At 45.7% G+C, this 461,373-nt stretch carries 374 protein-coding genes, 28 tRNA genes, 3 rRNA genes, 1 other RNA gene, 13 pseudogenes and 1 other annotated feature (2 of these 420 running past the window's edge); of the genes and pseudogenes, 242 read left to right on the forward strand and 177 right to left on the reverse strand.

Annotation, left to right across the window (positions count from 1 at the left end; translation table 11 throughout):
* The 4 genes and pseudogenes from thrA to KHO06_RS02415 all read left to right on the forward strand — a co-directional run.
* Positions 1-2,341: the 3' portion of a bifunctional aspartate kinase/homoserine dehydrogenase I gene (gene thrA / locus KHO06_RS02400; RefSeq protein ID WP_038888975.1), read on the forward strand. Its footprint begins 119 nt before the window's first position; only the last 2,341 of its 2,460 coding nucleotides appear in the window; its start codon lies off the left edge, out of view; the stop codon is at positions 2,339-2,341.
* Positions 2,342-2,361: 20 nt separating this feature from the next.
* The gene (gene thrB, locus KHO06_RS02405; protein ID WP_212582439.1) at positions 2,362-3,318 is read left to right on the forward strand and encodes a homoserine kinase; all 957 of its coding nucleotides are present in this window, start codon (positions 2,362-2,364) and stop codon (positions 3,316-3,318) included.
* Positions 3,315-4,594, forward strand: a pseudogene (gene thrC, locus KHO06_RS02410) (threonine synthase). Before thrB ends, thrC begins: the two are co-directional and overlap by 4 nt.
* Positions 4,595-4,734: 140 nt before the next feature.
* Positions 4,735-5,394, forward strand: a complete 660-nt coding sequence (locus KHO06_RS02415; protein WP_212582049.1) for an NAD(P)H-dependent oxidoreductase — start codon at positions 4,735-4,737, stop codon at positions 5,392-5,394.
* Between the two features lie 110 nt (positions 5,395-5,504).
* On the opposite strand, the gene grcA is transcribed toward KHO06_RS02415, so the two are convergent.
* Positions 5,505-5,882 carry an autonomous glycyl radical cofactor GrcA gene (grcA, locus tag KHO06_RS02420; RefSeq protein ID WP_005426458.1) on the reverse strand — a complete coding sequence of 126 codons (378 nt, stop codon included), beginning with the start codon at positions 5,880-5,882 and terminating at the stop codon, positions 5,505-5,507.
* A 326-nt stretch (positions 5,883-6,208) separates the two neighbouring features.
* On the opposite strand from grcA, the gene nfo reads away from it, so the two are divergent.
* From nfo to KHO06_RS02435, 3 genes are all read left to right on the forward strand, one after another.
* Entirely contained in the window at positions 6,209-7,096 is an 888-nt protein-coding gene (gene nfo, locus KHO06_RS02425) for a deoxyribonuclease IV (RefSeq protein ID WP_005426457.1), read from the forward strand.
* Between the two features lie 398 nt (positions 7,097-7,494).
* Positions 7,495-8,175, forward strand: a complete 681-nt coding sequence (ung, locus tag KHO06_RS02430; RefSeq protein ID WP_050910140.1) for a uracil-DNA glycosylase — start codon at positions 7,495-7,497, stop codon at positions 8,173-8,175.
* Between the two features lie 144 nt (positions 8,176-8,319).
* A complete protein-coding gene (locus tag KHO06_RS02435; protein ID WP_043882983.1) occupies positions 8,320-8,871 on the forward strand; it encodes a hemerythrin domain-containing protein in 552 nt (183 codons plus the stop codon).
* A 230-nt stretch (positions 8,872-9,101) separates the two neighbouring features.
* On the opposite strand, the gene KHO06_RS02440 is transcribed toward KHO06_RS02435, so the two are convergent.
* The gene (locus KHO06_RS02440; protein ID WP_005426455.1) at positions 9,102-9,287 is read right to left on the reverse strand and encodes a DUF3545 family protein; all 186 of its coding nucleotides are present in this window, start codon (positions 9,285-9,287) and stop codon (positions 9,102-9,104) included.
* Positions 9,288-10,009: 722 nt separating this feature from the next.
* On the opposite strand from KHO06_RS02440, the gene KHO06_RS02445 reads away from it, so the two are divergent.
* From KHO06_RS02445 to KHO06_RS02455, 3 genes are all read left to right on the forward strand, one after another.
* On the forward strand, positions 10,010-11,446 hold the full coding sequence (locus KHO06_RS02445; protein WP_038889001.1) for a sodium:alanine symporter family protein: 1,437 nt from the start codon (positions 10,010-10,012) through the stop codon (positions 11,444-11,446).
* A gap of 110 nt (positions 11,447-11,556) precedes the next feature.
* A complete protein-coding gene (gene yaaA, locus KHO06_RS02450) occupies positions 11,557-12,333 on the forward strand; it encodes a peroxide stress protein YaaA (RefSeq protein ID WP_010646571.1) in 777 nt (258 codons plus the stop codon).
* 195 nt (positions 12,334-12,528) lie between these two features.
* Complete coding sequence (locus KHO06_RS02455) at positions 12,529-13,164, forward strand: alternative oxidase (RefSeq protein WP_212582050.1); 636 nt, start codon at positions 12,529-12,531, stop codon at positions 13,162-13,164.
* 62 nt (positions 13,165-13,226) lie between these two features.
* Here the strand turns inward: KHO06_RS02455 and srmB are convergent, their stop codons facing one another.
* On the reverse strand, positions 13,227-14,450 hold the full coding sequence (gene srmB / locus KHO06_RS02460; protein WP_005447883.1) for an ATP-dependent RNA helicase SrmB: 1,224 nt from the start codon (positions 14,448-14,450) through the stop codon (positions 13,227-13,229).
* Between the two features lie 107 nt (positions 14,451-14,557).
* On the reverse strand, positions 14,558-15,277 hold the full coding sequence (locus KHO06_RS02465; RefSeq protein ID WP_212582051.1) for a tRNA1(Val) (adenine(37)-N6)-methyltransferase: 720 nt from the start codon (positions 15,275-15,277) through the stop codon (positions 14,558-14,560).
* A 329-nt stretch (positions 15,278-15,606) separates the two neighbouring features.
* On the opposite strand from KHO06_RS02465, the gene brnQ reads away from it, so the two are divergent.
* On the forward strand, positions 15,607-16,920 hold the full coding sequence (brnQ, locus tag KHO06_RS02470; protein ID WP_038889002.1) for a branched-chain amino acid transport system II carrier protein: 1,314 nt from the start codon (positions 15,607-15,609) through the stop codon (positions 16,918-16,920).
* Positions 16,921-17,007: 87 nt separating this feature from the next.
* Here brnQ and fldB read toward each other — a convergent pair whose 3' ends face one another.
* Positions 17,008-17,526 (reverse strand): flavodoxin FldB, encoded by a 519-nt coding sequence (gene fldB, locus KHO06_RS02475; RefSeq protein ID WP_005447890.1) that lies wholly within the window; start codon positions 17,524-17,526, stop codon positions 17,008-17,010.
* A 158-nt stretch (positions 17,527-17,684) separates the two neighbouring features.
* Here fldB and xerD point away from each other — a divergent pair, with 158 nt between their 5' ends.
* The 7 genes from xerD to KHO06_RS02510 all read left to right on the forward strand — a co-directional run bounded on the left by xerD (position 17,685) and on the right by KHO06_RS02510 (position 26,417).
* Positions 17,685-18,602 (forward strand): site-specific tyrosine recombinase XerD, encoded by a 918-nt coding sequence (xerD, locus tag KHO06_RS02480; protein ID WP_045369949.1) that lies wholly within the window; start codon positions 17,685-17,687, stop codon positions 18,600-18,602.
* Between the two features lie 61 nt (positions 18,603-18,663).
* The gene (dsbC, locus tag KHO06_RS02485) at positions 18,664-19,452 is read left to right on the forward strand and encodes a bifunctional protein-disulfide isomerase/oxidoreductase DsbC (protein WP_038888982.1); all 789 of its coding nucleotides are present in this window, start codon (positions 18,664-18,666) and stop codon (positions 19,450-19,452) included.
* Positions 19,453-19,498: 46 nt separating this feature from the next.
* Complete coding sequence (gene recJ / locus KHO06_RS02490) at positions 19,499-21,238, forward strand: single-stranded-DNA-specific exonuclease RecJ (protein WP_212582052.1); 1,740 nt, start codon at positions 19,499-19,501, stop codon at positions 21,236-21,238.
* A gap of 173 nt (positions 21,239-21,411) precedes the next feature.
* Positions 21,412-22,510, forward strand: a protein-coding gene (gene prfB, locus KHO06_RS02495) for a peptide chain release factor 2 (RefSeq protein ID WP_100208484.1) whose coding sequence is annotated in 2 segments (ribosomal slippage) — positions 21,412-21,486 and positions 21,488-22,510 — 1,098 coding nt in all. Because the reading frame shifts where the segments join, the coding sequence is not laid out codon by codon here.
* Positions 22,511-22,545: 35 nt separating this feature from the next.
* The gene (gene lysS / locus KHO06_RS02500; RefSeq protein WP_005534150.1) at positions 22,546-24,078 is read left to right on the forward strand and encodes a lysine--tRNA ligase; all 1,533 of its coding nucleotides are present in this window, start codon (positions 22,546-22,548) and stop codon (positions 24,076-24,078) included.
* Between the two features lie 244 nt (positions 24,079-24,322).
* Positions 24,323-25,657 (forward strand): cyclic-di-GMP-binding transcriptional regulator VpsR, encoded by a 1,335-nt coding sequence (vpsR, locus tag KHO06_RS02505; RefSeq protein WP_012127033.1) that lies wholly within the window; start codon positions 24,323-24,325, stop codon positions 25,655-25,657.
* A 508-nt stretch (positions 25,658-26,165) separates the two neighbouring features.
* Positions 26,166-26,417 (forward strand): hypothetical protein, encoded by a 252-nt coding sequence (locus tag KHO06_RS02510; RefSeq protein WP_005534145.1) that lies wholly within the window; start codon positions 26,166-26,168, stop codon positions 26,415-26,417.
* A gap of 124 nt (positions 26,418-26,541) precedes the next feature.
* Here the strand turns inward: KHO06_RS02510 and KHO06_RS02515 are convergent, their stop codons facing one another.
* Positions 26,542-27,576: an NADP(H)-dependent aldo-keto reductase gene (locus tag KHO06_RS02515; RefSeq protein WP_045369942.1), complete on the reverse strand. Its 1,035-nt coding sequence runs from the start codon at positions 27,574-27,576 to the stop codon at positions 26,542-26,544.
* A 154-nt stretch (positions 27,577-27,730) separates the two neighbouring features.
* Between KHO06_RS02515 and KHO06_RS02520 the strand changes: the two genes are divergently transcribed.
* A complete protein-coding gene (locus KHO06_RS02520; RefSeq protein ID WP_005447906.1) occupies positions 27,731-28,042 on the forward strand; it encodes a DUF6482 family protein in 312 nt (103 codons plus the stop codon).
* Here KHO06_RS02520 and mutH read toward each other — a convergent pair whose 3' ends face one another.
* Complete coding sequence (gene mutH, locus KHO06_RS02525) at positions 28,043-28,723, reverse strand: DNA mismatch repair endonuclease MutH (RefSeq protein ID WP_012127036.1); 681 nt, start codon at positions 28,721-28,723, stop codon at positions 28,043-28,045.
* A 618-nt stretch (positions 28,724-29,341) separates the two neighbouring features.
* On the opposite strand from mutH, the gene rppH reads away from it, so the two are divergent.
* The 5 genes from rppH to KHO06_RS02550 are packed head-to-tail and all read left to right on the forward strand — an operon-like array spanning position 29,342 to position 34,636.
* On the forward strand, positions 29,342-29,860 hold the full coding sequence (gene rppH, locus KHO06_RS02530; RefSeq protein WP_005434895.1) for an RNA pyrophosphohydrolase: 519 nt from the start codon (positions 29,342-29,344) through the stop codon (positions 29,858-29,860).
* 9 nt (positions 29,861-29,869) lie between these two features.
* On the forward strand, positions 29,870-32,116 hold the full coding sequence (ptsP, locus tag KHO06_RS02535; RefSeq protein ID WP_038888988.1) for a phosphoenolpyruvate--protein phosphotransferase: 2,247 nt from the start codon (positions 29,870-29,872) through the stop codon (positions 32,114-32,116).
* A gap of 6 nt (positions 32,117-32,122) precedes the next feature.
* Positions 32,123-32,914, forward strand: a complete 792-nt coding sequence (locus KHO06_RS02540; RefSeq protein WP_212582053.1) for a sulfite exporter TauE/SafE family protein — start codon at positions 32,123-32,125, stop codon at positions 32,912-32,914.
* A 39-nt stretch (positions 32,915-32,953) separates the two neighbouring features.
* Positions 32,954-33,775, forward strand: coding sequence for a prolipoprotein diacylglyceryl transferase (gene lgt / locus KHO06_RS02545; RefSeq protein WP_005428620.1), 822 nt, complete (start codon positions 32,954-32,956; stop codon positions 33,773-33,775).
* A 9-nt stretch (positions 33,776-33,784) separates the two neighbouring features.
* The gene (locus KHO06_RS02550; RefSeq protein ID WP_212582054.1) at positions 33,785-34,636 is read left to right on the forward strand and encodes a thymidylate synthase; all 852 of its coding nucleotides are present in this window, start codon (positions 33,785-33,787) and stop codon (positions 34,634-34,636) included.
* Between the two features lie 559 nt (positions 34,637-35,195).
* Here KHO06_RS02550 and KHO06_RS02555 read toward each other — a convergent pair.
* A complete protein-coding gene (locus tag KHO06_RS02555; protein ID WP_005533254.1) occupies positions 35,196-36,344 on the reverse strand; it encodes a Na/Pi symporter in 1,149 nt (382 codons plus the stop codon).
* Between the two features lie 383 nt (positions 36,345-36,727).
* Between KHO06_RS02555 and nhaR the strand changes: the two genes are divergently transcribed.
* Together nhaR and KHO06_RS02565 are read left to right on the forward strand one after the other, a co-directional pair.
* Positions 36,728-37,618: a transcriptional activator NhaR gene (gene nhaR, locus KHO06_RS02560; RefSeq protein WP_010646590.1), complete on the forward strand. Its 891-nt coding sequence runs from the start codon at positions 36,728-36,730 to the stop codon at positions 37,616-37,618.
* Positions 37,619-37,744: 126 nt separating this feature from the next.
* The gene (locus KHO06_RS02565) at positions 37,745-38,050 is read left to right on the forward strand and encodes a metalloregulator ArsR/SmtB family transcription factor (RefSeq protein WP_038888991.1); all 306 of its coding nucleotides are present in this window, start codon (positions 37,745-37,747) and stop codon (positions 38,048-38,050) included.
* A 130-nt stretch (positions 38,051-38,180) separates the two neighbouring features.
* On the opposite strand, the gene rpsT is transcribed toward KHO06_RS02565, so the two are convergent.
* Complete coding sequence (gene rpsT / locus KHO06_RS02570) at positions 38,181-38,441, reverse strand: 30S ribosomal protein S20 (RefSeq protein WP_005447926.1); 261 nt, start codon at positions 38,439-38,441, stop codon at positions 38,181-38,183.
* 294 nt (positions 38,442-38,735) lie between these two features.
* On the opposite strand from rpsT, the gene murJ reads away from it, so the two are divergent.
* The 6 genes from murJ to ispH all read left to right on the forward strand — a co-directional run bounded on the left by murJ (position 38,736) and on the right by ispH (position 46,361).
* A complete protein-coding gene (gene murJ / locus KHO06_RS02575; protein ID WP_050906166.1) occupies positions 38,736-40,298 on the forward strand; it encodes a murein biosynthesis integral membrane protein MurJ in 1,563 nt (520 codons plus the stop codon).
* Positions 40,299-40,368: 70 nt separating this feature from the next.
* On the forward strand, positions 40,369-41,304 hold the full coding sequence (ribF, locus tag KHO06_RS02580) for a bifunctional riboflavin kinase/FAD synthetase (RefSeq protein ID WP_005533261.1): 936 nt from the start codon (positions 40,369-40,371) through the stop codon (positions 41,302-41,304).
* 64 nt (positions 41,305-41,368) lie between these two features.
* On the forward strand, positions 41,369-44,197 hold the full coding sequence (gene ileS, locus KHO06_RS02585; RefSeq protein ID WP_212582055.1) for an isoleucine--tRNA ligase: 2,829 nt from the start codon (positions 41,369-41,371) through the stop codon (positions 44,195-44,197).
* Positions 44,198-44,271: 74 nt separating this feature from the next.
* A complete protein-coding gene (gene lspA, locus KHO06_RS02590; RefSeq protein ID WP_005425321.1) occupies positions 44,272-44,778 on the forward strand; it encodes a signal peptidase II in 507 nt (168 codons plus the stop codon).
* Between the two features lie 161 nt (positions 44,779-44,939).
* Positions 44,940-45,371: an FKBP-type peptidyl-prolyl cis-trans isomerase gene (fkpB, locus tag KHO06_RS02595; RefSeq protein ID WP_005533267.1), complete on the forward strand. Its 432-nt coding sequence runs from the start codon at positions 44,940-44,942 to the stop codon at positions 45,369-45,371.
* 24 nt (positions 45,372-45,395) lie between these two features.
* Entirely contained in the window at positions 45,396-46,361 is a 966-nt protein-coding gene (ispH, locus tag KHO06_RS02600; protein WP_029388716.1) for a 4-hydroxy-3-methylbut-2-enyl diphosphate reductase, read from the forward strand.
* An 81-nt stretch (positions 46,362-46,442) separates the two neighbouring features.
* Here the strand turns inward: ispH and btsR are convergent, their stop codons facing one another.
* From btsR to KHO06_RS02615, 3 genes are all read right to left on the reverse strand, one after another.
* A complete protein-coding gene (btsR, locus tag KHO06_RS02605; protein ID WP_212582056.1) occupies positions 46,443-47,171 on the reverse strand; it encodes a two-component system response regulator BtsR in 729 nt (242 codons plus the stop codon).
* A gap of 31 nt (positions 47,172-47,202) precedes the next feature.
* Entirely contained in the window at positions 47,203-48,873 is a 1,671-nt protein-coding gene (locus KHO06_RS02610; protein WP_005425302.1) for a sensor histidine kinase, read from the reverse strand.
* Between the two features lie 138 nt (positions 48,874-49,011).
* Complete coding sequence (locus KHO06_RS02615) at positions 49,012-50,496, reverse strand: carbon starvation protein A (protein ID WP_005425329.1); 1,485 nt, start codon at positions 50,494-50,496, stop codon at positions 49,012-49,014.
* Positions 50,497-50,812: 316 nt separating this feature from the next.
* Between KHO06_RS02615 and KHO06_RS02620 the strand changes: the two genes are divergently transcribed.
* Positions 50,813-51,154 (forward strand): DUF2799 domain-containing protein, encoded by a 342-nt coding sequence (locus KHO06_RS02620; RefSeq protein WP_005425322.1) that lies wholly within the window; start codon positions 50,813-50,815, stop codon positions 51,152-51,154.
* A 110-nt stretch (positions 51,155-51,264) separates the two neighbouring features.
* A complete protein-coding gene (locus tag KHO06_RS02625; RefSeq protein WP_012127049.1) occupies positions 51,265-51,594 on the forward strand; it encodes a hypothetical protein in 330 nt (109 codons plus the stop codon).
* Positions 51,595-51,663: 69 nt separating this feature from the next.
* Here KHO06_RS02625 and murQ read toward each other — a convergent pair whose 3' ends face one another.
* Together murQ and KHO06_RS02635 are read right to left on the reverse strand one after the other, a co-directional pair.
* A complete protein-coding gene (gene murQ, locus KHO06_RS02630; protein ID WP_005533278.1) occupies positions 51,664-52,590 on the reverse strand; it encodes an N-acetylmuramic acid 6-phosphate etherase in 927 nt (308 codons plus the stop codon).
* Positions 52,591-52,651: 61 nt separating this feature from the next.
* Positions 52,652-53,764, reverse strand: coding sequence for an anhydro-N-acetylmuramic acid kinase (locus KHO06_RS02635; RefSeq protein WP_212582057.1), 1,113 nt, complete (start codon positions 53,762-53,764; stop codon positions 52,652-52,654).
* Positions 53,765-53,864: 100 nt separating this feature from the next.
* On the opposite strand from KHO06_RS02635, the gene nagZ reads away from it, so the two are divergent.
* The 3 genes from nagZ (at position 53,865) to tyrA (ending at position 57,315) form a co-directional block, all read left to right on the forward strand.
* A complete protein-coding gene (gene nagZ, locus KHO06_RS02640; protein WP_045369924.1) occupies positions 53,865-54,848 on the forward strand; it encodes a beta-N-acetylhexosaminidase in 984 nt (327 codons plus the stop codon).
* A 240-nt stretch (positions 54,849-55,088) separates the two neighbouring features.
* A complete protein-coding gene (locus KHO06_RS02645; RefSeq protein WP_005425327.1) occupies positions 55,089-56,162 on the forward strand; it encodes a 3-deoxy-7-phosphoheptulonate synthase in 1,074 nt (357 codons plus the stop codon).
* A gap of 25 nt (positions 56,163-56,187) precedes the next feature.
* The gene (tyrA, locus tag KHO06_RS02650; RefSeq protein ID WP_077261881.1) at positions 56,188-57,315 is read left to right on the forward strand and encodes a bifunctional chorismate mutase/prephenate dehydrogenase; all 1,128 of its coding nucleotides are present in this window, start codon (positions 56,188-56,190) and stop codon (positions 57,313-57,315) included.
* 68 nt (positions 57,316-57,383) lie between these two features.
* Here tyrA and KHO06_RS02655 read toward each other — a convergent pair whose 3' ends face one another.
* The 3 genes from KHO06_RS02655 to ettA form a co-directional block, all read right to left on the reverse strand.
* A complete protein-coding gene (locus tag KHO06_RS02655; protein ID WP_212582058.1) occupies positions 57,384-58,385 on the reverse strand; it encodes a M23 family metallopeptidase in 1,002 nt (333 codons plus the stop codon).
* A 29-nt stretch (positions 58,386-58,414) separates the two neighbouring features.
* On the reverse strand, positions 58,415-58,783 hold the full coding sequence (locus KHO06_RS02660) for a PilZ domain-containing protein (RefSeq protein WP_122018845.1): 369 nt from the start codon (positions 58,781-58,783) through the stop codon (positions 58,415-58,417).
* 259 nt (positions 58,784-59,042) lie between these two features.
* The gene (gene ettA / locus KHO06_RS02665; RefSeq protein WP_038888999.1) at positions 59,043-60,710 is read right to left on the reverse strand and encodes an energy-dependent translational throttle protein EttA; all 1,668 of its coding nucleotides are present in this window, start codon (positions 60,708-60,710) and stop codon (positions 59,043-59,045) included.
* Between the two features lie 374 nt (positions 60,711-61,084).
* On the opposite strand from ettA, the gene KHO06_RS02670 reads away from it, so the two are divergent.
* Positions 61,085-63,031: a transglycosylase SLT domain-containing protein gene (locus KHO06_RS02670; RefSeq protein WP_050914561.1), complete on the forward strand. Its 1,947-nt coding sequence runs from the start codon at positions 61,085-61,087 to the stop codon at positions 63,029-63,031.
* A 13-nt stretch (positions 63,032-63,044) separates the two neighbouring features.
* Positions 63,045-63,344 carry a trp operon repressor gene (trpR, locus tag KHO06_RS02675; RefSeq protein ID WP_212582059.1) on the forward strand — a complete coding sequence of 100 codons (300 nt, stop codon included), beginning with the start codon at positions 63,045-63,047 and terminating at the stop codon, positions 63,342-63,344.
* A 117-nt stretch (positions 63,345-63,461) separates the two neighbouring features.
* Here the strand turns inward: trpR and yjjX are convergent, their stop codons facing one another.
* From yjjX to KHO06_RS02700, 5 genes are all read right to left on the reverse strand, one after another.
* Positions 63,462-63,995, reverse strand: coding sequence for an inosine/xanthosine triphosphatase (yjjX, locus tag KHO06_RS02680; RefSeq protein WP_033000294.1), 534 nt, complete (start codon positions 63,993-63,995; stop codon positions 63,462-63,464).
* 42 nt (positions 63,996-64,037) lie between these two features.
* Complete coding sequence (gene pheA, locus KHO06_RS02685; protein ID WP_005533293.1) at positions 64,038-65,216, reverse strand: prephenate dehydratase; 1,179 nt, start codon at positions 65,214-65,216, stop codon at positions 64,038-64,040.
* Positions 65,217-65,229: 13 nt separating this feature from the next.
* Positions 65,230-65,351, reverse strand: a sequence feature (Phe leader region).
* A gap of 108 nt (positions 65,352-65,459) precedes the next feature.
* Positions 65,460-65,786, reverse strand: a complete 327-nt coding sequence (gene raiA / locus KHO06_RS02690; protein ID WP_005425319.1) for a ribosome-associated translation inhibitor RaiA — start codon at positions 65,784-65,786, stop codon at positions 65,460-65,462.
* A gap of 375 nt (positions 65,787-66,161) precedes the next feature.
* Positions 66,162-67,631, reverse strand: a complete 1,470-nt coding sequence (locus KHO06_RS02695) for a lytic transglycosylase F (RefSeq protein WP_212582060.1) — start codon at positions 67,629-67,631, stop codon at positions 66,162-66,164.
* Positions 67,632-67,773: 142 nt separating this feature from the next.
* A complete protein-coding gene (locus KHO06_RS02700) occupies positions 67,774-68,502 on the reverse strand; it encodes an outer membrane protein assembly factor BamD (RefSeq protein WP_005425318.1) in 729 nt (242 codons plus the stop codon).
* Between the two features lie 136 nt (positions 68,503-68,638).
* Here KHO06_RS02700 and rluD point away from each other — a divergent pair, with 136 nt between their 5' ends.
* From rluD to KHO06_RS02765, 13 genes are all read left to right on the forward strand, one after another.
* Positions 68,639-69,616, forward strand: coding sequence for a 23S rRNA pseudouridine(1911/1915/1917) synthase RluD (gene rluD / locus KHO06_RS02705; RefSeq protein ID WP_005425317.1), 978 nt, complete (start codon positions 68,639-68,641; stop codon positions 69,614-69,616).
* A gap of 1 nt (position 69,617) precedes the next feature.
* On the forward strand, positions 69,618-70,346 hold the full coding sequence (pgeF, locus tag KHO06_RS02710) for a peptidoglycan editing factor PgeF (RefSeq protein WP_212582061.1): 729 nt from the start codon (positions 69,618-69,620) through the stop codon (positions 70,344-70,346).
* A gap of 146 nt (positions 70,347-70,492) precedes the next feature.
* Positions 70,493-73,066, forward strand: a complete 2,574-nt coding sequence (gene clpB, locus KHO06_RS02715) for an ATP-dependent chaperone ClpB (RefSeq protein ID WP_038893011.1) — start codon at positions 70,493-70,495, stop codon at positions 73,064-73,066.
* Positions 73,067-73,589: 523 nt separating this feature from the next.
* Positions 73,590-75,142 (forward strand): 16S ribosomal RNA (locus KHO06_RS02720).
* Positions 75,143-75,276: 134 nt separating this feature from the next.
* A tRNA-Ala gene (locus KHO06_RS02725) sits at positions 75,277-75,352 on the forward strand.
* A gap of 41 nt (positions 75,353-75,393) precedes the next feature.
* Positions 75,394-75,469, forward strand: a tRNA-Glu gene (locus KHO06_RS02730).
* Between the two features lie 264 nt (positions 75,470-75,733).
* Positions 75,734-78,623: ribosomal RNA gene (locus KHO06_RS02735) — 23S ribosomal RNA — on the forward strand.
* A gap of 110 nt (positions 78,624-78,733) precedes the next feature.
* Positions 78,734-78,850 (forward strand): 5S ribosomal RNA (gene rrf / locus KHO06_RS02740).
* The 16S, 23S and 5S rRNA genes sit together here with 4 tRNA genes alongside, the layout of an rRNA operon.
* Positions 78,851-78,882: 32 nt before the next feature.
* Positions 78,883-78,959 (forward strand) — tRNA-Asp (locus tag KHO06_RS02745).
* A gap of 35 nt (positions 78,960-78,994) precedes the next feature.
* Positions 78,995-79,071: transfer RNA gene (locus KHO06_RS02750), tRNA-Trp, on the forward strand.
* Between the two features lie 387 nt (positions 79,072-79,458).
* Positions 79,459-79,791: a DUF1904 domain-containing protein gene (locus KHO06_RS02755; RefSeq protein WP_005424824.1), complete on the forward strand. Its 333-nt coding sequence runs from the start codon at positions 79,459-79,461 to the stop codon at positions 79,789-79,791.
* A 12-nt stretch (positions 79,792-79,803) separates the two neighbouring features.
* Entirely contained in the window at positions 79,804-80,643 is an 840-nt protein-coding gene (mepA, locus tag KHO06_RS02760; RefSeq protein ID WP_005424778.1) for a penicillin-insensitive murein endopeptidase, read from the forward strand.
* 339 nt (positions 80,644-80,982) lie between these two features.
* Positions 80,983-81,291 (forward strand): hypothetical protein, encoded by a 309-nt coding sequence (locus KHO06_RS02765; protein WP_005424765.1) that lies wholly within the window; start codon positions 80,983-80,985, stop codon positions 81,289-81,291.
* A 41-nt stretch (positions 81,292-81,332) separates the two neighbouring features.
* Here the strand turns inward: KHO06_RS02765 and KHO06_RS02770 are convergent, their stop codons facing one another.
* The 3 genes from KHO06_RS02770 to rdgC all read right to left on the reverse strand — a co-directional run bounded on the left by KHO06_RS02770 (position 81,333) and on the right by rdgC (position 84,094).
* A complete protein-coding gene (locus KHO06_RS02770; RefSeq protein WP_005424835.1) occupies positions 81,333-81,587 on the reverse strand; it encodes a YfhL family 4Fe-4S dicluster ferredoxin in 255 nt (84 codons plus the stop codon).
* 2 nt (positions 81,588-81,589) lie between these two features.
* The gene (yegQ, locus tag KHO06_RS02775) at positions 81,590-82,990 is read right to left on the reverse strand and encodes a tRNA 5-hydroxyuridine modification protein YegQ (protein ID WP_005424818.1); all 1,401 of its coding nucleotides are present in this window, start codon (positions 82,988-82,990) and stop codon (positions 81,590-81,592) included.
* A 189-nt stretch (positions 82,991-83,179) separates the two neighbouring features.
* Complete coding sequence (gene rdgC / locus KHO06_RS02780; protein WP_005424813.1) at positions 83,180-84,094, reverse strand: recombination-associated protein RdgC; 915 nt, start codon at positions 84,092-84,094, stop codon at positions 83,180-83,182.
* A 224-nt stretch (positions 84,095-84,318) separates the two neighbouring features.
* On the opposite strand from rdgC, the gene phoB reads away from it, so the two are divergent.
* The 3 genes and pseudogenes from phoB to KHO06_RS02795 all read left to right on the forward strand — a co-directional run bounded on the left by phoB (position 84,319) and on the right by KHO06_RS02795 (position 87,311).
* Positions 84,319-85,008, forward strand: a complete 690-nt coding sequence (gene phoB, locus KHO06_RS02785) for a phosphate regulon transcriptional regulator PhoB (RefSeq protein ID WP_005424836.1) — start codon at positions 84,319-84,321, stop codon at positions 85,006-85,008.
* A 40-nt stretch (positions 85,009-85,048) separates the two neighbouring features.
* Positions 85,049-86,347, forward strand: a complete 1,299-nt coding sequence (phoR, locus tag KHO06_RS02790; RefSeq protein WP_212582062.1) for a phosphate regulon sensor histidine kinase PhoR — start codon at positions 85,049-85,051, stop codon at positions 86,345-86,347.
* Positions 86,347-87,311 (forward strand): annotated as a pseudogene (locus KHO06_RS02795) (phosphate ABC transporter substrate-binding protein PstS family protein). Before phoR ends, KHO06_RS02795 begins: the two are co-directional and overlap by 1 nt.
* A 34-nt stretch (positions 87,312-87,345) precedes the next feature.
* Here the strand turns inward: KHO06_RS02795 and ppx are convergent.
* Both ppx and ppk1 read right to left on the reverse strand, forming a co-directional pair.
* A complete protein-coding gene (gene ppx / locus KHO06_RS02800) occupies positions 87,346-88,851 on the reverse strand; it encodes an exopolyphosphatase (protein WP_212582063.1) in 1,506 nt (501 codons plus the stop codon).
* Positions 88,835-90,925, reverse strand: coding sequence for a polyphosphate kinase 1 (ppk1, locus tag KHO06_RS02805; RefSeq protein ID WP_005424775.1), 2,091 nt, complete (start codon positions 90,923-90,925; stop codon positions 88,835-88,837). The genes ppx and ppk1 overlap by 17 nt, the downstream gene beginning before the upstream one ends.
* A gap of 211 nt (positions 90,926-91,136) precedes the next feature.
* Between ppk1 and KHO06_RS02810 the strand changes: the two genes are divergently transcribed.
* Genes KHO06_RS02810 through phoU form a run of 4 tightly spaced genes read left to right on the forward strand, consistent with a single transcriptional unit; the run spans position 91,137 to position 96,594 of the window.
* Positions 91,137-93,341, forward strand: a complete 2,205-nt coding sequence (locus tag KHO06_RS02810) for an ABC transporter permease subunit (protein ID WP_212582064.1) — start codon at positions 91,137-91,139, stop codon at positions 93,339-93,341.
* Between the two features lie 27 nt (positions 93,342-93,368).
* The gene (gene pstA / locus KHO06_RS02815; RefSeq protein ID WP_017188512.1) at positions 93,369-95,042 is read left to right on the forward strand and encodes a phosphate ABC transporter permease PstA; all 1,674 of its coding nucleotides are present in this window, start codon (positions 93,369-93,371) and stop codon (positions 95,040-95,042) included.
* A 2-nt stretch (positions 95,043-95,044) separates the two neighbouring features.
* On the forward strand, positions 95,045-95,863 hold the full coding sequence (gene pstB, locus KHO06_RS02820; protein WP_009705559.1) for a phosphate ABC transporter ATP-binding protein PstB: 819 nt from the start codon (positions 95,045-95,047) through the stop codon (positions 95,861-95,863).
* A gap of 32 nt (positions 95,864-95,895) precedes the next feature.
* Complete coding sequence (gene phoU, locus KHO06_RS02825) at positions 95,896-96,594, forward strand: phosphate signaling complex protein PhoU (RefSeq protein ID WP_005440349.1); 699 nt, start codon at positions 95,896-95,898, stop codon at positions 96,592-96,594.
* 3 nt (positions 96,595-96,597) lie between these two features.
* On the opposite strand, the gene KHO06_RS02830 is transcribed toward phoU, so the two are convergent.
* The 6 genes from KHO06_RS02830 to KHO06_RS02855 form a co-directional block, all read right to left on the reverse strand.
* Positions 96,598-97,077 (reverse strand): hypothetical protein, encoded by a 480-nt coding sequence (locus KHO06_RS02830; RefSeq protein WP_212582065.1) that lies wholly within the window; start codon positions 97,075-97,077, stop codon positions 96,598-96,600.
* Positions 97,078-97,130: 53 nt separating this feature from the next.
* Entirely contained in the window at positions 97,131-97,769 is a 639-nt protein-coding gene (locus tag KHO06_RS02835) for a YadA C-terminal domain-containing protein (protein ID WP_005445292.1), read from the reverse strand.
* A 138-nt stretch (positions 97,770-97,907) separates the two neighbouring features.
* Positions 97,908-98,840, reverse strand: a complete 933-nt coding sequence (locus KHO06_RS02840) for a LysR family transcriptional regulator (RefSeq protein ID WP_212582066.1) — start codon at positions 98,838-98,840, stop codon at positions 97,908-97,910.
* 9 nt (positions 98,841-98,849) lie between these two features.
* Complete coding sequence (gene ppk2 / locus KHO06_RS02845) at positions 98,850-99,626, reverse strand: polyphosphate kinase 2 (RefSeq protein ID WP_005424773.1); 777 nt, start codon at positions 99,624-99,626, stop codon at positions 98,850-98,852.
* 66 nt (positions 99,627-99,692) lie between these two features.
* Complete coding sequence (locus KHO06_RS02850) at positions 99,693-100,436, reverse strand: copper homeostasis protein CutC (protein WP_212582067.1); 744 nt, start codon at positions 100,434-100,436, stop codon at positions 99,693-99,695.
* A gap of 275 nt (positions 100,437-100,711) precedes the next feature.
* Positions 100,712-101,320, reverse strand: a complete 609-nt coding sequence (locus KHO06_RS02855; RefSeq protein WP_005424820.1) for a peroxiredoxin C — start codon at positions 101,318-101,320, stop codon at positions 100,712-100,714.
* A gap of 200 nt (positions 101,321-101,520) precedes the next feature.
* Between KHO06_RS02855 and KHO06_RS02860 the strand changes: the two genes are divergently transcribed.
* From KHO06_RS02860 to aceA, 3 genes are all read left to right on the forward strand, one after another.
* On the forward strand, positions 101,521-102,426 hold the full coding sequence (locus KHO06_RS02860) for a hydrogen peroxide-inducible genes activator (RefSeq protein ID WP_005424789.1): 906 nt from the start codon (positions 101,521-101,523) through the stop codon (positions 102,424-102,426).
* 606 nt (positions 102,427-103,032) lie between these two features.
* Entirely contained in the window at positions 103,033-104,661 is a 1,629-nt protein-coding gene (gene aceB, locus KHO06_RS02865; protein ID WP_212582068.1) for a malate synthase A, read from the forward strand.
* 148 nt (positions 104,662-104,809) lie between these two features.
* Positions 104,810-106,123 (forward strand): isocitrate lyase, encoded by a 1,314-nt coding sequence (gene aceA, locus KHO06_RS02870; RefSeq protein WP_005424793.1) that lies wholly within the window; start codon positions 104,810-104,812, stop codon positions 106,121-106,123.
* Positions 106,124-106,227: 104 nt separating this feature from the next.
* Here aceA and KHO06_RS02875 read toward each other — a convergent pair whose 3' ends face one another.
* Together KHO06_RS02875 and KHO06_RS02880 are read right to left on the reverse strand one after the other, a co-directional pair.
* Complete coding sequence (locus tag KHO06_RS02875) at positions 106,228-106,674, reverse strand: CBS domain-containing protein (protein ID WP_005424784.1); 447 nt, start codon at positions 106,672-106,674, stop codon at positions 106,228-106,230.
* Between the two features lie 234 nt (positions 106,675-106,908).
* Positions 106,909-107,130, reverse strand: a complete 222-nt coding sequence (locus tag KHO06_RS02880; protein ID WP_212582069.1) for a hypothetical protein — start codon at positions 107,128-107,130, stop codon at positions 106,909-106,911.
* Between the two features lie 260 nt (positions 107,131-107,390).
* On the opposite strand from KHO06_RS02880, the gene KHO06_RS02885 reads away from it, so the two are divergent.
* From KHO06_RS02885 to secF, 6 genes and pseudogenes are all read left to right on the forward strand, one after another.
* A complete protein-coding gene (locus KHO06_RS02885) occupies positions 107,391-108,560 on the forward strand; it encodes a trypsin-like serine protease (protein ID WP_038890719.1) in 1,170 nt (389 codons plus the stop codon).
* 245 nt (positions 108,561-108,805) lie between these two features.
* Positions 108,806-109,857: pseudogene (gene queA, locus KHO06_RS02890) on the forward strand (tRNA preQ1(34) S-adenosylmethionine ribosyltransferase-isomerase QueA).
* A 205-nt stretch (positions 109,858-110,062) separates the two neighbouring features.
* Positions 110,063-111,199 carry a tRNA guanosine(34) transglycosylase Tgt gene (gene tgt / locus KHO06_RS02895; RefSeq protein WP_005424899.1) on the forward strand — a complete coding sequence of 379 codons (1,137 nt, stop codon included), beginning with the start codon at positions 110,063-110,065 and terminating at the stop codon, positions 111,197-111,199.
* 177 nt (positions 111,200-111,376) lie between these two features.
* Positions 111,377-111,706 (forward strand): preprotein translocase subunit YajC, encoded by a 330-nt coding sequence (gene yajC, locus KHO06_RS02900; RefSeq protein WP_005424903.1) that lies wholly within the window; start codon positions 111,377-111,379, stop codon positions 111,704-111,706.
* Positions 111,707-111,727: 21 nt separating this feature from the next.
* On the forward strand, positions 111,728-113,584 hold the full coding sequence (secD, locus tag KHO06_RS02905; protein WP_005447728.1) for a protein translocase subunit SecD: 1,857 nt from the start codon (positions 111,728-111,730) through the stop codon (positions 113,582-113,584).
* 14 nt (positions 113,585-113,598) lie between these two features.
* A complete protein-coding gene (gene secF, locus KHO06_RS02910) occupies positions 113,599-114,546 on the forward strand; it encodes a protein translocase subunit SecF (protein WP_038890720.1) in 948 nt (315 codons plus the stop codon).
* Between the two features lie 180 nt (positions 114,547-114,726).
* Here the strand turns inward: secF and suhB are convergent, their stop codons facing one another.
* A complete protein-coding gene (suhB, locus tag KHO06_RS02915) occupies positions 114,727-115,530 on the reverse strand; it encodes an inositol-1-monophosphatase (RefSeq protein ID WP_005424885.1) in 804 nt (267 codons plus the stop codon).
* 231 nt (positions 115,531-115,761) lie between these two features.
* Here suhB and trmJ point away from each other — a divergent pair, with 231 nt between their 5' ends.
* From trmJ to KHO06_RS03020, 21 genes are all read left to right on the forward strand, one after another.
* Positions 115,762-116,481: a tRNA (cytosine(32)/uridine(32)-2'-O)-methyltransferase TrmJ gene (gene trmJ, locus KHO06_RS02920; RefSeq protein ID WP_005424881.1), complete on the forward strand. Its 720-nt coding sequence runs from the start codon at positions 115,762-115,764 to the stop codon at positions 116,479-116,481.
* Between the two features lie 125 nt (positions 116,482-116,606).
* Positions 116,607-117,113 (forward strand): Fe-S cluster assembly transcriptional regulator IscR, encoded by a 507-nt coding sequence (gene iscR, locus KHO06_RS02925; protein ID WP_005381720.1) that lies wholly within the window; start codon positions 116,607-116,609, stop codon positions 117,111-117,113.
* Positions 117,114-117,141: 28 nt separating this feature from the next.
* Positions 117,142-118,356 (forward strand): IscS subfamily cysteine desulfurase, encoded by a 1,215-nt coding sequence (locus KHO06_RS02930; RefSeq protein WP_038890722.1) that lies wholly within the window; start codon positions 117,142-117,144, stop codon positions 118,354-118,356.
* Positions 118,357-118,393: 37 nt separating this feature from the next.
* Positions 118,394-118,777, forward strand: coding sequence for a Fe-S cluster assembly scaffold IscU (gene iscU, locus KHO06_RS02935; RefSeq protein ID WP_005424883.1), 384 nt, complete (start codon positions 118,394-118,396; stop codon positions 118,775-118,777).
* A gap of 70 nt (positions 118,778-118,847) precedes the next feature.
* Positions 118,848-119,171 (forward strand): iron-sulfur cluster assembly protein IscA, encoded by a 324-nt coding sequence (gene iscA / locus KHO06_RS02940; protein ID WP_005424893.1) that lies wholly within the window; start codon positions 118,848-118,850, stop codon positions 119,169-119,171.
* A gap of 55 nt (positions 119,172-119,226) precedes the next feature.
* Positions 119,227-119,742 carry a co-chaperone HscB gene (hscB, locus tag KHO06_RS02945; RefSeq protein WP_005424897.1) on the forward strand — a complete coding sequence of 172 codons (516 nt, stop codon included), beginning with the start codon at positions 119,227-119,229 and terminating at the stop codon, positions 119,740-119,742.
* Positions 119,743-119,763: 21 nt separating this feature from the next.
* Complete coding sequence (gene hscA / locus KHO06_RS02950; protein WP_045455382.1) at positions 119,764-121,617, forward strand: Fe-S protein assembly chaperone HscA; 1,854 nt, start codon at positions 119,764-119,766, stop codon at positions 121,615-121,617.
* A 13-nt stretch (positions 121,618-121,630) separates the two neighbouring features.
* A complete protein-coding gene (gene fdx / locus KHO06_RS02955; protein ID WP_005424889.1) occupies positions 121,631-121,969 on the forward strand; it encodes an ISC system 2Fe-2S type ferredoxin in 339 nt (112 codons plus the stop codon).
* 44 nt (positions 121,970-122,013) lie between these two features.
* Positions 122,014-122,208: a Fe-S cluster assembly protein IscX gene (iscX, locus tag KHO06_RS02960; protein WP_212582070.1), complete on the forward strand. Its 195-nt coding sequence runs from the start codon at positions 122,014-122,016 to the stop codon at positions 122,206-122,208.
* Positions 122,209-122,380: 172 nt separating this feature from the next.
* Positions 122,381-123,679 (forward strand): aminopeptidase PepB, encoded by a 1,299-nt coding sequence (gene pepB, locus KHO06_RS02965; RefSeq protein ID WP_212582071.1) that lies wholly within the window; start codon positions 122,381-122,383, stop codon positions 123,677-123,679.
* Between the two features lie 100 nt (positions 123,680-123,779).
* The gene (gene ndk / locus KHO06_RS02970; RefSeq protein ID WP_005532589.1) at positions 123,780-124,205 is read left to right on the forward strand and encodes a nucleoside-diphosphate kinase; all 426 of its coding nucleotides are present in this window, start codon (positions 123,780-123,782) and stop codon (positions 124,203-124,205) included.
* A gap of 210 nt (positions 124,206-124,415) precedes the next feature.
* Positions 124,416-125,543: a bifunctional tRNA (adenosine(37)-C2)-methyltransferase TrmG/ribosomal RNA large subunit methyltransferase RlmN gene (locus KHO06_RS02975; protein ID WP_212582072.1), complete on the forward strand. Its 1,128-nt coding sequence runs from the start codon at positions 124,416-124,418 to the stop codon at positions 125,541-125,543.
* A gap of 417 nt (positions 125,544-125,960) precedes the next feature.
* The gene (rodZ, locus tag KHO06_RS02980) at positions 125,961-126,926 is read left to right on the forward strand and encodes a cytoskeleton protein RodZ (RefSeq protein ID WP_212582073.1); all 966 of its coding nucleotides are present in this window, start codon (positions 125,961-125,963) and stop codon (positions 126,924-126,926) included.
* A gap of 5 nt (positions 126,927-126,931) precedes the next feature.
* Positions 126,932-128,050 (forward strand): flavodoxin-dependent (E)-4-hydroxy-3-methylbut-2-enyl-diphosphate synthase, encoded by a 1,119-nt coding sequence (gene ispG, locus KHO06_RS02985; protein WP_212582074.1) that lies wholly within the window; start codon positions 126,932-126,934, stop codon positions 128,048-128,050.
* Positions 128,051-128,105: 55 nt separating this feature from the next.
* On the forward strand, positions 128,106-129,374 hold the full coding sequence (hisS, locus tag KHO06_RS02990) for a histidine--tRNA ligase (protein WP_212582075.1): 1,269 nt from the start codon (positions 128,106-128,108) through the stop codon (positions 129,372-129,374).
* Between the two features lie 125 nt (positions 129,375-129,499).
* Positions 129,500-130,114 (forward strand): YfgM family protein, encoded by a 615-nt coding sequence (locus KHO06_RS02995; RefSeq protein WP_005424701.1) that lies wholly within the window; start codon positions 129,500-129,502, stop codon positions 130,112-130,114.
* 12 nt (positions 130,115-130,126) lie between these two features.
* Positions 130,127-131,287: an outer membrane protein assembly factor BamB gene (gene bamB, locus KHO06_RS03000; protein WP_212582076.1), complete on the forward strand. Its 1,161-nt coding sequence runs from the start codon at positions 130,127-130,129 to the stop codon at positions 131,285-131,287.
* Between the two features lie 181 nt (positions 131,288-131,468).
* A complete protein-coding gene (der, locus tag KHO06_RS03005; RefSeq protein WP_038890727.1) occupies positions 131,469-132,965 on the forward strand; it encodes a ribosome biogenesis GTPase Der in 1,497 nt (498 codons plus the stop codon).
* A 94-nt stretch (positions 132,966-133,059) separates the two neighbouring features.
* Positions 133,060-133,929: an alanyl-tRNA editing protein gene (locus tag KHO06_RS03010; RefSeq protein WP_212582077.1), complete on the forward strand. Its 870-nt coding sequence runs from the start codon at positions 133,060-133,062 to the stop codon at positions 133,927-133,929.
* A gap of 294 nt (positions 133,930-134,223) precedes the next feature.
* Entirely contained in the window at positions 134,224-135,228 is a 1,005-nt protein-coding gene (locus tag KHO06_RS03015; RefSeq protein WP_010648365.1) for a sensor domain-containing diguanylate cyclase, read from the forward strand.
* Between the two features lie 72 nt (positions 135,229-135,300).
* Complete coding sequence (locus KHO06_RS03020) at positions 135,301-135,525, forward strand: zinc ribbon domain-containing protein (RefSeq protein WP_010446190.1); 225 nt, start codon at positions 135,301-135,303, stop codon at positions 135,523-135,525.
* Here KHO06_RS03020 and xseA read toward each other — a convergent pair.
* On the reverse strand, positions 135,518-136,849 hold the full coding sequence (xseA, locus tag KHO06_RS03025; protein WP_212582078.1) for an exodeoxyribonuclease VII large subunit: 1,332 nt from the start codon (positions 136,847-136,849) through the stop codon (positions 135,518-135,520). The two genes, KHO06_RS03020 and xseA, sit on opposite strands and share 8 nt — an antisense overlap.
* 232 nt (positions 136,850-137,081) lie before the next feature.
* On the opposite strand from xseA, the gene guaB reads away from it, so the two are divergent.
* From guaB to KHO06_RS03050, 5 genes are all read left to right on the forward strand, one after another.
* Positions 137,082-138,545 carry an IMP dehydrogenase gene (gene guaB / locus KHO06_RS03030; protein WP_045383352.1) on the forward strand — a complete coding sequence of 488 codons (1,464 nt, stop codon included), beginning with the start codon at positions 137,082-137,084 and terminating at the stop codon, positions 138,543-138,545.
* A 126-nt stretch (positions 138,546-138,671) separates the two neighbouring features.
* Positions 138,672-140,225: a glutamine-hydrolyzing GMP synthase gene (guaA, locus tag KHO06_RS03035; RefSeq protein WP_045393184.1), complete on the forward strand. Its 1,554-nt coding sequence runs from the start codon at positions 138,672-138,674 to the stop codon at positions 140,223-140,225.
* A 164-nt stretch (positions 140,226-140,389) separates the two neighbouring features.
* Positions 140,390-141,913 carry a Na+/H+ antiporter NhaC family protein gene (locus KHO06_RS03040; protein ID WP_212582079.1) on the forward strand — a complete coding sequence of 508 codons (1,524 nt, stop codon included), beginning with the start codon at positions 140,390-140,392 and terminating at the stop codon, positions 141,911-141,913.
* Between the two features lie 200 nt (positions 141,914-142,113).
* Complete coding sequence (locus tag KHO06_RS03045; protein WP_212582080.1) at positions 142,114-143,814, forward strand: chitinase; 1,701 nt, start codon at positions 142,114-142,116, stop codon at positions 143,812-143,814.
* A 182-nt stretch (positions 143,815-143,996) separates the two neighbouring features.
* Entirely contained in the window at positions 143,997-144,590 is a 594-nt protein-coding gene (locus KHO06_RS03050; RefSeq protein WP_005424684.1) for a GPR1/FUN34/YaaH family transporter, read from the forward strand.
* Between the two features lie 128 nt (positions 144,591-144,718).
* On the opposite strand, the gene KHO06_RS03055 is transcribed toward KHO06_RS03050, so the two are convergent.
* Together KHO06_RS03055 and KHO06_RS03060 are read right to left on the reverse strand one after the other, a co-directional pair.
* Positions 144,719-146,266 carry an alanine/glycine:cation symporter family protein gene (locus KHO06_RS03055; protein ID WP_212582081.1) on the reverse strand — a complete coding sequence of 516 codons (1,548 nt, stop codon included), beginning with the start codon at positions 146,264-146,266 and terminating at the stop codon, positions 144,719-144,721.
* 307 nt (positions 146,267-146,573) lie between these two features.
* Positions 146,574-147,830 carry a D-amino acid dehydrogenase gene (locus tag KHO06_RS03060; RefSeq protein WP_212582082.1) on the reverse strand — a complete coding sequence of 419 codons (1,257 nt, stop codon included), beginning with the start codon at positions 147,828-147,830 and terminating at the stop codon, positions 146,574-146,576.
* A gap of 106 nt (positions 147,831-147,936) precedes the next feature.
* Here KHO06_RS03060 and KHO06_RS03065 point away from each other — a divergent pair, with 106 nt between their 5' ends.
* From KHO06_RS03065 to KHO06_RS03080, 4 genes are all read left to right on the forward strand, one after another.
* A complete protein-coding gene (locus KHO06_RS03065; protein ID WP_212582083.1) occupies positions 147,937-148,833 on the forward strand; it encodes a LysR substrate-binding domain-containing protein in 897 nt (298 codons plus the stop codon).
* Positions 148,834-149,048: 215 nt separating this feature from the next.
* A complete protein-coding gene (locus KHO06_RS03070) occupies positions 149,049-150,998 on the forward strand; it encodes a methyl-accepting chemotaxis protein (RefSeq protein ID WP_212582084.1) in 1,950 nt (649 codons plus the stop codon).
* Between the two features lie 189 nt (positions 150,999-151,187).
* Positions 151,188-151,769 carry a DUF6795 domain-containing protein gene (locus KHO06_RS03075; RefSeq protein ID WP_212582085.1) on the forward strand — a complete coding sequence of 194 codons (582 nt, stop codon included), beginning with the start codon at positions 151,188-151,190 and terminating at the stop codon, positions 151,767-151,769.
* A 3-nt stretch (positions 151,770-151,772) separates the two neighbouring features.
* Complete coding sequence (locus tag KHO06_RS03080) at positions 151,773-152,909, forward strand: lipase family protein (protein WP_047482182.1); 1,137 nt, start codon at positions 151,773-151,775, stop codon at positions 152,907-152,909.
* Positions 152,910-152,945: 36 nt separating this feature from the next.
* Here KHO06_RS03080 and KHO06_RS03085 read toward each other — a convergent pair whose 3' ends face one another.
* A complete protein-coding gene (locus tag KHO06_RS03085; protein WP_212582086.1) occupies positions 152,946-154,604 on the reverse strand; it encodes a mechanosensitive ion channel family protein in 1,659 nt (552 codons plus the stop codon).
* Positions 154,605-154,774: 170 nt separating this feature from the next.
* On the reverse strand, positions 154,775-156,517 hold the full coding sequence (locus KHO06_RS03090; RefSeq protein ID WP_212582087.1) for an amidohydrolase: 1,743 nt from the start codon (positions 156,515-156,517) through the stop codon (positions 154,775-154,777).
* Between the two features lie 382 nt (positions 156,518-156,899).
* On the opposite strand from KHO06_RS03090, the gene KHO06_RS03095 reads away from it, so the two are divergent.
* On the forward strand, positions 156,900-158,228 hold the full coding sequence (locus tag KHO06_RS03095; RefSeq protein WP_212582088.1) for an aspartate aminotransferase family protein: 1,329 nt from the start codon (positions 156,900-156,902) through the stop codon (positions 158,226-158,228).
* A complete protein-coding gene (locus KHO06_RS03100; protein ID WP_212582089.1) occupies positions 158,222-159,058 on the forward strand; it encodes a 3-keto-5-aminohexanoate cleavage protein in 837 nt (278 codons plus the stop codon). Before KHO06_RS03095 ends, KHO06_RS03100 begins: the two co-directional genes overlap by 7 nt.
* A 48-nt stretch (positions 159,059-159,106) precedes the next feature.
* Here the strand turns inward: KHO06_RS03100 and KHO06_RS03105 are convergent, their stop codons facing one another.
* The 6 genes from KHO06_RS03105 to smpB form a co-directional block, all read right to left on the reverse strand.
* Entirely contained in the window at positions 159,107-160,474 is a 1,368-nt protein-coding gene (locus KHO06_RS03105) for a Na+/H+ antiporter NhaC family protein (RefSeq protein ID WP_212582090.1), read from the reverse strand.
* A gap of 179 nt (positions 160,475-160,653) precedes the next feature.
* A complete protein-coding gene (locus tag KHO06_RS03110) occupies positions 160,654-161,229 on the reverse strand; it encodes a DedA family protein (RefSeq protein WP_212582440.1) in 576 nt (191 codons plus the stop codon).
* A gap of 145 nt (positions 161,230-161,374) precedes the next feature.
* The gene (locus KHO06_RS03115) at positions 161,375-163,417 is read right to left on the reverse strand and encodes an FUSC family protein (protein WP_212582091.1); all 2,043 of its coding nucleotides are present in this window, start codon (positions 163,415-163,417) and stop codon (positions 161,375-161,377) included.
* A 99-nt stretch (positions 163,418-163,516) separates the two neighbouring features.
* The gene (locus tag KHO06_RS03120) at positions 163,517-164,410 is read right to left on the reverse strand and encodes a LysR family transcriptional regulator (RefSeq protein WP_212582092.1); all 894 of its coding nucleotides are present in this window, start codon (positions 164,408-164,410) and stop codon (positions 163,517-163,519) included.
* A gap of 137 nt (positions 164,411-164,547) precedes the next feature.
* Positions 164,548-164,915: a transfer-messenger RNA gene (gene ssrA, locus KHO06_RS03125) on the reverse strand.
* Between the two features lie 68 nt (positions 164,916-164,983).
* Positions 164,984-165,469 (reverse strand): SsrA-binding protein SmpB, encoded by a 486-nt coding sequence (smpB, locus tag KHO06_RS03130; protein ID WP_005424760.1) that lies wholly within the window; start codon positions 165,467-165,469, stop codon positions 164,984-164,986.
* Positions 165,470-165,587: 118 nt separating this feature from the next.
* Here smpB and KHO06_RS03135 point away from each other — a divergent pair, with 118 nt between their 5' ends.
* Together KHO06_RS03135 and KHO06_RS03140 are read left to right on the forward strand one after the other, a co-directional pair.
* A complete protein-coding gene (locus KHO06_RS03135) occupies positions 165,588-166,031 on the forward strand; it encodes an SRPBCC family protein (RefSeq protein WP_038890695.1) in 444 nt (147 codons plus the stop codon).
* Positions 166,021-166,377, forward strand: coding sequence for an RnfH family protein (locus KHO06_RS03140; RefSeq protein ID WP_005533748.1), 357 nt, complete (start codon positions 166,021-166,023; stop codon positions 166,375-166,377). The genes KHO06_RS03135 and KHO06_RS03140 overlap by 11 nt, the downstream gene beginning before the upstream one ends.
* A gap of 141 nt (positions 166,378-166,518) precedes the next feature.
* Here KHO06_RS03140 and bamE read toward each other — a convergent pair whose 3' ends face one another.
* The 3 genes from bamE to nadK all read right to left on the reverse strand — a co-directional run bounded on the left by bamE (position 166,519) and on the right by nadK (position 170,221).
* Positions 166,519-166,878: an outer membrane protein assembly factor BamE gene (gene bamE / locus KHO06_RS03145; protein WP_005424693.1), complete on the reverse strand. Its 360-nt coding sequence runs from the start codon at positions 166,876-166,878 to the stop codon at positions 166,519-166,521.
* Between the two features lie 363 nt (positions 166,879-167,241).
* Entirely contained in the window at positions 167,242-168,906 is a 1,665-nt protein-coding gene (gene recN, locus KHO06_RS03150) for a DNA repair protein RecN (RefSeq protein WP_005424702.1), read from the reverse strand.
* 430 nt (positions 168,907-169,336) lie between these two features.
* Complete coding sequence (nadK, locus tag KHO06_RS03155) at positions 169,337-170,221, reverse strand: NAD(+) kinase (protein ID WP_212582093.1); 885 nt, start codon at positions 170,219-170,221, stop codon at positions 169,337-169,339.
* Between the two features lie 145 nt (positions 170,222-170,366).
* On the opposite strand from nadK, the gene grpE reads away from it, so the two are divergent.
* Both grpE and KHO06_RS03165 read left to right on the forward strand, forming a co-directional pair.
* Positions 170,367-170,963, forward strand: coding sequence for a nucleotide exchange factor GrpE (grpE, locus tag KHO06_RS03160; protein ID WP_005533732.1), 597 nt, complete (start codon positions 170,367-170,369; stop codon positions 170,961-170,963).
* Positions 170,964-171,382: 419 nt separating this feature from the next.
* Positions 171,383-172,657, forward strand: coding sequence for a dicarboxylate/amino acid:cation symporter (locus tag KHO06_RS03165; protein ID WP_010648318.1), 1,275 nt, complete (start codon positions 171,383-171,385; stop codon positions 172,655-172,657).
* Positions 172,658-172,979: 322 nt separating this feature from the next.
* Here the strand turns inward: KHO06_RS03165 and KHO06_RS03170 are convergent, their stop codons facing one another.
* Positions 172,980-173,339, reverse strand: a complete 360-nt coding sequence (locus KHO06_RS03170) for a four helix bundle protein (protein WP_051117850.1) — start codon at positions 173,337-173,339, stop codon at positions 172,980-172,982.
* Between the two features lie 398 nt (positions 173,340-173,737).
* Here KHO06_RS03170 and dnaK point away from each other — a divergent pair, with 398 nt between their 5' ends.
* Together dnaK and dnaJ are read left to right on the forward strand one after the other, a co-directional pair.
* The gene (dnaK, locus tag KHO06_RS03175) at positions 173,738-175,654 is read left to right on the forward strand and encodes a molecular chaperone DnaK (RefSeq protein WP_005440231.1); all 1,917 of its coding nucleotides are present in this window, start codon (positions 173,738-173,740) and stop codon (positions 175,652-175,654) included.
* Positions 175,655-175,855: 201 nt separating this feature from the next.
* Positions 175,856-177,004 (forward strand): molecular chaperone DnaJ, encoded by a 1,149-nt coding sequence (gene dnaJ / locus KHO06_RS03180; RefSeq protein WP_005440230.1) that lies wholly within the window; start codon positions 175,856-175,858, stop codon positions 177,002-177,004.
* 96 nt (positions 177,005-177,100) lie between these two features.
* Here the strand turns inward: dnaJ and KHO06_RS03185 are convergent, their stop codons facing one another.
* Complete coding sequence (locus KHO06_RS03185; RefSeq protein WP_212582094.1) at positions 177,101-177,535, reverse strand: prepilin-type N-terminal cleavage/methylation domain-containing protein; 435 nt, start codon at positions 177,533-177,535, stop codon at positions 177,101-177,103.
* A 103-nt stretch (positions 177,536-177,638) separates the two neighbouring features.
* Between KHO06_RS03185 and KHO06_RS03190 the strand changes: the two genes are divergently transcribed.
* From KHO06_RS03190 to tadA, 6 genes and pseudogenes are all read left to right on the forward strand, one after another.
* Positions 177,639-178,154, forward strand: coding sequence for a GspH/FimT family pseudopilin (locus KHO06_RS03190; RefSeq protein ID WP_212582095.1), 516 nt, complete (start codon positions 177,639-177,641; stop codon positions 178,152-178,154).
* A 9-nt stretch (positions 178,155-178,163) separates the two neighbouring features.
* Positions 178,164-178,789: pseudogene (locus tag KHO06_RS03195) on the forward strand (pilus assembly protein PilW).
* Positions 178,789-180,117 (forward strand): hypothetical protein, encoded by a 1,329-nt coding sequence (locus KHO06_RS03200; protein WP_212582096.1) that lies wholly within the window; start codon positions 178,789-178,791, stop codon positions 180,115-180,117. Before KHO06_RS03195 ends, KHO06_RS03200 begins: the two are co-directional and overlap by 1 nt.
* Entirely contained in the window at positions 180,107-180,517 is a 411-nt protein-coding gene (locus KHO06_RS03205; protein ID WP_212582097.1) for a prepilin-type N-terminal cleavage/methylation domain-containing protein, read from the forward strand. The genes KHO06_RS03200 and KHO06_RS03205 overlap by 11 nt, the downstream gene beginning before the upstream one ends.
* A gap of 288 nt (positions 180,518-180,805) precedes the next feature.
* On the forward strand, positions 180,806-182,365 hold the full coding sequence (locus KHO06_RS03210; RefSeq protein WP_050905587.1) for an AbgT family transporter: 1,560 nt from the start codon (positions 180,806-180,808) through the stop codon (positions 182,363-182,365).
* A gap of 357 nt (positions 182,366-182,722) precedes the next feature.
* A complete protein-coding gene (gene tadA / locus KHO06_RS03215; RefSeq protein WP_080771468.1) occupies positions 182,723-183,256 on the forward strand; it encodes a tRNA adenosine(34) deaminase TadA in 534 nt (177 codons plus the stop codon).
* 80 nt (positions 183,257-183,336) lie between these two features.
* On the opposite strand, the gene KHO06_RS26720 is transcribed toward tadA, so the two are convergent.
* Together KHO06_RS26720 and mltF are read right to left on the reverse strand one after the other, a co-directional pair.
* Positions 183,337-183,471 (reverse strand): hypothetical protein, encoded by a 135-nt coding sequence (locus KHO06_RS26720; RefSeq protein ID WP_005424864.1) that lies wholly within the window; start codon positions 183,469-183,471, stop codon positions 183,337-183,339.
* 288 nt (positions 183,472-183,759) lie between these two features.
* Complete coding sequence (mltF, locus tag KHO06_RS03220; protein WP_191118126.1) at positions 183,760-185,364, reverse strand: membrane-bound lytic murein transglycosylase MltF; 1,605 nt, start codon at positions 185,362-185,364, stop codon at positions 183,760-183,762.
* Between the two features lie 323 nt (positions 185,365-185,687).
* Here mltF and purL point away from each other — a divergent pair, with 323 nt between their 5' ends.
* Positions 185,688-189,584, forward strand: coding sequence for a phosphoribosylformylglycinamidine synthase (purL, locus tag KHO06_RS03225; RefSeq protein WP_212582098.1), 3,897 nt, complete (start codon positions 185,688-185,690; stop codon positions 189,582-189,584).
* 461 nt (positions 189,585-190,045) lie between these two features.
* A complete protein-coding gene (locus tag KHO06_RS03230) occupies positions 190,046-190,354 on the forward strand; it encodes a DUF3622 domain-containing protein (RefSeq protein ID WP_045370557.1) in 309 nt (102 codons plus the stop codon).
* Positions 190,355-190,442: 88 nt separating this feature from the next.
* Here the strand turns inward: KHO06_RS03230 and KHO06_RS03235 are convergent, their stop codons facing one another.
* Positions 190,443-190,850: a hypothetical protein gene (locus tag KHO06_RS03235; RefSeq protein ID WP_038891645.1), complete on the reverse strand. Its 408-nt coding sequence runs from the start codon at positions 190,848-190,850 to the stop codon at positions 190,443-190,445.
* 169 nt (positions 190,851-191,019) lie between these two features.
* On the reverse strand, positions 191,020-192,090 hold the full coding sequence (locus KHO06_RS03240; protein ID WP_005424857.1) for a succinylglutamate desuccinylase/aspartoacylase family protein: 1,071 nt from the start codon (positions 192,088-192,090) through the stop codon (positions 191,020-191,022).
* A gap of 330 nt (positions 192,091-192,420) precedes the next feature.
* Between KHO06_RS03240 and KHO06_RS03245 the strand changes: the two genes are divergently transcribed.
* Positions 192,421-192,960, forward strand: coding sequence for a DUF3332 domain-containing protein (locus KHO06_RS03245; protein WP_038891647.1), 540 nt, complete (start codon positions 192,421-192,423; stop codon positions 192,958-192,960).
* 84 nt (positions 192,961-193,044) lie between these two features.
* Here the strand turns inward: KHO06_RS03245 and KHO06_RS03250 are convergent, their stop codons facing one another.
* Positions 193,045-194,517 carry an aminoacyl-histidine dipeptidase gene (locus tag KHO06_RS03250; protein ID WP_212582099.1) on the reverse strand — a complete coding sequence of 491 codons (1,473 nt, stop codon included), beginning with the start codon at positions 194,515-194,517 and terminating at the stop codon, positions 193,045-193,047.
* A 1,033-nt stretch (positions 194,518-195,550) separates the two neighbouring features.
* On the opposite strand from KHO06_RS03250, the gene KHO06_RS03255 reads away from it, so the two are divergent.
* The 9 genes and pseudogenes from KHO06_RS03255 (at position 195,551) to greB (KHO06_RS03290) (ending at position 205,942) form a co-directional block, all read left to right on the forward strand.
* Positions 195,551-196,840, forward strand: coding sequence for an NCS2 family permease (locus KHO06_RS03255; RefSeq protein WP_005424863.1), 1,290 nt, complete (start codon positions 195,551-195,553; stop codon positions 196,838-196,840).
* A 391-nt stretch (positions 196,841-197,231) separates the two neighbouring features.
* The gene (tet(34), locus tag KHO06_RS03260) at positions 197,232-197,696 is read left to right on the forward strand and encodes an oxytetracycline resistance phosphoribosyltransferase domain-containing protein Tet(34) (RefSeq protein WP_005424848.1); all 465 of its coding nucleotides are present in this window, start codon (positions 197,232-197,234) and stop codon (positions 197,694-197,696) included.
* 89 nt (positions 197,697-197,785) lie between these two features.
* Positions 197,786-199,033, forward strand: a complete 1,248-nt coding sequence (gene frsA / locus KHO06_RS03265; RefSeq protein WP_045370427.1) for an esterase FrsA — start codon at positions 197,786-197,788, stop codon at positions 199,031-199,033.
* A gap of 118 nt (positions 199,034-199,151) precedes the next feature.
* Positions 199,152-199,376: pseudogene (gene crl, locus KHO06_RS03270) on the forward strand (sigma factor-binding protein Crl); the annotation flags it as partial.
* 367 nt (positions 199,377-199,743) lie between these two features.
* The gene (gmtY, locus tag KHO06_RS03275; protein WP_244858372.1) at positions 199,744-200,814 is read left to right on the forward strand and encodes a gamma-mobile-trio recombinase GmtY; all 1,071 of its coding nucleotides are present in this window, start codon (positions 199,744-199,746) and stop codon (positions 200,812-200,814) included.
* Positions 200,747-201,016, forward strand: a complete 270-nt coding sequence (locus KHO06_RS26430) for a site-specific integrase (RefSeq protein ID WP_244858373.1) — start codon at positions 200,747-200,749, stop codon at positions 201,014-201,016. The genes gmtY (KHO06_RS03275) and KHO06_RS26430 overlap by 68 nt, the downstream gene beginning before the upstream one ends.
* Positions 201,016-204,819: a VPA1269 family protein gene (locus KHO06_RS03280; protein ID WP_212581948.1), complete on the forward strand. Its 3,804-nt coding sequence runs from the start codon at positions 201,016-201,018 to the stop codon at positions 204,817-204,819. The genes KHO06_RS26430 and KHO06_RS03280 overlap by 1 nt, the downstream gene beginning before the upstream one ends.
* Before the next feature lies 1 nt (position 204,820).
* Positions 204,821-205,444, forward strand: coding sequence for a gamma-mobile-trio protein GmtX (gmtX, locus tag KHO06_RS03285; protein ID WP_212581949.1), 624 nt, complete (start codon positions 204,821-204,823; stop codon positions 205,442-205,444).
* An 18-nt stretch (positions 205,445-205,462) separates the two neighbouring features.
* Complete coding sequence (gene greB, locus KHO06_RS03290) at positions 205,463-205,942, forward strand: transcription elongation factor GreB (RefSeq protein ID WP_042604367.1); 480 nt, start codon at positions 205,463-205,465, stop codon at positions 205,940-205,942.
* Here the strand turns inward: greB (KHO06_RS03290) and KHO06_RS03295 are convergent.
* Positions 205,939-206,253, reverse strand: a complete 315-nt coding sequence (locus KHO06_RS03295; RefSeq protein WP_212581950.1) for a helix-turn-helix transcriptional regulator — start codon at positions 206,251-206,253, stop codon at positions 205,939-205,941. The two genes, greB (KHO06_RS03290) and KHO06_RS03295, sit on opposite strands and share 4 nt — an antisense overlap.
* A 98-nt stretch (positions 206,254-206,351) precedes the next feature.
* Between KHO06_RS03295 and KHO06_RS03300 the strand changes: the two genes are divergently transcribed.
* From KHO06_RS03300 to KHO06_RS03330, 7 genes are all read left to right on the forward strand, one after another.
* Positions 206,352-206,882 carry a hypothetical protein gene (locus KHO06_RS03300; RefSeq protein ID WP_212581951.1) on the forward strand — a complete coding sequence of 177 codons (531 nt, stop codon included), beginning with the start codon at positions 206,352-206,354 and terminating at the stop codon, positions 206,880-206,882.
* A complete protein-coding gene (locus KHO06_RS03305) occupies positions 206,876-208,258 on the forward strand; it encodes a DEAD/DEAH box helicase family protein (protein ID WP_212581952.1) in 1,383 nt (460 codons plus the stop codon). Before KHO06_RS03300 ends, KHO06_RS03305 begins: the two co-directional genes overlap by 7 nt.
* Positions 208,259-208,338: 80 nt before the next feature.
* A complete protein-coding gene (locus tag KHO06_RS03310) occupies positions 208,339-210,435 on the forward strand; it encodes a type I restriction-modification system subunit M (RefSeq protein WP_212581953.1) in 2,097 nt (698 codons plus the stop codon).
* Between the two features lie 14 nt (positions 210,436-210,449).
* On the forward strand, positions 210,450-212,021 hold the full coding sequence (locus KHO06_RS03315; protein ID WP_212581954.1) for a type I restriction-modification system subunit M: 1,572 nt from the start codon (positions 210,450-210,452) through the stop codon (positions 212,019-212,021).
* Positions 212,018-213,259, forward strand: coding sequence for a restriction endonuclease subunit S (locus KHO06_RS03320; protein ID WP_212581955.1), 1,242 nt, complete (start codon positions 212,018-212,020; stop codon positions 213,257-213,259). The genes KHO06_RS03315 and KHO06_RS03320 overlap by 4 nt, the downstream gene beginning before the upstream one ends.
* A gap of 67 nt (positions 213,260-213,326) precedes the next feature.
* Complete coding sequence (locus KHO06_RS03325; protein ID WP_212581956.1) at positions 213,327-216,215, forward strand: type I restriction endonuclease subunit R; 2,889 nt, start codon at positions 213,327-213,329, stop codon at positions 216,213-216,215.
* 1 nt (position 216,216) lies between these two features.
* A complete protein-coding gene (locus tag KHO06_RS03330) occupies positions 216,217-217,614 on the forward strand; it encodes a hypothetical protein (RefSeq protein ID WP_212581957.1) in 1,398 nt (465 codons plus the stop codon).
* A gap of 38 nt (positions 217,615-217,652) precedes the next feature.
* Here the strand turns inward: KHO06_RS03330 and KHO06_RS03335 are convergent, their stop codons facing one another.
* Together KHO06_RS03335 and KHO06_RS03340 are read right to left on the reverse strand one after the other, a co-directional pair.
* A complete protein-coding gene (locus tag KHO06_RS03335) occupies positions 217,653-217,910 on the reverse strand; it encodes a bacteriocin immunity protein (RefSeq protein WP_212581958.1) in 258 nt (85 codons plus the stop codon).
* Positions 217,907-220,486 (reverse strand): S-type pyocin domain-containing protein, encoded by a 2,580-nt coding sequence (locus tag KHO06_RS03340; protein ID WP_212581959.1) that lies wholly within the window; start codon positions 220,484-220,486, stop codon positions 217,907-217,909. Before KHO06_RS03340 ends, KHO06_RS03335 begins: the two co-directional genes overlap by 4 nt.
* A 313-nt stretch (positions 220,487-220,799) precedes the next feature.
* Between KHO06_RS03340 and KHO06_RS03345 the strand changes: the two are divergent.
* The 11 genes and pseudogenes from KHO06_RS03345 to pgpA all read left to right on the forward strand — a co-directional run.
* Positions 220,800-220,964: pseudogene (locus KHO06_RS03345) on the forward strand (Crl family RNA polymerase assembly factor); the annotation flags it as partial.
* A 141-nt stretch (positions 220,965-221,105) separates the two neighbouring features.
* Positions 221,106-222,227, forward strand: a complete 1,122-nt coding sequence (proB, locus tag KHO06_RS03350; RefSeq protein ID WP_212582100.1) for a glutamate 5-kinase — start codon at positions 221,106-221,108, stop codon at positions 222,225-222,227.
* Positions 222,228-222,244: 17 nt separating this feature from the next.
* Positions 222,245-223,495: a glutamate-5-semialdehyde dehydrogenase gene (locus KHO06_RS03355; protein ID WP_050914337.1), complete on the forward strand. Its 1,251-nt coding sequence runs from the start codon at positions 222,245-222,247 to the stop codon at positions 223,493-223,495.
* A 127-nt stretch (positions 223,496-223,622) separates the two neighbouring features.
* The gene (gene nrdR / locus KHO06_RS03360; RefSeq protein ID WP_005424846.1) at positions 223,623-224,072 is read left to right on the forward strand and encodes a transcriptional regulator NrdR; all 450 of its coding nucleotides are present in this window, start codon (positions 223,623-223,625) and stop codon (positions 224,070-224,072) included.
* A gap of 7 nt (positions 224,073-224,079) precedes the next feature.
* Positions 224,080-225,204, forward strand: coding sequence for a bifunctional diaminohydroxyphosphoribosylaminopyrimidine deaminase/5-amino-6-(5-phosphoribosylamino)uracil reductase RibD (gene ribD, locus KHO06_RS03365; RefSeq protein WP_212582101.1), 1,125 nt, complete (start codon positions 224,080-224,082; stop codon positions 225,202-225,204).
* Positions 225,205-225,215: 11 nt separating this feature from the next.
* The gene (locus KHO06_RS03370) at positions 225,216-225,869 is read left to right on the forward strand and encodes a riboflavin synthase (protein WP_005424876.1); all 654 of its coding nucleotides are present in this window, start codon (positions 225,216-225,218) and stop codon (positions 225,867-225,869) included.
* A 159-nt stretch (positions 225,870-226,028) separates the two neighbouring features.
* Positions 226,029-227,138 (forward strand): bifunctional 3,4-dihydroxy-2-butanone-4-phosphate synthase/GTP cyclohydrolase II, encoded by a 1,110-nt coding sequence (gene ribBA, locus KHO06_RS03375; protein WP_038891655.1) that lies wholly within the window; start codon positions 226,029-226,031, stop codon positions 227,136-227,138.
* A 169-nt stretch (positions 227,139-227,307) separates the two neighbouring features.
* Positions 227,308-227,778 carry a 6,7-dimethyl-8-ribityllumazine synthase gene (ribE, locus tag KHO06_RS03380; protein ID WP_005440184.1) on the forward strand — a complete coding sequence of 157 codons (471 nt, stop codon included), beginning with the start codon at positions 227,308-227,310 and terminating at the stop codon, positions 227,776-227,778.
* On the forward strand, positions 227,778-228,245 hold the full coding sequence (gene nusB / locus KHO06_RS03385; protein WP_005440182.1) for a transcription antitermination factor NusB: 468 nt from the start codon (positions 227,778-227,780) through the stop codon (positions 228,243-228,245). Before ribE ends, nusB begins: the two co-directional genes overlap by 1 nt.
* Positions 228,246-228,323: 78 nt before the next feature.
* Positions 228,324-229,289, forward strand: a complete 966-nt coding sequence (gene thiL / locus KHO06_RS03390) for a thiamine-phosphate kinase (RefSeq protein ID WP_005530642.1) — start codon at positions 228,324-228,326, stop codon at positions 229,287-229,289.
* A gap of 57 nt (positions 229,290-229,346) precedes the next feature.
* Positions 229,347-229,850, forward strand: a complete 504-nt coding sequence (pgpA, locus tag KHO06_RS03395; RefSeq protein ID WP_010648210.1) for a phosphatidylglycerophosphatase A — start codon at positions 229,347-229,349, stop codon at positions 229,848-229,850.
* 105 nt (positions 229,851-229,955) lie between these two features.
* On the opposite strand, the gene dxs is transcribed toward pgpA, so the two are convergent.
* Genes dxs through xseB form a run of 3 tightly spaced genes read right to left on the reverse strand, consistent with a single transcriptional unit; the run spans position 229,956 to position 232,989 of the window.
* A complete protein-coding gene (dxs, locus tag KHO06_RS03400) occupies positions 229,956-231,821 on the reverse strand; it encodes a 1-deoxy-D-xylulose-5-phosphate synthase (RefSeq protein WP_045417930.1) in 1,866 nt (621 codons plus the stop codon).
* Positions 231,822-231,840: 19 nt separating this feature from the next.
* Positions 231,841-232,725, reverse strand: a complete 885-nt coding sequence (gene ispA, locus KHO06_RS03405) for a (2E,6E)-farnesyl diphosphate synthase (protein ID WP_045370432.1) — start codon at positions 232,723-232,725, stop codon at positions 231,841-231,843.
* Positions 232,726-232,746: 21 nt separating this feature from the next.
* Positions 232,747-232,989: an exodeoxyribonuclease VII small subunit gene (gene xseB, locus KHO06_RS03410; RefSeq protein WP_005427560.1), complete on the reverse strand. Its 243-nt coding sequence runs from the start codon at positions 232,987-232,989 to the stop codon at positions 232,747-232,749.
* Between the two features lie 265 nt (positions 232,990-233,254).
* On the opposite strand from xseB, the gene pomA reads away from it, so the two are divergent.
* The 7 genes from pomA (at position 233,255) to rlmM (ending at position 240,145) form a co-directional block, all read left to right on the forward strand.
* Complete coding sequence (pomA, locus tag KHO06_RS03415; RefSeq protein ID WP_005427558.1) at positions 233,255-234,016, forward strand: flagellar motor protein PomA; 762 nt, start codon at positions 233,255-233,257, stop codon at positions 234,014-234,016.
* Between the two features lie 15 nt (positions 234,017-234,031).
* Positions 234,032-234,976, forward strand: coding sequence for a flagellar motor protein MotB (locus KHO06_RS03420; RefSeq protein ID WP_005530654.1), 945 nt, complete (start codon positions 234,032-234,034; stop codon positions 234,974-234,976).
* A 198-nt stretch (positions 234,977-235,174) separates the two neighbouring features.
* Positions 235,175-236,623 (forward strand): tRNA uracil 4-sulfurtransferase ThiI, encoded by a 1,449-nt coding sequence (gene thiI / locus KHO06_RS03425; protein ID WP_212582102.1) that lies wholly within the window; start codon positions 235,175-235,177, stop codon positions 236,621-236,623.
* A 521-nt stretch (positions 236,624-237,144) separates the two neighbouring features.
* A complete protein-coding gene (locus KHO06_RS03430) occupies positions 237,145-238,065 on the forward strand; it encodes a transcriptional regulator GcvA (protein WP_005447583.1) in 921 nt (306 codons plus the stop codon).
* On the forward strand, positions 238,046-238,669 hold the full coding sequence (locus KHO06_RS03435; protein ID WP_005447578.1) for an alpha/beta fold hydrolase: 624 nt from the start codon (positions 238,046-238,048) through the stop codon (positions 238,667-238,669). Before KHO06_RS03430 ends, KHO06_RS03435 begins: the two co-directional genes overlap by 20 nt.
* Positions 238,659-239,057 (forward strand): DUF423 domain-containing protein, encoded by a 399-nt coding sequence (locus KHO06_RS03440; protein ID WP_005447577.1) that lies wholly within the window; start codon positions 238,659-238,661, stop codon positions 239,055-239,057. Before KHO06_RS03435 ends, KHO06_RS03440 begins: the two co-directional genes overlap by 11 nt.
* A complete protein-coding gene (gene rlmM, locus KHO06_RS03445) occupies positions 239,054-240,145 on the forward strand; it encodes a 23S rRNA (cytidine(2498)-2'-O)-methyltransferase RlmM (protein ID WP_033008537.1) in 1,092 nt (363 codons plus the stop codon). Before KHO06_RS03440 ends, rlmM begins: the two co-directional genes overlap by 4 nt.
* An 87-nt stretch (positions 240,146-240,232) precedes the next feature.
* Here rlmM and KHO06_RS03450 read toward each other — a convergent pair whose 3' ends face one another.
* From KHO06_RS03450 to queF, 6 genes are all read right to left on the reverse strand, one after another.
* Positions 240,233-240,985 (reverse strand): DNA/RNA non-specific endonuclease, encoded by a 753-nt coding sequence (locus KHO06_RS03450; protein WP_212582103.1) that lies wholly within the window; start codon positions 240,983-240,985, stop codon positions 240,233-240,235.
* 193 nt (positions 240,986-241,178) lie between these two features.
* The gene (xni, locus tag KHO06_RS03455; RefSeq protein WP_005447572.1) at positions 241,179-241,961 is read right to left on the reverse strand and encodes a flap endonuclease Xni; all 783 of its coding nucleotides are present in this window, start codon (positions 241,959-241,961) and stop codon (positions 241,179-241,181) included.
* A gap of 58 nt (positions 241,962-242,019) precedes the next feature.
* Entirely contained in the window at positions 242,020-243,396 is a 1,377-nt protein-coding gene (gene ppnN / locus KHO06_RS03460) for a nucleotide 5'-monophosphate nucleosidase PpnN (protein WP_005447570.1), read from the reverse strand.
* Between the two features lie 217 nt (positions 243,397-243,613).
* The gene (locus KHO06_RS03465; protein ID WP_212582104.1) at positions 243,614-245,179 is read right to left on the reverse strand and encodes a GGDEF domain-containing protein; all 1,566 of its coding nucleotides are present in this window, start codon (positions 245,177-245,179) and stop codon (positions 243,614-243,616) included.
* A 98-nt stretch (positions 245,180-245,277) separates the two neighbouring features.
* The gene (locus tag KHO06_RS03470) at positions 245,278-247,560 is read right to left on the reverse strand and encodes a tetratricopeptide repeat protein (RefSeq protein ID WP_212582105.1); all 2,283 of its coding nucleotides are present in this window, start codon (positions 247,558-247,560) and stop codon (positions 245,278-245,280) included.
* 159 nt (positions 247,561-247,719) lie between these two features.
* Positions 247,720-248,565, reverse strand: a complete 846-nt coding sequence (gene queF, locus KHO06_RS03475) for an NADPH-dependent 7-cyano-7-deazaguanine reductase QueF (RefSeq protein WP_038891670.1) — start codon at positions 248,563-248,565, stop codon at positions 247,720-247,722.
* A 107-nt stretch (positions 248,566-248,672) separates the two neighbouring features.
* Between queF and syd the strand changes: the two genes are divergently transcribed.
* The 4 genes from syd (at position 248,673) to KHO06_RS03495 (ending at position 253,782) form a co-directional block, all read left to right on the forward strand.
* On the forward strand, positions 248,673-249,218 hold the full coding sequence (gene syd / locus KHO06_RS03480; protein WP_005432679.1) for a SecY-interacting protein: 546 nt from the start codon (positions 248,673-248,675) through the stop codon (positions 249,216-249,218).
* 2 nt (positions 249,219-249,220) lie between these two features.
* Entirely contained in the window at positions 249,221-249,997 is a 777-nt protein-coding gene (locus tag KHO06_RS03485; protein ID WP_005432677.1) for a Zn-ribbon-containing protein, read from the forward strand.
* Positions 249,998-250,313: 316 nt separating this feature from the next.
* Positions 250,314-252,509 carry a 5'-nucleotidase C-terminal domain-containing protein gene (locus tag KHO06_RS03490; protein WP_212582106.1) on the forward strand — a complete coding sequence of 732 codons (2,196 nt, stop codon included), beginning with the start codon at positions 250,314-250,316 and terminating at the stop codon, positions 252,507-252,509.
* Positions 252,510-252,600: 91 nt separating this feature from the next.
* Positions 252,601-253,782, forward strand: coding sequence for a YibE/F family protein (locus tag KHO06_RS03495; RefSeq protein ID WP_212582107.1), 1,182 nt, complete (start codon positions 252,601-252,603; stop codon positions 253,780-253,782).
* An 84-nt stretch (positions 253,783-253,866) separates the two neighbouring features.
* Here KHO06_RS03495 and KHO06_RS03500 read toward each other — a convergent pair whose 3' ends face one another.
* Genes KHO06_RS03500 through metN form a run of 3 tightly spaced genes read right to left on the reverse strand, consistent with a single transcriptional unit; the run spans position 253,867 to position 256,410 of the window.
* Positions 253,867-254,676: a MetQ/NlpA family lipoprotein gene (locus tag KHO06_RS03500; protein WP_212582108.1), complete on the reverse strand. Its 810-nt coding sequence runs from the start codon at positions 254,674-254,676 to the stop codon at positions 253,867-253,869.
* A 32-nt stretch (positions 254,677-254,708) separates the two neighbouring features.
* Positions 254,709-255,386, reverse strand: a complete 678-nt coding sequence (locus tag KHO06_RS03505) for a methionine ABC transporter permease (RefSeq protein WP_005432672.1) — start codon at positions 255,384-255,386, stop codon at positions 254,709-254,711.
* Positions 255,376-256,410 carry a methionine ABC transporter ATP-binding protein MetN gene (gene metN / locus KHO06_RS03510; protein WP_005530689.1) on the reverse strand — a complete coding sequence of 345 codons (1,035 nt, stop codon included), beginning with the start codon at positions 256,408-256,410 and terminating at the stop codon, positions 255,376-255,378. The genes KHO06_RS03505 and metN overlap by 11 nt, the downstream gene beginning before the upstream one ends.
* Positions 256,411-256,753: 343 nt before the next feature.
* On the opposite strand from metN, the pseudogene gmhB reads away from it, so the two are divergent.
* The 4 genes and pseudogenes from gmhB (at position 256,754) to treC (ending at position 261,705) form a co-directional block, all read left to right on the forward strand.
* Positions 256,754-257,304, forward strand: a pseudogene (gene gmhB / locus KHO06_RS03515) (D-glycero-beta-D-manno-heptose 1,7-bisphosphate 7-phosphatase).
* 74 nt (positions 257,305-257,378) lie between these two features.
* The gene (gene treR / locus KHO06_RS03520; protein ID WP_086369647.1) at positions 257,379-258,326 is read left to right on the forward strand and encodes a trehalose operon repressor TreR; all 948 of its coding nucleotides are present in this window, start codon (positions 257,379-257,381) and stop codon (positions 258,324-258,326) included.
* Positions 258,327-258,501: 175 nt separating this feature from the next.
* Entirely contained in the window at positions 258,502-259,926 is a 1,425-nt protein-coding gene (gene treB, locus KHO06_RS03525; RefSeq protein ID WP_212582109.1) for a PTS trehalose transporter subunit IIBC, read from the forward strand.
* A gap of 93 nt (positions 259,927-260,019) precedes the next feature.
* Positions 260,020-261,705 (forward strand): alpha,alpha-phosphotrehalase, encoded by a 1,686-nt coding sequence (gene treC / locus KHO06_RS03530; RefSeq protein ID WP_212582110.1) that lies wholly within the window; start codon positions 260,020-260,022, stop codon positions 261,703-261,705.
* An 83-nt stretch (positions 261,706-261,788) separates the two neighbouring features.
* Here the strand turns inward: treC and KHO06_RS03535 are convergent, their stop codons facing one another.
* Entirely contained in the window at positions 261,789-262,391 is a 603-nt protein-coding gene (locus KHO06_RS03535; protein ID WP_005530699.1) for a YitT family protein, read from the reverse strand.
* A gap of 347 nt (positions 262,392-262,738) precedes the next feature.
* Here KHO06_RS03535 and glyA point away from each other — a divergent pair, with 347 nt between their 5' ends.
* Positions 262,739-263,989, forward strand: a complete 1,251-nt coding sequence (gene glyA / locus KHO06_RS03540; protein ID WP_212582111.1) for a serine hydroxymethyltransferase — start codon at positions 262,739-262,741, stop codon at positions 263,987-263,989.
* Between the two features lie 788 nt (positions 263,990-264,777).
* Here glyA and lipA read toward each other — a convergent pair.
* From lipA to leuS, 12 genes and pseudogenes are all read right to left on the reverse strand, one after another.
* Positions 264,778-265,743: a lipoyl synthase gene (gene lipA / locus KHO06_RS03545; RefSeq protein WP_081234533.1), complete on the reverse strand. Its 966-nt coding sequence runs from the start codon at positions 265,741-265,743 to the stop codon at positions 264,778-264,780.
* Positions 265,740-266,403 (reverse strand): annotated as a pseudogene (gene lipB / locus KHO06_RS03550) (lipoyl(octanoyl) transferase LipB). Before lipB ends, lipA begins: the two are co-directional and overlap by 4 nt.
* Positions 266,404-266,579: 176 nt before the next feature.
* Positions 266,580-266,858 (reverse strand): DUF493 family protein YbeD, encoded by a 279-nt coding sequence (gene ybeD / locus KHO06_RS03555; RefSeq protein WP_005384135.1) that lies wholly within the window; start codon positions 266,856-266,858, stop codon positions 266,580-266,582.
* Between the two features lie 126 nt (positions 266,859-266,984).
* Positions 266,985-268,163: a serine hydrolase gene (locus KHO06_RS03560; RefSeq protein ID WP_005530703.1), complete on the reverse strand. Its 1,179-nt coding sequence runs from the start codon at positions 268,161-268,163 to the stop codon at positions 266,985-266,987.
* A 92-nt stretch (positions 268,164-268,255) separates the two neighbouring features.
* Positions 268,256-269,059 (reverse strand): septal ring lytic transglycosylase RlpA family protein, encoded by an 804-nt coding sequence (locus KHO06_RS03565; protein ID WP_045370446.1) that lies wholly within the window; start codon positions 269,057-269,059, stop codon positions 268,256-268,258.
* 3 nt (positions 269,060-269,062) lie between these two features.
* The gene (rodA, locus tag KHO06_RS03570; RefSeq protein WP_005530707.1) at positions 269,063-270,184 is read right to left on the reverse strand and encodes a rod shape-determining protein RodA; all 1,122 of its coding nucleotides are present in this window, start codon (positions 270,182-270,184) and stop codon (positions 269,063-269,065) included.
* Complete coding sequence (gene mrdA, locus KHO06_RS03575; protein WP_212582112.1) at positions 270,184-272,109, reverse strand: penicillin-binding protein 2; 1,926 nt, start codon at positions 272,107-272,109, stop codon at positions 270,184-270,186. Before mrdA ends, rodA begins: the two co-directional genes overlap by 1 nt.
* Positions 272,110-272,138: 29 nt before the next feature.
* Complete coding sequence (gene rlmH, locus KHO06_RS03580; RefSeq protein WP_005447517.1) at positions 272,139-272,609, reverse strand: 23S rRNA (pseudouridine(1915)-N(3))-methyltransferase RlmH; 471 nt, start codon at positions 272,607-272,609, stop codon at positions 272,139-272,141.
* Positions 272,610-272,613: 4 nt separating this feature from the next.
* Positions 272,614-272,931, reverse strand: coding sequence for a ribosome silencing factor (gene rsfS / locus KHO06_RS03585; protein WP_005425840.1), 318 nt, complete (start codon positions 272,929-272,931; stop codon positions 272,614-272,616).
* A gap of 90 nt (positions 272,932-273,021) precedes the next feature.
* Complete coding sequence (holA, locus tag KHO06_RS03590) at positions 273,022-274,041, reverse strand: DNA polymerase III subunit delta (protein WP_212582113.1); 1,020 nt, start codon at positions 274,039-274,041, stop codon at positions 273,022-273,024.
* A gap of 5 nt (positions 274,042-274,046) precedes the next feature.
* On the reverse strand, positions 274,047-274,604 hold the full coding sequence (gene lptE / locus KHO06_RS03595; RefSeq protein WP_005425837.1) for an LPS assembly lipoprotein LptE: 558 nt from the start codon (positions 274,602-274,604) through the stop codon (positions 274,047-274,049).
* A gap of 171 nt (positions 274,605-274,775) precedes the next feature.
* Positions 274,776-277,349, reverse strand: a complete 2,574-nt coding sequence (gene leuS / locus KHO06_RS03600) for a leucine--tRNA ligase (RefSeq protein ID WP_212582114.1) — start codon at positions 277,347-277,349, stop codon at positions 274,776-274,778.
* Positions 277,350-277,503: 154 nt separating this feature from the next.
* Between leuS and KHO06_RS03605 the strand changes: the two genes are divergently transcribed.
* A complete protein-coding gene (locus tag KHO06_RS03605; RefSeq protein WP_005438586.1) occupies positions 277,504-277,974 on the forward strand; it encodes a zinc ribbon-containing protein in 471 nt (156 codons plus the stop codon).
* A 55-nt stretch (positions 277,975-278,029) separates the two neighbouring features.
* On the opposite strand, the gene lnt is transcribed toward KHO06_RS03605, so the two are convergent.
* The 5 genes from lnt to miaB form a co-directional block, all read right to left on the reverse strand.
* On the reverse strand, positions 278,030-279,550 hold the full coding sequence (gene lnt / locus KHO06_RS03610) for an apolipoprotein N-acyltransferase (protein WP_012127193.1): 1,521 nt from the start codon (positions 279,548-279,550) through the stop codon (positions 278,030-278,032).
* A 37-nt stretch (positions 279,551-279,587) separates the two neighbouring features.
* On the reverse strand, positions 279,588-280,487 hold the full coding sequence (gene corC, locus KHO06_RS03615; protein WP_005425551.1) for a CNNM family magnesium/cobalt transport protein CorC: 900 nt from the start codon (positions 280,485-280,487) through the stop codon (positions 279,588-279,590).
* 106 nt (positions 280,488-280,593) lie between these two features.
* A complete protein-coding gene (gene ybeY, locus KHO06_RS03620) occupies positions 280,594-281,058 on the reverse strand; it encodes an rRNA maturation RNase YbeY (RefSeq protein ID WP_005425552.1) in 465 nt (154 codons plus the stop codon).
* Between the two features lie 2 nt (positions 281,059-281,060).
* On the reverse strand, positions 281,061-282,158 hold the full coding sequence (locus KHO06_RS03625) for a PhoH family protein (RefSeq protein WP_182053604.1): 1,098 nt from the start codon (positions 282,156-282,158) through the stop codon (positions 281,061-281,063).
* Positions 282,159-282,231: 73 nt separating this feature from the next.
* Complete coding sequence (gene miaB, locus KHO06_RS03630; protein ID WP_010446468.1) at positions 282,232-283,656, reverse strand: tRNA (N6-isopentenyl adenosine(37)-C2)-methylthiotransferase MiaB; 1,425 nt, start codon at positions 283,654-283,656, stop codon at positions 282,232-282,234.
* Positions 283,657-283,915: 259 nt separating this feature from the next.
* Here miaB and KHO06_RS03635 point away from each other — a divergent pair, with 259 nt between their 5' ends.
* The gene (locus KHO06_RS03635; protein ID WP_212582115.1) at positions 283,916-285,091 is read left to right on the forward strand and encodes a 2-octaprenyl-3-methyl-6-methoxy-1,4-benzoquinol hydroxylase; all 1,176 of its coding nucleotides are present in this window, start codon (positions 283,916-283,918) and stop codon (positions 285,089-285,091) included.
* Positions 285,092-285,250: 159 nt separating this feature from the next.
* On the opposite strand, the gene KHO06_RS03640 is transcribed toward KHO06_RS03635, so the two are convergent.
* The 26 genes from KHO06_RS03640 to lolB form a co-directional block, all read right to left on the reverse strand.
* A tRNA-Leu gene (locus KHO06_RS03640) sits at positions 285,251-285,335 on the reverse strand.
* Between the two features lie 54 nt (positions 285,336-285,389).
* Positions 285,390-285,464: transfer RNA gene (locus KHO06_RS03645), tRNA-Gln, on the reverse strand.
* A gap of 46 nt (positions 285,465-285,510) precedes the next feature.
* Positions 285,511-285,595: transfer RNA gene (locus tag KHO06_RS03650), tRNA-Leu, on the reverse strand.
* Between the two features lie 21 nt (positions 285,596-285,616).
* A tRNA-Leu gene (locus tag KHO06_RS03655) sits at positions 285,617-285,701 on the reverse strand.
* 18 nt (positions 285,702-285,719) lie between these two features.
* Positions 285,720-285,796 (reverse strand) — tRNA-Met (locus KHO06_RS03660).
* Between the two features lie 23 nt (positions 285,797-285,819).
* A tRNA-Leu gene (locus KHO06_RS03665) sits at positions 285,820-285,904 on the reverse strand.
* A gap of 53 nt (positions 285,905-285,957) precedes the next feature.
* A tRNA-Gln gene (locus tag KHO06_RS03670) sits at positions 285,958-286,032 on the reverse strand.
* Positions 286,033-286,063: 31 nt separating this feature from the next.
* Positions 286,064-286,148: transfer RNA gene (locus tag KHO06_RS03675), tRNA-Leu, on the reverse strand.
* Between the two features lie 33 nt (positions 286,149-286,181).
* A tRNA-Gln gene (locus KHO06_RS03680) sits at positions 286,182-286,256 on the reverse strand.
* A 40-nt stretch (positions 286,257-286,296) separates the two neighbouring features.
* Positions 286,297-286,381 (reverse strand) — tRNA-Leu (locus KHO06_RS03685).
* Positions 286,382-286,434: 53 nt separating this feature from the next.
* Positions 286,435-286,511, reverse strand: a tRNA-Met gene (locus KHO06_RS03690).
* Between the two features lie 24 nt (positions 286,512-286,535).
* A tRNA-Leu gene (locus tag KHO06_RS03695) sits at positions 286,536-286,620 on the reverse strand.
* 70 nt (positions 286,621-286,690) lie between these two features.
* Positions 286,691-286,765 (reverse strand) — tRNA-Gln (locus KHO06_RS03700).
* A gap of 30 nt (positions 286,766-286,795) precedes the next feature.
* Positions 286,796-286,880, reverse strand: a tRNA-Leu gene (locus KHO06_RS03705).
* Positions 286,881-286,913: 33 nt separating this feature from the next.
* Positions 286,914-286,988, reverse strand: a tRNA-Gln gene (locus KHO06_RS03710).
* A 31-nt stretch (positions 286,989-287,019) separates the two neighbouring features.
* A tRNA-Leu gene (locus tag KHO06_RS03715) sits at positions 287,020-287,104 on the reverse strand.
* 25 nt (positions 287,105-287,129) lie between these two features.
* Positions 287,130-287,214: transfer RNA gene (locus tag KHO06_RS03720), tRNA-Leu, on the reverse strand.
* Positions 287,215-287,293: 79 nt separating this feature from the next.
* A tRNA-Met gene (locus KHO06_RS03725) sits at positions 287,294-287,370 on the reverse strand.
* Positions 287,371-287,449: 79 nt separating this feature from the next.
* Positions 287,450-287,524 (reverse strand) — tRNA-Gln (locus KHO06_RS03730).
* A gap of 31 nt (positions 287,525-287,555) precedes the next feature.
* Positions 287,556-287,640 (reverse strand) — tRNA-Leu (locus KHO06_RS03735).
* A 39-nt stretch (positions 287,641-287,679) separates the two neighbouring features.
* Positions 287,680-287,756 (reverse strand) — tRNA-Met (locus tag KHO06_RS03740).
* 285 nt (positions 287,757-288,041) lie between these two features.
* Positions 288,042-289,133, reverse strand: coding sequence for a redox-regulated ATPase YchF (gene ychF / locus KHO06_RS03745; RefSeq protein ID WP_005449255.1), 1,092 nt, complete (start codon positions 289,131-289,133; stop codon positions 288,042-288,044).
* A 10-nt stretch (positions 289,134-289,143) separates the two neighbouring features.
* A complete protein-coding gene (gene pth / locus KHO06_RS03750; RefSeq protein WP_020198204.1) occupies positions 289,144-289,734 on the reverse strand; it encodes an aminoacyl-tRNA hydrolase in 591 nt (196 codons plus the stop codon).
* A 151-nt stretch (positions 289,735-289,885) separates the two neighbouring features.
* On the reverse strand, positions 289,886-290,830 hold the full coding sequence (locus KHO06_RS03755; protein WP_005449254.1) for a ribose-phosphate pyrophosphokinase: 945 nt from the start codon (positions 290,828-290,830) through the stop codon (positions 289,886-289,888).
* 27 nt (positions 290,831-290,857) lie between these two features.
* Positions 290,858-291,730, reverse strand: coding sequence for a 4-(cytidine 5'-diphospho)-2-C-methyl-D-erythritol kinase (gene ispE, locus KHO06_RS03760; RefSeq protein ID WP_212582116.1), 873 nt, complete (start codon positions 291,728-291,730; stop codon positions 290,858-290,860).
* Positions 291,727-292,365 carry a lipoprotein insertase outer membrane protein LolB gene (lolB, locus tag KHO06_RS03765; RefSeq protein ID WP_079402601.1) on the reverse strand — a complete coding sequence of 213 codons (639 nt, stop codon included), beginning with the start codon at positions 292,363-292,365 and terminating at the stop codon, positions 291,727-291,729. Before lolB ends, ispE begins: the two co-directional genes overlap by 4 nt.
* Before the next feature lie 134 nt (positions 292,366-292,499).
* Here lolB and hemA point away from each other — a divergent pair, with 134 nt between their 5' ends.
* The 8 genes from hemA (at position 292,500) to ybaK (ending at position 300,440) form a co-directional block, all read left to right on the forward strand.
* A complete protein-coding gene (hemA, locus tag KHO06_RS03770; protein WP_010650925.1) occupies positions 292,500-293,756 on the forward strand; it encodes a glutamyl-tRNA reductase in 1,257 nt (418 codons plus the stop codon).
* 29 nt (positions 293,757-293,785) lie between these two features.
* Positions 293,786-294,874, forward strand: coding sequence for a peptide chain release factor 1 (gene prfA, locus KHO06_RS03775; protein ID WP_012127201.1), 1,089 nt, complete (start codon positions 293,786-293,788; stop codon positions 294,872-294,874).
* A gap of 4 nt (positions 294,875-294,878) precedes the next feature.
* The gene (prmC, locus tag KHO06_RS03780; RefSeq protein ID WP_038891614.1) at positions 294,879-295,736 is read left to right on the forward strand and encodes a peptide chain release factor N(5)-glutamine methyltransferase; all 858 of its coding nucleotides are present in this window, start codon (positions 294,879-294,881) and stop codon (positions 295,734-295,736) included.
* 40 nt (positions 295,737-295,776) lie between these two features.
* A complete protein-coding gene (locus tag KHO06_RS03785; protein ID WP_010650919.1) occupies positions 295,777-296,160 on the forward strand; it encodes a SirB2 family protein in 384 nt (127 codons plus the stop codon).
* A gap of 5 nt (positions 296,161-296,165) precedes the next feature.
* Positions 296,166-296,975: a SirB1 family protein gene (locus KHO06_RS03790; RefSeq protein ID WP_005535723.1), complete on the forward strand. Its 810-nt coding sequence runs from the start codon at positions 296,166-296,168 to the stop codon at positions 296,973-296,975.
* A 53-nt stretch (positions 296,976-297,028) separates the two neighbouring features.
* Positions 297,029-297,880 (forward strand): 3-deoxy-8-phosphooctulonate synthase, encoded by an 852-nt coding sequence (gene kdsA / locus KHO06_RS03795; protein WP_005438608.1) that lies wholly within the window; start codon positions 297,029-297,031, stop codon positions 297,878-297,880.
* Between the two features lie 332 nt (positions 297,881-298,212).
* Positions 298,213-299,874, forward strand: coding sequence for a bifunctional UDP-sugar hydrolase/5'-nucleotidase UshA (ushA, locus tag KHO06_RS03800; RefSeq protein ID WP_212582117.1), 1,662 nt, complete (start codon positions 298,213-298,215; stop codon positions 299,872-299,874).
* A 92-nt stretch (positions 299,875-299,966) separates the two neighbouring features.
* A complete protein-coding gene (gene ybaK, locus KHO06_RS03805; RefSeq protein WP_005438610.1) occupies positions 299,967-300,440 on the forward strand; it encodes a Cys-tRNA(Pro) deacylase in 474 nt (157 codons plus the stop codon).
* 64 nt (positions 300,441-300,504) lie between these two features.
* Here ybaK and rluF read toward each other — a convergent pair whose 3' ends face one another.
* The 3 genes from rluF to KHO06_RS03820 all read right to left on the reverse strand — a co-directional run bounded on the left by rluF (position 300,505) and on the right by KHO06_RS03820 (position 302,618).
* Positions 300,505-301,659 (reverse strand): 23S rRNA pseudouridine(2604) synthase RluF, encoded by a 1,155-nt coding sequence (gene rluF / locus KHO06_RS03810; RefSeq protein WP_212582118.1) that lies wholly within the window; start codon positions 301,657-301,659, stop codon positions 300,505-300,507.
* Positions 301,660-301,762: 103 nt separating this feature from the next.
* Positions 301,763-302,344 (reverse strand): DNA endonuclease SmrA, encoded by a 582-nt coding sequence (smrA, locus tag KHO06_RS03815; RefSeq protein WP_038891618.1) that lies wholly within the window; start codon positions 302,342-302,344, stop codon positions 301,763-301,765.
* A 133-nt stretch (positions 302,345-302,477) separates the two neighbouring features.
* Positions 302,478-302,618, reverse strand: a complete 141-nt coding sequence (locus tag KHO06_RS03820; protein WP_010650907.1) for a DUF3149 domain-containing protein — start codon at positions 302,616-302,618, stop codon at positions 302,478-302,480.
* Positions 302,619-302,879: 261 nt separating this feature from the next.
* Between KHO06_RS03820 and KHO06_RS03825 the strand changes: the two genes are divergently transcribed.
* Positions 302,880-302,956: transfer RNA gene (locus KHO06_RS03825), tRNA-Pro, on the forward strand.
* 399 nt (positions 302,957-303,355) lie between these two features.
* Here KHO06_RS03825 and yacG read toward each other — a convergent pair.
* From yacG to nadC, 8 genes are all read right to left on the reverse strand, one after another.
* A complete protein-coding gene (yacG, locus tag KHO06_RS03830; protein ID WP_012128882.1) occupies positions 303,356-303,556 on the reverse strand; it encodes a DNA gyrase inhibitor YacG in 201 nt (66 codons plus the stop codon).
* A 56-nt stretch (positions 303,557-303,612) separates the two neighbouring features.
* On the reverse strand, positions 303,613-304,353 hold the full coding sequence (gene zapD, locus KHO06_RS03835) for a cell division protein ZapD (RefSeq protein WP_012128881.1): 741 nt from the start codon (positions 304,351-304,353) through the stop codon (positions 303,613-303,615).
* 27 nt (positions 304,354-304,380) lie between these two features.
* A complete protein-coding gene (gene coaE, locus KHO06_RS03840) occupies positions 304,381-304,995 on the reverse strand; it encodes a dephospho-CoA kinase (RefSeq protein ID WP_045451194.1) in 615 nt (204 codons plus the stop codon).
* Entirely contained in the window at positions 304,996-305,865 is an 870-nt protein-coding gene (locus KHO06_RS03845; RefSeq protein WP_012128879.1) for an A24 family peptidase, read from the reverse strand.
* Positions 305,866-305,937: 72 nt separating this feature from the next.
* A complete protein-coding gene (locus KHO06_RS03850; protein ID WP_012128878.1) occupies positions 305,938-307,161 on the reverse strand; it encodes a type II secretion system F family protein in 1,224 nt (407 codons plus the stop codon).
* 34 nt (positions 307,162-307,195) lie between these two features.
* Positions 307,196-308,881: a type IV-A pilus assembly ATPase PilB gene (gene pilB, locus KHO06_RS03855; protein WP_038891992.1), complete on the reverse strand. Its 1,686-nt coding sequence runs from the start codon at positions 308,879-308,881 to the stop codon at positions 307,196-307,198.
* Positions 308,882-308,888: 7 nt separating this feature from the next.
* Positions 308,889-309,314 carry a pilin gene (locus tag KHO06_RS03860; protein ID WP_212582119.1) on the reverse strand — a complete coding sequence of 142 codons (426 nt, stop codon included), beginning with the start codon at positions 309,312-309,314 and terminating at the stop codon, positions 308,889-308,891.
* 265 nt (positions 309,315-309,579) lie between these two features.
* Positions 309,580-310,467: a carboxylating nicotinate-nucleotide diphosphorylase gene (nadC, locus tag KHO06_RS03865; RefSeq protein ID WP_212582120.1), complete on the reverse strand. Its 888-nt coding sequence runs from the start codon at positions 310,465-310,467 to the stop codon at positions 309,580-309,582.
* A gap of 92 nt (positions 310,468-310,559) precedes the next feature.
* Here nadC and ampD point away from each other — a divergent pair, with 92 nt between their 5' ends.
* The 5 genes from ampD (at position 310,560) to lpdA (ending at position 318,605) form a co-directional block, all read left to right on the forward strand.
* Entirely contained in the window at positions 310,560-311,111 is a 552-nt protein-coding gene (gene ampD, locus KHO06_RS03870) for a 1,6-anhydro-N-acetylmuramyl-L-alanine amidase AmpD (protein WP_038891990.1), read from the forward strand.
* A gap of 404 nt (positions 311,112-311,515) precedes the next feature.
* On the forward strand, positions 311,516-312,283 hold the full coding sequence (gene pdhR, locus KHO06_RS03875) for a pyruvate dehydrogenase complex transcriptional repressor PdhR (RefSeq protein WP_005428674.1): 768 nt from the start codon (positions 311,516-311,518) through the stop codon (positions 312,281-312,283).
* Positions 312,284-312,338: 55 nt separating this feature from the next.
* On the forward strand, positions 312,339-315,002 hold the full coding sequence (gene aceE, locus KHO06_RS03880) for a pyruvate dehydrogenase (acetyl-transferring), homodimeric type (protein WP_038891989.1): 2,664 nt from the start codon (positions 312,339-312,341) through the stop codon (positions 315,000-315,002).
* A gap of 30 nt (positions 315,003-315,032) precedes the next feature.
* Entirely contained in the window at positions 315,033-316,931 is a 1,899-nt protein-coding gene (gene aceF, locus KHO06_RS03885) for a pyruvate dehydrogenase complex dihydrolipoyllysine-residue acetyltransferase (protein WP_079400991.1), read from the forward strand.
* A gap of 243 nt (positions 316,932-317,174) precedes the next feature.
* On the forward strand, positions 317,175-318,605 hold the full coding sequence (gene lpdA / locus KHO06_RS03890) for a dihydrolipoyl dehydrogenase (protein ID WP_005446266.1): 1,431 nt from the start codon (positions 317,175-317,177) through the stop codon (positions 318,603-318,605).
* A gap of 471 nt (positions 318,606-319,076) precedes the next feature.
* On the opposite strand, the gene opaR is transcribed toward lpdA, so the two are convergent.
* Positions 319,077-319,694 carry a transcriptional regulator OpaR gene (gene opaR / locus KHO06_RS03895; RefSeq protein WP_005428669.1) on the reverse strand — a complete coding sequence of 206 codons (618 nt, stop codon included), beginning with the start codon at positions 319,692-319,694 and terminating at the stop codon, positions 319,077-319,079.
* Positions 319,695-320,015: 321 nt separating this feature from the next.
* Here opaR and hpt point away from each other — a divergent pair.
* Positions 320,016-320,545: pseudogene (gene hpt, locus KHO06_RS03900) on the forward strand (hypoxanthine phosphoribosyltransferase).
* A gap of 87 nt (positions 320,546-320,632) precedes the next feature.
* On the opposite strand, the pseudogene can reads toward hpt, so the two are convergent.
* A pseudogene (can, locus tag KHO06_RS03905) lies at positions 320,633-321,300 on the reverse strand (carbonate dehydratase).
* 283 nt (positions 321,301-321,583) lie between these two features.
* Here can and KHO06_RS03910 point away from each other — a divergent pair.
* From KHO06_RS03910 to KHO06_RS03925, 4 genes are all read left to right on the forward strand, one after another.
* Entirely contained in the window at positions 321,584-323,254 is a 1,671-nt protein-coding gene (locus tag KHO06_RS03910) for a SulP family inorganic anion transporter (RefSeq protein WP_038891985.1), read from the forward strand.
* A 238-nt stretch (positions 323,255-323,492) separates the two neighbouring features.
* Positions 323,493-324,410 (forward strand): ABC transporter ATP-binding protein, encoded by a 918-nt coding sequence (locus tag KHO06_RS03915; RefSeq protein WP_005531730.1) that lies wholly within the window; start codon positions 323,493-323,495, stop codon positions 324,408-324,410.
* Positions 324,410-325,180 (forward strand): ABC transporter permease, encoded by a 771-nt coding sequence (locus KHO06_RS03920; RefSeq protein WP_212582121.1) that lies wholly within the window; start codon positions 324,410-324,412, stop codon positions 325,178-325,180. Before KHO06_RS03915 ends, KHO06_RS03920 begins: the two co-directional genes overlap by 1 nt.
* Positions 325,181-325,322: 142 nt before the next feature.
* Positions 325,323-326,252 (forward strand): Kdo(2)-lipid IV(A) acyltransferase, encoded by a 930-nt coding sequence (locus KHO06_RS03925; RefSeq protein WP_212582122.1) that lies wholly within the window; start codon positions 325,323-325,325, stop codon positions 326,250-326,252.
* Between the two features lie 62 nt (positions 326,253-326,314).
* Here KHO06_RS03925 and panC read toward each other — a convergent pair whose 3' ends face one another.
* The 7 genes from panC to sfsA all read right to left on the reverse strand — a co-directional run bounded on the left by panC (position 326,315) and on the right by sfsA (position 332,271).
* Positions 326,315-327,217, reverse strand: a complete 903-nt coding sequence (gene panC, locus KHO06_RS03930; RefSeq protein WP_167424620.1) for a pantoate--beta-alanine ligase — start codon at positions 327,215-327,217, stop codon at positions 326,315-326,317.
* Between the two features lie 11 nt (positions 327,218-327,228).
* Positions 327,229-328,023 (reverse strand): 3-methyl-2-oxobutanoate hydroxymethyltransferase, encoded by a 795-nt coding sequence (panB, locus tag KHO06_RS03935; RefSeq protein ID WP_005531735.1) that lies wholly within the window; start codon positions 328,021-328,023, stop codon positions 327,229-327,231.
* A 24-nt stretch (positions 328,024-328,047) separates the two neighbouring features.
* Complete coding sequence (gene folK / locus KHO06_RS03940) at positions 328,048-328,533, reverse strand: 2-amino-4-hydroxy-6-hydroxymethyldihydropteridine diphosphokinase (protein ID WP_005428652.1); 486 nt, start codon at positions 328,531-328,533, stop codon at positions 328,048-328,050.
* Complete coding sequence (gene pcnB, locus KHO06_RS03945) at positions 328,530-329,897, reverse strand: polynucleotide adenylyltransferase PcnB (protein ID WP_212582123.1); 1,368 nt, start codon at positions 329,895-329,897, stop codon at positions 328,530-328,532. Before pcnB ends, folK begins: the two co-directional genes overlap by 4 nt.
* Before the next feature lie 102 nt (positions 329,898-329,999).
* Positions 330,000-330,863 carry a tRNA glutamyl-Q(34) synthetase GluQRS gene (gene gluQRS / locus KHO06_RS03950; RefSeq protein ID WP_212582124.1) on the reverse strand — a complete coding sequence of 288 codons (864 nt, stop codon included), beginning with the start codon at positions 330,861-330,863 and terminating at the stop codon, positions 330,000-330,002.
* A 108-nt stretch (positions 330,864-330,971) separates the two neighbouring features.
* A complete protein-coding gene (dksA, locus tag KHO06_RS03955; RefSeq protein ID WP_005439389.1) occupies positions 330,972-331,418 on the reverse strand; it encodes an RNA polymerase-binding protein DksA in 447 nt (148 codons plus the stop codon).
* A 136-nt stretch (positions 331,419-331,554) separates the two neighbouring features.
* On the reverse strand, positions 331,555-332,271 hold the full coding sequence (sfsA, locus tag KHO06_RS03960) for a DNA/RNA nuclease SfsA (protein WP_038891978.1): 717 nt from the start codon (positions 332,269-332,271) through the stop codon (positions 331,555-331,557).
* Between the two features lie 66 nt (positions 332,272-332,337).
* On the opposite strand from sfsA, the gene hrpB reads away from it, so the two are divergent.
* The 10 genes from hrpB (at position 332,338) to KHO06_RS04010 (ending at position 348,817) form a co-directional block, all read left to right on the forward strand.
* Positions 332,338-334,806: an ATP-dependent helicase HrpB gene (gene hrpB, locus KHO06_RS03965; RefSeq protein WP_212582125.1), complete on the forward strand. Its 2,469-nt coding sequence runs from the start codon at positions 332,338-332,340 to the stop codon at positions 334,804-334,806.
* Positions 334,799-337,189, forward strand: coding sequence for a penicillin-binding protein 1B (gene mrcB, locus KHO06_RS03970; RefSeq protein ID WP_050917874.1), 2,391 nt, complete (start codon positions 334,799-334,801; stop codon positions 337,187-337,189). Before hrpB ends, mrcB begins: the two co-directional genes overlap by 8 nt.
* Before the next feature lie 87 nt (positions 337,190-337,276).
* Positions 337,277-339,592, forward strand: a complete 2,316-nt coding sequence (locus KHO06_RS03975; protein ID WP_047481701.1) for a patatin-like phospholipase family protein — start codon at positions 337,277-337,279, stop codon at positions 339,590-339,592.
* Between the two features lie 270 nt (positions 339,593-339,862).
* Positions 339,863-342,451, forward strand: coding sequence for a bifunctional aconitate hydratase 2/2-methylisocitrate dehydratase (acnB, locus tag KHO06_RS03980; RefSeq protein WP_038885755.1), 2,589 nt, complete (start codon positions 339,863-339,865; stop codon positions 342,449-342,451).
* 292 nt (positions 342,452-342,743) lie between these two features.
* The gene (locus KHO06_RS03985) at positions 342,744-343,112 is read left to right on the forward strand and encodes a YacL family protein (RefSeq protein ID WP_212582126.1); all 369 of its coding nucleotides are present in this window, start codon (positions 342,744-342,746) and stop codon (positions 343,110-343,112) included.
* A 188-nt stretch (positions 343,113-343,300) separates the two neighbouring features.
* The gene (locus KHO06_RS03990; RefSeq protein WP_005439398.1) at positions 343,301-343,639 is read left to right on the forward strand and encodes a P-II family nitrogen regulator; all 339 of its coding nucleotides are present in this window, start codon (positions 343,301-343,303) and stop codon (positions 343,637-343,639) included.
* Positions 343,640-343,664: 25 nt separating this feature from the next.
* Complete coding sequence (locus KHO06_RS03995; RefSeq protein WP_045395328.1) at positions 343,665-344,894, forward strand: ammonium transporter; 1,230 nt, start codon at positions 343,665-343,667, stop codon at positions 344,892-344,894.
* A 153-nt stretch (positions 344,895-345,047) separates the two neighbouring features.
* A complete protein-coding gene (locus KHO06_RS04000) occupies positions 345,048-346,061 on the forward strand; it encodes a Fe(3+) ABC transporter substrate-binding protein (protein ID WP_005446300.1) in 1,014 nt (337 codons plus the stop codon).
* 99 nt (positions 346,062-346,160) lie between these two features.
* Positions 346,161-347,786, forward strand: a complete 1,626-nt coding sequence (locus KHO06_RS04005; RefSeq protein ID WP_212582127.1) for an iron ABC transporter permease — start codon at positions 346,161-346,163, stop codon at positions 347,784-347,786.
* Positions 347,786-348,817, forward strand: a complete 1,032-nt coding sequence (locus KHO06_RS04010) for an ABC transporter ATP-binding protein (protein WP_005425293.1) — start codon at positions 347,786-347,788, stop codon at positions 348,815-348,817. The genes KHO06_RS04005 and KHO06_RS04010 overlap by 1 nt, the downstream gene beginning before the upstream one ends.
* 93 nt (positions 348,818-348,910) lie before the next feature.
* Here KHO06_RS04010 and KHO06_RS04015 read toward each other — a convergent pair whose 3' ends face one another.
* The 14 genes and pseudogenes from KHO06_RS04015 to hemL form a co-directional block, all read right to left on the reverse strand.
* Positions 348,911-350,323: a phosphoglucomutase/phosphomannomutase family protein gene (locus KHO06_RS04015; protein WP_212582128.1), complete on the reverse strand. Its 1,413-nt coding sequence runs from the start codon at positions 350,321-350,323 to the stop codon at positions 348,911-348,913.
* A 124-nt stretch (positions 350,324-350,447) separates the two neighbouring features.
* Positions 350,448-352,855, reverse strand: a pseudogene (locus tag KHO06_RS04020) (N,N'-diacetylchitobiose phosphorylase).
* 86 nt (positions 352,856-352,941) lie between these two features.
* Positions 352,942-354,861 (reverse strand): family 20 glycosylhydrolase, encoded by a 1,920-nt coding sequence (locus tag KHO06_RS04025; protein WP_212582129.1) that lies wholly within the window; start codon positions 354,859-354,861, stop codon positions 352,942-352,944.
* Positions 354,862-354,869: 8 nt separating this feature from the next.
* Positions 354,870-355,760: an N-acetylglucosamine kinase gene (locus KHO06_RS04030; protein ID WP_005531763.1), complete on the reverse strand. Its 891-nt coding sequence runs from the start codon at positions 355,758-355,760 to the stop codon at positions 354,870-354,872.
* A 2-nt stretch (positions 355,761-355,762) separates the two neighbouring features.
* Positions 355,763-357,502: a glycoside hydrolase family 9 protein gene (locus KHO06_RS04035; RefSeq protein WP_212582130.1), complete on the reverse strand. Its 1,740-nt coding sequence runs from the start codon at positions 357,500-357,502 to the stop codon at positions 355,763-355,765.
* A gap of 71 nt (positions 357,503-357,573) precedes the next feature.
* Entirely contained in the window at positions 357,574-358,569 is a 996-nt protein-coding gene (locus tag KHO06_RS04040) for an ABC transporter ATP-binding protein (RefSeq protein WP_012128843.1), read from the reverse strand.
* 48 nt (positions 358,570-358,617) lie between these two features.
* A complete protein-coding gene (locus KHO06_RS04045) occupies positions 358,618-359,601 on the reverse strand; it encodes an ABC transporter ATP-binding protein (protein WP_005425284.1) in 984 nt (327 codons plus the stop codon).
* A 2-nt stretch (positions 359,602-359,603) separates the two neighbouring features.
* Positions 359,604-360,629 (reverse strand): ABC transporter permease, encoded by a 1,026-nt coding sequence (locus tag KHO06_RS04050; protein WP_212582131.1) that lies wholly within the window; start codon positions 360,627-360,629, stop codon positions 359,604-359,606.
* A gap of 2 nt (positions 360,630-360,631) precedes the next feature.
* Positions 360,632-361,618 (reverse strand): ABC transporter permease, encoded by a 987-nt coding sequence (locus KHO06_RS04055; RefSeq protein WP_005425282.1) that lies wholly within the window; start codon positions 361,616-361,618, stop codon positions 360,632-360,634.
* A 170-nt stretch (positions 361,619-361,788) separates the two neighbouring features.
* Complete coding sequence (locus KHO06_RS04060) at positions 361,789-363,471, reverse strand: ABC transporter substrate-binding protein (protein WP_212582132.1); 1,683 nt, start codon at positions 363,469-363,471, stop codon at positions 361,789-361,791.
* A gap of 820 nt (positions 363,472-364,291) precedes the next feature.
* Positions 364,292-367,678 (reverse strand): response regulator, encoded by a 3,387-nt coding sequence (locus KHO06_RS04065; RefSeq protein ID WP_047481676.1) that lies wholly within the window; start codon positions 367,676-367,678, stop codon positions 364,292-364,294.
* 227 nt (positions 367,679-367,905) lie between these two features.
* A complete protein-coding gene (rsmC, locus tag KHO06_RS04070; protein WP_045369770.1) occupies positions 367,906-368,931 on the reverse strand; it encodes a 16S rRNA (guanine(1207)-N(2))-methyltransferase RsmC in 1,026 nt (341 codons plus the stop codon).
* Between the two features lie 76 nt (positions 368,932-369,007).
* Positions 369,008-370,093, reverse strand: a complete 1,086-nt coding sequence (locus KHO06_RS04075) for an AI-2E family transporter (protein ID WP_005425277.1) — start codon at positions 370,091-370,093, stop codon at positions 369,008-369,010.
* A gap of 359 nt (positions 370,094-370,452) precedes the next feature.
* On the reverse strand, positions 370,453-371,748 hold the full coding sequence (hemL, locus tag KHO06_RS04080) for a glutamate-1-semialdehyde 2,1-aminomutase (RefSeq protein WP_005425271.1): 1,296 nt from the start codon (positions 371,746-371,748) through the stop codon (positions 370,453-370,455).
* A 246-nt stretch (positions 371,749-371,994) separates the two neighbouring features.
* On the opposite strand from hemL, the gene erpA reads away from it, so the two are divergent.
* From erpA to KHO06_RS04095, 3 genes are all read left to right on the forward strand, one after another.
* Positions 371,995-372,336 (forward strand): iron-sulfur cluster insertion protein ErpA, encoded by a 342-nt coding sequence (gene erpA / locus KHO06_RS04085; RefSeq protein ID WP_005425270.1) that lies wholly within the window; start codon positions 371,995-371,997, stop codon positions 372,334-372,336.
* A 113-nt stretch (positions 372,337-372,449) separates the two neighbouring features.
* Entirely contained in the window at positions 372,450-373,565 is a 1,116-nt protein-coding gene (locus KHO06_RS04090; protein ID WP_212582133.1) for an efflux RND transporter periplasmic adaptor subunit, read from the forward strand.
* Positions 373,566-373,574: 9 nt separating this feature from the next.
* The gene (locus tag KHO06_RS04095) at positions 373,575-376,709 is read left to right on the forward strand and encodes an efflux RND transporter permease subunit (RefSeq protein WP_212582134.1); all 3,135 of its coding nucleotides are present in this window, start codon (positions 373,575-373,577) and stop codon (positions 376,707-376,709) included.
* 38 nt (positions 376,710-376,747) lie between these two features.
* Here the strand turns inward: KHO06_RS04095 and KHO06_RS04100 are convergent, their stop codons facing one another.
* Positions 376,748-378,037, reverse strand: a complete 1,290-nt coding sequence (locus tag KHO06_RS04100) for a peptidoglycan DD-metalloendopeptidase family protein (protein ID WP_077200223.1) — start codon at positions 378,035-378,037, stop codon at positions 376,748-376,750.
* A gap of 130 nt (positions 378,038-378,167) precedes the next feature.
* On the opposite strand from KHO06_RS04100, the gene tyrS reads away from it, so the two are divergent.
* Positions 378,168-379,355 (forward strand): tyrosine--tRNA ligase, encoded by a 1,188-nt coding sequence (gene tyrS / locus KHO06_RS04105; protein ID WP_212582135.1) that lies wholly within the window; start codon positions 378,168-378,170, stop codon positions 379,353-379,355.
* Positions 379,356-379,496: 141 nt separating this feature from the next.
* Here the strand turns inward: tyrS and KHO06_RS04110 are convergent, their stop codons facing one another.
* The gene (locus tag KHO06_RS04110) at positions 379,497-379,763 is read right to left on the reverse strand and encodes a hypothetical protein (RefSeq protein ID WP_033002327.1); all 267 of its coding nucleotides are present in this window, start codon (positions 379,761-379,763) and stop codon (positions 379,497-379,499) included.
* Between the two features lie 14 nt (positions 379,764-379,777).
* On the opposite strand from KHO06_RS04110, the gene KHO06_RS04115 reads away from it, so the two are divergent.
* Positions 379,778-380,623 (forward strand): magnesium transporter, encoded by an 846-nt coding sequence (locus tag KHO06_RS04115; protein ID WP_045369761.1) that lies wholly within the window; start codon positions 379,778-379,780, stop codon positions 380,621-380,623.
* Here the strand turns inward: KHO06_RS04115 and dacB are convergent.
* Positions 380,602-382,026, reverse strand: coding sequence for a serine-type D-Ala-D-Ala carboxypeptidase (gene dacB, locus KHO06_RS04120; RefSeq protein ID WP_212582136.1), 1,425 nt, complete (start codon positions 382,024-382,026; stop codon positions 380,602-380,604). The two genes, KHO06_RS04115 and dacB, sit on opposite strands and share 22 nt — an antisense overlap.
* 117 nt (positions 382,027-382,143) lie before the next feature.
* Positions 382,144-382,638: pseudogene (locus KHO06_RS04125) on the reverse strand (porin); the annotation flags it as partial.
* Positions 382,639-382,952: 314 nt separating this feature from the next.
* Here KHO06_RS04125 and KHO06_RS04130 point away from each other — a divergent pair.
* Entirely contained in the window at positions 382,953-385,532 is a 2,580-nt protein-coding gene (locus KHO06_RS04130) for an S-type pyocin domain-containing protein (protein ID WP_212581959.1), read from the forward strand.
* Positions 385,529-385,786, forward strand: coding sequence for a bacteriocin immunity protein (locus tag KHO06_RS04135; RefSeq protein ID WP_212581958.1), 258 nt, complete (start codon positions 385,529-385,531; stop codon positions 385,784-385,786). Before KHO06_RS04130 ends, KHO06_RS04135 begins: the two co-directional genes overlap by 4 nt.
* Positions 385,787-385,824: 38 nt before the next feature.
* On the opposite strand, the gene KHO06_RS04140 is transcribed toward KHO06_RS04135, so the two are convergent.
* The 7 genes from KHO06_RS04140 to KHO06_RS04170 all read right to left on the reverse strand — a co-directional run bounded on the left by KHO06_RS04140 (position 385,825) and on the right by KHO06_RS04170 (position 397,087).
* A complete protein-coding gene (locus tag KHO06_RS04140; RefSeq protein ID WP_212581957.1) occupies positions 385,825-387,222 on the reverse strand; it encodes a hypothetical protein in 1,398 nt (465 codons plus the stop codon).
* 1 nt (position 387,223) lies between these two features.
* Entirely contained in the window at positions 387,224-390,112 is a 2,889-nt protein-coding gene (locus KHO06_RS04145) for a type I restriction endonuclease subunit R (RefSeq protein ID WP_212581956.1), read from the reverse strand.
* A gap of 67 nt (positions 390,113-390,179) precedes the next feature.
* Positions 390,180-391,421: a restriction endonuclease subunit S gene (locus tag KHO06_RS04150; RefSeq protein ID WP_212581955.1), complete on the reverse strand. Its 1,242-nt coding sequence runs from the start codon at positions 391,419-391,421 to the stop codon at positions 390,180-390,182.
* Positions 391,418-392,989, reverse strand: a complete 1,572-nt coding sequence (locus KHO06_RS04155) for a type I restriction-modification system subunit M (protein ID WP_212581954.1) — start codon at positions 392,987-392,989, stop codon at positions 391,418-391,420. Before KHO06_RS04155 ends, KHO06_RS04150 begins: the two co-directional genes overlap by 4 nt.
* A gap of 14 nt (positions 392,990-393,003) precedes the next feature.
* Positions 393,004-395,100, reverse strand: coding sequence for a type I restriction-modification system subunit M (locus tag KHO06_RS04160; RefSeq protein WP_212581953.1), 2,097 nt, complete (start codon positions 395,098-395,100; stop codon positions 393,004-393,006).
* An 80-nt stretch (positions 395,101-395,180) separates the two neighbouring features.
* Positions 395,181-396,563, reverse strand: a complete 1,383-nt coding sequence (locus KHO06_RS04165) for a DEAD/DEAH box helicase family protein (protein WP_212581952.1) — start codon at positions 396,561-396,563, stop codon at positions 395,181-395,183.
* Positions 396,557-397,087, reverse strand: coding sequence for a hypothetical protein (locus KHO06_RS04170; protein WP_212581951.1), 531 nt, complete (start codon positions 397,085-397,087; stop codon positions 396,557-396,559). The genes KHO06_RS04165 and KHO06_RS04170 overlap by 7 nt, the downstream gene beginning before the upstream one ends.
* A 98-nt stretch (positions 397,088-397,185) precedes the next feature.
* Here KHO06_RS04170 and KHO06_RS04175 point away from each other — a divergent pair, with 98 nt between their 5' ends.
* Positions 397,186-397,500: a helix-turn-helix transcriptional regulator gene (locus tag KHO06_RS04175; protein ID WP_212581950.1), complete on the forward strand. Its 315-nt coding sequence runs from the start codon at positions 397,186-397,188 to the stop codon at positions 397,498-397,500.
* Here KHO06_RS04175 and greB (KHO06_RS04180) read toward each other — a convergent pair.
* The 6 genes and pseudogenes from greB (KHO06_RS04180) to KHO06_RS04200 all read right to left on the reverse strand — a co-directional run.
* A complete protein-coding gene (gene greB / locus KHO06_RS04180) occupies positions 397,497-397,976 on the reverse strand; it encodes a transcription elongation factor GreB (RefSeq protein ID WP_042604367.1) in 480 nt (159 codons plus the stop codon). The two genes, KHO06_RS04175 and greB (KHO06_RS04180), sit on opposite strands and share 4 nt — an antisense overlap.
* 18 nt (positions 397,977-397,994) lie before the next feature.
* Positions 397,995-398,618 carry a gamma-mobile-trio protein GmtX gene (gene gmtX / locus KHO06_RS04185; protein ID WP_212581949.1) on the reverse strand — a complete coding sequence of 208 codons (624 nt, stop codon included), beginning with the start codon at positions 398,616-398,618 and terminating at the stop codon, positions 397,995-397,997.
* Between the two features lies 1 nt (position 398,619).
* Entirely contained in the window at positions 398,620-402,423 is a 3,804-nt protein-coding gene (locus KHO06_RS04190) for a VPA1269 family protein (RefSeq protein WP_212581948.1), read from the reverse strand.
* Positions 402,423-402,692, reverse strand: coding sequence for a site-specific integrase (locus KHO06_RS26435; RefSeq protein WP_244858373.1), 270 nt, complete (start codon positions 402,690-402,692; stop codon positions 402,423-402,425). The genes KHO06_RS04190 and KHO06_RS26435 overlap by 1 nt, the downstream gene beginning before the upstream one ends.
* Positions 402,625-403,695, reverse strand: coding sequence for a gamma-mobile-trio recombinase GmtY (gene gmtY, locus KHO06_RS04195; protein WP_244858372.1), 1,071 nt, complete (start codon positions 403,693-403,695; stop codon positions 402,625-402,627). The genes KHO06_RS26435 and gmtY (KHO06_RS04195) overlap by 68 nt, the downstream gene beginning before the upstream one ends.
* A 369-nt stretch (positions 403,696-404,064) precedes the next feature.
* Positions 404,065-404,571: pseudogene (locus tag KHO06_RS04200) on the reverse strand (porin); the annotation flags it as partial.
* Positions 404,572-405,108: 537 nt separating this feature from the next.
* On the opposite strand from KHO06_RS04200, the gene greA reads away from it, so the two are divergent.
* Positions 405,109-405,582 carry a transcription elongation factor GreA gene (greA, locus tag KHO06_RS04205; protein ID WP_005530343.1) on the forward strand — a complete coding sequence of 158 codons (474 nt, stop codon included), beginning with the start codon at positions 405,109-405,111 and terminating at the stop codon, positions 405,580-405,582.
* A 92-nt stretch (positions 405,583-405,674) separates the two neighbouring features.
* Here greA and yhbY read toward each other — a convergent pair whose 3' ends face one another.
* Complete coding sequence (yhbY, locus tag KHO06_RS04210; protein WP_005425257.1) at positions 405,675-405,971, reverse strand: ribosome assembly RNA-binding protein YhbY; 297 nt, start codon at positions 405,969-405,971, stop codon at positions 405,675-405,677.
* A 138-nt stretch (positions 405,972-406,109) separates the two neighbouring features.
* On the opposite strand from yhbY, the gene rlmE reads away from it, so the two are divergent.
* The 17 genes from rlmE (at position 406,110) to vmrA (ending at position 424,153) form a co-directional block, all read left to right on the forward strand.
* Entirely contained in the window at positions 406,110-406,739 is a 630-nt protein-coding gene (gene rlmE, locus KHO06_RS04215) for a 23S rRNA (uridine(2552)-2'-O)-methyltransferase RlmE (RefSeq protein ID WP_005439450.1), read from the forward strand.
* 108 nt (positions 406,740-406,847) lie between these two features.
* Positions 406,848-408,824, forward strand: coding sequence for an ATP-dependent zinc metalloprotease FtsH (gene ftsH, locus KHO06_RS04220; protein ID WP_212582137.1), 1,977 nt, complete (start codon positions 406,848-406,850; stop codon positions 408,822-408,824).
* A gap of 69 nt (positions 408,825-408,893) precedes the next feature.
* Positions 408,894-409,724: a dihydropteroate synthase gene (folP, locus tag KHO06_RS04225; protein WP_212582138.1), complete on the forward strand. Its 831-nt coding sequence runs from the start codon at positions 408,894-408,896 to the stop codon at positions 409,722-409,724.
* 19 nt (positions 409,725-409,743) lie between these two features.
* Positions 409,744-411,084: a phosphoglucosamine mutase gene (glmM, locus tag KHO06_RS04230; protein WP_045451285.1), complete on the forward strand. Its 1,341-nt coding sequence runs from the start codon at positions 409,744-409,746 to the stop codon at positions 411,082-411,084.
* Positions 411,085-411,309: 225 nt separating this feature from the next.
* On the forward strand, positions 411,310-411,648 hold the full coding sequence (secG, locus tag KHO06_RS04235) for a preprotein translocase subunit SecG (RefSeq protein WP_005530332.1): 339 nt from the start codon (positions 411,310-411,312) through the stop codon (positions 411,646-411,648).
* Positions 411,649-411,666: 18 nt separating this feature from the next.
* Positions 411,667-411,750 (forward strand) — tRNA-Leu (locus tag KHO06_RS04240).
* A 56-nt stretch (positions 411,751-411,806) separates the two neighbouring features.
* Positions 411,807-411,883, forward strand: a tRNA-Met gene (locus KHO06_RS04245).
* A gap of 234 nt (positions 411,884-412,117) precedes the next feature.
* Entirely contained in the window at positions 412,118-412,573 is a 456-nt protein-coding gene (gene rimP / locus KHO06_RS04250) for a ribosome maturation factor RimP (RefSeq protein ID WP_005530330.1), read from the forward strand.
* A 36-nt stretch (positions 412,574-412,609) separates the two neighbouring features.
* Complete coding sequence (gene nusA, locus KHO06_RS04255; protein ID WP_005530328.1) at positions 412,610-414,097, forward strand: transcription termination factor NusA; 1,488 nt, start codon at positions 412,610-412,612, stop codon at positions 414,095-414,097.
* Between the two features lie 21 nt (positions 414,098-414,118).
* Positions 414,119-416,803: a translation initiation factor IF-2 gene (gene infB / locus KHO06_RS04260; RefSeq protein WP_005431938.1), complete on the forward strand. Its 2,685-nt coding sequence runs from the start codon at positions 414,119-414,121 to the stop codon at positions 416,801-416,803.
* A 109-nt stretch (positions 416,804-416,912) separates the two neighbouring features.
* A complete protein-coding gene (gene rbfA / locus KHO06_RS04265; protein ID WP_005431935.1) occupies positions 416,913-417,320 on the forward strand; it encodes a 30S ribosome-binding factor RbfA in 408 nt (135 codons plus the stop codon).
* Entirely contained in the window at positions 417,320-418,264 is a 945-nt protein-coding gene (truB, locus tag KHO06_RS04270) for a tRNA pseudouridine(55) synthase TruB (RefSeq protein WP_005431933.1), read from the forward strand. Before rbfA ends, truB begins: the two co-directional genes overlap by 1 nt.
* 150 nt (positions 418,265-418,414) lie before the next feature.
* The gene (gene rpsO, locus KHO06_RS04275; RefSeq protein WP_005380094.1) at positions 418,415-418,684 is read left to right on the forward strand and encodes a 30S ribosomal protein S15; all 270 of its coding nucleotides are present in this window, start codon (positions 418,415-418,417) and stop codon (positions 418,682-418,684) included.
* Positions 418,685-418,997: 313 nt separating this feature from the next.
* On the forward strand, positions 418,998-421,130 hold the full coding sequence (pnp, locus tag KHO06_RS04280) for a polyribonucleotide nucleotidyltransferase (protein WP_005530322.1): 2,133 nt from the start codon (positions 418,998-419,000) through the stop codon (positions 421,128-421,130).
* 183 nt (positions 421,131-421,313) lie between these two features.
* The gene (gene nlpI, locus KHO06_RS04285) at positions 421,314-422,237 is read left to right on the forward strand and encodes a lipoprotein NlpI (protein ID WP_005431928.1); all 924 of its coding nucleotides are present in this window, start codon (positions 421,314-421,316) and stop codon (positions 422,235-422,237) included.
* Between the two features lie 97 nt (positions 422,238-422,334).
* A complete protein-coding gene (locus KHO06_RS04290) occupies positions 422,335-422,748 on the forward strand; it encodes a MarR family transcriptional regulator (protein WP_212582139.1) in 414 nt (137 codons plus the stop codon).
* Positions 422,749-422,806: 58 nt separating this feature from the next.
* Positions 422,807-424,153 (forward strand): sodium-coupled multidrug efflux MATE transporter VmrA, encoded by a 1,347-nt coding sequence (vmrA, locus tag KHO06_RS04295; RefSeq protein WP_081233486.1) that lies wholly within the window; start codon positions 422,807-422,809, stop codon positions 424,151-424,153.
* Positions 424,154-424,222: 69 nt separating this feature from the next.
* Here vmrA and KHO06_RS04300 read toward each other — a convergent pair whose 3' ends face one another.
* From KHO06_RS04300 to KHO06_RS04310, 3 genes are all read right to left on the reverse strand, one after another.
* Positions 424,223-425,101 (reverse strand): U32 family peptidase, encoded by an 879-nt coding sequence (locus KHO06_RS04300; protein ID WP_081233506.1) that lies wholly within the window; start codon positions 425,099-425,101, stop codon positions 424,223-424,225.
* Positions 425,102-425,121: 20 nt separating this feature from the next.
* Positions 425,122-426,135 (reverse strand): peptidase U32 family protein, encoded by a 1,014-nt coding sequence (locus tag KHO06_RS04305; RefSeq protein ID WP_045381378.1) that lies wholly within the window; start codon positions 426,133-426,135, stop codon positions 425,122-425,124.
* Positions 426,136-426,283: 148 nt separating this feature from the next.
* On the reverse strand, positions 426,284-428,323 hold the full coding sequence (locus KHO06_RS04310) for a bifunctional diguanylate cyclase/phosphodiesterase (protein ID WP_045369742.1): 2,040 nt from the start codon (positions 428,321-428,323) through the stop codon (positions 426,284-426,286).
* Positions 428,324-428,589: 266 nt separating this feature from the next.
* Between KHO06_RS04310 and KHO06_RS04315 the strand changes: the two genes are divergently transcribed.
* Together KHO06_RS04315 and KHO06_RS04320 are read left to right on the forward strand one after the other, a co-directional pair.
* A complete protein-coding gene (locus KHO06_RS04315; protein ID WP_005431915.1) occupies positions 428,590-429,117 on the forward strand; it encodes an SCP2 domain-containing protein in 528 nt (175 codons plus the stop codon).
* Positions 429,101-429,604, forward strand: coding sequence for an N-acetyltransferase (locus KHO06_RS04320; RefSeq protein WP_005431913.1), 504 nt, complete (start codon positions 429,101-429,103; stop codon positions 429,602-429,604). The genes KHO06_RS04315 and KHO06_RS04320 overlap by 17 nt, the downstream gene beginning before the upstream one ends.
* 72 nt (positions 429,605-429,676) lie before the next feature.
* Here KHO06_RS04320 and KHO06_RS04325 read toward each other — a convergent pair whose 3' ends face one another.
* Positions 429,677-430,129, reverse strand: a complete 453-nt coding sequence (locus KHO06_RS04325; protein ID WP_005431911.1) for a hypothetical protein — start codon at positions 430,127-430,129, stop codon at positions 429,677-429,679.
* Between the two features lie 63 nt (positions 430,130-430,192).
* Between KHO06_RS04325 and KHO06_RS04330 the strand changes: the two genes are divergently transcribed.
* From KHO06_RS04330 to deoD, 11 genes are all read left to right on the forward strand, one after another.
* Complete coding sequence (locus KHO06_RS04330; RefSeq protein ID WP_212582140.1) at positions 430,193-430,600, forward strand: DNA polymerase III subunit psi; 408 nt, start codon at positions 430,193-430,195, stop codon at positions 430,598-430,600.
* 3 nt (positions 430,601-430,603) lie between these two features.
* Positions 430,604-431,059 carry a ribosomal protein S18-alanine N-acetyltransferase gene (gene rimI, locus KHO06_RS04335; RefSeq protein ID WP_038891090.1) on the forward strand — a complete coding sequence of 152 codons (456 nt, stop codon included), beginning with the start codon at positions 430,604-430,606 and terminating at the stop codon, positions 431,057-431,059.
* A 269-nt stretch (positions 431,060-431,328) separates the two neighbouring features.
* Positions 431,329-432,315, forward strand: a complete 987-nt coding sequence (locus KHO06_RS04340; protein WP_244858377.1) for a GGDEF domain-containing protein — start codon at positions 431,329-431,331, stop codon at positions 432,313-432,315.
* Between the two features lie 118 nt (positions 432,316-432,433).
* Positions 432,434-434,023, forward strand: coding sequence for a peptide chain release factor 3 (prfC, locus tag KHO06_RS04345; RefSeq protein WP_005431897.1), 1,590 nt, complete (start codon positions 432,434-432,436; stop codon positions 434,021-434,023).
* 120 nt (positions 434,024-434,143) lie between these two features.
* Positions 434,144-434,311 (forward strand): DUF5363 family protein, encoded by a 168-nt coding sequence (locus tag KHO06_RS04350; RefSeq protein ID WP_212582142.1) that lies wholly within the window; start codon positions 434,144-434,146, stop codon positions 434,309-434,311.
* Entirely contained in the window at positions 434,298-435,071 is a 774-nt protein-coding gene (locus KHO06_RS04355; protein ID WP_045421832.1) for a TatD family hydrolase, read from the forward strand. Before KHO06_RS04350 ends, KHO06_RS04355 begins: the two co-directional genes overlap by 14 nt.
* A gap of 204 nt (positions 435,072-435,275) precedes the next feature.
* Positions 435,276-436,559, forward strand: a complete 1,284-nt coding sequence (locus KHO06_RS04360; RefSeq protein WP_005431894.1) for a NupC/NupG family nucleoside CNT transporter — start codon at positions 435,276-435,278, stop codon at positions 436,557-436,559.
* A 579-nt stretch (positions 436,560-437,138) separates the two neighbouring features.
* Entirely contained in the window at positions 437,139-437,915 is a 777-nt protein-coding gene (gene deoC, locus KHO06_RS04365; RefSeq protein WP_005530303.1) for a deoxyribose-phosphate aldolase, read from the forward strand.
* 99 nt (positions 437,916-438,014) lie between these two features.
* The gene (gene deoA, locus KHO06_RS04370; protein WP_045369730.1) at positions 438,015-439,343 is read left to right on the forward strand and encodes a thymidine phosphorylase; all 1,329 of its coding nucleotides are present in this window, start codon (positions 438,015-438,017) and stop codon (positions 439,341-439,343) included.
* A gap of 68 nt (positions 439,344-439,411) precedes the next feature.
* A complete protein-coding gene (locus KHO06_RS04375) occupies positions 439,412-440,632 on the forward strand; it encodes a phosphopentomutase (protein WP_038891095.1) in 1,221 nt (406 codons plus the stop codon).
* A gap of 145 nt (positions 440,633-440,777) precedes the next feature.
* Entirely contained in the window at positions 440,778-441,497 is a 720-nt protein-coding gene (gene deoD / locus KHO06_RS04380) for a purine-nucleoside phosphorylase (RefSeq protein ID WP_005449118.1), read from the forward strand.
* A 91-nt stretch (positions 441,498-441,588) separates the two neighbouring features.
* Here deoD and KHO06_RS04385 read toward each other — a convergent pair whose 3' ends face one another.
* Entirely contained in the window at positions 441,589-442,194 is a 606-nt protein-coding gene (locus tag KHO06_RS04385) for a YtjB family periplasmic protein (protein ID WP_012128802.1), read from the reverse strand.
* A gap of 91 nt (positions 442,195-442,285) precedes the next feature.
* Between KHO06_RS04385 and serB the strand changes: the two genes are divergently transcribed.
* Positions 442,286-443,266 carry a phosphoserine phosphatase gene (gene serB / locus KHO06_RS04390; protein WP_212582143.1) on the forward strand — a complete coding sequence of 327 codons (981 nt, stop codon included), beginning with the start codon at positions 442,286-442,288 and terminating at the stop codon, positions 443,264-443,266.
* A gap of 55 nt (positions 443,267-443,321) precedes the next feature.
* On the opposite strand, the gene KHO06_RS04395 is transcribed toward serB, so the two are convergent.
* Entirely contained in the window at positions 443,322-445,670 is a 2,349-nt protein-coding gene (locus tag KHO06_RS04395; protein ID WP_047481615.1) for a PilZ domain-containing protein, read from the reverse strand.
* Between the two features lie 151 nt (positions 445,671-445,821).
* Between KHO06_RS04395 and radA the strand changes: the two genes are divergently transcribed.
* Both radA and fusA read left to right on the forward strand, forming a co-directional pair.
* Positions 445,822-447,201, forward strand: coding sequence for a DNA repair protein RadA (gene radA / locus KHO06_RS04400; RefSeq protein WP_045369724.1), 1,380 nt, complete (start codon positions 445,822-445,824; stop codon positions 447,199-447,201).
* Positions 447,202-447,418: 217 nt separating this feature from the next.
* Positions 447,419-449,506 (forward strand): elongation factor G, encoded by a 2,088-nt coding sequence (fusA, locus tag KHO06_RS04405; protein ID WP_005530296.1) that lies wholly within the window; start codon positions 447,419-447,421, stop codon positions 449,504-449,506.
* 96 nt (positions 449,507-449,602) lie between these two features.
* On the opposite strand, the gene KHO06_RS04410 is transcribed toward fusA, so the two are convergent.
* Positions 449,603-450,532, reverse strand: a complete 930-nt coding sequence (locus tag KHO06_RS04410) for a LysR substrate-binding domain-containing protein (protein ID WP_212582144.1) — start codon at positions 450,530-450,532, stop codon at positions 449,603-449,605.
* A gap of 97 nt (positions 450,533-450,629) precedes the next feature.
* Here KHO06_RS04410 and KHO06_RS04415 point away from each other — a divergent pair, with 97 nt between their 5' ends.
* Positions 450,630-450,839: a DUF1127 domain-containing protein gene (locus tag KHO06_RS04415; RefSeq protein WP_212582145.1), complete on the forward strand. Its 210-nt coding sequence runs from the start codon at positions 450,630-450,632 to the stop codon at positions 450,837-450,839.
* A gap of 70 nt (positions 450,840-450,909) precedes the next feature.
* On the opposite strand, the gene KHO06_RS04420 is transcribed toward KHO06_RS04415, so the two are convergent.
* Positions 450,910-452,601 carry an AMP-binding protein gene (locus tag KHO06_RS04420; RefSeq protein ID WP_045451321.1) on the reverse strand — a complete coding sequence of 564 codons (1,692 nt, stop codon included), beginning with the start codon at positions 452,599-452,601 and terminating at the stop codon, positions 450,910-450,912.
* Between the two features lie 152 nt (positions 452,602-452,753).
* Positions 452,754-453,479 (reverse strand): AraC family transcriptional regulator, encoded by a 726-nt coding sequence (locus tag KHO06_RS04425; RefSeq protein WP_212582146.1) that lies wholly within the window; start codon positions 453,477-453,479, stop codon positions 452,754-452,756.
* Positions 453,480-453,809: 330 nt separating this feature from the next.
* Between KHO06_RS04425 and KHO06_RS04430 the strand changes: the two genes are divergently transcribed.
* From KHO06_RS04430 to KHO06_RS04475, 10 genes are all read left to right on the forward strand, one after another.
* Positions 453,810-453,983 carry a hypothetical protein gene (locus KHO06_RS04430; RefSeq protein WP_045421820.1) on the forward strand — a complete coding sequence of 58 codons (174 nt, stop codon included), beginning with the start codon at positions 453,810-453,812 and terminating at the stop codon, positions 453,981-453,983.
* Positions 453,983-454,471, forward strand: coding sequence for an A24 family peptidase (locus tag KHO06_RS04435; protein ID WP_047481605.1), 489 nt, complete (start codon positions 453,983-453,985; stop codon positions 454,469-454,471). Before KHO06_RS04430 ends, KHO06_RS04435 begins: the two co-directional genes overlap by 1 nt.
* A 63-nt stretch (positions 454,472-454,534) precedes the next feature.
* Complete coding sequence (locus KHO06_RS04440) at positions 454,535-455,848, forward strand: AAA family ATPase (protein ID WP_077200237.1); 1,314 nt, start codon at positions 454,535-454,537, stop codon at positions 455,846-455,848.
* Between the two features lie 13 nt (positions 455,849-455,861).
* Positions 455,862-456,617, forward strand: a complete 756-nt coding sequence (gene cpaB, locus KHO06_RS04445; RefSeq protein ID WP_005427418.1) for a Flp pilus assembly protein CpaB — start codon at positions 455,862-455,864, stop codon at positions 456,615-456,617.
* A gap of 7 nt (positions 456,618-456,624) precedes the next feature.
* The gene (locus tag KHO06_RS04450) at positions 456,625-458,085 is read left to right on the forward strand and encodes a type II and III secretion system protein family protein (protein WP_005427437.1); all 1,461 of its coding nucleotides are present in this window, start codon (positions 456,625-456,627) and stop codon (positions 458,083-458,085) included.
* A 12-nt stretch (positions 458,086-458,097) separates the two neighbouring features.
* Entirely contained in the window at positions 458,098-458,322 is a 225-nt protein-coding gene (locus KHO06_RS04455; RefSeq protein ID WP_038892234.1) for a hypothetical protein, read from the forward strand.
* Between the two features lie 25 nt (positions 458,323-458,347).
* Positions 458,348-459,619, forward strand: a complete 1,272-nt coding sequence (locus KHO06_RS04460) for a pilus assembly protein TadG-related protein (protein WP_077262231.1) — start codon at positions 458,348-458,350, stop codon at positions 459,617-459,619.
* Position 459,620: 1 nt separating this feature from the next.
* Entirely contained in the window at positions 459,621-460,070 is a 450-nt protein-coding gene (locus KHO06_RS04465; protein WP_038892232.1) for a TadE family protein, read from the forward strand.
* Complete coding sequence (locus KHO06_RS04470) at positions 460,067-460,585, forward strand: TadE family protein (RefSeq protein WP_005427421.1); 519 nt, start codon at positions 460,067-460,069, stop codon at positions 460,583-460,585. Before KHO06_RS04465 ends, KHO06_RS04470 begins: the two co-directional genes overlap by 4 nt.
* Before the next feature lie 12 nt (positions 460,586-460,597).
* On the forward strand, positions 460,598-461,373 hold the 5' portion of the coding sequence (locus KHO06_RS04475) for an AAA family ATPase (RefSeq protein ID WP_212582147.1). It continues 433 nt past the right edge of the window; 776 of the gene's 1,209 nt are visible here — the first part of the coding sequence; its start codon is at positions 460,598-460,600; its stop codon lies off the right edge, out of view.

A 461,373-nucleotide genomic window follows, 5' to 3' on the forward strand; every position in this document is an offset into this window, starting at 1 on the left:
TGGCAAAACAACCAACAAGCTGGTAGCGGTGATTGAAGGTGCGCTTCGCAATGGTGAAGCTGAACTGCAAATCAATGAGCTGGAAGCTTCTTTCAAAGCTCTGTTTGCAGATATCCAAGTTGTATTACCAAACATCGATGGTGCAGCTTTCGATAACCAAGTTAAAACCTCACTTTCTCAACTTCGCCAGTTCGTTCATGGCATCAATCTTCTTGGCATGTGCCCAAACAACGTCAATGCACGCATCATTAGTAAAGGTGAACGCGTTTCGATTCAGCTGATGAAAGCGGTATTGGAAGCGAAAGGGCAACCAGCGCATCTTATCGACCCAGTTGAATACCTCTACGCAAAAGGCGATCACCTAGAAGCCATGGTCGATGTTGAAGTTTCAACTCAGAACTTCCGTCAGAACCCTCTTCCTCAGGGCCATGTGAATATTATGCCGGGCTTTACCGCCGGTAACGAGAAAGGTGAACTAGTTACACTAGGTCGTAATGGTTCAGACTACTCAGCAGCGGTTCTTGCGGCGTGTCTGCGCGCAGATTGCTGTGAAATCTGGACAGACGTTGATGGCGTGTACAACTGTGACCCTCGCTTAGTAGAAGATGCTCGTCTGCTTAAATCGCTTAGCTACCAAGAAGCGATGGAGCTTTCTTACTTCGGTGCTTCTGTTCTGCACCCGAAAACCATCGCACCAATCGCACAATTCCATATTCCTTGTCTGATCAAAAACAGCTTTAACCCACAAGGTGCGGGTACGCTGATTGGTCAAGACACTGGCGAAGATAACCTCGCTATCAAAGGCATCACGACGCTGAACGACCTAACGATGGTTAACGTGTCTGGCCCTGGCATGAAGGGTATGGTTGGCATGGCAAGCCGAGTATTTGGCGCAATGTCATCAGCAGGTGTGTCTATCGTTCTGATCACTCAATCTTCTTCTGAGTACAGCATCAGCTTCTGTATCGAAGCGCAAGACAAAGCAAAAGCACAGCAAGTATTGGCAGATGCGTTTGAACTTGAACTAAAAGACGGCCTACTTGAACCCGTTGAGTTTATTGATGATGTGTCTATCGTCACTTTGGTTGGTGATGGTATGCGTACTTCACGCGGTGTTGCATCTCGCTTCTTCTCATCTCTTGCTGAAGTGAACGTAAACATTGTAGCCATCGCACAGGGCTCATCTGAGCGTGCTATCTCTGCCGTGATTCCTGAAGACAAAATCTCTGAAGCGATCAAAGCATGTCACGAGAACCTATTCAACTCTAAGCACTTCCTAGACGTCTTCGTGGTTGGTATTGGCGGCGTTGGTGGTGAGCTGGTGGACCAAATCGAGCGTCAACAAGCGAAGCTTGCGGAAAAAGGTATTGTGATTCGCGTATGTGGCTTGGCAAACAGCAAAGGTCTTCTACTTGATAGCGAAGGTCTGCCACTAGAGCATTGGCGTGACCGTATGTCGGCAGCGACAGAAGAGTTCAGCCTAGCGCGTTTGATTTCTTTGGTTCAACGTAACCACATCATCAACCCAGTATTGGTGGACTGTACTTCAAGTGAAGATATCGCGAACCAATACGCTGACTTCTTAGCGGCTGGTTTCCACGTAGTTACACCAAACAAGAAAGCAAACACAGCCAGCATGTCTTACTACCATCAGCTTCGCGATGTTGCGCGCAGCTCTCGCCGTAAGCTGATGTACGAAACAACCGTAGGCGCAGGTCTACCGGTGATCGAAAACCTACAAAACCTAATCTCAGCGGGTGATGAACTAGAGCGCTTCAGCGGTATCCTTTCTGGCTCTCTGTCATACATCTTCGGTAAGTTGGATGAAGGTATGAGCCTAAGTGAAGCAACCAACATCGCCAAGCAAAATGGCTTTACTGAACCGGATCCGCGTGACGATCTATCGGGTATGGATGTGGCGCGTAAGCTACTTATCCTTGCTCGTGAAGCTGGCATGTCTCTAGAACTAGAAGACGTTGTGGTTGATCAAGCTCTGCCACCAGGTTTTGACGACTCAGGCAGTGTTGAAGAGTTTATGGAGCGCTTACCAGAAGCGGACGCCTACTTTAAAGAGCTATCAGCTAAAGCGGCAGAAGAAGGCAAAGTACTGCGCTACGTGGGTGAAATTGTTGATGGTAAATGTACAGTAAGCATTGCAGCAGTCGATGAAAACGACCCGATGTTTAAGATCAAAGATGGTGAAAACGCACTGGCATTCTACAGCCGCTACTACCAACCAATTCCACTGGTATTGCGCGGTTACGGTGCGGGTACTGAGGTTACGGCTGCGGGCGTATTCTCGGATGTGATGCGTACTTTAGGTTGGAAGCTAGGGGTATAACGACAATGAGTTCAAGTGATATGGATGTAGTGGTTTATGCCCCAGCATCAATTGGTAATGTAAGCGTAGGTTTCGACGTTCTGGGGGCGGCGGTGTCTCCAGTCGATGGCACACTATTGGGCGACCGAGTATTGGTTAAGTCTGGGGCTGAGCCGTTCAGCCTAAAGACGGCGGGTGATTTTGTTGAGAAGCTGCCAACCGAGCCGAAAGAGAACATCGTTTACGACTGTTGGGGGGTGTTTGCTCGTGAGCTAGACAAAAAAGGTGTTGAGCTAAAGCCACTTGAAATGACACTAGAAAAGAACATGCCAATCGGCTCTGGATTAGGCTCAAGTGCATGTTCTATTGTTGCTGCATTAGATGCATTGAACCGATTCCATGGTCAGCCGCTTAACGAGACAGAGTTACTGGCGCTGATGGGAGAAATGGAAGGCAAGATCTCTGGTGGTATTCACTACGATAACGTCGCGCCGTGTTACCTTGGCGGTGTGCAATTGATGCTTGAAGAGCTAGGTATCATTAGCCAAGAAGTGCCTTGCTTTGACGATTGGTTCTGGGTGATGGCGTATCCGGGTATCAAAGTATCAACTGCAGAAGCGCGTGAGATCCTACCATCTCAATACCGCCGACAAGATATCATTGCTCATGGTCGTCACCTTGCGGGCTTTATTCATGCGTGTCATTCTGGTCAGCCAGAACTTGCTGCAAAAATGATCAAAGACGTGATCGCAGAACCGTATCGTGAGAAACTGCTTCCAGGCTTTGCGAATGCACGTCAATACGCAGCGTCTGCGGGGGCATTGGCAACCGGTATTTCTGGCAGTGGTCCGACACTGTTCAGTATTTGCAAAGAGAAAGATGTCGCTGAGCGAGTTGCTCGCTGGTTAGAACAGAACTACGTACAAAACGAAGAAGGATTCGTCCACGTTTGTCGCCTAGATAAACAGGGTTCGAAAGTAACAGGAAGTGAGCTATGAAGCTTTACAATATAAAAGAAAATGATGAACAAGTTTCCTTTGGCCAAGCCGTTCGCCAAGGGCTAGGCCGTAACCAAGGTCTATTTTTCCCATCGGAATTACCAAAATTTGAAGATGTTGATGCTCTGCTGGCAGAAGACTTTGTCTCTCGTAGCACGAAAATCCTATCAGCACTGATTGGCGATGAGTTGGCGGAAGAGCAAGTTAACGCATTGGTTGACGCTGCATTCCAATTCCCAGCACCAATCAACCAAGTAAAAGACGGTGTTTACGCTCTGGAGCTTTTCCATGGTCCAACGCTTGCGTTTAAAGACTTTGGTGGTCGCTTTATGGCGCAATCTCTTGCTGCCGTTTCGGACGGTGGTAAGATCACTATCCTAACGGCAACTTCTGGCGATACTGGCGCAGCCGTTGCGCACGCTTTCTACGGTATGGAAGACATCAACGTTGTGATTCTTTACCCGAAAGGCAAGATAAGTCCACTGCAAGAGAAGCTATTCTGTACGCTTGGTAAAAACATTCACACTGTTGCGATCGATGGCGACTTCGATGCCTGTCAGGCTCTAGTTAAACAAGCTTTTGATGATTCTGCACTGCGTGAAGAGATCGGCCTGAACTCAGCAAACTCAATCAATATCAGCCGTTTGATGGCGCAAATCTGTTACTACTTGAAGCAGCTGCGCAAATGAGCAAACAAGAGCGTGAAAACCTAGTGGTATCAGTACCAAGCGGTAACTTCGGTAACCTAACTGCTGGCCTACTGGCAAAAGCACTGGGTCTGCCTATTAAGCGCTTCATCGCTGCAACGAATGCCAATGACACTGTACCGCGCTACCTGCAAACAGGTAAGTGGGAGCCAAAACCAACAGTTGCAACAACATCGAACGCAATGGACGTGAGCCAACCAAACAACTGGCCTCGTATTGAAGAGCTGTGCCGCGTGAAAGAGTGGGGCTTGGAGACGCTAGGTAAAGGTGCAGTGTCTGATGAGCAAAGCGCTCAGTCGGTGAAAGACCTATACGCACTTGGCTACCTATGTGAGCCACACGGTGCGATTGCTTACCGCGTTCTTGAAGAGCAGCTGCAAGAGGGGGAAACCGGTCTGTTCCTATGTACTGCTCACCCAGCGAAGTTCAAAGAAGTGGTGGATGATATTCTAGAATCCGACATCGACCTTCCTGCACCACTAGCGAAGCACGCTGCGATGGAGCTCCTATCGGAAGATCTCGACGCTGACTTTGACGCATTGAAACAAGTACTGCGCCGCGTGCAGTAAGCTTCAAAAGTACAGTCAGTAGCAAAAACAGAAATAACGAGAGGTGAATGAGCAATCATTCACCTTTTTTATTGCTAGTAAGTTTTAACTCTCTTTAAGATTGAAAAACGAACTTAACTACATGAGATGGAAAGAGCAGCATGCATTTTTTGATTTTTCTTGGCTCAGTGAGAGACAGCACGCCACCACGACCAGCGCGCTTAGGAATGCGAGTCAGTAGAGCGTGTGAAAAACTTATCGCGAGTCAGCACTCACAACATACGGTCGAAATCATTGACCCATTGAACTACGACTTTGGTGATGTGTTTAAGCCCGAGTTTGCTTATCACCGCTCAAAAGTGCCGGAGCACCTCAGCGAGTTGGCAGATAAAATCAAACATGCGGATGGGTATGTGATGGTTAGCCCGGAGTACAATCATTCGATGAGTCCTGCTTTGGCAAACATGCTTAATCACTTTGGCAGCTCGCTGTTTTCCTATAAGCCAAGTGCTATCGTGACCTATTCTGCAGGGCAATGGGGCGGCGCTCGTGCTGCAGTGTCGATGCGCACTTTCTTATCCGAGTTGGGATGCTTACCCGTGTCGGCAATGATCCATATTCCGAAAGCACAAGAGGTGTTTGATGAGCACGGTGTTGTTGCGGATGAGTTGGAGCAGGCGCAGTGGGATAGCTATATGAATCGCACTTTGCATCAACTGATTTGGTGGGCAGAAGGGGCGTCATTGCAAAGAGAGAGGCTTGATCCAACCTCGTTGGCACAAGTGTTCAAGAAAGATCCTTCGCAAAGAAACGCACCTTAGAAAGATGCGTTCGCCACTATCGGAGGGGACTCGAAGGATCCAGAAACAAAAAAAGCTTGGTCATTGCTGACCAAGCTTTTTAAATTCTAGCAAGCTAGTCTACTGAGAGATTATAGAGACTCAGTAAAAGTACGAGCGATTACGTCACGTTGTTGTTCTGGAGTTAGCGAGTTGAAACGTACTGCGTAACCAGAAACACGGATAGTTAGCTGTGGGTAGTTCTCTGGGTGTGCAACTGCATCTTCTAGAGTTTCACGCTTAAGAACGTTCACGTTTAGGTGTTGACCGCCTTCAATGCGAGGAGCTGTTTCGATTGCTACTTCGCGGCTTTCGTAGTCACCTAGGTCGCTGATTGCGATAACTTGGTCTGCTTCGTAAGTTGATGCTGCAGCAACACAACGCGCTTCGTTCTTCTCGCTATCTAGTAGCCAGATTGAGTTTAGTAGTTCGTCGTTAGCTGCTTTAGTAATTTGGATACCTTGGATCATCACTATCTCCTAGACCACTTACGTGGTGATTATTGGTGTTAATTTTCGAATTTTTGTCGAGCTAAGTATTATATAGCGAATATCCATTATTTTAATATTGATTTAAGTCAAAAAACAACCAAAAACCTTAATTTTTTGAAGGTAATTTTCTTGCGCTAAATCAATAAAACGTTTGAAAACATACTATTTACAATTTATTTGATAATATAAAAAATATTTAATAGTTATTTTTGTTGTAAATTTACTACAAAATGAGTTCAAAACTTAACCTTGCTAACGCAACTGCCTGTATTTAGGTAGCCATACTGAAAGTCTAAAGTGATTAAATGACAAACATAAAAAACACGTTTGGAAACAAATTTATTGGTGCTCATGTCTCGGCGGCGGGCGGTGTTGACCAAGCGCCTCTTCGCGCTCGCGAAATTGGTGCGAATGCATTTGCTTTGTTTACCAAGAACCAACGTCAGTGGGTTGCGAAGCCGCTTGAAGAGAAAACCATTAGCGCATTCAAAGCGAACTGCAAAATGCTTGGCTTTGGCGCAGAGCATATTCTTCCCCATGATTCTTATCTGATTAACTTAGGTGCGCCGGAAGAAGAAAAGCTGAATAAATCCCGCGCGGCGTTTATTGATGAGATGGAGCGTTGTAATCAACTTGGGTTAACGCTGCTGAATTTCCACCCTGGCAGTCATCTAAAGAAAGTGTCGGAACAAGAGTGCTTAGCGACGATCGCCGAGTCGATCAATCTTGCGCACAAAGCGGTGCCCAATGTGATCGCTGTGATTGAGAACACCGCTGGTCAGGGGACAAATCTAGGTTGGAAGTTTGAGCACCTTGCTGAAATCATTGATCAAGTGGAAGACAAAGAGCGTGTTGGCGTATGTCTCGATACTTGCCACACGTTTACCGCCGGCTACGATCTGCGCACTAAAGAGGATTGTGAGCATACCTTTGCTGAATTCGACCGCATTGTTGGGATGCACTATTTAAGAGCAATGCATCTAAATGATTCAAAAGTTGAATTCGCTAGCAAGGTTGACCGCCATCATTCATTAGGCAAAGGCGAGATCGGTTGGAGTTGTTTTGAGTACATCGCTAAAGATCCGCGCTTTGATGGTATACCTCTGATTTTAGAGACAATTGATCCCGATATTTGGCAGCAAGAAATCAATACTTTGCGCAAATTCCATATCGAAGAGATCGCTAATTCGTAACGAAACAGCGAAGTTGGCATCCTTCTTTCTTAGCTAGATACATGAGCCATTCGCGCTTGTTTTAACTGCCTGAATCCAGAGTGGTATTTAGGCGAAGCTAGTTAGGAGGATGACAGCATGTCTCGACCAGTTTCTTTGAGCCCAGTGACACACACTCGACGAGTATTACGTTTACCAACCCCAAATCGCCATATATCAGGGCAGGGGCACTATCGAACGCCGCAGCGCAATTAGCGGTACTAGTTCTAGTTATCTCAGGCTGTATTAGGTGTCGCACCGATCAACGCAGACAGTTCGCGTATCCGTTTTTGAGAAGCCGTCTCAAGCTGGTGGTAAGTTTTTGTTTGTTTTGGTTTCGCTCGTTAGAATAGAGGGAAATTTTAGGATAGGAACCTTCCATGAATCAGTTACCCACTTGGCACGATGTAATCGGCGAAGAAAAACAGCAGAGCTACTTTGTCGACACTTTGAATTTTGTTGAAGCAGAGCGAGCGGCGGGCAAAGCTATCTATCCGCCAGCCAAAGACGTGTTTAACGCGTTTCGTTTTACCGAGTTCAATGACGTAAAGGTTGTGATTCTAGGACAAGACCCTTACCACGGCCCTAACCAAGCACATGGTTTGTGCTTCTCTGTATTACCAGGCGTCAAAACCCCGCCGTCTTTGGTGAACATGTACAAAGAGCTGGCACAGGACATTGAAGGTTTCCAAATTCCTCAGCATGGCTTTTTGCAAAGTTGGGCAGAGCAAGGGGTGTTGCTACTGAATACTGTATTGACGGTAGAGCAGGGTAAAGCGCACTCGCATTCGAAAACTGGATGGGAAACGTTTACTGACCGCGTTATTGAAGCAATTAACCAGCATCAAGAAGGTGTGGTGTTCTTGTTATGGGGGTCACACGCGCAGAAAAAAGGGCGTTTTATCGACCGTAATAAACATCACGTGTTAACGGCTCCGCACCCGTCACCATTATCTGCTCACCGAGGATTCTTTGGCAGTAAGCCATTCTCACAAGCAAACCAGATTCTTGTTCAGCAAGGGAAAGAAGTGATCAATTGGCATTTGCCAATGACGGTATAAAGCCCACTTTTCCTCTTAATATAAAGAAAGAAAAAATAGTACAGCGATCGTGACACTACGATCGCTGTTTTTTTGAACACCGTCGAGTCAGGTATTGGCTTTCTCATATACACTTATTAAAAGTAGGTGTTAAGGAGAGACGCTATGATGATCGAAAGAATTCGACGCGAACACGGCTATATGGTCCGTCTGTTGGCGATACTGCGCCACAAATTGAATGAGATTAAACAAGAGCACGCTATCAACTATGCGTTGGTGAGTGAAATTGTGGATTACCTCTCTAACCATTCGGAAAAGATTCACCACCCTAAAGAAGACATTCTCTACCACTATTTTCTGGAACATTACGGTCAGCAAAAGACCATGGAAAACTTAGAGCTTGAGCATCAAGAGTTAGCGGAGAAAACCAAAGCGTTTTCGATGTTAATAGAGATGATCCTTCAGGATGCAGTTGTCCCACAAGACATGTTTATTGCACAGTTAGAAGATTTCATTGTGACCCAAAAACGCCACCTTGAGCTGGAAGAGCGCCAAATCTTACCTCTAATTGAAGAGCTCTTTACTTCTGAAGATTGGCAGTACGTTGAAAGTTTATGGCATGAGAATGAAGACGACCCAGTGTTTGGTAATACGATTGCCGATCGCTACAAGCAGCTCGCCGATCGAGTACGTCAGAGTGACGCTGAGTTTGTCTAAATCATAAAAATGGCGAAGTAAACGATTGCGTAAGCAGGGTTTGTTTCGTCACTTTCTTATTCAGTGGGAATCTCTAGGAAATTGTTTGGCTATTGCTATGAGTAAAAACTGAGGGAAATTCTCAACAGGTAAGAATTGGTGTTATGCCAATAGAGTCAGCCTCAAAATCCTCCCATTTTTTCGCTATCCATAAAAGACAAAAGGCACCATCGAGGTGCCTTTTGTACAAATTATAGTTTGATGTCATCCAGAGTGATGTCGTTGCAGACATCGAGTTCACGCAGTTCCTTGAGTAAAGTGCGTCTGTCGTTCATTTCTTCAATTTCTCGCCACTTACGCTTCACTGGTTTCGAACGAGATTTGGTTGTTGAGGTAGTATCCAGACCAAATAGGTCATCGAGTTGAAAGCCTTCCATAAGCCACCTTTACCTTTTTCTATCTAAACTGTTATATCCAGTCCTTGTGGAGTTTTTTTAGTACCACAATAGCCGTGAGGATAACCATGATATATTTCGCATTTGTGTCGGTAACATGACATTTTCGTGCAAAAATACTCACAGAATCACATTTTGCATGCATTTAAAATGAACAAAAAATAAGCGAACGATCTCACGAAAACGATTAAATGAAGAGATTTGGTATGTTAATTCGAAGGGCTGATTTCACTCAATTTTTGAATACTAAGGTTGCATAGCATCGCTTTGATTAAAATGTATCCAAAGGTAACAAACCGACACAGGAAATATTTGTCGGATACCTTGTGATTGCTAGCCTCATTAAAAATAAACGATACGTCGTTTTGTTAAGTTTGAGGGGGCTAGTTATGTTGAATTTTGATAAACAAGATGTTGCTGTTTGTGAGCGTTAAGTTTTCCTTTTATGTTAACTTTTGGTGACTTTATAGTGAAAAATAACAAGCTTATTTTACTTGTTGCATATTGATTTTTGCCTTTCGAGGCTGCATTATCCGCCCGTCAAAAAATACGCTGGTACGTAAAATGGATGCATGAAGCGACATTTACGATTCTAGATTGCACAATAAACATTACTCAAAAAGCTAAGCACACTTTGACACTTAGCAGGCAATCTGGTGGATGGCTCGGAAGCAAAGACCGGCGCAACTCACTTTGAGGTACACATGACAGACTTAATCAATTTGATGAACGATCTCCTTTGGGGTTCGATTCTGGTTTATCTTCTTGTTGGTGTAGGAATCTACTTCACCGTTCGATTGGGTTTCATCCAATTCCGTCACTTCGGTCACATGTTCTCTGTTCTTAAGAACAGCCGTAAAGCAGACAAAGCTGGTATTTCTTCTTTCCAAGCGCTTTGTACTAGTCTTGCTGCACGTGTAGGTACCGGTAACATGGCGGGTGTTGCAGTTGCATTGACTGCGGGTGGTCCTGGTGCAATCTTCTGGATGTGGTTGATTGCAATGCTTGGTATGGCGACGTCGTTTGCAGAAAGCACGCTAGCGCAGCTATACAAAACCAAAGATGATGATGGCAACTACCGTGGTGGTCCTGCTTACTACATGGAAAAAGGTTTGGGCATGCGCTGGATGGGCGTGTTGTTCTCAGTTTTCCTAATCATCGCTTTTGGTTTGGTATTCAACGCCGTTCAAGCAAACTCAATTGCAAACGCAATGAGCACTGCATTTGGTTGGGATGATCTTTACGTTGGTATCGCAGTTGTTGCGCTATCAGCAGTGGTTATCTTTGGTGGTATCAAGCGTATTGCGAAAGTAGCAGAGCTGATTGTTCCTGTGATGGCACTTGCTTACCTAGTGCTAGCACTGTTCGTTATGTTCTCTAACCTAGACAAACTTCCTGATGTACTGATGCTTATCTTCAAGAGCGCATTTGGTCTGCAAGAAGCAGCGGCTGGTGGTCTTGGTTACGCAATCGCACAGGCGATGATTAACGGTATCAAACGCGGCCTATTCTCGAACGAAGCTGGTATGGGTTCTGCGCCAAACGCGGCAGCATCAGCAACGCCTTACCCACCACACCCTGCATCTCAAGGTTATGTTCAGATGCTAGGCGTGTTCATGGATACTATTGTTATCTGTTCGGCGACTGTGGCTATCATCCTGATGTCAGGTGAATATGTAGGCCAAGCAACGGAAGTGACAGGTATCGAGCTAACTCAGCGCGCATTGAGCTCGCAAGTCGGCGATTGGGGCGGCATCTTTGTTGCTGTAGCAATCTTCTTCTTCGCGTTTACTTCTATCATTGCAAACTACTCGTATGCAGAAACGAACTTAATCTTCCTAGAGCACAACCACAAAGCGGGTCTAGGTATCTTCCGTATCGTTGTACTAGGTATGGTTATGTTTGGTGCGCTGGCTTCTCTACCAGTGGTTTGGTCATTGGCCGATGTTTCTATGGGTCTGATGGCGATTGTGAACTTGGTGGCGATTATCTTGCTATCAGGCATCGTGATTAAGTTGGCGAAAGACTACAACCGTCAGCTAAGCGAAGGCAAAGTGCCTACGTTTGATCCGAATGACTTCCCTGAGCTGAAATCTCAGTTAGAAGAAGGTATTTGGGACAACAACAAGAAAGATAGCTAATTGATGTCCAATCATCGTTGAAAGCTATCAACACGATTCAAAAAGCCATGCAGACAATGCATGGCTTTTTTTGTACTCTAATGAAAAACAAAATTAGGGAAGTTAAAGTCATGCTTATCGTAGTTTCTCCAGCTAAAACGCTCGATTACGAATCACCACTCGCGACCGAGAAGTTTACTCAGCCAGACTTGGTTAGCTATTCAAAAGAGCTGATCGAGGTATGCCGTAAGTTAACACCTGCCGATGTTTCATCACTGATGAAAGTGAGCGACAAGATCGCTGATTTAAACGTCGGCCGTTTCCAAGAGTGGAGTGAAACCTTTACTACCGACAACGCGCGCCAAGCGATTCTTGCGTTTAAAGGTGATGTGTACACTGGTCTTGAAGCGGAAACTCTTTCAGATGCCGATTTCGATTACGCGCAAGATCATCTACGAATGCTGTCTGGCCTTTACGGTCTGCTTAAGCCGCTTGATTTGATGCAGCCATACCGTCTTGAGATGGGCACTAAGCTAGCAAACGAAAAGGGCACTAACCTTTACCAGTTCTGGGGGAATGTCATTACCGATAAGCTGAATGAAGCGATTGCAGCTCAGGGCGACAACGTACTGATCAACCTAGCATCGAACGAATACTTCAAAGCGGTGAAGCCAAAGAACTTGGATGCACAAGTGATCACACCAATCTTCAAAGATTGTAAGAATGGTCAATACAAGGTGATCAGCTTCTACGCGAAGAAAGCGCGCGGCATGATGGCTCGCTACATTATTGAAAATCGCATTGAAAGCGTTGCGGACTTAACTAAGTTTGATGTCGCGGGTTACTACTTTGTTGAAGAAGAGTCGACACCAACAGACTTGGTGTTTAAACGAGAAGAGCAAAACTGATTGAGCGAAGTTAAGTTTCAGCTCTGCTAAACAATTCAAACGAAAAGCCGGATAGTTATCCGGCTTTTTTTATTTCATCGAACACTGATCTTAATTTCATTTATTACATAAAAATTTTAGTTATTAAAAAATAGTTGAGTAAGAAGAATTAAAGTTGTATTTTAAATGCAACTTTAAAAATAAAGGAGTTCTCCTATGTCAGACTTCAAGCTCACACACAAAAAAGCCTCTAAGTTATCAGAGTACATTGCACTGCGTATTACCAAGTTGCTGAAATTCACTCTGAACATCTTCTACGGCAAGAAATACGCAAAGCGAGCGGTGATTCTCGAAACGATCGCAGCTGTGCCCGGTATGGTTGCGGGCATGTTCAACCACCTCAAAGCGCTACGTCGAATGAAAGATGATGAAGGCTGGATCCGAGAACTCCTCGACGAGGCCGAGAACGAGCGCATGCACCTGATGATTTTCCTCGATATTGCCAAGCCGAGTTTGATTGAGCGTTTGCTCGTGCTGCTTGGGCAAGGCGTGTTTATTCTTGTGTATAGCTTCATCTATCTACTGTCTTCTAAAATCGCTCACCGTGTTGTGGGCTACTTCGAAGAAGAAGCATGTAATAGCTACACAGAGTACCTAGAGAAAATTGATAGTGGGGAAGTGGAGAACGTACCAGCTCCGACTCTGGCGGTTGATTACTATAAGCTGCCTGCTGATGCGATGCTAAGAGATGTGATTTTGCGGATTCGAGAAGATGAAGCGGGGCACCGTGACCGTAACCATGGCTTCGCGGATGCCTATGAAGACAAAACGCTTCCAGCCCATCAGCTGTAAACATGAAAAACAAAAAGAGCCGCGATTGCGGCTCTTTTAGATTTGGAATTAATCAGACGTGATTACTTTTTCTTAGCGGTTTTCTTCTTAGCTACTTTCTTCTTGTCGTCTTTTTTCTTTTTCTTCTTAAACACAGGTTTTTTGTGTTTAGGGCGCATCTCTTTCACGAAACGCTCTTTGATGTCTTCTTTTACGTAGCGAGCAACGCGATCCATCATTGGTTGGTCGTGTGCTTCTACGATTGAGATAGCGTTACCTTTCTTACCTGCACGAGCCGTACGGCCGATACGGTGAAGGTATACGTCAGCCGTGCGCGGCATATCGTAGTTGATTACGTGTGATACGTCTGGAAGGTCGATACCACGCGCCGCTACGTCTGTCGCTAGTAGCACGTTAACTGTGCCTTCACGGAAGCGAGAGATTGCGTTGTTACGACGATCTTGAGGCATTTCACCTTGAATCCAAGAACATGGAATCTGTGCGCTCTCTAGTTGTGCACGGAGCTCTGCTAAACGCTCACGAGTCTTCAAGAACACGATAGTGCGTTCTGCTTGCTCTGTAATGATGTGTTTTAGTAGGGCAAGTTTATGCTCTGCGTCATCAGCACGGTGGTACCACTGTGCAATCTTCTTACGCTCACGCAGTGGGGACTTCGCGTCGATCTCTGCTGGTTCGTTCAGTAGGTCTGCTGTGAAACCCTCTACGCCTTTGCCTTCTAGTGTTGCTGAGAACAGAAGGGTTTGTTTACGCCAGCGACATTCGTTAGACAGACGGTCAACCGTTGGCGCAAAGCCCATGTCTAGCATGCGGTCTGCTTCATCAAGGATTAGCCATTCAATTGCACGACAGTCAAAACGTTCTGCGTCGATGTATTCACGTAGACGACCTGGTGTTGCTACTACGATGTCTTGTGTGGTTGCTAGGATGTCTGCGTGTTCTTGGTATTGAACGCCACCTGTGATGGTGAAGATGTTTAGCTTGGTGTTTTTCGCCAGTGCACGCGCTTGATCCGCTACCTGCATCGCAAGTTCACGAGTTGGCGTTAGGATCAGAATACGTGCAGGCCCAGGTTTACGACGTGGGAAATCTTGCAGGTATTGCAGTGCTGGCAGGACGAACGCTGCCGTTTTACCAGTACCAGTTGGTGCTGACGCTAGAATGTCACGACCATCTAACGCTTGTGGAATCGCTTCGGCCTGAATTTTAGTTGGGCGTTCATAGCCCATCTCATCAATGGCTTCAAGTAGGTTTTGGTCTAGATCAAGTTCAGCAAAGGTTCTGATCACAATGAGTTCTCCACAAGCAAAGCTTGGTTAATGGTTCGCCACAGCAGCATAGAATATAAAAAGGTCGCACATTATAAAGTGATTGGTGACAAGGATCACATGTTATTTCACATCTTAAGGTAAAACTCGCGAGTTAGCTGGATAAAGTCGTCGCTGTAGCCCTCGTGCGAGTGGATGATCAAATGCGTTTCTTGAGTATCACAAGCTTGTTTGGCTAATTCAAACAGTAAACGATGCACGGGCTTTTTCTGTGATGGTTGCACGCGGCACAGACGTGACAAGTGCCACCCCTGTTGCAGCGCCATAGTAATAAATTGCTCGCCTTCGGTAATCGGCAGGACGAAATTGGCTGTCCCTTCCTCAGTCAGCAGTTCATGACATCGGTTGAGTAATGCGCTGTGCTGCAAGGTATCTGTGTGTCTGGCGGTTGCGCGTTGGCTTTGTTTCGATTGCTCACCACTGTTGAAGTAGGGTGGGTTACAGATGATGCGTTCAAAACGATGCTCAGGTTCAAACTGCAATACATCGCAGTGGTGAAGGCTGAGTCTGTCTGACCATGGTGATTGAGCGAAGTTTTGTTTTGCCGCTTCGATCGCTGTGATTTCAATATCAAGGGCGGTGATTTGCGCTGAAGGAAATCGCTGCGCGCACATTAAGGCCAGCAAACCTGTGCCCGTGCCGACGTCCAAAATTTTATTCTGTGGTGTGCAATTTGCCCAAGCACCAAGCATCACACCATCGGTACTGACAGGCATGCCACTTTCGCCACCGTGAATGGAAAATTGCTTGAACTTGAAGCCTTTAGTCTGAATTCTTTCGCTCTTCATGATTGTTTTATATTTACTCAATAATAGAGAGAAATGCTCTATTGTTTCTTAATTGTATAGATTGTTATCTTGTTGGTTATTAAATTGTATTCTCAATTGATCGAGACAAAGAACTGGTCATAAAACCTAGAGTAGTGATATTCACTGCTTTTAAGTTGACGAACTAAATTAATATGGTGTTTTTTTCTTAAAGGTTGCCAAATGATGGGTCTTTCGTCATTATGCGGCGGAAAATTTATAGATTGAACCACAGGTACTCATTTTATTTGGGTATACAAAAAGTGGTCGATGCATACACAACATTCATTAATTCAGAAAAAGGGTTATCTGTGAAGCAGACGTTAAAACTAACAGATATTATCGCAGTAGGCTTTATGCTATTTGCGTTCTTTTTGGGTGCCGGCAACATCATCTTTCCACCACTAGCGGGTCAGCTAGCGGGTGATCATTTGATGCCAGCAATGTTCGGTTTCTTGCTAACAGCGGTAGGTCTACCTCTTATTACTATCGTTGCTATTGCTGTAGCAGGCGGCTCTTGGGATCACTTGACTCAAGATCTTCCTAAGAAAGCAGCAGTGCTGATGGCGGCGTTGATCTTCATCATCATCGGTCCTGCATTTGCTGCACCTCGTACTGGCCTTGTGGCTTACGAGATGGCTATCAAACCATTCTTCTTAGATGCATCACAAGCGCATCTAACGTCATTCTCAATCTTGTTCTTCGCGGTAGCAATGGCTTTCGCTTGGTTCCAAGGTCGTTTGATTGACTTGATTGGTAAAGTGCTAACGCCAGTACTGTTCCTTGGTCTTATCGTTCTTGCGATTGCTGTATTTGTTGACCCGCAAGGCGAAATGATGGGCGCGCATGGCGAGTACCTAACTCAGCCGCTAACCAAGGGCTTCCTTGAAGGTTACAACACCATGGATACGTTCGCATCGTTGATGTTCGGTATGCTAATGGTGGATGCACTTCGTAGCAAAGGCATCACTGAGCGCGCGGCAACAACGAAATACCTAATCTGCGCTGGTTGTATTGCCGCTGCGGGTCTTGCGTTCGTTTACATCTCATTGTTCTACCTAGGCGCGACGAGTGCAACTATTGCAGCGGGTGCAGACAACGGTGGTGCAGTACTGAGCCAGTACGTTCAAGCGTTATTTGGTCCTTACGGTCAGATTGTTCTTTCAATCATTGTACTGTTGGCATGTTTGACGACAGCGATCGGCCTTATCTCGGCATGTTCAGATTTCTTTAGCTCTAAGACAAAACTGACTTACAAGCAGTGGGTTATTATTAACGGTGCGGCTTGTGCTCTAATTGCTAACGTTGGTCTAGCTCAACTGATCTCTCTATCAGTGCCAGTGCTATTTGCACTTTACCCTGTAGCGGTTGCATTGGTTGCGCTAACGTTTGTTCGCAGCAAGCTGCCAAACCCACGTGTGGCATACCGCTCTGTACTACTAGTATCTCTACTGTTTGCATTGATTGATGCTGCGAAAGTAGCGGGCCTAGACGTATCTGCATTCGACATGCTGCCACTATTCGAAGTGGGCATGGGTTGGGTTCTACCAACGTTTGCAGCGATTGTTTGCATGTTCTTTGTTGCTAAATCTTCACAACCAGAGTTGACTGAAGAAGCGGCATAATTGCTGACTCGCAAGATTAAAAAAGCCCGGTGAAGTGATTCACCGGGCTTTTTGTTTGTTTGTTGTATCGTCACTGCTATTGCTGACTTATAGCGTGTCGTGAAACTCCACCAACACTTGCTCACACCATTTCTCGATGCGTTCGTCACTCAGTTCATACTGGGAATCTTCATCCAGCGCTAAGCCGACAAACTGGCTGCCATCCTCAGTCAGTGCTTTTGACGCTTCAAACTCATAACCTTCGTTTGGCCAGTAGCCAATGAATTGCGCACCAGTAGCTTTGAGTTCGTCATGCAGGAGACCCATCGCGTCAAGGTACCATTCGCCATAGCCTTCTTGGTCACCCAAGCCAAACAGAGCAACAACTTTGCCTTTTAGCGGTGTCGTTGCAATGTCTTCCCAGATTGCACTCCAATCTTCTTGGATTTCACCGAAGTCCCAAGTCGAGATACCAATCAGCAGTAAATCGTAGTCTGCCATCAGTGACAGCGGTGTCTCTTTCACGTTGTGAATGTCGACAAGGTCTTCACCAATGATATTGCGAATTTTCTCTGCTGCCATTTCTGTGTAGCAGGTGGTTGAGCCGTAAAAGAGTCCGATTTTCATTATATTCGTCGTTTTTTGTGTTGCTGTTGTGGCAGATTCTAACCATAAAACGGAGAAGATTGCAGCGAATATCCCGCGGGAGATGATTTTTTTATGGTATTGGTTGGGCTCTTGCCTTACTCTCAATACTGTAAATATAAACAGATAAGGAAGCATTCATGACGGCACAACAGCCTGTCAATCAACAAGATTTTGGCCTTGTTGAGCAATTCTTAGATGCGATGTGGATGGAGCGTGGCTTATCAGAGAACACGTTGGCTTCCTACCGAAATGATTTAATGAAACTGCTCGCGTGGATGGAGCAAAACAGCTACCGTCTGGATTTCATCAGTCTGTCTGGCTTGCAAGAATACCAAAGCTATCTTGTAGATTTAGATTACAAGCAGACCTCCCGCGCGCGTATGCTGTCGGCGATTCGCCGTTTGTTCCAATACATTCACCGTGAAAAAGTACGCGCGGATGATCCGAGTGCTTTGTTGGTCAGCCCAAAGTTGCCGCAGCGCCTACCTAAAGACATCAGTGAAGAGCAAGTCGATGCTCTGCTAGATGCACCAGATCCGAATGACCCAGTTGAGCTGCGTGATAAAGCCATGCTTGAATTACTTTACGCGACAGGTCTGCGTGTGACAGAGCTAGTCAGCTTGACAATGGAAAACGTCAGTTTGCGCCAAGGGGTAGTGCGCGTGACGGGTAAAGGTGGTAAAGAACGCCTTGTCCCAATGGGAGAGAACGCGGTCGATTGGATTGAAACTTTTATCCAACAAGGTCGGTCTGCTTTATTGGGGGAGACTACGTCTGATGTGGTTTTCCCGAGTAAACGTGCTAGGCAGATGACTCGCCAAACGTTTTGGCACCGTATCAAGTACTATGCTGTGATAGCGGGTATCGATACTGACCAGTTGTCGCCGCACGTACTTCGCCATGCTTTTGCAACACACTTATTGAACTATGGCGCAGATCTCAGGGTCGTACAGATGCTGTTGGGGCATAGTGACTTATCGACCACGCAAATTTATACTCACGTGGCGACTGAGCGATTGAAACAAATCCACAGTCAACACCACCCAAGAGCATAATGATGGTTTGGTTCATCCATTGTCTCATTGGATGAAAGGATTTAATTTTAAGGTGAATTTAATGAGCGTATTACGCCGACTAACTCTGCTGACTTTACCGTTTTTCGTTACCGCTTGTGGTGCTGAAGAAAGTCAGGCAAAAACGGAAACTCCTGCACAACAAGTCGCACCAGCGGCAAAACAGAATTTTGATGAGGCTGCACTAAAAGCCAAGTTCTCTAAGTTGGGGGTATCTATTCTTGATATCCAACCATCAGACGTTGCTGGTTTATTAGAAATTCAAACCAATGGTGGTGTGCTGTTCGCATCAAACGATGGTAATCACTTTATTGCCGGTACGCTTTACGCCATCGATGATAACGGCGGCTACAAAGACGTCGTTGCTGAACGTCAAGCACCATTGAATGCAGCAAAAATCGCGAAGTTCTCTGACAGCGTGATCGAATATAAAGCGGACAACGAGAAGTATGTGGTGACGGTATTTACTGATATCACATGTGGTTACTGTGTGCGTCTGCATAGCCAAATGCAAGGTTACAACGACTTAGGCATTACTGTTCGTTACATGGCGTACCCTCGTCAAGGCGCAACAGGCCCAGTCGCTGAGCAGATGGCAACTATTTGGTGTGCAGAAGATCCTCAATCCGCTATGCACAACGCAAAAGTGGAACGTACATTTGATAACCCAGCGAAAGATCTTAAGCAGTGTAAAGAGACTATCCAAGCGCATTACAACCTAGGTCGTGAGCTTGGTATTTCTGGTACACCTGCGATCTTCCTACCAAACGGTGAGCTAGTAGGTGGTTACCTTCCGCCAGCAGATCTGCTAAAACGTTTAGAGCAACAATAATCCTTTAAGGAGCAGAGCCAGCAGTATTCGCTGGCTCTTTTCAAACATGATAGAAATTCAACGACGTCCCGAACCGGATCTTTCTCTTCTTCCTGATTCCATTCCTGCCATTCTAAAGCGCATTTACATTAACCGTGGCATCACGGATGTGGCTCAACTAGAAACCTCTGCACGCGGTTTGCATTCGTACCAACAGTTGGGTGGCATTGACCAAGCGGTTGAACTGCTGTTCCAAGCTATTAGTGAGCAAAAGCGCATTATTGTGGTCGGTGATTTTGATGCCGATGGTGCAACCAGCTCTGCTTTGTCGGTGCTTGCCTTACGTATGCTGGGCAGCAATAACGTGGATTACTTGGTGCCGAACCGTTTCGAAGATGGCTATGGACTGAGCCCGGAAGTGGTTGATCAAGCTTTAGAGCTTGGCGCAGAGATGATCATGACGGTGGATAACGGGGTCTCGTCGATTGAGGGTGTACGTTATGCTAAAGAAAACGGCATTACGGTGCTGGTGACTGACCACCACTTACCGGGGCAAGTGCTTCCGGATGTGGATGCGATGGTGAACCCAAACCTAGACAGCTGTGCTTTCCCATCGAAGGCGTTGGCTGGGGTAGGCGTGGCTTTCTATCTGATGATGGCGCTGTGCGTGTACATGCGCAAACAGAACTGGTTCGCGCAGCAAGGCATGCAAGAGCCTAAGTTAATGGAATTGATTGACTTAGTGGCACTTGGCACTGTCGCCGATGTTGTGCCGCTGGATGAAAATAACCGTATCCTTGTACACCAAGGTTTGCAGCGTATTCGTGCAGGTAAAGCACGTCCCGGCATTCAAGCCTTGATTGAAGTCGCGAAGCGCGATGCACGTCGTTTGGTCGCGTCTGATTTTGGTTTCGCTCTGGGACCACGCATTAACGCCGCAGGTCGCTTGGATGACATGTCATTCGGTGTCGAGCTGCTGATGTGTAACAACATCCATGCCGCGCGTCGCATGGCGAGTGAGTTGGACGGTTTGAACCAAACTCGTAAAGAGATTGAAGAAGGGATGAAGCAAGAGGCGATGGCTTTTTGTGAGCGTCTTCAGTTTGGCGAAAACAGTGAACTGCCATATGGCCTAGCACTGTTCCAACGTGATTGGCACCAAGGCGTGATTGGTATTCTTGCTTCGCGTATCAAAGAGAAGTTCCATCGTCCGGTTATCGCCTTTGCTGATGGTGGTGAAGGGACAATTAAAGGTTCTTGTCGTTCTATTCCGGGGCTTCACATGCGTGATGCGCTGGATTTCATCGATACACAAAACCCTGGTTTGATCATCAAATTTGGTGGCCACGCGATGGCGGCGGGCTTAACCATCAAAGAGCAAGACTTTGAACGCTTTAGCCGTTTGTTTGATGAAGTCGTGAAGAAAGAGTTGGATGAAGCCGCGCTGAAAGGCGTGATCATGTCTGACGGTGAGCTTAAGCCTGAAGAATTTTCAATGCATGTTGCGGAGCAATTACGCTCTGGTGGTCCTTTTGGTCAAGCGTTCCCAGAACCTATCTTTGATGGCGAATTTAAAGTATTGCATCAAAAGCTGGTGGGTGAGAAGCACCTTAAGCTGATGTTAGAACCGCTTTACAAAGGCCATCCAACCAATGTGATGATTGATGGGATTGCGTTTAACGTTGATTTGCGTCGTTGGCCAGATGCATCGGTCAAAACAGTACGCCTAGCGTATAAGTTGGATGTAAATGAATTTCGCGGCAACCAATCATTGCAACTAATGATTGACCTCATCGAAGCCAAGTAATACCTAGAAAGTCACTTCTTATAGAGTACGGTCGCCTTTTTGTGAGGCAAAAATTTTATGACCGTGCTCTCTCTAATTGCAATCTGATTTCCCACCCGAAATTTTCCTGTATCTCCGTCACATTTTTGAGTAGAATTTCTCGGTTAAATTCTATTCTAAAATGTTGAGCCAACATGTTTGAAATCAATCCAATTAAAAACCGTCTGCAGGACGTGTCTGAGCGCACGAATGTCCTGAGGGGGTATCTTTGACTATGACGCTAAGAAAGAGCGTCTAGAAGAGGTCAACGCAGAACTTGAACAACCGGATGTATGGAACGAGCCAGAACGTGCACAAGCACTAGGCAAAGAGCGTGCATCTCTTGAAGCGGTTGTAGAGACGATCGATCAACTAGAACAAGGTGTAGAGGACGTTGAAGGTCTTCTAGAGCTTGCGGTTGAAGAAGAAGATCAAGAAACGTTTGACGAAATCGAACCAGAACTTGCTGAGTTGGAAGAGAAGCTAGAACAGCTTGAATTCCGTCGTATGTTCTCTGGCGACCACGACAGCTCTGATTGCTACATCGATTTGCAAGCAGGCTCAGGTGGTACAGAAGCACAAGACTGGACCAACATGATGCTACGTATGTACCTACGTTGGGCTGAAGCGAAAGGCTTTAAGTCTGAGGTGATCGAAGTATCGGAAGGCGAAGTTGCGGGTCTTAAGGGCGCAACTGTGAAGATTTCTGGTGAGTACGCTTACGGCTGGCTACGTACAGAAACAGGCGTTCACCGTCTTGTTCGTAAATCGCCATTCGATTCAGGCGGCCGTCGTCATACCTCATTTGCTTCTGCGTTTATCTACCCAGAGATTGATGAAAACATTGATATCGACATTAACCCGTCTGACCTACGTATCGACGTTTACCGTGCGTCAGGTGCAGGTGGTCAGCACGTTAACACCACTGAATCTGCGGTACGTATCACGCACGTTCCAACGAACACAGTAGTGCAATGTCAGAACGACCGTTCTCAGCATAAGAACAAAGATCAGGCAATGAAACAGCTTCGAGCGAAGCTATTTGAGCTTGAATTGCAAAAGCAAAACGCGGAAAAACAAGCTAATGAAGACGCTAAGTCTGACATTGGCTGGGGTAGCCAGATCCGTTCTTACGTATTGGATGACTCGCGCATTAAAGACCTCCGTACGGGCGTTGAAAACCGTAATACTCAAGCGGTTCTTGATGGCGATCTGGACAAATTTATTGAAGCTAGCCTGAAATCAGGTCTATAAAGCTTTTCACCGACAAAAAACAGGATACATCGAAAATGACTGATGCTGTTCAAAACGAAACTGTACAAGAAGCCTCTGCACAAGAAGAGAACAAGCTAATTGCTGAACGCCGCGCTAAACTGGATGCAATCCGAAAGAGCTGCAAAGCGAACGGCCATCCAAACGACTTCCGTCGTGACGCACTAGCGGGCGACCTTCAGAAAGAGTTCGGTGAAAAGACGAAGGAAGAGCTAGAAGAGCTTAACCACGTAGTAGCAATCGCTGGCCGTATCATGGCTAAACGTGGTCCATTCTTGGTAATTCAAGAAACTTCTGGCCGTATCCAAGCTTACGCTGATAAAGCGGTACAAAAAGTACTGAAAGAAAAATACCAAGGCCTAGATATCGGTGACATCATCGGTGTTAAAGGTGCGCTGCACAAGTCTGGTAAAGGCGACCTATACGTGAACATGGAAGAGTTCGAATTGCTAACCAAAGCACTTCGTCCACTACCAGAGAAATTCCACGGCCTAACTGACCAAGAGATGCGTTACCGTCAACGTTACGTTGACCTAATCGTTAACGAAGATTCTCGTCAAGCGTTCGTAGTACGTTCTAAAGTAATGTCTGCAATCCGTAACTTCATGATCACTAAACAGTTCATGGAAGTTGAAACGCCAATGATGCACGTTATCCCTGGCGGTGCGAGTGCGCGTCCATTCATCACGCACCACAACGCACTAGACATGCCAATGTACCTACGTATCGCACCAGAGCTATACCTGAAGCGTCTAGTTGTTGGTGGTTTCGATCGCGTATTCGAAATCAACCGTAACTTCCGTAACGAAGGTCTTTCTCCGCGTCACAACCCAGAATTCACAATGATGGAATTCTACATGGCGTACGCGGATTACAAAGATCTGATGGACCTAACTGAAGAGCTACTAAGCTCAGTTGCTCTAGAAGTTCTAGGTTCAACGTCAATGCCTTACGGTGATGATACGGTTGAGTTTGGCGGCACTTACACTCGTATGAGCATGTTCGAAGCGATCAAGCACTACAACCCAGACCACGCGCAAATCCAAGCGCTAACAGAAGAAGACATTCAAAACCGTGACCTAATGGTTTCTATCGCGAAATCTGTTCACGTTGAAGTAGAACCTTTCTGGACATGTGGTCAGCTTCTTGAAGAGATCTTTGGTGAAACAGCAGAACCTAAGCTAATGCAGCCAACGTTCATCACTGGTTACCCAGCAGATATCTCTCCATTGGCTCGTCGTAGCGATGACAACCCGTTCTTCACTGACCGCTTTGAATTCTTCATCGGTGGCCGTGAAGTAGCGAACGGCTTCTCTGAGCTTAACGACGCTGAAGACCAAGACGCGCGCTTTAAAGCACAGGTTGAAGCGAAAGAGTCTGGTGATGACGAAGCAATGTTCTACGATGCAGACTACATCACTGCTCTAGAACACGGCCTACCGCCAACAGCAGGTCAAGGTATCGGTATCGACCGCCTAGTTATGCTGCTGACTAACACGCACACTATCCGTGACGTGATCCTATTCCCAGCGATGCGCCCACAAGCGTAATCTCCTCGCTGAGTCATAAAAAACCACCTTCGGGTGGTTTTTTGTAACTTTAATTTGAGCTAATTCAACTATTTGCATTTAAGTCCGGATGGTATAGTCAAATAACCATTCGCCAAATCTCAATCTGTTGCATAGTCTTAATATTGAGACAGACTTCGTCAGGCACAGTCTCGATAATGTTACCCGTTCGCAAAGATGGGTTTGTGGAGCGAAATTTCTATCAACAATCAATAAGGGTTAAAGAATGGCTGGGCAGTTTAAGATGGATTCCATTCCGGGATCGCTAGTCGTAGTTGGCGGTACTTACGAACCTTGGTTATCAGTACTAGAACAAGTGGGATGGAAGTGTCACCAAGTGGGTGACTTACGTAAAGCCAACACATTGTTAGAAGATATTGGACCATGCATTGGTATAGTTGACCTCAGCCATGATGAGTTCAGTCTTAACGGTTTAGCTAACTTAGTGAGTTCTCATAAGCACGTGCGTTGGTTGGCATTTATCCGCGAATCTCAACTTGGAACTGATACCATCTGTCAGTTCATCGTGAACTTCTGTATCGACTTCTTTACTGCGCCAATCCCAGATGCGCAGCTGCTAAGTACCATTGGCCACCAATTGGGCATGCTAAAACTAGAGAAGAAAGTCTGGCCGAGCTTTGGTAATAGCCTAGACATGGGGTTGATTGGTGAATCTATCCCAATGAAGCGTCTGCGTGATCAAGTGAAACGTATTGGCCCAACGGATGTGAGTATTCTTATCTACGGCGAAAGCGGTACAGGTAAAGAGGCCGTTGCGCGTGCGATTCATAAAGTCTCTTCACGCTCTCACAAGCCATTTTTGTCAATCAACTGTCGTGCACTCAACGAGCAACGTTTCCAAGCGGAAGTGTTTGGTATTGATGCCGATGAAGAGATGGGGCCAAGCCTACTTGAGCAAGCCGATGGCGGTACCGTTCTTTTCAATGACATCTTAACGATTTCGAAAGAGCAGCAGATGAATCTCTTGCGCTTCTTGCAAGAAGGCACGATTGAGACTCGCGATGGCGCGAAAAACGTTAATGTGCGTGTTCTGGCTGCGAATTCATCCGACGTTGAGAAAGCGCTAATCGATGGTGACTTCAATGAAGAGCTTTACCATTACATCAACGTACTACGTATCAACGTTCCAAGCTTGAAAGAGCGTGCGAGTGACATCGCTTTGTTGGCGCGTTTCTACCTGCAGGAATTCTCAAAAGAGTACAACTCACAGGCAAAGAGCTTCTCGGAAGACACTTTGAAAGCGCTGACGCGTTACTTCTGGCCAGGTAACGTCCGTGAGTTGATGAACCAAGTGAAACGCGCAGTTCTGATGTCTGATAGTGTCATGATTGAAGAGCATCACCTAGACTTGCCTCAACGTAACGACTCAAAACGCAGTCTGAAGTCGATTCGTGAGAAGAGCGAACGAGATGCATTGCTGGTGGTGTTGGAGTCGCACTCTGGTCAGGTATCGAATGCCGCAAAAGAGCTTGGTGTATCGCGTGCTACCATGTATCGATTACTGAACAAACACAACTTGATTTCAGAGCAGACGGTATAAACCGTCTATCTGGCAGCAAGATTAAAGGAGCGGAATGTCGCTCATTTTTTGTGCGTAAATGCTGAGTATTTATAAAACTCGAGTTTTTATATATTCCTTAGTTGAATATGTTATTCAAAAAACCATATGCAACCTGATTTTAGGCTAATGGTTTGTTTTTAAGCAAAAATACAAAAATGGTTTGATAAATATCCTCTGTTGCTTACAATTCAACCGTAACTCAATGAGTTATACCACATCAATCACGGATTAATTTTTAGCTAGGAGGCGCAAGATGAAACATTACGTTGTTAACACCACTGCTTGCGCCGATCGTATGTCTGATGTTCGCTCAACCTTCGAAGCGATCAAACAAGACGCCACTGGCTCATTAGATTAAATTAATCCGTAACCTACCTCTTATTTCTAGGCTGCGGAAAAGTAGCGGCTTAGTCTCAACAGAATCTCTCTGTGTAATTAGCCCACTATTTTTCCCAGTCGATTATCTATCGCTATTTGGAGAAAAATTATGCGTCACTCTATCTATTTGAAATTGGCCACCGTGCTTTTGAAAGCTGATTTGAAACGTGAAGAAAAGCAATGGCAACGTATGGTTCGCCGTAATGCTCATCAAATCCCTTGGACAAATGAGCACTTGTTAAAAGATATTGGCTTAGATAAAGAAGGTCGTACAAATCATGTCAGTGTGCCTGATGCTGTCAAAGTTGAACGCCGAGTTCGTCATCTTCGCCGTGTTTTAACTGCGCGAATACCAACGTAATCAGTAACCCAAGTGGAACTGTCACTCACATATATTCGGTTCAACTTGGGTTTAACTCACTGATGCAAAGAGGCTGACCATTGTGGTCAGCCTCTTTGTTTTTGGTCCATTGGGAAATAAAACGCTACGGACACGGGTTTGAGTAAGTGGTGCCAATCGCTTGGATGTCATTGAGCAATTCTTCACTTAAATGAACATCGATACTGTCGATGTTTGATTTGAGCTGCTCTAGGTTAGTTGCGCCAATGATGTTGGAACCCACAAATGGGCGTTGATTGACAAATGCCAGCGCCATTTGCGCAGGATCTAAACCGTGGTCACGAGCTAGGTTTACATACGCTTCGGTGGCTTTTACGCCTTGCGGGGTGAAGTAGCGAGCAAAGCGCTCCCAAATGGTGCAACGTGCGCCTTCAGGTTTCGCTCCGTTTAGGTATTTACCACTCAAACAACCAAATGCTAGCGGTGAATAAGCCAGTAGCTGAACGCCTTCGTAGTGGCTGATTTCAGACAAGCCAACTTCGAAGCTGCGGTTTAATAAGTTATATGGGTTTTGGATGGAAACGATTCTCGGCAGGTCATGCTTCTCTGCCAAACGTAGCAGTGACATGACACCCCATGGGGTTTCGTTCGATACACCGATGTAACGTATTTTGCCCGCTTTGACTAATTCAGTCAGTGCTTCAAGTGTTTCGATCAGCGTGACTTCTTCTTGCTTGTCTGGGTAAGGGTAGTTGAGCTGTCCAAAGCAGTTGGTTTGACGTTGCGGCCAGTGCAGTTGGTATAGATCGACATAATCCGTTTGTAGGCGTTTAAGGCTGTCATCAATCGCGGTATGGATGTGTCGGCGGTTTAAGCTCATGTTCTCACGAATGTAGGGAACGTTGCGTGGACCTGCGACCTTTGTTGCCAATACGACTTTCTCACGCTTACCGCTTTTTGCTAGCCAATTGCCTATGTATTGCTCAGTGAGTCCTTGTGTCTCAGCTTTCGGCGGAACGGGATACATCTCGGCAGTATCGATGAAATTCACCCCATGATCGAGGGCAAAGTCGAGCTGTTGAAACGCTTCTTGTTCGGTATTTTGCTCACCAAACGTCATAGTGCCAAGGCAGATCTTACTGATCTCGAGTGATGAGTGCGGTAGTTTTGTATATTGCATTTCACATCCTTGAAGAGTTACCGACTGAATAAGTCATTCCAATATAGGGGATTTTTAGTCGTGGTCGCAAATGATTTAGGTTTCTCTTTGTCGTTAACTCGAAACTTATCAATACGCTAACTAGACTTAAAGGATCTTGTGAAGGAGGTGCATTATGCAGAAGCATCAACTCGACATGTGGTTGCATGGCCACCACAAGGACTCTTACAAAACACCGAAGGTCTTTGTGATAGGTTGTTCTGATGTCTCTGACTATCTATTAGCAGTGGAGTACAAACACCAACTAGAGCCAATCAAAGATGGCGAAGATCCGATTCATTTTGGATCGTTAGATTTGGTAAAAGAGGAACTGCTTAGGTTAGGGATTGATAAAGCTTACTTGAGACTGCACAACGCTTACGATGAATTTGGTAGCGATGGCGCAGCCTCTTACTGTGATATTGAACTGTCACTGGTAACGCATTAATCACTCTGATTGGGCGTTAATATAATGCTTCAGTAGGATCTGCTCAGTAAATTGTGTCCTGAGATAGAAACCGCGAGGCAGGGTTTTGATCGGTTTTCCGTTCGAACTGTACGCTTCCGTTAAAGCTTTCGCATTTGCAGCTTTCGGACGTAAGTGCAGCGCTTCTCCGTGTCTGGCGGAAATTTGATCAAACTTACCTAGTACGATCAATTCCATCAATTCTTCCCAATCGTTTTTCAGAATCTGCTCTTCTTCTTGATCTGGCGACCAAATCAACGGGCTGCCGACACGGCGCTCAGCCAACGGAATCTCGCGTTCACCTTCTACTGGTACCCAAAGCACACGGGACAGTTTATTACGTACATGACTGGTTTCCCATGTTAAACCTTGCACGCCAGTCAGTGGGGCAACAGAGACAAAGGTGGTCTCTAAAGGTTTGCCAGAATACCCGATTGGAATGCTCTTTAGCTCGATCCCAAGTTTGGCGAAATCTTGCTGAGGCTTGCTGCCGGCTGGGGCTCCCAAATGCCATTCGAGTAATTGACCGACCCAACCTTTATCGCGTTTCAAGTTTTCAGGAACGGTCATGCCGGCTTCTTCTGCGAGCTCAGCAAAGCTTAAGCCAGCAATGTCTTGTGCGCGTTCCATTAGTTCAGCTTCGGATTGTGGTTCTGGTTTCATAATGACAAGGTGGTATTGGAAAACATCTAGTCTAACAAATTTGAATAAAATCCTCTGTCGAAGATTTCATCGAGCTGAATTAAGAATGATCAATTCATAACTTATCCACAGATTAGGAAGTGACCAATAGGATCTCTATGTAGGCTGGATGAATAAACAGGGGTTTAAGACATGATTGAGGCTTGATTTTATTGAGATGTCATGAAGTCCTACCTGTCCAATGTGGATAAATAACCGATTGTGCGATCTTTGACCGATCTGTATTTGGTGAAAAGATCATCAAGAAAAGTAAGATCATTAAATCATCAGAATCTAAATATATGTATTTATAATCAATGGTTTACTGTTTTTTGTTGTCATTATTGAAATTGGCGCTTGTGATGGTTTTGAACAAAATTCTTTGTTGATAGCGTTTTCTTCACAAAGTTATTCACAGAAAAGGTGAATAAATGTGGGCTATGTCTCAATCTTGTGTTGATAAAATAATGTCTGTTCAAAAGATATCCAAAATTGGCCAAAAGCTAATAAATCTTGCTCATATCACATCAGTAAGTTTGCTAGTAATGGGGATATGTGGAAAAATCACGGTAATAAAAAATTATTCATAGAGGTTAGCCAGTGATAGATGGCGATGGTTACCGACTTAATGTTGGTATTGTGATATGTAATAACCATGGTCAGGTCTTCTGGGCTAAACGATACGGGCAACACTCATGGCAATTTCCACAAGGTGGGATTGACGAAGGTGAAACACCTGAACAAGCCATGTTCAGGGAGTTATATGAAGAAGTCGGTCTGACGAAAAAAGACGTTAAGATCATCGCAACAAGTCGTCATTGGTTAAGATATAAGCTACCAAAGCGATTGGTGCGTTGGGACTCCAAGCCTGTTTGTATCGGCCAAAAACAGAAATGGTTTCTGCTGCGATTAGAATGCGATGAATCCCGCATCAATATGCAGCGTGGGAAATCCCCTGAATTTGATGGTTGGCGCTGGGTAAGCTACTGGTATCCAGTTAGGCAAGTTGTTTCTTTCAAGCGTGACGTATACCGTCGAGCAATGAAAGAGTTTGCATCTTTAGCCATGCCTTTTCGAGAGCGCAAGACGAAAGGGAAAAGAAAAAAGCAACGTAGATAGAGGATTAACATGCTCAGTCAGCTAAGGGAAATAGTTGAAAAAGTCTCCAGAGTCGATGACGTGCATCTGGCACTCGACATATTGGTAAAAGAGACTTGCGCCGCCCTATGCACTGAGTGTTGTACTATTTACCTTGCTAATGAAGAAATGCAGCGCCTTGAGTTAATGGCAACTCAAGGCCTTACTTTTGAAGGCGATAGCATCCATATCAACTTCAATGAAGGCTTGGTCGGTTTGGTGAAGCGCAGTGCAGAACCGTTAAACTTGGCTGAGGCTTCCACTCACCCTGATTTCAAATTCTTTCCTCAATTGGGTGAGCAGGTTTACCACTCTTTTCTTGGCACCCCGATCATCCATCGTAAGCAAGTATTAGGTGTGTTGGTTATCCAGCAGAAAACGCCGCGTTTGTTCAGTGAGATGGAAGAGTCTTTCCTTGTTACCTTGTCCGCTCAGATTGCAATACTGATTGCCCATGCGCAAAATCTCGGTCATTGGCAACTTGCCTCTAAACCAACGGTGATTAAAGGGCTACCAGCTTCAACGGGTGTCGCGATAGGTGAGTTCTGGTTTGACAATACCCAGCCTAATTTGAGCGATGTTTTCCCTGCCTCTGCCCTAGATAAAGAACGAGAGCATGAACTGCTTGCGGTCGCGGTGGAAAGGGCGCTGAGCGATTTTCGTCGTATGCGTAAGAAGTTCGACAGTGAAATCAATAAAGACGCCTTGGCGATCTTCGACCTTTTTACTCACTTACTCAATGATCCAATGCTGCGTGGCGATCTCAAGAAGCAGATTGAAAAGGGCGATCGTGCTGACTGGGCATTGCGCCAAGTTGTTGAAACCTACTCGAACCGCTTTGCGCGTATGTCTGATGTTTACCTGCGTGAGCGCGCGCAAGATATTCGAGAGTTGGGACAACGTCTGCTGTATTTCTTGCACAACAGTGAGCAAGAGCATGCCTCGATTGATCGTCCGGTGATCTTGGTTGCCAATGAACTTACGGCGACTTTACTCGCATCAATTCCAAAGCAACACCTGTTGGCTGTGGTGTCACTAGAAGGTGCTGCAAACTCCCACGCTGCGATTCTCTCACGTGCATTGGGTGTTCCTGCCATCATGGGCGCGAACATCAACACCAGCGTCGTAAATGGTAAGAACGGCATTGTTGATGGGTACACTGGTGAGATTTATTTAGAACCGAACAGGCAGCTTCTGCGCGAGTATCGTAGCCTTGTTAGTGAAGAGTCTGAATTGTTCGCCATGGTGAACAAAGACTTAGCACTGCCTGCGATCACGCAAGATGATTGCCATGTTGAAGTAATGCTCAACGCGGGTTTGAGTGCCGATAGCAATATCGCGATCAACTCCGGTGTTGATGGCGTTGGTTTGTATCGAACGGAAATCGCTTTTTTACTTCAGCATCACTTTCCGTCTGAAGATGAGCAGTATCATCAGTACCAAGCGATTCTGAACAGTTACCCGAATCAACGCGTTGTAATGCGCACCCTAGATATCGGTGGTGATAAACCATTGCCGTATTTGCCTATTGATGAAGACAACCCATTTTTAGGCTGGCGTGGTATTCGTTTTACCTTGGATCACCCAGACATCTTTTTGATCCAATTGAGAGCGATGCTAAGGGCGAGTGCGGAAAGTGGCAACTTGAGCATTTTATTGCCAATGGTGTCAGGCATTAAAGAGTTCGATGACGCCGTCGCACTGATTAATCAAGCCTACAGCGAGGTGGTGTTGCTGGATGAGCGAATTCAAGCTCCGAAGGTTGGGGTTATGATCGAAGTGCCTTCAATGGTGTACTTGCTGCCGGCTATCGCTCACCGTGTTGACTTCGTTTCTGTCGGTACCAACGACTTAACGCAATATTTGTTGGCTGTCGATCGGAACAATTCCCGTGTTGCGGATGTCTATGAATCCATGCATCCCGCGGTGTTGTTAGCGTTAAAACAAATTCACGATGTTTGCCACCAATATCAAGTGCCTGTGTGTATTTGTGGTGAGCTAGCTGGTGATCCATTTGGTGCGTTGCTCCTGTTGGGCTTAGGCTACAACAGTTTGAGTATGAACACCTCGAACGTGGCTAAGGTGAAATATTTGATTCGCCATAGCCAACAAAAAGAACTCGAAAAACTCGTCGAAAAAGCCATGTCATGCTCATACGGGCAAGAAATTCATCAAATGATGCATGATTTCTTTATCCAGCAAGGCTTTGCCGGCTTTATTCGTGCAGGTAAGAAGTAGGTAACAGTGACCATCTCTTTATTTATATTATTGCTCGCGCTAGGCGCTTTCGTAGGCGTGATGGCGGGGCTTCTTGGTATCGGAGGCGGACTGATTGTCGTACCTGCGCTACTTTACCTTCTTCCTCTTGCTGGTATCTCTCCTGAAATGAGCATGCACATGGCGTTAGCAACGTCATTGGCGAGTATCATCGTGACCTCTGGTTCTTCTGCACTTAACCACCTTAAGCTTGGCAACATCGATATGTTCGTCGTCAAATGGCTGATGCCTGGCGTGGTGATTGGCGGTTTTGTTGGTGCCAATATCGCCGAGTGGATCCCGACTCATTACCTGCCGAAAGTCTTCGGTGTGATTGTGCTGTGTCTAGCTGTACAAATGTTTCGCTCAATTAAGACGAAAAGCGAGAAGCCAATGCCAAGTAGTCCGGTCACTATGATGTACGGAACGGGAATTGGTGTGGTATCGAGTCTTGCTGGTATTGGTGGTGGTTCACTGTCGGTGCCTTTTTTAAACAAGCATGGTATTGAAATGCGCAAAGCGGTTGGCTCCTCATCGGTGTGTGGCTGCGTAATTGCGATTTCAGGCATGATTGGATTTATCTTACATGGCTACAAAGTAGAAGGGCTACCTGACTACAGTGTAGGTTATGTTTATTTGCCTGCTTTGGCCGCGATTGCAATGACGTCGATGCTTACGACGAAAGTCGGCGCGAAGATGGCAACCAACCTTCCTACGGCGGTCTTGAAGAAGATCTTTGCCGTGTTCTTGATGTTTGTTGCAGCGACCATGCTGCTGTAAAGTCCACCTGTTTTATTAGTAATAAGAAGAGAATGATTTATGTCTCAGGGATATTTAGAATTTCCCAATATTGATCCGGTTTTAGTCTCTATTGGTCCTGTTTCTGTTCGTTGGTACGGTTTGATGTACCTAGTCGGCTTTATGTTCGCACTATGGTTGGCAAATCGTCGCGCAGATAAGCCGGGTAGTGGTTGGACGCGTGAGCAAGTTTCTGACTTGTTGTTCGCGGGTTTCCTTGGGGTAGTGATTGGTGGTCGTGTTGGTTACGTTATTTTCTACAACTTTGATTTGTTCTTAGCCGATCCTCTATACCTATTCAAAGTCTGGACTGGCGGCATGTCATTCCATGGTGGCCTGCTAGGTGTTATCACCGCCATGTTCTGGTACGCACATAAGAATGGTCGCACTTTCTTTGGTGTGGCGGACTTTGTCGCGCCGTTAGTACCATTTGGCCTTGGTATGGGGCGTATGGGTAACTTCATGAACAGCGAACTTTGGGGACGTGTAACGGATGTGCCATGGGCGATCATCTTCCCGAACGGTGGCCCACTGCCTCGTCACCCATCTCAGCTTTATGAGATGTTCCTAGAAGGTATTGTGCTGTTCTTTATCCTTAACTGGTTTATCAAAAAGCCTCGTCCTTTAGGTGCGGTATCAGGGCTATTTTTAGCTGGATATGGTACATTCCGTTTCCTAGTTGAGTTTGTTCGCGAACCGGATGCACAGCTTGGTTTATTTGGTGGTTACATTTCGATGGGACAAATCCTATCCTCACCGATGATCATTCTGGGTATCCTTATGATGGTTTGGGCGTACAAACGTGGTCTGTACCAAGACAAAGTCCAAGCAGAAACGAAGTAAGGAATTGGTGTGAAACAGTATTTAGATTTGTGTCAGCGTATCGTTGACCAAGGCACTTGGGTTGAAAACGAACGCACAGGCAAACGCTGCCTAACGGTGATCAACGCAGACTTGACCTACGATGTTGCTAACAACCAATTCCCATTAGTAACGACACGTAAGAGCTTTTGGAAAGCGGCAGTTGCTGAGCTACTTGGTTATATCCGTGGCTACGACAACGCTGAAGATTTCCGTAAGCTAGGTACGAAAACATGGGATGCGAACGCAAACCTAAATGAAGCATGGTTGAACAACCCATTCCGTAAGGGCGAAGACGACATGGGACGCGTATACGGCGTTCAAGGTCGTTCATGGGCGAAGCCAGATGGCGGTCATATCGACCAGTTGCGTAAGATTGTGGATGATTTGACGCGCGGTGTTGATGACCGTGGTGAAATCCTAAACTTCTACAACCCTGGTGAGTTCCATATGGGCTGTTTGCGTCCATGTATGTACAGCCACCACTTCTCACTGTTAGGTGACACGCTATACCTAAACAGCACGCAGCGCTCTTGTGACGTTCCGCTAGGTCTGAACTTCAACATGGTTCAAGTGTATGTGTTCTTGGCAACCATGGCGCAAATTACAGGTAAGAAACCTGGTCAGGCTTACCATAAGATTGTTAACGCACACATCTACGAAGATCAGCTTGCGCCAATGCGTGATATCCAGTTGAAGCGTGAGCCACTAAAAGCCGCAACTTTCCACATCAACCCAGAAATCAAATCTTTAGAAGATTTAGAAACATGGGTAACCCTAGATGATTTCTGGGTAGAAGGTTACGAGCATCACGATCCAATTCAGTACCCGTTCTCAGTTTAACGAGTATATTGAGTTTCTAAGCCGCCTTTATGGGCGGCTTTTTTACGCCCGAAGGGCGGGGGTAGGAGGGAACGGGCTTCGCCCTACAGAACGCTGCGCTTCGAGAGTCGGGAGTGGGCTTTGCCCTGAGGAACGCTTCGCTCCGAGATGTGAGAGGGAATAAAAGATCCCCAACTCGCTCGTACCTCGCTCTTGAGGATGACGTTCAGTCACTCTCAAATCAAACGGCGTCATTCCCGAAAGCGACGAAGGAGCGTCGTCGGGAATCTCTTTTCCCACAGTTTACTGCGTGATTAAGAAATGAAAGCACTTTGCTGTAGGTAGCGAGAGTGTGGCGCTGGAAGCTCAGTGAAGGTTAGAGAGTATTGACAGAACTTACCGTCCTAGGTGGATATAATCGAGTCTTATCCCTTATCCCTTATCCCTTATCCCTTATCCCTTATCCCTTATCCCTTATCCCGAAGCGTAGCGTTCCATAGGGCGAGCCCGTTTTCGCTTCCCCAAAACGAAAAAAAGCCCCACCGAAGTGGAGCCTAAATAAGCGATGGTAATCTTATTATTATGCTGTCAGAGCAAGGATAGAGCCTGGTAGCACGATGAACACTGCCAGTAGGTAACCTGCTACAACCGCTTTATTCTTAATAGCTAGTTCTGAAATCACTTCTGCACATTTCACTGGAATCTCACGTAGGAACGGGATACCGAAGATGAACAATGTCGCCAGAATGTTGAACGTTAGGTGTACTAGTGCAATTTGCAGTGCGAAGACTGCGAACTCGCCAGATACCGCTGTTGCTGCTAGTAGAGCCGTGATACATGTACCGATGTTTGCACCTAGAGTGAATGGGTAGATGTCACGTACTTTTAGAACACCTGAGCCTACTAGTGGAACCATTAGACTTGTTGTCGTAGAAGAAGACTGAACAAGAACAGTAACTACAGAGCCCGATACGATACCGTGGATAGGACCACGACCGATTGCGTTCTTAAGGATGTCACGTGCACGACCAACCATTAGGCTCTTCATTAGCTTACCCATAACCGTGATAGCTACGAAGATAGTACCGATACCTAGAGCGATTAGCGCTACGCCACCCATAGTGTCGCCAAATGTTGCTAGTGGCTCCTTGATTGCACTTACTACTGGTTTAGTGATTGGCTTGATGAAATCAAAGCCTTTCATGCTCATATCACCTGTATTTAGCAATGGCGATACCAACCAGTGAGAGATTTTCTCTAGGATGCCGAACATCATTTCCAATGGTAGGAAGATCAGTACTGCAAGTAGGTTAAAGAAGTCGTGGATTGTTGCGCTTGCGAATGCACGTTTGAATTCGTCTTTACAACGAACGTGACCAAGCGAAACAAGTGTATTTGTTACGGTTGTACCGATGTTAGCACCCATTACCATAGGGATAGCGGTTTCTACAGGTAGACCACCTGCAACCAAGCCCACAATAATAGAAGTTACGGTACTTGAAGATTGGATCAGTGCCGTAGCTACCAAACCGATCATTAGACCTGCGACTGGGTGAGACGCAAATTCAAAGAGTACTTTAGCTTGATCGCCAGTTGCCCATTTGAAGCCGCTACCAACCATAGATACTGCTAGAAGAAGCAGATACAACATGAATGCCAAGTTAGCCCAGCGTAACCAGCGAGTCGTGCTCGAGATTGGTGCTGCTGTAGAAGTAGCTTGGTTCATCATAATTTTCTCCGTGGACCTTTCAGTTCGTTTATTTGGTCTGTTGTTGAAACTGAGGGCGATGTTAGAGATGAAATATTTCAGTAATATGACAGTTCAGTTTCTATGGAGAATTTTTATTATTCTTTTTGATAGTTATCTGTGAAGAAAAATTCACATGAAAATAAGTTATTGATTTTATATGATTTAATTTCACTTTTGTTTTGTTGATAAGTTTTAAGAGCAGATTAAAAAAGTGCGTTTTGCTTCAAGTTTTATGACAGTATGAATATGATATTTTCGGTAAAACTGTTGCTTTCTTATGTTTGTGTAGGTTTTGTCGAAGTTATTGTTTGTCGTTGTCACATTTGATATAAAAAGTGTCATCTTCTTTCTAGGGAATGGCTATGTCGCACTTAAACTATAACCACCTTTATTACTTCTGGATGGTGTGTAAACAAGGCTCGGTAACAAAAGCTGCCGATGCATTATTCCTGACGCCACAAACTGTGACAGGGCAGATTAAAGCACTTGAAGACCGTATGAAGGGGAAGTTGACCAAACGTAATGGTCGTACGGTAGAGCCAACAGAGCTTGGACAGCTGGTATTTAAGTACGCAGATCGCATGTTTGGGTTGAGCTACGAAATGCTCGATATCGTCAACTATAGCCAACACTCCAATATCCTATTCGAAGTCGGTGTTGCCGATGCCCTCTCTAAACGTCTCGTCAGTAAAGTGCTGATGACCACGGTTCCAGAGGACAATAGTATTCACTTACGTTGTTATGAATCGACTCACGAACTGTTGCTAGAGCGTTTATCGCAACACAAGCTGGATATGATCCTTTCTGACTGTCCAGTAGATTCGACGCAAAGCCCTGGTCTATATAGTAAAAAGCTTGGTGAAAGCAGCATGAGCTTTTTTGCTTCGTCAGAGACTCCAGACGTCAAGTTCCCCGAAATCCTAGAGAAGAAGAAGCTACTTATCCCAGCAAGCCGAACAGCAATGGGGCGAAAAGTACTGCAGTGGTTTGATCGTCAAGGATTGCAACCCGATGTATTGGGTGAATTTGATGATGTGGCGTTAATGAAGGCCTTTGCTCGATATCGCGATGATGTCATTTTCTTAGCACCGACGGTGTACATGTCCGAGATTGAGGACGATCGCAATTTGCAATTAATTGGGCATGTTGACGATTTGAAGGAAGAGTATTACGTCATCTTTGCCGAGCGAATGATACAACATCCAGCAGTAAAGAACGTTTGTGATGCAGATTTTAGCCAAATGTTTGAATGAACAAGTTTCGTTGCGCAAATAAATAGATTACTATCGACAAAATTATAACTCGAAATTATAAAATCTTTGTAACACAACAAACTGGCCAGGGTTGGGGAAAGTAAGTTGTAGCTAGAGGTACAGCACATGAATCTACAAGAAATGGAGAAAAACTCCGCCAAAGCTGTCGTGTTGCTTAAAGCGATGGCAAATGAAAGACGCCTACAAATCCTTTGCATGCTGCATAATCAAGAGCTTTCGGTCGGGGAGCTTTGCGCAAAACTAGAGTTGAGTCAATCGGCACTGTCTCAGCACTTAGCGTGGCTTCGACGCGATGAGTTGGTTGCAACGCGAAAAGAAGCGCAAACGGTCTACTACACATTAAAGAGTGATGAAGTGAAAGAGCTTATTCAAACACTTCATGGTCTCTATTGTGCAGAAGCTACCGTGTGATGACAGGTCACAAATGAGAAAAAGCTGGCATTGCCAGCTTTTTTTATGCTTTCAATTTAGTAACACTAAATTTTAGATATAAAAAACCGGCGTGAGCCGGTTTTTTCTTCACTGTGGAATCAATTCTCTATTAAAGAGCTTTGATTTGTGCAGTGAAACGAGACTTATGACGAGCTGCTTTATTCTTGTGAATAAGGCCTTTAGTCGCCATACGGTCTAGGATAGGTGTAACTGCAGCGAATGCAGCAGTTGCAGCTTCTTTGTCGCCTGCTTCGATAGCAGCAACAGTTTTCTTCATGTAAGTACGCATCATTGAGCGACGGCTAGCATTGTGCTGACGACGTTTCTCAGCTTGGATAGCGCGCTTCTTAGCAGATTTACTATTTGCCAAGGGTCTAACTCCCAAAAACTTATTTCTATGACAATTTAAGGGCGAGGACTATCCCTCATTTGCGCCTAAATGTCAAATGATTTGTGCAAAAACCAATCGAAACCAAAACAAATTTTGGTAACAAAGGTCATCGCGGTTAAGATGGCGGGGATTCTAACAGCATTTTTAGACCATTGCTAATAATTATCCGCCTAGATCTGACAATAAACGGATATATTTTTAACGCCCATTTGTAGCTTTCAAAGGCTTAGAGGAATAGGGTTGGCTATCTTTTGGTGATATTCCGAGGTTACAGTGAGTAAACGACTGCTCAAGTCTGGCATGATCGTCAGTGCCATGACATTAATTTCGCGCGTCCTAGGTTTAGTTCGTGATGTAGTAGTAGCAAACTTGATGGGGGCCGGCGCGAGTGCCGACGTCTTCTTCTTTGCCAATAAAATCCCTAATTTCTTACGTCGTCTGTTTGCTGAAGGCGCGTTTTCTCAGGCTTTTGTACCAGTACTAACCGAAAGCCACGCCCAAGGGGATATGGACAAAACCCGAGAGTTGATTGCTCGTGCTGCTGGTACGTTAGGTGTGATTGTCTCTATTGTTACCATTCTCGGGGTTTTAGGCTCTGGTGTCGTAACGGCACTTTTTGGCTTTGGTTGGTTCTTGGACTGGATGCATGGTGGTCCGGCGGCTGAGAAGTTCGAACTTGCCAGCGTGATGCTCAAGATTACCTTTCCTTATTTATGGTTCATCACTTTTGTAGCGCTTTCGGGGGCTATCCTCAATACGTTAGGTAAGTTTGCGGTTTCTTCTTTTACCCCAGTCTTCCTCAATGTGATGATCATTTTGGCTGCATGGTTTATCTCGCCGCAGATATCGCAGCCAGAAATCGGTCTTGCCATCGGTGTTCTTCTGGGTGGCTTGGTGCAGTTCTTATTCCAAATTCCTTTCCTTATTAAAGCGGGTGTGATGGTTAAGCCAAAATGGGGCTGGCGCGATCCGGGGGTGGTGAAGATCCGCACCCTTATGATTCCTGCTCTATTTGGTGTGTCGGTAAGCCAAATCAACCTGTTGTTTGACACCTTTATTGCTAGCTTCTTGCAAACAGGCTCTATCAGTTGGCTTTACTACTCTGATCGCTTATTGGAGTTCCCACTTGGTCTATTTGGTATTGCGATAGCGACGGTGATTCTCCCAGCATTATCACGTAAGCACGTAGATGCTCACAGTGAAGGTTTTGCACACACCATGGATTGGGGCGTACGTATGGTGACCTTACTCGGTATTCCTGCAATGCTTGGTTTGATGGTACTAGCAAAGCCAATGTTGATGGTGCTATTCATGCGTGGTGAGTTTTCTCCGCAAGACGTACATCAAGCCTCTCTCTCTTTATTAGCGTATGCATCAGGTCTGCTTAACTTCATGCTGATTAAAGTGCTTGCGCCAGGTTACTACTCGCGTCAAGACACCAAAACCCCAGTGAAGTACGGCATCATTGCAATGGTGACGAATATGGTCTTTAACGCGATCTTTGCATACTTCTACGGTTACGTTGGTCTTGCTATCGCAACGGCACTTTCTGCTTTTGTAAACATGGCGCTGCTATACCGCGGCTTGCACATTGCCGGTGTGTACCAAATCACTAAGCGAACTGTCCTCTTTATTATACGTTTGGTGATAGCTGGCGCAGCGATGGTTGCGGCTATCTTGTGGCAACTTGAAGACATGTCTGTGTGGCTGAATTGGAGCTTTGCTCACCGCAGTGGCGTATTGGGAATGCTGATTGCACTTGGTGCTGGCGTTTACCTTGCTGTGGTGTTTTTACTCGGCGTACGTTTAAAAGACCTAAAAGCTGGGACAGAATAAGGTTGATTGGTATATAATCCGTCAGTTTCACACAGTGCAAAGTAAAAACAGAGGCATAAAGCAGTATCCAATGGAACTGATTAGAGGCATTCACAATATCAAGTCGCGCCATCATGGCTGCGTGCTGACTATTGGCAATTTCGATGGCGTACACAGAGGCCATCAACAAGTATTGCAGCAAGTGTCTGAACAAGCGGAGAAACTTTCGTTGCCTTCGGTTGTGATGACCTTTGAACCTCAGCCGATGGAGCTGTTTGCTCGAGATAAGGCACCTGCGAGGTTAACGCGACTGCGTGATAAGTTTGTTCAGCTGAGTAAGCTCGACATCGATCGTTTGCTGTGTGTTAACTTCAATCGTCATTTTGCTGACCTAACGGCGGAAGAGTTTATCCGTGACTTGTTGGTTGGTCGATTGGGTGTTAAGTTTCTTGTCATCGGCGATGATTTCTGTTTCGGCAAAGGCCGAACTGGTAACTTTGCGATGTTACAAGAAGCAGGGGAAAAGTACGGCTTTGAAGTTGTCAGTACCCAAAGCTTTTGTTTACAGCAATTACGAGTGAGCAGCACGGCTATCCGTAAAGCGCTGGCTCGTGATGATTTGCATTCCGCGCAAGAGATGCTGGGAAGAGATTACAGCATTGCCGGTCGTGTTTCACACGGAAGAAAGCTAGGTCGAACCATCGGGTTCCCTACTGCAAATATTCCGTTGAAACGCTGTGTATCTCCGGTTTCCGGAGTTTATGTTGTTCAAGCGCTTGGCTTAGGAGATAAGCCAGTGGGTGGCGTCGCTAACATTGGTCAACGACCAACAGTAAATGGTGTTCGCCAGCAGTTAGAAGTACACTTATTCGACTTTCACGCTAATTTATATGGCAAGCAGCTAGAAGTGGAACTTTTGCATAAACTTAGAGATGAGCAAAAGTTTGAGTCGTTTGAAGCACTTAAACAACAAATCGAATTGGATGCTGAAGCAGCGAGGGTGTGGCTGCGTCAGCTTAAGCGTTGAGCGGTTTATTCCACCGTGCAACATAATGTCTAATTTTCGCCCAATATAACGGAATTAAGAATCGATGAGTGAGTATAAAGATACCCTGAACTTACCTGAAACAGGGTTTCCAATGCGCGGCAACCTGGCCAATCGTGAGCCAGAAATGCTTAAGCGTTGGTACAAAGAAGATCTTTACGGTGAAATCCGTAAAGCTAAGAAAGGCAAAAAGTCATTCGTACTGCACGATGGCCCTCCTTACGCGAACGGTGACATTCACATTGGTCACGCACTAAACAAGATTCTTAAAGACATTATTATTAAATCCAAAACACTTTCAGGTTTTGACGCACCTTACATCCCAGGCTGGGACTGCCACGGTCTACCTATCGAATTGATGGTAGAGAAGAAAGTAGGCAAGCCAGGCCAAAAAGTGACGGCAGCTGAGTTCCGCGAGAAATGTCGCGAGTACGCTGCAGGTCAAGTTGAAGGTCAAAAAGAGAGCTTCAAGCGTCTTGGCATCATGGGTGAGTGGGACAAGCCATACCGCACTATGGACTTCGCAACTGAAGCGAACATCATCCGTGCACTTGGTAAGATCGCAAGCAAAGGTCACCTACTGAAAGGTTTTAAACCAGTTCACTGGTGTACAGACTGTGGTTCAGCTCTTGCTGAAGCTGAAGTTGAGTACAAAGATAAAGTATCGCCATCTATCGACGTTCGCTTCAAAGCGGCTGACGAAGCGGCACTGCTATCTAAGTTTGAGCTAACTGAAGGTCACGAAGGCCAAGGTGACGTATCTATCGTTATCTGGACAACAACACCTTGGACACTGCCTGCAAACCGCGCAGTATGTCTACGTGATGATCTAGAGTACGTGCTTATCCAAACAGAAGGCGACAACGCTGAGCGTATCATCGTTGCTGCTGAGCTAGCGAAAGACGTAATGGACCGTGCAGGTATCGAGCACTTCCACAACCTTGGCTTTGCTAAAGGTGCGGACCTAGAGCTTTCTCAATTCCAACACCCATTCTACGATTTCACTGTACCGGCGATCCTTGGTGATCACGTTACAACTGATTCAGGTACTGGTGTTGTTCACACTGCACCTGGTCACGGTCAAGAAGACTTCGCGGTTGGTAATAAGTACAACCTAGAAGTAGCAAACCCAGTTGGTTCAAACGGTGTTTACCTACCAGACACTGAGCTATTTGCTGGTCAGCACGTATTTAAAGCGAACGATGCAGTAGTAGAAGTACTGAAAGAAAAAGGTGCATTACTACACCACCACGCATACGAGCACAGCTACCCACACTGTTGGCGTCATAAGACTCCGATCATCTTCCGCGCAACACCACAATGGTTCGTATCTATGGACCAAGCTGGCCTACGTGCTAAAGCACTAGAGTCAATCAAGAATGTTGAGTGGATGCCTGAGTGGGGTCAAAGCCGTATCGAAGGTATGATCGAAGGTCGCCCTGAGTGGTGTATCTCTCGTCAACGTACTTGGGGTGTGCCAATTGCTCTGTTCGTTCATAAAGAAACAGCAGAACTTCATCCAAACACGCTAGAGCTGATCGAGAAAGTCGCTAAGCTGGTTGAAGAGAAAGGCATCCAAGCATGGTGGGATGTCGATGCAGCTGAACTACTAGGTGCTGACGCTGACCAATACGAAAAAGTACTTGATACGCTAGACGTATGGTTCGATTCAGGTGTTACACACTTCTCTGTTGTTGATGCTCGTGAAGAGTACAACGGCAACAGCGCAGACCTATACCTAGAGGGTTCTGACCAACACCGCGGTTGGTTCCAGTCTTCTCTAATTTCATCTATCGCGATGAAAGACGAAGCGCCTTACAAACAAGTACTGACACACGGTTTCGTGGTTGATGGTCACGGCCGTAAGATGTCTAAATCTATCGGTAACGTGGTTGCGCCAAAAGACGTAACTAACAAGCTAGGTGCTGATATTCTTCGTCTATGGGTTGCTTCAACAGACTACACTGGTGAAGTTGCGGTTTCTGATGAAATCCTAAAACGCAGTGCAGATGCGTACCGTCGTATCCGTAACACAGCGCGTTTCTTCCTTGCTAACCTAAGCGGCTTCAACCCTGAAACAGACATCGTTCCTGTTGAAGAGATGGTTGCGCTAGATCGCTGGGCGGTTGGTCGTGCACTAGCAGCACAAGAAGAGATTGTTAAAGCATACGAAGAGTACAACACTCACGGTGTGACTCAGCGTCTAATGCAATTCTGTTCAATCGAAATGGGCTCTTTCTACCTAGATGTAATTAAAGACCGTCAGTACACAGCAAAACGTGGCGGCAACGCTCAACGTAGCTGTCAGACAGCACTTTACTACATCGTAGAAGCGCTAGTTCGTTGGATGGCGCCAATCATGTCGTTCACTGCAGATGAAATCTGGAACGAAATGCCAGGTGAGCGCGACAAGTTCGTATTCACTGGTGAGTGGTTCGACGGTCTATTCGGTCTTGCTGAAGGCGAAGAGCTGAACAACGAATTCTGGACTGAGATCCAAGCGGTTCGTGGCGCAGTGAACAAACTTCTAGAAGACGCGCGTAAAGAGAAAACCATCGGTGGTGCACTACAAGCTGAAGTGACGCTATTTGCTGATGACGTTCTAGCGGCGAAAATCAACAAACTAGAAGATGAACTGCGCTTTGTTCTACTAACATCTGCAGCGAAAGTTAAGCCTCTAGGTGAGAAGACGGATGCTGCACAAGCGACGGATATCGAAGGCTTGTTTGTTGAAGTAGCAGCAGCTGAAGGCGAGAAGTGTGACCGTTGTTGGCACCACACGCCAGACGTAGGCACAATCGAAGGTCACGAGAAGATCTGTGGTCGTTGTGTGTCGAACGTTGACGGCGAAGGTGAAGTACGTAAATTCGCGTAATTGCCTAGAACGACTGAACTTTTTTTTAAAATTAACAGCCCCAGTATTTACTGGGGCTGTTTGTAGGTAAAGTAATGAGTGAAAAAGCACTGACGTTAAAGCAATCTGGAGTTCGCTGGCTATGGTTAGCAATTCTGGTATTTATTGCCGATATTGGCATCAAATTGGTGGTAATGGACAACATGGGCTACGGATGGGCAAACCGAATTGAGGTGCTGCCATTCTTCAACCTACTTTATGTTCATAACTACGGTGCAGCATTCAGCTTCTTGAGCGATCAAGCGGGCTGGCAACGCTGGTTGTTCACCGGTATCGCGTTTGTTGTGACAGGTCTTTTGACTTACTGGATGAGCAAGCTTCCAGCGAAAGAAAAATGGAACAACATCGCTTACGCACTGATTATTGGTGGTGCAGTGGGCAACGTGTTTGACCGTGTGGTTCACGGCTTTGTTGTTGATTACCTGGACTTCTTCTGGGGCAGTTATCACTGGCCAGCATTCAATCTAGCGGATACGACTATCTGTATTGGTGCAGCAATGATCATTCTTGACGGCTTCCGCAAAAAGGACGCTGACAAGTAATCTTTTGCGATATACCGAATAACCCTAAGCGTCGTCCGTTGATTCGAACGACGCTTTTTATTATGTTGGAGCGCAATCCGCGTATCTTCGTACAATAAAAAGCAATCACAGTACGTGATCAGACAGAACGCTGGACAACCCAAGAACAAGGAAGCAGTAACGTGACAACAATAAATCAAGATTCAGCAGTAACGCTGCACTTCACCATCAAAATGCAAGATGGCTCTGTAGCAGACAGCACACACAATATGGGTAAGCCTGCTAAATTCGTGATGGGCGATGGCAGCTTGAGTGAGAACTTTGAGCAATGCCTACTAGGCTTACAAGTAGGTGAAGAAAAGGCGATCGAACTAAAAGCCGCTGATGCTTTTGGTATGCCGAACCCAGACCATATCCACCATATGGACCGCACTAAATTTGTTGGCGAAGCGGAAGTTGAAGTCGGCACGATCATGGCATTCAGCGGTCCAGACGGTATGGAAATCCCGGGCATTATTACTGAGATTGCTGGCGACTCAGTGACAGTGGATTTCAACCATCCACTCGCGGGACAAGACGTGACTTTCGAAGTCGAAATTTTGTCAGTAGAATAGCGAACCAAATTAAAGATAACTTCCATGAGCAATGAAATGAAAATCCTGTTAGCTAACCCACGTGGTTTCTGTGCTGGTGTTGACCGCGCGATTAGCATCGTAGAGCGTGCGCTAGAGATGTATCAGCCACCAATCTATGTTCGACATGAAGTGGTACACAACCGCTTTGTAGTTGAAGGTCTAAAGCAGCGTGGTGCTATCTTCGTTGAAGAATTGCACGAAGTGCCAGACAACAACATTGTGATTTTCTCCGCTCATGGTGTGTCACAAGCCGTACGCCAAGAAGCGAAATCTCGTGATTTGACAGTATTCGATGCAACGTGTCCGCTGGTAACCAAAGTACATATGGAAGTAGCGCGCGCGAGCCGTCGAAATATGGAAGTGGTACTGATCGGTCATGCTGGTCACCCAGAAGTGGAAGGTACAATGGGTCAGTACTCTAGCGAGACGGGCGGTATGTACCTTGTGGAAACGCCAGCCGATGTTGAGAAGCTAAAATCGATCGTAAAAGATCCATCGGATCTGCACTACGTAAGCCAAACAACATTGTCTGTCGATGAAACCGCAGACGTAATTGAAGAGTTACGCCGCGTATTCCCAGAGATTCAAGGTCCTCGTAAAGATGACATCTGCTACGCGACGCAAAACCGTCAAGATGCTGTGCGTGAGCTCTCTGCTGATGTTGATGTGATGGTCGTTGTGGGTTCTAAGAACTCTTCAAACTCTACTCGCTTAAAAGAGTTGGCTGAAAAGCTAGGCACTCCGGGCTACTTAACGGACTGCCCAGAAGACATCAAGCCAGAGTGGTTTGAGGGTAAGGTAAAAGTTGGTGTAACTGCCGGCGCATCTGCACCAGAAGAGTTGGTAAATCAAATCCTAGATCGCATCAAAGAACTGGTTGGTGCTGAGGCAGTAGATGAAGTGCTTGGTCGTGAAGAGAACATGTTCTTCGAAGTACCAAAAGAACTGCAAATTAAGCAAGTCGATTAAGACCAATCAAACACCAAAAAGGCGACCACAAGGTCGCCTTTTTCATTGGGAGTTTCTACTCGAGTTCATTAGAGTTTAAGCTTAGCTGTTGATACCTAACAGCTCTTTGAGCACTTTTAGGTAGCGACGGCTAACCGGGATCTCAAAGCCGGTTTTGGTGATGATTTCTGCCAGCCCGTTTTCTAATAGCTTAATCTCGCTGATGGCTTTAATGCTGACTAGATACTGTCGATGGCAACGCACCAATGGGGTTTTCTCTTCCAAGGTTTTTAGCGTGAGCTGTGTGCTGGCGGTTTGGCTGGTGGAGCGTACATGCACTCCGCTGATGTCACTGTAAGCGCACTCAACCGTTTCGGTTGCCATGATCACAATGCGGTTGTGTCCAATGCAAGGTATCTGGTCTAGGCTCTCGGGCGCGATGGCTGATAGTTGCTGAGTGAGCGCGGATTGACTCATTACTTTGTTCAGGCGCTTGACGGTTTTTGTCAAACGGCATGGGTCAACGGGCTTGAGTAAGTAGTCGAACGCGTTGTCTTCAAAGGCTTGGATAGCGTATTGATCGTAGGCGGTCACAAACACCACGTAAGGCATGGTCTCTGGGTCTAACATGCCCAACAGCTCTATGCCCGTCACCTGTGGCATTTGGATGTCGAGAAACACCACATCAGGTTTGAGCTCATTGATTTTCTTTAGCCCCATGATGGCGTTTGACGCGTCGCCAATCACCTCAATTTGACCTGTTTCATCCAATAGCTCTGCTAACTCTTCACGAGCAAACTGTTCATCATCAATGACGAGGGCGGTTAACATCCAAGACTACCTTTGTGCGTTTTCACTGTACTTATCGCGAGTGGGGAATGATAAAACTCATTTTAGTAAATTGGTGCTGCTGAGAGGTAATTTTTAGCGCTGAATCACGCCCAAATTGATTCGATAAGCGCTTATCGACAATTTCCATCCCCAAACCAGAATGATTCTCTTTTGGTGGCTCATAGCTTCCCGCGTTGTCTTCTACCGTAATCAGTGCACCTTGTGGGTGAGCTTGGCTGTAAATCTTCACTTTGCCGCCTTCTAACATATTGGAAATACCATGCTTGATGGCGTTCTCAACGAGCGGTTGAAGAGTAAAGCTCGGCAGCTTGATATCCAAAAGCTCTGGTTCAATATCAATCTCAACTTCTAAGCGATCAGTAAAGCGTGCCTTTTCTATAGATAAGTAGGAATTCACGTGTGCCAACTCTTCCTTTAGCGTTACGGTATTGATGTTCTGTTTTAAGTTACTGCGGAAGAAGTGCGACAAGTTTTGGATCAGCTCTCGCGCCTTATCTGGATCTCGACGAGTAATAGCACTGATAGTATTCAGCGCATTAAACAAAAAGTGTGGGTTGACTTGAGCGTGCAGCAGTTTGATTTCTGCCTGAGCCAGTAGGGTTTGCTGCTGCTGATAATCGCCATACAAGATTTGGCTCGATAGAAGCTGAGCGATGCCTTCTGCCATTGACATGTTCGCAGTAGAGAACAATTTACGCTTTGGTTCGTAAAGCTTAATGGTGCCCACCACTTCTTTACCTGCACGCAGAGGAATGATCAGCGCAGATCCCAATTTGCAGTCTTGCGCCAATGAACACTGATATGGTCGCTCGCTACCATCAAGGTAGATGATGTCGTTCTTCTCCATTGAATCAAGTGTGCTTTGCGATGAAATAGGAGTATTTGGCCTATGATGATCATCACCGATACCAACGAAAGCCAGAATCTTCTCTTGGTCAGTAATGGCGACCGCGCCGACCTTTGTTTCTTCATAAATAATACGGGCAATCTTATCGGCGTTTTCGCTGTTAAAGCCAGTACTCAGAATACCGACCGAGCGATCGGCAATGCTCAATGCACGGCGGGAAAAGGTCGCTGAGTACTTTTCAAAAATGGTTTTACGATCTTGCAAAATACTCATAAACAGAGCGGCACCAACGGAGTTAGCAATGATCATCGGAGCTGCAATCGCTGAAACCAGCTCATAGGCTTGGTCGAAAGGTTTGGCTACGGCGAGCAACAGAATCATCTGTACGATTTCCGCTACAAAAGTCACACTGAATACCACGCTTGGATTAAACAGCATTGCACCTTTGTTGCGCTTGATGAGGTAAACATGCAGCAAGCCACCAATCAAGCCTTCTGCTGTAGTCGAAATAGCGCAGGCTAAATCCGTAAAACCACCAAGGGTGTAACGGTGAATACCGCCCGTTAGTCCCACCGCGAAACCAACGACAGGGCCACCAAACAGGCCACCCATTACTGCTCCGATGGCGCGTGTATTAGCGATGGCGTCGTTAATCTGTAAGCCGAAGTAGGTGCCAAGAATACAAAAGCCAGAGAAGAGCACATAACAAATGAGCCGATGGCTGAAGCGCGAAGAGATGCTCAGCAGAGGCAAAATGATCGGCGTTTTACTCAGCATGTAAGCCAGCACTAAGTAAACACACATTTGTTGTAAAAGGGAGATGACCAGTTCCATAACGAACCTAACCTAAAAATGATGTTTTTATTGTAAGTGAATTAAATCTTCGAAGAGAAACAAAAAGAGCCTGCGTTGGGCAGGCTCTTGGTTTATCCAGACATTGATAATGAATCGGTTAGCAAGCGAAGGTATTCATTATGCAGTTTCTGATGCTGTTTGCGGTTTCTCTTCGTCAGCCAGTTCTGTCTCGCCTTTGCCTTTAGAAATCTTGATAACGTAACCTGCTGCCGCTAGTGCGAATAGAACGCCCGCGATAGTCGAGATTTGCATTGGCAGACCGAAACCTAGTGTGCTGTTGTTTAGAATGAAAGTCACACATACGGTTGTCATGAATACGGCTGGTACTGTCGTAATCCAGTGCAGCTTGTTATGGCGTAGTAGGTAAGCCGACGCAGTCCAAAGCATCATTACTGCTGTTGTTTGGTTTGCGAAGCCGAAGTAGCGCCAGATGATACCGAAGTCTACTTGAGTCAGGATGCCGCCGATAACGAATAGTGGTACAGCCATTAGAAGACGGTTACGCAGTGTTTTCTGTTCCATACCGAAGTATTCAGCAAGAATCAGGCGGCTTGAGCGGAATGCAGTGTCACCTGATGTGATTGGCAGAATAACAACACCAAGGAAAGCAATCACACCACCGAATACACCCAGTAGGCCAAATGACGCGCTGTATACCACGTTACCAGGACCACCGTTTTTCACAGCTTCTGCAAGACCGTCAAGTGTACCGAAGAAAGACAGAGCAATAGCACACCAGATAAGCGCGATAACGCCTTCACCAATCATTGCACCGTAGAATACGAAGCGACCGTTCTTCTCATTTTCCATACAACGCGCCATCAGTGGTGACTGAGTTGCGTGGAAGCCAGAGATAGCACCACATGCGATAGTGATAAATAGCGCAGGCCATAGAGGCATATCGTTCGGGTTCAAGTTAGTGAACATATCACTTACTTGGAAGTCGCCCATTACCGTGTGCTCGCTAGAGAACGCAACTGCAGTCATTAGACCCACAGACATGAAGATCAGTAGTGCGCCGAACAATGGGTAGAAACGACCGATGATTTTATCTACAGGAACAATTGTCGCGATGATGTAGTAAGCGAAAATCAACACAACCATGGTTGTCATGCTTACGCTAAAGCTGGTTTGGTCGTTGATTAGGTTTGTGATCATACCTGCTGGTGCTGATACGAATACCACACCAACGAGAAGCAATAGGACAATGGCAAAGATGTTCATAAAGTGTTTTGCGCCATTACCTAGGTAGCGACCGGTAATTGTTGGTACTGATGCACCACCGTTACGAACAGAAAGCATGCCTGAGAAGTAATCGTGTACCGCACCTGCGAAGATACAACCTACAACAATCCACAGCATTGCCGCAGGGCCATATAGCGCACCCATGATTGGACCGAAGATAGGACCAACACCAGCGATGTTAAGTAGCTGAACAAGGTAAACACGTTTGGTTGACATTGGAACGTAGTCAACACCGTCCGTTTTAGTATGGGCAGGCGTTTGGCGATTCTCATTGATACCGAAAACTTTCTCAACGAAAGCGCCGTAGATGAAGTATCCGCCGATGAGGGCTGCGACACAGGTTAGAAACCACATCATAGCAATTGTCCTTGGTTTAATAGGTAGGGTAATTTTTTAAGCTCAGGATGTATCTTATTCGCCCCTTTTGTTAAGCGCATTCGCTCTGTGGATGAGTGGTCGAATAGAGAAGCGAGTGGTCGATATAAGGATTAAGTGGTTTTATCGTTTGCTCAGTGGTCGGGATATCCGTTGAGTGGTGAAATTCGATACTCAGTGGTCGTTATGTACCGTGAGTGGTTGTAGGAGAAACTCGCAGGCAAAATTGACACAGCAGCGGCAAAGCACAGGCTTTAGTGATAAGCTTGTTGGGAAAACAACTAGTTAAGGAAGAATCATGAAAAAGGCAACGTTAGGCTTGGCGCTGGCTTTACTCGCTGGATGTGCGGCAACCACGGAAGAATTGGCGCAATCTGGTGATTGGTATCAGATCGGTTATCAAGATGGTATTGCAGGGCATACCTCTCGTACGGTGAAAGAGCTCAATCAGCTCGGTAATGCTAAGCAAGGTGACTACGACCAAGGCTACCTAGAAGGTGTAACAGAATACTGTAATCCAGATTTCGCTTACCAAATGGGTCTGTCTGGCCAGTATTATGAAGGTGTGTGCGAAGGTACGCCTCAAGCGCAGAAATTCCGTATGGAATGGCAACGTGGTTGGAACGAATACAGCAACTAATTCTGTTTCATAATCAAGACGGCAATTTTCCCTGTTAATCTTCTGACATTTGAATTTTATTGCTTTGGTGTACTGGTGATATTAGATTCAATCAGAAGTGAAATAGAAACATGAAAAAGATCTTTTTGGTCGCATTGGCGCTCTTTCCCCTAACGGTTGGTGCGACTAATGTATTGAAAGAGTCGATAAAGATGAAGCGTAAGTACGATCATGACAAGCATCGTATTACCAACACCATCAATCACACTAAGCGCAATATCAAAGAGATCACCGATGGCACTTATGTGGAGAATCAGGTCAAGCGTGAAGTAAACCAAACCACGCGTAAGTACACCAATAAAGTGGATAACGTTAAGAACATAACGAACCCCGATCACATCAAACGCAAAGCAAATGACAAGCTTAACCAAGAGTTTGATGAATGGTTGTATGAAGACTAAATCTTGATATCAGAATAAGAAAGGAGACCTTGAGGTCTCCTTTTTGTTTGCTTGGACTCTATCATTCCACTATTTAGGCTGATGGCTTTCCACCGCTTTACGTAAGAAACCGTCTTGGTGATGGAGATGCGCGCGAGCAGATTCAATATCAAGATCGGTGAGGATCATTAAGATCGCCAACTTCACTTCATAATCCGTTTGTTTTAGCACTTCGGTTGCTTGTTCTTTGCTGCAATCGGTCGCTTGCATCACGATACGTGCGGCGCGTGCAACGAGTTTATTGTTGGTTGCTTTCACATCAACCATCAGGTTTTGGTAACTCTTACCCAAACGGATCATACTGGCAGTAGTCAGCATGTTCAGAACCAGTTTCTGCGCGGTACCTGATTTCAAACGTGTTGAGCCTGTCAATGCTTCAGGGCCAACAACAGGGCTAATTGCGACGTCGGCAATGTCGGCGATTGGAGAATCTGGATTACAAGATAGCGCTATTGTGGTTGCGCCGATCTCGTTTGCGTATTCCAAACCACCAATGACATAAGGCGTTCGGCCACTTGCAGCGATGCCTACGACAACATCCAGATTTGTGAATTCGATATCTTTTAGGTCTTGCTCACCTAAAACCGGCGAATCTTCCGCACCTTCTTTCGCTTTTAAAATCGCCTCTGGGCCACCCGCAATCAGACCAACCACCATCTTGTCAGATACGCCAAATGTTGGTGGACATTCCGATGCATCAAGCACACCTAAACGACCGCTGGTGCCTGCGCCCATATAAACCAGACGACCGCCGACTTTAAACGCGTCGGTGATCTTATCTACCGCGAGTGCGATTTCTGGTAGTACTTTCTCCACCGCAAGCGGTACGAGTTTATCTTGCTGATTCAGTCTCTGAACAATGTCTAGAGAGGGTAATAAATCGATATCCATCGTATCTGGGTTGCGCCCCTCTGATACAAGATGGGCAAGAGCAGCAATAAGCGCGTCATTTGTCATAGTGGTTTAAGCCTTTGAATACTGATTTCGATTTTTTGTCGCTGTATCTGGCACAACGAATTTAGTTTTTAGGATAGAGCACACCCAGTGAAGCAAGACGGCTCGCACCAGTCACTTCAGGTAAGTTACTCGGCAGTCCATCGATATGTCGTTGAGCAAGCCAAGCAAACGCCATGGCTTCCATATAGTCACCATCAACACCTTTATCATCCGTTGTTGCGACTTGCCACTGCGGCAGAAGTTCCGCTAAACGCTGCATCAGTAGGGGATTTCTCGCACCACCTCCACACACCAACAGCTGTGGCTGCTGGCCATAAGTGAATTTCTCTACTTCACTTGCAATGGTTTTCGCCGAGTATTCACACAGCGTGCGTTGTACATCTTGTGCTGAGATCTTGTGGTTGGCTAACTGATGATGCAGCCAATCGATATTGAACAGCTCTCGGCCAGTGCTCTTGGGCGCCGACATGGTGAGGTAAGGCTCTGCTAAGAGCTGAGTGAGCAGTGCGGCATCGGTGTTACCTTGCAGAGCAAATCGCGCGTCTTTGTCGAAGCCTTGTCCGGTGTGTTGTTCACACCATGCATCCATCAACATGTTGCCCGGGCCAGTATCGTAGCCGATCACTGCTTGTTCAGGATGCAGTACCGAGATATTGGCAATTCCACCGATGTTAAGCACCACGGTGGTGGAATCTTGCATGGCAAAAATACTTTTATGGAAAGCAGGAACGAGCGGTGCACCTTGGCCACCTAACGCCATGTCTTTGCGACGAAAATCTGCCACGGTATCAATGCCCGTTTTGACTGCGATGATGTTGGCATCACCCAGTTGGGTAGTGAAGGGCAGGTCGCCTGTTGGCTGGTGGAACACGGTTTGCCCATGATTGCCAATGGCTCGGATTTGCTCAGCGGAATAGCCGGATTTATCCAGTAGCTGTAAAACCGCATCGGCAAACAGATGGCCAAGTTGATGATCGAGCTCACCAATGGCTTTAAGGTTCGTGTCTTGCCCAGTGCAAACCGACAGTAGCGTCTGCTTAATATGAGCGGGCATTGGGTAATCATCGTGTGCGATCAAGCGAACATGGTTATCTTCAATTTCAACCAGTGCGGTATCTACACCGTCCATACTGGTTCCAGACATCACACCGATATACAGTTTGTTAAGATTCACAGCCAATTCCGTCAATTCTTCGATTCACTTATTGTAAAGCAATTCTGAAGCGAATAACCTCATCGAATACGAGATATTCAGCCGATTTTGAGGAGAAAAAATGGGACCGTTATGGGTTGATGTTGCAGGCTATGAACTGACTGCAGAAGACAGAGAAATTTTGGAGCATCCAACGGTTGGTGGTTTGATTTTATTTACGCGTAACTACCACGACAGTGAGCAGCTTCAAGCTCTTACCCAATCTATCCGCAAAGCGGCGAAACGTCCGATTTTGATTGGTGTTGACCAAGAAGGCGGGCGTGTTCAGCGTTTCCGTGAAGGTTTTTCTCTGATTCCTGCGGCAGATGAATACGCCAAACACCAAAACAGTGAAGAGCTGGCACGCATGGGTGGTTGGTTGATGGCAGCAGAGCTTATTGCTCATGATATCGATCTAAGCTTCGCGCCAGTACTAGATAAAGGTCACCAGTGTAAAGCGATTGGCAGCCGTGCCTTTGGTGAGGATCTGGACACCATTTTACGTCACAGCACCGCTTATATGCAGGGTATGAAGAGTGTCGGTATGGCGACGACGGGCAAACATTTCCCGGGCCATGGTGGTGTGATTGCTGATTCACACCTAGAGACACCATACGATGAGCGTAGCGATATCTTTGAGCAAGACATGGCGATCTTCAAAGCGCAAATCGATGCTGGCATCTTAGACGCGATGATGCCTGCTCATGTGATTTTCCCAAATTATGATGACCAACCAGCAAGTGGATCTGAGTATTGGCTAAAACAAATCCTGCGCCAGCAGCTTGGCTTTAAAGGTTTGATCTTCTCTGATGATTTGACCATGGAGGGCGCTGCGATCATGGGTGGCCCTGCTCAGCGTGGCGCACAAGCATTAAACGCTGGCTGCGATATGCTGCTGGTTTGCAACAAGCGCGATGCGCAAGTTGAGGTGCTGGATAATCTACCAATCACTTCTGTTCCTCGAGCAGATGCCTTGTTGAAGAAGCAAAGCTTTTCTCTAAGCGAGCTAAAACTTTCGCAAGAGTGGAAAGATGCGTCTGAAGCGATGAGGCGATTGGTTGGCTAGCTATCTCACCCCTGAATAATGGTTTGTTCAGGGATGAGACGTAAACTTTCAAAAACATCCATTTAAGGCCGAAGTGCTCTGTACTTCGGCCTTTTCTTTTAGTGTAAATTAAAGTTTACACTAAATGTTTTTTATTGTGTACGGTTGTAATTCTTTTTTAGCCTGTTATCTTGTCGATAAAGCTTAGTTGTCTCACCAAGGAATTGGTTGGGTGTAAACAAAAATATACAGGTCAAAGTTATGCAAAGAAGTGAATTGAGCAACATCAACATCAGCGAAGAACAAGTTCTGATCACGCCAGAGGAGCTAAAAGTGAAGCTTCCTCTAAGTGAAAAAGCCCGTCGTTTTATTCAAGAGTCTCGTCAAACCATCGCTGACATCATTCACAAAAAAGATCATCGTCTACTCGTTGTATGTGGACCGTGTTCTATCCATGACGTAGAAGCTGCGAAGGATTACGCTAAGCGTCTAAAAGCTCTTTCAGAACAACTAAGCGACCAACTGTATATTGTAATGCGTGTTTACTTTGAGAAGCCACGAACCACGGTTGGTTGGAAAGGCCTAATCAATGACCCACACCTAGATGGCAGCTTCGACATTGAACATGGTCTGCATGTTGGGCGTGAATTGCTGGTTGAATTGGCAGAGATGGAAATCCCGCTGGCAACAGAAGCTCTTGACCCAATCAGCCCGCAATACCTTGCGGATACCTTTAGCTGGGCAGCGATCGGTGCTCGTACGACTGAGTCACAAACACACCGTGAGATGGCAAGTGGTCTTTCTATGCCAATCGGCTTTAAGAATGGTACAGATGGTAGCTTGGCTACTGCTGTTAACGCGATGCAAGCTGCTTCTTCTAGCCACCGTTTCATGGGTATTAACCGTGAAGGTCAAGTCGCCCTTCTGACTACGCAAGGTAACCCGAATGGTCATGTGATTCTGCGTGGCGGCAAGCAAACTAACTACGATTCAGTATCGGTTAACGAGTGTGAGCAAGAGATGGCGAAGTCTGGCCTGGATGCTTCATTGATGGTGGATTGTAGCCATGCAAACTCTCGTAAAGATTACCGTCGTCAGCCATTGGTTGCCGAAGACGTGATTCACCAAATCCGTGAAGGTAACAAGTCAATCATCGGCTTGATGATTGAAAGTCATATCAATGAAGGTAACCAATCTTCAGACCTAGCACTTGAAGAGATGAAATACGGCGTATCGATCACTGACGCATGTATCAATTGGGATTCAACTGAGGCACTATTACGTCATGCACACGAAGAGCTGGTGCCTTTCTTAGAGAATCGCCTTAAAGGCTAAAACGGAACTTATTTAAGGAACATCAATGGCAGTTGAACTTAACGCATTACGCGATCAAATTGATGCAGTCGACAAGCAAATGTTGGAGCTACTGGCACAACGTTTAGCACTAGTAGAGAAAGTGGGTGAAGTAAAAAGCGAACACGGTTTGCCAATTTACGCCCCAGATCGTGAGGCTGCCATGCTGGCGTCACGACGAGCTGAAGCTGAAAAAATGGGGATTCCTCCACAGCTGATTGAAGACATTCTTCGTCGAACCATGCGTGAGTCTTATGCCAGCGAGAAAGATTCCGGTTTTAAGTGTTTGAACCCAGAATTGCGATCAGTGGTTATTATTGGTGGTAATGGCCAGTTAGGTGGTCTGTTTGGCCGAATGTTCAAACTCTCTGGTTACCAAGTAAAGGTGCTGGGCAGCAAAGATTGGGATCACGCGGATGACATCCTTAAAGATGCGGGCCTGGTTGTGGTTACTGTGCCGATTCACCTAACAGAAGGTGTGATTGAAAAACTTGGTAACCTGCCAAAAGACTGCATTCTGTGTGACCTGACTTCTATCAAGTCTAAGCCGCTGCAAGCAATGTTAAATGTGCACCAAGGTCCAGTTGTTGGTTTGCACCCAATGTTTGGCCCAGATGTACCGAGCCTAGCGAAGCAGGTGATTGTCTACTGTGACGGTCGTGGTAGCGATCAATACCAATGGCTATTGCAACAATTTGGAATTTGGGGCGCAAGCTTGTGCCAGATCGATGCGCAAGAGCACGATCATGGTATGACTTTGATTCAGGCGTTGCGCCACTTCACTTCCTTTGCTTACGGTATGCATCTGAGCAAAGAGAATCCAAACATCGATCAATTGCTAAAACTGAGCTCACCAATTTACCGCTTGGAATTGGCGATGGTAGGTCGTCTGTTTGGTCAGGATCCAAATCTTTACGGTGATATCATTCTTTCATCACAAGAAAACATCGACATGATTAAGCGATTCCATCAACGCTTCGGTGAGGCGTTAAGCATCCTGGATAGCAAAGATAAAGCCGAGTTTGTTGAAAGCTTTGAACAAGTGAGCGATTGGTTTGGTGAGTACTCACAGCAATTTATGAATGAGAGTCAGAACCTACTCAAACAAGCGAACGACAATATCCACCGTGGATAAGTACCAGTTCTAAATACAAAAAGAGCAGCTCACGAGCTGCTCTTTTCTATTTTGAAGGCTTTTAAAAATCAGTTGGTCGATGTGCCACTGTTGTCTTCACTCGATACTGTGCTGATGCTGGTATCACGGTATGGAGAGTTGGTTAGATTGATTTGCAGGCGAACGACATTGTCGATCAACTGAACCAGTGGGCCCCATTTCACCATCTTCTCTTTTTCAAACACGAAGTTGAAGTTCTCCGGTGTCCAGTCCATTAGATAACGTGGGTTTAATGTGCGACCTAGGAAGCGTACTTCGTAATGCAGGTGCGGACCGGTTGAGTTACCCGAGTTACCACATTTCGCAATCACATCGCCTTTACTGACAAACTCACCGCTTTTTACACTGAACTTATTGAGGTGGGCAAATGAGCTTGAGAAACCAAACGAGTGGCGTAACGTTAGGTAGTTGCCGTAACCGCGATTACTTGGACGTACGGTCTCTACAACACCATCCGCTGGCGCAAGAATCTCTTCGCCACGCTTACAGGTTAAGTCGATGCCAGTGTGCACATGACGTTTACCCGAAATTGGATTAATTCGGCTGCCATATGGCGATGAGATGCGCTGATAAGTCATCGGGCTATCGTTGGGAATCAAACGGAACATGGTGGCTCGAACGGCCGAGTCAATAGCGGCAGCATCGATACGTTCCTCTAACGCGAGGTTATTCTCTTCACCCACTAACTCTTCATCAGCAAGACCCAATACAGATTCCACGTCGAATACACGCTTGCCTAGCAGTTGAATCTGGTTGTTTTTGTCCGTCAGAGATTGAGACAGTGAGTGGTTGGTATCCAATTGTTCTTCGTAAAGCGCAGTGATCTCTGCTTTTTCACTTTCAAGCTTAGCGATGGTCTGACTAAGGGTTTGCGTATCATGAACTTGCTTTTGGTTCAGATACCATGCGCCGCCGACGACAGCGGGCAATGCAACAACGGATGCACAGATGGTTAGGATCGAAAGGCGACCCAAATGAAACTGCTGATTCCCGTCTTTTGTCGGGATCTGCATGATGATTTTTTTAGACATGGTTATTGTTACTAAAGTAGGCGCTCAATTTATTTTTCTCCTAAATCGGAAAGATGCTCTAACTCTCGATTCAGAAGCTCGTTATTGCCTACATTCAATTCTATAAATCGTTTTAGTTGGCTAATACTTTCGATGTCGATGTTGCTTATCTTTAGCCGAATCTCATTGCCTGCAATCGAAACGATACCAGCACTAAACTGCATCATCTGTTCTGATTGGATAAATGAGAACCCCACTTCTACCGGAAGTAATGAATCCAACGGTTTTGCATCTTCAACTTTTAATAACAAGCCATGCAATGAAAGGTCTTGAATCGTAGCTTGCATTGCCAAGTTTCCTTGCTCAATTAGAGCAGGTACTTGGTAGATGATGCGTGAAAAGCGTCGTCTCTCCGTCATAGAGCTTTCTCGTAAAGTATTCAAACAAGTGAAAGACTATATCAAATAGTACAAAATTTGTTCGATTTTTGTTCTTAAAATGTCGAGATAGCTACAGAGTTGGGTTGGCTAATGGTCATGCTCTTGACCTACTTGAGAGGTACTTCGAGCTATTTATGCAACACATACAACAAAGGCCGCTATGATAGCGACCTTTGTACGAATTACAAGCAAAGGTGAGCGTAGGGTGATATACCGCACACTCATCTTATAACCGAAATTACTTCGATACGCGCTTGTATTTGATGCGGTGTGGTTCAGCTGCTTCAGGACCAAGGGTCTTCTTCAGCCATTCCATGTACTCGTTGTAGTTACCTTCGTAGAAGTTAACTTGGCCTTCATCGCGGTAGTCGATGATGTGCGTAGCAATACGGTCTAGGAACCAACGGTCGTGCGAGATAACCATTGCACAGCCAGGGAACTCTAGTAGTGCTTCTTCTAGTGCACGTAGTGTTTCAACGTCAAGGTCGTTGGTTGGCTCATCGAGTAGCAGTACGTTACCGCCAGCTTTAAGCAGCTTAGCAAGGTGTACACGGTTACGCTCACCACCAGAAAGCTCGCCGATAACTTTCTGTTGATCAGAGCCTTTAAAGTTAAAGCGAGAACAGTAAGCACGAGCTGGGATTTCGAAGTTGTTGATCTTGATGATGTCAGCGCCTTCAGAAATCTCTTGGAATACCGTGTTTTTGTCGTTCATTGAGTCACGGAACTGCTCAACGGACGCCAATTTCACTGTTTCACCTAGCTCAATTGTACCTGAGTCTGGCTGCTCAGTGCCGCTCAGCATCTTGAATAGAGTCGATTTACCTGCACCGTTGGCACCGATGATGCCCACGATTGCACCCTTAGGCATGCTGAACGATAGGTCATCGATAAGAACACGACCGTCGAATGACTTAGTCAGGTTGTTCACTTCGATTACCTTATCACCTAGACGCTCACCTGGCGGGATGAACAGTTCGTTGGTTTCGTTACGTTTTTGGTGGTCAGTGTTTTGTAGCTCTTCAAAGCGCGCCATACGTGCTTTAGATTTCGCCTGACGACCTTTAGGGTTTTGACGAACCCATTCAAGTTCTTTCTCGATGGTCTTTTGACGAGCTTTTTCTTGCGACGCTTCTTGTTGTAGACGCGCATCTTTTTGCTCTAGCCATGAGGTGTAGTTACCTTCCCATGGAATACCTTCACCACGGTCAAGTTCTAGGATCCAACCCGCTGCGTTATCTAGGAAGTAACGGTCGTGGGTAATCGCAACTACAGTACCACTGTAATCAACTAGGAAACGTTCTAGCCATGCAACAGATTCCGCATCCAAGTGGTTGGTTGGTTCGTCTAGTAGTAGCATGTCTGGCTTTTCAAGAAGAAGACGACAGATAGCCACACGGCGACGCTCACCACCTGACAGGTGTTGGATCTTTTGATCCCATTCAGGAAGGCGAAGTGCATCAGCAGCACGCTCTAGCGCGTTATCTAGGTTGTGACCGTCTTTCGCTTGGATTAGCGCTTCTAGTTCACCCTGTTCTTTTGCTAGTGCGTCGAAGTCTGCATCTGGTTCTGCATACGCAGCGTATACCGCATCCAAGCGCTTAAGTGCGCCAGCAACATCTGCAACGGCTTCTTCAACGATTTCACGAACCGTTTTTGACTCGTCTAGTACTGGCTCCTGAGGTAGGTAACCTACGTTTAGGCCAGGTTGTGGACGCGCTTCACCATCGATATCAGTATCGATACCCGCCATGATACGTAGCAGAGTTGATTTACCCGCACCGTTCAGACCTAGAACACCGATTTTTGCACCTGGGAAGAAGCTTAGAGAGATGTCTTTAAGAATTTGACGCTTAGGTGGCACGATTTTGCTCACCCGCGACATGGTATATACGTATTCAGCCATTGCCGATCGTTCCTAAATTAACTGTCATTCAAAGCGTCTATTTTATACCAACTCCTTGAGTTTTGTTACCGGATTGCAAGAAATTAGCATCTCGTGTGATTTCTTCTTCATTGCTGACCGGAAACTCACAACTTTAGGGTATACACTTTTCTTGTTCACCTTAAATGCAAACACTGACAATTCATCAGGATGGATGAATTGTCTGGAATCTATTTGCCTTAAAGGGTTCTAAAGTTTTACGAGTACAACATTTATTACATCAAGTCGCTTTACAATAAGAACTTAATACGGTGTAAATAGATGCATATGCTTTATGACTTACCACGCCTGTATTCAGCAGTGGTGAGAAATGAAGTGAGAAACGTCTGGGGAAAATGACGCACATGAGATTCAACGTATCGGAATTGGCTAAAAGAGTATGCTACGCAGCCGCTTTATGTGCGGTAAGTGTGTCAGCAAACGCTGCGCTGAGCCTAGAAAAACAGCGCCAAGTTTATGAACAAGCTCAAGATTTACTAGACAAGAATGACATCGATGGCTATTTGTCTATCCGTTCTAAAATTGCCAGTTATCCACTCACCCCTTATGTGGATTATCGGGTGTTTCTGAGGCAATTATCGAGTAAGTCTCCACAACAGGTAGACGAATTTATTAGTGACCACGAGGCTTTTCCATTCTCACGTCGAATTCGCGCCCCTTACTTAGATAACCTTTATCGTCAGAAAGATTGGAAAACCATTACCGAGTTCCAGAAAGTGGAGCCAAGTGGCGAGCGTTACCAATGTATTTTCTACGTTGCTCAATTAAAACAAGGTAAGCAAGTCGCCGCATTTAAAGGCGCTGAGCATATGTGGTTGCGTGGAAAGAGCATCGCTGACGAGTGTGATCCGTTGTTCTCCGCTTGGGACAAAGCGGGGGAGCGTACCGATGAATTGATTCTGCAACGCATGTTGTTGGCGTTTGATGCGCGCAATGGTGGCTTGATTAGCTACCTGCAAAAACTGCCTGAATCGGCTAAAGCGAAGCAACAAGCTAAAGCAATGAAAGCGTTGTTTGATAAGCCAGAAACGGTCGCTGCATTTGCCAAGAAGCAACCTGCGAATGATTTCAACCGCGCTCAGAGTGAATATGCACTCGAAAAACTCGCACGCAAGAACACCAAGCAAGCACAAGAGGCTTATGCGACGGTAGTGAAAGGACAAAAGTTCTCATCAGAAAAAGCGCAAGCATTAGCCGATTACATTGCGATTCGTTTGATTCGTACTGAGTCAGATTCACTTGCTCAGTGGCGTGATGACAAAACCAAAACCAGCCAAGATCTGCCTCTGATTGAAAGCCGCATTCGTTTGTCGATTCAAAATGGCGATTGGAAAGGGGTACAGAAGTGGATTGCGGTACTGAATGAGCAAGAGCAAGCGACTCTTCGGTGGCAATACTGGCTAGGACGTAGTGAGATTGCGCTTGGTAATGAAGTCGCAGGTAAGCAACGTTTAGCAAAACTGGTTGGCCAGCGTAACTTTTACAGCGTCGCTGCTGCCAATGCGATAGGTCAGTCAATCAAGTACCCATCAAGCTCGGTTAAGCTAGACAAGAAAGTCATACAGCCGTACCAAAAGTCGTTGGCCCGAATCCATGAGTTGATTGAAACTGATAAGATTGCGGCAGCAAAGAGCGAATGGGCGCACTTACTCCGCAGTGTCGGTAAAGATGAGAAAGCTCAGCTAGCAGCATATGCAGCATCTAAGCGTTGGCACAATCTTACTGTTATCGCGAGTATCGAAGCACAAATGTGGGATAACATCCCGCTGCGTTTCCCGGTGGCGCATCGCTGGTGGTTCAACTTCTATGCTGAGAAGCACAACATCGATCCAATTACGATGATGTCGTTAGCACGACAAGAAAGTGCTTTGGACTCGGAAGCGCGTTCTCCAGTAGGGGCTCGTGGTCTAATGCAAATTATGCCTGCGACTGCGAAGTACACGGCGAACAAGTACAAGCTCAAGTATCAAGGGACACAAGACCTTTATAACGTGGGTAAGAACATTGAGATTGGCAGTCACTACTTACAAGGTTTGATGGAGGATTACGATAATAATCGTATTTTCGCGCTCGCTGCTTATAATGCAGGACCTAACCGAGTAAAAATGTGGCGAGAGCGAACTCAAGGAAAAGTCGATGCTTATTCCTTTATTGAAGCGATTTCATTTAAAGAAACGCGTGGTTATGTGCAGAACATTTTGATGTTTGAGACATACTACCGCGACCTTTTAGGTGTAGACGGTTCGTTCTTGACCCCAAATGAGATCAATACCAAGTATTGAGTGAGGTAACTTGATGTCACACGAACCTGAGTACAAAGACTGGCAACAGATTGTCGAACTGATCCGTTCTAGCGTGGATAACCAGCAACATGAGATGTTGTTAACCATGTTGATGACGCCAGATGAGAGAGAGTCGCTTACTGCACGCGTCAACATTCTGAATGAACTGCTCAAGGGCGAGCTTTCTCAGCGCCAAATCAGTCAAATGCTTGGAGTGGGTATTGCCACCATCACTCGTGGTTCGAATGAGTTAAAGTCGAAGTCGGATACGGACAAAGACAAACTCAAGACATTATTAGAGCAGGGTGCCTAATAATCTTTGGGTCGAACTCTCTGAGTTACAGACAGCAAAAAGGGCGGAATTACCGCCCTTTTTAATATGTATTTTTCACGCTTATGAGCTGCAATACTCTTAACAAGCGCCTTACTGCTATAGGTTAGCCGGAAAATGCTCTGGATTGGTAAACGGAATCAACGCCAGAATTAAAGCTTGATGGTAGACCGAACTGCGCGTTAGTTGGTTTTGAGTCAGCAAACCAATTGCACCACCTTTCTGTTTGATGTTGTCGGTACCAAATACTGCATCCATCACGTCCCCAAGCTCATTGGCATGTTCCAGCTTTTGTAATACCTCAGGTGGCAACATAAGGCTTGCAGAGCGTGATTCCCCACGATGTGTGTCGGACTCAATCACCATCCAAGCAAAAGTGACTTTTCCTTCAATCCCTGCTTCTAAACCTACGTAGAAATCCGCCTTCGGCATTTCTGTTTTTGCGTTACGGACTCGGTTCAATGCGCCGAGATGAGTTTCTTCATTCGACATCGGTTGATCTGCGACTTCACTTGGAACGCTGACACCAACAAACTCAAAACTTTGCTCTGAGAAAGCACTTTGAAAAGCGCTCTCTACCGCTTTGATTTTTGCTGGGTTTAAGGAAGCGATTACGACCTTTTGGGTTGCCATGATCTTTTTACCTACCATGTACTTTTTACTTACAATAGTCCGTTAGCTTAGTTTTACTTGAGTCGGCTTTACGTTCTCACTTGGATAGCAACCCAGTACTTTCAAGTGCTTAGTGATCTTTGTTAGCTCATCAATCGCTTGTTGCATCTCGTTAGAACCAAGGTGGGATTCGAGATCAACGTAGAACATTTCTTCCCATGGATTCCCCATGATTGGACGCGACTCTAGCTTGGTCATATTGATGCCGTAACGCTGAATGACCAATAGTGTTTGAACCAGTGAGCCTGCTTCTTGTGACGTCGACATGATCAGGGTTGTCTTAGCTGGAATCTGCGTGGATACCTCAACCGGTTTACGAGCAACGACGATAAAACGAGTATGGTTTTCAGTTTGGTTTGCGATGTTGCCTTGAATCGCTTGCAAGCCGTAAAGCTTACCGCTTGAAGCATTGCCGATTGCTGCTACGTCATCACGATTAAGCTCTTGTACCTTTTGCATTGCATCTGCAGTACTTGCACAGGACTCTAGCTTCACACCTTTCATACGGCTTAAAAACTCGCTGCATTGCTGGTGTGGCTGCGGATGTGAGTAAAGTGTTTTGATGTTCTCGAGACGAATGTCTTTAGTCGCCACTAGGCAATGCTCAATCGGTTGAGTCAATTCACCAACGATGTACAGCGTCGTGTGTTGCAGTAGGTCGTAGACCTCATTGATAGAGCCTGAACTGGTGTTTTCAATTGGCAGAACACCATAATCAGCATGACCAGATTCGACGGTCTGAGTTACTTCTTTGAAGTGTTCACAGTTAAGCTCAATTAGCTCTGTGTTCTTGCGGCTGAAGTATTCGCGGCTAGCAAGGTGTGAATAAGAGCCCTTGGCACCAAGGAAAGCAACACGAGCAAGAGGTTTACGGCTTTGCAGTGGATTAACGAGGTTTTGCAGGTAGCTTTGTTGAAGAAGGACAGAATCTTCAATAATGGTGTGGAAAAGTTTGGTGATGTACTGAGCATCGAGTTCGTATTTATCACGGCCGTTGGTGATCAGTTTTACCAGAAGTTGTTGCTCACGGACTGCATCACGAACAGGTTTCGAAGTTTGAACTTTGCTTTTTGCTACTTCAATACTGAGTTTGCGGCGCTCAGATAATAGGCTCAAAAGCTCGTCATCGAGCTCATTCAAACGTAAACGAATTTCTTCCAGGGAAATAGGTTGGTCAGTCATCAATTCTTTCCTTATAAAAAAAGCCCCCCGATGTGGGAGGCTTTCTGTTTGTTTTTGACTTTTCTTTCACAAACGAGTTAGCCCCTCCAACTATGGAAGGAAAAAGAAGTCAAAAAGAAACAGGTTTGTTGAATGCATAAATAGTGCTTAATTTGTGAGTGTTTAAACACAATAAGCAAGCAGGCGGGGAGCGTCAAGCAAAAAAATAGCGCCTTTCGGCGCTACTTCCTCAATCTGGGGCGTTTACTCTTCTTCTTCCACTAGCTCAGGCTTACTTGCACGTCGAGCTTCTGGTTTGTGGGTCAGCTTATTCAGTTGTCGTTCTAGTTTTTGCTCCACTTCATTGATAGCTGCGTAAAGATCTTCGTGAGTTGCTGAGGCGATTAGCTGGCCTTTAGGAACTTTAATAATGGCTTCGAATTTCTTCTGTTTATTTGGTTCCTCACTGAAAGTTGCTTGGCATCCGATGATGTCTACCTGCCATTTCTCCAGCTTTTTAAATTTGCTCTCAATATGAGCACGGATTGCAGAGGTGATTTCGATGTTTTTACCAGTGATGTTCATTGTCATAAATGTTTTTCCTCTGTGTCATCCCTCATGGGTTGAATTCAGATTACCGCTTTGAGGAGAAAATAGTGTGACACATATCACGTTTTTGGTTGGAGTTTTCGAGATGAAAAATGAATGTGATCTCACTCAAGATCTCCTCAGATTTATGTGAAAATTGCTTGTTATCGGATTCGAAATCATTAGATTGGATAGAGTACTGAGCTGAAAACTAACCCGTTTTTAGGGGAGTTATACGGCCTGTAATTCTAGTTAGTCAAAAATTAACCAGAACAAAGATGTGAATCAGATCACTCTTAAAGTGCACAGTAAGTTAGATTCAAAAACGCGCTCATGCTTTGAGCGGCGTTTTTGGTTTTTGGGCCTGAGGTTTGTTACTTAGGGCGTTTGACTGACTCTTCGTAAGGGAGTCATAAAGATGGGGTCATCTGGCACGAGTAGAACGCTGTCGAGTGTTTTCGCCAGATCAAGGCTTTCTAACTGTTTGTAGATCACATAGTAGCGGTTCACATTGGTTACGTACCTGACGGTTTCTCCTAAACTTTGTCGCGTAACCACTTCCACATTATTGAACCAGACATTCGGATCGTAGCCTTGTTGAGCCGCGCGCTTACGCATTCTCTCTATATTCCCTGGTCCCGCATTGTATGCCGCTAAAGTTAAATAGAGCTTATTCTCTTTACTGATGGCACCATCACTGAAGTAATAGCGACGTAGAAACGCCATGTATTTTACGCCCGCATGGACATTATTTTCTAAGTTACGAATGTCCTTAATGTTTACATTAGGGTCACTCGCTGTACTTGGTAAGATCTGCATGATGCCGACAGCTCCACGACTGGAAGCTAAGTTGTTGTCGAACCCAGACTCTTGATACGCTACCGCTGCAATGAGCAGATAATCGAAATCATATTTCTCGCCATACTTAGAAAATAAAGAAGAGAGTTTTTCAAGTTGAGCGATCTTTTTTGGGTTGAGCGCTTTGTTGAGCCAATTGGTATTGTCGATGTATTTACCGTAAATGACGTTGCCAAGTAAGGTTCCGGATTTGGCGGTGCGAATGAACTTATTTACGACCTTCATTAACTCAGGACTGTCGTGGCGCATGGCCCAAGCGATCTCGCCGCCTTTACGAATAGGAATCTTGGTGTGCGCACGGATGCCACCCATAAAGTTCATCCACAGCTTGGCTTTGTGACTATCTAGTACGATGGCTTTGACGTAGCCATTGTTTAGCATCCCCACCAATTCGTAATCTTGTAGTGTTTCTTCGATAAAATGCACCACAACTGGGGGCAAGCCTTTCTTGTTGAGCTTTTTATTTAAGGCTTGAATGCTCTCAAAATAGCTTGAGCTAGCACGAACCCAAATCTCCTTACCACTCAGTTGTTCAATCTTGGTCATTGCTGGCGTGTCTTTATCGGTGACCACCCACTCTTGAATTCCAGTTATGACAGGATCGCTGAAGCTAACTGATCTCTTACGCGCATCGGTGATAGTGAGGTTCGCGACGACTAAATCCCCTAAGCCTTGTTTTAGTGAGGGAAGTAGCTGATCTCTAGAAACGGGAATGATTTGAATATTGATTTTAGGTTTGAGTTTACGAAGATCTTTTTCGAAATGAGCCAGTAACTCTGCACCAATGCCTTTTGGCTCCCCACCTTCGATGTAATAGAAACCAAGATCGGCAGACACCAAAACTCGCAGAACATTTTTCTCTTTGATAATGTCGAGATCGCCGGTGTAAGGTGGTTGTCTGAGAGGGGACAGTTCGAGCGCAAAACTCGAAGTGGAGAGTAGGATCAACAGTCCCGCCCATAGCTTTGATAGGGTCACATTCACATCCATGTTAATGGTGGAGGAGAACTTTAAGCATATGTGTTGCTTAAAAAATCATCAAGTAAGTGAATGTGGTAACGAGAAAGGATAAGACAAAATTGATGGTGGTTGAAAACAAAACCGCCACAGTTTGGGCTGTGGCGGCTTAGGATTAGTTTGCTGGGTTAAGCTTGATAAGCTCTTCCGTTCTTGCAACGGCGTCATCCAGTTTCAATTGCTTGTAGGCTTCTAACTGAATCTCAAGTGATTTGCGCGCCGCTTCTGTGTCAGGAAACGCTTTTTGCAGCTCTTGAGAACGGTTGATCGCTGCAATCCAAGCTTCACGACGCAAGTAGAAGTCTGCCGTCGCTAGATCGTAGTTTGCAAGACGGTTCTTTAGCGCCACCATACGTTTCTGTGAATCTTCCGCATATGGGCTGTTCGGGTAACGTTCTAGCAGCTTTTTGAAGTCGTCGAATGCTTTCTTCACTGGCTCTGGATCACGGTCACTACGATCAACGTTGAACAAGTCATGCATGAAGTTACGGTCTTGCGCCATGTGGCTCAAACCACGCATGTACAAAACCCAGTCCATTTTTTCGTGAGTTGGGTTCAAACGCATAAAGCGAGAGATCGTTGCCAGACCTAATGCTAGGTCATCGTTTTTGTAGTACGCGTAGATAAGGTCAAGTTGTACCTGCTCAGAGTAGGCACCAAACGGGTAACGCGAATCCAAAGCTTCTAGTTTTTCGATGGCAGAAAGCCAGTTACCGCTTTGCAGAGAAGTTTGCGCGTCTGCATACAGTTCAGAAGGTGGCACATCAGGAACGATTTCTTCTTTGCTTGCACAGCCAAACAGAAGGGATACCGCTAAAAGGCCTGTTAAAGTCTGATGTTTCATATCAGGAGTCTGTTCCTTGAATCTAAATATTTCTTAAGCTGCCGTTACTTTCTTTCCAGTAACAGATACAATGACGTAATAGTCTATTTTTCCACAGTCGTGAGCATTAGTCTCACAGTTTTTAAAAAAGTTCGATATGGCTCAGCAGATTGTTTTAACCAACACCGTAAAAGATAGCCAATTAGGTCAACGTTTAGACCAAGCTATCGCCGAATTATTCGCGGACTTCTCTCGCTCTCGCTTGAAAGAGTGGTTGCTTGCAGGGAAAGTACAAGTGAATGGTGAAGTTGTCACTAAACCTCGCACCAGAGTAATGGGTGGCGAGGAAATTACCTTGCAAGCCGAGCTGGAAGATGAAGAACGCTGGGAAGCACAAGATATCCCGCTAGATATCGTCTACGAAGATGAAGACATCATCGTAATCAACAAGCCTCGTGATTTTGTAGTACACCCTGGCGCGGGTACGCCAGACGGCACAGTACTAAACGCATTGCTGCATCACTACCCAGATATCGCAGAAGTACCTCGTGCAGGTATCGTGCACCGTCTGGATAAGGACACTACAGGTCTAATGGTGGTCGCGAAAACTGTTCCGGCACAAACTCGTCTAGTACGCGCGCTGCAAAAACGTAACATCACTCGTGAGTACGAAGCGATTGCAATCGGTCGTATGACGGCGGGCGGTAAAGTGGATAAACCAATTGGTCGTCACTCTACTAAACGTACGCTAATGGCAGTTGCTCCAATGGGTAAACCTGCGGTAACGCACTACCGTGTTGCGGAGCACTTCCGTGAACACACGCGTATCCGTCTTCGCCTAGAAACCGGTCGTACGCACCAAATCCGTGTTCATATGTCTTACCTACAGCATCCGCTACTAGGTGATACTGCATACGGTGGCCGTGCTCGTATCCCAACTGGCGCTTCAGAAGAACTAACGGAAATGATCCGTGGTTTTGACCGCCAAGCACTGCACGCGGTAATGCTGCGTTTCGATCATCCTGTTACTGGTGAAGAGCTAGAGTTTCACGCTCCAGTACCGGATGACATGGTAGAAATGACAGAAGCGCTACGTAAAGATACAGAAGAGTTCGGTCTGCCTGACGAGTTCTAATATGAAGACGATACTCTCTAACTGGCCAGCACCAAAAAACGTTAAAGCTTTCGCCTCTACCAGAGTCGGAGGCTTTTCGACTGCGCCTTATCAAGGGCTTAACCTTGGTGCTCATGTTGGGGATGACTTGTCCATCGTAGAAAAGAACCGTGACTGGTTGGCGCAACAAGCAAAGATGCCTAGTGCGCCAATCTGGTTGAATCAAACCCATTCTACAGTGGTTGCTCAAGTTAGTGATCCAACAACGCAATTACTCGATGCGGATGGCGTGTTTACTTCTTCAAGTCAGGTTGTTTGTTCAGCGATGACAGCGGACTGCTTGCCCGTTTTATTAACCAATACGCAAGGCACCCAAGTTGCGGCCGTTCATGCTGGTTGGCGCGGCTTAGCAAATGGTATCGTTGAAAACGCCCTCGAGTTGTTTTCTGGTGAAGTTATGGCGTGGCTTGGTCCTGCTATTGGTCCTCAAGCATTTGAAGTCGGCGAAGATGTCCTGCAAGCCTTTGTGGATTTCGACTCACAAGCCCATCAAGCATTTATCCCCCGTGATGTTGAAGGGAAGTGGCTGGCGGATATGTCCAAGCTTGCAACTCAGCGTCTCAATAAATTTGGCATTACTCAGGTATTCGATTCAGGGTTGTGTACTTTCCAAGACAAAGAAGACTTCTATTCCTATCGTCGTGATGGTGTGACGGGTCGACAAGCCACTTTTATTTGGATTGAAGACTGAACAGTACAACTCAAAAGTGTTGAGATGCATAGCTTCATTTTTGCAAAGCTATCTTTATTAATTCACTCCCTTGAAATTCCCGCTCTGCGTATCCATCTTTCTAACTGTCAAAAGAATTTTCTTAAGTTGAGGTTAGGAAGAAAGATATGCGTCTTGATAGATTCACAAGTAAGTTTCAAATCGCTATCTCTGATGCTCAGTCATTAGCGTTAGGGCGCGATCATCAATATATCGAACCTGTGCACCTAATGGTGGCATTGCTTGATCAGAACGGTAGCCCAATTCGTCCACTGCTAACCATGTTAGATGTTGACGTGACTCATCTACGCTCTAAATTGAGCGAAATGTTAGACCGACTACCTAAAGTAAGTGGCATCGGCGGTGATGTTCAGCTGTCTAGCTCTATGGGGACAGTTTTCAATTTATGTGACAAAGTGGCTCAAAAGCGTCAGGACTCCTATATCTCTTCCGAAGTCTTTTTGCTTGCAGCATTAGAAGACCGTGGCCCACTTGGTCAGCTATTAAAAGAGATGGGCTTGACCGAGCAGAAAGTCAGCCAAGCGATCGAAAAGATCAGAGGTGGTCAAAAGGTCAATGACCCGAACGCGGAAGAACTACGCCAAGCATTGGAAAAGTTCACCATAGACCTAACAGAACGCGCAGAGCAGGGTAAGTTAGATCCTGTTATCGGCCGTGATGATGAAATCCGCCGTACCATCCAAGTATTGCAGCGTCGTACCAAGAACAACCCAGTGATCATTGGTGAACCAGGTGTGGGTAAAACCGCTATCGTAGAGGGCTTGGCTCAGCGCATCATTAATAATGAAGTACCAGAGGGGCTACGTGGTCGCCGCGTACTTTCGTTAGATATGGGCGCACTTGTTGCAGGTGCAAAATACCGTGGTGAATTTGAAGAGCGTTTGAAATCGGTATTGAATGAACTAGCCAAAGAAGAAGGCAACGTCATTCTATTTATTGATGAGCTTCATACCATGGTTGGCGCGGGCAAGGGCGAAGGCTCTATGGATGCCGGTAACATGCTAAAACCAGCATTGGCTCGTGGTGAACTCCACTGTGTAGGCGCGACTACATTGGATGAATACCGCCAATATATAGAGAAAGATGCCGCACTTGAGCGTCGTTTCCAAAAAGTGCTGGTGGATGAGCCAACAGTAGAAGATACGATTGCCATTCTGCGTGGTTTGAAAGAGCGCTATGAGCTTCACCATCACGTAGAAATTACCGACCCAGCGATCGTAGCAGCTGCGAGCTTGTCGCATCGTTATGTTTCGGATCGTCAATTGCCTGATAAAGCAATCGACCTTATTGATGAAGCAGCCTCTAGCATTCGTCTACAGATCGACTCCAAGCCGGAGTCTTTAGACAAGCTCGAACGTAAAATCATCCAACTTAAGATCGAGCAGCAAGCGCTGAGCAACGAGCATGATGAAGCAAGTGAAAAGCGCTTGGATGTGCTTAATGAAGAATTGAATGAAAAAGAGCGCGAGTATGCAGAGCTAGAAGAAGTGTGGAATGCTGAAAAAGCCGCACTCTCTGGTACGCAACATATTAAAGGTGAACTAGAGCAAGCTCGTATGGATATGGACTTTGCACGCCGTGCTGGTGACCTAAACCGCATGTCCGAATTGCAATACGGCCGTATTCCTGAACTTGAAAAGCAACTTGATCTTGCTACTCAAGCTGAAATGCAAGAAATGACTCTATTGCGGAATAAGGTGACGGACAACGAGATTGCAGAAGTACTCTCTAAGCAAACGGGTATCCCCGTTTCTAAAATGCTCGAAGCAGAAAAAGAAAAACTGCTCCGCATGGAAGAGGTACTGCACAAACGTGTGATTGGTCAGGCAGAAGCGGTTGAAGTGGTGTCTAACGCAATTCGTCGTAGTCGAGCTGGCTTATCCGATCCAAACAAACCGATTGGTTCCTTCTTATTCTTAGGTCCAACAGGTGTGGGTAAAACAGAGCTATGTAAGACACTCGCGAGCTTCATGTTTGATAGTGAAGATGCCATGGTACGTATCGATATGTCCGAGTTCATGGAGAAACACTCTGTGGCGAGATTGGTTGGTGCGCCTCCGGGTTATGTTGGCTATGAAGAAGGTGGCTATTTAACAGAAGCAGTTCGCCGTAAACCTTATTCTGTCATCCTATTAGATGAAGTAGAGAAGGCACACCCAGATGTGTTCAATATTCTGCTGCAAGTATTGGATGATGGTCGGCTAACTGATGGTCAGGGTAGAACGGTGGATTTCCGTAACACTGTAGTGATCATGACTTCGAACTTGGGTTCTGCTCGTATCCAGGAGAACTTTGCGACGTTGGATTACCAAGGTATTAAGAATGAAGTAATGGATGTGGTTAGCAAGCACTTCCGCCCAGAGTTCTTAAACCGTGTTGATGAAAGTGTGGTATTCCACCCGCTTGGTCAAGAGCACATTAAGTCGATTGCATCTATTCAGCTTGAGCGTCTAGCGAAACGCTTAGAAGAAAAAGGTTATCAATTAGAGGTATCCGAGAAAGCCCTCGATTTGATTGCTCAAGTTGGTTTCGATCCTGTCTATGGTGCGCGACCTTTAAAACGTGCAATTCAACAGAATGTTGAGAACCCATTAGCGAAATCAATCTTGGCTGGCCAAATCTTGCCAGACAAGAAAGTACAGTTGATTGTGAACAACGACCAAATCATTGCTCACCAGTAATTGCATCAATGCACTGAAAAGTGAGATCAAGTTCAAGTTTTAGGGGGCGTTAGCCCCCTTTTTAATGCACTTTTATTGGGTTTTGATTGTTTTCTGTACGAACGAACCAAAAAGATAAGTTTTTTTGAAAAATAGGCTTGTGTTCCTAAACGAACTCCCTATAATGCGCCTCCGTTGTCACGGGAAAGCAAACAAAGCGAAGTCGAGATAACAAGGTCAGTGAGTTCGAAAGTAACTCACAGAGAAATAACTTAAAAAAGTGTTTGACACGATAAGTTATCTCGCTAAAATGGCCCTCCACTTTGAAGAGAACTTCAGAGTGTGCTCTTTAAAAATAAGAACCTATCAATCTGTGTGGGCACTCGTTGATGATAATCCAATTAGAAACTTCGGTTTCAAATTAGGTTTCAATGAAACGAAGTGACCATTGAGTCTAAAGACTCAGCACAGTCAATTCAAGCATTACTTCTGCTATTTATTAGCGAAAGGAATGTTCAGTATTCATTGAGCCGAACAAAATCTTAAATTGAAGAGTTTGATCATGGCTCAGATTGAACGCTGGCGGCAGGCCTAACACATGCAAGTCGAGCGGAAACGAGTTATCTGAACCTTCGGGGAACGATAACGGCGTCGAGCGGCGGACGGGTGAGTAATGCCTAGGAAATTGCCCTGATGTGGGGGATAACCATTGGAAACGATGGCTAATACCGCATAATGCCTACGGGCCAAAGAGGGGGACCTTCGGGCCTCTCGCGTCAGGATATGCCTAGGTGGGATTAGCTAGTTGGTGAGGTAAGGGCTCACCAAGGCGACGATCCCTAGCTGGTCTGAGAGGATGATCAGCCACACTGGAACTGAGACACGGTCCAGACTCCTACGGGAGGCAGCAGTGGGGAATATTGCACAATGGGCGCAAGCCTGATGCAGCCATGCCGCGTGTGTGAAGAAGGCCTTCGGGTTGTAAAGCACTTTCAGTCGTGAGGAAGGTAGTGTAGTTAATAGCTGCATTATTTGACGTTAGCGACAGAAGAAGCACCGGCTAACTCCGTGCCAGCAGCCGCGGTAATACGGAGGGTGCGAGCGTTAATCGGAATTACTGGGCGTAAAGCGCATGCAGGTGGTTTGTTAAGTCAGATGTGAAAGCCCGGGGCTCAACCTCGGAATTGCATTTGAAACTGGCAGACTAGAGTACTGTAGAGGGGGGTAGAATTTCAGGTGTAGCGGTGAAATGCGTAGAGATCTGAAGGAATACCGGTGGCGAAGGCGGCCCCCTGGACAGATACTGACACTCAGATGCGAAAGCGTGGGGAGCAAACAGGATTAGATACCCTGGTAGTCCACGCCGTAAACGATGTCTACTTGGAGGTTGTGGCCTTGAGCCGTGGCTTTCGGAGCTAACGCGTTAAGTAGACCGCCTGGGGAGTACGGTCGCAAGATTAAAACTCAAATGAATTGACGGGGGCCCGCACAAGCGGTGGAGCATGTGGTTTAATTCGATGCAACGCGAAGAACCTTACCTACTCTTGACATCCAGAGAACTTTCCAGAGATGGATTGGTGCCTTCGGGAACTCTGAGACAGGTGCTGCATGGCTGTCGTCAGCTCGTGTTGTGAAATGTTGGGTTAAGTCCCGCAACGAGCGCAACCCTTATCCTTGTTTGCCAGCGAGTAATGTCGGGAACTCCAGGGAGACTGCCGGTGATAAACCGGAGGAAGGTGGGGACGACGTCAAGTCATCATGGCCCTTACGAGTAGGGCTACACACGTGCTACAATGGCGCATACAGAGGGCGGCCAACTTGCGAGAGTGAGCGAATCCCAAAAAGTGCGTCGTAGTCCGGATCGGAGTCTGCAACTCGACTCCGTGAAGTCGGAATCGCTAGTAATCGTGGATCAGAATGCCACGGTGAATACGTTCCCGGGCCTTGTACACACCGCCCGTCACACCATGGGAGTGGGCTGCAAAAGAAGTAGGTAGTTTAACCTTCGGGAGGACGCTTACCACTTTGTGGTTCATGACTGGGGTGAAGTCGTAACAAGGTAGCGCTAGGGGAACCTGGCGCTGGATCACCTCCTTATACGATACGGATAGTTTGCTTTCACTTTTAAAAAGTGAAGACAAATGAGTCACGATGAGTGTCCACACAGATTGATATGGTTTAAATTTCAGAGCAAAGATTGGTTCTGCATAAAATGCTGAAGCGATTTATGTGGGGCTATAGCTCAGCTGGGAGAGCGCTTCGCTGGCAGCGAAGAGGTCATCGGTTCGATCCCGATTAGCTCCACCACTAGCTAGATTGTTTCTGCTTTTAGCAAAACAACCTACAGTGTCCCGTTCGTCTAGAGGCCTAGGACACCGCCCTTTCACGGCGGTAACAGGGGTTCGACTCCCCTACGGGATACCATCTTTAAACATTCTCTCTTGAGAGTTTTTAAAAATGGTTACTTCATAAGAAGTGATTAGCTCTTTAACAATTTGGAAAGCTGACAAAACAAACTTTTAAGTTTGTTTGTAAAGTTCTCAATGTTTGTCTTTATGACAAACACCAATACAACACATTCAAGTGTTCTTGGAATTTGAGTCCGGCAAAATCGAGTCTGCATCATGTATAAAAATTGCAGACAACTTTGGTGATTTGATTTCAACTCGAAACTCCTTCGGGTTGTATGGTTAAGTGACTAAGCGTACACGGTGGATGCCTTGGCAGTCAGAGGCGATGAAGGACGTATTAACTTGCGATAAGCCCAGATTAGGTAGTAAAAACCATTTGAGTCTGGGATTTCCGAATGGGGAAACCCACTAGCATAAGCTAGTATCGCTGCGTGAATACATAGCGTAGCGAGGCGAACCGGGGGAACTGAAACATCTAAGTACCCCGAGGAAAAGAAATCAACCGAGATTCCGAAAGTAGCGGCGAGCGAAATTGGATTAGCCCTTAAGCTTTTTATGCGTCAGGTGAAACTTCTGGAAAGTTGTGCGATACAGGGTGATAGCCCCGTAACCGGCAACGCATTTAAAGTGAAATCGAGTAGGGCGGGACACGTGATATCCTGTCTGAATATGGGGGGACCATCCTCCAAGGCTAAATACTACTGACTGACCGATAGTGAACCAGTACCGTGAGGGAAAGGCGAAAAGAACCCCTGTGAGGGGAGTGAAATAGAACCTGAAACCGTGTACGTACAAGCAGTAGGAGCACCTTCGTGGTGTGACTGCGTACCTTTTGTATAATGGGTCAGCGACTTATATTCAGTGGCAAGGTTAACCATCTAGGGGAGCCGTAGGGAAACCGAGTCTTAACTGGGCGTTCAGTCTCTGGATATAGACCCGAAACCAGGTGATCTAGCCATGGGCAGGTTGAAGGTTGAGTAACATCAACTGGAGGACCGAACCGACTAATGTTGAAAAATTAGCGGATGACTTGTGGCTAGGGGTGAAAGGCCAATCAAACCTGGAGATAGCTGGTTCTCCCCGAAAGCTATTTAGGTAGCGCCTCGGACGAATACTACTGGGGGTAGAGCACTGTTAAGGCTAGGGGGTCATCCCGACTTACCAACCCTTTGCAAACTCCGAATACCAGTAAGTACTATCCGGGAGACACACGGCGGGTGCTAACGTCCGTCGTGGAGAGGGAAACAACCCAGACCGCCAGCTAAGGTCCCAAATTACTACTAAGTGGGAAACGATGTGGGAAGGCTCAGACAGCCAGGATGTTGGCTTAGAAGCAGCCATCATTTAAAGAAAGCGTAATAGCTCACTGGTCGAGTCGGCCTGCGCGGAAGATGTAACGGGGCTAAGTAGTAAACCGAAGCTGCGGCAATGCACTTTAGTGCATTGGGTAGGGGAGCGTTCTGTAAGCGGTTGAAGGTGTGTGGTAACGCATGCTGGACGTATCAGAAGTGCGAATGCTGACATGAGTAACGATAAAGGGGGTGAAAAACCTCCTCGCCGGAAGACCAAGGGTTCCTGTCCAACGTTAATCGGGGCAGGGTAAGTCGACCCCTAAGGCGAGGCCGAAAGGCGTAGTCGATGGGAAACGGGTTAATATTCCCGTACTTCTTACAATTGCGATGGGGGGACGGAGAAGGCTAGGTGGGCCTGGCGACGGTTGTCCAGGTTCAAGTGCGTAGGCTGAAGAGTTAGGTAAATCCGGCTCTTCTTAAGGCTGAGACACGACGTCGAGCTACTACGGTAGTGAAGTCATTGATGCCATGCTTCCAGGAAAAGCCTCTAAGCTTCAGATTGTAAGGAATCGTACCCCAAACCGACACAGGTGGTCGGGTAGAGAATACCAAGGCGCTTGAGAGAACTCGGGTGAAGGAACTAGGCAAAATGGTACCGTAACTTCGGGAGAAGGTACGCTCTCGACGGTGAAGTCCCTTGCGGATGGAGCTATTGAGAGTCGCAGATACCAGGTGGCTGCAACTGTTTATTAAAAACACAGCACTGTGCAAAATCGTAAGATGACGTATACGGTGTGACGCCTGCCCGGTGCCGGAAGGTTAATTGATGGGGTTAGACTTCGGTCGAAGCTCTTGATCGAAGCCCCGGTAAACGGCGGCCGTAACTATAACGGTCCTAAGGTAGCGAAATTCCTTGTCGGGTAAGTTCCGACCTGCACGAATGGCGTAATGATGGCCACGCTGTCTCCACCCGAGACTCAGTGAAATTGAAATCGCTGTGAAGATGCAGTGTACCCGCGGCTAGACGGAAAGACCCCGTGAACCTTTACTACAGCTTGGCACTGAACATTGACCCTACATGTGTAGGATAGGTGGGAGGCTTTGAAACTAGTACGCCAGTATTAGTGGAGCCGTCCTTGAAATACCACCCTTGTAGTGTTGATGTTCTAACGTTGACCCCTCATCGGGGTTGCGGACAGTGCCTGGTGGGTAGTTTGACTGGGGCGGTCTCCTCCCAAAGCGTAACGGAGGAGCACGAAGGTGGGCTAATCACGGTTGGACATCGTGAGGTTAGTGCAATGGCATAAGCCCGCTTGACTGCGAGAATGACAATTCGAGCAGGTGCGAAAGCAGGTCATAGTGATCCGGTGGTTCTGAATGGAAGGGCCATCGCTCAACGGATAAAAGGTACTCCGGGGATAACAGGCTGATACCGCCCAAGAGTTCATATCGACGGCGGTGTTTGGCACCTCGATGTCGGCTCATCACATCCTGGGGCTGAAGTCGGTCCCAAGGGTATGGCTGTTCGCCATTTAAAGTGGTACGCGAGCTGGGTTTAGAACGTCGTGAGACAGTTCGGTCCCTATCTGCCGTGGGCGTTGGAAGATTGAAGGGGGCTGCTCCTAGTACGAGAGGACCGGAGTGGACGAACCTCTGGTGTTCGGGTTGTGTCGCCAGACGCATTGCCCGGTAGCTAAGTTCGGAATCGATAACCGCTGAAAGCATCTAAGCGGGAAGCGAGCCCTGAGATGAGTCTTCCCTGATACTTTAAGTATCCTAAAGGGTTGTTCGAGACTAGAACGTTGATAGGCAGGGTGTGTAAGCGTTGTGAGGCGTTGAGCTAACCTGTACTAATTGCCCGTGAGGCTTAACCATACAACACCCAAGGGGTTTTGATGGACTCAAAGCAAGAACGAATTGAATGTGTAAGAACTGAAACAGCTTTCCGAATTATTCGATTTGCAAGCAAATTGATAAAGAATTTGCTTGGCGACCATAGCGATTTGGACCCACCTGATTTCCATTCCGAACTCAGAAGTGAAACGAATTAGCGCCGATGGTAGTGTGGGGCTTCCCCATGTGAGAGTAGGACATCGCCAGGCTTTAAATTTAGACTTAAATGTCTAACCAGTGCGGAGCGGTAGTTCAGTTGGTTAGAATACCGGCCTGTCACGCCGGGGGTCGCGGGTTCGAGTCCCGTCCGCTCCGCCACTTATTCGAGAGTCGTCTCATCAAACACGAACTACAGGGGTGTAGCTCCAATTGGCAGAGCAGCGGATTCCAAATCCGCGTGTTGGGAGTTCGAATCTCTCCACCCCTGCCATATTTAAGGCTCTAGCAGAAATGCTAGAGCCTTTTTCGTATATGAAGGAAAGAGTACTAATCTAGTTGGACGGCTGGAGCGTCAACCCGCTTGGTTGCAAGTCTTATCAAATTTCCAGAGTGCTGGTCCAATCCACCCCTGCCATTTTCTAAAGCCCCAGCAGAAATGCTGGGGCTTTTACGTCTGAAGAAAAGAGCATTAACCTAGTTAAAAGAGTAGCGTGTTCTCCCAATACCAAAATAGCTGTGTTGGGACGAAGATTTCGAATCTCTGCTATGGCTTTACGGTATGCTCCAGTTTTGTGGCGGATAGCTAGCGCTCAAGGTGATTAGAAGGTGACTTCCTGTTATTATCGGCGCTGAATTCTAATAATTAGGAAGCAAGTCTATGCCACATCTTCGATTTAGAGCAGTAGAACCTCAAACGGTTCAAGCGCTGTCAAAACCTCTTACTGATGAACTACAGCCATTAATGGACTGCCCTCGTGAAGATTTCACGTTTGAGTACATTTACACCACTTTTTTCAGTGAAGGTGAAGTAAGCAGCGCTTATCCTTTTGTTGAGGTGTTGTGGTTCGACCGTGGACAAGATACTCAGGACGAAGTTGCCAAAGCGATTACTAAGCAAGTACGTGGCATCGTAGGTGAAGATATCGACGTTGCGGTAATTTTCTCTGCACTCTCTCCTAAAGGCTACTATGATAATGGTGAGCACTACTAAGGAATGAGCGTGATGAAGCTGAGTCTTTCTTTTTGTTTAAGTTTTTTATTCTCAGCTTCACTCTATGCATCCCCGTGGGAGCAGGTCTCTGGTCCCACAAAAAACATTTCTTCTTCTATTGGCAGTTATGCAAACGGCTGCTTAGATGGCGCTTCTCCTCTCCCTCTTGATGGTATTGGTTATCAGGTGCTACGAAGTAAAACGAAACGTTACTATGGGCACCCCCATACAATAAATTTCGTTGAAGAGTTAGCACTGAAAGCAAACCAAGATCTGAATACAACGTTACTTATTGGTGATTTGTCACTGGCAAGAGGCGGACGCTTCTCTTCTGGCCATTCTAGCCATCAAACGGGATTAGACATTGATATTTGGCTGCGTTTGGCTGATCAACCACTTTCCTATAATGAGCTTCAACTTCCTACGCCAATGAGTGTCGTGGATCTCAAGAAATACAAGATCCTAGAGCATCGCTGGGAGGCTCGGCATTTTGAGCTTATTCGTAGTGCGGCACAAAGTGAGGACGTGGCTCGTATCTTTGTTCATCCAGTGATTAAGGAGCAGCTATGTAAGCAGGAAGGAGAGAATGACCGAGCTTGGTTGCGTAAGGTGCGTCCGTGGTGGGGACACCACTACCATTTTCATGTCAGGTTAACTTGCCCTGAGTCGAGCTCTAATTGTGTAAACCAAGCACCTCCTCCTGTGGGAGATGGCTGTGGTGCTGAATTGGCTAGTTGGAAACCTAAAGCGACGCCGCCTCCAGTGGCGAAGAACAAGCCTAAGGTGACACCAAAGCCGAAAAAACAAAAGGTGATACCAGCACAGTGTCAATCGTTGATCACTAAGAACTAAAGACCTTTGCCCCCCTCATTAATCTATCCATATGCCTTTTCCAGTTCTTTTTATGAAACTGGAGAAAGATCATTCTTTTGTCTACAGTGAATAATACCAGTACAAAAACTAACCTGATTAGTTTTGGTGGCATATTATAGAAATCTAACATAAACAAAAGGTTGCGTTCGCTTTCGTTACTCGCAACTTTAATTTCAAGAAAGATCTTTTCGTCGCGATTCTCTGATTTCTTAGCAATATGTCTGTTGGTTGGTGAAGGACAAACGACAACGCAGACTACTGTATTAAGGTGGGAAAGGAGGCGGTCTCCCCACCAAAGAGTTAATCAAGGACAAAACCATGACTATGATTTGTGCAAAAGAATTTGCAGAGTGGTTAAGACACAGATTTAGCAGTGATACTAAAGGGGTCTATTTGACTCGAGAGGATGTTAATCACCTGACAGGGCGTCAGCGCCTTGATCCAGGTTTTGTTAATGATGTGCATTACGAACTGATGCAATACGGAATAGCTTTCGTTACTGATACGAGCCGTGAAAATTTTTATTTGATACCGGTATCTCAAGCTGAAAACTGGCGCGAAAAGTTAGAGTATCATTTCGAAAAAGAACTGTTTTGCAACATCATTCCTATCGAAAAGTCGGGTTAAAAAAAGGTTCAACTTTGGCTGCAAAGTTGAACCCCTTTTGATTACGCTAACCCTTGAATAATCACAAACTTCTCTAGCAATTGCTCTTCAGTTTCAACATGATTAGGGTCGGTAATAATGCATTTTGTAATAGGACACACTGACTGGCATGTTGGCTTCTCGTAGTGGCCTTTGCACTCAGTACAGAGCATTGGGTCAATCTCGAAAATGCTGTCACCCATAGTAATAGCACCGTTAGGGCACTCTGGGTCACACATGTCACAGTTGATGCACTTATCGGTAATAAGTAGTGCCATGATTACTTACCAGTTGGGTTACGGGTATCCTGACCTGCATTTAAGTTACGCATCAACAGGCCGTATTCTAGATCCATATCTTCTGGAACTGGGATAAATACGAAGTGGCCGTTACCTTTTGCGTCTTCAATTGATTCTGACTTACGGTTTTCCATCGCTTCTAGCGTGAAGATTACGTTGCCTTTTGGTGTCATTAGCTCAAGGCTGTCACCAACGATGAATTTGTTCTTCACCTCAACTTCCGCCATGTCACCACGACGTTTGCCAGTGAATTCACCAACGAATTGCTGAGCATCAGATACAGAGTAACCGTAATCATAGTTTTGGTAGCTGTCGTGAGTATGGCGACGTAGGAAACCTTCTGTGTAGCCACGGTGAGCTAGGCTTTCTAGCGTACCCATTAGGCTTTCATCAAATGGACGACCAGCAACTGCATCGTCAATCGCTTTGCGGTAAACCTGAGCAGTACGAGCACAGTAGTAGAATGACTTAGTACGACCTTCGATCTTCAATGAGTGAACACCCATCTTAGTTAGACGTTCCACGTGTTGGATTGCACGCAGGTCTTTCGAGTTCATGATGTAAGTGCCGTGCTCATCTTCGTAAGCTGCCATCTTCTCTTCTGGACGGTGCGCTTCAGAAAGCAGAACGACTTCATCGGTTGGTTTGCCGCGACCGATGGTTGTCTCAGGGCGCTCGTCAGCAACTTCGATTGCTTGCGCTTCCGTTGGGTCAAATTTTTCTACGATATCGCCAGTGTCGTTTTCTTTGCCTTCTTCAACTTTGTACTCCCAACGACATGCGTTAGTACATGTACCTTGGTTAGGGTCACGTTTGTTGATGTAACCAGAAAGTAGGCAACGGCCAGAGTAAGCCATGCATAGAGCACCGTGAACGAAAACTTCTAGTTCAGTTTCAGGACAGTGCTCGCGAATTTCTTCGATTTCTTCTAGAGAAAGCTCACGAGAAACGATCACACGCTCAACACCGTTAGCAGCCCAGAACTTCACTGTTGCCCAGTTTACTGCGTTCGCCTGTACAGACAGGTGGATTGGCATTTCTGGGAACGCTTCGCGAACCATCATGATTAGACCAGGATCAGACATGATAAGTGCGTCTGGGCCCATTTCTACCACTGGCTTAAGGTCACGGATGAAAGTTTTAAGCTTAGAGTTGTGCGGTTGGATGTTACATACCACGTAAAGCTTTTTGCCTAGGGCATGTGCTTCGTTGATACCGATTTGTAGGTTTTCGTGGTTGAACTCGTTGTTACGTACGCGAAGGCTGTAGCGAGGTTGGCCAGCGTATACTGCATCTGCGCCGTAGGCGAATGCGTAACGCATGTTTTTAAGGCTACCTGCTGGAGACAGTAGCTCTGGTACGAATGCTTTCTCTGTTGTCATTGCTCAATTCTCTTAATATCTGATCACAAGTCAGGCCAATTCCACCTCATGGAAATGGGGCGCAAATTTTACGTCAAAATGTGACCTGTGACTAGGAGAATTATGGTTTAGATAAACAAACGCCCTCAAAAAAAAGTGAGGGCGTTATGATTAATCTTTGTACGAAACTAAGTGTTAGTGTGTACGAAACTAAGCGTTAGGGTTTGGCAGGCCGCCCAATGCTTCGTATAGATTTGGTAGGAAAGCGCTGAACTCGCCACACATTAGAGAGAAGTCTGCGTCGAAGCGAGCTGCTTGATCTTCGCGTGGGATGTCATCGTTTTGATCTTTTAGTTCATCAGAGAACTTCAGACGTTTGATGCCAGAATCTTCTGCCATGATGAATTCGATACGATCTTGCCAGTTCAGTGCTAGCTTAGTCACTACTTTGTCTGCAGCGATGTGGTTGCGGATTTCATCAGTTGTCAGCTCTTGCTTCTTACAACGAATCACGCCGCCTTCTTCTAGCACAGACTTAAGCTCAGCTTCGTCCATCATAGAAATGCCTTGTGGCGTATCACCGGTTTTCACCCATTCCGTTAGCGTCGTTTCGATAGCAACTTCTGGGATTGCTGGTACAACAGGCAGGCTACCCATTGTTTTACGCAATAGTGCTAACACGTCTTCTGCTTTTTTGTAGCTGCTTGCATCAACAAGGATGAAGCCTTCTTTTGGCATGATCAGTACGTAAGTGTGGCTGCTACGGCTAAATGCACGAGGCAGCAGATCCATTACGATGTCATCTTTCAGATTGTCTTTCTCTTTCTTTTTAAGAGGACGACCTTCTTGTGCTTCCATTGCTTCTACTTTCGCGTTTAGTGAATCTTTGATCACTGAAGCTGGCAGCATTTTCTCTTCTTTCTTAGCGCAAATCAGAATGCGGTTTTCAGAAACGTGCGTCATCATGTCGCCATTTCTACCCATCGCGCTAACCCAACCAAACTTTTGCTTATCTTGGCTGCCACAAGGGGTGAATCGGAACTCGGCTAGTTGAGTTTCCAGTTGATCGGCGTTGAAGTTAACCTCGCGGTTAACGCGGTATACCAGACAGTTTTTAAACCACATAAATCTTCTCTAGGCTTGATGACAAGGGACTAATCATAGGGAATTTTCCCGGCGTTGTCCTAATTGAATTGAAAAAGATCATGATGAATCTCAAAAGAAACTTATATGAAAATTTGTTTTCAAAGGTCACAAAAGTGTCATAATTGGTAGTAATAATGCTTATGCATAGAGGGGCGCTTTGTCCTTTAAATTCATTAGCTCAACTCACATAAGGTTATTCAATTATGTCTAGAAGGATTCTGGTTGTTGAAGACGAAGCTCCGATTCGCGAAATGCTATGCTTCGTGCTTGAACAGAAAGGTTATCAAGCAGTAGAAGCAGAAGATTACGACTCTGCGGTAACCAAACTGGCTGAACCCTTCCCGGATTTAGTGCTACTAGACTGGATGCTACCAGGTGGTAGTGGTATTAACTTCATCAAACACATGAAGCGCGAAGAGTTAACTCGCAATATCCCCGTTGTGATGCTGACAGCTCGTGGTGAAGAAGAAGACAAAGTGCGCGGCTTAGAAGTTGGCGCGGATGACTACATCACCAAACCTTTTTCACCAAAAGAGTTGGTTGCTCGTCTTAAAGCCGTTATTCGCCGCGTAACACCGACTGCGCTTGAAGATGTGATTGATGTACAAGGTCTGAAGTTGGACCCTGTTTCTCACCGCGTGACTGCAAATGATGAAGCAGTAGATATGGGACCAACTGAGTTCAAAATGCTGCACTTCTTTATGACGCACCAAGAGCGTGTTTACAGTCGTGAACAACTGCTAAACAACGTTTGGGGTACCAACGTGTATGTAGAAGACCGTACCGTTGACGTACACATTCGTCGCTTGCGTAAAGCGCTTGAGGCGGCAGGTCACGACAAACTAATCCAAACCGTTCGTGGCGCAGGATACCGTTTCTCGACGAAGGCATAACATCGCTAGCAGCTTATCAATACCATTTCTGGAGTAATGAGTGGTTGAAAGATTGACTTGGAAAAAGCTGGCCTGGGAGCTGGCTTTTTTTTACACCCCTTGGGTGATCATAGGTTGGATATTCGGTTATATGCCGTGGTTGCTATTGGCGGCCACGGCTTTGCAGCTTGTATGGCATTTGCATAATCAGGTGCGCTTGTCGGCTTGGTTGTGGGATGAAAAGCGTCTCACGCCACCGTCAGGTAGTGGCAACTGGGAATCGTTATTCAACGGCTTATACCGATTGCAACAACGTCAACGTCGTAAGCGTAAAGAGCTTACCAATTTGATTCGCCGTTTCCGTAATGGTGCTGAATCGCTGCCGGATGCAGTGGTGGTGTTTCGTGCTGAAGGTAACATCGTATGGTGTAACAAGCTCGCACAACACCTTTTGGGTTTCCACTGGCCGGAAGATTCTGGGCAACCTATTTCTAACCTCATCCGTACTCCAGACTTTATTAAGTACATCAATAAACAAGACTTCTCAGAGCCGCTAGAAATGCGCTCACCATTGAATGTCGAGCGAATGTTGGAACTGCGTATCGTACCTTACACCGAAGGGGAACATCTGATGGTGGTGCGTGATGTTAGCCAACTTAAACAGCTTGAAGGTATGCGTCGTAACTTCTTCGCTAACGTATCTCATGAGCTTCGTACACCGATGACGGTACTGCAAGGCTATCTTGAGATGACGGAAGATCCAGACATGATTGTTGGTCCAATGTGGACGAAAGCACATGGGGTGATGACAGAGCAGCTCAACCGCATGAACAGTTTAGTTAATCAGCTTCTGACGCTGTCTAAGATTGAGGCGGCACCAATGCATGAGTTGGAAGATGTGGTCAATGTCCCTAGCATGTTGGAAGTGCTAGAGAAGGAAGCGGTAAGCTTAAGTGGTGATGATAAGCATCAGTTGAAGTTCGACGTCGATTCTAGTCTGCGTGTGCTCGGTGATGATGACCAACTGCGTAGTGCGATTTCTAACTTGGTGTATAACGCGGTGAAATACACACCTCCGGGGGCACATATTAACGTTCGTTGGTATCAAACTACGCAAGGTGCTTGCCTAGAAGTAGAAGACAGCGGTGATGGCATTGAGCCACAACACTTGCATCGATTGACTGAACGTTTCTATCGCGTGGATAAAGCTCGTTCACGAGATACTGGGGGCAGCGGTCTAGGTTTGGCCATCGTGAAGCACGCGTTGAGCCACCATGATTCTCATCTCGAAATTTACAGTGAAGTTGGTGTTGGCAGTAAGTTCTCTTTCGTTCTACCAAGTCGTTTGGTGGTGAAGTAATGAGCGTCGTATCCAAAGTAATCAAGAAAGTTACTCTAGCCACACTGGTACTCTCCAGCGTGGCTTTTGCACAAGATGAACCGTTGCCGAATTATCAAAAGACAACTGGCATAGCCGGTAACTTATTGTCTGTCGGCTCAGATACGTTAGCGGGTATGACCACGCTTTGGGTGGAAGAATTTAAATCTATCTACCCGAACATTAATGCTCAGGTACAAGCTTCTGGCTCATCGACTGCGCCACCGGCGTTAACAGAGCAAACTGCGCAATTCGGGCCAATGAGTCGCTCAATGCGTATGCGAGAGATCGAAGCATTTGAGCGGGTGCATGGTTACAAGCCAACGGCTCTTCGTGTTGCGATTGATGCTATTGGTATTTTTGTGCACCAAGATAATCCAATCAAAGGGCTTAACTTCCATCAGCTGGATGCGATGTTTTCCGCGACATTGCGCTGCGGTGAAAGTGAGTTCATCACTAACTGGCGTGAGTTAGGCATCAAAGCTGAATGGGCAAAGCGTAACTTGCAGTTGTTTGGGCGTAACTCGGTATCGGGTACCTACGGTTACTTTAAAAGTAACGCCTTGTGTGGCGGTGATTTCAAAACTCGTGTGAATGAACAGCCAGGATCAGCATCAGTGGTGCAGTCTGTGGCATCAACGATTAGCGGTGTTGGTTACTCCGGTGTGGGTTATCGAGTTGCTGGGTTCGTTTAGTTCCTATTGCGAAAACAGGCACAGATTACGTTAGCCCAGTGCGTGAAAATATCATCTCAGGTAAGTACCCACTATCGCGTTACCTATATGTATACGTGAATAAACATCCGGATTATCCGCTAAGCCCAATTGAAGCTGAGTTCATTCGCTTTATGTTCTCTGCACAAGGGCAAGCGCTGGTTGCGAAAGACGGTTATGTTCCGATTACTGCTGATTTCGCTGCCGAGGAATTAAAAAAGGTCGGTTTGTAAGCCGACCTTTTTCTTTGTCTCACTGAGTTCATAGTTAGAAGCTCAATGTCCATCCTGCGCTTTCCCAGCGTTGCTGCTCTTCCTGCAAATCGGCATCGAGCAGTTTGTTATTCTCCAACCAATCTTCTTCTACGCAGGTAAGTACCCACTTATCTTCTTGTATCGATAGTGTCAGCTCTGGCAACGGGTCATCATTGCGTTGACCGTTGACCACAATGGCTAGACGCAGAATCTTAATTAAGTTGATGATGTCATTCTCTTTGTAGAGGTTAAACTCTGGGAACTCATTCAGCTTAAGGGATTTTCGTTGGAAGCGAGCTAAGGTCGCCAATACCAATTGCTGTTCGCGGTTAAAGCCCGGTAAGTTGGAGTGCAGCAGAATGTAGAATGAGTGACGATGGAAACCGCGCAGACTGATACTCAAGCCGACTTCATGCAGCAAAGCCGCCCATTCGAGTAAATCAAACAGCTCACTCTTCTTTTTGATACCAAGTTCAGAACGAACATGGCACAGCATCTCTCTTGCATGACCCTTTACGCGTGCCGCGTGTTCGATATCAACGCGATGTTTTTTCGCTAGGTTTTCTGTGGTGCGCATACGAATATCAGAGCGAGCGAAACGTTCTTCCATCTCGTAGAGCAGACCTTCTCGCAACGCGCCATCCGAGAAGAACATCTGGTTGATTTTTAGTGATTGGAAGATGGCAGCCAGAATGGCTACACCTGCGGCAAAGACTGGCTTGCGTTCATCGGTCAGACCAATAAGCTCGATATCATCAATAGACTCAAACTCACACAATGTGTCGATGAGCTTACCCAAACGCTTGTTGGTGATCAGTCCATCTTCATGACCTAAACCAATCAAGACTTCGCGAATAGCTTTAATCGTACCAGAAGAGCCTAGGGCAATATCCCAACCTTTCTTGCGGTATTTTGTAGCAATGGATTCAATACGCTGCTCTGCGGCGAGAATTGCTTTGCTGAAGTTCTTCCGTGACAGTTTGCCATTATTGAAGAACTGTTCGGTAAAACTCACACAACCCATTTGCTTACTGTTGAGAAGCTCTGGCTCAAACTCTTGACCAATGATCATCTCGGTACTGCCGCCACCGATATCGACAACTAACTTGGAGTTAGACTCCGCTTGGGTGTGCGCGACGCCGAGATAGATGAGGCGAGCTTCTTCTTCGCCCGGAATGATTTCAATTGGGAAAGGCAGCACCTTTTTTGCTCGTTTGATAAACAGATGAGCGTTGTTGGCACGCCTTAAGGTATGGGTCGCTGCAATTCTTACGTTTGACGTTTCAAAGCCTTGCAGGCGCTCGGCGAACATCGCGAGGCACTCAAGGCCTCGCTCCATCGCGGCGTGACTTAGGTTTAATTCTGAATCGAGCCCGGCAGCTAAGCGCACTCGCTGTTTATGGCGGCTGACTAATTGCAGGTCACTTCCAACAACTTTCGCCACCACCATATGGAAGCTGTTCGACCCAAGGTCAATGGCTGCAATGTGGCGTACATCTTGTTCAAGTATCTGAGGCATCTGCTTTTTGTTTTCTTGTTTGTTTCTCTATATTTTTAAGATAGTCGTAGATGGCAACTTGTGATCGAACTTTTTTACGATTACCTCGCGGTACGTAGCTGTTGCTCATCTCTTTATCTATCAAACGAGCCTTTACTGTATCGGTAAAGTGAATGTTAGTTATATCAATAATGCGTTGTTTCAAACGTGGGTCACGAACTGGAGCTGCAACTTCAATACGATGATCGATATTTCGTGTCATCCAGTCCGCCGATGAGATGTAAACTTGTGGGTCACCATCATTGTGAGTGATGACGACGCGAGGATGCTCAAGGAATCGGTCAACAATACTGATGATGCGAATGTTCTCGCTCACGCCTTCAATACCCGGTACGAGTGAACACATACCGCGGATAATCATATTGATTTTCACCCCGGCATTGCTCGCACCATAAAGTTTATTGACGATGCCTTTGTCGACCAAGTTATTCACTTTGATCGTCAGCGCTGCTTTCTTGCCCGCTTTTGCGTTGGCAATCTCCCCATCAATCAAACGGTAGAGTTGTTTACGCGAATTGCGTGGTGAAACGATGAGGTGGTTAAACCTGACTGGGCGATATGGGTTCTCGATATAGCCAAAGACGTTACGAACTTCATTGGTAATTTCTTGATCTGCGGTTAGCAGTGCAAAGTCGGTGTAGATACGTGCGGTTTTCTCGTGGAAGTTACCTGTACCGATATGCGCGTAACGTACGATTTCACCTTCTTCGCGGCGGCTAATCAGGAGCAGTTTTGAGTGAATTTTCAAACCTGGCGCACCAAAGATAACGTGTACGCCTGCATCGGTGAGAACCTTTGACCACTCGATATTGGCTTCTTCATCGAATCGGGCTTGCAGTTCCACGACCACAGTTACGCTTTTGCCATTGTGCACTGCATCGATCAGTGAGTTCATCAAGCGCGAATCTTTGGCAACGCGATAGATATTAATCTTGATCGCCAACACTTTAGGATCGAAGGAAGCTTGGCGAACCAGTTCAGAGATGTGATCGAAGGTGTGATAAGGGTAGTAAAGCAAAATGTCTTTGGCTTTGATCGCATCGAAACTGTTGGCGTAGCCTTCGAAGTCGGCACACTTCATCGGTGGCATGGGCTTGTTTTCTAAGTACTCACGACCAACATTTGGGAATCCAATGAAGTCTTTAAAGTTGTGGTAACGACCACCGGGAATCAAGCTGTCGTAGTTGGATATTTGCAGTTTGCTGCACAAGAAATCGAGCATCTCTTGCGGCATTTCACGCTCGTAAACAAAGCGCACAGGCATAGCAGTTAAGCGTTGGTTTACCCCTTCAGACATCTGTTCGAGTAAGCTGTATTCGATCTCTAGGCGCAAATCGTATTCGGCATCGCGGGTCATCTTCATCGCGTAGCCATTTAGTTCGTCATAATCGAAGAAGCCTTTAAACAGCTCATCCAGACAATAGCGGATGATGTTGTCGAGTAGAATAATGGTCTTGCGACGTTTGCCTTTTTGCTCCGGTACCATGACGAAGCGAGGAAGGTGGTCAGTTGGTATTTCGAGTAAAGCGTATTGGGAATGATCGTCTTTGCGCAGATCGACGGTAATGTAGGCGTATTCGTCTTTAAGAAACTGCAACACATCAATGTCATCTTTAATCAAAAGCGGAGTGATGTGTGGCATGACTTCTTTGCGAAAGTACTTGGTGATCCAGCGTTTCTGCGTGTCATCCAGCTGGTTTTCGTTAACCAAGAAAATGCGGCGTCGTGCCATCTCGCGGATCAAATCACCGTACAGTTCGTCAAATTGTTCGTTAAGCTTCAATGCTTTGGTTTGCATCTTAGTTAACAAGTGCTTAGAGTTATCGCTTCCACCTCGTTCTTGGCTGATCAAGATCCGACGTTTTACGTCTGCAAAGCGTACCTTGTAGAACTCATCTAAGTTATTGGAAAAGATCCCCAGAAAGCGAATACGTTCGATTAAAGGGACTGTTTTATCGGCGGCTTCTTGCAGTACTCTTTCATTGAAAGACAACCAACTAAGTTCTTTTTCTATATAGAGTTTTTCTGCGCTCATAACCTTACCTAGCCTAAAATGAAGTAAATCCGCACTCATCTGTGGGATAAAAAAGATGAGCCTGAACACTATGAGGTTTACGTTACAGTTTTATTTCATAACACGGCCTGCATAAGAGTTGTATTCTTTTCAGTTGTTTAATGTGATCTGTAATATAATTGTCATCTTAACGACATATTCTAGTACTAAGTCAAAAAGGGTAGAGAGATCAATGGCACAAGCCGAGTTTTCATTGCAGGAAAAAGATAAAAAACGATTGATCAAAGATCGTTTGGTTCGTTTTGCAGTGACATCAGGTGGTGTAGGCGTTCTTGCTGCTCTTGTGTTGATCTTCGTTTACCTTGCGATGGTGATCATTCCTCTGTTTTCTGATGCAGAGATCGAAACCAATTATGCCGCTCGTGCGACCCAAAGCGGGAAGCCACTCGCAATTTCCGTTGATGATTACTCCCAAATCGGTTTGGTTTTAACTCAATCCGGTGAAGTGCGTTTTCTACCTCTTGATGATTCTAGCAAGCCCGCGCTTTACACTCAGCAGATAGCTAATAACCCAGTGGCATTTTCTCAGTCTGCTCCAGGATTGGGTTGGTATGGTTTAGTCGATGGCCAAGGTAAAGCGCACATCTTCAAGCCGGAGTTTAACGCGACGCTGCGCGAAAACACTCGTCCACCAGAAGTGGTGCCGTTTAGAACCTCAATAGACATGCAACTGACAGATGCATCTGATCCAGTTAAGACATTTGTTTTTAGTACTTCCACACAAGCTCCAACCCTTGTTTGGCAAACACAAAGCGGCGTGCTAAAAGCACGTTGGCAAGTCCCTCAACTATTAGATGCATCACCTGTTACCCATGACTTCACCTTCTCTTCGGGCTTTGATGCGCCAGACCAAATGCTGCTGACGCCAGATGGTAATAACCTTTATTTGCGACATGGATCAGAGCTGATTGTTTTGGTGAAAGGTGACAATAAATTCTCAGTGCGCGAGGTTATCGATCTGACTCAGGGTGATAAAAAGCACTCAGTGAGAACGATGGATTTGCTGGCGGGGGCGTATTCTTTGCTCGTTACGCATAACGATGGTCGTGTATCACAATGGTTTGATACGTTGCAGGGCGACAAGCGTACTTTGACTCACATTCGCGACTTTAAGTTGGCGTCTGAGCTGAAGTATTTACTTCCCGATTCACACCGCAAAGGTTTCTACAGCTTTTACACCAACGGTACTTTGCAAAGCCACTACACCACCAGTGAGAAATTGGTACTGTTTAAGCGTGCCTATAAACAAGCGCCAGCGATGGCTGCAATGTCGAATAATGAGCGCTATCTGATTACGTGGCAAAACGACAAACTGACGGTCGCATTTGTTGATAACCCATATCCAGAAGTCTCTCTTTCCTCCTTGTGGCAGAAGGTTTGGTATGAAGGTTACCCAGAGCCTGAATTTGTTTGGCAATCCACCTCAGCCAGTGATGACTTCGAGGCGAAATTCAGCTTAGTGCCAATTGCGTTTGGTACCATCAAAGCGGCGATGTTCGCGATGCTGTTTTCGGTACCACTGGCAGTTTTAGGCGCAATTTATACCGCCTACTTTATGTCGCCACGTATGCGTCGTGTGGTGAAGCCATCAATCGAGTTAATGGAAGCTTTGCCTACGGTTATCATTGGTTTCCTTGCCGGCCTCTGGTTCGCTCCGATTGTGGAAGACCATCTAATTACCGTTGTGGTGATGCTGTTTGTTTTGCCTCTGAGCACCATGGTGATGGGCGGTCTATGGGCGCTGATCCCACAACCGATACGTAACCGCCTGCCAAACGGGTGGCATGCTTTGGTGTTAATGCCTTTGCTTCTGCTGTTGATCGGTTTGGGTGTGTGGGTATCACCAATGCTTGAACAAGCCTTCTTTGGCGGGGACATGCGTTTGTTCCTAACTGACCATGGCATTGGCTTTGATCAACGTAACGCGCTGGTGGTTGGCTTGGCGATGGGCTTTGCGGTTATTCCAACGATTTTCACCATTGCCGAAGATGCGATTTTCTCTGTGCCGAAACACTTATCGGATGGTTCATTAGCACTTGGCGCGACGCCATGGCAAACCCTGATTTATGTGGTTCTGTTAACAGCCAGTCCGGGGATCTTCTCGGCAATCATGATGGGACTTGGGCGTGCTGTGGGCGAAACCATGATTGTATTAATGGCGACAGGTAATACGCCATTAATGGATTGGAACGTGCTAGAAGGCTTGCGTAGCTTGTCGGCGACCATTGCGGTTGAATTGCCAGAATCGGAAGTGGGCAGTTCGCATTATCGATTGTTGTTCCTATCGGCATTAATTTTGTTTGTCTTCACCTTTGCGGTGAACGCCTTGGCGGAATGGGTTCGTCAAAGACTAAGAGATAAATATCGTGCGTTGTAATCAGTTAACGAAAGAGCGAGTAATAGCGTGTTAAATTGGATTCGTTCTGGCGCACCTTGGATTTGGTTAACCGGGGGAGCGGTAAGCATCAGTCTGCTTTCTGTCCTCGGTTTATTGCTATTGATTGGCTGGAAGGGGCTTACTTACTTCTGGCCTGCGCCACTTTATCAATGGAATGTTGCTGCGCTGACTCCGGTGCAGGGCGAAGTGCTGCATGAAAATTCGATTCTGGTTGGTCAGGTTTACGAGCGCAGCTTTGTGCCAAGAAGTTACCTACCAGAAGAAGCGGCGAATAAACTCGCGGATGACGAAGAGTTTGCGACGCGCCTAAACATCAAAATTGCCAACCGTGAATTGTACCCAGCGGACTTTATTTCTGTGTTGAGAATGCAGTTGGATGATCCAACTACGCCGGGCGAATGGGCAGTGATTGAACGCAGCAGCGGTGGCTACTTCTTCGGTAAGTTTGTGGCCTTCCAAGATGGTAACACGCGTTACGAAAATGACATTCAAAAGCTTTTGGATCAAAAGCTCGATGATGCCGAAACCTTGCATCACGAAATCGACATGCTGGTGGATGACCAAGTAAAAGACTTGGGATGGCAGTTAGAGCAGCTTCGCTTAGATAAACGTAAGCACGAGCTTAACGACACCATCACTGAAGAGTTTTTAGCAAACAACAGCAAGCGTAAGGCAGAAATTGAAGCAGAGTTAGCCAAGCTAGACATGCAACTTGACGGGCTGCGCTTGGGCTTCTCTGATTATGCGCTGATTGTCGAAGACATGACTGGGACTCAAGTTTCGATTCCATTAGAAGACATTTTGGACTACTGGTATCCAAACCAAATGTCACTGCCTGAAAAGGTTACCCATTGGGGAAAACAGGTTTGGAAGTTCTTATCCGAAGACCCTCGCGAATCGAACTCTGAAGGTGGGGTTTTCCCAGCGATTTTCGGTACGGTTTTCTTGGTTATCATCATGTCGATCATCGTGATGCCATTAGGTGTGGTTGCGGCGATTTATTTGCATGAATATGCCAAGAATAATGCCCTAACTCGGGTGATCCGTATTGCGGTGATTAACCTTGCCGGTGTTCCTTCTATCGTTTACGGCGTATTTGGTTTGGGCTTTTTTGTTTATACCATTGGTGCCTCAATCGATAACCTGTTTTATGCCGAGCGATTACCCGCTCCAACCTTTGGTACGCCGGGCTTGTTGTGGTCTGCACTGACGCTAGCGGTCTTGACGCTACCGGTGGTGATTGTTACCACAGAAGAAGGTTTAACCCGTATTCCTAGTTCAGTTCGCCATGGCTCGTTAGCCTTGGGTGCAACGCAGTTCGAAACGCTTTGGCGTGTGGTTTTGCCTATGGCAACCCCTGCGATAATCACTGGTTTGATTCTCGCAATTGCTCGGGCTGCGGGGGAAGTGGCGCCATTGATGTTGGTGGGGGTCGTGAAGTTAGCTTCTAGCTTGCCAGTGGATGGGCAATTCCCTTACGTGCATTTGGATAGAAAGTTCATGCACTTAGGTTTCCACATTTACGATGTTGGATTCCAGACTTCGAATATCGAAGCTGCGCGTCCGTTGGTTTACGCGACTTCCTTCTTACTCGTGACGGTTATTGTCGGACTAAACTTAACAGCAATCAGTATTCGTAATAATCTGCGAGAGAAATACCGAACTTTAGGACAAGATTAAGCATGTTTAACTTTGATAATACATTAGGTTATGAGCCGCCATTGGATGTGCACAACCTGACGGATGAACAAACGGCTATCTCGATTGAGAACCTTAATCTTTTCTATGGTCAGACTCAGGCGTTGCATGATATCTCCATGCGCATCCCAAAAGGACGCGTAACCGCATTCATCGGACCGTCCGGTTGTGGTAAATCTACATTGCTGCGCTGTATCAACCGCATGAACGATTTAGTCGAAGGTTGTAAGGTGACGGGGAAAGTACGCTTGCACGGTAAGAATGTGTACAACCCAAGTGTGGATGTTGCCACGCTGCGCCGCCGAGTAGGCATGGTATTCCAGCGCCCAAACCCATTCCCTAAGTCAATTTACGAAAATGTGGTTTACGGTCTTCGTCTACAAGGGGTGAAGAACAGTCGCATGCTAGACGATGCGGTCGAGCGTTCACTACGTTCTGCGGCATTGTGGGATGAAGTAAAAGACCGTTTACATGAAAACGCATTTGGACTTTCTGGTGGCCAGCAGCAGCGTTTGGTGATTGCACGCGCCGTTGCGATTGAGCCAGAAGTACTATTATTGGATGAACCGACATCGGCGTTGGATCCAATCTCAACTTTAACTATTGAAGAGCTTATCAACGAGCTCAAGACTCAATATACTGTGGTTATCGTTACCCATAACATGCAGCAAGCGGCGCGCGTCAGTGATCACACTGCGTTCATTCATATGGGTAAGTTGATTGAATACTCGGATGCGGATTCGATCTTCACCTCTCCAATGAAGAAACAAACCGAAGATTACATTACCGGTCGTTACGGTTAAGCCGCGACCTTTCAAGGATTAAAAGGAAAGCCATGCACTTTGGACGTCACATCTCAGGACAATTTAACGTAGAGCTAGAATCGATTCGTACCCATGTACTTACCATGGGAGGCTTGGTAGAACAGCAGTTGTCGTATGCTATTCAAGCCTTGCACAAGGAAGACATCGAACTGGCGCGTAAAGTTGTGCGTGATGATCACAAAGTTAATGCGATGGAAGTGTCGATTGATGACGCTTGTACTCGCATCATTGCTAAGCGTCAGCCTACAGCAAAAGACTTACGCTTGATCATGGCTATCATTAAGACCATCACAGATCTTGAGCGCATTGGTGATGTTGCAACACGTATTGCCTATGTGGCGATTGAAAGCCCATCATCGAAAGAGCGCCAATTCCAAGTCTCGTTAGAGCCTTTATGTCGTCAAGCAATCCAAATGTTACACCAAGTGCTTGATGCGTTTGCTCGTATGGATGTAGAAGCCGCAGCAGAAGTACACAAGCTTGATGATAAGTTGGATGCGGAATACGAAGCGGTGATTCGTCAGTTGATGACTTACATGATGGAAGACCCGAAAAACATTCCACATATTCTGCAAGTGATGTGGTCGGCGCGAGCCATTGAACGCGTGGGTGACCGTTGCCAAAATATCTGTGAATACATTATCTACTTCGTGAAAGGAAAAGATGTACGCCATCTAGGTGATCAAAGCATCGATGACGTACTGAAGTAAGTCTTAAAAGCGCAAACCAAAGCCTAGAGAAAAGTTAATGGCAGTGTCTGTGTAGGTGTGTGTTTTATCGTTCATGAAAACGTCTAAATCCGCACCTGCTCGAACTGATAATATTGGGTTAACTTGATATACGTAAGCGCCACCAATACTCAATCCGTTCGCATCTCTTCGTTCATTGCGATACGTTCCATCGTACTGCGCTAATCCTAAGCTCGCTTGAAATCCCATCTGTGGTTGATGACCAAATAAGTGTTGAAAGCCAATACGGTAGGCGTCAATGGTTTCATCATAATTACCGCTCTTATAAGTAATCTGAGAGTAATCAAAATACAGCGCATCAAAGCCCGCAATATCGGTCGCCCCCAATTGGATACCTGCCCCTCGAAATGAGCCAATCTTAACTTCTGGAGAGACATAAATACCTGAAGCTTGGACACTAATAGGAGCGAGAATAAGGGCAGCGAGAAAGAATTTGCGTTTCATAGAGTTACCTAAATAAAAGCCTTCCTTGGCTATGAACTTATTGAGTGCAGTTTTTACTTAAAGCTAATTTGAACACCAACGCCGCCAGCAACGTCAGATGAAGAATATTTGCCTGATGATTCATAGTGGAATGTGCCCGACAGGCTTACTTGATCACTTAGACCGTACGCACCACCAATCGCTACTGCTTCTTTACTACCAGAAAAACCCACACCGGCACCGATTGCCAGTTCACCATTGGTTGCATAAGGGCGAGCGTTGGTGACTGCGTGTAGACTTGCGCGAATACCGTCCATTTGTTCTGCTTGTTGGTTTAAGCGGTAGTCGTATTCTGCGGCTAAGCCTTCTAAGTGGTTCAGACGGTCATCCGTCGGGTTATTTTCAATAGGATTTGATGGCAGTTGCGGTGTTGGACGCTCAGGGACTTCAGGAATACCGTTGTCTGGTTCAGGAAGCGTTGGGTGCTCTGGTGCTGCTTCGATTGGTGGTGTTGGTGATTGATCTGGATGTGGACGATCTGGCACTCCAGGAACACCGTTATCAACTTCTGGTAGAACAGGTTGCTCTGGCACACCTTGAATTGGGTTGGTTGGAATGCCTGGGTGTGGACGATCCGGGATAACAGCTGCAATTGAGCTGAAAGAAGCAAGAAGGGTGCAAGCAGCGGTAAGCTTTACAATTTTTTTAGTCATGTCTGAACTCTCAATAAGTAAACGAGGGACAGCATCCTTACTGTAAGCAATCGCTTTTTGTCATTTCCCTTAAAAGCAGGGCTATCTTATTGAGAAGTATGATTTATGACTAAATGGCTATTGTTATCTCAGTGATAATCAAATCTTATCACTCTGTGATTTTAGACCTTGTTGAATAAGCTCTGTTAACCATTTTACTAGTGGGTTATTCCGGTTTTTCACATGCATATGAGCGTGAATAGACTTCATTTGTGGTTGACCATCAATCGTGACATCAACGGCTCTTAATCCCGGAAATTGCTCGACCGGAAGTAAATTGGAGTGAGGTAAATACATGTCGGTGTGTTTGACGACATCAAGTATTGCAGAGACCATTTCTGAGCGAAAGCCAATGCTGTGTTCAATGCCCATTTCGGTAAGAAGCTCAGATGCGTAACTGAACTTGTCGTTCCAACCTGGGGAAATCAAAGAAGCAATTGGGTATCCGCCAAGATCATGTGGCTCAACATGAGTCTTGGTGATTGGGTGATCTTCACGGACAAAAATACGCCCTTTCAAATCCAGTAGCTTCGGCGTGTAGATCTCTTTATTGGTCAGAAGTAACTCGTAATTTACTCCCATCAGTGTTTCACCTTTCAAGATCTCATCAACCGTGCTGTTCGACCAACCAACTAATTCAAGTTGAGCATTAGGTGCTAACGCTCTCATTTGTTCGAAGAGGAAACCGGGCAAGCAAGTCATTGTGATTGGTGCTAGTGCAATCCGAATTTTGTTGTCCACTTCGGCAGGATAAAACTGATGAGAGCGGTTAACCGCTGCCGCTAAACCATCGAGGTGGGGCGTAATATCGTTGGCGAGAGATTCTGCGAAAGGTGTCGGTTCAAGACCTGTTTTAACCTTTACAAACAGCTCTTCATCGAAGTGATTACGTAGCTTTTGTAACGCTTGACTGATGGCGGGTTGAGAGACAAACAAGCGCTGAGAAGCTTTACGCATGTTTTTCTCTTGCATCAAAACCATAAAGGTTTTGAGCAGATTTAGGTCAAGGGTATGAAACAGGTCTTTCGCCATGGTACATCTCTAGTATTTATCAGGAACGAAGGTTTGATCGTCTATGGGTGCTCGGACGTAGCCTTCCTTATTCAGCTCTGGCAATTCGATAACTGGATGCTCAAGTTCTTCGTATTCGACTTGACTGAGCAGATGGCTGATACAATTCAAACGTGCTTTCTTTTTATCATCAGAAGGCACTACCCACCAAGGGCAGTTTTTTGTATCTGTGTAAGCAAACATTTTGTCTTTTGCTTGTGAATATTCCGCCCAGCGATTACGTGACTCTAAATCCATCGGGCTGAACTTCCAGCGTTTGATAGGGGTATTGATGCGCTCCAGAAAGCGCTTTTCTTGCTCTTCATCGGAGACTGAAAACCAATACTTAATTAAGATGATGCCAGAGCGTTGCAGCATGCGCTCGAACTCTGGGCAAGAGCGGAGAAACTCCTCATATTGTTCCGGGGTACAAAAGCCCATGACTTTCTCTACGCCAGCGCGGTTGTACCAACTGCGGTCAAACAGCACTATTTCCCCAGCAGCAGGCAGATGTGCCACGTAGCGCTGGAAGTACCATTGTGTTTTTTCTTTTTCTGTTGGGGCAGGAAGAGCCGCGATACGGCAGACACGAGGGTTGAGTTTTTCAGTGATGCGTTTGATGGTGCCACCTTTGCCAGCGGCGTCGCGTCCTTCAAACAGTACCACGACTTTAAGCCCTTTGTGTTTGACCCACTCTTGGAGCTTAACCAACTCAATTTGCAGCTGTTCTAGTGCTTCTTCGTATTCCTTTTTCTTTAGTTTCGCCATGTTTCCTCCCGTCCTTAGTTATCAATATGTTAGCACTCAATAACTAAAGACGGGATTTGAAAGCGCTTAATTGAGAGCTGTTACCATGTTCGCGATAGCATCGGTGTTGGTGACAGGAATCGAAAAATCATCCACATCGGCAGCGCCCATTTTGCTTTGCTCGGCAATAAAGGTCATGTGACTAGGGCGAGTTGTCTTGCCAGATAAATGCACTTCGGTGACTTTGGCTTGTTCAACAAGCTGGCCAACATTGTCTGCATTCACACCGGCGCCCGCCATGATCGCAATGCGTCCTTGTGCTTGCTCGACCAAAGCTCTAAGCACATCGATACCTTGTGGTGCCGAAGGTGCAAGGCCAGAAGTCAAAATACGCTCACAGCCTAGGCTGATCACTTCTTCTAACGCTTTTTCAGCGTCACGACATTGGTCAAAGGCACGATGGAAGGTTACGCCTAGACCAAGCGCTTGAGCAAATTCACACAATGCAGTTGCGTAAGGCATATGAATGTTGCCGTCTTGAGTGAGCACGCCGAGCACGACACCGTTCATGCCCGCTTGCTTGGCAGCTTCAATATCCCAGCGCATCAATTCGATTTCTTCCTCACTGTAGAAGAAGTCGCCTTGGCGCGGGCGAATCATCGCGTAAACCGGAATAGTAGAGCGTTTAGCGGCTTGCTGCATAAAGCCATAGCTTGGCGTTAAGCCACCTAAAGCAAGTGAAGAGCAGAGTTCGATGCGGGTTGCACCACCAGCAATCGCGTTATGGAGAGATTCAATGTTATCAATACAGACTTCAAGTTGAGTGTTCACGAGGTTGTCCTGAATTATTGTAATTACAGCAAATACTAGCAGGACGAAAGGGGAGAATCTGTACTGAGGGCGAAGGAAATAGAGGTAAACTTTTTGCGCGATGCTTGCCTCTTTTGCTTTTCAAAACCGCAGATAAAAAGAAAGCCCAGAGCGAACTCTGGGCTTTTTTATGACTTTACTTAGACTGATTGGCGTTTGCGGTTTTTCCGCTATAGCTTTTTGCTTTATATATACATCCAACCAACACGCCCGTTGAGCTTGGGCGGCAGTGTCTATTACTTGCTTAGGTCGTCTGCGTGCTCAGATAGGAACGCTGCAACACCTTTTGGAGATGCGTCCATACCTGCTTTACCTTCTTCCCATTGTGCAGGACATACTTCGCCGTGCTTCTGGTGGAAGTTTAGTGCATCAACCATGCGTAGCATTTCGTCGATGTTACGACCTAGTGGTAGATCGTTAACTACTTGGTGACGTACAAGACCGTCTTCGTCGATTAGGAAAGAACCACGGAAAGCAACGCCTGCTTCTGGGTGCTCTACATCGTACGCTTTACAGATTTCGTGCTTAACGTCAGCAACTAGAGGGTATTTAACTTGACCGATACCGCCATCTTCGATAGCAGTGTTACGCCATGCGTTGTGAGAGAACTGAGAATCGATAGAAACACCGATTACTTCAACACCTTTAGCTTGGAAATCAGCTAGACGGTTGTCGAATGCGATTAGCTCAGATGGGCAAACGAAAGTGAAATCTAGTGGGTAGAAGAATACTACTGCTTTCTTACCTTTAGTGAATTCTGCAAAGTTGAAGTTTTCAACGATTTCACCGTTACCTAGAACAGCTGCTGCAGTAAAGTCAGGGGCTTGACGACCTACTAGTACCATTTTTTTGCTCCTAAAAAATTTGGTTTGATCCAAACCTACATTCAGTTATTTAGGTTTGGTCCTTGTTTGTGCGAGACAAACTATAGTACAGATTGTAGTATTGAAAAAAGCGAAATAAATAGATTGAGTTCATCGAAAAAAGCGATAATAACGAAACTATTATCTCGATCACTGGAACAGCAATAGATACAAATAGAATTATGAATAAATGGCCTAGCTTGAAGCAGTTACACTATTTGGTCACTCTGCATGAAACTCGACATTTTAGTGATGCTGCTGAGCGTTGTTTTGTCAGTCAATCTACCTTGAGTAAAGGCATCCAAAACCTTGAAGAGTTGATTGGCTGTCCACTTTACGAAAAGAAAGATAAGAAAAGCCCACTGGTTTTCACTCAAGCGGGTGAAATGGTGGTGCAGCAAGGTCGCGAACTGCTCGCTAAAGGGCAAGATCTTGTTGAACTTGGTCGTCTATGCCAAGGCGATGATATGGAAGGGCAGCTAAAAGTAGGCTGTATTCCGACCATTGCTCCTTTCTTATTGTGCGACCTTGTCCAAGAGGTAAACTACCGCTTCCCTCAATTAAATCTTCTATTAAGAGAAGACACGACGACCAACTTGCTGCAAGCACTTCGCCACGGTGAATTGGACGTATTGATTCTTGCTCTGCCTGTAGAGATAGAAGGAATGGAAAGCCGAGTAGTGGGACAAGACCCATTCCGCATGGTGATCAGTGCCAATCAAGCGGATTCCGTACCAGTGCCGATCCGTTATGCAGATTTGCCAGATGAATCCGTCTTCTTATTAGAGAAAGAACACTGCCTTACTGAGCACGCGGTTTCAGCGTGTAAGTTGACGGACAAAGAGAAGATCAACCCATTCACCGCAACCAGTCTTCATACCTTAGTACAGATGGTGGCGAATGGTCTGGGTACTACATTTATCCCGCAAATGGCGATTGATCATGGTTTGCTACACAACCAGAACTTAGTGGTGATCGACCCTCCTGGTCAGCAAGCGTATCGCGATATTGGTTTGGTTTGGCGTCCAAGCTCGTCACGATCAAACACTTTCAATCAATTGGCAGAAGTCGTCTCTGAACTGCTTTAGCTATTAGTATTAGCCTGCGACTCCCGATCAAACATCAAAAAGCGCACTAGAAATAGTGCGCTTTTTAGCATTTTATTCTGCGCGTGAACTTTGACTTGTAAAATTTTACAGATGAACTTTCATGAAGCTTTCATAAAATAGTGAAATTTCACAATGTTAATTTTACACAACTGCCTGTGTAACGCGTTTAAGTCGTGTTTAATTTCCTCTTCCTAGCCCTTGTGAATACAAGGATTTTTCTCCTGCCTTACTATTCATACGCTTGTTTGAATTTAAAAATAACCTGTAAAATTGATGTAATTTAATTACGTAATAACTTACAAATTGAACTCAAAAATCAAACACTTGTTTGATACCGAATAAAACTTTGAATTTAACGTTTTGTTTACTTGAGGGGTTTCGCTTAAACCTTTGTTGGGTTAGCTTAATTAAAGGCTTGTAAGACTTATGTCTAGATTGAAAAAGCAATTTAGGTTGCGCAAGGTATAGACACAACGAAGCGAAGTGAACACCAAATCGAAGGATGTAATTTGTTGTTCATAACTTACAAATGTAGCTTTAGGCTGACTGCCCAAGATGGATAAAGCACGTTAAGGATGAATGATTATGCTTGCTCAGACAGAACAAAAAACACAACAACTAAAGCAAACCCAAGGCATGCTTGAGGTGAATGGAGTCGTTGCTCCTGAACATCAAGCAATTTTCCCTGTTGAAGCCCAAACCTTTTTATCTCTACTGTGTGAAAAATTTGCCGGACGTGTTGAGCAGTTGCTAGAAGCACGAGAAGAGAAGCAAGCACGCATCGACGCTGGTGAACTGCCAGACTTTCTACCAGAGACACAAGACATTCGTGAAGGAAGCTGGAAGATCCTTGGAATCCCGCAAGATCTGCAAGATCGCCGAGTGGAAATCACTGGACCAACCGATCGCAAGATGGTGATTAACGCACTGAATGCGAATGTAAAAGTGTTCATGGCTGATTTCGAAGACTCGATGTCCCCTGCGTGGAGTAAAGTTCTGGATGGTCAAATTAACCTGCGTGACGCTGTTAATGGCACCATCAGCTACACCAACCCTGGCAATGGTAAACACTATCAGCTGGCAGAAGACCCAGCGGTGTTGATCTGCCGTGTTCGCGGACTGCATCTAAAAGAAAAACACGTAACGTGGCACGGTCAGATCATTCCAGGAGCGCTATTCGATTTCGCTCTGTACTTCTACAACAACTATAAAGCGCTACTGAAAAAGGGAAGCGGTCCATACTTCTACATTCCGAAACTGCAATCGCATCATGAAGCGAAGTGGTGGAGCGAAGTGTTCCATTTCACTGAAGAATATTTCGGTTTGGATACAGGCACCATCAAAGCGACTGTGCTGATTGAAACCTTACCAGCCGTATTCGAAATGGATGAGATTCTGTTCTCCCTGAAAGAACACATCGTTGGTTTGAACTGTGGTCGCTGGGATTACATCTTTAGCTACATCAAAACACTGAAAAACCACCCAGATCGCGTACTTCCGGATCGCCAAGTGGTGACCATGGACAAGCCATTCCTCAACGCTTACTCAAGATTGTTGGTGAGCACTTGTCATAAACGTGGCGCATTTGCGATGGGCGGCATGGCAGCCTTTATTCCGGCTAAAGATCCACAAGAAAACCAAAAAGTGCTGGATAAGATCCACAACGATAAATCACTAGAAGCCAACAACGGTCATGACGGCACTTGGGTTGCTCACCCGGGGTTGGCAGACACTGCTATGGAAGTGTTCAGTGCCACACTGGGGCAGCGCACTAACCAATTGGATGTGAGCCGCTCAGAAGACGCGCCAATCACCGCCGCAGAGTTACTTGAACCGTGCGAGGGTGAACGCTCAGAAGAAGGTATGCGTCATAACATCCGCGTTGCGTTGCAATACATCGAAGCTTGGATCTCTGGCAACGGTTGTGTGCCGATTTACGGACTGATGGAAGACGCAGCAACGGCAGAAATCTCACGCGCTTCAATCTGGCAATGGATTCAACACGGCAAGTCGCTCGACAACGGATTGAAGGTCACTAAAGAGCTGTTCGAACTCTATCTGAAAGAAGAGATTGAAGTCGTGCAGCAAGAAATTGGCGAGCAGCGTTACCAAGCCGGTCGATTTGAAGAAGCGGCAGACTTGATGGCGAGACTTACCACCAGTGATGAACTGACCAACTTTTTAACCATTCCAGGTTACGACTACTTGGATTAACCCAAAGATTTAGAACACTCCATTTATTTAACTAATACATGTTTATTTAACCAATACGTGAAGGATTCGAGGCAGATAAGGATGTACTGCCTGAGAACGGAAAACTCAACGCACATGCACAAGTGCACATTATAAGAGGGATAGACCAATGACTAACTTAACTCGCCGCCAACAAATTGAAGCTCTGGAAAAAGATTGGGCAACCAACCCACGCTGGAAAAATGTAAAGCGTACTTACACAGCAGAAGAAGTAGTAGAACTGCGTGGCTCTATGGTGCCAGCGAACACAATCGCACAACGTGGTGCTGACAAACTTTGGTCACTGGTCAACGGTAGTTCAAAGAAAGGCTACGTAAACTGTCTTGGTGCACTAACGGGTGGTCAAGCCGTACAGCAAGCGAAAGCGGGTATTGAAGCGATTTACCTATCAGGTTGGCAGGTAGCAGCGGATAACAACACCGCTTCTACAATGTACCCAGACCAATCTCTGTACCCAGTAGATTCGGTACCGTCTGTAGTAAAACGCATCAACAACTCATTCCGTCGTGCAGACCAAATTCAGTGGTCAGCAGGTAAGTCGCCAGAGGACGAAGGCGGTATTGATTACTTCCTACCAATCGTAGCGGATGCGGAAGCAGGTTTTGGTGGTGTATTGAACGCTTACGAGCTAATGAAATCGATGATCGACGCTGGTGCGGCAGGTGTTCACTTTGAAGACCAACTAGCATCTGTGAAGAAGTGTGGCCATATGGGTGGTAAAGTACTGGTTCCAACTCAAGAAGCAGTGCAAAAACTGGTAGCAGCTCGCCTAGCAGCGGACGTTGCTGGCACGACAACACTAGTAATCGCACGTACCGATGCAAACGCAGCAGACCTACTAACGTCTGATTGTGACCCATACGATAAAGACTTTATTCAAGGAGAGCGTACGCCAGAGGGGTTCTACCGTGTACGTGCAGGTATCGACCAAGCTATCTCTCGTGGCCTAGCTTACGCGCCATATGCGGATCTAATCTGGTGTGAGACAGCAACGCCATGTCTAGAAGAAGCACGCAAGTTTGCAGAAGCAATTCATGCAGAGTACCCAGACCAACTGTTGGCATACAACTGCTCGCCTTCATTCAACTGGGAGAAGAACCTAGACGCAGAAACCATTGCTAAGTTCCAGCAAGAGCTAGCTAACATGGGCTACAAGTACCAGTTCATCACGCTAGCAGGTATTCACAACATGTGGTTCAACATGTTCGAACTGGCACACGCTTACGCACAAGGCGAAGGCATGCGTCATTACGTTGAGAAGGTTCAACGTCCTGAGTTTGAAGCGGCAGAAAAAGGTTATACGTTCGTAGCGCACCAACAAGAGGTTGGTACGGGTTACTTCGATAGAATGACCAACACAATTCAAGGCGGTAACTCGTCAGTGACAGCACTGACAGGTTCTACTGAAGAAGACCAATTCTAATCAGCATTGAGTCCACAATTACTACGTTAGTAATGACATCTTTGAGCGGCGATTGAGCCGCTCTTTTTTGCTTGCGATTTGAGAGAATGAAACCTAGTAGCGAATTAATCCGCTTCGATCTCTTCCGGCTCGGTCTCTTCTTGTAATTCCAGCAAGTTAATTGCAATGGTTACAAAATCGGTATCGGTGATGATGCCGACCAAGTGACCTTTATTGACCACTGGCAAACAGCCGACTTTGTGCTTTTGCATATAGATTGCGCTTTCCTTTAAACCTGCTCTTGGTTCGGCAGTCATGATGTTGGTGTGCATCATTTGGTAAAGCGGAGTATCGAGGGTAAAAGATTGTTCAGCCTCATCTGGGTGCAAGCAGGATTCTTGTGCAGCAAGAATATCGCGTTGAGTCACCAAGCCTTTTAAGTGTTTATTGGCATCAACAACCGGAATATGTCGAATATCAAGCGCTTCCATCATGCTTTTTGCGTCACGTAATGTGTGCTCACGCAGCAAGGTATGAGGGTTGCGAGTCATCATGTCTTCAACCTTGATCATAGAGACCTCCAGCGGCATTGTCCTTCTCTTAAATATAGAGAATATTTTGCTGCATATCTGGGAGCTAACTCGTTTTTCACTAATAAAATAAAACGATTAGATGGAGATCAATCAGAGGTGAAAATGGACTGGTGTTTTCTATAATTCCAGCTACTCATTCGGGGTGAGTCTAGGATGTAAGCGCTATCATAAATAACCAAAGCTAAGGCGTTTAAACCTTAGCTTTGGTTACTCTTAACGTTGCTTAAAATGCACACAGATAAGACCATGAGCTTTCGCATCGACACAGCGACCGATGTAGCTTTTATCTGGCAGGTTTACGGCACATAAGCGAGGGACCTGTTTTAGGTAACAGGCATCTTGCAACACTTTGAGTCGATCATTGCTGGAACTTGCGATTGCTCCAGATGAAAACGCGAGTACGGCAGCACTCAGCGCTAGAGTTAACATCTTCATACTTACCTCAATAAATGTCTAAAGAGCAAATGCTCACCTTCACTATAGTTCATAGAAATTACTACTGATTGGTTTGTTAATTATTGCTATTTGCCGTTGAAAAACTCAATGCGAGTCAGTTTGCATTTTTCACTGATAAGGTATGTGGTCAGAATGTAATCTAATGAGTTGAATCGCACATTTTTACTTGCTTGATTTTCCAAGATAAGCCTCTGGAAGAAGATACGCTCAGGCTTACCAGATTGAAGATTACAACCTAAATGAAACGAACGACATGCAACAAGCTCATTGCTTTGGCAGTGGCGGCATTCAGTGTGCAATCCGCTCAAGCGATTGTGTTAGGAGATGAGCAAACCGACCCGGTTGATCGTGTGACTTTACGCGCAAGTAACATGGCAGAGTTTCCGCTGTGTGGCGGTACCATGCTGACGGAACAGTGGGTATTAACTGCGGCACACTGTGTGGTGATGGGGCAGGGAACCAACGAAGCGAGCTATTATGTTACTCCGCCGGGAGAACTGTCGGTGAACGCCAATGTGTATGAACTCAATTCTGCAGGGCTTGATAACTTTTATCCTGTCTCTCACGTTGTGGTTCACCCTGACTATACGCGAATTTCAAAAGCTGAGATTGATAGCAACGGCAACGTGAAACCTATCCAAACTGGTTTAGATTCAGACATCGCGTTGTTGTACCTCACGCGCCCAGTGGCGAACGCGCGCGTTGCTGACTTAGCAAATAAAGCTGATATGGAAAATATCGAAGCACGTTTGGCTGCGGATTGGAACGATAATTATCTGACGAATCAACGTGTCGAAAACGTGCAAGTATTTGGGTGGGGGACCACTCAGCCCGATGCCTCTGAACCTTCCAGTACGCTCAAAACCACCATCAGCACATTTTTGCCGATCGACAAATGTTATGAGCGTTTAGAAATTGGCAGCAGTTTTCCGGGAGTCATTGATTCAAGAGAAAACCAAACCAAAATTTGCACGCTTCCAACGAAGAACCGCGTATTGGAGCCGGATAGTCATACTCAATATGGTAACTCCGCGTGTAAAGGTGACAGTGGTGGTCCGCTCATTGATGTCGCAACGGGTAAGCAGATCGGTATCGTAAGTGGTGCGCCTCTTATTCTACCAACGTGTGGCTCTTTAACGATCCCAAGCTTCTACACTAAAGTGGGGCAATATTACGATTGGGTACAGTCCTACATCACCGCCGATGGTCCACCGAGCAGTTACATCATTGAGCCGAACTTCATCAAAGAAGCGAATAGTGGAAATGGTGGTGGGGAAGAAGAGTGCCATGATGGGATTGCGACCAATAACTGTGATTTCAGAGGCTCTGAAGACGACGGTGGTAGCTTAGGCGCTTGGCTATTTAGTTTGCTGGCTCCATTAGCGTGGATGCGCCGACGCAAAAGTTAAACTTTCAGTAACTGATAAACGTAATTAGACATTTTAAAAAGCAGCGCACTTCGCTGCTTTTTTTATGTGTGCTTATCCTGCACCTTTCACGTTTTATTACACTCTTAGTGAAAGCTTTTACAGTCAATCTAAGGGGATTTGCTTGCTATTGCAGCATGTAAACATATACTAGTCTGCTGCGAAAAACTCGTCGCAATTTTATCGTCGTCTTTGACGTGATTTGACCAATAGATAAGACAAGTAACATGCAAGTATCAGATTTCCATTTCGACCTTCCAGATGAACTCATCGCTCGCTACCCTCAACCAGAGCGTACCGCTAGCCGACTGCTGCAAATGGACGGCAATACTGGTGAGCTTATTGATGGCACGTTTACCGATGTGCTGGAGCAAGTTCAAGCCGGTGACCTAGTGGTTTTCAACAATACTCGCGTTATTCCTGCGCGTTTGTTTGGTCGCAAAGAGTCAGGCGGCAAGCTAGAAGTGCTGGTGGAGCGTATGCTCGATGAGAAAAGCATCCTGGCACACGTTCGTTGCTCTAAATCGCCAAAACCAGGCACAACGATCTTGGTTGGTGAAAACGATGAATACTCAGCGCAAATGGTCGCTCGTCATGATGCACTGTTTGAACTGAAATTTAACTCTGATAAGACGGTACTCGAGATTCTGGAAGAAATTGGTCACATGCCACTTCCTCCATACATCGACCGCCCGGATGAAGACGCGGATAAAGAGCGTTACCAAACGGTTTATAACCAAAAGCCAGGTGCGGTTGCAGCACCGACGGCGGGTCTTCACTTTGATGATGTTCTGCTTGAGAAAATCAAAGCGAAAGGCGCTGAGTTTGCGTACGTTACTCTGCACGTAGGTGCAGGTACGTTCCAGCCAGTTAAAGTGGATGACATCAACGATCACCATATGCACGCAGAATACGTAGAAGTTCCGCAAGACGTAGTGGATGCGATTAACGCAACCAAAGCGCGTGGCGGTCGTATCGTCGCTGTGGGTACTACGTCAGTGCGTTCACTAGAAAGTGCAGCGCAAGACGCGTTGAAGAAAGGAACAGAATTGGTTCCATTCTTTGGCGATACGGAAATCTTTATCTACCCTGGTTACGAGTACCACTGGTGGATTGCTTGATCACCAACTTCCACTTACCAGAATCAACGTTAATTATGTTGGTGAGCGCGTTTGCTGGTTACGAGAACACCATGAATGCTTACAAGCACGCGGTGGAAAACAAATACCGTTTCTTCTCGTACGGTGACTCAATGTTTATTAAAAAGAAGACAGCATAATGTTTTAAGCCCTCTCTAGCCCTCTTCCTTGTGACGGGGTCGGTTAGGAGGGGTTAGAAAGCTAACGATTTACGAGTGCTAGCAGTAGGCTAGGAAACAGAGCAGAATCTCTGCTTTGTCTCTCGCACGGAAGGCGACCGCTCCTTAAAGTGGGGGAAACCCCAAGATACATAGTCAGACTGTTTCTCTGACACTCGGAGGCATCGTGAAATTATCATTCGATCTTAAAAAGAAAAACGGCAATGCGCGTCGTGGTCAATTGACCTTCGAACGTGGCACTGTTCAAACTCCAGCATTCATGCCAGTAGGTACTTACGGTACGGTTAAAGGCATGACTCCGGAAGAAGTAAAAGGCACGGGTGCAGAAATCCTGCTAGGCAACACTTTCCACCTATGGTTACGTCCTGGTCAAGAAGTGATGAAAATGCACGGTGACCTGCACGATTTCATGAACTGGCACGGTCCTATTCTTACTGATTCAGGCGGTTTCCAAGTATTCAGCCTAGGTAAAATGCGTAAGATCACTGAGAAAGGTGTTCACTTCCGTAGCCCTGTAAACGGCGACAAGATTTTCATGGACGCTGAAAAGTCGATGGAAATCCAAAAAGACCTAGGTTCTGACATCGTAATGATCTTCGACGAGTGTACGCCATACCCAGCGACACACAACGAAGCGAAAAAATCGATGGAAATGTCACTACGTTGGGCACAACGCTCACGTGACCACTTCGATAAGCTAGAAAACCCGAACAACCTATTTGGTATCGTTCAAGGTGGTGTTTACGAAGATCTGCGTGATGTGTCTATCAAAGGCCTGACGGAAATCGGTTTTGATGGTTACGCGGTTGGTGGTCTTGCTGTAGGCGAACCGAAAGAAGACATGCACCGTATCCTTGAGCACACGTGTCCACAGCTTCCAGAAGACAAGCCTCGTTACCTAATGGGCGTAGGCAAACCGGAAGATTTGGTTGAAGGTGTTCGTCGTGGTATCGACATGTTTGACTGTGTAATGCCAACGCGTAACGCGCGTAATGGTCACCTATTTGTGACTGGTGGTGTGATCAAGATCCGTAATGCGAAACATAAAACGGATACAACTCCGCTAGATCCGCACTGTGACTGTTACACTTGTCAGCACTACAGCAAATCGTACCTTCACCACCTAGAGCGTTGTAACGAAATCCTAGGTGCTCGTCTGAACACTATCCATAACCTACGCTACTACCAGCGTCTGATGGAAAGCATTCGTAAGGCGATTGATGAAGATCGTTTCGATGAGTTCGTTACTGAGTTCTATGAGCGTCGTGGTCGTGAAGTTCCACCACTAGCAAAAGAGCAGTAATTAACAGATTAAAAGAATTAAAGCCTTTGGCATGTTGCCAGAGGCTTTTGCTAATAAAGTAGGCTAACGTACGTTATTTTTGAGAAGGTGATCTCTATTACTTAATCTCAAACTTGAATCTAAATTACGAAAGCCCAACTTGTTGGATTATCAATAAAATATAATGAGGATGTTTTAATGTTTATTTCTCAAGCTCACGCAGCAGCAGAAGGCGCACCAGCAGGCGGCGGTTTTGAAATGCTAATCATGCTAGGCATGTTCGCGGTGATCTTCTACTTCATGATCTACCGTCCACAATCTAAGCGTGTTAAAGAACACAAGAACCTAATGTCTTCTATGGGCAAAGGCGATGAAGTTCTAACAAGCGGCGGCCTAGTGGGTAAAATCACTAAGATTGCTGAAGACAACGATTTCATTTCAATTGAGCTAAACGCAAACAATGAAGTTGTAATCAAGAAAGACTTCGTAACTGCAGTGCTACCAAAAGGTACGCTGAAGTCTCTATAAAACAGCTAAAGGATCCTCGCTGTGCTAAACCGTTATCCATTATGGAAGTACTTGATGGTATTTTTTGCCATCATCACCGCTGCGTTATACGCACTTCCAAATATCTACGGTGAAGATCCGGCTATTCAAGTTACAGGGGCGCGTGGCGCCTCTGTAGATATGTCAACGCTGGATGCTGTCACCAAAGCTCTTGATAAAGAGCATCTCTCTCATAAATCCATTGCTCTCGAGAATGGATCAATCCTTGTTCGTTTCAATGACACTGACACTCAAATCAGTGCCCGCGATATCATCAGCGAAGCGCTTGGCAAAGATAAAATTGTTGCACTAAACCTTGCTCCATCTACGCCAGATTGGCTAGAAGCAATCGGTGCGTCGCCACTTAAGTTGGGTCTTGACCTACGTGGTGGTGTTCACTTCCTAATGGAAGTTGATATGGACGCGGCGATGGAGAAGCTAGTTGGTCAGCAAGAAGAAGCTTTCCGTAGCGAACTTCGTGAAGCTAAGATTCGTTACCGTGCAATCCGTCCTTCTGGTACAGAAGGTGTGGAAGTATTGCTACGTAATGAGGAGCAGCTAGCGGAAGCGAAAGCAACGCTAGAAAAGAATCACCCAGACATGAACTTTGTCGACTCTGATTCTAATGGTCGTTACGCGTTGATTGCCACCTTTACCGAGCAACGTTTACAAGAGATACGTAACTACGCAGTTGAACAAAACATCACGATTCTTCGTAACCGTGTTAACGAACTGGGTGTTGCTGAGCCACTGGTTCAACGTCAAGGTGCTAGCCGCATCGTAGTTGAGCTGCCTGGTGTTCAAGACACCGCTCGTGCGAAGGAAATTCTAGGTGCTACGGCAACACTAGAGTTCCGCGAAGTTGATGATAAAGCTGACCTATCAGCAGCGGCAAATGGCCGTGCGCCAGCAGGTAGCGAAATCAAGATGGACCGTGATGGTCGCCCAGTTGTGCTTAAGAAGCGCGTTATTCTTGGTGGTCAAAGCATCACGGATGCAAGTTCAAGTGTTGATGAATACGGTCGCCCACAAGTTAACATCTCGCTAGACAGCGAAGGTGGTAACAAAATGTCTGCGTTCTCTAAGAAGAACATCGGCAAGCTAATGGCTACCGTGTTTGCAGAATACAAAGACAGTGGCCGTCGTACGCCAGAAGGCAAAGTTATCCTTGATAAGCACGAAGAAGTCATCAACCAAGCAACGATTCAATCGGCTCTTGGTCGTAACTTCCGTATCACTGGTATCGACTCTGCAGCAGAAGCGCACAACTTAGCACTTCTACTACGTGCTGGTGCTCTAATCGCACCGATCTCTATCGTTGAAGAACGTACCATTGGTCCATCAATGGGTCAGCAAAACATCGATATGGGTATCCAAGCATGTATCTGGGGTATGGTTGCGGTAATGCTGTTTACGCTGCTTTACTACCGTGGCTTCGGTCTGATTGCTAACATTGCGTTGATGGCAAACTTGGTTCTTATCATTGGTGTTATGTCGATGATTCCAGGCGCTACCATGACGCTGCCTGGTATTGCCGGTATCGTATTAACCGTCGGTATGGCGGTCGATGCGAACGTTCTGATATTCGAGCGTATCCGTGAAGAGCTTCGAGATGGACGTAGTCCTCAGCAAGCGATTCACCAAGGTTACGCAAACGCATTCAGCACTATTGCCGATGCGAACATCACAACGCTTATCACTGCGATCATTCTATTTGCAGTGGGTACAGGTGCGGTGAAAGGCTTCGCAGTAACACTATCTATCGGTATCTTAACTTCAATGTTCACTGCTATTGTGGGTACACGTTGTATCGTGAACCTGATTTACGGTGGCAAACGTGTTGATAAATTGTCGATCTAAGGCTGGGAATTAATATGTTTCAAATTCTAAAAGCAGAAAACACGATCGGCTTTATGCGTTGGTCGAAAGTCGCGTTCGTATTCTCTATCTTTATGATCGCTGCTTCTATCTTCACGCTATCAACCAAATGGTTGAACTGGGGTCTAGACTTTACTGGTGGTACGCTCATCGAGGTAGGTTTTCAACAACCTGCAAACCTTGAAGAGATTCGTGCAGCGCTAGATTCAAAAGGCTTCGGTGATGCGACAGTACAAAACTTTGGTAGTGCTCGCGATGTAATGGTTCGTCTTCGTCCTCGTGACGATATGTCTGGTGAAACACTAGGTAACCAAATCATTGGTGCTATCAAAGAAGGTACGGGTGAAAGCGTAGAAATGCGTCGTATCGAGTTTGTAGGTCCAAACGTTGGTGATGAGCTAACAGAAGCGGGCGGTCTAGCGATCCTTGTGTCGCTGATCTGTATCCTGATCTACGTATCGATGCGATTTGAATGGCGTCTAGCGGCTGGTGCGGTAATGGCACTAGCACACGATATCATCATCACGCTGGGTGTGTTCTCGTTCCTACAAATCGAAGTTGATCTTACCATCGTAGCGGCGCTACTAACGGTAGTCGGTTACTCGCTCAACGATACCATCGTTGTATTCGACCGGATTCGTGAAAACTTCCGTAAGATGCGTAAGGGCGAACCTTCAGACATCATGGATGCATCAATCACTCAAACATTGAGCCGTACATTGATTACGTCGGGTACAACCTTGTTCGTAGTAATTGCCCTATTCATGCAAGGTGGTGCGATGATTCACGGCTTCGCAACCGCACTTCTACTTGGTATCACGGTAGGTACTTACTCTTCTATCTACGTAGCATCAGCACTAGCGCTGAAACTGGGTATCCAGAAAGAGCACTTGATGCCACCTCAAGTAGAAAAAGAAGGTGCAGAGTTCGACGAGATGCCATAAGGCAGATTGAGAACCGAAAACAAAAACCGCTGAGCAGTCAGCGGTTTTTTTATGCCTGAAGAAATCTGCTTAAGTGACGTTTGAACTGGTTAGTGAATTTCAGATATAAAAAAGCCCCGCTCAATGAGCGGGGCTATTCAAAAGTCATCAGCGTGACGGGCTTAGTATGACTTGAGAATCTTACTTAAGGATCGCGCTGTTGCCGTTTTCGCGAACGTGCTTAAGGATAGATTTCACGCCACGAGCGCTAGAAGCAACAATGTTACCAGACTTCATGTACTCAGTACCGCCAGCGAAGTCAGTTAGGATTGCGCCAGCTTCACGAGCGATAAGCTCACCAGCAGCCATTTGCCAAGGTTTTAGGCCTAGCTCAAAGTAACCATCTACACGGCCAGCAGCCACGTAACATAGGTCAAGAGCAGAACAACCGCTACGACGGAAGTCAGCACACTCAGTGAATAGAGAACCTACGATCTTGATGTAAGACTCAGAGTGTTGCTTCTGTTTGAATGGGAAACCAGTCGCTAGAACAGTACCGTGTAGGTCTTTAAGTTGAGTAACACGGATACGAGCGTTGTTTAGCTGAGCGCCAGCACCACGTTGTGCAGTGAATAGCTCGTTTTGCATTGGATCGTATACACAAGCCACTTCAGTTTTACCTTTGAAGCGAACCGCGATAGAAACTGCGAAAGTTGGGTAACCTTTTACAAAGTTATTAGTGCCATCCATTGGGTCGATGATCCATTGTACATCTTTATCTTTACCTTCGATAAGACCAGCTTCTTCAGCAACGATGCAGTGCTCTGGGTAAGAGTGCTTGATAGTATCGATGATGATAGCTTCTGCTTCTTTGTCTACATTAGTAACAAAGTCATTAGTGCCTTTTAGCGTAGATTCAATTTTATCTGTGTTTTCTAATGATTTAGCAATGTGATTGCCTGCCTTTCGCGCAGCGCGAATAGCAATGTTTAGCATTGGATGCATACGAATTTCCCAACGGATGTTAAAGAACAATTTAAAGCGGCGGCGAGTATACCAGAGTCAAAGCAAAAGGGAAGTGGTTATTTTTTGCTCGTTAGAGAAAGGCGTTGTGATAGCTCTCTCGATAGAGAGGAAAACAATTGATGAGAATGCGAATAGAAACCTGCTTCGCTCTAGGGTGTATTAGAAAATTATGATAATATCCCTCGGTTTTAATTCAGGTAGCAAACACAGATGTTGGATCAAGTAAAAATCGTACTCGTCGGGACTTCTCATTCAGGCAACATTGGCTCGGCTGCACGAGCAATGAAAGTCATGGGTTTAAGCCAACTTGTATTGGTGGATCCGCAATGTGAAGTGGATGACCAAACTCTTGCTCTTGCCGCTGGTGCTGGTGATATTGCTCAAAACGCAACAGTCGTAAGTACGCTAGAGGAAGCCATTGAAGACTGTGGTCTTGTCGTCGGTTCTAGTGCTCGTTCACGCACACTTGAATGGCCAATGCTTGAGCCACGCGAATGTGGTGAGAAATTTGCTGTTGAAGGCCAAAAACACCCTGTTGCACTAGTCTTCGGCCGTGAGAGAACTGGCCTAACTAATGACGAATTGCAGAAGTGTCATTACCACGTTTGCATTCCAGCTAATCCTGAATACAGTTCACTCAACTTAGCGATGGCGGTACAAACGCTGAGCTATGAAGTTCGTGTTGCACACCTCAACCTAGAGCAAAGCCAATACGCGCCAAGTGAACCTGAAGAGTACCCACGCCATAAAGAGCTAGAAATGTTCTTTGAGCACCTTGAAAAGGTGATGATTGATACCCAATTTATCAACAAAGAGCAGCCAGGTCAGGTGATGAACAAACTACGTCGTTTGTACTCACGTGCACGACCAGAGGCGCAAGAATTGAATATTCTGCGTGGTGTTTTGACAGCGATCGAAAAGAAACTCTGAACAAATAATAACCATTTTAGGTGTAAGGATGAATACCTGACTAAAATAGTCAAATAAATACTTGACCGTTTTAGTCGGGTATGGAAAAATCCTAATCATTACAAACCATGTGGATACGGTGTGGTATGAAACTTACATCTAAAGGAAGATATGCGGTGACAGCCATGCTGGATGTGGCACTGCATTCGCAACAAAACCCAGTACCTCTTGCAGATATCTCAGAGCGTCAGGGTATCTCGCTCTCATACTTAGAGCAGCTTTTTTCAAAATTGCGTAAAGCAGGCCTTGTAGCCAGCGTTCGTGGTCCTGGTGGTGGTTACCGACTTGGTGCAGACGCGCACAGCATTGCCATTGGCACTGTGATTGCTGCGGTTGATGAGTCAGTAGACGCAACCAAATGCCAAGGTAAAGGCGATTGCCAAGGTGGCACTCGTTGCTTAACTCACACACTATGGCGTGACCTGAGCTCTCGTATTAGCGACTTCTTGAACAACATTACGCTCGGTGAGCTAATGACAGACAACGAAGTTTTAGAAATTTCTGACCGTCAGGACATTGATCTGGCGGTAACTCATGGGCTTTCAAACAAAAATACAACCGCCGCGCCCATCGGTGTAAACGTCCGCTCTTAGCGGTCAGCATTTTACATTGGAGTAGAGAATGAAACTGCCGATTTATCTTGATTATTCCGCTACATGTCCAGTAGATCCACGTGTTGCTGAAAAAATGGTTCAGTACATGACAATGGATGGCACATTTGGCAACCCAGCTTCGCGTTCGCACCGTTACGGCTGGCAGGCAGAAGAAGCTGTAGATACTGCTCGTGAGCAAATTGCTGACCTTCTAAATGCAGATCCTCGCGAAATCGTATTCACATCTGGTGCGACAGAGTCTGACAACCTTGCTATTAAAGGTGCAGCACATTTTTACTCTAAAAAGGGTAAACACGTAATCACTTGTAAAACAGAGCACAAAGCGGTACTTGACCCATGTCGTCAACTAGAACGCGAAGGCTTTGAAGTGACTTACCTAGAGCCAGAATCAAACGGTCTGGTTGATCTAAACAAACTTCAAGCAGCAATGCGTGAAGACACTGTTCTAGTTTCAATCATGCACGTAAATAACGAGATTGGTGTCATTCAAGACATCGCAGCAATTGGCGAGCTATGTCGTGAACGTAAGATTGTGTTCCATGTGGATGCTGCACAGTCTGCGGGCAAACTGCCAATCGACGTTCAAGAAATGAAAGTTGACCTAATTTCACTGTCTGCGCACAAAGTATACGGTCCTAAAGGTATTGGCGCACTTTACGTACGTCGTAAGCCTCGTATCCGTCTTGAAGCGCAAATGCACGGTGGCGGTCATGAGCGTGGCTTCCGCTCGGGCACACTTCCAACTCACCAAATCGTGGGTATGGGTGAAGCGTTCCGCGTAGCAAAAGAAGACATGCAAAAAGATTACGATCACGCGCTAGCACTTCGTAACCGTCTTCTAGATGGCGTTAAAGATCTAGAAGCTGTAACGGTGAACGGTGACCTAGAGCAGCGTGTTCCGCACAACTTAAACGTGAGCTTTGCATTCGTAGAAGGCGAATCTCTACTGATGTCACTGAAAGACCTAGCAGTATCTTCTGGTAGTGCTTGTACATCAGCGAGCCTAGAGCCATCTTACGTTCTTCGTGCACTTGGTCTAGACGACGAATTAGCACACAGCTCAGTACGTTTCTCATTTGGTCGTTTCACGACTGAAGCAGAAATTGATTACGCAATTGAACAAATCCGCGTTGCAGTGACTAAGCTACGCGACATGTCTCCTCTATGGGATATGTACAAGGAAGGGGTTGATCTGAGCACTGTTGAATGGGCTCACCATTAATCTCACGGACTGAATAGAGGATTCGAGGTAATTTATCATGGCATACAGCGAAAAAGTAATTGATCACTACGAGAACCCACGTAACGTTGGTTCGTTCGATAAAGAAGACCCATCAGTAGGTAGCGGCATGGTTGGCGCACCAGCTTGTGGTGACGTAATGAAGCTTCAAATCAAAGTGACGCCAGAAGGCATCATTGAAGACGCGAAATTCAAAACATACGGTTGTGGTAGTGCAATCGCTTCAAGCTCACTAGTAACTGAGTGGGTAAAAGGCAAGTCTATCGACGAAGCGGCATCTATCAAAAACTCTGAGATTGCAGAAGAGCTAGAGCTTCCACCAGTGAAAGTTCACTGCTCAATCCTAGCGGAAGATGCAATCAAAGCAGCAGTTGCTGACTACAAGAAAAAACACCAGGAATAATTATTCCGTATATAATGGGAGCCCTTAAAATGCTCCATCCAAACGTAATTTAGACAGACTAAGGTGCAGTATGGCCATCACAATGACAGAATCAGCGGCAAGTCGCGTAAAAGCATTCCTAGATAACCGAGGCAAAGGTATCGGTTTGCGTCTTGGAGTGAAGACGACAGGCTGTTCCGGCATGGCTTACGTCCTTGAGTTTGTTGATGATCTAAACGAAGAAGACGAAGTGTTTGAACTGTCAGATGTGAAGATCATCATTGATAAGAAAAGCCTAGTATACCTAGACGGTACTGAGCTGGATTACGTGAAGGAAGGGTTGAATGAAGGTTTTGAATTCAACAACCCTAACGCAAAAAGTGAATGTGGTTGTGGTGAAAGCTTCAACGTCTAATTGACTGTCCTTCTGGACAAACGAGTCCAGAAGGCTTTACTAGGACCCGATCTTAATGAATCACTTTGAATTATTTGGGCTACCAAGTCAGTTTCAGCTGGATGGTAGCCTTCTTTCTTCTCAGTTCCGAGAACTACAAAAACGCTTCCACCCAGACAATTTTGCGACCGCCTCTGAGCGCGACCGCTTGATGGCTGTCCAAAAAGCAGCGCAAATCAACGATGCGTATCAAGTACTTAAGCATCCTATCTCTCGCGCTGAATACATTCTGGCAGAAAACGGCACAGAAATTCGTGGTGAGCAACAAACCATGCAAGACCCGATGTTCCTAATGGAGCAAATGGAATTGCGTGAAGAACTGGAAGACATTGCTGACAGCTCTGATCCGGAATCAGCGCTTTTTGACTTCGATTCTAAGGTCAGCAAAATGTACAAACAGCATTTGGCGAGTGTAGAACAAGAACTTGACCAAGGTCTTTGGGCGGAAGCTGCAGACCGAGTTCGTAAACTCAAATTCATTGCCAAGCTAAAGAACGAAATTGAACTGGTTGAAGATAAACTCCTCGGCTAGTTAGCGCGACAAGGACCCATCATGGCACTACTTCAAATCGCAGAACCGGGCCAAAGCTCGGCACCTCATGAGCACAAGTTAGCAGCGGGTATCGACTTAGGTACCACCAACTCTTTGGTTGCATCTGTTCGCAGCGGCGACGCAAAAACACTGACAGATGACCAAGGTCGTAGCATTTTGCCGTCTGTGGTGAACTACGCACAAGATACGGCGTTAGTTGGTTACGAGGCCAAAGCAAAAGCAGAGCAAGAACCAGAAAACACCATTATTTCGGTAAAACGTCTAATTGGTCGTTCATTAAAAGACATTCAAGCTCGCTACCCATCTTTGCCTTACCAATTTAAAGAAAGCGACAACGGTCTGCCTATTCTGCAAACTGCGCAAGGTGACAAGAACCCGATTGAAGTGTCTGCCGACATTCTTAAATCACTAGGCAAACGTGCAGAAGAGACACTAGGTGGCGAGTTAGCTGGTGTGGTTATTACTGTTCCTGCTTACTTTGATGATGCTCAACGTGCTGGTACAAAAGATGCGGCGAAATTGGCGGGTCTTCATGTACTGCGTCTGCTTAACGAGCCGACAGCTGCAGCGATCGCTTACGGTCTAGACTCTGGTCAAGAGGGCGTGATTGCGGTTTACGATCTAGGTGGTGGTACATTCGATATCTCTATCCTACGTTTGTCGAAAGGTGTATTTGAAGTATTAGCAACAGGCGGTGACTCTGCGCTAGGCGGCGATGATTTTGACCACCTATTAGCGGATTACCTAATGGAGCAGGCTGGTCTAGAAGCGCCGCTTTCTGCTGAGAAAAACCGTGCACTACTGAACATTGCAACAGCAACTAAGATTGCTTTTTCTGAGCAAGACAGCGTTGATGTTGATGTATTTGGCTGGAAAGGCTCAGTGACTCGCGAGCAGTTCGAAGATCTGATTCGTCCGCTAGTGAAGAAAACTTTGATGTCTTGTCGCCGTGCACTGAAAGATGCGGATGTGGATGCGGAAGATGTACTTGAAGCGGTTATGGTTGGCGGTTCAACTCGCACATTGCTTGTACGTGAAATGGTTGGCGAATTCTTCGGCCGCACACCACTGACAAGCATTAACCCAGATGAAGTAGTTGCAATCGGCGCAGGTATTCAAGCAGACATCCTAGCGGGCAATAAGCCTGATTCGGAAATGTTGCTTCTGGACGTTATTCCTTTGTCCCTTGGTATTGAAACCATGGGTGGTTTGGTTGAGAAAATCATTCCACGTAACACCACCATCCCTGTGGCCCGCGCACAAGAATTTACGACGTTCAAAGATGGTCAAACAGCAATGAGCGTTCACACCGTACAAGGTGAGCGCGAAATGGTGGATGACTGCCGCTCATTGGCTCGTTTCTCATTGAAAGGCATTCCACCAATGGCGGCAGGTGCTGCGCACATTCGCGTGACGTACCAAGTGGACGCTGATGGTCTATTGTCTGTCACCGCGATGGAAAAGAGCACGGGTGTTCAGGCTGAAATCCAAGTGAAACCTTCTTACGGCCTAAGCGATGATGAAGTTGCAAACATGCTTCGTGACTCGATGACTTACGCGAAAGAAGATATGCAGGCTCGTGCGTTGGCTGAGCAGCGCGTAGAAGCGGATCGTGTGATTGAAGGCTTGATTGCGGCGATGCAAGCTGATGGTGATGAACTACTATCAGACCAAGAGAAACAAGACCTAGTTAAAGTGATTGAAGCGCTGATTGAACTGCGCAACGGCGAAGATGCAGACGCCATCGAGCAAGGCATCAAAGACACCGACAAAGCAAGCCAAGATTTTGCGTCGCGCCGTATGGATAAATCGATTCGAGCTGCACTGTCAGGTCAGTCAGTTAATGATATATAAGAGATAAGTAGTTATGCCTAAGATTATTGTATTACCACACGAAGATTTGTGCCCAGAGGGTGCAGTGTTGGAAGCAAACACTGGTGACACCGTTCTAGACGTTGCGCTAAAAAATGGCATTGGTATTGAACACGCATGTGAGAAGTCATGTGCATGTACGACTTGCCACGTGATCATTCGTGAAGGTTTTGATTCGCTAGAAGAGAGTGAAGAGCTAGAAGATGACATGCTGGATAAAGCATGGGGTCTTGAGCCTGAATCTCGTCTTGGTTGCCAAGCAAAAGTAGCGGATGAAGATTTGGTTGTTGAGATTCCAAAATACACGCTAAACCACGCGTCGGAAGATCACTAATACTATCTCCCCAATATAGGGGCGAAGCAAAAGGAAGACGAGCAATGAAATGGACAGATTCTCGCGATATTGCGATTGAGCTTTGTGACAAGTTTCCCGACTTAGATCCTAAAACCGTACGTTTTACCGATCTTCACCAATGGATCATGGAATTGGATGAGTTTGACGATGAGCCAAACCATTGTAATGAAAAGATTCTAGAATCGGTCATCTTGTGTTGGATGGACGAAGCGGATTAATGCTCGATTCGGCGGTAAAACGCAGCAGAGTTAACAATTCTCACTAAAAAAAGCGGACCTTAAGGTCCGTTTTTTTATCAAGTTGACATTTTTACCCTACATAATGCTAACATCCGGTAGTTATTAAAAAAGAAGAGGCGTAGGCAACGCCGTTATAAGACAAGGAGAAACCATGTCTACACAGATGTCTGTATTTCTAAGCCAAGAACCAGCGGCACCACATTGGGGCGACAAAGCGCTGCTTTCTTTCGCTGAGAATGGCACAACCATTCACCTAGGTGAAGGTCACGATCTTGGTGCGATTCAACGTGCAGCGCGTCAACTCGATGGCCAAGGAATTCGTTCAATTTTACTTGCTGGTGATAACTGGGATTTGGAGAGCATTTGGGCATTCCACCAAGGTTACCGCAACCCGAAAAAACACGGCACGCTAGAGTGGGTTGCGCTTTCTGAGCAAGACCAAGCAGAGCTACACGCTCGTATCACCTCTACGGACTTTACTCGCGATATCATCAACAAAACAGCTGAAGAAGTGGCGCCACGTCAATTGGCAACCATGGCGGCTGAATTCATCAAATCAATCGCACCACAAGGTACAGTAACGGCTCGTATCGTTAAAGATAAAGACCTGTTGTCAGAAGGTTGGGAAGGCATTTATGCAGTGGGTCGCGGCTCTGAGCGCACATCAGCAATGCTGCAACTTGATTACAACCCAACAGGCGATGAAAACGCACCAGTGTTTGCGTGTCTAGTGGGTAAAGGCATCACCTTTGATTCAGGCGGTTACAGCCTTAAGCCATCAAACTTCATGACAGCAATGAAAGCGGATATGGGCGGTTCAGGTACGATTACCGGCGGTCTTGGTCTTGCTATTCTTCGCGGTCTTAATAAGCGCGTGAAGCTGATCCTTTGCTGTGCAGAAAACATGGTTTCGGGTCGTGCACTTAAACTTGGCGACATCATCACTTACAAAAACGGTAAGACAGTAGAAATTATGAACACTGACGCAGAAGGTCGTTTGGTTCTTGCTGATGGTCTTATCTACGCAAGTGAGCAGAACCCTGAGCTGATCATTGACTGTGCAACCCTTACGGGCGCAGCGAAGAATGCACTAGGTAATGACTACCATGCACTGATGAGCTTTGATGATGAGCTTTCACATCAAGCGCTAACGGCGGCAAATCAAGAGAAAGAAGGTCTATGGCCACTGCCTCTTGCTGATTTCCACCGTGGCATGCTGCCATCAAACTTTGCTGACCTATCTAACATCAGTTCTGGTGATTACTCGCCAGGCGCAAGTACAGCGGCGGCATTCTTGTCTTACTTTGTTGAAGATTACAAGAAAGGTTGGTTGCACTTTGACTGCTCAGGCACGTACCGTAAGTCAGCGTCTGATAAATGGGCTGCTGGCGCGACAGGCATGGGTGTACGCACACTTGCTCGTTTCCTGAACGAACAAGCCGCAAAATAACACTTTTACCAGTGCAGACCCCCTGTCTGTACTGGTATAACTTAGAGAGACGCAAGTCACTCATATAAAACTATTATTACAAGTACAAAAAGGAAACCTTATGGCTCTAGAAAGAACGTTTTCAATTGTTAAGCCTGACGCTGTAGAACGCAATCTGATTGGTGAAATCTACCACCGTATCGAAAAGGCGGGTCTGCGTATTGTTGCTGCAAAAATGGTTCATCTGACAGAAGAACAGGCGAGCGGTTTTTACGCAGAACATGAAGGCAAACCTTTTTTCCCTGCACTGAAAGAGTTCATGACATCTGGCCCTATCATGGTTCAGGTTCTTGAAGGTGAAGATGCAATCGCTCGTTATCGTGAGCTAATGGGCAAAACAAACCCAGAAGAAGCGGCATGCGGTACAATCCGTGCTGATTACGCACTGAGCATGCGTCATAACTCTGTTCATGGTTCAGACAGTCCTGAATCAGCGGCTCGTGAAATAGAGTTTTTCTTCCCAGAGTCAGAGATTTGCCCTCGTTAATCTTGTACTAGTTTGATTACCAAGCCTCGGTTTTTTCCGGGGCTTTTTATTATCCGTTACTCAGAAAGAGTGAAGAAGAATAATTGGCTAAAATTTAATCACTAAGATTTTAATGCCTTAGCGAAGTCAGGGTCTTACAGCCCTTGTTGTAGCTGCATAAAGGCTGTACAATTCGCGCCCTTATTCTTGTTTCAGTCATTGAGAGGCAACATGACCACTGAAAAAATCAATCTACTCGACTTTGATCGCAAGGGCATGCGTCAATTTTTCGCGGATGAGCTAGGCGAAAAAGCGTTCCGTGCTGATCAGGTTATGAAGTGGATCTACCATTTCGGTGTTGATGACTTCGACAACATGACGAACATCAACAAGAAGCTACGTGAAAAACTGCAGCACAAGTGTGAAATCAAAGCACCTACAGTAGCAGAAGCTCAGCACTCTTCAGACGGCACAATCAAGTGGGCGATGAAGGTAGGTGACCAAGACGTAGAAACGGTTTACATCCCAGAAGATGACCGTGCAACCTTATGTGTGTCTTCTCAGGTAGGTTGCGCGTTGGAATGTAAGTTCTGTTCAACAGCACAACAGGGCTTCAACCGTAACCTAAAAGTATCTGAAATCATTGGTCAGGTATGGCGTGCAGCACGTGAAATCGGTTTGCAGAAAGAAACAGGCCGTCGTCCAATCACTAACGTAGTGATGATGGGCATGGGTGAGCCACTTCTTAACATGAAGAACCTAATCCCAGCACTAGAAATCATGCTTGATGATCTGGGTTTCGGTCTTTCTAAACGTCGTGTAACCGTATCAACTTCAGGTGTGGTTTCTGGTCTTGATCAGATGACGGGCAAAATCGACGTCGCATTGGCGATTTCTCTACACGCGCCAAACGACGAACTACGTAGCCAAATCATGCCAATCAACGACCGTTGGGATATCCAAGACTTCCTAGCGTCTGTTCGTCGTTACATTGAGTCTTCAAATGCGAACCGCGGTAAAGTAACCGTTGAGTACGTACTGCTTGATCATGTGAACGATGACATGGACCACGCACGTGAATTGGCTGAATTGATGAAAGATACCCCATGTAAGATCAACCTGATTCCGTTTAACCCGTACCCAGGTTCTCCTTACAAGAAGCCAAGTAACTCGCGCATTGACCGTTTCCAGAAAACGCTAATGCAATACGAGCACACAGTAACGGTTCGTAAAACGCGCGGTGATGATATCGATGCAGCATGTGGTCAGTTGGTTGGTGATGTTATTGACCGCACAAAACGTACCGCAGCTTTAAAAGCAGCACGTGGTGCAGAAACCATCGACGTAAAAGCGGTGTAATTCGCAAAGAATAGAAAAATAGCCAGAGCCTTTTGCTCTGGCTATTTTGTTTTTCGAAGGTGGAATGTAATCTGACACTGACAATCGTATCGGCGATTATTTCGCGTTACTGTGTCAATTTTTGGACAAAAGCTTGAGCTATCTGTTAATTTGAGAGCAAAGAGTTTTTGTCTTCGTTAAACATTCGCTTATCATGGTAAGTGAAATAAAACTACGACACTGACTATTCTCAGTATTTTTCCAATACGCTTTGCTGAACCATTGCAAAACGAGCATTCTTACTCTGACTACTGAGAATTTCTAAAAGATTATTTTGGTTAACGCGTTTAGGCTAGCTATCTTTAAGTAAGGCTTAATTAGAACAAAAACGAAAATAAATAACTGCGTTAGCCACCAAACAGATTAAATACCGCCATTATGACAGAACACGAAAATACGAATGAAGTGCCACTTTCGATGGAAGCGGGCACGTTACTTAAAAACAAACGCGAATCTCTAGGCATGACTCAGAAGCACGTTGCTGATCGCCTTAGACTTCGCGTTTCTGTTATTGAAGACATTGAAAACAATCGATTTGAAGAGCAACAGGTAACAACGTTTACACGTGGTTACTTGCGTTCGTATGCCAAGCTTGTTGGCCTTGATGAAAAGATTGTTTTGGCAGCTTTAGAGCAGACATCTGAAGTGCATGTTAAGCCACAAGAGACAGAGATGCAGAGTTTCTCTCGTAAAACCAAACACGAGAAACACAACAGCCGCATCATGTTACTCACTTGGGCGATTGCTATCGTGATCACCGGTATTTCGGGGGCATGGTGGTGGCAGAACCAACAAGAAAACAGCCTTGCGCAGTTAAGTGCAGAAACTGCGGAAACAGAGCAAGTTGCTGATGATGCAGACATCGACCAAATGAGTGCCGATGAGCTTATTGCCAGCACTCCTGCTGAGATTGCGCCAGCATCGGCTGCGCTAACCGTGGTTTCTGAAGCTGATACGGCGATGAGTGCGGCGGGTGATGTGACTGAGCCAGTCGTTGCTGCAGTAGCGGCAGAAGTGACAGAAGAAGCCACTCAAGAACCTGTCGCGGTGATTGAAGATGCGCAAGAGGCAGAAGAACCAGCAGCCCCAGTTGTGCCAGAAGGCATGACACTGCTAACTATGAAATTCAAAGCGGATTGCTGGATTCAAGTCAAAGACGCGAATGGCAAAACGTTAGTAAGCGGTACTCGTAAGCCGGGCCAAGACGTAGAACTTGCCGGAAAAGCACCGTTTAAAGTGATATTAGGCGCACCTGAAGGCGTCACAATGACATTTGCAAGTGAACCTGTCGACCTTTCTGGGTATACTTCAGGCAAAGTAGCTAGATTCACTTTACCGTTATAAATATTATGCAACACGAATCTCCAATTATTCGTCGTAAATCGACGCGTATTTATGTGGGTGATGTGCCAATTGGTGATGATGCACCAATTGCAGTACAGTCAATGACAAACACTCGCACGACTGATGTGGAAGCCACAGTCGCACAAATCCGAGCATTAGAAAAAGTGGGTGCAGACATTGTACGTGTTTCTGTTCCTACTATGGATGCTGCGGAAGCCTTTAAGCTCATCAAACAGCAAGTGTCTGTGCCGTTAGTTGCGGACATTCACTTTGACTACCGTATTGCCCTGAAAGTGGCCGAGTACGGTGTTGATTGTTTGCGTATCAACCCAGGCAACATCGGTAACGAAGAGCGTATTCGCTCTGTTGTTGATTGTGCCCGTGACAAAAACATCCCTATCCGTATCGGTGTAAACGGCGGTTCTTTGGAAAAAGATCTGCAGATGAAATACGGTGAGCCAACGCCAGAGGCATTGGTAGAGTCGGCGATGCGTCACGTGGATCATCTAGACCGTCTTAACTTTGACCAGTTCAAAGTCAGTGTGAAAGCGTCAGATGTGTTCCTAGCGGTGGATTCATACCGTCTATTGGCCAAACAGATTGACCAACCTTTGCACCTTGGTATCACCGAGGCGGGTGGTGCTCGCGCTGGTGCAGTGAAATCATCGGTTGGTCTTGGTATGCTTTTGGCTGAAGGCATCGGTGATACGCTGCGTATCTCGTTGGCGGCAGATCCGGTAGAAGAGATCAAAGTTGGCTTTGATATTCTTAAGTCTCTGCGTATTCGCTCACGTGGTATCAACTTTATTGCTTGTCCAAGTTGTTCACGTCAGGAATTCGACGTGATTAATACAGTGAACGCACTGGAAGAGCGCCTCGAAGACATCATCACACCTATGGATGTGTCTATCATCGGCTGTGTCGTAAACGGCCCTGGTGAAGCTGAGGTTTCACACCTAGGTCTAGCTGGAAGCAACAAGAAGAGCGCATTCTACGAAGACGGCAAACGTCAGAAAGAGCGTTTCGACAACGATGATCTAGTGAACCAGCTAGAAGCGAAAATCCGTGCGAAAGCGTCTGTATTAGACCAAGCTAACCGCATCGATATCAAACAAGAAGATTAATCTCATAGCTTGAGCACGCTAAGTGTGCTCGGGTTACTAAGCGACGGTAATAATTGTGGCAAAGAAAATCCAAGCAATCCGAGGCATGAACGACTGCCTTCCAACTCAGTCTCCGCTGTGGCAGAAACTTGAAAAAGCAGTAAAAAGTACTGTGAGCGCATACGGCTACAACGAAGTGCGCATGCCAATCGTTGAAGAAACAAACCTATTCAGCCGCGCGGTTGGTGAAGAGACAGATGTAGTTTCAAAAGAAATGTACACCTTTGATGATCGTAACGGAGACAGCCTAACACTTCGCCCTGAAGGTACGGCGGGCTGTGTACGTGCATGTATTCAAAACAGCCTGATTAACCGTGATGAACAACGTCTATGGTACATGGGCCCTATGTTCCGCCACGAGCGTCCGCAGAAAGGTCGTTACCGTCAATTCCACCAGTGTGGTGTTGAGGTGTTCGGTCTAAATGGTCCGGATGTTGATGCTGAGCTTATCATGATGACAGCACGTCTATGGCGTGAGTTGGGTATCAATGAGCATGTTCGTCTTGAGCTTAACTCTATCGGTTCTCAAGAAGACCGTGCAGACTACCGCACGGCACTGGTTGCATTCCTTGAGCAACATATCGATGTGCTGGACGAAGATTGTAAGCGTCGCATGCACACGAACCCACTGCGAGTTCTGGATACGAAGAACCCTGACGTTCAGGCTATTTTAGGTGATGCACCTCGTCTTTCTGAGTACTTAGGTGAAGAATCTAAAGCGCACTTCGCAGGTCTATGTGAACTTTTAGACGCTGCAGGTATCGAATACACAGTTAACGAGCGTCTAGTTCGTGGTCTGGATTACTACAACCGCACGGTATTTGAGTGGATCACTGAGAGCCTAGGTGCTCAAGGCACAGTATGTGGCGGTGGTCGTTACGATGGTCTTGTAGAACAATTAGGCGGCAGTGCAACACCAGCTGTTGGCTTTGCTATGGGTCTAGAGCGTCTTGTACTGATGCTAGAAACACTAGAGCTAACAGACGTTCGTCGCAGTGTCGATGTTTACGTTGTGACAGCAGGCGAAGGCACAATGATGGTGGGTATGAAGCTAGCAGAACAGCTTCGTGAAGCAATTCCAGGCGTTCGCGTGATGAGCCACTTCGGTGGTGGTAACTTCAAGAAACAGTTTAAGCGCGCAGATAAAGTGGGTGCTGTAGTAGCATTGGTTCTGGGCGAAAATGAAGTTGCAGAAAACACCGTAGTACTAAAAGACTTGGTGGGTGGTGAGCAAGAGACTTACAACCAAGCAGAAGTTGCTGAGAAGATCGCAGCACTGATTTAAGTCTTTTAATAAGCTAAAGATTAAATCCTAATTCGTAATAGTAAGGCTCCCAAGATAGGAGCCTTTCGACGAAATAGGAACAATGGCAGCCTCGCTGTCATTTACATGTTTTAAGAGGACAGGAAGTGGAACTTTACGATACTGAAGAACAACAAGTTGAAGCCATTAAAGACTGGTGGAAGGAAAACGGCAAAGCCGTCATCATCGGTGCGGTTGTTGGTTTAGGTGGTCTATTTGGCTGGCGTTACTACCAGGATTCTGTGATTCAGGCGAGTGAAGCAGCTTCTCAAAGCTACACAACAGTAATGAACGCTCTGCAAACCAAAGGTGCAGACGCACAAGCGGACATTCAAGCGTTCATCGACTCAAACGAAGTTAAAGAGTACTCAGTACTTGCAGCACTTCAACTAGCGAAAGTACAAGTGGATGCGAAAGATCTTTCTGCTGCACTTGAGCAACTGAAATGGGCTCAAAGCAACACCAAAGATGCCGCGCTATCTCCACTTATCAGCTACCGTATTGCGCGCATTGAAGCTGAAATGGGTAACTTTGACGCAGCAAACGCTGAGTTAGGAAAAGTGACTGATGCAGCATGGACTGGTCGTATTGCTGAGCTGCGTGGTGATATCGCTCTTCGTCAAGGTGACAAAGAAGCAGCATACGCAGCGTACACTGAAGCTCAACAAGCTGCAGACGCTAGCCCAACGCTACAAATGAAATTGGACGACTTGGCGAAATAAGGACCGCATTGGATGAAAAGAGTCTTTAAGAAAGCCTTGTTAGGGGCATTAACAGTGGGAATCCTAGCTGGTTGTGCTGGCGAGGAAGATACCATTGTCATGGCTCCACTACCTCAGGTAGACAACGAGTTTACGCCAAGCGCGAAATGGTCGACGTCGATTGGTGATGGCGTAGGGCACTATTTCTCAAAACTGTCGCCTGTTGTGGCAAATGACACTTTGTTTGTTGCAAGCCGTGATGGTCTAGTTAAAGCGCTGGATCCAGAAAACGGTAAGCAAAAATGGCAAATTGACCTAGAAGAAGATGTGATTGCGCGTCTTTCTGGTGGCATCACTGCCGCTTACGGTAACCTGTACATCGGTTCTGAAAATGGTGAAGTCATTGCACTTAGCCAAGAAACTGGTGAAATCATTTGGCGTATCGAAGTTGGTGGCGAAGTTCTAGCACGACCGGTTGCGGATTCGGGCATGATCATCGTAAACACGAGCCGTGGCACGTTGATTGCGTTAGATGAAAGCACGGGTGAACAACGCTGGGCACTGAGTACCGAAGTACCAAACCTAACGCTACGTGGCGATAGCACGCCAACGGCGATCGGTGGTGGTGTATTCTGGGGTACGGCAAACGGCCGACTGGCGGCAGCGATTGTTGAACGTGGTCAGCTTATTTGGCAACAACCAGTAGGTACACCAAAAGGTGCAACGGAAATCGATCGTCTGGTAGACGTAGATTCTTCACCGGTTGTTCTAGGTGGCACTCTTTTCACCATCGGTTATAACGGTCAGCTTATTGCTATCGACTTGCGCAGCGCAAACCCAATTTGGAAGCGCAACTACTCATCGGCGAACGATATCGCGACAGATGGTAGCCGTATTTTCGTGATCACTGAGAAAGATCATGTAGTGGCAGTTGATGCTCGCAGCGGTACTGAGCTTTGGGAAAACAGCAAGCTGGAATACCGTCAGCTTACTGCTCCAGTTATCGTTGATAACTACCTAGTGGTGGGTGATACATTGGGTTACCTACACTGGATCGATCGCTCTACAGGCGAATTCGTTGCACAACAATATGTCGATGACAGTGGTTTTGCTGTTGGTCCGACGTTATTGTCTGATGGTTACGTGATTACAACTCGCAATGGCGATGTAAAGAAACTAACCATTAACGAATAATATCGTGATATAATTCACATTCGGCTCCTGGCTGGTAACAGTTAGGAGCCGTTTTGTTGTTTGAAATTATTATTTATTAACCGTTATTCCTGACGTGGTTATAGGTAAAAAGCTGGTTTGATTTGGCATCGAGCAAGTCGTTACCTATAACTACAGAAGAAAGATTATTGTAGAGGTTGTTATGGTACCTGTTGTTGCTCTAGTAGGGCGTCCGAACGTAGGTAAATCTACACTATTTAACCGATTGACACGCACACGTGACGCGTTGGTTGCGGACTTCCCTGGCCTAACGCGAGACCGTAAATATGGCCAAGCTCGCCTTGGTGAAGAACACGAATTTATCGTTATCGATACCGGCGGTATTGATGGCACAGAAGAAGGCGTAGAAACGAAGATGGCAGAACAATCGCTCGCTGCGATTGATGAAGCTGACGTAGTACTATTCCTTGTTGATGGTCGCGCTGGCTTAACGCCATCGGATGAAGCAATTGCTGCGCACCTGCGTAAAATCGAAAAGCCAGCAATGCTGGTAGTAAACAAGATCGATGGTATTGATGCCGATGCAGCTTGTGCCGATTTCTGGCAACTTGGTGTTGACGATATGTACCAAATTGCTGCAGCACACGGTCGTGGTGTGACGGCATTGCTAGAACGCGCATTAGCGCCATTCTTTGATGATCTACTGGCAAGTGAATCTGAAGAAGGTGAGATTGAAGATCTGACTGAATTTGAAGATGAAGAGCTAGCGGTTGAGGATTACACCGAAGAAGACGCAGAAGCTGAGTTCAAGCGTTTGCAAGACCAGCCAATCAAACTGGCTATTATCGGTCGTCCAAACGTTGGTAAATCAACACTGACTAACCGTATCCTTGGTGAAGAACGCGTTGTGGTATATGACATGCCAGGCACTACGCGTGACTCAATCTACATTCCAATGGAACGTGATGGTCGCGAGTACGTATTGATCGATACTGCAGGTGTACGTCGCCGTGGTCGTATCAACGAAACAGTAGAGAAATTCTCTGTTGTTAAAACACTGAAAGCCGTAGAAGATGCAAACGTGGTTCTATTGGTTATCGACGCACGTGAAAACATTTCTGATCAAGACCTGAGTCTACTTGGCTTCGCATTGAATGCTGGTCGTTCAATCGTACTAGCAGTGAACAAGTGGGATGGTCTAGATAACGAAGTGAAAGAGAACGTGAAGAAAGAACTCGACCGCCGTTTAGGTTTCGTTGACTTCGCTCGCATTCACTTTATCTCTGCGCTTCACGGTACAGGTGTTGGTCACTTGTTCGAATCGATTCAAGAAGCGTACAAGTCGGCAACGACACGTGTTGGTACTTCTGTTCTGACTCGTATCATGAAGATGGCAACAGACGATCACCAACCACCAATGGTTCGTGGCCGCCGTATTAAGCTGAAGTATGCGCACGCGGGTGGTTACAACCCACCAATCGTGGTTGTTCACGGTAACATGGTTCGCGATCTACCAGATTCGTACAAGCGCTACTTGATGAACTACTTCCGTAAGTCTCTGGAAATCATGGGTACACCAATCCGTATTAACTTCCAGAACAGCGACAACCCGTACGAGAACCGCACAAACAAGCTAACGCTATCTCAAGAGCGTAAGCGCAAGCGTATGATGTCTGCAGTGAAGAACCGCAACAAGTAATCGCCTAAGGTTTTATGAATACCCAAGTTTCGACTTGGGTATTTTTTTATAAGCAGAATTTTGCTCTAAGCAATGTATTAGAAGTATGAAGACCATGACCATCACAGCTACCAAGACGCGCTTCTGTCATCAAACTTGGCAGTTAGAAGCGCACGTACAATTTGTTCAATCTACATCAGAAGCTACCCACGTTGTTACTGATGTCACGCCTTTTCATCCCGTTAGCCATATTTGGCCTGATCACCCAGCAGATAAAGGCACACTGACGGTGCATGGTAAGAGCTTTGATGTGATTGATTGCCAAGTGGGGGCTGTAGAACTAGCAAGCGGCGAGTTATATGTTGGCCAAGCTATTCCGGTAAAACGTGATACGGAAGGGTGGGCGTTTGTGGTGGTGCACGTATTGTCACGAACTGATGCTATTAAGGCGGATGATACTGCATTATTGGAAGTCGACAAAGAGTACCAGTTGTCGTTAAGCCGTGGACATAGCGCTGGGCACATAGCATACCTTGCGCTTAATAAGGTGCTGGCGCAAAACTATTGGCGTAAAGACGCTGACCGCAAAGACCCACACGGTAATTACGATTTCAATAGCTACGCCCAAGAGACCAGCTTTGTTACCCCGGATAAATGTCTGGATACCTATCGTTTAGGCAAAACTCTTCGTAAAAGGGGTCTAAACAGTGCAGATATGCTGTCTGACTTGAAAAGCATCGAACAACAGGTGAATGTTCTGTTGGAAGATTGGCTAGAAAGAGACATGGCGATCACCATCGATTGTCATGGTGAACACCTTACCGATTCACGTTACTGGCAGTGTGATTTAGGTGAAGGTGAAATCGCGGTCATCCCTTGTGGGGGAACGCATGCGAGCCATTTAAGTGACTTTGGTTCTATCCAAGTAACATTGGTGGAAATAGACCCACAGACAATTGAAATGCACACCGATGTAATACGCTAAATTTAGATTTTGATCCTTTTATCAAATCCTGTTTCACTTGGTTTTTAATTAATCTTGTGGTTTTTAGTTCTGTTTTAAATCGAAGGACAGAATATGTAACTTATGCTTTCGGTATGTGGTTATATAAATATTCTTTTAAGGGGTGATCGCTGATCAAAAGGGAAATATCCGAAGATCAGCATACGATCTTTTATAGTGTCGCGTTCGTATATTGTGATTTAGTTACCTGTGCCATATTTATAGATTTATTATATTGCAGGCTAACAAACATAATAACGATGTGAATACACCACAATGGACAAAGATAGACTGTTAGATGCTCACCGAGCAGTCAATCGTCTTTTAGGTAAGCTTGCTCTGGGAATGGAACGCGATAGTCTCAACCATGAAGTTATCAAGTTAAGTGAACGCCTATTTGGGAAGAGGCAAGCTTCCATTTTACGATTGCACCCCGATACCAACACATTGCATTTGGAATTTGCCCCGCATTTACCTGACTTCTACAATCAAGCGATTGAAGGGGTTGCGATTGGGCCGCAAATAGGATCATGCGGCGCTGCCGCGTTTTTGAAGCAAACCGTCGTTGTCAGTGATATCGATCACCATGTTAACTGGGCACCTTTCCTTGAACTGACTCAGCAGGCTCAACTCCGGGCTTGTTGGTCTGTTCCGATCATTGCTTCGGATGGCTATGTATTGGGGACATTCGCTGTATACAGCAATACGCCCTCTGAACCGCATGCCTATGAGCTCGAAGTGCTCGAAATGTTGGCTGCTTTGTATGCGGTAGCATTAGAGAAGTATCGTTTAGAAGAGCAACTGCATTTTCATGCCAGTCGAGATCCACTCACGCACTGTTTCAATCGACGAGCGTTATTGACGGAAGTTGACCGAAAAATTAACGGTAAATGTGGTCGCAATGCTGTGGTTGGATGTTTCTTTGTTGATATTGATGAGTTTAAGTACATCAATGATCGTTTTGGTCATGAGACTGGTGACCAAGTCTTGGTGCTAGTGGCTGAGTACTTGAAGCAGGCGTTTCGCTCATGTTCCGTAATAGGGCGGTATGGTGGCGATGAGTTTGTTGGTTTCTGCTGTTTCCCAAACCAGCATACTTATCAATCTTTTGTCGAGCGCTTAGAAGATGAGCTTAACCAAGTGTGTCAACTTGAAGAGTATAAAGTAAAAGCCAGTATTGGTGCTGCTTGCAGTACTGCCAGTGAGCGAGCAGTATTACAGCAGCTTATTCAACAAGCCGATGTTGCTATGTATCAGAACAAACGCGCCAAACGAGCGTGATTAAGATCAAGGCACTAAGCTGGCTTATGATTAGACTGTAAGTCAATGAATTGTGTTTTTTTAGGGGTAACCATGCAACCGAATATTTGCCCAACATGCGACATCGAATTGGAATGGACAGGGCAATACCATTGCAATAAGTGTGAGTCGGATTATAAGAAAGTGGGATTTTGTCCAGATTGCGACGCTGAACTGGAAAAGCTACAAGCTTGTGGTGCAGCAAACTACTTTTGCAACAGTTGTAATGAACTCAAATCGAAATCACGAGTTCGATTTGAGTTTCAAAAAATCAGTTAACGGTAGAGCGAAGCTCACCATCAGATAAGCGGGTGACCAATACGTCGCCCGTTTTCACATCTTTCGCCTGAGTAACAACCTGACCTTGCTCAGTTTGAGTAATCGAGTAACCACGTTTTAGCGTTGCCAGTGGGCTTACCGTATCTAACTTCTCCGCTGCAATTGCCAGTTGATGGCGCATGGTCAGTAACTTACGGTCCATCGCATCCAGCAATTTTTGCTCAACTCGGTCAAGCTTCGACTTCTGCTCAGTCAAGCGCTTTACTGGTGAGTTCAGTTGTAGGCGATGATGTTTGCGTTCCACCGCTTGTTGGCGTGTCGTGATGAATCGTTGCATTGCGCGTTGCAGGCGCATCTCCAACTCATCAAGTTGTTGTGTCTGGCGCTGCAATTGATAGCTTGGGTGTTGGCGCTCCAAACGATGCATCAGTTGAGCTGATTGCTGCTTTTGTTGCGTTAGGTAGTAACGCATTGCACTGGCTAGCTTATGTTGGCGAGTCACCAAAGCTTGATCTTTGTGGCTGTTATCGCGGCTTACCAATTCAGCCGCCGCTGATGGCGTCGGCGCTCGCATGTCCGCAACAAAGTCAGCAATTGTCACGTCAACTTCATGACCAACTGCACTGATGATCGGAATTTGGCTTGCAGCAATAGTGCGAGCAAGGATTTCGTTGTTAAAGCACCAAAGGTCCTCTAACGAACCGCCACCACGACCAACAATCAATACATCACATTCATCACGACTGTTTGCACGGCCGATTGCCTGCGCAATTTGAATGGCTGCTTCTTCACCTTGCACCATGGTTGGGTAAACCACCACGGGTAGAGAAGGATCTCGGCGTTTCAATACATCCAGGATATCGTACAGTGCGGCACCGGTTTTCGAGGTGATCACACCAACGCGTTTTGGGTGCTCAGGTAAAGGCTGCTTATTGGTTTGAGCAAACAAACCTTCTGCTGCCAGTTTCACCTTAAGTGCTTCGAACTCTTGCTGCAGACGACCATCGCCTTCTGGCTGCATGCTTTCAATAATCAATTGGTAGTCACCACGCGGCTCGTACAGAGACAGGCGTGCTTTAACTAGAACTTGATTGCCGTTAGCAGGTTTGAAAGTGACGCGACGATTGTTACCACGGAACATGGCACATTTAACTTGAGCGCGAGAATCTTTAAGAGTGAGGTACCAGTGACCAGAGACGGGAGCTGAGAAGTTGGATATCTCTCCGACAAGCCAGACGATCCCCATTTCGTTTTCGAGCAGCAGACGCACTTCGGCATTGAGACGAGAAACAGTGAAGATGTTTTGATTGGTCTGGGAGAGCACAGCTAATTCCGTAGACGTGAGTATGGAAATTAGCGGCAATATAATACATAGCAAGGGGGTAATTGCAAGAAAAAAATTAAAAAATTTGTGGTCAAGCGATTGCGTTAACCGTATAATCCCTCCGCAATATCTAATCCAAATGTAGCCAACAACCTAAAATTGGTTACCCTCATTATGCGAAACGATGAGATTGGATTGTTCTTTCTACTCCTCTAATTGTGAGATATTGCAAATGCTAAGAATTGCCAAAGAAGCGCTGACATTCGATGACGTACTACTCGTGCCAGCTCACTCCACTGTTCTCCCAAACACAGCTGATCTTCGCACTCAGTTGACCAAGAACATCACCCTAAACATCCCAATGATTTCAGCGTCTATGGACACTGTTACTGAAGCTCGTCTAGCTATCGCGCTAGCGCAAGAGGGTGGCATTGGCTTTATCCACAAAAACATGTCTATTGAGCAGCAAGCTGCTGAAGTTCGTAAAGTTAAGAAGTTTGAAGCTGGCGTTGTTTCTGACCCAGTAACGGTAAACCCTGAAGCGACAATCGCTGACGTGGTTGCACTGACTGACAAACACGGCTTCGCTGGTTTCCCTGTAATCACAGAGAACAATGAGCTTGTAGGCATTATCACTGGTCGTGATGTGCGCTTTGTTACTGACCTTTCTAAGAAAGTATCTTCAGTAATGACAGCAAAAGAAAACCTTGCAGCAGTAAAAGAAGGTGCAACACGTGAAGAAGTGCAAGAGAAGATGCACGAAGCACGCGTTGAGAAAGTATTGGTTGTGAACGATGAGTTCCAACTAACCGGTATGATCACTGCGAAAGACTTCCACAAAGCAGAGCGTAAACCAAACGCATGTAAAGATGAGCGCGGTCGTCTTCGTGTTGGCGCAGCCGTTGGTGCAGGTGCTGGTAACGAAGAGCGTGTTGCTGCTCTAGTTGAAGCGGGCGTTGACGTTCTACTTATCGACTCTTCACACGGTCACTCTGAAGGTGTACTAAACCGTATCCGCGAAACTCGCGCTGCTTACCCAGATCTAGACATCATCGGCGGTAACGTTGCGACAGGTGCTGGTGCTAAAGCACTTATCGAAGCGGGTGTTAGTGCAGTGAAAGTGGGTATCGGCCCTGGTTCAATCTGTACTACTCGTATCGTAACGGGCGTTGGTGTTCCTCAAGTAACAGCAATCGCAGACGCAGCAGAAGTGGCGAATTCATTCGGCATTCCAGTTATCGCTGACGGCGGTATCCGTTTCTCTGGTGACATCTGTAAAGCAATCGTGGCTGGCGCATCTTGTGTGATGGTTGGTTCAATGTTCGCAGGTACAGAAGAAGCACCGGGTGAAGTGATTCTTTACAACGGTCGTTCTTACAAGTCTTACCGTGGCATGGGTTCTCTTGGTGCGATGTCTCAAGGTTCATCTGACCGTTACTTCCAGTCTGACAATGCTGCAGACAAGCTAGTACCAGAAGGTATCGAAGGTCGTATTGCATACAAAGGTCGTCTAAAAGAAATCGTACACCAACAAATGGGTGGTCTACGTTCAAGCATGGGTCTTACTGGCTCTGCAACGATTGAAGATATGCGTACTAAAGCTGAATTTGTTCGTATCTCAGGTGCGGGCATGGCTGAATCACACGTACACGACGTTCAAATCACTAAGGAAGCGCCAAACTACCGTCGCGGTTAATTTTTACTGTTGTAAAAATAAAACCTATATACCCGACGTAAACGTTTGCTTTTTTCCTTGAAGCATTAATAAGAGGCGAGTACACTCGCCTCCGTTTTAATAACCTAGCTTATAAGACTGCTCAAAATGACTAAAAATATTCATGACCAACGTATTCTGATCTTGGACTTCGGTTCTCAGTACACTCAGCTAGTAGCGCGCCGTGTACGTGAAATCGGTGTTTACTGTGAACTGTGGAGCTGGGACGTTGAAGAAGCGGATATTCGTGAATTCAATCCAGACGGTATCATCCTATCTGGTGGTCCAGAAAGCGTAACGGAAGACAACTCTCCACGCGCTCCTCAATACGTATTTGACTCTGGTGTGCCAGTACTAGGTGTATGTTACGGCATGCAAACTATGGCTGAGCAGCTAGGTGGTAAAGTTGCGGGTTCTACTGAACGTGAATTCGGCTACGCACAAGTTAAAGTTTCTGGTGAATCTGCACTGTTTAAAGATCTTGAGCTAACTCAAGATGTGTGGATGAGCCACGGTGACAAAGTAGTAGAAATTCCTGCTGACTTCGTGAAAGTCGGTGAGACAGACACATGTCCGTACGCTGCGATGGCGAACGAAGAGAAGAAGTACTACGGCGTTCAGTTCCACCCAGAAGTAACGCACACGAAAGGCGGCCTACAAATGCTAGAGAACTTCGTTCTTGGTGTATGTGGCTGTGAGCGTCTATGGACTTCTGAATCTATCATCGAAGACGCGGTTGCTCGTATTAAAGAGCAAGTGGGTGACGACGAAGTTATCCTAGGTCTATCTGGTGGTGTTGATTCATCGGTAGTAGCGATGCTGGTTCACCGTGCAATCGGCGACAAGCTAACGTGTGTGTTCGTAGATAACGGTCTTCTTCGTTTAAACGAAGGTCAGCAAGTAATGGAAATGTTCGGCGACCAATTTGGTTTGAACATCATCAAAGTTGACGCTGAAGAACGTTTCCTAAAAGCACTTGAAGGCAAGTCGGATCCAGAAGATAAGCGTAAGACAATCGGTCACGTATTCGTAGACGTATTTGATGAAGAGTCTAAGAAGCTGAAAAACGCGAAATGGCTAGCTCAAGGTACGATTTACCCAGACGTTATCGAATCTGCTGCATCTAAGACTGGTAAAGCGCACGTGATTAAATCACACCACAACGTGGGCGGTCTTCCAGATGACATGGAAATGGGTCTTGTTGAGCCACTACGTGAGCTGTTCAAAGATGAAGTTCGTAAGATCGGTCTAGAGCTTGGTCTTCCGTACAACATGCTTTACCGCCACCCATTCCCGGGGCCTGGTCTAGGTGTTCGTGTTCTTGGTGAAATCAAGAAAGAGTACTGTGACTTGCTACGCCGTGCAGACGCTATCTTCATTGAAGAACTACACGCTGCAGACCTATACAACAAAGTATCTCAAGCGTTCACGGTATTCCTACCAGTTCGCTCTGTAGGTGTAATGGGCGATGGTCGTAAGTACGATTGGGTTGTCTCTCTACGAGCGGTAGAAACTATCGACTTTATGACTGCGCATTGGGCACACCTACCATACGACTTCCTAGGTAAGGTTTCTAACCGTATCATCAACGAAGTTGACGGTATTTCTCGCGTGGTTTACGACATCTCTGGTAAGCCACCAGCGACAATCGAATGGGAATAATTTCCTGTTAGATATACCAAATTGAAAACCAGCCTTCGGGCTGGTTTTTTTATGCCTGAAAAGTGTGAACGCAGATCTCAACTTTTTTATTAGCAGATATATACATGCGAGATGGTTGAATGTATATATATTTTTAGTGTTTAAATATTAAAATTGGTATTGCTATGGAACAGGCAGAAGTTACCTCCCTTATCCCCATTATTATTACGTTAGTCCTTGCGCTAACCACAAGAAATGTTGTCGTCGGTCTTTTTGCCGGTGTCGTCAGTGGTGTGGCTATGCTTGAAGGTACATTCGTCGACAAAGGTCCGCTCGATTCGTTTAGCGCGCTGATGAAAAGTTACCTGTTGCCGCAACTGACTGACAGTTACAACGCGGGCGTCATCCTTCTTTTGGTTTTCATTGGTGGCTTTGTTGCCTTGATGGAGAAATCTGGCGGTGGCGTGGCGTTCGCTAAAAAGGTCACACAGTGGGTTGCCAGTAAATGCCAAGCACAGCTTTCTGCTTGGTTTGGCGGCGTTGTTATTTTCTTTTCAGACCTTGGTACGCCGTTGATTGTCGGCCCTGTCTTTCGTCCTCTTTTTGATAAACTGAAAGTCTCTCGCCAGAAGCTAGCCTTTATCATCGATTCAACTTCATCCCCAGTGGCGATCCTGATCCCTTTCATCGGTTGGGGCGTTTACATCATGAGCCTGATTCAAAAAGAGTTTGCTGCACTGGATGTGGGTATCAGTGATTGGGATGCCTTTATTGGCGCGATTCCTTACCAGTTTTATGCCTTTTTAGCGATCGCGATTGTGCCGATTGTCTCTTTCTTCAAACTGGATTTTGGACCAATGGCGAAAGCTGAGCAGCTTGCCGAGCAAGGTTCTGATTTTGGAAAAGTGCAAGATTCATTGAATGTGTTTGAGCATAAAAATGCAAAAACAAGTTTTGTTTGGGCACCGCTTCTCGTCATGCTAGTTGTGCTTTGTTCAATATTGGTTCCTCTCGGTTTTCCATTTCAGAAAGTGGCAGGCTCCACCTTCCGTGCTGCATTGTCGTCGGCGTATTTCTTTGCTGCAATTACCCTAATTAGTTTGATGGCGTTTTATGGCGTGAGAAAGCTCTCTGATGGCATTCAGGTTTACCTGAAAGGGATGTCGAACATGATGTCCGTTGCGGTGATCTTGGTGTTGGCGTGGTCACTGAGTTCTGTCGGTAAAGAGCTTGGCGCTGCGGCCTACATTGCAGAGCAAGCACAAGCTGGCTTCCCATACTGGCTATTGCCTGCCGTGGCTTTTCTATTGGCGGGTATTATCTCTTTTGCCACAGGGTCGTCATGGGGCACTTTTGCCATCATGATGCCATTGGTCATCCCAACCGCAGTCGCGATTGATGCGCCATTGTTGGTGTGTATCGGTGCGGTGCTATCTGGTGGTTTATTTGGTGACCATTGTTCACCAATTTCGGAAACTACTATTTTGTCTTCCACTGGTGCGGGTTGTGAGCAGTATGAGCACTTTAGAACCCAGTTGCCTTATGCGGTACTCAACGGTGCTATCGCCCTGACAAGCTTCCTTGTTGCAGGGGTAATGGCTTCTCCTTTGATTGTGCTGGTGGCAATAGTGGCGCAGTTTGCCATTTATTTGGTGCTCTCTAAGCAGCAATCTTCACCAATGTCAGAGCAAGTAATAGCAGAGCAATAGCAATAAATGAGAGCGGGGGATTATCCCCCGTTTTCTTTTGAGTCGAGGTAACAGTTTTTGTGATACTCGCTGTGTAACAGTATTTATTTATGAAATTTGCGTCGCAGAATTAATTCACTTCGCTCGGCGTTTTTTCTACATGATCCACTATGTGTCTAGTTATTCCTTGTATATTGTATTGTTCAATACGGAGATTAGACATGTTTGCACTCAAACATCTGCCTCTTGCATTAGGTTGTGTACTTGCTGCACAAGCTCATGCCAGCATGAATATCCAACCTGATCCACAAAACCCAAATGGTTACGTGATTGCTCGTGGCGACATCCAAGCTATGGAGCAAAGTAAGACTTCTGACCCTATGTATGCTATCTGGTCACAAGCGCTAGAGACTCGTCCAAATACGGTTGTTGAAGCGATTGTTCCAGGCGCAGCAAGTAACCCAGAAAACGTTCAACGTGTTGAGCGTGTTTTCCCTGAGTCTGAGTGGGACTTCTTAACTCAGATGGCTGCACCAGAGTACACATATACTCGCTTCCTACGCGCGATTGGTAAGTTCCCTGCATTCTGTGGTGAGTACACAGACGGGCGTGATTCAGACGCGATTTGTAAGAAATCCATCGTGACAGCATTCGCGCACTTTGCTCAGGAAACCGGTGGCCACATTGCGGTTGATAACGTATCGGACAACCCGCTTGCACTGGAAGAGTGGCAGCAGGCACTCGTGCACGTACGTGAAATGGGGTGGTCTGAAGGTCAAGAAGGCTACACCACCGGATGTGGTCAGAACGATTGGCAAAACAAGCGTTGGCCTTGTGAGCCTGGTCAGGGATATTTTGGTCGTGGTGCAAAACAGCTTTCTTACCACTTTAACTACGGCGCGTTCTCTGAAGTGATGTTTGATGGCGATGCATCGGTATTGTTGAAAAATCCGGGCTTAGTCGCTGACTCATGGTTGAACCTAGCTTCTGCAATTTGGTTCTTCTTAACCCCTCAAGCGCCAAAACCAGCAATGCTGCACGTGATTGATCGTACTTGGGTACCATCGCAACGTGAAATTGATGCGGGCATTGGTTACGGCTTTGGTACTACGATCAACGTCATCAATGGTGGTATAGAGTGTGGTGAACAGAACAAAGACAAAGGCCAGCCAGTTAACCGCATTCGTTACTGGGAAGGTCTAGCGGCGCACTATCAAATTCCTATCGAAGCTGATGAAACCAATACCTGTTGGCAACAAACGCCTTACGGTAGCTTAAACCTTAACGGCGCGACTGACGTGCTTTACACCAACTGGGATGGTAACTGGAAATACTACTCAGATCGCCCGGGCGGTCACTCATTTGAATGTGAGTTGGTTGGTTTCCAAACCGCGTATTCGGCACTGGTTGCTGGTGATTACGAGAAATGTGTTACCAACTTCTACCAATCTCATGCTGGTTGGCCTGAAGTTCGCGTTGTCGATAAATTAGATCCAGTCGATCCGGTTGATCCGCCAGTGGATGGTATCGCTGCTTGGGATTCAGGCAAGGTATACAACACGGGTGATCAAGTTTCTTACCAAGGTGCTGTGTATGAAGCGAAGTGGTGGTCACAAGGTAATGAGCCTACGAAAGGAGACCCTTGGAAGTTAGTTTCAGGTACACCAACAGAGCCGCCAGCAACAGAACCACCGGCTACTGAGCCTCCTGTTACTGAACCGCCTGTGACAGAGCCACCAGTCACAGAACCTGAACCACCAGTATCGGGTGAATTTATTGCATGGGAACCGGGTGTCACTCAAGTAGCGAATGGCGACAAAGTGACTTATCAAGGTAAATGCTTTATTGCGAAAAATGGCCCAGGAGTATGGGAAACGCCAACTCAGAGCAATTGGTTCTGGGATGAGATCTCTTGCCAGTAATTGAACAATAAATAGTCTAAGTAACTATAAAGACTCTGCTTTTTAGCAGGGTCTTTTTTTATTCGTTTGCTTGCCTGTTTATGCAATCTAAGTTTTCAATAACGTCTTTTCTCTTTTGATTTTTTGTCCATTAAAATTCGCGCGCAATTTTTATCAACATTTTTGAAAACAGGTACGCTTACATGTCTACTAAACTGGCTAACCCAGCGCCGCTAGGCCTAATGGGTTTCGGTATGACCACGATTCTGCTTAACATCCATAACGCAGGATTTTTCCCAATTGACTCAATGATCCTAGCAATGGGTATCTTCTACGGTGGTCTTAGCCAAGTTATTGTTGGCATGATGTGCTTCAAACGTGGTGATACTTTCGGTACAACTGCGTTTACTTCATACGGTCTATTCTGGCTAACATTAGTTGGTTTAATAGTAATGCCATACATGGGCCTACCAGCTAGCCCAGCACACTTCATGGGTTGGTACCTGCTACTATGGGGCATCTTCACTGGCTTCATGTTTATTGGTTCTCTATGTTACCCAGTAGCGAAGCAAGTTGTGTTTGGTTCTCTTACTATCCTGTTCTTCCTACTTGCGGCACGTGACTTCACTGGTAGCACACTTATCGGCACTATCGCAGGCTTCGAAGGTATCTTCTGTGGCGCGAGCGCAATCTACTTTGCAATGGCTCAAGTACTGAACAACGAATACGGTCGTACAGTGCTTCCAATCGGCGAAAAGCAAAAGCCTCAAGTTGCAACGCAAGAAATCGCAGCATAATCGTTCTGATTTGAATGCAAAAGAAAAGGGTTAGCCACTGGCTAACCCTTTTTTAATGTCCGTTATTCGGACCACTGCTTTTTCTTATATACCTGCCAACCTGTTGGGGGAGGACGCTAAGTGAAACATTAGGTAGATGGTTGCTCTACCGTTTCTGTTACATCGCTGTCTGCGGTTGGTGCTTTACCTGTTTTGCGCTTGTACTTCTCTTCCCAGTAAGTCGCGCCTTTAATACCAAGTGCTACTGGGTTGAACGTAAACTCAGTCACACCGCGTTTCTGTTGCTCTTCATAGTCAGCCAGCGCTTTTAGTGCAGGCTTCGACATGAAGAAGATGATCAGAATACCGACAATGTTCAGCCATGCCATTAGACCAACACCGACATCACCCATTGCCCATGCGAGATTGGCTGTCTTAACCGTACCGTAGAATACGGCTGTGATAAGCACGAGCTTCAAGACGAACATTAAGCCGTTAACTTTTAACGTACGGCGGATGTACGCGATGTTGGTCTCTGCAATGTAGTAGTAAGCCAGAATCGTTGTGAAAGCGAAGAAGAACAGTGCAATAGCAATAAACGGTTTACCAACGCCAGGTAGGGCACTTTCAATCGCCATTTGCGTAAATACTGGACCATTCGCGCCGATGTCTGCTGGTAGGTTTTGTACGAGGAATGTTCCTTCCACCGCACCTTGTACGTTGTAAGCACCAGTGATAAGAATCATAAACGCGGTTGCAGAACATACTAGCAGCGTATCGATGTAGATAGAGAACGACTGAACCAGACCTTGTTGTGCTGGGTGATCAACACTTGCTGCTGCCGCTGCGTGAGGGCCCGTACCTTGGCCTGCTTCGTTAGAGTAAACACCACGTTTTACACCCCAACCAATCGCAGCACCAATACCAGCCATCGGCGTGAATGCATCACCAATGATCATGCCAACGATGCGTGGAATCTCACCGATGTTAAGTAGGATGATAACGAACGCGGTGATGATGTAAGCCAGCGCCATGAACGGAACGATAATTTGAGTGAAGTTCGCGATGCGCTTTACACCACCAAAGATGATGAAGGCAAGAATGACACAGACAACCGTACCAGTGAAAATTTTAGCGAAACTGAACGTACCAATAGCGGTTTCAATCATGTCACCTGAGCCAAATGCTGCTTCTACTGCGTTACCAATACTGTTCGATTGAACGCCAGGAAGTAGAACACCACATGCAAAGATGGTTGCGATAGCGAAGATCCATGCGTACCACTTCTGACCCATCGCTTTCTCAATGTAGTAAGCTGGACCGCCGCGGAATTCGCCTTCGTCTTCTTCTTTATAAATCTGTGCTAGTGTTGATTCTGCGTATGCTGTTGCTGCGCCAAAGAAGGCAACAACCCACATCCAGAATACTGCACCTGGACCACCGAAACCGATAGCAGCTGCAACACCTGCAATGTTACCTGTACCTACACGGCCAGATAGTGAAACTGCCAATGCCTGAAATGATGAAATCCCCTTGGTTGAACTCTTACCATTAAGTAGCAAGCGCCACATTTCAAAGAAGTGACGAATTTGCACAAAGCGCGTCATGATCGAATAGAACAAACCAGCACCAAGGCACAAATAAATTAGTACCGGACTCCAGATAATTCCATTCAGAAAATCAACTAATGACTGCATGAGTATTTTCCCTGTTTGTTATGTTTGTGGTTGTTTTTCGTACAACACATTACCCTTTTTTGTAATGCAATTGTTAACCTTTTTAACTAAAAATCCTTTGTAGCGTGATGGTGGGCACAGAATGCTTAAATATTGTTAAAAATTGGTTCTTGTTATGTATATGGGTGGTTTTTATTGGAAATTGCAATGAATTGATTGAATATGCAGCACATTGTCATGAAAATGTACTGCTAATATAGAAAGTCATATCTTCTAAATGTTATTCAACTTGTGGAGTAATGCGCTGTTTGAAATGGATTGCAGGTGTTTAGGCGTAACGGTTCAAGCTTAATTCTGAGTGATTTGTTACTTTGGTATCCGAATTCAGCATGATGTCTGCAAGTATTTGTCCTGAGCCACACGCCATTGTCCAACCGAGGGTGCCATGCCCCGTATTGGTAAATAAGTTCTCGTAAGGTGTTGCACCAATAATAGGCGTACCATCTGGTGTCATGGGGCGAAAACCGCTCCAGAATTCGGCTTGAGTGAAGTCGGCACTTTGCGGAAACAAATCACGAATCACCATTTCAATCGTATTCTTGCGCTTTTGTGGTAACGAAGGATCAAAGCCTGCTAGCTCTGCGGTTCCTGCGACGCGAATGCGATCATCAAAGCGCGTCATGGCCACCTTATAGGTTTCATCCATGACGGTAGAACGCGGCGCAAATTGCTCGTATTTAATCGGCACCGTCAGTGAATAGCCTTTGACGGGATAAACTGGAATGTCGATCTCAAGTTGCTTGAGTAACGCTGTCGAGTAACTGCCGGAGGCAAGCACAAATTGGTCTGCCTTAAACAAACCACGGTTCGTTTGGACACCCATGATCTTTTTGCCTACAGTAACCCAATTACTCACCTCCGTATTGAATTCAAACCTGACGCCATGGGCTTTCGCAAGCTCTGTTAACTGCTGACAGAACTGGAAACAATCACCCGTTTCGTCATCAGGTAGATATAACCCGCCGACCAGCTTTTCTTTCACTAATGCTAACCCCGGTTCTTGTTTGATGCAGTGCTCGACATTCATTAACTGAAAGCGTGTACCGCTTTGCTCTAACAGCTTAAGGTCTTTCTCTATGGCATCGAGCTGCTGTTGAGAGCGAAATACTTGCAGGGTGCCCAATTGGCGTCCTTGGTATTCAAGCGCATGATCACGGCGTAACTGCTCCAAACACGCGCGACTATGATTGGCGATAGAGAGCATTCTTGCTTTGTTGATCTGATAGCGGGATAAGGTGCAATTCGACACCATTTGCGTTGCCCAGCGAATTAGCTCTGGACTGAGAGATGGCTTTATTTTAAGTGGTGCATGCTCTTCAGTGAGCCACTTTATGGCTTTGAGTGGTATCCCTGGCGCTGCCCATGGTGAAGAATAACCGTAAGAGATTTGTCCGGCGTTGGCGAAGCTGGTTTCCATCGCACTGCTTGGTTGGCGATCGATCACGGTGACCTGATAGCCTGCCTGAGATAAATACCAAGCTGAGGTTAAACCGATAACACCACTGCCTAACACGATGACTTCCATTGATGCACTCCACACATTTTCTATGTTGCGCAGTTTGTCTTCTTTACCTTTTGTTAACAATCGATATAAATTACATTCAGCGTTTAGAAAAACTATAGGCTCAAGAATGAAAAGTAGTGTTGTTAGCGGGCTGTGGCTATTTAGCCAAGTGGCAGAACACAGCAGTTTCACCAGTGCTGCAAAAGCATTGCACTTGACGACCGGTGCGATCAGTCAGCAAATCATTCAATTAGAAGAGCAGCTAGGTTTTACTTTGTTTGAACGCCATTCGCGTGGCATTCGACTAACACCCAAAGGGTTACAATTATCTCAATCTACGCAATTTCACTTCACCGAGCTCGGGAAGACACTTGAAGAGCTACAGATTGAAAAGCTCCACAATGAAATTCGCCTCAAGTTGACGCCTTCGTTTGCGTTTAAATGGTTGGTCCCACGTCTTGAAAGCTTTCACCTAGAAAATCCCGATCTCCAAGTACAGATTTTTGCTGAGGGGGCGTTGGTGAATAGCGAGCTAAAAGACTACGACGTTGCGATAGACTACGGTTCTCACCCCTATCGAGATAAAAGCGCAGAGCGGATTCTCGATGAACAACTTTTGCCAGTCATGAGTCCAAAATACCTTGAGGATCATAGGTGGCTAAAAACTCTTAAAGCGTCGCCAGAACAATGGCGAGACGCGACGTTACTGCACGATGCTATGCCATGGGATAAGGCTCCGCGTGACTATGAATGGCTGTATTGGGCATCAAGTATGGGATTCGATTTTAAAACAGATGTAGGGCACTTCTTTAATCGTACTGATATGGCAATGTCAGCGGCCGAAGCCGGAGTGGGTATCGCAATGGCACGCATGGCGCTGGTGGAAGACGAGTTAGCATCTGGTCGCTTAGTCTCGCCATTTGAACCTGTGGATGCTAATGCAGGTTACTATCTGATTATCAATACAAAAAGTGAGCCAACCGATCGGTTTAGACAGTGGTTGGTGCAGCATATTCGACAATAACTCGAGCCTGTTCACTAAAGCTGTTGGCTGTTCACTTCCTGATACATTTAATCTACTTAAGTATCAGTAACTTCCTTGATTGTGCGGAACCAAGCCCATACCATCCGGCGTGTGTTAAATATCTGTTGTGATTGCTAATTATCTGATCTCACTTTTTGTGTGCTACAAAAGTTAAGTGAGCAGTAGCAATCCCTTTTCTGAACAGGGAGTCGTTAATGAAGTTCAGTACACAAGTCAAAGGTTGGGTGGTTTTCGCGAGTATCGTACCAGTAATAGTGGCTCTGCTCGTTTCCGTATATTCCTCCACAAAAAGTTTGAACACTTTAAATGAAGAGCGTTTGGTCGCGCTTCGAGATACCAAACAAGCGCGTCTGGATGAATTGTTTGAGCGCTACCAAAACAATACCTCTGCGGTGGCTAAGGTGGTGGCAACGAATATAGACCAGTTGTTTAATGGTGACTTCCACCGCTTACTGACCGATTTAAACCGAGAATTGGATTTCTACGATATTTTTATTGTGGATGAATCGGGTGATGTTATTTATACCGTCGCACGAGAAGCCGATTATCAAACCAACTTGGTCTCGGGGGCTTATTCAAACTCAGGTCTCGGTGATGTATATCGTGCCATTCGAGCAGGCAAGCAATTTGCTGCTGTTGATTTTGCTCCCTACGCCCCTTCGAATGGGGACCCCGCTGCTTTCCTCGGTGTACCTCTAAAAGTCGAGGGTGAGCAATGGATGGTCGCCACGCAAATGTCGATTGATGGTATCAATCAATTAATGAACCTTCGCAGTGGAATGGGTAAATCTGGAGAAACGTACCTTGTTGGCTCTGACTATAGAATGCGTTCCGACTCATTCCTTGATCCTGTAGGCCGAACGATCCAGGCATCTTTTGCAGGCACGGTAGAAAACAATGGCGTAGACAGTGACGCAGTCAAACGAGCGCTGGCAGGTGAATCCGGTGTTGAGACCATTATCGATTACAACGGCAATCCGGTCGTATCTGCCTATTCTCCGATTGATATGTACGGACACCGCTGGGCATTGTTGTCTGAGATAGATGTGGCAGAAGCGGAGCAACCTATCAAAGAACTGATGACACTAAATGGCATTGTGCTATTTCTGGCAGTCATTGGCGGAATTAGTGTTGCGCTTGTTGTTACCCGTGCAGTAATGAAACCTTTGGGCGGCGAACCAGAAGAGATGAAACAACTGATGAATCAGTTGGCACACGGTGATTTACGACTGAATATCTCTCAAGCCGATGAGGGAAGCTTGAAACAGACGTTGAATACGACGGCGAGCAATTTAACAGTGATGATCAAAGACATCAGTGACGCTTCCTCTCAACTTGCCGCTACGTCTGAAGAATTGAGTGTGGTGACTGAGCAATCAGAGCAAAGCTTACATGTTCAAAATGACGAACTGCAGCAAGCCGTCACAGCTATTCATCAAATGACATCATCCATCAGCGAGGTGGCAGGCAGTGCAAGCTCAGTATCTGTTTCGGCCGCGGAGGCTAACCAAGGTTGTCAGCAAGAGCTTCAACGCATCACGAAAACAGTCCATACCGTTTCTGGATTGGTTGAACAAGTGGATGAAGGTAATCACAACGTCGTGCAATTAGCGGAACAAGTTCGCGAAATTAGCACGTTACTTGATGTGATTCGAGGCGTGGCAGACCAAACCAATTTACTCGCTCTGAACGCCGCAATTGAAGCGGCCCGAGCTGGTGAAAGTGGACGTGGCTTTGCTGTCGTCGCTGAAGAGGTTCGTAACCTCGCGCAGCGAACCCAAGTGTCTACAGAGCAAATTGAAGAGATGGTACACAAGGTTAACCAGCAGGCAGAGCAAACCGAGGCCATCATCAACAACTGTAAGTTAGTGGCAGGAGAAACGATGGAGCAAGTGCAAGAAACGGGCGCCATGATCGAAACGGTTGTTGGGACTATGGAACAAATTCACCGCCAAACTTCCTCTGTTAGCCAAGCTACGGAAGAGCAAGCTAAGGTGTCTGGTGGCATAGACAGCAGCCTGGTAACTATCCAAGATCTAGCGACCCAAAACGTCTCGGGGGCACACGAAACTTCTGCATCCAGTCGAGAGTTGGCTCGTGTCGCCGTGAACTTAAAAGAAATCGTGGACGATTTTAAAGTCTAACTTTGCGAAACCGTCTCAATTGAGGCGGTTTTTCTTTTGCGTGATGTTTAAGAATTAATAAAAACAAATGTCTTAATTACATGATACTTCGAATTGCTTCCCACAAATTACTTCCCGTTTATTAACTCCTCTCACTCCCTCGTCTTTTTCCATATCATCCCAAAAAGAATCAATGGATAGAGAAAGAGTATGGCTAAAAGAACCTTACTTATATTGGCCTTAGCTCTATTTTCGGTAGGAGCAAGTGCAATGTTTTGGCCGTTTAAAAAATACGATGTGGAAATGTCCCCAGAAGTGCGTGGTGTCATCAAGCTAGATGGCGTACCACAAGCAGGATTAACGGTTTATCGAGAGCTTTATTATGAAGGTTATAAGAAGGGCAAAACCTTAACCGACGAAGCTCGAACCAATGAATATGGAGAGTTTTCCTTCGATCCTGTTACCGTTCGTTCCAGCGCACCAGGAGATATCTTTGGCGGAAGCCTAAGGGTTTATCAAAATATTTGTGTTAATTGTGACTCTGAGAAAAAAGAAATTTGGGGAGCGTGGGTGCCAACTGAAGGGGCCGAATCTCTGAGCTGGATGCTAATGAACATAGACTGCGAACTATCAAATAGTAAGCGAATTCATGAGGTTGAAACTTCCTCAGAGAGTAGTAGGCGAACTCCAGTTCATTCTGTCTGTGATTGGGATAACCAGAAAATTGATACATATGAATATGATGAAGTTACTGATACCCATGTGTTGAAAAGTAATACCAAGGAAGGGTAACCAATGAGCACAATTTCCCCATTACTGGCAAGTGAACTAAGCATTACTGCTTATGAGGTTGAGCATAACCTTGAGCGAGTGAAGTTGCCTGCTGTTGTTGACAATCATTTTAGCTTTTCGAAAGTAGAAGTCGGTACATCTGGTGGTTTTTTCTTTCGGCCTGAAACGGGATTTGCTCTTTTAGGGAAAGGAAAAAGTCAGCGCCATAAGAATGACCTTGTTTTAGCTTTTAGAGGCACTGCGGGTTTAGCGGATGGAATTACTGACCTAACGTGTAGTGGAAAAGGTACGGGCACCGGAGAGATCGTGCATTCGGGGTTTCAAACGACTTTTTATTCCATGAAAAAAGGTCTCACTCGCTTTCTGCGCGAAAATCCGGTAACTGGTAGTGGCACGGTCCATTGTGTTGGACACAGCTTAGGTGGTGCATTAGCTACGTTGGCTGCTAACTGGATATCGGCCTCCCCAGAGTTTAAAGGAAAAGTGAACCTGTATACCTTTGGCTCACCAAGAGTCGGTATGAAAGCTTTTTCGATGAATTCATCATCGCGTATTTCGTCGCACTACCGTTGCGTCAATGGTGCAGACCCAGTGACCAAAGCACCTGTATGGCCTTTTTATCACGTGCCTTATGATGGTTCTGAGTACATATTGAGTCGCGCGCAGGGGCTTCTCCCCAGCGCACATTTTATGTCGGAATATAGCTCTTACACGCAATCAGCAACGTGGGATAGTCTAGGACTTCAAACTGCAAACTCAGCTTTTAAGCGTGTTATTTTGAACTACGAGAATCGGTTGCAAGCGAAACCTTCCGCTGACTGGGCAGATAAGATTTCAGCTGCAATCCTCACGTTGTTAATCGATGGTGGCTTTGCAGCGACGGTTTTTGCCCTACAGAGTGGTGGCGCGGCCATCGCGACCATCTATGATGCAATGGCGCGTTCTATGGTCAAAATTTCAGAGCTCTCCACCGAGTTTACTGAGCGAGTAAAAGGTTTACTTGGCCACATGTTAGTGTTTGCGGGAAAAGTTGCCCAGATTGCCATTAAATTTACCTATTCGTTCATTCGTTGGGTATTTGAGTTGGTCTTGGGCAAATTGAATAAAGCCGTTAAAGCCGCGCTCAAAACTACTTTTTAGTCTCGTAGAAACCGCCTCGTCTGAGGCGGTTTTACATTATGTGTTTTGATCTATTGCTTGAGCTTTAATTTGAACTTGGGCTGTAGCTGCCGGCTGTACAGAATCGGTGGCGAGATAAGTGGTATGAGAAGGCAAAGCGAACTTTGCGTCTTCCGCTTCAATAATCTGATTAATCGATATCAGTAGCGATTGCTGCAAATTAAGAAATGTCTCTTTACTCGTTGTATTCAGGTGAGCGAGAACTTTAATATCCAAACTGTAGGCATTGAAGGTATCAAAGTGTACTCGAATAGGTGAATCTAAAACGTTAGGGTGCTCTTGGAGCAAGTTTGCTATCTTCTTCGTGATCGTTTGGAGTTGAGACATACTGGTCTCATACCGTAATCCAATGGTTGCCTTGAACGGGTAACGGTCTCGACGGCTAAAGTTGATGATTTCATGCTTAATCAAGTCCCCGTTGGTGATAGTAATTTGGGTTCTATCTTTTGCTCTGATGCGAGTCGAGCGCACTCCTATTTGCTCTATAACGCCTGATTGATTACCAATTTGGCAGTAATCCCCAACCGACAAAGATTTGTCCAAAAACAAAATGACACCACCAATTAAGTTCTCCATTGTGGGGCGAATTGCGAGTGCAATGGCCATCCCTCCAAGACTCAATCCTGTTACGATTCCGTATACAGGTACCCCTAATCGATTTAAACCGTAACCGAGGCAAGCGATCGCAGCCATTGAGCCCAAAAGAGTACCAATAATTTGTGCCAGGCTATGACGTAATGTTGATTTCGAGCGTTGTTTCTTCATCAGTAGGCGACAAGCTTGATAGATAACAAGGTAAGCGACTTGGCTGAGCAAGAGCCAACAGATGAGTTCGATAACTATATTCAACGTCGACATTAACGTGCCCGTTAAATTAAGTTGGTAGTCTGCAAGGTATAGAAAACCGCTCAAGGTTAATACGGCGAGAATTGATCTTGTTACAGGCGCACTAACATTGTGGAACAGAAGAATGAGAACGCCGCTCATTGCCATGAACGATATAGTTAACCCCAGCCATTGCCAGAGGGCTTGGCTCCAATACTCGACCATAAATACGTCCGGCAATGATTCGATAAGATAAAACCAGTGTGGCGGAATTAAACGTCCAGCACTCAGCGAGTAGTATTTAAAGTAGTCGAGGGATGCTTCGGAATGAGAGGGTAAGTGCTTGACTAGAAGGTAGTCGCGATACAACCCTTTTACGGTTTGCTGGGAAAATCGATATTGACCATCGGCCTGCTTCACTAGCTCTAAACTGGTTTCTGGCACTCTCCATTGTGCTAGTGCATTGCTATTTGGAATTTTGGAAAGCTCAATGAGAGGTACTCGGTCGAGAATCTCTTTCATTAGCATCACGGACTCGAGTGCCACTCTATTTTGGCCAGAATCAGGCACATCACTTAAGTCAAAGACTTGAGTTGCTTTATCGAAAAGTGCATACACTTTCTGTCGATTAGGCTCAGTGTTGTGCTTTTGATCAGCCAGTATGAGATTGAGTTCTTGATTCGCTTCAGCCACTAGGTCATTGAAGCTTATTATCGCTTGTTGTGGCGTTGAAAGGTTTGGGGGAGAAAGTGGAAAAGGATCACTTGCTTGAGTTAAATGACTGAAGAGCAAGAGCAGAGCCCCCATCATCCATGATGCGATTTTTGTCATGTGCCTTTCCTAGCCTTGGTTCTTGTCCTAATAAGTCTAGCTAAAATATTAGGTTAGATAACAAAGGGCAGCATTCTCTCGCGTAGATTGCGAGCTAACCGATATGTAAACTGCTTAACAAAACAAAACCGCCTCATCTGAGGCGGTTTTGATTCAAACGTTTGATAGCTTTAGCGTTGATAAGCGGTTTCACCTCGGCTGATAGTTTGTTGGACTTTTAAGTCCTTCAAAGTGTCAGGTTCTACCTTTAGTGGGTTTTTATCTAAGATGATCAAATCAGCGTTTTTACCGACCTCTAAACTGCCTTTTGTTGTTTCCTCAAAGTGCTGATATGCCGGCCAAATCGTCATGGCTTGCAGTGCCGTATAGGCATTTACTCTTTGATCTGGTCCCAACACTTTATCGGTTCGAGTGGTTCGGTTTACGGTTGCATCTAACACTCGGAATGAGCTTGGTAAAGCGACAGGTGCGTCGTGGTGAGTGCTGAACATCAAACCTGCATTTCGTACCGCTTTAGTTGGCGAGATAAAGTCCGCTCTAGGGTGCCCCAGAACAGACTCAGCGTGCCAATCACCCCAGTAGAATGTGTGCATTGGGAAGAGAGATGGGAATATCCCCAGTTCCGCCAAACGGTCAATTTGATCTTGGCGAATGGTTTGCCCGTGTATTAGAACTGGACGTCGGTCTTTTTTACCGAGCTTTTCGTTCGCTTTTTCTACAGCATCAATAAACTGCTCGATGGCGGCGTCCCCATTGGAGTGCGTCAGTACCTGCCAATCGTTTTTAAACGCGGTTTCAACGTATTGATAAGCTTGCTCATCTTTGAAGGTCGGATACCCAAGATAACTTTTGGACTGTCCATGAGGTGGGTGGAAGTATGGCTGTGTTAACCATGCTGTTTTTCCTTGTGGTGAGCCGTCAAAGTTAAGTTTAACGCCTCCAATACGGAAGTGATTTGTGTAAGTAGGAGAGTTGTATTCAGAGCTCATAAACTCGCTGCTTGAAACCATATCCGCATAAGCCACCAAGTCGATAAGTAACTTACCCTCTTTGGACGCACGCTTCATTGCTTCATAACCTTCGGTGGTCGCGCGACCTTCTTGAGCGGTCGTGTAACCATATTCGGCATACATCTTTTGAGCCGCTTCGAGCATCATGTCTTGTAGCTCGAGGTCAATAACTTTAGTGAGGCCGAAGAGCATAGCAAAGTGCGCATTTTCTTCTAATACCCCATTTGGTTCTTGGCTGCCTTCCATCCGACGAATTACACCACCCTGAGGATCTTGAGATTCTGCTGTGATGCCGGCTAACTCAAGCGCTTTGCTGTTCGCGACACTTAAGTGCCCAGAGGTGTGAATAATAAGAACGGGTTTGTCAGTGCTGACTTTGTCTAAATCTGCTTTGGTAGGGTAGCGATCAAGCTGTGCATCGTCATAACCAAATCCTAGGATCCAACCTGTTTTTTCTATGAACAGGCGTTGTGTATCGCCTTGATCGGCCGACTTTAGAATGGCCACAATGTCATCTACTGTGTCTGCTTGACCATCAGGAGAAGGAAGCACATTTGCCACCATTGCCTGCAAGCCAACACCATAAACATGGCTGTGAGGATCAATAAAGCCGGGGAGTAAAGCTTTCCCTTTTAAATCAACCAACTGGGTCTTGCCAAATTTATGCTCCATTGCGCCTTCTTTGCTGCCGACATAGATGATTTTCTCTCCTAATGTTGCAATCGCTTCAGCGTATTCTGGGGTATCTCCGGCCATTGTGAGGATATCGCCACCAAAGAATATCTTATCGGCAGCGGTCACTTTAATTGGCTCGGCAACGGCTTCTGCTTGTTTAGTTTCGTCTGAAAAACAGCCTGTTAGTGCAAGACTGGAGAGGGCGAAAGGAATCCATGTTGATTTCATATAAAGGCTCCGTAATGGCATATGCTTTAATCAATCTAGTGCATATTGAAGAAGAGCGTTGCGATGTTGATTTGATCTTTAATCCAGATCAGATAAATAAGTGATGCTTATGTGGAATTTGCTAGCAAGCACTGAGTTTTAGAAGCTTAGTTTTAGAAGGGAAACGAAGGGGCTTTATCCGTTATTAATATAGCTTTCGGTCACCTGTAGTCCTCCCTTGAATAAAGCTGAGTATATTTTTCTAAGGTTCTTATTTGTAAGGTTTTTTTAGTATTTGGGTTATGGTATTCCAAATGCTCATGGCGGTGCACTTTTCTTACCTTGCTTATAAATCGTATCTTCCTGACTATGCTTAGAAAATAGTCACTAGGAAGGGACGTTCATGTCTTACGTGTTTCACCGCCATTGCCACACCAAGTTGCCTACTATCGCCAGAGGGGAAGGGGTTTATCTGTTCGATAGCCAAGGTAATCAATATCTCGATGCTTGCGGTGGCGCTGCCGTATCAAACCTTGGGCACAGCCACCAAGCTGTTAAACAAGCCATGCTCGACCAAATCGAAAAAGTATCTTTTGCTCACACTGGCTTTTTTACTAGCGAAACTAGTGAGCAGTTGGCTGAGCTGATTTGCCAGCAAATGCCATCACACTTCAATCACGTCTACTTAGTCAGTGGGGGCTCTGAAGCGGTTGAATCTGCACTAAAGATGGCAAGGCAATACTTTGTGGAATGTGGCAAACCTGAGAAAAAGCAGTTTATTGCCCGCCAACAAAGCTACCACGGTAATACACTTGGTGCGTTGGCTGTTGGTGGTAACGAATGGCGGCGTGAGCCTTTTAAACCCATTTTGCACCCAAGCCATCACATTGCGCCGTGTTATGCCTATCGTCATCAAAGAGAAGACGAATCAGAACTCGATTATTCACTGAGAGCTGCCAATGAGCTTGAAGCTAAAATTTTAGAACTGGGCGCGGATACCGTCATGGCGTTTGTTGCAGAGCCGATTGTTGGCGCAACAGCTGGTGCAGTGCCTGCCACTCAAGGTTACTTCAAACGAATACGAGAGATTTGCGATCGCTATGATGTGCTGCTGATCATGGATGAGGTGATGTGTGGTGTTGGACGCAGCGGTAGCTTTTTTGCTTTTGAACAAGAGCAGGCCGTCCCGGATTTAGTCTGCATGGCGAAAGGATTAGGGGCGGGTTATCAACCTATCGGTTCCGTTGTTGCCAATGATAAAGTCTATCAAGCGATCGCGTCTGGTAGTGGCTTCTTTCAGCACGGGCATACCTTTATGGCGCACCCTGTTGCGTGCGCGGCTGCCGTTGCAACCATTCAGACCATCGGTGACCAAAAGCTCCTGCAAGCCGTCAATCAACAAGGAGCAATGTTAAAAAGAGAACTCGAGTTGGCGCTTTCAGACTTCCCGTATGTTGGGGATATTCGTGGTAAAGGGCTGTTTCTTGGCATTGAGCTTGTAGCAGACAAAGTAAGTAAAATCCCGCTGCCTAATTCAACTTTGGCAGACAAAAAGATCAAGCAACAAGCGATGAAAAATGGACTGATGTGCTACCCAATGGGCGGCACGATTGATGGTGTAAATGGGCATCATATCCTTCTTGCACCGCCTTTTATCATCGAACGAAGCCACATTGACGAGCTGGTGGAAAAGCTCACTCGTACACTTAGAGAGGTGTCGCAGAAATGGTAGTGAACTCCCAAACTAAAAGAGCTCGAATCGCGATTATTGTTGCGCCCAATGGGGCGAGAAAAACCAAGCAAGACCATGCTCAATTGCCGATTAATATTGAAGAAATGGTTGCCGAGGCGAAAGCATGTCAAACGGCAGGGGCTACCATGATCCATTTGCACGCGAGAGATGCGCAAGACAGGCATTCTTTAGAGGTAGATGACAACTTAGAAATCTACCACGCGGTGAAAGCTGCGGTTGGAGATTCGATGATTGTTCAGCTCACGACTGAGGCTGTTGGTATGTATTCACCACAACAACAAATGGCGCTGATCAAAGCGGTTAAACCAGAAGCCGCTTCCTTTGCTTTGCGTGAACTGATTCCTGATGAGCAGAGTGAAGAGCAAGGTTTTGTCTTTTTTGATTGGGTCGCTGAACAGGGTATTCTCAGTCAAATCATTTTGTATGATCAGGCAGACATCGAACGCTATTTCTCCCTAAGAGAGCGAGGCGTTTTACCAAAGCAAAACCAACACGCGTTAGTGGTACTTGGTCGATATCATGAGGCTCAACAATCTTCGCCATGGGATTTACGGGCACTGTATTTGGAGCGCTTTATCGAAGAGAACGTTAGATGTGCCGTGTGCGCGTTTGGTGCGAGAGAGCAAGACTGTTTAACTCATGCAATGTTACTGGGATTGGATGTTCGGGTTGGCTTTGAGAACAACCATTTAAGTGCAGATGGTCAGCCAGCGAATTGTAATGCGGAGCAAGTTCAACGACTAAAAGAGGTCAGTAAATTGCTCGATGTGCCCCTGCATGATGCGGAGAGTTTTCGAGAGTCCATTTAGTCACGGACACAAAAAAGGCTCCAATCGGAGCCTTCTTAAAATCTAATTTTAGCTTTCAGCCTGAGTTACAGACTGACGCGCTGGATGCTTGATAAACACCGCCACGATTGCTGCAATTGCAAGCGCGAAACAGTAGTAAGAGTTCGCGACGACTTCTAGTGGAGAAAGGTGAAATACCGAGCCCAGTAGCAGAACTTGTGCGCCGTATGGCAATACACCTTGGATAACACATGAGAAGATATCCAACAAACTTGCAGAGCGACGTGGTGATACGTTGTTCTCTTCTGCCAGTTGACGAGCCACGCTACCTGATACAATGATGGCAACGGTGTTGTTGGCGGTACAGGTATTCACCATCGCAACCAGGCCAGCGATACCTAACTCACTTGCGCGGCTACTGACGTTCAGAGAATGCTTTGAACTAAATTTAGCTATCATGTTACTTACAAGATTTGTCAGAAATGCTAAGCCACCCTGGCGGCGCATGAGTTCACTTAAACCACCGATTAGCATCGATAGTAAGAAGATCTCTTGCATATTAGTGAAGCCAGAATAAACATCATTTGCAAGGTTAGCAACGGCGTAATCTTTCACAAAGGTCAAGCAGCTAATTCCTGCTAAGCCTATCCCTATTGTCAATACGACGAAGACGTTCACTCCGGAAGCGGCTAGTACAAGAATAGAGATGTAAGGTAAAATCTTAAGCCATTCAATAGCCCCAGTCTCGGGTAATACCGCTTCCGTACTAAAGTAAGTAAAAATTGCAATAGCGACTAAGGCTGCTGGTATTGCTATGCGGACATTCTCTCTGAATTTATCCTTCATTTGGCATCCCTGAGAGCGTGTTGCCGCAATTGTAGTGTCCGAAATTATCGACAGGTTATCACCAAACATGGCTCCACTCAGTACTACACCTGCGGTAAGAGGAATGCTCATGCCAGCAGACTGCGCAATACCCAATGCTACTGGAGCTATAGCGGCAATGGTGCCCATTGACGTACCCATCGCGGTCGCAATAAATGCAGAAATCACGAAGATACCCGGTAAGATTAAGCCAGAGGGTAAGGTAGCCAAGCCAAAATTAACCGTTGCATCGACACCGCCAGATGCTTTTGCTACCGATGCAAAAGCGCCTGCAAGCAAGTAGATCATGCACATGGCGATGATGTCGGAATGACCAACACCCTGCATAAAATGTTCAATTGCTTTATTGAGCTTATCTTTACTTAGAATAAGAGCGAGAATCACCGCTGGCAAAGCAGCGATTGGTGCTGGGAATTGATAGAATGCCAGAGCGACACCCTGAAAAGAAAGATAAGTGCCTACGCCAATAAACAGCGCAAGGAATAGCACTAAAGGTAAAAGTGCGACCGCTGATGGTGCGATTGCTTTATTAGAATTTTTAGAACCAGACATGTGAACGACAACATAATCAATAAATAAGGCGAGCAGACTAATCTGACACCAAAGACTTGTCAACGTCTAGACGTCTAAATGGCTAGTTATTTTTAATCCAAAAGACCAATAAAAAAGGCTCACATAACATATCTTATTGATACCGTGAGCCTTTGCGGAATTACATTGGTTTAGAGCATTTACGCTTTTTTTCGTTTGACAAGTGCGAAGATCATCAGTGAGAACAGCAGTGCTGCACTAGACCAAACCACGTAGCGATGATCGGTATAGAACTGGCTAAGGACGCTCAAGTGCTCAAACGTAAAGTTGGTGAGCAAACTGAATACGGCAACCCAAATGGTGGTTGCAAGCGCGTTACCCAACAAGAACTCTTTGCGCGGCATCTTAGCAATACCGCAAGCAAGCGGCATAAACTGCTTCATCCCTTCAACAAAGCGACTGACAACTAAACAAGCAGGACCATACTTCTGAATCGTATTTTGTAGCTTCTGCATTTTGGGGCCAGAAATATAGCCTTTCTTGTCTAACCAACCTTCAAAGTTGTAGCCAATCAGGTAGCCGCACGTGTTGCCAAAAAAGCAACTCAACCAAGAGACTATCATCACTAAGCTAAGGTTCATGACATGCTCAGATGAGATGATAGACGCTGCAATCATCAGCGATTGCCCCGGCATCGGAATACCAATGCCTTCAAGAAAGATGCTGACGATAAGGGCGAGATAGCCATATTGCTCAAGCAGCGGCTTCATCGCCATCAATAGTTCATTTATGTGTTCCAAACGCTTTCCTCTAACAAAAGTGGAACGAAGCTGGAGTGATACTCCTGTTAGTTAGCTTGGTCAATCGACGTTGTTCTCCGTCAGTAAAATCTGACATTCCGTTGATAATAGTGGCGCGTATTTAGTCTCTTAGATTGCGCCTTACTAAGTCGTGCATTTGCTTAATTGTCATCAATGCTAGCCAGATGATCTCTTCGACAGATCGTTGACCAGCCCTTGAGGAGGGATGATCGGCATCGGTTTTATTGCTCAGTGCTGGCAGTTCATGAACACGATTGTCACGAATCGTACTGATCAACGCATCCATCGCATTATGAATCAGGCATTCGACTTGCGTTGAGCCTTCATAATGGGTGCCCGTTCTCACTAGAGGGATCAGCAAGCAAAGGTAGTGACTCAACAAGCGATAATGGCTCAACATATCTTCATAATAATGTGGATCGGCACGAGTGTGCCTTGGCTCTTGTTGCATCTCGTTGTAAATCAGTTCAAGGTCGCTTTCAGCGGTGAGCATAGCGGCACGTTGCTTAGTGAGCGCCATATGATCACGTTGCTCTGTGTCGACTTGTAACTGCTCATAGCAATACACAAATAAGCTTTTTGAACTATCGAGTGCTTTTAATGCTTGGGTATGAATCTCCTTACCTCGCCACTGTGGCCACAATAAGCCATAGCCGAGTAGGACAATTGCGCCACCGACGACATTGTCTATCAAGCGCGGAGCGGCAAAGTCGAGCCCTTGGTGTGCCATGGTCTGATAAACCAAAATCAACAGTGCGGTAATACAGCCAATCGCCAGCGAGTAATGACGCATAATATTGAGCATTGCGACAGGTAATAGAACTGCGATCAACACAAGTAGAATGGTCGTCGGAACACCAAGGTGAATCAATGAGGTGGCGAACAGTACCCCAAGCGCTGTACCTAAACAGCGTTGCCAAGTTTTACTTCGGGTTGCCAAGAAGCTCGGTTGAATGACCATCAACATGGAAATCAACACCCAATCCGGGCGAATCAATTCAAAGTATTCGGCAATCCCAGCGCCAAGAGCAAACATCAAACCAACGCGAGTCACGTGGCGCCAAATCGGGTTGCCTCGACTTGGTAAACGAAAAGACAGCTCGAATGGTTGCACCTCAAAGGAGCGTTCATAAGCGGGTTCATTGAGCTCAATGCGACGAGAAATATGCTTGACCGCGTATGCCCAGTAGCGAAAGCGAGGTTGGTCTTCTAGCTTCACCGCCTCAATCAAATCATGGGCTTCCTGCTCTAGTGAGCTCAAGTGTTCCATCTCTTCATGCGTGTTATGCAAAAGCTGCTTGGCTTTGTGTCTTAATCTTTGCTGACAGTGTTGGCTCCAAACCAAGAGCAGATCTCGTTTTGGTTTACTGGATTGAAATTGCTTAAGCAGATCAGGGTTGCTGGTATGGCTGCTCAAGACGACTTCAAACGTATCGAGCGCCAAAAACAAAGCCTGACGTAGAGAGTTGGCATCTTCATGTTTAGAGCGAAAAGATTCTGATTGCAGCGCTTGCTGAAACAGTTCAATCAACTGATATTTGATGCGTCGTTTCGGGGCATCGTTTTCGCTTCCAAGTAAAAAAGCTTGGCGATATTGAATATAGTCCGCCAGCGTCTCGTAAATCGCAGAAAGACATACACGCAGCGCGTAATGTTTCCATAAGGCAAACCAAAGCCAACTGAACAGCGCAAAAATGAGTGGTCCCAACACCAACATAGGATAGAGACCAAGTACCGCGCTGGAATTATGTAGTGACAAGCTCACGACCGCGATCAGTAAGCTCGACATGCCAAGGCGTCCCCAAAACGGACCATTCACTGCTGCACTCGCCAATACTGCTCCCATCGCGCCGTAAGTCAGCCACAGTGGTAAGCCCATATTCAGCAGGGAATAACTGATGACAAGCGTAATGCTCCACGTGAAAGCGGTAATTGCAAAGCGTGTCCAACGCCTAGGACCGGCAGTGTCTAAACCACTGATCAATGCTGCAGGCATGGTCATTAAAGCCGTCATGGCGAGATTGATTTGGTTGAATAGCACACCCAACCCCATGAACAGAACAATCGCGCTGGTGGCACGCAGACCAAGGTTGACAGAAGGGGAGTACCAGATTTTACGCAAAAAGGCAGGAGATAACGTCATAAACCCTCATTACAGTTGGCAACCCCTTCAGTGTAACGCGAATATCTTTTGATGTGCTGGCTTCAACCACAGATTGAAAAATTGAAGCGGAGTCGTTATCTAACCGACGCCTTCTCCAAGCTGAGTAAATAGCCAATCATTGAACAGCGAGACTTTTCGCGCCGCTAGACGGTAGTTCGGCACAAATACGTAATAGCCATAATGGCTATGCATACGCAATTGTTGGATGTGGTGGACCTCATCTCTCGACATCGCCTGTTGCACCATGAAATCAGGCAGGAGGGCAAGCCCTTTGCCAAGCTTTACCGCTTCATAAGAAAGATAGAAATGCTCATGACCGACAGGGTGATAATGAATCGCGCTTTGCAGAGATTGTTCTAGTTTGAACTGCTCCCACAACTGCGGGCGCGTTGTTTGAGGAATAAAAGCGAAATCCGTAATGGATTGTTTGTCGTTACACGTTGAAGAATTTGATGGGCCAGTTAGCAGCAGCGTTTCTTGACGCAACAATCGACCATGTTCGTAGTGACTGGAGAGAGGAAGGCAACGGATGGTGATGTCGCTGTCTACGTCTAACTGATTTATTGGACCATCACTGGTGCGAACTTTAACGCGGATATCAGGATGGGTTTGATGGAATGCATCAATGTTCGGCACCAACCACAAACTGGCGAAAGAAGGCGTGACATCGACTACCAATAATTCTTGCTCTGTGTCGGTTTGGATCAAGCTTGCCGTCGCATGTTGGATGATCTCCAACGCTTCAGTTACCTTGGGTAAGTAACGTTTTCCCTCTTCGGTGAGCTCAATACCGTTGATACCACGTTGAATTAAAGGCAGCCCGACCAGTTGCTCTAACGTCGCAATCTGTTTGCTCACGGCACCTTGAGTCACGCACAAACTCTCTGCCGCTTTAGAAAAACTCAGCTGGTTAGCAACCGCCACAAAGGTTCGAAGTGCACGAATAGAAGGGTATTCACTGCCTTTTAGCATGATCTCATGTCCATTGATGAATGCTTAACCACAGACTAAGAGATTTTGGCTTGGAGTCAAAGCGATGAGTTGAGGGGGGATGCAAATTGCAGATACAAAAAGGGCCAACCCTTTCGAGTTGGCCCTTTCCAAACGTTTGGTGGAGCTGGCGGGAGTTGAACCCGCGTCCGAAAACCTTTCATCATTGGTACTACATGCTTAGTCGATCTTTAAATTCACCACCCACCTGCGAACCGACACGCTAGTAAATGACTATCCTGAATTATAATTCGCCGTTCATCTCTCAGGCGGGAGAATCCGGGCTAGCGCGTTTGGGTTTGATCCCTCGTTGGTCCCCGTCTTACGTGCGGAAGCTAGGGCGAGAGAGCTCTGAGCAGGTTATTAAGCTGCTAGTGCGTAGTTTTCGTCGTTTGCGACTATTTTTTTGCGGTTTGTTAACGAGGCCTACCGCACCTCGGCATGCACCTCAGACTTCTGAATTCCCGTCGAATCCTAAATCAGCCCCAGAGGTAATATCGGCATAGTAACAGAAAAGCCTAGGCTGTCCAGTACTATGCGTCTAAGTGGTCAAGTTTAACGCAGTGAACTCTTCATTACGCGCGCTTTTTCACGAGCCCAATCTTTTTCTTTCAGATCGGTACGTTTGTCGTGAAGCTTTTTACCTTTCGCAACACCGATTTTGATCTTCACCCAAGAGCGAGACCAGTACAGTGACAACGCGGCTAGCGTCATACCTTCACGGTTGATGCGACCAAGAAGGTTGTCGAGTTCACGACGACTCATCAATAGTTTGCGCACGCGTGTAGGGTTTGCGACAACGTGAGTAGAAGCTTGGTTAAGAGGAGTGATCGTCATCCCGCTGACAAAAGCTTCACCATCACGCATGAAAACGTAGCTTTCAGCGATATTGGCTTTGCCTTGGCGAAGTGCTTTCACTTCCCAGCCTTGTAGCTCCATGCCGGCTTCAATTTCATCGTCAATGAAGTATTCGTGGCGAGCTTTTTTATTAAGCGCGATAGTGTTGCTACCCGCTTTTTGCTTTGATTTTTTCTTTACCATAATGGCCTCATTATACGGGTTGGATATACGTTAGGAAATCCTTTTATTTGCGCTATCGTCGAATAAAAGTAAAATTGGCACAAGTCTTAAACTTGTACGCGTATCGATAGGAGTGTGTATGAAGCAAATCAGCCGTTCTGCTTTGGTGTCTTTTAGTGCAGAGCAGATGTTCGATCTGGTCAATGATGTTTCGAAGTATCCTGAGTTTCTACCTGGTTGTTCAGGTTCACGAATCATTGAGTCTTCGGGCGAGGGTATGGTGGCTTCTGTCGATGTAGCAAAAGCAGGTATCAGCAAGACATTCACCACGTCTAACGAGCTTATTCCAGGCCAGGCTATCATGATGAACTTGGTTGATGGACCATTTAAGACGTTGCGTGGTGGCTGGATCTTTACCGCACTTGACGAGCAAGCGTGTAAAGTGGAGCTCAAGCTTGAGTTTGAATTCTCAAGCAGAATGATCGAAATGGCTTTCGGCAAGATTTTCAACGAGCTCACCAGTAACATGGTGAATGCTTTTACCAATCGAGCGAAACAGGTGTACGAGTGCTATGAGTATTGAGTCGGACATGATTCACGTTGAGGTGGTGTATGCCTTACCTCAAGAGCAGCGAGTGTTTAACTTGGTGGTGAATAACCATGCCACTGTTGAAGAGATTATTCGTCAGTCTGGTGTGCTTGAATTGTACCCAGAGATTGATTTGAAGAAGAACAAAGTGGGTGTTTATAGCCGCAACGTTCGACTAGATGCGACGGTTCGAGACAAAGACCGAATCGAAATTTACCGTCCATTATTGGCGGATCCAAAAGAGATTCGTCGCAAACGAGCTGAGCAAGCAAAAGTGGCTGGCAATGCAGACCCAGTGACGGGCGGTAAGCCAAACGCCTTGAGAAAATCAGCGGAATAATGCTTGAAGATATAAAACAAAACCTCCCAACTGGGAGGTTTTGTTGTTTCTGGAGCTTACTTTTCTCGCTCTGTGCGCGCCAGCCGAAATAAAAAAGCCTCCGTGCGGAGGCTTTAGGAATACTGCGAAAATAAAGGTTGTTTACTGAATCTTCTCGTAAAACGCATCGCTTTTCGGGTAGTCACCTGTGATGTCTGCCAGTGTGCCTTGGTCGTTAAAGTTAACGATAAGATCTTTTTGCACTGATTCACCGTGACCTGGAGTGTGGTGGTAAATGTAGTACCACGTATTTGGGTAGCCATTTTCAACCAACATAGGTGAACCAAGAACGTAGCGAACCTGTGCTTTAGTCATCCCAAACTTTAATTTATCAACCGCACTTTGTTCTACATAGTTGCCTTGGTTGATATCAATACGATAAACCAGTTTTTCCAATACCGAACATCCTGTCAGCAATGTCATTGCTAATGGTACGGCAACTAACCACTTCTTTAATTGCATAATAATTTCTTAGTAACCTTTAAAATACTGCGCTGATAATAAACAAGCTCGACGCAGATGTAAAAAGCTATGCGTCGTATGGTAGGAAATCTGACAACGAATTTTGAGTTGAGTTGCATTTATTCGTCGATATTGCACGCTAAATGTCGCAACCTTACGCACATTAGTGGGATGACATATCGCAAACTTCAATCAGTCATGCGGATAATGGACAATTTCAAGTAGCGTACTGAGCCGTCTGTTTTTTTAGTCTTGGGCAAACCCATGTTAGTAATGCTCCAACTCAACAAGGATAGGGACGAGATCTAAGCAGTCGGTTTTGCTGATTGCTCTGATATCCACTTCTCATCCCTTGCCGATCTGTTAAGCCGCGATAAGCAGTTCTTTTGCGTTTGCCAATGTAGAGTCAGTGATTTGGCTGCCACCAAGTAGGCGAGCGAGTTCTGCCACGCGTTGTTCTTCATCTAGTGAGCGCATTTGTGTTTCAGTTTGGCCGCCTTTGGTGTGTTTGGCTACAAACATTTGTTGGTGACCGCAGCCAGCAACTTGCGGCAAGTGGGTTACACACATTACTTGAGTTGATTCGCCCAGTTTGCGCAGCATCTTGCCGACAACAGCTGCTGTTGGACCACTGATACCTACGTCCACTTCATCGAAGATCAAGCTTGGTGTGTCAACTTTCTGCGCTGTGATCACTTGGATCGCTAAGGAGATACGTGATAGCTCACCACCCGATGCCACTTTAGCGATAGGTTGTAATGGTTGGCCTGGGTTGGTTGAAACCAAGAAGCATACGCTGTCCATGCCTAGTGGAGATGGATGCGCGTTTTCGTTGTTCACTTCGATACTGAACACGGCTTTTTCCATGCTCAACTCGTGCATGCTTTGCGTGATCAGCTTGTTCAATTCTTTAGCATAGCGGCTGCGTGATTTGTGCAGTTTTTCTGCTTGAGTTAAGAAGCTTTGGTATTTCTGCTCCACTTCTTGTGCTAACTCATCTAAGCGTTCATCCGAGCAATCTAGTGCTTCGATTTGTGCCAGCAGATCTTGGTGGTGCTGGTACAGCTCATCAGGCATCACATGGTGTTTGCGAGCCATCGACATCACTTTAGAAAAGCGTTCTTCGACATAAGCCATGCGACCCGGATCGACGTCAATGCCATCAAGGTAGCTGCGAAGTTCGTTTTTGGTCTCTTCTAGCTGGATCATTGCTTCTGACAGCATGTTTGGTAGTTCAGCGAGTTTCTCATCTAATTCCGCTAATTGGATTAGGGAGTGATTGGCCGATTGCAAAATACCAAGCGCATTGACTTCTTCACCTTCGTAAATAAGTTCGATGGCTTGCTGACAGGTAGCGGCAAGTTCACCGCTGTTGGACAGTCGTTTGTGCTCTTGCTCGAGCTCTGCGAATTCTTCTTCACCTAGCGATAACTCATTCAGTTCTTTGATTTGGTATTCAAGCAACTGTTTTTGTGCCTGGTTTTGCTGGCTGTTCTCTTTTAGCTGCTTAAGGTTATTGTCTGCCTGACGCCAATGCTGGTAAGCACTGCGTGTGCTTTTTAATAGGTTTAAATGTCCTGCATATTGGTCAAGCATGGCCATTTGATGCTCGCTTTTCATCAATTGATGATGTGCGTGCTGTCCATGGATGTTGATCAACAACTGCCCAAGAGATTTGAGTTGTGAAAGTGGGACTGGGCTGCCGTTGATGAAGGCTCTAGAGCGGCCTTCTTTGGTGATGATGCGACGCAAGATACATTCGCTGCCATCCAGCAGGTCGTTATCTTCTAGCCAACGCGTTGCGTGTAGATTGTTGTCCAGTAAAAAGGCAGCGCTGACTTCGGTTTTTTCTTCGCCTTGTCGCACCATGCCTGCATCGGCACGCCCGCCTAAACAAAGACCTAAAGCATCAATTGCAATGGATTTACCTGCACCTGTTTCACCAGTGATGGTGGTCATGCCCTTTGAAAGCTCGAGCTGTAAAGACTTAACAATCGCAAAATTATTAACACTTAGATGAGCCAGCATTTTTATTTACCTGTATAACTGAACAATACTGTATAAGAAAACAGTATATACTGTTTCTTTATACAGTAAAGGTGGGTGCGGTATTTTTTATGAAAGAAGCGCTTTTTTGTGATGGAGAAAGGAAAAATAGGTCGCGTAAAATAAAACGATTTATTTAAATTGAATAAGTTACGGTCGATTCGGATTAATTGTGAGCGGTTCAAAAACGGCTACGGTATTAGTTGTTGCTTTTAGGTGAGCGGCATTCAGAGGTGCCTACATCAGGAAGGAGAATTATCGACAAAGTCACCCGGTGTGATAAGGCGGAGCATCAGGAATTGCATCGATAATTGGGTTAGTGACTCGAAAAGTGATGGGATAAAACTAATAGTTGAGCGCTTATTTCTGCTTTTTCAAAAAAGGTTGATGCTTTCACATCAACCTTTGTTTATTAAAACAGTTTGCTTGACCAACCAAGTTTGTTTCTTAGTACGTGGTAGTAGCTGTAGTCTTTGGGATGAATTAGCTTAAGCACGTTTGGGCTTTGATAGATATGTATTTCATCACCCGGAGACACTGGTAGGGAGACTTGCCCGTCACAGCTCACTTCTTGTGTGCCGCGGTTTTCTGGTGACACGATCAGCTTAATACGGCGCTTACCATCCACCACTAGTGGTCGGCTTGAAAGGGTATGTGGAAACATTGGCACCAAAGATATCGCGTTTAAGCTTGGCGACAGAATTGGACCACCACCAGAAAGCGAGTAGGCAGTCGAACCTGTTGGAGTAGAGATGATTAAACCATCGGCACGCAGCGAAAACGCAAAGCTGTCATCAATATAAACTTCAAACTCAATCATGTGCGCCACTTGCCCTGGGTGAAGCACTGCTTCGTTCAAGGCCGCGTTATGGCTCTTGATTTGTCCGTGGCGATGAATCTCTGCTTCTAACAAAAAGCGCTCTTCTTCGATGTACTCGCCTTTCAGTACAGCCTTTAATGCTTCTTTGAAGTCGTCCGGATTTAAGTCCGTTAAGAAGCCTAAGTTACCACGGTTTACACCGATGACGGCCACGTCAAAGCGCGACAAAATACGCGCTGCGCCCAGCATATTGCCATCACCGCCAACAACGATAGCGAGATCCGCGTTTTTACCCAGTTCAACGAGGCTAGCAAATTGGCTTTGCGGGATTTCGTCTAAAATTGCAGCAAGGCGATCATCGATAAACACTTGGTAACCTTCGGATGTCAGCCATTCGTACAACTCTCTATGAGTTTGAATTGCCTGCTGATCTCGTGGTTTTCCGATAATCGCGATCACGTTACATGGGTTTTTCATAGCATTTCCGCATTAAAGAGGCTTGAATCAGGAATCTTCATCCCCATAATAATGGCAAGTTACCTAAATATGCGAATTTTTATGTGGTTAAAGCCCACAAAACGTGAGTGGCTTTAAGGACATTAAGTTGAATTCTGGAGATATCATGAGCAACGAAGAAAACAAAGTTACAGAAGAAGAGCTTGATCAAATCATCGAAGAAGCGGAGAAAGTAGAAGCGGCAGCACAAGAAGCTGAAGCAGAACTTGAAGACATTGGTGATGAGAAAGACGCTAAGATTGCTCAACTAGAAGCAGCACTACTGTCTAGCGAAACAAAAGTGAAAGACCAGCAAGATGCGGTTCTTCGCGCTAAAGCTGAAGTAGAAAACATGCGTCGTCGTACTGAGCAAGAAATCGATAAAGCTCGTAAGTACGCTCTGAACAAATTCGCTGAAGAACTACTTCCAGTTATCGATAACCTAGAGCGTGCAATCCAAGCTGCAGATGCAGAGCACGAAGTGGTTAAGCCAATTCTTGAAGGTGTTGAGCTAACGCATAAGACATTTGTAGACGCAGTATCGAAATTTGGTTTGAAAGAGATCAACCCAGAAGGTGAAGCATTCAACCCTGAATTCCACCAAGCGATGTCTATTCAAGAGAGCCCAGATCACGACTCGAACACAGTGATGTTTGTGATGCAAAAAGGCTACGAGCTAAACGGCCGTGTTGTACGTCCTGCAATGGTTATGGTTGCTAAGTAATCAGTTAACCCATTGATATAAATATATTAAAACGCCCGCTATTCAATAGCGGGCGTTTTTGTTTCAAACATGCCCTCAGCATATTCACTCCTCTGAATATGCGATGAATTTGAAATTTGATCCTCTTCAAAGTTTTTCTTATTGGGAAATATTTTTCTTATAGGATACATCCTTTCTTTATATTGCTTACTTATGGAATGCTGTGTCTATAAGTGGCTGTTCTGACTTGCCTTCGAGATTTAATTCTGAATATGAATGTGGATCTAGTGATTTACTTTTAATGTTATCTATTAACATTTCTGTAAAGAAAGTCTTTATTTTGTAACTCTGGTGTGTATTATTCGCGAGGTCTGCCGTAAAAATCAGCAGATGTAACTATAAAAATATAAATAGCAAACACAACATTTCGGAGATTTATGATGGATAAATCGCTTTCTAGTAAGATTTTTATTGGTTTGTTCGCCGGCCTTGTGCTGGGTACAGCTATTCAGTACTTATTTAGCGGTATTGCGATTTTTGATACCTATATCCTAGGTACGGCAGAAGGGGCAGGCGGCATGTTCGTTTCGCTGATTAAACTTCTGGTTGTTCCTTTGGTTTATGTATCAATTGTATGTGGCATTGTTGAGCTTAAAGACATTCGTTCTTTTGGTCGCTTAGGTGGTAAAACCTTTACTCTTTACATTTTGAATACCGTCGTCGCGATTATTGCTGCTCTTACTGTTGCTATGATTGTTCAGCCTGGTGCTGGCGCAAACCTAGCGGGTACGATTTCTGACTCTGTGGCACTTAAGTCAACAGAAACGCCGGATATCTTCTCTATGGTTGTGAACATCGTTCCGAGCAACCCGGTACAGGCGTTTGCAAATGGCGACATGCTACAAATCATCTTTATGGCAATTCTGACAGGTCTTGCTATCCAAGCGCTTGATTCAAAAGGCGGCCCTGCGGTTCGTACTTTTAAGATGGCGAACGAAATCATGATGAAGCTGATTGGCCTTGTTATGAGCCTTGCGCCATACGGTGTATTCGCTCTGATGATTCAACTTGGCGCGACACTGGATGCAGGAACGCTTGCATCGGTAGCTGGTTATGTTGCTCTTGTGGTTTCAATGCTGGTGCTTTGGATCTTCGTTGTATACCCACTAGCGGTTCAAATGTTCACAGGTATTTCTGCGCGTGAGTTCTCTCGTAAGACGCGTGAGCAAGTGCTGTTCTCTCTATCTACAGCAAGTTCAAATGCGACGATTCCAGTAACGATGCGCACTCTTACTGACAAGATTGGTGTGTCTAAGTCGGTAGCTGGTTTTGGTGTTCCACTGGGCGCTACGATGAACATGGCGGGTGCTTCTATCTACATCGCAATTGCAGCGGTATTCTGTGCAAACGCATTTGGTCAGCCTATCGCGGTATCTGACCTAGTGACTCTAGGCTTCACGGTTCTGCTACTGTCTATCGGTGCTGGCGGTGTTCCTGGCGGTGGTGTAGTAATGGTTGGTGTTATCCTTCACCAATTGGGTCTACCACCAGAAGGTCTAGCAATTGTTGCTGCGGTTGACCGTATTAACGACATGTTCTGTACATCATCTAACGTAGTCGGCGACACTGCAGTAAACACGATTGTTGCTAAGTCTGAAGGCGAGATTGGTAAAGAAGAAATCGTGGATGCTGAGCCTGCACAAGCAAGTGCATAATTGATAATTGCTCACTCAATCGAATTTAAAGCGAGGTCTTAGGGCCTCGCTTTTTCTTTTTAGAGACGCTTCGCTTCGGGAACGGACTTCGTCCTATGGAACGCTGCACTCCGAGATTTTAGAGGGAGATAATTTGATACCCGACTTGTTCGAACCTCACTCTTGAGTATGGCGAGAAAAATAGCTTTGCACTTACTCAGTATCATTCCCGAAAGCGACCAAGGAGCATTGTTGAGAATCTATTATGTAAGAGTGCGCGTAGCGGTTATTAGTAAAATCCGCGAAGCTTCAGGAAACAGACTTAATCCTGTGGAGCGTAGCGCTATAGATTGGTGGTGCTTTGGTTTTTGTGCTTGGCAATTAAGGAATAGAGCATGCGGGAGATACGTTCACATTTTTCACAAAGTGCATCGCGGTCAGACTGGCTGATATATTTAAACTCATAGGCGAGTAGAATTTGAGTTTTGAGCTCACCAGTTGAGCCTTTTGCTACATTAAGGAAGTAAGCTGTTTCTCTTGGACTGCCTCTTTCAATACCTTCGGCGATATTGCTTGGTACTGAGAGTGAAGAACGACGAATCTGATCTTTAAACGCATAATCTTTGATGTGCTCTACTGCTTGGTAGGTATGCTTACACAACGTAAAGCTCATTTTCCAAACATCTAAGTTTTGATATTTCATTATCACTTTCAAAAGTAATGAGTATTGAATTTGGATTTACGCTGCGTGTATGGAATTGGTGTTAGTTATTGGGAGCTTATATTGAGTATTGACACGACTCGCTTCTAAAAAGACAAAATTGAGCCGCATCCCGCATCCCGCATCCCGCATCCCGCATCCCGCATCCCGCATCCCGCATCCCGCATCCCGCATCCCGCATCCCGCATCCCGCTTTTGCGCAACTTTTTTCAATTTTTTTTGCTCTCTCCCTTGAAATGCTATTTGCAGCCCTTATCTATTGGGCATAAGAGAAGCAAACAACATTATTTTAGTTTGTGAGTAAGGGTTGAAACCCGATTCTACGTCCCCACATAGGGGATATAGCAAAACGAAAATAGAATTTATTCGGAGATAGCCTGATGGGTAAAATCATTGGTATTGACTTAGGTACTACTAACTCTTGTGTTGCTGTTCTAGACGGTGACAAGCCACGCGTAATTGAAAACGCAGAAGGCGAGCGTACAACCGCATCTGTTGTTGCATACACAGACGGCGAAACGCTAGTAGGCCAACCTGCTAAACGTCAAGCAGTAACAAACCCAACTAACACGCTATTTGCAATTAAGCGTCTAATTGGTCGTCGCTTTGAAGATGAAGAAGTTCAGCGTGATATCGAAATCATGCCTTACAAAATCGTTAAGGCTGACAACGGTGATGCTTGGGTAGAAGCGCAAGGCCAAAAAATGGCGGCTCCTCAAGTTTCAGCTGAAATCCTGAAGAAAATGAAGAAAACTGCTGAAGACTTCCTAGGTGAGGAAGTAACTGGTGCAGTTATCACAGTTCCTGCTTACTTTAACGATGCTCAACGTCAAGCTACAAAAGACGCTGGCCGTATCGCAGGTCTAGAAGTTAAACGTATCATCAACGAACCAACAGCGGCTGCTCTAGCATACGGTCTAGACAAGTCAGGCGGCGACCGCACTATCGCGGTATACGACCTTGGTGGTGGTACATTCGATATCTCTATCATCGAAATCGATGAAGTTGAAGGCGAGAAAACGTTCGAAGTTCTAGCAACTAACGGTGACACTCACCTTGGTGGTGAAGACTTTGATACGCGTCTAATCAACTACCTAGTAGACGAGTTCAACAAAGAGCAAGGTATCAACCTTAAGAACGACCCACTAGCGATGCAACGTGTTAAAGAAGCAGCAGAAAAAGCGAAAATCGAGCTTTCTTCTACTTCTCAAACTGACGTAAACCTACCTTACGTGACTGCAGACGCGACTGGTCCTAAGCACATGAACGTGAAAGTGACTCGTGCGAAACTAGAATCTCTAGTTGAAGACCTAGTACAACGTTCTCTTGAGCCACTAAAAGTTGCTCTAGCTGACGCTGATCTATCTGTAAACGACATCACTGACGTAATCCTAGTTGGTGGTCAGACTCGTATGCCTATGGTTCAAGCGAAAGTTGCTGAGTTCTTCGGTAAAGAAGCTCGCCGCGATGTAAACCCTGATGAAGCAGTAGCAATGGGTGCTGCAGTTCAAGGTGGTGTACTTGCGGGTGACGTTAAAGACGTACTTCTACTAGACGTTACTCCACTGTCTCTAGGTATCGAGACAATGGGTGGCGTAATGACTAAGCTAGTTGAGAAAAACACAACTATCCCAACTAAGGCGAACCAAGTTTTCTCTACAGCAGAAGACAACCAGAGCGCGGTAACTATCCACGTTCTTCAAGGTGAGCGTAAGCAAGCGTCTTTCAACAAATCTCTAGGTCAATTCAACCTAGAAGGTATCCAAGCTGCACCACGTGGTATGCCACAAATCGAAGTTACTTTCGACCTAGATGCGGATGGTATCCTACACGTTTCAGCGAAAGACAAGCAGACTGGTAAAGAGCAGAAGATCACTATCCAAGCTTCTGGCGGTCTAAGCGACGAAGACATCGAGAAAATGGTTCAAGAAGCAGAAGCTAACAAAGAAGCGGACAAAAAGTTTGAAGAGCTAGCGACTGCACGTAACCAAGCTGACCAAATGATTCACGGTACTCGTAAGCAAGTAGAAGAAGCTGGTGAAGCACTACCTGCAGAAGAGAAAGAGAAGATTGAAGCAGCTATCTCTGAGCTAGAAACTGCACGTAAAGGCGATGACAAAGAAGCGATCGACGCTAAAGTTCAAGCGCTAATGACGGCAGCTCAAAAGCTAATGGAAATCGCTCAACAACAAGCTCAAGCGCAACAAGCACAAGGTGCTGACGCTGACGCTCAACAGTCTAAAGAAGACGACGTAGTTGATGCTGAGTTCGAAGAAGTTAAAGACGACAAGAAATAATATTTCTAACTAGGCGACTTATGGTCGCCTAGAGTCGATAAGACTTTTGTGTGCGGGCGTTTGGGGTAACTCTTACGCCCGTCTGTTTGTCCAAGCTGTCTTTCTAGTTAAGTATTTTGCAATGAGTGCACTTACCTAGAACGATACAAACACCAAGCGGTAAATCATGCCGTTTGCAGTAATTAATTGGTGACGAAGAACATGTCAAAACGTGATTTTTACGAAGTATTAGGCGTAGGCCGTGATGCCTCTGAGCGCGATATCAAAAAGGCGTACAAGCGTCTAGCGATGAAATTCCACCCAGACCGTAACCAGGGTGATGAGTCTGCAGCGGACAAGTTTAAAGAAGTAAAAGAAGCGTACGAAATTCTCACTGACCCTCAAAAGAAAGCGGCGTACGATCAATACGGCCATGCTGCTTTTGAACAAGGCGGTGGCGGCTTCGGCGGCGGCGGTTTTGGTGGCGGTGGTGCTGACTTCGGCGACATCTTTGGCGATGTGTTCGGTGATATCTTTGGTGGCGGCCGTCGTGGCGGTGGTCAGCAGCGCGCGCAACGTGGCGCAGACCTACGTTACAACATGGAACTGTCGCTAGAAGAAGCAGTTCGTGGTGTATCAAAAGAGATCGAAGTACCTACGCTTGTTCACTGTGATACCTGTGATGGTAGCGGCGCGAAGAAAGGCTCTTCAGCTGAAACGTGTGGTACCTGTCATGGTCACGGTCAAGTTCAGATGCGCCAAGGCTTCTTTGCTGTACAGCAGACCTGTCCTACCTGTCACGGTAAAGGCAAGATCATCAAAGACCCATGTAACGAATGTCACGGTCAAGGCCGTAAGCAAAAAACTAAGACACTTAACGTTAAGATCCCAGCTGGTGTTGATACTGGCGATCGCATTCGTCTGTCTGGCGAAGGTGAAGCAGGAGAAATGGGCGCACCAGCAGGTGACCTGTACGTACAAGTTCACGTGAGAGAGCATCACATCTTTGAACGTGAAGGTAACAACCTGTACTGTGAAGTGCCTGTAAGCTTTGCGATGGCTGCACTTGGTGGTGAAGTTGAGGTTCCGACGCTAGATGGTCGTGTGAACCTTAAAGTACCGACAGAAACGCAAACTGGCCGTATGTTCCGCATGCGTGGTAAAGGTGTGAAAGGCGTTCGTGGCGGCGGTGTGGGTGACCTAATCGTTAAGCTAGTGGTTGAGACACCTGTTAACCTAAGCTCTCGTCAAAAAGAATTGCTGAAAGAGTTTGATGAGTCTTGTGGTGGCGATGCTGCAACTAAGCACAAACCAAAATCTGAAGGTTTCTTCAACGGTGTGAAGAAGTTCTTTGATGACTTAACCAGCTAATTGCGCGGTTAACTGAATCCAATAAAAAGCCTGCAACGATGCAGGCTTTTTTTGCATTTAGCGATTGATATCTTGATGGATTCAAGCAAATGCGCTCTAGTTCCAACAAGCGCTTGGCGATTCAATATTGGTTGAAGTGAGTGTTATTTTTTTGTCTTGGCCAGTGAAGCAACTGTCGTTGTCTTGCCCTAAATCAGACTTGGCTGTTGCTTCAATTCTATACGCTAAAGTCGCTGAACTGACGATATGAAATGAAAAGCGGTCTGAGTCTGAATCGCAGATCGTACAATGCCCACCAGATACCAATCCACTCCAGTCATAGCCCCCGTCATAAGACGTCTCGAGTTCCAATTGAAGACGAGCAATATCACTGATCGCAACGGTGCGATGGGCAGTGATACTGTGGTTGCTATAAGACGGATAGGCGATAGCAGCAATGATACCGACGATCACAACGGCTATCAGTAATTCGATCAATGTCATCCCTCTAAATCGTTTGTTGTATCCGTTACAACCAGAAATTCGAATCATGACGAGTAGTTCCCTTTTCACTTTTCCGCCTATTTTTCTTAGGTGATAGCATCAGCGCAAGATGAATTACGGCCCTTTTGCCGTTTGCATAGGAATTTGGGAAATGCCTCGCGGGTTTACGTTGTTGGAGCTTCTGATCACCATCGCAGTAATGAGTGTTTTACTGGCGGCGGCAGCACCATCTTTCCAAAATGTTATTGAAACCAACAAAATGCAGCGCTTAGCTGATGAGCTACACGGTTTTGTTCTTCAAGGTAAGTCGGAAGCGGTTTTACGCAGAGAAAGACTCTGGGCTCACATTATTATGTCTGGGGCTTCATCAAGTGATGGCAATTGGCGAATAGAACTTACTGATAACGGAACCGAAGGAGCAGGTACGGTTTTGTTGTCATTTTCGGGAGAGGCTTACAACGGAATTGTGGTTACGCCAAGTTATTCATCGACTCAAATCAGCTTCGATGACGTTCATGGTCGCCCTTCCTCCGGGAATATCAAATTTTATCCGGTAGGAGAATCTACAAAAGCACTCAAACTCATCTCTCACACTCTTTCTGCTCGCGTTCGTGTATGTAGTGATAACAACAACACCGAGTTCTTTGGGTACTCAACCTGTTCTTAAGGGATGAATATGTTTAACCAAAAAGGTGCCAGCCTCGTTGAGTTCATGATTGCCTCTTCTTTAGGACTGATTTCTCTCGCTATTGTCGGTTCGCTTTATATCAGTGGCCAAAAGGTGGCGATGGAGCGCTCTAAAGAGCTGATGTTATTGCAAAATACGGGCAGCGTATTAGCGATGTTAAGAAACGATATCCAACGAGCTGGCTTTAATGAAAGTGGCAGTGATTCAGTCAAAATTTCAGGTGCGACCGATACGATTTACACTCTTGATACTCCGGGGATGGGGTTGATTGCATACGCCTATCAAGTTGGGACTTCAGGTGCAGCGCCACTTTATAAAAGTGTCGTATATGAGCAGCGGATTAATACGCCCGAGTCTTTGTTTGTCTGTGAGAAAAAACAACGACGATATGGAACGTCAGTCAAGTTATTGCGCTTTCTGGCACCGGTACATGTAACGCTCTTTTTGATAAAAGAGCGATTCATATTAACCGCTTTGATCTTGCCGCTCGTACGCTGAAAAACACAGATGCTGAAAGCGCGGTGGTCACCATTACCTTAGGAACGGAATTAGTTGGCGCAACAAGTGTTCAAACAGAGCAGTCGTTTACCGTGAAGCAGAGGAACTGGCAGTAATGAGAAATCAACAGGGAGCCGCAGCATTATTAGTTGTGAGCGTGTTGCTGGTTGCGGCGTTAATGATGTCGCTTGGTAGCTACAAGTCTCTTTTTTATCAGATCAAGCGTGCCAATAACCAAATTGAAGCGCGGCAAGAGCACTGGCGTGCTGAGGGGGGATTGGAGTGTGTTTTCGCTCTAGTTCAAGAGACTGGGGCTGTTCCGACTACAATACAGCTAGATGCCTGTAGTTCAAGTTTGACACTGAGTAAAGCCAGCCAATATTTGACGGTAGTCTCTGAGAGTGGGTTTGCTGAAATAACAAAAGTCATAAAATTCGCAGGTAGAAATGGAGCTGGAGCTATCCAGACAACGGCAGATCTTTATTTAAACGGCTCTAACTCTATTAGCCCTGATCCTTTAAAAGAAGCAAGCACTACCAATAAATGGCAATGCCGAGCCGTAACATACAGCAGTAAATTGAAAGTGTTTGGCAATTTGCAGAATAAAGGGTTAACGGATAGTGCTAAACCCTATGTTGACTTTCCTTCAGGGCAGGGGTGCGATTCTGGGCATCAATCAACAGTTACTTCTTCGCCAACATCTTCTCAAAAAGATTTCTTGTTAGATGCATCACAACAGCCATTTGAAAACTTCTTTGCTGAAAAACGTGAGGATTGGTTCAAAATCATGTCCAACGAAGAGTTTGTAAAGGTATCTGCTACTTCTTTGACTAAAAGCTCTGGTGAAATGAAATTTACGCAACAAACTTTACCAGCCCCATCAAGGGTTAATGATTGTGGTACCCAGATAAAGAATATTATTAATAATGGAAAAGACTTAATCTGGATTTATGGTAATTGTCATTTAACGGGAACTGATTTAAGTAATATTGGAACTGCTATTAATACTTACACTCCTAGCGGTGTTATCTTGGTTGCTCACAATGGGTTATTTACTACAAGTGGTGCGCTTACTTTCAAAGGGTTACTTTTCCATTTTGTTTCTGGTGAAACAGATAATAGTGGAAACTTCCAACCTGACTTCACTCCCTCCTCTGCTTCATGGAGCAGCAGCTCTGCAACGGTTCAAGACGATTTAGAGGCATTGAAGTTAGTACTTGATGGTCATGTTGCTAACTTTACTCCTAAACCGACTGATACCGACATTGTGTATTATCAACAAGGCGCTTTTTTCCCTTCAGGTGGTTATGTAATGGATGCCCCGGGACAGGCCGCTATTTTTGGTGCTGCACTAGATCTATATTTTGATGGCAACGCAATTGATGTGCCTCTCTCTCGTATTCTGAAGACTAAATGGAAAAAAGGCTCTTGGAATGATCTCTAAACAAAAAGGCTTTAGCTTAATCGAGGTGCTGATTTCGTTTCTGCTGCTTGGTATTGGCGCACTTGGTTTAACTAAGCTACAAATCTACATGGAACGTGAATCGGATTACGCGATTCAAAGTATCGAGGCACTGCGACTGGCCGAAAATCAACTTGAGTTGTTCCGCACTCGAGGTGCTTCTGAGGCAATGTCTACTATCACACCGGCCAGTTTCGCTGCTATTGCAACAGGATCTTCTGCTATTGGATCTTATATCGTTGAGTGGGAAGTGCCTGCAGCAACGATCTCCGGATCTCTCAAGACCATCACGATAACTTCTAGCTGGAAAGATAGGATGGGGGAAACGCAATCGATTGAGCTAAAAACAATGATTTCGCGTTACAGTGAGTTCGAAAACTAAGGTGTTTTGCATTTCTTGTACAATTGCTTTTATCGTAAATATTGACAATTTTTATGCTTGGTTGGGTGGTTAATAGGTGGTTTTGCAACTGTTAATGCGAATGGTGTGCTACTGTTTTTTTTATGTTTAATTGATATGGCTTTTTTGCAAAATATGTCTCCAAATATGGAAAAAAGCGTAGAACCTTGTGCTTTCTTAATGACTATTTAATAGAATGCTCGGTTGAAAATAGGCCGTTATAATTACTCAAATAGGCCATGGCACCAACATCATTCATATGGAGTTACCATGAGTAACCAAGCAGTAAATAAGGCACCGTCACCGAAGCCGAGCGGGATGGATCGCTTTCTGAACTTTATCGAGCGAGTAGGTAATAAAATTCCTGATCCAGCGATTTTGTTCTTCTGGGCACTAATCATTACTTGGGCTGCGTCTGCACTTTTGTCGAATGTTTCTTTCGACCTTCTAAACCCTCGAACTGGCGAAGCTCTTACTATTACTAACCTTCTAACAGGTGAAGCACTGGCAAGTTTCCTTGCTAACATGGTGACAACGTTCACTGGCTTTGCGCCACTTGGTATCGTTCTTGTAGCGATGTTGGGTGTAGGTGTTGCCGATTCTTCTGGCTTCATCACGACTGGCCTTAAGAAGATGCTGAACTTCACGCCAGCAAAACTTCTTACTCCAATGCTAATTCTTGTAGCAATCGTATCGCACACAGCGGCGGATGCGGGCTACGTTCTGGTTATTCCTCTTGGTGGTATCATCTTCCACGCAGCTGGTCGTCACCCTCTAGCGGGTATCGCAGCAGCGTTTGCAGGTGTATCAGGTGGTTTCTCTGCTAACTTTATTCCTTCAGGTATTGACCCTCTATTGGCTGGTTTCACACAAACAGCTGCACAGGTTCTAGATCCTGAGTACGTGGTTAACCCTCTAGCAAACATCTTCTTTACTGGTCTATCTTCAGTAATCATTGTTGCTATCGGTTGGTACGTAACTGAGAAAATCATCGAACCACGCCTAAAGAACACACCAATCGACGAAGACGCAGAGAAAGCACCAGATCTAGGTTCTTTCACTGAGCTTGAGTCAAAAGCGTTCCGTTACGCTGGCTGGGCAATGATGGCGGGTATCGCTCTTCTTGTTGTGGCGCTTATTCCAGAAAACTCTGCACTGCGTTCACCTGAGGGTGAGATCACTGCGTTCTCTGCGCCAATCATGAAGTCTATCGTTCCGTTGATTTTCATCCTGTTTATCATTCCGGGTTACGTTTACGGTCGCGTTTCAGGCACGTTCAAGACAAGTAACGACATCATCAAAGCGATGGCGGATACTATGTCTACTATGGGCGCATACATCGTAATGTCGTTCTTCTGTGCACAGTTCCTATCTGCATTCGCGCAATCAAACATCGGTACGATGCTAGCGCTTTACGGTGCGGAAGGTCTGAAAGCAATGAACCTACCTGGTGAAGCAACTATCATCGGTATGATTCTTCTAACAGCTTCTGTAAACCTTCTAATCGGTTCTGCATCAGCGAAATGGGCTCTTATCGGTCCAATCCTAGTTCCGATGCTAATGGCTGTGGGTATCTCTCCTGAGCTATCTCAAGCGGCTTACCGTGTAGGTGACTCTGTATCGAACATCATTTCACCTCTGATGGTATTCTTCCCTCTAGTAGTGGTTTACTGTCAACGTTACGTGAAATCGACAGGTATCGGTACACTAGCATCGCTAATGATGCCATTCTCGATTGCAATGCTAATCGGCTGGTCTATCTTCCTAGTGGTTTACTGGATGCTAAATATTCCTCTAGGTATTCAAGCGCCATACACTTACACAATGTAAGAGCGCTGAAGCTATTTAGTAAATTTAGAAAGCGCTGGTCGAGAGACTGGCGCTTTTTTGTTTTCGGGAATTGAAGAACGGACTTTGCCCTACAGGCACCGCACTTCGAGAGTCGGGAACGCTTCGCTCTAGGAATCGAGAGGTGTGTGCTGAAAGATTAGTGAAAGAAACTCAGTTCAAACAGCGTTGACAGAATGTGCTCCTAGGAAAACAAAATAAATAGCATCCCGCATCCCGCATCCCGCATCCCGCATCCCGCATCCCGCATCCCGCATCCCGCATCCGCTTCCACTTCCCCTCTTTGAAGGTTAAAATCCACTTTCAATCACGATCTATCCCAAATATCGGAGCCTCCTTTTGTCAAATTCTCAGTTTTCCCCTCAAGACGAACTATTTATGCGCCGTGCGATGGAGCTTGCAGAGCAAGCAGAAGCAGAAGGGGAAGTGCCGGTTGGTGCTGTTTTAGTGAAAGACGGAGAGATCATTGCGGAAGGTTGGAACCGTTCTATTTGCGCTCATGATGCGACGGCGCATGCGGAGATCCAAACTTTGCGTAAAGCGGGTGAAGCTCTAGGAAACTATCGACTGCTTGATACCACTTTGTATGTCACGCTAGAGCCTTGCCCAATGTGTGCTGGGGCATTGTTACACAGCCGAGTGAAACGCGTCGTTTACGGTGCTCCTGACTTAAAAGCAGGCGCTGCAGGAACGGTATTAAACTTGTTTGAAAGCCAAGCAGCGTACCATTACGCAACAGTTGAAAATGGGCTGCTGGAAGAAGAATGCCGCTCTCAGTTGCAAGCGTTCTTTAAACGTCGCCGCAAAGAAATTAAAGCGAAGAAACAAGCGCAAAAGGCGTTGGAAAACGAGCAGGAAAATAAAGATAAGTAAGTGGAAAGGAGAATGAGTTTTTTCGGCTAGAAGTATTTTTAGCAAACACCTACCCAGGGGTAGATGTTTGCTTCAAGTTCTCAGTGATTCACTAGGTGAACGAAAACACGGTTACGTGCACTGACTTTCTTTTTCATACTCGTAAGCTTGCGCTTACGGCGGTTAGCAGCCACTGTCTTATTCAAACGTTTTGACTGCACTCTGCGCTTTCTCATAATCAGAACCTCTTGCAGACAACGAACACACTCTCCGACACTCGCATAGCAAAGCGTCTGACATATTATCAATCGATGACATTCTGATGAGGCACGCTTACGGATGAAGGTGGCATCAGTTCGAGGAGAGGTGACTAAAAGAACTTCTCTGCTATGCAAGCCTAATATTGGTATGGCACCAATGAGCATTACAAGCTAGATAAGCCCGAAAGACTGGATTCTAGATAACTTTATCTGTTGACTCAACAAAAAAAATAGCGAGCTGAGGGCTCGCTATTTTTGAAGGTTTTATTCTGCTTTTGGCACTGGTGTTTGCTCTGCTTCTTGAGGCGCATTTTCTTCAGGTGGTGGTGTTACTTCAACTGCCCCTGAAACCTGTTCTGCTAAGGTCTCCACAGCACCAGAAACTAACAGATTAGGATCGAGTGGCGGGATGACCTGAAGATCTTCTGTATCCTCGTCGATAGCAGGCTTTTGGCTTACATGGCCAATGATCGATTGGTAGTAACGACGAATGTTTTCAACGTAGTTACGCGCTTCATCACCACGAGCATAGCCATAACGAGTTTGGCTATAGAAGCGTTTCTGGCGTAATAGCGGTAGGCGCTCTTTTACATCTGCCCACGCATTTGGATCGCCACCTTGCGCTTTAGTCAGGCGTCGTGCATCCATCATGTGTCCGTAGCCTACGTTGTAAGACGCTAAAGCAAACCAAATCTTCTCATGCTCATTGATTGAGTCCGGTACACGAGCCACGATGCGACGTAAGTATTCCACACCACCACGAACCGACTGTTCTGGGTCAAGACGATCCGTAACCCCAACACTCTTGGCGGTTGGCAGCGTCAACATCATCATGCCGCGAACGCCTGTTGGTGACTTCGCTTTTGGTTTCCAGTGAGATTCCTGATAAGCCAATGCCGCAATCAAGCGCCAGTCGAACTCTTCACTGTACTTTTGGAACAGTGGTGACCATTTCGGCAAGGTGTTATCCAAAGCGCGAATAAAGGCACGCGTGTCTACGTAGTCGAAAGCTTCAATGTGGCCGATGTATTTCTCTTCGAGCGTTGCGAGTTCACCAGACTGCTTAATGTTGCCAAAGAACTCGATCAACATGGCATACAAGCTTTCATCTTCAGAACGACGAGTGAACCAAGAAACGGGTTGGTCTTCGGTTAGCTCAAAAGCCAAAGCTAGATCTGGGTAAAGGCGCTGAGCCAAAGACAGTTCCACAGAGTCTGTAACGGTAAAACGCAACTCACCCGTCGACACGTGTTTTAGAAGATCTCGAGTATCCGCATCACCCACAATTTCAAATTGCAGCTCTGGGTGTTCTTTCTGTAGCGCGGTTAATGTCGGAACAAATTGTGACTGTTCAACAATTTGCAGCGTCTCTGCTCCTGCATTGCTGCCTTCGTTTCCGGCTTTCTCATCTTTTGATTCTTGATACTTAATGAGCTGATCTACATCGCGAGGGCGAAGCTGGCCTTTTTTGTACACTACTTGCTGGCTCACATAGTAGTAAGCAGGCCCAGGACGGAAGCGTTGAACCGCTTGAGAGGTTTGGTTTAAACCGGTCGCGATAATATCAATATCGCCTTTTTTCAGAGCAGGGAATAACTCTGCTTGGCGGAAAGCGGGTCTGATTTCCAACTTCACGCCGAGTTGCTCTGCAAATTTGCGCGCCAGTTCGTAATCCAAGCCAGCAGGACCATCAGGACCAATGTAGTAGGAGAGTTGGTTGTTTAGCGTGCCAACACGTAGGACACCACGCTCTTGGATTTGCTCGAATTCACTTTTGGGTTCCGACTCAATCTGACACGCAGAGAGTAAAAGCACAGAGGCGAAAAGTAGGGCGCTGCGCTTGAGTCGGTTGAACTGACTTATTTGCATTAATTCGGTACGTCTCGATAATTTTCTAGTTGCCTTTATATCAAAGCGAGCTGGTGGGGCAAAGTGAATCAGACAGATAGAGTGCGACATTGTGTGATTTATCGACATTTTAGTCGGAATTCAAATTTGACGAAAAAAATGACGCAAACGGTTGCTTTTGGTGTTACATCACAAAAACAATTGCTATATAATGCGCTCGCAACGAAGAGGTGGCATCGGCATAGGTTTGAAAAACCTTCGGGAATAGCTTCGAAGAAAACAGTATAACCCACTGAATTTATTCCAATATCACCTTAATCACTTGCAATAAGAGACCTAAGCACATGAGAATTTTGCGTGGCTCCCCAGCTCTTTCTGAGTTTCGTGTTAATAAACTACTGGAACTTTGTCGTGAACAAGATCTGCCTGTCACTGGCATTTACGCTGAGTTCATGCACTTTGCGGATCTAAAGTCTGACCTTGATGCTCAAGAGTTGGAAAAACTGGAAAAATTGCTGACTTACGGTCCAACGATCGAAGAGCATGAGCCAGAAGGTCTTCTACTTCTTGTTACGCCTCGTCCGGGCACTATTTCGCCTTGGTCTTCTAAATCTACTGATATCGCCATCAACTGTGGTCTAGACAAAGTAAAACGTCTTGAGCGCGGCACTGCATACTACGTAGAGACATCGACGCCTCTTAACGATGCTCAAATTGCTGATGTAAAAGCACTCATCCATGACCGCATGATGGAAGTGACATTTACTGATTTTGATGCAGCAAATGCGTTATTCCAAGCGGCAGAACCTGCTCCTGTAGCAGACGTTGATCTATTAAAAGGCGGCCGTGCTGCGCTTGAAAACGCAAACGTTACCCTAGGTCTTGCACTTGCAGATGATGAAATTGAATACCTTTACGATGCGTTCGTAAATAAGCTAGAACGCAACCCGACTGACATCGAACTAATGATGTTTGCACAAGCGAACTCAGAGCACTGTCGTCACAAGATCTTCAACGCAGACTGGACTATCGACGGCGTTAAGCAAGAGAAGTCTCTGTTCAAGATGATCAAGAACACATTCGAAACTACGCCTGAAAACGTACTGTCTGCATACAAAGATAACGCAGCGGTAATGGTAGGTTCTGATGTAGGTCGTTTCTTCCCGAACCCAGAAACTCGCCAGTACGGCTACAGCCAAGAGAAAGCGCACATCCTAATGAAGGTGGAAACGCACAACCACCCAACAGCTATCTCTCCTTGGCCGGGTGCTTCTACAGGTTCAGGCGGTGAAATCCGCGACGAAGGTGCGACTGGTATTGGTGGTAAGCCAAAAGCAGGTCTTGTTGGCTTCACTACGTCTAACCTACGTATTCCTGGTTTTGAACAGCCATGGGAAACAGATTTCGGTAAACCGGGTCGCATCGTTAACGCTCTAGACATCATGCTAGAAGGCCCACTTGGTGGCGCGGCGTTCAACAACGAATTTGGTCGTCCAAACCTACTTGGTTACTTCCGTACTTACGAAGAAAAAGTGAACTCACACGCAGGTGAAGAGGTTCGTGGTTACCACAAGCCAATCATGATTGCTGGTGGTATGGGTAACATTCGTGACGAGCACGTTCAGAAGAAAGAGATCCCAGTAGGTGCAAGCCTAATCGTACTTGGTGGTCCTGCAATGAATATCGGTCTTGGCGGTGGTGCTGCTTCTTCAATGGCATCTGGTCAATCAGCAGAAGACCTAGATTTCGCCTCAGTACAGCGTGAAAACCCAGAAATGGAGCGTCGCTGTCAGGAAGTTATCGACCGTTGTTGGCAACTTGGTGATGCTAACCCAATCGCGTTCATCCACGATGTAGGCGCGGGCGGTATCTCTAACGCACTTCCTGAGCTTGTAGACGATGGCGAGCGTGGTGGTATCTTCCAACTGCGTGACGTACCAAATGATGAACCAGGCATGAGCCCACTTGAGATCTGGTGTAACGAATCTCAAGAGCGTTACGTAATGGCAGTTGCGCCAGAGAATATGGAAGTATTCGACGCAATATGTAAGCGTGAACGTGCACCATACGCCGTAGTAGGTATCGCAACAGAAGAGCGTGAGCTTAAACTTGAAGATTCACACTTCGAGAACACGCCAATCGACATGCCAATGGATGTGCTTCTTGGTAAGACGCCTAAGATGCATCGTGATGCGAAAACGCTAAAAGCAAACAACCCTGCAGTTAACCGTGACGGTATCGAGCTAAACGAAGCAGCGGACCGCGTTCTACGTCTACCAACGGTTGCAGAGAAAACATTCCTTATCACTATCGGTGACCGCACAGTAACGGGTCTAGTTGCTCGTGACCAAATGGTTGGTCCTTGGCAGGTGCCTGTTGCTAACTGCGCAGTGACCGCAGCAAGCTACGACACTTACCACGGTGAAGCGATGTCGATGGGTGAGCGTACACCAGTTGCTCTACTAGACTTCGGCGCTTCTGCTCGTCTAGCGGTTGGTGAAGCAATCACAAACATTGCAGCGACAAACATCGGTGATATCAAACACATTAAACTGTCTGCAAACTGGATGTCTCCAGCTGGCCACCCGGGTGAAGACGCGGGTCTTTACGAAGCAGTGAAAGCGGTGGGTGAAGAGCTATGTCCAGCACTTGGCCTGACTATCCCTGTGGGTAAAGACTCAATGTCGATGAAGACCAAGTGGGAAGAGAACGGTGAGCAGAAAGAAGTAACCTCTCCGCTATCTCTAATCATCACTGCGTTTGCTCGTGTTGAAGATGTACGTAAGACAATTACTCCGCAACTTCGCACTGACAAAGGTGACACTAGCCTTGTACTAATCGACCTAGGTAACGGTCAGAACCGTCTAGGCGCAACAGCGCTAGCGCAGGTTTACAAGCAGCTTGGTGACAAGCCAGCAGACGTAGACAATGCAGCACAGCTAAAAGGTTTCTACGAAGGCGTTCAAACTCTCGTAGCGAACGACCAAGTAGTGGCTTACCACGATAAAGGTGATGGCGGTCTATTCGTAACTCTTGCTGAAATGGCATTCGCGGGTCATTGCGGTGTGAAAGCTGACATTGCTGACCTAGGCGACGACGCACTAGCGGCGCTATTCAACGAAGAGCTAGGTGCGGTACTTCAGGTTAAGAACGATGACCTAGACGCTGTACTTTCTACTCTTGCAGCAAACGGTCTTGAAGCGTGTTCACACGTAATTGGCTCTGTAGAAGCATCTGATGAGCTAGTGATCACTTCTGGTGAGACAGTCGTTCTTGAGCGTAACCGTACTGAACTGCGTACTATCTGGGCTGAGACAACGCACAAGATGCAAGGTCTACGTGATAACCCAGCGTGTGCTGACCAAGAGCACGAAGCGAAGAAAGACAACTCAGACCCAGGTCTGAACGTTAAGCTAAGCTTCGATGTAAACGAAGACGTCGCAGCACCTTACATTGCGAAAGGCGCGAAGCCTAAGATGGCAATTCTGCGTGAGCAGGGCGTTAACTCTCACGTTGAGATGGCAGCAGCCTTTGACCGTGCAGGTTTTGAAGCAACGGATATCCACATGAGCGACATCCTAACGGGTCAAGCAGTTCTTGAGGAATACAACGGCCTAGTGGCTTGTGGTGGCTTCTCTTACGGTGACGTTCTTGGGGCTGGTGAAGGTTGGGCTAAATCAATCCTGTTCAACGAGCAAGCTCGTAACCAGTTTGAAGGCTTCTTTAAGCGTGAAGATACGTTCTCTCTAGGTGTGTGTAACGGCTGTCAGATGCTATCGAACCTGAAAGAGCTAATCCCAGGTGCAGACCTATGGCCTCGCTTCGTTCGTAACGAATCTGAGCGTTTTGAAGCTCGTTTCAGCCTAGTAGAAGTGCAGAAGTCTGACTCTGTATTCTTCGACGGCATGGCTGGTTCGCGTATGCCAATCGCAGTATCTCACGGTGAAGGCCGCGTAGAAGTGCGTGACGCAGACCACCTAGCGGCGATTGAAGCATCAGGTACGGTTGCCGTTCGTTACGTGGACAACCACGGTAACCCAACGCAGCAATACCCGAACAACCCGAACGGTTCGCCAAACGCAATCACAGGTCTAACGACTGCTGATGGCCGTGTGACTATCATGATGCCGCACCCAGAGCGTGTATTCCGCACAGTAGCGAACTCATGGTCTCCAGAAGGTTGGGGCGAGAACGGTGCTTGGATGCGCATGTTCCAAAATGCACGTAAGAACATCGGTTAATCACGACTGTTAACGAAAATAGTAAAGCGCTGGTTGAGAGACCGGCGCTTTCTTTATTTAAGGGAATCGAGAACGGACTTCACCCTATAGGACGCTGCGTTTCGAGAGTCGGGAAAAATAGCGGCGTCATTTCCTAGACTGACGAAGGAAGGAGTAGGAAATCTCTTTTGAACAATGAATAGGGAGAGATCCCCAACTCACTCGAGCCTTGTTCTTGAGGATGACGATTAAATTGCGTTGGACTCATAAGGTGTTGACAGTATTAATTCCTAAATAGACAAAATGAAATCGTCTCCCGTCTCCCGTCTCCCGTCTCCCGTCTCCAGTAAAAAACTTGCAGCGTTTCGGTAACTTTTATGCTCTAATACCGCGCTTACCAAGGGATGGTGTTAAACAGCTCAGCTTAGATGGAGTTATCAAGTTGACCGAATCCCTGATTAATCCCTTAGGAAATGAAAGAAATGGCTAAAAATCCAAAATTCGCTATCCGCGTAACTGAAAAACGTAACGGTTGGAGCGCAGAGATCACTCGTCAGGTGACTTCTCGTAAAGTAGTGGTATCAAAACGTGAAACTGGTTTTGACAGCGAAGAGAAAGCACAAGCTTGGGCTGAGCAGGAACTAGCAGGTTTTGTACAAAACCAAGTAGTTCGTAACGAGCGTAAAGCAGTACAACGTCAAGAGCGTGAAGCAGAGCAACTAGCGGCAAAAGTTCGCAAAGAAGAAGCTCGTAAAGCTCGTGAAGCAGAGGTAGACACTGACGAAGAATAATCGCAGTGTGTTTGATGGTGATTGGAACCATCGACAATGAATTTGAAAATGCCCCGAGTTTATCTCGGGGCATTTTTATTTGCGGTATTTATAGGCAATCAGAGGATATTGAGAGTTTGATTGAATTTCCTGATGAAGCCGTATTGTACGCATGATCTTTGCGAAGCTTTTTAGGTGTGTGAACGGGCTGCAAATCAATGTGGCGTAATCCATCTGACAAATCGGTAGCTTCACCGTAGTCGTAATCTCTTGCCTCGGTAATCTCACCTTTTGCATATTGGCATCCAGTAGGTGCTTCATCGTTTTTCCACGCAATCATATCTGGCTTAGCATCAAGATTTAAACCATCGTGGACTTTTTGAGCATAGTGATCTTCGATTTGATGTTGGTTGCTTTGTTCTTGTAAGTACTCAGCAATCTCTCCAGATGGTTGAGCGTGAGCTAAGCAGGGCAAGATGGCTCCAGCAATAAGAAGTTGTTTATAAGTATTATTCATAGTGGTTCACAAGCAAAAGGAAGATACCCTAGTTGTGAATGAGAACTATTGCAATTAATTTGTTGTGTGAATGCTTTATGTAAACTTCTGGTCCAACCTTTTGTTTTTAAAAGTATGGATATAAAAAAGCCCAGATTGTCTATCTGGGCTTAAGTTCATTCGTTGAGAATTATTGCTGAGTTTCTAGCGGTATTTGGCCAGTGGTCACTTGGTCGACATCAAACTCAGTTAGCTCTTCAATATAGCTCTCTACCGTCTGCTCAACCATCTCGTCGTCTTGCTTGAAGTAAGCGATATGGAAAATAGCATCACCTTCGTTAACGAGTGGCAGTGTTTGCTGGCCAATAACGATACCGCCTTTTGGTGCTAACAGCTCTAGTTCGTCATGGCCAAGCGGTGAGCTGATGTAAGCGAGCGTTTCGCCTTCTTCTACTTTATCACCTAAGTTCACGACAGTGCGTAGGATGCCGTTGCCAGATGCGCGTACCCAGCTGGTGGATTTGGCAATGATTGGCTCTGGCAGCTTCTTACGGCTTGCGCGCAGCATGCCGATCGCTTGCATGACACGTTGAACACCTAATACACCAGCGCTGATCGACAGTGGATCAAAGCGCAGTGCTTCACCTGCTTCATACGTCAAAACAGGGATATCGCACTTTTCAGCTTCACTGCGCAGAGAACCGTCACGTAGAGCAGAGTCTACGATCACTGGTGTTGCAAACGCTTTTGCGATACGCAGTGTTTCTGGGTTGCTCAAGTTCGCACGAATTTGAGGTAGGTTAGTACGGTGAATTGCACCCGTGTGAAGATCCAAAATGTAGTCACAACGTTTAGCGATATTATTGAAGAAACCATGCGCCATACGTGATGCCAACGCACCTTTCTCACTACCTGGGAAGCAGCGGTTTAGGTCACGGCGGTCTGGTAGGTAACGCGATTTATGGATAAAGCCGAACACGTTTACGATAGGTACAGCAATCACAGTACCTTTCAGCTTTGCTGGATCCAATTGGTTGATCATCTGACGAACGATCTCTACGCCATTAAGCTCATCACCATGGATCGCCGCATTCACCATTAGCACTGGACCTTCTTGTTTACCATGGATGATTTCCACTGGAATAGAAAGCGGTGAGTGCGTGTAAAGCTGTGCAGCTTCAAATTCGGTTTCTAGTCGTTGTCCTGGTTGTACTTGATGCCCGAGCAGCTCAAATACTTTGCTTTTTTTACTTCTGGCCATAAACCATCTCTGTCAAATACGTTATCAACAATGTAACAACTGGTTCAAAATCACACTAATCATTCTTCTTAATGTCACGAACAATAATTTTTGTTGAAAAGATTAAAAATTCACCAAATGTATGGCTTGTGTAAGTGTATTTGGCAATTTCTTGTGTTAATTGAGTAGCTGTACGCTGTGTTTTAAGTTGTCATATTCATCACAAAAATAAGGCTGTTTTAAATTTAATACTAATATTTTTTTCGAGAAAAACTGTCTTTTACCTATGGTTTTTATCCGCTAATATCCTCGCCGAATTTTTGACCTAATACTATTTAACTAGAGGTTATAATGAAAAAGGCGATCGCTAAAATTGGCGCACTAACTGCAGTGGCAGTTTCTCTTTCTGGCTGTGTAGGCAGCAACGCAGTAACGGGTTACGTTATGGGCTTCAACTTGAAAGCTGTTGACAACCGTTACGCTCGTGGTGGTCTAAACATGCTAATGGCGCCAGTTTACGGTGTTGCTATTGCGGCTGACTACATCGTGTTCAACTCTCTAGAGTTCTGGACTGGTAAAAACCCGCTAAACGGTAAGCCACACATCTTTGATAAGAAGATGGACACTTACATCGACGTAAACCACCAGTTAGATAAATCACTAACAACAGCACCAGTTGGTCCTCTAACGAACAACCGTGTTATCGAGCAAGGTCAGATGCAACAGATCGACGAGAACACAGTTCAAATGGACATCACTTACAACAACGGTGAAAAAGCAACACTTATGGGTGTTCGTGAAGGTGATTTCGTTACTTACTACATCGATGGTGAAGTAGTTGCTAAGACTTCTATGGATGAGCTAGCGGCATACGCGCAAACTCGTGCATAATGTGCGAAGTGCTTTTAATAGCAAGCTCGCAATAAAAAAGGGTGCCTCGGCACCCTTTTTCGTATTTATGGAATCTGTTTAGGATTACGCTTTTTCTGGAATTGCTTCTAGAAGTGCAACCATTTGATCCCAGAACAGTTGAACGGTATCAATCTTCACTTTCTCATCTGGAGAGTGAGGGAATTTGATGGTTGGACCGAAAGAAACCATATCCATGTTCGGGTAAGGTTCTTTAAATAGACCACACTCAAGACCCGCGTGGATAACCATGATGTTCGGCTTGTGACCGTAGATGCCTTCATACATATCACGGAAGATTGCCATGATCTCTGAATCTGCATCAGGTTTCCAGCCAGGGTAAGCGCCAGAAAACGCGATCTGTGCACCAGCTAGTTCTGCTACTGATTGAAGCATACCTTCAACTTGGCTACGACCTGAGTCGATCAACGAGCGAATTAGGCATAGAACCGTTACTTTGTTCTCTTCTGTTGTGATAACACCAACGTTAAGAGACGTTTCAACCACACCTTCAACTTCATCACTCATGCGCATTACGCCGTTTGGACAAGCGTTCAACGCAGCGATGAAACGTTGCTGGTCTGCAATCGCAAACACTTGTGCTTCTGTTGTTACTTCTTCATTGAAAGTCACAATGTCGGTTTCTACTTTACCAAGCTCAGTTTTTAGTAACTCAGTGTAGTAGTTGAATAGCTCTGCCAGCTTATCTTGATTCTCTGCTGGTAGAGCAACAGTAACGAAGGCTTCACGAGGGATAGCGTTACGTAGGCTACCACCACGGAACTCAACAAGACGAAGATCCAATTCTTGTGCGTGACCAGCTAGGAAACGGCCTACAAGTTTGTTCGCGTTGCCACGGCCAGTGTGGATGTCACAACCAGAGTGACCACCTTTTAGGCCTTTCAGCGTTAGCTGACGAGTCACAAAACCTGCTGGGATGGCATCACGTGTAATGTCGAATGTCATTGCGCCGTCGATACCGCCAGCACAACCCATGTACACTTCGCCTTCTTGCTCTGAGTCAGTGTTTAGAAGGATGTCGCCTTCCAACCAGCCTGCTTCAAGACCGAATGCGCCTGTCATGCCAGCTTCTTCATCAATCGTTAACAGTACTTCAATAGGGCCGTGTTTGATTTCAGTAGAAGCGAGAACCGCAAGACAAGAAGCCATTCCGATGCCGTTGTCCGCACCAAGCGTTGTGCCTTTTGCTGTTACCCACTCGCCATCGATGTATGGTTGGATAGGATCTTTTGTGAAGTCATGATCAGTATCTTCATTCTTTTGCGGCACCATGTCGATGTGCGCTTGAAGAACGACGCCTTTTTTGTTTTCCATGCCCGGCGTCGCTGGTTTCTTAATGAACACGTTGCCAGTTGGATCGCGGCGTACGTCAAAACCCTGCTCTGTCGCCCAAGTAACAATGTACTGTGCTAGTGCTTCTTCATGTTTAGAAGGGTGAGGGATTGAACAAATCTTATCGAAAAACTGCCAAAGTGGAGCAGGTGATAAGGTACTGATTTCAGAATGGAATTCAGACACGGAAGACTCCTTTGATGTGCTTTGCCAAATTTAAACCGTAAATTTAATGAGTGTTTAGCAGTAAATGCTAATCGGTATTGGCTTGGAATTGCCCTCAGCATACCACCACAAAAGCCGTTCTAGTAGTTGTGGTGAAAAGGATTTGCCCTTGAACTGTCACAGATTATGAGCACAACCTAATACGCTAATGCAACGCTCTTAGTATGAATTGAAAGTTTGTTTAATTTTTAATTTACTAAACTGTAATTTAATTACAGTTAATTCTTGATTAAGATCAATTTATCAGGTTTTTGTGATTCTTGTCACTAAAATGCTTGTAATTAAATTTCTCGGTGGTATATTTGTAACCAGCTTCTGAGAGAAGAATGAAATGCTCAAAGGATGAGTCCGTTTATCGCCTCCAAGGAACCGAGAAATCAACCAAATTAACAGTATTAATTGATTTAGAAGGTGATATTTATGAAAGGTTTACCAAGTGCAATGTTCTGGAACAGCAAATCTGTTTACACCGGTAACTTTGTATACCCAACAAGCTTTGGTTACTAATTGAAGCCAACGCATGTGACTCGAACAAGTTTGTTCACCCCTATAAATTGGAATTTTTTTTCAGTGCATAGTGCTGACATGATTCACCGCCACTCAAATTGAGTGGCGTTTTTTTTATCTGCAGTATCAAACTTCGACTACTTTCTCGCCACCAAGCTTCCATTCTACTAACGCATCTTCAACTTATTTCATTTTCTGACTAATTTTGTGGGTATTTAACGTCCAAAACCTCAGGTTTACGTTTGAAAGTTTAATACATTGCTCAGTTTGTACACGTTGAGCCGAACAAAATACAATTCTGTTAGTTGTTGTTTATTAAGATCTAAATTCTTGCCTTGTTTAAAACACTAGCGAATAGGTTTCATATCCAGCGAAAAAAATCCCATTAGAGTGAAAATTCTATCTGGAATTTGTTATTTGATAACTTTATAATTCGAGCCAATCGATTACGCAACCGTTTACTTTTTACCTTTTACAGGATTCGATCATGCTCGAAAGGCTCTTTAAACTTAGTGAAAATGGCACCAACGTGCGCACTGAGATCATCGCAGGTGTCACTACCTTCCTAACTATGGCTTACATCATCTTTGTAAACCCAGCTATCCTTGCGGATACTGGTATGGATCGTGGTGCCGTGTTCGTTGCGACGTGTCTTGCTGCAGCTATTGGCTGTTTCATCATGGGCTTGGTAGCAAACTACCCAATCGCTCAGGCGCCTGGCATGGGCTTAAACGCGTTCTTCACTTATTCTGTTGTGTTGGGCATGGGTTACACATGGCAAGTGGCCTTAGCAGCTGTATTTGTCTCTGGTTTGTTGTTCATTGTCTTGAGCGTGTTCAAGATTCGTGAGTGGATCATCAACTCGATTCCTCTTTCTCTACGCACAGGTATCTCTGCTGGTATCGGTCTGTTCCTGGCGTTCATCGCACTGAAAAACGCAGGCATCGTAGTAGACAACCCTGCAACGCTAGTTTCAATGGGTAACATTACGTCATTGCAATCGGTACTTGCTGCGATTGGCTTTTTCATGACGATTGCATTGGTTCACCGTGGTGTGAAAGGTGCGGTTATGATTGCTATCTTAGGTGTGACAATTCTTGGCCTTATCTTCGGTGACGTTCAGTGGGGCGGTATCATGTCGACTCCACCAAGCATCGCACCAACCTTCATGCAGCTAGACTTCTCTGGTTTGTTCGAAGTTGGCATGATCTCGGTAGTGTTTGCTTTCCTATTCGTTGACTTGTTCGACACTGCAGGCACGCTAGTTGGCGTTTCGCAAAAAGCAGGCCTAACTGATGAAAACGGCAACATTCCTCGTCTAAATAAGGCACTACTTGCTGACTCAACTGCAACGTCAGTGGGTGCGCTACTAGGTACATCAAACACCACTTCATACATCGAGAGTGTTTCTGGTGTTGCAGCTGGCGGCCGTACAGGTCTCACGGCTGTGGTTGTTGGTGTATTGTTCCTTCTAGCTCTATTGTTCTCGCCACTAGCGGGTATGATTCCAGCTTACGCAACGTCTGGTGCGCTATTCTACGTAGCAATCCTTATGCTTTCTGGCCTTGTTGGTATTGACTGGCGTGACCTAACAGAAGCAGCGCCAGTGGTAGTAACGTGCTTGGTAATGCCTCTGACTTTCTCGATTGCAGAAGGTATCACGCTAGGTTTCATTGCTTACGCTGCGATTAAGTTGTTTAGTGGTAAAGGCCGTGAAGTGTCGATGAGCGTGTGGGTGATGTCTGCAATCTTCATCGCGAAGTACATTCTGGGCTAATTCCCGTAATCTTAAAAAGCCAGTGTGAGCCAAAACTCACACTGGCTCTTTGTTTGCGAGTTGTTTGAGAAAGAATTGTTTGAGAACGGATTACTTGAGCAAGGATCGTTTGAGAACGAACTTCTTAAGAACGAATCGTTTGTGACTCGTTTCTACGTGAATTCATTCACTTCTCTGTTTTGTGTTGTTCACCGAATTCGATTTTTCTGCGTAATAGACGGAGAAATTTGATATCAGCGTTGGTATTAGCCATGGCTTTCGGTAGAATAATCGTTTGCGTAGCTTGAAACCCCCATTTCCTCTGGTGTGGAAAGTTTAGTTTGTTGAGTCCAATTCAGCGCCATCAACTAAGCAGAGGGGATGCATATTTTGAAATTATTAGGTTATTACAATGAGTAAAAAATTCATTATCACTTGGGATGCGATGCAGTCTTACTGCCGTGAACTGGCTGAGAAGCAAATGCCAGCTGAGCAATGGAAAGGTATTTGGGCGGTAAGCCGTGGTGGTCTAGTTCCTGGTGCAATCCTAGCGCGTGAACTGGGTATTCGTCACGTTGATACTATTTGTATCTCTAGCTACGACCACGATCACCAGCGTGATATGACAGTAGTTAAAGCACCAGAAGGTGACGGCGAAGGTTTCCTAATCGTTGAAGACCTAGTAGATAGCGGTGACACAGCACGCAAGCTACGTGAAATGTACCCGAAAGCGAAGCTTATCGCAGTATGTGCTAAGCCTGCAGGTGTTGAGCTACTGGACGATTACGTAGTAGACATCGCTCAAGACACTTGGATCGAGCAACCTTGGGATATGTCTATCCAGTTTGTTGAGCCAGTGAATCGCAAACAAAAATAAGTTTGCACAAGAATATTGAGAAATGCCCCTTTATAGGGGCATTTTTTTTATTATTATTACGCTATTGCAACCAGCTTAGAGTTCTTCCTATGTCAGAAGACGTCAGTAAAAACCTTTCCGAAACTTTGTTCGTGAAACACAAGCAAGCGAAAGAAACCTCTGCACTTACTCAATACATGCCGACCAGCCAAAAAATTCTTGATGAGCGAGAAGAACATGGCGAGCGTGCTTGGTATCGTCATTTGAGACGTCTTCAATGGGCGTGGCAAGGGTTATCACCGATTGAAATGGAAGCGGTTCTCGCTAAAATTGCATCATCGAAGCACTCTCGCACCGAAGATAAGTGGCTCGATACCGTTATGGGATACCACAGTGGTAACTGGGCATTTGAGTGGATCAAGCTGGGTATGGAGCACCAACGTCGCTCGAATGAGATGAAAGGTGAAGAGGCGGCAGATGAGCTGTTTACCGCTTCGTTATGTTTCAGTATCGCTGGCTATCCGCATTTGAAAAACGATAACTTGGCGACGCAAGCGCAAGTACTCGCGAACAAAGCCTACACCGAAGGTTCTGAGAAAACGCAATATGTGATCAAGCAGATTGAGATTCCATACCAGAAGCGCAAGATCATCGCGAACTTGCATCTGCCACGCACCGACAAACAGTTACCGGTCGTGATGGTGAGTGCGGGCTTGGACAGTTTGCAAACGGATATGTGGCGTTTGTTCCGCAATCACCTTGCGCCAAAAGACATTGCGATGTTGACCATTGATATGCCTTCGGTTGGTCATAGCTCGCATTGGCCTTTGACGGAAAACTCCAGTTGCCTTCACCAAGCGGTTTTGAATGAGCTGTTCTCACTGCCTTGGGTTGATCATCATAAGGTAGGTTTGATTGGCTTCCGTTTTGGTGGCAATGCCATGATTCGTCTTTCTTTCGTTGAGCAAGAGAAGATCAAAGCGTGTGTTGCTTTAGGTGCGCCAGTGCATGATGTGTTTACTTCCCCTAAGAAGTTGCAGCAAATGCCGAAGATGTACCTAGATTTACTCGCTTCTCGCTTAGGTAAAAATGCTGTCGACATCAATAGTATGGCAGGCCAAATGATGGCGTGGTCTTTGAAGGTGCAAGGCTTCCTGACCAGCCGTAAAACCAAGGTGCCTATTCTCGCCTTGAGCCTAGAAGGTGACCCAGTTTCTCCTCATAGTGACAACCAACTTGTTGCACTATTTAGCCAGTATGGACAGGCGAAGAAAATCAGTTCCAAGACAATTACAAAAGGGTATGAGCAATCCCTCGATTTAGCCATAAAGTGGTTGGAGGAGGAATTATTAAGGTGACAAAGCTCCTAATTTAGTTAAGAGTGATATATGTGAGCAAAAAATAAGCTCATGATAATTAAAAATAATAATCATTCTTGGATAGCTAAATATCCTTACTATGGAAACGGAGATTCTTATGTCAGAGACGACACAGGGACCGACTCACTTTCGCTTGATGTCAAAGTTGAAGGCAATAGGTCCATACCTGCGCGAACCACAATCACAAGAAGGTCACTACTATTTTGACTGTTTATCAGTCTGTGTAGACGATAAAAAGTCACCTGAAAAACGTGAATTTTGGGGCTGGTGGATGGACTTGGAGTCCATCGAAGGTGGCTTTACGGCAAAATACCATATTGGTATTAGTTCTACTCTTAAGAGCGTACTAATAGCTAAAATACTACTTCTAAATATCTGATATTAAGCTGGTCTGTTTTTATAGCTGAGTCATTTGAATTAGTGAGAACCATCAACTATATACTAAGTAGTATGTTAAGAACTCCTTAGTATTTGAGGTGATCTATGAACTATGAGAAGCGATGGACGGGTTGGAGTGAGTTTTTAGAGAATAGTCGTCGATTCCCTGATAGTAATGAGCAGGAATGTAAAAATGCACAGCAGTTTAAACATGTTCCTATAAATATGACCCGTTATTACGCCAAGAACTAGTCTGGATGGCGTGACTACTTCAAACAGGCAAAGAAATGAGCTTCGTAATCAAGCGCTCAGTGAACTACAAAGCTAGTGCAAGCCGGCCCTCATTTCGCTTTCCTGCGCTTTTTACTGAAAATGGTTTGCTGATTTCTCACTTGAGATTTTTGCATGAGAATCGCTACAAATCTCAGTCGTGGCTAGAGCGCAATACCTTCGCTGTAGAGCTTCTTTTAAAGTACATAGAGCGCCAATTATTAAGCGCCTCATCGGCTACAGATCTACTAAGAGCTTTTGTTGAAGCGTTACAGTTCGGAACGATTCAAGATGGGCAAGATAACTCTGGTTTGTTCTGGTCTCCTCGAAGAAGTGAAGATGTGAATGTTCTTCTTCGTCATATCACTGATTACTGCGACTACTTAGACACAATCCATGGTACTGATTTACCGAAGCTAAATCCCTTGAAGAAAGCCAATTATGTCGAAGAACGCTTGCAGTGGTGTGCTTACTACAGAAGGCACAGTCGTAGTTTCCTGAATCACTTAGCTAAACCATCCCGACAGCAATTCTCAGTTGTTAGAAAGATTCGAGGACCTGAGAGGCACCTAGTTGATATCGAAGCGGTATATCGCTTTCCAGAAGACCGAATTGAAGACTTACTGCTGCATGGGTTTGTTTCTGCTTCAGGAGAACCGGATTATGGTAGTCAGTTAATCGTAATGTTGATGCATTTTGGTGGGTTGAGATTGTCGGAGTGTTTTCATATATATGCTCATGATGTTCATCTAGATGAGAAATCCGGCTCAGCTCTCATATCGGTTTTTCACCCTAGTGATGGAAAATCTCCTGACAAGCGGTTTAGTAGCCGAAGAGAATATTTGGCTCATGTATACCAACTTAGTCCACGAACTGACTATCCGAGAAGCCATAGGCTCTACGCTGGCTGGAAAGGACCTTTGCTTACAAATCGCAATCTGTCTTTTGATGTCATGTTTTATCCACTAAGTAAAGCCGTTGAGTTCACTCTGTTACTACAAAAATACCTTTCGGTTAAGCCAGCTTCAGAATCTCCTTTCCTATTTGTTAACTCAAAAGGCGATACTGAGAGTAAAAAAAAATTTCAATCAAAAACACAATCGAGCAGTTAAACGAATCGGACTCGAACCTTCCAAATCGCGAGGGACGACCCCACATGCACATCGACATTCCTACGGCTATAGATTAAGCCAAGGAGGTTTCTCTCAACTAGAGATTCAAAAAGCGATGCATCATAAAAGCCCTGACAGTTGCTTGGTTTACTTGACACCTTCTGACGACGAGGTTCGTCAGCAAATGAGAGGCGCTCACTGATGAAAAAGTTTTACGCAACCATAAACCAAGCAAGTAAAGCGGCGATAGGATTGGGTATTCAATCGCTGACGGAATATAAGCAGCGTTACAAAGAAGATGAGCGTCTTCCCTCGCATCCAAATAAGGCTTATGCCAATGATTGGGTTGATTGGTTTAGTTTTCTGGATAAAGAAAAGCGGTCTTTGTATTCGACATATGCAGAGGCCAGCGAAGCGGTGATAGAATTGGGCATTCAATCGCTGGCGGAATATAAGCAGCGTTACAAAGAAGATGAGCGTCTTCCCTCGAGTCCAAATAAGGCTTATGCCAATGATTGGGTTGATTGGTTTAGTTTTCTGGATAAAGAAAAGCGGTCTTGGTATTCGACATATGCAGAGGCCAGCGAAGCGGCGATAGGATTGGGCATTCAATCGCAGCCTGAGTATTCGCAGCGTTACAAAGAAGATGGGCGTCTTCCCTCGAGTCCAAATAAGGTTTATGCCAATGATTGGGTTGATTGGTTTAGTTTTCTGGATAAAGAAAAGCGGTCTTTGTATTCGACATATGCAGAGGCTAGCGAAGCGGCGATAGGATTGGGCATTCAATCGCTGGCGGAATATAAGCAGCGTTACAAAGAAGATGAGCGTCTTCCCTCGCATCCAAATAAGGCTTATGCCAATGATTGGGTTGATTGGTTTAGTTTTTTGGATAAAGAAAAGCGGTCTTGGTATTCGACATATGCAGAGGCCAGCGAAGCGGCGATAGGATTGGGTATTCAATCGCAGCCTGAGTATTCGCAGCGTTACAAAGAAGATGAGCGTCTTCCCTCGAGTCCAAATAAGGCTTATGCCAATGATTGGGTTGATTGGTTTAGTTTTCTGGATAAAGAAAAGCGGTCTTTGTATTCGACATATGCAGAGGCCAGCGAAGTGGCGATAGGATTGGGTATTCAATCGCTGGCTGAGTATTCGCAGCGTTACAAAGAAGATGAGCGTCTTCCCTCGTGTCCAAATCAGTTTTATAAAGATGATTGGATCAACTGGATTCAATTCTTATTGCCCAGAGATATATCTAATCTGAAACAGTTCAAAACAGCATGTGCGATTCTAAAAATCAAAGACTCTGCTCAATATAGAGTTACGCAGAAGAACTATCCTCAATTACCCTCCAAACCTGAAAAAAGAATACCTGACTGGAGCAATTGGTATGACGCTCTCGATATACCACGACCTTATGGATATGACGAACTAGTCGCTTTAGTTCGAAGCAAAGGTGTTTTCAGTCTCGCTGAATATGCGAAGCTTCGATCAGAGTCCAACGACCCTAGAATGCCAGCCAAACCAGAAGAGTATTATCACGGAAAGGGCTGGACTAACACTTATGACTTCTGGGGAGTAAAACGACCGTACCAGGTAAAATACTTTACCGATGAGTGGTCTTTGTGGGCTGAGACGTTAAAAGAGTTTCTCAAGTCTGCACGTGGTGGAGATACCAAAGCGAAAGACCTGTGTGAATTTGTTCGTGAATACATTGAGCCAAATGGTTTTGAAACATCCCCGTTGGAGTTTCTTACTCGTGGCTCGACAAACATTCAACCCATGCTGAATCTGTTTGAACAAGTTCCAGTGACTCGAAGAAAAAAATGGGCATTCTCAATCAATGAGTTCTTAGATTGGATTATCTCGAGTTATCTTATTTTGGAAGACACAGAGACGGGAGAAATTACCCATATCAAGGGCGCTAAAAACCCTTTTAGTCACATCAACTTTAATGGAGAGACTGCTCCTCAAGTGATCAATGAAACAGACAAGATGGCTCTGCCCTATCAATATGTAAAAGCAGGGCGAGATTGGATATTTCCATTGGACTCTGTAGAGAAAAAGTTAAGCTATCGGGATTTAGCTCATTTGCAGCGTTTTTCATCAGATTGGGTGCAAATCAAAGACAGCTCTATCCTTGATGAGAGTGATCCTGACTGCGTTTTCAAAGTTGAAAATGGAAAAACCTACCTTTGGTTTCCAACATACTGGACCTATACATACTCACTAATGCAACTCCCCGCACGAGGTATGCAAATTATTTATTGCGATTCTGGAGAAGCCGATCAAGAACTCGCCGACTTTAAGAATAATAAAGTCGTTTGGAAGAAAAATAGGACTAAGTTAGCTGGCCTAACCAATCGGCAGAGCATGGTGAGTAAGTCAGGGCAAGGAGAGTTCGGTGTTCACTACACGTCCAACAAAACTAAGTTTGATGGTTCGGGTTACACGATTCCTTTCATGCCCATAGAGCTTGCGTATTGGTTGGTAAAGCTGAGAAAGTGGCAACAGAAATATAATCCACTTGAGGAGCCAACGAAATGGCTTGATTGTGAGCGCACCAATCTAAACGAAGTCCAGCGTAAGCAAAAAGGGTCTAATTGCTTTTTATTCCGAGACTATCTAGAGAAAGAGCCAGGGACATTTGGTGGCAGACTAACGACACGGCTCGCAGCTGCGCTATATTTCTCTGGCAAGAATGATATTAATACGGCTACCTACAAAGGGCTGAAATACGATCAATCGATTAAAGAGTTTGAAAATAGCCAAACGATACCGCTTTCACACTTCAAATCCCCTTATACTCCACACTCAATGCGCGTCAGTCTGATTAACGCGTACGCCTTTGAATTTGGTATTCCTTTGGAAGTCATTATGAAGTTGGTCGGTCACTCCAGCATTCTGATGACAATCTATTATACCAAGAGCGGTAAAACAGGCGCCAACTTGCGAGAAAAAATGGATGTGGGAGAAAAGGAGGCGATAAGCAAAGCAACTCAGACGCTCAAATCCTTTGTGGAGCAGCAGCGAATTGAAGAGGTGAAATCACAGTTGGTAGGCTCATCTGTGGATCTACTGAATTCACTAGACAATGCTCGGCCGGCCTCCAGCTATCTTTGGAAAGACTTTGGTATCTGTCCGGTGGGAGGTGCTTTTTGTTCAGAAGGAGGCTGCCCTGTAGCCACAAAAGCCAACATATATCACCCCGTGCCAGCAGGTTATTTAGGTGAGCAGAACTGTTTTCAGTGTCGATTCTTTATCACCGGTCCTGCTTTTTTGGTTGGACTTGCCGCCATGTTCAATGAGATAAGCCTAGCCGTAAATACGCAATCTATACGTTACACTGCACTTGGTCAGAAGCTTGATAATATTGCAGAGAAGATAGATGTCATTGATCACCAGCTTTACAAAATTAAAGCGGACAGCTCAGAGAAGTCAGCTTTAGAGTCTGATAGACGTGGGTTAGTTGGGAAACGTACGCACTTGAACTCGGAAATTGAAACACGAGCGAAGAAGCTAGATTTGTACCTCTCGGACATGAATGCGATTCACCGACATATCCATAATTGTCAAACCCTTATGCGTAAGCCTCAGGAAAACACGGAAAAGCACTATCAGCTTATTGTTCCGCATGAATTCACTCTAGGTGTTGAGCTAGATGAAGTAAGCAGCTTTCATCAGCTATCAGAGGTATGCTCGAACGCAGAGCTGTACCATAGTTGTAGTGATGATTTAGCAGTTACCAGACGCTCCCAAATGATCGACAAGATGATGGCCGAAAACGGTATTCAGCCGCAATTCTTCTTACTGTCAGAAGAAGAACAGCTTGCAGTGGGGAATCAGTTAACAGAGCTAATGCTGACACGGTTGAAAGGCTGGGAGAACGTTGACCGTCTCATGGATGGGAGTTTGACCCTAAAGGACTTATCGATAGATAACCAGTTCGACGAAAAGACGATTCGTGAATTGTTTGAGAAGTCGAAACCAGTAAAAAGGATCGGTTAGCATGTCAGAAATTACCCCTGAGCAAGTACTGAGTCAGCTAAAAAAGAAAGCGTCATCTCGGGTACAGAACTCATTAGAGGCCGTGTTTACCATATGCAAGGAACAACAAGAACGCGGATTGAACGACTTTAGTTATTCAACGATAGCTCGACTTGGAAAAGGGCGAGGTGTTCCAGCTGCACAAAGTATCCGGAACAAGACGGGAGAATCGTACCGAACCTTAATTGCTAGTTTCAACTCTTCAGCAAAAGACCAACCAAGGTCGGCGCGAAGCACTTCAAAAGGTAAGATGCACGCTTGGATTGATGAACTAGACGATCCAGTCGTTAAGCTTCAAGCCAATATTCTCTATGCTCAAAAAAAGGAAGCGGAACGACTACTTAATGAAGTAGTGCCTATCAATCAGGTCATTGAAGTGTTCGATAATGTTGATGTGTCCTTTGCGTCTATCAAGCTCACTGAGCTGGAGCGAAGCGCATTGGAGTACCTCATTTCTAGTGAGTTTTTACGCAGACACCAATTGGAGCTTGGAAAAAATGGCAGTATAGTTTCGACTGATACTCAAAAGTCTTTTTTCCCTGTCGCAACTTTGGATGCAATCAAAAAGGCTTTACAGAACTTATAAATAACTTGGATTGTAGAAGTGAAAACAAAACTAATCACCAGAGAAGGTTATAACAAACTCAAAGCGGAACATGACCATCTGTGGAATGAGAAGCGTCCAGAGATTACCAAAATCGTCACATGGGCAGCTAGTTTGGGTGATCGCTCGGAAAACGCTGACTACACCTTCAACAAACGCTTACTTCGTCAAATAGACCGTCGTGTGCGCTTTCTTCGTAAGTTTCTGCCTGAAGTGACCATTGTTGACTACTCTCCTCAACAAGAAGGAAAGGTCTTCTTCGGAGCTTGGGTTGAGATTGAGAATGAAGCCGGTGATGTTAAGACATTCAGAATTGTTGGTCCTGAGGAAATTTATGGCGGCGCAAAAGACTACATCTCAATTGATTCACCAATGGCGAGAGCATTGTTGAAGAAGGAAGTAGATGACGAAGTAACGGTACGCACACCTGAAGGTGACAAAGAATGGTTCGTTAACTCTATTAGCTACAACAAACCTTAACTCTCTTCGGAACCGCTCAACTTATTGATAAGCTCTTGCCTCTCTTCTTCACTCAATTTTGCAATCAGGCAGGCCAACTTGGCAGAGCTTTCTTCCTCACAAAAGAAATAGTTCAAAGGGACGCCTAGCTCGTTAGCAATGAGCTTTAGAGTCTGTATGTCTGGAGCGTGTTTTGCTTTCTCATACTGATTCATTCTGGCACTTGCCGAACCCTCATCCATACCTATTCGCACCCCCAAGGCTTTCTGGGAGAGTTTGGCTTTTTTGCGTGCTTTTTTAAGTCGCGCTGGGATTGGGCTAGTAAATGACATTTTCGGTTCATTTGTGAAAACCTATATTAACTAAGATTTTCTTAGTTTTATTCATTTCTGTATACTAAGCAATCCTTAGTTTTGTGTGTGGGCGGGAAATGAAACGTTCTATAAGAATCAGTGCAGTAATGCATAAGTTGTTGGTTGAAGATGAAATGGACGGGTTTTCTGTCGTTGAGGTGAGAGATGCTTCATTGAAACTTGAAGAAGGTACACAGAACTCTGATGAGGCTCGGAAGAAGGTTTATCGCCAAATATGGCAATATCAACAAAGGGGTTGGCTGCGAAGTGAAGGTAAAGGAAGAAACAAAAAGTACTTTCAAACCGAACAATTTAGAGAACTTCAGACAGTGCCTCGAAAAAAAGCCAAACGTGAAGTTTTAAGAAAAGAATGTTCTCCAGACTACTCGATTTTGCTTCGTGAGAGTAATGAATATAAAGGCGAATTAGAGATCGTACTTGGTGAAATCGATGAATATCAATCACTAAGATGCCGTTTCCCTGAGCTAGAGAATCGATTAACCCCATTGTTACAGCAAGCAAGAGAACGTTCAGCGCACTTGCTTGGCAAAATAAATGGATTAACGAACCTCCTTAATACTCTCTCAGAGGGGAGCCAACCGTGCTAAGACAGTGGCAGACAGAGTGCGCTGCAAAAGCTATCCAGAAATTTAGAGCAAAGCACCAACACTTTTTCTGCCAAGCGACACCGGGAGCCGGAAAAACCGTACTTGCGGCAACAGTTGCATCAAGACTACTTTGTGATGATTTGATCGACCTTGTGTTATGTTTTTCTCCATCTTTAACGGTAGCTGATGGAATCAAAAGAACTTTTTCTCAGACTCTGAATTGCACTTTTAATGGTGGCCTAGGCTCTATTGGGCAATCGCTAACATATCAATCAATCCAATTTCTCAACGACGAGTTTTGGCAGACGTTACGTAATCATCGAGTGTTTGTTGTCTTTGATGAAATTCATCACTGCTCTGGATCTGACTTTGAAAATGCAAATGTTTGGGGGCAACAAGTGCTAGCCAAGATACAGGGTTTAGCAACCTATACGTTAGCTATGTCAGGGACTCCGTGGCGCTCAGATTCTCTACCTATAGTCATGTCCGAATACAGTGATCCAGAAGGTAAGCTTTTGGTTGATTACCAATACACTTTGAGGCAGGCGATCGTAGACAAGGTTTGTCGAGTTCCAAAGTTGGTTTTGGTTGATAGTGAGCATCTCTCTGTGAGCAACGAAGATAAAGTGGAGTCGTTTTCTTCAATCTTAGAAATGCTCAAGCAGACCAGAACCTCATATCAAAGTGTTATACATAACCAGGAAGCGATGGAGTATTTACTCGGCCTTGGTTGTAACAAGCTTGCAGAAATACGTTCTCTCTCGCCCAATGCGGGAGGTTTAGTCGTGGCCTCTTCTGTTCAGCACGCTCAAGCAATCCAAAAGATACTCTCTCAAAAGTACTCTCAATCTGTATCAATCGTTACTTATCGCCATGAAGAGCCATTAGCTGAAATAGAACGCTATCGTCAAAGTGATGCTCAATGGATTGTCAGCGTTGGAATGATCAGCGAAGGCACTGATATACCTCGACTTCAAGTTTGCTGTCATATGAGCGCGGTGAAAACTGAGCTGTACTTTAGGCAAGTACTGGGGCGTATTCTTCGGGTAAATGGAATAGAAAATCAACAGGCGTGGCTGTTCACTTTTGCAGAGCAAAGTTTGATTCAATTTTCTGAGCGGATTGAGCAAGACATTCCTGACTCTTGTATGTTTGCGAAAATAGAGAGTTTGATAGCGTTTGAGTCAGAATCTCAACGTACTTGCTTAAGTGGTCATGGTCTCTTAGAAGATCGAGAACAAGTAAAATCAAAGTTGGTTTGGAGTAGTGCTATCAGCACCGAACTTAACTCAACCGGATCTCTTAGTGCAATCGATGAACTTAGATTGGGAGCTTTTAAGCAGCGCGTAATCTCAGCTTTTCTAGCCACTTCATAGTTTAAAAATGATCTCTGTACTCTTGTTAGCTTTAAGTTTCAGTTACAATGCGCTTCTTCATCATATGTAACTGTACTTCTATGGACGATAAACAAAAACAAGAACTTAAGAGCAAGATTTGGCGTGTTTCTGAATCCTTGCGTGGAAATATTAGAACAGAGGAGTTCCGTGTTTATTTTCTAGGGTTAACTTTTTATCTCTTTATTTCTCTGAAGCTTGAACGATATGCAGATGAGTTACTTCGTGGTGAGGGAGTTCGATTCCGTGATATCGAGGACTTGAATGAAGAAGGCAATAACTACATCGAAGATATTCAAGAAGAAGCCTTGCATGAACTCGGGTATTTCTGTCGACCTTCCGAGTTATTTCATAACGTGGTTCAGGCCAGCACTACAGATGATTATATAGCTGAGTTGTTGGATGATACCCTTAGAAAGATCGAGTACCGTTCACTGGGACATCTTTTTGATGGAGTGTTTACTAGCATAGACTTTTACTCCCCAAAGTTAGGCAAAACAACCAGAGAGCGTAATAGAGTCATTGCCAGTATTTTGATTGCTTTGAACGATTTTAATATTCAGGATGATCAAAATATTTCATGGGGTGACTTCTATGAGTACTTGATTAATATGTTTGCAGGCGCAGCGGGCAATCGAGGTGGGGAGTTTTATACCCCTAAATCGATTTCCAAATTAGTGTCGAAACTTGTCATAATAGGTGGCGATGATATTCAGTCGATTTATGACCCAGCATGTGGCTCAGCCTCTATGCTATTGAATGTTGCATCTGAAACTAACAATTCTGATGTGAAGTTATATGGACAAGAGATTAACTTTGAAACATATAACTTGGCACGCATGAATATCATCTCGCATGGTATTCCACAGGCTGACTTTGACTTAGCTCATGGTGATAGCCTTGAAGATCCGACTCATCTAGACCAAAAGTTTGATGTGGTTGTTTCTAACCCACCATTTTCTTCCTCCTGGTCACCCTCTCCTTTGCATTTTAGGGATGAACGTTTTGCTCGTTATGGAAAGCTAGCTCCGAAAAATAAGGCAGACTTTGCTTTCATTCAGCATATGCTTTGCCAACTTAAAGATGATGGTTTAATGGTTTCCATCGTTTCTCATGGTGTGCTATTTCGTGGTGGTTCCGAAGGTGAAATTAGACGTCACTTATTGGCTGGACTGAACTGTCTAGATGCAGTTATAGGGCTACCTGCTAACTTATTCTTAGGTACTTCAATTCCAGTTTGTGCTCTGATATTCAAGAAAAATCGAAATAAAGGTGATGGCGTTCTTTTTATAGATGCTAGTCAGCTTTTTGAGAAGAAAAATAGGCGTCGTTTCATTGATGATAAGTCGATAGATAAAATACTGACGGCAGTCGACGCACGTAAGACAGACAGCGGCTTTTCAAAAGTAGTTTCACTTAAAGAAATTGAGCAAAATGACTTTAAACTCTCAATCTCAGATTATGTGGATGTTATTCCCCATACCAATATCTCGAACTTTGCAGACTTCCATAGAGCGGTAAGTAAACTAAACCCAGATTTTGCAGTGTTCCGAGGTGTTGAAAATAAAGCATATAAGCTAGAGCCTTCTATTATGCGTTTGGGGTATGACAAAGAAGATGAGCTCATTAATGCAGAAAAAAGGCTGTTCAAACACTTTAAAGAACAAGCTATTCCTCATTTAGAATATAATCCAAGTAATGATTGGGAGTGGCTTGCACTCGCACAGCATCACGGTTTACCTACACGTCTACTGGATTGGTCTAGAAACCCTCTTGTCGCTCTGTATTTTGCGATTGAATCTGAGAGTGATACAGACGGTGCTGTCTATATCCTTACAGACAGAAAAGATCCTTTTGACATGGATAAGCAGATGAAACCCTTAGAGTTGACCTCAAAAGATGAGGTTAGGAAGTATATGCCAGCGAATTTAACACCAAGAATTATTGCCCAGAGCGGCTTGTTCACAGTGCAAACCAATTTGATGGCACCATACGAGCCTAAAGGGTTAACAAAGCTCATCATACCTAAAAATGCCAAAGTAAGGATTAGGAAAGACTTATCTCGCTACGGGGTAAACCGTTATACAATCTATCCCGGATTAGATGGGCTGTCATATCACTTGAAGTGGTCTAACACCAAGCAAACTCAAACGAATTAATTTGGACACAAGTAATGGTCGAACAACACCAACAAGAACTAAAGAAACAGCTTTGGAACATCGCCAACACCCTTCGTGGTAACATGTCTGCCGATGACTTTCGTGATTACATCCTTGGCCTAATCTTCTACAAATACCTTTCAGATAAGCTAAATCGCTACGCTAATGAATTGCTTTCAGAAGATGGTATTCAGTTCGCGCAAATCGATGAGAAGAGCGAAAAAGGCAAAGAGTACCTAGAGGCAGTCCAAGAAGAGGCGCTAGACAAACTCGGTTACTTCTTTAAGCCATCAGAGCTGTTTCATGTGGTTGCTGAAGCTGGTGCTAATGGTGAGTTCATTCTTGATGATGTGCGTGATGTTTTGAATGACATCGAGCAAAGCACTATGGGAGCAGACAGTGCCGACGACTTTAACGGCCTGTTTGATGAACTCGACCTAACATCAAACAAGCTAGGTAAAACGCCAGATGCTCGTAACAAACTAATTGCTAAAGTATTGGAACACCTAGATAACATTGATTTTCACTTAGAAAACAGTGAGATTGATATTCTTGGTGATGCTTACGAATATCTCATTGGCATGTTCGCCAGTGGTGCGGGTAAAAAAGCTGGCGAGTTTTATACGCCGCAGATGGTTTCTAAGCTGTTAGCTAAGCTTGTGACACTTGATAACCCAAATCTAAAGTCTGTTTATGATCCAACGTGTGGTTCTGGTTCGTTACTATTGCGTGTTGCGAAAGAAGCCAACAACCCAGACTTAAAGTTCTACGGGCAAGAGCAAAACCCAAGTACTTATAACTTAGCTCGTATGAACATGATCATGCACGATGTTCATTACAATCGCTTCGACATTCAGAATGACGATACGTTAGAAGCTCCAGCGCATATTGAGCAACGCTTCAGCGCAGTAGTGGCTAACCCTCCATTCTCTGCTGGTTGGTCAGCTAACCCTTTACACCTAAACAATGAGCGTTTTTCTGACTACGGTAAGCTTGCACCTAAATCTAAAGCGGATTTTGCTTTTGTTCAGCACATGGTTCATCAACTTGATGATGGAGGAACGATGGCTGTGGTATTGCCTCACGGTGTGTTGTTCCGCGGCGCGGCAGAAGGGCATATTCGGAAGCATCTAATCAAAGAGAAAAACTATCTGGATATGGTGATTGGTTTACCTGCTAATATCTTCTTTGGCACGCCCATCCCTACTTGTGTTCTTGTACTAAAGAAAAATCGAAAAGCTGACGATGATGTGTTGTTTATTGATGCCAGCAACCATTTTGAGAAAGGCACTAATAACAATTTTATGCGCGAAGAGGATTTACAGCGTATTTTAGATGCTGTCGCTAAGCGTCAAAAGATTGATAAATTCGCTTTTGCAGCAACCCCTGCTGATTTAAAAGAGAATGAATATAACCTAAATATCCCTCGTTATGTGGATACTTTTGAAGAAGAAGAAATTGTAGATTTGGCGGAGGTATCAAAGCGGCTAGTCACGAATGATAATGCCATGCTGGATACAAATAGTACAATTGCAGCGTATTGTTCAGAACTAGGTATTGATACTCCTTTTGAGGTAAAAGCATGAGTTTTAAAGAACCAATGCTATCGTTTGATAAAGAAGCGCATTACCCTATAACCACTAATGACGCTGTAAAGTCTATATCTTCAGGTGTAAGTGTTAACTCAGAAGATACACCTATAACTAGTGATACTCAGCTTGGAGTACTTAAAACTAGTTGTGTCTCAAGTGGCCGCTTTATTCCTAGTGAAAACAAAACCATTCTGGCTTCTGAGTTTTCTCGCATAAAGCAACCGGTTGAATCAGGGACGATAATTTTTAGCCGAATGAATACTCCACTATTAGTCGGAGAGGTTGGGTATGTTTCATCGTCTCATAAAAACTTATTTTTACCAGATCGACTCTGGGCAATAAAGACTAAAAGCGGCTACGATCCTCGATGGTTAGCCAATTACCTTACAACGCCCAAAATCAAGTTTCGATTAAAAGAGCTAGCTACAGGTACAAGTGGCAGCATGAAAAATATTTCACAGCCAAGTTTCTTAGGTATTCAATTACATTCGCCAAAACTTGAAGTACAACAAAAAATCGCTGACTTCTTAACTTCCGTCGATACTAAAATCAGCCAATTAACCGAAAGGCAACGCTTACTCAAAGAATACAAAAAAGGTGTAATGCAGCAGATTTTTAGCCAGCAAATTCGCTTTAAAGATGAAAATGGCAATGCGTTTCCTGATTGGGAAGAGAAACCTCTGAGCCAATTAGCATCAAAAATAACGACTAAAAATAAAGGTAGGTTAGTAAAGGCTGTACTAACGAATTCAGCAAAGTATGGGATAATTTCTCAACAGGACTATTTTGAAAAAGATATAGCGAAAGGGGATAATACCGACAACTATTGTGTGGTTGATATTAATGATTTTGTTTATAACCCGAGAATATCTGAGTTAGCGCCTGTTGGTCCAATTGGTAGAAACAAAATTGAACAAGGAGTGATGTCTCCGCTGTACTCTGTTTTTCGCTTCAATTCGAAAGTTTGTCTAGATTTCATGGAGTACTTTTTTAAAGGGACAACATGGCATAAGTACATGCATAGTGTTGCTAACTTTGGTGCAAGGCATGATCGAATGAATATATCAAGTGCAGACTTGATGGCACTTTCATGCCCATGTCCGTGCTCTGATGAACAGAAAAAAATAGCTCGTTTCTTAAAAACTATCGATCTCAAAATTGAGGGCGTTGCAGAGCAGATAGAACAAACCAAGCAGTTTAAAAAAGGCTTACTTCAACAGATGTTTGTGTAATTTCTTAATGTATAGCTCTGTCTGCTAGAGCTGTACATGAAAGCACTCAAGGATATTAAATCGTCAAATGGCTTATCAATCAGAACAACAATTAGAAGATAACTTAATTGCTCAGCTTGGCACTCAAGGTTTTGAAGTTATTGCGCCTAGAGACAATACTGCGCTTGAAGCTAACCTAAAGGCTCAACTTGAGAAAGTGAATGAATGCACGCTTTCGGATACTGAGTTTCGTCAGGTATTGGGTAAGCTAGAGAAGGGCAATATCTTCACCAAAGCGAAGACATTGCGTGATCAGCTTGATGTCACCTTGGATAATGGTGACAGCCGACATCTAACTCTGTTGTTTGATGAAGCCAGTAAAAACAAGTTTCAGGTTGCCCAGCAAATAACGGTGAAGGGTATCTATACCAACCGATATGATGTGACGGTATTGGTAAATGGTCTTCCTTTAGTGCAAATCGAACTCAAGCGACGTGGCATAGAGCTAAAAGAAGCATTCAATCAAGTTAAACGCTATCAAAAGCACTCGTATCATGCCAACCACGGTCTGTTCAATTATGTTCAACTGTTCGTGATTTCAAATGGGGTTAATACACAGTATTTCTCCAATAATAGCGAGATGTCCGCTAAGCAAACTTTTGATTGGACGGATTTTGATAATAAGAAAATCAGTCAACTTCCGAGCTTTGCTAGTGCTTTCCTAACAACACCGCATTTAACAGCGATGCTGACTAAGTACATTGTCTTGAACGAGACAGGAAAGTTCTTAATGGTGCTGCGTCCGTATCAGTTCTATGCGGTGGAAGAGATCATTAAGCAAGTCAGAACTACAGACTTGAACGGTTACATATGGCACACCACGGGTTCTGGCAAAACGCTGACATCTTTTAAAGCTGCACAGATTATGACTTCATTAAGTGAAGTCGATAAAGTCGTTTTTGTTGTTGACCGTAAAGACCTCGATTACCAAACAGCGTTAGAATTTAATGCTTTTGCCAAAGGTTGTGTCGATAGCACAGACAATACCAACATGCTGTTTCACCAGCTAATCGATAAGCCAATCAAAGGCAAAAAGATTAACGAAAATCGCAACAACAAACTTGTCGTCACTACGCTGCAAAAACTCAATAATGTGGTGACTAAAAAGCGCTACCTAAGTGAGATGGAAGCACTGAGAGATAAACGTATTATCTTTATCTTCGATGAGTGCCACCGAAGCCAGTTTGGTGATACACACCAGAATATTACCCAGTTCTTCCAAGGGGCTCAGTTGTTTGGTTTTACGGGAACGCCAATCTTTGCTAAAAACGCAGTGGCTAAAAAGTCCATAAAGAAAACCACAAAAGACCTTTTTGGCGAATGTTTACACCCTTATGTGATCGTTGATGCCATTCGTGACAATAACGTTCTTAAGTTTGCCATCGAGTATGTGGGGCGCTATCAATACAAAGATGGCTCGAACAACAACCTTGATATTGAAGTTGAAGATATCGACACCAAAGAGCTTTTAAGCTCTCCTGCGCGTCTTGATAAGATTACCGACTACATTATTGCTCATCACCGAAGAAAGACACACAGTCGCGATTACAACGCAATGTTCTGTGTATCTGGTGTACCAGAGCTGATCCAATACTACGAGTTGCTTGCTAAGAAGAAAGCGGAAGGTAAACACAACCTTAAAGTTGCGACCATTTTTAGCTATGAAGCCAATGAAGAGGAAGAGTACGAGCTAGGTAATGGTGATGCGGTAGAGATTCAAGAAGTCGCAGCGAAGTATCTTAATGATGGAGATGCTGTAAAACTGCACAGCCGAGATAAGCTTGAGTCTTTCATCGGCGACTACAACAAGATGTTCGGCACAAACTATACAACCAAAGATAGCGAGTCTTTCTATAACTACTACAAGAACATCTCTAAGCGAGTGAAAGCCAAAGAGATCGATATTCTTTTGGTAGTCAACATGTTCCTGACTGGCTTTGATGCTCCAAGGCTAAATACCCTGTATGTCGATAAGAGCCTGAAACACCACGGGTTGATTCAAGCCTTTTCGCGCACTAATCGCCTGCTGGATGAAACCAAGTCTCACGGTAATGTGGTGTGTTTCCGCAATCTCAAAACTGCGGCTGATGATGCTTTCAAAATGTTCTCCAATAAGCAGCCGACCGAAGTGATTGAAATGCCATCATACGATGATCTGATGGCCGATTTTGATAAGGCATATGCCGCACTCATTTCGATCACGCCAACGGTAGATTCAGTCGATAGCTTGCCAGATGAAGAGGCACAAGCGTGGTTTGTCAGACAGTTCCGCGAACTGATGCGTTTAAAAAACATGCTTGGTAACTTTGCTGACTTCGACATGGATGCCACTGAGATGAGCGAGCAAGAGTTTCAGGACTTCACCAGTAAATACGCTGACTTGAATCGCCAGTTGCGTGAGAACTCAACTAAAGAGAAAGTTTCGATATTGGATGATGTCGACTTTGAACTTGAGTTGATGCACCGAGATGAAGTGAATGTCGGTTACATCCTTCACTTACTGCGAGAGCTACACGAAGAGGAAAGTACGGAAGAGAAGGCTCGTAAACGTCAGGTTATCGCCAACCTAATCGGGTCAGATCCAACGCTTCTTAGTAAAAAGGCTCTTATCGAGAAGTTCATGAATGATCACCTCGAAGGTATCCCGGCACACGCCGATGTTGAAGAAGAGTTTGAGTTTTTCTGGGAAAAAGAGAAACGTAAAGCACTAGAAAGCATGGCTAATGAGGAAAATCTAGATACTGAGAAGCTAGAGATTCTGGTTAACCGTTATGAGCTTAGTGAAGAGATGCCACTACGTGATGATTTCGCAGGAACACTGCAAACAAAGCCGACAATATTACAGCGTAAGAAAATTGTTGGACGCTTGGCTGAAAAGTTTAAAGGGTTTGTCGATACGTTTATTGGTGGTTTTTAGAGTGAGTGAAACTGTAAAGGAACTCTTTGAGTCAGTTAGTAGCAATGTAAATAGCCGGATCACAAGTCCATTTTTCGGGGCTTTTATTGTGTCATGGGGCATTTTTAACTGGGATAAATTAGCTCTGTTATTTTTTGGGCGTCAAAGTGTTGATAGTCGTGTCTCCGTTTTCAAAAACTCCGTTGAATGGCTTTCTATTGGACATAACAATGTGTGGGATACTTTGTGGTGGCCATTAATTCTATCTTGCTCCTATCTACTTATTTCTCCTTACTTGCATCTAACTATTCAGCAAATCCAAAAACATAGTGAAAAACTAAGATATGGTCACAAAGTAGACCAAGATGTTGATAAAGAATTAGATCGTGGTCGATTAGTGAAAGCGACAGCAAAGGCCAACTTACAAGATAAGGTCGCGGAAGATGAAGTGCGAGCTGAGATTGAAAACTCAGTTGCCAGAACTAAAATGCTGCAAGAGCAAGCTGCCGCCTCTGAAGCCAGAAAGAAACTAATTGAAGAGAAGTACCTTGAGGCGCAAGAAAAAGCTAAAGAGTTGAGACTCAATAACGAAGCTTTGGCACGTAAAGAAGCTAAAAAAGCGCAAGAAGCAAAGAAAGCTGCGTTTGCTTTTGAGAGAAGCAAAGCTGAACATGAAAACGAACTAATCACTCTCCGATTGCCATTTGTATATCAATTCATGAATACCCTTTCGGATAGCTTGAGTGATGATGAAAGACGATACTCGTTATTCCATTTGTCAGAAATCATCGCTGCAACCTTCGGCTACAAAGATTTTGACCAATTGATCAACGATGCATCATTCACAGCCAAGAACATAAAAAAGATAAAGTACCTCTCGTACGACTCGGAAACTTTATTTGATTGTTTGAATAATGTAGTCGAATCAGAAAATGAAGAAGATTATGACTCAAGCTGGTTGTTCGAACATATCCAAATGACGTTGGATCAATATTCATTGCAGTTACAAGACTTAGACAGTGTAGCTGAAGAAGCGATCAATGAACTTTGGGATGCCGACTTGATTGGAGACATTGTTAATTCTGACGCAGGAAGTTCAGAAACAGCCACTACGAACGTTGATTGTTTTGACCAACTAGACGATTTAGAAAGAACAGGATATCGGTGGGTAAATGGTGAAGGGCTCTACATTCGTTACTCTTGTAATCTTTCAGGAGATAGTCACCCTGACAAACCGTTTTCTGGGGATACAATTCACGTAGACTTTGAAGTTAAACATCCGTTAGTAATTGGTGAAGCTGGTCTGGGTGAATTCGAGATGTGTGATGTTAAAGCTCGGGGAAAAGACTATTCAGATGAAAGTGACTGGGCACACTTAAATTTAGGTAATAAACCTGCTGAAGCCAGTACTGAGTTTTAGTTGACTTTCAAAAGGCGTCACGATGACGCCTTTACTCCTTACTCTTTGAAGCAGGGAAGCCCCTGGCTAACACGCCAATCTTTCACTATTTTTACTATCCCTTCAGGCGTATCCTCACCCGGGTTCTCTGGGTAGTAAATTAAGTCTGAACCCGCAGGATGCTCGGTTATTTCCTCAAAAATATCAAGCAGTTCGTCAAGGACTTCATCTGAATCTGATGCATTCTCTTTAAAAATATCTTCGACAAAGCGCAAGAACTCAGCTTCGTTGTAGTCCGTTATACTTTTTTTACTCACTTCATACCTCTATGAATATCAATATGATTTTTGGGTGTGGTCACTTTTAAATTATCTAAATCGTAAACCTTGCCACCATTCTGCACTTCATCTACATGATGTAGCTCAAAAGATTTTCTCTTTCCTACTTTATCTCGACTTCTTGCTTTAGGAGCCTTCCCTAACCCGATTCGAATTTGGTTTTGTGCATTAAATTGTCCCTTTAAATCGCTGTCTTTAGATACCTCTAACCAGAATGCTTTTCGAAACGCATCAAAGCTGCTGAATTCTTTTCCTCTCAGCTTATCAGCTATTTGAGAGGGTATTGGGGCTCCTAAGTCCTTACCTGCACCTGCCAACCAAATGCCAAAGATATCTTCGCCTTTCCCGGTAACGACTCCGGGCTTATCCCTCGGGCTTTCTTTGTAAACCACATAGAGCGGAGCAATACCTGAGCTTTCCGGGAATACCAAGATCGCATCACGCCAGTCTTTCTCTTCTGGCGCAGGCGTAACCGTGACGTTAGCATCGCTATCCGAGTGGATTGGCGTGACCAGTATATCGTCTTTTTCAAAGCCATCACTATGATCGGGCGTGCTTTGCCAACTTGCTTCACCGTTTTCTTCTGGTGTCCAATAGATGGTTGGTCCGTTCTTTTCAATCGCAACGGACAGTTGGCCATTATTTCCCTGTTTCACGTATTTGATGGGGATGCGCGTGTCGTCTACATGATAGCCCTGCACGTGCGGGTAAAACTCTCCATCTTGGGGCTCGGTAATGTGGACACGAACGCGGCTTTGCGCCGTGGTCACCTGGCGTAAATCTTGGTCTGTGTATTGGGTGTTATCGCCAAACAAGCTTTGCTGCATGGCAAACAAGGCGCCAATGCCTTCTACTTGCCAGCGGTAGCCCTCAACGATTTTATCTTTCAATGTACCTGCCAGTTTATCCAACTGCATCGCCGCGGTTTGGGTTTGTTGCGTTTGCTCTGGTGAGCCGGCGACAGCTGCGGAACTTCCCATGGCCATTTGTGCTTGTGTTGCTTGAATGGCGGGTATGACAGCGGCAGGATTTGCATTCGCTTGCGCAAAGAAGAATGACCAAGGGCCGAAGTTACTGATTGACTCTTGTTGGTCACCAATTTCAATACACCCTTCTGGCCTGGTGCAGGATTTAGCGAACACGAGCGAGCTTGTGGCGTCTTTTAAGTTAAGGATGGCGACATCACCTTCGACGAAATCGGCAGCGTTGATGGCTCTATGGGTGGTTAGCCAAAGTAATGCGTCGCTGTGCTGATAATGGCTGTTGCGGATGTTGTTGTAAGTTTGTGGGCGCAGTGGCGGAAAGGTGTCCTTTTTGTCCGGTGCTTGTTTTTGCTGTGCTTCTGCAACAACAATTTCATCACCAATTGCGAGTGATAGAGGGTCGGCCTCAAACACTGGGTTAAGCGAGAGCAAGGCTTTAGCTCCCATACCATACTGTTCAGCTATGCTCTGCCAGGTTTCCCCCGCAACTACGATGTGCGTTGCTGCGGTTTGTTCTGCTTCCGTCTCATCGTTGTTATCTTCTACGCGTGCTTCTTCCGGCTGTTTAGCTGCATCAAACAGTGCAGGAATATCCAACTTTATCCCGTTTTCGCTCAGCCAATCTTCACTGAGGTTATCGAGCTCTTCTCGTGTGATTTGGCGCTCAAGATAAATGATGAATTGGTTCTCAAGGACTTGGTTGGCCAACTTCCAATACACCAATATAGCGCTTTGGTCTTTGGTAAAACCACGCTCATTATTGAGCTTGTCTTGTGTCGATCGCGTAGCGTAAAACGCCCACTTTTCTTGTCCGAGAATTTTGTACTCTTGGACCAGTTCACCATCATTAAAGTGGTAGTAATAGCCCTCTGTCGGCAAGCCTAGGCGTTCGCCCAATCGTACAGCCGGAACGACAGGTATAAAACCTTCCTCAGTTTTATGGCTGCCAGCTTTTTGTAGTGTGACGGCTTCCAGTGGCGTCAGCCCGAGATTGTCATCGGCGATGTGGATATTTAAACGCTTTGGCTCATCAAACACACATAACGCTGTGTAGCGGGTACCTTGCTCGGTATTGGCTTGCTCCCAGCGGGTTACCGCGTTCTCTTTTTCAGTTTTCGCTAAAGCAAAGTCACTGTGCACCATTTTCTTTATGGTGGCATCCGAGCAGCCAACTTCGAAGCTGTACTCGAATTCCTTGGTGATCTCCTCTTCACTTTCGGTTGCTATTGGCTGCGGCGTGTAAGCTCGTTCGAGTGTCGCGGTCTCTACAATACGTGTGCTGTACCCTCCCGTTGCTCTGGGGATTTTAGTCTTTGCTAACAATTCCTTAGTCGCATCATCCGAAAATGCAGAGATAACCTCAGAGTTTAGGCGCCATGTTTTAGGACCAATTGGGTCGTTGTAACTCAGAAGTGCGGGAATTTGAGGTGTATCACTCACGAGTACGAGCTTACCCTCGTGGAGGTGTTGTTTTAGCTGCTCAAAGGTAAGATGAGCAGGAATAGCAGAGACGACATCTGCTTCCGCGAGGTTGTGGAAGTTGCCCTCTATCAACCCGAATTCATGGGACATCAATTCCGAAAGCGGGAGAACTTTGTATGACACGATTTAACCCAAGTTAAGCCAATAATGCCTCTACTTCGCAAAAATCACGCCATTTGCATTAGTCATTAAAAACAATGGGTTACATATACAGTGCTATTAGGTTGTTCAAAATATTGTCGAATTTTCTAATTTATTGGAAATCTAGCCAACTTATTGCGGAGACTTCGAAAGGTAGGTGGGAATTTTGAATAGTATGCCTAAAGGTTATGCATACTAATTATAATCGCTTTAAAATCAGTATCATATGAATAATATTATGAGAATTATAGTTCTATTTGATAAATACAACAAAGAAGGGGATTGGACTTCAGAACCACTACCCGCCAAGGTGACAGAAGAAGTGTACCTGACGCAGAGTACCTTCCACCAGAAGCTGACAGACACAGTAGCTGAGCATTTCAAACTGGAAGTGGAATATCACACTGAATCGTTTGATTTCGCCTAATTTGGCTGTTTTCCTCCTCGATAAGACAAAAAGGTGCGTTTTCGCACCTTTTCTGCTTGTTAAATCCCCATTTGATTGCTAAAACATCCACTCTTTATTTGTTTTTCATTTCAGAAGACATCATGACAACGAATCAACAGAATGCAGTTGTTTTCGCAACCACAAACCGTCGTTGTGAAACTGGGTACAAGTGTGCTGACAGGCGGCACTTTGGCGTTAAACCGTGCTCATATGGTAGAGCTGGCTCGTCAATGTGCTGAGCTAAAAAAACAAGGCCATTCAGTAGTAATGGTTTCGTCTGGTGCGATTGCAGCAGGCCGTGAGCATCTTGGATACCCCGCACTGCCCAACGAGATGGCGAGCAAACAGTTGCTTGCTGCTGTGGGCCAGAGCCGTTTGATTCAAACATGGGAGTCTTTGTTTGGCATTTATGGCATCAAAATTGGTCAGATGCTGCTAACTCGTGCGGATTTGGACGATCGCGAGCGTTTCCTAAATGCGCGTGACACCATCAATGCTCTGGTTGCAAACGACATTATTCCTATCGTGAACGAAAACGATGCGGTAGCAACCAACGAGATCAAAGTTGGTGACAACGATAACTTATCTGCTTTGGTGGGGATTTTGTGCGGTGCAGACAAATTACTGCTGCTGACTGACCAAAAAGGTTTGTTTACCGCAGACCCTCGTAAAGATCCAAATGCCGAACTGATCAAAGAAGTGAAAACCATCGATGATACTTTGCGTAAGATTGCGGGTGGTAGCGGCACAACGCTGGGTACTGGCGGCATGGCAACCAAGCTTCAGGCGGCAGACATCGCTCGACGTGCAGGCATTGAGGTGATCATCGCAGCAGGTAGTGCACCAAATGTTATCTTTGACTCATTGAGCTCAGAGCCACAAGGCACGCGTTTCCTTCCTTGTGAAGAAGCGCTAGAAAACCGTAAACGCTGGATCTTGGCGGGCCCTGCAGCATCTGGTGACATCATTATCGACGATGGCGCAGTGAATGCGGTTGTTGGCAAAGGTAGCAGCCTGCTTGCAAAAGGCGTTATTAAGGTGAGCGGTGACTTTGCTCGTGGCGAAGTGGCGCGCGTAACAAACTCTCACGGCAAACTGGTTGCTCGTGGTATCAGCGCCTACTCAAGTGAAGACCTCGCGAAAATCGCCGGTAAGCACAGTAAAGATATCATCTCTATTTTGGGTCATGACTACGGCTCAGAAGTGATTCATCGCGATGATCTTGTCGTCATTCAAGAATAGAAATTGAGGGAAGCAAAGTGGATTTAACGAATATGGGTAAAGCTGCCAAAGATGCAGCTTTCGAATTGGCGACAGCGTCAACCGCACAAAAGAACCAAGCACTAGCGATCATTGCTGATGAGCTAGAAGCTAACGCAGCAACTATTTTGGCTGCAAACGCAAAAGACATCGAACTGGGCCGCGAAGCGGGTCTAACCGACGCTCTACTTGACCGACTTCTATTGAACGAAGAGCGTCTAACAGGCATTGCCAATGACGTGCGTAACGTAATCAGTCTAAATGACCCTGTGGGCAGCGAGATTGACAGTAAAGTGCTAGAAAACGGCATGTCTCTGTCTCGTCGTCGCGTGCCACTTGGTGTGGTTGGCGTGATTTACGAAGCGCGTCCAAACGTAACCATCGATATTGCTGCACTGTGTCTAAAAACCGGTAACGCAAGCATCCTTCGTGGTGGCAAAGAGACGTTCTTTTCTAACATGGAACTGGTAAAGGTTATTCAATCTGCACTAGCGAAAGCGAACTTGCCGGCGGCTTCTGTTCAATACATTGAAAAGCCAGACCGCGAGTTGGTTTCTCAACTGCTAAAACTAGACGATTACGTCGATATGATCATTCCACGTGGTGGCGCTGGCCTACACAAAATGTGTAAAGAGAACAGCACCATTCCAGTGATCATTGGTGGTTTTGGGATTAGCCACATTTTTGTTGATGAATCAGCGGATCTAGAAAAATCATTGAACGTTGTTGAGAACTCAAAAGTTCAACGTCCTTCAGCATGTAACTCGTTAGATACTCTGCTTGTTCATGAAAAAGTGGCAGCGCAATTCCTAGCAATGATTGTAGAGCGCATGAACGACAAAGTGACCTTCGTTGCAGAGCAAAAAGCAAAAGCGCTCATGGCGCAAGCAAAGCAAATTCGTGATGCGGGTGAAGGCGATTTTGATACGGAATGGCTAAGTTACACGCTTGGTGTAAAAGTGGTTGCTGATGTGAAAGAAGCGATCAATCACATGCGTGTTCACAACGCGAGTCACTCAGATGCGATCATGACTAACAGCCTAGAAAACTCAGAGTTGTTCATCAACTCAGTGGGTTCTGCCGCAGTCTACGTCAATGCGGCAACACGCTTTACGGATGGTGCTCAGTTTGGTCTTGGTGCAGAAGTAGCGGTATCCACTCAGAAACTGCATGCACGTGGTCCTATGGGCTTGGAAGAGCTAACCAGCTACAAATGGGTTGGTAAAGCAAACTACCTAGCACGCAGTTAACAGAAAACGTCTGATATTGATTGAAAAAGGGGCAGTAGTGCCCCTTTTTGTTTTCTCTAACATAGCAATTCCGCTACACTAGTCTTGCTTTTGGGACGAACCCAATCGCACGCTATTTGGAGGTGATATGCATTGTCCTTTTTGTTCTGAGAACGATACAAAAGTAATTGATTCCCGCTTAGTCGCTGACGGCCATCAGGTTCGTCGTCGTCGCCAGTGTCTTGCATGTAGCGAACGTTTTACTACGTTTGAAACGGCAGAATTGGTGATGCCGAAAGTGATTAAGTCAAACGGCAACCGCGAACCCTTCGACGAAGACAAGATGGTCGGTGGTATACAGCGCGCCCTAGAAAAACGTCCAGTGAGTGCCGATTCTATCGAGCTCGCGATTAGCATGATTAAGTCACAACTACGTGCCACTGGTGAGCGTGAAGTACCTAGCGAGATGATTGGTAATCTAGTTATGGACCAATTAAAAGAGCTGGATAAAGTCGCTTATATCCGTTTCGCATCGGTTTACCGCAGCTTTGAAGACATCCGTGAATTTGGCGAAGAAATTGCACGTCTAGAAGACTGATTGAATCATGGCTCAACACAACACTTCTTCACTATTTACCTCTCAAGATTTCGAAATGATGTCGCGTGCGCTCATGCTGGCGAAGCGCGGCATTTATACGACGGCTCCGAATCCTAATGTAGGCTGTGTTATTGTCCGTGATGGTGAGATAGTTGGCGAAGGTCATCATCACCGTGCAGGCGAGCCTCATGCCGAAGTCCACGCCATGCGTATGGCGGGGGATAAAACCCAAGGTGCGACAGCTTACGTAACGTTGGAGCCTTGTTCTCACTATGGCCGCACGCCACCTTGTGCTGAAGGGCTCATCAAAGCCAAAGTCGCACGCGTTGTCTGTGCGATGGAAGATCCCAACCCGAAAGTCGCAGGGCGCGGTTTTCAAATGCTGCGTGATGCAGGGGTAGAAGTTCAGGTCGGCTTGTTAGAAAGCGAAGCTATTGAACTGAACAAAGGCTTCATCAAATTCATGCAAACGGGCATGCCATACATTCAGTTGAAAATGGCAGCCAGCCTCGATGGGCAAAGTGCACTCAATAATGGTCAGAGTCAATGGATCACCTCCCCAAAGGCTCGCCAAGATGTGCAGCGTTATCGTGCATTGAGCGGTGGGCTTCTCTCAACCAGCAAAACTGTGATTGATGACAATGCGTCATTGAATGTTCGCTGGGAGGATTTGCCAAAAAGCGTGCAAACGCAGTATCCCCAAGAAGATGTCCGTCAGCCTCCGCGCGTTATTTTCGATCGCAAGTCTCAACTTAGTGATGATCTAAAGCTATTCAATACTGACGGTGAGCGTATCATTGTCAGCCAAGGTGGCGATATGGCCCCTGAACTGGATGAAAATGGCCAAATTGACTTAGCGGCGACACTAAGAAATGTCGCAAGCGGATACCATATCAATCACTTGTGGGTCGAGGCTGGAGCGACGCTCGCGAGTTCGTTAATCAAAGCTAACCTTGTAGATGAACTGATTGTTTATCTTGCACCCAAATTGATGGGCAGCGATGGACGAGGCTTGATTGGTGCTCTTGGGTTAACTGAGATGGCCCAAGTTATCGATTTAACTATTACCGATGTTCGAATGGTGGGTGTGGATATTCGCATTACCGCAACCGTCAAACGCAACCAAAGCTAGAAAGAAGCATTATGTTTACAGGAATTGTAGAGGCAGTTGGCAAGCTGACTGCTATTACGCCAAAAGGCGAAGACATCACCGTAACGGTAGAAGTAGGCAAGTTGGATATGTCTGACGTTAAGTTAGGCGACAGTATCGCGACCAATGGTGTGTGTTTGACAGTCGTAGACTTCGGTAGTCACTACTACAGTGCGGATTTGTCACTGGAAACGCTGAACAAAACCGGTTTTGCTGCTTACCAAGTTGGTGACAAAGTGAACCTCGAAAAAGCCATGCTACCGACCACTCGTTTTGGTGGCCACATTGTGTCCGGTCACGTCGATGGCGTGGGTGTGATTGTTGAGCGTAACCAAGTCGGCCGTGCGATTGAATTTTGGGTTGAGATGCCAGCGGAAATTTGTAAGTACGTGGCAGAAAAAGGCTCTATCACAGTGGATGGCATTAGTCTGACCGTCAACGACCTACGTAAGAATGGTTTTAAATTAACGATTGTTCCTCACACTAGTGAAGAGACGACCATCGATCAGTTCCAAGTCGGTCGTAAAGTAAACCTAGAAGTGGACGTGTTAGCTCGCTACATGGAGCGTTTGCTACAAGGTCAAAAAGAAGAGTCGCAAGAATCACGAATTACCATGGACTTCTTGCAGCAAAATGGTTTTGCTTAAACGAAACCGACCACAATCACAGAACGTTATCAGGTTAATTGACTTAATAAAGGTTGGCTTCAAACTGCTTTGCTGACCAAAGCCAGTAGACGTAACTCAACGAAACGTTAAACGCATTGCCGCTGCAATAATAAATTTTTGAATAACGGGAAACAGAATATGCCTATCAGCACGCCTCAAGAGATTATTGATGACATTCGCGCAGGCAAAATGGTCATCCTGATGGATGATGAAGACCGCGAGAATGAAGGTGATTTGATCATGGCTGCCGAGCACATTACGCCGGAAGCTATCAACTTTATGGCTACGCATGGCCGTGGCTTAATCTGTCTAACCATGACAAAAACTCGTTGTGAGAGCCTTGGTCTTCCGCCAATGGTGCAAGACAACAACGCACAATACACCACCAACTTTACCGTTTCTATTGAAGCGGCTGAAGGTGTAACAACGGGTATTTCTGCAGCTGACCGCGCTCGCACTGTACAAGCTGCAGTCGCGCCAAACGCAAAAGCGGCGGACTTAGTACAACCGGGTCACATCTTTCCTCTAGCAGCACAAGATGGCGGTGTTCTAACTCGTGCAGGCCACACTGAGGCTGGTTGTGATTTAGCTCGTCTGGCTGGTCTTGAGCCAGCATCGGTTATCGTTGAGATCCTAAACGACGATGGCACGATGGCGCGCCGCCCAGATTTAGAAGTGTTCGCTGAAAAGCACGGTTTGAAACTGGGTACCATTGCGGATCTTATCGAATACCGCAACAACACAGAAACGACCATTGAACGTGTGGCAGAATGCGCACTACCAACGGAGTTCGGCGAGTTTACGCTGGTGACTTACAAAGACACTATCGATAACCAAGTGCATTACGCAATGTGCAAAGGTGACCTAACAGAAGATGCGCCATTGGTTCGTGTCCACCTACAAGATGTCTTTACCGATGTACTTCGTAGTGACCGCAATGCAGAGCGCAGTTGGACATTAGAGAAGGCAATGAAGCGCATTGGCGAAGAGGGTGGAGTATTGGTTGTACTTGGCAATGAAGAGTCAACCGATCTACTTGTTCACCGTGTGAAGATGTTTGAAGCACAAGATAAAGGTGAAGCCCCAACACTTGCTAAGAAACAAGGCACTTCTCGCCGTGTAGGCGTTGGTTCGCAAATTCTTGCTGACCTAGGCGTACACGATATGCGTCTGCTTTCTTCGACCAACAAAAAGTACCACGCGCTAGGCGGTTTTGGCCTGAACGTAGTTGAGTACGTCTGCGAATAACAACTGACTTACAGGTACCTAGTCTTGCGAGCACTTATCATCGTTAAGGCTAGGAACTCGTGATTCGTCTCCAATTTCCATTAGATATTGCTCACAAATTTGTGATAGAATCCGGCGATTCTCACTTGATGAACAATTTTCACTTATAAATAGAGTTAAAGGAAAGCTTATGAAAGTGATCGAGGGTGGCTTCCCAGCGCCAAATGCAAAAATTGCTATCGTTATTTCTCGTTTCAACAGTTTTATTAACGAAAGCCTACTATCTGGTGCGATCGATACACTAAAGCGTCACGGACAAGTAAGCGAAGACAACATCACTGTTGTTCGTTGTCCAGGTGCCGTAGAACTACCTCTGGTAGCTCAACGTGTTGCTAAGACTGGTAAGTACGATGCAATCGTATCTCTAGGTACAGTAATCCGTGGCGGTACACCACACTTTGACTATGTTTGTAGTGAGTGTAACAAGGGTCTTGCACAAGTTTCTCTGGAATACAGTCTTCCAGTGGCGTTTGGCGTACTGACTGTTGATACTATCGATCAAGCGATTGAACGCGCAGGAACCAAGGCTGGTAATAAAGGTGCAGAGGCTGCACTAAGCGCACTTGAAATGATTAACGTACTATCTGAAATTGATTCCTAATGGGGGCCAGTGTGAAACCAGCCGCACGTCGTAACGCACGTCAATTCGCGCTACAAGCGATCTACTCATGGCAAATTACTAAAGACAATGTTGCCACGATCGAAGAACAGTTTTTGTCTGGCGACAAATACGATGAAGAAGAACTTCACGCATCTGAGCCTGCACTAGCTGCTCCAGAAACAGACGTAGCTTACTTCCGTGAACTACTAAGCGGTGTTGTACTTAGCCACTCTGAGCTAGATAGCAAAATCCGTCCATACGTGTCACGTCCAATGCAGGACCTAGACATGATGGAACTTGCTCTTCTTCGCCTTGCTATGTACGAGATGACTCGTCGCGAAGATGTTCCTTACAAAGTGGTAATCAACGAAGCGATTGAACTTGCAAAAGTATTCGCGGCAGAAGACAGCCACAAATTTGTGAATGGTGTGCTAGATAAAGCGGCGCCACACGTACGTAAGAAATAACGATTTCTTCATTAAAAAGGTCAGCAGATGCTGACCTTTTTTGTATCAAAAGCTTTTACATCAAACAGTAAGTGAACAATGTCTGGTGAATTTAATCTGATCGATAAGTACTTTGTTGGACGCCAAAACCAGCGCAAAGACGTACACCTAGCGGCAGGTGACGATTGTGCGTTAGTGAAAGCGCCAGACAACGTACAAATTGCCATTAGCACCGATACGCTGGTGGCTGGTACTCATTTTCTTGCCGATGCCAACCCTGCTTGGGTCGCGCATAAGGCGCTGGCCTCTAACATCAGTGATTTGGCTGCAATGGGTGCAACCCCAGCTTGGGTGAGCTTTGCATTGACCATGCCTGAGCCAGATGAAGCATGGCTTGCACCCTTCTGTGATGCATTTTTTGAGCTGGCAGACTACTTTGGTATTCAACTCATTGGCGGTGATACCACCAAAGGTCCACTAAGCCTGACGCTTACGGTGCAAGGCTTTGTACCAGAGGGCAAAGCTTTGACTCGTTCTGGAGCAAAAGTCGGTGACTGGGTGTATGTGACAGGTAACCTTGGTGATGCCAAAGCTGGTCTGGATGTGATTTTGGATGATTCACTGCGCTCTCGCATTGCAGCGCCAGAGCTTGAAAAAGCACATTATCTCAGTACACCTCGCGTATTAGCCGGACAAGCACTCATTGGGTTGGCTTCGTCGGCGATTGATATTTCTGATGGTTTGATCTCTGATATCAAGCACATTCTCAAACGTTCTGATGTGGGTGTTAGCCTAGATGTCTCCCAGCTGCCGATATCTTCAGAATTAGTTCAGTTTTTAGATGATAAGGTCAGCGCTCAGCAGTATGCTTTATCAAGTGGTGAAGAGTACGAGCTGTGTTTTACTGTGCCAGAGCAGAACCACGGCTCATTGCAAAGCGCACTGTCGCACACGGGATGTAAAGTCACGTGTATTGGTCAGATTCGACCAAGAGGCACGTTTGAGCTGCACGATAACAATCAACCTCTTGATTGGGATCTCAGTGGCTTTGACCACTTTAAATAATCTGAGCTAGGCGTTAGCCTAAGATTGATACCAAACTTGCAGTATAGGTTTAAGGAAATGACCAACCCTCTCTCTCTGATTTCATTAAAGAACCCGTGGCATCTTTTGGCGACAGGTTTTGGTAGCGGCTTATCACCAGTGGTGCCTGGGACAATGGGGACGCTTGCGGCGGTGCCTTTGTTCCTCCTGTTGGCACAACTGCCTTTTCCACTTTATGTGGTTGTCGTGCTTTTCTCTTGCGTGATTGGCATTAAGATTTGCCAAGTGACATCAGATGACATGGGCGTTCACGACCATGGCTCTATCGTGTGGGATGAGTTTGCGGGCTTTTGGATCACCATGAGCCTTGTGCCAGCATTGAATATTCCAGTGACGGAATGGAAGTGGCTACTAACTGGCTTTATCTTGTTCCGCTTCTTTGACATGGTAAAACCATGGCCAATAGGTTGGTTGGATAAACGTGTTCACGGCGGTTTAGGTATCATGATTGATGATATCGTGGCAGGCATTATGGCGGGTATCGCACTGTTTTTAGTGGCGAAATACGCAGGCTGGATGTAGTACTTATCGCGTAGTACTTATGGCATAGTACTGACAATCGACAAATAAACAAAAGGGATGCCACGGCATCCCTTTTCTGTGTTTACTTCGTTGTATTACGTACGCTTACTTAGCTAAGTAATCGTTGATCGACTTCTCGATGCCTTTCGCATCTAAGCCAAGCTCTTCGTGTAGCTCGTCTTGTGTGCCTTGAGGAACGAAGCGATCTGGCAAGCCAAGATTCAGTACCGGCATGATGATCTTATCTTGCATCATAAACTCAACCACACCCGCACCAGCACCACCAGCAATCGCGTTTTCTTCAAGCGTAACTAGCACATCGTGCTCAGCTGCTAGCTGTCGGATCAAGGCTTCATCAAGTGGCTTAACAAAGCGCATGTCTGCTACCGTTGCATTTAGGCTTTCAGCCGCTTCTAGTGCGTTACCTAGGAAGGTACCGAAGCTTAGAATTGCCACTTTCTCGCCTTTTCGAACGATACGACCTTTACCGATTTCAAGTGCAGTGAAGTCTTTTTCGATTTCTGTGCCCATGCCGCTACCGCGTGGGTAACGAACCGCGCTTGGGCCTGTGTGCTTATGACCCGTGTACAGCATTTGACGACATTCGTTTTCGTCACTTGGAGCCATGATCACCATGTTCGGGATACAACGCATGAAGCTCAGATCGAACGCACCTTGGTGGGTTTGGCCATCGGCGCCAACCAGACCAGCACGGTCGATAGCGAACATCACCGGTAAGTCCATGATCGCTACATCGTGGATCAACTGGTCGTAACCACGCTGTAGGAAGGTAGAGTAGATTGCTACAATCGGATGATCGCCCGCAATTGCCATACCTGTCGCGAGAGTCACGGCGTGCTGCTCTGCAATCGCGACGTCAAAGTACTGCTCTGGGTACTCTTTCGAGAAGCGAACCATACCAGAGCCTTCACGCATCGCTGGCGTAATTGCCATCAGCTTAGGATCTTGCGCCGCCATGTCACATAGGAAATCACCAAAGATCTTAGAGAAGGTCGGCTTGCCACCGCTGCTCTTCGGCAAACTGTTATGTGATGGGTCGAACTTTGGTACACCGTGGTAACCAATAGGATCTTTTTCTGCTGGCTCATAACCTTTGCCTTTCTTGGTCATGATGTGCAGGAATTGAGGGCCTTTCAGCTCACGCATGTTTTTCAGCGTTTTGACTAGCTCATTCACATCGTGTCCATCAATAGGGCCGATGTAGTTGAAGCCTAGCTCTTCGAATAACGTGCCAGGAACAACCATGCCTTTTAGGTGCTCTTCCGTACGACGAACCAGCTCTTTAATTGGTGGAACGCCAGACAACACTTTCTTACCGCCTTCACGGATAGAGGTGTATAGGCTGCCAGAAAGGACTTTAGCAAGGTGGTTGTTCAGTGCGCCTACGTTTTCTGAGATCGACATTTCGTTATCGTTCAGAATCACCAGCATATCTGGGTGAACGTCACCAGCGTGGTTCATCGCTTCGAAAGCCATACCAGCGGTGATTGCACCGTCGCCAATAACGCTGACCACTTTACGACCTTCACCTTCTTTTTGCGCACTGATGGCCATGCCAAGACCTGCACTGATAGAAGTAGATGAGTGACCAACGGATAGGGTGTCGTATTCGCTCTCTTCACGCCATGGGAATGGGTGAAGACCGTCTTTCTGACGGATAGTTGGCATCTGATCACGACGACCAGTGAGAATCTTGTGTGGGTAAGCCTGATGGCCTACGTCCCAGATCAACTGATCTACGGGTGTGTTGTATACATAATGCAGAGCTACGGTTAGCTCTACTGTGCCTAAGCCAGACGCTAAGTGTCCGCTAGACTGACTCACTGAATTTAGCAGATACGTGCGTAGTTCATCGCACAATGTTGGCAATGTTTCTTTCGGAAGAAGACGCAACTCCTCCGGTGTATTTGCTAACGCCAGTGTTGGGTACTTTGAAATATCAAGAGTCATATAAATGCGCGCTTATAGTTTAGTTCTTGCGCTCGATGACATATCGGGCGAACTCTTCGAGTAACTGAGTATTGTATGGGATTGCTTCCAATGCTTGAAGAGCTTCCTGTAGCAGAGTGTGAGCTTTCTCCATTGCTCCCTCCAAACCCAGTAGAGATGGATAAGTACTCTTGTTCAGCTCTTGGTCTGAACCTTGAGGCTTACCCAGTGTTTCTGTGTCACTGATGATATCAAGAATATCGTCTTGAACCTGAAACGCCAAACCAATCGCTTTTGAGTAGCGCTCTAAGTGTGGCAAAACTTCTAGGCCTTTTTCGCCTGCGGCTAACGCGCCCAGTTTTACGGCACAGTTAATCAGTGCACCAGTTTTATTGCGATGAATTTCTTCCAATTCTGCGAGGGATACACGACGATTTTCTGCACCTAAATCCAACGCCTGGCCAAGACACATACCGCCTGCACCAGAGGCTTGCGCTAGAGCTTGTACCATTTTTATACGCTGGTTCTCTGCGTTCGGATTCAGTTCGCCTTCGGCAAGAATGGTGAAGGCAAGTGTTTGAAGTGCATCACCAGTTAGGATGGCTGTTGCTTCGTCAAACTTGATGTGACAAGTTGGTTGACCGCGACGCAAATCATCATCATCCATAGCTGGTAGATCATCATGAATCAGAGAATAGGCATGGATACACTCTATTGCAGAAGCGGGCGTATCAAGATCTTCTGGTTTACAACCCAGCATTTGACCAGTGATGTAAACAAGGAAAGGACGAACACGTTTGCCGCCTAGTAGTAGGCCGTATTTCATCGCTTGAATCAGCGGCTGTTCTTGATGAGGCAGTTGCTCAAGCCACTGATTGAGTTGTTGGTTGTTTCTTTGTTGATAAGACGTCAATGTCTCTTGCATCACATTGCTCACTACTGATAATTATTCTGACTCAGGGTTGAAGTCACTCAGTGGTGCTTCATCATCTTCGCTAAGAAGAATGCTAACGCGCTGTTCGGCGTCGCTCAGTTTAGTTTGACCAGCACGAGCCAGTGCAATGCCACGCTCAAATTTACGTAGGGCATCATCTAGGGCAAGATCGCCATTCTCTAGTTGATCAACCAAGCTATCTAGCTCTTCAATGGTTGCTTCGAAGGTCATGTTTTCTGGTTTCTTGACCGCCATCTTTTATCTGCCTTAATCAAGCCTCTAATAGAATGCACGCAAGTTACCTTAGCCTACTAAGTTGGTCAAATTTAACCTTATATAATTGTCACAAAATTAGCTCTCAACGGGTCTGATGAGACAATCTCGATCATTTAGTTCGAGCCTAAACGATCTTTTTGTGATGTATTGACCAAGATTTTTCTAAAAAAACTGTTCTAGTTGTCGATACAAGTAATAATTCGCCTGACTAGGCAATGTTTAAGTATAGCGAGAGGAGTGCTTTGTGGATTTAGCAACCCTAATAGGTTTGATTGGTGGTTTTGCATTCGTCATTATGGCGATGGTGCTAGGTGGCAGCATTGGCATGTTCGTAGACGTCACCTCAATCCTAATCGTAGTTGGTGGTTCGGCATTTGTTGTGCTGATGAAGTTCACCATGGGGCAGTTCTTCGGCGCGACTAAGATCGCTGGTAAAGCGTTCATGTTTAAAGCGGATGAGCCAGAAGACCTGATCGCTAAGATTGTTGAAATGGCAGACGCGGCACGTAAAGGTGGCTTCCTTGCTCTTGAAGAGATGGAAATCAACAACAGCTTTATGCAGAAAGGCATCGACTTACTAGTCGATGGTCACGATGCAGATGTGGTACGTGCGGCACTACAGAAAGACATTGCACTTACCGACGAGCGTCATACTCAAGGTACCGGTGTATTCCGTGCATTTGGTGACGTAGCCCCTGCGATGGGGATGATCGGTACACTGGTTGGTCTGGTAGCCATGCTTTCAAACATGGATGACCCAAAAGCGATCGGTCCTGCGATGGCGGTAGCGCTTTTGACTACCTTATACGGTGCGGTGCTATCTAACATGGTGTTTTTCCCAATTGCCGACAAGCTTTCGCTGCGCCGCGATCAAGAAACCTTAAACCGTCGTTTGATTATGGATGGCGTTTTGGCAATCCAAGATGGTCAGAACCCACGTGTTATCGACAGTTACCTGAAGAACTACCTCAACGAGGGTAAACGCGCTCTCGAGATCGATGAGTAATCCGGAGGTCATCTGATGGATGAAGATAACAAATGTGATTGTCCACCACCCGGTCTCCCGCTGTGGATGGGGACATTCGCTGACTTGATGTCACTGCTGATGTGTTTCTTCGTATTGCTGCTTTCGTTTTCGGAAATGGACGTACTGAAGTTCAAACAGATTGCGGGTTCGATGAAGTTTGCTTTTGGTGTTCAGAACCAACTTGAAGTGAAGGACATTCCAAAGGGCACCAGCATCATTGCGCAAGAGTTTCGACCGGGTCGCCCGGAACCAACGCCGATTGATGTCATCATGCAGCAAACCATGGACATCACTCAGCAGACGTTGGAGTTCCATGAAGGAGAATCTGACCGAGCGGGTGGTACTAAGCGAGACCAAGGTAAGCTAACGGGTGGCCAATCGCCAGAAACGTCAACGCATAACAACCAATCGGCGGAATCAGACATGCAACAACAGCAGTCTGAACAAACATCGCAAGAGATGGAAACCTTGATGGAAAGCATCAAGAAAGCGTTGGAGCGTGAAATTGAGCAAGGCGCAATTGAGGTCGAAAATCTCGGTCAGCAGATCGTGATTCGAATGCGTGAGAAAGGTGCTTTCCCTGAAGGCTCTGCGTTCTTGCAGCCGAAGTTCAGACCGCTGGTACGCCAGATTGCCGAACTGGTCAAAGACGTACCAGGCATTGTTCGAGTGTCAGGACATACGGATAACCAACCGCTGGATTCTGAGCTGTATCGTTCTAACTGGGATTTGTCGTCGCAAAGAGCGGTGTCGGTTGCCCAAGAGATGGAGAAAGTACGAGGCTTCTCGCACCAACGCTTACGAGTGCGAGGCATGGCCGATACTGAGCCATTAGCGCCAAACGATTCTGATGCGAACCGCGCACTTAACCGCCGTGTTGAAATCAGCATCATGCAAGGTGAGCCACTTTACAGCGAAGAAGTGCCCGTAATTCAATAAGCGAATATTTGTTCTTATACTAAAAGCGAGCGTTAGCTCGCTTTTTTTGTCATTCCATTTCGCTTAGGTGTATAATCTTGCGCCTTTGAAGTGAGCTCAGGCTACCTTTTGTGACCAAGACGCGCTTTTGCTGCGTATGAAGCATCGAGGTGGAGTATCACTCATTGTTGATTGCGAAACTAACCTGCGAACTAGACTATGAAATTTATTGTAAAGCCCCATCCAGAAATTTTTGTAAAAAGTGAATCTGTGCGTAAGCGCTTCACAAAGATTTTAGAGTGCAACATTCGTAACATCGTTAAGAGCCGTACGGAATCTGTCGCGGTATTCAACCGTCGTGATCACATTGAAGTGACCTCTGAGAGTGACGAGTTCCACGCTGAAGTTTTAGAAATCCTGACGCACACGCCGGGTATTCACCACGTTCTTGAAGTAAAGCAAACCGAATTCAAAGACTTGCACGACATTTACGAGCAAGTTTTAGAGCTAAGCGGTTCACTGATCGAAGGCAAGACCTTCGTAGTGCGCGCTAAGCGTCGTGGTAAACACGATTTTACTTCTATTGAGCTAGAGCGTTACGTAGGCGGCGGCCTTAACCAAGCGGTAGAAAGCGCTCGCGTTAAGCTAAGCAAGCCAGACGTAACGATCAACGTTGAAGTAACCAACGACAAGCTAAACCAAGTGTTGGCACGTCACAAAGGCCTAGGTGGTTTCCCTCTAGGTACACAAGAAGACGTACTAAGCCTAATCTCAGGTGGCTTCGACTCTGGTGTTTCAAGCTACCTACACATCAAACGTGGCTCTAAAGTACATTACTGTTTCTTTAACCTAGGTGGTCCAGCGCACGAAATCGGCGTTAAGCAGGTTTCTCACTACCTATGGAACAAATACGGTTCTTCAGCAAAAGTACGTTTCATCTCAGTTGATTTCGAACCAGTAGTGGCTGAAATCCTAGAGAAAGTTGATGACGGCCAAATGGGTGTGATCCTGAAGCGTATGTTCATGCGTGCAGCAGGCATGATTGCTCAGAAGATGAAGATCGAAGCATTGGTAACAGGTGAAGCGCTGGGTCAGGTATCGAGCCAGACGCTGACTAACCTACGCCATATCGATAACGTAACAGATACTCTGATTCTGCGTCCGCTGATCAACTGGGATAAAGAAGACATCATCAACCTAGCGCGTGAAATCGGCACAGAAGACTTTGCGAAGACGATGCCAGAATACTGTGGTGTTATCTCTAAGAAGCCAACTGTTAAAGCGGTGAAAGGCAAGCTAGAAGCAGAAGAAGAGAAATTCGACTTCAGCATCCTTGAGCAAGTGGTTCAAGAAGCTCGTATGATGGACATCCGTGATATCGCAAAAGAGTCACAGGAAGCAGCACCAGAAGTTGAGCAAGTACAAGCAGTAGAAGAAAACGCAATCGTATTGGATATCCGTAGCCCTGAAGAGGAAGACGATAACCCACTAGAAATCGATGGTGTTGATGTTAAACATATTCCATTCTACAAACTGGGTACTCAGTTTGGTGATCTAGACCAAGCTAAGACATACCTACTGTACTGTGACCGTGGTGTGATGAGCCGTCTGCAAGCACTTTACTTGCAAGAGCAAGGTTTCAACAACGTGAAGGTTTACCGCCCATAATCGCGTTGTAATGCTGACAATCACAAAAGCGCAAATTGAGAAATCAGTTTGCGCTTTTTTCGTTTTAGCACGCGCAAAATTTTCCCTAATGAAGTGATAAGATTGAGCTCAATCGCACGCTTCGGGATTTGTATTGATATAACGATAATTAATCCGAAATCAGGATGAAAAGGTGATGTTGATACCAATTTCTGAAGAAGAGGGACAGTGGGATTTTTTAGATAAAAAAACACCGCCTAATAAGGCGGTGCAAGAAATTTGACAGACAGGTCAAAATAAATACAGGAAGTATCTGTTTTGTCACAGGGAGTGTGGACAAAACATATGGTAGAAATCTACCTAACTCGAAATACGAGTTTGCAAACACAACATCGCAACAACGAAGCCAATTGATTCACAAAAGGAATCAAGCCGTTCAGGCTCGTGTTGCGGGATGAAATATAGAATTTATCTGGCTGTTCGGCAACGGACATTTTATAATGTTTCAGATAAAAAAAACTAATCCTACTTGAGGTCCCATAATGTCTCGCAGATTGCCTCCGTTGAATTCACTTCGCGTTTTTGAAGCGGCTGCTCGCCATCTCAGTTTTACCCGTGCTGCTGAAGAGTTGTTTGTTACTCAAGCAGCAGTGAGTCACCAAATTAAAGCGTTAGAAGAGTTCTTATCTTTGAAACTTTTCCGTCGTCGCAACCGCTCTTTGTTGCTAACGGAAGAGGGGCAAAGTTACTTTCTAGACATCAAAGATATTTTCACTTCGATTGCAGAAGCGACCGATAAGGTATTGGAACGTAGTGAAAAAGGTGCGTTGACCATCAGTTTGCCACCAAGTTTTGCAATCCAATGGCTGGTACCTCGCTTGGCGGATTTTAATGCCCAAGAACCGGACATCGATGTGCGTATTAAAGCGGTTGATATGGACGAAGGTTCACTGACTGATGATGTTGATGTGGCTATCTATTATGGTCGTGGTAACTGGCCTGGTTTGCGTGCCGATAAACTCTACCAAGAGTTTTTGATCCCACTTTGTTCACCTTCGTTACTTTTAGGTAACAAACCATTAGAATCTCTAAGTGACCTTAAATTACACACCTTGTTACATGATACCTCTCGTAAAGATTGGAAGCAGTTCGCTCGCCAGCAGAATATCGAAGGCATCAATGTGAACCATGGTCCTATTTTCAGCCACTCGACCATGGTGCTTCAAGCTGCTGCGCACGGGCAAGGTGTCGCTCTAGGTAACAACGTGCTAGCCAAACCTGAAATGGAAGCGGGACGCTTAATCGCGCCATTTGATGAGGTATTGGTGTCGAAGAATGCCTTCTATGTGGTGTGTCACGAACAGCAAGCGGATATGGGACGTATCGCGACGTTTAGGGACTGGATGCTAGCAACTGCAAGAAAAGAACAAGAGGAAGTATTGGATGAGCCATTGGATAGCTGAGGGACCTGAAAACGGACCGCTGTTTATTTTTGCTCACGGCGCAGGGGCAGGCATGGAACACGATTTCATGACTGCCGTCGCCAAAGGATTAGTTGAGCAGGGTATACGCGTGGTGCGTTTTAACTTCCCCTATATGGTTAAGCGAGCGGAAGATGGCAAGAAGCGTCCGCCAGATCGTGCCCCAAAACTTCTTGAAGCTTATGAAGAAGTGATCGCTCACTTTACTTCTCAACCTATTGTGATTGGCGGTAAGTCGATGGGTGGGCGTATGTCGAGCTTACTTGCCGATAATGCGTTGGTGGCGGGTGTTGCCTGTTTAGGTTTTCCTTTTCATCCTCCCGGTAAACCAGAGAAATACAAAGGCGAGCATTTAGCGAGTATCGAAAAGCCAACTTTAATTTTGCAAGGTGAGCGCGATACATTCGGCAAGCGCGAAGAGTTCGAAGGCTTTGCATTATCAGAGCAGGTCACAGTGAGCTTTCTGCCAGACGGTGACCACAGCTTTAAGCCACGTAAGAGCTCTGGCTATACAGAGGCAGGTAACATTGCTTCAACAGTGGAGCAGTTAGCGACATTTATTAAAGAGGTGTCCTGTGAAAAGTAAGTGGTTACTCTCGTTTACTGGTCTTTCTGGCTTAACATCAGTGGCGCTAGGTGCATTTGCTGCACATGGTTTGAAAGCGAAGTTATCGCCTTATTTACTGGGCGTCTTTGAAACCGGCGTTTTGTATCAGTTCATCCATACTTTGGCTATCGCATTTTGTGCGATTTTGCTGTTGCTCAATTTGGGACAAAAAGCACAAAAGTATTTTTTCATCGCGGCGATTTGCTTTATCATCGGCATCTTTTGTTTTAGCGGCAGTCTTTACGCGCTGGCGCTGACGGGCATTAAGTGGTTTGGACCAATTACTCCTATGGGAGGATTCTTGTTCATGATCGGTTGGTGTCTGTTCTTTTTTGCTGCGTTTAATATCAAAGAGGTCTCCAAGTGAAACAACTAATGCTCTATTGCCGTTCTGGCTTTGAGAAAGAGTGTGCTGGTGAAATTCAGGACAAAGCAACACAATTGGAAGTGTATGGCTTCCCTCGTGTGAAGAAAAACTCAGGTTATGTTGTCTTCGAATGTTACCAAGATGGAGACGCAGATAAGCTAGCAAAAGGCTTAGACTTTAGCGCACTGATTTTTGCACGCCAGATGTTTGCTGTGGCTGCCGAGTTTGAAGCGCTACCAAGCGATGACCGTATCAGCCCAATTCTTGCTGAATTGTCTGAAATCGAAGCATTCCCACGTTGTGGCGATCTGCGTATTGAAACTCCCGATACTAACGAAGCGAAAGAGTTATTGAAGTTTTGCCGCAAGTTCACGGTACCAATGCGTCAGGCGATGCGTGGTAAAGGTCTTATGTGGAACAAAGACAACGCGAAGAAGCCAGTACTGCATTTTTGCTTTGTGGCTCCGGGTCATTGTTACGTGGGTTACTCATACCCAGGCAACAACTCGCAGTTCTTCATGGGTATTCCTCGCCTTAAGTTCCCTTCAGATGCACCAAGCCGCTCTACGCTGAAATTAGAAGAAGCATTCCACGTCTTCATTCCGCGTGAGGAATGGGATGAGCGTTTGGCTCCAGGCATGTGGGGTGTCGACCTAGGTGCTTGTCCGGGCGGTTGGACTTACCAATTGGTGAAACGTTCGATGTTTGTTCACTGTGTGGATAACGGCATGATGGCGGATAGCCTAATGGAAACGGGTCAAATTAAACACCACATGGTAGATGGCTTTAAATTTGAACCAGACCGTAAGAACGTTACTTGGATTGTATGTGACATGGTTGAGAAGCCAGCACGCGTTGCGCACCTTATGGGGCAATGGCTGCTAAAAGGTTGGGCGAAAGAAGCGATTTTCAACCTTAAGCTTCCAATGAAAGGTCGTTACGATGAAGTGCTGCAAGATCTTGAAAACCTAAAAATGTTCCTGATTGAGAACAAGGTGAAATTCAAGCTGCAAGCGAAGCACCTATACCATGACCGCGAAGAGATCACGATTCACATTCAATGTCTGTCTAATATCTCACCACACTAAGCTATCGTTTCTATGTGGTTGAACATTTTCAAAAAAGCGCCTAATGCAGGCGCTTTTTTATTGCGGTTTAAGAACCATGACCATTACTTAGTTGCTGGTAGGCCACATCTCTTCCCATTTTACTGATTCCATGTTGTCTTCGATGCTATCTGGCGTTTGAGTAAAAAAGTCTAATCCAGTTTGACGTTCAACTTCGTCAATAGTGGTAATAAAGTTGGCTAACTCTGAGCTTGAAACATCACGATGCGGGACAATGAACGCAATGGCTTCATCAAAGCTTGGATCAAGAATGACTTTGTAAAACGCGCTCGGGATCACCACACCATTACCGATTGTTCCTTCGTTGCCTTGGTAAATCGGTCCAGTCACCACATAAAGTTCGTTGTATTCATTGGCGAGATCACGAACATGTTCTTCTAGAACGCGCCAACCAACTCGGTTAAACCCCGGAAGTTGAGGCGACATGTTGCTCATCAAAAAGCTTTGCTTCATTGACTCTCGGGTGAAGTCCATTGTCGCTGACGGAGCAAGGTGTCCTCTGTCGTAACCTGAGCCTTTGTAGTCCGCTAGGGTAGAGCGCGCGTAATCCGGCATTTCAGTGTCTTCTTTGAAGGAGTTACTGCGTTTGTTGGTGATATTCACGCTTTCAGCGGTAATGTGGTAAGCAACCCAGTCTGCGTTTTTGGTGTCGTAGTTGTACCCAACCGCATAGCCATCTCGGCAGAGGAACTGATCGCTGTTGGTTGAAGGCATACCTTTATCAAGGTGTTGACCGCAAGTTTCAGCAAGAGTAGGGAAGGATAGGAGCGTGACTAAAGATACTAAGATGATGTTTTTCATTATTTTTCTCCGTTATTGGGAGATTTGAAAATAATGAAATTACTCACTAAGACTGTGAATTAGCTTATAAACTAATCAGTATCTTGTAGGTTAATGATGAGGTAAATATCATTGCTGTGAATGTAAAGGGTTACACAACAGATTTTATAAACGTGTTGTCTAACCCAAAACTAGCAGCGTAAAAGAGATGCACTTACTCGGCTTTATTTGGTCCGGTAAAGCGAATGTCTTGCAGATTAAAGCCGAGCTCGATGTCGCATTTCAACGCCGCTACGCGTTTGCATAGACGTGCAGATTCAATGTGTTCATCCAGCTTCTTACGATATTTCGGTACCAGCTCTTCACTTGCGTATGCCGCTTCAATGTCCTCAAACTGAGTGAGAATTTCCTTAGCGGCTTTTGGACCAACACCGGGTACACCCGGTACTTGGCTTGAGCTAATCCCTGTTAAACCCCAGTAGTCGGCAAGCTGAGTGGGTTTCACGCCAAACTCTTTTTCGATAAACGGCTCATCCAACCAACGATGTTGGAAGTAGTCTCGGATTTGCAAAGTTGGGGACAACAATTGGCAATAACCTTTGTCGGTGGAGACGATGGTGACTTTCTCTCCGTGACTTGCGACTTTAGTGGCGAGGGTTGCAACTAAGTCATCCGCTTCATCACCTTCAGATAGCAGTGAGTCGATGCCTTGCTCCCACCACGCTTGTTGAATTGCGTCTAAACCTTGCATCAGGGGCTCTGGCATAGGTTTGCGGTTTTGTTTGTAGTCTGGAAGGATTTCCGCGCGCCAACCTCGGTCTTGCTCGTGGTGATCGAATACCGCGATGATGTGCGTAGGTTGTGCCTCAGATAGGATGCGAGTCAGCGTTCTGCCTGTCGTTGTGATGGTTCTTGCTATGTCAGTTGGATCGGGTTGTGCTGAGTGCACGCGGCGGATCAGGTTTAGGGCATCAATGATAACAAGATGAATAGACATAATGACTTAGCAATAAAAAAGGGGCGGAATGCCCCTAGTGTAACGAAAGCTGAGTTATCTATCGACCACCATTTTCTCGATGGGCAATACGGTAGCATGGTTCATACGCAGTGCCACCCGGCAGTTTCATGCGGTGCTGCTCTACGAAGTCTTTCAACAGCTTGTCGAGTTTTTTCATCAAGACTGGATCGCCATTGATGGTAAACGGACCTTTGCGTTCGATTTCTCGAATCCCTTCCGCTTTAACGTTACCAGCAACAATACCTGAGAAGGCTTGGCGCAGGCTTGCAGCCAGAACTTGAGGCTGTTGGTTCAAATGCAAATCTAGGCTTGCCATCGCATCATGAGTTGGTTCAAACGGAAGTTGGAACTCTGGCTCAATTTTTAGCGACCAGTTAAAGCTATACGCATCGCCTTTTTCTTTACGATGCTGACGAACCTCGTCCATTGAGCGTTTCATAATACGAGCAACTTCTGCTGGATCATCAATCACGATTTGGTAGTGCTTCTGACCTTCTTCGCCCAATGTATCGGCAATAAAGGCATCGATTGAGCGGAAGTAGGCTTCACTCTCTTTCGGACCTGTAAGTACGATAGGCATTGGTTGGTCGGCATTTTCTGGGTGCATCATGATACCCAAGATGTACAGCAACTCTTCGGCGGTACCCGGACCACCAGGGAAGATAACGATGCCGTGCGCCATGCGAACAAAGGCTTCGAGACGTTTCTCGATGTCTGGCATGATCACCAACTCGTTCACGATTGGGTTTGGTGGCTCAGCCGCAATGATTGAAGGCTCTGTCAAACCAAGGTAACGCTGCTCGGTATAACGTTGTTTGGCGTGACCAATCGCTGCGCCTTTCATTGGACCTTCCATCGCACCAGGACCACAGCCCGTACAGATGTTCAGTTCACGTAGACCCAACTCGTTACCCACTTCGCGAGTGTATTGGTACTCTGTCGCGTTGATTGAGTGACCACCCCAACAAACCACAAGGTTCGGCTCAATGCCGGGCGTCAACGTACCAGCATTACGCAAGATGCCAAATACAAGGTTGGTGATGTGCGTGGCATTGGTGAGGTTAAGACGTTGGTTGTCCGCCAAATGCATGTTTACGTACACGATGTCACGTAAAACAGAGAATAAGTGCTCTTGAATGCCCTTGATGATCTCTCCGTCAACGAACGCATGTTCTGGCGGGTTGGCAAGCTCAAGCTTGATGCCGCGTTCGCGTCGAACTACGTTCACATCAAACGATAGGTATTTATCTAACAGCTCTTTTGAGTTGTCGGTATGGCTACCAGAGTTGAGGACCGCGAGCGTACAATTGCGATAGAGCTGGTAAAGCTCACTTGATGCGGTTTTCTTAAGACGTTCAACTTCCAGTTGTGATAGCAAATCCATGCTACCTGCGGGGCTTATATGGGTAATCATAAGGCCTCCTTGCTAGTGCTTTCTTTGAGGGAAGAAACCAACTCACCTACTTAGCTTATACGTGTCGTTCTACTCAGTGGTTGGCAGACTTTGTTTATAGCGTTTAAACAGCTTAGCAGACTGGAAGAGGAGAAACGTGATAACTCGTTGAAAATTTGAGGCAATATGACAAAACAGCACGTAAAAAGTGTTCGTTTGATTGTTTTTTGAACGCTTTTTAGTTCCAGTTGACTTGGTTGTTACCACGCTGTTTGGCGTCTTTTAGCATGTTACCAAGACGGTCGAGGACGTATTCTGGGTTGTCTGCTTCTTTAAATGATGTAGAAACCGCAGTTAAGGTGATCATGATGTTTTGTTCACGGAACTTGAATGGTAATTTGCTGATGTCACGTTGAATGTTTTTCATCAATTCAAGCGTGTATTCTTCTGATTGTTCCGGGATCAGCAAGATGAACTCTTCACCACCAAAACGCGCTACGGTTTCTGTATCGGCGATACGCTTATTCATGGTACGAGCGATGATCTTCAGCGCTTTGTCGCCAGCGGTGTAGCCATAGCTGTCATTGACTGCTTTGAAGTTATCAACATCAAACAGCACCACACGTAGGTTCTGTTGTGAACGGATCCAGCGACGGTATTCCAGTTCCAATCGGTCGTTGAATGCTGCACGGTTGTATACCTTGGTGAGCGGATCAAGCAGCATTCGCTGAGCTTGGTCTTCCAAACGTCGACGATAGTCTTGTGTGCTTTCGAATACGGCTTCCAGTTGATTCTTGCTGTAACTCAAGCGCTCCTGAAGGGCTTGTTCACGCTCTTCCGTCATTCTTAAGCGTTCGGTCAGTGACGCCATTTTTGCCAGAAGTGGTGACACTTCTCCTTTCAATTCTTCTAAATCTTGCGCTTGTTCGACCGACTCTTGGCTGCGTTCCACCAAGGAGGTCATCTCAGAGTTTAACTCTTGGCGATGTTCGAAGTAGGTTTGGTGTTGGTCGACGTTCTGATGAACGGTTTTAAGGTTGCTCGAAAGCGAAGTGTTCAACTGCTCTAGAAACTGTTCTGACGATTTACGTTCGTACTTGGTGGCTTCCACGACCAGTTTAAGTGTATTTAACGTCAGTTCGATAAGCGACTCTGCATTCACCCCCAACAGTAACTTGGCGCGAATATCCAACAGTTGATCGCCGGATTCACCCTCAAAGTCGAGTTCGGTGATGGTGTGTTGTAGATCGCTGGCAAGGCACTCTAATTGAGATTTATCCGGGCCGTTTTCTAGTTCGCCAAGGTTAAGGCGTGAGTTGGAAGTGATGATCTTGAGCGCGCGTTCGTAGATGCTCAGCAGTTTGGTTGCTTGGTCGACTTTTGTCCCGGCGTGAACTTCCGAAAAGCTCATTAGGTTACGCAACTCGCGTTTTAGCTGCGCAGGCAAGCCAGTGATACGTTGAAGCGTTTCACCACTGTGTTTGATTTGTTCGTCGAGATAACCGGTCTGTTTTTCCATCGCCTTAGACTGCTGTTTGAGCATTCTTTCTAGCACTGCTAAACGAGGGATCAGCGTGCTGACATCTTTTTGATGTTCAAGCTCTTGCTGAATTTCGAGCAGGTAGTTGGTTACTTGAGAGTTTGACCCCTGACAAGCAGAAGACAATGATGCCACAACTCGCTTTAGAACTTGCTGCTCACGTTGAAATTTGAGCGAAGTATCACGATGAGTCAGCCTGAGTTGGTCAAGTTGACAACTCAGCTGATGAAGCTGCGACTGAATATCGGATTCCAAGATTCCCATGAAGCGACTACGGTTAAGTCCATGTACTACTGACGATTATTTGATAATAACAAAAAACTTTATAGCGTCATCACTGATCGTGCTCAACCGTTGGTTAATTACCCGTTTTTTAATATTTTTTTGATGTCGTCCTCATTCTTATAAGAAGAATGAATCTTTATTAGTCCTTGATTGATGGCATGTTGACACGCGGTTCGTATGTCACCAGTTGCAAAGCTCGCGGCTGGTGCGTTATCAATTGCCTTCAAGAATACCCAGTGACTGTGTCTGTCTTTTAAGCTCACTTCACGGGCAATGTGGGTGGCAAGGAGTAACAGGTCAAGTAACTCTTCATCGTTAATCGCCGTGTATGCACGTGGTAAGAATGGATAGTCACTGATGCCCATACGAATGATGCGATTCACATCGTGCTTGGCCGCGAACTCATCCACCCAAGTTTGGAACTTGTTAAACGTTTCTTCTGCAGAGGCATCACGATCGGCGTTTGGCTCGATGTACAACAAGTTAGCATCGGAGAAATGATACAAACGTGTCGGCTTTTGGATGCGTTCTGCTAGGAACTCTCCAAATGCACGCTCTAACTCTAAGCCTGCTTTGTAACCATGCTGAACGTACATGCTGCGTAGGAATGGCAAATCAATCATCACGAAACGCAAACGGTCGTTGAGTGGTTCGTGAATCAGCTCGCCCATCTGCCACTGCTCGAACGTATCGCTCGATTTCTTCAGAGAGCGCGAGAGCTTAACGTTGAGCATGCGTAGGTTACGCAAACGCGAGCGGGAATGGGTAAACAGGTCATCGCGCAGTTTTTCAATTTCAGTCGCTTGGCGTTGCATGATGACGCCACGGCGCATGATGAAGAGGAACATTACCAATACGATAATGAACAATGCGAACGAGATTTTTTGGAACTTGCGGTGCTCCATGCTCACTTGAATCAGCTTTTCTGCCTGGCCGACATAATGGATGCTTTGCTCAGCAAACTCTTTCTGTTGGCGGAAGGCATCTTCACTGATTTGGTTAAGTTGTTTTTGTTCCAGTCGAACTAGACTGGTGTACTTTTTATACGCTTGTAGAGACAGCTGATATTCGCCAGCTTGCTCGTAGCCTAAGCCTAACAAACGGTAGGACTGTTGTTTGATAAAGCCCGTCTCGTCTGGTGCTTTCTCTATTAGGTCGAGCGCTTTCTTCGCATTGACGATGACGTCTTTACTGTCGTTTTGGTGGTACGCCAAGCCAGATTGTAGCAGCGCCGCTTTAGCTTCTAACTGCGGTAAATCTGCATACTCTAACAAGTCCCTAGCACGATCTAAGTACTGCTCTGCCAACGCGTAGTTATAGAGCTGTAAGTAGGTTGCCGCGAGACTCAAACGGATCTTGATGATGCGATTGATGTTCTTGCTGGTGCTGTCGTGGTCAAGCACATTGAAGTAATGCACCAGTGCTAGGTTGAATTTACCTTGGTAGAAGTAGATATCGCCCATTTGCTCTAACACATCAGCCAGAATTGGTGAGCTTGGGTAGCTGTCGTAAAAGTCGGCCGCCTGAGAGAGGTACTCGATGGCTTTATCGTAAACACGGCGCTCTTGGAATAGACGTGCCAACAGACGGTTTACCTTCGCCAGTCTTGCGCCGCTGTCATTCTCAATGGATTGCCAGTAACCATAAAGCAGCTCTGACAGGGCAAGGTTGTACTTCTTATTGTTGAGATAAAATTCGCCTACGGCAGTGTGATAATCAATCAGAGTCAGGTCTGAGCGATTGTCCTCTAGCATGGTTTTGGCTTTTGCGTACAAGCGCTCGGCGTTTACTGAATTGCCGCTGTTAGCCGCCAATAATGCACGCTGCATCACTAAGCGGTAGCGAACGCTGTCAGTGCGTTGTAAAACCGGATTTGCGTCTTCAATCTGTTTTTCGATTTGGTCGAGTTTTTCTTCTGCTGCGGCGTAGTTTTTGTCGTACATCCAAATCATTTGATTGCGCATCAGTTGCACATCCAGATTCATGTACGGTAGTTGGTATTCTTTGGCGAGGCGTTCTGCTTCATCAAGGTTGTTGATGGCAGAGCGAATGTTGCCCATGGCGTAGTCGGCTTGCGCAATGATTTTATGCGCTTCAATCGTACTGCTTGGTGTGCGGATGCTACGGTCGGTCTCTTCACGAGACATGGCAGAAGGGCTGCCGTTCTCTTGGCGCTCAGTCAGTTCACGTTGCAAAAGGTAGTTTTTGGCCGCTTGTTTGGCTTGTGAAGGTTCGATCTCAGCCAGTTGCTGAGCTTCATTAAGCAAAGCGGAAGATAAAATGGTCGCGTGAAGTGGCTGTGCTAACAATAAGCAAAGAAAGCCAATCAGCCTAAATAGACGCGAACTGTCCCAAAACATCCTTTTCGTTCCCTTGAACTGTGTCGTAATTTACGTATTTTTGAATAATCAATAGTAGAGAAAAACGCCCAGCAATCCAACAGATAGCTGGGCGTTTTTGAGTATTTAAGTCATTAGTGTTTGAGTATGGAACTCAAATACTTTCATTACCTACTCAGATTACTGACGTGCCATGCGATTATTGTGTGCTGGCTTGTCTTGTTCCGTTGAGCGGTAAGGGTTGATATCTAAACCACCACGACGAGTATAACGTGCGAATACCGTAAGTTTCGTTGGTTGGCAGTACTTCATCAGGTCAGTGAAAATACGCTCAACACATTGCTCGTGGAATTCGTTGTGCTCACGGAATGACACTAAGTAACGAAGCAGCTTCTCACGATCAAGCTTAGCGCCTTGGTAGCGAATTTCTACGCTGCCCCAGTCTGGCTGATTGGTGATTAGACAGTTCGATTTCAGTAGATGACTGTGAAGAATTTCTTCTACTTGCTCATCACCAGCAGCACCTTCAAGCAGTGCAGCGTCAAAATCGTAGCTAGTGATTTCAATGTCTTGATCATCAATACACTCACCTTCCATCGTTACGATTGGTTGGTTGGTGTAGTGGTTAACTGGGTTTACTTCCACAAGTACCGCTTCGCCTGCACATGCCGATAGATCTTGCGTTAGACGCTCAGTCACTTCTTCCCAAGTAGCAAAACGGGTTTGGTTGTAGCTGTTTAGGTACAGTTTGAACGACTTTGATTCAATCAAGTTGGCGCTGGTCGCTGGAATGTACACTTCGCCAACCGCCACTTGAGGCAAGCCTTTGCTGTTTAGCCAAGATAGCTCGTACAGCGTCCAAATGTCGTGACCTAAAAACGGCAGGCTGTCGCCCAGTTCTAAGTCGTCACGGTTTAGGCTGCGAGGTACAGGTTGCAGCAAGCTTGCGTCGTATTGGTTTGCGTACTCAGTCTTTTTACCAAGCGTCAGGCCAGCAAGCTCTTTAGCGTCAGAATATTTGCTCATACTTTGTGGTCATTTTCGATTAGAATGGCGAGAATTTTACTGAATCCGCTGCTTAATTGCTATCCGGCAGACACCGCAACCTGATAAAAACAAACCAGGAGACCTTCATGACCCAAACCGTTCCTCAGGCTCTACAGGACTTTAGCCTGCGCTACCAACAAGCTTGGCAAGACAAGCACAATGAACTGCCACGCAGTGAAGAGCTTGCTGATCTTGTTTCTCCGTGTGTAGAAGAGAAACGCGATGGGGCAGTACTGTGGAAAGCATTCCCACGTGAAGAGATGGCGGATTTCACTAACGTTGAGAACGCAATTGAGCTGACGCTGCATGAAGACATCAAGGCCTTCTACGGTTCTCAGTACAGCGCTGATATGGACGCGACTTGGCAAGGTAATGAGCTGACGTTGCTGCAAGTATGGAGTGATGATGACTTTACTCGTCTGCAAGAGAACATTCTGGGTCACTTAGTCACTCAGCGTCGTCTAAAGCTAAAACCGACAGTATTTATCGCGGCGACAGATGCAGAGCTGGATGTGATTTCTATCTGTAACCTAACCGGTAATGTGATTCTTGAACGTCTGGGTTCGGATAAGCGAGATGTGCTAGCCGAGACACTGACTGAGTTTCTGAGCAAACTAGAGGCAGCGGTGTAAGCATGTACGTTGTTGAGTTGCAGTTTGAGTGTTTTGATAACACCACCGTAAGCGCCGTAGATAAAGCGATTAATGGTCTGATGGACGCACTGCGTTACAACGGACAAGTTCTGGGTCGTGAATTTCCTATCGTAATGGGTGATGGCGAGTTCTATGTTCGCGTGGTTTGCCCAGAGCAAGACAGTTTGCATCCTCGCTACCATTCTGATTTCGTCAAAGTGTGCATGAATCGTTTGTCGGAAGCGTCGTTGCTTGCGCCGAAAATGCGCATGTTGGGTCGTGATTTGAATTCAGAAGAAGCGGCGGAAGAAGAGACACCTAGTTGGCAAGTGCTGTACACCACGTACGTTCATACTTGCTCTCCACTGCGCAGCGGCGAGACGCTATTGCCAATCCCACTTTACCGTAATGGTGCGACGCTGAATGGTGACCACAAAGCGGTGGTGAAATGGCAAACCGAATGGCAAGCGTGTGATGAAATCCAAATGGCGGGTGGCTGCCGTGCTGAACACGCTGCACTGCATGAAATCTGCGATGCTGACAGCGTGCTGTTCCGCCGCGGTTGGGACTTACGTGGTCGTATTGAATACATCACTAAGATCCCGACTTACTACTACCAATACCGAGTTGGCGGTGAGTCACTTGAAGCGGAAAAAGGGCGTAAGTGTCCAAAATGTGGTGGTGAATGGTTACTCGACGAGCCGCTGCACGATATCTTCTACTTCAAGTGTGACGATTGTCGTATTGTCTCCAACATCTCTTGGGATCACATTAAGTAGTCCATTTTTAAAGCTGGCGTCTATGCCAGCTTTTTTCTATCGCTCTAAATGAATCGAGCCTGTTCAGTAAAATTACCCATTATTGATGCTATCAATGCTTTGATTTGAAAAGTATTTTTGTCAGCCATTCCTCTCATCCCCTTGCTTGTGATCTTTGTTCATATTCAAAGAAAAATGTAACCTAGTTGCATGGTTTATAAGCATTGAAACGTTTGCTTCTCAAAAATTTCAAATAACATCCATATCCTTTTTGAGGTTTTGGGAAGAGGGCCCCTTCCGAAAATATATATAAAAAAATAATCTGGAAGGAATTGAGATGACTTTATTTAAACGAAGCCTAGTCTGCATTGCTGTTGTCGGCTTAATGGCTGGTTGTAACGACGATGACACCAAGTATGTAGAAGTACCGTCGGATTACAGCCCTGTAGTCGCAGAAGGTAAAACACTAACCAACACGCCAGATGTGGTTGTGAAAGGTGAAGCGACACAAGCGGATGAGGTAACCATTGCTATCGCCGCAACATCGGATCTACACGGTCGCTTGTTTGGTTTTGACTACGCGTTGAACGCAGAAGACGATGACGCAGGTATTGCTCGTGTAGCCACTTTGCTTGCTGACCAAAAAGCGGCACATCCAAATATGATCCTGATTGATATCGGTGATACGGTTCAGGGCAACTCCGCGCAACTATTCAACGATGATCCAACTCACCCAGTGGTCGAGAGCATGAACTCTCTTGGCTTTGACGTTTGGGTACCAGGTAACCATGAATTCAACTTTGAGCGTTCGTTTGTCGATCGCAACCTCGATCATTTTAATGGTGCGGTACTGTCTTCTAACATCAAGTGGGAAAGTAACGATGTGAACTACATTCGCGCGTTCCAAATGTTTGAAGTGGAAGGCGTAAAAGTGGCGATCGTTGGTCTAACGCCATCGAACGTGCCGAACTGGGAAGCGTCTGCACCGGATCACTTCAAAGGTTTGAAGTTTGAGAACGAATTGGATGCAACCAAAGAAGCGGTTGACCAACTGGTGTCAGAATACAATCCAGATGTGATTGTGGGTGCGCTTCACCTTGGCCGACAAGAAGATGGTGGTGTGGGCGTTTACGAAATCGCGTCAGCAATGGCGGATAAATTCGATGTTATTTTAGCGGGTCACGAACACGCCAACTATATCGAGCAAGTGAATGCAGACGGCACGGTTACGCCAATCAGCAAATCCACATCAGAAATTGGCGGTGAAAATACGCTGATTGAAGATAAAGCGAAGTCTGGCGAATACAACCAAGACAATCGCGCGCAAAGCGTGAAAATCATTGAGCCGGGCAAGTGGGGTGCTTACCTAGCGAAAGCTGAAATTCAATTGAAGAAAGTCGATGGCAAGTGGACGATGGAAGACACTACATTGACCAACATTGGCACGAAGAAAGTGGAAGAAGAGCAAGCGCTGCAAGCGAAATTCCAATACGTGCACGATATCTCGGTTGAAGATGCGACTCGTGAATTGGGGCGTGTGACAGGTAACTTCACACCAAGTGCAACGGGTTACCCAGACGAAGCGACAGCAACGGATTACAACTACACCGCAGAGCGTTTGTACTCGACGATTCACCTAGCGAAAGTCGTTGATACGCCATTGATGGATGTGATTAACCAAATCCAAATGCAGAAAATTGAAGAGGCGATGGGTGAGGGGAATGGTGCGATTGTCTCTGCTGCGTCGTTGTTCTCTGATCAATCTAACCTAATCGACAACGAAGTTTACACCAAAGGTAAGTCGACCAACTTGTACAAGTACGATAACACCTTACTTGGCGTAGAGATGACAGGTACGAACCTAAAACGCTTCATTGAGTGGTCGTACTCTTACTTCAACCAATATAAACCGGGTGATATTACCGTATCGTTCAAGAAAGGCGCACCAGCTTACCTGTACGATCAATTCGATGGTGATATTGAGTTCACTGTGGATCTGAGCAAGCCGTCTCTTGAGATGGATGAGAACAACGCAGTAACGAATGAAGGTAGCCGTGTGAACATTACCAGTATTGGTGGTGAGCAGTTCGATCCAAACGCGACCTACAAAGTGGCGATGAACAGCTACCGCTTTGGTTCGCAAATCCAGAAATATGGCTGGGCGAGCAAAGACGACGTGTTCTATGACTCAGTGAACGAGCAAGTCTACGCAATTCGCGACATGCTGACGGCTTATGTTGAAGAGCACAAAGGCATTGATGTGGCGGACTTCAGTGGCAGCCTTGGTAACTGGTCGTTCACTCAATACCTACCAAGCGGTGATATCACGACACTGCGTGAGGGCGAAGGCAAAGCGCTGTGGGAACAATTGAAGAACATGGAAATTTGTGTCTCGATTGATTTGGAAAACCCGAAATACCCGGCGATTGTTAAGTCTGTGAACATCAATGATTCGTCTAGCTACTTTGTTAACCCTAACAAAGACGCGGCGACCCTTGATGAGAAAGTCGCAGGTTGTAATCCAACTCATTAATCCTGCATGTGGGCGCGGTAATCTTTACCGCGCCTAATTTTACTCGCTTAAGGCAAAGCCTGTTTGAGTGAGTGATGTAGAAGAGTGCTTCATGATCAAAATAATCTATAATCGATGGGGTTTCACCCTACTCATTACCCTTATCTCCACGCTTATCTTTCAGTTTTCTTCTTCATGGAGTGAAGATTTCCGTCCTAAATCGCGTCAGCAGCAAGAGTTTGTTGAAGCAACCGTCACGCGTTCTATCTCAAACCATGTTGCGCCTGATCCGCTTGTGCCGGATGTGATGACAGGTAAACAAGTCTTCATGGCAAAAATTCTTGAAGGAGAGAGCAAAGGCTTAGAGGTGGAAGTCACCAATCCTCTTAGTCGCCAGCACAACGTGTATGTCAGTGAAGGTGATACCTTCATCATGATGATCCGCGAAACCACCAATGGCACCGTTTATTGGGCGTATAACCACAAACGCTCAGACGCGATTTATCTGATGCTTGCGCTGTTTTGTGCGCTGCTGCTGAGCTTTGGTAAGAAAGAGGGCATCAACTCGATGGTCGCGCTTTATTTCACTGCTGCCTTGATCGTTGGTGTGTTGGTGCCGAGTATTTTTGCAGGTTGGAATCCGATGCTGGTCAGCATCTTATTGATGGTGGTGATCATCGTGGTCAGCTTTATTCTCGTCTCTGGCTATAACCGTAAGAGTTTATGTGCCATGGGCGGCACGTTATTGGGCGTGATCGCCGCAGGTGTCATGGCGCAGTGGTTCGGCGAAATGGCGCACTTGTCGGGTATTTACCTCGACAAAGGCGAAGACGTAATTTACCTAACGTCGGTGAAGATGGGCATTCGTTGGTTGATGTTTGTGACGATTGTCGTTGCTGCGCTTGGTGCTGTTATGGATGTGGCGATTTCGATTGCATCGGCGTACGCGGAGCTGCAACAAACCGACACGAAACTCAAACCAAAGCAGTTGGTTAGAGCGTCGATGAACATTGGCCGAGACATCATGGGTACCATGACTAACACCTTGATCTTGGCGTTTGCTGGCGGCTCATTGACGACCATCATGATGGTGTGGGGGCTTAACATGCCAGCGAGCCAGTTTATGAATATGCCGCTGGTGGGCCTCGCAGTCGTGAACGCGTTGGCGGGTAGTGTGGGGATTGTGCTGACTATTCCTTTTACTGCGTTTCTAGCGCCTTATGTGTTCAAGCATCCTCAAGTGGAAGAACAGGTGAAAAAGAACGTTGAGAAAAACGAAGTTCAGATGTTCTAGCGGTAAAGCAGTAATCAAAACAGATGTAAAAAGGGCGCTCCGATGAGCGCCCTTTTTAATCGTAAGTTTTGTAGAAAGTGGCGATTACCAACCTTTCACTACGCCACCTTTGAAAATGTCTTTCGCTGCTTCGTAAACTTCTTCAGTTTGGTATGCCTTAACGAAGTTTTGTACGTTAGCGGCTTGAACGTTGTCTTCACGAGCAACGATCAGGTTTACATATGGAGACTCTTTGTCTTCAACGAAGATACCGTCACGCTCTGGCGTTAGGTCGATTGAGCTTGCGTAAGTCGTGTTGATGATAGAAATCGCTACGTCATCAAGAGAACGTGGAAGTTGTGCTGCATCTAGCTCAACGATAGTGATGTTTTTCGGGTTACCAACGATGTCACGTACCGTTGCCAGTAGACCAACGCCGTCACGCAGTTCGATCAGACCTTGTTGCTCAAGAAGCAGAAGAGAACGACCTAGGTTCGTAGGATCGTTTGGAACCGCGATACGTGCGCCATCTTCGATTTCATCCACTGATTTTACTTGTTTAGAGTAACCAGCGATTGGGTATACGAAAGAGTTACCAGCAGTCACTAGTTTGTAGCCACGATCTTTTACTTGTTGATCTAGGTATGGCTTGTGTTGGAACGCGTTTACGTCGATTGAGCCATCATCCAGCGCTGCGTTTGGTGTTACGTAATCGGTAAAGGTAACCAACTCAACATCCAGGTTGTATTTCGCTTTAGCAACTTTTGCCGCAACTTCAGCGACCTGTGCTTCCGCACCTGCCATTACGCCAACTTTTAATTTGTTCACGTCGACTTCTTTGTCACCACAACCAGCAAGAACCAGTGCAGAAGCAGCAGTTGCAACAGTCAAAAGACTCTTAAGGCTAAATTTCATCTTTATCTCCTTATAATTGGTATTTTCAATTCTTATCTGTGGTCTACGCGGCGTACGATTGCATCACCGATAGACTGAATAATTTGTACTAGCACAATCAGCATCACGACGGTTACTGCCATGATCACTACGTCATAGCGGTGGAAGCCATAACGGATCGCAACGTCACCAAGACCGCCGCCACCAACTGTCCCTGCCATTGCTGAATAGCTCACTAGCGTTACTAGAGTAATGGTTACTGAGTTAACAATAGTCGGCATTGCTTCAGGAAGCAGAACTTTTGTGATGATTTGTGTTGGTGTCGCGCCCATAGATTGCGCTGCCTCAACCAAACCTGATGGTACTTCCAGTAGTGCGCCTTCAATGAGACGTGCCACAAATGGGATAGCTCCGATGGTTAAAGGAACAATCGCTGCTGTTGTACCGATAAAGGTACCAACCAACAGTTTGGTTACTGGAATAATCGCAACCATCAGTACTAGGAAAGGAACCGAGCGACCGATGTTAACGATGGCGCCAAGCACGCGATTCAGTTTGGTGTTTTCCAGCAAGCCACCTTTTTTAGTGGTGTGCAAAATGACGCCGAGTGGAATGCCCACTGCAAAACCAACGATGCCTGCAACCGCAACCATGTAAAGGGTTTCCCACGTTGCGCCCAAAAGTAGGTTGCTGTTTAAGCTCAGCCATTCAGAAATCGTATTAAAGGACATAGCCAAGTACCTCTACTTTCACGTTGTGCTCACGCAGGAACTCAATCGCTGCGTTATCGTCTTCTTCGTTACCAAACAGCTCCGCGACCATCATGCCGAACTTCACGCCGCCAGCGTAATCCAGATCGGAACTTAGGATGCTCACATCGATGTTGAACTTACGAGCGATTTGCGTCATCAGAGGTGCATCCACGGTAGCGCCAGTAAATTCTAGGCGAACCAATGGGTAACTGTTTTCTACGCGCGTGGTTTGTAAGCGAGCTTGGTAATCTTCTGGGATAGAAAGATCCAAAGTAGAGCGAATGAACTCGTGTGCCAGTGCGGTCTTCGGATGCGCGAAGATTTCACCCACGGTGCCTTTCTCCACTAGCTCACCATCACCGATGATCGCCACTTCGTGACAGATGCTCTTAACCACTTCCATTTCGTGAGTGATCAGTAGAATGGTGATTTCTAGCTTGCGGTTGATTTCTTTGAGCAGTTCTAAAATGGACTGTGTCGTTGCAGGATCCAGCGCGCTGGTTGCTTCGTCACAAAGTAGCACGCTAGGGTCTGATGACAACGCACGAGCGATAGCCACACGTTGCTTTTGACCACCACTGAGGTTTGCTGGGTAGCTTTCATGCTTGTCTGCAAGACCGACGAGCTTAAGAAGCTCAGTCACTTTTGTTGTGATTTGCGCTTTGTCTTTACCTGCTAGCTCAAGAGGGAGTGCGACATTGTCGAAAACGGTGCGAGACGACAGCAGGTTAAAGTGTTGGAAGATCATCCCGATGTTGCGGCGAGTTTCTCCCAATTGCTTTTTGCTTAATTTGGTTAGGTCAACGCCATCTACGATGATGGAACCTGAAGTTGGAGCTTCCAGCATGTTTACACAACGGATGAGGGTACTTTTACCCGCGCCCGATGAACCGATAACACCAAAGATGGTGCCCTTCGCGATATCTAGGTTAATGTCCTTAAGGGCAAGAATTTCCTTACTGCCTTGGTAGAACACTTTATTGACGTTTTTTATTTCTATCATGTTTCAACCTGCACAGAGATACTGGGAACTTCGCTGTTAAAAACGGCTTTTAACAGGAGTAAATTTTGAACTCTATCTCAATTCTCAGTTGATGCTATGGGTTAAGCAGTAGTAAGTCAATAGATATTTTTACGTCTAGACGTCTAAATGTATGGATGTTCTGTAGGGAGAGTAAAACAGAGGATGTACGCTAGAAGGAAGCAATTAAGAGGGATACTTAAGATTTACCGATTCTCGGACGGCAAATCAACTGTTTTGTCGCGAACTTACACCAATTAGATAGTGTGAGTGCTTATAAGGTATGTAATAATCTGATGAAACCGAGTAAATAGAGAAATACGTTTTGGCAAAACCTGCTGTTTTTATCGATCGTGACGGCGTGATTAACGTTGACCACGGTTACGTTCATGATGAACATGATTTTGAGTACATTGACGGTGTGTTTGAAGCGACAAAAGCGCTGAAAGAGAAAGGCTACCTGTTGGTGCTTGTGACCAATCAATCTGGCATTGCACGTGGTAAATTCAGCGAAGACCGTTTCTTGTCTTTGACTCAATGGATGGATTGGAACTTTGCTGACAATGGCGTTGAGTTCGACGGCATTTACTACTGCCCACATCATCCTGAGCATGGCATCGGTGAGTACAAGCAAGATTGTGACTGCCGCAAGCCAAAACAGGTATGTTCATTTCTGCGCGTGACTTCTTGAAGATCGACATGGAGAAGTCTGTGATGATCGGCGACAAAGCCGAAGACATGATGGCAGCTGAGGCGGCAGGCGTTGGCACTAAGATTTTGGTTCGTACTGGTAAACCAGTAACGGAACAAGGCGAAGCGATTGCTACGGTTGTACTTGATAGCATTGCCGATGTGCCTGCGTACCTAAACAAGTAATCTTCATTACTGATTGAGATAAGGGAAGCCGCTGCTTCCCTTTTGTTTGATTCCTTCTTTTAGTCTGAACACTTATGAGCAAAAAACTCACCATTCTTGATATCGCGAAATTGGCTGGCGTGGGCAAATCGACGGTTAGCCGTGTACTTACCAATGATCCCAAGGTAAAACCGCAAACGCGTGAGAAGGTTGAACAAATCATTCGTGAATCAGGTTATGTGCCCTCCAAATCAGCACAATCGATGCGTGGTGGCAGCCAGAAAGTGGTCGGCGTGATCATTTCTCGTCTTGATTCCCCATCAGAAAACCGTGCCGTCGGCACTATGCTTAGTGCTTTGTACTCGGCAGGGTACGACGTGGTGATCATGGAGAGCCAGTTCGATCGCGATAAAACCAACGAGCATTTGGACGTTCTTAAACGTCGCAATGTCGATGGGGTGATCGTTTTTGGCTTTACTGGGTGTGATGAGCAAGCGTTAGCGGAGTGGGGCAATCGCATTGTCGTGATCGCCATGGACACTCAATTGGTTTCTTCGATCAACTATGATAACCAAGGTGTTATCGACATGGCGCTCTCCCACCTGGAACAACAATCTATTTCTCGTATTGCCTATATTGGTGTTGATCCAGAAGACCGTACCACGGGTCTCGCTCGCCTAAATGCTTACCAAGCTTGGTGTGAGAAAAAGCGTGTCGAACCTTGTTTTCAAACGGGCAAACTTAGCCACGAAAGCGCCTACCAGCTGGTGGATCAAGTTCTTCAACCGGATACGCAAGCCATCGCTTGTGCCAGTGACACCATTGCTCTCGGTGTGATCAAACGTCTGCAAGAAATCGGACGTGAAGATGTGGTGGTCACTGGTGTGGGTGGCAACGAACTACTCTCGTTCCTTTTTCCAAATGTCTTCAGCGTAGATCCAGGCTATGCACATGCCGGTGAGAAAGCCGCTAAGATGCTGATCAATCAGTTAAACGGTGATGAGTCTGTGGTGCATTTTACCCAGCAACCGATCCGCCATTAATCCCCCTGTCGACAATCTGCTCTAAAATTATACTGTGATCATTCTCAATTAATGGGACTGTTCCCATTTTGTTTTTTAAAGCGAGCTGGCATTATTAAAATTATCAAATGGGAATGTTCCCAAAATAAAAATAATACGACGAATTGAATGTATCCAGTACAGGGTGGACAAAGTTATGAGTAAGATTGCGCGTCAAGATGTAGAGCGTCTTATTGAGCTGGTCGGGGGATCGGACAATATTGCCAGTGTTAGCCACTGCTTAACTCGCTTACGTTTCGTGTTGAATGACACAGACAAAGCCGATACCAAACAGTTAGATGCACTGCCTATGGTGAAAGGCTGTTTTACCAACGCAGGTCAGTTCCAAGTGGTGATCGGCACGGAAGTCGATGAGGTATACAAGGTACTGATTGAGTTAAGTGGTAAAAGTGAGGCGAGCAAAGATGAATCTAAGAACGCCGCTCGTCAAAACATGAACATCGTTGAGCGTGGTATTTCCCACCTTGCTGAAATCTTTGTACCACTGCTACCTGCGATCATCACTGGTGGTTTGATTCTTGGTTTCCGTAACGTGATTGGCGACATCAAGATGTTTGATGGCCAAACGCTCACGGAAATCAGCCAGTTTTGGGCAACGGTACACTCTTTCTTATGGCTAATTGGTGAAGCAATCTTCTTCTTCCTACCAGTTGGCGTTTGTTGGTCGACAGTGAAAAAGCTCGGTGGTACTCCGATTCTGGGTATCACATTGGGTGTCACACTGGTTTCGCCACAGTTAATGAACGCCTACCTAATTGGTAAGCAAGTGCCTGAAGTATGGGATTTTGGCTTATTCGCTATCGAGAAAGTGGGCTACCAAGCGCAAGTGATTCCTGCGATGTTAGCGGGTGTTGCCTTGGCGTTCATAGAAACCAATTTAAAGCGCATCATTCCGTCTTACCTTTACCTAGTGGTCGTGCCGTTTGTCTCTATCATTGTGTCTGTGATTCTTGCGCACTCTATTATTGGTCCATTCGGTCGCATGTTGGGTGACGGCGTTGCTTTCGCAGCAAAAGCAGCCATGACGGGTGACTTCGCAATGATTGGCTCAACCATCTTCGGTTTCCTATACGCGCCATTGGTAATTACCGGTATTCACCACACTACTAACGCGGTTGATCTTCAACTGATGCAAGAGCTAGGTGGCACGCCAATTTGGCCTTTGATTGCACTTTCAAACATTGCTCAAGCGTCTGCAGTAGTCGGTATCATTATCATCAGTAAAAAACACGGCGAGCGTGATATCTCAGTGCCTGCGGCTATCTCTGCTTACCTTGGTGTGACTGAGCCAGCGATGTACGGCATCAACTTGAAAAACAAATTCCCAATGCTAAGCGCGATGATCGGCAGTGCGATTGCCGCTGCTATCTGTGGTAGTGCAGGTGTGATGGCGAACGGCATCGGTGTGGGCGGTTTGCCGGGCATCTTGTCTATCCAACCGCAGTTCTGGGGTGTCTTTGCTCTGGGGATGTTGGTGGCGATTGTGGTCCCTGTGGCACTGACGCTTGTGCTGTATAAGCGCGCACAGATGAAAGGCGAGTTAGAAACCGCTAACGCGTAATTCAAACTGAGGCAGTGATTTGGCTGCCTCGTTTATCTCCTCTATTTTTTAAAGATTTTTAAGTTTCCGTTTAATGGTAAGTGAGCGTTAGAAATGGCAATGACCAAGCATGATGAGAGCTGGTGGAAAACCGCAACCATCTACCAAATTTACCCAAAAAGCTTTTGTGACAGTGGAAGTAAAGGCACGGGCGATATTAAAGGGATCATTTCTAAGCTGGATTATCTAAAACACCTTGGTGTGGATGCGATTTGGCTGACGCCGGTTTATCAATCGCCAATGATCGACAATGGTTATGACATTTCCGATTACTATGCGATCAACCCAGATTTCGGCACTATGCAAGATTTCGATACCCTGTTGGCTGAGGCTCACCAGCTGGGTATTCGAATCATCATGGATATCGTGGTGAATCATACTTCGACAGAACACAAGTGGTTCCAATCGGCATTGGGTGATAAAAACAGCCCATACCGTGATTACTACATCTGGAAAGATCCGGTTGATGGCGCAGAGCCAAACAACTGGCAATCTAAGTTTGGTGGTAACGCTTGGGCGTTGGATGAAAAAACGGGTCAGTACTATTTGCACCTGTTTGCTAAAGAGCAAGCGGACTTAAACTGGGAAAACCCAGTAGTGCGTGAAGAAGTGAAAGAAGTCATTGGCTTTTGGGCAGAGAAAGGTGTGGATGGTTTCCGTCTGGATGTCATCAATCTGATTTCCAAGCAGCAAGATTTCCCAAGTGACGATATTGGTGATGGTCGCCGTTTCTACACGGATGGTCCACGTGTGCACGAATACCTTCAAGAGATCAGCGAAGCCGTGTTCCAAAAATATGGCAGCGTGACGGTGGGTGAAATGTCTTCCACCACGCTAGAGCATTGTCAGCAGTATTCAGCGCAAGATGGTAAAGAGCTATCGATGGTGTTCAACTTCCACCACTTGAAAGTCGATTACCCGAATGGTGATAAATGGACGAAAGCGCCGTTTGATTTCATCCAACTGAAACAGATCTTCAACCATTGGCAAACTGGTTTAAATGGCAAAGGGTGGGGCGCGCTATTTTGGTGTAACCACGACCAACCACGCGTTGTGAGCCGATTAGGTAACGACCAACAATACCGCGTCGAGTCTGCCAAAATGCTTGCGGCATCGGTGCACATGATGCAAGGCACGCCTTATGTTTATCAAGGTGAAGAGATCGGCATGACCAACCCGGGCTACACCGAAATCAGCCAATATCGCGATGTTGAAAGCACGAACATGTACGACATCATGGTCAATCGCGATGACGTATCTCACGACGATATGATGGCGATTTTGGCGCAGAAGTCGCGTGATAATTCACGCACGCCTATGCAATGGAACAGCGCGAAACACGCGGGCTTTACTGAAGGCACGCCGTGGCTAGAGGTGGCTCAGAACTATTCAGAGATCAACGCGGAAGCCGCGATTGCCGATTTGAACTCGGTGTTCTACTTCTACAAGCGCTTGATTGAACTGCGTAAGCAGGTACCAGTCATCACCGATGGTCGTTACGAGGACTTACTGCCTGAGCACAAACGTATTTTTGCTTACGCACGTCAGAACGACAAGCAAACGCTGCTGTGTATTAACAACTACTACGGCGAAGAAGTGGAGTGTGTGTTACCAGAGCGCTTTGATATGAGCAAAGCCAAGAACCGGCTTTCCAACTATCAAAATGCGACCAGCGCGATTGCTTCCAATCACCAAGTACTGCGTCCTTACGAAACTCGCATCTTGCTGATTGAAGAATAAAAGCAAATAAAAAGTACCCCTAAGGATTTCGATCCTAAACAAAAGGCTTTGGAGTGCTCCCCAAAGCCTTTTATTTTTTCATCCTATGACCCGTAGCTTACAGAATAACGATGCGGTTTGTGATTCATTGCAAGTACAAGGTTCAGTGCGAAGGCGCCAAGAATAGATAAGCCGATCACCCAAGGTGTGACGAAGAAGAAAGATGCAAACAAGATGCACGCGTCGATCGCCATCTGAGATTTCCCGACCGAAATACCGAATTTGTCTTGAATGAACAAGCACAGCACGTTGAAGCCACCCAAACTTGAACGGTGACGGAACAGGATCAACATACCCAAGCCCATCAACAGCCCGCCAGCAACCGCACAGTAAATCTCATTAATCGACTCGAGTGAGATCAGCAAATACAGATTATCCGCAAAGATAGAAACCAAAGCGCCAGAAATTGCACTATTAATCGCAAAATGACGGCCGAAGCGTTTCCATGCTAGCAAGTAAAAAGGACAGTTGGCTAAAAAGTACAGCACACCAAACGTAAAAGGTGTAAATTGGCTAATAAGCAGAGCCAATCCTGTAGTGCCTCCGGTTAAGAGGTTCGCGGATTGGAGAAAGAAAACGCCTTGAGCGACCAAAAAGGTCCCCGTAAGAATTGCCATCCAGTCTTCTTTTCTTGAGTGTTTTTCCATCTATTATGCAGTCGTTAGTGATAAATCGGGCGTGCATAGTAGTAAAAAGATGATCTTTTCGGTAGCTAGAGGGTAAAATTTGCGGTAAACCTATGTAATTGTCGTTTTACAGGGTGTAAAGCACAAAATTGACAGTCAATGAGTCATGGTTAAACGATTGCAACATCGTCATGATATTTCTTGCTTGTCACCATGAAAAAACTGCATGAGAAAAATTGTAAATTTCTCTTTATGACCTAGATCAAATTATGTAGAATGCGCGCCATTAGGTCGACGAAAACGTTTGCGTTAGGTCGTTATCCAGTTTTTTTGCAACTTTCAGTACCAATCTGAGTCAGGAGATACAGATGCTTAAGCGTGATATGAACATCGCAGATTACGATGCGGAACTGTTCGCAGCTATCCAGGAAGAAACACTTCGCCAGGAAGAACACATTGAACTAATCGCTTCTGAAAACTACACAAGTCCACGAGTTATGGAAGCTCAAGGTTCTCAGCTAACGAACAAATACGCTGAAGGCTACCCAGGTAAGCGTTACTACGGCGGTTGTGAGTACGTAGATAAAGCTGAAGCACTGGCAATCGATCGTGCATGTCAACTGTTCGGTTGTGAGTACGCGAACGTACAGCCTCACTCAGGTTCTCAAGCAAACAGCGCAGTTTACATGGCGCTTCTAAACCCAGGCGACACAGTTTTAGGTATGAGCCTAGCGCACGGTGGTCACCTAACTCACGGTTCTCCAGTAAACTTTTCTGGTAAGCACTACAACGTGATTCCTTACGGTATCGACGAAGCAGGTCAAATCAACTACGACGAGATGGAACAGCTAGCGCTTGAGCACAAGCCTAAGATGATCATCGGTGGTTTCTCTGCTTACTCACAAATCGTTGATTGGAAACGCATGCGTGAAATCGCGGACAAAGTTGACGCTTACCTATTCGTAGACATGGCACACGTTGCTGGTCTAATCGCAGCTGGCGAGTATCCAACACCAGTTCCACACGCTCACGTAGTAACTACGACTACGCACAAAACGCTAGCAGGTCCTCGTGGCGGTCTTATCCTTTCCAACGAAGGTGAAGAGCTGTACAAGAAGCTGAACTCAGCAGTATTCCCTGGCGGTCAAGGTGGTCCTCTAATGCACGTTATCGCTGGTAAAGCGGTAGCGTTCAAAGAAGCGATGGAGCCTGAATTCAAAGCTTACCAAGCTAACGTTGTGAAAAACGCGAAAGCAATGGTCGGTCAATTCCAAGAGCGTGGCTACAAGATCGTTTCTAACGGTACTGAGAACCACCTATTCCTAGTTAACCTAATCGACAAAGACATCACTGGTAAAGATGCAGATGCAGCACTAGGTGCAGCAAACATCACAGTAAACAAGAACTCTGTTCCAAACGACCCACGCAGCCCATTCGTAACGTCTGGTATCCGTGTTGGTACGCCAGCAATTACTCGTCGCGGCTTCACTGAAGATGACGCGAAAGAGCTAGCAAACTGGATGTGTGACGTTCTAGATAACATCGGCAACGAAGAAGTTATCGAAGCAACAAAACAGAAAGTTCTAGAAATCTGTAAGCGTCTACCAGTTTACGCGTAACTTACTTCATTGAGTGCGCCGATTTCGTTGTCGAACATACTCATTTGCTAGAAGCAAACTCCGTGTGTTCTCCTAGAACTCGACCCATCTATTTCGAAAGTTCACCCAATTTAAAGGTCCTCATTTGAGGGCCTTTTTGTTTTTCTAGCGTATGGAAGTATCAGCTCAGAGTACGTTGCAAGCAGATTCCTGATATCGCTTAGGCTCTTCGGAATGACGCGTTTTTAGTTGTGAGAAATAGGTTTGTTGTGTGGAGGCTTTTGGGGAAGTAGAAAAACGAAAGAGATGATTAGACTCTGAATATACTTCGGATTTACTCAAGAGCCCAACTTCGTCATTCCCTACAAGCGAGGAACGAGCGAGATAGGGAATCTCTTGTTGTCACTGTTAGTTTAGAGCGCGCTGAAATTAGATTCCCGATATCGCCTAGGCTCTTCGGAATGACGTGCTTTGGGTTTTGAGAAGCAGATTGTCATGTAGTGGCTTGGGAGTATTTGAGTGGAAAATGAAAGAGGTTATTAGATTCTGAATATACTTCGGACTTACTCAAGAGCCCAACTTCGTCATTCCCTACAAGCGAGGAACGAGCGGGATAGGGAATCTCTAATTGTCACTGCTGCTTAGAGAGTGTGTTGAAACGAGATTCCTGATATCGCTTGGATTCTTCGGAATGACGCGCTATTAGTTTAAGGCTATAGGTTCGTTATCCGAATGGCAGTGGTTTATATTCATCAGAAACAAAAAAGGTTGGCTCTGAGCCAACCTTTTTTTTCAAAACAAGCGAGTGCTTATTTAATCTCAATACCTTGAGCCTGCATATCGGCATGGTAAGAAGAGCGAACAAATGGACCACACGCCGCGTGGGTGAAGCCAAGTTCTAGTGCGATTTCTTTTAGCTCGTCAAACTCTGAAGGTGGAACGTAACGTTCTACTGGCAAGTGGTGACGGCTTGGCGCTAGGTACTGACCAAGAGTCAGCATAGTAACGCCATGTGCACGAAGGTCTTTCAATACTTCGATGATCTCTTCTTTGGTTTCACCAAGACCCATCATTAGGCCTGATTTCGTCGGTACATTTGGATGCTGCTCTTTGAATTTTTGCAGCAATTGTAGTGACCACTTGTAGTTCGCGCCAGGGCGAGCTTTACGGTACAGACGAGGTGCTGTTTCTAGGTTGTGGTTGAAGACATCTGGCGGGTTGTCTTTCATAAGATCAAGTGCCACATCCATACGACCACGGAAGTCAGGAACCAGCGTTTCAATCTTGATGTGCGGGTTTAGTTCGCGGATCTCGCGGTTACAGTTAGCAAAGTGCTCTGCACCGCCATCACGCAAGTCATCACGGTCAACTGAAGTGATTACAACATACTTCAATTTCATGTCTGCGATGGTTTTCGCTAGCTTTTTAGGCTCTTCAGCTTCAACAGGAAGCGGGCGACCATGGGCAACGTCACAGAAAGGGCAACGGCGAGTACAAATCGCGCCAAGGATCATGAAAGTGGCCGTACCGTGGTTAAAACACTCAGCTAGGTTAGGGCAAGATGCTTCTTCACATACAGAGTGAAGGTTGTTCTTACGCATCGCTGATTTGATGTCTTGAATACGTTGGCTGTCGGCTGGTAGCTTGATCTTCATCCAATCAGGCTTACGTAGCACTTCTTTCTGCTCTGAAGGCATGTTCTTTACGGGAATCAATGCCATCTTGTCGGCGTCGCGGTATTTAACGCCTTTTTCCATCTGGATTGGTTTGCTCATGCTTTGTTACCTTGAGAAGGTGCTTCTGTGCTGAATTCTACTTGCTCGTAATCAAGCAAAGTAACGAGTTCTTGTATTAGTTGTTTTTCCACGGCTTCGATGTCTTCTGGTCCACCAACTTGGCTAACCTGAACCATCTCCATTCCTTCATAGCCACATGGGTTTATACATAAAAACGGACCTAAGTCCATATTGACGTTCAACGCTAGGCCGTGGAATGAGCATCCTTTTCGAATGCGAAGTCCGAGAGAACATATTTTTTTTACCGTCGACATAAACGCCCGGAGCGTCAGGTCGCGCAGCAGAATCGATATTGTATGCCTTAAGAGTGTTAATAACGAGGTTCTCGATGTGTGTAACGAGATCTCGCACTCCTAATTTTTTGCGACGTAGGTTGATCAGGAAGTACGCGACTAATTGACCAGGGCCATGATAAGTCACTTGACCACCACGATCGCTTTGAACAACAGGAATATCACCAGTGTTAATCAGGTGCTCGGCTTTACCCGCTTGACCTTGTGTAAATACTGGGTTGTGTTCTACCAACCAAACTTCATCAGGCGTGTCGTCTGTGCGTTGGTCAGTGAACTCATGCATCGCCTTCCATACAGGCTCATAATCTTGGCGTCCAAGTCGTTTCACAACAAGTTGGTGTTGCATGGGAATTCCTGTCGCTAATATATAAAGTTTTTGGATTATAAACCGGATGAACCTGATGCTCTACAGCTGAGTAACAGATTTTTAACTGAAAGACTCGCTGTTTTGCATTATCTACATGATAAATAAAAAGAAAGCAGCCGAAGCTGCTTTCAAAAAAAATTTAATTTATCAAAAAATTATAGAACCATGCGTACGATGTCGATTTCACCCAGTTCTTTGTATAGGGTTTCAACTTGCTCGATAGAGGTTGCAGTGATGTTGATAGACACCGAGTGGTAGTTGCCCTTAGCACTTGGTTTTACTGTTGGGCTGTAGTCACCTGGAGCATGGCGCTGGATAACTTCTAGAACTAGCTCTGGAAGCTCAGGCTTTGCATGACCCATTACCTTGTATGTAAATGAACAAGGGAACTCAAGCAGGTCTTTCAATTTTGCATCAGAGTTGATGGTTAGCATATCGGTAACTCCAGTTGGTATTCGTTGCGGTGCGAAATAGTACAGTCAAATTAGGGTGAACTCAAGATTAACAAAGCCGCCCTAGTTGGCGGCTTTGCAGACTTGTTTGTTGGTCAGAAGCGACTGTTAGAAGAAGCTCTTAAACAACAATACGATGTAGTCCCACATGCGGCTAAATAGGCTGCCTTGGTCCACTGTTTCCAGTGCCATTAGTGGGTACTCAGCAATATCTTCACCATCAATTTGATAGTATAGCTTACCAACTACATCACCTTTCTTAATTGGGGCTTCTAGCTCTTTTTCAAGTACGAAGCTTGCTTTTAGGTTCTTTGCTTCACCGCGAGGCAGCGTCACGTAAGTATCTTGGTCAAGACCCAGTGCTACAGTGTCTTTGTTACCCATCCATACTTTTTCTTCTACGAAAGTTTCACCGGCTTTGTGTGGTGCCACTGTTTCGAAGAAGCGGAAACCGTAGCTCAGTAGCTTTTTGCTCTCTGATTTACGTGCGTTTGCATCTTTTGTACCCATTACAACAGCAACCAGACGCATCTGACCTTCTGTTGCAGAACTTACTAGGCTGTAACCTGCATTGCTCGTGTGACCAGTTTTGATACCGTCAACGTTCATGCTCTTGTCCCACAGTAGACCGTTACGGTTGTACTGAGTGATGCCGTTGTAAGTGAATTTCTTATCAGAGTAGATACGGTACTCGTCTGGCACGTCACGGATCAGTGCTTTACCAAGTAGTGCCATATCGTAAGGCGTTGAGTATAGGTTCGGGTTGTCTAGGCCGTGAACGTTCGCGAAATGCGTGTTCTTCATGCCCAGTGTGTTTGCCCATGCGTTCATTAGATCAACGAATGCGTCTTCAGAGCCAGCAATGTGCTCAGCCATTGCCACACAAGCATCGTTACCTGATTGAATGATGATGCCGCGGTTTAGGTCATGAACCTTAACCGTTGTACCGACTTCGATGAACATTTTTGAAGAATCAGGGAAGTTTTTCGCCCAAGCATTCTTACTGATGGTCACATCATCGTCTTCTGAAATATTACCACGCGCTAGCTCTTGGCCAATTACGTAGCTGGTCATCATCTTTGTCAGACTAGCAGGAGACAACTTTGTGTTCATCTCTTTCTCAGCCAGAACTTTACCTGAGTTGTAATCCATCAAAACGTAGCCTTTGGCAGCGATTTGAGGTGCATCTGGGACAACAACTGGTGAAGCAAAAGCAGATTGAGCGATGGTTGCAGATAGTGCAACCGTAGAAACGAGAATAGATTTCACAAACTTATTTTTATTCATGGTAATTCAAATTTTTTGGTTAACTGCCGACATCTTAACAGAATCCCCACTTATGTAAGAGGGGCTCTGCATAGAAAATCATGACACCAAGGTCATTTGTCAGTTTTGTGTTTTTTAATAAATGCGGTCGAATAGCCGAGCAACTTTACTTTATCCAGAGTGGCTTGCGTCAGGGAATAGTCAGTATATGGGCCTAGCAGCAAGCGATACGTATCTTTCGAGGACTCCAAGAAAGTTTCCGTATCCAGCTTTTGACCAAGCTCTTGGCCTAAAGTTCGCGCTCGATCTTCATATTTTGATGACGCAACCTGAATCACGTATCTCGGGTGTGCAGCGAGCGACTTCTCATCGGTCGGTTTATCTACCGTGATGACTTCAATCTCTACGTTTGCGGTACCGGTTTTCACGACATCTAGCTTATGTGCCGCTGCGTAACTCAAGTCAATGATACGGCCATCATGGAAAGGGCCACGGTCATTCACGCGGACTACGGTTGACTTGCCATTGTCGGTATTGGTTACCTTCACGTAGCTCGGCAGTGGCAGGGTTTTATGCGCCGCTGTCATTGAGTACATGTCGTAGATTTCGCCGTTCGAGGTTAAATGGCCTTGGAACTTTTTGCCATACCATGAGGCACGACCTTTTTCCGTAAAGCCTTTTGCGTCACGAACGATTTTGTAGTCCGAACCGCGCAGGTTGTAATCGCTGTTACCACCTAAGCTGTAAGGTTCGTATTTAGGATGCGCATCCTCAATGTGCTCGACCGATAGTGGTTTATCAGGAGCTACATCGGATTCAAGCTCATAACGGCCTTCCTGTGTTTTTTGGTCGGTAGAAGAACAGCCCGCCAAAATCACAGCAGAAAAAACTAAGGAATATAAAGCGCGTTTTTGCATGGTCTAGGTCGCCTTAGAGAATGCTTTTCGGTGCGTGTGGATCGACATCAGAATGCCAAAACCAGCCATCAGTGTCACCATTGAGGTACCACCATAACTGATCAACGGTAAAGGTACGCCTACTACAGGTAGGATGCCACTTACCATGCCGATATTTACAAAAATATACACGAAGAAGCTGAGTACAATACTGCCTGCCATCATTCGACCAAACGCGGTTTGCGCTTGGCTCGCGAGGTAGAGACCACGGCCAATAATGAATAGATAGATGGCTAATAGGCAAAGGAAGCCAATCATACCCCATTCTTCTGCAATTACTGCAAAGATAAAGTCAGTGTGTCGCTCTGGAAGAAATTCCAATTGTGATTGCGTGCCTTGTAACCAGCCTTTGCCGGAAATACCACCAGAACCAATTGCAATCTTACTTTGGATGATGTGGTAGCCAGCGCCAAGTGGGTCCGACTCTGGGTTAAACAGCGTTCGTACGCGAACCTTTTGGTATTCACGCATCAAGAAGAACCACAGAATGGGGATAAATCCACCGAGTGCCACTGCCGCGGCAGCAATGATTTTCCAACTGATACCAGCAAGGAAGATAACGAAAATACCGGAGGCCGCGATCAGGATAGAGGTACCCAAATCAGGCTGTTTGGCGATAAGAATAGTCGGTAAACAGACCATAATCAGCGCCACAATCAGGGTTTTGAATGTCGGTGGGAGAGGCTGGCGGCCGATGTAGCGAGCGACCATCAAAGGCACGGCAAGCTTGAGAAGCTCAGATGGTTGGAAGCGGACGAAGCCAAGGTTTAGCCAGCGTTGTGCGCCTTTGGATGCTTCACCAAAGAACAGCACCCCAAAGAGGAGTATGACCCCGCCAACGAACATCAGTGGAGCGAGACTCTCATACGTTCTTGGTGAGATTTGCGCCAAAACGATCATGACTACTAAAGACAGCACCATACGCATCGCTTGGCGATCCATCATAGCCAAACTTTGGCCACTTGCGCTGTACATAATGACTAGGCCAAAGCCCATCAATGCAAAGATGCCGAGTAATAACGGCAAGTCGATATGGAAGCGTTCAAACAGGGCGCGGTTTTTGCCTGTAGAGGGATCCATTTTCATCACTGCGTTACCTCTTTCTTCGCGTTGCTTTGCTCTTCTTCAGGTTCAATTTTTTCAGGGCCGATAATGACTCGGTCGAAGATCTTTCTCGCGACTGGCGCACCATTACTTGAACCACCACCGGCGTTTTCTAGCACCACAGATACCACCACTTCAGGGTCATCAAAGGGTGCAAAGCCGGTAAACAAGGCGTGGTCACGTAAGTGCTCTGCGACTTCATCCGCGTTGTATTCTTCATCTTCACCAAGGCCAAAGACCTGTGCGGTACCGGATTTACCACCAGTTTGGTAATCCATGTTGTAGAAAGAGCGACGAGCGGTGCCTTTCGTACCATGGTTTACTAAGCGCATGCCTTCTTTCGCCATGTTCCAGTACTTGTCTGGTACATTTTGAATCGGTGGGTAGGTGACGTATTCCGAATTTTCTTGTTCCTCGAAATCACCGCCGTTATCGATGGTGGCTTTCAATAAGTGAGGAGCTGTCACTGCACCTTCATTGACCAGTACTGAGGTTGCTTTGGCAATCTGCATTGGCGTTGCTGTCCAGTAACCTTGACCAATACCAACCGGAATCGTGTCACCCTTGTACCAAGGCGTCTTATGACGAGCCATCTTCCACTCACGAGTCGGCATGTTGGCCTTACTTTCCTCGTAAATGTCGATGCCTGTGTAATCGCCAAAGCCAAACATCATCATCCAATTTGATAGCCGATCAATGCCCATGTCGTAGGCAATTTGGTAGAAGAAAGTATCGACCGATTCTTCAATCGACTTAATGATGTCTACGCGGCCATGCCCCCAACGCAGCCAATCTCGGAATGGGCGAGTGTCGGAGTTTGGAATACGCCAGTATCCAGGGTCATTACGTGTGGTTTTCGGAGTAATGACTTCCTCTTCCAGCGCTGCTACAGCAATGAAGGGTTTGATGGTCGAAGCTGGTGGGTAAATACCTAGCGTTGTACGGTTCACCAATGGACGGTTCTTGTCGTTCAGTAGTGCACGGTACGCTTTACCGGAGATACCGTGTACGAATGCGTTCGGGTCGTAACTTGGGCTTGAAACCATCGCAAGTACGCCGTTATCACGAGGATCAAGCACAACAGCACTACCACGTCGGCCATCAAGCAGTTGGTGCACGTAAAGCTGTAGGTTGATATCAAGGTTTAAGACGATGTCTTTCCCCGCAATAGGCGGAACGTATTTCAGGGTACGAATGACGCGACCACGACTGTTGACTTCAACCTCTTGGTAGCCCGCTGTGCCGTGCAGCAAGTCTTCGTAATACTTTTCGATGCCTAACTTACCAATGTCGCGTGTCGCTTGGTAGTTGGCGTCTTTTTCTTCACGGATTAGGCGCTGCATATCGCGGTCATTGATTCGTGACACGTAGCCAATGACGTGAGTCAGGACTTCGCTGAATGGGTAGTAGCGTTTCAATGTCGCACTGATTTCAACACCAGGAAAACGGTATTGATTCACTGAGAAAACAGCGACTTGGTTTTCATTCAATTGAGTTAACAGTGGCACAGACTTGAAGCGACGAGTGCGCTTACGTTCACGGTGGAAACGCTCAACTTGTTCTGGCGTGATCTCAAGGATGGTTTGCAGCGCTTCAATGGTACTGTCGATGTCTTTGATTTTCTCTGGCGTCAGCTCCAAGTTGAAGACCGGACGGTTTTCCGCGAGCAATACACCGTTGCGGTCATAGATAAGACCACGGTTAGGAGCGATTGGAACCACTTTAATGCGGTTATCATTAGAGCGGGTTTTATAGTCTTGAAACTGGTTTACCTGAATGTTGTACATATTGGCAACCAGCAAGCCCATCAAAATGACGATACCTAAAAATGCAACAATAGCGCGGCTAGAAAATAGACGCGCTTCTGCTTGGTAATCTCGAATTTGACTGCGGCGTTTACGAATCATTAACGCTTGTCTCTACAGCTAAGTAGCGATTATTCGCGGTGGTAAGGGTGGTTAGCAGTAATGCTCCACGCTCGGTATAAGCTCTCTGCCATCACGATCCGCACAAGTGGGTGCGGCAGTGTCAATGCAGACAGTGACCAGCTTTGGTCTGCTGCGGCTTTACAAGCTGGCGCTAAACCTTCAGGGCCACCGATCAGAATCGACACATCACGACCATCGAGCTTCCACGCTTCTAGCTGCTCGGCCAGTTGCGGGGTATCCCACTTTTTGCCTGGGATATCGAGAGTGACGATACGAGCACCTTTAGGTACGGCTGCCAACATCGCTTCGCCTTCTTTTTGCAAGATACGCGCGATGTCTGCATTTTTGCCGCGTTTACCCGCAGGGATTTCAACCAACTCAAGTGGCATATCATGTGGGAAACGACGACGGTATTCTTGAAAACCTTCTTCGACCCATTTTGGCATTTTTGTGCCGACGGCAATTAGTTGAATTTTCAAACGATTAACCCCAGAGTTTTTCTAGTTGGTATAGCTCGCGGTGCTCTTCTTGCATCACGTGAAGCATTGCGTCGCCCATGTCGAGGACAACCCATTCGCCTTCATTTTCGCCTTCCATACCTAGCGGCTCTAGACCTGCCTTCTTCACTTCAGATGCGACGTGATCAGCGATAGATGAAACGTGACGCTTAGATGTGCCAGTACAAATGATCATGTAATCTGTCACGCTTGATTTGCCTTCTACATCTAGAATAACAATCTCTTCCGCTTTCATGTCGTCGGCTTTATCGGCTAAAAAGTCTTTAAGTTCTTCGCGAAGCACTCGGTTTTCCTCGGTATTTTCTTTTCTGTCTGTGGGTGTTTTAACTAAGCTGGGTTAAAACTGGTCGCGCACTATATCACGCTTTAAAAGCTAAATTGCCAGCTTAATATCAGGAGAGCAGGTTTCTAGGCTCAATTGATGGATAGTTGGCCACACAGACTCATCATATTGGGTTTTGGCTTTTATCTCGGCGTGCGCCAAAAGAGACAAAAGTGCACAAATTCGGGAGGCTGACAGACGAGTCAGCGCTGCATTATAGAATGGGCGTTTGTTTTGCCACACTCGGTGTTTTTCAAACACCTGACTCATGCCCATTTGAGTAAGGTCTCGGTGCATGTTTAGTAATTGGTTGAACTCTTTCTGTACGCTTCGGATCAGAATGATGGTTTCGATACCTTCCGCCTCTAGTTGTCGCAGAATGCGCTGCGCGCGGTTTGCTTTACCTGCAAATAGAGCGTCAATCCAATGGAATGTCGTAAAGTGATTGTGGCGGCTCAGCGCTTCTTCAAGACGCACTACCGTCAGCTCGCCATCTGGGTAGAGTAAAGCTAGCTTTTCTAAACTTTGCGATAGCGCGAACAAATTACCTTCGTGCCATTGTGCCAACATTTGCAGAGATTGCTGATCCGCTTTTAATCCCAACGCTCGGCAACGTGCCTGCACGAACATTGGCAGTCGCTGCAAATCAGGTGTTAGACAACTTACCCAGTCACCCTTGGCACTCAGTGCTTTGAACCATTTAGCGTTTTCTTGTGCTTTAGTCAGTTTGCTGCCAACCACCACTAACATGATGTCGTCATGGAGCATTTCGCACAGATTGACCAGTTCTTTACTGATGGCTGCGTTTGCACCAGCCTCTGGTAGTTCAAGCTCAATCAGTTGACGACTAGAGAATAGGCTTAGCGCTTGGAAGCAGTCATAGACTTGATTCCAATCTAAGCTGGCGTCGACGGCAAAACGGTGTCTTTCTTCAAAGCCTTGTTGGCGAGCCATGTTTTGGATCGCTTGACGGCTTTCTTGAATTAACAACGGTTCGTTACCAAAAATCAGGTAAACCTGCTTGATGTGTTTCGCTAGATGATCAGCCAGCTTGTCGGCAAAAATTCGCATTCTGATTAAGAGTTTGTGTTCGTAGAGTTAGCGTTTGTCGCTTCAGGAGCAACGTGGCCTTGTTCGTATTCAGCACGAACTCGACCTAGTTGGCGCATCATTTGGCCAGCCGCTTGTTGACGCATTTCATCTTCGATAACGTCACGTTCTACTGATTTCGCTAGTGCAGTTAGCGGGTTATCTAGGTAGTTACGGTTAACGGTGGTCGTGAAATCTTTTGCACCGAAGCCAGGGATTGTCACGCGGTATTTCACCACGTAAGTCAGTTCTTTTTCTGCTGCTCGGCTGTTTTGGTAAAGCGATAGCGTACGCTCGTCAATGGTCGCTTCACTAAGGTGTAGGTTCGGAGTATTTGATGACGGTTTTACTAAATCGACCTTGTTCAATTCAAGTTGAGCGCGGATGTAACGCGTCAATGGGCTGTATTCATCATAGCTAGTGAAAGACATGGTGTGGAGCTCTTCCGGAACGGAGTACTCGCCACGAAGGTGAAAACCACAGGCAGAAAGAAGCCCCGCTAATACCAAAACCACTGGTAGTTTAATCAAAGAGAAAAAGCGCATTGATTGTATTCATCCTAAATTGAAGGGGTTATTTACCTTAAACCACTCGATATGAATGGTTTGAGGTAAATAAACAGGGTAGCGAACTACCCTGTTTAATGACTCCTAGCATGCGAATTGGTTCGCTTTGCTTTGAGTTATTGCAAGCTGCGTTTCGTTTTTAGCGAAAGACTAGTTTGCAACGATGTTCAACAGTTTACCTGGTACGTAAATTACTTTACGGATAGTTAGGCCATCTGTGAACTTAGTAACGTTTTCGTCGTTTAGACCAAGCTCTTCTACTTGTTCTTTCGTTGCGTCTGCAGCAACAGTCAGTTTCGCACGTAGCTTACCGTTTACTTGAACAACGATCGTTTTCTCGTCTTCAACCAGTGCTTTCTCGTCAAACGTTGGCCAAACTGCGTTATCGATGTCTGATTCACCTAGCGCAGTCCATAGCTCGTATGAGATGTGCGGAGTGATTGGGTAAAGCATTGCAACTACGGCTTTTAGCGCTTCATCAAGGATTGCACGATCTTGTGCTGACTCTTGAGGCGCTTTCGCTAGCTTGTTCATCAGTTCCATGATTGCAGCGATTGCTGTGTTGAACGTTTGACGGCGAGCGATATCATCAGTCACTTTCGCGATAGTTTTGTGAACATCACGACGAAGAGCTTTTTGGTCACCAGAAAGTGCTGCTGCATCTACTGCTTCTGCTGCACCTTTTGATGTGTGCTCGTTTACTAGTTTCCAAACACGTTTCAGGAAGCGGTTAGCACCTTCTACGCCAGACTCTTGCCATTCAAGTGTCATGTCTGCAGGAGACGCGAACATCATGAATAGACGTACTGTGTCTGCGCCGTACTTATCTACCATCTCTTGAGGGTCGATACCGTTGTTTTTCGACTTAGACATTTTGATCATGCCTGAGTGTGTAACATCGCGGCCTTCAGTGTCTTTCGCAGAAGTGATGCGGCCTTTACCGTCACGCTCAACAGCAACATCTGTTGGTGCAACCCACTCTTTACCGCCTTTCTCGTTCTCGAAGTAGAACGCGTCTGCTAGTACCATGCCTTGACACAGTAGTTGCTTGAACGGTTCGTCAGACGTTACGTAGCCAGCATCACGTAGTAGTTTGTGGAAGAAGCGAGAGTACAGTAGGTGCATACAAGCGTGCTCGATACCACCGATGTACTGGTCTACTGGTAGCCAGTAGTTTGCTTTTTCTGGATCTAGGATATCGTCAGCTTGTGGTGAACAGTAACGTGCGTAGTACCAAGAAGACTCCATGAACGTGTCGAACGTATCTGTCTCACGTAGAGCAGGTTCGCCGTTGAAAGTTGTCTTCGCCCATTCTTTGTCTGCTTTGATTGGGCTCGTTACGCCGTCCATTACCACGTCTTCTGGAAGGATTACTGGTAGTTGGTCAGCTGGTACTGGGTGAACTTCACCGTCTTCAGTGGTTACCATAGGGATTGGCGCACCCCAGTAACGTTGACGAGATACCCCCCAGTCACGTAGACGGAAGTTAACTGTCTTAGTACCTTTACCTTCTGCTTCTAGCTTCGCTGCGATTGCATCGAACGCCGCTTGGAATTCTAGACCGTCGAATTCACCTGAATCGAACAGTACACCTTTCTCTGTGTATGCCGCTTCAGAGATGTCTAGCTCACTGCCATCAACTGGCTTGATAACAGGCACGATGTCTAGACCGTACTTAGTTGCGAACTCGTAGTCACGTTGGTCGTGCGCAGGTACTGCCATTACAGCGCCTGTACCGTAGTCCATCAGTACGAAGTTTGCTACGTAAACAGGAACTTCACGGCCGTTCAATGGGTGAATAGCAGTAAGGCCAGTCGCCATACCTTTCTTCTCCATTGTCGCAAGCTCAGCTTCTGCAACTTTGGTATTCTTACACTCTTCGATGAACGCTGCTAGTTCTGGATTGTTCTCAGCTGCGATAGTCGCTAGAGGGTGACCTGCTGCGATACCAACGTAAGTCACACCCATTAGAGTGTCTGGACGAGTTGTGTAAACTTCTAGGTCTTGTTGACCTTTCACTTCAAACTTAAGCTCAACACCTTCAGAACGACCGATCCAGTTGCGCTGCATGGTTTTCACCATTTCTGGCCAACCTTCAAGCTTGTCTAGATCGTCAAGCAGTTCTTGAGCGTATTCTGTGATCTTGATGAACCACTGAGGAATTTCTTTTTGCTCTACAGGCGTGTCACAACGCCAGCAGCAGCCGTCTTCAACCTGTTCGTTTGCAAGAACAGTTTGGTCGTTTGGACACCAGTTAACAGAAGAAGTCTTCTTGTAAACCAGACCTTTCTCGTAAAGCTTCGTGAAGAACTCTTGTTCCCAACGGTAGTACTCAGGTGTACATGTTGCGAATTCACGGTTCCAATCGTAACCAAAGCCTAGAAGCTTAAGTTGGTTCTTCATGTATTCGATGTTTTCGTAAGTCCAAGGTGCAGGCGCAGTGTTGTTTTTAACCGCTGCGTTTTCTGCAGGTAGACCAAACGCATCCCAACCGATTGGTTGCATTACGTTTTTGCCTTGTAGGCGTTGGAAACGAGATACTACGTCACCGATGGTGTAGTTACGCACGTGACCCATGTGCAGTCGACCACTTGGGTATGGGAACATGGATAGACAGTAGAATTTTTCTTTGTTTGGGTCTTCACTTACAACAAAGGTCTTGTTGTCATCCCAGTGCTTTTGAACTTTCTGTTCAAGGTCTTGTGGATTGTATTGTTCTTGCATCGATGGTATCCGGTTATCTTGGAATTTGTGAGTTCGGTTAGAACAGACTTAAATAGATCGTCATAGAATACCTAAAGCTAGGGATCACAACAATAGCCAATCTATACCCATGCGTCTGAAGTGACGCTTGGTAGTGGAAAGATGGAGGTCAGTTATGCCTAAACGTAAAGCAGGTTATGAGGAAATGCTCGAGGATGTGATTGAAACCTTGAAGCACAGTCCGGATGAAGTTAACAAAGTATTCGAAACGTCGGGCAAAGTGGTGGATGCTGCCAACGACATGACCAAAGACGAACTCTCACTGATATCAGCTTATGTAAAAGCGGATTTAAAAGAGTTCTCGGACAATTATGAAGAAGGTAAGAGTGGGCCTTTCTATCTCACGATTGCTGATTCGATTTGGCAAGGTCTGCTCGATATTACCGACAGAACCAAAGTGGAGTGGGTAGAGCTATTTGATGACTTAGAGCATCAAGGGCTTTATGAAGCGGGCGAGGTGATTGGCCTTGGTACTTTAGTCTGTGACGAATGTGGTCACAAGACGACATATAACCACCCAACCGTGATCATTCCATGCATTAAGTGCAATCATACTGGCTTTAGTCGTCAGTCACTGAAACCATAGTGAGACGTTAAAACGTGATGGAATAAAAAAGAGGCTCTAGAGCCTCTTTTTGCGTTTATGACTTTTTCTTTCTTGGTAACCACCAAGCCAACATCAAACTCAATCCAGCCCAAATGTAGAGCGGCCATGTGCCAACGATACGATACGGAGTTTGTCCGTCGGTAGGTACAAGCTCTGCACGAAGTACTGCGGTTTCAAATTGAGGGATTTGCTCAATGATTTTACCTTTATGGTCGGTTACCGCTGTTACGCCGTTATTGGTCGAACGAATAAGTGGCTTACCAAGCTCAAGAGCACGCATTCGAGCGATTTCCATGTGTTGCAATGGACCAATCGAATGACCAAACCACGCATCATTAGACAGCGTTAGAATGAAATCAGTATCGTCGGTAACATTCTGGCGCACTTGTTCGCTGAATATGATTTCATAACACAGTGCTGGGTCCATATGCTTACCGTTCGCCACGATGTTTGGCTGAACAAAGTCGCCACGACTGAACGATGACATCGGTAAGTTAAAGAATGGTGCTAGTGGACGCAGTACATCTTCAAACGGAACAAACTCACCAAATGGTAATAGGTGGTGTTTGTGGTAGCGCTTATCCATATCAAAGCTGTAATCGCCGTATGGGTTCACACCGAGCGATAGAATGCTGTTGTAGAACTGACCGTCTTCACCTTGGTTAACGACACCAGTAATGATGGCGCTGTTATTCATCTTCGCGGCAGCATCAATGTTTCTTAGGAACGATGGTACTTCAATTTCAAATGCAGGGATCGCGGCTTCTGGCCATACGATGATGTCAGCATCCCAGTTCTCACGAGTGAGGTCTGCGTATTTCATGATGGTTGGCCAGCGTTGGCTCGGTAGCCATTTTAGGTTCTGGTCAACGTTACCTTGGATCAGTGCAACTTTGGTGGTGTCTTCCACACGTGGAGTGACCCAATCGTACTGACGGATACCAAAGCCCGCACTTAATAGCACCGCAGGGATGATGATCATTAACCATTGCTTATGGATCCATGCGTATGCCAATGCGCCAGCACTGATCATGATAAACAGGGTTAATAGCTCTACACCACCAATAGGCGCAAAGCTAGCAAATGGTGCATCAATTTGGCTGTAGCCAAGCCATAGCCAAGGGAAGCCTGTCATTACCCAGCCGCGCAGCCAGTCGGTGACTAGCCATAATGCAGGGGCTGCAAGCAGTGCTTTGCTTAGGGTAAATTCTGGGAAGAACTTGTTGCTGAGCCATGCAAACAGGCCGGTGTAAACCGACAGGTAAGCGATCAGTAGGCCCATAAGGAAGAGGTTTGCAATTAGCGGCATGCCGCCAAAGCCAGCAATGCTGACGTAAACCCAGCTTACACCCGTCGCAAATTGACCTAGCCCCCAGGCATAACCGATCCAAAGCGCGCGCTTAGGCGATTGGTTTGCAAGAAGAATAAGTAGAATGGCAGGGCTGAGTATGGCGATTGGCCATAACTGGTAAGGGGCAAATGCTAGGGTAGTGGAGGCGCCAACAAAAGCGGCCACTAAGGGCCGCTTGAGGCGATGAAAGAGTACATTCATCATTTTATTTTTCTGATATTCCCGATGTTAGGGTATCGCGTTACTCTTGAGTGGCTTCAACCAGCTTTTCTTCGTCTGGAATCGTCACTTGAAGTTGAATGACACGACGGTTGTCGGCAGCCGTTACTTTGAAGCTGTATGCTTCAATATCCACGACTTCGCCACGCGATGGTAGGTGACCAAAAGCAGTCATTACCATGCCGCCAACGGTATCCACTTCTTCATCGCTGAAGTTGGTACCGAATGTCTCATTAAACTCTTCAATGGTTGTCAGAGCTCTGACAGCAAACGTGTGTTTGCTCAGCTTACGGATATCGGTTTCTTCATCGTCATCAAACTCATCTTCAATATCCCCTACGATTTCTTCAAGGATATCTTCGATAGTCACAAGACCAGAAACACCACCGAATTCATCGACAACAATCGCCATGTGATAACGTTCTTCACGGAATTCTTTTAGCAGGCGGTCGACGCGTTTACTTTCCGGTACCACGACTGCTGGTCGAATTACTTCTTCGATATCAAATGGGTTACTGCCTGAGCCCAAGTATTTGAGTAAGTCCTTCGCTAGTAGAATGCCTTCCACATGGTCTTTATCTTCGCTGATCACAGGGTAGCGAGAGTGTTGAGCATCAGTGATCAGTGCGATCAAAGTATCAAGATCGTCTGTGCGCTCAACAGTAACCATTTGCGAACGCGGGATCATAATGTCACGCACGCGCATTTCGGAGATTTCCATAACACCTTCAAGCATGTCGCGGGTGTCGTGGTCAATCAGGTCATTGATTTCTGAGTCGCGGATTACATCCACAAGCTCTTGGCGGTCTTTTGGTTCGCCTTGAAATAGTTGACCTAGACGTTCAAAGAAGGACTTTCTACTCGGACCTTCTGCCTTTTCTTTCTTGCCTTCATTAGAAGAGGGAGAATTATCTTCGTTCATTGTTTCTCAATTAAGTAACGCTATCAGATGTGTGATAGCTCACATAGAAAGACGAGCACGAGATGGTTATCTGGGTGGTTCGCCTTTCCCTGTCGAGCAACCAAAGTTACTCTTTTTCAGCAATATACGGGTCTTCATAACCCATACCTTGCATGATTTCTGTTTCGAGGGATTCCATCTCTTCAGCTTCATCATCCTCGATATGGTCATAACCTAGCAGATGCAAGCTGCCATGTACAACCATATGCGCCCAATGTGCTAGTAGAGGCTTGTTCTGCTCTACTGCCTCTTTTTCAACAACTTGACGACAGATGATCAAATCGCCTAGTAGGTCCATTTCCATACCAGGTGGTACTTCGAATGGGAAAGACAGCACATTGGTCGGCTTATCTTTACCACGGTATTCGTGGTTTAGCTCGTGACTTTCTTGCTCGTCGACAATACGAATTGTCAGTTCCGCTTGTGGTTGGAAAAGAGGGATAGTCTTATCTAGCCACAATTGGAAATCTTGCTCAGAAGGTAAGCCTTCTTCATTTTCGACTGCCAGTTGCAAATCAAGTTCAATTGCCATGGTTATTCCTTAGTTGCCGCTACTTGTGCGTTCAGTTCTGCTTTGGCTGCTTCTAGCAGTTTGGCATCACGTTCTTCACGACGGCGTTTTTCGAACTCTTTACGTTCTTTCTGGTCTTGCGCTTCCCACTTCTCGTAAGCGTTAACGATGCGAGCAACCACTGGATGGCGCACCACGTCGTCAGCTTGGAAGAAGTTAAAGCTGATGTCTTCAACTTCGTTTAGCACTTCAATCGCATGACGAAGACCCGATTTCGCACCGCGAGGTAAGTCAATCTGTGTGACGTCACCAGTGATAACTGCGCGAGAGTTGAAGCCAATTCGCGTCAGGAACATCTTCATCTGCTCGACGGTGGTGTTTTGGCTCTCATCAAGAATGATGAAGGCGTCGTTTAGAGTACGACCACGCATGTAAGCAAGAGGTGCTACCTCAATCACGTTACGTTCAATCAGCTTTTCTACGCGCTCAAAGCCCAGCATTTCAAAGAGGGCATCGTACAGCGGACGTAGGTAAGGGTCGACTTTCTGGCTCAAATCACCAGGTAGGAAGCCCAGTTTCTCACCTGCTTCAACCGCAGGACGAGTAAGTAGAATACGGCGGATCTCTTGGCGCTCTAGTGCGTCAACGGCTGCTGCAACCGCTAGGTAAGTTTTACCTGTACCTGCAGGACCGATACCGAAAGTGATATCGTGCGTCACCATGTTCATCAGGTATTGGCCCTGATTTGGTGTACGAGGCTTGATCACGCCTTTTTTCGTTTTAACGAAGACTTCTTTACCGTGTTCGAAATTCGATTCGGTGTTTTGCTCCAGAACACCCGATTCTTTGATTGCCAGATGGATCTGTTCTGGTTCGATATCAGGGGTTTCGCCGCGGACAGGAGCGGTGTCTACGTAAAGGGTTTTCAGGATATCCAGCGCAGCTGCTGCGGTATGAGGTTTACCGACAATGGTGAAAAGGTCGCTACGGTGGTTAATTTCAACGCCTAGACGACGTTCTAAATGCTTGATGTTGTCATCGAATGGACCGCACAGGCTTGCTAGTCGGCGGTTGTCTGAAGGTTCTAGATTGATTTCTAGCGTTACGATTTTATTGCTCAATGTTGCCTCTCATTTTATGCCACTTAACGAGAGCCTGATAACGACCAGGCTCTCAATGGCTATTTGTACGAGCTTATGGCGTAAAAGTAGCTACACCTAGCTCATCTTCGCGACGTGTTTTCGCCATCATTTGCGTTGGTGAAATCACACTACGAAGGTCCATGTCTTTTTCTGTACGCACTAGCTCACCACGTAGTGAGTTAGCAAATACGTCCGTAATCTTCACGTCAACGAATTGACCAATTAGGTCTGCGCTACCTTCAAAGTTTACTACACGGTTGTTTTCTGTACGAGCGCGTAGCTCCATTAGGTTCTTCTTAGAAGGACCTTCAACCAGAACGCGTTGCTCAGTGTCTAGCATTTGACGAGAGTAGCGCATTGCTTGCGTGTTTACTGTTTGTTGTAGCTCGTATAGACGCTCTTTCTTCACTTGCTCTGATAGGTCACAAGGGTAATCTGCCGCTGGCGTACCTGGACGTGGAGAGAAGATGAAGCTGAAGCTCATGTCAAAGTCTACGTCTTTGATTAGCTTCATTGTGTCTTGGAAATCTTTGTCTGTTTCACCAGGGAAACCAACGATAAAGTCTGAACTGATTTGGATATCAGGACGTGCTTTACGCAGTTTACGGATGATCGACTTGTACTCAATCCCAGTGTGAGGACGTTTCATCATAGTCAGCACTCGGTCACTACCACTTTGTACTGGTAGGTGAAGGAAGCTCACTAGCTCAGGTGTGTCTTCGTATACTGCGATGATGTCATCAGTAAACTCTAATGGATGGCTTGTTGTAAAGCGGATACGATCAATACCATCGATAGACGCAACCAAACGAAGCAGTTCTGCAAATGAACAGATTTCGCCGTCGTGCATAGGACCACGGTATGCGTTTACGTTTTGACCCAGTAGGTTTACTTCACGTACGCCTTGATCTGCTAGCTGAGCGATTTCGAACAGTACGTCATCCATTGGACGGCTTACTTCTTCACCACGAGTGTACGGTACTACACAGTAAGTACAGTACTTAGAACAGCCTTCCATAATAGAAACGAATGCCGTTGCACCTTCAGCACGAGGCTCTGGTAGACGGTCAAACTTTTCGATTTCTGGGAATGAAATGTCCATTACTGGTGCTTCATCCGATTGAGATTGTTTAATCATCTCAGGAAGACGGTGAAGAGTTTGTGGACCAAAAATTACGTCAACGTATGGAGCACGCTGACGGATGTGATCACCTTCTTGAGTTGCTACACAACCACCTACGCCGATAACTACGCCAGGTTTTTTATCTTTTAGTGTCTTCCAACGGCCAAGCTGGTGGAAAACTTTCTCTTGCGCTTTTTCACGGATCGAACAGGTGTTAAGTAGAAGTACGTCTGCTTCCTCTGGCTCTTCGGTCAGCTCATAGCCGTTTGCAGCATTAAGCAGGTCGGCCATTTTTGATGAATCGTATTCGTTCATCTGGCAGCCCCAGGTTTTAATTAGCAGTTTCTTACTCATCTCACTTTCGCTCGTTCAGTTGTACTTAAATCGGAGAGCTATTGCTCAAATTATAGCCGCCATCTCGGCGGTAAGCGGCGTATTGTACTGCTTTAAAAAGCACCTGACTAGTGATCTGACGAATTCTCTGCAAACCCTGATGAAATCTAGTTTTTTGCCCTATATACAGCAAGGTTTTTTTGTTAAACAATTTTGTAAAAATAGCCATGGAACGTACAATTAAAAAACGCCAATTAATCAATACGATGAAGAGCAAAAAATGAACAAGTATGACATCGCCGTAATCGGTGGCGGCATGGTCGGAGCAGCAGTGGCTGTTGGGTTTGCCAAGCAAGGCAGAAGTGTTGTAGTGGTCGAAGGCGCAGAGCCAAAGGCGTTTGAGGCTTCTCAAGCGTTGGATGTTCGCGTTTCCGCGATTTCTCATCAGTCGGTGAAGTTACTTGATTCATTAGGTGCATGGTCTGCGATTGAAAGCATGCGAGTGTGCCCTTATCGTCGTTTGGAAACGTGGGAACATCCCGAGTGCCGTACACGTTTTCACTCTGATGAGCTTTCGTTGGAGCAGTTAGGCTATATCGTTGAAAATCGACTAATCCAACTTGGTCTTTGGCAAGCTTTCGCACAACACGACAACTTAACGGTGATGTGCCCAGAGCGATTGAAAGATATAGAATTTGCCGAGGTAAACCGTGTAACGCTAGAAAGCGGCAAGCAGTTTGAAGCTAATTGGCTGATTGGTGCCGATGGCGCGAACTCAAAAGTTCGTCAATTGGCGGGTATTGGTGTAACCGCATGGGACTACCGTCAACACTGTATGTTGATCAACGTAAAAACTGAACTTCCGCAACAAGACATCACTTGGCAACAATTTAGTCCGTCAGGTCCACGCTCATTCTTGCCGTTATGCTCATTAACTGAAGACGGTAAAGAAGTCGGGCAGGGTTCGTTGGTTTGGTATGACTCGCCAAAACGTATTAAACAATTATGCGCGATGACGAAACCTCAGTTAAGAGAAGAGATCCTACGTCATTTCCCTGCCGAGTTGGGTGATATTGAAGTTCTACAATTTGGCTCATTCCCACTCACTCGTCGCCATGCCCAAAGCTATTCAAACAAGAATTGTGTGTTAGTGGGGGATTCTGCTCATACAATCAACCCACTTGCTGGGCAAGGTGTGAATCTCGGCTTTAAAGATGTTGATGTTCTGCTTTCAGTGACCGAGCAGCAAGAACAACTTAACGATGCATTGCTTGCCAAATATGAGCGCGCTCGTCGACCAGATAACTTGTTAATGCAAACGGGCATGGATGTGTTCTACAAAGGCTTCAGTAATGATTTAGGTCCGTTGAAGTTCGCTCGTAATGCAGCATTGAAGCTGGCAGAAAACTCAGGGCCGATCAAAGCGCAAGTATTGAAGTATGCGCTAGGTATGTAAAAGACTTCAGAGCACATAGAAAGCAGTCGATAAAAAGCAATAGATAGAAAAAAAGCGAGCCATGAGCTCGCTTTTTTAATTCGATAAATCAGAGATCTACCGAGTCCAGAATCAGAAAAAAGAAAAAACCCAGCAAATTAATGCTGGGTTTTTCAAGAATGGTGCGGAAGGAGAGACTTGAACTCTCACACCTTGCGGCGCCAGAACCTAAATCTGGTGCGTCTACCAATTCCGCCACTTCCGCAACTTATTCTGTAGTTATCAAGGTAATTGGTAAAACCTCAACAACGTTGTGTAATGGCAGGGCTACCTGGATTCGAACCAGGGAATGGCGGCATCAAAAGCCGCTGCCTTACCGCTTGGCGATAGCCCTACTAATCTTAGCCTTTCAACTAAGTGCTTTCCTGTAAAGGAAAGTATGGTGCGGAAAGAGAGACTTGAACTCTCACACCTTGCGGCGCCAGAACCTAAATCTGGTGCGTCTACCAATTCCGCCATTTCCGCAAAGTATAGATTATTTTTAGATGGTGCGGAAGGAGAGACTTGAACTCTCACACCTTGCGGCGCCAGAACCTAAATCTGGTGCGTCTACCAATTCCGCCACTTCCGCATCTAAAATCTATATTAATGGTGGCTACGACGGGATTCGAACCTGTGACCCCATCATTATGAGTGATGTGCTCTAACCAGCTGAGCTACGTAGCCATTCTATATTCTTTAATCAAGTATGGTGCGGAAGGAGAGACTTGAACTCTCACACCTTGCGGCGCCAGAACCTAAATCTGGTGCGTCTACCAATTCCGCCACTTCCGCAACTTGATCTGTAGTTATTGATGTAATTGGTAAAACATCAGTAACATTGAATATGGCAGGTCTACCTGGATTCGAACCAGGGAATGGCGGCATCAAAAGCCGCTGCCTTACCGCTTGGCGATAGACCTACGGGCGATAGTCCTAAGACATATCAAATAATGGTGCGGAAGGAGAGACTTGAACTCTCACACCTTGCGGCGCCAGAACCTAAATCTGGTGCGTCTACCAATTCCGCCACTTCCGCATAATTACTGAGTAAACTCAATAATCAAAATAGTGGCAGGTCTACCTGGATTCGAACCAGGGAATGGCGGCATCAAAAGCCGCTGCCTTACCGCTTGGCGATAGACCTGCAGGCGATAGTCATAAAGACTAATCAAGTTAGAAAAGTATGGTGCGGAAGGAGAGACTTGAACTCTCACACCTTGCGGCGCCAGAACCTAAATCTGGTGCGTCTACCAATTCCGCCACTTCCGCAACTTTTCTGTCGTCATAAAGGTAATTGGTAAAAACCTAAATAACGAAATAAATGGTGGCTACGACGGGATTCGAACCTGTGACCCCATCATTATGAGTGATGTGCTCTAACCAGCTGAGCTACGTAGCCAACACTATATTCTTTAAATCAAGATGGTGCGGAAGGAGAGACTTGAACTCTCACACCTTGCGGCGCCAGAACCTAAATCTGGTGCGTCTACCAATTCCGCCACTTCCGCAACTTGATCTGTAGTTATTGATGTAATTGGTAAAACATCAATAGCATTCCTATGTTTCAAGGAAGAATAATGGCAGGTCTACCTGGATTCGAACCAGGGAATGGCGGCATCAAAAGCCGCTGCCTTACCGCTTGGCGATAGACCTACAGCGCTCTAATAAAAGAGACTTTAATAATGGTGCGGAAGGAGAGACTTGAACTCTCACACCTTGCGGCGCCAGAACCTAAATCTGGTGCGTCTACCAATTCCGCCACTTCCGCATAATTACTGAGTAAACTCAATAATCAAAATAGTGGCAGGTCTACCTGGATTCGAACCAGGGAATGGCGGCATCAAAAGCCGCTGCCTTACCGCTTGGCGATAGACCTACAGGCAATAGTCAAAAGACTATTCAATATATGGTGCGGAAAGAGAGACTTGAACTCTCACACCTTGCGGCGCCAGAACCTAAATCTGGTGCGTCTACCAATTCCGCCATTTCCGCATATATTGTTTAGAGCATTTCAAGATGGTGCGGAAGGAGAGACTTGAACTCTCACACCTTGCGGCGCCAGAACCTAAATCTGGTGCGTCTACCAATTCCGCCACTTCCGCATCTTGAACTCTATAAGCTATCAGTTATCAGTTAATTGGTAAAAACTAATAACTAAATTTTGTCTTTCAAAAGAAAGAATGGTGGCTACGACGGGATTCGAACCTGTGACCCCATCATTATGAGTGATGTGCTCTAACCAGCTGAGCTACGTAGCCATCTTTTTGAGCGAGACAATATAAACCTTCACGCTCTAAGTGACAACCCTTTTTATCAAAGGAATCTCACTTTAAATAATGGCAGGTCTACCTGGATTCGAACCAGGGAATGGCGGCATCAAAAGCCGCTGCCTTACCGCTTGGCGATAGACCTGCAGGCAGTAGTCTTAAGACTACTTAAAACATGGTGCGGAAGGAGAGACTTGAACTCTCACACCTTGCGGCGCCAGAACCTAAATCTGGTGCGTCTACCAATTCCGCCACTTCCGCATCTATTCCTAATTGCTCTTAAAAAAGAACCTTTAGGAATGGTGGCTACGACGGGATTCGAACCTGTGACCCCATCATTATGAGTGATGTGCTCTAACCAGCTGAGCTACGTAGCCAAAACCATGTTTTCTTGTTCTCGTCGCCAAGTTGCCTTGTCGTCGGGAACGGCGCGCATTATGCGAAGTTGAGTGAGATCCGTCAACAGTTTTTTTCAATAAATCCTGCAAAATCCATCGTTCGCTTCCTTTTTAAACAAAGAGGCGCGTTTATGATCTAAAACTGGAAATAAAATGGCTTGCAATAAGGGACTTAATTTCTTGTCTTTTCTGAAAGGTATAAAAAAAGCCAGCACTATGGCTGGCTTTTTATGTAAATGAAGTGTTTAGAATTCATTCACTTAATTATACGTTGAAGCGGAAGTGTACAACATCACCATCTTTAACGATGTATTCTTTACCTTCTAGACGCCATTTACCTGCGTCTTTCGCGCCGCTTTCACCGTTGAATTGGATGAAATCGTCGTAACCAACAACTTCAGCACGGATGAAGCCTTTTTCGAAGTCTGTGTGGATCTTCGCTGCCGCTTTTGGTGCCGTTGCGCCAACAGGGATAGTCCATGCACGAACTTCTTTCACGCCAGCTGTGAAGTAAGTTTGTAGGTTCAATAGTTCGTAACCTGCGCGGATAACGCGGTTTAGACCTGGTTCTTCGATACCAAGGTCAGCTAGGAACTCTTCACGCTCGTCATCTTCTAGTTCAGCCATTTCTGATTCAATAGCTGCACATACAGGAACAACAACGTTGTTTTCTTTCGCTGCAAACTCACGTACTGCGTCTAGGTATGCGTTGTCTTCAAAACCATCTTCGTTCACGTTAGCGATGTACATTGTTGGTTTTAGCGTCAGGAAGTTTAGGTAGCCAATTGCTGCTAGCTCTTCTTTTGCAAGATCAACAGTACGCGCCATGCCACCTTCTGTTAGTACAGGAAGCAGTTTTTCTAGAACGGTTAGTTCGAATTTCGCGTCTTTGTCACCGCCTTTTGCTTTCTTAGCGTTACGCTGGATAGCGCGCTCACAAGAATCAAGGTCAGCCATCGCTAGCTCAAGGTTGATAACTTCAATATCTTCGATTGGAGATACTTTACCTGCAACGTGAACGATGTTGTCGTTTTCGAAACAACGTACAACGTGGCCGATTGCGTCAGTTTCACGGATGTTCGCTAGGAATTTGTTACCTAGACCTTCACCACGAGATGCACCTGCAACTAGACCAGCGATGTCTACGAATTCCATTGTGGTAGGCAGAACTTTCTGTGGGTTAACGATCTTTGCTAGAGCATCTAGACGTAGATCTGGCACAGGAACCACACCAGTGTTTGGTTCAATGGTACAGAACGGGAAGTTTGCTGCTTCAATACCCGCTTTAGTTAGTGCGTTAAACAGAGTTGATTTACCAACGTTAGGTAGACCAACGATGCCACATTTAAAACCCATGATAGTAACCTTATTCAGCTTTGAACGTGTGGAGGCGATTTTGTGCTTTTGATAGACCATCCTTAATTAGGATGTCTAGACAGCGCACTGATTCGTCAGCTGCGGCGTCTAGTAGCTCTTGCTCTTTCGCTGGAGCTTTGCCTAGTACAAAACCCGCCACTTTATCTTTGTGTCCCGGATGGCCAATGCCGATACGAAGACGATAAAAATCTTTGTTATTGCCCAGTTTGCTAATGGTGTCACGCAGACCATTGTGGCCACCGTGACCGCCACCTTTCTTAAACTTAGCGACACCTGGCGGTAAGTCTAGCTCGTCGTGAGCAACCATGATCTCTTCTGGCTTAATTTGGTAAAACTTCGCAAGTGCTGCGATCGCTTTGCCAGATAGGTTCATGAAGGTAGTTGGGATTAGCAAACGGAGATCCTGGCCATTGACCAAAATGCGTCCTGTTAGGCCAAAGAACTTTGGTTCGTTCTTCAGGGTAACGTTGTGAACGCGTGCTAGTTCTTCTACAACCCAAGCGCCCGCATTGTGGCGAGTTTTGGCGTATTCTGGTCCCGGATTAGCAAGACCAACAAGAAGTTTGATTGGTTGAGTCAAGGTTAGGATCTCTCTGGAATCTCAAAAAGCGCAGTATGATAGCACAGAATTCTCGCAGTGGGCGACCAAGGGATTTTCTGCCTATCGATACAAATAAAAAAACACCCCATAGAGGGGTGCTTTTGAAATCAGTCTAGCTGAAATGTTCGGATTAGTTGAACATTGCAGAGATTGACTCTTCGTTGCTGATACGACGAATCGCTTCAGCTAGCATGCGAGAAAGGCTTAGTGTGGTTACTTTGCCAGTTGCAGCCATCTCTTTAGATAGAGAGATAGAGTCAGTTACGATAACTTGGTCAAGAACAGAGTTCTTAATGTTGTCCGCAGCGTTACCAGAGAATACAGCGTGAGTTGCGTAAGCGAATACACGCTTAGCACCGCGCTCTTTTAGCGCTTCAGCTGCTTTACATAGTGTGCCACCGGTATCGATCATGTCATCAACGATCACACAGTCACGACCTTCAACGTCACCAATTAGGTTCATTACTTCAGAAACGTTTGCACGTGGACGACGCTTATCAACGATAGCAATGTCGATATCGCCTAGTGCTTTTGCAGTTGCACGAGCGCGAACAACGCCACCTAGGTCAGGAGAAACCACTACAGGGTTTTCTAGACCACGAGATTGCATGTCTTCTAGAAGTACTGGCGTACCGAAGATGTTATCAACTGGTACATCGAAGAAGCCTTGGATTTGCTCTGCGTGTAGGTCGATAGTTAGAACGCGGTCTACGCCAACGTTAGATAGGAAATCAGCAACAACTTTTGCAGTGATTGGCACACGCGCAGAACGTACACGACGGTCTTGGCGAGCGTAGCCGAAGTAAGGAATTACTGCAGTGATACGACCTGCTGAAGCACGGCGCATTGCATCAATCATAACAACCAATTCCATTAGGTTGTCGTTAGTCGGTGCACAAGTGGATTGAATGATGAAAACATCACTACCACGAACGTTCTCGTTGATTTGAACTGCAACTTCGCCATCAGAAAAGCGAGAAACAGATGCATCACCAAGAGAGATGTAAAGACGATCAGCAATACGTTGGGCTAGTTCAGGTGTTGCGTTACCAGCAAATAGCTTCATATCAGGCACGGTGGAAACCTCGGGTTTGCGTCCAGTTTAAATAGGTCGGTGTGAGGCTGATTGGTATTCAGCCAAAGTCTCTTTTAGTGGCGAAATATTTCGCCCTTGAGCGACAAATGCCGAGACTTTATCAGAGAGTTGTGCAAGGATAGTTTCTGCTTCGGATTTGCTCGAAAATTCAGCAAAAATGCAAGATCCTGTCCCCGTCAATCTTGACGGCGCGTATTGTAGCAGCCATGAAAGTTGCTTATCAACCTCTGGGTAGAGCATTCGTACAATTTTTTCGCAATCGTTTACGCTTGGCGTGTTTAAAAGCGTTTCTAAATCGCGTTTTGGCGTATTTCGGGTCAAATCTGGATGTCTGAATATGTCGGCAGTTGCAATGGAAACGTTCGGGCGTACCACTAAATACCATTTCTCATCTGGATGAGCGGGAGAAAGTTTCTCGCCAACTCCTTCAGCAAATGCGGCAAAACCACGCACAAATACTGGCACATCCGCACCAAGCGCAAGGCCAATTTCGGCTAACTCGTCATCACTCAGATTAGTTTGCCATAGGTAATTAAGCGCAACCAACGCCGTTGCTGCATTGGAAGAACCGCCGCCAATTCCGCCGCCCATCGGTAGGATCTTATGTAGATTGATATGTGCACCGTATGAGCAATTCGCGAAACGTTGAAGTGCAGTTGCTGCTTTCCAGATCAAGTTGTCTTTTAGAGGAACACCTTCGATCTCTGGCGAAATCGTGATCTCACCAGAATCGTTTGCTTGAATGGTTAGCTCATCGCCGTGATCGACGAATTGGAATAAGGTCTGTAACTCGTGATAGCCGTTTTCTGTTCGGCCATTAATATAAAGAAAGAGATTCAATTTCGCTGGTGATGGCCAGCGGGTTGAAAGATCGATCATTGGGTGATGTTCCATTTTGTGATCACTAAATTAATTTTTACGTCAGATGTGCTCAGTCTTAACTTATTCGGCAGCGGCAAGGTCTGCTCATGCCATTCAATGTCACCGTAACGCTGGTAAGCGATGTTCCAATCATTCAAGCCAATCTGTTTATCTAGTGCTTGGAGGGTATTGGTCGGTGATAGTTGGAAAGAGTCGGCATCTGTAGGTAAGCCAAGTAGCCAATCAGGTAAATGGTCAACTGGCATCATTAAGCCGGTTAATCGGTAAATCAGTTGGTTAGCATCACGTGCGGAGAGGACTTGGTCGTCGTAAGTTTCGACCGTCGCACCTTGTGGGGTAATGGTGAGCTTTAATGCGGTTTGACCAAGTAGGGTCGTTAAACGCAATTGACTTAAAGCGGAAGAGTGCTTCCAGAAAAAATTCAGGCTTTGTCTTTGATCAGGGCCAATATAGCCAAGTTTGCCTGTAGCTTGAAAGTTATCAATGGCTTCCAGTCGCTGTTCATGCGCTTGCCACTCTACGCTGGTGACACTTTCAGGAACAGAACTACAACCCGCGAGTACTATGCTCGATAAGAGCAAGATGAGAAAGGAGCGTAAGGTCATGTTTGATGGCTTATTAATCAGTTTCATCGGTAATCGCTCACAACTATAGCATTGAAAAGCCGAGCGAAGGAAAACAAATCCGGCTTACCCTTTCAATAAATGCGTGCTTACAGTAAAATTCTGAACCTATTTTATAACCGATCTCAGAGATACCACGTTAGATGTCCTTGCTTGCTATTGGAATCAATCACAATACAGCGTCTGTTGACTTGCGAGAGAAAGTGGCGTTCGGACCCGATAAATTGGGCCCAGCACTTGAGCAACTCAGAGAGCACGAAGCCGTCAATGGCAGTGTGATTGTTTCTACCTGTAACCGTACCGAAGTGTACTGCGACGTGAAGCAAGGAGCGCGAAATAAGCTTATCGACTGGCTAGCCCAGTTCCATCAAGTTAATCAAGAAGACTTGATGCCGAGCCTTTATGTCCATGAAGAGCAAGCGGCGATTAAGCACTTGATGCGTGTTTCTTGCGGCCTTGATTCACTGGTACTTGGTGAGCCTCAGATTTTGGGTCAGGTAAAACAAGCGTTTTCTGATTCCCGAGATCATCAGGCGGTGGATACGTCGATTGATAAGTTGTTCCAAAAGACTTTTTCAGTCGCAAAACGTGTTCGAACAGAAACTGATATTGGTGGTAACGCGGTGTCGGTGGCTTATGCTGCCTGTACATTGGCGAAACACATCTTTGAATCACTGTCTGACTCAACGGTATTGTTGGTTGGTGCGGGTGAAACCATCGAACTGGTGGCGAAGCACTTAGCGTCTAACGGCTGTACTAAGATGATTGTTGCTAACCGAACGCGAGAGCGTGCTCTTGGTTTGGGTGAGCAATTTGGCGCAGAAGTGATCAGCTTGAATGAAATTCCTGACCATTTACCAAGGGCAGACATTGTCATCAGCTCAACGGCGAGTCCATTACCTATTATTGGTAAGGGCATGGTAGAGACTGCGTTGAAGAAACGTCGTCATCAGCCAATGCTTTTGGTGGATATTGCGGTCCCACGTGATGTGGAAGCGCAGGTGGGTGAATTGAGTGATGCTTACTTGTACTCGGTGGATGACTTACAATCGATCATCGATAGCAACATCGAACAACGTAAAGTAGAAGCGATTCAAGCAGAAGCGATCGTCAGCGAAGAAAGCGCGGCATTTATGACGTGGCTGCGTTCACTCCAAGCCGTGGACAGTATTCGTGATTATCGCAAATCGGCTAACGAAATTCGTGAAGACTTACTAAGTAAGAGCCTACAATCATTGGCAACCGGTGCAGACCCAGAAAAAGTGCTGCGCGAGCTTAGTAATAAACTCACCAACAAACTGATTCACGCCCCAACTCGTGCGCTGCAAAGTGCGGCAGAGCAGGGCGAACCAGCAAAATTAACGGTTATCCGCCAGACCCTTGGTTTGGATGATCTGTAACTCACGCTTTTTATTAAGAAAACGACACTATGAAAGCCTCTATTCTGACTAAGCTAGAAACGCTAGTAGAACGTTACGAAGAAGTTCAACATCTTCTTGGTGATCCTGATGTAATTGGAAATCAGGATAAATTCCGCGCTCTATCAAAAGAGTACTCTCAGCTAGAAGAAGTTACTAAGTGCTTCCAAGCGTATCAACAAGCGCAAGACGATCTTGCGGCTGCTGAAGATATGGCGAACGAAGACGACGAAGAAATGCGTGAAATGGCGCAGGAAGAAATCAAAGAAGCAAAAGAAGCGATCGAGCGTCTGACTGATGAGCTACAAATTCTTCTTCTTCCGAAAGATCCAAACGATGACCGTAACTGTTTCCTAGAAATCCGTGCAGGTGCGGGTGGTGATGAAGCAGGTATCTTCGCTGGTGACCTGTTCCGTATGTACAGTAAATACGCAGAAAAGCGTGGCTGGCGTATCGAAGTTATGTCTTCAAACGAAGCAGAGCACGGCGGCTACAAAGAGATGATCGCGAAAGTGAGCGGTGACGGTGCATACGGCGTGCTGAAGTTTGAGTCAGGCGGTCACCGTGTACAACGTGTACCAGCGACAGAATCTCAAGGTCGTGTTCATACTTCTGCGTGTACCGTAGCGGTTATGGCGGAAATCCCAGAAGCGGATCTGCCTGAAATCAAAGCAGCAGACCTAAAAATCGATACATTCCGTGCATCTGGCGCGGGTGGTCAGCACGTTAACACCACTGACTCGGCAATCCGTATTACCCACTTACCAACTGGTACAGTAGTAGAGTGTCAGGACGAGCGTTCACAGCATAAGAACAAAGCGAAAGCGATGGCAGTACTTGCTGCGCGTATCGTTCAAGCGGAAGAAGAGCGTCGTGCGGCAGAAGTGTCTGACACACGTCGTAACCTACTAGGTTCTGGTGACCGTAGTGACCGTATCCGTACTTACAACTACCCACAAGGCCGTGTTTCTGACCACCGTATCAACCTAACCATCTACCGTTTGAATGAAGTGATGGAAGGTGACCTACAAAGCTTGATCGACCCAGTTGTTCAAGAGCACCAAGCAGACCAACTAGCGGCGCTAGCTGAGAACGGCTAATCGAATGAGCCAAGTTCAATCTATTGAGCAAGCACTCAAAAGTGCGACGGCAATTCTGACAGAAGGCGGCAAAGAGTCGCCTTCTCTCGATGCAGCTGTCCTTCTTTGCCATGTCCTTGGCAAACCACGAACCTACCTACTGACCTGGCCAGAAAAAGCATTAGAAGCAGAGCAACAAGCTCAGTTCGATGACCTTTTAGCGCGACGTATTGCTGGTGAGCCTGTAGCTTACATCATCGGTGAGCGTGAGTTTTGGTCGCTGCCACTGAAAGTCTCTCCATCCACGCTGATCCCAAGACCAGACACTGAACGTTTGGTTGAAGTCGCATTGGATAAAACTTACGAGCAGACTGGACCAATTCTTGACTTGGGTACTGGCACAGGGGCGATTGCGTTAGCGCTCGCGTCTGAGATGCCGAAACGCCAAGTGATGGGCGTTGACTTAAAGCAAGAAGCAAAAGAGCTTGCCGAGTACAACGCGTCGCAGTTAAACATCAAAAATGTGACGTTTGATCAAGGTAGCTGGTTCGAACCTATTGTCAGCGGAACAAAGTTTGCTTTAATTGTCTCCAACCCACCGTATATCGACGAACAAGATCCGCATCTCTCTCAAGGTGATGTGCGATTTGAGCCAAAATCTGCGCTGGTCGCTGATGAAAATGGTTTGGCAGATATTCGCCATATCTCTGATCTTGCACGTCAATATCTGGAAGAGGGTGGGTGGCTCGCATTTGAACATGGTTATGATCAAGGCGACGCCGTTCGTGAGATCATGACGAACTTTGGTTATGAGCAAGTAGTCACGGAAAAAGACTATGGTGGTAATGACCGAGTGACGCTCGGTTGTTACAAGCCTCAATAATAACGAGCAAGTCAGCAGTAACTTATAAAAGAGAAAGAAAATGTACGTAGCTCTAAAACACATTCACTTAGTAACGATCGCATTGAGCGCGACGCTACTATCGATCCGATTCGCGTTGTTGATGATGGACTCTCCAAAACGCAACAATCGCTTCTTGAAAGTTTTCCCACACATTGTTGATACGGCGCTATTGCTGTCAGGTATCGGCCTAATCATGGTGACTGGTTTCATTCCGTTTACGGATGCTGCGCCTTGGCTAACCAACAAGATTACATGTGTGCTTGCGTACATCGCTCTTGGTTTCTTCGCTTTGAAAATGGCGAAAAACAAGCTGCTGAGAATTTTTGCCTTCTTTGGCGCTCTAGGCTGGTTAGTCATGGCCGCTAATATTGCCGTATCTAAAAATCCAAACCTATTTGGGTAATCTCAATGCTTGAGTTTTTTGACGAAGATTTTGACAACATGGCGTTGGTGGAAGGCGCGTTAGAACTGAACCATTCCATCAACCCAGACACTAATGTGCATTGGGCAAAACTTGAACTAGAACGTCTCTACGAAGAGGCCGAAGCGATTCTGGTTCATGAGACGGACGAAGAACAGCGTTTTGACTCTTTCTTGCGCCTATTCTTTTACGAATGGGGCTTTAAAGGTGACGAACAAGAATACTTTATCTCTGACAACAGCTTTATCGACAAGGTGTTGGAGCGTAAAAAAGGCATTCCGGTAAGCCTTGGTGCCATCTTGCTTTACTTGGGCAACCGTCTTGGCTTCCCGATGAAAGGGGTGACATTCCCGACTCAGTTTTTGATCAAAGTGGATTGGATGCACAAAACACCAGACTACATTAACCCGTTTAACGGTGAGTATGTTGGTGAGAAAATCCTTCAAGCTTGGTTGATTGGTCAAGAAGGCCCACTGGCAACATTGAAGCCTGAACACTTTGAAGAAGCGGACAACCCGACAGTGATTGGTCGTTGGCTCGCGTTAATTAAAAGCGCGATGCTACGTGAAGAGCGTTACACACTGGCACTGCGATGCACCAATCTCGCACTGACTTTCGTACCGGATGACCCATACGAGATTCGTGACCGTGGTTTCATCTTCCAGCAGTTAGAGTGTCATCAGGTGGCGGTTTCAGATTTTCAGTACTTTATTGACCAATGCCCAGACGATCCGGCATCAGAACTACTAAAATCACAAGTTAACGCCATGAGCGAAAAGCACGTTACGCTTCACTAATTTTATCGGCATGCTGAAACCGGCGTGCCGAAGACAGACAAAAGAGAATCAAAATGGAACAGAAAATCGTTAATATTGGCGACATTCAGGTTGCTAACGACAAGCCATTCACCCTATTTGCAGGTATGAACGTTCTTGAGTCTCGTGATCTTGCTATGCAGATCTGTGAGCACTACGTAAAAGTGACGGACAAGCTTGGCATCCCTTACGTATTCAAGGCGTCGTTCGACAAAGCAAACCGCAGTTCTGTTCACTCATACCGTGGCCCTGGCCTGGAAGAAGGCATGAAAATCTTCCAAGAGCTGAAGGATACATTCGGCGTGAAGATCATCACTGACGTTCACACAGAGGCACAAGCTCAACCAGTGGCTGATGTCGTTGACGTTATCCAGCTTCCTGCATTCCTAGCTCGTCAAACTGACCTTGTAGAAGCAATGGCGAAAACAGGTGCGGTGATCAACGTGAAGAAACCTCAGTTCATGAGCCCTGGCCAAGTAGGTAACATCGTTGAGAAGTTTGCAGAGTGTGGTAACGAAAACATCATCCTTTGTGAGCGCGGTTCTTGTCACGGTTACGACAACCTAGTTGTTGACATGCTTGGCTTTGGTGTGATGAAAAACGCATCGAAAGGCAGCCCAATCATCTTTGACGTAACGCACTCACTACAAATGCGTGACCCATCGGGCGCGGCATCTGGCGGTCGTCGTGAGCAAACGGTTGAACTGGCGAAAGCAGGCCTAGCAACAGGTATTGCAGGTCTATTTATTGAAGCGCACCCGAACCCAGATCAAGCACGTTGCGATGGCCCATCAGCGCTGCCTCTAGACAAACTTGAACCATTCCTAGCGCAAATGAAATCGCTAGACGATCTAATCAAGAGCTTTGCAGACATCGACATCAAATAATCGGTTACTGTGAATGTTTGAATGAAATGGTCAGCCTATGTGCTGGCCATTTTTGTATCGACATATTCATTCTGCCTCACTATCCTTTTCTCGCTTCTCGCTTCTCGCTTCTCGCTTCTCGCTTCCTTACACCACCTTGATTATGTCTATAATTTGCTTAGATTTAAGGCTATCTAACTTGTCATCAGCAAACTGCGTCGCAGAAACATGAAATCAATATTTTAGTGTTTTACACTAGTGCTAAGTTTGCGCGTTTTAGCCCAGTGAGAGGACCGTTTCTTGGCTGCTGAGCGCGCAATGCAGTGGAACCCGGACGATAAAAAGGTAAAACAATGAAGCAACGCCTGATTGTAAAGACCGCTTTGAGCGCGGCTATCTTGGCAACTCTTGCCGGATGTGCAACGCAACCAGCACACGAATGGAATGAAGACACAACTTACAAACTGACCGTACTGCACACCAACGACCACCATGGTCGTTTTTGGCAAAACAAGTACGGTGAGTACGGCATGGCGGCACGTAAGACGCTAATTGATGAACTGCGTGCAGAGATTCAAGCCGAAGGCGGTAGCGTGCTTCTACTATCAGGTGGTGATATCAACACAGGTGTGCCTGAGTCTGACCTGCAAGATGCTGAGCCTGACTTTAAAGGCATGAGCAAGATTGGTTACGACGCGATGGCACTGGGTAACCATGAATTCGATAACCCACTGGAAGTGTTGTTCAAACAGCAAGAGTGGGCAAACTTCCCAATGCTGTCTGCCAACATTTACGACAAAGAAACTGGCGAGCGTCTGTTCCAACCTTATGCCATGTTCAACAAGCAGGGCATCAAGATTGCTGTGATTGGCCTCACGACAGAAGACACGGCAAAACTGGGTAATCCAGAGTACATCGGCGAGGTTGATTTCCGCGACCCGAAAGAAGAAGCGAAAAAGCTGATTGCTGAACTAAAGCAAACTGAAAAGCCAGACCTTATCTTTGCAGTGACACACATGGGTCACTACGAAAACGGCAACCGTGGTGTGAATGCGCCTGGTGATGTGGCCTTGGCTCGCTACCTAAACGAGGGTGACTTGGACATGATTGTGGGTGGCCACTCACAAGAGCCTGTATGTATGGAAGGCCCTAACGTCATTAAGAAGAACTTTAAGCCGGGTGATGAATGTAAGCCAGATGAGCAAAACGGCACTTACATTGTGCAAGCGTACGAGTGGGGTAAGTACGTTGGTCGTGCTGATTACGAGTTCCGCAACGGCGAACTATCGATGGTGAGCTACGATCTGATTCCGGTTAATTTGAAGAAGAAAATCAAAGTGAATGGCGAATCTCAACGTGTATTGGTTCAAGATGAAATCGTACAAGACTCGGCAATGCTGGATTTCCTTCGTCCTTACCAAGAAAAAGGTCAGGGCCAGTTGAGTGTGAAAATTGCTGAATCTAACGGCAAGCTGGAAGGAGACCGCAACGTTGTTCGTTTCCAACAAACCAATCTTGGTCGTTTGATTGCAACTGCCCACATGGAGCGCGCTAAAGCGGATTTCGCTGTGATGAACTCGGGCGGTGTGCGTGATTCGATTGAAGCCGGCGACATCACCTATAAGGACGTTCTGACGGTTCAGCCATTTGGCAACATGGTGTCTTACGTCGATATGTCGGGTAAAGAAGTTCTTGATTACTTAAATGTTGTAGCGACGAAGCCCGTTGATTCTGGTGCTTACGCTCAGTTTGCTGGTATCTCAATGACGGTTGAAAATGGCAAAGTATCGAATGTCTTTATTGGTGAAAAACAGCTTCGCCTAGATGGTCAATACCGCTTTACCGTACCAAGTTACAACGCGTCAGGTGGTGATGGTTACCCGAAAGTGAATACTCATCCGGGTTACGTCAACACGGGATTTACGGATGCAGAGGTACTGAAAGAGTTCTTGGAATCACACAGCCCAATTGACGTAAACGAATACGCGCCTTCTGGTGATATTGTTTACAAGTAAAAAGCGATTGACTCAAAGTAGCTGATACCATTAACTTAAAGCGCTGCTCCTCACTCAGGGGCAGCGTTTTTTGTTTTATAAGGAGAATCTTGATGACTCCGGCCATTAATCTTGCGAAAAAGAAAAAAGTTACACACACCATTCACCAATACGAGCACGATCCAAGAGCAGACAGCTATGGACTAGAAGCGGCTGAGGTATTGGGACAAGATCCAAAGAAAGTATTCAAAACCTTGTTGTTCTGTTTGAACGGCGAGCCAAAGAACCTTGCGGTTGCGATTATCCCTGTTGATCAAAAGCTGAACCTAAAACTGGCGGCGAAAGCAGCGAAGGGCAAAAAGGCTGATATGGCCGATCCGGAAATCGCGCAAAAGACCACAGGATATGTTGTGGGTGGGATTAGCCCACTGGGGCAGAAGAAAGCGCTGCCGACTTTTTTGCACGAAAGCGCAACAGAGCAAGACACCATCTGTGTGAGCGCAGGTAAACGTGGTTTAGAAATCGAGTTAGCACCGAAAGATTTACTGAGCTTAACTCGCGGGCAGTTTGCCCCTCTTTGCCTGTAAATACATGACAAATAAAAAGGACGCCCATGAGCGTCCTTTTTTGATTTATCCAGTCAGTGAAGCGTTACTTCTTCAGACTCAATGTACCACCAGTGCGTTTAGCTGGTTTGCTTGGCTTCGCGGCATTTGGGTTCATGTAATGCTGCTTCGGCTTACTCGGTGATTGAGGTTTGTTTGCTGACTGCGTATTGCTCGATGCATCTGGTTTACGGTGCGATTTACCATGCTCGCCTTGCGGTCTGCTGCGTTCACCTTGTGGTTTCGCTTTGTAATGCTCTTTTGCTGGGCGTCCATCTTCATCATCACGCTGACGGCGCTGTTGGCCTTTTTTCGAGTTCGGGGCATGACGGAATTCATCCGCGTTGTTACCACGGAACGTGCGTGTTTTTTGGTTGCGGCGCGCCGTTGAACCTTGGTTCTCTTCACGGCTATCGTACAGCTTCGCGTCGGTCGCTTTACGGATGTTGCGGCCTCTAGAATCTGTTTTTGATGCTTCTTCTGTACCCACAGAGCCCTCACACATTGCTAGGATCTCTGCCACTTCGTCGTCACTCAGGTAACGCCATTTACCGTTAGGAATGCCATCAAGTGAGATGTTCATAATACGTACGCGACGCAGCTTGAATACTTCGTAGCCTAGCGCTTCACACATACGACGGATCTGACGGTTCAAACCTTGAGTCAGTACGATACGGAAAGAGAATTTGGTCTCTTTCTCTACTTTACAAGGCAGAGTAACCGTATCGAGGATCTTCACACCGCTCGACATCTGCTTGAGGAATTCACCCGTGATTGGTTTGTCGACACGTACTACGTATTCTTTCTCGTGGTTGTTACCCGCACGCAGAATCTTGTTTACGATGTCGCCATCGTTAGTAAGGAAGATCAAACCATCGGAAGGTTTATCCAGACGACCGATAGGGAAGATACGCTTTTTGTGGCCGATGAAATCAACGATGTTACCCGGAATATCACGCTCAGTAGTACAAGTGATACCGGTTGGTTTGTTCAACGCGATGTAAATTGGTTTTTCTTTCGCTGCAACAGGGTTGCCATCAACACAAACATCATCGCCTGGCAGTACTTTTGTGCCCATCTCTGGTTGTTGACCATTAATAGTGACACGGCCTTGCTCGATAAGACGGTCTGCTTCACGACGCGAGCAAAAGCCCGTTTCGCTGATGTATTTGTTTAAGCGTTTTGCGTTGTCTTGTGACATGTGAGTCTCCTAACGTTTCACAACGGCGGTTAATAGAAGTGCCTGCTGCGAATTAAAGCAGCAAGGCGAGATAAGGTCGGGCATTCTAGCACCGAGAATCCGGTTAGCCTAAACGTTTTTGATGACGTTCACGCGTCTCCATTTTCTTTTCAGCACTCTTTCTTAATAGAACGTACACAGCACCACTGCCACCGTGGAATCGTTGTGCACTGTGAACACATTGCACTTCACGAATTTGTTGCAACCAACTCGCGACAAAACTCTTCATTAATGCTGGTGGATTCGAGCGTTCGCCACGGCCATGTACGATCACCACGGTACGGATATCCATCTCAATACATTGTTTGAGGAATTTAACGACTTCGTCACGCGCTTCTTTTAGCGTTTTACGGTGCAGATCAAGTCGAGCTTGGATCGGGTACTTACCAAGGCGCAGTTTGCGGTATACGCCATCTTGTACACCATCTCGTTTGAACTCGATAAAGTCATCAGGTTTGAGCATTTCTGCATGGTCAATCGACAAGTATTCAGGATCATCTTCAGTGAGCCAAATCGCGGCTTCGCGCTTCGCCAATTGAGCATCTGTCACGTGATGCACTTTTTTATGGTTAGCGGTGTCTTGGTCGATAGGTTTTACATCGCCCATCATCTGTTGGAACAGATCAAAATCGTCGTCTTGAGACATAACGGCAATCTCATAAAGAACAGGGTAGGAATAGTAAGATTATATCAATGAGTGGTGTATTGGGATCAAATAAAAAACCGGAGTGGGCAAGTAACCAACTCCGGTGCAAAGCGTTTCTAGAGCTAAGCGAGATCTAGTGAGGAGATTTGTCGTTCATAACCTTGTACACGAAGAAACCGCCGTAAAATAGCATTAGACCAATTGCCCCAAAGATTACAATCATTGACGATAGTCCCACCGCATTACCAAATAGGAGATCAAGCCAAAAGTCCATATGTTTCCTCCAAGATATTTCCGACATGGATAACGTTAATGGGTGGTGTTTTTTTGCACACTGATCTGGATCAATTATGTTGCCGAGGTTAATAATCTGTATTTTATTGTGGGTTCTTAGTCACATTTCACGTGCTAGTGTTCAGTAAATCATCAAACGAATTAAGACATTACGTTTTTTTTGTAAAAAGCGCTTGCGTCTCTCTAAAGAATCCGTAATATACGCATCCGTTGACGGGGATAAGTCCTCAGTTAAACATCTCGGTGAATAGCGCAGCTTGGTAGCGCATCTGGTTTGGGACCAGAGGGTCGGGGGTTCGAATCCCTCTTCACCGACCACTTTTAGAAAAGCCGCAACAGAAATGTTGCGGCTTTTTGCGTTTTACGGCTTTTCTGATTCGAGAACGCTTCGCTTCGGGAACGGACTTCGTCCTTCGAGATGCGAGATAGGGAAACGCTACGCTCCGAGAGTCAGAGCGCTTCGCTTTAGGAATCGAGAGGTACTCGTTGAGAGTATAGAGATAAGAAGGTGTTGACGGAACTTGTTCCTAGAAAAGCAAAATAAGTCGAATCCCGAATCCCGAATCCCGAATCCCGAATCCCGAATCCCGAATCCCGAATCCCGAATCCCGAATCCCGAATCCCGAAAAACAAAAAGGGCCGATGTTCTCACATCAACCCTTCTCTTTATTTTCGAAGCGTAGCGCTGTCGTATCTCGACTCTAGCCTCTCAATTCTTTAGTACTGATCTTCAGACCAACCATCGCTGTCCGACATATCCGGAGCACCAGCAATGGTATTTTCTTCATCAGCCCATTCACCAAAATCAATCATTTGGCACTGCTTGCTACAAAAAGGGCGGTGAGGACTTTGCTCGCCCCATTCAACGTCTGCACCACATTGTGGGCATGGAACGACAGTAATTTTAGACATCGTCATTCGTCCTATTTATTCGGTGTTCAAAGGTATTAAGGCAATAGTAGTGCGTGTTGTGCTTAGCTACAAACCGCAAGTTCAAACTCGACGTCTTGCGTGCAAGCTTGACCACTTTCAAAGGCCATGAATTTGATGGCAAAACGGTTCTTATGGCCCGAAATCATCGGGTAAACACCGTATTCCATTGGGATGTGTAAACGTAGGATATTGGCTTCATCCGCGTCACTTTGGAAGAACCCTGCGCGAGCAATTTGGGCTTTAAAATGGCCCGTTTCACGAGTCAGTTTCAGCCATAAAGCTAAGGCATCAGAGAGCGGCTTTAAGCTTGCTTGCCACTGGTCAGCATCGTGCTTTTTACGCTCAATCGGTAAGTGAAGCCAGTAATGCAAAGCAGGTAGGTCGAAACAACATGAACCACCCGGTAAGTTAAAACGCTGGCGGATTGAGCTTAAGAAACGATCTTCCTTAAGCGCTTGACCGAAACGCTCAGCCGTCATCAGTTGGCTATGAACGACATCGATCTCATTAAGCAGTTCGCCAAGTGCCTGTTGATCGACACCGTCAACATTTAGCCAGTTGCGATAAGCTAAACGCTGCTTCTCTAGATCTTTCGCCAATTCGCTTTTCAGCTGGATCTGCTCGAAGATTTCGACCATATCGAAAAGCGCACGGAAGAAAAGCTGATATTGGTGGTTATCAGCAAAACCAGAGGCTAGGTGAGCCTGACGCAGCAAAGACTCAACTCTTAAGTAGATGCGAGTTTTTTCATTTAACGGATGTTCAAATTTGTGCGTGGTCATCGACAGTAGCCTTGGTGAGTTTCATTCCTATTTTCGCAGATTTTTCTTACACATGGCTAGGTACTTTTCGTGTAAATCTGTGATTTGAAGCAAAAGATCTGGGTCATCTGGATTATTCTTCACCACATCATCGGCCAGAGCAAGTCGTTGCTCACGAGAAGCTTGGGATGCCAAGATAGCTTTTGCTTGCTCTTCGCTGACATTATCGCGCTTTACGGTTCTTGAGACCTGGGTTTGTGGGTCAACATCCACGACAAGAACGCGATCACATAAGCTATCAAGCTTATTCTCTACCAATAAAGGTACAACTAAAAGCGCGTAGTCCGATGTGACTTGCTCCAAGTCTTCGATCATCTTTTCACGAATCATTGGGTGCAATAAGCCGTTTAACCAAGTCTTTTCTTCTGGATTAGAGAAAATTCTCTCTCTTAGCTTGGCTCTATCCAGCATTTGATCATCGCGGACAATATCAGCGCCAAAGTGCTCAATGATGGCATTTAGCCCTGGAGTTCCTGGCTCCACGACTTCGCGAGCCACGATATCAGCATCGACAATGTCGATCTTGAACTGCTGTTTGAATAGGTTTGCCACCGTAGTCTTGCCACTTGCAATACCACCAGTAAGGCCAATAACGAAAGCCATTTACACTCCTAGAATCGACGTAAAGTACCAGTTGAGGATTTGATGGCCCCAAATTAGGCTTACCCAGCCAGCAATCGCAAGGTAAGGGCCGAAAGGAAAGGCTTTCTCGATACCTTGTTTTTGCAAGCGCAGTTGGATAAGACCAAAGATGACGCCAACCACCGAAGAGAGCAAAATGATCATCGGTAGAGATTGCCAACCCAGCCAAGCGCCCAATGCCGCAAGGAGTTTAAAGTCACCATAGCCCATGCCTTCTTTGCCTGTTAGAAGTTTAAACAGCCAGTAAACACTCCAAAGACACAGATAGCCTGCCATTGCACCAATGATAGAATCTTGTAGGCTGACAGGACTGATACCAGCAAGAGCAAGTGCGATACCTGCCCACATCAATGGTAGAGTCAGTTGGTCTGGCAACAACATGGTATCGAGGTCGATAAACGTGGCAGCAATCAATACAAAGGTAAAGAAAACCAGCGCTACAGTGAAGTAGCTAAAACCGAAATGAAAAGCGATAAAACCCGAACAAAACGCAGTAAGCAGTTCAATAAGAGGGTAACGAGCACTGATAGGCGCTTGGCAGTTGTGGCACTTGCCTTTCAGTAATAGCCAGCTAATCACCGGAATGTTGTCTCGGATGCGAATGGGAGTTCCGCATTGCTGACAAGATGAGCGCGGTACGCTTAACGTCAGCGTCTCTTTGGGTGGTTCAATCTTATATTCAGGGAAGGATTCAGCGCACTCACGTCGCCATTCTAGTTCCATGATCTTGGGTAAACGGTAAATAACCACGTTGAGGAAACTACCCACAATCAAACCGAAAATTGTGGCAAACACAACGAATAGCCATGGGTAGTACTGGAATACTTCCATATCTGTCTCTTGAGCGATGAATCAAATAAGCAAGATGCTGTTTTGATGGTATTAATTTGCTAAAGGATCATTCTATCCTAATACGCTCATCAAATTAAAGATTGGTAAGTACATTGCTGTGACTAGACCACCAACCACCACGCCAAGAAAGACGATGATCAATGGTTCTAAAATCTTACTCAGATTATCAACGGTATTATCCACTTCAAACTCATAAATAGCGGCTATCTTGTTGAGCATATCATCCAATCGACCTGACTCTTCACCTATCATGACCATTTGCAGTACTAGCTCAGGGAAAACGTTACAGTTACGCATGGCAATATACATCGGCATACCAGCTGCAGTGTCTCGATACACTTCTTCAATTGCTAATTGATAGTGCATGTTACCGGAGGTTTTTGAGGTGGTTTTTAATGCGGTGAGAATTGGAATACCCGCACTAAAGCTGGTTGCTAAAGTACGGCTAAACTTGGCAATGGCGGCTTTGGATAATACTGGCCCCAAGATAGGGACTCTTAAACTCGAGCGCGCAGCTAAAAGGCGAAATGAATCGGATCGCTGCGACATAATTTTGCCGGAAATAAGCAGGCTCACAAAACTCAGTCCAATAAAAGGGCCCCAGTTTTGGGTCCAAGCAGAGAGGTTGAGTACCATCTGAGTAAAGGCGGGTAAGTCGGCTCCAAAACCTGTAAACATCTTTTCAAACTCAGGGATAACTCTAGTCAGCATTAAATAGGAAACCCCAAGCGCTACTAAAACCACCATCGCTGGGTAAATGAGCGCTTTAATCACTTTTGCGCGCAACTGCTCGCTCTTTTCTCGATAAGTTGCCAAACGCTCAAAGACTTGAGATAGGTTTCCGGACTGTTCACCAGTCGCGATTAGGTCTGTATAAAGCGGATCAAAATGTGTACTGGCAGTGCGCATGGCTTTCGACATCGGTGTCCCTGCCTCTACCGCTCGTGTGACACTCATCAGAATCGATTTCATCTCGGCTTTTTTGTGGTTCTCTGAAACCAACTTAAGTGCCTGAACAATCGGTACGCCCGTCATTAGCATGGTGGCAATTTGGCGAGTAAATATCGTGATGTCTTTGCCTTTGACGCGATGACTGATCTTGGTGATAAAAGAAATGCTGCCTTTCTTCAGTTTCTTTATCTTGATGTGTTGAGCATCGAGGCGCTCTCTTACCTCGATTTCGGTCATTGCGAGCACGTTTCCAGAGGTTTTTTTACCCGAGCTATTAATGCCTTTCCAACGGTAGTTCTTGAGTTGAGGAGCGATGGTTTTCATAAACTGAGTGACTGCCTAATAATTCTTATAAATGTTAAAAGTAGAGAACGCGCTGCAATTCGCTGAAGCTGGTAATGCCTTGTTTGAGTTTTTCGATGCCAGACATTTGTAAGGTTTGCATACCATTGGCAATGGCGAGTTTTTCTAATTCGTGTACCGAGGCGCCTTTGATGAGTGCTTCTGAAAGGGATTCATCAAACTTCATCACTTCGTAAATGCCGGTTCGCCCTGAATAACCATGGGTACACTCGTTACAACCGTCGGGATTAGCTTGAAAGATCTGTTCGGTGCTGGTGATTCCAATATGTTGAAGTTGGCTGTTTGGCTCTTGAGGTTGTCTACAATATGGACAAAGTTTTCTAGCCAAACGCTGGGCGATGATCAAACTGAGAGAAGAGGCGAGGTTAAAGCTTTCTACGCCCATATTAGACAAGCGAATGACAGTCTCGGCAGCTGAGTTTGTGTGTAAAGTGGAGAGAACTAAGTGGCCAGTCTGTGATGCTTTGATCGCGATTTCTGCTGTGTCGAGATCTCGGATCTCGCCCACCATGACTACATCAGGGTCTTGACGTAAGAAAGAGCGAAGCGCCTCTGCAAAACCAAAGCCGATCTTTGGCTGAACTTGAACTTGGTTAATGCCGGGCAGGTTAATCTCAACGGGATCTTCAGCGGTTGAGATATTGATCTCTGGTTTATTAAGAATGCTCAATCCAGTGTAGAGCGAGACCGTTTTACCGCTACCTGTTGGGCCTGTCATCAGGATCATACCTTGCGGACGGCGCAGGGCATCCAAATAAAGTTGTTTCTGTGAGTCGCTATAACCTAGCTTATTGATATCTAATGCTGCAGAACTGCTGTCGAGCAAACGCAGAACAATCTTTTCCCCAAAAAGAGTTGGTAGTGTGGAGACACGCATATCAATTGCAGTGTCTTGGTTTAATTTGAGCTTGATGCGTCCATCCTGTGGTAAACGGCGCTCGGCGATATCAAGCTTAGATAAGATTTTTATCCGAGCTGAAAGGCGACGGCTTAAATGACTCGGAGGCTGCTGAATTTCAATTAAGATGCCATCGCAACGCAAGCGCACGCGATACATATTTTCGTAAGGCTCGAAGTGAATATCGGAAGCCCCTTTACGGACAGCATCGAGTAAAATTTGGTTGATATAGCGACTGACCGGCGATTCATCTTGGCTGAGATCTTCGATGTTTTCAATTTCATCCTCACCAATATCAACCAAACCCGCCAGTTCATCTTGGTTGATTTCTTTAAGACCGGATTTTTCTTGCCCAAGCGATCGGCCATATAAACGTCGAATGGCTGCTGTTAGCTCACGAAAGTCAGCGAGGACAAGTTCGACTTGCAAACCTGTCGCAAAACGAAAGTCATCTTCGGCTTGAAGGTTTGTTGGGTCGGCAACAGCAAGAATCAAAGTTGAAGAGGTGCGGTTAAGCGGCAAAGCGTTATGGCGAGTGATGAGATCGCGTAAGCCGAGCGTTTGACATAGCGAAGCGTATTCGTATTGGTTAAGAGAAGTGCAAGAAAGCCCGAATACTGAGCTTAGGTGTTCTGTCAATTCGTGAGATTGGAAAAAGCCAGAACTGAGTAAAGCCTCCGGCATCGAAATGCCAGAAGCTTTTACTTGCTCAAGTAACGATTCTTCTTGGGAAAAGGTCAGTATTCCTGCTTGGCGAAGAACCGTTGAAAGGTTGGTTAGCACTATTTTTTTAGTTACAGCTTTTAATGGTTTGTCCTGTAGTGTTATTACAAGACCAGCCTGAGGCACTTCGAGTATATGTGATGTTTGTACTGTTGAGTGTTGCGTTAGTACCAAAGTTAAATGCAACGCTTCCTGCCTCTGAGACGCTTCCATCTTGGGTTAATGCGATTGTACCAAGAGTATTCATACCAGCAGAGGCTCCAAGATCTGCAAGGTTATTAGTCGCGGGAAATGCTCCATTTTCCTGAATGTACATATCGATATTAGTTAAAAGAGCACGTACTGTACCCATTCCTGCAGCAGCTTCAGATTTTTTTACATAGTTTTTGTAAGCAGGGATAGCTACTGCAGACAAGACACCAATAATCGCTACTACAATCATCAATTCAATCAGTGTAAAACCTTGCTGCTTCTTCTGTTTATTCGTGTTCATCTTCTTTCCTTAAGATAAATTTAGTTAATGCTTATGCATGGCACAGAAGAGTAAAAAGAGTAGAAACAAGTGGAAACTGGAAACGAAGGGGCTCTCGAGTGAGATAAAGATCTTTGCACTCTGGTTGCATATTGTGTGCAAGGTTTTGCGAGTGGTGTTATTTTTTAAACAGATAAAAATAAAGAGCCTTACGGCTCTTTATTGGATTTTTGATAAGTGTAACTCTATGAGATTAAGAGAGTTACTTGTGTTTATTCACACTGGTTTACTTGAAGCGCATCGAAAGATCCATCGCTTTTAGGTGCTTAGTCAAAGCGCCTACGGAGATGTAATCTACGCCCGTTTCTGCGTATTCAGCGATAGTCTCTAAGGTTACATTACCAGAGTTTTCTAGCGCAGCACGGCCAGCATTGATGGCAACTGCTTCACGCATCATATCTTTGGTGAAGTTGTCTAACATAATGATGTCGGCGCCCGCTTCGATCGCTGCTTTTAGTTCATCCAAGCTTTCCGTTTCTACTTCAACTGGCTTACCTGGGTTCAACTGTTTTGCGGTGGTAATCGCTTGAGTGATACCGCCACAAGCAATGATGTGGTTTTCTTTAATAAGGTAGGCATCGAACACACCGATACGATGGTTAAAGCCGCCACCGCATGCTACGGCATATTTCAAGGCACTACGCAGACCCGGAATAGTCTTACGTGTATCTAATAGACGACACTCAGTGTGAGCAATTTTTTCTGCGTATTCAGCAGTGATGGTCGCGCAACCAGAAAGGGTTTGAATAAAGTTCATTGCGTTGCGTTCGCCAGTGAGTAAATCACGAGCAGGGCCCGTCAGTGTGCAAAGCGTTTGGTTAGGCTCAACTTTGTCACCGTCTTTGACGTGCCACTCGATGGTCACTTTGTCACCTAGTTGTTTGAATACTTCATCTGCCCATGCTTGACCACAAAACACACCGTGTTCACGGGTGATGATGGTTGCTGTGTTAACAGCGTCAACAGGGATAAGCGATGCGGTGATGTCTTTGTCGGCATCCAATACACCACCTAGATCTTCTTTTAGGGTATCGGCTACGGCGCGAGTGATTTCTAATGGAAGCTGTTGCTTAAGGTATTCTAGGCGTTCTTGGCTGTTGTGTGTGTTCTTCATCGCAAATCTTGTCTTGAAAGGGAGATGGCAACGAATGATACTCTCCGGTGTCAATAATTTCAGCAGTTAATTTGCAAAGTAGAGAGGTTGATATGTGCCTAAAAATCGAGAATGGTTGGTTGACGGAGGCTAAGCACGTCCCATCGCCATTTTTTGATGCTCGTTCTGATAAAAATGACATCTCTCTGCTGGTGGTTCACAACATCAGTCTGCCACCGGGTCAATTTGGTGGCTCTTATATAGAAGACTTTTTCACGGGTAACCTCGATCCCAACGCCCATCCGTTTTTTGAGGTGATTCACAAAATGGGCGTTTCGGCACATTGCTTAATAAAGCGTAATGGCGAAATAGTCCAGTTTGTTTCTTTTCTTGATAGGGCATGGCATGCAGGGCAGTCTAGCTTTGCTGGTCGTGAACGTTGCAATGATTATTCCATTGGTGTTGAGCTCGAAGGGACTGAGTTTGTTGCCTATACAGAAGAACAATATCAATCACTTACTGCTTTGACCCATGTGGTCATGCAGACCTACCCGAAAATCACTTTACCTCGAATTACAGGGCATCAGTACATTGCTCCCTTGAGAAAAGCGGATCCTGGTCTAAGCTTTGACTGGGTCAAATACAGACAGCAATTACAAAGCTAACTTGTAGCGAAAGTGTAAATTCAAAAAACAGAAATAAATAAGGCATACACTCAGTTATGCCTTTTTTTGATACAAGAAATATGAGCGCTTGTTAAAAGTTAACTACATTTTGAAGGTTTAAAACGGCTGGTGGTGCATAACTGTACAGATAATTTTGTCATTTTTTGTTTTTGTTGATCAAATTTACTAGCACGCAGACTTCCCATCTGTTTTGTTTATGTAATTGGTCATACCAATTTTATTGCTGTTTTAATGGTCGATTGTTATCAAAGTGTTGGCTGCAAGTCCGTTCTATGATTTAGGTCAACTTTTGGCTGGACAGTGACGTTTTAATTATGTTAATTTCTGCACCAACTTAAAATTGGTATTACCAATTACCTGCAAGAGTAGAAGAACAATAAATTATGGCTTATCAAAGGATTCGTCAGCCAAAGCTCTCTGATGTTATTGAACAAGAGCTAGAAAGGTTGATTGTGGAAGGAACACTCTCTCCGGGGCAACAATTGCCACCAGAGCGCGAACTCGCTAAGCAGTTCGATGTGTCTCGCCCATCTGTCCGTGAAGCCATTCAGCGTTTAGAAGCAAAACGTCTGCTTACTCGTCGTCAAGGCGGTGGCACATTCGTTAGCGAAAACATCTGGAAGAGTTTCTCAGACCCTTTGTTGAACCTATTGTCATCTCACTCCGAAACGCAGTTAGACCTGCTTGAGTCGCGCCATGCGATGGAAGGTATTTCAGCGTACTTTGCAGCATTGCGTGGTACCGATGAAGATTTTGCTCGTATTCAAGCATGCTTGAATCAAATCAGTGAAGAGCAAAAAGGCGACAACGTTGAAGCAGAAGCGGCGGCAGTTATGCAGTTCCTTATTGCTCTAACAGAAGCAGCACACAATGTTGTGTTACTTCATATCGTTCGTAGCCTTGCCCCTTTGCTTGAGCAAAATGTTCTACAGAATCTAAAGCTCTTACATCGCCGCGATGAAGTGGTCGATAAAGTAAGTAAACACAGAGCTAATATCGTGGATGCGATTGTTTCTGGTCAGCCTGAAAAGGCACGTGAAATGTCTCACTCACATTTAGCTTATATTGAAGAAACATTGTTGGATTTGACTCGAGAAGAGTCTCGACGAGAGCGTTCTCTGCGTCGAATTCAGCAAGGTAACGATTCTTAATACAAGAACCGCTTACTTAAATAAGTAGATCCAACCAACAGAAGGATAGATCGCCATGTCTGACATGAAGCATGACGTAGATGCACTGGAAACTCAAGATTGGCTACAAGCCCTTGAATCCGTTGTTCGTGAAGAAGGTGTAGAACGTGCACAGTTTCTACTAGAAACCGTTCTAGAAAAAGCACGTCTAGACGGCGTTGATATGCCAACTGGCATCAACACAAACTACATCAACACTATTCCAGCAGCACAAGAACCAGCTTACCCTGGTGATGTAACTCTTGAGCGTCGTATTCGTTCGATTATTCGCTGGAACGCAATCATGATCGTATTGCGTGCTTCTAAGAAAGACCTAGACCTTGGTGGTCACATGGCTTCTTACCAGTCAGCAGCAGCGTTCTACGAAGTTTGTTTCAACCACTTCTTCCGTGCTCCAAACGAGACGGACGGTGGCGATCTAGTTTACTACCAAGGTCACATCTCACCGGGTATCTACTCTCGTGCATTCGTTGAAGGTCGTCTAACTGAAGAGCAGCTAGATAACTTCCGTCAAGAAGTAGACGGTAAAGGTATCCCATCATACCCGCACCCTAAACTGATGCCTGAGTTCTGGCAGTTCCCAACAGTATCTATGGGTCTTGGTCCAATTTCTGCGATCTACCAAGCGCGTTTCCTTAAGTACCTAGACGGTCGTGGCCTAAAAGACACGTCTGCACAGCGTGTATACGCGTTCCTAGGTGACGGTGAGATGGATGAGCCGGAATCACGTGGTTCTCTATCTTTCGCTGCGCGTGAGAAACTGGACAACCTAACATTCCTAATCAACTGTAACCTACAGCGTCTAGACGGCCCTGTAATGGGTAACGGTAGCATCATCCAAGAGCTAGAAGGTCTATTTAAAGGCGCTGGCTGGAATGTTGTTAAAGTTATCTGGGGTAGCAACTGGGATGCTCTACTTGCTAAAGATACAACAGGTAAGCTTCTACAGCTGATGAACGAAACTGTAGATGGTGACTACCAAACATTTAAATCTAAAGATGGTGCTTACGTACGTGAACACTTCTTTGGTAAGTACCCAGAGACAGCTGCACTAGTTGCAGACATGACTGACGACGAAATCTTCGCACTTAAGCGTGGTGGTCACGAGTCTTCTAAGCTGTACGCAGCTTACAAGAACGCAGCAGAAACTAAAGGTCGTCCAACAGTAATCCTAGCTAAGACTGTTAAAGGTTACGGCATGGGTGAAGCGGCTGAAGGTAAGAACATCGCGCACCAAGTTAAGAAGATGGACATGACTCACGTACTACACCTACGTGATCGCCTAGGTCTTCAAGACATCCTAACTGACGAAGCAGTGAAAGAACTTCCATACCTGAAACTTGAAGAAGGCTCAGCGGAATACGAATACCTACACGCTCGTCGTAAAGAACTAAAAGGTTACACGCCACAGCGTCTACCTAAGTTCACTCAAGAATTCAAAACACCTGAGCTAGAAGAGTTCGCTCCGCTACTAAGCGAGCAGAAGCGTGATATCTCTACAACAATGGCTTACGTACGTACTCTTAACATCCTGCTTAAGAACAAGAACATTGGTAAGAACATCGTTCCTATCATCTGTGACGAAGCTCGTACATTCGGTATGGAAGGTCTGTTCCGTCAGATCGGTATCTACAACCCGCACGGTCAGAACTACACACCTCAAGATCGCGACATCGTTTCTTACTACAAAGAAGCAACTTCAGGTCAGGTTCTACAAGAAGGTATCAACGAGCTAGGCTCAATGGCTTCTTGGGTTGCAGCTGCGACTTCTTACAGCACGAACGATCTACCAATGATCCCGTTCTACATCTACTACTCAATGTTTGGTTTCCAACGTGTAGGTGATATGGCGTGGATGGCTGGTGACCAACAAGCTCGTGGTTTCCTACTAGGTGCTACTGCAGGTCGTACAACGCTAAACGGTGAAGGTCTACAGCACGAAGACGGTCACTCGCACATCATGGCGAATACAGTTCCTAACTGTATCTCTTACGACCCAACATTCGCTTACGAAGTTGCAGTAATCATGCAAGACGGTATCCGTCGCATGTACGGTGAGAACCAAGAGAACGTGTTCTACTACCTAACTGTAATGAACGAAAACTACGCAATGCCAGCAATGCCAGAAGGCGCTGAAGAAGGCATCCGTAAGGGTATCTACAAGCTTGAGTCTTACGCTGGTGACAAGTCTAAAGTTCAGCTAATGGGCTCTGGTACTATCATGAACGAAGTACGTAAAGCAGCGACTATCCTAAGCGAAGAATACGGCATCGCATCTGACGTGTTCTCTGTAACATCGTTCAACGAGCTAACTCGTGACGGTCAAGACGTAGAGCGTTACAACATGCTTCACCCAGAAGCAGAAGCGAAAGTACCTTACATTGCACAAGTAATGGGTACTGAGCCAGCAATCGCAGCGACTGACTACATGAAGAACTACTCTGAGCAAGTTCGTGCGTTTATGCCTTCTGAGTCTTACAAAGTACTTGGTACTGATGGTTACGGCCGTTCTGACAGCCGTGAGAACCTACGTCGTCACTTCGAAGTTAACGCAGGCTACGTAGTAGTTGCAGCTCTTACTGAGCTAGCGAAACGTGGTGATGTTGAGAAATCAGTAGTCGTTGAAGCGATTGCTAAGTTCAACATCGACACTGAAAAAACTAACCCACAATACGCTTAATACAGCGCTTAACTAGAAGGTAAATAAGCAATGGCAATCGAAATTAATGTACCTGACATCGGTGCGGATGAGGTTGAAGTTACTGAAATTCTTGTAAGCGTTGGCGACAAGGTTGAAGAAGAGCAGTCTCTGATCACTGTTGAAGGCGACAAAGCTTCTATGGAAGTTCCAGCGTCTCAAGCAGGTATTGTTAAAGAAATCAAAGTAGCGGAAGGTGATTCTGTTACTACAGGTTCTCTTATCATGATTTTCGAAGCCGAGGGTGCAGCAGCAGCTGCACCTGCTCCTGCAGCAGAAGCGGCTCCAGCAGCAGCTCCAGCTCCAGCAGCAGCGGCAGAGCTTAAAGAAGTTCACGTTCCTGATATCGGTGGCGACGAAGTAGAAGTTACTGAAATCATGGTTGCAGTTGGCGACAGCATCGAAGAAGAGCAATCTCTTTTAACGGTTGAAGGCGACAAAGCATCAATGGAAGTTCCAGCACCATTCGCTGGTACGCTAAAAGAGATCAAAGTTGCTGCTGGCGATAAAGTAACAACTGGTTCTCTAATCATGGTATTCGAAACTGCAGGTTCAGGCGCAGCAGCGGCTCCAGCAGCAGTAGAAGCTCCAGCGGCACCTGCGGCGGCTCCAGCGGCAGCAGCTGAGAAAGAAGTAAACGTTCCAGATATCGGCGGTGACGAAGTTGAAGTTACCGAAGTAATGGTAGCGGTTGGCGACACAGTAGAAGAAGAGCAATCTCTAATCACTGTTGAAGGCGATAAAGCTTCTATGGAAGTTCCTGCACCATTCGCTGGTACTGTTAAAGAAATCAAGATTGCAGCGGGCGATAAAGTAACGACTGGCTCTCTAATCATGACTTTCGTTGTTGAAGGCGCAGCTCCAGCTCCTGTAGCAGCACCTGCACAAGCAGCAGCTCCAGCACCTGCGGCGGCTCCTGCTCCAGCAGCAAAAGCTGAAGCGGCACCTGCAGCGAACGATTTCCAAGAAAACAACGACTACGCACATGCATCTCCAGTTGTTCGTCGTCTTGCTCGTGAATTCGGCGTTAACCTATCTAAGGTTAAAGGTACAGGTCGTAAGAGCCGTATCCTAAAAGAAGACGTTCAAGCTTACGTTAAAGATGCACTTAAGCGTCTTGAGTCTGGCGCAGGTGCAGCAGCATCTGGCAAAGGCGACGGTGCAGCGCTTGGTCTACTACCTTGGCCAAAAGTTGACTTCAGCAAGTTCGGCGAAACTGAAGTTCAGAAGCTTTCTAAGATCAAGAAGATCTCTGGTGCAAACCTACACCGTAACTGGGTAATGATCCCTCACGTTACACAGTGGGACAACGCTGACATCACTGAGCTAGAAGCATTCCGTAAAGAGCAGAACGCAATCGAAGCTAAGAAAGACACTGGCATGAAGATCACTCCTCTTGTGTTCATCATGAAAGCTGTTGCTAAAGCACTTGAAGCGTTCCCAGCGTTCAACTCTTCACTTTCTGAAGATGGCGAAAGCATCATTCTTAAGAAGTACGTGAACGTAGGTATTGCAGTAGATACGCCAAACGGTCTTGTTGTTCCTGTATTTAAAGACGTGAACAAGAAAGGCATCTACGAGCTATCTGAAGAGCTAATGGCAGTTTCTAAGAAAGCACGTGCTGGTAAGCTAACAGCTGCTGACATGCAAGGCGGTTGTTTCACAATCTCTAGCCTTGGCGGTATTGGCGGTACAGCGTTTACACCAATCGTAAACGCGCCAGAAGTTGGTATCCTAGGTGTATCAAAATCTGAAATGAAGCCTGTGTGGAACGGTAAAGAATTCGAACCACGCCTACAACTTCCACTGTCTCTATCATACGACCACCGTGTGATCGATGGTGCAGAAGGTGCACGCTTCATTACTTTCCTAAACGGTGCACTATCAGACATTCGTCGCCTAGTACTGTAATTGAGAAAGTAATAGTTAAGGTGGCTTTCGGGTCACCTTAATTCTTTATATAAAAGACTATTTTTAGACGACAATTTCTTCCATCGTTCAGAAACTGAAAGATGAATTGTTGTCTAGCTCACAGGCTAACTTAAAGCTGCTTTCACACTGTTAACATCTCTGTAAAATATTGACCGTTTGAAAGCCTAATAATTTAAGAACATCTACTCAGCCTGTTAGGGATAATGACTACAAGAGGTCACAATGAGCAAAGAAATTAAAGCCCAAGTTGTTGTACTTGGTTCTGGTCCTGCTGGTTACTCAGCTGCATTCCGTTGTGCGGATCTAGGTCTAGAAACAGTACTAGTTGAACGTTACAGCACTCTTGGCGGTGTATGTCTAAACGTTGGTTGTATTCCATCTAAAGCACTTCTTCACGTTTCTAAAGTTATCGAAGAAGCGAAAGCGATGGCTGAACACGGTGTTGTGTTTGGCGAACCACAAACTGACATCAGCAAAATCCGTATCTGGAAAGAGAAAGTTGTAAACCAACTAACTGGCGGCCTTAGCGGTATGGCTAAGATGCGTAACGTTACTGTAGTAAACGGCTACGGTAAGTTCACAAGCCCTAACTCTATCCTTGTAGAAGGCGAAGGCGAGTCAACAACGGTTAACTTCGACAACGCTATCATTGCTGCGGGTTCTCGCCCAATCAAACTGCCATTCATCCCACACGAAGACCCACGTATTTGGGATTCAACGGATGCGCTAGAGCTAAAAGAAGTACCAGAAAAACTGCTTATCATGGGCGGTGGTATCATCGGTCTAGAAATGGGTACGGTTTACCACTCTCTAGGTTCTAAAGTAGACGTAGTAGAGATGTTTGACCAAGTTATCCCTGCTGCGGATAAAGACATCGTTAAAGTCTTCACTAAGCGTATCAAAGACAAGTTCAAGCTAATGCTTGAAACTAAAGTGACAGCAGTTGAAGCGAAAGAAGACGGTATCTACGTTTCAATGGAAGGCAAAAAAGCTCCTGCTGAAGCTGAGCGTTACGATGCAGTTCTTGTTGCTATCGGTCGTGTACCAAATGGCGCACTAATTGATGCTGAAAAAGCGGGTATCGAAGTGGACGAGCGTGGCTTTATCAACGTTGATAAGCAAATGCGCACTAACGTTCCTCACATCCACGCAATCGGCGACGTAGTTGGCCAACCAATGCTTGCTCACAAAGGTGTGCATGAAGGCCACGTAGCGGCAGAAGTTATCTCTGGTAAGAAACACTACTTCGATCCTAAAGTTATTCCTTCAATCGCTTACACTGAGCCAGAAGTAGCATGGGTTGGTAAGACTGAGAAAGAAGCGAAAGCAGAAGGCATCAACTACGAAGTGGCAACATTCCCATGGGCAGCATCAGGTCGTGCAATCGCATCTGACTGTGCAGACGGTATGACTAAGCTTATCTTTGATAAAGAGACTCACCGCGTAATCGGTGGTGCTATCGTTGGTACTAACGGTGGTGAACTGCTTGGTGAAATCGGTCTAGCTATCGAGATGGGTTGTGATGCAGAAGACATCGCACTAACTATCCACGCTCACCCAACTCTACACGAGTCTGTGGGTCTAGCTGCTGAAGTATTTGAAGGCTCAATCACTGACCTTCCAAACAAAAAAGCAGTGAAAAAGAAAAAGTAATTTTTCTTGAACGTTGAATGATAAAAACCGCTGATTCGTCAGCGGTTTTTTTATTGGAAGAAAAGAACGCTGCGCTTGGAAATTCGGTAACTCTTCGCTTTAGGAATCGAGAGGCGATTGCTGGGAGGCTATTGAAAGAGGCTCGGCTCTAAAAGGAGTTGACGGGATTTGTCCCTAGAAAGACAAAATAAAGCCGTTTCCCGTTTCCCGTTTCCTGTTTCCCGTTTCCCGTTTCCCGTTTCCCGTTTCCCGTTTCCTGTTTCCCGTTTCCCGTTTCCGTTTCCTGTTTCCCGTTTCCCGTTTCCCGTTTCCTGTTTCCCGTTTCCCGTTTCCTGTTTCCCGTTTCCCGTTTCCTGTTTCCCGTTTCCCGTTTCCCGTTTCCCGTTTCCCGTTTCCCGTTTCCCGTTTCCCAAAAACAAAAAAGGCCAATACCTAAGTATCAGCCTTTGATTTTTTAAGCCTAATTATTTTTTAGTGATGTTCACGGTTGTAGATGCATAGCATATCTAAGTATGCACTTACTAGGTTCGTTAACTCAGCTTCGCTCTTAGAGCGGTTTGCTTGTACGAAAATAGAGTAGCAAATACCGTGGAACAGATTCGCCAAGTGTTCCGGTTCATGTTGGTCACAAACTTCACCACGCTCGATCGCTTTGATGAACATGTTTTGCACTAGAAGTTGGTTAGTGCGGTTTGTGGTCACGAACAATGGCCATACTTCATCACGTGTCGATGCGCTCCACTCAAACCAAACTTTCAGCCAATGGCAATCTTGGCTTACTAGCTCAATCATTGCATTAGTGATGTTGGCGATGTTTTCGCGCGCGTGGATGTCTAAGTCGATGTTATCCGACAAGAAGTTAGAGAACTGACGCACAACGTGGTTCAGAACTTCATCCACCAAATCTTCACGAGTAGGGAAGTAGTTAAATACTGTCGCAACAGAAACTTGAGCGATCTCTGCAATATCCGCGTGACCACCACGACCAATGCCGCGACGAGCAAACACTTCAAGAGCGATTTCCATCAGTTGCTGTTTACGTTTTAGAGGGGAAAGCCTAGTACGAGGTCTCTTTGCAATTGAGTCCATAATCCTTTTTCCTTGCCATTTGAGTTGATGTTTTGGGGATAATCCCCTAATTGATTATTTTAATAGTTGCTTAAAGCATTGATGAGTGTAATGGTGCATATGTGCGAGGTCAACATCTGATGCACAATTTATAGACAGTAATGTCATTATTGATGTTTCATTCAACTAGATAAGTTCTAAAATTAAGACTTTCATTCAATAAATCAAAGCAATGGTAAGCGGCTTTTAACCCATGGTGTGGGGTGTTACACTACACGCCGCAAGATAAGGTGATCGTTTGCGTACGACCTACCTCAACCCACAAAGAAAATTGAGCACAGTATGAAACATACAGTAGAAGTCATGATTTCTGAGCAAGAAGTTCAGGAACGTATTCGTGAATTAGGCAAGCAAATTACAGAACGCTACCAAGGCAGCGAAGATCTGGTAATGGTTGGTTTGCTACGTGGTTCATTTGTATTTATGGCCGATTTGGCTCGTGCAATCGAACTGACTCACCAAGTCGACTTTATGACCGCTTCTAGCTACGGTAACACGATGGAAAGCTCTCGTGACGTACGTATCTTGAAAGACCTTGATGATGACATCAAAGGCAAAGACGTACTGATCGTTGAAGACATCATCGACACAGGTAACACGCTAAACAAGATCCGTGAAATCCTATCTCTACGTGAGCCTAAGTCTATTGCGATTTGTACACTACTAGACAAGCCATCACGTCGTGAAGTTGAAGTGCCAGTTGATTACGTCGGTTTTGCGATTCCTGACGAGTTCGTTGTTGGTGTGGGTATCGACTACGCTCAAAAATACCGCCACTTACCATTATCGGTAAAGTGGTACCACAAGAGTAATCGTTACTTTTTGTTTAAAGAATACAAAAACGCCCGTTAAGCAATTAACGGGCGTTTTCTTTTATTCAGTCTGGTTAAGCTTATTGCTTAGCGACAAAGTAATTTGTTATCTGCATTCAGAATCGTTGAGAGTGCTTTTTGGTAAGAAGCTTCCACAGTCTCTTTTGAGTTAGAACGGATGCCTAAGTACTCTAGGCGGCCATCTTCAATTCCGTATACCACGCCATGAATTTCCACATCCTGACCACGTTCCCATGCGTTTTGCATATGGTGGAGTTACCTAAGTTGTAAACTTGCTCGGCAACGTTGATTTCACCCAGTTTATCAGCGCGGTCTTCAAGGGGCATCTGGTCAAGGTAAGTGCGATGTTTAAAGTACAGGTCACGAATGTGAAGTAGCCAGTTATTGATTAAGCCAAGCTGAGGGTTATCAATGGCAGCATTAACACCACCACAGCCGTAGTGACCACAAACGATGATGTGCTTCACTTTCAATACGTCGACCGCGTATTGCACTACAGAGAGGCAGTTTAGGTCGGTGTGGATGACCTGATTAGCAACATTTCGGTGAACAAATAACTCGCCCGAGAAAAGCCCAGTTAATCGCTCTGCTGGAACGCGACTGTCTGAACAACCAATCCAAAGAAAGTCGGGCTTTTGACCTTCCGCTAGCTTTGCGAAATATTCTGGACGATCAGATTTAATTTCTTCTGACCACTTAGAGTTATTTTCGAATAATTGTTTAATTTCCGGCATCTGACATCTACTTCCCTAAAAATTAAAAAAACCAACCACTCACTATTGCTTATAAAGCGATCAGCGCTGTAACTATACACAATGTTACAATTTCGATCCCGTTAAATATTCATCAAAGATGACTCATCTGACGAGTTCTCGCAGTTAAAATCATAAAATATGCAGACATCATTCAGTATGCGAATAAACCTAGCTAATTCGCGGGTTTATTGTGTTTTTTTCTTTGACGAAATATTTGTTAGATTGATGGCATTTTGTCTTTTTAATGCAGGGAGCAAATTCAATGTTCGGTAGTCGCTTTAAGGATATCAACTTGAAAGGGGATCTGTTTGGTGGTGTCACGACGGCCATTATTTCACTTCCTCTTGCGTTAGCCTTTGGTGTGGCATCTGGCGCGGGCGCGGAAGCTGGCTTATGGGGCGCGATCATGGTGGGGCTTTTTGCTTCGTTATTTGGTGGTTCTAATACCCTCATCTCTGAGCCAACCGGTCCAATGACGGTGATCATGACCGCGGTACTGACTAGCATGATGGCTAAGTATCCAGAAACGGGAATGGCCATGACGTTCACTGTGGTTATGATGGCGGGTGCCTTCCAGATTGTGCTTGGTACGTTAAAGCTGGGTAAGTACGTTACGTTAATGCCTTACAGTGTGATATCAGGATTCATGTCAGGGATTGGTGTGATTCTTATTATCTTGCAGCTGTCGCCTTTGCTTGGTCATGCAGCACCGTCTGGTGGGGTAATCGGGACGTTATCGGCATTGCCCGACACAATCTCTAACTTAAAGTTTAGTGAGTTGTTTTTAGGCTTGCTGACGTTAGGCATCTTATTCTTCTTCCCGAAGCAGTATCGTAAATACGTTCCCGCTCAACTTGTCGCGCTGGTGGCGGTTACTTTGTTATCGGTGATTCTGTTTGATGCAGAAGACATTCGTCGAATTGGTGAAATACCAGCAGGTTTGCCTTCTTTGGTCGTGCCACATATCGATCCTGCTATGTTCACTGAGATGGTTATTGATGCATTGGTACTGGGTACACTAGGTTGTATTGATACCTTATTAACCGCAGTGATTGGCGACTCTTTGACGCGTAAAGAGCACGATTCGGACAAGGAGCTGCGCGGGCAAGGTTTGGCAAACATGATCTCTGGCCTGTTTGGTGCACTGCCTGGTGCTGGCGCTACAATGGGGACCGTAACCAACATCCAAGTCGGTGCTCGTTCACCATTATCCGGAGTCATTCGCGCATTGATTCTGGCGTTGGTGGTACTGGTTGCAAGTGGATTAACCGAGCCAATCCCAATGGCGGTACTGGCGGGCATTGCGGTTTATGTCGGTTTCAATATTCTTGATTGGAGTTTTATCCAACGTGCTCATAAGGTGAGCTTCCCGGGGATGGCGGTCATGTATGGCGTGATGCTATTGACGGTGTTTGTGGATTTGATTGTCGCCGTTGGTCTTGGTGTGTTTATCTCTAACATCATTATCATTGAGCGCTTGAGCCGTGAACAAGCACGTCAAGTTAAGGCGATCAGTGATGCAGATGAAGACGATGTTCCGCTGACTGACAGTGAGCGAGGACTGTTAGACAGAGCCAATGGCAAAGTGTTGTTCTTCTATCTTTCTGGGCCAATGATCTTCAGTGTTTCGAAGGCAATTTCGCGTCAGCACTCCAGTATCTCGGATTACGAAGTGATGATCCTCGATCTAACAGATGTACCTATGATTGATGTGACCGTTGGGTTGGCGCTAGAGAACGCCATCAAAGATGCTTTGGATGCGAAGTGTGAAGTCTATTTGCTGTGTCCAAACCAACGTACGCGTGAGCAGTTAGAGAAATTCCACGTGATTGACTTGGTACCTGATGAGAACACTTATAAGTTCCGCTACGAAGCATTGAATGCAGCGGTAAAACATGTAGAAACCGATGAGCATCAAATGCTAACGATGTAATCTAAGTCATTTATTTAAAAGCGCTATCAGAGAGATTTGATGGCGCTTTTTTGGTAAATGGAATCGAGGATTTATAGTTATTTCTAATTTTATAGAAAGGTTTATTTGTATTCATCGTTATTCAACGATAAACTAATTCAACTTCAGTGCAATATCGCTTTCGACTCTTGAGTCGCTATCAATGATCCCCAACGGTATTGGCATTCACGATTCATCAACAGATGGCAATGATTACGCAATGTACGCATTAGAAATAGAACAGCTTCGCAAGACTTATGCGGGCGGATTTGAAGCGTTGAAGGGCATCAGCCTAACAGTAGAAAAAGGCGACTTCTACGCACTTCTAGGGCCAAATGGTGCGGGTAAATCCACAACAATTGGCATTATCTCTTCTTTAGTAAACAAAACCTCGGGTACGACGAAGGTTTTTGGCTACGACATCGATACGCATCTTGAATTAGCAAAGCAGAACTTAGGCTTGGTGCCACAAGAATTCAACTTCAACCAATTTGAAACGGTTGAGCAAATTGTGATGCAGCAAGCGGGCTACTATGGCGTATCCAAAGAGCTTGCTAAAGTTCGTGCGGAAAAATACCTAACTAAGCTCGATTTGTGGGAAAAACGCAAAGAGCGCGCGCGTAATTTGTCCGGTGGTATGAAGCGCCGTTTGATGATTGCTCGCGCTCTGATGCACGAACCTCAGTTGTTGATTCTTGATGAGCCTACGGCGGGTGTGGATATCGAGTTGCGTCGCTCTATGTGGGATTTCTTGAAAGAGATTAACCAAGAGCAGGGCATCACCATCATCCTAACCACTCACTACCTTGAAGAAGCGGAAATGCTGTGTCGTAACATCGGTATCATCAATAAAGGTGAGCTAATCGAGAATACGACCATGAAAGCACTGCTTGGTAAACTGCGTGTTGAAACCTTCATTCTTGATGTCGAGTTTAATGGTGAGATGCCAGAGCTTGCGGGTGTGAATAGCCAAACAATGATTAATGGTTCATTAGAGATTGAATTGGACAAGAGCCAAGGTCTGAATTCAGTATTTAGTCAACTTTCAGAGAGTGGGGTGAAAGTACTCTCTATGCGTAATAAAGCAAACCGTTTGGAAGAGCTGTTTGTCAGCATCGTACGTGGAGGTAACCAATAATGTACAAGTTATATTGGACCGCTTTTTGTAGCCTACTGACGAAAGAGATTAATCGCTTCACACGAATTTGGGTGCAAACCCTTGTGCCGCCAGCGATTACGATGACGCTGTATTTCATCATCTTCGGTAGCCTAATTGGTTCTCGTATTGGTGAAATGAACGGCTTTAGCTACATGGAATACATTGTGCCGGGCTTGATCATGATGTCGGTGATCACCAACTCGTATTCCAACGTCGCATCGTCATTCTTTAGTTCTAAATTCCAGCGCAATATTGAAGAGTTGTTGGTTGCGCCAGTACCAAACTACGTCATCATTCTTGGTTTTGTTATGGGGGGCGTTGTTCGTGGTTTGCTGGTGGGCACTATCGTTACTTTCGTGTCGTTGTTCTTTGTTGATTTGCAAGTGGACCACTGGGGCATCATTATCGCGACGGTATTTATGACTTCGGTTGTGTTCTCACTCGGTGGCTTGATTAACGCAGTTTACGCGAGAACGTTCGATGATATCTCCATCATCCCGACGTTTGTATTGACACCACTGACTTACCTTGGCGGTGTGTTTTACTCAATCAGCCTATTGCCTGAGTTTTGGCAAGGGGTGTCTAAACTGAACCCTATCGTCTACATGGTGAATGCATTCCGTTATGGCTTCCTTGGTGTGTCCGACGTGGGTATTGTCACCTCGTTTAGCGTACTGACGGTATTTGTTATTGCGCTTTATGCTGCGGCTCACTATCTAGTCACCAAAGGGATAGGCCTAAGAAGCTAATACAAAAAGTAATCGAAAGAGCAGCCATCAGAGCTGCTCTTTTCCTATGCACATCAATACATTCCCATACAAATTTTCGACTTTTTACATGCTAGGTTTCACTCATCTTTCGTAAATACATCTGCTGTAAATGAGTGAAGCCATGAATGTCGTCCCATCTCCCCCTTTCTCTTTAAAATTACTGCGTCCCAAATACTGGTCTGTGTGGTTCGCTTTTGGTTTATTAGCGCTGATCGTTAATCTGCTTCCTTATACAGTGCTCCGTGCATTAGGCAGAGGTATTGGTTCACTTGCTATGTTGCTGATGAAGCGCCGCAGAAACATCGCAAAACGAAACCTTAAACTCTGTTTTCCTGAATACAGCGATGCCAAATGTGATCAGCTGGTAAAGGCAAATTTTAAATACACTGGCATGGCGTTGATAGAAACTGGAATGGCGTGGTTTTGGCCTGATTGGCGTGTGCAGCGTCTAACTCAAGTTGTGGGTAAAGAGCGCCTGCTTGAGCAAGAAAAGAATGGGCGAGGTGTGCTGGTAGTATGCAGCCATCACCTTAACTTGGAAATGACGGCGAGAATCTTTAGCCAGTTTGCAAAAGGCTATGGCGTGTATCGTCCGAACTCAAATCCCGCTTATGAATTTATTCAACATCGAGGCCGTACGCGTTGTGGGCATCAAATGATAGATCGCAAAGACGTAAAGTCGATGCTCAAAGTCCTAAAGAATGGCCAGCGATTATGGTATTTACCGGATCACGATTATGGTGCGGATAGCTCGGTCTTTGCACCTTTCTTCGCTGTCAATCAGGCTGCAAGTACGGCGGGTTCGAGTGTATTGATTGATGCAACCAAGTGTGCGGTGATGTCTGGTGTAACAGTAGTAAGCGACAATCAATACACCTTATATGTTGGTGGTGACTTGAGTGAACAATTTGAACGACGTAACCCGGTTAAAGCAGCGAGCATTTTAAACCAAGAGATTGAAGATATGATCCGAAGAGATATTCCAGCATGGATGTGGCTGCATAAGCGATTCAAGACACGGCCTGAAGGGCTTCAATGCGTTTATTCGTAACTCCTTTCCTCGGATACAAAAAAGGTCGGCTCAGTGCCGACCTTTTCGTTTATGTATTTCGCTTATTCAGCGCTTGCTGAGTTCGCTTCGCTTGATTCTTCTTCTTTGGTTTCTACGACCATATCAACCGTTTGGTTGTCTATTAGGCGTGCTTTACCCAAGAATGCAGACATCAGGATCACCGCTTGAGTGGTCTCTGCAGTAATGGCTTGAAGTGTACGAGCATCACGAATGAAGATTTCATCAGGCTGTAGACCCGCTGCACGCAGTTGGTCGCTCGCATCTTCAATCACTGAAGCGTAATCATCACGGCCACCACGCATCGCACTGCTGATCCAACGCATGGTGCGAGCAAGTACTGGTGCGCGTTGACGTTCATCAATGGTCAAAAGGCCATTACGAGAGCTCATTGCAAGGCCATCCATTTCACGTACGGTTGGTACGCCAATGATTTCGATGTCCATCGCCAAGTCTTCAACCATTTTGCGAATCACCGCAAGTTGCTGGAAGTCTTTCTCACCAAAGCAAGCCACATCAGGTTGAACGATGTTGAACAGCTTGTTGACGATGGTTGTCACGCCACGGAAGTGACCTGGGCGAGACGCGCCTTCAAGAATGGTAGATAGGCCAGGAACATCAACAAACGTTTGTTTGTCCAAGCCTTCTGGGTAGATGATTTCTGGTGTTGGAGTGAACACCATTTCTACGCCTTCACCACCTAGTTTGCTTAGGTCCTCTTCTAGGGTGCGAGGGTAGTTATTCAAATCGTCTGCACGGTCAAACTGCATCGGGTTTACAAAGATGCTTACGACAACGACATCTGCGTATTCGCGAGCTTTACGAACAAGCGTAAGGTGACCTTCGTGTAGGTTGCCCATCGTTGGGACAAACGCTACTTTGCGACCTTCACGCTTAAAGGTTTTTACCTGTTCACGAATCGCTGAGATTTCCGCAAAAGTTTGCATGCATTTATCCTCTAGGCAATGGTATGAGCTTCGTCTGGGAATGCACCGCTTTCAACTTCAGCCATGTATTGAGCCACGGCTTTGCGCATATCGCCTGTTTCAGCAAGGAAGTTTTTCGAGAATTTTGGCATGTAGTTCGCCGAAATTCCAAACATATCGTGCATAACAAGAATCTGACCGTCGGTCACATTACCCGCACCGATGCCGATCACCGGCACATCAAGAACTTGAGTAATACGAGCTGCCAATTCAGCAGGTACACATTCTAACAAAACAATTTGAGCGCCGGCTTCTTGCAGGGCCAATGCGTCTTTCACCATGCGATCGGCTTTTTCTTGATCGCGGCCTTGTACTTTGTAACCACCAAAGATGTTTACAGATTGTGGGGTCAGGCCTAGGTGAGCACAAACAGGAACCGCGCGTTCAGTTAGCATCTTAACGGTATCAACTAACCAATCGCCGCCTTCGATTTTTACCATATTTGCACCAGCACGCATTAGCGTTGCTGCGTTCTCACATGCTTGTTCTGGCGTTGCGTAGCTCATGAATGGCATATCAGCCATCAATAGACAGTTTGGGCTACCAGCGCGTACAGAGCGCGTGTGATAAGCGATATCTTCAACGGTTACTGGCAATGTATCTGTTTTACCTTGCAGAACCATGCCTAGAGAGTCGCCGACCAGTAGTACTGGCATTTCTTGGCTTTCAAAAAGTTGGGCAAAGCTTGCATCGTATGCAGTTGAAGTAGCAAATTTACGACCTTCTTGCTTCCACTTAATCAGGTCGTTAATGGTCATTTTTTTCATTGTTTTATCCTCACTAGGAGTTGGCTATGACTGCCAAATATTGAGGCCGTTGCGATCTACTTGTTCAAGTAGTGACGACACCTCGGTCCCGTCTGGGAGTTGTAAACTTGGTGCAATTTCCGCAAGAGGGTAGAGTACGAACTCGCGCTCTCTCATTCCATAGTGTGGAACTGTCAGTCTTTCGGAATCAATCACCTCATTGCCGTACAGAATCATGTCGAGGTCCAAGGTTCTTGGGCCCCAGCGTTCTTCTTTACGGACACGCCCTTGTTCCTGCTCAATCGCTTGGGTGCAATCGAGCAGTTCAAGAGGCGTCAAATTGGTTTTAATCGCCACCACCGCATTGATGTAATCCGGTTGGTTTTGTGGTCCCATCGGCGTGCTACTGTAGAGCGAAGAGGCTTGCACAAACTCGGAGTTTGGTAGCGTTTTTAATGCCTCGATCGCTTGCTTCGCTTGGCTGACGGGATCAGCCAAGTTACTGCCTACCGCAATGTACGCTGTGATCATGATTTCGGCTTACTCTTTTTCTTGCGATAGGTTTTACGGCGGCGTTGGCCAGTTTTAGGCGCTTGGCCATCGAGATCGCTAGCCATGGCTTGGCGCATTTCTCGGCCCGCATTTTGGAAAGTTTCCCACCACTTGGCAAGCTTCTGAGTGTCTCCACCCTCAATTTCACCGCGCATTTCAAGAAAATCAAAGCCAGCTCTAAATTTGTTGAGCTCCATGAGGCGGAATGCGCGTTTGCCATTGCGTCGTGGAAGACGTAATTGCAGCTGCCAAATTTCACGAATTGTCGCGGTATGACGGCGTGGAATCGCAATGGTACGTACTTGGTCATCAAGAATAATGTTGCTCGCTTCCATGATGGCGTCGTAATGGCACAGGTTATGCTGTTCCATCAGTTTGTCAGCCATTGCGCATAGCGGGTACCACAGCATGGCAGCAAACATGAATGCTGGGTTGATGCGTTTGCCTTCTTCGATACGCATATCGGTCGAATCAAGCACCAAATCAAGCATTTGCTCAGTGTGAGATTCGTAATCTTCAGTGAAGTGTTCAGCAATCGCAGGGAAAAGCTGCTGGAATAGGTTGTATTCACGCAGTAGGTGATAAGTTTCTAGACCGTGACCAGATTGAAGCATCTTCAACGATTCTTCGAATAGACGCGCCGATGGGATATCGCGTAGCAGCGGTGCCATCTCTTCAATCGGTGCTGCAGTGTCTTCTTCGATGTCGAAGTCGAGCTTCACAGCAAAGCGAATCGCACGCAGCATGCGCACTGGGTCTTCGCGGTAACGGGTTTCTGGATCACCGATCAGGCGAACAAGACGGTCTTCTAGATCCTCAATGCCACGTGCATAGTCGTGAATTGAGTAGTCTGCGATGTTGTAGTACATCGAGTTAATCGTGAAGTCACGGCGCTCTGCATCTTCATCAATAGTGCCGTAAACATTGTCACGAAGCAGCATGCCTTCTTTTGACTGCTGAGAAACGTTCTTGTTTTTTTGCTCTTGGTGGTGACCACGGAAGGTCGCAACTTCGATGATGTCTCGGCCAAACATAATGTGTGCGAGACGGAAGCGACGGCCAATCAAACGGCAGTTTCTAAATAGCTGTTTGATCTGTTCTGGTGTCGCGTTGGTTGCGATATCAAAGTCTTTTGGTTTTTGTCCAAGCAGTAAGTCTCGAACCCCGCCACCCACAAGAAAAGCATCGAAACCGGCACCGTTTAGTCGGTATAGCACCTTCAGTGCATTGTCACTGATCTGCTTACGCGAAATGTTGTGCTCTTCACGAGTAATTACATTGAGAGCGAGTTCTGGGATCATGGCAGATTCGCTTGTTGTATAGTCGTTTGTATTCATGTGCATCTGGCAATAACTGGGTTTAATCCAATCTTGCTTTGGTTAGTTTTTTACGCCACTAGGGCCAATTTTGCGGCTAATAATAGCTTACACAGTCCCGTTTGAGAATCACGGTGTGATCTCGATCTCTGCTGGAAGCTGTTCTAAACGCCAATTTTCGCAGCCCCAACGTAGGATTTCGTCTAGGTTAGCGGCTTTCATATCTTCAGGAATATCGAATCCTAAAAACGTCATAGCATGCAGCAGAGCAGGCTTCGGATTATCGACATCAATGGCTGTCGCATGATTTTGCTTCGACAATTTATTGCCGTTGCTGTCCATTGCCAATGGTAAATGTAAATAGCTGACTTCAGGCTGCCCAAGGATTTGGTACAAGCTGATTTGACGGCCAGTGGGCTCAATTAAGTCAGCGCCGCGGACAACTTCAGTCACGCCTTGGTCAATGTCGTCTAATACTACCGCAAGATTATAGGCAAATAATCCATCTCGGCGTTTAATAATGAAATCTTCATTTACTAACGCTTCAGGAATGGTCATCAAACCGTGCTTCTGATCGAGGAAGTCGGCAATAGGCTTGGTCATTTTTAGGCGAATCGCGCCTTCTTTCAAGCCTTTGTCGCGGCAAGTGCCGGGATAATAACCACCGTGCTCTTTAATTTGCTTACGCGTGCACTGGCAATAGTAGGCATCCCCATTTTCTAACCAAGCATCGATTTGTGCTTGATAGAGTTGGTGTCGCTCGCTTTGATAAACCACCTCTCCATCCCAATGCAAGTGGTACGCCTTAAGCGCGTCTAGAATCATTTCAGAAGCGCCTGGCATTTCTCTTGGTGGATCAAGGTCTTCAATACGAACCAGCCAAGTGCCTTGATTGGCTTTTGCTTGAAAGTAGCTGCCTAAAGCGGCCACTAAGGAGCCAAAATGCAATGGACCAGAAGGGGATGGGGCAAATCGACCCACATAGCGTGTCATGCGTGTATCTCGAAATATCCGGGTAAAACTACAAGCTTAGTGTTAAAAAGCTAATCAAAACAAAAAGGGAGCCTGAGCTCCCTTTCAATAATCATAATGCTAGGTCAATTAACCTTGCATCTGTTTCTCTTTGATTTCTGCAAGTGTTTTGCAGTCAATACAAAGATCAGCAGTTGGACGCGCTTCTAGGCGACGAACGCCAATCTCTACGCCACAAGATTCACAGAAGCCGAAATCGTCTTCAGTAATTTTGTCTAGAGTTTTTTCGATCTTCTTGATCAGACGACGCTCACGGTCACGGTTACGCAGTTCTAAGCTGAACTCTTCCTCTTGAGAAGCACGGTCAACTGGATCTGGGAAGTTTGCTGCTTCGTCCTGCATGTGGTGTACAGTGCGATCGACTTCTTCCCTGAGCTGATTACGCCAAGCTGTTAAGATCTTTGTAAAGTGTTCAACCTGCTCTGGTGACATGTACTCTTCACCAGGCTTTTCCTGATATGGCTCCACACCGGCAATGGCTAGGATGCCTATCGTTTTCTTCTTTGATTCTGGCATACAGCATCTCCTACTTACACCTAGTCAACTGCATTGCAGTCAATTTAAGGCGGGTATCTATAGCAAAAAGAGGCGGTGCAGGCAATTACTGAATCGCAAACTTATCGTCAATGTGAAGACGACATCATTTTTTCTCTTAATTGATAAATTCAATAGCAGAGATTAACTTGACTTCAGTATTGCTCAGTTCGGCTTTGTAGCAGAGAACTTCTACTCCAGCGTCTTGTGCTTGTTTTAGTAACGTTGAATATTTCGCGTCTATATGGTGCGCCGCAGATACTTTTTCAATACCTGAATGCAAAACAGTGAATAAAAGTATGGCTCTACTTCCAGTTTGTGCCATTTCTGTGAGCTCTCGCAGGTGTTTTTGCCCCCGAGTAGTCACGGCATCAGGGAAGTAACCTTGTCCTGATGGGCTTTCTTCATCAAGCAGCGTGACGCTTTTCACCTCTATATAGCACTTTGGTTTGTCACTTGCGCTGAGCAAGATATCAATTCGGCTATTTTCATTGCCGTATTTCACCTCAGTTTGAAGTTGGTCATATCCAACGAGTTCTGAAATGACATCATTTTCAATGGCTTCTACCGCTAATTGGTTAGCACGAGCAGTATTGATACAAATTCTGTGCCCTTGTGCGGTCTCACTAAGTTCCCAACTGTTTGGGTATTTACGCTTAGGGTTGTCAGAAGTGGAATACCAAACTTTATTGCCCGGTGTTGCGCAGCCTGTCATTGCGCCGGTGTTTGCGCAGTGGATGGTACGAATTTCACCACTATCTAGTTCGATATCGGCAAGGAAGCGTTTGTAGCGTTTGAGCAGAGTCGCTGACTCTAGAGCGGGTTTGAATTGCATTTGCTTATTTAGCCAAGAGTGTTTTTATGTACAATGTGGCCAACATTACAACATAGGGTATTTCCTTTGTCACAATTGCCGATTGAAGCCGTGATGCCACAATTACTTACGGCGGTCAAAAATCAACATCAAGTGATCCTCAAAGCCGCCCCTGGTGCAGGTAAATCTACTTACTTTCCGCTGCAACTTCTTAAAAGCCAAACCGTAACGGGTAAAATCGTGATGCTAGAGCCTCGTCGCCTTGCTGCACGAAACATTGCACGTTACTTAGCGCAGCAGTTGGGGGAGCAAGTTGGCGAGCGGGTGGGTTACCGTGTGCGCGGCGAGACAAAGGTGAGTAATCATACTCAGTTGGAAATCGTGACCGAAGGGATCATGACGCGCATGATCCAAAATGACCCAGAGTTAGATGGTATCGAGCTACTGATCTTTGATGAATTTCACGAGCGCAGTATTCATGCGGATACGGCTTTGGCATTTAGCTTAGAGGTGCAAGAAGCGCTGCGAGACGACTTAAAGCTGGTGGTCATGTCGGCAACGCTAGACCAAGATGCTTTGCAATCCTTATTGCCAGAGGCGGATTACATTGAGTCGGAAGGTCGTAGTTTTGAGGTGGAAACGCGTTATTTACCGCTTGGGGCGAATGACCATCTGCCCACATCCATGGCAAAAACGATCGAGAACTTGATGGTAAAAGAATCCGGCTCTTTACTGGCTTTCCTTCCTGGTGTTGCTGCGATCAAACAGGTCGAAGAGCGCTTGTCGCACTTACCTGATAACGTCGAAGTGTGTCCTCTGTATGGTCAACTTAGCTTTGCCGAGCAGCAAAAAGCCATCTCACCGGCTTCCTCTGGCAAACGGAAAGTCGTATTGGCGACCAATATTGCCGAAACCTCTTTGACCATTGAGGGCATTCGCTTGGTGGTGGATTCGGGCTTAGAGCGTGTGGCACGCTTTGATTTGAAAAATGGCCTGACGCGATTAGAGCAAGTGCGTGTGGCGCAATCTTCTGCGATTCAACGTGCCGGTCGTGCAGGACGTATCGAAGAGGGGATTTGTGTTCGACTGTATTCTGAAAGCCAATTCAAGCAACAACCGCAAGTACCTCAACCAGAAATCCTACATTCAGACTTAGCAAGCTTAGTGATGGAGCTGGCATTCTGGGGCGCTGGGGACATCTCTGAGCTGAAGTGGCTTAATATTCCTTCTTCTGCATCGCTTGCTCAGGCCAAACAGCTGTTAATTTCGTTAGGGTTACTCACCGAAGAAGGCCAGCTTACTTCTGCAGGTAAGACGGCTCACGCTCTTGGTGTAGAACCGCGCTCAGCAGCAATGCTGATTCAGACGCAGCAGCACAGTGAAAAAATGCTAAATACCGCCTTGGCTGCGGTCGCCCTAATTGAAGAGCCAGAGCGCAATGTGACTAACATCGCGCATAGCCTGCATCGCTGGGTAAGTGGAACACACACAAAGAAAGCCATATTACACAAGCGTTCTCAAACACTGGCGCACAAACTGGATACGGCATTCAGCCTAGCTAAAGTTGATGAGCGAGTGCTGGCGTTAGTATTGAGCTTGGCTTTCCCAGATCGCATTGCGCAGCAACGTGTCAATCAGTATGGTCGTTTTACGTTGTCGAATGGGCATGGTGCAGAGTGTCGACCAGAAGAGACGCTCGGTGGCTGTGATTACTTAGTCGCGATTGATTTAATGCGTTCGCATTCTAACTCAAGCCAAATTAACCTAGCTTGTGACTTAGATATCAACGCATTACAAGAAACGTTCGAACACCTTTTCACGACGGCTGAGCTGGTTGATTGGGATGAGAAAAAAGGCCGTTTGATTGCCGAACGCCAAATCAAGCTCGGTCAACTGGTGATTAAGCGCGAAGCCTTGCCGAGTCCGAGTAAAGAAAAAATGACACAAGCTTTACTCACGTATGTCCGCCGTCAGGGCTTACAGAGTCTAAACTGGACACCGGCAGCGGAAAATTTGTTAGAACGTATTCGCTGCGCAGTGGAATGGTTACCAGAGCAAGATTGGCCAAGTTTCGATGAAGCTCACTTGCTTGATAGTTTAGAAGAGTGGCTAGAGCCTTACATGAGCACAGTCTCATCGGTAAAAGATTTGGCAAAAGTGAACCTAGTGGAAGCGCTGAATGCTCGACTCGGTTGGCCTTTGAATCAAAATATTGATGAGTGGTTGCCAGAAGATTATCGCCTACCAACGGGATCGAAAAAGCGCATTCGCTACCAGTTTGGTCATGAGCCCGTGCTATCAGTGCGTATGCAAGAAGTGTTTGGCGAAAGTGCTTCTCCAACTGTGGCGCAAGGTCGTAAGCGATTGGTGTTAGAGTTACTTTCTCCAGCACAACGTCCTCTTCAGGTGACAACGGATTTAGCTGCCTTTTGGGCAGGAAGCTACAAAGAAGTGCAGAAAGAGATGAAAGGCCAATATCCAAAACACGTTTGGCCTGACGATCCTGCCACTCATGTAGCGACAACGAAGACAAAAAGACAATTGAATAATGACTGATACTAAAAAGCCCGGTGCAAAACGAGCACCAGCGAAGAAAACAACGTCAAGTAAAACGACAACCGCTAAGAAAAGCGGCGCGAAGCGACCGAGAAAATCGCCATCGAAAAAGCCGAGTAATGGCAAGCGCTCTTGGCTTAAAATCATTTGGTCATTTAGCTGGAAGGCGGGTGTCGCGCTTGCAGCGGTATTGCTGTTTGTCGGTATCTATCTTGATAGTGTGGTGAAAGACCGCTTTGACGGCCAGCTGTTTGATCTGCCAACTGTCGTTTATGCGCGTATCCTCAATTTGAGTCCGGGTGAGAACATTACCATCAAAGAGATGCGTAATGAGCTTGATGTATTGAACTACCGTAAGGTGAGTCAGCCTCGTTACCCTGGTGAATACTCTTCTTCTTCAACGCGTATTGAGCTCATTCGTCGTCCGTTCGAGTTTGCTGATGGCCCTGAGCCTGATCGTCACGTCATGCTGCATTTCTCAAGCAGTGGTTTACAACGCATTCAATCTTTGGAATCCAAAGGCGATCTTGGTTATCTGCGCATTGAACCTAAGATGCTAGGAATGTTGGAAAAAGATCAGAATGAACAGCGCTTGTTCTTACGTCGAGATCAATTCCCAGAAGTGCTTGTCGATGCACTGTTAGCAACCGAAGACCGTGATTTTTATCAGCATGATGGTGTTTCGCCGCTGGCGATTGGCCGTGCACTTGTTGCTAACATCAAAGCGGGTCGCACTGTTCAGGGTGGCAGTACCCTGACTCAGCAGCTAGCGAAAAACTTATTCCTGACACGCGATAAAACCTTATGGCGAAAAGTCCGTGAAGCATACATTGCTCTGATTCTGGACTACCGCTACAGCAAAGACCGTATTCTTGAAGCTTACCTGAATGAAGTTTACTTAGGTCAGAGCGGTGGGGATGCCATTCATGGTTTTGCTTTGGCATCGCGTTACTACTTCGGTCAACCGATTCAAGAGCTTCGTATTGACCAACTCGCTATGTTGGTAGGTATGGTGAAAGGACCGTCTTACTACAACCCAATTCGCTACCCTGAGCGCACTAAAACACGTCGTGACTTGGTATTGCGTCTGTTGATGCAACAAGACATGTTGACAGCAGAGCAGTATGAACAAGCGGTAAATCGCCCGCTCGATACACAGAGCAAACCTCGCATTGCAAGTCGTCAGCCTGCGTACTTCCAACAGCTTAATATCGAGTTGAAAGAGAAGGTGGGTGATAACTTTAAAGCGGAAACCGGTTTACGCTTGTTTACTTCTCTCGATCCTGTTTCTCAAAGTAAGTTAGAGCAAGCGATCGCGAAGAAAGTCCCTGAGCTTGCTAAACGTGCCGGAAAAGATCTAGAAGCCGCTGCCGTTGCGGTAGATCGCCATAGTGGTGAAATCCGTGCCATGGTCGGTGGTAAACGCGTTGGTTATGAAGGCTTTAACCGTGCCTTGAATGCGAGTCGTCCGATTGGCTCTTTGGTTAAACCTGCCATCTATTTAACTGCGTTAGAGCAACCTGAGAAGTACAATCTTGCAACGACGCTTCACGATACGCCATTAAGCTTAAAGGGTAGTAAAGGTTCAGTTTGGTCGCCACGCAACTTCGACCGTAAGTTCCGTGGCGATGTGCCGTTGTACTTAGCTTTGGCAAAATCCCTCAATGTACCGACGGTACGTTTGGGTATGGAGCTGGGTATTCCAGAAGTTTCGGATACTTTAGAGCGATTGGGGGTTGATAAGAGCGAAATTCGCCCAGTACCTTCGATGTTCCTTGGCTCATTCTCACTGACACCATTTGAAGTGGCACAGATGTATCAAACGGTCACTAACTCGGGCAAGCGCGCTAAGTTATCGGCATTACGCTCGGTGATCGACATGGATGGTAATGTACTTTACCAGTCATTGCCGCGCTCATCTCAAGCGGTTGATCAGCAAGCTGCATGGCTAACGACTTACGCGATGAAGCAAGGTGTTGCTCAAGGTACGGGACGCTTCCTACAAAGCCAGTTCGCATGGGCTGCGCTAGCCGGAAAAACGGGTACCAGTAACGATAGTCGTGACAGTTGGTTCGTGGGTGTCGATGGCCGTGAAGTAACCACAGTGTGGCTTGGTCGCGATGATAACAAGTCGACCAAACTGACTGGTTCAAGTGGTGCATTACGTGTTTACGCGGAATACCTAAAGCAACGCATCCCTGAGCGACTAGAGTTACCTTGGCCAAAAGAAGTGACCACATTAGGTTTCCAAAAAGCTGCTAATGGCGCGCTGGAAATGAACTGTCGCAGTGAATACAAGCTGCCAGTGTGGGACAAGTCTGGGCAAATCAAACAGCAGTGTGAGAAAAAATCAAACTGGTTGAATAGCTTATTTGATTGGTAGGGCTACCAAAAACACCATCACTGACTTGTGAAGTTGTTCAAATCTTAGTAAAAGTAACTGTTCAATATTCAGCAAAGGAAGAAGTGAATGTTCAAAAAGTCGATTTCAAACCCGTGGGGGCGTTATGTTGCGCTATGGGTCTGCTCCTTTTTGATCGCGACGCCTTCCTTTGCAAAGCACGTTGATGATGATCACTCTCGCCCTAAAATCGCGGTGGTATTAGCTGGCGGTGGGGCGAAAGGTGCGGCTCATATCGGTGTACTAAAAGCACTCGAAGAAATGCACATTCCGGTCGACATTATTACGGGCACGAGCATGGGGGCTTATGTTGGTGGCCTGTACGCTACTGGCATGAGCGCGGATGAAATCGAAAGTTTTATCTACAGCGTCGATTGGAACAGCGGTTACCGAGACCGTGTTGACCGCAGCCAACGTCGTGTCCGCGACAAAGAATACGAAGACCGTTATCAAATCACCACAGACCTTGGCTTAAGGTTCGGGGAAATCCGTTCACCAACCGGTGTAGTGCAAGGGCAGAACATGCTACGCATTCTACGTGAAACAACGGGTAACTTAGGCCGATTCAGCTCTTTTGATAATCTTGCGATCCCATACCGTTCGGTAGCGACTGACATTGTCGAGTTAGAAGAGGTCGTTCTCGATAACGGTTATCTGGTTGATGCCATGATGGCGAGTATGTCGGTTCCTGGTGCGCTCCCTCCCTATGAGCTCAATGGTCATATGCTAGTGGACGGTGGTGTTGTCAATAACATGCCAGTCGATATTGCTCGTTCAATGGGTGCCGATATTGTGATTGCGGTAGATATCAGCACCGACTACAAAAGCAGAGAAGACTTCACAGGGTTATTCACGGTTGCCGACCAACTCTCCAACTATCTTGTCCGTCGCAGCACTCAAGAACAAGCTGAAACCTTAAGTGGGGATGATGTATACATTCGTCCTGATGTGGGACAAATGGAGACGGTAGAGTTCGAAAAAATGCCAAGTGCTTTTCAAGCGGGCTATGACATTACCAAAGGTCTTCAATCTAAACTTGAAAGCTTGAGTGTGTCGAATGCTGAGTACCAGCAATACATCGATCACAAACAAGAGATACGAAAAGAACTCAAATATGGTGATCAGCGCGTTGTTGATCAGATCGTCTTAGTAAATAACACCCACTACAGCGATGTACTCCTGACAAACCGTTTGGAGCTGGATACTGGGCGCCCATTGAAAACCGCAGAGATCGAAAAGGCGGTTGAAAATCTGTATGCCCTAGATCGTTTTGAATTGATCACCTACCACTTTGAAGAAATTGACGGGGTAAACCTGCTCGTCTTTGAGGTGAATGAAAAATCTTGGGGACCAAACTACCTTAACTTCCGCTTCTTTTTGGAAGACGACTTCGATACGGATAGTCAGTACGGCATTGGTATGTCGGCCAACTTTACCAATTTGAACTCTCATGGAGCAGAACTGACATTCAACGTTGATATGGGAACGGATAAGTTGATTGAAGCGGAGCTTTACTCTCCGGTCCTTTCGAGCCAAGAATTATTTGTTTCCAGTAAGCTCAATTACAACAATGAAAACCGTAACTGGCCTTTTACTGAAATAGAAAACCCAGACATCGGTTCAGTGTATGACTTCCTTCCGGTTTCTTATACCGAGTTCATTACCGAGCTCGCTGCGGGTGTGCAACCGACACTGTGGCAAGAATTCCGTATTGGTGGTCGCTACACCAAAGGTGGCATCGAAGCATCAACCATTGGTTCTGCAGGAACTTTTGATTATCAGCGTTTAGGGGTGTTTGCCAACTACCGTTTGGATACGCTAGATGATTTTGCATTCCCAACGCGAGGTATGCTGATTGATTTGGATTACTTAGTGTCTCACGACAAGAGCCCAGAGGATTTCCGTCAAACCAGCCCAAGCGGTGAAATTGAAGATACCGTGTATGAAATTACGGCGCGTTTCAAAGGGGCGGCGACATACTCCCGTCATACTTTAGTCGGACAAGCAGAATACAGCTTTGTTGAGAGCAAAAACTCTTCTATCCCTCTTGATCCTCGTGAGCTTGGCGGCTTCTTGAATTTGTCAGGGATTCCACGTAACAGCCTCATTGGGCAGAACTTATTCTATACCAGCTTGGTGTATCGTTATAAATGGATGGATAACGACTTCGGGCTGTTTGAAGCACCAGTATATTTAGGTGCATCCCTTGAACACGGTGGTGTTTGGTCAGACAACGATCTCAAGTTGCATGAGGCGCCACTGTATAATGCTGCGTCGGTTTTCTTTGGAGTAGACTCTCCAATTGGGCCGATCATGTTGGCATACGGTCGTACAGAGCAAGATTTAGATGCTGTGTACCTGATCGTTGGAACATCATTTAAATAACCGGGAATAGGACAGCAAGATCTCCGCATATTTAGCCAAAATTTACCGGACTTTAGTCGTAAGTTGCTATGTTGGTCAAAATGATGAGATTTTAATTTAACGTTAAATTTGCTATCCTTTCGCCCACAGTTTGGCCTCTACGGCGCTGTTTCTCAATCAGAATTGAATGAAAACAAGGGCAATGGAGAGCCAAGTTTCCAAGGATGTTCACTCCTTTACTTTGAAAAATAGTAATTAAAAAGGAGGAACCGCAATGAGAGGAAAAAAGTCGTGCTTGAAGCCTACCGTAAACACGTCGAAGAGCGTGCTGCCGAAGGAGTTGTTCCTAAACCGCTAGACGCTGAACAAGTTGCTGGACTTGTTGAACTTCTGAAAAATCCCCCACAAGGTGAAGAAGCCTTTATTCTTGACCTACTAGAGAACCGTATCCCACCGGGTGTAGATGAAGCTGCTTATGTAAAAGCGGGTTTCCTAACGGCGGTAGCAAAAGGTGAAGTGGAATCACCATTAGTAAGCCGTGAAAAAGCGGCTGAGTTACTAGGTACGATGCAAGGCGGTTACAACATCGCGCCTCTAGTTGAATTCCTAGATGATGACCTACTGGCACCAATCTCAGTTAAAGCGTTATCTCATACCCTACTGATGTTTGATGCTTTCTATGATGTTGAAGAGAAAGCCAAAGCTGGCAACGCATTCGCGCAACAAGTCCTGCAATCATGGGCAGACGCAGAATGGTTCACATCGAAGAAGAAAGTCGCGGAACAGATTACTGTTAAAGTATTTAAAGTTACTGGTGAAACCAACACTGATGACTTGTCTCCAGCACCAGATGCTTGGTCTCGTCCTGATATCCCAGTACACGCAAAAGCGATGCTGAAGATGGAACGTGATGGCATCGTGCCAGATCAACCAGGCAGCGTTGGTCCTATTAATCAGATTGAAGAGCTACAAAAAGATGGCATCCCACTAGCCTACGTGGGTGATGTTGTTGGTACTGGCTCTTCTCGTAAGTCAGCGACTAACTCAGTGCTTTGGTTTATGGGTGAAGATATCCCATACGTACCAAACAAGCGCACTGGTGGTATCTGTTTAGGCGGTAAGATTGCTCCTATCTTCTACAACACAATGGAAGACTCTGGCGCACTCCCAATCGAACTAGACGTACAGAACATGAACATGGGTGATGTCATTGATATCTTCCCATACGAAGGCGTTGTACGTAAAAACGGTGAAGAGATCTCTAGCTTTGAACTGAGCAAAGTACTGCTTGATGAAGTTCGTGCTGGTGGTCGTATTCCACTTATCATTGGTCGTGGCCTAACAAGCCGTGCTCGTGCATCACTGGGCCTAGAAGAAACAGACCTGTTTGCTAAGCCAGTTGATCCTTCAGAATCTGACAAAGGTTACACACTAGCTCAGAAGATGGTAGGTAAGGCATGTGGCGTTGAAGGTGTACGCGCAGGCCAATACTGTGAGCCTAAGATGACCACAGTTGGCTCTCAAGATACAACCGGTCCTATGACTCGTGATGAGCTAAAAGACCTTGCGTGTCTGGGCTTCTCAGCTGATCTTGTGATGCAGTCATTCTGTCACACGTCTGCGTATCCAAAACCAGTCGATGTAAACACGCACCATACTCTACCTGACTTCATCATGAACCGTGGCGGTGTATCACTTCGTCCGGGTGATGGTGTAATCCACTCATGGCTAAACCGTATGCTTCTGCCTGATACTGTAGGTACAGGTGGTGACTCGCATACTCGTTTCCCGCTAGGTATTTCATTCCCAGCAGGCTCCGGTCTTGTTGCATTCGCTGCAGCGACAGGTGTTATGCCACTGGATATGCCAGAGTCAATTTTGGTGCGCTTTAAAGGTGAAATGCAGCCAGGTATCACACTACGTGACCTTGTGCATGCGATTCCTTACTACGCAATTCAACAAGGTCTATTGACGGTTGAGAAAGCAGGTAAGATTAACGAGTTCTCTGGTCGCGTACTAGAAATCGAAGGTGTTGAGCACCTAACGGTTGAGCAGGCATTCGAATTATCAGATGCGTCAGCAGAGCGTTCAGCGGCAGGTTGTACAGTTAAGCTATCTCAAGAGTCTATCGAGGAATACTTAAACTCAAACATCACCATGCTTAAGTGGATGATCTCGGAAGGTTACGGCGACCGTCGTACTATTGAGCGTCGTATCACTGCGATGGAAGAGTGGTTGGCTAACCCAGAGTTGATGGAAGCGGATGCAGACGCGGAATACGCGCACATCATCGAAATCGACCTAGCGGATATTCACGAACCAATTCTATGTGCACCAAACGATCCAGATGACGCGCGTCTTCTGTCTGAAGTGCAAGGCACACAGATTGATGAAGTATTCATCGGTTCTTGTATGACTAACATTGGTCACTTCCGTGCAGCAGGTAAACTGCTAGAGCAATTCGGTGGTCAACTAGATACTCGTCTATGGGTAGCGCCACCAACGAAGATGGACCGCGATCAACTTACGGAAGAAGGTTACTACGGTATTTACGGCCGCGCAGGTGTTCGTATTGAAACTCCTGGGTGTTCGCTATGTATGGGTAACCAAGCACGTGTAGCAGACAAAGCAACAGTAATGTCGACTTCAACGCGTAACTTCCCGAACCGTCTAGGTACAGGTGCAAATGTATACCTTGCTTCAGCTGAGCTAGCGGCGGTTGGTGCAATTCTAGGTAAGATTCCAACGAAGGAAGAGTACTTGGAATACGCGAAGCAAATCGATGCGACAGCTGCAGATACTTACCGTTACTTGAACTTCCACAAGATGGATGAGTACACCAAGAAAGCGGCAGAGGTTATCTTCCAAGAGCCAGCATAATTTTAGCGAGCTTTGCTAATACTTGATTAAGCGCCCACCATTTGGTGGGCGCTTTTTTCTTTGCAGAAAGCTGCGCTCTAGGAATCGGGAGGTAAGCGCTGGAATATTAAAGATAAACGTAAGGGCTCAAAACACGTTGATAATATTTGCCCCTCAAAAGAAAAAATGAAACCGTGTCCCGTGTCCCGTGTCCCGTGTCCCGTGTCCCGTGTCCCGTGTCCCGTGTCCCGCTTCTCCCATCTCAAATCTCCCTGTATACTCCGCACCAAATTGATACGAAAAGGCGATCACGATGGAGTTTGAATTCATCCGCAACACATTGATGGGCGAATACTATGTCAAATGCAGCATGGGGCATGAGATTGTAGGTCGTTGGTTGCAAGAAGAAATTGGTAAAGACCCAGCGAAAATTGCGCAAGTTGAAGCTGTAATTGATCAGGCATTTTCTTCGCCATCTCAAGAGCATAGATTAACTGGTGCAGAGATCAGTTTGATGATCCACGGTGATGAGGTGCTAGTGCAAGAAAACGCACTGGGCCATGAGTATGAAGTGGAAATGGAAAGCGAGTTTGACTTCTACGATGCAGAGAGTACAGCAAGTTGTGGTATTGAGGACTTTTGTACCCTGATAGAGCAATGGAAAGACTTTTTGAACATTTAATGCACAGTTTTGGGTAGTTGAAGTGGGATTGCCTTATATTTGTGAAAAGGGCGCACCGATATGGTGCGCCCTTTTTGTTTATAAGATTGTTATTTTTACTAAGTTCATATAAATCAATGAGATAAAAAGTTGGCACGCCGCTTGGATTATTAAAAGTGTTTCAGGATGAAAGCTGCGGAGAAGATTCAATGAAAATCATTAATGCCATTATAAAACCTTTTAAGTTAGACGATGTACGTGAAGCATTGGCTGATGTCGGTATTGAAGGGATGACAGTATCAGAGGTTAAAGGTTTTGGTCGTCAGAAAGGCCACACGGAGCTATACCGTGGCGCCGAGTATCAAGTCGACTTTCTACCAAAAGTAAAACTAGAAATCGCAACACATGCAGACAATGTGGAGCGCGTGGTAGAAGCCATCACTAAAGCCGCTCAAACCGGCAAGATTGGTGACGGTAAGATTTTTGTCTACGACCTAAATCAAGCAGTACGTATTCGTACTGGTGAAATGGACGCAGAAGCACTTTAAGAATTCAAGGGATTGGAGAATTATCATGGAATTAACAACAACAGTAACTGAATTACGTTACGCACTCGACACCTTTTTCTTCCTCATTTCCGGTGCGTTGGTAATGTGGATGGCTGCAGGCTTTGCCATGCTAGAAGCGGGCTTAGTTCGCTCTAAAAACACAACAGAAATTCTAACTAAAAACATTTGTCTTTACGCGATCGCTTGTACCATGTTCCTATTGGTTGGCTACAACATTATGTATGTCGATAACGGTGAAGGCGGTTGGTTGCCATCATTTGGTGCGCTAATCGGCACACAGGCTGAAGGAGCCGACCACTCTCTAGAGTCGGATTTCTTCTTCCAAGTCGTATTCGTAGCAACAGCAATGTCGGTAGTATCTGGCGCGGTTGCAGAGCGCATGAAGCTTTGGTCTTTCCTAATCTTCTCAGCGGTACTGACGGCATTTATCTACCCAATGGAAGGTTACTGGACTTGGGGTGGTGGCTTCCTATCAGAAGCTGGCTTTAGTGACTTCGCAGGCTCAGGTATCGTTCATATGGCGGGTGCAGCAGCAGCTCTTGCAGGTGTATTACTTCTGGGTGCTCGTAAAGGTAAATACGGTAAAAACGGCGAAATCTACCCAATTCCTGGTTCAAACATGCCTCTAGCAACATTGGGTACCTTTATCCTTTGGTTTGGTTGGTTCGGCTTCAATGGCGGTTCTCAGCTGATGGTATCTGATTTTGAAAACGCAACAGCGGTAGGCCAAATCTTCCTTAATACAAACGCTGCAGCGGCAGCAGGTGCAATCGCGGCACTACTAGTATGTAAAACGACTTGGGGCAAAGCAGACCTGACTATGATTCTGAACGGTGCGTTAGCTGGTCTTGTTGCTATCACGGCTGACCCTCTATCTCCATCACCGCTTTATGCTGTGGCGATTGGTGCGGTATCAGGTGCGCTAGTAGTATTCAGCATCATTGGCTTGGATAAGATTAAGATTGATGATCCAGTAGGTGCAATTTCAGTGCACGGTGTGTGTGGTTTCTTCGGTCTTATGGTTGTACCACTAAGCAACGGTGATGCAACGTTTGGTGCACAGCTTCTAGGTGCGGCTGTTATCTTTGCTTGGGTGTTCGGTGCAAGCCTAGTGGTATGGGCTATCTTGAAAGCAACCATTGGCATTCGAGTATCGGAAGACGAAGAGCTAGAAGGGATGGATATGCACGACTGTGGTGTCGGCGCTTACCCAGAATTCGTAACTGTGAAATAATCGACATATCGAAACAATTAGTTACAAAGTAAACAGTCAATAACCTGCTCGAAAGAGCAGGTTTTTTTGTGCAGCATCATTGTTTTCTTATTGAACATGCATATAATAACGCAACTGATAAACGTTATCATTAGCATGGTAAAGGATTAAACAATGAAAAAACTGCTAACTCTTTCAGCGATTACTTGCGCTACTCTGGCTCCAACAGCAATGGCTGCTGAAGAAGTGAACGTCTACTCTTACCGTCAACCTTTCCTAGTTGAACCAATGTTCAACGAGTTCACTAAAGAAACTGGCATTAAAGTAAACGTGAAGTTTGCCAAAAAAGGCCTAGCAGAGAAGTTGGCTCAAGAAGGCGAATACAGCCCAGCTGACGTAATCCTTACTACAGATATCAGCCGTCTTGCTGAACTGACTAACAAAGGTCTAGTTCAAAAGGTAGACAGCAAAATCATCGAAGAAAACGTACCAGCACAGTACCAAGACAAAGAAAACGAGTGGTTTGCTCTGACTCTACGTACTCGTAACGTTTACTCTTCACGTGACCGTGTTGGCAAACTAGGTAACGACTTCAACTACGCAGATCTAGCGAAGCCAGAATTCAAAGGCAAAATCTGTACTCGTAGCGGTAAGCACCCTTATAACGTATCTCTAGTGTCTTCTATGATCGCACACCACGGTGAAGCAGAGACAAAAGAATGGCTAGAAGGCGTAAAAGCGAACCTAGCTCGCAAGCCTCAAGGTAACGACCGTGCTCAAGTTAAAGCAATCAAAGAAGGTCTATGTGACGTTTCTCTAGGTAACAGCTATTACCTAGGTAAGATGGTTAACGACAAAGAGCAAAAAGCTTGGGCTGATGCGGTATACATCAACTTCCCTAACCAAGAGACAACAGGTACGCACGTAAACATCTCTGGTATGGCGATGGCGAAATTCTCTCCAAACAAAGACAACGCTGTGAAGCTGATGGAATTCCTAACGGGTGACAAAGCGCAGCAAATGTACGCAGAAGTAAACTACGAGTACCCAGTGAAGGAAGGCGTTAAGCGTTCTGAACTTGTGGAATCTTGGGGTGACTTCAAAGCAGATACGATTTCTCTAGATGACATTGCTTCTCACCACGAAGCGGCAATTAAGCTACTAGATGAAGTGAAATTTGACCTTTAATTCCATGTGGGGGTATAACTATACCCCCATTTGATTAAAGGATATGAGATGTATTTGCAGCCGCATTTGTATTTCATACAGCCTTGCAGTATTTAGGCAATGAAGAATAAACATTCTCTATGGAAAACCAGTAGTGGGGTGATTACCCTGTTACTGGTTTTGCCGATCTTAGCGATCTTCTATACCGCCATTGGCGAGACGGATGACCTGTTCACACACTTGATGTCGACGGTCATGCCTACCTACATCTATAACACCGTAGTTCTGACTGCTGGTGTGATGCTCCTTTCTTTAATTCTCGGTATTCCAAGTGCTTGGTTTATGGCGATGTGTAAATTGCCAACTGAGAAGTGGCTGCAGTGGGCATTAGTTCTGCCGCTCGCGATGCCGGGTTATATCATTGGTTACATTTTTACGGATTGGTTTGATTTTGCTGGGCCGATTCAAATCTTCTTGCGTGATATAACCGGATGGGGACCGGGCGAATATTGGTTCCCAGATATCCGTACTTTGAGCGGTGCAACTTTCGTTCTTTCTCTTGTTCTTTACCCATATGTTTACTTGCTTTGTCGAGCGGCATTTATGGAGCAGAACGTTTCTTTGCTACAAAGTGCACGCTTATTGAAGTGTTCTCCTTGGGAAAGTTTTTGGCGCATCTCTTTACCCCTTGTAAGGCCTTCTATCGCTGTTGGCCTGTCTCTGGTTGCAATGGAAACCATTGGTGACTTCGGCACCGTCAGCTATTTTGCAGTGAACACCCTTACTACGGCGGTTTACGATACTTGGCTAGGCTACTCGAACCTAAATGCAGCCGCGAAGATCTCTGCAATGATGTTGATGATCGTGGTGCTATTACTGAGCGCAGAGCGCTATAGCCGCCGCAAGCAAAAGCTATTTCAAAGCCAGTTTAACAGTCATGAAGACTTCCGCTATGAACTTCAAGGTTGGCGAAAATGGGGCGCGTTGATTTGGTGTTGGGGGTTGGTTGCTATTGCGTTCATCTTCCCATTGCTACAGTTAATTGATTACGCGATTACTTACTTTGCACAAAGTTGGACACCGGAGTTTCGTGAATATGCATGGAACAGTTTGGTGGTGTCAGTCGTGGCTGCCATCATCGGTGTTGCGATTGCTTTGACTGTGAATTTCAGCCAACGCGTTAATGGCAGTCGTTCAAGTTTAGCTTTCATGCGTCTGTCTTCGTTGGGTTATGCCGTCCCTGGTACGGTGCTGGCTATCGGTGTGATGGTTGCAGTGCTATTTATGGATCACCGTGTTAACGATATTGCTAAAGCGATGGAATGGGGCAGACCTGGGCTTATTTTCTCTGGCTCTATGTTTGCGCTGATTTTCGCGATGGTGGTGCGCTTCTCCGCTGTGGCGATTGGTAGTGTCGAAAGTAACTTAAATAAGATCTCTCCGTCACTGGATATGGCTTCCCGTACCATGGGCTGTACGCCTAATACCATGCTTTGGCGAGTGCACTTCCCTCTGGTTAAGCGTGGTGCCCTAATTGCTGGTTTGTTGGTGTTTATTGAGTCGATGAAAGAGCTCAATGCTGCACTACTACTGCGACCATTTAACTTTGAAACCTTGGCGACGTATGTGTACAACTTCGCCTCGGACGAGCATTTGGAACTTGCTGCTCTACCAGCAGTATTACTGGTCCTTGTTGGGTTAATCCCGCTTGTTGTTGTTAACCGTTCACTGGAGCAAAATCACTGATGAGCTGCGCACTATCCATTAAAAACCTAACTTGTCAGTATGACGATCAGACCGTCCTTGAATCGCTTTCTTTAGAAGTGGAACAAGGGCAGATCGTGTGCTTGCTTGGCGCGAGTGGTTGCGGTAAGACAACGCTTTTGAAAGCCATTGCAGGCCTGCTTCCTCTGAGTTCAGGTCAAATGAGTTTGAACTGCCTGACTATTGATGACGGCGAAAACTGGTTACCACCAGAGCAGCGTAATATTGGTATGATCTTCCAAGACTACGCCTTATTTCCGCACCTGACCGTGGCAGAAAACATTGCTTTTGGCTTGAAAAATGAAACGGCGCAGCAAAAGCTCCTCAAAGTAGAAGAAATGCTCGGCTTGGTTCACCTTAAAGGTTACGGTGATCGTTATCCTCACCAACTTTCTGGTGGTCAGCAGCAGCGCGTGGCGATTGCCCGTTCACTGGCTTACAAACCGGATCTTCTGTTGTTGGATGAACCATTTTCCAATATCGACACTCAAGTTCGTCATGAACTGATCCGTGAAATTCGCAAGATCTTTAAAGAGCAAGGCGTAACCGCGATTTTCGTTACTCACAGTCGTGAAGAAGCGTTTGCTTTTGCCGATAAGATGGCAGTCATGAATCATGGTGTGATCGAACAGTATGGCACGGCATCGGAACTTTACTACCAACCTTCAAGTAAGTTTGTCGCAGACTTCTTAGGTGGTGGTAGTTACCTTGCTGCGAAGCGCATTTCTGACAGTGAATTTGAAACTCATCTCGGTGTGGTGGAAGCTAATGCTCAGCAAGAAATCCAAGTGGATGCTGAATGTGCATTACTGTTACGTCCTCAACATGTTCAAATCGCGGCGGATGAAGAGAGTGCAGTAAAAGTACTTGAGCAGCACTTTATGGGTGACCACTGCCGCTACGTGATTGATGTCAATGGTGACCGACTGTTAGCAACTTCAACTCAAGCGTTGAATGTTGGTGATAGTGTGACGGTAAAAGTGGAAACGCAAGGCGTGCTAGCTTTCGCCTAATTTGGTTGCCCCAATAGAAAAGGCCCGGCGTTAATGCCGGGCAAGTGTTCTTCACCTATAGGTAATGTGCTCGAAGCGGGCACAAGGTGTCAGTTATAGAGACAAGAAGTCTTTAAACTGTTGAAGAACACGTTCTGCAGTGTCTTTATCTTGCATCTCTGCAAAAATTCGTAGTAATGGTTCAGTACCTGAGAAGCGAGCGATGATCCAACCGCCGTTCTTGAAGTAGACTTTCGCACCATCTTCGTAGCTGACTTTTTCGATTTCAAACTCAAACTCAGGCAACTGCTTCTCAACATAAATCTTGTTGAACAGTACTTCTTTTTGCGCCGGTTTGAATTTGCAATCGCCTTCCGCCATGTAGGCATAACCGTACTTGCCGTAGATCTCATCCAGCAACTCGGACAGCTTTTTGCCAGTTACTGAAATCATTTCTACCAATAGGCTTGATGCGAATACGCCGTCTTTACCTTTGATGTGGCCGCGAATAGTTAGGCCGCCAGAGCTTTCACCGCCAATCAGTGAATCGTCAGCTTCCATTTGAGAACTGATGTGCTTAAAGCCTACCGGAACCTCAAAGCATTTCTCGCCGTGATCTTCTGCAACTTTATCCAACAGGTGAGTGGTTGCGATGTTACGTACCACTGAGCCTGTCCAGCCTTTGTATTCAAGTAGGTAGTAGTAAAGCAGCAGTAGTACTTCATTTGGATGAATGAAGTTACCTTTCTCGTCGATAATACCAAGACGGTCTGCGTCGCCATCGGTACCGATACCGATATCATAGCCTTCTTGTTCCACTAGGTGCATCAAGCGGTAAAGGGTTGCAGCACTTGGTGATGGCATTAAGCCACCGAAATCTGGGTTTTTGCCGTCGTTGATCACGTCGACTTCACAACGGCCGTTGATCAGCACGGTTTGTAGCGCGTTTTTCGCAACACCAAACATAGGGTCGATCAACACGCGTAGATTCGCTTTTTTGATCGCTTCGATGTCGATAAAGTCGATGATTGAGTCAACAAACTCGTTCATTGGGTTAATGATTTGAATCAGCTTGTCTTCAACCGCTTGCTCAAAATCGACGCTTTTAACATCTTGCGCAGTTAGCGTAGCGATTTGTGATTCAATTTTTTGGGTGATGATTTCATCTGCGTCACGACCGCCTTCAATGAAGACTTTAATACCGTTGTAATCGGCTGGGTTGTGCGATGCGGTAATACATGCAGAGTACGCGCAGCCCATTTCCTTCGCTTTAAACATTACGATAGGCGTTGGGACAAACTTGTCGATAAAGCTAACCACAATACCGTTTGCTGCTAATACTTCTGCAAACCAGCGACCAGCTTTATCAGAAAGAAAACGACGGTCATAGCCGATGACAAAGCCGCGATCAGCAGCGGATTCGTTGTTGGTAATGTTTGCTACTGCTTGAGCCACTGAGCGTACATTATCTTTGGTGAACTCCTCACCAATAAATGCACGCCAACCGCCTGTACCAAATTTGATCATGATTCGATCCTCGATAAGAGCGGCATCCCACCGCCTCTTAAATCTTTGCTAGCGAACCGATGCACTCATCAATCTCAAGTGCATCGGATAAATCAAAAGGGGAGAAGAACTCCCCTAAAGATGATTAACCTAGAGTAACGATAACTTCGTTTACTGAACCTTCCGCTTGAACTGGTACAGATGCACCATTTACTGCTTCACCGTTCACAGTAATTGACTTAACGCCTTTGCTTACTGAGTCTGGGTTAACCACTTTGATGTTGTACGTTGCGCCTAACCATTGGCGAGTCACTTCGAAACCTGGCCAGTTTCTTGGGATACATGGATCGATAGTCAGACCATCGAAGCCTGTACGCACACCAAGGATAAAGTTGGTAACCGCGAAGTAAGCCCAGCCAGATGTACCTGTTAACCATGGGTGGTTTGCACGACCGTGATCTTGGTGGTCACGACCCATGATGAACTGCACGTATGAGTAAGGTTCTGCAATACGTTTTTCGATGATGTCGTTCTGGTTGTATGGGTTTAGTGCATCGTAGAATTTCATTGCACGGTCACCACGACCCAGTTTCGCTTCAGCAACCCAAGCCCATGGGTTTGGATGCGAGAAGATTGCACCGTTCTCTTTTACGCCTTGGTAAACGCGAGTTACGAAGCCGATGTCATCATTTGGTGTTGCAAAAGATGGTGAGTTTAGGTGAAGGCCGTATTCAGAGAAGAGGTTCTCATCGACTGCGTCCATCGCTTTTTCACCGCGCTCTTGAGATACCGCACCAGAAAGTACCGCAAGCGTGTTTGACTCTAGGTGTACTCGACCTTCTGCTTGTTGCGCAGTACCGATCTTGTCGCCATTCTTCGTCAGACCGCGGATGTACCAACCGCCTTCGTCGTCCCAAAGGTGTGTTTCACACGCTTCACGCACGTTTGCTGCCATTTCCGTGTATTTTTCAACGTCGGCTTCTTTACCTAGGTATTTCGCTAGGTCGATGAACTCTTGCAGTGCCCAGAAGTGTAGGAACGACACCATTGAAGATTCACCACCACCTAGGTTTAGACAGTCGTTCCAGTCTGCACGCAGACCTTTACAGATACCGGTTTGACCCACGTACTCCGCAGAGAAGTCTAGCGCTGCTTTCATGTGGTCATAAACGCTCGCATCACCGCCATCTGCGTAAGGGATCACTTCGTCGAAGAAGCTATGCTCACCGGTTTCCATTACGTACTTACAGATGGTTGGTACTAGCCATAGGTGGTCATCAGAACACGTGTCTTCGATGCCGTGAATCTTGTCTTCATCAGAAGGTGTTGGAACTACGGTTGGAGATTTAGATGGTTTAACATCTGCTTTCTCTGGATCGAACCAATCTGGATCGAATAGGTGTAGACCGTAACCCGCTTTCACTTGGCCGCGTAGCAGGTCAACGATACGTTTACGCGTCATTGCAGGGTTAGCATGAGGAACTGAGATCGCATCTTGCGCTGTATCGCGGTAACCAAGACCAGTACGACCACCAACTTCGATGAATGAAGCAAAACGAGACCACACCACACAAGTTTCCGCTTGGTACAGTGTCCAAGCGTTGATCATGGTGTCTAGACCTTCGTTTGGCGATTTCACTTGGAACTTGCCACAACGCTCATCCCAGTGTGCTTTGATGCCTGCAAATGCGTTGTCGACTTCTGCAAGGTCTTGGTATTTAGCACGTAGACGCTCACCGTTGCCTTTACCGATACCTAGAATGTAAGCAAAACGAACTTCTTCACCCGGTTGGATAGTGAATTGCTTGTGCAGAGAGCCACAGTGGTTGTAACACGTTTGTGCTGTGTTGAAACACTTACCTTGTTCTACCGCTAGCGGTTTGCTTCGTCACGGTATAGACCCAGGAAGCTGTCACGTTGACCGTCGTACGAATCTGGGTCAAACGTTGAAGCTAGGTAGTAGAAACCTTCGAAATCGTTGGTGTTGTAGTACAGGTCGTACTCAATCACACCTTCGTTGTATGACGTACCAGCAGAGTACAGAGACATCTGATGGTTTTGGTTATCAGATTGAATGTGGCTGAATGAGAACTCAACAAATGAGAATGCGCTGATCGTACGTGGCTTATCTGAGGTGTTTTTAATCACTACATCCCAGATTTCAGCGTCTTCGCCTTTTGGCACGAACAGTGTTTTTGTTGCGGTAATACCGCTGTATTCACATTTGAACTTAGAGTAAGACAAACCGTGGCGAACTTCGTAGTTTGCTTCGTCAAGGCTTTTCGCAACTGGTTGCCAAGAGATTGACCAGTAATCACCTGTCTCATCATCACGTAGGTAAACGTAGTGTCCTGGGCGATCGAATGTCGCATTTGGACGGAATTTAGTAACACGGTTGTATTCTGGAGAGTTGTAGAACGAGTAGCCACCCGCGTTGTGCGAGATAACCGTACAGAACTTCTCAGTACCTAGGTAGTTTGTCCATGGTGCTGGTACGTCAGGGCGAGTGATGACGTACTCGCGATTCTCGTTATCGAAATAGCCGTATTTCATTTGTGTATTTCCTTTTTACTAAGCTGCGCCTGCAGCCAAAAATTTAAAAACTCTTTAAGCGTGATGCGTTGGCATCTGGCTTGGTATTACTTCCACGGTTTGCGGTAATTCACTCCCTGCAAGTCGAGCAGAGGAAGGTGACCTTTCAAACGTGATAAATAGTCGGTCCAATCGCGGTGTTGTTTTTCAGTCCAACATGCTTCTGCCATGGCAGTCAGGCGAGGGAAAATCATGTAGTCCATGCGCGATGGGTTGTTGATGATTTCGCACCATAGAGCGGTTTGAATGCCCCAAATGCGTTTTCTGATTGGGTCGTCAGCAGGGACTTCTGCTAACGGCTCGTAGTTGTAAGCTTTTTCTAGTGGCAGTGGATTTGCCCAGTCCACGCCCGGTTCTTCAGGTGCGTAGTCTTGGGTCATATCTAGGTAAGTGGTTTGTGCGGGTTGCAGCACTACATCGAAGCCTTGGCGAGCACAGTGCAATGCCGCTTCTTCGCTTAGCCATGAGTAGATCACCGTATCTTTGCTGACTTTGTTGCCGTGTTGAGCTTCTTCCCAACCCAGCATACGTTTACCCAGTTTGCGCAGTTTGTCTTCAGCATGACGTAGGAAGTGGCCTTGCAGTTCTTTGTTATCGGTGTAACCCAACTTCTCCATAAACGCTTGGCAAGCGGGACTTTTCGACCAGACTCCATTAGGCACTTCGTCTGCACCAATGTGAACATATGGGGCAGGGAAGAGCGCTGCGATTTCTTCAAGTACCTTGTCTATAAACTCGTAGCTACCCGGCAGAGCAGGGTTGATGACGTTGTCGTTGTAGTGCTGAATACTGCGATACTCAGTGGTGTCTTCTGCTTCAACCAATAGGTGTGGCAGAGCCTTGATTGCCGCGCGGCAATGACCAGGAACATCAATTTCAGGAATGATGGTGATGCCGCGTTGCGCTGCAAATTCGATAACGTCTTTGATTTCTTCTTGCGTATAGAAGCCGCCGTAGCGTTGAGATAAATGGGTGTATTGCGGTTCGATGGTGTCATCAATACCGCGCCATGCACCAATATCCGTAAGCTGAGGCAGAGATTTGATCTCGATGCGCCAGCCTTCATCATCAGTGAGATGCCAATGGAACGTGTTGAACTTGTAATGCGCCAACAAGTTGATCAGACGTTTTACTTCCTCAACTGAATGGAAATGGCGAGCACAGTCCAGCATCATGCCGCGGTAGCGAAAACGAGGGCTGTCTTTAATAGAGCAACACACCACGTCCATGGTATTGGTCGTTTCGTCTCGTTTTAGAAGTTGCAATAAGGTCGCGCAAGCATGAGTAAAACCTGACGAAGAGCCAGCTTCGATCTTGATCGACTCTTCAGAGACTTTTAGCTTGTAGGTGCCTTCATCCAAGGTTGGATTACTTTTGAACAGGATTTTTCCGCTGTTTGAAGAAGGTAGCTCAAATTGATAGATTCGCTTCAACTCATCCTGTAACCACGATTTGGCAGAAGTGGCTAAGTCGGTATAAATCGCGACACCAGCTTGCTCATCAAAGGTAAAAGAGTGATCGCTAACTTCAATATGATTTGGCTTAGGCAGTAAAGGTTGAGCATGTGTCAAGCTTGCAGGAATCTCACTGCGTTCACGATACGGTGAAGCGAGAACGATAGGAGTGACATCCACTTGTGCACGTTGAGGAGTACCATCAACCACAAAGTCGATCATCGCTTCGTTAAAGCCATCCGAGTAATAACGGAATGGGTTGGAGCCAATACTAAATTCACAGTAATAGTGGTGGTTGGCTGCCAGTACCATGCCCTCAGGCTTGAGCGTACAAAAGCTACCAACTTGAGTCAGGTGGCCATTTGAAACGCTATCAGGAAGGATGTAGCGATCAAAAGCAAAAGTTAAGCTCCAGCTGTTTAGGTCTTGGTCACTCAAGTTATGAAAGGTGAGTCCGAAGCGGCAGTTTTGTTTTTGCTCAGAAAGGACCACTAAATCAACACGGTATTCCATCTTCACTCCTACTCGACACTCACTGAGTAAAGGTTATGCTCTGGTTTGCCAGCAAACATAATGGCTCCTTCAATCGCATCAAACTGAGGCTCTACCACCCATTGTTGGACCGGTGGAGATAACCAATGCAAGATTCGCTCGGCAATGCTACCCATCAAACAAATACGAGTTGCACCGCGCTTATTCAAAGCCACTAAAAACATCTCAATATCCGCTGCGGTTTGCTTAAGCATTTCTATTGCCAACACGTCACCTTGTTCTGCATGTTGGAAAATAGCAGGAGAAAATTGACCGTAATCGCGAGGCAAAGCCTGTTTAGACCACGCCACCACGTTGTCGACGTCATTTTCAAAATGATTCATGACGTGTGCGGCTAGAGGTGTTTTTTCACGGATGCCATCTTCTGCTAGTAATACTTGTTGGATCAGACGCAGCCCCATGACTGCACCGCCACCTTGATCTGAGATTGGGAATTCACGCCCACCGACGACATGTTGCTCAAGGCCTTTAAGGAAAATGCCGCAAGAACCGGTTCCTGCAATCATGATTGCGCCATCTTCACCATTGTGTGCGCCGATACAAGCACCGTATGCGTCAGTGTTGAGTGTCATACTGGCAAAAGGATGTTCTAAAGCCATGAATGCTTGCCAAGAAGTTTTATGTTCAGCCCCCGCAAGCGCTAAACCTACGTGCATTGAGGCAAAGTCTTGTTGAGTTAGGCCGCCTTGCTGTGCTGCTGAAGCAATAGATTCTAGAATCGATGCCATTGCGACTTCTGCTCCCAACATAATGTTGGCACTGCCACTTTTTGCTTCGCCGATGAAGTTGCCTTGTGCGTCTTTGATACGAGCGCGACATGAGGTGCCGCCGCCATCAATACCTACAAAATACATCCCCATGTTTATTGCTCCTTCAATGCTTGATTGGTTGCTAAAGTTGAGATGTGCTGAGCCTGACTCATTACGGCGAGTAGGTACCAAGCACCATGTGGGATCCATTGTTCTCCCCAGCGCCAGTTTTGAAGCATGTCGTCTTTTTGTGCTGGTGGATTAAATGCAATGTCTTCCTCATCTTCGAAACCGCCAGTGATGCCGTTACACACGCCACCTTTTGCGTTGAAGAAACCATATTGAGGAAGGTAATCAGGGTTATTGCGGCCATGACCGTCCAACATACACATGTCGTACGGGTTTAGACCCACAATCCAGTTGATAGAATCTTGTGCAAGTTTAGAAAGCTGTTGTTTTAGAATTTCTGACTCGATAAAAGGTTGTGCTAAATACGCCATGGTTGCCAGTGAACCTAAACGAGCATTCTCACCTTGCCACCAATAACCGGACTCGTTGTTGTGCGCCACGAAAAATGCGTCACGTTTGGCTTCATCCACACCTTTTACATATTGGCGAGGGTAGCCAAATGGGTTCTTCACTTTGTTGGTGATAGAAACTTCAAATTCACAAGCGTTATTGATGGTTTGTTTTACTGATGATGCGCGCTCAGAGTCGTCTTCAATCGACAAGTACTCACATAGTGCGATAACAGGAAGCCCCGCTTCGGCTGCATGGAAGTACGGTCGACTGCCATCTTGGTTCGCAGTCCAGAAGTGTTGAATGTGTTCATCACTTGTTTGACGAGCTGAAAGACGTTTTGCCCACAAGCGGCTTTCCTCTAGGTAGCGTGCTTCTTTCGTTGTTTTGAATAGCTCGACAGCGGCAAGCAGTGCGCAGTATTCATCGATGATGTTCTCTTCACCATCGTTTAGATATTGGGTGTTGTGTTCTTTTAGATGCCAATAGCCATTTTCTGCCGCATTGCGATATTTTTGTTGGTCGAACTCACCGTGGAAGTCTAGGCGTGCTGCTGATGCTAATGCCGCAATGCTAACGCCGGCTCCTTGTCGGTAACCAGCTTGGTAGTCATCAAACTTATGACCAAGTTGAGTTTCGTAGGCGCAGATTTCACGTTGAGCTGTATCTTTACTCCACTTGTCGAACACCGTCATGTAGAAAAAGCCTTTTTCGTTTTGCATACGGACAAGGAAATCAGCGCCGAATAGTGCTTCTTCAATGAGACGAGTTGCTGTGAATTTAGCCAGTTTCTCGTTGCCTTGGAGCAGAGACAAACCTTTCAACATATTCCAAACCACCATAGGGGTTTGTTGAGGGTTGAGGTAATTGGCATAGGACAAGTGGCTTAGGTATTTGCTGACGTCACCTGATGCGTCATACCAACCGCCATGAACATCCGCCATCTCGTTAGAGTTAAGTAGTGGTGCTTGACGATCTTGTTGATCGAAAATACCGCCACAGCGTTGCGATTTAAAATAGTGGATCACATCGGATAGAGTGTGATCGAGAAGAATGTGTTCGCCGATCTCAAAGTGAGATGAGCGTAAATGATCGAAACGAAGATAGTAGTGACCTGGAGTATTAAATGAAGAAAAGTCGATCAGGTAGAAATGACCTTGATGCCAGTTCGCTACTTTGCCTTGCTTCTCTACGGTTAGGGTGGCAACCGTCTGATGACTATTGGCGCAAACCAATAAAGCCGTATAAGAAGACAGGCGTGATCGGCTCGTCTGGATGATCGCTTTTTTAGGGCCCAGACGCTCATAACCAATATGGTTAGTCAGTAGCAGCATTCAATTTCTCCGGGAAACAATAAAATATAAAGGGAAAAAGGGGTCAGGTTGATGCCTGACCCTCGTTATGATTAATCTTCGAATAAGTAACAACGAACAAAGTGGTTATCGGACAGTTGCGTCACACCAGGCAGTCGCTCGCGACATTTTTCTGTGGCATGAACACAGCGCCCAGCGAATGGACAGCCCACGGATTCTGGTGTCCACAGCGGGATTTCACCTTTGTTGCCTTTCAGTTTCTCGTGGATTGACTTCGATGGATCTGGCACTGCTGAAACCAGTAGCTGCGTGTACGGGTGTTGAGGATCATGAATGATTTCCTCTGTATCACCCCATTCAACCATGTGGCCCACGTACATAACCGCGAGATCTTCAGCGATGTAGCGCGCTGTTGCGATGTCGTGAGTGATATAAAGCAGAGACATTTGCTTCTCAAACTTCATCTCTTCCATCAGGTTAAGAACACCGGCACGAATTGAAACGTCGAGCATTGACGTTGGTTCGTCAGCCAGAACAACTTCTGCGCCGACCGCAATGTTACGAGCCAAGTTCACACGTTGGCGCTGACCACCAGAAAGCTGGTGTGGGAACTTTTGCGCGGTCTCTTTTGGCGGAATCAGACCAACTTGTTCTAGTAGGTCGTACACTCGCTCTTCCAGTTCCTTCTTGTTGCCCGGTGAAACCTTCTTGTGGATCAACAGTGGGCGAGCAATATGGTGGAAGATGTTGTGTGTTGGGTTTAGCGAGCCAAACGGGTCTTGCCATACCATTTGCACGCCTTCGCGGTAAGTCATCAAATCGTGACGAGAGGTGATGTCTTGGATATCACGACCTTTGTACTCGATGATGCCATCCGTTGGTGCGTACATTTTCGCAATCATTTTTGCGGTAGTAGATTTACCTGAACCAGATTCACCTACTACTGACAAACCGCGGCTTTTGTACATTTTGAAAGATACGTCGTTGATTGCACGCATCTTAGATTGCTTGATTGAGTTACTGTTTAAAGGGAAGTCCTTAACGACATTTTTACCTTCAATCAGCAGTTCGCCGAATTGTTTGCTCATAATTCTCTCCAGTGTAATTTTCTTCTTAGCTAGCGTTATTTTTTGTTGTTAAACCTTAGCTTGAGCAATGGTGTCGCCGTACAAGTGGCAGTTTGAGAGACGACCAGGTTCAATTTGACGTAGCTGAGTCGGTACTCGTGTACAAGCTTCGTGAACGCGGTCACAGCGAGCTTGGAAGCGGCAGCCTTGTGGAACTTCTAGTAAGTTCAGAGGGTTGCCCGGAATACCAGTTAATTTGGTCTTAGGACCAGTTAGTGGAGGGAAAGAGCTACCCAAACCTTTGGTGTAAGGGTGGTAAGGACTTTCCAAAATTTGCTTAGAAGGTGCAACTTCAATTAGCTCACCCGAGTACATGATGCCGATGCGGTCAGAGAACTCGACCATCAATGACAAGTCATGGGTGATGAACAGAATCGAGAAGCCAAATTCTTCTTTAAGCGCGTAAATCTTTTGCAGAATTTCACGTTGAACCACCACGTCTAGCGCTGTAGTAGGTTCATCCATGATGATCATTTTCGGGTTCAGAGCCAAAGCGATAGCGATAACCAGACGCTGACGCATACCACCAGAGAACTGGTGCGGGTAATCGCTCAAACGGCTAGGGTGGATATCTACGATTTCCAATAGACCTTCTGCACGTACTTTGGCTTGAGCGCGAGTCATGTTGGTATGACGCATGATTACGTCACAGAACTGCTCTTCCATCGTCAGTACTGGGTTCAAAGCGTTCATCGCACTTTGGAATACCATCGACATTTCGCTCCAGCGAAACGACTGCATACGCTCATCGCTGTATTTGAGGATATCTTCACCATTGAAAATAACCTCACCACCGGTGATAAACGCTGGCGGCTTATGAAGGCGCATTAGCGAGAATGCAACGGTTGATTTACCACAGCCTGATTCACCAGCTAGGCCAAATACTTCGCCTGGTGCAATGTCGAAGCTGACGTTGTTACAAGCGCGGACATCGCCCGCGTCTGTAATGTAGTCCACGCATAGGTTACGGATAGAAATTAGTGGTGCAGTCATGATTATTTATCTCCGCTCCATAGTGCATTTTGTGGTGCCAATTCTGGCTCACGTTCTTTCTTGTCTTGTTCTGCCATTTTCTTCCAGCGCTTCATACCTTTGTGAGAACGAAGCTGCGGGTTGGCAATTTCATCGACTGCGAAGTTCAGTAGAGCAAGGCCAGTCACCAGTAGAGTCAGTGCAATACAAGGAGCTAGTACTTCCCACCATGCGCCGATAAGCATCGCTGATGAAGTCTGTACGTTGTACAGCATGATGCCCCAGCTGATAGTGTTTGCATCGCCTAGACCTAGGAACGAAATTACCGCTTCTGTGTTAATTGCTAGCATTACTGAACCGATGAAGCTTGCGCCTACGATTGGGATAAGGTTTGGCAAAATCTCAACGAAGATGATACGCATGGATGATTCACCAAGAACCTCTGCGGCTTTAACGAATTCTTTTTCTCGTAGTGCCATGGTTTGAGCTCGCACAACACGTGCACCCCAAGCCCAGGAGGTCCCGGCGATAATCAATGCAATGGTGAGCGGTCCTGCCTCCCCGATAAACGCAGCGAGTACGAACAGTAGTGGTAACTGTGGGATAACCAGCATGATGTTCATTGCAGCACTCAGTACGTCATCGACACGGCCGCCGAAGTAACCTGCTGAGATACCAATGACTGTTGCTAAGAAACACACGATAACACCCGCACCAAAACCCACACCCAGCGATACTCGAGCGCCGTAAGCAACTTGAGACCAGATGTCACGACCCATACGAGATGTACCTAGAACGTGGTCTGCCTTTTTCGACATAAGCAGCGTACGACGATCATCTGCTAGGTTTTTTGCAACCCAGCCATCAGGGTTGTTTTGTGCTTGTTTTACAACAAAGCCAGGGTATTCGTGTGGGTTACCAGTACGTTTGTCTGGCGCGTGTTGAGTAATCAAAGGTGCAGCTACTGCCACAAAGATGAATACTGAGATAATTGCCAAACCAACACGTGCGAACGCGTTACCTAAAATCAGTTTAAATAGTTCTTTCATGATTATTTGCCTCCCTTACGTAGGCGAGGGTCTAGAATCATGTACAGCATGTCAGCCATTAGGTTGAAGCACAGCATGAACATCGTCATGATGATTAACTGACCTTGAAGTACTTGGTAGTCACGTGCGTGAATTGCGTTTAGAAGAACCGTACCTAGACCTGGGTAGTTGAAGATCATCTCGATGATTAGCTGACCACCGATTGCCATACCTAGAGACATTGAAAGTGCGGTTACACTTGGTAAAAGTGCGTTACGAGCTGCGTAGTTGAATACTACTCGGTTTTCGCTCAGACCCTTACCTTTTGCCATTGTGATGTAATCTTCAGCAAGAAGGTTGATCATGTTGTTACGCATGTTTACTAGGAAGCCACCAATCTGAACAATCGTCGCACAGAACAATGGAAGAATAGCGTGGTAACCCACGTCTTTTAGGAACTCCCAGCTTGTCCAATCTGGCACAGTACCCGGGGTGTAGGCGTAGCCTGATGGGAACCACTTAAGACCGATGGCAAAGATGAACAGCGCTAGCATCGCGATAACCATTTGTGGAATCGCTTGAATGATCAGTGTGCCCGGTGTTACGAATGCATCGTATCGGCTACCACGTTTCCAAGCTGCGAAGATACCTAGTACAGAAGCAATCGAGAATGATAGTACAACTGCAGTACCTGCTAGGAACAATGACCAACCGAATGCGCCACCTAGTAGAGAGTTAACTGAAAGCGGGTAGAACTGGATAGAAGTACCTAGCTCCCAGCTTAGAATGTTTTTGATGTACGACAGGTACTGAATGTAGATTGGACCATCTACGAAACCCAGCAGTTCTTTCATTGCTGCGATTCGCTCTGGCGTTACCTGTACTGATGCGTTAGCAAACATCATGGTAACTGGGTCACCAGGCATTGCTCGCGGAATAATGAAGTTTAACGTCGCTGCAACCAAGAGCGCGACAAGATAGAACGACAAACGTCTTAAAAAATAACCCATAACTCACACCTTACTCACCCAGATTTTTTCCCTGTTTCTGGTTTCAGGTCGCTCCTAGCGAAATTTAGAGCGAAAAATCCCCTGACGACGAGCGCCATATGTTGGTTTAGTAACAAGGGGATTTTTATAGGCGGCACACGGGATGTGTGCCGCTAGAAATGAACTTCTACTTATTTAACTGGTTTTAGGTCCAGTACGTGAAGTAGACGTTCTGGGATACCAGCCCAAATGTTTGGACGGCCCTTAGGATTTTCTTCGTTCCACCAACCAGTGAAGCGAGTTGTGTTGTATTGGTACATGTAAGCACCAGACATCACAGGGATAGTCACTTGGTCTTGAGCGATGATTTGCTGAATACCGTGAGCGATTTCTAGCTGCTCTTGCTTGTCAGCTGTCTTGTAGAAGCTGTTTAGAAGACCATCTAGCTTGTCGTTCTTGTAGAAGTGCATCGCGAAGCGAGGCATACCGTCACCAGATTGTAGTGCTGAGTTGTAAGCACTGTTCCAGTAAGTGTATGGGTCTGCACCGTGGAAGTAGTTGGTGTACGCAACGTCGTAAGTACCTTCAAGCATTGCTTGGTTGTACACAGAGAAGTCTGGTGTACGAGCACGTGCTTTGATGCCTACTTCTGCAAGTTGCTCAACAGCAAGCTGTACAGTGTTGTTGAAGTCAGTCCAACCGTTTGGAGATTGGATTAGTAGCTCGAAAGACTTACCAGATGGCGTGTCAACGAAACCGTCTTTGTTTACATCTTTAAAGCCAGCTTTCGCTAGAAGCTTCTTAGCACCTTCAGCGTTGTACGAGTTGTAACCTTTGTACTTGTCGTGAGTCTTCTCGTCAGACCAAGCTTCGAATGCGTAGCCAAGACCAGATGCGAAGTCGTTCACTGTACCGCCGCCGTAGAATGCGATATCAATGATAGTTTGACGGTCAAGAGCCATAGAGAATGCGCGACGGAAGTCAACGTTAGTTAGTGCTTCGTTTTTCGCTGCATCTGGGTTCTTGAAGTTTACTACGAACGCTTGAGTACCTGCTGGCGGGTACCAGTAGTGGTGTTTAGGGCTCGCTGCTGCGTAAGTGCGGTCGATGTCTGGAACGAATGAAGAAGTCCAGTCCATTTCGCCGTTAACAATCTTACCTAGGAACTGGTCATTGTTCGCGATTTGAGGAACACGCAGACAGTCAACGTCTAGGTTCGCTGCATCCCAGTAGTTCGGGTTTTCACACTGGATGTATAGTTGCGGAGTGAAAGTGTCGATCTCTGTAAATGGACCAGTACCTACTGGGTTTTCGTTCGTGAACGTTGAAGGATCTTTCACTTTGCTCCATACGTGCTTAGGTACGACAGGTACTTTAGCAATTTCGTAAGGAACGTTTGAGTTTGCTTCGCTTAGACGGAATTTAACTTTGTAATCGTTAACTTTCTCTACGCCAGTAACCCAAGAGTTGATACCAGATTGGTCTAGTTCTGGCTTATCTTTAACTAGGTTGAAAGAGTAAACAACGTCATCAGCGGTAAACGCTTGACCGTCAGACCATTTCACGCCTTTACGAATATCGAAAGTTACGCTCATTAGGTCGTCAGACATTTGGAAGTTTTCTGCTAGACGGAATACTGGCGTGTTGCCGTGCATTTCGTTGAAAACAACTAGCGGCTCGTAGATAAAGTCAGTAGTTGTGTGCAGGTTAGTTGCACCCAAGAAAGGGTTAAAGTTACGAACAAAAGTTGTAAACTCTTTAGGGTGGATAGTCAGTTCACTGCGCTCAGCGGCTGTAGCTACTGATGCAAAACCTGTAGTAGCCGTTGCAATAATTGCTGTTGCTAGTGCTGTTTTTTTAATATTGGCAAGCATAGCTGTTCCTTACTATTTGCTTTCATTTCACTAATGGAATTGAATGTCATCAATTGATAAACACTCTCTAAGGCCCACCTCTTTGCTTCACTTCAATTTGCGTCGCTCTAAGAGTGGCCTGTAGGCCTTAGGCAGGAGTAAGAAAACACCTTATCCACAAAATAATCAAACTCGATTCCCGTTAAAAACGTTAAAAACCACATCAACTACGTCATAAACGTCATTTTGCTTGTTTTTAAGTCAATCCAGATGAAAAAATAAACGTTGATATGCGTCGCAGTTTATATCCTCATTAATGTTGTGTGTTAGTGGTTACTTACCCGCTTGGTAAATACCGGTCAGTGTTTTCTGTTGTTGTACGGTATTGGCGATCTGGCTCACACCTGAAAATTTTGTTAATTAACTAGGTGAAATTTAATCTGCCGTTCTGTTGTGATTGACTTCGCAATCTGTATCAAATGTTGCTCAATTTTCCCTTGTAGAGGAAAAATAAGTAAGTTTTGACAGCAAAATTTGGCTACTGATTATGCTTTTTTTATTCAGGAAAGGAAGTGATTTGAAGGCACTTTTGAAGAAAGTTATGAGTTAAAAATGACGATGAAAAGTGTGGTATTGGAATCGCTTTGGTTAAGCGCTTCATACGTGTTTTTGATAGCTTGCTTCCAGCTTCTTATACGCTAAATGCTCAGCCTCATCTTTGCTCTGTACGCTAAATCGCTTGTTTCTTACTACGAGTAAGGGGAAGCATGGCAGTGCAATTGATAAAGGCAGGGATAAAAAAGCCCCGCTGAGTCGCGGGGCTGGTATTTGGTGATTTTCGTTAGCTCGTAAGGAGTCTTTGCATCTTATCGCGCTGTGCCTCTATGTAAGCGCGTTCTGGGCTTTGTTCTTTACAGTGCTCCAGAATGAATTCAATTGAGCTTAGTACTGTCCTCCAGCGCGGTGTCTTAGGCAAAGTCTCAATACGCATGTATTTATCGAGCGTACGTGTTTGCAATGTACTGCGGTCGAGGTAGACGCGCCATAAACCACTTTGTTCAGCAAAGGCAAACTTGGTTTCTCCAGTCACCGATTCCCAATATTCCAATGCATGAGTCATCGTATCGACTAATACTTCGCGCATCAGCTCTTGTTTGTCCTTCTTGTTACCCAATGCTTTATCAGCAAGGCGAGTAAACTCACCGCCAAGTTCTTTCAGCTTCTGCAACTGGTCTTTGTCACCATCAAATGCGTAACTTGAAAGTACTTCAACGGCCGTCTCGAGGTTATGGATACGAGCTGCATTCGCGCCGCCTCCTACATTGAAGATATACATGACATCTAAACCAGAGCCTTCAGGCAGCTTGAGGATGTCTGCTTCAATGTTTTGACGAATATCTTCGATGTAGATATCAATCTTGCCACAGTAGTGCGGCTGCTTAACCGTAAGGAACTTAGGTGCAATTAGCTCATCAGCGGAAGAACGTTTTAGCTGTTCTAGGCTACGTTTAAATAGCTTACATGCTGCTTCGTTAGCAAAGCGAATACGTTGATCTTCACGAAGACAAATAATCGCCTCAGGTGCCGATTCTAGCTGTTCTAGCAGTCTACCTTGTGTCTCGAGCAGGCTGGCTTCGACTTCAGCACGCTGGCGTAGCTCCGATTCCAGTAACTTGTTCTCGATGTGGCGCATTTCAGCCTGACTTGCCGTCAAGTGGGCCTGAATACGTGCCGCGAGCTCTTGCTTATTAAATGGTTTGGTTAGGTAATCGTTCGCTCCCGCTTCAAAGCCCCTAACGCGGTCTTCGGTTTGGCTTAGCGCTGTGAGCATAATGATTGGCAGCTCTGCATGATCGTAAGTTTCACGCAGTTCACTACAAACCTGATAGCCACTCATGCCTGGCATCATAATATCCAGTAGCAGCAACTCAGGCTTCTCTTGTTCAATTAAAGCGAGTGTCTCAGGGCCGTCTGAAATGGTACGAACTCGGTAGCCTTCAAGTCTTAAGAAGCTTTCAAGAACGCGCAGGTTGACGGGCTCATCATCAGCAACGTACAGCAATGGACCATCTGGGTTTTCAGGTAGAGACAAGTCGTCATTGTTGTCAAAGTTCGCTTCTGGAATTTGGAAATGCCCGCGAGCGGCAAGGCTTTCAGTCGCTTTGATTTCTTCTTCACTAGCGAGTGGCAAGGTGAAGCTGAATGTCGTTCCGACCATAGGTTGGCTGCTGACATACAATGAACCGCCCATCAACTCGATAAGTTGACGGCTGATTGATAGACCTAGACCTGCACCTTGACGGTAGCGACTAGCATCTTGACCTGCTTGGATGAGAGGTTCGAAGATATGTTCTAGGTGTTCAGCTGGAATACCCTGACCAGTATCGACCACTTGTACTCGGACTTGATCGTCTACAACGGTCGCTGAGATAACGATTTTGCCTTCTGAAGTGTACTTAATAGCGTTGCCAATCAAGTTATACAGCACTTGTTCCAAACGCTGAGGGTCTGCTGAGACTGCTTTCAGATCCGCTGGCACTTGGTTAATGATGCGGATGGTTTTGTTACCCAATAGGTGACCAGAAAGCTCCAGCACCAAGCGTGTTGCACTGGCTAGGCTCACTGCAGACTTTTGGATATCCATGCTGCCGTAGCGCATCTTGTGGTAATCCAATAGATCATCAACGAGGTTTGCTAGGCGCTGACCACTTTTGATGATGATGTCCAATTGGTACTTCTGGCTCGCAGGTATCGCGCCATTTGCACCAGACACCAGTGTCTCTGCAATGCCAACCATACCGTGCAATGGTGTGCGTAACTCGTGAGAGGTTGTCGCTAGGAATTCATCTTTCAGCTTATCTGCCAACTGCAATTCTTCGTTTTGCTTTTGGATCAGTTTGATGTTGCTCTCTAGCTCTTCGTTTTGTTGCTTGATGGTTTGGATCTTTTCACGAATTGAACGCTGCATACGCTCAAAGCTGATTGCGAGTCGACCGATTTCATCTTTACGCTCTGTATTAAAGGTGGTTTCGTCCAGATCGCCGGCAGATACTTTCTCTGCTGCCCAAGTCAGCTTAAGCAGCGGAGAGGTGATGAAATTAGATAAGTAGTGTGAAGCAATCACAACCAAGATGATCGCTATTAGCATCGCAATGACAAACAGCTTCTCGAGCTGATGGACACGTGCAAAGGCCTCTTTCTCAGGAAGCTGTACAACGAGAGCCCAAGTGAGACCGCGAGTCTCAATAGGTGCAAATGCCGCAATCATCTCTTCGCCTAAACGGTTGCTGTAAGTGCCCACTTCCGTTTCGCCAGCTAAAGCTTTGTCGACGATCTCTAAACTGTTTTGGATGTCTTCTTGCTTGGTGTTGATGGTACGAGGTTTGTGGTCACTGCCAACTAATAAGGTATCAATTGAAGAGTCACGATTGATTTCTGCAATCAGCTTTGTGATGCCATTGTTCGGCAAGCGGAACATTGCATAGCTGTGCAGATAGCCTTGCTGAACAATAGGCGCACCCAACCAAGCGACTTGCTTACCGTTTTCAATATCAAAGTCGGATACCACGACAGGCGTGTAATCTTCATTCACTTTTCGGCGCGCGCTCACATCCTCGGAGAGGCGTTTAAATGTTTTTCCCAAAGCGGTGTCTTTGTAACGGCCGCTGAGGAGGTTGGTGCCGAAGTTATCATCTTTATTGATCGAATAAGTAACATTACCGTCGATATCAACTAATAAAATATCGTTGAAATCAGAGCGCTTTAATAGCTCTAGGTAAGCCCAGTGATAACGTTTATGCAGAAGACGATAACGCTCACTGCCAACGTAGTTGGAAGATTCCGGTAAAATCGACGTTTTGATTTGATCGCCGCTGCCTTTGATATAGCGTTGCTGTGCATTCTCTCTTGCTTCATCGATGTCGTGGCCTAATCGGCTAAAGGCATTGACCAAACCGTAGAAGCGCCCGCCACTGGCATAAGCCAATTCTGAGCGAACAAAGCCCATAACTTCGGTTTCTTGAGCTGCAAAGTAGTCGATGATCTGTTGTTGTTTGGTATCACGGACTGAGAGCAGATGGGATGTGCTCTGTTCTTCCAAATCTTTACTGTGGGATTGGAGGAAGAAAATAGCAGTGATCGTCAGTGGCGTAATACTAAGAACCAAAAACGCGGTCATTAGCGTGCTTTGCAGGCGCTTAAATTTCTGCTTTTTGTAGAATTTAAACATGGATAAGATTACAACTCATTAAAGGGTAGCGACCAATTTACTGGGGCTTACCGAGGTTCTCGTTAAAACGGACAAGAAGTTAAATGCGATAGAATTAACAAAATTAACGAGTTTTTTTTCTTTGACAAGAAAGTTGATTGCAAAGCGTGGGGAGCGACGCAGTTTTTCGTTGAGTTGGGCGGTTTTTGGCAAAGAGTTGCGCAGGATTTCACCTGCGCAACCAAGGGTTAGGATTTTTTCGCGTAGTAGATAGAGAATTTGTTGGTCTTATTTAGCGTCTCGCAATTATTGAAGGCTTTCTCAATAATTGGCGGATACTGCAAGAAACTGTTCGCCACAATGATCATTTCACCGTTGGCCGTCATGTACTTTGGTGCTTGACCTAACAGAGTTTCTGCTGCGTTGTAGTTGGTGTCTAAGCCACTGTGGAATGGTGGGTTACTGACAATAAAACGGTAGTCTTTAGCCGTGTCTGAGTAGATATCTGAGGCAAAAACACGACCTGATAACCCATTCGCCTCGAGTGTTGCTTGGCTAGAGGTAATGGCATAAGCGTTAATATCACACATCTCAATCGCGATCTCTGGGTTTGCTTTAGCCATAAATGCACCCAGCACACCAGCACCACAACCAAAGTCGAGTACCTTGCCTGAAAGCTTAGGTAAGGTTTCAAGCAGAAGACGACTGCCTAGGTCAAACTCACCATGGCTAAATACACCAGGTAGACTCTTAACGGTAAGAGATTGTTCACCGAGTGTAATTTCGTAAGATTTAAACCAGTCGGCTTGATTGAACGGTTTTGGTTGGTTAAGGCAAGTGCCCCAGTAAAATGAACAGCGACGAGCAGAGTCGTATTTTTTAACCGGGCCGTATTCTTTGAACATCTTCTCAATGCTCTTAATGCCTGAGCGGTTCTCACCAACGACGACGATTTCTGTATTGATGCCTAACTTAGCCATCAACATTGCCAGTAAGTATTCTGCTTCCGCCTTGGCTTTTGGCCAGTATAAAAGCACCATGTCTGCTTGAGTCTCAATATCAAACTCTGAACCAAAGTGACTCTTCACTTTGTCCGATGTGCGAATTTGACGGTAGTAGCTGTAGTTAGAAGTAAATACTTCAACAGACTCACAATGAGCTACTAACTCAAGAGGGAACAGGTCTTCAACTTCTCCAGCAACTAAAACGTGTTTGCCGTTGAAGTATTCAAGTTGGCGCTGAGCTATTTGGCTAGGAGCGATATAAGCAGACATAAATTTGGTTCATCAGAAATAATTAGGGCCAGATTTTCGCATAATCTGGCCCAAGCTTGAAGTGAATAAGCGGTCGTTAGCTATTGTCTTGTTGATTGAGGAAGTCTTTAAACTCCTCTTCGTAGATATTGAATAGCACCATTGTCACGGCAAAGATCAATGGCCCGTAAATAAGACCAATCAAACCAAATAGATGCAGACCACCTAACAGCGAGAAGAAGATCATGAGCGTGTTCATGCCTGCACTGCCTTGCATCAGCAAAGGGCGCAGCAGGTTATCGATCGAGCCAACGACGAGAACACTCCACACTGTTAGGAATATAGCCCAAGTTGTGTCGCCAGTTAGGAACAAGTAAGCGGCTGCTGGAATCCAAATTAGCGCCGTGCCAACTACAGGGATAAATGACGCAAAGCCCATCATAGTGCCCCAGAACAAGCCAGGGAAACCTGCGAGCCACATACCAATACCACCAGCAAAGCCCTGAGCAATCGCGGTTAAGAATGACCCCATTACAGCTGATTTCGAGACCTGTTCAATCTCTGTCAGGATCTTATCTTCTTGGCTGCGAGAGAGCGGCAGAATATGGCGCATCGCTGAGATGATCTTGTCGTGGTCACGCAATAGGAAGAACAACACGAACAGCATCAGGAAAAAGTCCATCAGGAAGTTGGTTGCATCCCCTAGGATTTTGGCACTGATAGCAACAAGGTTTGAACCAAATGATGTGGCGAATTGGCCAATTTTCTCAGCGATGGCTTGTGGTTCGATTTTGTCGAAAGGTAAGTACTCATTAACCAGTGCTAACCCTTTGACAACCCAAGGGTGTTGGAAGATATCTTGGATACCACCATTGCTTACCCACTTGTAGGTGTTTTGCGAAAATACCGACCCTTGCTGCACGATAGCAGCAAATACAAACAATAATGGAATCACAATAATAAAGGTGAGAACCACACAAGAGAGCAGTGAAACCAAGTTTTTGTGGTTTGGCAGTTTTCGTTCAAACCACTCATGTATTGGGAACATGAGTAGAGAAATAATAAACGCCATTACGATCGAGTTGATGTAAGGCTCGACCAATAAATAGCAGGCAAAAGCAGCGGCGAGCAGCGCAACAACTAGCACTCGATGACTCGACGTGATTTTTACATTATTCGGCATGTGATTAATCCAACTTACGGATGATTTATGTTTTACGCCTTATACCACAGCGCAAAATCTTTATTACTTTGCACCTACGATTCTTTCAAGCTTATGACATAGCTGAATTGGGAAGGGGCAATTGACCTTGTTATAATGACCACAAATCAGACGGTTATCAATCAAGAGATAGAAAAATGGGTTGTTGTAGCGGCGATAAGAAGTGCAAAAGTGAAAAGAAAGCCAAACGTATCCCTTGGTTTGGTATTGTTCTTGGCGTGTTAGCTATCCTCGTGATTGTTAATTGGCAAGCCTAATCCAGATAATAAAAAAGGACCTTGAAGGTCCTTTTTTGCGATTGGTGTTCTGGTGGAGAGCGCTTATTTTGCTTCTTCAGCCAGAATTGCGAAACAGCGATCAGCAGCTTCTAGTGTTGCATCGATTTCTTTTGAACCGTGAGCAAGAGAAGTAAAGCTTGCTTCGAATGCTGATGGTGCAAGGTATACACCGTGTTTTAGCATTAGGTGGAAGAAACGCTTGAAGCGCTCGACATCGCACTTAGTCACGTCTTCGTAGCACGTTACGGTTTCTTGGTCAGTGAAGAAGAAGCCAAACATGCCGCCCACTTGGTTTACTACCATTGGGATACCGTGCTTTTCTGCCAGTACTTTGAAGCCTTCAGCAAGTTGTTTGGTTTTTGCTGCAAGACGTTTCTCGTTGCCTTCTTCTTTTAGCAGGTTCAAACATGCAAAGCCCGCAGCCATTGCTACTGGGTTACCTGAAAGTGTACCAGCTTGGTAAACTGGACCTGTTGGCGCAACGTATTGCATGACTTCTTTACGACCACCGAAAGCACCTACTGGCATACCGCCACCGATTACTTTACCTAGCGTCGTTAGATCGGGCTTGATGTTGTAGTGTGCTTGTGCGCCGCCCAGTGCTACGCGGAAGCCTGTCATTACTTCATCAAAAATCAGTAGGGCACCTTCTTGGTCACAGATTTCACGTAGACCTTCGTGGAAACCTTCTACTGGTGGGATACAGTTCATGTTGCCCGCTACTGGTTCAACGATGATACATGCGATCTCGCCTTTGTTTGCTGCGAACAACTCACGCACTGAATCTAGATCGTTGAATGTTGCGGTTAGTGTGTGTTTAGCAAAGTCAGCAGGAACGCCAGGAGAGCTTGGTTGGCCAAGAGTTAGTGCGCCAGAGCCAGCTTTTACTAGCAAGCTGTCTGCGTGACCGTGGTAACAGCCTTCAAACTTCATGATTTTGTCACGGCCAGTAAAGCCACGAGCAAGACGGATTGCACTCATGGTCGCTTCTGTACCAGAGCTCACCATGCGGATTTGTTCCATTGATGGCACTAGCTCAGACACTAGCTCAGCCATGGCAATTTCCATTTCAGTTGGCGCACCAAAACTCAGACCACGTTGTGCAGCATCGATAACAGCTTCACGGATAACCGCGTGGTTATGACCTAGAATCATTGGACCCCAAGAGCCAACGTAATCAATGTACGCTTTACCATCGGCATCAAAAATCAGTGCACCGTCTGCTCGTTCGATAAATAGCGGAGAACCGCCAACGCCGTTGAATGCACGAACTGGTGAGTTCACACCGCCAGGAATGGTTTGCTGAGCCTTTTGATATAGCTCTGATGATTTGGTCATGGGGTTATCCTCTTTTGATTGCTCGGACCAAGTGGAGCGCATTGTACCTAGCTAATCTCAAGTTAGAAACGTTTTGGGTAATTTATGTGGGCACGGGCGATGTAAACTTACATATCAGCATCTGTTCTAAAGAATCAGCGGTGAATACTTGAACGAGTTTGTCAGGTATTGGATAATCGCTCTAATTAGCAAAAATTTGACGTCTCGCTTTAGGCTTGACGCATTACACGAGTGAGAGAGGTCTTCGTGAGCGAAGTAAACGTACCATTGTCTTTTTCTGATGCTGCAGCATCACGCGTTAAGGCGCTGATTGCAGAAGAAGAAAACCCAGCATTGAAATTGCGCGTATACATTACTGGTGGTGGCTGTAGTGGTTTCCAATACGGCTTCACATTTGATGAGAGCGTAAATGAAGGCGACACAACCATCGTAAACAGTGGCGTAACACTGGTTGTAGACCCAATGAGCCTGCAATACCTAATCGGTGGCGTGGTTGATTACACGGAAGGTTTAGAAGGAGCACGCTTCTTCGTTAATAACCCAAATGCGACGACAACTTGTGGTTGTGGTGCATCATTCAGTGTTTAATTAACACGACAACAGGCAGCCAATTGGCTGCCTGAGTTTTACGTAGCAGGGAGTCACGTAAACGCACTCCAGTTCCACAGAGGGCTGTGAGCTAAAAATAAAAAGGACTTTGTATGTCTGAAGTTTCTCTCGGACGACGCCTTGTCGAACGTCCATGGCTAGTTTCTTTAACACTGATTCTCGTACTTGCTGCATGGCTTGCAATAGGCCAACTTAAGGCGCAAGACGAAGCGAGTTTATTATCCTCCCCTCAATCCGATGACACGCCTGTTGCTAAGGTGATGTTCAACTCTTTTACCGCCCAGCCAACCAGTAAAACCATAGAGTTATATGGACGAACTGCGCCAAATCGACAAGCTCGCTTAGGGGCAGAAGTTGCGGGTAAGATCATTCGCTTGAACGTTCAGAAAGGGCAACGTGTTAAACAAGGGCAGGTGATTGCCAACATCGACGAGCGCGATCTCGATATTCAACTTAAGCGCGCTAAAGCAATGTTGCGTGTCAAAGAGAAAGAATTTAAAGCGGCAGAATCTTTGAAAAACCGAGGTTTGCAAGGTGAAGTTGCCTTTGCCACGGCACAAGCTGCACTTGTTGATGCTCGCGCAAACCTGAGTAATGTTGAAACCGCACTTAAAAACACCAAAGTCAGAGCGCCTTTTGACGGCATTCTTGACCATCGATTCGTTGAAGTGGGGGATTTTGTTGGTGTTGGCGATCCTATTGCGACCGTCATTGACTTAGAGAAGTTAGTCATTGAAGCGGATGTGAGTGAGCGTCATATCCAATATTTAAAACAAGGCCAGCAAGCTGATGTCAGAACCATTGATAACACCCACCATCAAGGTGTTATCCGTTATATCGGGCGCGTATCTTCTACTTCGACCAACACTTTCCCGATTGAGATTGAAATCAGTAACGATGAAAGTGCAATGCCTGCGGGTGTTAGCGCTGAGGTGGTATTGTCGCTAAGTGAAGTGATGGCAGTGAAAGTAACCGCTGCAATGCTCGCGCTCGATGAAGAAGGCAACCTTGGCATCAAGACATTACGCGATCAGCATGTCCACTTTGTTCCTATTCAACTTGTGAAAGCCGAAAAAGATGGCGTTTGGCTCTCAGGACTGGGCGACCAAGTGGACATCATCGTACTCGGGCAGGGCTTTGCTCGTGATGGTGATTTAGTGATGGCGACCAAAGTGGATGACGCCATTGAAGCTGCGAACCAGCAATAAGGAGGCAATATGTTTGCTTTGATTGATGCTGCGTTATCGCGTGCACGTACGATGCTCACCTTGTTGGTGATGATTTTGATTGCTGGTGTGATCACCTACATTACGATTCCTAAAGAATCGAGTCCAGACATCACCATCCCTATTATCTATGTTTCGGTAGGTCACCAAGGCATTTCGCCAACTGATGCGGAGCGCTTATTAGTTCGCCCAATAGAGCAAGAGCTGCGTTCGATTGAAGGCGTAAAAGAAATGACCGCGGTTGCTTCAGAAGGCCATGCCTCGGTTACGCTTGAATTTAGTGTCGGTGTTGATCTGGCTGAAGCAATGGCAGATGTGCGTGACGCCGTCGATCTTGCCAAACCTAAATTGCCTGAAGACAGTGATGAGCCAACAGTAAATGAAGTGACGTTCGCATCAGAAGAGCCTGTCCTCACTTTGGTTCTGTATGGCACCGTCCCTGAGCGCACAACAGTACAAATTGCTCGAGCACTGCGTGACAAGCTAGAAAGCTACCGTCAGGTGCTTGAAGTTGATATTGCCGGTGATCGTGAAGACATTGTTGAGATCGTGGTCGATCCGCTGTTGATGGAAAACTATGGTCTGGATCAAGCAGACATCTACAACTTGATTGCTCTCAATAACCGAGTTGTGGCAGCGGGTTTCGTGGATACTGGCTATGGCCGTTTTTCAGTCAAAGTTCCTTCCGTATTTGATTCTCTCAAAGACGTATTAGAGTTACCGATTAAGGTAAACGGCAAAGAAGTGATTACTTTTGGCGATGTGGCGACTGTGCGCCGAGCCTTCCGTGATCCTGAAAGCTTTGCTCGCTTGGATGGTGACCCTGCTGTTGTATTGAATGTGAAAAAGCGTGCTGGCGAGAATATCATTGAAACGGTGGAACTCGTTAAACAGGTTCTGACTGAAGCGCAAAAGCGAGCGGATTGGCCAAACAACTTGCAGGTCAAATATACGTGGGATCAGTCCGATGACGTCAAATTGATGCTCAATGACCTACAAAACAACATCCTTTCCGCGATTATCTTAGTGGTTATCGTCATTATCGCGATACTTGGTGTGCGGACCGCTCTCTTGGTGGGGATCTCTATTCCTGGCTCATTCCTTACCGGCTTATTAGTGCTTTCGGTGTTTGGCTTAACGGTCAACATTGTGGTGCTATTCGCGCTGATCATGGCCGTAGGTATGCTGGTGGATGGCGCTATCGTGGTGACCGAATTTGCTGATAGGCGGATGCAAGAAGGTACGCCACGCAAAGAAGCGTATCGGGACGCGGCAAAACGAATGGCGTGGCCTATTACCGCCTCGACGGCAACGACCCTTGCTGCGTTTGCTCCGCTATTGTTCTGGCCGGATATTACTGGCGAGTTCATGAAGTATCTGCCGCTAACATTGATCGCAACGCTCACCGCTTCGTTGATGATGGCGCTGCTTTTTGTTCCGGTTATTGGTGGGATTATTGGTAAGCCACAAGTGGTTAACCCTAAAAGCCAGCAAGAGATGATTGATCTTCATAATGGCGAGTTTGATAAGGCTACTGGTATTACCAAGCTCTACTATCAAACGCTCTCGGTCGCTATCAAGCATCCACTTAAAGTTCTGTTCAGTGCCATACTACTCGCTGGTGGTGTCGGCTTTACTTATAACAAAGCAGGACTAGGGGCAGAGTTCTTCCCAGAAGTGGACCCCGCTTTCTTTACCGTCAAGGTGCGTTCTTACGGCGATTTATCGATCAACGAAAAAGATGTCGTGATGAAAGAGATTGAAAAAGTCATGTTAGGGCATGATGAATTTGAGAGTGTCTATACGCGCACCGGAACGGATTCAAATGATGGTGATGAGATTGGCCAGATTCAAATAACGCCCGTCGATTGGCAATATCGTCGCAAAGTGAAAGACATCATTGAAGAACTCAAACAAACCACTAACCAATTCTCGGGTGTTGAGCTGGAGTACAAGTTTCCCGATGCAGGGCCACCGGTTGAACACGATCTTGTGATTGAAATGTCGGCGCAAAACTCAAGCATTGACCAGTTAGACAGTGCAGCCAAAATGGTTCGTTACTGGGCTGATCGTAATCCTGCTTTAACTAACTTGAGTGATACAACCAATAAAGAAGGGATTGATTGGCAGATTGATATCCGCAGAGACGATGCCTCTCGCTTTGCTGCTGATGCAACTTTGGTTGGTAATACTGTCCAGTTCGTTACCAATGGTTTGAAGATTGGCGACTATTTGCCAGATGATGCCGATGAAGAAGTCGATATCTTAGTGCGCTACCCACAAGATAAGCGGGATATCGGACGTTTTGACCAGTTACGTGTAAAAACGGCGGCAGGTTTAGTGCCGATCACAAACTTTGCGCAGATTAAACCAGATCATAAGCAAGATACGATTCGCCGTGTTGATGGTCGTCGTGTAGTGAGCATAAAAGCTGATATGGTTGAGGGTTATAACCTTGCCCTTGAATTGCCCAAGATAACCGCAGAAGTAGAGCAGTTGGGCTTGCCTGCTGGTATTGAGTTTAAAATTCGCGGGCAAAACGAGGAACAAGAAAACTCTTCTGCGTTTTTACAAAGTGCTTTCATGGTTGCACTTGGCGTGATGGCTTTGATCCTGATTACTCAATTTAATAGCTTCTACCAAGCCTTTTTGATTTTAAGCGCAGTGCTGTTTTCTACCGTTGGCGTGTTTGCTGGCTTGCTTATTTTCCAGAAGCCTTTCGGTATTATTATGTCGGGTATTGGGGTGATCGCATTGGCTGGTATTGTGGTGAACAACAATATCGTATTAATTGATACCTATAACCAAATGCGCAAGCGTGGGTTAGAAAAATCAGACGCAATTCTACGTACGGGCGTACAGCGCCTGCGTCCAGTGTTACTGACCACAGTCACTACTATCCTGGGTTTGCTGCCAATGGTGCTAGAGATGAACATCGACTTAGTTAACCAGAAGATTGAATTTGGTGCGCCAAGCACGCAGTGGTGGTCTCAATTGGCTACAGCCGTTGCGGGTGGTTTGGCTTTTGCGACGGTGCTGACCTTGGTACTGACACCGTGTCTGTTGATGCTTGGCCGTGCACACAATATTGATGAACCAGACCCCGAAACAAAAGAGGCAGCTTAGGCTGCCTCTTTGTCATTGTTCAATTTAAATCGTTTTAGCTACTTCATCGCGAGTAATTTACTGTAGCGATCCAGCTTAGCCATACTGATCTTTGCGTTCGCCAAGAATGTTTGTTTTGCTTTACCGGTCAGAGATTTCGACTGCGGTAAGTTTACCGTTCTTGGGTTTTTATGAACGCCGTTAACCAAGAATTCGTAGTGCAAGTGTGGACCAGTTACACGGCCAGTACCACCCAACGTACCGATGGTTTGACCTTGCTTAACGCGTTGTCCCGTTTTTACTGTTCGCTTAGTTAAGTGTAAGTATTTAGTAATGTAGGTATTGCTGTGTTTAATAAACACGTAGTTACCATTGAATTTGTTGTACGCTGATTTTTGCACAACACCATTACCCGCAGCCCAAATTGGTGTGCCTACAGGCGCGGCATAATCGGTACCTCTGTGAGGGCGAACTCTCCCGGTAACTGGGTGTAAGCGACGAGGATTAAAGTTAGAGGTAACACGACGGAAATCCAAAGGTGCTCGTAAGAAGGCTTTCTTCATAGCTCGGCCATTTTCATCGTAGTACTTACCGCTCTTCTCATCTAAGATTGCGGTAAAGGTGTCACCTTGGTTGTGAAAGATTGCAGCAATGATTTTTCCGCGTCCAATCACTTCACCTTCAACCACTTCCTCTTGGTAAAGCACGCGGAAGGTATCGTTTTTACGAATGTCCAACGCAAAGTCGATATCCCAACCAAAAATTCCCGCCAGTTCCATAATTTGGTTTGCATTCAAACCGGATGAAATCCCCGCATTCCAGAAGTTGGATTTGATTGTTGCTTCAGCGTAGTTGTATTGGTAATCGACTTCTTTTTTGTCCACCTCAGAAACGTATTTGCCACCTTGCAGTTTAATGCGGAACGTTTCGAAGGCATTGAGTGTGCGTTTTAGTTGAATAAAGTCGTTATTTTCATCAAAGCCAAATTGCAGCCTGTCGCCAGGACGTAGTCGAGTGAGTTGCTCTTTGATTTCTTTATCTGAAGTAATCAGTTCATGCAGAAGGCGAGGAGATAAACCGACGCGGTTGAAAAGTACAGCGGCACTTTCACCATTTTTGACTTTGTATGTTTCCCAGCGCAAAACAGAAGGAAGAGTAGAAGAAGTGCTGCGCTCGGGTGATTCCACAGAAATCGGTACCGAGTAATGCTCACCGACTTTGAGTCGGCTTTGCTGTGGATCGAGGTCTTGCGGATCGGGTAAGAAAAACAGCGCGACGATGATCAGCGCACTAAAAAAACCGATCAGTACTTTGTGCAAGAGCGGTAGTCGGACAAAAATCGAATGCATGAGGTACTTGATTACTAAATTAAACGTAAAAATTGACAACTACCTAGTCTAACGTGTTTCAAAATGCATCGCTATTCAAGTAAGATGTTCAGCTATTATATTTTTGCCAAATCTGTGGGAGTGAACAAGAATGGCGAGCATTGAAGCTGCATTAGCCGAGATTAAGCGCGGTGTTGAAGAGCTGATTCCAGAAGAAGAGCTGATCGCAAAACTAAAAGAAGGTCGTCCTCTACGTATTAAATTGGGCGCCGATCCAACAGCACCTGACATTCACCTAGGCCATACGGTTATTTTCAATAAGCTTCGCTTGTTCCAAGAACTAGGTCATGAAGTGACGTTCCTAATCGGTGACTTCACTGCAATGGTTGGTGACCCAACAGGTAAGAACTCAACTCGTCCACCGCTAAGCCGTGAAGATGTTCTGCGTAACGCTGAAACGTACAAAGAGCAGGTGTTCAAAATCCTAGAACCAGCTAAGACAAAAATTCAGTTCAACTCTGAGTGGCTATCTGAGCTTGGCGCAGAAGGTATGATTCGCCTTGCAGCGAACCAAACCGTTGCTCGTATGCTAGAACGTGATGACTTTAAAAAGCGTTACGCTGGTGGCCAGCCAATCGCTATTCATGAGTTCATGTACCCACTACTTCAAGGTTGGGACTCAGTAGCAATGGAAACAGATGTTGAGCTTGGTGGTACTGACCAGAAGTTCAACCTACTAATGGGTCGTGAACTGCAAAAATCTCACGGTCAAAAACCTCAAGTTGTACTGATGATGCCGCTTCTAGTAGGTCTAGATGGTGAGAAGAAGATGTCTAAGTCTTCTGGTAACTACATTGGTATCAGCGAAGCTCCAAGCGAAATGTTTGGTAAGATCATGTCTATTTCTGACGTTCTAATGTGGAGCTACTACGAGCTACTGTCTTTCCGTCCATTGGAAGAAATTGCACAGTTTAAAGCTGACGTAGAAGCGGGTAAGAACCCTCGCGATATTAAAGTTCTGCTAGCGAAAGAAATCATTGCTCGTTTCCACAGTGAAGCGGATGCAGATGCAGCAGAGCAAGAGTTCGTGAACCGTTTTGCTAAGAACCAAATTCCTGACGAAATGCCAGAGTTTGATTTTGAGGCTGGCACGCCAGTAGCAAACCTACTGAAAGAAGCGGGTCTATGTGCTTCAACTTCTGAAGCAATGCGCATGGTTAAGCAAGGTGCTGCTAAGATTGAAGGCGAGAAAGTTGCTGATGCGAAGTTTGCTCCTGAAGTAGGCACTTACGTATTCCAAGTAGGTAAACGTAAATTCGCACGTATTACTATCAAGTAATCCATAACTGCCCAAAATGAAAGCGCCCACTGGGCGCTTTTTTTTGTATGAAAATTTGGTGAATCCACAGAGATTGACTGTAAAAGTGACACATTTTTGCTACTATACGCGCGCTGCTAGGTGAGCAGCTTTATCGGAGATTTACATGAACAATACCGACCATCCTCCCAGTTGTTGGGTGAGTAAGATTAAGGGAGCGAAATAACCCGCTTCGGTATTGGCGATCTCCGCCTTACCTGAGTGGTGAGGCATCTTTTCTAATTTTTCCTTCTTGTTATTTCCTTTCATAAATTCTGAATAGACAGTGCTTTGGCATTGATGTTTTCGCATATCCAGTGTTTCTAATACACGCATGGACTGTGCTGAAGGCTTTTTGCGTGCGTTGTCGATGGTCGTTACCAATGCCAATCGGGAGATTCGCCATGACGGTAATGAACAACACTTTTATTGAAACAACACCAAACTTTTCTGAAGTAGAAATTGGTGCCGCTCGTAATGCGTTTTTGCGATACGAGCAAGAGCAGCAACTGCATTTACTCACCATTATGCCTATCGATGAGGCGGTTGGTATTTTGCAGCACTGTTCAGTTGGCTATGTAAATAGCTTGATTGCTCAACTTGAACAAGCTGGGCATGACAAACGTGCTCGTCACTATGCTCACCAGTTAGGTCTGCATATGTCTGAGGTTGATACACCAGACGGTTATCTTTCTACGAGCGTGCTAGGGCATGTGAAGCAGCGTATTGGCTGGATCGTTGCTCTTGCGTTACTTGGGATTGTGTCTGGCTTAATCATTGCTCAATATGAAGACACATTGAGCCAACTCGTTTTGCTGGCGGTTTACATGCCGGTGATCGCAGCCGCTGGTGGTAATACAGGAACTCAAGCCGCAACTTTGGTGATTCGTGCTCTTGCAACAGGGGAGCTCAAGAAGCGTCAATGGTTGGAGGTTTTGTGGAAAGAAAGCCGTGTAGCTCTGTTTATTGCGCTAGCGATTGCTATCGTGATGGTCGGCCGCATCATGTTATTCAGTGGGGGGCAATCGACAGGAGGCTTTGCGATTGAGGATATCGCGTTGGCAATTGCCGTCGCGCTGTTTATTCAGGTGACTATTTCAACCACGCTTGGCGGATTACTTCCTATTATTGCTCGAGCTTGTAAACTGGACCCAGCCGTTTTGGTGAGCCCAGTCTTAGCATCGATTGTCGATATTTCAGGGATGTGGATCTACTTTACCGTGGTGAACTACTTCTTAGGCATTGCCTGACTGAAACTCACAATGTCTTGGTAGAACAACTTCTCAAACTGCGTAATAGGGGGGACGACAGGCTTGTTATCGTCCCTCTTTTCTGGAAAGTAGTCCGATACAAACTGAACAAATAAAGTATTTGGTTTTCCGTTCTTATCTAATCCATAGCCTGCCATGTTATAGGTTCCGTACAGCGAACCGCTCTTCGCTATCAACTGACCTTTGATCGGCGCTTTGCGCATACTTTTACGGTATTGCAAAGTGCCCGACTCACCAGACTTCGGCATAATTGCGATCAGGTTAAGCTCCTTCTCATGCTGCCAAATGTAACGCAAAATGGCCGCCATAGAAGTGGCTGAAATTCGGTTATTGCGTGATAAGCCAGAGCCGTCTTCCAGTCTTGCATTACGAATATCGACACCGGTATTCGCAAAGATGATTTGTTTGATGGCTTCTGTACCGTTAGTAAAGCTTCCTTGTTGAACAAAAAACTTCGCACCAAGAGTTTTAGTCAGTGTATCTGCAATCAAGTTGTCAGAGCGTTTGAGCATTTGGTCTAAAAGTTGTGGCAACGGTTTAGATTTATGTACTGCAAGCAACTTACGCTGCTTTTCTGGTGCTTTACCAATTCGAATATTGCCTTTTAATGAGATACCAACTTGCTTGAGTAACTTTTGTACTTTTTGGCTGGTATAGCGTTCAGGATCTTGCACAGCAAATTTAAGAGGAAGCGGTTTGTCGCCTCGGTCAACCAGACAGCCAGTCAGTTCGTATTGGTTGTCTGGGTTAGCTATTAGGTCTAAATCACAGTGACGGCTCTTCTGAACGCTTCTAGAGACGGTTTGAACACTGGTTTTTACGTTTATTGGTTGGTGTTCTGGCACGTAGACGCGAGTAGAACCATTTTTCTGCGTGTAGATAGAAGCTTGGACACAGTTATCATTCAACGTAATCGCAGAAGCTGGGGCACTGTAGCAAACCCCCAGAATATCCCATGGCCAACCTACAGCACGGTTATAACCAGTAAAAGCGCTGTTATCTAACCAAAGGTCGCCTTTGATTTGACTCAAACCATTTTTCTTGGCTCGTGTCAGCATGGTCTTTAGATCTTGAGTCAGTAGCGTTGGATCCCCTGAAAAAGTAAGTACCGCGTCTGAGTTTGAGCTCTCTAAGGTGGTGCGAAACGCAAAGCTGTTTCCCAGTTCAAGTTTTGCCGCTAATGCAGTGACGACTTTTAGCGTGCTGGCTGGTGGGAAATACTGATCGGTTGGATGAATACCTGTTAGCTCACTTTGGTCATTGAGTTTTTCAGCAATCAAGCTGACACGAGAGCCTTCTGGCAAAACCTCTTGATGAGGATAAGCCATTGATGTGAGTGGAACGAGACTAGAAAAAAGTAATAAAGACCAACGTAAGCGCATAATGACAGTTCGTGAGGTTAGTTATGCAATTGAGTATATACCGAAAAATTGCAGAATTCTGGATATAAAAAATGCCCGCGTTGTGCGGGCATTTTATCTTCAAGTCGTAAGACTGAATTAGAAGTCGTAACGTAGACCTAGAGCTAGCTCGTCTTCTGCGTCAGCTTTAGTAGCTTTGTAGTTAGAAGCAGTAGTTGAGCCCATTGAATCGCCAGCATCAATTAGGTTGAAGTTGTACGATACGTAGCCACGGAAGTTAGGCTTGAAGTAGTAAGACGCGTCAACAGCGAAGTTGTTTGCAGACGTTTCGCCGTTAGTTTCTGCGTTGTTGTATGTAGAAGTGAACACAGTTTGACCTAGAGTGTAAGCACCTGCTAGCTCGTAACCTGTGTAATCTACAGTGTTCTTGAATGTTGCTTCTTTTTCACCGTCAGTGAATACACCAGCGAAGTATAGGTCGCTCATAGTGTAAGAAGCAGCAAGCATGTATTCGTTAGCGTCAGCTTGATCTGCGTAACCAGCACCTAGGTCAAGACCAGTGTCGCCTAGTGTGTAGATTGCAGATAGAGAGTAGCCATCTTCGCCGTTGTCTTTGTATTCGCCGTTGTCTTCTATCAAATAGAACTATAATTCTCATAATATTATTCATATGATACTGATTTTAAAGCGATTATAATTAGTATGCATAACCTTTAGGCATACTATTCAAAATTCCCACCTACCTTTCGAAGTCTCCGCAATAAGTTGGCTAGATTTCCAATAAATTAGAAAATTCGACAATATTTTGAACAACCTAATAGCACTGTATATGTAACCCATTGTTTTTAATGACTAATGCAAATGGCGTGATTTTTGCGAAGTAGAGGCATTATTGGCTTAACTTGGGTTAAATCGTGTCATACAAAGTTCTCCCGCTTTCGGAATTGATGTCCCATGAATTCGGGTTGATAGAGGGCAACTTCCACAACCTCGCGGAAGCAGATGTCGTCTCTGCTATTCCTGCTCATCTTACCTTTGAGCAGCTAAAACAACACCTCCACGAGGGTAAGCTCGTACTCGTGAGTGATACACCTCAAATTCCCGCACTTCTGAGTTACAACGACCCAATTGGTCCTAAAACATGGCGCCTAAACTCTGAGGTTATCTCTGCATTTTCGGATGATGCGACTAAGGAATTGTTAGCAAAGACTAAAATCCCCAGAGCAACGGGAGGGTACAGCACACGTATTGTAGAGACCGCGACACTCGAACGAGCTTACACGCCGCAGCCAATAGCAACCGAAAGTGAAGAGGAGATCACCAAGGAATTCGAGTACAGCTTCGAAGTTGGCTGCTCGGATGCCACCATAAAGAAAATGGTGCACAGTGACTTTGCTTTAGCGAAAACTGAAAAAGAGAACGCGGTAACCCGCTGGGAGCAAGCCAATACCGAGCAAGGTACCCGCTACACAGCGTTATGTGTGTTTGATGAGCCAAAGCGTTTAAATATCCACATCGCCGATGACAATCTCGGGCTGACGCCACTGGAAGCCGTCACACTACAAAAAGCTGGCAGCCATAAAACTGAGGAAGGTTTTATACCTGTCGTTCCGGCTGTACGATTGGGCGAACGCCTAGGCTTGCCGACAGAGGGCTATTACTACCACTTTAATGATGGTGAACTGGTCCAAGAGTACAAAATTCTCGGACAAGAAAAGTGGGCGTTTTACGCTACGCGATCGACACAAGACAAGCTCAATAATGAGCGTGGTTTTACCAAAGACCAAAGCGCTATATTGGTGTATTGGAAGTTGGCCAACCAAGTCCTTGAGAACCAATTCATCATTTATCTTGAGCGCCAAATCACACGAGAAGAGCTCGATAACCTCAGTGAAGATTGGCTGAGCGAAAACGGGATAAAGTTGGATATTCCTGCACTGTTTGATGCAGCTAAACAGCCGGAAGAAGCACGCGTAGAAGATAACAACGATGAGACGGAAGCAGAACAAACCGCAGCAACGCACATCGTAGTTGCGGGGGAAACCTGGCAGAGCATAGCTGAACAGTATGGTATGGGAGCTAAAGCCTTGCTCTCGCTTAACCCAGTGTTTGAGGCCGACCCTCTATCACTCGCAATTGGTGATGAAATTGTTGTTGCAGAAGCACAGCAAAAACAAGCACCGGACAAAAAGGACACCTTTCCGCCACTGCGCCCACAAACTTACAACAACATCCGCAACAGCCATTATCAGCACAGCGACGCATTACTTTGGCTAACCACCCATAGAGCCATCAACGCTGCCGATTTCGTCGAAGGTGATGTCGCCATCCTTAACTTAAAAGACGCCACAAGCTCGCTCGTGTTCGCTAAATCCTGCACCAGGCCAGAAGGGTGTATTGAAATTGGTGACCAACAAGAGTCAATCAGTAACTTCGGCCCTTGGTCATTCTTCTTTGCGCAAGCGAATGCAAATCCTGCCGCTGTCATACCCGCCATTCAAGCAACACAAGCACAAATGGCCATGGGAAGTTCCGCAGCTGTCGCCGGCTCACCAGAGCAAACGCAACAAACCCAAACCGCGGCGATGCAGTTGGATAAACTGGCAGGTACATTGAAAGATAAAATCGTTGAGGGCTACCGCTGGCAAGTAGAAGGCATTGGCGCCTTGTTTGCCATGCAGCAAAGCTTGTTTGGCGATAACACCCAATACACAGACCAAGATTTACGCCAGGTGACCACGGCGCAAAGCCGCGTTCGTGTCCACATTACCGAGCCCCAAGATGGAGAGTTTTACCCGCACGTGCAGGGCTATCATGTAGACGACACGCGCATCCCCATCAAATACGTGAAACAGGGAAATAATGGCCAACTGTCCGTTGCGATTGAAAAGAACGGACCAACCATCTATTGGACACCAGAAGAAAACGGTGAAGCAAGTTGGCAAAGCACGCCCGATCATAGTGATGGCTTTGAAAAAGACGATATACTGGTCACGCCAATCCACTCGGATAGCGATGCTAACGTCACGGTTACGCCTGCGCCAGAAGAGAAAGACTGGCGTGATGCGATCTTGGTATTCCCGGAAAGCTCAGGTATTGCTCCGCTCTATGTGGTTTACAAAGAAAGCCCGAGGGATAAGCCCGGAGTCGTTACCGGGAAAGGCGAAGATATCTTTGGCATTTGGTTGGCAGGTGCAGGTAAGGACTTAGGAGCCCCAATACCCTCTCAAATAGCTGATAAGCTGAGAGGAAAAGAATTCAGCAGCTTTGATGCGTTTCGAAAAGCATTCTGGTTAGAGGTATCTAAAGACAGCGATTTAAAGGGACAATTTAATGCACAAAACCAAATTCGAATCGGGTTAGGGAAGGCTCCTAAAGCAAGAAGTCGAGATAAAGTAGGAAAGAGAAAATCTTTTGAGCTACATCATGTAGATGAAGTGCAGAATGGTGGCAAGGTTTACGATTTAGATAATTTAAAAGTGACCACACCCAAAAATCATATTGATATTCATAGAGGTATGAAGTGAGTAAAAAAAGTATAACGGACTACAACGAAGCTGAGTTCTTGCGCTTTGTCGAAGATATTTTTAAAGAGAATGCATCAGATTCAGATGAAGTCCTTGACGAACTGCTTGATATTTTTGAGGAAATAACCGAGCATCCTGCGGGTTCAGACTTAATTTACTACCCAGAGAACCCGGGTGAGGATACGCCTGAAGGGATAGTAAAAATAGTGAAAGATTGGCGTGTTAGCCAGGGGCTTCCCTGCTTCAAAGAGTAAGGAGTAAAGGCGTCATCGTGACGCCTTTTGAAAGTCAACTAAAACTCAGTACTGGCTTCAGCAGGTTTATTACCTAAATTTAAGTGTGCCCAGTCACTTTCATCTGAATAGTCTTTTCCCCGAGCTTTAACATCACACATCTCGAATTCACCCAGACCAGCTTCACCAATTACTAACGGATGTTTAACTTCAAAGTCTACGTGAATTGTATCCCCAGAAAACGGTTTGTCAGGGTGACTATCTCCTGAAAGATTACAAGAGTAACGAATGTAGAGCCCTTCACCATTTACCCACCGATATCCTGTTCTTTCTAAATCGTCTAGTTGGTCAAAACAATCAACGTTCGTAGTGGCTGTTTCTGAACTTCCTGCGTCAGAATTAACAATGTCTCCAATCAAGTCGGCATCCCAAAGTTCATTGATCGCTTCTTCAGCTACACTGTCTAAGTCTTGTAACTGCAATGAATATTGATCCAACGTCATTTGGATATGTTCGAACAACCAGCTTGAGTCATAATCTTCTTCATTTTCTGATTCGACTACATTATTCAAACAATCAAATAAAGTTTCCGAGTCGTACGAGAGGTACTTTATCTTTTTTATGTTCTTGGCTGTGAATGATGCATCGTTGATCAATTGGTCAAAATCTTTGTAGCCGAAGGTTGCAGCGATGATTTCTGACAAATGGAATAACGAGTATCGTCTTTCATCATCACTCAAGCTATCCGAAAGGGTATTCATGAATTGATATACAAATGGCAATCGGAGAGTGATTAGTTCGTTTTCATGTTCAGCTTTGCTTCTCTCAAAAGCAAACGCAGCTTTCTTTGCTTCTTGCGCTTTTTTAGCTTCTTTACGTGCCAAAGCTTCGTTATTGAGTCTCAACTCTTTAGCTTTTTCTTGCGCCTCAAGGTACTTCTCTTCAATTAGTTTCTTTCTGGCTTCAGAGGCGGCAGCTTGCTCTTGCAGCATTTTAGTTCTGGCAACTGAGTTTTCAATCTCAGCTCGCACTTCATCTTCCGCGACCTTATCTTGTAAGTTGGCCTTTGCTGTCGCTTTCACTAATCGACCACGATCTAATTCTTTATCAACATCTTGGTCTACTTTGTGACCATATCTTAGTTTTTCACTATGTTTTTGGATTTGCTGAATAGTTAGATGCAAGTAAGGAGAAATAAGTAGATAGGAGCAAGATAGAATTAATGGCCACCACAAAGTATCCCACACATTGTTATGTCCAATAGAAAGCCATTCAACGGAGTTTTTGAAAACGGAGACACGACTATCAACACTTTGACGCCCAAAAAATAACAGAGCTAATTTATCCCAGTTAAAAATGCCCCATGACACAATAAAAGCCCCGAAAAATGGACTTGTGATCCGGCTATTTACATTGCTACTAACTGACTCAAAGAGTTCCTTTACAGTTTCACTCACTCTAAAAACCACCAATAAACGTATCGACAAACCCTTTAAACTTTTCAGCCAAGCGTCCAACAATTTTCTTACGCTGTAATATTGTCGGCTTTGTTTGCAGTGTTCCTGCGAAATCATCACGTAGTGGCATCTCTTCACTAAGCTCATAACGGTTAACCAGAATCTCTAGCTTCTCAGTATCTAGATTTTCCTCATTAGCCATGCTTTCTAGTGCTTTACGTTTCTCTTTTTCCCAGAAAAACTCAAACTCTTCTTCAACATCGGCGTGTGCCGGGATACCTTCGAGGTGATCATTCATGAACTTCTCGATAAGAGCCTTTTTACTAAGAAGCGTTGGATCTGACCCGATTAGGTTGGCGATAACCTGACGTTTACGAGCCTTCTCTTCCGTACTTTCCTCTTCGTGTAGCTCTCGCAGTAAGTGAAGGATGTAACCGACATTCACTTCATCTCGGTGCATCAACTCAAGTTCAAAGTCGACATCATCCAATATCGAAACTTTCTCTTTAGTTGAGTTCTCACGCAACTGGCGATTCAAGTCAGCGTATTTACTGGTGAAGTCCTGAAACTCTTGCTCGCTCATCTCAGTGGCATCCATGTCGAAGTCAGCAAAGTTACCAAGCATGTTTTTTAAACGCATCAGTTCGCGGAACTGTCTGACAAACCACGCTTGTGCCTCTTCATCTGGCAAGCTATCGACTGAATCTACCGTTGGCGTGATCGAAATGAGTGCGGCATATGCCTTATCAAAATCGGCCATCAGATCATCGTATGATGGCATTTCAATCACTTCGGTCGGCTGCTTATTGGAGAACATTTTGAAAGCATCATCAGCCGCAGTTTTGAGATTGCGGAAACACACCACATTACCGTGAGACTTGGTTTCATCCAGCAGGCGATTAGTGCGCGAAAAGGCTTGAATCAACCCGTGGTGTTTCAGGCTCTTATCGACATACAGGGTATTTAGCCTTGGAGCATCAAAGCCAGTCAGGAACATGTTGACTACCAAAAGAATATCGATCTCTTTGGCTTTCACTCGCTTAGAGATGTTCTTGTAGTAGTTATAGAAAGACTCGCTATCTTTGGTTGTATAGTTTGTGCCGAACATCTTGTTGTAGTCGCCGATGAAAGACTCAAGCTTATCTCGGCTGTGCAGTTTTACAGCATCTCCATCATTAAGATACTTCGCTGCGACTTCTTGAATCTCTACCGCATCACCATTACCTAGCTCGTACTCTTCCTCTTCATTGGCTTCATAGCTAAAAATGGTCGCAACTTTAAGGTTGTGTTTACCTTCCGCTTTCTTCTTAGCAAGCAACTCGTAGTATTGGATCAGCTCTGGTACACCAGATACACAGAACATTGCGTTGTAATCGCGACTGTGTGTCTTTCTTCGGTGATGAGCAATAATGTAGTCGGTAATCTTATCAAGACGCGCAGGAGAGCTTAAAAGCTCTTTGGTGTCGATATCTTCAACTTCAATATCAAGGTTGTTGTTCGAGCCATCTTTGTATTGATAGCGCCCCACATACTCGATGGCAAACTTAAGAACGTTATTGTCACGAATGGCATCAACGATCACATAAGGGTGTAAACATTCGCCAAAAAGGTCTTTTGTGGTTTTCTTTATGGACTTTTTAGCCACTGCGTTTTTAGCAAAGATTGGCGTTCCCGTAAAACCAAACAACTGAGCCCCTTGGAAGAACTGGGTAATATTCTGGTGTGTATCACCAAACTGGCTTCGGTGGCACTCATCGAAGATAAAGATAATACGTTTATCTCTCAGTGCTTCCATCTCACTTAGGTAGCGCTTTTTAGTCACCACATTATTGAGTTTTTGCAGCGTAGTGACGACAAGTTTGTTGTTGCGATTTTCGTTAATCTTTTTGCCTTTGATTGGCTTATCGATTAGCTGGTGAAACAGCATGTTGGTATTGTCTGTGCTATCGACACAACCTTTGGCAAAAGCATTAAATTCTAACGCTGTTTGGTAATCGAGGTCTTTACGGTCAACAACAAAAACGACTTTATCGACTTCACTTAATGAAGTCATAATCTGTGCAGCTTTAAAAGATGTCAGCGTTTTGCCAGAACCCGTGGTGTGCCATATGTAACCGTTCAAGTCTGTAGTTCTGACTTGCTTAATGATCTCTTCCACCGCATAGAACTGATACGGACGCAGCACCATTAAGAACTTTCCTGTCTCGTTCAAGACAATGTACTTAGTCAGCATCGCTGTTAAATGCGGTGTTGTTAGGAAAGCACTAGCAAAGCTCGGAAGTTGACTGATTTTCTTATTATCAAAATCCGTCCAATCAAAAGTTTGCTTAGCGGACATCTCGCTATTATTGGAGAAATACTGTGTATTAACCCCATTTGAAATCACGAACAGTTGAACATAATTGAACAGACCGTGGTTGGCATGATACGAGTGCTTTTGATAGCGTTTAACTTGATTGAATGCTTCTTTTAGCTCTATGCCACGTCGCTTGAGTTCGATTTGCACTAAAGGAAGACCATTTACCAATACCGTCACATCATATCGGTTGGTATAGATACCCTTCACCGTTATTTGCTGGGCAACCTGAAACTTGTTTTTACTGGCTTCATCAAACAACAGAGTTAGATGTCGGCTGTCACCATTATCCAAGGTGACATCAAGCTGATCACGCAATGTCTTCGCTTTGGTGAAGATATTGCCCTTCTCTAGCTTACCCAATACCTGACGAAACTCAGTATCCGAAAGCGTGCATTCATTCACTTTCTCAAGTTGAGCCTTTAGGTTAGCTTCAAGCGCAGTATTGTCTCTAGGCGCAATAACTTCAAAACCTTGAGTGCCAAGCTGAGCAATTAAGTTATCTTCTAATTGTTGTTCTGATTGATAAGCCATTTGACGATTTAATATCCTTGAGTGCTTTCATGTACAGCTCTAGCAGACAGAGCTATACATTAAGAAATTACACAAACATCTGTTGAAGTAAGCCTTTTTTAAACTGCTTGGTTTGTTCTATCTGCTCTGCAACGCCCTCAATTTTGAGATCGATAGTTTTTAAGAAACGAGCTATTTTTTTCTGTTCATCAGAGCACGGACATGGGCATGAAAGTGCCATCAAGTCTGCACTTGATATATTCATTCGATCATGCCTTGCACCAAAGTTAGCAACACTATGCATGTACTTATGCCATGTTGTCCCTTTAAAAAAGTACTCCATGAAATCTAGACAAACTTTCGAATTGAAGCGAAAAACAGAGTACAGCGGAGACATCACTCCTTGTTCAATTTTGTTTCTACCAATTGGACCAACAGGCGCTAACTCAGATATTCTCGGGTTATAAACAAAATCATTAATATCAACCACACAATAGTTGTCGGTATTATCCCCTTTCGCTATATCTTTTTCAAAATAGTCCTGTTGAGAAATTATCCCATACTTTGCTGAATTCGTTAGTACAGCCTTTACTAACCTACCTTTATTTTTAGTCGTTATTTTTGATGCTAATTGGCTCAGAGGTTTCTCTTCCCAATCAGGAAACGCATTGCCATTTTCATCTTTAAAGCGAATTTGCTGGCTAAAAATCTGCTGCATTACACCTTTTTTGTATTCTTTGAGTAAGCGTTGCCTTTCGGTTAATTGGCTGATTTTAGTATCGACGGAAGTTAAGAAGTCAGCGATTTTTTGTTGTACTTCAAGTTTTGGCGAATGTAATTGAATACCTAAGAAACTTGGCTGTGAAATATTTTTCATGCTGCCACTTGTACCTGTAGCTAGCTCTTTTAATCGAAACTTGATTTTGGGCGTTGTAAGGTAATTGGCTAACCATCGAGGATCGTAGCCGCTTTTAGTCTTTATTGCCCAGAGTCGATCTGGTAAAAATAAGTTTTTATGAGACGATGAAACATACCCAACCTCTCCGACTAATAGTGGAGTATTCATTCGGCTAAAAATTATCGTCCCTGATTCAACCGGTTGCTTTATGCGAGAAAACTCAGAAGCCAGAATGGTTTTGTTTTCACTAGGAATAAAGCGGCCACTTGAGACACAACTAGTTTTAAGTACTCCAAGCTGAGTATCACTAGTTATAGGTGTATCTTCTGAGTTAACACTTACACCTGAAGATATAGACTTTACAGCGTCATTAGTGGTTATAGGGTAATGCGCTTCTTTATCAAACGATAGCATTGGTTCTTTAAAACTCATGCTTTTACCTCAAAAGGAGTATCAATACCTAGTTCTGAACAATACGCTGCAATTGTACTATTTGTATCCAGCATGGCATTATCATTCGTGACTAGCCGCTTTGATACCTCCGCCAAATCTACAATTTCTTCTTCTTCAAAAGTATCCACATAACGAGGGATATTTAGGTTATATTCATTCTCTTTTAAATCAGCAGGGGTTGCTGCAAAAGCGAATTTATCAATCTTTTGACGCTTAGCGACAGCATCTAAAATACGCTGTAAATCCTCTTCGCGCATAAAATTGTTATTAGTGCCTTTCTCAAAATGGTTGCTGGCATCAATAAACAACACATCATCGTCAGCTTTTCGATTTTTCTTTAGTACAAGAACACAAGTAGGGATGGGCGTGCCAAAGAAGATATTAGCAGGTAAACCAATCACCATATCCAGATAGTTTTTCTCTTTGATTAGATGCTTCCGAATATGCCCTTCTGCCGCGCCGCGGAACAACACACCGTGAGGCAATACCACAGCCATCGTTCCTCCATCATCAAGTTGATGAACCATGTGCTGAACAAAAGCAAAATCCGCTTTAGATTTAGGTGCAAGCTTACCGTAGTCAGAAAAACGCTCATTGTTTAGGTGTAAAGGGTTAGCTGACCAACCAGCAGAGAATGGAGGGTTAGCCACTACTGCGCTGAAGCGTTGCTCAATATGCGCTGGAGCTTCTAACGTATCGTCATTCTGAATGTCGAAGCGATTGTAATGAACATCGTGCATGATCATGTTCATACGAGCTAAGTTATAAGTACTTGGGTTTTGCTCTTGCCCGTAGAACTTTAAGTCTGGGTTGTTGGCTTCTTTCGCAACACGCAATAGTAACGAACCAGAACCACACGTTGGATCATAAACAGACTTTAGATTTGGGTTATCAAGTGTCACAAGCTTAGCTAACAGCTTAGAAACCATCTGCGGCGTATAAAACTCGCCAGCTTTTTTACCCGCACCACTGGCGAACATGCCAATGAGATATTCGTAAGCATCACCAAGAATATCAATCTCACTGTTTTCTAAGTGAAAATCAATGTTATCTAGGTGTTCCAATACTTTAGCAATTAGTTTGTTACGAGCATCTGGCGTTTTACCTAGCTTGTTTGATGTTAGGTCGAGTTCATCAAACAGGCCGTTAAAGTCGTCGGCACTGTCTGCTCCCATAGTGCTTTGCTCGATGTCATTCAAAACATCACGCACATCATCAAGAATGAACTCACCATTAGCACCAGCTTCAGCAACCACATGAAACAGCTCTGATGGCTTAAAGAAGTAACCGAGTTTGTCTAGCGCCTCTTCTTGGACTGCCTCTAGGTACTCTTTGCCTTTTTCGCTCTTCTCATCGATTTGCGCGAACTGAATACCATCTTCTGAAAGCAATTCATTAGCGTAGCGATTTAGCTTATCTGAAAGGTATTTGTAGAAGATTAGGCCAAGGATGTAATCACGAAAGTCATCGGCAGACATGTTACCACGAAGGGTGTTGGCGATGTTCCAAAGCTGTTTCTTTAGTTCTTGTTGGTGTTGTTCGACCATTACTTGTGTCCAAATTAATTCGTTTGAGTTTGCTTGGTGTTAGACCACTTCAAGTGATATGACAGCCCATCTAATCCGGGATAGATTGTATAACGGTTTACCCCGTAGCGAGATAAGTCTTTCCTAATCCTTACTTTGGCATTTTTAGGTATGATGAGCTTTGTTAACCCTTTAGGCTCGTATGGTGCCATCAAATTGGTTTGCACTGTGAACAAGCCGCTCTGGGCAATAATTCTTGGTGTTAAATTCGCTGGCATATACTTCCTAACCTCATCTTTTGAGGTCAACTCTAAGGGTTTCATCTGCTTATCCATGTCAAAAGGATCTTTTCTGTCTGTAAGGATATAGACAGCACCGTCTGTATCACTCTCAGATTCAATCGCAAAATACAGAGCGACAAGAGGGTTTCTAGACCAATCCAGTAGACGTGTAGGTAAACCGTGATGCTGTGCGAGTGCAAGCCACTCCCAATCATTACTTGGATTATATTCTAAATGAGGAATAGCTTGTTCTTTAAAGTGTTTGAACAGCCTTTTTTCTGCATTAATGAGCTCATCTTCTTTGTCATACCCCAAACGCATAATAGAAGGCTCTAGCTTATATGCTTTATTTTCAACACCTCGGAACACTGCAAAATCTGGGTTTAGTTTACTTACCGCTCTATGGAAGTCTGCAAAGTTCGAGATATTGGTATGGGGAATAACATCCACATAATCTGAGATTGAGAGTTTAAAGTCATTTTGCTCAATTTCTTTAAGTGAAACTACTTTTGAAAAGCCGCTGTCTGTCTTACGTGCGTCGACTGCCGTCAGTATTTTATCTATCGACTTATCATCAATGAAACGACGCCTATTTTTCTTCTCAAAAAGCTGACTAGCATCTATAAAAAGAACGCCATCACCTTTATTTCGATTTTTCTTGAATATCAGAGCACAAACTGGAATTGAAGTACCTAAGAATAAGTTAGCAGGTAGCCCTATAACTGCATCTAGACAGTTCAGTCCAGCCAATAAGTGACGTCTAATTTCACCTTCGGAACCACCACGAAATAGCACACCATGAGAAACGATGGAAACCATTAAACCATCATCTTTAAGTTGGCAAAGCATATGCTGAATGAAAGCAAAGTCTGCCTTATTTTTCGGAGCTAGCTTTCCATAACGAGCAAAACGTTCATCCCTAAAATGCAAAGGAGAGGGTGACCAGGAGGAAGAAAATGGTGGGTTAGAAACAACCACATCAAACTTTTGGTCTAGATGAGTCGGATCTTCAAGGCTATCACCATGAGCTAAGTCAAAGTCAGCCTGTGGAATACCATGCGAGATGATATTCATGCGTGCCAAGTTATATGTTTCAAAGTTAATCTCTTGTCCATATAACTTCACATCAGAATTGTTAGTTTCAGATGCAACATTCAATAGCATAGAGGCTGAGCCACATGCTGGGTCATAAATCGACTGAATATCATCGCCACCTATTATGACAAGTTTCGACACTAATTTGGAAATCGATTTAGGGGTATAAAACTCCCCACCTCGATTGCCCGCTGCGCCTGCAAACATATTAATCAAGTACTCATAGAAGTCACCCCATGAAATATTTTGATCATCCTGAATATTAAAATCGTTCAAAGCAATCAAAATACTGGCAATGACTCTATTACGCTCTCTGGTTGTTTTGCCTAACTTTGGGGAGTAAAAGTCTATGCTAGTAAACACTCCATCAAAAAGATGTCCCAGTGAACGGTACTCGATCTTTCTAAGGGTATCATCCAACAACTCAGCTATATAATCATCTGTAGTGCTGGCCTGAACCACGTTATGAAATAACTCGGAAGGTCGACAGAAATACCCGAGTTCATGCAAGGCTTCTTCTTGAATATCTTCGATGTAGTTATTGCCTTCTTCATTCAAGTCCTCGATATCACGGAATCGAACTCCCTCACCACGAAGTAACTCATCTGCATATCGTTCAAGCTTCAGAGAAATAAAGAGATAAAAAGTTAACCCTAGAAAATAAACACGGAACTCCTCTGTTCTAATATTTCCACGCAAGGATTCAGAAACACGCCAAATCTTGCTCTTAAGTTCTTGTTTTTGTTTATCGTCCATAGAAGTACAGTTACATATGATGAAGAAGCGCATTGTAACTGAAACTTAAAGCTAACAAGAGTACAGAGATCATTTTTAAACTATGAAGTGGCTAGAAAAGCTGAGATTACGCGCTGCTTAAAAGCTCCCAATCTAAGTTCATCGATTGCACTAAGAGATCCGGTTGAGTTAAGTTCGGTGCTGATAGCACTACTCCAAACCAACTTTGATTTTACTTGTTCTCGATCTTCTAAGAGACCATGACCACTTAAGCAAGTACGTTGAGATTCTGACTCAAACGCTATCAAACTCTCTATTTTCGCAAACATACAAGAGTCAGGAATGTCTTGCTCAATCCGCTCAGAAAATTGAATCAAACTTTGCTCTGCAAAAGTGAACAGCCACGCCTGTTGATTTTCTATTCCATTTACCCGAAGAATACGCCCCAGTACTTGCCTAAAGTACAGCTCAGTTTTCACCGCGCTCATATGACAGCAAACTTGAAGTCGAGGTATATCAGTGCCTTCGCTGATCATTCCAACGCTGACAATCCATTGAGCATCACTTTGACGATAGCGTTCTATTTCAGCTAATGGCTCTTCATGGCGATAAGTAACGATTGATACAGATTGAGAGTACTTTTGAGAGAGTATCTTTTGGATTGCTTGAGCGTGCTGAACAGAAGAGGCCACGACTAAACCTCCCGCATTGGGCGAGAGAGAACGTATTTCTGCAAGCTTGTTACAACCAAGGCCGAGTAAATACTCCATCGCTTCCTGGTTATGTATAACACTTTGATATGAGGTTCTGGTCTGCTTGAGCATTTCTAAGATTGAAGAAAACGACTCCACTTTATCTTCGTTGCTCACAGAGAGATGCTCACTATCAACCAAAACCAACTTTGGAACTCGACAAACCTTGTCTACGATCGCCTGCCTCAAAGTGTATTGGTAATCAACCAAAAGCTTACCTTCTGGATCACTGTATTCGGACATGACTATAGGTAGAGAATCTGAGCGCCACGGAGTCCCTGACATAGCTAACGTATAGGTTGCTAAACCCTGTATCTTGGCTAGCACTTGTTGCCCCCAAACATTTGCATTTTCAAAGTCAGATCCAGAGCAGTGATGAATTTCATCAAAGACAACAAACACTCGATGATTACGTAACGTCTGCCAAAACTCGTCGTTGAGAAATTGGATTGATTGATATGTTAGCGATTGCCCAATAGAGCCTAGGCCACCATTAAAAGTGCAATTCAGAGTCTGAGAAAAAGTTCTTTTGATTCCATCAGCTACCGTTAAAGATGGAGAAAAACATAACACAAGGTCGATCAAATCATCACAAAGTAGTCTTGATGCAACTGTTGCCGCAAGTACGGTTTTTCCGGCTCCCGGTGTCGCTTGGCAGAAAAAGTGTTGGTGCTTTGCTCTAAATTTCTGGATAGCTTTTGCAGCGCACTCTGTCTGCCACTGTCTTAGCACGGTTGGCTCCCCTCTGAGAGAGTATTAAGGAGGTTCGTTAATCCATTTATTTTGCCAAGCAAGTGCGCTGAACGTTCTCTTGCTTGCTGTAACAATGGGGTTAATCGATTCTCTAGCTCAGGGAAACGGCATCTTAGTGATTGATATTCATCGATTTCACCAAGTACGATCTCTAATTCGCCTTTATATTCATTACTCTCACGAAGCAAAATCGAGTAGTCTGGAGAACATTCTTTTCTTAAAACTTCACGTTTGGCTTTTTTTCGAGGCACTGTCTGAAGTTCTCTAAATTGTTCGGTTTGAAAGTACTTTTTGTTTCTTCCTTTACCTTCACTTCGCAGCCAACCCCTTTGTTGATATTGCCATATTTGGCGATAAACCTTCTTCCGAGCCTCATCAGAGTTCTGTGTACCTTCTTCAAGTTTCAATGAAGCATCTCTCACCTCAACGACAGAAAACCCGTCCATTTCATCTTCAACCAACAACTTATGCATTACTGCACTGATTCTTATAGAACGTTTCATTTCCCGCCCACACACAAAACTAAGGATTGCTTAGTATACAGAAATGAATAAAACTAAGAAAATCTTAGTTAATATAGGTTTTCACAAATGAACCGAAAATGTCATTTACTAGCCCAATCCCAGCGCGACTTAAAAAAGCACGCAAAAAAGCCAAACTCTCCCAGAAAGCCTTGGGGGTGCGAATAGGTATGGATGAGGGTTCGGCAAGTGCCAGAATGAATCAGTATGAGAAAGCAAAACACGCTCCAGACATACAGACTCTAAAGCTCATTGCTAACGAGCTAGGCGTCCCTTTGAACTATTTCTTTTGTGAGGAAGAAAGCTCTGCCAAGTTGGCCTGCCTGATTGCAAAATTGAGTGAAGAAGAGAGGCAAGAGCTTATCAATAAGTTGAGCGGTTCCGAAGAGAGTTAAGGTTTGTTGTAGCTAATAGAGTTAACGAACCATTCTTTGTCACCTTCAGGTGTGCGTACCGTTACTTCGTCATCTACTTCCTTCTTCAACAATGCTCTCGCCATTGGTGAATCAATTGAGATGTAGTCTTTTGCGCCGCCATAAATTTCCTCAGGACCAACAATTCTGAATGTCTTAACATCACCGGCTTCATTCTCAATCTCAACCCAAGCTCCGAAGAAGACCTTTCCTTCTTGTTGAGGAGAGTAGTCAACAATGGTCACTTCAGGCAGAAACTTACGAAGAAAGCGCACACGACGGTCTATTTGACGAAGTAAGCGTTTGTTGAAGGTGTAGTCAGCGTTTTCCGAGCGATCACCCAAACTAGCTGCCCATGTGACGATTTTGGTAATCTCTGGACGCTTCTCATTCCACAGATGGTCATGTTCCGCTTTGAGTTTGTTATAACCTTCTCTGGTGATTAGTTTTGTTTTCACTTCTACAATCCAAGTTATTTATAAGTTCTGTAAAGCCTTTTTGATTGCATCCAAAGTTGCGACAGGGAAAAAAGACTTTTGAGTATCAGTCGAAACTATACTGCCATTTTTTCCAAGCTCCAATTGGTGTCTGCGTAAAAACTCACTAGAAATGAGGTACTCCAATGCGCTTCGCTCCAGCTCAGTGAGCTTGATAGACGCAAAGGACACATCAACATTATCGAACACTTCAATGACCTGATTGATAGGCACTACTTCATTAAGTAGTCGTTCCGCTTCCTTTTTTTGAGCATAGAGAATATTGGCTTGAAGCTTAACGACTGGATCGTCTAGTTCATCAATCCAAGCGTGCATCTTACCTTTTGAAGTGCTTCGCGCCGACCTTGGTTGGTCTTTTGCTGAAGAGTTGAAACTAGCAATTAAGGTTCGGTACGATTCTCCCGTCTTGTTCCGGATACTTTGTGCAGCTGGAACACCTCGCCCTTTTCCAAGTCGAGCTATCGTTGAATAACTAAAGTCGTTCAATCCGCGTTCTTGTTGTTCCTTGCATATGGTAAACACGGCCTCTAATGAGTTCTGTACCCGAGATGACGCTTTCTTTTTTAGCTGACTCAGTACTTGCTCAGGGGTAATTTCTGACATGCTAACCGATCCTTTTTACTGGTTTCGACTTCTCAAACAATTCACGAATCGTCTTTTCGTCGAACTGGTTATCTATCGATAAGTCCTTTAGGGTCAAACTCCCATCCATGAGACGGTCAACGTTCTCCCAGCCTTTCAACCGTGTCAGCATTAGCTCTGTTAACTGATTCCCCACTGCAAGCTGTTCTTCTTCTGACAGTAAGAAGAATTGCGGCTGAATACCGTTTTCGGCCATCATCTTGTCGATCATTTGGGAGCGTCTGGTAACTGCTAAATCATCACTACAACTATGGTACAGCTCTGCGTTCGAGCATACCTCTGATAGCTGATGAAAGCTGCTTACTTCATCTAGCTCAACACCTAGAGTGAATTCATGCGGAACAATAAGCTGATAGTGCTTTTCCGTGTTTTCCTGAGGCTTACGCATAAGGGTTTGACAATTATGGATATGTCGGTGAATCGCATTCATGTCCGAGAGGTACAAATCTAGCTTCTTCGCTCGTGTTTCAATTTCCGAGTTCAAGTGCGTACGTTTCCCAACTAACCCACGTCTATCAGACTCTAAAGCTGACTTCTCTGAGCTGTCCGCTTTAATTTTGTAAAGCTGGTGATCAATGACATCTATCTTCTCTGCAATATTATCAAGCTTCTGACCAAGTGCAGTGTAACGTATAGATTGCGTATTTACGGCTAGGCTTATCTCATTGAACATGGCGGCAAGTCCAACCAAAAAAGCAGGACCGGTGATAAAGAATCGACACTGAAAACAGTTCTGCTCACCTAAATAACCTGCTGGCACGGGGTGATATATGTTGGCTTTTGTGGCTACAGGGCAGCCTCCTTCTGAACAAAAAGCACCTCCCACCGGACAGATACCAAAGTCTTTCCAAAGATAGCTGGAGGCCGGCCGAGCATTGTCTAGTGAATTCAGTAGATCCACAGATGAGCCTACCAACTGTGATTTCACCTCTTCAATTCGCTGCTGCTCCACAAAGGATTTGAGCGTCTGAGTTGCTTTGCTTATCGCCTCCTTTTCTCCCACATCCATTTTTTCTCGCAAGTTGGCGCCTGTTTTACCGCTCTTGGTATAATAGATTGTCATCAGAATGCTGGAGTGACCGACCAACTTCATAATGACTTCCAAAGGAATACCAAATTCAAAGGCGTACGCGTTAATCAGACTGACGCGCATTGAGTGTGGAGTATAAGGGGATTTGAAGTGTGAAAGCGGTATCGTTTGGCTATTTTCAAACTCTTTAATCGATTGATCGTATTTCAGCCCTTTGTAGGTAGCCGTATTAATATCATTCTTGCCAGAGAAATATAGCGCAGCTGCGAGCCGTGTCGTTAGTCTGCCACCAAATGTCCCTGGCTCTTTCTCTAGATAGTCTCGGAATAAAAAGCAATTAGACCCTTTTTGCTTACGCTGGACTTCGTTTAGATTGGTGCGCTCACAATCAAGCCATTTCGTTGGCTCCTCAAGTGGATTATATTTCTGTTGCCACTTTCTCAGCTTTACCAACCAATACGCAAGCTCTATGGGCATGAAAGGAATCGTGTAACCCGAACCATCAAACTTAGTTTTGTTGGACGTGTAGTGAACACCGAACTCTCCTTGCCCTGACTTACTCACCATGCTCTGCCGATTGGTTAGGCCAGCTAACTTAGTCCTATTTTTCTTCCAAACGACTTTATTATTCTTAAAGTCGGCGAGTTCTTGATCGGCTTCTCCAGAATCGCAATAAATAATTTGCATACCTCGTGCGGGGAGTTGCATTAGTGAGTATGTATAGGTCCAGTATGTTGGAAACCAAAGGTAGGTTTTTCCATTTTCAACTTTGAAAACGCAGTCAGGATCACTCTCATCAAGGATAGAGCTGTCTTTGATTTGCACCCAATCTGATGAAAAACGCTGCAAATGAGCTAAATCCCGATAGCTTAACTTTTTCTCTACAGAGTCCAATGGAAATATCCAATCTCGCCCTGCTTTTACATATTGATAGGGCAGAGCCATCTTGTCTGTTTCATTGATCACTTGAGGAGCAGTCTCTCCATTAAAGTTGATGTGACTAAAAGGGTTTTTAGCGCCCTTGATATGGGTAATTTCTCCCGTCTCTGTGTCTTCCAAAATAAGATAACTCGAGATAATCCAATCTAAGAACTCATTGATTGAGAATGCCCATTTTTTTCTTCGAGTCACTGGAACTTGTTCAAACAGATTCAGCATGGGTTGAATGTTTGTCGAGCCACGAGTAAGAAACTCCAACGGGGATGTTTCAAAACCATTTGGCTCAATGTATTCACGAACAAATTCACACAGGTCTTTCGCTTTGGTATCTCCACCACGTGCAGACTTGAGAAACTCTTTTAACGTCTCAGCCCACAAAGACCACTCATCGGTAAAGTATTTTACCTGGTACGGTCGTTTTACTCCCCAGAAGTCATAAGTGTTAGTCCAGCCCTTTCCGTGATAATACTCTTCTGGTTTGGCTGGCATTCTAGGGTCGTTGGACTCTGATCGAAGCTTCGCATATTCAGCGAGACTGAAAACACCTTTGCTTCGAACTAAAGCGACTAGTTCGTCATATCCATAAGGTCGTGGTATATCGAGAGCGTCATACCAATTGCTCCAGTCAGGTATTCTTTTTTCAGGTTTGGAGGGTAATTGAGGATAGTTCTTCTGCGTAACTCTATATTGAGCAGAGTCTTTGATTTTTAGAATCGCACATGCTGTTTTGAACTGTTTCAGATTAGATATATCTCTGGGCAATAAGAATTGAATCCAGTTGATCCAATCATCTTTATAAAACTGATTTGGACACGAGGGAAGACGCTCATCTTCTTTGTAACGCTGCGAATACTCAGCCAGCGATTGAATACCCAATCCTATCGCCACTTCGCTGGCCTCTGCATATGTCGAATACAAAGACCGCTTTTCTTTATCCAGAAAACTAAACCAATCAACCCAATCATTGGCATAAGCCTTATTTGGACTCGAGGGAAGACGCTCATCTTCTTTGTAACGCTGCGAATACTCAGGCTGCGATTGAATACCCAATCCTATCGCCGCTTCGCTGGCCTCTGCATATGTCGAATACCAAGACCGCTTTTCTTTATCCAAAAAACTAAACCAATCAACCCAATCATTGGCATAAGCCTTATTTGGATGCGAGGGAAGACGCTCATCTTCTTTGTAACGCTGCTTATATTCCGCCAGCGATTGAATGCCCAATCCTATCGCCGCTTCGCTAGCCTCTGCATATGTCGAATACAAAGACCGCTTTTCTTTATCCAGAAAACTAAACCAATCAACCCAATCATTGGCATAAACCTTATTTGGACTCGAGGGAAGACGCCCATCTTCTTTGTAACGCTGCGAATACTCAGGCTGCGATTGAATGCCCAATCCTATCGCCGCTTCGCTGGCCTCTGCATATGTCGAATACCAAGACCGCTTTTCTTTATCCAGAAAACTAAACCAATCAACCCAATCATTGGCATAAGCCTTATTTGGACTCGAGGGAAGACGCTCATCTTCTTTGTAACGCTGCTTATATTCCGCCAGCGATTGAATGCCCAATTCTATCACCGCTTCGCTGGCCTCTGCATATGTCGAATACAAAGACCGCTTTTCTTTATCCAGAAAACTAAACCAATCAACCCAATCATTGGCATAAGCCTTATTTGGATGCGAGGGAAGACGCTCATCTTCTTTGTAACGCTGCTTATATTCCGTCAGCGATTGAATACCCAATCCTATCGCCGCTTTACTTGCTTGGTTTATGGTTGCGTAAAACTTTTTCATCAGTGAGCGCCTCTCATTTGCTGACGAACCTCGTCGTCAGAAGGTGTCAAGTAAACCAAGCAACTGTCAGGGCTTTTATGATGCATCGCTTTTTGAATCTCTAGTTGAGAGAAACCTCCTTGGCTTAATCTATAGCCGTAGGAATGTCGATGTGCATGTGGGGTCGTCCCTCGCGATTTGGAAGGTTCGAGTCCGATTCGTTTAACTGCTCGATTGTGTTTTTGATTGAAATTTTTTTTTACTCTCAGTATCGCCTTTTGAGTTAACAAATAGGAAAGGAGATTCTGAAGCTGGCTTAACCGAAAGGTATTTTTGTAGTAACAGAGTGAACTCAACGGCTTTACTTAGTGGATAAAACATGACATCAAAAGACAGATTGCGATTTGTAAGCAAAGGTCCTTTCCAGCCAGCGTAGAGCCTATGGCTTCTCGGATAGTCAGTTCGTGGACTAAGTTGGTATACATGAGCCAAATATTCTCTTCGGCTACTAAACCGCTTGTCAGGAGATTTTCCATCACTAGGGTGAAAAACCGATATGAGAGCTGAGCCGGATTTCTCATCTAGATGAACATCATGAGCATATATATGAAAACACTCCGACAATCTCAACCCACCAAAATGCATCAACATTACGATTAACTGACTACCATAATCCGGTTCTCCTGAAGCAGAAACAAACCCATGCAGCAGTAAGTCTTCAATTCGGTCTTCTGGAAAGCGATATACCGCTTCGATATCAACTAGGTGCCTCTCAGGTCCTCGAATCTTTCTAACAACTGAGAATTGCTGTCGGGATGGTTTAGCTAAGTGATTCAGGAAACTACGACTGTGCCTTCTGTAGTAAGCACACCACTGCAAGCGTTCTTCGACATAATTGGCTTTCTTCAAGGGATTTAGCTTCGGTAAATCAGTACCATGGATTGTGTCTAAGTAGTCGCAGTAATCAGTGATATGACGAAGAAGAACATTCACATCTTCACTTCTTCGAGGAGACCAGAACAAACCAGAGTTATCTTGCCCATCTTGAATCGTTCCGAACTGTAACGCTTCAACAAAAGCTCTTAGTAGATCTGTAGCCGATGAGGCGCTTAATAATTGGCGCTCTATGTACTTTAAAAGAAGCTCTACAGCGAAGGTATTGCGCTCTAGCCACGACTGAGATTTGTAGCGATTCTCATGCAAAAATCTCAAGTGAGAAATCAGCAAACCATTTTCAGTAAAAAGCGCAGGAAAGCGAAATGAGGGCCGGCTTGCACTAGCTTTGTAGTTCACTGAGCGCTTGATTACGAAGCTCATTTCTTTGCCTGTTTGAAGTAGTCACGCCATCCAGACTAGTTCTTGGCGTAATAACGGGTCATATTTATAGGAACATGTTTAAACTGCTGTGCATTTTTACATTCCTGCTCATTACTATCAGGGAATCGACGACTATTCTCTAAAAACTCACTCCAACCCGTCCATCGCTTCTCATAGTTCATAGATCACCTCAAATACTAAGGAGTTCTTAACATACTACTTAGTATATAGTTGATGGTTCTCACTAATTCAAATGACTCAGCTATAAAAACAGACCAGCTTAATATCAGATATTTAGAAGTAGTATTTTAGCTATTAGTACGCTCTTAAGAGTAGAACTAATACACGGTCAGCAAAACGGTAGCTAGCTTTAACTGCTAGGTTTTCGAATTGACCTTTGTAAGAGAACATGTTGTCAGAACGGTCAGCTGCAGCTAGTTTGTCAGCAGCAGAGTTACCGTGGTAAGCCATGATATCTGTGAAGTCAGTAATAACGCCTAGTGCACCGTCGTTTTTACCGTAAGTCATTTCACCGAAAGCACCGCCAAGACCAGCGTATGCGTAACGAGTGTCTAGATTGCTGTTGCCGTCTACGCCGCCGTTTTCAGCTGTAGTGAACTCACCTTCCCAGAAACCAACACCGTATAGGTTGTCGTTGATTGCTTGAGTACCAAGGAAGTTTAGACGGATACGAGAGTTGTCCGCTACATCGCCATCTTTCATAGATAGACGTGCTTCAGCACGGCCGCCCATTTCTAGAGAAGTACCGTCTTGGTTGTAAAGCTCAGCTGCGTTAACGCCAGTTGCCATAGCTGCTGCAGATACAGAAAGAGCAATTAGAGTCTTTTTCATCTTATTTGTCCTAGTTAGCTGTCCATAATCATTGTTTTATGGGGGAGAGGTTATCTCTCACAAGTTATCGTTATGCGTATGGTTTCATTCGTGAGAATCGCCCACATTCGAAAAACCGATGACGTAACAACTTGCCGGACATGTTTTACTGCTAAAGTTTCCTTATGAGTTAGTAAAATGATATAAATCCAACTAATGAACAGTGTTCAATTATTTGCTTTTGTTTTGTAAGTTTTTGTTAAATAATGGTTTGTATCGCGATGACATTGGCCTGACATTGATTTGTTTTTATCTTTTTTGATGTTTTTAGTGTAATGAACAGTGTTGTTTTTCAATAAACTGCGATGATGGTTAAATCTAAAAGCCATTGATGACAAGGTATTAAGCACGCAACTGGATGGCAAAATCGAATTAGGGTGATTTCATATCCCAGTTTGTTTAAACTAATCAAAACAGAATCTTTGAACGTACTACCCAATCATCATGATTGGGTAGGCTTTTTTTGTCCAAAGACACCTTTGGCCTTGAGGTTATATAATGGAAAAAGTTCCAATGACACTACGTGGCGAACAATTGCTACGTACCGAGCTTGATCGTCTACTAAAGCTTCGCCCGCAAATTTCAGAAGCAATCGCAGAAGCGCGTGAACTAGGCGACTTGAAAGAAAACGCTGAATACCACGCAGCTCGTGAAGAGCAGGGTATCTGTGAAGCACAAATTCGTGACATTGAGTACAAACTGTCTGTTGCTCAAGTAATTGACGTAACATCGATGGACAACACTGGTAAGGTGATTTTTGGTTCAACGGTTACTCTAATTGACTGTGATACAGAAGAAGAGAAAACCTACCAAATCGTTGGTGACGACGAAGCAGATATTAAAGCAGGTCGTATTTCAATCAGTTCTCCAATTGCTCGTGGCCTGATCGGTAAGATGGAAGGTGACGAAGTGGTTATTCAAACCCCTGGTGGTGCGAAAGACTTCGAAATTGACAGCGTTGAGTACATCTAATTAGGCGATGCTGTCTATTCGCTGATGTAAACAGTAGATGCAAAAAAGGTCGCCCATGGCGACCTTTTCTTCTTCCGCTGCGTAAGTAGGGATTACTTACGTGGGATTTCGATTTTACGCTCTTCAGACTGGCGGTATAGCACAAGTACTTTACCAATTGTCTGAACTTTTTCAGCGCCCGTCTCACGTACGATAGCGTCGATGATCAGCTGTTTTGTCTCACGGTCTTCTGATGCAACTTTAATTTTGATCAGTTCGTGGTGGTCAAGAGCGATTTCAATTTCTGCTAGCACGGCTTCTGTAAGTCCATTTGCGCCCATTAGCACAACAGGTTTTAAACTGTGAGCCAGGCCTTTTAGGTGCTGCTTTTGTTTGGTGCTTAGGTTCATTACGCGGCCAATTTTCTTTAAAATAAGGGTTGAAAAAAGCTATTTTAACGCCATCTATTGCTGAAGACTATAATTTATTGAGTAATAGGTTGAGCCTATTAAAACAATAGCTCCTAATTACGCCTTGTTGGGATTAAAATGAGTAAACAAAAACATTCGGCTAGTTCTGGTCGTTGGTTGAAAGAACACTTTGATGATAAATACGCAAACGAAGCTCGTAAAAAAGGCTACCGTTCTCGTGCTTACTTCAAAATTGAAGAGATCCAAACAAAAGATAAATTGTTGAAATCTGGGATGACTGTCGTCGATTTAGGCGCCGCTCCAGGTGGATGGTCTCAATATGCTGCTAAGATAATAGGTGAAGAAGGTCAAATCATTGCATGTGACTTATTGCCTATGGATCCAATCGCTGGCGTAAGCTTCCTACAAGGTGACTTTCGTGACGAGGCAGTATTAGATGCCCTGTTAGAAAGAATCCAACCTTCAATGGTGGACGTAGTAATGTCTGACATGGCGCCTAACATTGCTGGTAATAATTCTGTAGATCAGCCACGAGCTATGTATTTAGTTGAATTGGCTTTAGATATGTGTCGACAAGTTCTAGCACCTAATGGTAGCTTTGTCGTAAAGGTTTTCCAGGGTGAAGGCTTCGATCAATTTGTGAAAGAAGTCCGAGACATGTTTAAAGTCGTAAAAATCAGAAAACCAGACTCATCGCGAGCTCGCTCACGAGAAGTCTTTGTTGTAGCCACTGGTTACAAAGGTTAACTATTTCGCTCGTTTAGAGCATGGTTAACACTATAGCTACAGGTAATGAACTGTAGTACCCTACCTTTAATTACAATTAGTTATCGAGAGGCTGACACCTTGAGTGACATGGCAAAAAATTTAATTCTGTGGCTTGTTATCGCTGTCGTATTGATGTCGGTATTCCAGAGCTTTGGCCCTGGAGAAAGCAATGGCAGAACCGTGGATTACACCACGTTTGTACAGGAAGTTGGCCAAGGCCAGATTCAAGAAGCAACTTTTAAAGACGGTGAGATTAGCTTTGTTCGTCGCGGCGGCGGTGCCAAAATGGTTACTTACATGCCGGTGTATGATCAAAAGCTTCTGGATGACCTAATTAATCAAAACGTGAAAGTGCAAGGTACGCCTCCTGAAGAGCAAAGCCTACTTGGCACAATTTTCATCTCTTGGTTCCCTATGATCTTACTGATTGGTGTATGGATTTTCTTCATGCGTCAAATGCAAGGCGGCGGCGGTAAAGGCGCTATGTCTTTCGGTAAGAGCAAAGCTCGCATGATGAGCGAAGAGCAAATCAAGACAACTTTTGCCGACGTTGCAGGTTGTGACGAAGCAAAAGAAGACGTAAAAGAACTGGTTGATTACCTACGTGACCCAAGCCGCTTCCAGAAATTGGGCGGTAAGATTCCAACAGGTGTTCTAATGGTTGGTCCTCCTGGTACTGGTAAAACGCTTTTAGCGAAGGCCATTGCCGGTGAAGCAAAAGTACCGTTCTTTACTATCTCTGGTTCTGACTTCGTAGAAATGTTCGTGGGTGTTGGTGCATCTCGTGTGCGTGACATGTTTGAGCAAGCGAAGAAAGCAGCACCTTGTATCATCTTTATCGATGAGATCGATGCGGTAGGTCGTCAGCGTGGTGCTGGTGTTGGTGGTGGTCACGATGAACGTGAACAAACCCTAAACCAAATGCTGGTTGAGATGGATGGTTTCGAAGGTAACGAAGGTATCATCGTTATCGCAGCAACTAACCGTCCTGACGTATTGGACCCTGCGCTATTGCGTCCTGGCCGTTTTGACCGTCAAGTGGTTGTTGGTCTTCCAGACGTACGTGGTCGTGAGCAGATTCTTAAAGTACACATGCGTAAAGTGCCTCTAGCGGGTGACGTAGAGCCATCTCTAATTGCACGTGGTACTCCAGGTTTCTCTGGTGCAGACCTAGCAAACTTAGTTAACGAAGCGGCACTATTCGCTGCACGCGGCAACAAGCGCAACGTTTCTATGGTTGAGTTTGAACTGGCGAAAGACAAAATCATGATGGGTGCAGAGCGCCGTTCAATGGTGATGTCTGAAGAAGTGAAAGAATCAACAGCATACCACGAAGCGGGTCACGCAATTGTTGGTCGCTTAGTTCCGGAACACGATCCAGTGTACAAAGTGTCTATCATTCCACGTGGTCGTGCATTGGGTGTGACTATGTACCTACCTGAGCAAGACCGTGTGAGTATGTCTCGCCAACACCTAGAATCAATGGTTTCTAGCTTGTACGGTGGTCGTCTAGCGGAAGAGCTGATCTACGGTGCTGACAAAGTATCGACAGGTGCATCGAACGATATCGAACGTGCAACAGACATCGCTCGTAAGATGGTGACGCAATGGGGCTTCTCTGAGAAACTTGGTCCGCTACTGTATGCGGAAGAAGAAGGTGAAGTGTTCCTTGGCCGTAGTGTGACTCAGACTAAACACATGTCTGATGACACAGCGAAGCTGATCGACGACGAAGTTCGTAAGATCATCGACCGCAACTATGACCGTGCGAAGAAAATCTTGGAAGATAACATGGACATCATGCATGCGATGAAAGATGCGCTAATGAAGTATGAGACCATTGATGCTGACCAGATTGATGACCTAATGGAGCGTAAAGCTGAGATCCGTGAACCTGCTGGTTGGGGCGACAAGCCAAACAAACCAGAAGATAACGATAAGCCTCAAGCGAAGCCTGAAGTAAAAGCAGAAGAGAAGCCGGTTGAGCCTACAAAACCTGTAGAGCAATCAACGTCTCAAGAAGCGACTTCAAGCGAAGCGCCAGAAAAGAAAGACTCTGAATAAAGAGTAGCCTTTGATAACAAACCCCGAGTTAAGCTCGGGGTTTTTGTATCTGTTGTGATTATTAACGCTATGATTATTAAAGCAAACAACAAATCTCTCGATCTTTCTCGCCCTCATGTTATGGCAATCCTCAATGTCACGCCTGACTCATTTTCTGATGGTGGTAAATTTAACTCACTTGAATTAGCGCTTGCTCAAGTTGAGAAAATGATCGCCGCTGGTGTGAGCATCATCGATATCGGTGGTGAATCAACACGACCAGGTGCCCCTGATGTTGAATTAGAAGAAGAACTGCAACGTGTGATTCCTGTTATCCAAGCGATACGTGATAAGCACGATGTTTGGATTTCTGTTGATACCAGTAAAGCTGAAGTGATGCGCCAAGCGGTTGCTGCTGGTGCAGACCTTATTAACGATGTTCGTGCGCTTCAAGAGCCAGGAGCATTAGAGGTAGCAGCAGAAGCTAAGTTGCCAATTTGCCTGATGCACATGAAAGGCCAGCCACGTACGATGCAAGCCAATCCTCAATACGATGATCTGATGGAGGATGTCTCTGCATTCCTTCAAGAACGAATTGCTGCTTGTGAGGCTGTGGGTATCGATAAGTCTCAACTTATCCTTGACCCAGGTTTTGGTTTTGGCAAAACCATAGAACACAATTATCATATGCTCGCTCATCTCGATAAGTTCCATGAATTTGGCTTGCCAATCCTTGCTGGTATGTCGCGTAAATCCATGATTTTCAAGCTGTTGGATAAGCCAGCGGCTGACTGCACCAATGCGAGTGTCGTCTGTGCGACTATCGCGGCGATGAAAGGCGCGCAAATTATTCGAGTTCATGACTTTGAAGAAACCATTGAAGCAATGAAAGTGGTTGAGATGACGAACAAAAATATCTAAAAGAATTAAGGAAAGTTTTATGTCTGATAAAAGACGTTATTTCGGTACTGATGGCGTACGCGGTAAAGTTGGACAATACCCAATTACTCCAGATTTTGTACTGAAGCTTGGCTGGGCAGCTGGTCGTGTACTAGCGAAACAAGGCACAAAAAAAGTTATCATCGGTAAAGATACGCGTATCTCTGGTTACATGCTTGAATCTGCTCTTGAAGCCGGTCTTGCCGCTGCTGGCCTGAAAGCAACCTTTACTGGTCCAATGCCAACCCCAGCGGTTGCTTACCTAACACAAACCTTCCGAGCGGAAGCGGGCATCGTTATTTCAGCTTCTCACAACCCATACTACGACAACGGCATCAAGTTCTTTTCGTCTGAAGGCACTAAGCTTCCGGATGATATCGAGCTTGCTATTGAAGCTGAGCTAGATAAAGACATTGAATGTGTGGAGTCAGCTGAGCTTGGTAAAGCAACCCGCCTGAACGACGCGGCTGGTCGTTACATCGAGTTTTGTAAGAGTACCTTCCCATCAGATCTTAGCCTAGCGAACGTGAAGATTGTGGTTGATTGTGCCCATGGTGCTACTTACCACATCGCTCCTAACGTATTTAAAGAGCTAGGTGCTGACGTTGTTGCAATGGGCGTTGAGCCAAACGGTACTAACATCAATGCTGAAGTTGGTGCGACTGACGTTCGTGCGCTACAAAAACGTGTTGTAGAAGAGCAAGCTCACCTAGGCCTTGCGTTCGATGGTGACGGCGACCGTATTATCATGGTTGACCACTTGGGCAACAAGATCGATGGCGACCAAATTGCTTACATCATCGCTCGTGATGCACTGCGTCGCGGCGAACTAAAAGGCGGTGTCGTTGGTACGCTAATGACTAACCTAGGTATGGAAAATGGCCTGAAGCAATTGGGTATTCCGTTCGTACGTGCTGCGGTTGGCGACCGTTACGTGATGGAGCAACTACTTGCTAAAGGTTGGAAGATCGGTGCTGAAAACTCAGGCCACGTTATCTTGCTAGATAAAGTGACTACTGGTGACGCTATCGTAGCAGCGTTGCAAGTGCTTGCTTCTGTTGTCGGTAGCGAAATGACATTGCACGACCTGTCTCAAGGTATGACGCTTTACCCACAAGTACTAGAGAACGTACGTTTTGCTGGTGACAGCAACCCACTAGAAGCACAAGCAGTGCTAGACTCAGTTGCAGAAGTAGAAGCAGAGTTGGGCGACAAAGGCCGAGTATTACTACGTAAATCGGGCACTGAACCACTTATTCGTGTAATGGTGGAAGGTGAAGATGCGGAACTTGTTCAAAGCTCTGCGCTTAAGATTGCAGAAGCTGTAAAAGCAAGTTGTTAATCATTGCCTTAACCCATTTTGCTAGAGGAAAGGGCAACTTTTGCCCTTTTTTTGAGCGCTTAATGCGTTGGTGGTGACTTTTTACTAATTTTCCCTTGTCAGCGTTACTGGCTTTCGCTAGTATTGCTCCGCCTCCCGTTAGGAGGTCGCTAGCCTTGTTCATAAATAAACGCGATTGTTTTTGAACGGCGCTGGCTCAACAATTTGGAACATAGGTGGAAAAAAATGTTTTCAGTTCTACTTGTGATTTACCTGTTGGCGGCGCTTGGTGTGATTGGCCTTGTGTTGATTCAACAAGGTAAAGGCGCAGATATGGGAGCCTCGTTCGGTGCAGGTGCTTCAAACACAGTGTTTGGTGCAAGCGGCTCAGGTAATTTCTTAACCCGAACAACTGCTATTTTAGCAACCGTATTTTTTATCGTTAGCTTGCTACTTGGTCGTATGTCTACGCACAAGACTGAGTCACAATGGGTAGACCCAACACTAGGTCAACCAGTTGTAGAACAAGTTAAAGATGCAGCAAGTGAAGTTCCAGCACCAACAGGTGATGAAATTCCACAATAAGCTGTAAAGGTTTATGTAGCCGAGATGGTGAAATTGGTAGACACGCTAGCATGAGGTGCTAGTGCCTTAGGTGTGAGGGTTCGAGTCCCTCTCTCGGCACCATGAATTTACAAACTTGTAAATCACTTAGTTGAGCGTATAATGCTCAGCAAGTCGGACGCGGGGTGGAGCAGCTTGGTAGCTCGTCGGGCTCATAACCCGAAGGTCGTCGGTTCAAATCCGGCCCCCGCAACCAATCTCTTCTTTCACTTGGAAAGAATGATTCGATTGGCAAGTTTGCACAGTGCTAACCACACTGTGAGTTAAGAAAAGCAGTTTTTGGCTATTCTTAACGTATCAGGGTCCAGCAGCATAAAACCCCGACTTTCGGGGTTTTTTGTTATCTGAGTTTTTGTAATTTAACTCGGATCACTGCTTGGTTTTTTTGATGTTGGCTCTGACGCCTTTTTTTGTTTCTGGAGTGGTTCAAATGACTGGTTTAGAAAGACAACTTACTGAAATGCTTGAAGCTCCTGTAGAAGCAACAGGCTACGAGTTGGTTGGATTAGAATTTATTCGTGCGGGTGCGCACTCAACGTTGCGTATCTACATCGACCATGAAAATGGTATCAACGTAGATGCCTGTGCAGAAGTTAGCCATCAGGTAAGCGCAGTATTAGACGTTGAAGATCCAATTTCTGTTGCTTACAGCCTAGAAGTTTCTTCTCCAGGCTTAGAAAGACCACTTTTCAAAGCAGCACATTACGAGCAATTTATTGGTCACGAGGTCAGCATCGTATTGAAAATGGCTGTTGCAAACCGTCGTAAGTGGAAAGGTATTATCCACAGCGTTGATGGTGAGACAATTGCAGTTACTTGTGAAGGGCAACAAGAAGAGTTTGCTCTAAGTAACATTTCAAAAGCTAACCTGATCCCTAAATTTTAGTTCCCTAAAAAATTTGAAGCTTAGAGGCTAAATACAATGAGTAAAGAAATTTTAGCGGTAGCAGAAGCGGTATCGAACGAAAAAGCGGTACCTCGTGAGCGTATCTTTGAGGCTCTTGAGATTGCTCTAGCAACTTCTACAAAGAAAAAGTACGAAATCGAAATCGATGTACGCGTAGCTATCGACCGTAAAACGGGTGAGTTTGAAACATTCCGCCGTTGGTTGGTTGTAGAAGATGTTGAAAACCCAACAAAAGAAATCTCTCTAGAAGCTGCACAATACGAAGATGCAGACATTCAACTAGGTGATTTCGTAGAAGACGATATCCCATCGGTTACATTTGACCGTATTACGACGCAAACTGCTAAGCAAGTTATCGTACAAAAAGTACGTGAAGCTGAGCGTGCGCAAATCGTAGAACAGTTCATCGACAACGAAGGTGATTTGATCACTGGTGTTGTTAAGAAAGTAAACCGCGAGACGGTTGTACTTGATCTTGGTAACAACGCAGAAGCGGTAATCCTACGTGATGACCAACTTCCTCGTGAAAACTTCCGTCCAGGTGACCGTGTTCGTGGTCTTCTGTACAAAGTTGCTCCTGAAGCGCGTGGTTTCCAACTGTTCATCACTCGTTCTAAGCCAGAAATGCTGGCTGAACTGTTCCGTGTAGAAGTGCCAGAGATCGCTGAAGAAATCATCGAACTTAAAGGCGCTGCACGTGATCCAGGTTCTCGCGCTAAGATCGCTGTTAAAACAAACGACAAGCGTATCGACCCTGTAGGTGCGTGTGTTGGTATGCGTGGTGCACGTGTACAAGCAGTATCTGGTGAGCTTGGTGGTGAGCGTATCGATATCGTTCTTTGGGACGATAACCCAGCTCAATTCGTTATCAACGCAATGGCACCAGCTGATGTTGCTTCTATCATCGTTGATGAAGATGCACACTCAATGGACATCGCTGTTGAAGCTGACAACCTAGCGCAAGCTATCGGTCGTAACGGTCAAAACGTACGTCTAGCATCTCAACTAACTGGTTGGGAACTGAACGTAATGACTGTGGCAGATCTTCAGAAGAAACACGCTGAAGAGTCTCAAGCGTCTATCGAAAACTTCATGAAGTACCTAGACATTGAAGAAGACTTCGCTCAACTACTTGTTGAAGAAGGTTTCTCAACGCTAGAAGAAATCGCATACGTTCCAGTTAATGAACTGCTAGACGTAGACGGCCTAAACGAAGAGCTTGTAGAAGAACTTCGTAGCCGTGCGAAAGACGCACTAACGACAATTGCCCTAGCGCAAGAAGAGTCTTTTGAAGGTCTAGAGCCTGCTGAAGACCTACTAGGCCTTGAAGGTCTAGAGCGTGAGATGGCATTCAAGTTGGCAGCAAAAGGTGTAGCAACACTAGAAGATCTAGCCGACCAAGGTATCGACGATTTAGAAGGTATTGAAGGCCTGACAGAAGAACGCGCAGGTGAGCTTATCATGGCTGCACGTAACATCTGTTGGTTCGGCGAAGAAGCATAATATCAGCAAGGAGGAAGCGGCATGACACAATTAACAGTTAAAGCTCTGAGTGAAGAGATTGGTACTCCAGTCGACCGCTTAATGGAACAACTTGCTGACGCTGGCATGAACAAAGCGAGTTCTGACCATGTATCGGATGAAGAGAAGCAAAAGCTTCTCTCTCACCTGAAGAAAGAGCACGGCGATAAGTCGGGCGAATCTGAACCTACTAGACTGACGCTTCAACGTAAGACTCGTAGCACGCTAAGTGTTGCAGCAGGTGGCGGCAAAAGTAAGGATGTTCAAGTAGAAGTGCGTAAGAAGCGCACATATGTGAAGCGCAGCACTATCGAAGACGACGCAAAACGTGAGGCTGAGGAAGCAGCAAAACGTGAAGCTGAAGAGCTTGCGAAGCGTGAGGCTGAAGAACAAGCCAAACGTGAAGCTGCAGAGAAAGCACAGCGCGAAGCCGATGAGAAAGCGAAACGTGAAGCGGATGCAAAACGTGAAGCTGAAGAAAAGGCAAAACGCGCACAAGCTGATAAGGCTAAGAAAGAAATGAATGCAAAAAACGCGGATGCTAATACGCAAGCGAAGAAAGAAGCTGACGAGCTAAAGCGTCGTCAGGAAGAAGAAGCCCAACGTAAAGCTGAGCAAGAAGCGGCTAAGCTAGTTGAAGAAGCTCGTAAACTTGCAGAAGAGAACGAAGCTCGTTGGTCTGAAGAAGAGACTAAAAAGAAAGAGCTTGAAAACTCTGACTACCACGTAACTACTTCTCGTTACGCTCGTGAAGCTGAAGATGCAGCTGACCGTAAAGAAGAAGGTGGTGCTCGTCGTAAGAAGAAGAAACCAGCAAAAGAAGAGCAATCACGCGGTGGTCGTAACCAACGTGGTGGCAAAGGCCGTAACAAAGGCAAACTTGCTAAGCCAACTTCAATGCAACACGGTTTCGATAAGTCTGCGACTGTAGCAAAACAAGACGTAGTAATCGGTGAGACAATCGTTCTTTCTGAACTTGCTAACAAGATGTCGGTTAAAGCGACAGAAGTTATCAAAGTAATGATGAAGATGGGCGCTATGGCGACTATCAACCAAGTGATCGACCAAGAAACAGCACAACTTGTTGCTGAAGAAATGGGTCACAAGGTAGTTCTTCGTAAAGAGAACGAACTGGAAGAAGCAGTACTATCTGATCGTGATACAAACGCAGAAGCAGTACCACGCGCTCCAGTAGTAACAATCATGGGTCACGTTGACCACGGTAAAACGTCAACACTTGACTACATCCGTCGTACTCACGTTGCTTCAGGCGAAGCGGGTGGTATCACACAGCACATCGGTGCTTACCACGTTGAAACTGACAACGGCATGATCACGTTCCTTGATACTCCTGGACACGCGGCGTTTACTGCTATGCGTGCTCGTGGTGCTCAAGCGACAGATATCGTTGTTCTTGTAGTTGCAGCAGACGATGGCGTAATGCCACAAACAGTTGAAGCGATCCAGCACGCGAAAGCGGCAGGCGTTCCTCTGATTGTTGCTGTGAACAAGATCGATAAAGAAGACGCGAACCCAGACAACGTTAAGAATGAGCTAGCTCAATACGACGTAATCCCTGAGGAATGGGGCGGTGAGAACATGTTCGTTCACATCTCTGCTAAACAGGGTACAAACATCGACGGTCTTCTAGAAGCAATCCTTCTTCAATCTGAGGTTCTAGAGCTTACAGCTGTAGCAGAAGGCATGGCATCTGGTGTTGTTGTTGAATCTCGTCTAGATAAAGGTCGTGGTCCAGTAGCAACAGTACTTGTTCAATCAGGTACGCTAAACAAAGGCGATATCGTTCTTTGTGGTCAAGAATACGGCCGTGTTCGTGCAATGCGTGACGAACTAGGTAAAGAAATCACAGAAGCTGGTCCATCTATCCCTGTAGAGATCCTAGGTCTTTCAGGCGTACCATCTTCAGGTGATGAAGCAACAGTAGTACGTGACGAGCGTAAAGCGCGTGAAGTAGCGAACTACCGTGCTGGTAAGTTCCGTGAAGTGAAACTTGCTCGTCAGCAGAAATCTAAACTAGAGAACATGTTCTCTAACATGACTGCTGGTGAAGTTGCTGAACTAAACGTAGTACTGAAAGCTGACGTACAAGGCTCTGTAGAAGCAATCGCAGACTCTCTACTGAAACTGTCTACTGACGAAGTTAAAGTGAACATCGTTGGTTCTGGTGTTGGTGGTATTACTGAGACTGACGCAGTTCTTGCAGAAGCTTCAAATGCAATCATCCTTGGCTTTAACGTACGTGCGGATGCATCTGCTCGTCGTGCGATTGAAGCAGCAAGTGTTGACCTACGTTACTACTCAATCATTTACCAATTGATTGACGAAGTTAAACAAGCAATGGGCGGTATGCTTGCTCCAGAATTCAAGCAAGAAATCATTGGTCTTGCTGAAGTACGTGACGTATTTAAGTCACCAAAACTGGGCGCAATCGCTGGTTGTATGGTTACTGAAGGTCTAATTAAGCGTAACAACCCAATCCGCGTTCTACGCGACAACGTTGTTATCTACGAAGGTGAGCTAGAATCACTTCGTCGCTTTAAAGATGACGTTCAAGAAGTTAAGAATGGCTACGAGTGTGGTATCGGCGTTAAGAACTACAACGACGTTCGCGTTGGCGACCAGATCGAAGTATTCGAAGTCGTTGAAATCAAACGTACTCTAGACTAATTGACTAAAATTACTAACCGTCTGAAAGACAAACAGTAATTGGTTGTTGAATACACCATGGGGGGCTGGCTTGACCATCCCCCCATTCTTTCTATTTAAGAGAATGAATATGTCAAAAGAATTTAGCCGCACGCAGCGCGTATCACAGCAGCTGCAAAAAGAACTTGCGATGATCCTTCAACGTGAAGTTCGTGACTCTCGCCTAGGCATGGTTACGATTTCAGACGTAGAAGTGTCACGCGATCTTGCTTACGCAAAAGTATTCGTTACTTTCCTATGTGTGGGCGAGCAAACACCAGAATCATGCCTAGCAGCACTACGTGAGCACGAAGTGCACATCCGTATGATGCTTGGTAAGCGTATTCGCCTACGTCTAACGCCTGAAATCCGTTTCTACTACGACAACACACTAGTAGAAGGTATGCGCATGTCGAACCTAGTTTCTGAGGTTGTGAACGAAGATAAACGTAAACAGCAAGATTCAGGTCGCGAAGAAGATCAGGCAGGGGAAGAGTAATGGCTCGTCGTCGTAAAGGTCGTCCAATTAATGGCGTTATCTTGTTGGACAAACCAACAGGTATTTCTTCCAATGATGCACTGCAAAAAGTAAAGCGTATCTACTTTGCTGAGAAAGCGGGTCATACGGGTGCATTGGACCCACTAGCGACGGGCATGTTGCCAATCTGCTTAGGTGAAGCAACCAAGTTCTCTCAGTTCTTGTTAGATTCAGACAAGCGCTACCGCGTAATCGCAAAGTTAGGTGAGCGTACTGATACGTCTGACTCTGATGGCGAAGTGGTAGAGACGCGTCCTATTGATGTGAACCTAGAGAAGTTAGAAGCGTGTATTGATACGTTCCGTGGTGAATCAGACCAAGTTCCTTCAATGTTCTCAGCATTGAAGTACCAAGGTAAGCCATTGTACGAGTATGCTCGTAAAGGCATCGAAGTGCCACGTGAATCTCGCAAGATCACGGTATACGAAATCGTACTTCACCGCTTTGAAGGTGATGAAGTTGAGATGGAAGTACACTGCTCAAAAGGCACTTACATCCGTACTATCGTTGATGACCTAGGTGAAATGCTTGGCTGTGGCGCACACGTGACTATGCTTCGTCGTACTGGTGTTGCTAAGTACCCATACGAAAAAATGGTGACGCTAGAACAACTTAATGAGTTGCTTGAGCAAGCACATCGCGATGAAGTAGCACCGAAAGAGTTGCTTGATCCACTGCTGTTGCCAATGGACACTGCCGTTGAAGATTTGCCTGAGGTAAACCTAAACGCTGAGCTAACCAACCTAGTACAGCATGGTATGCCAGTGCAGGTACTGGGTGCGCCAGAGGGTACGCCAATTCGTATGACTTCTGGTGAAGATAAGCTGTTTATTGGCGTTGCTGAAGTGAACGACGATGGAAAAGTGGCACCAAAACGTTTGGTGGTTTTCCGCGACGAAGAGTAACTTCACTAAGCTCTAGAAAATACCGGCGATAATGCCGGTATTTTTATATTGCGCGGGTGAGGAAACTTCCCTATAATTCGCGCTTCGCGTAGCGGCTGAATCAGAGATTGGCTGCTACAACTTTAAACCTACTCTTATTAGGAGAGAATTATGTCTCTGAATGCAGAAACTAAAGCAGCAATCGTTGCAGAATACGCACAAGGCGAAGGCGACACTGGTTCACCAGAAGTTCAAGTAGCTCTACTTACAGCTTCTATCAACCACCTACAAGGTCACTTCAAAGCACACAAAGGCGATCACCACAGCCGTCGTGGTCTTCTACGTATGGTTTCTCGTCGTCGTAAGCTTCTAGATTACCTAAAAGGTAAAAATCTAGCTCGCTACCAAGACCTAATCAAGCGTCTAGGCCTACGTCGCTAATCAGCGACTGCATAGCAGTTTGTCTAAAAGGGGCTTTATGCCCCTTTTTTGTTGCCTGTTACTTATTTTGACTGCTATAGCTTAGCCAAATCAGACTTATGCCGTTATACTACACGCGGCTAAATCTCGTTTAGAGATTTTCACTAGGCTCATTGCATTACAGTCAACCACGTCGACCAAAAGGTCGCGACTATTAAAAGTGAACTGAACGCCACATTAGTTTGTTTTTACTAGTCGCGATTCGTAATGCCTTGGGTATCAATCAATACTCTCTAAGCAAATCAATCGATGCGCTTGGAAACAAGGAATAACAATGTTCGAAAAACCAGTTGTTAAAACGTTCCAGTACGGTAACCACACAGTTACTCTAGAAACTGGCGTTATCGCACGTCAAGCTACGGCTGCAGTAATGGTTACTATGGACGATACAGCAGTATTCGTTTCTGTAGTTGGTAAAAAAGAAGCGGTTGAAGGTCAAGACTTCTTCCCTCTAACAGTTAACTACCAAGAGCGTACTTACGCAGCAGGTAAAATCCCTGGTGGTTTCTTCAAGCGTGAAGGTCGTCCTTCTGAAGGCGAAACGCTAACGGCTCGTCTAATCGACCGTCCAATCCGTCCTCTATTCCCAGATGCATTCAAAAACGAAGTACAAGTTATTGCAACAGTAGTATCTGTGAACCCAGACGTTCAACCAGACATCCCAACAATGATTGGTACGTCTGCTGCGCTAGCTATCTCTGGTATTCCGTTCAACGGTCCTATCGGTGCTGCGCGTGTTGGTCACATCGACGGTCAACTAGTACTTAACCCAAGCAACACTGAGCTAGAAACATCTAAACTAGACCTAGTTGTTGCAGGTACTGAATCTGCAGTACTAATGGTTGAATCAGAAGCTGACAACCTAACTGAAGAAGAAATGCTATCTGCTGTTGTATTCGGTCACGATCAACAACAAGCTGTGATCAAAGCAATCAACGAATTCAAAGCTGAAGTTGCTACTCCTGCTTGGGATTGGGTTGCTCCAGCAGAGAACACTGCGCTGGTAACTAAGATTGCTGAACTTGCTGAAGCAAAACTGGTTGAAGCTTACCAAATCACAGAGAAGATGGCTCGTTACGACCGCATCCACGAGATCGCTGGTGAAGTTAACGAAGTGCTGCTTGCTGAAGATCCAGAAGCAAACACAAAAGAAATCCACACTATCTTCCACGATCTAGAGAAGACAGTTGTACGTCGCAGCATCATCGCTGGTAACCCACGTATCGACGGTCGTGAAAAAGACATGGTTCGTGCGCTTGACGTACGTACTGGTGTTCTTCCTCGTACTCACGGTTCTTCACTATTTACTCGTGGTGAAACTCAGGCGCTAGTAACTGCGACTCTAGGTACGCAGCGTGACGCTCAAATCATCGATGAGCTAACAGGTGAGCGTAAAGATCACTTCCTACTACATTACAACTTCCCTCCATACTGTGTAGGCGAAACTGGTTTTGTAGGTTCTCCTAAGCGTCGTGAAATCGGTCACGGTAAACTGGCTAAACGCGGTATCGCAGCAGTAATGCCTTCTGTTGATGAGTTCCCATACACAGTACGTGTTGTATCGGAAATCACAGAATCTAACGGTTCTTCTTCAATGGCTTCTGTATGTGGTACTTCTCTTGCTCTTATGGACGCAGGTGTGCCAATCAAGTCTTCTGTTGCGGGTATCGCAATGGGTCTTGTTAAAGAAGGCGACGACTTCGTTGTTCTTTCAGACATCCTTGGTGACGAAGACCACCTAGGTGACATGGACTTTAAAGTAGCAGGTACTAACACTGGTATCACAGCACTTCAAATGGACATCAAGATCGAAGGTATCACTAAAGAGATCATGCAAATTGCGCTTAACCAAGCTCAAGGTGCACGTAAGCACATCCTATCTGTAATGGATGAAGCTATCTCTGGTGCTCGTGAAGACATCTCTGAATTCGCTCCTCGCATTCACACAATGAAGATCAGCGCAGAGAAGATCAAAGACGTTATCGGTAAAGGTGGTGCAGTTATCCGTGCTCTAACTGAAGAGACTGGTACAACTATCGAAATCGAAGACGACGGTACTATCAAGATTGCAGCAACTGAAGGTGCAGCAGCGAAAGAAGCTATCCGCCGTATCGAAGAGATCACTGCTGAAGTTGAAGTAGGCCGTATCTACACTGGTAAAGTTGCACGTCTAGCTGACTTTGGTGCATTCGTAACGGTTCTTCCTGGTAAAGATGGTCTAGTACACATCTCTCAAATCGCTGAAAAACGCGTTGAGAAAGTGTCTGACTACCTAACTGAAGGTCAAGAAGTTCAAGTTAAAGTTCTTGAAATTGACCGCCAAGGCCGTGTACGTCTAAGTATGAAAGAAGCAGTAGAGAAGCCAGCAGAAGAAGCAAACGACGCTTCTGAAGCAAAAGGCGAGTAATCTAAGTTTCGACTTTTGGTCTTTTATTAGCTTAAGAGCCTGAAAGCATGCTATAAAAGGGGAGCATTTTCGCTCCCCTTTTTTTTGGCCTGTTTCACCAATTATCGCCTCAAGCGAAGTTAACTAGCCTATAGTGCATAAAGAGAAACAGACCCAGAGCGGTCCAAACAGGAGTACCAATTAGTGAAATGGTTTCAAACCGCAAGTTTATGTGTTGCTATCGCGCTGACCGGTTGTGCTAATACCTCTCAACAATCGGCACAACAGTGGATCTACCCTCCGATGGCGGTACCGCTACAACCAAGCGTGCAACAAGAAGTTCAGATTGCGCGTCTTTCCCAGCTTTTACAGCGCCCAGACCTGAGTGATGAAGTTCGCGCTAAGATGCATTACGAGCGTGGTAACTACTACGACAGTGTTGGCCTGCGTGATCTTGCTCGTTTGGACTTCAATCAGTCTTTGCAACTTAACCCTGCTCAACCAGACATCTTTAACCTACTAGGCGTGTATTTCACTCAAGTCGGCGAGTTTGATGCGGCTTACGAAGCGTTCGATTCGACATTAGAGCTAGCACCAGAGAATTCATACGCAGAGCGTAACCGTGCGATAGCTTTGTATTACGGCGGCCGCATCGACCTAGCTTTGGAAGACATGACCAAGCATTATCAAGAAATGCCGAGTGACCCGTTCCGTGCACTATGGCTTTACATCATCGAAGCAGAGCAAAACCCTGAGCAAGCGAAAGCGAACCTAGAGAAGCGTTACCAGCGCGACCGCAGTGAAGAGTGGGGCTGGGTTCTGGTTGCCATTATGCTGCGTGACGTGTCTGATGATGCCGCACTAAAAGCTATCATGGATGGCACGCGTGAGAACTACCGCCTTGCTGAGCGTTTGACAGAAACTTACTTCTACCTTGGTAAGCGTTACCAACTCGAGGGGGATATTGCTGACGCGATCTCGTTGTACAAGCTGGCGATCTCTTTCAACGTTTATGAATACGTAGAGCACCGTTACTCTTTCTTGGAGTTGGCGCAAATCTACGATCAGTTGCAGCAAGAACAACTTGCTAAGCTCAAAGCCGAGCAAGAGCAACAAGAAGAAAAATAACCATGAGCCGCTCAATCAGAGCGGCTTTTTTGTGCTTGAAGAATTTGGATGGCTTCACTAGAATAGTTAGCCTTGCTAACTAAATGGGCAAAGCATAATGGCATTAGAAAAAAGCCTGATTGATTTAGAACGCTTTTGTGCCAAAGCGTGGCGTGTTTATGCCAAAGAAGATCCACTTTCGCACCTGAGTTTTAATGAGTTTGATTACTTGCGAGTGATTCAACTGCACCCAGAAGGTGTACGCATTACCGACTTAGCGGAAGAGCTTCAAGTCACCAAACCTTCGGCTTCAAATATGGTGGTTCGTTTGGAGAAAAAGGGCTTGGTAAGGCGCATTGCTTGTAACGAAGATGCTCGCTCTAAACGTGTGCTATTAACGGAAGAAGTGATAGCTGAAATGTCTTTGGAACAAGTGGTGTATAAAGATATTTCACAGCAGCTTATGCGTAAGTTGGATGCGAAAGAAGCACAGCAATTGAAAGTGCTATTAGATAAAGCGCTCGGAAACTAAACCTATTTTTTTATTCTTTTATCAATTTAGTTAGCTTTGCTAACTATTGGTGGTAGTCATGCAAAACTCTATTTATAAACAGTTTTGGAAATACACAATTCCGACAGTCGCAGCCATGCTGGTTAACGGCTTGTATCAAGTGGTGGATGGTATCTTTATCGGTCGGTATGTCGGTGCTGACGGATTAGCGGGGATCAACGTTGCTTGGCCAATTATCGGCTCGATACTAGGTATCGGTATGATGGTGGGTGTAGGTACGGGCGCACTCGCCTCTATCAAACAAGGTGAAAAAGACAGTGAGGGCGCGAAACGCATTCTCTCAACTGGTCTATTGCTTTTAGTCGCTCTGATGCCAATAGTGGCGACAACCTTGTTCTTCTTCGCCGATGACTTTATTCGCTGGCAGGGCGCTGAAGGTCGTGTTTACGAGCTTGGTTTGCAGTACCTGCATATCCTGAGTGTCGCGTGTGTGTTCTCGCTGGGTTCGATTGCAGTGCCGTTTTTGCTGCGTAATGATGATAGCCCTAACTTAGCCACCATCTTGATGGTGATCGGCGCGGTAATCAACATCGTGCTCGACTATATCTTTATCGCTTGGCTGGGCTGGGAGCTTACCGGTGCTGCTATTGCGACCGCTCTGGCGCAGATGGTTGTGACGATTTTGGGGGTAGGGTACTTCTTTACTTCCAGAGCAAACATGCGCTTGTCTTTCAGCGATTTGAAGATGCAGTTTGATGTCATTCCTAAGATCGTCATGATCGGCACGTCTAGCTTCTTTATGTATGCGTATGGCTCAATGATGGTTGCGCTGCACAATGCATTATTTGCCCAGTACGGTAGTGCGTTGTTGATTGGTGCTTACGCCATCTTGGGTTATATCGTGACAGTCTACTACTTGATCGCTGAAGGCATCGCCAATGGTATGCAGCCCTTAGTAAGCTACAACCATGGTGCTCGTAATCAAGACAATATTCGTAAGCTGTTGAAGGTCGCAATGGGCACGTCAGTACTCGGTGGTGTCGCGTTTGTTATTCTCATGAACATCTTCCCTTACGAGTTTGTGTCGGTGTTCAACAACGCAGACCAACATCTGATTGATGCGACGGTGGTCGGTATCCGTCTACACATGTTTGCGCTGTTCTTAGATGGCTTCTTGGTGGTTGCGGCGGCGTACTACCAATCGGTAAACAAAGGCAGCAAAGCGATGTTTGTGACCATTGGTAATATGGTGATTCAATTGCCTTTCTTGTTCATCATGCCGAAGTTATTGGGAGTGACGGGTATTTGGATTGCGTTCCCATTGTCTAACATCGCCTTGAGTCTGGTGGTGATGACAATGTTGTGGCGTGATATTAAGAAGATAATGAATGAGAGCTCTCCAGAGCCGAGTGTTCAAGTCTCTTAACCGAATATTAATACGAAAAAGCGAGGTCAGTACCTCGCTTTTTTATTGGCTTGAAACCCTGAGTAGGGCTTAGATGTTTTTCACCTCTAAGCCAGCAAGTTGATGCCAGTAACCGTTACATTGGCGGTCTTGGATCTTGCCTGGGTTGGTGCCTTTCTCATTGGAACGGAACTGGTCTAGCTCAGAGAAGGTGCTAAGGCCAAGTGGGCTTAGACGAACTACATCAACCAAACCTTCCATACTTGGCAGATCGTTGATCAGGTTGTAGCAGTAACCAGACTGAGTTTGGATGCCGTTGAGGTTAAACACTTCCTGACCTTCTTGGCTGCTTACTTGGATACCTGTTGGGTACTTAATACAGCAAGTTTCGCAGTCGTCTTTAGCTTTGTTTTCTGCACGAGCGGTAAAGCAGCGCGCCGAGTAAGCCAGCGGTAGGTAGCCGTGGCTAAATACTTCCACTTCAAACTTATTGCGAATACCAAGTTCATCACATTGAACCAATGTATTGCTTAGCCATTCGCGAGACAGCTCTACAGGCATACACCAGCGGATCATGCCCTGTTTTAGGAACAAGTTAAGCGTGTGCGCGTTGTAAGTGTTAACCGCTGGGCCAACGACGAAAGGCACTTTGTGCCCAGAAGCCAGTTGAACCGCAGACACATCGTTGGCTTCAATCGCGAAGTCACCGTTGTCGATGTACTTCTTCATGATGTTCACTTCACTTGGCGCTTCTAATAACGCCATCGTGGAAAGCACGACTTGTTTGCCAGATGCAGACAGTTCTTTCGCGATATCAAACCAATGTGCAGGCTTCATTTCACGACGTTTTGAACATACGGTCTCACCAAGGTAGATGATGTCCGCAGAGCTTGATTTCGCTTGTTCATAAAACGCTTCAACGTCTTGCTTTGGCCAGAAGTACAACAACGGACCAAGTGCGTATTTCATTGAGTTATCCATCTTAACCTCTACTGCCATTTACGGTGGTAAGCACCAAGTGTGGTTTGCGTACCTTCAGACACGTTTGCCAACGCTGCATCCCAAGCCGCTTCTACTTGGTAAGCCTCTGGATTTGCTTGGTAACGATCAATCGCTGCACGCCACGTGCGCGTTACTTGTTCTACGTAAGCAGGGCTACGTTGGCGACCTTCAATTTTTACGGAAGCGACATTGGCAGCAAACAGCTCAGGCAACATAGAAAGGGTGTTCAAACTGGTTGGTTCTTCCAGTGCGTGGTAGCGTTTTTTCTCGCCTTCAATTTCAGCTTCAAAACGACCTTTACATAAGGTTGGGTAGCCCGCGTTTTCACCAGCGCTGTAGCGATCGATCAGGATGTCGTTAAGACGAGATTCCAGACCACTTTCTGTTTCTTGCCAGCGAACGTATTTTGCCGGAGAGCACGCACCAACGGTGTTTGGTGATTCGCCAGTCATGTATGAAGACAGGTAGCAACGACCTTCTGACATGATGCACAGGCTACCAAAAGCAAAGACTTCTAGCTCGACATCGCTAGTGATGTTGCGAGAAAGCTGTTTTACCTGATGGATAGACAGTACACGAGGCAGTACAACACGTTTGACGTTGAAGTTTTGCTTGTAGAAATCTACCGCAGCAACGTTGGTCGCTGATGCCTGTACAGAAAGGTGCAGTTCTAGCTCTGGGTATTTGCGAGCAGCGTACTCAAGTACCGCAATGTCAGCCACGATCAGTGCATCGACACCCAGTGCCGCTGCGTTGTCGACAGCGTTTGTCCAACGTTCAAAACCATTCGGGTGGGCAAAAGTGTTAAGTGCAACGTGGATCTTTTTGTTGCGGTCATGAACGTATTGCACCGCTTTTTCTAGCTTCTTGCCGTTGAAGTTCAGACCAGCAAAGTGACGAGCGTTGGTGTCGTCTTTAAAGCCGATGTATACGGCGTCTGCACCGCAATCAATCGCGGTTTTTAGCGCAGGCAAGTTACCCGCAGGACACAAGAGTTCCATATGCTCACAATCATAGAGAATAAAAGGTGCCCGCATTTTATGAAGAATTATGAATAGCGAAATTGACCTAAGTTAGGTTTAGCGCAATAAAGTTGAGATTTACCCCTTGAGAGTAAGGGGTAACACTCAGATTTTGTTGCAGTTGAGATCAGTTCTTATGACGGCGGTTTTGCGCAAACAACTCTTCCACTTCGTGTTTAGGTTGAGGACGGTAGAAATGGAAGCCCTGGATCGAGTTACATTGCAGGTTCGATAGCAGTGTCGCTTGCTGGTGGGTTTCCACACCTTCGGCGACCACGGTCAAATCCAATGATTTACCAAGGTTGATGATGTTCTCAATCACTGTTACCTGTTTCGGGAGCGTATCGATATCGTTGATAAACGCGCGGTCGATTTTTAGTTCATCGATAGGGAAGCGTGCTAAGTAGGAAAGGGAAGAGTAACCAGTACCGAAGTCATCGATAGACAATGCGAAACCAAGCTTCTTGATCGCATTAAGCATTTGCAGCGTATGTTCGCTGTCGCTCATTACCGCACTTTCTGTTAGCTCGAAGGTAATGCAGCTTGGGTCAAGTTCGGTCGTGCGCAGTAACTTCTCCATGTAGTCGATCAGCTGTGGGTTACCGAACTGTTCTGGAGAGAGGTTGATCGCCACGCGTCCTGGTAGAATGCCTTGCAGTTTCCAGCGTTTTACTGTGTTAAACACATCGCGCATGACCACACGACCAAGGTGTTCAATCAAGCCTGCACGCTCAGCTACAGGGATAAATGCGCCCGGGCTGATGTAACCTTCGACCGGATGCTTCCAACGTACTAGCGCTTCGGCTCCATTAATGCTGAAGTCGCGGGCGTTAACTTTTGGTTGGTACCATACTTCCAAGCCGTTTTGCTGTAACGCTTTTTGTAGCTCGATTTCCAACCACAAACGCATACGCGCTTCTTTGTTCATCTGATCGTTAAATTTAATCAGGCGGTTACGACCACGGTCTTTTGCCTCGTACATCGCGGTATCAGCGTTTTGCAGTAGAATGCGCGCGTCTTGCCCGTCTTCTGGATAGCGGACACTACCGATAGAACACGCAAGGCGTTTACTGAAATGATGCAGATCGAAAGGTTGGTTAATCAAAGAAATAATGCGCTCAGAGAGGATCTCCGCCATGCGAGTGTTTTCTGGCTCAGGCAGGATGATGCCAAATTCGTCGCCACCCAAGTGACCAATGATGGCTTGATTAGGTAAAGAACGTTTTAGGCGGGCGGAGACTTCTTGAATCACTTTGTCACCGATGTGATGGCCTAGTGAGTCGTTAATGTTCTTAAAGTTATCGATATCGAGGTAGAAAACCAGTAGCGGTGTCTGACTCTTGATGAGTTGTTCTAGTCGCTTGGTAAAGCCAAAGCGATTATACAGCTTAGTCAGCGAATCGATGTGCGCGTCTTCGTTGGAGTTGGAAGAGAGCAACTTTGGTGCGTCATCGGCGTCTTGAATCAAAATGATTTGAGACTCACTACCGAGAATCGCCGTGGTATCGGCATGCAACTGTACTTTCCGTTCGAACCCACAACGCGCGCTAGTCAGACACACGAAAGGTTTTTCAGAAAGCAATGTACTGATGCGATGGGTGAAAACTTTTTTGCTGTTTTCATCGATAAACAGCCGAGTCAGCTCTTCACCAAGTAGCTCATGTGGTGAATTCAACCCGAGTAAACGTGCGGAGGCTGGGTTGGCTGAGATGATGATGTCATCTTCCACCAATAACAAACCGTCAGGTAGGAGTTGAGTTAACTTGGCGAATTTGCTTTCTGACTCTTCTAACGAGCGAACCAGAATTTGTTTTTCAGACGTATCGATGGCATGGAAAACCACGAAGCGGATTTCGTTTTCTTCATGAACCGGAGAAAGGCTGAAGTGAAGGCTGGTTTCAAGGTCGGTCTCGTCTAGCGTGATTTCTGCTTCAACATGGTCGCCTTTGAACGCGCGTTGGTAGTAGGGCGTGAGCTTTTTGTAGAACTGCTCTCCCAGTACTTGGCTGTCGTTTAGACCAACGATGTCGTCGTGTCTTAAGCCTGCAATGTCACAATAGCGATCACTCACCATTCGATAATTGTGTTTATTATCAAGAATGGCGAAAAAGAATGGGCTATTTGAGGTAAGCGTTGCAAACCAATGTTGTAATTGCTGGGAAGGCATTAAGGTGTTACCGATCTCCAATGAGCCTGATTATTCGTCCGTGTAATAAAAACGCTATTTTGATAACTATAACTTTGAACATACCGTTATTAAAGCGTTTATCCACGACTTAGCGTCAATAATACACGTAAGGTCAAAAAAACGACGCTTGAGTGAGAAAAACTGCCTACTTCTAAAACAAACAGATTTATTGATACATAACAGGTACTGGTATTACGCTATTGCGTAATATAGGCGACCTTATGACAAAGTAACGGATAATTAGCGTGTTAAACAAGATTCGCAGTCAACTAGTAAAGAACGCAGCATCAATTTTGCGATCTCCAGTCCAGTTATTGCCACAAACTGTTCAGAAAAAAGCCTTGTTAGAAGGTTTGAAAATGGTATTTAAAGAAGCGCTTGAAGATGGCGATTTTGAATTCCTTGAAGATAAGTGGCTGAAAGTTGCGATTAAAGACTTGAACTTAGCATGGTATATCAGCTACCAAGACGAAAAATTAGTGGTAGCAGAGAAACCGGTTCAGGAAGATGTGAGTTTTAGTGGTAACCTTAACGACCTAGTACTTATTGCTGGTCGTAAAGAAGACCCTGATACACTGTTCTTCCAACGTCGTCTTTCTATTGAAGGCGACACTGAGCTAGGCTTAGAAGTGAAAAACCTGATGGACAGTGTCGACTTAGAGCAGTTACCAAAAGCGATGCAAGTAGCACTGAACCAATTGGCTGACTTTGTTCAGAAAGGGGTTCAAGCGCCTGCACAAGAAACCGGAGTAGCGAATGCTTATTCGAACTGAAGCCCCTGCGGACATTCTCACCATTGACCGCTTATTAAAACATGCCTTCCCAACGGAAGCGGAAGCCAACTTAGTGATGCGTTTACGTGAAAACGGTAAGCTCACTTTGTCTTTGGTGGCATGCACCGATGAAGGTGAAGTGGTTGGTCATGCGCTGTTTAGCCCAGTGACGTTGAATGGTGAAGATTTGTCGTGGCAAGGTCTTGCGCCTTTGGCTGTACATGAAGATTACCGTCGTCAAGGCATTGCAGCCGAGTTGATCAAAGAAGGCTTTGATTCACTGCGTGATTTTGGTTACCCAGTGTGTGTGGTGTTGGGCGATCCTGACTACTACGGGCGTCAAGGTTTTAGAGCCAGCGAAGAGATGGGCTTCGATTGTGCGTGGGAAGTACCACAAGGTGCATTTCGCGTCGCAGAATTGGTGGAAGGGCAATGTGACGGACGTTCTGGTCGCATCGATTATTCTCCAGAGTTCTCTGAGCTATAATCGCTAATATTCAACGACAAAGCCCGCTGTAAAAAGCGGGCTTTGTTTTAATAAGTACGTAGGAAGAGTAGATTAATCCTGCTCTTTAACGCGCTTCTTACCCCAGATTTCGATTTTTGCTTTTTTGCTCATACCAGCGGCATTCAGTGTCATGTTGCCCCAGCTTTTGTATTCCATCTCTAGACGTTTGAACTTCGCGTCTTCAGAACCTGGCAATGTCCAAGCGCGTGTCGACATGCCTTTTGTCAGAGTACCAACCATAGTTTTGAGCTTTTTCTCACTGCCGTCGGTCATGGTCACTTTCATGTTTTTAATGCTCATGGTGCCTTGAGTGCACTTGATTTTGATCTTGCTGAACTGACGATTCTTAAACAGACCGTTTGGTTCTACTGTGTCGGTTTCAGTTTGGAAGTTCACGGTTTTTTCGGCGATCAGCTCCCAACCATCGTTGCTATCCTTAGCGAAAGTGGTAAAGCTGGTGGTTGCGATAAGTAACGTAATAGCGAGTGATTGGAAAAGCTTCATAACACCTCTGACTTTAAATGCGAAATTTTGATAGGATTGCCTCGTTCAAATAGGTGACAAAAGATGTCAATTAACGAGAAACAATATTTACACGAAATGGGGATCAGCACTTGGGAGCTGAGTCACCCAGAAAGACTGGAAGGCTATCAATCGCCATTATTGGATTTGCAAAGTTCTTGTAAACTCCTATTGGTATCGCCAATGTGTCCAGAAAACGAGACAGCTTTAATGTTTGAGCGTGTATTAAAAAGCATTAAGCTCACGCTCGACGACGCTCTGCACCTAGAGCCTGAGCGCTTATCCATGCTGGGTGAGCATCAACTAGAATGGGTGTGGTTTGCAGGCTGTGAGGCAGATGCCAGCATTAATGCTAAGCAACTGACGTCACCGCTATTACAAGATATTGATGGCAACAACGAACAACGCCGCGCATTGTGGCAACAAATCTGTTCGTACTCTTCACGGAGCTAACGCGTGACAATTGAAATTACGCCGATGCGTGCTGAGCACCTCGACCAAGTTTGGCAGATCGAGCAGCAAGCGCATTCTCACCCTTGGGCAGAATCTTTGGTGCGTGACTTATCCAGTCGCGGCGCTTGCCATCATGTGATGCTGGAAGGTGCTCAAGTGGTTGGTTACTTCTACGGACAGAATATTGTCGGAGAAGTGACGCTATTAAATATTGCCATCGCGCCCTCTCAACAGGGGAAAGGGCTAGGGCAAAAATTGCTGGATGCATTTATCGAACACTGCGAGCAAGCGAAAGCAGAGAGCGCCTGGTTGGAAGTGCGTGAAAGTAACCACTCAGCTATCCATATTTATGAGCAAGCAGGCTTCAATGAAGTGGACCGTCGTTACAACTATTACCCTGCCAAAACGGGCAATGGTAAAGAGGACGCCATCATTATGAGTTACTTATTTTTGAGCTAATGTCAGCTGCCCTAAGATTTACGTATCTAGAGCCTTGGTAAAGCCAAGGCTTTTTTATGTCTAAAACCTCGCCTTGTCACAGTTATATCTTCTGATTATCCGTTTTTGTTCGCGTTATTATCTTTGAAGTTATAGATTTATAAATAATATGAAACCAGTCTGATTTATCTAGGGAGGGATAATTGACGAAGCCGTATCCGCGAACATTTAACACTCCCGTCGCGCAGTTATTTGAAGAGCAGAGTCGGGGGACCGTCCTTAAAGTTTTAATGTTGGTCTCTTTTCTTACGTTTGTGCCTTTAGGTATCAAAAATCTGTGGATTGGAGAGACTTTTCTCGGCTGTGTCCTGCTGACCTTTCAGCTAAGTTTTATCATTGAGTTCGCCTCACTACTGACATCAGGGCAAAGCAAAATTGGCTACCGCATTCCACTGTGTTTACTCTGGTTATCGGTGGTATTGAGCGTGCACATCTTTGGCATTATAGCGACATACTGGGTCTTTCCTGTGATTATTGCCTTGGTGTTTGTTATCCCGACTAAGGATGCGTTATTAACCAACGGTGCAATCATCACTGGATGCGCTCTCTCTGCTTGGCATCAGCTAGAGTGGAGTATCACCTTACGCTTTGTTCTTGCCGTTATTTGTTGCGTTGTGGTCGCGCATGTTGCGGTGCACAAAATTGTAGAGTTGCAAAAGAGCTTAACGTTTCTCTCCACACGAGATTCGATGACAGGGGCATTGAATCGTGGGCAGTTAGAGGCGTTTTTGCAACGAGCATTAGAGGACAAGCGCTTAGGGAAAGCGTCGACGATCGCCGTGATTGATATCGATCATTTTAAACAGGTGAATGATTTGTATGGGCACGATGTGGGTGATGAAGTCATTAATCAAACCGTAGCGATTCTCAATGACTATTCCCGTGAGTACGACTTATTGTTTCGCTTAGGTGGGGATGAGTTTCTACTCTTGTTTGAAGGGCTTTCTGAGCAAACTGCGCAATTTATGATGAGCAACATCTGTGACAAGGTACGTTCAAAACATTTTGCACGTTATGCACATGTCTCGCTCAGTGTTGGCGTGGCTGAATGCTTATTAGAAGACGATACCCCTGATCTTTGGCTAAAACGCGCTGATATTGCTTTGTATGATGCAAAACAAAATGGGCGGGACCAAGTTGTAGTGGCGTCAATAGCTTTTCGCAAATCGGAAGCATTGGATTGGCAAGATGAGGTCCAGCAACGTAGCTTACTCTAAACATGCTAGGAAAGTTGCCCCTAAAGCAATAATAAGCGAGAATACCGCGCAATATTGAATCGAATAAAGCTTGTTTGAATTTTGAGCAAGCCATCAGACATCAAAGAAGACCAGTTTCATGTCAAATACACCTTTTCTAGGCGAAGTTTCTAAGCGTAGAACGTTCGCTATTATTTCTCACCCGGATGCGGGTAAAACCACCATTACTGAAAAAGTACTGTTATTCGGAAACGCGATCCAAAAAGCAGGTACGGTTAAAGGTCGTGGTAACGCACAGCACGCAAAATCAGACTGGATGGAAATGGAAAAGGAACGTGGTATCTCGGTTACTACTTCTGTAATGCAGTTCCCTTACAACGATTGTCTGGTAAACCTACTTGATACTCCTGGACACGAAGACTTCTCGGAAGATACTTACCGTACTCTAACGGCGGTTGACTCATGTCTAATGGTTATCGATGCGGCGAAAGGTGTCGAGGATCGTACTCGTAAGCTGATGGAAGTAACGCGTCTGCGTGACACGCCAATCGTAACCTTCATGAACAAACTTGACCGTGACGTTCGTGATCCAATGGAAGTATTGGATGAGGTAGAAAACGAACTTGGCATGATGTGTGCGCCAATTACGTGGCCAATCGGCTGTGGTAAAGAGTTTAAAGGCGTTTACCATATTCACCGTGACGAAACGATTCTGTACGAATCTGGCCACGGTCACGAGATCCAAGAAGTTCGCATCATCAAAGGTCTAGACAACCCAGAACTTGATGAGAAAGTAGGTGAAAGCCTAGCCGCAAGCGTTCGTGAAGAGCTTGAGCTTGTTATGGGCGCTTGCCCTGAGTTTGATCACGAAGCATTCCTTGTTGGTGAACTAACGCCAGTTTACTTCGGTACAGCACTAGGTAACTTTGGTGTTGACCACATGCTAGATGGCTTAACTGAGTGGGCGCCAGCGCCGAAAACTCGTCAAGCGGTAGAGCGTGATGTGGAAGCGACAGAAGACAAGTTCTCAGGCTTCGTATTTAAGATCCAAGCAAACATGGATCCAAAACACCGTGACCGTATCGCCTTCATGCGTATCGTATCGGGTACTTACACACAAGGCATGAAGATGAACCACGTTCGTCTTGGCAAGCAAGTAAGTATCTCAGATGCGGTTACCTTTATGGCGGGTGACCGTTCTCGTGCAGAACACGCTTACGCGGGTGACATCATTGGTCTACACAACCACGGTACTATCCAAATTGGTGATACATTCACTCAAGGTGAAGCGCTGAAGTTCTCTGGTATTCCAAACTTTGCGCCAGAACTGTTCCGTCGTATTCGTCTAAAAGATCCATTGAAACAGAAGCAGCTACTGAAAGGTCTGGTTCAGCTTTCTGAAGAAGGTGCGGTACAGGTATTCCGTCCATTGCAAAACAACGACCTGATCGTAGGTGCGGTTGGTGTGCTTCAGTTTGACGTGGTAGTGGCTCGTTTGAAGTCAGAATACAACGTTGAAGCGATTTACGAGGGCGTAAACGTAGCAACCGCTCGTTGGGTTGAGTGTGGTGATGCGAAGAAACTGGACGAGTTCCAACGTAAGAATCAAACTAACCTAGCATTGGACGGTGGTGATAACCTAACGTACATCGCGCCAACTATGGTTAACCTAAACCTAGCGCAAGAGCGTTTCCCAGATATCGATTTCCGTGCGACTCGTGAGCACTAATCGAATCTAACTCGCTTTATCTCGCGTACTAGATCATAAGCCGCCGTTAGCTATACACTTAGCTAACGGCGGTTTTTTATTTGGCGCAGCGCGAATTTTATTAGCTAAAAAGGGTGTGTGATGAACTGGTTTAAGAAAGGACTCAAACGCTATGACGATTGGTGCAAAGAGATGGGACTGACGCCTGATCAAAAGCGCAGTTGTGTACCGTATAAACAAGACCCGGTTCATGAAGACGAGCCTGCTAAAAAAGCAGAGCAAGAGAAAGCAAGCAATGAAACTGTTTGATACCCACTGCCATTTTGACTTCGATGTCTTTCAGGATGACTTTGCACATCAAGTTGAGCTTGCGCGTGACCAAGGAGTAGAGCGAATCTTGATTCCTTCTGTCGGGCCGAGTAACTGGGCTCGTATTCAAGCGCTGGCCAACCAATACTCTCACCTTTATTACGCGCTGGGCTTTCATCCCTATTTTCTACAACCAGAGTTTGAGCAGTTTGCCCCAGAGCTGGAATCGTTACTTTCCTCGTCCAAGCGACAATGCGTTGCGATAGGAGAGTGCGGTTTGGATTTTGCAATAGATGTTGCCACCGAGCTTCAAGAGCAGGCACTTGAGTTGCAATTCGAACTGGCAAGACGGTTCGATCTGCCTGTTATTTTACATAGCCGAAAAGCACACAATCGTCTTATCCAAATGGTCAAAGCTGCTAAATTGCCGAAAGGTGGCGTGTTGCACGCTTTTTCAGGCAGTTATCAGCAGGCGATGGAATGGGTTCGATTAGGTTTTCTTATCGGAGTCGGAGGGACGATTACTTATCCAAGAGCCAATAAAACTCGCGACGCGATTCAAAGATTATCACTTGAGAATATCGTTTTAGAAACGGACGCTCCGGATATGCCTATACTTGGCTATCAGGGCGAGCCTAATCACCCTTCAAAACTGATTCATGTATTGAATGAGCTCTCTAAGTTGCATACAGAAAGCAAGCAATCGATTGCCTCTCAGCTATGGGAAAATAGCAATTCTGCCTTCTTTATATGTGAATAAAATCTAAAGATGGTGTTTAAAAGCGAAAACGTTTTCCTGCTTATTGTGAGATAACTCACAAACGGGAGTGAATCAATGATGAATCTTATAAGAAAGTGTGAGGGTGGCATTACTTTAATTGATTCTGCATGAGTATAATTGCCCCCGCTTTATAGCTCCATTTTGTAACACGCCAATAAATAACTTATAAGGAAGTCATAAACTATGAGCCTGTTTATGAGCCTAGTCGGTATGGTAGTGCTTCTTGCTATTGCATTTGCATTCTCATCTAACCGCAAAGCTATCAACTTTAGAACTGTGGGTGGCGCATTTGCTATCCAATTCATCCTTGGTGCATTTGTTCTTTACGTACCTTGGGGCCGTGATCTACTAAACGGTTTCTCTACTGGTGTTTCTAACGTTATCAACTACGGTAACGATGGTTCATCTTTCCTATTCGGTGGTCTTGTTTCTGACAAGATGTTCGAAGTATTCGGCGGCGGCGGCTTCATCTTCGCATTCCGCGTTCTTCCTACACTGATCTTCTTCTCTGCACTGATTTCAGTTCTTTACTACATTGGCGTAATGCAGTGGGTTATCAAGATTCTTGGTGGTGCACTACAAAAAGCGCTTGGCACTTCTCGTGCGGAATCAATGTCTGCAGCAGCTAACATTTTCGTAGGTCAAACTGAAGCACCTCTAGTTGTTCGTCCATTCGTACCAAAAATGACTCAATCTGAGCTATTCGCGGTAATGTGTGGTGGTCTAGCATCTGTAGCTGGTGGTGTACTAGCAGGTTACGCTTCAATGGGTGTTCCTCTAGAGTACCTAGTAGCTGCATCATTCATGGCAGCACCGGGTGGTCTACTATTCGCTAAGATTCTTCACCCAGAGACTGACCAGCCTCACGAAGACATCGAAGAAGCAATGGACGGTGGCGACGACAAGCCAGCTAACGTAATCGACGCAGCAGCGGGCGGTGCGGCTTCTGGTCTACAACTAGCACTAAACGTTGGTGCAATGCTAATCGCATTCGTAGGTCTTATTGCTCTTATCAACGGTATGCTAGGTGGCATCGGTGGTTGGTTCGGTATGCCTGAACTAACACTAGAACTTATCCTAGGTTACGCGTTCTCTCCACTAGCATTCCTAATCGGTGTTCCATGGGACGAAGCAGTTGTTGCTGGTTCATTCATCGGTCAGAAACTAGTAATCAACGAATTCGTTGCATACTTGAACTTCACACCTTACCTAGGTGAAGGCGCTCAAGTAGTTGCGGCAACTGGTGAAGTAATGTCTGAGAAGACAACAGCTATCATCTCATTCGCACTATGTGGCTTCGCGAACCTTTCTTCTATCGCGATCCTACTTGGTGGTCTAGGTAGCCTTGCACCAAACCGTCGTTCAGATATCGCTCGCATGGGTATTAAAGCAGTTCTTGCTGGTACGTTGTCTAACCTAATGGCAGCGACTATCGCAGGTTTCTGCCTTAGCCTTGCAGCACTTTAATTAGAATCGGTTCTTAATATATAGACGCCGTTTTAAATCATGCCCTGTAGCAAGAGATTGCTGCGGGGCATTTTTCGTTTTTCGGGCCTAAAAAATTAACCGCACGTAGGTCTACGTGAGTAGCTTACGCAGTTGGTGGAATAGGGGCTGGAAAATTTTGAGATACAAACCGTTTGCGCTCTATTTGGTGCTACAGTTTTGCGGTGAATATCTATAATGTAGTAATCACGATATCGTGGTAATGGATACCACCTAATCACAGAGTGAATATTACATACTCGATGGGCAAATGAATTGCCCTCAATATCAAATCAAACAAGCGTTTTATTGTTTGATGTGATATTAAAGACACCGCAATCATAGATTGTTGTGCCATAGGCCAAACTGGTACTGTGCGGTGACAAGGATAGCAATTGGTATATAATTTTTCGCAGTATATGCCGAGTCTTCAGGGAACCAAGTCCGTTCATAAATAGACTGTTTAGCCAATTTCTCACACTGTCTCGACTTGTTGATTATAGTTAGAGAAGTGATGTGAGGCTGAGTAGTGAATTTTTTGAATATTGATCGGAGATAGAAATGAGCGATTTAAAAGCAGCAGCGCTACGTGCACTGAAACTTATGGACCTTACTACGCTAAATGATGATGACACTGATGCAAAAGTGATCTCACTATGTCATGACGCGAAATCAGCAGTAGGCAACACAGCTGCAATCTGTATTTACCCTCGCTTTATTCCTATTGCTAAGAAGACACTTCGTGAGCAAGGTACGCCTGAAGTTCGTATCGCAACGGTAACGAACTTCCCACACGGTAACGACGACATCGAAATCGCCGTTGCTGAAACAAAAGCGGCGGTTGCTTACGGTGCAGACGAAGTAGACGTAGTTTTCCCATACCGCGCTCTAATGGCGGGTGATGAGAAAGTTGGCTTCGAACTAGTTAAGCAATGTAAAGAAGCTTGTGGTGATATCCTTCTTAAAGTCATCATCGAAACAGGTGAGCTTAAAGAAGAAGCACTAATCAAGAAAGCATCTCAAATCTGTATCGAAGCAGGTGCTGACTTCATTAAAACTTCAACTGGTAAAGTGCCAGTAAACGCAACACCAGAATACGCTCGCATGATGCTTGAAGTTATTCGTGACATGGGTGTTGCAGAAACTGTTGGTTTCAAACCAGCAGGTGGTGTGCGCACTGCTGAAGATGCAGCGGCATACCTAGCAATGGCTGACGAAATCCTTGGCGACAACTGGGTTGATGCTCGTCACTACCGTTTCGGTGCGTCTAGCCTGCTAACAAACCTACTTAATACATTAGAAGTATCGGACGAAGTCGCTGATCCAGCAGCGTACTAATTCCAACAATACGTCTGAACGGTAGCACCAGCTTTGGTGCTACCAATCCTCTTCTATCCTACTTTTTCCATGGCTCATAATGAGCTTGGGGAGGCACTAATGTATTTACCACAAGAAATTATCCGTAAAAAACGTGACGGCGAAGTTCTAACAGCCGACGAAATCAACTTCTTCATTCAAGGCGTAGCAAACAACAGTGTGTCTGAAGGTCAGATCGCCGCATTTGCTATGACAATCTTCTTCAATGAAATGACGATGCCAGAGCGTATCGCACTAACGTGTGCAATGCGTGATTCAGGTATGGTTATCGATTGGAGCCACATGAACTTTGGTGGCCCAATTGTCGATAAGCATTCTACTGGGGGTGTGGGTGACGTGACTTCTCTAATGCTTGGCCCAATGGTGGCAGCATGTGGCGGTTTTGTACCTATGATCTCTGGTCGTGGTCTTGGCCACACTGGCGGAACGTTGGATAAGCTTGAGTCTATTCCTGGCTACAACATCACTCCGACAAACGACGTATTTGGTCAAGTAACCAAAGATGCAGGCGTAGCAATCATCGGTCAAACTGGTGACCTAGCGCCAGCGGATAAGCGCGTTTACGCGACTCGCGATATCACAGCAACAGTAGACAACATCTCACTGATCACAGCGTCGATTTTATCGAAGAAGCTTGCTGCAGGTCTTGAATCTTTAGTGATGGACGTGAAAGTAGGTTCTGGCGCATTCATGCCAACTTACGAAGCATCTGAAGAACTAGCAAAATCTATCGTTGCAGTAGCAAACGGTGCTGGCACTAAGACTACGGCAATTCTTACGGACATGAACCAAGTATTGGCTTCTTCGGCGGGTAACGCAGTGGAAGTTCGCGAAGCGGTTCGTTTCTTAACGGGTGAATACCGTAACCCTCGCCTACTTGAAGTGACCATGGCTTCATGTGCTGAAATGTTGGTGCTTGGCAAATTAGCTGAGAACACAGAAGACGCACGTGCGAAACTGATGGAAGCGCTAGATAACGGCAAAGCGGCTGAGTGCTTCGGTAAGATGGTAGCTGGTCTAGGTGGTCCTGTGGATTTCGTAGAAAACTACGATAACTACCTAGAAAAAGCAGAAATCATTAAACCAGTATACGCAACAGAAACTGGCGTTGTATCTGCGATGGATACACGTGCTATCGGCATGGCTGTGGTTTCAATGGGCGGCGGTCGTCGCGTTGCGACAGATGAAATCGACTACGCGGTTGGTTTCGATAACTTCATCCGTCTTGGTGAAGTAGCTGATAGCGACAAACCTCTTGCGGTTATCCACGCTCGCACTGAAGAGCAGTGGGAAGAAGCAGCAAAAGCACTTCGCAGTGCAATCACTGTAGGTGGTGAGTACACACCAACTCCAGAGGTTTACCGTCAAATCCGTGCAGAAGATCTTTAATCGAATAAGTAATTACACAAGGCCTACTCAACCATAATAAGAAGCCGAGTGGGCCTAAGGAACGAGCAATGAAAAGAGCATTTATTTTAGTACTAGACTCATTCGGCATCGGCGCAGCAGCAGATGCAGAGCAATTTGGTGATGTAGGTTCAGACACACTAGGTCATATCGCTGACCAGTGTGAGCAAGGCTTAGCAAATAACGATAAGCGTGAAGGCGCGCTTCGTCTTCCAAACCTATCTAAACTAGGTCTAGCAATGGCGCACAAAGAGTCAACCGGTCGTTTTGCCCCTGGCCTAGATGCAGACGCTGAAATCATCGGTGCATATGGTCACGCTGCAGAGCTTTCTTCAGGTAAAGACACACCGTCTGGTCACTGGGAAATCGCAGGTGTTCCTGTTCTGTTTGATTGGGGTTACTTCACTGATAAAGCGAACAGCTTCCCGAAAGAGCTGACTGACCGCATTCTTGAGCGTGCAGGTCTTGACGGTTTCCTAGGTAACTGCCACGCATCTGGTACTCAAGTTCTTGACGATCTTGGTGAAGAGCACATGAAGACTGGTAAGCCAATCTTCTACACATCTGCTGATTCTGTATTCCAAATCGCATGTCACGAAGAGACTTTTGGTCTAGACCGTCTACTAGAGCTTTGCCAAATTGCACGTGAAGAGCTAGAAGATTACAACATCGGTCGTGTTATCGCGCGTCCATTCGTTGGTGCTGGTAAAGGTCAATTCGAGCGTACCGGTAACCGTCGTGACCTTTCTGTTGAGCCACCATCAGCAACTGTGCTTCAGAAGCTAGTTGAAGAGAAGCAAGGTGATGTGGTTTCTATCGGTAAGATTGCGGATATCTACGCAAACTGCGGCATCACTAAGAAAGTGAAAGCGACAGGTATCCCTGCATTGTTCGAAGCAACGCTAGAGCAAATCAAAGAAGCGGGTGACAACACGATCGTGTTCACTAACTTTGTAGATTTCGACTCTGCTTACGGTCACCGCCGTGACGTAGCGGGTTACGCTGCTGCGCTTGAATACTTCGATGGTCGCATCAATGAAGTGCTAGAGATTATGGAAGAAGACGATGTGCTGATCCTAACGGCAGACCACGGCTGTGATCCAACATGGCCAGGTACTGACCATACTCGTGAGCACATCCCAGTGATTGTTTACGGTAAGAAAGTACCAGCAGGTTCACTAGGCCGTCGCGATAGCTTTGCTGATATCGGTCAAACATTGGCAAGTTACTTCGGTACTTCTCCAATGGATTACGGTAAGAACTTCCTATAATTAGTTAGGTTTTGAAAACTAGGAGCTTGATGGCTCCTAGTTTTATGTTGGCAGCATGGAAGTGCTGCTTGTCGGAAATGAGATTATTCTAGCCAAACCGCCAGTAGCAGTGCGGATCGCTAGAAACAGGTTAAGGAAAAGAAACATGGCAACTCCACATATCAACGCAGAAATGGGTGCTTTCGCAGACGTCGTTCTGATGCCGGGTGACCCGCTACGTGCAAAATACATCGCAGAGACTTTCCTTGAAGATGTAGTTCAAGTGTGTGACGTTCGTAATATGTTTGGTTACACAGGCACTTACAAAGGTCGCAAGATCTCGGTAATGGGCCACGGTATGGGTATCCCATCTTGTTCTATCTACGTGACTGAGCTGATCAAAGACTTCGGTGTGAAGAAAGTGATCCGTGTAGGTAGCTGTGGCGCTGTGAACGAAGACATCAAAGTACGTGATGTTGTTATCGGCATGGGTGCTTGTACTGATTCTAAAGTGAACCGTATCCGCTTCAAAGGTCATGACTTTGCGGCTATCGCTGACTACAAAATGGTTCGTGCAGCAGAAGAAGCAGCAAAAGCTCGCGGCGTTGATGTGAAAGTAGGTAACCTATTCTCAGCGGAACTGTTCTACACGCCTGATCCAGAAATGTTCGATGTAATGGACAAGTACGGCATTGTTGGTGTTGAAATGGAAGCGGCTGGTATCTACGGTGTTGCAGCAGAGTACGGTGCAAAAGCGCTAACTATCTGTACTGTTTCTGACCACATCAAAACTGGTGAGCAAACGACATCTGACGAGCGTCAAACTACGTTCAACGACATGATGCTGATCGCTCTAGATTCAGTATTGCTAGGTGATGAAGAATAAGGGCGAGCAGCCTTGTATTCTTTTGCTTATCAGCATAAAAAAACAGCCCGCATCATGCGGGCTGTTTTATTTTCTAAATTCGCTTTTTGGATTATTTGGTTAGCAACAGGTTTTCTGCTTTCTTGCGGCGGATCGGCTGTCTGCGCAAGATCATGATGAACAACATGCCACACACAAAGCTCATCAGTACCATCATGTACATGTAGCGATCACTCTTGCGGTAATGGTGATCAGAAATGGCGGTGACTCGACCAGTTTCAAATGTCACTCGCACAAAGCCAATCACGGCACCATCCGATAACACAGGTTCTACGAGCTGTTGTCGGCCAATGGATGCGGTTGCAAGAGGGGTATCTAGCCCCAAAACTTCACGCACCGACAGTGCTTCTTCACTCGATGCTAAGCGCACGCCTTGTGCGTCGTAAATAGTCGCGTCGAATACCAAGCGGTCTTGAGCAAGCTGGTTGGTTAGCTTCAATAGACGCTCTTGGTCTTTATTGATGATCATCTCGCCGGCAGACAATGATGCCTGCGAAATCAAAACTTTGGTCAGGGTTTCAAGCTGCTGTGCTTGTATCTTCTCATTACCCTTACTGATCACGACACTGTTCTTGATGGTGATGAAAAGCATCACACACAACAGGATCAGAGCCAGAATTCGTAGGGCATTCCTTACTGAGAACAAGGATTCACTCATGCTCTTTACTCGTCCATTCAAATCAAAACAAAGACTTGCCTTTTTAGCTTGTTAAGGTAACGTTTTAGCAAAGTCACAAGGGATTATATACATGGACGCGTCAAAAAGCTTGCCTATCAGAAGGCATACGACTCATTTAAAACGACTACCCGAAACTCGGTTTGCGACACAACTCGATAAAGCCAAGGCGAATTGGATTGTGTTTGGCGACCATCTTGAGCCTCGTAACTTCGAAGACATCGACTTCTTTACCGGTTTCTACAATCCTATTCTGGATACGTGGAAAGTCGGCCAATATGAAGTGGCATTAATGGCGGGCAATCTTACGCCTGAACATGAAACCATCCTAAAAAGCTTAAAATTGGATTACGCTTCTCTTAACGAGGTGCCGGATCTGTCTGCGCCGGGTTTGGTTGTGTTTGATATGGACTCAACGGCAATTCAAATCGAGTGTATTGATGAAATTGCTAAACTTGCTGGTGTTGGCGAAGAAGTCGCAGAGGTGACTGAGCGTGCCATGCAAGGTGAGTTGGATTTCGAGCAAAGCTTACGTCAACGTGTCGGTAAACTGAAAGGTGCCGATGAAGCGATTCTTGAACAAGTGCGCAGCCAGCTGCCATTCATGCCAGATTTCGAAGCGCTGATTGCAACTTTTAAAGCGCTTGGGTGGAAGACTGCTATTGCTTCCGGTGGTTTTACTTACTTCTCAGATTTCATTAAAGACAAAGTAGGATTAGACTTTGCGCAGTCCAACCAACTGGAAATTGTTGATGGTAAGCTGACCGGTGAAGTGCTAGGCGATGTTGTGTCAGCCCAAACGAAAGCAGATATTTTGGTTGAGCTTGCTGAAGAGTACGATATTGAGCAGCACAATACGGTTGCCGTCGGTGATGGTGCGAACGACTTGGTGATGATGGCTGCGGCAGGCCTTGGTGTTGCTTATCACGCCAAACCTAAGGTTGAAGAACAAGCACAAACCGCTGTTCGATTCGCAGGTTTAGGTGGCGTACTGTGTATTCTTTCTGGAGCGTTGGTTAAGCAGCAGAAAATCAGCTGGAAAGCGAAACCTTAGTTGGCGCTTCTTCCAAATTAACATAGAAAAACACCGCCATCTCGGCGGTGCTTTGTTATTCCGTTAGCTCTAAGCGAACAATCACTTCTTCGGTAATATCTTCAAATTCACTGTAGCCAACTAAGGCGGTTAACTCTTTTTCTAACTTACTGGCTTGATGAACCCCAAATTGGGTTAAATCGCTCAGATCTTGACGCAGTAATGATGTCATTGGATCGAAGATCGGCGCCGTGGAGATGCGTGTAGCATAGAACTCACCCATCATCCGCGCTTTCTTGATGAATTGAATCCGCTCTTTCACGCTGGTGAAGTCTTGCTGCATTTTTGACTCAATCGCAGTGATCTTATGACCGACTTTATTCACGCTAATATAAATATCTTGGTGACGAGCCTGCGCGCCATCAATACGTTTGATCGGATCGGCAATCAAAGTATTTGAGCGGCCTTTAAACAGTGGTTCGAGCGAGTATTGTTGGTTGTGACCGAGACGTGCGTACAACTCGATGTGTTTTGCCAACGGTAAGTTCACTCCGATCACCGGTGTCTTGACCGAAGAAGCGGCGCTTTTGCTGATAAAGATCGGGGTACTTAACGTTCTTGAGAGCAACACGCTGTGCAGCCGTTCTAAGAGGGCATTACTTGGTAGCATCTCTTTTTGTGGGATCAGCTTGTCTTGGTTGTGCTCAATAATGCTATTAAAAAAAGCAATCACACGCATGGTTTTGCTTTGTTCATCGATAACCAATTGGACACTTCGACCGTCAGGGCTAATACGAATCACACGGTATGGCACATCCGAGAGTGGTAGCTTTTTATCGTAAAGCTGCAATTCACGAAAGTTAATCTGCACTTCTTGCCCTGAACGCAGCGCAGTGGGCTCGTCCAATTTCAGCCCTAGGCCTCGCTTGGAAATGTCCATAGTGAAGCCAGTTGCTTTGGCGTTGCCAATGTCTAGCTCCAAAGGCGTTTTGAAGCGATAACGAGGCTCTTTACGGCGCGATTGTGCATCGAAGTAAATTCCTTTTGGACTACCAAGGATTTTTCTTGGATGGCGAAACTCATTCAGGGTATTTGCTGGCACTCTTGGCTTTTCAGTCAGCAGGTAATCTTGGCCCGATTTTTCATCGGCAATTTCTTGTAAGATACCAACGTGTGTCAGCTTCTGTGAACTTTCTGCTAACTCAGAGGAAAAGGCCGCAAGATCATTTTTCTCTTGCTCAGATAACTCGAAGATCGAAATGCGGAAAGCGCGCCAACTTTTTCGCTTGGCGCCTAAATGCCAGAAGAGTTGACGCTGTTCTCTTGTCGCCTCTGGACGTAGCATCGAATAGAAGTAGGTTTTGCCTTCATGCTCATGGGTAAAAGAGTACAGCACATTGGTTGCTCCTTTAACGCCGGGAGCAATTAACGAAGCCATTCTCTTCGGGTTGAATAGCGAGCCGAAGACTTGTTGGTTGCGCTCATCATGCCAGTACTGCCACATCTTTTGATTATTGGGTGTGAGCATGGCGAGTTTGAGCTCGCTGCCTTCAAAAAACAGCGGCAGATTACTGGTGTGCTTAAGCGCAATGTGCTCATAGCCGCGCGTGCGAGCACGAATGATTTTGTCCTGATTGTCATGGCGAGCGCGTTTCGCTGCGCTGTTGAGTGCTTCATCAATCACGCGAGCAATGACATTGGTTTCCGTTAACCGAATGGTTCTTAGGTAACGAACGGAATCATTCTCGTAGCAGTCGTCTACCGCCAGCACACGATAGGTGATCGGTTTTTCGACGCCCACCACTTGAGACTTACTGGCAAACTCGGTAAAGGTAACTTGAATGACTTCACCCAAGCTGTACTTGAAGGCGCTAGGTACTTTGAATTTCGCTCCCGAACAAGAAAGGTCAATACTCAGACCGTGGATCACTTGTTCTTTTGAACGAACGATTTCCACTTGAGACTGTACTTTTAAGCGTTTCTCTTGACGTTTTAAGTCATACCCAAGGTGCACAGGCTCTGCGAGAAAAGGGCTTTTCGGATCGGTAAGCGATCGCTCTTCACTCTTACCATTGTTTTTGCTCATTACACGGAAGTTATTACGTGTATTGACCAAGGCTTCCCACATGCCCTCGGTGTAACCACCATACTTTTTTAGGTTCTTGTGGTAAGCGTTAAAGGCGACGTCATCCAACCAATGTGGAATGCCATCTAATAAGTATTCACGACATTCGCCTTTCACTCGACCTCGCAAATCAATGCTCTTTTTACAAGGAGCCATGACACGGTTGAGTTCCATCTTCACTAGAATTTTGGCCGATGGTGGTTCTCCTTCGGTCAATTGACCCAGGACGAAATCAAAGTCATCAGCGCCGTAAACAGGGATGAGGCGTTCTGCGAGCGAGAGAATTTCAGATTGCTGCATTATTTCTGTTAAAGTATGTCGTTATTCGAATTATATCGGCTAAGCAAAGCAAAGCTTGAGTATATCAAGAGTTCATCTTCGATACGGTCATGACATGGCGGTGCTTGGTCACATTTGTTGAAAAAACCGAGTGTTTAAGAATTGAGGCATCATGGCGAAAGCAAAACGAGCGTATGTTTGTAATGATTGTGGCGCGGATTTCCCACGTTGGCAGGGGCAGTGTAATGCGTGTGGTGCATGGAACACGATTACTGAAGTTCGTATTGCTGCATCGCCAACGGTAGCACGCAACGAACGCTTATCTGGTTACGCAGGCTCAGCAACGGAATCAAAAGTTCAAACCCTGTCAGAGATTGATCTGCAAGAAGTGCCCCGTTTTACGAGTGGCTTTAAAGAGCTAGACCGAGTACTTGGTGGTGGTGTGGTTCCGGGCGCTGCGATTCTTATCGGTGGTAACCCCGGCGCAGGTAAGTCGACTTTGCTTTTGCAAACCATGTGTCTGTTGTCTTCGCAAATGCCTACTCTCTATGTGACGGGTGAGGAATCGCTCCAGCAAGTGGCAATGCGTGCTTCACGACTTGGGTTGCCAAAAGAGCACCTGAAGATGTTGTCGGAAACGAACGTCGACAAGATTTGCCAAATTGCAGAGAAAGAACAGCCGCGCATTATGGTGATTGACTCGATTCAGGTAATGCACGTGTCTGATGTTCAGTCGTCGCCGGGGAGTGTCGCTCAGGTACGTGAATCGGCAACCGCGCTGACGCGTTATGCAAAGCAAAATAATGTGGCAGTCTTTATTGTTGGTCACGTAACAAAAGATGGTACCCTTGCCGGCCCTAAAGTACTTGAGCACATTATTGACTGTTCAGTTCTACTCGATGGTGGTACTGATAGCCGCTTCCGAACCTTACGTAGCCACAAAAACCGTTTTGGTGCGGTGAATGAACTTGGCGTCTTTGCCATGACAGGGCAGGGACTGAAAGAGGTCAATAACCCTTCGGCGATTTTCCTATCCCGCGGTGAAGAAGAGACGTCGGGTTCGTCCGTTATGGTGGTGTGGGAAGGTACGCGCCCTCTATTAGTAGAGATTCAAGCACTGGTGGACTACTCACAATTGGCAAACCCACGTCGCGTCGCGGTGGGCCTAGAACAAAACCGTCTGTCTTTATTATTGGCGGTGCTGCATAAGCACGGTGGCCTACAAATGGCCGATCAAGATGTGTTTGTGAATGTCGTTGGTGGTGTAAAAGTCACAGAGACCAGTGCTGACCTTGCGCTAGTTATGGCGCTTTTGTCGAGTTTTCGCGATCGCCCACTACCAAAAGATGTGGTGGTGTTTGGTGAGGTTGGCTTAGCGGGAGAGATTCGCCCAGTGCCGAGTGGCCAAGAGCGTTTGAATGAAGCATTCAAGCACGGCTTTAAGAAAGCGATCGTACCAGCAGCGAATATGCCAAAGGGCGGTATTCCTGGTATGCAAATCCATGGTGTTAAAAAACTGTCGGAGGCTATCGAAGCATTTGATGAGTTGTAAACGCCATCTTGTGCCCCAATTTAAGGGGTAACAATAATGTTGAATCTATCCTCATTATTATCGAATTAGCAGACAAATTGCGAAGTTTGACTATTATTTGAGGGTGGAAAATCGACGTTAAAATTTTTTTTTGTTCCAATAGCACGCAAAGGTATCCGTCTTGACAGATTGTGATATACTCTGCGCGCACTTTATACCTTATTAACAGAGTAAGACAATGACTGATTTATCAAAATACAGAAACATTGGTATTTTCGCGCACGTTGATGCGGGTAAAACTACCACAACTGAGCGTATCCTGAAGCTTACTGGTAAAATCCATAAGACTGGTGAAGTACACGACGGCGAGTCTACAACTGACTTCATGGAGCAAGAAGCTGAGCGTGGTATTACAATCCAGTCTGCAGCAGTAACTTGTGAGTGGAACGGTCACCGCCTGAACGTAATCGACACTCCTGGACACGTAGACTTTACAGTTGAAGTATACCGTTCACTTAAAGTTCTTGACGGTGGTATCGGTGTATTCTGTGGTTCTGGTGGTGTTGAGCCTCAGTCAGAAACAAACTGGCGTTACGCGAACGACTCAGAAGTTGCTCGTCTGATCTTCGTAAACAAACTAGACCGTATGGGTGCAGACTTCTTCCGCGTTGTTGACCAAGTTAAGAACGTACTAGGTGCAAACCCACTAGTTATGACTCTACCAATCGGTCGTGAAGACGACTTCGTTGGTGTTGTAGACGTACTAAACCGTAAAGCTTACGTTTGGGACGAAACAGGTCTGCCAGAAAACTACGAAATCCAAGACATCCCAGCTGACATGGTTGACGATGTAGAACAGTACCGTGAAGAGCTAGTTGAAACTGCTGTAGAGCAAGACGACGATCTAATGGAAGCTTACATGGAAGGCGAAGAGCCAACTATCGAGCAACTAAAAGCTTGTATCCGTAAAGGTACTCGTGACCTAGCGTTCTTCCCAACGTTCTGTGGTTCTGCATTCAAAAACAAAGGTATGCAACTTATCCTTGACGCTGTTGTAGATTACCTACCAGCTCCAACTGAAGTTGATCCTCAGCCTCTAACAGATCCAGAAACTGGTGAGCCAACAGGTGAAGTTGCTACAGTTGACGCTGACGCGCCACTAAAAGCACTTGCGTTCAAGATCATGGACGACCGTTTCGGTGCTCTAACATTTATCCGTATCTACTCTGGTCGCATGAAGAAGGGCGATACTGTTCTTAACTCTGCAACTGGTAAGACTGAGCGTATCGGTCGTATGTGTGAGATGCAAGCTGACGAACGTAACGAACTTACTGAAGCTCAAGCTGGTGACATCATCGCTGTAGTAGGTATGAAGAACGTTCAAACTGGTCACACTCTATGTGATCCTAAGCACGAATGTACTCTAGAAGCTATGATCTTCCCAGAACCAGTAATCTCTATTGCTGTTTCTCCAAAAGACAAAGGTTCTACTGAGAAAATGGGTATCGCGATCGGTAAAATGGTTGCAGAAGATCCATCATTCCAAGTTGAGACTGATGAAGATTCAGGTGAAACTATCCTGAAAGGTATGGGTGAACTTCACCTAGACATCAAGGTAGACATCCTTAAGCGTACTTACGGCGTTGAGCTAGAAGTAGGTGCTCCACAGGTAGCTTACCGTGAAACTATCACTCAAGCAGTTGAAGATAGCTACACGCACAAGAAGCAGTCTGGTGGTTCTGGTCAGTTCGGTAAGATCGACTACCGCATCAAACCAGGTGAGCCAAACTCAGGCTTCACGTTCAAATCAACAGTTGTTGGTGGTAACGTACCTAAAGAATTCTGGCCTGCAGTTGAGAAAGGCTTTGCGTCAATGATGGATACTGGTGTTCTAGCTGGCTTCCCAACTCTAGACGTTGAAGTTGAACTATTCGACGGTGGTTTCCACGCAGTTGACTCATCAGCAATCGCTTACGAAATCGCAGCTAAAGGTGCATTCCGTCAGTCTATGCCTAAAGCAGGCGCGCAACTTCTTGAGCCAATCATGAACGTTGACGTGTTCACTCCAGAAGACAACGTTGGTGACGTAATCGGTGACCTTAACCGTCGTCGTGGTATGATCAAAGACCAACAAGCTGGTACTACAGGCGTTCGTATTAAAGCAGACGTTCCTCTATCAGAAATGTTTGGTTACATCGGTCACCTACGTACTATCACTTCTGGTCGTGGTCAGTTCTCTATGGAATTCGCTCGTTACGCAGCATGTCCATCGAACGTTGCTGAGCAAGTAATCGCAGAAGTTAAAGAGCGCGAAGCTAAGAAGTAATTCTTAAGCTAACGCTTTAATATATCAAAGCCCCGCCTAGTGCGGGGCTTTTTAATATCTCTCGATAGGCAAGTGGTCCTATATTGCTTGTTTACCTTACTCTTCTTTTAATTGAATCGTCTCAAAGTCACGAATGGTATTGCGTTCAAATTCGGCAATCTCTTCTTTTATCCACTGACTAAATAACTGCGTTTTTTGACGCTTTAAATACCCTGTTGGCGCACAGAGGTAATAGGCATATTTGGGTTGAATTCCTACATTGCCAATACGAACCAGCTTACCCTCTTGAATATAACGATACGCCAAGCTGTGCTTAACCAAAGCCACGCCTTGCAGAGAAAGGGCGCCTTCCAGTACTAAATGCGAACCACTGTATTTCAGCGTCGGCTTCGCTGCTTTATGGCCTAGCGTTTCAAGCCATAGATTCCAATCCAGATCAGGCCATAAATCTTCAATTAACTCCGCTTTCTCCAAGTCTTCGATTTGGTAGATATTGTGCTCTTTCTGATAAACCGGATGACAAGCAGGATAGAAAACTTCATCCATCAACCACTGAGATTCAAGATTTGGATAATCGCCTTGCCCATAGCGAACGCAAAGGTCTATCTGGCTGTCTTGAAATGAGACCAGTTCATTGGTGGGTTCCATCAGTAGTGATAGCTCAGGGTGTCTCTGCCTAAAAGCAGTAATTCGAGGAATCAACCAATGATGTGCAAAAGAGGGCAAGGTTGAAATGGAAAGATGATTTGGATTGGGGTCTTGGTTTATCAACCGCACACCTTGTTGGAGGTGGCTAAATCCTCGCTCAGCTTGAGCAAAAAGCAAATTACCCTCTGGAGTGAGGTGAATTTTCCTATGTTGGCGTACGAACAAGTCAGTACCAAGAGACTCTTCTAGCTGGCGTATTTGCTGGCTAATCGCGGCAGGGGTGACGAATAAGTGCTTTGCTGCCGCTTTAAAGCTTCCTTCTTTTGCCGCGATGTAGAAGTAGTACAGACCTTGTAGCGGAGGTATACGCTCTTTCACATTAGTTTTCCTTAACTCAATGTCAGATTCTATCGTTTGAGATTAACAGGGTAGTCGCTGATTATTAAGTGGTCAATGTGAATCAAAAGGAGAAGATATGAGCAATACTACGCAAACTTGTGGGCGATTAGCCTCGAAGCCACAGCAACGCTTGGTTCAGTATATCTTTTCTAAACTCTCTATTTGGAGAAAGAACTACCGAACACGGCGCCATCTCGCAGAGCTGCCAGAACATCTTTTGGATGACATTGGTTATAGTGAAAGTGAAGTGCGAAAGGAAATTCAAAAACCGTTTTGGCGTGATTGATTAGGTTAAGAAATAAAAACGCTCCCTAACTAGGGAGCGTTTGACAATTCAGCGTGGGGTGATAGAGCGATTACAGGTCTTCTTCCCAAACAACCAGTTCGCCTTTTGGCCAGTTGTGACCAATTTCATGGTATTTCTGCTCAAGGACATGGCGCTTGATCTTCAAGGTAGGAGTCAGAATACCGTTTTCGATACTCCACGGGTCTTGAATCATCAGCACACCTTTTATTTGCTCGTGCGATTCCAGCTCTTGGTTCATGCGAGCGATCACTTTGCGAGTTGTTCGTGCGTAACGTTCTTTGTCGAAGTTAGGGAAATCGTGCGGCACAACCAACAAAATAGGCCCTGGTAAGCCTAGGCCGATCAAACACATCATTTCGACGCGGCTGTATTCGAACAGTTTCTTCTCAATAGGAACAGGTGCAACAAATTTACCTTTTGAAGTTTTAAAGGTGTCCTTCTTGCGGCCTTGGATAGTGAGATAACCATCCGCATCGATTGAGCCGATGTCACCTGTATGCAGCCATCCTTCGGAGTCAAACGACTCTTGTGTGGCGATATCGTTTTTGTAGTAACCTGAGAACAAGCCTTTACCACGGACCATGATTTCTTCATCATCAGCGATCTTCAGTTCAATGCCTGGGCCGGCATTACCTACTGAGCCAATTTTATCGGCACGGAATGGGTAGTTAAGTGTGCTGTAGGCAAATGACTCCGTCATGCCCCAGGCTTCCGTGATGTTTAAGCCTACGCTGCGATACCACTCGAGCAATGCTGGTGATACAGGCGCAGAGCCACAACCAAGAACACGCGCTTGATCTAAGCCGAGACCATCCGCCAATTTCTTCTTAATCAGTGAATTAACGAATGGGATCTTCAGCAGAATATTGAGCTTTTTCTGCGGAAGTTTGTCTTGAATACGTTGCTGGAACAGTGTCCACAATCGCGGTACAGAGATGAATAGTGTCGGACGATGCATTTTTACATCTTCGATAAACGTATCGAGAGACTCTGGGAAAGCCGTAGTTACACCACCCATAATGGATGAGCCGAAGATATATACACGCTCAGTAATGTGAGCAAGTGGCAAATAAGAGAACAAACGGTCGTTTTCTTGAATACCAATATGATTAATCAACTGCTGAACTGACCAACTGAACGCACCGTATGTCAGCATTGCCCCTTTCGGTAGCCCTGACGTTCCTGAGGTGTACACGAGAGACATGAGCTTGTCATCATGGTGTTGCGGACGCTCTGCGCTTGGTTCTACATCGGCAATAATCTCAGTAAACTGATATTGGCATTTCGGCGCAGTATCGTAAGGAAGTGCAATGCTAATTAAATCTGGCATTGAATCGATCACTTGTTGCGTCGCCGCTGGATCATCTAACTTACCTCCGATCAGAGCTTTACTCTCACTGTGTGTCACACAGTACTCGATAGTATCCGCTCCAGCTGTCGGGAAAATAGGCACGCTAACGTAATCACCTAGCATCATTGCCAAATCACAGATGAACCATTCGGCACAGTTTTTTGAGACTAATGCTACTTTGTCACCCGGTTGAACCCCCAAGTTTCTAAGCGCAGTTACCAGCTTAAGTGCTTTATCTGCAACCTCTGCGTAGGTGAACTCCACAAACTGTCGATTAATGATTTGTTTTAAATAAACATCATTTGGGCGTTCCTCTGCCCATTTTAGGATCATTTCATTTGGCGGCGGGAGAGCGCAACCAGCGGTCTGTTCTAGGTTAGGCTGATTCATTGTAGATGACTCCATGTCTTCTCTCGTTTGTACTTATAGTTGTTAAAACATTGTTAACTTTAGCATGTTAAATCATTATACGGGAATGCATTTTGGTGAAATCTGTGGGAAAGGTAGCGTTAGAGAAAGAAAGCTTCCTCAGTCATCACTATTTAAAACTGCTGACGATAGCTGGCGGGTGAAAGTCCGGTTTTCTTTTTGAAGATACGTGAAAAATACGACACGTCTCGATAGCCACACTGGTAAGCAATATAAGCAATCTTCATTGAGTCCTCTTCCAATAACATCTTTTTAGCAAGGGAAATGCGTTTATCTGTAACGTAATCACGAAAACACATTCCAACTTTTCGATGGAAGAGTTTAGAAAAATAGGTAGGAGAGTAGTGGCAAAGTGCCGCAGCTTCTTCTTCTCTTAAGTCTTTGTGGACATTATTTGCGATGTAGTGAACCACATCGACGAAATTTGTTTTCGCTCCTTTGGTTAGCATGTCTTCTGATGTAAGGCGTTGCTTGTCAAATTCATCTAAAGCGAAATATTTGAGCTTGGTTTGTGAGACCCATTCATCAGCAGTACAAGTATCGATTTGACAGTACTCTGCAACAATATGCTTTGGTGGTAGCCCAACGGCCCCATCCCCGCGATAAATAACAATGAGCTTTTTATCGAGATTTTCGCATAAGGTGAGCAAACTTTTCTGCAAGTATTGATGTTCTGGTGCTGGGTAATAAAAGAAATGGCTGAACTCTTTATCACTTAAGACAGAAACATCTACTCCGCTTTCCACAAGAACAAAAGACTTTTCCAATTCTGAGCGAAAGTCGTTGGTGAGAGATTGTGGGGTGTCTCCAATCCAATAGGCCTTGATAAGTTCTGTCATATTATGTCCATTTATTGTGAACTTTGCCGAAGGGGTTTTGCAAAAGGCTTCTGTTGACCTACATCCATGAGGTCAAAAACTAAACCTTTCGTTTATTAAGCTTAGGATTATATAGACAGACTGCAAGTGTGAAATGTGTCACATATTCACTTTGCCGGTGTCTCACAATTGCTACATATGAGCTTTGTCGACTTATCTAACAAGAAAGTGCTAGTGCTTGGCAAAAAAGTCCTAACCCCCCAATTTTTCGATGACTAAGGTTTAGTCATGATTCAGGCACAACTACAGCCGAGTCATTGACAAGCGAGATAGTTAAAGAGGGGATATCTTATGGAAAACTTTCGCAACCTAATCAAGGACTTCATGGAAGATGAAGAAGGTCTAACGCTTTTAGAATACATTCTAGGCGCTGCACTTATCGTTACTGCATTCCTAACTTCAGGGTTCTGGACCACACTTTCCGCTAAATTCAGTTCTGTTGCTGGTCGTATTAGCAGCTCGTAATGACAAGCGAACTGGTTATCTGGTCGTTACTCATTGCTATTGGCGTATCTGACGCGCAAAAACACAGAATACCGAATAAAGCGGTTTTATTACTTTTTACTGCCGTTGCTGCAAACCTTGCGTTTAATGCTAATTCTGACGGACTAGACCATTTGTATGGTGGTCTAGTCACGTTTGCAGCTTGTTTTGTTTTGTATCTGTTTAAGGTGATGGCCGGAGGCGATGTGAAGTTACTCGCCGTCATTGGGGCATGGCTTGGTTTGAGTAACATTGGAGAAGCAACTGTCGGCATTATTCTGGCGGGTGGTGTCGTTGGCCTATTTTATTTAGCGCTGTACGTATCATCTTCAACCACCAGTCTTGCTGAGCAGTTTAAAGGATATTGCTTGGAGAAAGTCACTCCAGGGATAAAAACAGCGAAGCCAATGGTGATTCCTTTTGCACCGGTGATTGTTATTGGATTGGCTTATTTCTCTTACACACATTGATAATTACAAACGCGACTGGCTTAAGGCATAAGTTGACTAGGCAACGTACAGAGGGGAATTGTCATGGGGTCCGTGTATCGGGAAAATCTAGTGCCACAAATAACGCCACCCAAAGTTCCATCAAGCATCGAAGGCTTGGGAATCCCTGCCTCCGTTGTTGAAAACTTGGTGCTCAAACATCTTTCTGCTTACCCAAAAATCGATCTGGTTGAACTAACTCAGAGGTTGGGTATCGTGTCGACTATTGCCGAGCTTGCACTTGCTCAACTTAGGAAGCGTAGCTGGGTGGAGGTATATCAACCTACCGCGGACAAACTAAGCAGTTCGTACTCAAATGTTCGCTACAGCCTGACAGAGTTGGGTTTGGCAGAGGCGGATATCGCCTTTCGAAAAGATCCTTACATAGGTCCAGTCCCAGTATCGATGGAGGAATATTGGAGTGTGGTGCAAGGTCAGGATCTGCGTAAACATCCCATCACGCGTGTCGATGTTGAACGCGCGCTTTCAGACGTTTTTGGTTCTGAGCACCTGATTCCCATTCTCGGTCCTGCCATCAATTCAGGGCGAGCCATGTTGTTGTACGGGCATGCCGGTACGGGTAAGAGTTATGTCGCGGCTCGAGTTTTAAATGCCATGAGTACTTCGGTGTTTATTCCTTACTCGGTCTACGCCGATGGCAACATCATCAAAGTCTTTTCTGAATACCACCATCGTCGCATCGACAACTCTCATTCGCAGGTTTTTGTCAAACTCGAAACCCATTATGACAAACGCTGGGTCTTGTGTGAGCGTCCAAACATTCAAGTCGGTGGTGAGCTTACCATGGACATGCTTGAGGTGAATCACAGCGAGCACAACCGTGTATGGAACGCACCGCTGCAAATGATGGCAAACAATGGCATTTTGGTCATCGATGACTTGGGGCGTCAGGCCATGCCCGTTGATGCTTTACTAAACCGTTGGATTGTTCCTATGGAATATCTGTATGACCATTTGGCTTTACCAAACGGTCAGCAAGTAACCGTGCCATTCATGTTGACTCTGGCGTTCTCATCAAACTTTGCGCCAAGCAAGATCGCTGACCCTGCTTTCCTACGTCGACTTGGTTACAAAATCGAATTTACACCCCTTGAGAAAGAAGATTACAAAGCGTTATGGCTATCACTGTCTGGTGAGTATGAGATGGCTCTTGCTCCAGACTTTTTTGACACGTTACACCAATTACATCGAGACAATGATGTTAAGTTTTTCCCATGTTTACCTAAAGATTTACTCGGGATAAGCCGCGACATTTTAGTGTTTGAAGGTAAAAGAAAGCTGGTTTCGTCAGACATATTGACTCGTGCGTGGGCACTGTATTTCACAGTGGATGAATAGGGAGATTTAAATCATGAGTAAGACTCAAATTGTCATGCTACTGCTGCTCTCTATTGTTTTTGGCCTTGCCGCCGTTTTGATTGCCAAACAATGGATTGATGGGCAGAACCAACCAACAGTAGAGCTTGAAGAAGTAGAAAGGCACCCAGTATTAGTTGCTGCCATGGAGCTGGAACCAGGAACAATTTTGGAAGAAAAACACCTGACGACCAAGTTGATGGAAGTGGACTGGATTGAAGAGAGTACGTTGAAAGTTTCAGAGCAAGCGTTGGGTCGCATTGTTGCCAATACGATTTACTCAGGTGAAATGGTAAACCCAAATCGACTTGCGCTACCAGGAGAAGGGGCGACCTTAGCCGCTCTTATTCCGGAGAACAAACGTGCGATTACCATTCGGGTTAATGACGTTATCGGTGTGGCAGGTTTCCTACTTCCCGGAAACAAGGTGGATATCTTGAATACCATCAGTTCTGGCAAAGGGAAAAGTGCGTCGACCAAAACTGTGCTGAAGAACATTAAAGTTCTGGCTGTGGACCAAACCGCTAAAACTAACGATAACAAGCCAGTTATCGTGAGAGCGGTGACATTAGAAGTCACTCCAAAAGAAGCAGAGAAGCTTCTTTCTGAAAATAGCAAAGGTAAGATTCAACTTGCATTGCGCAACCCACACGAAGTGGATAAGCCTGTTGTTGCTCGAAGATATACCCCCCGACCTAGTGTGACCATTATTAAGGGATCTCAGGCATCCAATGTCCGAGTCAGTAATTAGGTGACTTATGAAAAGAATAATACTACTTATTAGTCAATTGCTTTTTGTCAGCTTGTCTGTAAACGCAGCACCTGCGCAGTCAGGGAAAGTCGTGAGTGTTGCACATCATCAATCCACTCAATTGATGATTTCGGGTAAAGCGAAAAAGGTGACGTTAGGGGATCCGGAAGTTCTGGATATTATTGTGCTTCGTTCTAATGAGCTGTTCTTGGTGGGTAAGAAACTTGGAACAACCAACGTGTCTGTTTGGGATAGTCGGGGGCGCTTGATTGAACAATTTAATGTTGAAGTGACGCATGACTTAAACACTCTCAAATCCAAGCTGTATCAGTTCCTGCCGGATGAAAGCATAGAAGTACACAGCGCTCAAGAAAAGGTCGTACTGAGAGGGTTAGTGAGTACTCAACAGAACATGGATACCGCCGTCAAGATCGCAGAAACCTTTGCTGCTGGTGAGGCCGCGGATGAAGGGGAAGATGACTCTAAAGATGACAGCATGGTCATTAACCTTTTGAGTATCGGTGGTGCACAACAAGTCACCTTAGAAGTCACGGTAGCGGAAGTACAGCGCACTTTAGTCCGTCGCTTTGATTCGAACTTCCATTTCTTCCAAAAAAGCGGTGACTTTACCTGGGGTGCAACAACGGCTGGTGGTGGTATTGACAATATTGGGCCGATTCTGAACATCCCTTCGGTTGATGATTTTGGTTTTTTGGGATCATTCATTGACAGCAATACCCTGTTTACTTTCGCGTTAGATGTCGCAAGACAAAATGGTGTGGCAAAAGTCCTAGCGGAGCCAAGTTTGACTGCGTTAAGTGGTACCCAAGCTGAGTTTGTCGCTGGTGGTGAATTCCCAATTCCTGTGCCAAATGAAGATGGTATTACCATTGACTACAAAGAATACGGTGTGCAACTCGACTTCGTTCCGTACATTTTGAGTGATAAGCGCATCAATCTAAAGATGAACGTCAACGTCAGTGAAATCGCCAACTCAGGTGTATTGACCTTTAACCCTAACGAAGTCAACGCCACTTTCTTTATTCCGCCAATTACCAAGCGAAGTGCTGGCACAACAATTGAACTTGCCGACGGCCAAACCATTGGTATTGCGGGCTTATTGAGTGAAAACGCACGTAATGTAGCCGATGGTATTCCGGGGGCAAGTGACCTACCTGTACTTGGGCGATTGTTCAAGAGTGAAGAATTTACCTCTGGTGAAACCGAACTCGTGATTTTGGTTACACCAAGGCTTGCGACGCCTATTGACCGACGTCGGATTACCTTGCCGACCGATGGTTTTGTCAGCCCTAATGATGTGGAGTTTTATTTATTAGGCAAGGGCGCTGAGTTGGATTTTGATAGATACCAGCTCAATGAAATTAGAGAAGAAGAAACAACGGATAGTTTCGACCAATACGGATCGTCAGATGGTGGCTCTGAGGGCAAATTTGGGCACAGCCTATAAGTGGAGGATAAGATGAAAAACATAATGATAATGACCATTTGTTTTGCTTCATTCGGCTTGTTTGGTTGTGCGAATGACCCTGAACTTGGAATCTCAGTGAGCCAGTTACGTGCAGAGCAAACGCTGAACCCTGAAGCATGGTATGAGAATTTGGGCTATTTACCAGAGGGAAGCGGCCAACGCACACAAACTAGTTTAGAGGTATATGACAACAACGGGGTAGCCAAAGATGATTAAGTGATTCTATCGCTTAGGAGGGGCTATGCGAAGGAACATGCAAATCGCACCAAGACGTTCCCAAAAAGGGATCACCTTGGTGCTGATCAGCATGGTATTGCTGATCTTATTGGGCGTGGCGGCATTCGGTATTGACCTAAACCACCAAGTCCTAAACAAGACTCGCTTACAAAATGCGGTTGATGCAGCAGCACTTGCGGGCGCGGTTGTTGCTGATGAGACAAGTGACGTAGCAGCGGCAGAGGCGGCGGCTGTGACGACACTTGCTAATATTTCGGCTTCGGCGGGTAATTCAGAGTTGACCTTTACTGATAGTAATACTGCCGTAACGTTTTCTTCTGATAGGGCAACATTTGTTGATGCAGCCAGTTTCTCAACGCCAGCAGGTGAATACGATATTTACGTGCGCGTTGCGGTATCCGATATCGGATTAACTCAGTTTTTGAGTAGTATTTTTGGCATAAACAAAAATATTTCTGCTAGCGCGGTAGCGGGAAGAAGCGCTGCGATCAATTACAGCTGTAATTTAACACCGATAGCGATGTGTGGGGATCCACTAGGAGACGCGAGTAACGCATGGGGCTACAAACCACCAGGTTATGATCCGAATGTAGACACGGATCCATCACTGGTGCATGAGTTGAAAGTGGGCGATCAAGACAACACGGATATGGGGCCGGGTAACTTCCAGTTGCTCGACTTTGGTCAAGCTGGCGGCAACAGTGGTGCAGCGCTTGTGCGTGATGCGTTGTCTGGTGCTTACAATGGCTGCGCTGCTATTGGCGATACTGTGATAACGAAGCCAGGTAACAGCGCAGGTCCTGTGGCTCAGGGCTTGAATACTCGTCTCAATGATTTCTCAGGACCAATAAAGGATGATGGGACCGTTCAGCCTGATAAATACGTTCGCGAACCAAATGTGCTTGCTGAGACTGATACGGTATATGCGGGGGATTTGTATTATGCCAATTATCTTCAAGAGCTGAGTGCATGTGAGGGGGGCGGCTCACCATGTGATGCATCGAGCTATACCGGAGATTCCGGCTTAAATGGCCGACGCATTCTGCGTATTCCGATTGTAGATTGCACCGCGTCAACGGGTAAAACAGAATTTGACGTACTTGGGTTTGGCTGTTTCTTTTTGCTGCAGCGCGTAGAGAACTCTGGGCAAGCTTCGGTATTTGGTCAGTTCTTATATGATTGCTTAATTAATAACGGCTCTACAGGGACAGATCCGACAGACAAAGGTTTCTATCGTATCCAGCTCTACAAAGACCCATTTAGTGGGGCATCGTGATATGTGGAAACTTAACCCAAAAGCTAAAGCGCAAGGTGGTCTTGCCATAATTGAGTTCATCCTTGCTTTACCAGTTTTGCTAATGCTAAGTGTGTTAGTCATCGATGTGTGTCGAGCGTTTATTCAATATACAGAGGTGAATAAGGCACTGCAAAATGGTGCGCGTTATGCGGTTGTTGATACCTATGGAACGCTGAGTTTTGACTCGATTGCGGATGAAGCCAGCATTAAAAATGTGGTTGTTTACGGGTCTCCAACCGCGAGTACCACTCCCATTATCGATTACATAGAAGTGGGAGACATTACGATCACGCAGCCTACAGAGACAAACAAAGAGGTGACGTTATCGGCAACGTACAATTACGTCCCCATTTTTTCTACATTGCCTTTTTCTAATCAGTCCTTGCAGTTCAGCATTGGTGCTACAACAACAATGAGGACGGGGCCATGAGACGACTTTTAACTAAGCAAAAAGGCGTGACTCAATTAGAATTTTCATTAATTGCGCTCGCCGTCATTTTAGTTTTGTTTTTAATCATGGAATTTGCGGTTTACTTCTTTTCTGTACAGATGGTCAATGAGGTAACACGAAGAGCCGCACGTTTGGCAACCGTGTGTTACATCGCTGATCGAGATGATATTCCTAACTTATCATCAGTATCAGATTTGTACCCATCAGGCTTTACTGCAACTAACTTGGAAATTACGTATTTAGATGCGACTGGCGCTGATGTGGATGTTTCAGGGTTTCTATCGACACCTCCTGCAGACTCGGCAACATTAAATACTCAGTTTGCACAAATTCGATACGTAAGAGCGAGAGCAGTTGATTATACATTTCAGTTTTTTGTTTTGGCTGCTTTAATTAATGCTGTAGGGACTACTCCTGCTTTCGAAACTATATTGCCAGCAGAGAGTTTAGGAATATTAAGGCCGGAAGGATCTGATGTGATAGAAGATTGCTAATGGAGTAGTGAAATGTTGAAGCCAGTGAAAATAAATGATGACAACTACAAAAGTTTAAAAACAAACTTGATTGTTTGGGTAGTGTATTCTACTACCAACTTTAAACTTCATTTGACAGACGAATTATCACGATGTGTGAACGTCAATATTGAATGGATTGAGCTTGAGTTATTTAACTTAGATTTGGTAAAGAGCAAGAAAATTCCAGACTTGATCTATATCGAAACGGGAGATAGTTGGGCTCAAAAAGTTGCACATGTCTACTCCAGTGACAGCAATTTACAGCATAACCATACTGCTTTAATCGTATTTGGTGATGAGGCGGATACCGCGTCTTTAAAAATGGCGTTGCGCCTGGGTGCAACGGATTATTTCTCTCGTTCTGCGGATCTAGAGGAGATTTACCCGCTACTAAAATCAATCGCAGAAGAAAAAATCTACAACAAGAAGATGGGGGATCTAACCTTATTCATCAACACGAAAGGAGGTTCTGGCTCTACGACACTTGCGCTCAATACCGCGATAGAGCTATCAAGTTACGCTAAAAGTAATGTGTTGTTAGTCGATCTTGATATGCAATTTAGTGATTCTGCGGATTATCTCAATTGCAAACCAAAATATAATATTAACGATGTCGTTGAATCGGTTAATGATTTAGATGAACTGTCTCTTGAAGGATTAGTACATAAACATCCTTCTGGTCTCAATTACCTTTGTTTCGAACAAGGTAATTTAAAGAATAATTATAAGTACGCGAATGAAGTCAGTAAGTTGCTTCCAATACTTAG

This window comes from Vibrio sp. B1FIG11, from assembly GCF_905175335.1.
Classification (GTDB): domain Bacteria; phylum Pseudomonadota; class Gammaproteobacteria; order Enterobacterales; family Vibrionaceae; genus Vibrio; species Vibrio campbellii.

Excerpts from the sequence above, each read along its gene's own strand:
- KHO06_RS03110 (WP_212582440.1), bottom strand. The coding sequence starts at position 161,229 with ATGGCGATGAAGCCGCTGCTTGAGCAATATGGCTATCTCGCCCTTATC.
- ppk1 (WP_005424775.1), bottom strand. The coding sequence starts at position 90,925 with ATGAGCGCAGAAAAACTCTATATAGAAAAAGAACTTAGTTGGTTGTCT.
- smpB (WP_005424760.1), bottom strand. The coding sequence starts at position 165,469 with ATGGTAAAGAAAAAATCAAAGCAAAAAGCGGGTAGCAACACTATCGCG.
- KHO06_RS03060 (WP_212582082.1), bottom strand. The coding sequence starts at position 147,830 with ATGGAAGTCATCGTGTTAGGCAGTGGTGTTATCGGTTTAACCTCAGCT.
- pnp (WP_005530322.1), top strand. The coding sequence starts at position 418,998 with ATGTTCGAAAAACCAGTTGTTAAAACGTTCCAGTACGGTAACCACACA.
- KHO06_RS02445 (WP_038889001.1), top strand. The coding sequence starts at position 10,010 with ATGACAGACTTAATCAATTTGATGAACGATCTCCTTTGGGGTTCGATT.
- KHO06_RS26720 (WP_005424864.1), bottom strand. The coding sequence starts at position 183,471 with ATGAGAAAGCGCAGAGTGCAGTCAAAACGTTTGAATAAGACAGTGGCT.
- prmC (WP_038891614.1), top strand. The coding sequence starts at position 294,879 with ATGAGCCAAGTTCAATCTATTGAGCAAGCACTCAAAAGTGCGACGGCA.
- der (WP_038890727.1), top strand. The coding sequence starts at position 131,469 with ATGGTACCTGTTGTTGCTCTAGTAGGGCGTCCGAACGTAGGTAAATCT.
- xni (WP_005447572.1), bottom strand. The coding sequence starts at position 241,961 with ATGTCTATTCATCTTGTTATCATTGATGCCCTAAACCTGATCCGCCGC.
- rsmC (WP_045369770.1), bottom strand. The coding sequence starts at position 368,931 with ATGTCTGCTTATATCGCTCCTAGCCAAATAGCTCAGCGCCAACTTGAA.
- KHO06_RS03205 (WP_212582097.1), top strand. The coding sequence starts at position 180,107 with ATGATCTCTAAACAAAAAGGCTTTAGCTTAATCGAGGTGCTGATTTCG.
- ampD (WP_038891990.1), top strand. The coding sequence starts at position 310,560 with ATGTGCCTAAAAATCGAGAATGGTTGGTTGACGGAGGCTAAGCACGTC.
- KHO06_RS04460 (WP_077262231.1), top strand. The coding sequence starts at position 458,348 with ATGCGAAGGAACATGCAAATCGCACCAAGACGTTCCCAAAAAGGGATC.
- phoU (WP_005440349.1), top strand. The coding sequence starts at position 95,896 with ATGCACTTTGGACGTCACATCTCAGGACAATTTAACGTAGAGCTAGAA.
- ispE (WP_212582116.1), bottom strand. The coding sequence starts at position 291,730 with ATGATCGATCTTTCAACCCGCTGGCCATCACCAGCGAAATTGAATCTC.
- mltF (WP_191118126.1), bottom strand. The coding sequence starts at position 185,364 with ATGCAAATAAGTCAGTTCAACCGACTCAAGCGCAGCGCCCTACTTTTC.
- KHO06_RS03210 (WP_050905587.1), top strand. The coding sequence starts at position 180,806 with ATGAGTAACCAAGCAGTAAATAAGGCACCGTCACCGAAGCCGAGCGGG.
- KHO06_RS03430 (WP_005447583.1), top strand. The coding sequence starts at position 237,145 with ATGTCTCGCAGATTGCCTCCGTTGAATTCACTTCGCGTTTTTGAAGCG.
- KHO06_RS03495 (WP_212582107.1), top strand. The coding sequence starts at position 252,601 with ATGATCAAAATAATCTATAATCGATGGGGTTTCACCCTACTCATTACC.
- ribE (WP_005440184.1), top strand. The coding sequence starts at position 227,308 with ATGAAAGTGATCGAGGGTGGCTTCCCAGCGCCAAATGCAAAAATTGCT.
- KHO06_RS04420 (WP_045451321.1), bottom strand. The coding sequence starts at position 452,601 with ATGAATCAGCCTAACCTAGAACAGACCGCTGGTTGCGCTCTCCCGCCG.
- deoA (WP_045369730.1), top strand. The coding sequence starts at position 438,015 with ATGTATTTACCACAAGAAATTATCCGTAAAAAACGTGACGGCGAAGTT.
- hemL (WP_005425271.1), bottom strand. The coding sequence starts at position 371,748 with ATGACCAAATCATCAGAGCTATATCAAAAGGCTCAGCAAACCATTCCT.
- ybaK (WP_005438610.1), top strand. The coding sequence starts at position 299,967 with ATGACTCCGGCCATTAATCTTGCGAAAAAGAAAAAAGTTACACACACC.
- KHO06_RS03170 (WP_051117850.1), bottom strand. The coding sequence starts at position 173,339 with ATGAAATATCAAAACTTAGATGTTTGGAAAATGAGCTTTACGTTGTGT.
- KHO06_RS04160 (WP_212581953.1), bottom strand. The coding sequence starts at position 395,100 with ATGGACGATAAACAAAAACAAGAACTTAAGAGCAAGATTTGGCGTGTT.
- KHO06_RS02435 (WP_043882983.1), top strand. The coding sequence starts at position 8,320 with ATGATGATCGAAAGAATTCGACGCGAACACGGCTATATGGTCCGTCTG.
- KHO06_RS02695 (WP_212582060.1), bottom strand. The coding sequence starts at position 67,631 with ATGGATGTGAATGTGACCCTATCAAAGCTATGGGCGGGACTGTTGATC.
- KHO06_RS02835 (WP_005445292.1), bottom strand. The coding sequence starts at position 97,769 with ATGACTAAAAAAATTGTAAAGCTTACCGCTGCTTGCACCCTTCTTGCT.
- ispG (WP_212582074.1), top strand. The coding sequence starts at position 126,932 with ATGCAACACGAATCTCCAATTATTCGTCGTAAATCGACGCGTATTTAT.
- KHO06_RS03565 (WP_045370446.1), bottom strand. The coding sequence starts at position 269,059 with ATGCAAAAACGCGCTTTATATTCCTTAGTTTTTTCTGCTGTGATTTTG.
- KHO06_RS04290 (WP_212582139.1), top strand. The coding sequence starts at position 422,335 with ATGGCATTAGAAAAAAGCCTGATTGATTTAGAACGCTTTTGTGCCAAA.
- dnaJ (WP_005440230.1), top strand. The coding sequence starts at position 175,856 with ATGTCAAAACGTGATTTTTACGAAGTATTAGGCGTAGGCCGTGATGCC.
- KHO06_RS02515 (WP_045369942.1), bottom strand. The coding sequence starts at position 27,576 with ATGCAATATACAAAACTACCGCACTCATCACTCGAGATCAGTAAGATC.
- lolB (WP_079402601.1), bottom strand. The coding sequence starts at position 292,365 with ATGAAACTGATTAATAAGCCATCAAACATGACCTTACGCTCCTTTCTC.
- truB (WP_005431933.1), top strand. The coding sequence starts at position 417,320 with ATGGCTCGTCGTCGTAAAGGTCGTCCAATTAATGGCGTTATCTTGTTG.
- lysS (WP_005534150.1), top strand. The coding sequence starts at position 22,546 with ATGACTGATGCTGTTCAAAACGAAACTGTACAAGAAGCCTCTGCACAA.
- KHO06_RS02975 (WP_212582072.1), top strand. The coding sequence starts at position 124,416 with ATGACCACTGAAAAAATCAATCTACTCGACTTTGATCGCAAGGGCATG.
- KHO06_RS03185 (WP_212582094.1), bottom strand. The coding sequence starts at position 177,535 with ATGATTCGAATTTCTGGTTGTAACGGATACAACAAACGATTTAGAGGG.
- KHO06_RS02885 (WP_038890719.1), top strand. The coding sequence starts at position 107,391 with ATGAAACGAACGACATGCAACAAGCTCATTGCTTTGGCAGTGGCGGCA.
- pstB (WP_009705559.1), top strand. The coding sequence starts at position 95,045 with ATGTTTAACTTTGATAATACATTAGGTTATGAGCCGCCATTGGATGTG.
- pcnB (WP_212582123.1), bottom strand. The coding sequence starts at position 329,897 with ATGCACATGAATACAAACGACTATACAACAAGCGAATCTGCCATGATC.
- iscU (WP_005424883.1), top strand. The coding sequence starts at position 118,394 with ATGGCATACAGCGAAAAAGTAATTGATCACTACGAGAACCCACGTAAC.
- ftsH (WP_212582137.1), top strand. The coding sequence starts at position 406,848 with ATGGCAAAAAATTTAATTCTGTGGCTTGTTATCGCTGTCGTATTGATG.
- ppnN (WP_005447570.1), bottom strand. The coding sequence starts at position 243,396 with ATGATTACCCATATAAGCCCCGCAGGTAGCATGGATTTGCTATCACAA.
- yajC (WP_005424903.1), top strand. The coding sequence starts at position 111,377 with ATGTTTATTTCTCAAGCTCACGCAGCAGCAGAAGGCGCACCAGCAGGC.
- murQ (WP_005533278.1), bottom strand. The coding sequence starts at position 52,590 with ATGACAAATGACGCGCTTATTGCTGCTCTTGCCCATCTTGTATCAGAG.
- KHO06_RS03235 (WP_038891645.1), bottom strand. The coding sequence starts at position 190,850 with ATGAATAATACTTATAAACAACTTCTTATTGCTGGAGCCATCTTGCCC.
- KHO06_RS04470 (WP_005427421.1), top strand. The coding sequence starts at position 460,067 with ATGAGACGACTTTTAACTAAGCAAAAAGGCGTGACTCAATTAGAATTT.
- KHO06_RS02555 (WP_005533254.1), bottom strand. The coding sequence starts at position 36,344 with ATGATGAACCAAGCTACTTCTACAGCAGCACCAATCTCGAGCACGACT.
- KHO06_RS04330 (WP_212582140.1), top strand. The coding sequence starts at position 430,193 with ATGTCAATTAACGAGAAACAATATTTACACGAAATGGGGATCAGCACT.
- lspA (WP_005425321.1), top strand. The coding sequence starts at position 44,272 with ATGAGTGAAAAAGCACTGACGTTAAAGCAATCTGGAGTTCGCTGGCTA.
- bamB (WP_212582076.1), top strand. The coding sequence starts at position 130,127 with ATGAAAAGAGTCTTTAAGAAAGCCTTGTTAGGGGCATTAACAGTGGGA.
- radA (WP_045369724.1), top strand. The coding sequence starts at position 445,822 with ATGGCGAAAGCAAAACGAGCGTATGTTTGTAATGATTGTGGCGCGGAT.
- KHO06_RS03340 (WP_212581959.1), bottom strand. The coding sequence starts at position 220,486 with ATGTCCCATGAATTCGGGTTGATAGAGGGCAACTTCCACAACCTCGCG.
- hemA (WP_010650925.1), top strand. The coding sequence starts at position 292,500 with ATGTCCTTGCTTGCTATTGGAATCAATCACAATACAGCGTCTGTTGAC.
- mrdA (WP_212582112.1), bottom strand. The coding sequence starts at position 272,109 with ATGATTCGTAAACGCCGCAGTCAAATTCGAGATTACCAAGCAGAAGCG.
- dnaK (WP_005440231.1), top strand. The coding sequence starts at position 173,738 with ATGGGTAAAATCATTGGTATTGACTTAGGTACTACTAACTCTTGTGTT.
- leuS (WP_212582114.1), bottom strand. The coding sequence starts at position 277,349 with ATGCAAGAACAATACAATCCACAAGACCTTGAACAGAAAGTTCAAAAG.
- panC (WP_167424620.1), bottom strand. The coding sequence starts at position 327,217 with ATGCAAACTTTTGCGGAAATCTCAGCGATTCGTGAACAGGTAAAAACC.
- rpsO (WP_005380094.1), top strand. The coding sequence starts at position 418,415 with ATGTCTCTGAATGCAGAAACTAAAGCAGCAATCGTTGCAGAATACGCA.
- corC (WP_005425551.1), bottom strand. The coding sequence starts at position 280,487 with ATGAACGAAGATAATTCTCCCTCTTCTAATGAAGGCAAGAAAGAAAAG.
- KHO06_RS04005 (WP_212582127.1), top strand. The coding sequence starts at position 346,161 with ATGAAGAATAAACATTCTCTATGGAAAACCAGTAGTGGGGTGATTACC.
- KHO06_RS03140 (WP_005533748.1), top strand. The coding sequence starts at position 166,021 with ATGAGTATTGAGTCGGACATGATTCACGTTGAGGTGGTGTATGCCTTA.
- aceE (WP_038891989.1), top strand. The coding sequence starts at position 312,339 with ATGTCTGACATGAAGCATGACGTAGATGCACTGGAAACTCAAGATTGG.
- KHO06_RS03065 (WP_212582083.1), top strand. The coding sequence starts at position 147,937 with ATGAAAAGTAGTGTTGTTAGCGGGCTGTGGCTATTTAGCCAAGTGGCA.
- xseB (WP_005427560.1), bottom strand. The coding sequence starts at position 232,989 with ATGGCGGTCAAGAAACCAGAAAACATGACCTTCGAAGCAACCATTGAA.
- lpdA (WP_005446266.1), top strand. The coding sequence starts at position 317,175 with ATGAGCAAAGAAATTAAAGCCCAAGTTGTTGTACTTGGTTCTGGTCCT.
- KHO06_RS03165 (WP_010648318.1), top strand. The coding sequence starts at position 171,383 with ATGGATAAATCGCTTTCTAGTAAGATTTTTATTGGTTTGTTCGCCGGC.
- KHO06_RS03465 (WP_212582104.1), bottom strand. The coding sequence starts at position 245,179 with ATGGGAATCTTGGAATCCGATATTCAGTCGCAGCTTCATCAGCTGAGT.
- KHO06_RS03230 (WP_045370557.1), top strand. The coding sequence starts at position 190,046 with ATGGCTAAAAATCCAAAATTCGCTATCCGCGTAACTGAAAAACGTAAC.
- trpR (WP_212582059.1), top strand. The coding sequence starts at position 63,045 with ATGTCACACGAACCTGAGTACAAAGACTGGCAACAGATTGTCGAACTG.
- KHO06_RS03020 (WP_010446190.1), top strand. The coding sequence starts at position 135,301 with ATGCAACCGAATATTTGCCCAACATGCGACATCGAATTGGAATGGACA.
- lnt (WP_012127193.1), bottom strand. The coding sequence starts at position 279,550 with ATGATGAATGTACTCTTTCATCGCCTCAAGCGGCCCTTAGTGGCCGCT.
- KHO06_RS03280 (WP_212581948.1), top strand. The coding sequence starts at position 201,016 with ATGAAAAAGTTTTACGCAACCATAAACCAAGCAAGTAAAGCGGCGATA.
- KHO06_RS03915 (WP_005531730.1), top strand. The coding sequence starts at position 323,493 with ATGTACGCATTAGAAATAGAACAGCTTCGCAAGACTTATGCGGGCGGA.
- KHO06_RS04145 (WP_212581956.1), bottom strand. The coding sequence starts at position 390,112 with ATGGCTTATCAATCAGAACAACAATTAGAAGATAACTTAATTGCTCAG.
- KHO06_RS04440 (WP_077200237.1), top strand. The coding sequence starts at position 454,535 with ATGGGGTCCGTGTATCGGGAAAATCTAGTGCCACAAATAACGCCACCC.
- recJ (WP_212582052.1), top strand. The coding sequence starts at position 19,499 with ATGATAGAAATTCAACGACGTCCCGAACCGGATCTTTCTCTTCTTCCT.
- KHO06_RS02755 (WP_005424824.1), top strand. The coding sequence starts at position 79,459 with ATGCCACATCTTCGATTTAGAGCAGTAGAACCTCAAACGGTTCAAGCG.
- KHO06_RS03990 (WP_005439398.1), top strand. The coding sequence starts at position 343,301 with ATGAAAATCATTAATGCCATTATAAAACCTTTTAAGTTAGACGATGTA.
- ychF (WP_005449255.1), bottom strand. The coding sequence starts at position 289,133 with ATGGGTTTTAAATGTGGCATCGTTGGTCTACCTAACGTTGGTAAATCA.
- KHO06_RS04150 (WP_212581955.1), bottom strand. The coding sequence starts at position 391,421 with ATGAGTTTTAAAGAACCAATGCTATCGTTTGATAAAGAAGCGCATTAC.
- KHO06_RS02860 (WP_005424789.1), top strand. The coding sequence starts at position 101,521 with ATGAATAAATGGCCTAGCTTGAAGCAGTTACACTATTTGGTCACTCTG.
- treC (WP_212582110.1), top strand. The coding sequence starts at position 260,020 with ATGGCAATGACCAAGCATGATGAGAGCTGGTGGAAAACCGCAACCATC.
- KHO06_RS04415 (WP_212582145.1), top strand. The coding sequence starts at position 450,630 with ATGAGCAATACTACGCAAACTTGTGGGCGATTAGCCTCGAAGCCACAG.
- smrA (WP_038891618.1), bottom strand. The coding sequence starts at position 302,344 with ATGTCTCAAGACGACGATTTTGATCTGTTCCAACAGATGATGGGCGAT.
- folP (WP_212582138.1), top strand. The coding sequence starts at position 408,894 with ATGATTATTAAAGCAAACAACAAATCTCTCGATCTTTCTCGCCCTCAT.
- KHO06_RS03115 (WP_212582091.1), bottom strand. The coding sequence starts at position 163,417 with ATGACGTTATCTCCTGCCTTTTTGCGTAAAATCTGGTACTCCCCTTCT.
- KHO06_RS02670 (WP_050914561.1), top strand. The coding sequence starts at position 61,085 with ATGACGCACATGAGATTCAACGTATCGGAATTGGCTAAAAGAGTATGC.
- KHO06_RS02930 (WP_038890722.1), top strand. The coding sequence starts at position 117,142 with ATGAAACTGCCGATTTATCTTGATTATTCCGCTACATGTCCAGTAGAT.
- yaaA (WP_010646571.1), top strand. The coding sequence starts at position 11,557 with ATGCTTATCGTAGTTTCTCCAGCTAAAACGCTCGATTACGAATCACCA.
- rdgC (WP_005424813.1), bottom strand. The coding sequence starts at position 84,094 with ATGTGGTTTAAAAACTGTCTGGTATACCGCGTTAACCGCGAGGTTAAC.
- secF (WP_038890720.1), top strand. The coding sequence starts at position 113,599 with ATGTTTCAAATTCTAAAAGCAGAAAACACGATCGGCTTTATGCGTTGG.
- KHO06_RS02770 (WP_005424835.1), bottom strand. The coding sequence starts at position 81,587 with ATGGCACTACTTATTACCGATAAGTGCATCAACTGTGACATGTGTGAC.
- iscR (WP_005381720.1), top strand. The coding sequence starts at position 116,607 with ATGAAACTTACATCTAAAGGAAGATATGCGGTGACAGCCATGCTGGAT.
- KHO06_RS02415 (WP_212582049.1), top strand. The coding sequence starts at position 4,735 with ATGCATTTTTTGATTTTTCTTGGCTCAGTGAGAGACAGCACGCCACCA.
- KHO06_RS02830 (WP_212582065.1), bottom strand. The coding sequence starts at position 97,077 with ATGAAACGCAAATTCTTTCTCGCTGCCCTTATTCTCGCTCCTATTAGT.
- KHO06_RS03245 (WP_038891647.1), top strand. The coding sequence starts at position 192,421 with ATGAAAAAGGCGATCGCTAAAATTGGCGCACTAACTGCAGTGGCAGTT.
- KHO06_RS03420 (WP_005530654.1), top strand. The coding sequence starts at position 234,032 with ATGGATGAAGATAACAAATGTGATTGTCCACCACCCGGTCTCCCGCTG.
- hscA (WP_045455382.1), top strand. The coding sequence starts at position 119,764 with ATGGCACTACTTCAAATCGCAGAACCGGGCCAAAGCTCGGCACCTCAT.
- thrB (WP_212582439.1), top strand. The coding sequence starts at position 2,362 with ATGGATGTAGTGGTTTATGCCCCAGCATCAATTGGTAATGTAAGCGTA.
- KHO06_RS03105 (WP_212582090.1), bottom strand. The coding sequence starts at position 160,474 with ATGTCTGGTTCTAAAAATTCTAATAAAGCAATCGCACCATCAGCGGTC.
- secG (WP_005530332.1), top strand. The coding sequence starts at position 411,310 with ATGTTTTCAGTTCTACTTGTGATTTACCTGTTGGCGGCGCTTGGTGTG.
- pgpA (WP_010648210.1), top strand. The coding sequence starts at position 229,347 with ATGACCAACCCTCTCTCTCTGATTTCATTAAAGAACCCGTGGCATCTT.
- KHO06_RS04350 (WP_212582142.1), top strand. The coding sequence starts at position 434,144 with ATGAACTGGTTTAAGAAAGGACTCAAACGCTATGACGATTGGTGCAAA.
- grpE (WP_005533732.1), top strand. The coding sequence starts at position 170,367 with ATGAGCAACGAAGAAAACAAAGTTACAGAAGAAGAGCTTGATCAAATC.
- vpsR (WP_012127033.1), top strand. The coding sequence starts at position 24,323 with ATGGCTGGGCAGTTTAAGATGGATTCCATTCCGGGATCGCTAGTCGTA.
- KHO06_RS04040 (WP_012128843.1), bottom strand. The coding sequence starts at position 358,569 with ATGAGCAAACAATTCGGCGAACTGCTGATTGAAGGTAAAAATGTCGTT.
- KHO06_RS04435 (WP_047481605.1), top strand. The coding sequence starts at position 453,983 with ATGACAAGCGAACTGGTTATCTGGTCGTTACTCATTGCTATTGGCGTA.
- prfC (WP_005431897.1), top strand. The coding sequence starts at position 432,434 with ATGTCAAATACACCTTTTCTAGGCGAAGTTTCTAAGCGTAGAACGTTC.
- dsbC (WP_038888982.1), top strand. The coding sequence starts at position 18,664 with ATGAGCGTATTACGCCGACTAACTCTGCTGACTTTACCGTTTTTCGTT.
- KHO06_RS03240 (WP_005424857.1), bottom strand. The coding sequence starts at position 192,090 with ATGGCCAGAAGTAAAAAAAGCAAAGTATTTGAGCTGCTCGGGCATCAA.
- KHO06_RS04385 (WP_012128802.1), bottom strand. The coding sequence starts at position 442,194 with ATGAGTGAATCCTTGTTCTCAGTAAGGAATGCCCTACGAATTCTGGCT.
- pheA (WP_005533293.1), bottom strand. The coding sequence starts at position 65,216 with ATGACTGACCAACCTATTTCCCTGGAAGAAATTCGTTTACGTTTGAAT.
- ispA (WP_045370432.1), bottom strand. The coding sequence starts at position 232,725 with ATGCAAGAGACATTGACGTCTTATCAACAAAGAAACAACCAACAACTC.
- ispH (WP_029388716.1), top strand. The coding sequence starts at position 45,396 with ATGAGCAATGAAATGAAAATCCTGTTAGCTAACCCACGTGGTTTCTGT.
- ppk2 (WP_005424773.1), bottom strand. The coding sequence starts at position 99,626 with ATGGCGAAACTAAAGAAAAAGGAATACGAAGAAGCACTAGAACAGCTG.
- sfsA (WP_038891978.1), bottom strand. The coding sequence starts at position 332,271 with ATGCAATTCAAACCCGCTCTAGAGTCAGCGACTCTGCTCAAACGCTAC.
- nadC (WP_212582120.1), bottom strand. The coding sequence starts at position 310,467 with ATGAAGAACACACACAACAGCCAAGAACGCCTAGAATACCTTAAGCAA.
- KHO06_RS04300 (WP_081233506.1), bottom strand. The coding sequence starts at position 425,101 with ATGAAATACGCACTTGGTCCGTTGTTGTACTTCTGGCCAAAGCAAGAC.
- glyA (WP_212582111.1), top strand. The coding sequence starts at position 262,739 with ATGCTTAAGCGTGATATGAACATCGCAGATTACGATGCGGAACTGTTC.
- nusB (WP_005440182.1), top strand. The coding sequence starts at position 227,778 with ATGGGGGCCAGTGTGAAACCAGCCGCACGTCGTAACGCACGTCAATTC.
- prfA (WP_012127201.1), top strand. The coding sequence starts at position 293,786 with ATGAAAGCCTCTATTCTGACTAAGCTAGAAACGCTAGTAGAACGTTAC.
- holA (WP_212582113.1), bottom strand. The coding sequence starts at position 274,041 with ATGCGAATTTTTGCCGACAAGCTGGCTGATCATCTAGCGAAACACATC.
- grcA (WP_005426458.1), bottom strand. The coding sequence starts at position 5,882 with ATGATCCAAGGTATCCAAATTACTAAAGCAGCTAACGACGAACTACTA.
- iscA (WP_005424893.1), top strand. The coding sequence starts at position 118,848 with ATGGCCATCACAATGACAGAATCAGCGGCAAGTCGCGTAAAAGCATTC.
- guaA (WP_045393184.1), top strand. The coding sequence starts at position 138,672 with ATGACTAAAAATATTCATGACCAACGTATTCTGATCTTGGACTTCGGT.
- KHO06_RS03300 (WP_212581951.1), top strand. The coding sequence starts at position 206,352 with ATGAAACGTTCTATAAGAATCAGTGCAGTAATGCATAAGTTGTTGGTT.
- KHO06_RS03320 (WP_212581955.1), top strand. The coding sequence starts at position 212,018 with ATGAGTTTTAAAGAACCAATGCTATCGTTTGATAAAGAAGCGCATTAC.
- KHO06_RS03135 (WP_038890695.1), top strand. The coding sequence starts at position 165,588 with ATGAAGCAAATCAGCCGTTCTGCTTTGGTGTCTTTTAGTGCAGAGCAG.
- glmM (WP_045451285.1), top strand. The coding sequence starts at position 409,744 with ATGTCTGATAAAAGACGTTATTTCGGTACTGATGGCGTACGCGGTAAA.
- KHO06_RS03055 (WP_212582081.1), bottom strand. The coding sequence starts at position 146,266 with ATGCAGTCATTAGTTGATTTTCTGAATGGAATTATCTGGAGTCCGGTA.
- KHO06_RS02645 (WP_005425327.1), top strand. The coding sequence starts at position 55,089 with ATGCAAAGAAGTGAATTGAGCAACATCAACATCAGCGAAGAACAAGTT.
- KHO06_RS04130 (WP_212581959.1), top strand. The coding sequence starts at position 382,953 with ATGTCCCATGAATTCGGGTTGATAGAGGGCAACTTCCACAACCTCGCG.
- infB (WP_005431938.1), top strand. The coding sequence starts at position 414,119 with ATGACACAATTAACAGTTAAAGCTCTGAGTGAAGAGATTGGTACTCCA.
- tyrA (WP_077261881.1), top strand. The coding sequence starts at position 56,188 with ATGGCAGTTGAACTTAACGCATTACGCGATCAAATTGATGCAGTCGAC.
- mepA (WP_005424778.1), top strand. The coding sequence starts at position 79,804 with ATGAAGCTGAGTCTTTCTTTTTGTTTAAGTTTTTTATTCTCAGCTTCA.
- KHO06_RS04170 (WP_212581951.1), bottom strand. The coding sequence starts at position 397,087 with ATGAAACGTTCTATAAGAATCAGTGCAGTAATGCATAAGTTGTTGGTT.
- ileS (WP_212582055.1), top strand. The coding sequence starts at position 41,369 with ATGAGTGAGTATAAAGATACCCTGAACTTACCTGAAACAGGGTTTCCA.
- KHO06_RS04095 (WP_212582134.1), top strand. The coding sequence starts at position 373,575 with ATGTTTGCTTTGATTGATGCTGCGTTATCGCGTGCACGTACGATGCTC.
- yjjX (WP_033000294.1), bottom strand. The coding sequence starts at position 63,995 with ATGGCAACCCAAAAGGTCGTAATCGCTTCCTTAAACCCAGCAAAAATC.
- panB (WP_005531735.1), bottom strand. The coding sequence starts at position 328,023 with ATGAAAAAAATGACCATTAACGACCTGATTAAGTGGAAGCAAGAAGGT.
- KHO06_RS04155 (WP_212581954.1), bottom strand. The coding sequence starts at position 392,989 with ATGGTCGAACAACACCAACAAGAACTAAAGAAACAGCTTTGGAACATC.
- KHO06_RS04090 (WP_212582133.1), top strand. The coding sequence starts at position 372,450 with ATGTCTGAAGTTTCTCTCGGACGACGCCTTGTCGAACGTCCATGGCTA.
- tyrS (WP_212582135.1), top strand. The coding sequence starts at position 378,168 with ATGGCGAGCATTGAAGCTGCATTAGCCGAGATTAAGCGCGGTGTTGAA.
- KHO06_RS03325 (WP_212581956.1), top strand. The coding sequence starts at position 213,327 with ATGGCTTATCAATCAGAACAACAATTAGAAGATAACTTAATTGCTCAG.
- KHO06_RS03635 (WP_212582115.1), top strand. The coding sequence starts at position 283,916 with ATGAACAAGTATGACATCGCCGTAATCGGTGGCGGCATGGTCGGAGCA.
- KHO06_RS03255 (WP_005424863.1), top strand. The coding sequence starts at position 195,551 with ATGCTCGAAAGGCTCTTTAAACTTAGTGAAAATGGCACCAACGTGCGC.
- KHO06_RS04010 (WP_005425293.1), top strand. The coding sequence starts at position 347,786 with ATGAGCTGCGCACTATCCATTAAAAACCTAACTTGTCAGTATGACGAT.
- KHO06_RS03920 (WP_212582121.1), top strand. The coding sequence starts at position 324,410 with ATGTACAAGTTATATTGGACCGCTTTTTGTAGCCTACTGACGAAAGAG.
- KHO06_RS02765 (WP_005424765.1), top strand. The coding sequence starts at position 80,983 with ATGACTATGATTTGTGCAAAAGAATTTGCAGAGTGGTTAAGACACAGA.
- KHO06_RS03040 (WP_212582079.1), top strand. The coding sequence starts at position 140,390 with ATGGAACAGGCAGAAGTTACCTCCCTTATCCCCATTATTATTACGTTA.
- KHO06_RS02840 (WP_212582066.1), bottom strand. The coding sequence starts at position 98,840 with ATGGCGAAAGACCTGTTTCATACCCTTGACCTAAATCTGCTCAAAACC.
- KHO06_RS03490 (WP_212582106.1), top strand. The coding sequence starts at position 250,314 with ATGACTTTATTTAAACGAAGCCTAGTCTGCATTGCTGTTGTCGGCTTA.
- KHO06_RS02620 (WP_005425322.1), top strand. The coding sequence starts at position 50,813 with ATGAAAAAGGCAACGTTAGGCTTGGCGCTGGCTTTACTCGCTGGATGT.
- KHO06_RS04355 (WP_045421832.1), top strand. The coding sequence starts at position 434,298 with ATGAAACTGTTTGATACCCACTGCCATTTTGACTTCGATGTCTTTCAG.
- suhB (WP_005424885.1), bottom strand. The coding sequence starts at position 115,530 with ATGCATCCAATGCTAAACATTGCTATTCGCGCTGCGCGAAAGGCAGGC.
- dksA (WP_005439389.1), bottom strand. The coding sequence starts at position 331,418 with ATGCCAGAATCAAAGAAGAAAACGATAGGCATCCTAGCCATTGCCGGT.
- trmJ (WP_005424881.1), top strand. The coding sequence starts at position 115,762 with ATGTTGGATCAAGTAAAAATCGTACTCGTCGGGACTTCTCATTCAGGC.
- KHO06_RS03050 (WP_005424684.1), top strand. The coding sequence starts at position 143,997 with ATGTCTACTAAACTGGCTAACCCAGCGCCGCTAGGCCTAATGGGTTTC.
- KHO06_RS03435 (WP_005447578.1), top strand. The coding sequence starts at position 238,046 with ATGAGCCATTGGATAGCTGAGGGACCTGAAAACGGACCGCTGTTTATT.
- ribBA (WP_038891655.1), top strand. The coding sequence starts at position 226,029 with ATGCCTATCAGCACGCCTCAAGAGATTATTGATGACATTCGCGCAGGC.
- raiA (WP_005425319.1), bottom strand. The coding sequence starts at position 65,786 with ATGACAATGAACATCACTGGTAAAAACATCGAAATCACCTCTGCAATC.
- serB (WP_212582143.1), top strand. The coding sequence starts at position 442,286 with ATGGACGCGTCAAAAAGCTTGCCTATCAGAAGGCATACGACTCATTTA.
- gmtX (WP_212581949.1), top strand. The coding sequence starts at position 204,821 with ATGTCAGAAATTACCCCTGAGCAAGTACTGAGTCAGCTAAAAAAGAAA.
- lipA (WP_081234533.1), bottom strand. The coding sequence starts at position 265,743 with ATGAGCAAACCAATCCAGATGGAAAAAGGCGTTAAATACCGCGACGCC.
- KHO06_RS03100 (WP_212582089.1), top strand. The coding sequence starts at position 158,222 with ATGGTAGTGAACTCCCAAACTAAAAGAGCTCGAATCGCGATTATTGTT.
- KHO06_RS03190 (WP_212582095.1), top strand. The coding sequence starts at position 177,639 with ATGCCTCGCGGGTTTACGTTGTTGGAGCTTCTGATCACCATCGCAGTA.
- KHO06_RS02510 (WP_005534145.1), top strand. The coding sequence starts at position 26,166 with ATGCGTCACTCTATCTATTTGAAATTGGCCACCGTGCTTTTGAAAGCT.
- rlmE (WP_005439450.1), top strand. The coding sequence starts at position 406,110 with ATGAGTAAACAAAAACATTCGGCTAGTTCTGGTCGTTGGTTGAAAGAA.
- KHO06_RS03995 (WP_045395328.1), top strand. The coding sequence starts at position 343,665 with ATGGAATTAACAACAACAGTAACTGAATTACGTTACGCACTCGACACC.
- pgeF (WP_212582061.1), top strand. The coding sequence starts at position 69,618 with ATGAAGACGATACTCTCTAACTGGCCAGCACCAAAAAACGTTAAAGCT.
- KHO06_RS03860 (WP_212582119.1), bottom strand. The coding sequence starts at position 309,314 with ATGAACACGAATAAACAGAAGAAGCAGCAAGGTTTTACACTGATTGAA.
- KHO06_RS03085 (WP_212582086.1), bottom strand. The coding sequence starts at position 154,604 with ATGACAAAAATCGCATCATGGATGATGGGGGCTCTGCTCTTGCTCTTC.
- thiL (WP_005530642.1), top strand. The coding sequence starts at position 228,324 with ATGTCTGGTGAATTTAATCTGATCGATAAGTACTTTGTTGGACGCCAA.
- KHO06_RS04395 (WP_047481615.1), bottom strand. The coding sequence starts at position 445,670 with ATGCAGCAATCTGAAATTCTCTCGCTCGCAGAACGCCTCATCCCTGTT.
- KHO06_RS03120 (WP_212582092.1), bottom strand. The coding sequence starts at position 164,410 with ATGCTAAAAGGCAGTGAATACCCTTCTATTCGTGCACTTCGAACCTTT.
- KHO06_RS03370 (WP_005424876.1), top strand. The coding sequence starts at position 225,216 with ATGTTTACAGGAATTGTAGAGGCAGTTGGCAAGCTGACTGCTATTACG.
- xerD (WP_045369949.1), top strand. The coding sequence starts at position 17,685 with ATGACGGCACAACAGCCTGTCAATCAACAAGATTTTGGCCTTGTTGAG.
- KHO06_RS02440 (WP_005426455.1), bottom strand. The coding sequence starts at position 9,287 with ATGGAAGGCTTTCAACTCGATGACCTATTTGGTCTGGATACTACCTCA.
- kdsA (WP_005438608.1), top strand. The coding sequence starts at position 297,029 with ATGGAACAGAAAATCGTTAATATTGGCGACATTCAGGTTGCTAACGAC.
- KHO06_RS04375 (WP_038891095.1), top strand. The coding sequence starts at position 439,412 with ATGAAAAGAGCATTTATTTTAGTACTAGACTCATTCGGCATCGGCGCA.
- KHO06_RS02565 (WP_038888991.1), top strand. The coding sequence starts at position 37,745 with ATGAATCTACAAGAAATGGAGAAAAACTCCGCCAAAGCTGTCGTGTTG.
- KHO06_RS02455 (WP_212582050.1), top strand. The coding sequence starts at position 12,529 with ATGTCAGACTTCAAGCTCACACACAAAAAAGCCTCTAAGTTATCAGAG.
- KHO06_RS03310 (WP_212581953.1), top strand. The coding sequence starts at position 208,339 with ATGGACGATAAACAAAAACAAGAACTTAAGAGCAAGATTTGGCGTGTT.
- miaB (WP_010446468.1), bottom strand. The coding sequence starts at position 283,656 with ATGAGTAAGAAACTGCTAATTAAAACCTGGGGCTGCCAGATGAACGAA.
- KHO06_RS02880 (WP_212582069.1), bottom strand. The coding sequence starts at position 107,130 with ATGAAGATGTTAACTCTAGCGCTGAGTGCTGCCGTACTCGCGTTTTCA.
- ung (WP_050910140.1), top strand. The coding sequence starts at position 7,495 with ATGAATCAGTTACCCACTTGGCACGATGTAATCGGCGAAGAAAAACAG.
- ppx (WP_212582063.1), bottom strand. The coding sequence starts at position 88,851 with ATGCCTCAGATACTTGAACAAGATGTACGCCACATTGCAGCCATTGAC.
- yegQ (WP_005424818.1), bottom strand. The coding sequence starts at position 82,990 with ATGACAACAGAGAAAGCATTCGTACCAGAGCTACTGTCTCCAGCAGGT.
- nfo (WP_005426457.1), top strand. The coding sequence starts at position 6,209 with ATGACAAACATAAAAAACACGTTTGGAAACAAATTTATTGGTGCTCAT.
- aceB (WP_212582068.1), top strand. The coding sequence starts at position 103,033 with ATGCTTGCTCAGACAGAACAAAAAACACAACAACTAAAGCAAACCCAA.
- rbfA (WP_005431935.1), top strand. The coding sequence starts at position 416,913 with ATGTCAAAAGAATTTAGCCGCACGCAGCGCGTATCACAGCAGCTGCAA.
- KHO06_RS04025 (WP_212582129.1), bottom strand. The coding sequence starts at position 354,861 with ATGGAATACCGTGTTGATTTAGTGGTCCTTTCTGAGCAAAAACAAAAC.
- greA (WP_005530343.1), top strand. The coding sequence starts at position 405,109 with ATGGAAAAAGTTCCAATGACACTACGTGGCGAACAATTGCTACGTACC.
- KHO06_RS03080 (WP_047482182.1), top strand. The coding sequence starts at position 151,773 with ATGAGCACAATTTCCCCATTACTGGCAAGTGAACTAAGCATTACTGCT.
- KHO06_RS02615 (WP_005425329.1), bottom strand. The coding sequence starts at position 50,496 with ATGATGTGGTTTCTAACCTGTGTCGCAGCCCTCATCGGCGGATACTTC.
- KHO06_RS04000 (WP_005446300.1), top strand. The coding sequence starts at position 345,048 with ATGAAAAAACTGCTAACTCTTTCAGCGATTACTTGCGCTACTCTGGCT.
- rimP (WP_005530330.1), top strand. The coding sequence starts at position 412,118 with ATGACTGGTTTAGAAAGACAACTTACTGAAATGCTTGAAGCTCCTGTA.
- aceA (WP_005424793.1), top strand. The coding sequence starts at position 104,810 with ATGACTAACTTAACTCGCCGCCAACAAATTGAAGCTCTGGAAAAAGAT.
- KHO06_RS04055 (WP_005425282.1), bottom strand. The coding sequence starts at position 361,618 with ATGGGTTATTTTTTAAGACGTTTGTCGTTCTATCTTGTCGCGCTCTTG.
- KHO06_RS04320 (WP_005431913.1), top strand. The coding sequence starts at position 429,101 with ATGCTTATTCGAACTGAAGCCCCTGCGGACATTCTCACCATTGACCGC.
- KHO06_RS02660 (WP_122018845.1), bottom strand. The coding sequence starts at position 58,783 with ATGACGGAGAGACGACGCTTTTCACGCATCATCTACCAAGTACCTGCT.
- frsA (WP_045370427.1), top strand. The coding sequence starts at position 197,786 with ATGTCAGAAGACGTCAGTAAAAACCTTTCCGAAACTTTGTTCGTGAAA.
- KHO06_RS04425 (WP_212582146.1), bottom strand. The coding sequence starts at position 453,479 with ATGACAGAACTTATCAAGGCCTATTGGATTGGAGACACCCCACAATCT.
- KHO06_RS04035 (WP_212582130.1), bottom strand. The coding sequence starts at position 357,502 with ATGCTGCTACTGACTAACCATATTGGTTATGAGCGTCTGGGCCCTAAA.
- KHO06_RS02520 (WP_005447906.1), top strand. The coding sequence starts at position 27,731 with ATGCAGAAGCATCAACTCGACATGTGGTTGCATGGCCACCACAAGGAC.
- KHO06_RS03500 (WP_212582108.1), bottom strand. The coding sequence starts at position 254,676 with ATGAAATTTAGCCTTAAGAGTCTTTTGACTGTTGCAACTGCTGCTTCT.
- KHO06_RS03470 (WP_212582105.1), bottom strand. The coding sequence starts at position 247,560 with ATGTTTTGGGACAGTTCGCGTCTATTTAGGCTGATTGGCTTTCTTTGC.
- folK (WP_005428652.1), bottom strand. The coding sequence starts at position 328,533 with ATGATCACAGCGTACATTGCGGTAGGCAGTAACTTGGCTGATCCCGTC.
- KHO06_RS04430 (WP_045421820.1), top strand. The coding sequence starts at position 453,810 with ATGGAAAACTTTCGCAACCTAATCAAGGACTTCATGGAAGATGAAGAA.
- KHO06_RS02625 (WP_012127049.1), top strand. The coding sequence starts at position 51,265 with ATGAAAAAGATCTTTTTGGTCGCATTGGCGCTCTTTCCCCTAACGGTT.
- KHO06_RS03015 (WP_010648365.1), top strand. The coding sequence starts at position 134,224 with ATGGACAAAGATAGACTGTTAGATGCTCACCGAGCAGTCAATCGTCTT.
- vmrA (WP_081233486.1), top strand. The coding sequence starts at position 422,807 with ATGCAAAACTCTATTTATAAACAGTTTTGGAAATACACAATTCCGACA.
- deoC (WP_005530303.1), top strand. The coding sequence starts at position 437,139 with ATGAGCGATTTAAAAGCAGCAGCGCTACGTGCACTGAAACTTATGGAC.
- mrcB (WP_050917874.1), top strand. The coding sequence starts at position 334,799 with ATGACTGATACTAAAAAGCCCGGTGCAAAACGAGCACCAGCGAAGAAA.
- mutH (WP_012127036.1), bottom strand. The coding sequence starts at position 28,723 with ATGAAACCAGAACCACAATCCGAAGCTGAACTAATGGAACGCGCACAA.
- KHO06_RS04050 (WP_212582131.1), bottom strand. The coding sequence starts at position 360,629 with ATGAAAGAACTATTTAAACTGATTTTAGGTAACGCGTTCGCACGTGTT.
- KHO06_RS03925 (WP_212582122.1), top strand. The coding sequence starts at position 325,323 with ATGAATGTCGTCCCATCTCCCCCTTTCTCTTTAAAATTACTGCGTCCC.
- KHO06_RS03985 (WP_212582126.1), top strand. The coding sequence starts at position 342,744 with ATGGAGTTTGAATTCATCCGCAACACATTGATGGGCGAATACTATGTC.
- rodA (WP_005530707.1), bottom strand. The coding sequence starts at position 270,184 with ATGAAAATGGATCCCTCTACAGGCAAAAACCGCGCCCTGTTTGAACGC.
- rodZ (WP_212582073.1), top strand. The coding sequence starts at position 125,961 with ATGACAGAACACGAAAATACGAATGAAGTGCCACTTTCGATGGAAGCG.
- KHO06_RS03200 (WP_212582096.1), top strand. The coding sequence starts at position 178,789 with ATGAGAAATCAACAGGGAGCCGCAGCATTATTAGTTGTGAGCGTGTTG.
- treB (WP_212582109.1), top strand. The coding sequence starts at position 258,502 with ATGAGTAAGATTGCGCGTCAAGATGTAGAGCGTCTTATTGAGCTGGTC.
- KHO06_RS03850 (WP_012128878.1), bottom strand. The coding sequence starts at position 307,161 with ATGAAAACCATCGCTCCTCAACTCAAGAACTACCGTTGGAAAGGCATT.
- rluF (WP_212582118.1), bottom strand. The coding sequence starts at position 301,659 with ATGTCACAAGACAACGCAAAACGCTTAAACAAATACATCAGCGAAACG.
- KHO06_RS03820 (WP_010650907.1), bottom strand. The coding sequence starts at position 302,618 with ATGGACTTTTGGCTTGATCTCCTATTTGGTAATGCGGTGGGACTATCG.
- ybeY (WP_005425552.1), bottom strand. The coding sequence starts at position 281,058 with ATGGCAATTGAACTTGATTTGCAACTGGCAGTCGAAAATGAAGAAGGC.
- lptE (WP_005425837.1), bottom strand. The coding sequence starts at position 274,604 with ATGCGCTTTTTCTCTTTGATTAAACTACCAGTGGTTTTGGTATTAGCG.
- bamE (WP_005424693.1), bottom strand. The coding sequence starts at position 166,878 with ATGCAATTAAAGAAGTGGTTAGTTGCCGTACCATTAGCAATGACATTG.
- dxs (WP_045417930.1), bottom strand. The coding sequence starts at position 231,821 with ATGACTCTTGATATTTCAAAGTACCCAACACTGGCGTTAGCAAATACA.
- KHO06_RS02610 (WP_005425302.1), bottom strand. The coding sequence starts at position 48,873 with ATGGAACTGGTCATCTCCCTTTTACAACAAATGTGTGTTTACTTAGTG.
- KHO06_RS04115 (WP_045369761.1), top strand. The coding sequence starts at position 379,778 with ATGACGGTAATGAACAACACTTTTATTGAAACAACACCAAACTTTTCT.
- rluD (WP_005425317.1), top strand. The coding sequence starts at position 68,639 with ATGGCTCAGCAGATTGTTTTAACCAACACCGTAAAAGATAGCCAATTA.
- gmtX (WP_212581949.1), bottom strand. The coding sequence starts at position 398,618 with ATGTCAGAAATTACCCCTGAGCAAGTACTGAGTCAGCTAAAAAAGAAA.
- KHO06_RS03075 (WP_212582085.1), top strand. The coding sequence starts at position 151,188 with ATGGCTAAAAGAACCTTACTTATATTGGCCTTAGCTCTATTTTCGGTA.
- KHO06_RS04100 (WP_077200223.1), bottom strand. The coding sequence starts at position 378,037 with ATGCATTCGATTTTTGTCCGACTACCGCTCTTGCACAAAGTACTGATC.
- KHO06_RS03010 (WP_212582077.1), top strand. The coding sequence starts at position 133,060 with ATGACCATCACAGCTACCAAGACGCGCTTCTGTCATCAAACTTGGCAG.
- KHO06_RS02810 (WP_212582064.1), top strand. The coding sequence starts at position 91,137 with ATGGCACAAGCCGAGTTTTCATTGCAGGAAAAAGATAAAAAACGATTG.
- KHO06_RS02655 (WP_212582058.1), bottom strand. The coding sequence starts at position 58,385 with ATGTCTAAAAAAATCATCATGCAGATCCCGACAAAAGACGGGAATCAG.
- cpaB (WP_005427418.1), top strand. The coding sequence starts at position 455,862 with ATGAGTAAGACTCAAATTGTCATGCTACTGCTGCTCTCTATTGTTTTT.
- KHO06_RS03560 (WP_005530703.1), bottom strand. The coding sequence starts at position 268,163 with ATGAATAAAAATAAGTTTGTGAAATCTATTCTCGTTTCTACGGTTGCA.
- pdhR (WP_005428674.1), top strand. The coding sequence starts at position 311,516 with ATGGCTTATCAAAGGATTCGTCAGCCAAAGCTCTCTGATGTTATTGAA.
- yacG (WP_012128882.1), bottom strand. The coding sequence starts at position 303,556 with ATGACGATGTCTAAAATTACTGTCGTTCCATGCCCACAATGTGGTGCA.
- KHO06_RS04190 (WP_212581948.1), bottom strand. The coding sequence starts at position 402,423 with ATGAAAAAGTTTTACGCAACCATAAACCAAGCAAGTAAAGCGGCGATA.
- metN (WP_005530689.1), bottom strand. The coding sequence starts at position 256,410 with ATGATAGAAATAAAAAACGTCAATAAAGTGTTCTACCAAGGCAGTAAG.
- KHO06_RS04030 (WP_005531763.1), bottom strand. The coding sequence starts at position 355,760 with ATGGGGATGTATTTTGTAGGTATTGATGGCGGCGGCACCTCATGTCGC.
- KHO06_RS04065 (WP_047481676.1), bottom strand. The coding sequence starts at position 367,678 with ATGTTTAAATTCTACAAAAAGCAGAAATTTAAGCGCCTGCAAAGCACG.
- KHO06_RS04310 (WP_045369742.1), bottom strand. The coding sequence starts at position 428,323 with ATGCCTTCCCAGCAATTACAACATTGGTTTGCAACGCTTACCTCAAAT.
- yhbY (WP_005425257.1), bottom strand. The coding sequence starts at position 405,971 with ATGAACCTAAGCACCAAACAAAAGCAGCACCTAAAAGGCCTGGCTCAC.
- KHO06_RS02700 (WP_005425318.1), bottom strand. The coding sequence starts at position 68,502 with ATGAAACATCAGACTTTAACAGGCCTTTTAGCGGTATCCCTTCTGTTT.
- nusA (WP_005530328.1), top strand. The coding sequence starts at position 412,610 with ATGAGTAAAGAAATTTTAGCGGTAGCAGAAGCGGTATCGAACGAAAAA.
- ybeD (WP_005384135.1), bottom strand. The coding sequence starts at position 266,858 with ATGCTAACCATCAACTCTGATGCAAAATTGAAAGACCTGCTTGAGTTC.
- KHO06_RS04045 (WP_005425284.1), bottom strand. The coding sequence starts at position 359,601 with ATGACTGCACCACTAATTTCTATCCGTAACCTATGCGTGGACTACATT.
- KHO06_RS03295 (WP_212581950.1), bottom strand. The coding sequence starts at position 206,253 with ATGTCATTTACTAGCCCAATCCCAGCGCGACTTAAAAAAGCACGCAAA.
- ettA (WP_038888999.1), bottom strand. The coding sequence starts at position 60,710 with ATGGCTGAATACGTATATACCATGTCGCGGGTGAGCAAAATCGTGCCA.
- nhaR (WP_010646590.1), top strand. The coding sequence starts at position 36,728 with ATGTCGCACTTAAACTATAACCACCTTTATTACTTCTGGATGGTGTGT.
- KHO06_RS04325 (WP_005431911.1), bottom strand. The coding sequence starts at position 430,129 with ATGAAGCTTTTCCAATCACTCGCTATTACGTTACTTATCGCAACCACC.
- ribD (WP_212582101.1), top strand. The coding sequence starts at position 224,080 with ATGGCTCAACACAACACTTCTTCACTATTTACCTCTCAAGATTTCGAA.
- queF (WP_038891670.1), bottom strand. The coding sequence starts at position 248,565 with ATGAGCAAATATTCTGACGCTAAAGAGCTTGCTGGCCTGACGCTTGGT.
- iscX (WP_212582070.1), top strand. The coding sequence starts at position 122,014 with ATGAAATGGACAGATTCTCGCGATATTGCGATTGAGCTTTGTGACAAG.
- KHO06_RS03910 (WP_038891985.1), top strand. The coding sequence starts at position 321,584 with ATGTTCGGTAGTCGCTTTAAGGATATCAACTTGAAAGGGGATCTGTTT.
- KHO06_RS04340 (WP_244858377.1), top strand. The coding sequence starts at position 431,329 with ATGTTGGTCTCTTTTCTTACGTTTGTGCCTTTAGGTATCAAAAATCTG.
- coaE (WP_045451194.1), bottom strand. The coding sequence starts at position 304,995 with ATGGCTTTCGTTATTGGCCTTACTGGTGGTATTGCAAGTGGCAAGACT.
- KHO06_RS03095 (WP_212582088.1), top strand. The coding sequence starts at position 156,900 with ATGTCTTACGTGTTTCACCGCCATTGCCACACCAAGTTGCCTACTATC.
- ushA (WP_212582117.1), top strand. The coding sequence starts at position 298,213 with ATGAAGCAACGCCTGATTGTAAAGACCGCTTTGAGCGCGGCTATCTTG.
- KHO06_RS03045 (WP_212582080.1), top strand. The coding sequence starts at position 142,114 with ATGTTTGCACTCAAACATCTGCCTCTTGCATTAGGTTGTGTACTTGCT.
- KHO06_RS03450 (WP_212582103.1), bottom strand. The coding sequence starts at position 240,985 with ATGAAAAACATCATCTTAGTATCTTTAGTCACGCTCCTATCCTTCCCT.
- KHO06_RS04075 (WP_005425277.1), bottom strand. The coding sequence starts at position 370,093 with ATGCCGAATAATGTAAAAATCACGTCGAGTCATCGAGTGCTAGTTGTT.
- KHO06_RS03535 (WP_005530699.1), bottom strand. The coding sequence starts at position 262,391 with ATGGAAAAACACTCAAGAAAAGAAGACTGGATGGCAATTCTTACGGGG.
- KHO06_RS02855 (WP_005424820.1), bottom strand. The coding sequence starts at position 101,320 with ATGGTACTAGTAGGTCGTCAAGCCCCTGACTTTACTGCAGCAGCTGTT.
- phoB (WP_005424836.1), top strand. The coding sequence starts at position 84,319 with ATGTCTAGAAGGATTCTGGTTGTTGAAGACGAAGCTCCGATTCGCGAA.
- KHO06_RS03485 (WP_005432677.1), top strand. The coding sequence starts at position 249,221 with ATGTACGTTGTTGAGTTGCAGTTTGAGTGTTTTGATAACACCACCGTA.
- nadK (WP_212582093.1), bottom strand. The coding sequence starts at position 170,221 with ATGAAAAACCCATGTAACGTGATCGCGATTATCGGAAAACCACGAGAT.
- KHO06_RS03785 (WP_010650919.1), top strand. The coding sequence starts at position 295,777 with ATGTACGTAGCTCTAAAACACATTCACTTAGTAACGATCGCATTGAGC.
- purL (WP_212582098.1), top strand. The coding sequence starts at position 185,688 with ATGAGAATTTTGCGTGGCTCCCCAGCTCTTTCTGAGTTTCGTGTTAAT.
- KHO06_RS04465 (WP_038892232.1), top strand. The coding sequence starts at position 459,621 with ATGTGGAAACTTAACCCAAAAGCTAAAGCGCAAGGTGGTCTTGCCATA.
- proB (WP_212582100.1), top strand. The coding sequence starts at position 221,106 with ATGCAGTTGTTTTCGCAACCACAAACCGTCGTTGTGAAACTGGGTACA.
- KHO06_RS04360 (WP_005431894.1), top strand. The coding sequence starts at position 435,276 with ATGAGCCTGTTTATGAGCCTAGTCGGTATGGTAGTGCTTCTTGCTATT.
- guaB (WP_045383352.1), top strand. The coding sequence starts at position 137,082 with ATGCTAAGAATTGCCAAAGAAGCGCTGACATTCGATGACGTACTACTC.
- KHO06_RS04015 (WP_212582128.1), bottom strand. The coding sequence starts at position 350,323 with ATGATCAAATTTGGTACAGGCGGTTGGCGTGCATTTATTGGTGAGGAG.
- KHO06_RS03975 (WP_047481701.1), top strand. The coding sequence starts at position 337,277 with ATGTTCAAAAAGTCGATTTCAAACCCGTGGGGGCGTTATGTTGCGCTA.
- KHO06_RS04455 (WP_038892234.1), top strand. The coding sequence starts at position 458,098 with ATGAAAAACATAATGATAATGACCATTTGTTTTGCTTCATTCGGCTTG.
- nrdR (WP_005424846.1), top strand. The coding sequence starts at position 223,623 with ATGCATTGTCCTTTTTGTTCTGAGAACGATACAAAAGTAATTGATTCC.
- ptsP (WP_038888988.1), top strand. The coding sequence starts at position 29,870 with ATGCTCAGTCAGCTAAGGGAAATAGTTGAAAAAGTCTCCAGAGTCGAT.
- ndk (WP_005532589.1), top strand. The coding sequence starts at position 123,780 with ATGGCTCTAGAAAGAACGTTTTCAATTGTTAAGCCTGACGCTGTAGAA.
- treR (WP_086369647.1), top strand. The coding sequence starts at position 257,379 with ATGAGCAAAAAACTCACCATTCTTGATATCGCGAAATTGGCTGGCGTG.
- zapD (WP_012128881.1), bottom strand. The coding sequence starts at position 304,353 with ATGACCACGCACAAATTTGAACATCCGTTAAATGAAAAAACTCGCATC.
- fusA (WP_005530296.1), top strand. The coding sequence starts at position 447,419 with ATGACTGATTTATCAAAATACAGAAACATTGGTATTTTCGCGCACGTT.
- KHO06_RS03315 (WP_212581954.1), top strand. The coding sequence starts at position 210,450 with ATGGTCGAACAACACCAACAAGAACTAAAGAAACAGCTTTGGAACATC.
- recN (WP_005424702.1), bottom strand. The coding sequence starts at position 168,906 with ATGCTGGCTCATCTAAGTGTTAATAATTTTGCGATTGTTAAGTCTTTA.
- ribF (WP_005533261.1), top strand. The coding sequence starts at position 40,369 with ATGGAACTGATTAGAGGCATTCACAATATCAAGTCGCGCCATCATGGC.
- KHO06_RS03605 (WP_005438586.1), top strand. The coding sequence starts at position 277,504 with ATGCCTAAACGTAAAGCAGGTTATGAGGAAATGCTCGAGGATGTGATT.
- KHO06_RS03090 (WP_212582087.1), bottom strand. The coding sequence starts at position 156,517 with ATGAAATCAACATGGATTCCTTTCGCCCTCTCCAGTCTTGCACTAACA.
- syd (WP_005432679.1), top strand. The coding sequence starts at position 248,673 with ATGACCCAAACCGTTCCTCAGGCTCTACAGGACTTTAGCCTGCGCTAC.
- KHO06_RS03790 (WP_005535723.1), top strand. The coding sequence starts at position 296,166 with ATGCTTGAGTTTTTTGACGAAGATTTTGACAACATGGCGTTGGTGGAA.
- KHO06_RS04305 (WP_045381378.1), bottom strand. The coding sequence starts at position 426,135 with ATGGAACTCTTGTGTCCTGCGGGTAACTTGCCTGCGCTAAAAACCGCG.
- KHO06_RS02465 (WP_212582051.1), bottom strand. The coding sequence starts at position 15,277 with ATGAAGAGCGAAAGAATTCAGACTAAAGGCTTCAAGTTCAAGCAATTT.
- KHO06_RS03070 (WP_212582084.1), top strand. The coding sequence starts at position 149,049 with ATGAAGTTCAGTACACAAGTCAAAGGTTGGGTGGTTTTCGCGAGTATC.
- fdx (WP_005424889.1), top strand. The coding sequence starts at position 121,631 with ATGCCTAAGATTATTGTATTACCACACGAAGATTTGTGCCCAGAGGGT.
- dacB (WP_212582136.1), bottom strand. The coding sequence starts at position 382,026 with ATGCGCTTACGTTGGTCTTTATTACTTTTTTCTAGTCTCGTTCCACTC.
- KHO06_RS03505 (WP_005432672.1), bottom strand. The coding sequence starts at position 255,386 with ATGTCCTTTAATACGATTTCTGAATGGCTGAGCTTAAACAGCAACCTA.
- KHO06_RS02875 (WP_005424784.1), bottom strand. The coding sequence starts at position 106,674 with ATGATCAAGGTTGAAGACATGATGACTCGCAACCCTCATACCTTGCTG.
- fldB (WP_005447890.1), bottom strand. The coding sequence starts at position 17,526 with ATGAAAATCGGACTCTTTTACGGCTCAACCACCTGCTACACAGAAATG.
- hscB (WP_005424897.1), top strand. The coding sequence starts at position 119,227 with ATGAATCACTTTGAATTATTTGGGCTACCAAGTCAGTTTCAGCTGGAT.
- KHO06_RS04175 (WP_212581950.1), top strand. The coding sequence starts at position 397,186 with ATGTCATTTACTAGCCCAATCCCAGCGCGACTTAAAAAAGCACGCAAA.
- KHO06_RS04450 (WP_005427437.1), top strand. The coding sequence starts at position 456,625 with ATGAAAAGAATAATACTACTTATTAGTCAATTGCTTTTTGTCAGCTTG.
- lgt (WP_005428620.1), top strand. The coding sequence starts at position 32,954 with ATGTCTCAGGGATATTTAGAATTTCCCAATATTGATCCGGTTTTAGTC.
- aceF (WP_079400991.1), top strand. The coding sequence starts at position 315,033 with ATGGCAATCGAAATTAATGTACCTGACATCGGTGCGGATGAGGTTGAA.
- pepB (WP_212582071.1), top strand. The coding sequence starts at position 122,381 with ATGTCTACACAGATGTCTGTATTTCTAAGCCAAGAACCAGCGGCACCA.
- KHO06_RS03845 (WP_012128879.1), bottom strand. The coding sequence starts at position 305,865 with ATGGAAGTATTCCAGTACTACCCATGGCTATTCGTTGTGTTTGCCACA.
- thiI (WP_212582102.1), top strand. The coding sequence starts at position 235,175 with ATGAAATTTATTGTAAAGCCCCATCCAGAAATTTTTGTAAAAAGTGAA.
- clpB (WP_038893011.1), top strand. The coding sequence starts at position 70,493 with ATGCGTCTTGATAGATTCACAAGTAAGTTTCAAATCGCTATCTCTGAT.
- deoD (WP_005449118.1), top strand. The coding sequence starts at position 440,778 with ATGGCAACTCCACATATCAACGCAGAAATGGGTGCTTTCGCAGACGTC.
- btsR (WP_212582056.1), bottom strand. The coding sequence starts at position 47,171 with ATGTTAACCGCCCTCGTCATTGATGATGAACAGTTTGCTCGTGAAGAG.
- nagZ (WP_045369924.1), top strand. The coding sequence starts at position 53,865 with ATGGGACCGTTATGGGTTGATGTTGCAGGCTATGAACTGACTGCAGAA.
- gluQRS (WP_212582124.1), bottom strand. The coding sequence starts at position 330,863 with ATGACACGCTATGTGGGTCGATTTGCCCCATCCCCTTCTGGTCCATTG.
- opaR (WP_005428669.1), bottom strand. The coding sequence starts at position 319,694 with ATGGACTCAATTGCAAAGAGACCTCGTACTAGGCTTTCCCCTCTAAAA.
- KHO06_RS04060 (WP_212582132.1), bottom strand. The coding sequence starts at position 363,471 with ATGCTTGCCAATATTAAAAAAACAGCACTAGCAACAGCAATTATTGCA.